This window comes from Nocardiopsis ansamitocini (genome assembly GCF_030268225.1).
Taxonomy (GTDB): domain Bacteria; phylum Actinomycetota; class Actinomycetes; order Streptosporangiales; family Streptosporangiaceae; genus Nocardiopsis_D; species Nocardiopsis_D ansamitocini.
In genome coordinates this window covers 1-438,062 of sequence record NZ_BSQG01000005.1, presented here as the reverse complement: position 1 = coordinate 438,062, position 438,062 = coordinate 1, and the positions used below count along the sequence as shown (strand labels likewise).

General features: G+C 69.9%; 357 protein-coding genes, 3 pseudogenes, 6 CRISPR repeat arrays and 1 riboswitch. Of the genes and pseudogenes, 221 read left to right on the top strand and 139 right to left on the bottom strand.

Features of this window, described 5'->3' with window-relative positions; all coding sequences use genetic code 11:
- Together QSJ59_RS16775 and QSJ59_RS16770 are read right to left on the bottom strand one after the other, a co-directional pair.
- Positions 1-1,110, bottom strand: a pseudogene (locus QSJ59_RS16775) (hypothetical protein); the annotation flags it as partial.
- Positions 1,111-1,448: 338 nt separating this feature from the next.
- A complete protein-coding gene (locus QSJ59_RS16770) occupies positions 1,449-2,033 on the bottom strand; it encodes a YbhB/YbcL family Raf kinase inhibitor-like protein (RefSeq protein ID WP_285760510.1) in 585 nt (194 codons plus the stop codon).
- Between the two features lie 294 nt (positions 2,034-2,327).
- On the opposite strand from QSJ59_RS16770, the gene QSJ59_RS16765 reads away from it, so the two are divergent.
- Positions 2,328-2,624, top strand: coding sequence for an AfsR/SARP family transcriptional regulator (locus QSJ59_RS16765; RefSeq protein WP_285760598.1), 297 nt, complete (start codon positions 2,328-2,330; stop codon positions 2,622-2,624).
- Positions 2,563-3,075: a hypothetical protein gene (locus QSJ59_RS16760; RefSeq protein WP_285760509.1), complete on the top strand. Its 513-nt coding sequence runs from the start codon at positions 2,563-2,565 to the stop codon at positions 3,073-3,075. Before QSJ59_RS16765 ends, QSJ59_RS16760 begins: the two co-directional genes overlap by 62 nt.
- A 24-nt stretch (positions 3,076-3,099) precedes the next feature.
- On the opposite strand, the gene QSJ59_RS16755 is transcribed toward QSJ59_RS16760, so the two are convergent.
- Both QSJ59_RS16755 and QSJ59_RS16750 read right to left on the bottom strand, forming a co-directional pair.
- The gene (locus QSJ59_RS16755) at positions 3,100-3,954 is read right to left on the bottom strand and encodes an ABC transporter permease (protein WP_285760508.1); all 855 of its coding nucleotides are present in this window, start codon (positions 3,952-3,954) and stop codon (positions 3,100-3,102) included.
- On the bottom strand, positions 3,951-4,931 hold the full coding sequence (locus tag QSJ59_RS16750; RefSeq protein ID WP_285760507.1) for an ATP-binding cassette domain-containing protein: 981 nt from the start codon (positions 4,929-4,931) through the stop codon (positions 3,951-3,953). The genes QSJ59_RS16755 and QSJ59_RS16750 overlap by 4 nt, the downstream gene beginning before the upstream one ends.
- 181 nt (positions 4,932-5,112) lie before the next feature.
- Here QSJ59_RS16750 and QSJ59_RS16745 point away from each other — a divergent pair, with 181 nt between their 5' ends.
- Both QSJ59_RS16745 and QSJ59_RS16740 read left to right on the top strand, forming a co-directional pair.
- Positions 5,113-5,670 carry a PH domain-containing protein gene (locus tag QSJ59_RS16745; protein ID WP_432707494.1) on the top strand — a complete coding sequence of 186 codons (558 nt, stop codon included), beginning with the start codon at positions 5,113-5,115 and terminating at the stop codon, positions 5,668-5,670.
- A complete protein-coding gene (locus QSJ59_RS16740; protein ID WP_285760505.1) occupies positions 5,667-7,427 on the top strand; it encodes a PH domain-containing protein in 1,761 nt (586 codons plus the stop codon). The genes QSJ59_RS16745 and QSJ59_RS16740 overlap by 4 nt, the downstream gene beginning before the upstream one ends.
- A 64-nt stretch (positions 7,428-7,491) precedes the next feature.
- Here the strand turns inward: QSJ59_RS16740 and sepH are convergent, their stop codons facing one another.
- The gene (gene sepH / locus QSJ59_RS16735) at positions 7,492-8,601 is read right to left on the bottom strand and encodes a septation protein SepH (RefSeq protein ID WP_285760504.1); all 1,110 of its coding nucleotides are present in this window, start codon (positions 8,599-8,601) and stop codon (positions 7,492-7,494) included.
- 487 nt (positions 8,602-9,088) lie between these two features.
- Here sepH and QSJ59_RS16730 point away from each other — a divergent pair, with 487 nt between their 5' ends.
- Entirely contained in the window at positions 9,089-10,084 is a 996-nt protein-coding gene (locus QSJ59_RS16730; protein WP_285760503.1) for a hypothetical protein, read from the top strand.
- An 18-nt stretch (positions 10,085-10,102) separates the two neighbouring features.
- Here the strand turns inward: QSJ59_RS16730 and QSJ59_RS16725 are convergent, their stop codons facing one another.
- Complete coding sequence (locus QSJ59_RS16725; RefSeq protein ID WP_285760502.1) at positions 10,103-11,404, bottom strand: D-arabinono-1,4-lactone oxidase; 1,302 nt, start codon at positions 11,402-11,404, stop codon at positions 10,103-10,105.
- A gap of 124 nt (positions 11,405-11,528) precedes the next feature.
- Here QSJ59_RS16725 and QSJ59_RS16720 point away from each other — a divergent pair, with 124 nt between their 5' ends.
- The 3 genes from QSJ59_RS16720 (at position 11,529) to QSJ59_RS16710 (ending at position 15,581) form a co-directional block, all read left to right on the top strand.
- On the top strand, positions 11,529-12,560 hold the full coding sequence (locus QSJ59_RS16720; protein ID WP_285760501.1) for a ferrochelatase: 1,032 nt from the start codon (positions 11,529-11,531) through the stop codon (positions 12,558-12,560).
- Between the two features lie 125 nt (positions 12,561-12,685).
- Positions 12,686-14,710, top strand: a complete 2,025-nt coding sequence (locus QSJ59_RS16715) for a S9 family peptidase (protein ID WP_285760500.1) — start codon at positions 12,686-12,688, stop codon at positions 14,708-14,710.
- A 70-nt stretch (positions 14,711-14,780) separates the two neighbouring features.
- Positions 14,781-15,581: an inositol monophosphatase family protein gene (locus QSJ59_RS16710; protein WP_285760499.1), complete on the top strand. Its 801-nt coding sequence runs from the start codon at positions 14,781-14,783 to the stop codon at positions 15,579-15,581.
- Positions 15,582-15,663: 82 nt separating this feature from the next.
- Here QSJ59_RS16710 and QSJ59_RS16705 read toward each other — a convergent pair whose 3' ends face one another.
- The 3 genes from QSJ59_RS16705 to QSJ59_RS16695 form a co-directional block, all read right to left on the bottom strand.
- Entirely contained in the window at positions 15,664-15,831 is a 168-nt protein-coding gene (locus QSJ59_RS16705; RefSeq protein WP_285760498.1) for a hypothetical protein, read from the bottom strand.
- Positions 15,832-16,430: 599 nt separating this feature from the next.
- A CRISPR array of direct repeats spans positions 16,431-16,887; the repeat unit is 29 nt; unit sequence GTGCTCCCCGCGCACGCGGGGATGGTCCC.
- A 173-nt stretch (positions 16,888-17,060) separates the two neighbouring features.
- The gene (locus QSJ59_RS16700; RefSeq protein ID WP_285760497.1) at positions 17,061-17,252 is read right to left on the bottom strand and encodes a DUF397 domain-containing protein; all 192 of its coding nucleotides are present in this window, start codon (positions 17,250-17,252) and stop codon (positions 17,061-17,063) included.
- Positions 17,253-17,262: 10 nt separating this feature from the next.
- The gene (locus tag QSJ59_RS16695) at positions 17,263-18,102 is read right to left on the bottom strand and encodes a helix-turn-helix domain-containing protein (RefSeq protein WP_285760496.1); all 840 of its coding nucleotides are present in this window, start codon (positions 18,100-18,102) and stop codon (positions 17,263-17,265) included.
- 173 nt (positions 18,103-18,275) lie between these two features.
- Between QSJ59_RS16695 and QSJ59_RS16690 the strand changes: the two genes are divergently transcribed.
- The 4 genes from QSJ59_RS16690 (at position 18,276) to QSJ59_RS16675 (ending at position 19,914) form a co-directional block, all read left to right on the top strand.
- Positions 18,276-18,683 (top strand): hypothetical protein, encoded by a 408-nt coding sequence (locus tag QSJ59_RS16690; RefSeq protein ID WP_285760495.1) that lies wholly within the window; start codon positions 18,276-18,278, stop codon positions 18,681-18,683.
- The gene (locus QSJ59_RS16685) at positions 18,668-18,961 is read left to right on the top strand and encodes a hypothetical protein (RefSeq protein WP_285760494.1); all 294 of its coding nucleotides are present in this window, start codon (positions 18,668-18,670) and stop codon (positions 18,959-18,961) included. Before QSJ59_RS16690 ends, QSJ59_RS16685 begins: the two co-directional genes overlap by 16 nt.
- A gap of 133 nt (positions 18,962-19,094) precedes the next feature.
- Entirely contained in the window at positions 19,095-19,397 is a 303-nt protein-coding gene (locus QSJ59_RS16680) for a MerR family DNA-binding transcriptional regulator (RefSeq protein WP_285760493.1), read from the top strand.
- The gene (locus QSJ59_RS16675; RefSeq protein WP_285760492.1) at positions 19,387-19,914 is read left to right on the top strand and encodes a Scr1 family TA system antitoxin-like transcriptional regulator; all 528 of its coding nucleotides are present in this window, start codon (positions 19,387-19,389) and stop codon (positions 19,912-19,914) included. The genes QSJ59_RS16680 and QSJ59_RS16675 overlap by 11 nt, the downstream gene beginning before the upstream one ends.
- Before the next feature lie 304 nt (positions 19,915-20,218).
- A CRISPR array of direct repeats spans positions 20,219-21,592; the repeat unit is 29 nt; unit sequence GTGAGCCCCGCGCACGCGGGGATGGACCG.
- Positions 21,593-21,605: 13 nt separating this feature from the next.
- Here QSJ59_RS16675 and QSJ59_RS16670 read toward each other — a convergent pair.
- Together QSJ59_RS16670 and QSJ59_RS16665 are read right to left on the bottom strand one after the other, a co-directional pair.
- Positions 21,606-22,511, bottom strand: a complete 906-nt coding sequence (locus QSJ59_RS16670) for a tetratricopeptide repeat protein (RefSeq protein ID WP_285760491.1) — start codon at positions 22,509-22,511, stop codon at positions 21,606-21,608.
- Positions 22,512-23,049: 538 nt separating this feature from the next.
- Entirely contained in the window at positions 23,050-23,925 is an 876-nt protein-coding gene (locus QSJ59_RS16665; RefSeq protein ID WP_285760490.1) for an alpha/beta fold hydrolase, read from the bottom strand.
- A 106-nt stretch (positions 23,926-24,031) separates the two neighbouring features.
- On the opposite strand from QSJ59_RS16665, the gene QSJ59_RS16660 reads away from it, so the two are divergent.
- The 5 genes from QSJ59_RS16660 to QSJ59_RS16640 all read left to right on the top strand — a co-directional run bounded on the left by QSJ59_RS16660 (position 24,032) and on the right by QSJ59_RS16640 (position 29,171).
- Positions 24,032-24,538 carry a CGNR zinc finger domain-containing protein gene (locus QSJ59_RS16660; protein WP_285760489.1) on the top strand — a complete coding sequence of 169 codons (507 nt, stop codon included), beginning with the start codon at positions 24,032-24,034 and terminating at the stop codon, positions 24,536-24,538.
- Positions 24,539-25,330: 792 nt separating this feature from the next.
- Positions 25,331-25,984, top strand: a complete 654-nt coding sequence (locus QSJ59_RS16655) for a response regulator transcription factor (protein ID WP_285760488.1) — start codon at positions 25,331-25,333, stop codon at positions 25,982-25,984.
- The gene (locus QSJ59_RS16650) at positions 25,981-27,327 is read left to right on the top strand and encodes a sensor histidine kinase (protein WP_285760487.1); all 1,347 of its coding nucleotides are present in this window, start codon (positions 25,981-25,983) and stop codon (positions 27,325-27,327) included. The genes QSJ59_RS16655 and QSJ59_RS16650 overlap by 4 nt, the downstream gene beginning before the upstream one ends.
- Before the next feature lie 478 nt (positions 27,328-27,805).
- Positions 27,806-28,102: a DUF4193 domain-containing protein gene (locus QSJ59_RS16645; RefSeq protein WP_285760486.1), complete on the top strand. Its 297-nt coding sequence runs from the start codon at positions 27,806-27,808 to the stop codon at positions 28,100-28,102.
- Positions 28,103-28,304: 202 nt separating this feature from the next.
- A complete protein-coding gene (locus tag QSJ59_RS16640; RefSeq protein ID WP_432707493.1) occupies positions 28,305-29,171 on the top strand; it encodes a hypothetical protein in 867 nt (288 codons plus the stop codon).
- Between the two features lie 81 nt (positions 29,172-29,252).
- Here the strand turns inward: QSJ59_RS16640 and QSJ59_RS16635 are convergent, their stop codons facing one another.
- Positions 29,253-29,537, bottom strand: coding sequence for a DUF4235 domain-containing protein (locus QSJ59_RS16635; protein WP_285760485.1), 285 nt, complete (start codon positions 29,535-29,537; stop codon positions 29,253-29,255).
- Between the two features lie 172 nt (positions 29,538-29,709).
- On the opposite strand from QSJ59_RS16635, the gene valS reads away from it, so the two are divergent.
- The 4 genes from valS (at position 29,710) to QSJ59_RS16615 (ending at position 34,170) form a co-directional block, all read left to right on the top strand.
- Positions 29,710-32,283, top strand: coding sequence for a valine--tRNA ligase (valS, locus tag QSJ59_RS16630; protein WP_285760484.1), 2,574 nt, complete (start codon positions 29,710-29,712; stop codon positions 32,281-32,283).
- A gap of 72 nt (positions 32,284-32,355) precedes the next feature.
- Positions 32,356-32,841, top strand: a complete 486-nt coding sequence (gene dut, locus QSJ59_RS16625; protein ID WP_285760483.1) for a dUTP diphosphatase — start codon at positions 32,356-32,358, stop codon at positions 32,839-32,841.
- 44 nt (positions 32,842-32,885) lie between these two features.
- Positions 32,886-33,617: a DUF3710 domain-containing protein gene (locus QSJ59_RS16620; protein WP_285760482.1), complete on the top strand. Its 732-nt coding sequence runs from the start codon at positions 32,886-32,888 to the stop codon at positions 33,615-33,617.
- Between the two features lie 40 nt (positions 33,618-33,657).
- Positions 33,658-34,170 (top strand): GNAT family N-acetyltransferase, encoded by a 513-nt coding sequence (locus QSJ59_RS16615; protein WP_285760481.1) that lies wholly within the window; start codon positions 33,658-33,660, stop codon positions 34,168-34,170.
- A 19-nt stretch (positions 34,171-34,189) separates the two neighbouring features.
- Here the strand turns inward: QSJ59_RS16615 and QSJ59_RS16610 are convergent, their stop codons facing one another.
- Entirely contained in the window at positions 34,190-35,290 is a 1,101-nt protein-coding gene (locus QSJ59_RS16610; protein WP_285760480.1) for a serpin family protein, read from the bottom strand.
- 190 nt (positions 35,291-35,480) lie between these two features.
- On the opposite strand from QSJ59_RS16610, the gene QSJ59_RS16605 reads away from it, so the two are divergent.
- Together QSJ59_RS16605 and QSJ59_RS16600 are read left to right on the top strand one after the other, a co-directional pair.
- Entirely contained in the window at positions 35,481-36,050 is a 570-nt protein-coding gene (locus QSJ59_RS16605) for a methylated-DNA--[protein]-cysteine S-methyltransferase (RefSeq protein WP_285760479.1), read from the top strand.
- A gap of 105 nt (positions 36,051-36,155) precedes the next feature.
- Positions 36,156-36,947 (top strand): DUF3159 domain-containing protein, encoded by a 792-nt coding sequence (locus QSJ59_RS16600; protein ID WP_285760478.1) that lies wholly within the window; start codon positions 36,156-36,158, stop codon positions 36,945-36,947.
- Positions 36,948-36,973: 26 nt separating this feature from the next.
- On the opposite strand, the gene QSJ59_RS16595 is transcribed toward QSJ59_RS16600, so the two are convergent.
- The gene (locus QSJ59_RS16595) at positions 36,974-37,645 is read right to left on the bottom strand and encodes a potassium channel family protein (RefSeq protein WP_285760477.1); all 672 of its coding nucleotides are present in this window, start codon (positions 37,643-37,645) and stop codon (positions 36,974-36,976) included.
- Entirely contained in the window at positions 37,645-38,328 is a 684-nt protein-coding gene (locus QSJ59_RS16590) for a potassium channel family protein (protein ID WP_285760476.1), read from the bottom strand. The genes QSJ59_RS16595 and QSJ59_RS16590 overlap by 1 nt, the downstream gene beginning before the upstream one ends.
- A gap of 286 nt (positions 38,329-38,614) precedes the next feature.
- On the opposite strand from QSJ59_RS16590, the gene QSJ59_RS16585 reads away from it, so the two are divergent.
- Positions 38,615-39,886: a class I SAM-dependent RNA methyltransferase gene (locus tag QSJ59_RS16585; protein ID WP_285760475.1), complete on the top strand. Its 1,272-nt coding sequence runs from the start codon at positions 38,615-38,617 to the stop codon at positions 39,884-39,886.
- A 625-nt stretch (positions 39,887-40,511) separates the two neighbouring features.
- On the opposite strand, the gene QSJ59_RS16580 is transcribed toward QSJ59_RS16585, so the two are convergent.
- The 3 genes from QSJ59_RS16580 to QSJ59_RS16570 all read right to left on the bottom strand — a co-directional run bounded on the left by QSJ59_RS16580 (position 40,512) and on the right by QSJ59_RS16570 (position 43,738).
- Positions 40,512-41,819: a glutaminase gene (locus QSJ59_RS16580; RefSeq protein ID WP_285760474.1), complete on the bottom strand. Its 1,308-nt coding sequence runs from the start codon at positions 41,817-41,819 to the stop codon at positions 40,512-40,514.
- Positions 41,820-41,993: 174 nt separating this feature from the next.
- Positions 41,994-42,662: an NADPH-dependent F420 reductase gene (locus QSJ59_RS16575; RefSeq protein ID WP_285760473.1), complete on the bottom strand. Its 669-nt coding sequence runs from the start codon at positions 42,660-42,662 to the stop codon at positions 41,994-41,996.
- Entirely contained in the window at positions 42,659-43,738 is a 1,080-nt protein-coding gene (locus QSJ59_RS16570; RefSeq protein ID WP_285760472.1) for an LLM class flavin-dependent oxidoreductase, read from the bottom strand. The genes QSJ59_RS16575 and QSJ59_RS16570 overlap by 4 nt, the downstream gene beginning before the upstream one ends.
- Positions 43,739-44,319: 581 nt before the next feature.
- Here QSJ59_RS16570 and QSJ59_RS16565 point away from each other — a divergent pair.
- On the top strand, positions 44,320-45,309 hold the full coding sequence (locus tag QSJ59_RS16565; RefSeq protein ID WP_285760471.1) for a pirin family protein: 990 nt from the start codon (positions 44,320-44,322) through the stop codon (positions 45,307-45,309).
- A 22-nt stretch (positions 45,310-45,331) separates the two neighbouring features.
- Positions 45,332-45,670, top strand: a complete 339-nt coding sequence (locus QSJ59_RS16560; RefSeq protein ID WP_285760470.1) for a GNAT family N-acetyltransferase — start codon at positions 45,332-45,334, stop codon at positions 45,668-45,670.
- Positions 45,671-45,885: 215 nt separating this feature from the next.
- Here QSJ59_RS16560 and QSJ59_RS16555 read toward each other — a convergent pair whose 3' ends face one another.
- The 9 genes from QSJ59_RS16555 to QSJ59_RS16515 form a co-directional block, all read right to left on the bottom strand.
- Positions 45,886-48,033, bottom strand: a complete 2,148-nt coding sequence (locus QSJ59_RS16555; RefSeq protein ID WP_285760469.1) for a DEAD/DEAH box helicase — start codon at positions 48,031-48,033, stop codon at positions 45,886-45,888.
- Positions 48,034-48,085: 52 nt separating this feature from the next.
- The gene (gene brxD / locus QSJ59_RS16550) at positions 48,086-49,435 is read right to left on the bottom strand and encodes a BREX system ATP-binding protein BrxD (RefSeq protein WP_285760468.1); all 1,350 of its coding nucleotides are present in this window, start codon (positions 49,433-49,435) and stop codon (positions 48,086-48,088) included.
- A 118-nt stretch (positions 49,436-49,553) separates the two neighbouring features.
- A complete protein-coding gene (pglZ, locus tag QSJ59_RS16545; RefSeq protein WP_285760466.1) occupies positions 49,554-52,490 on the bottom strand; it encodes a BREX-2 system phosphatase PglZ in 2,937 nt (978 codons plus the stop codon).
- Positions 52,490-56,380 carry a BREX-2 system ATPase PglY gene (pglY, locus tag QSJ59_RS16540; RefSeq protein ID WP_285760465.1) on the bottom strand — a complete coding sequence of 1,297 codons (3,891 nt, stop codon included), beginning with the start codon at positions 56,378-56,380 and terminating at the stop codon, positions 52,490-52,492. The genes pglZ and pglY overlap by 1 nt, the downstream gene beginning before the upstream one ends.
- Before the next feature lie 32 nt (positions 56,381-56,412).
- Complete coding sequence (pglX, locus tag QSJ59_RS16535) at positions 56,413-60,159, bottom strand: BREX-2 system adenine-specific DNA-methyltransferase PglX (RefSeq protein WP_285760464.1); 3,747 nt, start codon at positions 60,157-60,159, stop codon at positions 56,413-56,415.
- 56 nt (positions 60,160-60,215) lie between these two features.
- A complete protein-coding gene (gene pglW / locus QSJ59_RS16530) occupies positions 60,216-64,856 on the bottom strand; it encodes a BREX system serine/threonine kinase PglW (protein WP_285760463.1) in 4,641 nt (1,546 codons plus the stop codon).
- Positions 64,857-65,222: 366 nt separating this feature from the next.
- Positions 65,223-66,437, bottom strand: a complete 1,215-nt coding sequence (locus tag QSJ59_RS16525) for an McrC family protein (RefSeq protein WP_285760462.1) — start codon at positions 66,435-66,437, stop codon at positions 65,223-65,225.
- Positions 66,434-68,287 (bottom strand): DUF4357 domain-containing protein, encoded by a 1,854-nt coding sequence (locus QSJ59_RS16520; RefSeq protein ID WP_285760461.1) that lies wholly within the window; start codon positions 68,285-68,287, stop codon positions 66,434-66,436. The genes QSJ59_RS16525 and QSJ59_RS16520 overlap by 4 nt, the downstream gene beginning before the upstream one ends.
- A gap of 86 nt (positions 68,288-68,373) precedes the next feature.
- Positions 68,374-69,633, bottom strand: a complete 1,260-nt coding sequence (locus tag QSJ59_RS16515; RefSeq protein ID WP_285760460.1) for a hypothetical protein — start codon at positions 69,631-69,633, stop codon at positions 68,374-68,376.
- A 450-nt stretch (positions 69,634-70,083) separates the two neighbouring features.
- Between QSJ59_RS16515 and QSJ59_RS16510 the strand changes: the two genes are divergently transcribed.
- A complete protein-coding gene (locus QSJ59_RS16510) occupies positions 70,084-71,016 on the top strand; it encodes an LLM class F420-dependent oxidoreductase (RefSeq protein ID WP_285760459.1) in 933 nt (310 codons plus the stop codon).
- A gap of 361 nt (positions 71,017-71,377) precedes the next feature.
- Entirely contained in the window at positions 71,378-74,155 is a 2,778-nt protein-coding gene (locus QSJ59_RS16505) for an aconitate hydratase (protein ID WP_285760458.1), read from the top strand.
- 104 nt (positions 74,156-74,259) lie between these two features.
- Here QSJ59_RS16505 and QSJ59_RS16500 read toward each other — a convergent pair whose 3' ends face one another.
- Both QSJ59_RS16500 and QSJ59_RS16495 read right to left on the bottom strand, forming a co-directional pair.
- A complete protein-coding gene (locus tag QSJ59_RS16500) occupies positions 74,260-74,730 on the bottom strand; it encodes an NUDIX hydrolase (protein ID WP_285760457.1) in 471 nt (156 codons plus the stop codon).
- A 352-nt stretch (positions 74,731-75,082) separates the two neighbouring features.
- Complete coding sequence (locus QSJ59_RS16495) at positions 75,083-75,472, bottom strand: hypothetical protein (RefSeq protein WP_285760456.1); 390 nt, start codon at positions 75,470-75,472, stop codon at positions 75,083-75,085.
- 169 nt (positions 75,473-75,641) lie between these two features.
- Between QSJ59_RS16495 and QSJ59_RS16490 the strand changes: the two genes are divergently transcribed.
- Positions 75,642-76,655, top strand: coding sequence for a hypothetical protein (locus QSJ59_RS16490; protein WP_285760455.1), 1,014 nt, complete (start codon positions 75,642-75,644; stop codon positions 76,653-76,655).
- Between the two features lie 201 nt (positions 76,656-76,856).
- On the opposite strand, the gene QSJ59_RS16485 is transcribed toward QSJ59_RS16490, so the two are convergent.
- The gene (locus tag QSJ59_RS16485) at positions 76,857-77,495 is read right to left on the bottom strand and encodes a nucleoside/nucleotide kinase family protein (protein WP_285760454.1); all 639 of its coding nucleotides are present in this window, start codon (positions 77,493-77,495) and stop codon (positions 76,857-76,859) included.
- A 279-nt stretch (positions 77,496-77,774) separates the two neighbouring features.
- Here QSJ59_RS16485 and QSJ59_RS16480 point away from each other — a divergent pair, with 279 nt between their 5' ends.
- The 11 genes from QSJ59_RS16480 (at position 77,775) to QSJ59_RS16430 (ending at position 90,825) form a co-directional block, all read left to right on the top strand.
- On the top strand, positions 77,775-78,050 hold the full coding sequence (locus QSJ59_RS16480) for a DNA primase (RefSeq protein ID WP_285760453.1): 276 nt from the start codon (positions 77,775-77,777) through the stop codon (positions 78,048-78,050).
- 114 nt (positions 78,051-78,164) lie between these two features.
- On the top strand, positions 78,165-79,334 hold the full coding sequence (locus QSJ59_RS16475) for an ROK family transcriptional regulator (protein WP_285760452.1): 1,170 nt from the start codon (positions 78,165-78,167) through the stop codon (positions 79,332-79,334).
- Positions 79,335-79,584: 250 nt separating this feature from the next.
- Positions 79,585-80,730: a sugar ABC transporter substrate-binding protein gene (locus QSJ59_RS16470; RefSeq protein ID WP_285760451.1), complete on the top strand. Its 1,146-nt coding sequence runs from the start codon at positions 79,585-79,587 to the stop codon at positions 80,728-80,730.
- 116 nt (positions 80,731-80,846) lie between these two features.
- The gene (locus QSJ59_RS16465; protein ID WP_285760450.1) at positions 80,847-81,632 is read left to right on the top strand and encodes an ATP-binding cassette domain-containing protein; all 786 of its coding nucleotides are present in this window, start codon (positions 80,847-80,849) and stop codon (positions 81,630-81,632) included.
- Complete coding sequence (locus tag QSJ59_RS16460) at positions 81,632-82,882, top strand: sugar ABC transporter permease (RefSeq protein ID WP_285760449.1); 1,251 nt, start codon at positions 81,632-81,634, stop codon at positions 82,880-82,882. The genes QSJ59_RS16465 and QSJ59_RS16460 overlap by 1 nt, the downstream gene beginning before the upstream one ends.
- Before the next feature lie 203 nt (positions 82,883-83,085).
- Positions 83,086-83,295, top strand: coding sequence for a hypothetical protein (locus QSJ59_RS16455; protein WP_285760448.1), 210 nt, complete (start codon positions 83,086-83,088; stop codon positions 83,293-83,295).
- A 46-nt stretch (positions 83,296-83,341) separates the two neighbouring features.
- Positions 83,342-84,064, top strand: coding sequence for a sulfite exporter TauE/SafE family protein (locus QSJ59_RS16450; protein ID WP_285760447.1), 723 nt, complete (start codon positions 83,342-83,344; stop codon positions 84,062-84,064).
- A gap of 27 nt (positions 84,065-84,091) precedes the next feature.
- On the top strand, positions 84,092-84,670 hold the full coding sequence (gene mug, locus QSJ59_RS16445) for a G/U mismatch-specific DNA glycosylase (RefSeq protein ID WP_285760446.1): 579 nt from the start codon (positions 84,092-84,094) through the stop codon (positions 84,668-84,670).
- A gap of 522 nt (positions 84,671-85,192) precedes the next feature.
- Complete coding sequence (gene dxs / locus QSJ59_RS16440) at positions 85,193-87,106, top strand: 1-deoxy-D-xylulose-5-phosphate synthase (RefSeq protein WP_285760445.1); 1,914 nt, start codon at positions 85,193-85,195, stop codon at positions 87,104-87,106.
- A 100-nt stretch (positions 87,107-87,206) separates the two neighbouring features.
- Complete coding sequence (locus QSJ59_RS16435; protein ID WP_285760444.1) at positions 87,207-88,571, top strand: FAD-dependent oxidoreductase; 1,365 nt, start codon at positions 87,207-87,209, stop codon at positions 88,569-88,571.
- 115 nt (positions 88,572-88,686) lie between these two features.
- Complete coding sequence (locus tag QSJ59_RS16430) at positions 88,687-90,825, top strand: serine/threonine protein kinase (RefSeq protein ID WP_285760443.1); 2,139 nt, start codon at positions 88,687-88,689, stop codon at positions 90,823-90,825.
- A 124-nt stretch (positions 90,826-90,949) separates the two neighbouring features.
- On the opposite strand, the gene QSJ59_RS16425 is transcribed toward QSJ59_RS16430, so the two are convergent.
- Entirely contained in the window at positions 90,950-91,924 is a 975-nt protein-coding gene (locus QSJ59_RS16425) for a neutral zinc metallopeptidase (protein WP_285760442.1), read from the bottom strand.
- Positions 91,925-92,386: 462 nt separating this feature from the next.
- The gene (locus QSJ59_RS16420) at positions 92,387-93,082 is read right to left on the bottom strand and encodes a TetR/AcrR family transcriptional regulator (protein ID WP_285760441.1); all 696 of its coding nucleotides are present in this window, start codon (positions 93,080-93,082) and stop codon (positions 92,387-92,389) included.
- Positions 93,083-93,303: 221 nt separating this feature from the next.
- On the opposite strand from QSJ59_RS16420, the gene QSJ59_RS16415 reads away from it, so the two are divergent.
- Together QSJ59_RS16415 and QSJ59_RS16410 are read left to right on the top strand one after the other, a co-directional pair.
- Positions 93,304-95,574, top strand: coding sequence for an MMPL family transporter (locus QSJ59_RS16415; protein ID WP_285760440.1), 2,271 nt, complete (start codon positions 93,304-93,306; stop codon positions 95,572-95,574).
- A 1,289-nt stretch (positions 95,575-96,863) separates the two neighbouring features.
- Positions 96,864-98,261: a condensation domain-containing protein gene (locus QSJ59_RS16410; RefSeq protein WP_285760439.1), complete on the top strand. Its 1,398-nt coding sequence runs from the start codon at positions 96,864-96,866 to the stop codon at positions 98,259-98,261.
- Here QSJ59_RS16410 and QSJ59_RS16405 read toward each other — a convergent pair.
- The 3 genes from QSJ59_RS16405 to QSJ59_RS16395 all read right to left on the bottom strand — a co-directional run bounded on the left by QSJ59_RS16405 (position 98,239) and on the right by QSJ59_RS16395 (position 102,695).
- Entirely contained in the window at positions 98,239-99,099 is an 861-nt protein-coding gene (locus QSJ59_RS16405; RefSeq protein ID WP_285760438.1) for an MvdC/MvdD family ATP grasp protein, read from the bottom strand. The genes QSJ59_RS16410 and QSJ59_RS16405 overlap by 23 nt on opposite strands.
- A gap of 300 nt (positions 99,100-99,399) precedes the next feature.
- Positions 99,400-101,493 (bottom strand): 3-hydroxyacyl-CoA dehydrogenase NAD-binding domain-containing protein, encoded by a 2,094-nt coding sequence (locus QSJ59_RS16400; RefSeq protein ID WP_285760437.1) that lies wholly within the window; start codon positions 101,491-101,493, stop codon positions 99,400-99,402.
- Entirely contained in the window at positions 101,490-102,695 is a 1,206-nt protein-coding gene (locus tag QSJ59_RS16395) for a thiolase family protein (protein ID WP_285760436.1), read from the bottom strand. The genes QSJ59_RS16400 and QSJ59_RS16395 overlap by 4 nt, the downstream gene beginning before the upstream one ends.
- Positions 102,696-102,948: 253 nt before the next feature.
- Here QSJ59_RS16395 and QSJ59_RS16390 point away from each other — a divergent pair, with 253 nt between their 5' ends.
- Complete coding sequence (locus tag QSJ59_RS16390; RefSeq protein WP_285760435.1) at positions 102,949-104,727, top strand: ABC transporter ATP-binding protein; 1,779 nt, start codon at positions 102,949-102,951, stop codon at positions 104,725-104,727.
- On the opposite strand, the gene QSJ59_RS16385 is transcribed toward QSJ59_RS16390, so the two are convergent.
- From QSJ59_RS16385 to QSJ59_RS16370, 4 genes are all read right to left on the bottom strand, one after another.
- Entirely contained in the window at positions 104,679-105,239 is a 561-nt protein-coding gene (locus QSJ59_RS16385) for a tetratricopeptide repeat protein (RefSeq protein ID WP_285760434.1), read from the bottom strand. The two genes, QSJ59_RS16390 and QSJ59_RS16385, sit on opposite strands and share 49 nt — an antisense overlap.
- A gap of 179 nt (positions 105,240-105,418) precedes the next feature.
- Positions 105,419-106,345: a tetratricopeptide repeat protein gene (locus tag QSJ59_RS16380; RefSeq protein WP_285760433.1), complete on the bottom strand. Its 927-nt coding sequence runs from the start codon at positions 106,343-106,345 to the stop codon at positions 105,419-105,421.
- Positions 106,346-106,593: 248 nt separating this feature from the next.
- Positions 106,594-107,862 carry a ribonuclease D gene (locus QSJ59_RS16375; protein WP_285760432.1) on the bottom strand — a complete coding sequence of 423 codons (1,269 nt, stop codon included), beginning with the start codon at positions 107,860-107,862 and terminating at the stop codon, positions 106,594-106,596.
- A gap of 93 nt (positions 107,863-107,955) precedes the next feature.
- The gene (locus QSJ59_RS16370; RefSeq protein ID WP_285760431.1) at positions 107,956-108,540 is read right to left on the bottom strand and encodes a DUF3000 domain-containing protein; all 585 of its coding nucleotides are present in this window, start codon (positions 108,538-108,540) and stop codon (positions 107,956-107,958) included.
- 321 nt (positions 108,541-108,861) lie between these two features.
- On the opposite strand from QSJ59_RS16370, the gene hemE reads away from it, so the two are divergent.
- Positions 108,862-109,830 carry a uroporphyrinogen decarboxylase gene (hemE, locus tag QSJ59_RS16365; RefSeq protein WP_285760595.1) on the top strand — a complete coding sequence of 323 codons (969 nt, stop codon included), beginning with the start codon at positions 108,862-108,864 and terminating at the stop codon, positions 109,828-109,830.
- Between the two features lie 124 nt (positions 109,831-109,954).
- Here the strand turns inward: hemE and QSJ59_RS16360 are convergent, their stop codons facing one another.
- The gene (locus QSJ59_RS16360; protein ID WP_285760430.1) at positions 109,955-110,986 is read right to left on the bottom strand and encodes a DUF4349 domain-containing protein; all 1,032 of its coding nucleotides are present in this window, start codon (positions 110,984-110,986) and stop codon (positions 109,955-109,957) included.
- Positions 110,987-111,112: 126 nt separating this feature from the next.
- Here QSJ59_RS16360 and hemG point away from each other — a divergent pair, with 126 nt between their 5' ends.
- Together hemG and hemQ are read left to right on the top strand one after the other, a co-directional pair.
- Entirely contained in the window at positions 111,113-112,561 is a 1,449-nt protein-coding gene (gene hemG, locus QSJ59_RS16355; protein ID WP_285760428.1) for a protoporphyrinogen oxidase, read from the top strand.
- A 68-nt stretch (positions 112,562-112,629) separates the two neighbouring features.
- Positions 112,630-113,271, top strand: coding sequence for a hydrogen peroxide-dependent heme synthase (gene hemQ, locus QSJ59_RS16350; protein ID WP_285760594.1), 642 nt, complete (start codon positions 112,630-112,632; stop codon positions 113,269-113,271).
- 24 nt (positions 113,272-113,295) lie between these two features.
- On the opposite strand, the gene QSJ59_RS16345 is transcribed toward hemQ, so the two are convergent.
- Positions 113,296-114,030 (bottom strand): metal-dependent hydrolase, encoded by a 735-nt coding sequence (locus QSJ59_RS16345; RefSeq protein ID WP_285760427.1) that lies wholly within the window; start codon positions 114,028-114,030, stop codon positions 113,296-113,298.
- Between the two features lie 554 nt (positions 114,031-114,584).
- Between QSJ59_RS16345 and QSJ59_RS16340 the strand changes: the two genes are divergently transcribed.
- The gene (locus tag QSJ59_RS16340) at positions 114,585-115,379 is read left to right on the top strand and encodes a DedA family protein (protein ID WP_285760426.1); all 795 of its coding nucleotides are present in this window, start codon (positions 114,585-114,587) and stop codon (positions 115,377-115,379) included.
- An 85-nt stretch (positions 115,380-115,464) separates the two neighbouring features.
- Here QSJ59_RS16340 and QSJ59_RS16335 read toward each other — a convergent pair whose 3' ends face one another.
- The 3 genes from QSJ59_RS16335 to msrB all read right to left on the bottom strand — a co-directional run bounded on the left by QSJ59_RS16335 (position 115,465) and on the right by msrB (position 117,457).
- Positions 115,465-116,295, bottom strand: a complete 831-nt coding sequence (locus QSJ59_RS16335) for a CDP-alcohol phosphatidyltransferase family protein (protein ID WP_432707492.1) — start codon at positions 116,293-116,295, stop codon at positions 115,465-115,467.
- The gene (locus tag QSJ59_RS16330; protein WP_285760425.1) at positions 116,279-116,887 is read right to left on the bottom strand and encodes a phosphatidylserine decarboxylase; all 609 of its coding nucleotides are present in this window, start codon (positions 116,885-116,887) and stop codon (positions 116,279-116,281) included. Before QSJ59_RS16330 ends, QSJ59_RS16335 begins: the two co-directional genes overlap by 17 nt.
- 147 nt (positions 116,888-117,034) lie before the next feature.
- The gene (gene msrB / locus QSJ59_RS16325) at positions 117,035-117,457 is read right to left on the bottom strand and encodes a peptide-methionine (R)-S-oxide reductase MsrB (RefSeq protein ID WP_285760424.1); all 423 of its coding nucleotides are present in this window, start codon (positions 117,455-117,457) and stop codon (positions 117,035-117,037) included.
- 171 nt (positions 117,458-117,628) lie between these two features.
- Here msrB and QSJ59_RS16320 point away from each other — a divergent pair, with 171 nt between their 5' ends.
- Positions 117,629-118,117 (top strand): hypothetical protein, encoded by a 489-nt coding sequence (locus QSJ59_RS16320; RefSeq protein ID WP_285760423.1) that lies wholly within the window; start codon positions 117,629-117,631, stop codon positions 118,115-118,117.
- A gap of 397 nt (positions 118,118-118,514) precedes the next feature.
- Here the strand turns inward: QSJ59_RS16320 and QSJ59_RS16315 are convergent, their stop codons facing one another.
- From QSJ59_RS16315 to QSJ59_RS16280, 8 genes are all read right to left on the bottom strand, one after another.
- Positions 118,515-119,273 carry a GntR family transcriptional regulator gene (locus tag QSJ59_RS16315; protein ID WP_285760422.1) on the bottom strand — a complete coding sequence of 253 codons (759 nt, stop codon included), beginning with the start codon at positions 119,271-119,273 and terminating at the stop codon, positions 118,515-118,517.
- Between the two features lie 229 nt (positions 119,274-119,502).
- Complete coding sequence (locus tag QSJ59_RS16310; protein ID WP_285760421.1) at positions 119,503-120,255, bottom strand: pyrimidine reductase family protein; 753 nt, start codon at positions 120,253-120,255, stop codon at positions 119,503-119,505.
- A gap of 185 nt (positions 120,256-120,440) precedes the next feature.
- Entirely contained in the window at positions 120,441-122,549 is a 2,109-nt protein-coding gene (glgX, locus tag QSJ59_RS16305; RefSeq protein WP_285760420.1) for a glycogen debranching protein GlgX, read from the bottom strand.
- 195 nt (positions 122,550-122,744) lie between these two features.
- Positions 122,745-124,370, bottom strand: a complete 1,626-nt coding sequence (locus tag QSJ59_RS16300) for an acyl-CoA dehydrogenase family protein (protein WP_285760419.1) — start codon at positions 124,368-124,370, stop codon at positions 122,745-122,747.
- 212 nt (positions 124,371-124,582) lie between these two features.
- Entirely contained in the window at positions 124,583-125,380 is a 798-nt protein-coding gene (locus QSJ59_RS16295) for a sirohydrochlorin chelatase (protein ID WP_285760418.1), read from the bottom strand.
- On the bottom strand, positions 125,362-126,054 hold the full coding sequence (locus QSJ59_RS16290; protein WP_285760417.1) for a phosphoadenylyl-sulfate reductase: 693 nt from the start codon (positions 126,052-126,054) through the stop codon (positions 125,362-125,364). Before QSJ59_RS16290 ends, QSJ59_RS16295 begins: the two co-directional genes overlap by 19 nt.
- Positions 126,051-126,257: a hypothetical protein gene (locus QSJ59_RS16285; protein ID WP_285760416.1), complete on the bottom strand. Its 207-nt coding sequence runs from the start codon at positions 126,255-126,257 to the stop codon at positions 126,051-126,053. Before QSJ59_RS16285 ends, QSJ59_RS16290 begins: the two co-directional genes overlap by 4 nt.
- Positions 126,258-126,297: 40 nt before the next feature.
- Positions 126,298-127,974, bottom strand: coding sequence for a nitrite/sulfite reductase (locus tag QSJ59_RS16280; protein ID WP_285760415.1), 1,677 nt, complete (start codon positions 127,972-127,974; stop codon positions 126,298-126,300).
- 534 nt (positions 127,975-128,508) lie between these two features.
- Between QSJ59_RS16280 and QSJ59_RS16275 the strand changes: the two genes are divergently transcribed.
- Together QSJ59_RS16275 and QSJ59_RS16270 are read left to right on the top strand one after the other, a co-directional pair.
- Positions 128,509-129,723 (top strand): YihY/virulence factor BrkB family protein, encoded by a 1,215-nt coding sequence (locus tag QSJ59_RS16275; protein ID WP_285760414.1) that lies wholly within the window; start codon positions 128,509-128,511, stop codon positions 129,721-129,723.
- Positions 129,724-129,792: 69 nt separating this feature from the next.
- Positions 129,793-130,548 carry an HNH endonuclease family protein gene (locus QSJ59_RS16270; RefSeq protein ID WP_285760413.1) on the top strand — a complete coding sequence of 252 codons (756 nt, stop codon included), beginning with the start codon at positions 129,793-129,795 and terminating at the stop codon, positions 130,546-130,548.
- On the opposite strand, the gene QSJ59_RS16265 is transcribed toward QSJ59_RS16270, so the two are convergent.
- On the bottom strand, positions 130,545-131,780 hold the full coding sequence (locus QSJ59_RS16265) for an MFS transporter (RefSeq protein WP_285760412.1): 1,236 nt from the start codon (positions 131,778-131,780) through the stop codon (positions 130,545-130,547). The two genes, QSJ59_RS16270 and QSJ59_RS16265, sit on opposite strands and share 4 nt — an antisense overlap.
- 272 nt (positions 131,781-132,052) lie before the next feature.
- On the opposite strand from QSJ59_RS16265, the gene QSJ59_RS16260 reads away from it, so the two are divergent.
- The gene (locus tag QSJ59_RS16260; protein WP_285760411.1) at positions 132,053-132,643 is read left to right on the top strand and encodes a GNAT family N-acetyltransferase; all 591 of its coding nucleotides are present in this window, start codon (positions 132,053-132,055) and stop codon (positions 132,641-132,643) included.
- Positions 132,644-132,822: 179 nt separating this feature from the next.
- The gene (locus tag QSJ59_RS16255) at positions 132,823-134,124 is read left to right on the top strand and encodes a phosphoribosyltransferase family protein (RefSeq protein ID WP_285760410.1); all 1,302 of its coding nucleotides are present in this window, start codon (positions 132,823-132,825) and stop codon (positions 134,122-134,124) included.
- A gap of 200 nt (positions 134,125-134,324) precedes the next feature.
- On the opposite strand, the gene QSJ59_RS16250 is transcribed toward QSJ59_RS16255, so the two are convergent.
- The 3 genes from QSJ59_RS16250 to QSJ59_RS16240 all read right to left on the bottom strand — a co-directional run bounded on the left by QSJ59_RS16250 (position 134,325) and on the right by QSJ59_RS16240 (position 135,941).
- Positions 134,325-134,624 carry a WhiB family transcriptional regulator gene (locus QSJ59_RS16250; protein ID WP_267887221.1) on the bottom strand — a complete coding sequence of 100 codons (300 nt, stop codon included), beginning with the start codon at positions 134,622-134,624 and terminating at the stop codon, positions 134,325-134,327.
- 451 nt (positions 134,625-135,075) lie between these two features.
- Entirely contained in the window at positions 135,076-135,717 is a 642-nt protein-coding gene (locus tag QSJ59_RS16245; protein WP_285760409.1) for an MBL fold metallo-hydrolase, read from the bottom strand.
- Positions 135,718-135,764: 47 nt separating this feature from the next.
- Complete coding sequence (locus tag QSJ59_RS16240) at positions 135,765-135,941, bottom strand: hypothetical protein (protein WP_285760408.1); 177 nt, start codon at positions 135,939-135,941, stop codon at positions 135,765-135,767.
- A 238-nt stretch (positions 135,942-136,179) separates the two neighbouring features.
- On the opposite strand from QSJ59_RS16240, the gene QSJ59_RS16235 reads away from it, so the two are divergent.
- From QSJ59_RS16235 to QSJ59_RS16210, 6 genes are all read left to right on the top strand, one after another.
- Positions 136,180-136,587, top strand: coding sequence for a YccF domain-containing protein (locus QSJ59_RS16235; RefSeq protein WP_285760591.1), 408 nt, complete (start codon positions 136,180-136,182; stop codon positions 136,585-136,587).
- Positions 136,588-136,695: 108 nt separating this feature from the next.
- Entirely contained in the window at positions 136,696-137,979 is a 1,284-nt protein-coding gene (locus QSJ59_RS16230; protein ID WP_285760407.1) for an AI-2E family transporter, read from the top strand.
- Between the two features lie 223 nt (positions 137,980-138,202).
- The gene (locus QSJ59_RS16225) at positions 138,203-139,801 is read left to right on the top strand and encodes an ABC-F family ATP-binding cassette domain-containing protein (protein WP_285760406.1); all 1,599 of its coding nucleotides are present in this window, start codon (positions 138,203-138,205) and stop codon (positions 139,799-139,801) included.
- Between the two features lie 183 nt (positions 139,802-139,984).
- A complete protein-coding gene (locus QSJ59_RS16220; RefSeq protein ID WP_285760405.1) occupies positions 139,985-140,197 on the top strand; it encodes a helix-turn-helix domain-containing protein in 213 nt (70 codons plus the stop codon).
- Positions 140,198-140,291: 94 nt separating this feature from the next.
- The gene (locus tag QSJ59_RS16215; protein ID WP_285760404.1) at positions 140,292-141,101 is read left to right on the top strand and encodes an enoyl-CoA hydratase/isomerase family protein; all 810 of its coding nucleotides are present in this window, start codon (positions 140,292-140,294) and stop codon (positions 141,099-141,101) included.
- A gap of 397 nt (positions 141,102-141,498) precedes the next feature.
- The gene (locus QSJ59_RS16210; RefSeq protein WP_285760403.1) at positions 141,499-143,130 is read left to right on the top strand and encodes a DEAD/DEAH box helicase; all 1,632 of its coding nucleotides are present in this window, start codon (positions 141,499-141,501) and stop codon (positions 143,128-143,130) included.
- A gap of 82 nt (positions 143,131-143,212) precedes the next feature.
- Here QSJ59_RS16210 and QSJ59_RS16205 read toward each other — a convergent pair whose 3' ends face one another.
- Positions 143,213-143,521 (bottom strand): hypothetical protein, encoded by a 309-nt coding sequence (locus QSJ59_RS16205; RefSeq protein ID WP_285760402.1) that lies wholly within the window; start codon positions 143,519-143,521, stop codon positions 143,213-143,215.
- 148 nt (positions 143,522-143,669) lie between these two features.
- On the opposite strand from QSJ59_RS16205, the gene QSJ59_RS16200 reads away from it, so the two are divergent.
- The 3 genes from QSJ59_RS16200 (at position 143,670) to QSJ59_RS16190 (ending at position 146,602) form a co-directional block, all read left to right on the top strand.
- Positions 143,670-144,683 carry an NADP-dependent oxidoreductase gene (locus QSJ59_RS16200; RefSeq protein WP_285760590.1) on the top strand — a complete coding sequence of 338 codons (1,014 nt, stop codon included), beginning with the start codon at positions 143,670-143,672 and terminating at the stop codon, positions 144,681-144,683.
- A gap of 99 nt (positions 144,684-144,782) precedes the next feature.
- A complete protein-coding gene (locus QSJ59_RS16195; protein WP_285760401.1) occupies positions 144,783-145,850 on the top strand; it encodes a permease in 1,068 nt (355 codons plus the stop codon).
- The gene (locus QSJ59_RS16190) at positions 145,847-146,602 is read left to right on the top strand and encodes a TIGR03943 family putative permease subunit (protein ID WP_285760589.1); all 756 of its coding nucleotides are present in this window, start codon (positions 145,847-145,849) and stop codon (positions 146,600-146,602) included. Before QSJ59_RS16195 ends, QSJ59_RS16190 begins: the two co-directional genes overlap by 4 nt.
- 39 nt (positions 146,603-146,641) lie before the next feature.
- On the opposite strand, the gene QSJ59_RS16185 is transcribed toward QSJ59_RS16190, so the two are convergent.
- The 5 genes from QSJ59_RS16185 to QSJ59_RS16165 all read right to left on the bottom strand — a co-directional run bounded on the left by QSJ59_RS16185 (position 146,642) and on the right by QSJ59_RS16165 (position 151,288).
- The gene (locus QSJ59_RS16185; RefSeq protein ID WP_285760399.1) at positions 146,642-147,442 is read right to left on the bottom strand and encodes an IclR family transcriptional regulator; all 801 of its coding nucleotides are present in this window, start codon (positions 147,440-147,442) and stop codon (positions 146,642-146,644) included.
- On the bottom strand, positions 147,439-148,302 hold the full coding sequence (locus QSJ59_RS16180; protein WP_285760398.1) for a carbohydrate ABC transporter permease: 864 nt from the start codon (positions 148,300-148,302) through the stop codon (positions 147,439-147,441). Before QSJ59_RS16180 ends, QSJ59_RS16185 begins: the two co-directional genes overlap by 4 nt.
- Positions 148,299-149,249, bottom strand: a complete 951-nt coding sequence (locus QSJ59_RS16175; protein ID WP_285760397.1) for a carbohydrate ABC transporter permease — start codon at positions 149,247-149,249, stop codon at positions 148,299-148,301. Before QSJ59_RS16175 ends, QSJ59_RS16180 begins: the two co-directional genes overlap by 4 nt.
- Before the next feature lie 4 nt (positions 149,250-149,253).
- Positions 149,254-150,540: an extracellular solute-binding protein gene (locus QSJ59_RS16170; protein WP_285760396.1), complete on the bottom strand. Its 1,287-nt coding sequence runs from the start codon at positions 150,538-150,540 to the stop codon at positions 149,254-149,256.
- 316 nt (positions 150,541-150,856) lie between these two features.
- Positions 150,857-151,288 carry a subtilase-type protease inhibitor gene (locus QSJ59_RS16165; RefSeq protein ID WP_285760395.1) on the bottom strand — a complete coding sequence of 144 codons (432 nt, stop codon included), beginning with the start codon at positions 151,286-151,288 and terminating at the stop codon, positions 150,857-150,859.
- A gap of 158 nt (positions 151,289-151,446) precedes the next feature.
- Between QSJ59_RS16165 and QSJ59_RS16160 the strand changes: the two genes are divergently transcribed.
- Complete coding sequence (locus QSJ59_RS16160) at positions 151,447-152,628, top strand: CobW family GTP-binding protein (RefSeq protein WP_285760394.1); 1,182 nt, start codon at positions 151,447-151,449, stop codon at positions 152,626-152,628.
- Between the two features lie 56 nt (positions 152,629-152,684).
- Positions 152,685-152,939, top strand: a complete 255-nt coding sequence (gene rpsR / locus QSJ59_RS16155) for a 30S ribosomal protein S18 (protein WP_285760392.1) — start codon at positions 152,685-152,687, stop codon at positions 152,937-152,939.
- A gap of 63 nt (positions 152,940-153,002) precedes the next feature.
- Here the strand turns inward: rpsR and rpsN are convergent, their stop codons facing one another.
- Together rpsN and rpmB are read right to left on the bottom strand one after the other, a co-directional pair.
- Entirely contained in the window at positions 153,003-153,308 is a 306-nt protein-coding gene (rpsN, locus tag QSJ59_RS16150; protein ID WP_285760391.1) for a 30S ribosomal protein S14, read from the bottom strand.
- Between the two features lie 8 nt (positions 153,309-153,316).
- Positions 153,317-153,553 (bottom strand): 50S ribosomal protein L28, encoded by a 237-nt coding sequence (gene rpmB / locus QSJ59_RS16145; protein ID WP_285760390.1) that lies wholly within the window; start codon positions 153,551-153,553, stop codon positions 153,317-153,319.
- A gap of 175 nt (positions 153,554-153,728) precedes the next feature.
- Here rpmB and QSJ59_RS16140 point away from each other — a divergent pair, with 175 nt between their 5' ends.
- The 13 genes from QSJ59_RS16140 (at position 153,729) to QSJ59_RS16080 (ending at position 182,101) form a co-directional block, all read left to right on the top strand.
- Entirely contained in the window at positions 153,729-154,904 is a 1,176-nt protein-coding gene (locus tag QSJ59_RS16140; RefSeq protein WP_285760389.1) for an AI-2E family transporter, read from the top strand.
- A gap of 246 nt (positions 154,905-155,150) precedes the next feature.
- Positions 155,151-155,930 carry a 2,3-dihydro-2,3-dihydroxybenzoate dehydrogenase gene (locus QSJ59_RS16135; RefSeq protein ID WP_285760388.1) on the top strand — a complete coding sequence of 260 codons (780 nt, stop codon included), beginning with the start codon at positions 155,151-155,153 and terminating at the stop codon, positions 155,928-155,930.
- Between the two features lie 115 nt (positions 155,931-156,045).
- The gene (locus tag QSJ59_RS16130; RefSeq protein WP_285760387.1) at positions 156,046-157,227 is read left to right on the top strand and encodes an isochorismate synthase; all 1,182 of its coding nucleotides are present in this window, start codon (positions 156,046-156,048) and stop codon (positions 157,225-157,227) included.
- 39 nt (positions 157,228-157,266) lie between these two features.
- A complete protein-coding gene (locus QSJ59_RS16125; RefSeq protein WP_285760386.1) occupies positions 157,267-158,907 on the top strand; it encodes a (2,3-dihydroxybenzoyl)adenylate synthase in 1,641 nt (546 codons plus the stop codon).
- A 36-nt stretch (positions 158,908-158,943) separates the two neighbouring features.
- Positions 158,944-159,606 (top strand): isochorismatase family protein, encoded by a 663-nt coding sequence (locus QSJ59_RS16120; protein WP_285760385.1) that lies wholly within the window; start codon positions 158,944-158,946, stop codon positions 159,604-159,606.
- A 40-nt stretch (positions 159,607-159,646) separates the two neighbouring features.
- Complete coding sequence (locus QSJ59_RS16115) at positions 159,647-160,951, top strand: lysine N(6)-hydroxylase/L-ornithine N(5)-oxygenase family protein (RefSeq protein WP_285760384.1); 1,305 nt, start codon at positions 159,647-159,649, stop codon at positions 160,949-160,951.
- A gap of 26 nt (positions 160,952-160,977) precedes the next feature.
- The gene (locus QSJ59_RS16110) at positions 160,978-161,226 is read left to right on the top strand and encodes a phosphopantetheine-binding protein (protein WP_285760383.1); all 249 of its coding nucleotides are present in this window, start codon (positions 160,978-160,980) and stop codon (positions 161,224-161,226) included.
- Positions 161,227-161,299: 73 nt separating this feature from the next.
- On the top strand, positions 161,300-172,216 hold the full coding sequence (locus QSJ59_RS16105) for a non-ribosomal peptide synthetase (protein WP_285760382.1): 10,917 nt from the start codon (positions 161,300-161,302) through the stop codon (positions 172,214-172,216).
- 40 nt (positions 172,217-172,256) lie between these two features.
- Complete coding sequence (locus tag QSJ59_RS16100) at positions 172,257-175,475, top strand: amino acid adenylation domain-containing protein (RefSeq protein WP_285760381.1); 3,219 nt, start codon at positions 172,257-172,259, stop codon at positions 175,473-175,475.
- A 46-nt stretch (positions 175,476-175,521) separates the two neighbouring features.
- The gene (locus QSJ59_RS16095; protein WP_285760380.1) at positions 175,522-179,508 is read left to right on the top strand and encodes an amino acid adenylation domain-containing protein; all 3,987 of its coding nucleotides are present in this window, start codon (positions 175,522-175,524) and stop codon (positions 179,506-179,508) included.
- A 42-nt stretch (positions 179,509-179,550) separates the two neighbouring features.
- Positions 179,551-179,763: an MbtH family protein gene (locus tag QSJ59_RS16090; RefSeq protein ID WP_285760379.1), complete on the top strand. Its 213-nt coding sequence runs from the start codon at positions 179,551-179,553 to the stop codon at positions 179,761-179,763.
- Between the two features lie 167 nt (positions 179,764-179,930).
- A complete protein-coding gene (gene entS / locus QSJ59_RS16085) occupies positions 179,931-181,202 on the top strand; it encodes an enterobactin transporter EntS (protein ID WP_285760378.1) in 1,272 nt (423 codons plus the stop codon).
- A 92-nt stretch (positions 181,203-181,294) separates the two neighbouring features.
- On the top strand, positions 181,295-182,101 hold the full coding sequence (locus tag QSJ59_RS16080; protein ID WP_285760377.1) for a siderophore-interacting protein: 807 nt from the start codon (positions 181,295-181,297) through the stop codon (positions 182,099-182,101).
- A gap of 60 nt (positions 182,102-182,161) precedes the next feature.
- Here QSJ59_RS16080 and QSJ59_RS16075 read toward each other — a convergent pair whose 3' ends face one another.
- Together QSJ59_RS16075 and QSJ59_RS16070 are read right to left on the bottom strand one after the other, a co-directional pair.
- A complete protein-coding gene (locus tag QSJ59_RS16075; RefSeq protein ID WP_285760376.1) occupies positions 182,162-183,139 on the bottom strand; it encodes an SRA domain-containing endonuclease in 978 nt (325 codons plus the stop codon).
- Positions 183,140-183,406: 267 nt separating this feature from the next.
- On the bottom strand, positions 183,407-184,414 hold the full coding sequence (locus QSJ59_RS16070) for an ABC transporter substrate-binding protein (protein WP_285760375.1): 1,008 nt from the start codon (positions 184,412-184,414) through the stop codon (positions 183,407-183,409).
- A gap of 248 nt (positions 184,415-184,662) precedes the next feature.
- Here QSJ59_RS16070 and QSJ59_RS16065 point away from each other — a divergent pair, with 248 nt between their 5' ends.
- Entirely contained in the window at positions 184,663-184,971 is a 309-nt protein-coding gene (locus tag QSJ59_RS16065; protein WP_285760374.1) for a hypothetical protein, read from the top strand.
- 220 nt (positions 184,972-185,191) lie between these two features.
- Here the strand turns inward: QSJ59_RS16065 and QSJ59_RS16060 are convergent, their stop codons facing one another.
- Positions 185,192-185,788, bottom strand: a complete 597-nt coding sequence (locus QSJ59_RS16060) for a TetR/AcrR family transcriptional regulator (RefSeq protein WP_285760373.1) — start codon at positions 185,786-185,788, stop codon at positions 185,192-185,194.
- Between the two features lie 92 nt (positions 185,789-185,880).
- On the opposite strand from QSJ59_RS16060, the gene QSJ59_RS24330 reads away from it, so the two are divergent.
- Positions 185,881-187,209: an alpha/beta hydrolase-fold protein gene (locus tag QSJ59_RS24330; RefSeq protein ID WP_349497216.1), complete on the top strand. Its 1,329-nt coding sequence runs from the start codon at positions 185,881-185,883 to the stop codon at positions 187,207-187,209.
- A gap of 126 nt (positions 187,210-187,335) precedes the next feature.
- On the opposite strand, the pseudogene QSJ59_RS16050 reads toward QSJ59_RS24330, so the two are convergent.
- The 5 genes and pseudogenes from QSJ59_RS16050 to QSJ59_RS16030 form a co-directional block, all read right to left on the bottom strand.
- A pseudogene (locus QSJ59_RS16050) lies at positions 187,336-187,452 on the bottom strand (IS5/IS1182 family transposase); the annotation flags it as partial.
- Between the two features lie 58 nt (positions 187,453-187,510).
- A complete protein-coding gene (locus QSJ59_RS16045; RefSeq protein ID WP_285760372.1) occupies positions 187,511-188,377 on the bottom strand; it encodes a (2Fe-2S)-binding protein in 867 nt (288 codons plus the stop codon).
- Positions 188,378-188,655: 278 nt separating this feature from the next.
- Positions 188,656-189,834 (bottom strand): JmjC domain-containing protein, encoded by a 1,179-nt coding sequence (locus tag QSJ59_RS16040; protein WP_285760371.1) that lies wholly within the window; start codon positions 189,832-189,834, stop codon positions 188,656-188,658.
- A 249-nt stretch (positions 189,835-190,083) separates the two neighbouring features.
- Positions 190,084-192,159 (bottom strand): prolyl oligopeptidase family serine peptidase, encoded by a 2,076-nt coding sequence (locus QSJ59_RS16035; protein ID WP_285760370.1) that lies wholly within the window; start codon positions 192,157-192,159, stop codon positions 190,084-190,086.
- A 270-nt stretch (positions 192,160-192,429) separates the two neighbouring features.
- Positions 192,430-192,918: an Lrp/AsnC family transcriptional regulator gene (locus QSJ59_RS16030; protein WP_285760369.1), complete on the bottom strand. Its 489-nt coding sequence runs from the start codon at positions 192,916-192,918 to the stop codon at positions 192,430-192,432.
- 163 nt (positions 192,919-193,081) lie between these two features.
- Between QSJ59_RS16030 and QSJ59_RS16025 the strand changes: the two genes are divergently transcribed.
- Positions 193,082-193,720, top strand: a complete 639-nt coding sequence (locus QSJ59_RS16025; protein WP_285760368.1) for a LysE family translocator — start codon at positions 193,082-193,084, stop codon at positions 193,718-193,720.
- Positions 193,721-193,782: 62 nt separating this feature from the next.
- On the opposite strand, the gene QSJ59_RS16020 is transcribed toward QSJ59_RS16025, so the two are convergent.
- Positions 193,783-194,523, bottom strand: coding sequence for a 4'-phosphopantetheinyl transferase family protein (locus QSJ59_RS16020; protein WP_285760367.1), 741 nt, complete (start codon positions 194,521-194,523; stop codon positions 193,783-193,785).
- Positions 194,524-194,653: 130 nt separating this feature from the next.
- On the opposite strand from QSJ59_RS16020, the gene QSJ59_RS16015 reads away from it, so the two are divergent.
- From QSJ59_RS16015 to QSJ59_RS15995, 5 genes are all read left to right on the top strand, one after another.
- Positions 194,654-195,412: a DeoR/GlpR family DNA-binding transcription regulator gene (locus QSJ59_RS16015; protein ID WP_285760366.1), complete on the top strand. Its 759-nt coding sequence runs from the start codon at positions 194,654-194,656 to the stop codon at positions 195,410-195,412.
- Between the two features lie 211 nt (positions 195,413-195,623).
- Positions 195,624-196,880, top strand: coding sequence for an MFS transporter (locus QSJ59_RS16010; protein ID WP_349497215.1), 1,257 nt, complete (start codon positions 195,624-195,626; stop codon positions 196,878-196,880).
- Positions 196,881-197,096: 216 nt separating this feature from the next.
- Positions 197,097-197,279, top strand: coding sequence for a hypothetical protein (locus tag QSJ59_RS16005; protein WP_285760365.1), 183 nt, complete (start codon positions 197,097-197,099; stop codon positions 197,277-197,279).
- 87 nt (positions 197,280-197,366) lie between these two features.
- A complete protein-coding gene (locus tag QSJ59_RS16000) occupies positions 197,367-198,167 on the top strand; it encodes a DeoR/GlpR family DNA-binding transcription regulator (protein WP_285760364.1) in 801 nt (266 codons plus the stop codon).
- Positions 198,168-198,306: 139 nt separating this feature from the next.
- Positions 198,307-199,080 (top strand): polyprenol monophosphomannose synthase, encoded by a 774-nt coding sequence (locus QSJ59_RS15995; protein WP_285760363.1) that lies wholly within the window; start codon positions 198,307-198,309, stop codon positions 199,078-199,080.
- A 55-nt stretch (positions 199,081-199,135) separates the two neighbouring features.
- Here the strand turns inward: QSJ59_RS15995 and QSJ59_RS15990 are convergent, their stop codons facing one another.
- Both QSJ59_RS15990 and QSJ59_RS15980 read right to left on the bottom strand, forming a co-directional pair.
- Positions 199,136-200,539 carry an FAD/NAD(P)-binding protein gene (locus QSJ59_RS15990; protein ID WP_285760362.1) on the bottom strand — a complete coding sequence of 468 codons (1,404 nt, stop codon included), beginning with the start codon at positions 200,537-200,539 and terminating at the stop codon, positions 199,136-199,138.
- A 494-nt stretch (positions 200,540-201,033) separates the two neighbouring features.
- Positions 201,034-201,625: pseudogene (locus tag QSJ59_RS15980) on the bottom strand (ATP-binding cassette domain-containing protein); the annotation flags it as partial.
- Positions 201,626-201,951: 326 nt separating this feature from the next.
- Here QSJ59_RS15980 and QSJ59_RS15975 point away from each other — a divergent pair.
- The 7 genes from QSJ59_RS15975 to QSJ59_RS15945 all read left to right on the top strand — a co-directional run bounded on the left by QSJ59_RS15975 (position 201,952) and on the right by QSJ59_RS15945 (position 208,217).
- Complete coding sequence (locus QSJ59_RS15975) at positions 201,952-203,217, top strand: sensor histidine kinase (protein WP_285760361.1); 1,266 nt, start codon at positions 201,952-201,954, stop codon at positions 203,215-203,217.
- Between the two features lie 10 nt (positions 203,218-203,227).
- Positions 203,228-203,878: a response regulator gene (locus QSJ59_RS15970; RefSeq protein WP_285760360.1), complete on the top strand. Its 651-nt coding sequence runs from the start codon at positions 203,228-203,230 to the stop codon at positions 203,876-203,878.
- A 105-nt stretch (positions 203,879-203,983) separates the two neighbouring features.
- The gene (locus QSJ59_RS15965; RefSeq protein WP_285760359.1) at positions 203,984-204,409 is read left to right on the top strand and encodes a TetR-type transcription factor C-terminal domain-containing protein; all 426 of its coding nucleotides are present in this window, start codon (positions 203,984-203,986) and stop codon (positions 204,407-204,409) included.
- 106 nt (positions 204,410-204,515) lie between these two features.
- On the top strand, positions 204,516-205,550 hold the full coding sequence (locus QSJ59_RS15960; protein ID WP_432707491.1) for a phosphotransferase family protein: 1,035 nt from the start codon (positions 204,516-204,518) through the stop codon (positions 205,548-205,550).
- A 275-nt stretch (positions 205,551-205,825) separates the two neighbouring features.
- A complete protein-coding gene (fabG, locus tag QSJ59_RS15955; protein ID WP_285760357.1) occupies positions 205,826-206,530 on the top strand; it encodes a 3-oxoacyl-[acyl-carrier-protein] reductase in 705 nt (234 codons plus the stop codon).
- 69 nt (positions 206,531-206,599) lie between these two features.
- Positions 206,600-207,364 (top strand): enoyl-ACP reductase FabI, encoded by a 765-nt coding sequence (gene fabI, locus QSJ59_RS15950; RefSeq protein ID WP_285760356.1) that lies wholly within the window; start codon positions 206,600-206,602, stop codon positions 207,362-207,364.
- A gap of 91 nt (positions 207,365-207,455) precedes the next feature.
- Positions 207,456-208,217: an SDR family NAD(P)-dependent oxidoreductase gene (locus QSJ59_RS15945; RefSeq protein ID WP_285760355.1), complete on the top strand. Its 762-nt coding sequence runs from the start codon at positions 207,456-207,458 to the stop codon at positions 208,215-208,217.
- A gap of 18 nt (positions 208,218-208,235) precedes the next feature.
- Here QSJ59_RS15945 and QSJ59_RS15940 read toward each other — a convergent pair whose 3' ends face one another.
- Both QSJ59_RS15940 and QSJ59_RS15935 read right to left on the bottom strand, forming a co-directional pair.
- On the bottom strand, positions 208,236-209,996 hold the full coding sequence (locus QSJ59_RS15940) for a helix-hairpin-helix domain-containing protein (protein ID WP_285760354.1): 1,761 nt from the start codon (positions 209,994-209,996) through the stop codon (positions 208,236-208,238).
- Between the two features lie 254 nt (positions 209,997-210,250).
- The gene (locus tag QSJ59_RS15935) at positions 210,251-211,210 is read right to left on the bottom strand and encodes an aldo/keto reductase (RefSeq protein WP_285760353.1); all 960 of its coding nucleotides are present in this window, start codon (positions 211,208-211,210) and stop codon (positions 210,251-210,253) included.
- Between the two features lie 243 nt (positions 211,211-211,453).
- On the opposite strand from QSJ59_RS15935, the gene QSJ59_RS15930 reads away from it, so the two are divergent.
- The 5 genes from QSJ59_RS15930 to QSJ59_RS15910 all read left to right on the top strand — a co-directional run bounded on the left by QSJ59_RS15930 (position 211,454) and on the right by QSJ59_RS15910 (position 215,151).
- Positions 211,454-212,350 carry an undecaprenyl-diphosphate phosphatase gene (locus QSJ59_RS15930; protein WP_285760352.1) on the top strand — a complete coding sequence of 299 codons (897 nt, stop codon included), beginning with the start codon at positions 211,454-211,456 and terminating at the stop codon, positions 212,348-212,350.
- A gap of 63 nt (positions 212,351-212,413) precedes the next feature.
- Complete coding sequence (locus QSJ59_RS15925) at positions 212,414-213,010, top strand: hypothetical protein (RefSeq protein WP_285760351.1); 597 nt, start codon at positions 212,414-212,416, stop codon at positions 213,008-213,010.
- Complete coding sequence (locus QSJ59_RS15920) at positions 213,007-213,708, top strand: MSMEG_4193 family putative phosphomutase (protein WP_285760350.1); 702 nt, start codon at positions 213,007-213,009, stop codon at positions 213,706-213,708. The genes QSJ59_RS15925 and QSJ59_RS15920 overlap by 4 nt, the downstream gene beginning before the upstream one ends.
- Positions 213,709-213,797: 89 nt before the next feature.
- Positions 213,798-214,376 (top strand): DUF3090 domain-containing protein, encoded by a 579-nt coding sequence (locus tag QSJ59_RS15915; protein ID WP_285760349.1) that lies wholly within the window; start codon positions 213,798-213,800, stop codon positions 214,374-214,376.
- A 25-nt stretch (positions 214,377-214,401) separates the two neighbouring features.
- A complete protein-coding gene (locus tag QSJ59_RS15910) occupies positions 214,402-215,151 on the top strand; it encodes an SCO1664 family protein (protein WP_285760348.1) in 750 nt (249 codons plus the stop codon).
- A 61-nt stretch (positions 215,152-215,212) separates the two neighbouring features.
- Here QSJ59_RS15910 and QSJ59_RS15905 read toward each other — a convergent pair whose 3' ends face one another.
- Positions 215,213-217,636 (bottom strand): HAD-IC family P-type ATPase, encoded by a 2,424-nt coding sequence (locus QSJ59_RS15905; RefSeq protein WP_285760347.1) that lies wholly within the window; start codon positions 217,634-217,636, stop codon positions 215,213-215,215.
- Positions 217,637-217,873: 237 nt separating this feature from the next.
- On the opposite strand from QSJ59_RS15905, the gene QSJ59_RS15900 reads away from it, so the two are divergent.
- From QSJ59_RS15900 to QSJ59_RS15885, 4 genes are all read left to right on the top strand, one after another.
- Positions 217,874-218,695 carry an NRDE family protein gene (locus tag QSJ59_RS15900; RefSeq protein ID WP_285760346.1) on the top strand — a complete coding sequence of 274 codons (822 nt, stop codon included), beginning with the start codon at positions 217,874-217,876 and terminating at the stop codon, positions 218,693-218,695.
- Positions 218,696-218,804: 109 nt separating this feature from the next.
- Positions 218,805-219,041 (top strand): hypothetical protein, encoded by a 237-nt coding sequence (locus QSJ59_RS15895; protein WP_285760345.1) that lies wholly within the window; start codon positions 218,805-218,807, stop codon positions 219,039-219,041.
- Between the two features lie 116 nt (positions 219,042-219,157).
- Positions 219,158-220,390, top strand: coding sequence for a cysteine--1-D-myo-inosityl 2-amino-2-deoxy-alpha-D-glucopyranoside ligase (gene mshC, locus QSJ59_RS15890; RefSeq protein ID WP_285760344.1), 1,233 nt, complete (start codon positions 219,158-219,160; stop codon positions 220,388-220,390).
- A 135-nt stretch (positions 220,391-220,525) separates the two neighbouring features.
- A complete protein-coding gene (locus QSJ59_RS15885) occupies positions 220,526-220,945 on the top strand; it encodes an ABATE domain-containing protein (RefSeq protein WP_285760343.1) in 420 nt (139 codons plus the stop codon).
- 164 nt (positions 220,946-221,109) lie between these two features.
- Here QSJ59_RS15885 and QSJ59_RS15880 read toward each other — a convergent pair whose 3' ends face one another.
- Positions 221,110-221,955: a PAC2 family protein gene (locus QSJ59_RS15880; RefSeq protein WP_285760342.1), complete on the bottom strand. Its 846-nt coding sequence runs from the start codon at positions 221,953-221,955 to the stop codon at positions 221,110-221,112.
- Between the two features lie 434 nt (positions 221,956-222,389).
- Between QSJ59_RS15880 and metH the strand changes: the two genes are divergently transcribed.
- The 9 genes from metH to QSJ59_RS15835 all read left to right on the top strand — a co-directional run bounded on the left by metH (position 222,390) and on the right by QSJ59_RS15835 (position 236,361).
- On the top strand, positions 222,390-225,860 hold the full coding sequence (metH, locus tag QSJ59_RS15875; RefSeq protein WP_285760341.1) for a methionine synthase: 3,471 nt from the start codon (positions 222,390-222,392) through the stop codon (positions 225,858-225,860).
- A complete protein-coding gene (locus QSJ59_RS15870) occupies positions 225,857-226,516 on the top strand; it encodes an HAD family hydrolase (protein WP_285760340.1) in 660 nt (219 codons plus the stop codon). The genes metH and QSJ59_RS15870 overlap by 4 nt, the downstream gene beginning before the upstream one ends.
- 99 nt (positions 226,517-226,615) lie before the next feature.
- Positions 226,616-227,092, top strand: coding sequence for a cellulose synthase (locus QSJ59_RS15865; RefSeq protein WP_285760339.1), 477 nt, complete (start codon positions 226,616-226,618; stop codon positions 227,090-227,092).
- A gap of 596 nt (positions 227,093-227,688) precedes the next feature.
- The gene (locus QSJ59_RS15860) at positions 227,689-228,714 is read left to right on the top strand and encodes an ABC transporter permease (RefSeq protein WP_285760338.1); all 1,026 of its coding nucleotides are present in this window, start codon (positions 227,689-227,691) and stop codon (positions 228,712-228,714) included.
- Positions 228,715-228,799: 85 nt separating this feature from the next.
- Complete coding sequence (locus QSJ59_RS15855; RefSeq protein WP_285760337.1) at positions 228,800-230,551, top strand: ABC transporter substrate-binding protein; 1,752 nt, start codon at positions 228,800-228,802, stop codon at positions 230,549-230,551.
- A 204-nt stretch (positions 230,552-230,755) separates the two neighbouring features.
- A complete protein-coding gene (locus tag QSJ59_RS15850) occupies positions 230,756-232,513 on the top strand; it encodes an ABC transporter substrate-binding protein (protein ID WP_285760336.1) in 1,758 nt (585 codons plus the stop codon).
- A gap of 102 nt (positions 232,514-232,615) precedes the next feature.
- The gene (locus QSJ59_RS15845; RefSeq protein ID WP_285760335.1) at positions 232,616-233,629 is read left to right on the top strand and encodes an ABC transporter permease; all 1,014 of its coding nucleotides are present in this window, start codon (positions 232,616-232,618) and stop codon (positions 233,627-233,629) included.
- Positions 233,630-233,745: 116 nt separating this feature from the next.
- Positions 233,746-235,542, top strand: coding sequence for an ABC transporter ATP-binding protein (locus QSJ59_RS15840; RefSeq protein WP_285760334.1), 1,797 nt, complete (start codon positions 233,746-233,748; stop codon positions 235,540-235,542).
- Between the two features lie 132 nt (positions 235,543-235,674).
- Positions 235,675-236,361: a hypothetical protein gene (locus tag QSJ59_RS15835; RefSeq protein ID WP_285760333.1), complete on the top strand. Its 687-nt coding sequence runs from the start codon at positions 235,675-235,677 to the stop codon at positions 236,359-236,361.
- A gap of 75 nt (positions 236,362-236,436) precedes the next feature.
- On the opposite strand, the gene QSJ59_RS15830 is transcribed toward QSJ59_RS15835, so the two are convergent.
- The 3 genes from QSJ59_RS15830 to QSJ59_RS15820 all read right to left on the bottom strand — a co-directional run bounded on the left by QSJ59_RS15830 (position 236,437) and on the right by QSJ59_RS15820 (position 239,653).
- On the bottom strand, positions 236,437-237,864 hold the full coding sequence (locus QSJ59_RS15830; protein ID WP_285760332.1) for a threonine/serine exporter family protein: 1,428 nt from the start codon (positions 237,862-237,864) through the stop codon (positions 236,437-236,439).
- A 219-nt stretch (positions 237,865-238,083) separates the two neighbouring features.
- A complete protein-coding gene (locus QSJ59_RS15825) occupies positions 238,084-238,767 on the bottom strand; it encodes a response regulator (protein WP_285760331.1) in 684 nt (227 codons plus the stop codon).
- A 73-nt stretch (positions 238,768-238,840) separates the two neighbouring features.
- Positions 238,841-239,653 carry a RecB family exonuclease gene (locus tag QSJ59_RS15820; RefSeq protein WP_285760330.1) on the bottom strand — a complete coding sequence of 271 codons (813 nt, stop codon included), beginning with the start codon at positions 239,651-239,653 and terminating at the stop codon, positions 238,841-238,843.
- 70 nt (positions 239,654-239,723) lie between these two features.
- Here QSJ59_RS15820 and QSJ59_RS15815 point away from each other — a divergent pair, with 70 nt between their 5' ends.
- On the top strand, positions 239,724-240,884 hold the full coding sequence (locus QSJ59_RS15815; RefSeq protein WP_285760329.1) for a site-2 protease family protein: 1,161 nt from the start codon (positions 239,724-239,726) through the stop codon (positions 240,882-240,884).
- Between the two features lie 30 nt (positions 240,885-240,914).
- Here QSJ59_RS15815 and QSJ59_RS15810 read toward each other — a convergent pair whose 3' ends face one another.
- On the bottom strand, positions 240,915-242,246 hold the full coding sequence (locus QSJ59_RS15810; RefSeq protein ID WP_285760328.1) for a helix-turn-helix domain-containing protein: 1,332 nt from the start codon (positions 242,244-242,246) through the stop codon (positions 240,915-240,917).
- 183 nt (positions 242,247-242,429) lie between these two features.
- Here QSJ59_RS15810 and QSJ59_RS15805 point away from each other — a divergent pair, with 183 nt between their 5' ends.
- On the top strand, positions 242,430-242,789 hold the full coding sequence (locus QSJ59_RS15805; protein ID WP_285760327.1) for a hypothetical protein: 360 nt from the start codon (positions 242,430-242,432) through the stop codon (positions 242,787-242,789).
- A gap of 136 nt (positions 242,790-242,925) precedes the next feature.
- On the opposite strand, the gene ppgK is transcribed toward QSJ59_RS15805, so the two are convergent.
- Positions 242,926-243,699, bottom strand: coding sequence for a polyphosphate--glucose phosphotransferase (gene ppgK, locus QSJ59_RS15800; protein WP_285760586.1), 774 nt, complete (start codon positions 243,697-243,699; stop codon positions 242,926-242,928).
- A 198-nt stretch (positions 243,700-243,897) separates the two neighbouring features.
- On the opposite strand from ppgK, the gene QSJ59_RS15795 reads away from it, so the two are divergent.
- The 5 genes from QSJ59_RS15795 to dop all read left to right on the top strand — a co-directional run bounded on the left by QSJ59_RS15795 (position 243,898) and on the right by dop (position 250,103).
- On the top strand, positions 243,898-244,881 hold the full coding sequence (locus tag QSJ59_RS15795; protein WP_285760326.1) for a tRNA (adenine-N1)-methyltransferase: 984 nt from the start codon (positions 243,898-243,900) through the stop codon (positions 244,879-244,881).
- A gap of 169 nt (positions 244,882-245,050) precedes the next feature.
- The gene (gene arc, locus QSJ59_RS15790) at positions 245,051-246,814 is read left to right on the top strand and encodes a proteasome ATPase (RefSeq protein WP_285760325.1); all 1,764 of its coding nucleotides are present in this window, start codon (positions 245,051-245,053) and stop codon (positions 246,812-246,814) included.
- A 306-nt stretch (positions 246,815-247,120) separates the two neighbouring features.
- A complete protein-coding gene (locus QSJ59_RS15785; protein ID WP_285760324.1) occupies positions 247,121-247,675 on the top strand; it encodes a hypothetical protein in 555 nt (184 codons plus the stop codon).
- Positions 247,676-247,818: 143 nt separating this feature from the next.
- Entirely contained in the window at positions 247,819-248,379 is a 561-nt protein-coding gene (locus QSJ59_RS15780; RefSeq protein WP_285760323.1) for a hypothetical protein, read from the top strand.
- 203 nt (positions 248,380-248,582) lie between these two features.
- Entirely contained in the window at positions 248,583-250,103 is a 1,521-nt protein-coding gene (gene dop / locus QSJ59_RS15775; RefSeq protein WP_349497214.1) for a depupylase/deamidase Dop, read from the top strand.
- Between the two features lie 4 nt (positions 250,104-250,107).
- On the opposite strand, the gene QSJ59_RS15770 is transcribed toward dop, so the two are convergent.
- On the bottom strand, positions 250,108-251,658 hold the full coding sequence (locus QSJ59_RS15770; protein ID WP_285760322.1) for a PucR family transcriptional regulator: 1,551 nt from the start codon (positions 251,656-251,658) through the stop codon (positions 250,108-250,110).
- 205 nt (positions 251,659-251,863) lie between these two features.
- Between QSJ59_RS15770 and QSJ59_RS15765 the strand changes: the two genes are divergently transcribed.
- On the top strand, positions 251,864-253,168 hold the full coding sequence (locus QSJ59_RS15765; RefSeq protein WP_285760321.1) for an MFS transporter: 1,305 nt from the start codon (positions 251,864-251,866) through the stop codon (positions 253,166-253,168).
- An 85-nt stretch (positions 253,169-253,253) separates the two neighbouring features.
- Positions 253,254-254,870, top strand: coding sequence for an amidohydrolase (locus tag QSJ59_RS15760; RefSeq protein WP_285760320.1), 1,617 nt, complete (start codon positions 253,254-253,256; stop codon positions 254,868-254,870).
- Positions 254,871-254,922: 52 nt separating this feature from the next.
- On the opposite strand, the gene QSJ59_RS15755 is transcribed toward QSJ59_RS15760, so the two are convergent.
- A complete protein-coding gene (locus QSJ59_RS15755) occupies positions 254,923-256,548 on the bottom strand; it encodes an AMP-binding protein (RefSeq protein ID WP_285760319.1) in 1,626 nt (541 codons plus the stop codon).
- Between the two features lie 31 nt (positions 256,549-256,579).
- Positions 256,580-258,271 carry an AMP-binding protein gene (locus QSJ59_RS15750; protein WP_285760318.1) on the bottom strand — a complete coding sequence of 564 codons (1,692 nt, stop codon included), beginning with the start codon at positions 258,269-258,271 and terminating at the stop codon, positions 256,580-256,582.
- 135 nt (positions 258,272-258,406) lie between these two features.
- On the opposite strand from QSJ59_RS15750, the gene QSJ59_RS15745 reads away from it, so the two are divergent.
- Positions 258,407-259,249: a LuxR family transcriptional regulator gene (locus tag QSJ59_RS15745; RefSeq protein ID WP_285760317.1), complete on the top strand. Its 843-nt coding sequence runs from the start codon at positions 258,407-258,409 to the stop codon at positions 259,247-259,249.
- A 24-nt stretch (positions 259,250-259,273) separates the two neighbouring features.
- Here the strand turns inward: QSJ59_RS15745 and QSJ59_RS15740 are convergent, their stop codons facing one another.
- The gene (locus QSJ59_RS15740) at positions 259,274-260,248 is read right to left on the bottom strand and encodes an alpha/beta hydrolase (protein ID WP_285760316.1); all 975 of its coding nucleotides are present in this window, start codon (positions 260,246-260,248) and stop codon (positions 259,274-259,276) included.
- Positions 260,249-260,346: 98 nt separating this feature from the next.
- Complete coding sequence (locus QSJ59_RS15735; RefSeq protein WP_285760315.1) at positions 260,347-260,562, bottom strand: EF-hand domain-containing protein; 216 nt, start codon at positions 260,560-260,562, stop codon at positions 260,347-260,349.
- A 271-nt stretch (positions 260,563-260,833) separates the two neighbouring features.
- Here QSJ59_RS15735 and QSJ59_RS15730 point away from each other — a divergent pair, with 271 nt between their 5' ends.
- The 4 genes from QSJ59_RS15730 (at position 260,834) to pafA (ending at position 264,374) form a co-directional block, all read left to right on the top strand.
- Positions 260,834-261,034: a ubiquitin-like protein Pup gene (locus tag QSJ59_RS15730; protein ID WP_285760314.1), complete on the top strand. Its 201-nt coding sequence runs from the start codon at positions 260,834-260,836 to the stop codon at positions 261,032-261,034.
- A 281-nt stretch (positions 261,035-261,315) separates the two neighbouring features.
- The gene (prcB, locus tag QSJ59_RS15725) at positions 261,316-262,164 is read left to right on the top strand and encodes a proteasome subunit beta (RefSeq protein WP_285760313.1); all 849 of its coding nucleotides are present in this window, start codon (positions 261,316-261,318) and stop codon (positions 262,162-262,164) included.
- Between the two features lie 49 nt (positions 262,165-262,213).
- Positions 262,214-262,942 (top strand): proteasome subunit alpha, encoded by a 729-nt coding sequence (prcA, locus tag QSJ59_RS15720; RefSeq protein WP_285760584.1) that lies wholly within the window; start codon positions 262,214-262,216, stop codon positions 262,940-262,942.
- 73 nt (positions 262,943-263,015) lie between these two features.
- Positions 263,016-264,374, top strand: coding sequence for a Pup--protein ligase (gene pafA, locus QSJ59_RS15715; protein WP_285760312.1), 1,359 nt, complete (start codon positions 263,016-263,018; stop codon positions 264,372-264,374).
- On the opposite strand, the gene QSJ59_RS15710 is transcribed toward pafA, so the two are convergent.
- From QSJ59_RS15710 to QSJ59_RS15695, 4 genes are all read right to left on the bottom strand, one after another.
- A complete protein-coding gene (locus QSJ59_RS15710; protein WP_285760311.1) occupies positions 264,328-264,768 on the bottom strand; it encodes a hypothetical protein in 441 nt (146 codons plus the stop codon). The two genes, pafA and QSJ59_RS15710, sit on opposite strands and share 47 nt — an antisense overlap.
- Positions 264,769-264,841: 73 nt before the next feature.
- A complete protein-coding gene (locus QSJ59_RS15705) occupies positions 264,842-265,219 on the bottom strand; it encodes a roadblock/LC7 domain-containing protein (protein WP_285760310.1) in 378 nt (125 codons plus the stop codon).
- 317 nt (positions 265,220-265,536) lie between these two features.
- Positions 265,537-266,466, bottom strand: a complete 930-nt coding sequence (locus QSJ59_RS15700) for a hypothetical protein (RefSeq protein WP_285760309.1) — start codon at positions 266,464-266,466, stop codon at positions 265,537-265,539.
- The gene (locus QSJ59_RS15695; RefSeq protein ID WP_285760308.1) at positions 266,463-266,816 is read right to left on the bottom strand and encodes a hypothetical protein; all 354 of its coding nucleotides are present in this window, start codon (positions 266,814-266,816) and stop codon (positions 266,463-266,465) included. The genes QSJ59_RS15700 and QSJ59_RS15695 overlap by 4 nt, the downstream gene beginning before the upstream one ends.
- Before the next feature lie 194 nt (positions 266,817-267,010).
- Between QSJ59_RS15695 and QSJ59_RS15690 the strand changes: the two genes are divergently transcribed.
- The gene (locus QSJ59_RS15690) at positions 267,011-267,373 is read left to right on the top strand and encodes a hypothetical protein (RefSeq protein ID WP_285760307.1); all 363 of its coding nucleotides are present in this window, start codon (positions 267,011-267,013) and stop codon (positions 267,371-267,373) included.
- A gap of 109 nt (positions 267,374-267,482) precedes the next feature.
- On the opposite strand, the gene QSJ59_RS15685 is transcribed toward QSJ59_RS15690, so the two are convergent.
- A complete protein-coding gene (locus QSJ59_RS15685) occupies positions 267,483-267,674 on the bottom strand; it encodes an IclR family transcriptional regulator (RefSeq protein WP_285760306.1) in 192 nt (63 codons plus the stop codon).
- 78 nt (positions 267,675-267,752) lie between these two features.
- On the opposite strand from QSJ59_RS15685, the gene QSJ59_RS15680 reads away from it, so the two are divergent.
- Entirely contained in the window at positions 267,753-268,370 is a 618-nt protein-coding gene (locus QSJ59_RS15680) for an aromatic amino acid lyase (RefSeq protein WP_285760305.1), read from the top strand.
- A 30-nt stretch (positions 268,371-268,400) separates the two neighbouring features.
- Here the strand turns inward: QSJ59_RS15680 and QSJ59_RS15675 are convergent, their stop codons facing one another.
- A complete protein-coding gene (locus QSJ59_RS15675) occupies positions 268,401-268,745 on the bottom strand; it encodes an ArsR/SmtB family transcription factor (RefSeq protein WP_285760304.1) in 345 nt (114 codons plus the stop codon).
- Between the two features lie 139 nt (positions 268,746-268,884).
- Between QSJ59_RS15675 and QSJ59_RS15670 the strand changes: the two genes are divergently transcribed.
- Both QSJ59_RS15670 and QSJ59_RS15665 read left to right on the top strand, forming a co-directional pair.
- Positions 268,885-269,976 (top strand): NADH:flavin oxidoreductase/NADH oxidase, encoded by a 1,092-nt coding sequence (locus QSJ59_RS15670; protein ID WP_285760303.1) that lies wholly within the window; start codon positions 268,885-268,887, stop codon positions 269,974-269,976.
- 247 nt (positions 269,977-270,223) lie between these two features.
- A complete protein-coding gene (locus QSJ59_RS15665; RefSeq protein ID WP_285760302.1) occupies positions 270,224-271,291 on the top strand; it encodes an FKBP-type peptidyl-prolyl cis-trans isomerase in 1,068 nt (355 codons plus the stop codon).
- 71 nt (positions 271,292-271,362) lie between these two features.
- On the opposite strand, the gene QSJ59_RS15660 is transcribed toward QSJ59_RS15665, so the two are convergent.
- Positions 271,363-272,457 (bottom strand): DUF3866 family protein, encoded by a 1,095-nt coding sequence (locus tag QSJ59_RS15660; protein WP_285760583.1) that lies wholly within the window; start codon positions 272,455-272,457, stop codon positions 271,363-271,365.
- Between the two features lie 84 nt (positions 272,458-272,541).
- Between QSJ59_RS15660 and QSJ59_RS15655 the strand changes: the two genes are divergently transcribed.
- The 6 genes from QSJ59_RS15655 (at position 272,542) to QSJ59_RS15630 (ending at position 279,523) form a co-directional block, all read left to right on the top strand.
- Entirely contained in the window at positions 272,542-274,533 is a 1,992-nt protein-coding gene (locus QSJ59_RS15655) for a helix-turn-helix transcriptional regulator (protein ID WP_285760301.1), read from the top strand.
- Positions 274,534-274,585: 52 nt separating this feature from the next.
- Positions 274,586-274,831 (top strand): hypothetical protein, encoded by a 246-nt coding sequence (locus tag QSJ59_RS15650; protein WP_285760300.1) that lies wholly within the window; start codon positions 274,586-274,588, stop codon positions 274,829-274,831.
- Positions 274,832-274,835: 4 nt separating this feature from the next.
- Positions 274,836-275,195, top strand: coding sequence for a Sec-independent protein translocase subunit TatA (tatA, locus tag QSJ59_RS15645; protein ID WP_285760299.1), 360 nt, complete (start codon positions 274,836-274,838; stop codon positions 275,193-275,195).
- Between the two features lie 136 nt (positions 275,196-275,331).
- Positions 275,332-276,144 carry a twin-arginine translocase subunit TatC gene (tatC, locus tag QSJ59_RS15640; RefSeq protein ID WP_285760582.1) on the top strand — a complete coding sequence of 271 codons (813 nt, stop codon included), beginning with the start codon at positions 275,332-275,334 and terminating at the stop codon, positions 276,142-276,144.
- Between the two features lie 65 nt (positions 276,145-276,209).
- Complete coding sequence (locus QSJ59_RS15635; protein WP_285760298.1) at positions 276,210-276,578, top strand: DUF397 domain-containing protein; 369 nt, start codon at positions 276,210-276,212, stop codon at positions 276,576-276,578.
- A gap of 101 nt (positions 276,579-276,679) precedes the next feature.
- On the top strand, positions 276,680-279,523 hold the full coding sequence (locus tag QSJ59_RS15630) for a DEAD/DEAH box helicase (RefSeq protein WP_285760297.1): 2,844 nt from the start codon (positions 276,680-276,682) through the stop codon (positions 279,521-279,523).
- Here QSJ59_RS15630 and QSJ59_RS15625 read toward each other — a convergent pair.
- From QSJ59_RS15625 to QSJ59_RS15615, 3 genes are all read right to left on the bottom strand, one after another.
- On the bottom strand, positions 279,505-279,783 hold the full coding sequence (locus QSJ59_RS15625) for a hypothetical protein (protein ID WP_285760296.1): 279 nt from the start codon (positions 279,781-279,783) through the stop codon (positions 279,505-279,507). The genes QSJ59_RS15630 and QSJ59_RS15625 overlap by 19 nt on opposite strands.
- A gap of 224 nt (positions 279,784-280,007) precedes the next feature.
- The gene (locus tag QSJ59_RS15620) at positions 280,008-281,648 is read right to left on the bottom strand and encodes a glycoside hydrolase family 13 protein (RefSeq protein ID WP_285760295.1); all 1,641 of its coding nucleotides are present in this window, start codon (positions 281,646-281,648) and stop codon (positions 280,008-280,010) included.
- Positions 281,638-282,675 carry a LacI family DNA-binding transcriptional regulator gene (locus QSJ59_RS15615; RefSeq protein WP_285760294.1) on the bottom strand — a complete coding sequence of 346 codons (1,038 nt, stop codon included), beginning with the start codon at positions 282,673-282,675 and terminating at the stop codon, positions 281,638-281,640. The genes QSJ59_RS15620 and QSJ59_RS15615 overlap by 11 nt, the downstream gene beginning before the upstream one ends.
- Before the next feature lie 183 nt (positions 282,676-282,858).
- Here QSJ59_RS15615 and QSJ59_RS15610 point away from each other — a divergent pair, with 183 nt between their 5' ends.
- Complete coding sequence (locus tag QSJ59_RS15610; protein WP_285760293.1) at positions 282,859-283,989, top strand: glycosyltransferase family 4 protein; 1,131 nt, start codon at positions 282,859-282,861, stop codon at positions 283,987-283,989.
- A 122-nt stretch (positions 283,990-284,111) separates the two neighbouring features.
- Positions 284,112-285,266: an acyl-CoA dehydrogenase family protein gene (locus QSJ59_RS15605; RefSeq protein WP_285760292.1), complete on the top strand. Its 1,155-nt coding sequence runs from the start codon at positions 284,112-284,114 to the stop codon at positions 285,264-285,266.
- Positions 285,267-285,399: 133 nt separating this feature from the next.
- Here QSJ59_RS15605 and QSJ59_RS15600 read toward each other — a convergent pair whose 3' ends face one another.
- The gene (locus QSJ59_RS15600) at positions 285,400-286,644 is read right to left on the bottom strand and encodes an ABC transporter ATP-binding protein (protein WP_285760291.1); all 1,245 of its coding nucleotides are present in this window, start codon (positions 286,642-286,644) and stop codon (positions 285,400-285,402) included.
- A 746-nt stretch (positions 286,645-287,390) separates the two neighbouring features.
- Here QSJ59_RS15600 and lnt point away from each other — a divergent pair.
- Positions 287,391-288,935 carry an apolipoprotein N-acyltransferase gene (lnt, locus tag QSJ59_RS15595; protein ID WP_285760290.1) on the top strand — a complete coding sequence of 515 codons (1,545 nt, stop codon included), beginning with the start codon at positions 287,391-287,393 and terminating at the stop codon, positions 288,933-288,935.
- Between the two features lie 17 nt (positions 288,936-288,952).
- Here lnt and QSJ59_RS15590 read toward each other — a convergent pair whose 3' ends face one another.
- The gene (locus QSJ59_RS15590; RefSeq protein WP_285760289.1) at positions 288,953-289,909 is read right to left on the bottom strand and encodes an aldo/keto reductase; all 957 of its coding nucleotides are present in this window, start codon (positions 289,907-289,909) and stop codon (positions 288,953-288,955) included.
- A gap of 132 nt (positions 289,910-290,041) precedes the next feature.
- Here QSJ59_RS15590 and QSJ59_RS15585 point away from each other — a divergent pair, with 132 nt between their 5' ends.
- Entirely contained in the window at positions 290,042-290,557 is a 516-nt protein-coding gene (locus QSJ59_RS15585; protein ID WP_285760288.1) for an FxsA family protein, read from the top strand.
- Positions 290,558-290,718: 161 nt separating this feature from the next.
- On the opposite strand, the gene QSJ59_RS15580 is transcribed toward QSJ59_RS15585, so the two are convergent.
- From QSJ59_RS15580 to QSJ59_RS15570, 3 genes are all read right to left on the bottom strand, one after another.
- The gene (locus QSJ59_RS15580; protein WP_432707490.1) at positions 290,719-291,120 is read right to left on the bottom strand and encodes a histone-like nucleoid-structuring protein Lsr2; all 402 of its coding nucleotides are present in this window, start codon (positions 291,118-291,120) and stop codon (positions 290,719-290,721) included.
- 1,031 nt (positions 291,121-292,151) lie between these two features.
- Positions 292,152-292,667, bottom strand: coding sequence for a hypothetical protein (locus tag QSJ59_RS15575; RefSeq protein WP_285760287.1), 516 nt, complete (start codon positions 292,665-292,667; stop codon positions 292,152-292,154).
- Between the two features lie 268 nt (positions 292,668-292,935).
- Positions 292,936-293,649: a hypothetical protein gene (locus QSJ59_RS15570; protein ID WP_285760286.1), complete on the bottom strand. Its 714-nt coding sequence runs from the start codon at positions 293,647-293,649 to the stop codon at positions 292,936-292,938.
- A 141-nt stretch (positions 293,650-293,790) separates the two neighbouring features.
- Between QSJ59_RS15570 and QSJ59_RS15565 the strand changes: the two genes are divergently transcribed.
- Together QSJ59_RS15565 and QSJ59_RS15560 are read left to right on the top strand one after the other, a co-directional pair.
- Positions 293,791-294,135: a hypothetical protein gene (locus tag QSJ59_RS15565; protein ID WP_285760285.1), complete on the top strand. Its 345-nt coding sequence runs from the start codon at positions 293,791-293,793 to the stop codon at positions 294,133-294,135.
- 261 nt (positions 294,136-294,396) lie between these two features.
- Positions 294,397-295,176 (top strand): HAD-IIA family hydrolase, encoded by a 780-nt coding sequence (locus QSJ59_RS15560; RefSeq protein ID WP_285760581.1) that lies wholly within the window; start codon positions 294,397-294,399, stop codon positions 295,174-295,176.
- Positions 295,177-295,274: 98 nt separating this feature from the next.
- Here the strand turns inward: QSJ59_RS15560 and QSJ59_RS15555 are convergent, their stop codons facing one another.
- Positions 295,275-295,658: an RNA polymerase-binding protein RbpA gene (locus QSJ59_RS15555; protein WP_285760284.1), complete on the bottom strand. Its 384-nt coding sequence runs from the start codon at positions 295,656-295,658 to the stop codon at positions 295,275-295,277.
- Between the two features lie 333 nt (positions 295,659-295,991).
- Between QSJ59_RS15555 and QSJ59_RS15550 the strand changes: the two genes are divergently transcribed.
- Positions 295,992-297,527: a cytochrome P450 family protein gene (locus tag QSJ59_RS15550; RefSeq protein WP_285760283.1), complete on the top strand. Its 1,536-nt coding sequence runs from the start codon at positions 295,992-295,994 to the stop codon at positions 297,525-297,527.
- Positions 297,528-297,547: 20 nt separating this feature from the next.
- Here QSJ59_RS15550 and QSJ59_RS15545 read toward each other — a convergent pair whose 3' ends face one another.
- Entirely contained in the window at positions 297,548-298,321 is a 774-nt protein-coding gene (locus QSJ59_RS15545; protein ID WP_285760282.1) for an SDR family oxidoreductase, read from the bottom strand.
- A 313-nt stretch (positions 298,322-298,634) separates the two neighbouring features.
- Here QSJ59_RS15545 and QSJ59_RS15540 point away from each other — a divergent pair, with 313 nt between their 5' ends.
- The 4 genes from QSJ59_RS15540 (at position 298,635) to QSJ59_RS15525 (ending at position 305,014) form a co-directional block, all read left to right on the top strand.
- The gene (locus QSJ59_RS15540) at positions 298,635-299,909 is read left to right on the top strand and encodes a L,D-transpeptidase (RefSeq protein ID WP_285760281.1); all 1,275 of its coding nucleotides are present in this window, start codon (positions 298,635-298,637) and stop codon (positions 299,907-299,909) included.
- Between the two features lie 341 nt (positions 299,910-300,250).
- Positions 300,251-301,909, top strand: a complete 1,659-nt coding sequence (locus QSJ59_RS15535; RefSeq protein ID WP_285760280.1) for an ABC-F family ATP-binding cassette domain-containing protein — start codon at positions 300,251-300,253, stop codon at positions 301,907-301,909.
- Between the two features lie 357 nt (positions 301,910-302,266).
- Entirely contained in the window at positions 302,267-303,631 is a 1,365-nt protein-coding gene (locus QSJ59_RS15530; RefSeq protein WP_285760279.1) for an MFS transporter, read from the top strand.
- 132 nt (positions 303,632-303,763) lie between these two features.
- Positions 303,764-305,014, top strand: a complete 1,251-nt coding sequence (locus QSJ59_RS15525) for an MFS transporter (RefSeq protein WP_285760278.1) — start codon at positions 303,764-303,766, stop codon at positions 305,012-305,014.
- A 31-nt stretch (positions 305,015-305,045) separates the two neighbouring features.
- Here QSJ59_RS15525 and QSJ59_RS15520 read toward each other — a convergent pair whose 3' ends face one another.
- Both QSJ59_RS15520 and QSJ59_RS15515 read right to left on the bottom strand, forming a co-directional pair.
- On the bottom strand, positions 305,046-308,021 hold the full coding sequence (locus tag QSJ59_RS15520) for a helix-turn-helix transcriptional regulator (protein ID WP_285760277.1): 2,976 nt from the start codon (positions 308,019-308,021) through the stop codon (positions 305,046-305,048).
- A 151-nt stretch (positions 308,022-308,172) separates the two neighbouring features.
- The gene (locus QSJ59_RS15515) at positions 308,173-308,580 is read right to left on the bottom strand and encodes a nitroreductase family deazaflavin-dependent oxidoreductase (RefSeq protein WP_285760580.1); all 408 of its coding nucleotides are present in this window, start codon (positions 308,578-308,580) and stop codon (positions 308,173-308,175) included.
- A 219-nt stretch (positions 308,581-308,799) separates the two neighbouring features.
- Here QSJ59_RS15515 and QSJ59_RS15510 point away from each other — a divergent pair, with 219 nt between their 5' ends.
- A complete protein-coding gene (locus QSJ59_RS15510) occupies positions 308,800-310,227 on the top strand; it encodes a S28 family serine protease (RefSeq protein ID WP_285760276.1) in 1,428 nt (475 codons plus the stop codon).
- 80 nt (positions 310,228-310,307) lie between these two features.
- On the opposite strand, the gene QSJ59_RS15505 is transcribed toward QSJ59_RS15510, so the two are convergent.
- Together QSJ59_RS15505 and QSJ59_RS15500 are read right to left on the bottom strand one after the other, a co-directional pair.
- Positions 310,308-311,693, bottom strand: coding sequence for an MFS transporter (locus tag QSJ59_RS15505; protein ID WP_285760275.1), 1,386 nt, complete (start codon positions 311,691-311,693; stop codon positions 310,308-310,310).
- A gap of 33 nt (positions 311,694-311,726) precedes the next feature.
- Entirely contained in the window at positions 311,727-312,521 is a 795-nt protein-coding gene (locus QSJ59_RS15500; protein WP_285760274.1) for a glycerophosphodiester phosphodiesterase family protein, read from the bottom strand.
- Positions 312,522-312,694: 173 nt separating this feature from the next.
- On the opposite strand from QSJ59_RS15500, the gene QSJ59_RS15495 reads away from it, so the two are divergent.
- The 3 genes from QSJ59_RS15495 (at position 312,695) to QSJ59_RS15485 (ending at position 316,402) form a co-directional block, all read left to right on the top strand.
- Entirely contained in the window at positions 312,695-313,090 is a 396-nt protein-coding gene (locus tag QSJ59_RS15495) for an Rv3235 family protein (RefSeq protein ID WP_285760273.1), read from the top strand.
- Between the two features lie 466 nt (positions 313,091-313,556).
- Positions 313,557-315,392: a serine/threonine protein kinase gene (locus QSJ59_RS15490; RefSeq protein WP_285760272.1), complete on the top strand. Its 1,836-nt coding sequence runs from the start codon at positions 313,557-313,559 to the stop codon at positions 315,390-315,392.
- Positions 315,393-315,553: 161 nt separating this feature from the next.
- Positions 315,554-316,402 (top strand): DUF817 domain-containing protein, encoded by an 849-nt coding sequence (locus QSJ59_RS15485; RefSeq protein WP_285760271.1) that lies wholly within the window; start codon positions 315,554-315,556, stop codon positions 316,400-316,402.
- Here QSJ59_RS15485 and QSJ59_RS15480 read toward each other — a convergent pair.
- Positions 316,390-317,370, bottom strand: coding sequence for a helix-turn-helix transcriptional regulator (locus QSJ59_RS15480; protein WP_285760270.1), 981 nt, complete (start codon positions 317,368-317,370; stop codon positions 316,390-316,392). The genes QSJ59_RS15485 and QSJ59_RS15480 overlap by 13 nt on opposite strands.
- A 187-nt stretch (positions 317,371-317,557) precedes the next feature.
- Positions 317,558-317,869, bottom strand: a complete 312-nt coding sequence (locus tag QSJ59_RS15475; protein WP_285760269.1) for a YkvA family protein — start codon at positions 317,867-317,869, stop codon at positions 317,558-317,560.
- A 229-nt stretch (positions 317,870-318,098) separates the two neighbouring features.
- Between QSJ59_RS15475 and QSJ59_RS15470 the strand changes: the two genes are divergently transcribed.
- Entirely contained in the window at positions 318,099-318,734 is a 636-nt protein-coding gene (locus tag QSJ59_RS15470) for a class I SAM-dependent methyltransferase (RefSeq protein ID WP_285760268.1), read from the top strand.
- Positions 318,735-318,936: 202 nt separating this feature from the next.
- Positions 318,937-319,692 carry an MBL fold metallo-hydrolase gene (locus QSJ59_RS15465; protein WP_285760267.1) on the top strand — a complete coding sequence of 252 codons (756 nt, stop codon included), beginning with the start codon at positions 318,937-318,939 and terminating at the stop codon, positions 319,690-319,692.
- A gap of 202 nt (positions 319,693-319,894) precedes the next feature.
- A CRISPR array of direct repeats spans positions 319,895-320,168; the repeat unit is 29 nt; unit sequence GTGCTCCCCGCGCACGCGGGGATGGTCCC.
- A gap of 225 nt (positions 320,169-320,393) precedes the next feature.
- On the opposite strand, the gene QSJ59_RS15460 is transcribed toward QSJ59_RS15465, so the two are convergent.
- Positions 320,394-321,206 carry a GntR family transcriptional regulator gene (locus QSJ59_RS15460; protein WP_285760266.1) on the bottom strand — a complete coding sequence of 271 codons (813 nt, stop codon included), beginning with the start codon at positions 321,204-321,206 and terminating at the stop codon, positions 320,394-320,396.
- A gap of 307 nt (positions 321,207-321,513) precedes the next feature.
- Here QSJ59_RS15460 and QSJ59_RS15455 point away from each other — a divergent pair, with 307 nt between their 5' ends.
- The 4 genes from QSJ59_RS15455 to QSJ59_RS15440 all read left to right on the top strand — a co-directional run bounded on the left by QSJ59_RS15455 (position 321,514) and on the right by QSJ59_RS15440 (position 325,914).
- The gene (locus QSJ59_RS15455; protein ID WP_285760265.1) at positions 321,514-321,918 is read left to right on the top strand and encodes a hypothetical protein; all 405 of its coding nucleotides are present in this window, start codon (positions 321,514-321,516) and stop codon (positions 321,916-321,918) included.
- Positions 321,900-322,187, top strand: a complete 288-nt coding sequence (locus tag QSJ59_RS15450; protein WP_285760601.1) for a hypothetical protein — start codon at positions 321,900-321,902, stop codon at positions 322,185-322,187. Before QSJ59_RS15455 ends, QSJ59_RS15450 begins: the two co-directional genes overlap by 19 nt.
- 204 nt (positions 322,188-322,391) lie before the next feature.
- Positions 322,392-322,919: a DUF5753 domain-containing protein gene (locus QSJ59_RS15445; RefSeq protein WP_285760264.1), complete on the top strand. Its 528-nt coding sequence runs from the start codon at positions 322,392-322,394 to the stop codon at positions 322,917-322,919.
- 302 nt (positions 322,920-323,221) lie between these two features.
- A CRISPR array of direct repeats spans positions 323,222-324,472; the repeat unit is 29 nt; unit sequence GTGAGCCCCGCGCACGCGGGGATGGACCG.
- Between the two features lie 227 nt (positions 324,473-324,699).
- Entirely contained in the window at positions 324,700-325,914 is a 1,215-nt protein-coding gene (locus tag QSJ59_RS15440) for a glycosyltransferase (RefSeq protein WP_285760263.1), read from the top strand.
- A gap of 99 nt (positions 325,915-326,013) precedes the next feature.
- Here QSJ59_RS15440 and QSJ59_RS15435 read toward each other — a convergent pair whose 3' ends face one another.
- Positions 326,014-326,625 (bottom strand): flavin reductase family protein, encoded by a 612-nt coding sequence (locus tag QSJ59_RS15435; protein ID WP_285760262.1) that lies wholly within the window; start codon positions 326,623-326,625, stop codon positions 326,014-326,016.
- A gap of 38 nt (positions 326,626-326,663) precedes the next feature.
- On the opposite strand from QSJ59_RS15435, the gene QSJ59_RS15430 reads away from it, so the two are divergent.
- From QSJ59_RS15430 to QSJ59_RS15420, 3 genes are all read left to right on the top strand, one after another.
- On the top strand, positions 326,664-327,599 hold the full coding sequence (locus QSJ59_RS15430) for a threonine ammonia-lyase (protein WP_285760261.1): 936 nt from the start codon (positions 326,664-326,666) through the stop codon (positions 327,597-327,599).
- A 168-nt stretch (positions 327,600-327,767) separates the two neighbouring features.
- The gene (locus QSJ59_RS15425) at positions 327,768-328,208 is read left to right on the top strand and encodes a pyridoxamine 5'-phosphate oxidase family protein (RefSeq protein WP_285760260.1); all 441 of its coding nucleotides are present in this window, start codon (positions 327,768-327,770) and stop codon (positions 328,206-328,208) included.
- A 53-nt stretch (positions 328,209-328,261) separates the two neighbouring features.
- Entirely contained in the window at positions 328,262-329,284 is a 1,023-nt protein-coding gene (locus QSJ59_RS15420; RefSeq protein WP_285760259.1) for a nitronate monooxygenase, read from the top strand.
- Positions 329,285-329,296: 12 nt separating this feature from the next.
- Here QSJ59_RS15420 and ggh read toward each other — a convergent pair whose 3' ends face one another.
- On the bottom strand, positions 329,297-330,676 hold the full coding sequence (ggh, locus tag QSJ59_RS15415; RefSeq protein WP_285760258.1) for a glucosylglycerate hydrolase: 1,380 nt from the start codon (positions 330,674-330,676) through the stop codon (positions 329,297-329,299).
- A gap of 523 nt (positions 330,677-331,199) precedes the next feature.
- On the bottom strand, positions 331,200-332,582 hold the full coding sequence (locus QSJ59_RS15410) for an MFS transporter (RefSeq protein WP_285760257.1): 1,383 nt from the start codon (positions 332,580-332,582) through the stop codon (positions 331,200-331,202).
- A gap of 757 nt (positions 332,583-333,339) precedes the next feature.
- Here QSJ59_RS15410 and QSJ59_RS15405 point away from each other — a divergent pair.
- The 3 genes from QSJ59_RS15405 (at position 333,340) to QSJ59_RS15395 (ending at position 337,059) form a co-directional block, all read left to right on the top strand.
- Positions 333,340-333,558 (top strand): DUF3099 domain-containing protein, encoded by a 219-nt coding sequence (locus QSJ59_RS15405; RefSeq protein WP_285760256.1) that lies wholly within the window; start codon positions 333,340-333,342, stop codon positions 333,556-333,558.
- Between the two features lie 953 nt (positions 333,559-334,511).
- Positions 334,512-334,967: a CRISPR direct-repeat array (repeat unit 29 nt; unit sequence GTGCTCCCCGCGCACGCGGGGATGGTCCC).
- 154 nt (positions 334,968-335,121) lie between these two features.
- A complete protein-coding gene (locus QSJ59_RS15400) occupies positions 335,122-335,886 on the top strand; it encodes a YqjF family protein (RefSeq protein ID WP_285760255.1) in 765 nt (254 codons plus the stop codon).
- Between the two features lie 264 nt (positions 335,887-336,150).
- Positions 336,151-337,059, top strand: coding sequence for a universal stress protein (locus QSJ59_RS15395; RefSeq protein WP_285760254.1), 909 nt, complete (start codon positions 336,151-336,153; stop codon positions 337,057-337,059).
- Positions 337,060-337,479: 420 nt separating this feature from the next.
- Here QSJ59_RS15395 and QSJ59_RS15390 read toward each other — a convergent pair whose 3' ends face one another.
- Positions 337,480-338,577 (bottom strand): pyridoxal-phosphate-dependent aminotransferase family protein, encoded by a 1,098-nt coding sequence (locus QSJ59_RS15390; protein ID WP_285760253.1) that lies wholly within the window; start codon positions 338,575-338,577, stop codon positions 337,480-337,482.
- A gap of 207 nt (positions 338,578-338,784) precedes the next feature.
- Between QSJ59_RS15390 and QSJ59_RS15385 the strand changes: the two genes are divergently transcribed.
- Positions 338,785-339,009, top strand: a complete 225-nt coding sequence (locus QSJ59_RS15385; RefSeq protein WP_285760252.1) for a ferredoxin — start codon at positions 338,785-338,787, stop codon at positions 339,007-339,009.
- A 218-nt stretch (positions 339,010-339,227) separates the two neighbouring features.
- On the top strand, positions 339,228-339,734 hold the full coding sequence (locus QSJ59_RS15380; RefSeq protein WP_285760251.1) for a GNAT family N-acetyltransferase: 507 nt from the start codon (positions 339,228-339,230) through the stop codon (positions 339,732-339,734).
- Between the two features lie 98 nt (positions 339,735-339,832).
- Positions 339,833-339,946, bottom strand: a riboswitch (SAM riboswitch).
- Positions 339,947-340,119: 173 nt separating this feature from the next.
- Here the strand turns inward: QSJ59_RS15380 and QSJ59_RS15375 are convergent.
- Complete coding sequence (locus QSJ59_RS15375; RefSeq protein ID WP_432707489.1) at positions 340,120-341,301, bottom strand: S8 family peptidase; 1,182 nt, start codon at positions 341,299-341,301, stop codon at positions 340,120-340,122.
- Between the two features lie 420 nt (positions 341,302-341,721).
- On the opposite strand from QSJ59_RS15375, the gene QSJ59_RS15370 reads away from it, so the two are divergent.
- Positions 341,722-342,690 (top strand): acetylxylan esterase, encoded by a 969-nt coding sequence (locus QSJ59_RS15370; RefSeq protein ID WP_285760250.1) that lies wholly within the window; start codon positions 341,722-341,724, stop codon positions 342,688-342,690.
- Positions 342,691-342,826: 136 nt separating this feature from the next.
- Positions 342,827-344,302 (top strand): aminopeptidase P family protein, encoded by a 1,476-nt coding sequence (locus QSJ59_RS15365; protein WP_285760249.1) that lies wholly within the window; start codon positions 342,827-342,829, stop codon positions 344,300-344,302.
- 109 nt (positions 344,303-344,411) lie between these two features.
- Here QSJ59_RS15365 and QSJ59_RS15360 read toward each other — a convergent pair whose 3' ends face one another.
- A complete protein-coding gene (locus QSJ59_RS15360; protein WP_432707488.1) occupies positions 344,412-345,077 on the bottom strand; it encodes a lysophospholipid acyltransferase family protein in 666 nt (221 codons plus the stop codon).
- Positions 345,078-345,262: 185 nt separating this feature from the next.
- On the opposite strand from QSJ59_RS15360, the gene QSJ59_RS15355 reads away from it, so the two are divergent.
- Positions 345,263-345,622 carry a DUF952 domain-containing protein gene (locus QSJ59_RS15355; RefSeq protein ID WP_285760248.1) on the top strand — a complete coding sequence of 120 codons (360 nt, stop codon included), beginning with the start codon at positions 345,263-345,265 and terminating at the stop codon, positions 345,620-345,622.
- A 39-nt stretch (positions 345,623-345,661) separates the two neighbouring features.
- On the opposite strand, the gene QSJ59_RS15350 is transcribed toward QSJ59_RS15355, so the two are convergent.
- Positions 345,662-346,594 (bottom strand): serine/threonine dehydratase, encoded by a 933-nt coding sequence (locus QSJ59_RS15350; protein WP_285760247.1) that lies wholly within the window; start codon positions 346,592-346,594, stop codon positions 345,662-345,664.
- 89 nt (positions 346,595-346,683) lie between these two features.
- Between QSJ59_RS15350 and QSJ59_RS15345 the strand changes: the two genes are divergently transcribed.
- Positions 346,684-347,589 carry a LysR family transcriptional regulator gene (locus QSJ59_RS15345; protein ID WP_285760246.1) on the top strand — a complete coding sequence of 302 codons (906 nt, stop codon included), beginning with the start codon at positions 346,684-346,686 and terminating at the stop codon, positions 347,587-347,589.
- 86 nt (positions 347,590-347,675) lie between these two features.
- Here the strand turns inward: QSJ59_RS15345 and QSJ59_RS15340 are convergent, their stop codons facing one another.
- The 3 genes from QSJ59_RS15340 to QSJ59_RS15330 all read right to left on the bottom strand — a co-directional run bounded on the left by QSJ59_RS15340 (position 347,676) and on the right by QSJ59_RS15330 (position 349,645).
- Entirely contained in the window at positions 347,676-348,581 is a 906-nt protein-coding gene (locus QSJ59_RS15340; protein ID WP_285760245.1) for a GlxA family transcriptional regulator, read from the bottom strand.
- 7 nt (positions 348,582-348,588) lie between these two features.
- Positions 348,589-349,200 carry a cysteine hydrolase family protein gene (locus tag QSJ59_RS15335; RefSeq protein ID WP_285760244.1) on the bottom strand — a complete coding sequence of 204 codons (612 nt, stop codon included), beginning with the start codon at positions 349,198-349,200 and terminating at the stop codon, positions 348,589-348,591.
- A 70-nt stretch (positions 349,201-349,270) separates the two neighbouring features.
- The gene (locus QSJ59_RS15330; protein ID WP_285760243.1) at positions 349,271-349,645 is read right to left on the bottom strand and encodes a VOC family protein; all 375 of its coding nucleotides are present in this window, start codon (positions 349,643-349,645) and stop codon (positions 349,271-349,273) included.
- Between the two features lie 542 nt (positions 349,646-350,187).
- Between QSJ59_RS15330 and QSJ59_RS15325 the strand changes: the two genes are divergently transcribed.
- From QSJ59_RS15325 to mmsB, 4 genes are all read left to right on the top strand, one after another.
- The gene (locus tag QSJ59_RS15325; RefSeq protein ID WP_285760242.1) at positions 350,188-351,732 is read left to right on the top strand and encodes a CoA-acylating methylmalonate-semialdehyde dehydrogenase; all 1,545 of its coding nucleotides are present in this window, start codon (positions 350,188-350,190) and stop codon (positions 351,730-351,732) included.
- Between the two features lie 31 nt (positions 351,733-351,763).
- On the top strand, positions 351,764-352,954 hold the full coding sequence (locus QSJ59_RS15320) for an acyl-CoA dehydrogenase family protein (RefSeq protein WP_285760241.1): 1,191 nt from the start codon (positions 351,764-351,766) through the stop codon (positions 352,952-352,954).
- Between the two features lie 6 nt (positions 352,955-352,960).
- Positions 352,961-354,025, top strand: coding sequence for an enoyl-CoA hydratase/isomerase family protein (locus QSJ59_RS15315; protein WP_285760240.1), 1,065 nt, complete (start codon positions 352,961-352,963; stop codon positions 354,023-354,025).
- Between the two features lie 66 nt (positions 354,026-354,091).
- Positions 354,092-355,009 carry a 3-hydroxyisobutyrate dehydrogenase gene (gene mmsB / locus QSJ59_RS15310; RefSeq protein WP_285760239.1) on the top strand — a complete coding sequence of 306 codons (918 nt, stop codon included), beginning with the start codon at positions 354,092-354,094 and terminating at the stop codon, positions 355,007-355,009.
- 66 nt (positions 355,010-355,075) lie between these two features.
- On the opposite strand, the gene QSJ59_RS15305 is transcribed toward mmsB, so the two are convergent.
- Positions 355,076-356,623: a PucR family transcriptional regulator gene (locus tag QSJ59_RS15305; RefSeq protein WP_285760576.1), complete on the bottom strand. Its 1,548-nt coding sequence runs from the start codon at positions 356,621-356,623 to the stop codon at positions 355,076-355,078.
- Between the two features lie 186 nt (positions 356,624-356,809).
- On the opposite strand from QSJ59_RS15305, the gene QSJ59_RS15300 reads away from it, so the two are divergent.
- The 3 genes from QSJ59_RS15300 to QSJ59_RS15290 all read left to right on the top strand — a co-directional run bounded on the left by QSJ59_RS15300 (position 356,810) and on the right by QSJ59_RS15290 (position 359,497).
- A complete protein-coding gene (locus QSJ59_RS15300; RefSeq protein ID WP_285760238.1) occupies positions 356,810-358,072 on the top strand; it encodes an NAD(P)/FAD-dependent oxidoreductase in 1,263 nt (420 codons plus the stop codon).
- A gap of 167 nt (positions 358,073-358,239) precedes the next feature.
- Complete coding sequence (locus tag QSJ59_RS15295; protein ID WP_285760237.1) at positions 358,240-358,707, top strand: GreA/GreB family elongation factor; 468 nt, start codon at positions 358,240-358,242, stop codon at positions 358,705-358,707.
- A 547-nt stretch (positions 358,708-359,254) separates the two neighbouring features.
- A complete protein-coding gene (locus tag QSJ59_RS15290) occupies positions 359,255-359,497 on the top strand; it encodes a hypothetical protein (protein ID WP_285760236.1) in 243 nt (80 codons plus the stop codon).
- Positions 359,498-359,507: 10 nt separating this feature from the next.
- On the opposite strand, the gene QSJ59_RS15285 is transcribed toward QSJ59_RS15290, so the two are convergent.
- The 5 genes from QSJ59_RS15285 to QSJ59_RS15265 all read right to left on the bottom strand — a co-directional run bounded on the left by QSJ59_RS15285 (position 359,508) and on the right by QSJ59_RS15265 (position 364,189).
- Complete coding sequence (locus tag QSJ59_RS15285; protein ID WP_285760235.1) at positions 359,508-359,711, bottom strand: hypothetical protein; 204 nt, start codon at positions 359,709-359,711, stop codon at positions 359,508-359,510.
- A 154-nt stretch (positions 359,712-359,865) separates the two neighbouring features.
- The gene (locus tag QSJ59_RS15280; protein ID WP_285760234.1) at positions 359,866-360,642 is read right to left on the bottom strand and encodes an enoyl-CoA hydratase/isomerase family protein; all 777 of its coding nucleotides are present in this window, start codon (positions 360,640-360,642) and stop codon (positions 359,866-359,868) included.
- On the bottom strand, positions 360,632-361,768 hold the full coding sequence (locus QSJ59_RS15275) for a bifunctional 2-methylcitrate synthase/citrate synthase (RefSeq protein WP_285760233.1): 1,137 nt from the start codon (positions 361,766-361,768) through the stop codon (positions 360,632-360,634). Before QSJ59_RS15275 ends, QSJ59_RS15280 begins: the two co-directional genes overlap by 11 nt.
- A gap of 15 nt (positions 361,769-361,783) precedes the next feature.
- Positions 361,784-362,677, bottom strand: coding sequence for a methylisocitrate lyase (prpB, locus tag QSJ59_RS15270; RefSeq protein ID WP_285760232.1), 894 nt, complete (start codon positions 362,675-362,677; stop codon positions 361,784-361,786).
- A gap of 3 nt (positions 362,678-362,680) precedes the next feature.
- Positions 362,681-364,189, bottom strand: coding sequence for an MmgE/PrpD family protein (locus QSJ59_RS15265; RefSeq protein WP_285760231.1), 1,509 nt, complete (start codon positions 364,187-364,189; stop codon positions 362,681-362,683).
- A 216-nt stretch (positions 364,190-364,405) separates the two neighbouring features.
- On the opposite strand from QSJ59_RS15265, the gene QSJ59_RS15260 reads away from it, so the two are divergent.
- Positions 364,406-365,839 (top strand): short-chain fatty acyl-CoA regulator family protein, encoded by a 1,434-nt coding sequence (locus QSJ59_RS15260; protein WP_285760230.1) that lies wholly within the window; start codon positions 364,406-364,408, stop codon positions 365,837-365,839.
- Between the two features lie 16 nt (positions 365,840-365,855).
- Here the strand turns inward: QSJ59_RS15260 and QSJ59_RS15255 are convergent, their stop codons facing one another.
- Complete coding sequence (locus QSJ59_RS15255) at positions 365,856-367,166, bottom strand: AI-2E family transporter (RefSeq protein WP_285760229.1); 1,311 nt, start codon at positions 367,164-367,166, stop codon at positions 365,856-365,858.
- 437 nt (positions 367,167-367,603) lie between these two features.
- On the opposite strand from QSJ59_RS15255, the gene QSJ59_RS15250 reads away from it, so the two are divergent.
- Positions 367,604-369,346, top strand: coding sequence for a pyruvate dehydrogenase (locus QSJ59_RS15250; RefSeq protein WP_285760228.1), 1,743 nt, complete (start codon positions 367,604-367,606; stop codon positions 369,344-369,346).
- Between the two features lie 90 nt (positions 369,347-369,436).
- Here the strand turns inward: QSJ59_RS15250 and QSJ59_RS15245 are convergent, their stop codons facing one another.
- Complete coding sequence (locus QSJ59_RS15245; RefSeq protein ID WP_285760227.1) at positions 369,437-370,075, bottom strand: trimeric intracellular cation channel family protein; 639 nt, start codon at positions 370,073-370,075, stop codon at positions 369,437-369,439.
- Positions 370,076-370,501: 426 nt separating this feature from the next.
- Here QSJ59_RS15245 and QSJ59_RS15240 point away from each other — a divergent pair, with 426 nt between their 5' ends.
- The 8 genes from QSJ59_RS15240 to QSJ59_RS15205 all read left to right on the top strand — a co-directional run bounded on the left by QSJ59_RS15240 (position 370,502) and on the right by QSJ59_RS15205 (position 378,885).
- Entirely contained in the window at positions 370,502-371,551 is a 1,050-nt protein-coding gene (locus QSJ59_RS15240) for an ABC transporter substrate-binding protein (protein ID WP_285760226.1), read from the top strand.
- Positions 371,551-372,399 carry an ABC transporter ATP-binding protein gene (locus QSJ59_RS15235; protein WP_285760225.1) on the top strand — a complete coding sequence of 283 codons (849 nt, stop codon included), beginning with the start codon at positions 371,551-371,553 and terminating at the stop codon, positions 372,397-372,399. The genes QSJ59_RS15240 and QSJ59_RS15235 overlap by 1 nt, the downstream gene beginning before the upstream one ends.
- Positions 372,396-373,196 (top strand): ABC transporter permease, encoded by an 801-nt coding sequence (locus QSJ59_RS15230; RefSeq protein WP_285760224.1) that lies wholly within the window; start codon positions 372,396-372,398, stop codon positions 373,194-373,196. Before QSJ59_RS15235 ends, QSJ59_RS15230 begins: the two co-directional genes overlap by 4 nt.
- Positions 373,197-373,257: 61 nt before the next feature.
- Positions 373,258-374,775 carry an aldehyde dehydrogenase family protein gene (locus QSJ59_RS15225; RefSeq protein WP_285760223.1) on the top strand — a complete coding sequence of 506 codons (1,518 nt, stop codon included), beginning with the start codon at positions 373,258-373,260 and terminating at the stop codon, positions 374,773-374,775.
- A gap of 17 nt (positions 374,776-374,792) precedes the next feature.
- Positions 374,793-375,836: a membrane dipeptidase gene (locus tag QSJ59_RS15220; protein WP_285760222.1), complete on the top strand. Its 1,044-nt coding sequence runs from the start codon at positions 374,793-374,795 to the stop codon at positions 375,834-375,836.
- A 1-nt stretch (position 375,837) separates the two neighbouring features.
- Complete coding sequence (locus QSJ59_RS15215; RefSeq protein ID WP_285760221.1) at positions 375,838-377,448, top strand: phytoene desaturase family protein; 1,611 nt, start codon at positions 375,838-375,840, stop codon at positions 377,446-377,448.
- 12 nt (positions 377,449-377,460) lie between these two features.
- Positions 377,461-377,787 (top strand): muconolactone Delta-isomerase, encoded by a 327-nt coding sequence (locus QSJ59_RS15210; RefSeq protein ID WP_285760220.1) that lies wholly within the window; start codon positions 377,461-377,463, stop codon positions 377,785-377,787.
- Positions 377,788-378,885, top strand: coding sequence for a LacI family DNA-binding transcriptional regulator (locus QSJ59_RS15205; protein WP_349497213.1), 1,098 nt, complete (start codon positions 377,788-377,790; stop codon positions 378,883-378,885).
- Positions 378,886-378,887: 2 nt separating this feature from the next.
- On the opposite strand, the gene QSJ59_RS15200 is transcribed toward QSJ59_RS15205, so the two are convergent.
- Positions 378,888-379,760: a LysR family transcriptional regulator gene (locus tag QSJ59_RS15200; RefSeq protein ID WP_285760218.1), complete on the bottom strand. Its 873-nt coding sequence runs from the start codon at positions 379,758-379,760 to the stop codon at positions 378,888-378,890.
- 78 nt (positions 379,761-379,838) lie between these two features.
- Here QSJ59_RS15200 and QSJ59_RS15195 point away from each other — a divergent pair, with 78 nt between their 5' ends.
- Together QSJ59_RS15195 and QSJ59_RS15190 are read left to right on the top strand one after the other, a co-directional pair.
- Entirely contained in the window at positions 379,839-380,810 is a 972-nt protein-coding gene (locus tag QSJ59_RS15195) for an aldo/keto reductase (protein ID WP_285760217.1), read from the top strand.
- A gap of 72 nt (positions 380,811-380,882) precedes the next feature.
- Complete coding sequence (locus QSJ59_RS15190; RefSeq protein ID WP_285760216.1) at positions 380,883-381,746, top strand: aldo/keto reductase; 864 nt, start codon at positions 380,883-380,885, stop codon at positions 381,744-381,746.
- Between the two features lie 246 nt (positions 381,747-381,992).
- Here the strand turns inward: QSJ59_RS15190 and QSJ59_RS15185 are convergent, their stop codons facing one another.
- The gene (locus QSJ59_RS15185; RefSeq protein WP_285760215.1) at positions 381,993-382,655 is read right to left on the bottom strand and encodes an alpha/beta hydrolase; all 663 of its coding nucleotides are present in this window, start codon (positions 382,653-382,655) and stop codon (positions 381,993-381,995) included.
- 515 nt (positions 382,656-383,170) lie between these two features.
- Between QSJ59_RS15185 and QSJ59_RS15180 the strand changes: the two genes are divergently transcribed.
- The 5 genes from QSJ59_RS15180 to QSJ59_RS15160 all read left to right on the top strand — a co-directional run bounded on the left by QSJ59_RS15180 (position 383,171) and on the right by QSJ59_RS15160 (position 392,757).
- A complete protein-coding gene (locus QSJ59_RS15180; RefSeq protein ID WP_285760214.1) occupies positions 383,171-388,969 on the top strand; it encodes a type I polyketide synthase in 5,799 nt (1,932 codons plus the stop codon).
- A gap of 3 nt (positions 388,970-388,972) precedes the next feature.
- Positions 388,973-389,461: an acyl-CoA thioesterase gene (locus QSJ59_RS15175; protein WP_285760213.1), complete on the top strand. Its 489-nt coding sequence runs from the start codon at positions 388,973-388,975 to the stop codon at positions 389,459-389,461.
- Positions 389,462-389,464: 3 nt separating this feature from the next.
- Entirely contained in the window at positions 389,465-390,034 is a 570-nt protein-coding gene (locus QSJ59_RS15170) for a flavin reductase family protein (RefSeq protein WP_285760212.1), read from the top strand.
- Between the two features lie 45 nt (positions 390,035-390,079).
- The gene (locus QSJ59_RS15165; protein ID WP_285760211.1) at positions 390,080-391,123 is read left to right on the top strand and encodes an NAD-dependent epimerase/dehydratase family protein; all 1,044 of its coding nucleotides are present in this window, start codon (positions 390,080-390,082) and stop codon (positions 391,121-391,123) included.
- Positions 391,124-391,212: 89 nt separating this feature from the next.
- Entirely contained in the window at positions 391,213-392,757 is a 1,545-nt protein-coding gene (locus tag QSJ59_RS15160; RefSeq protein WP_432707496.1) for an acyl-CoA carboxylase subunit beta, read from the top strand.
- Between the two features lie 27 nt (positions 392,758-392,784).
- Here the strand turns inward: QSJ59_RS15160 and QSJ59_RS15155 are convergent, their stop codons facing one another.
- Positions 392,785-393,441 carry a TetR/AcrR family transcriptional regulator gene (locus tag QSJ59_RS15155; RefSeq protein ID WP_285760209.1) on the bottom strand — a complete coding sequence of 219 codons (657 nt, stop codon included), beginning with the start codon at positions 393,439-393,441 and terminating at the stop codon, positions 392,785-392,787.
- A gap of 788 nt (positions 393,442-394,229) precedes the next feature.
- On the opposite strand from QSJ59_RS15155, the gene QSJ59_RS15150 reads away from it, so the two are divergent.
- From QSJ59_RS15150 to QSJ59_RS15095, 12 genes are all read left to right on the top strand, one after another.
- A complete protein-coding gene (locus QSJ59_RS15150; protein ID WP_285760208.1) occupies positions 394,230-395,045 on the top strand; it encodes a helix-turn-helix transcriptional regulator in 816 nt (271 codons plus the stop codon).
- Positions 395,046-395,123: 78 nt separating this feature from the next.
- A complete protein-coding gene (locus QSJ59_RS15145; RefSeq protein WP_285760207.1) occupies positions 395,124-396,095 on the top strand; it encodes a DUF1702 family protein in 972 nt (323 codons plus the stop codon).
- A 240-nt stretch (positions 396,096-396,335) separates the two neighbouring features.
- The gene (locus QSJ59_RS15140) at positions 396,336-397,268 is read left to right on the top strand and encodes a DUF1702 family protein (protein ID WP_432707487.1); all 933 of its coding nucleotides are present in this window, start codon (positions 396,336-396,338) and stop codon (positions 397,266-397,268) included.
- Position 397,269: 1 nt separating this feature from the next.
- Complete coding sequence (locus tag QSJ59_RS15135; protein ID WP_285760205.1) at positions 397,270-398,616, top strand: cytochrome P450; 1,347 nt, start codon at positions 397,270-397,272, stop codon at positions 398,614-398,616.
- 50 nt (positions 398,617-398,666) lie between these two features.
- Entirely contained in the window at positions 398,667-399,236 is a 570-nt protein-coding gene (locus QSJ59_RS15130) for a DUF5987 family protein (RefSeq protein WP_285760204.1), read from the top strand.
- Positions 399,233-400,888, top strand: coding sequence for an FAD-dependent oxidoreductase (locus QSJ59_RS15125; protein ID WP_285760203.1), 1,656 nt, complete (start codon positions 399,233-399,235; stop codon positions 400,886-400,888). Before QSJ59_RS15130 ends, QSJ59_RS15125 begins: the two co-directional genes overlap by 4 nt.
- A gap of 44 nt (positions 400,889-400,932) precedes the next feature.
- Positions 400,933-401,988, top strand: coding sequence for a carboxymuconolactone decarboxylase family protein (locus QSJ59_RS15120; RefSeq protein WP_285760202.1), 1,056 nt, complete (start codon positions 400,933-400,935; stop codon positions 401,986-401,988).
- Positions 401,989-402,300: 312 nt separating this feature from the next.
- Positions 402,301-403,104, top strand: a complete 804-nt coding sequence (locus QSJ59_RS15115) for a TIGR03084 family metal-binding protein (protein ID WP_285760201.1) — start codon at positions 402,301-402,303, stop codon at positions 403,102-403,104.
- A gap of 82 nt (positions 403,105-403,186) precedes the next feature.
- Positions 403,187-404,509, top strand: a complete 1,323-nt coding sequence (locus QSJ59_RS15110; protein WP_285760200.1) for an RNA polymerase sigma factor — start codon at positions 403,187-403,189, stop codon at positions 404,507-404,509.
- A gap of 130 nt (positions 404,510-404,639) precedes the next feature.
- The gene (locus QSJ59_RS15105; RefSeq protein ID WP_285760199.1) at positions 404,640-405,707 is read left to right on the top strand and encodes a glucose-1-phosphate thymidylyltransferase; all 1,068 of its coding nucleotides are present in this window, start codon (positions 404,640-404,642) and stop codon (positions 405,705-405,707) included.
- Complete coding sequence (rfbB, locus tag QSJ59_RS15100) at positions 405,704-406,699, top strand: dTDP-glucose 4,6-dehydratase (protein ID WP_285760198.1); 996 nt, start codon at positions 405,704-405,706, stop codon at positions 406,697-406,699. The genes QSJ59_RS15105 and rfbB overlap by 4 nt, the downstream gene beginning before the upstream one ends.
- The gene (locus tag QSJ59_RS15095) at positions 406,689-408,086 is read left to right on the top strand and encodes an NDP-hexose 2,3-dehydratase family protein (protein WP_285760197.1); all 1,398 of its coding nucleotides are present in this window, start codon (positions 406,689-406,691) and stop codon (positions 408,084-408,086) included. The genes rfbB and QSJ59_RS15095 overlap by 11 nt, the downstream gene beginning before the upstream one ends.
- A gap of 58 nt (positions 408,087-408,144) precedes the next feature.
- Here QSJ59_RS15095 and QSJ59_RS15090 read toward each other — a convergent pair whose 3' ends face one another.
- Both QSJ59_RS15090 and QSJ59_RS15085 read right to left on the bottom strand, forming a co-directional pair.
- Positions 408,145-408,777, bottom strand: coding sequence for a hypothetical protein (locus QSJ59_RS15090; RefSeq protein WP_285760196.1), 633 nt, complete (start codon positions 408,775-408,777; stop codon positions 408,145-408,147).
- Between the two features lie 69 nt (positions 408,778-408,846).
- Positions 408,847-409,557, bottom strand: coding sequence for a DUF2306 domain-containing protein (locus tag QSJ59_RS15085; protein WP_285760195.1), 711 nt, complete (start codon positions 409,555-409,557; stop codon positions 408,847-408,849).
- Between the two features lie 216 nt (positions 409,558-409,773).
- Between QSJ59_RS15085 and QSJ59_RS15080 the strand changes: the two genes are divergently transcribed.
- The 14 genes from QSJ59_RS15080 to QSJ59_RS15015 all read left to right on the top strand — a co-directional run bounded on the left by QSJ59_RS15080 (position 409,774) and on the right by QSJ59_RS15015 (position 425,621).
- Positions 409,774-411,057 (top strand): activator-dependent family glycosyltransferase, encoded by a 1,284-nt coding sequence (locus QSJ59_RS15080; RefSeq protein ID WP_285760194.1) that lies wholly within the window; start codon positions 409,774-409,776, stop codon positions 411,055-411,057.
- 204 nt (positions 411,058-411,261) lie between these two features.
- Complete coding sequence (locus QSJ59_RS15075) at positions 411,262-411,684, top strand: SgcJ/EcaC family oxidoreductase (protein WP_285760193.1); 423 nt, start codon at positions 411,262-411,264, stop codon at positions 411,682-411,684.
- Between the two features lie 28 nt (positions 411,685-411,712).
- Complete coding sequence (locus tag QSJ59_RS15070) at positions 411,713-413,122, top strand: NAD(P)/FAD-dependent oxidoreductase (protein ID WP_285760192.1); 1,410 nt, start codon at positions 411,713-411,715, stop codon at positions 413,120-413,122.
- Between the two features lie 10 nt (positions 413,123-413,132).
- The gene (locus tag QSJ59_RS15065) at positions 413,133-414,293 is read left to right on the top strand and encodes an epoxide hydrolase family protein (protein ID WP_285760191.1); all 1,161 of its coding nucleotides are present in this window, start codon (positions 413,133-413,135) and stop codon (positions 414,291-414,293) included.
- Positions 414,294-414,374: 81 nt separating this feature from the next.
- Positions 414,375-415,985 carry an FAD-binding oxidoreductase gene (locus QSJ59_RS15060; RefSeq protein ID WP_285760190.1) on the top strand — a complete coding sequence of 537 codons (1,611 nt, stop codon included), beginning with the start codon at positions 414,375-414,377 and terminating at the stop codon, positions 415,983-415,985.
- Positions 415,986-416,116: 131 nt separating this feature from the next.
- The gene (locus tag QSJ59_RS15055) at positions 416,117-416,479 is read left to right on the top strand and encodes a YciI family protein (RefSeq protein ID WP_285760189.1); all 363 of its coding nucleotides are present in this window, start codon (positions 416,117-416,119) and stop codon (positions 416,477-416,479) included.
- A 237-nt stretch (positions 416,480-416,716) separates the two neighbouring features.
- Positions 416,717-418,048, top strand: a complete 1,332-nt coding sequence (locus QSJ59_RS15050; protein WP_285760188.1) for an acyl-CoA dehydrogenase family protein — start codon at positions 416,717-416,719, stop codon at positions 418,046-418,048.
- Positions 418,049-418,126: 78 nt separating this feature from the next.
- Positions 418,127-419,239, top strand: a complete 1,113-nt coding sequence (locus QSJ59_RS15045) for a DegT/DnrJ/EryC1/StrS family aminotransferase (RefSeq protein ID WP_285760187.1) — start codon at positions 418,127-418,129, stop codon at positions 419,237-419,239.
- 49 nt (positions 419,240-419,288) lie between these two features.
- On the top strand, positions 419,289-420,536 hold the full coding sequence (locus QSJ59_RS15040; protein WP_285760186.1) for a class I SAM-dependent methyltransferase: 1,248 nt from the start codon (positions 419,289-419,291) through the stop codon (positions 420,534-420,536).
- A 92-nt stretch (positions 420,537-420,628) separates the two neighbouring features.
- Complete coding sequence (locus QSJ59_RS15035; RefSeq protein WP_285760185.1) at positions 420,629-421,240, top strand: dTDP-4-dehydrorhamnose 3,5-epimerase family protein; 612 nt, start codon at positions 420,629-420,631, stop codon at positions 421,238-421,240.
- 20 nt (positions 421,241-421,260) lie between these two features.
- Positions 421,261-422,178, top strand: coding sequence for a putative sugar O-methyltransferase (locus QSJ59_RS15030; protein ID WP_285760184.1), 918 nt, complete (start codon positions 421,261-421,263; stop codon positions 422,176-422,178).
- Positions 422,175-423,164 (top strand): NAD-dependent epimerase/dehydratase family protein, encoded by a 990-nt coding sequence (locus QSJ59_RS15025; protein WP_285760183.1) that lies wholly within the window; start codon positions 422,175-422,177, stop codon positions 423,162-423,164. The genes QSJ59_RS15030 and QSJ59_RS15025 overlap by 4 nt, the downstream gene beginning before the upstream one ends.
- A 139-nt stretch (positions 423,165-423,303) precedes the next feature.
- Entirely contained in the window at positions 423,304-424,923 is a 1,620-nt protein-coding gene (locus tag QSJ59_RS15020) for an MFS transporter (protein ID WP_285760182.1), read from the top strand.
- 26 nt (positions 424,924-424,949) lie between these two features.
- Positions 424,950-425,621 (top strand): DUF899 domain-containing protein, encoded by a 672-nt coding sequence (locus tag QSJ59_RS15015; RefSeq protein WP_285760181.1) that lies wholly within the window; start codon positions 424,950-424,952, stop codon positions 425,619-425,621.
- 61 nt (positions 425,622-425,682) lie between these two features.
- Here QSJ59_RS15015 and QSJ59_RS15010 read toward each other — a convergent pair whose 3' ends face one another.
- Both QSJ59_RS15010 and QSJ59_RS15005 read right to left on the bottom strand, forming a co-directional pair.
- Positions 425,683-426,699 (bottom strand): alcohol dehydrogenase catalytic domain-containing protein, encoded by a 1,017-nt coding sequence (locus tag QSJ59_RS15010; RefSeq protein WP_285760180.1) that lies wholly within the window; start codon positions 426,697-426,699, stop codon positions 425,683-425,685.
- A gap of 64 nt (positions 426,700-426,763) precedes the next feature.
- Positions 426,764-428,002, bottom strand: coding sequence for a cytochrome P450 family protein (locus QSJ59_RS15005; protein ID WP_285760179.1), 1,239 nt, complete (start codon positions 428,000-428,002; stop codon positions 426,764-426,766).
- A gap of 326 nt (positions 428,003-428,328) precedes the next feature.
- On the opposite strand from QSJ59_RS15005, the gene QSJ59_RS15000 reads away from it, so the two are divergent.
- The 5 genes from QSJ59_RS15000 to QSJ59_RS14980 all read left to right on the top strand — a co-directional run bounded on the left by QSJ59_RS15000 (position 428,329) and on the right by QSJ59_RS14980 (position 433,943).
- The gene (locus QSJ59_RS15000; RefSeq protein WP_285760178.1) at positions 428,329-429,510 is read left to right on the top strand and encodes an acyl-CoA dehydrogenase family protein; all 1,182 of its coding nucleotides are present in this window, start codon (positions 428,329-428,331) and stop codon (positions 429,508-429,510) included.
- A 340-nt stretch (positions 429,511-429,850) separates the two neighbouring features.
- On the top strand, positions 429,851-431,752 hold the full coding sequence (locus tag QSJ59_RS14995) for an FG-GAP repeat domain-containing protein (RefSeq protein ID WP_285760177.1): 1,902 nt from the start codon (positions 429,851-429,853) through the stop codon (positions 431,750-431,752).
- Complete coding sequence (locus tag QSJ59_RS14990; protein WP_285760176.1) at positions 431,749-432,768, top strand: enediyne biosynthesis protein UnbU; 1,020 nt, start codon at positions 431,749-431,751, stop codon at positions 432,766-432,768. The genes QSJ59_RS14995 and QSJ59_RS14990 overlap by 4 nt, the downstream gene beginning before the upstream one ends.
- Positions 432,769-432,825: 57 nt before the next feature.
- Positions 432,826-433,407, top strand: coding sequence for a hypothetical protein (locus QSJ59_RS14985; RefSeq protein WP_285760175.1), 582 nt, complete (start codon positions 432,826-432,828; stop codon positions 433,405-433,407).
- A complete protein-coding gene (locus QSJ59_RS14980) occupies positions 433,404-433,943 on the top strand; it encodes a hypothetical protein (RefSeq protein WP_285760174.1) in 540 nt (179 codons plus the stop codon). The genes QSJ59_RS14985 and QSJ59_RS14980 overlap by 4 nt, the downstream gene beginning before the upstream one ends.
- Positions 433,944-434,181: 238 nt before the next feature.
- Here the strand turns inward: QSJ59_RS14980 and cas3 are convergent, their stop codons facing one another.
- On the bottom strand, positions 434,182-437,088 hold the full coding sequence (gene cas3 / locus QSJ59_RS14975) for a CRISPR-associated helicase Cas3' (protein WP_285760173.1): 2,907 nt from the start codon (positions 437,086-437,088) through the stop codon (positions 434,182-434,184).
- A 176-nt stretch (positions 437,089-437,264) separates the two neighbouring features.
- Positions 437,265-438,025: a CRISPR direct-repeat array (repeat unit 29 nt; unit sequence GTGAGCCCCGCGCACGCGGGGATGGACCG).
- Positions 438,026-438,062: the final 37 nt, after the last annotated feature.

Sequence of the window (438,062 nt, the reverse complement as noted above, 5' to 3'; positions counted from 1 at the left end):
GTCGTAGGACGATCCGGTTGACTGCGGTGCCTCGTAGCCGCCCCGGCTGTGCGAGCCGGTGTCGTAGGACGACGGACCCGAGGAGAAGGATCCGGTGTCGTAGGAGGAGCGGTTGTGCGAACCGGTGTCGTAGGAGGGTCGCGAGTGCGAGCCGGTGTCGTAGGACGATCCGGTTGACTGCGGTGCCTCGTAGCCGCCCCGGCTGTGCGAGCCGGTGTCGTAGGACGACGGACCCGAGGAGAAGGATCCGGTGTCGTAGGAGGAGCGGTTGTGCGAACCGGTGCTTCCCGACGACGACGAGAGTGGCCCGCCCAGCGGGTCGTCGTCACGGGGGCTCCACGCCTGGGTGCGGTCCGAGGGGCCGGTGCCCGATGCCTGCTCCGGCTTGGGGGCAGGAGGCGCGGGAAGCTCGCGTCGGGCCTGCTGGCCCAGCGGGTCGTGCAGTGCCTCGCCGGCCACCGGGGTGGGCGGATCCGAAGCGGCGGGATCGCCGCTCTCAGTGCCCTGGCCGAGACTTGCCAGCATCGCCAGCGGATCCGCACCGACGGCGGGCGCCGGCTCCGCGGCCGCAGCGCGACCCCGCCGAGAGCCGCGGGTGTCCTCCGCCGGGTAGTCCTCGGGGTCGGGTACCACCGTCATGGCCTGGGTGGACTCGTCGCGGGTGTCGCGGCGCGGCCGTGCCGCATCGCGGTCCTCGTCGTCGTCGACCGGCGCATCATCGGCCAGGCTCGACCAGAAATCGTTGTCGGAGAGCCCGTCGTCCCCGTCGCCCCACTCCTCGGCCACGGCGTCACGGCTGCGGCGGGAGCGCTGCTTGCGGGAACTGCGGGGCTCGGCCTCGGCGCGGGAGCGCCGGCCACCGCGCGAGCGCGGTGCGGGCTCCTCGTCCGCCTCGATGTCGTCGTCCTCATCGACATCGTCCGCGGCAGCGGGGCGGCGGGAACGCCGCGGCCGGCGTTCCTCCTCGTCGTCCTCCACGCCCTCGTCTTCGGCGGCGTCGTACTCGTCGTCGTAGTCGTCCTGGTTGTTGCCGGCCCCCAGGGCACGCAGCCCCAAGACGATCAGCAGGAGTACGACGATGACGATGACGATGACAAACGCAGTAATCATGGTGTACGCACCACCCTGGGCCCCGCGGCCTGATAGAGGACAGAGTTGGCACCGGCAATGGTGATGCGACCGGCCGGTGTCGGACCGTTCCCGCCGTGATGGCGTCCGTACACGATTGGCGGTTCGGGCCATCCCGAAAAGGGATGGCCGTCGTCGGCGCGTACGCGGTCGCGCGTACGAACACGCCGGCGCCAGAACGCGCACGGAACGAATTCGGTCATCAAAGAATCAACGGGGGGCACGGCCCCACTTTATGCATAGATGTGCTGTCCGTGCAGAGGGCGACGTCAGCTTCTCCCTGCAACACGGGGGACGGGGTGTCGATGGCGTGGGCCATGTCACGAATCGCTCACGGACATCAGACGCCCCCTGGCCAGCGTATGCGCAGCAATGGCTCCAAGGGCCTCGTCCAACGGAGCCCCGTCGGACAACTCCAGTTTCTTGGACAGCGCATAAACGGTGAAACGGAACTCGTGCTCCCGTCCTTCCTGAGGACACAGCGGCGCGTAGGCCGCCTCTTCGAAACTGTTCTGTCCCTGCTGCGAGGGCAGGGGCAGCCCGCCCTCGGGAATTTGTGTTTCGCTCGGGTCGATCCCGTAGACCACCCAGTGCACGGTCGCCCCGCCGACGGCCTCGGGATCGTCCACGATCAACGCCAGAGACTCGGTGCTGGTGGGCAGACCCGACCAGCTCAACGGCGGCGAGGCCCCGTCGCCCGCACAGGTGTAACGCTCGGGGACGGCTTCGCCTTCCTGGAGCATCGGACTGGTGACGGTGATGTCGTCCGTGGTTTCACCGTTGTTCGTCTCGATCAGCACCCCGCACCCAGTGGTGAGGGCGGCCAGCGTGACCGCGGCACCGCCGGTGGCGGTGAGTCGGCGGACGCGCTCTCCGACCGGGAGATGTCGTGCGAAGGCGAACATGGGACTCCTGCGAGAACGGGATGAACAAGGGCGCTTCGGCCGGGCCGGCGCGCGGCGGTCCCCGGCGGGACCACGGCAGCGGCGCATCCCCGGCGGGCTCCAACGAACCATACTGCCGTCGGCGGGTCGCTCGCCCCAGAGAACGCGTGTGTCCGGCAGGTCACGACGCCTTGATGACGGCAAGGAGCTGGGATCGGCCACCATAGTGGGGTGAAGTTCTCGATCCTGGGTCCTTTGAGTGTTCGCGACGATCGGGGGAGGTCCGTGCGGGGCGGCGGAGCCTGACCGCGCACCCTGCTCGGACTCCTGCTCGCGGAACCCGGCCACACCGTGGGTGCCCAACGACTCATCGACGAGATCTGGGACGGTGTACCCCCGGCCAGGGCCGACAACATGTTGCAGGCCCTGGTGTCCAAGCTGCGCCGGATCCTCGGCGAGGGGGCAGCGTCCAGCGCTGAGCCGGCCGGCTACCGACTGGCCGTCGAACCCGCCGACGTCGATCCGTGGGCGTTCCAGGACCTCGTGGACCGTGGTCGCCGCGCGGTTCCTCGCCGCCTGCCCCAACGCCCGCGCCCTCGCCATCAGCCGTGAGCAGCTGGGCGTGGCGGGGGAGCGTCTACTCCAGGTGGCGTCGTTGGACCTTCCCCCGAGGGGGGCGATGCCGAACGGGCCACGGGACACGCCTCGGTCCGGCTGTTCGTCGAACGGGCGCGAGCCGTCCAACCCGGTTTCGCGATCACCGAGGGCACAGTGGGCCGCGTCGTGCGGGTGGGCCGCGGGCTCGACGGGATGCCGCCGGCTGGCCGCCGACACCGGTGAGCAGGGGCGCGCGGCCGGCCTGCTGGGGGTCACCGACCGGGTCCGCGGCATCACCGACACGGTCACCCCCGACGCGGTGGCCATGCGGGTCCGGCTGCTGTCGGAGCTGGGGGAGGAGAGGTTCACTCGCGACTACGGCGAAGGACACGCGTTTGACACCGCCGCGACGGTGGCCGGGATCGGCACGTGGATCGCGGGGTGGAACGCCGCCCCGGACAGGTGAACCGTCCGGGGCAGCAGGGCGGGGTCAGGAGCGGCGGCGGTAGGCGCGGGTGGCCAGCGGGAAGAACACGGCCGTCAGCAGCACCGTCCACACCCCGCTCCACAGCAGGGACTCGGCCAGCGGCACGGTCACCGAGGGGTCGTCCGGTCCCAGCATCAGCGACCGCATCGCGTTGGTGACGTGGGTGACCGGGTTGGCGTCGGCGAACACCTGCAACCAGCCCGGCATGTTCTCCGTGGGCACGAACGTGGAACTCGCGAAGGTCAGCGGGAACATCCAGATCGAACCGAAGATGTTGACCGCCATCGGGGTGCGCAGCAGCAGCCCCATGAACGCCGACAACCAGCACAGCGAGAACGCGAAGACCATCAGCACCGCGACTGCCCCCAGGACCCCGGCCGCCCCGCCGCTGGGGCGGAACCCGATGACCAAGGCCACCACGAGGACCATCACCACGGTCAGGAGGTAGCGCACGAGGTCGCCGAGGATCGCCCCGATCAACGGGGCCGAGCGGGCCACCGGGAGGGAGCGGAACCGGTCGAAGATGCCCTTCTCGATGTCGGTGTTGAGCGCGACACCGGTGCCGATGGTGGCGAACACCACCGACTGCGCGGTGATACCGGGGATGATGAAGTCCCGGTAGGTCTGCCAGTCGCCCATCATGGCCTGCCCGAACACGAACACGAACAGCGCCACGAACATGATGGGCATGAAGGTCAGGCCCAGGACCTCTTCGGGGTTGCTCTTGATTCGCAGCAGGCTGCGCCAGGTCAGCAGCAGGCCGTGTTGCACCGCGGTGGCGGGGGAGATGCGGGCCGCTGGTTCCGGCGCCGTCGGTGCGGAGCCCCGCACCGAGGGGTTGTCGGTCACGGCGCTCATACGGCGGTCCTCTCGGGGGAATCGATGGGGGCGTCGGCGCGCTCCGGCGCGGCCGTCCGGCCGGTGATGGCCAGGAACACCTCGTCCAGGCTGGGTTTGCGCAGGGAGAGCTCGGCCACCCCGATCTGTGCGGCGTCCAGGCGCCGCACGACCTCGGGCATCGTGCCGGGGTCGGTGACCGAGGCGCCCACGCCGTGTTCGGTGAGGCGGGCCTCGGCCCCGGTCACCTCTGCCACGATGGCCGCCGCCGTCTGTGCCTGTTCCGGGCGCACCGTCTGTAGTTGCAGGACCTGGTGGCCGGCACGGCCCTTGAGCTCCTCGGGGGTGCCCGTGGCGATGACCTTGCCATGGTCGAGCACCATGATGTCGTCGGCCAGTTGGTCGGCCTCCTCCAGGTACTGGGTGGTCAGCAGGACGGTCACGCCTTCGTCCACCAGCCCGCGCACCACGTCCCACAGTTCGTTGCGGCTGTGCGGGTCGAGTCCGGTGGTGGGTTCGTCCAGGTAGAGAACGCTGGGCCGGCCCACCAGGCTCGCCGCGAGGTCGAGGCGCCGGCGCATGCCCCCGGAGTAGGTCTTCGCGGTGCGGTCGCCGGCATCGGTGAGCGCGAAGCGTTCCAGCAGTTCGGCGGTGCGCAGCCGGGCGTCCGGGCGGGAGTAGCCGAGCAGGCGCGCGATCAGCATCAGGTTCTGCACACCGGTCAGCTCCTGGTCCACCGCCGCGTACTGGCCGGTCAGGCCGATCAGGCGGCGCACCTGATGGGGCTGGCGCACCACGTCGAAGCCGCCCACCAGCGCGTGTCCCTCGTCGGGACGCAGCAGAGTGGACAGGATGCGCACCGTGGTGGTCTTGCCCGATCCGTTGGGACCGAGCACGCCGAGTACGGCCCCGGCGCGGGCGACCAGGTCCACTCCGGCCAGGGCGGCCTTGCCCTTGAAGCGCTTGACGAGGCCCTCGGCGCGGATGGCGTTGGTCATCGGTCCTCCGTGTAAGTCGTGTTCACGCCGGTCAGTCTTGTCGATGCCACTGACAAGAAGCTGACAGGTATCCCCCGAGCGGCTGAGGGGCGGCAGGGGCCGCCACTGGTGCAACACCGCGCCCGTCGGGTGAGTTCCCGTCGAATCGGTGCTTTTCCGCTCGCCGGTCGATCCGGACGTCATGGGATCCAAGCCACAAACCCCTAGACTTGGCCGGGTGACCACCGCCGCCAGCCTTCGCCCCCCGCAGAACCGTGTTTCGCGACGAGCCGTCTGGATGTGGACGGTCCGCAGCGCCATCGGTGTCCTTTTCATGCTCGCCCTGATCGGGGGTGCGTCCTGGGCGGTCGGTTTCTTCGCGTGGTCGTGGGTCCCCGCCCCGGTCGTCGACCACGTCTGGGCCCTCCCGGCCCTCTACGCCTGCTACGGCGTGGCCAAGACGATCATCGCGCCCCGCTGGCGCTACCGGGTGCACCGTTGGGAGGTCACCGCCGACGTCGTGTATACCAGGGTCGGCTGGCTCAGCCGCTCCTGGCAGCTGGTCCCCGTGGGCCGCATCCAGACGGTGGATCACACCCAGGGGTGGCTGGAGCGGATGTTCCGGCTGGCCACCCTTGAGGTGCAGACCGCCTCACACGCCGGTTCCTCCACCATCGAAGGGCTGGAGGAGCCCGAGGCGCAGCGGATCTCCGAGGAACTCGCGGCGCGCGCCGGCGACCTGAGAGACGATGCCACGTGAGCGATCCCCACGAGCAGCCCGAACCGGACCGGCAGCCCGAGCGGCCCCCGGGCCCTCCGGCCGAACCGGGGAGGGCGCCCGACACCGCCGATCCCGCTGCCGGGGTTCCGGTCACGGGGCCGGCCCCGGCCCCCGACCCCCTCTCCGAGGCGGTCGGGGGCACCGGTGACGACGGTGCACCCGCCGCGGCCGCGGCCGAACCGGAGGAGGACCGTCGGCTCAGCCCGAAGACGATGGTCACCGCCTCGCTCAACCAACTGCGGTCCTTCATCATCCCCATCGCCGTCGCCCTGTTCGCGGGGCAGTTCAACCCCTGGGTACTGGGCGGTTCGGGCATCGCACTGGTCGGCATCCTCATTTCGGGCGTCTACACCTACAAGACCTTCCGCTACCGCGTGGGAGCCGAGCGTCTGGAGATCCGCAGCGGCCTCATCGCCCGGTCCCGCCGCACCATTCCGCTGGAGCGCATCCGCGGGGTGGACATCACCTCCACCCTTCTGCACCGCGTCTTCGGGCTCGCCGTGGTCAAGATCGAGGCCGCGGCCGGTGGCAGCGGTGCGGAGGAAGGCAAGCTCGACGCGGTCACCCGTGCCGAGGCCGAGCGGCTGCGTACCGAACTCCTGCACCGCCGTGCGCTGCTGACCGGCGCGCCGGAGCCGGACGCCGCTGCCGTTCAGGTCGATTCCCAGGACCCGCAGACCGAGGAAGGCGGGCACGAGCAGCACGCTCCAGGCGCAGCGGCACCGGCGGACGTCGTCTACTTCCAGATGCCCACGCGCTGGTACTTCTACGCGGTACTGAGCCTGGGCTACCTGCTCACCCCATTCGCGGCCCTCGCCGCGCTGTTCGGTTTCGCCTCCCAGGTGTTCGGCGGCGACACCCTCAGCGACTACCTGGCCGACGGTGCGATCGCCGCGGTGGACGCCGCGCGCGACGGACTGCTGGTCCTCGTCCTGTTGGCAGTAGGGCTGGTTCTGTTCCTGGCCGTGGCCATGCCGCTGTTCGCGGTCATCACCTACGCGGTGAACCACTGGAACTTCACGCTGCGCCGCAGCGGTGAGTCGTTGGTGACCGAGCGCGGGCTGTTCACCCGGCGCAGCGTCACCCTGGAGCACCGCCGTATCCGCGGGCACGAGCTCGCCGACACCCCCTTGGAGCGGACGCGTTCCCTGGTCAAGCTGTCGGCGATCGTGACCGGGCTCGCCGACAGCTCCACCCGCGCCACCCTGTTGCCCATCGGCAAGCGCGTCACCGTCGACGCCGTCGTCGCCCGGGCGCTGGCGCCCTTCACCGCGTCGCTCATCGCGCACCCGCCGGCGGCCCGCACCCGCCGCCTGGTGCGGGCGATCGTGCCCTTCGCCCTGCTCGCCGCCGGGGCCGGGGCGCTGGGCTGGTACTGGGTGGCGGGCGGCCTGGCGGTCCTCGCCCTGTTGGGCGTCCCACTGGGGCTGGACCGTTACCGCTCGCTGGGGCACGGCTACGACGGCGGCCGGGTCAGCGTGCGCTCGGGGTCGTTGCAGCGCGGCCAGGCCGTCGTGGAGCAGGGCGCGATCATCGGCTGGTCGTGGTCGCAGACGCTGTTCCAACGACGCTCGGGCCTGGCCACCATGGAGGTCGCGGTTGGGGCCGGCAGCGGCAGCTACGACGCCGTCGACGCCGACTTCCACGAGTCGGTGGCTTTCGCCGCGGACGTCACCCCGGCCATGATCGGACCGTTCCTGGTCGCCGAGCCCGAGCCGGATCAGGGCCGACCGTAGTACCGCAACGACGAAGGGGGCCACCGATCTTCATCGGTGGCCCCCTTCGTCGTTGCGGCGTGCGCTACTCCGACTTCTTGGAGCCGAACATGATCTCGTCCCAGGAGGGGACCGAGGCGCGCCGTCCACGTCCCTTGCGCCGAGGCGGCTGGGCCCCACCGGAGGTGGAGGTGGGCAGTGGCGGTTCGGGGCGGGCGGGTGGTTGGGCCGCGGCGGGACGCTGTGCCGCCGCCGGTTGGGCGGCCGGTGGCCGCTCGGAGACGGGCTGTTGCGCCGCGGGAGCCTCGGGCCGGGGCTCGGGCTGCACGGGCCTGGCGGGTTCCGGGCGGTACCGGGGTTCGGCCGCCGGACGTCCGGGCGAACCGAAACCGGAGTCGGGCTCCATGGCGCGCACCCGATCAGGAGTGATCGGGACCCGGGGTCCCTGCGCGCCGAGCGGGCGTGGCGCGGGCGCCGGGGCCTGCGTCGGCTCGGGCTCTGGTTCGGGGGGCGGCGCCACCTGCTCCATGGCCGGGGCGATGTCACGCACGCTGGGCCGCCGGGGCACGAACGGGGTGACGTTGGCGCTGCCGGGGCCGAGGTCCAGCGGTTCTTCGGGGGGAGCGCCGCTCAGGAAGCGCACGGCCTCCTCGTCGTAGGGCGTGACCGAGCGCCGTCTGGGGTCGAAGACCCAGTGCGCGACGTGTTCCATGCCGGAGAGCGAGAAGGTCAGCTTGACCTGCCAGGTGTTGTCCTCGCGCTTCCAGGAGTCCCACAGTGCGTCGCCGGTTTCGAGCTGGTGCTGGCCGATCCGCTCGGCCACCACCTCTCCCAGGGTCGGCCCCGGTGAGGAGTCGCCCTGGCGGCGTACGCTGACCCGTTGGGCCTGCTGGGCGATGTACTCGCGTTCTTGAAGGACCGGGCCCTCGAACCAGCGCACACGCTCGATGGGGATCCCGGCGGCCTGGGCGATGGACTCCGCGGTCTCGCCCGAGCGGATCCGGGCCTGGATTTCCTTTGGGCGCAACGGATTCTCCACTTCGATCTCGTACTGGCCGAGCCGAGAGAACTGGCCGCGCACAGCGGCGCGCAGACGATCGTCGACGGGCAGCATGAACCGGGTTCCGCGGCCGGCGCTCGCCAGCACCAGGTAGGTTCCGTCCTCGCTGACGGCGACCAGGCGAAGCTCCTGCATCGCCCTCCCTTTCGCGTCCCGTCGAGGGTATGTCGGTATGCCCTACATCCCCCACGTCTTCAGTCTTGTCGGCCTCAGCCCTTTCGGCCAGTACCGCGCCCGGCATGTCCGAACCCGCGAGGCTGGTTCGGATGAAATGGTGCGCCCGAGCCCGGACATGCCGGGAGCTCTCAGGCGTCGCGTTCCTATCGTGCCATCTTGACACGCCGATGGGGCGGCCCCGAGGTCACGGATTCGACTCCGCCGCGATCCGCGCTTGACGCCGTGCCGGTGATGCTATCCGCACAGGTGATGCGGGGAAGGTCAAGCCCCTCCAATCGGCGCGTCTTCCGTGTGAAGCACATAAAACCGACTTTTGGCGAATCGACACGCCGCTCGCTATCCAAGGGTGATCCATCCAATTTCTTCTAGTTATAGGAACATTGTTGGCCTTGGTGAAAGTTGTCCACTTGTGGACGCATGACTAGTGAAGTGTCCGTAGTGAGTCATGAGCGGTGTCCACCGCGCCACCACGGTCCACCACCAGGAGAGGGGGAAGATGAGCGAGGACGCGCAAGAGAAGAAGAAACGGATCGATCTGAGCATGTCCCAGATCGCCGGCGGTGGGCTCGCCACGTTGACTGCGGCAACGGCGGCCTCCTACCTGGGGGTCTACGGCACGATCATCGGTGCCGCGGTCATGAGCGTCATCAGCACGGTTGGAACGGCCGTCGCCCAGCACTACCTCAAGCGCAGCGGGGACCAGGCCCGTGTCCTGGCCGAACGGGCCCACCTGGTGCCCGGGGGGCCCAACGCCCCCATGACCGCCACCGGCGAACTGCGTGTCAGTGGACCGGGGACCGTCACCGACGCCGACACCCTGCTGGCGGCGACCACCGAGACCGGTGCCACCGACCTCGACGACCACACGCGGACCCGGGCGCTTCCCGTTCTGGGCACAGACGTCACTGGTGCCACCGACACCACACGGGCGATCCCCGAGCCCGACGCCGACGACCCCCAGGACGGTCCCGGCCCCCTCCCCGCAGCGAAGTGGAAGAGCCCGCGCTCGATGATCCTGGCCGCCGTCGCGGTTTTCCTCGTGGTCATGGCCGTCATCTTCACGTTCGAGCTGGTCTCGGGGCGCTCACTGGGAGACACCGTGCGCGGCCGGGACGGCGCATCGGCACCCTCGCTGTTGGGCGGCGCGCCGGCGACGGAACCGGCCGACCCCGGTGAGCAGGAGTCCGGCCCCCGGCCCGACGCGGTGGAGTCCTCACCGGAGCCGGTGGCCCCCGAGCCGTCGACCGATCCGCAGGACGGGACCACCGACGACAGCACCACCGGGCCCGTCGACCCGACCGGGCCCGCCCCGGACGAGCCAGGCGAGCCGACCGCACAGCCCGAGCCCGGTTCCGAGGGCGGGCAGGACGGTGGCGACCAGGAGCCCGGCGCCCCCGCACCCGCCCCCGGCGGGCAGGGCGAGCAGGGGACGCCGCCCTGATCCTCGGCCGCCCAGGACTCAGGGGCCCAGGACGGTGTCCAGGTAGGGGTTGGCGAACCGGCGCCGGGGATCGACCCGTTCGCGAACGGCCAGTGCGCTGTCGAGCCGGGGGTACACCGTCTCCAGGTAGGAGCGGTCGCGGGTGTGCATCTTGGCCCAGTGCGGCCGTCCGCCCACACTCGTGAAGATGGCCTCCAGGTCCGCGAAGTACGCCTCGTGCGGCGTTCCCTTGTAGACGTGCGCGGCCACGTAGGCGGTCTCGCGGCCGTAGGCCGTGGACAGCCACACCTCGTCGGCCGGGGCGAAGCGGATCTCCAACGGGAAACTGATCCGGTGCCTGCCCCGGTCCAGGACCTCCTTGACCGCGCGCAGCACGTCGGCGAGGTGCTCGGCGGGGACCGCGTACTCCATCTCCAGGAACTTCACCCGCCGCGGGCTGGCGAAGACCTTGTGGGAGCGGTCGCTATAGGTGCGCGCCGAGAGCGCGCGGGCCGACACCTGGTTGAGGGCCGGAACGACCGACGGCATCCTGCGGGCCGCCCTGTTCGCTGCCTCGAACACTGTGTTGGACAGGAATTCGTCGTCCAGCCACGCCTTGAACGCCGTCAGCGGCCGGGCCGGCCCCCCGACCCGGTTGTTGCGCTTGGTGTTGGTGGACCCGGTGTGGGGGAACCAGTAGAACTCGAAGTGCTCGTTGTCGGCGCGCAGTTCCGGCAACCGTTCCAGCACCTCCGCCAACGGCATGGGTTCTTCCCGCGCGTGCAGCAGGAAGGCCGGTTCGATCGCCATGGTCACCGCGCTCACCACGCCGAATGCGCCCAGTCCCAGGCGCGCCGCCGCGAACAGCTCCGGTTCGACGTCGGCCGAGCAGGTCACCACCGACCCGTCGGCCAGCACGATCTCCAGGCCGCGGACCTGCGCGGCGAGACCGGCCGAGGAACGTCCGGTGCCGTGCGTCCCGGTCTGGGTGGCCCCGGCCACGGTCTGCACCGCGATGTCGCCCATGTTGGTCAGGGCGACCCCGTGCTCGGCCAGGGCGGTGTTGAAGTCGCACAGCTGGGCGCCCGCCTCCACCGTCGCGGTGCCCGCCGCGGGGTCGATCGAGCGGACGCGCGACAGCGCGGTGGGGGAGAGCATCAGGCCGTCGGTCACGGCGACGGCGGTGAAGGAATGGCCCGAGCCGACCATCCGTACCCGCAGGCCGTCGTCGCCGGCTGAGCGCACCGCCGCGACGATCTCGGCGGTGCTGTTGGGGGTTGCCATCCGGCGCGGACGCGCTCGGTGTGTATCGGCCCACGTGAGCCAAGTCACATTGCTCATGGGGGGAGGCTACCCAGCCGAACGGGAGAGGGTAACCGCTCGGTAACTTTTGTTCCGGGACGGTTACCCGCGCTTGCCCGGGGGTCGGGCGGGACACGCCCGAACAGCTGGTTTCATGGGACCTATGAGCTCCTACGACGCGTTTTTGCTCCTCTCCTTCGGCGGCCCGGAGAAGACCGACGATGTCATCCCGTTCCTCGAAAACGTCACCCGAGGCCGCAACATCCCGCGCGAGCGGCTGGCCCAGGTGGGCGAGCACTATTTCCTCTTCGGCGGGGTCAGCCCCATCAACCAGCAGTGCCGCGACCTGATCGAGGCGATCCGTGCCGACTTCGACGCCAACGGCGTCGAACTCCCCGTCTACTGGGGCAACCGCAACTGGGACCCCTACCTGGAGGAAACCGTCGCGCAGATGGCCCGCGACGGCGTCCGCCGCGTCGTCGCACTGGCCACGTCGGCCCACAGCTGCTACTCCAGCCACCGCCAGTACATCGAGGACATCGACCGGGCCCGGGCCGCCGTCGAGGACGCCCCGCACATCGACCTCATCCGCCCCTACTACGACCACCCCGGCTTCATCGAGTCCTTCGCGGACAACACCGTCAAGGCACTGGAGCGGCTGCCCGCCGAGCTGCGCCCCGGCGCCCGGCTGCTGTACTCCGCGCACTCGATCCCCGAGACCATGGCCCAGGCGTCGGGCGACCCGCGCCAGGACTACGGGCCCACCGGCGCCTACGAGGCCCAGCTGGCCGAGGCCGCCCGCCTGATCACCGAACGCGTGGGCGGCGGGCACCGGTACGAGCTCGTCTACCAGAGCCGCAGCGGTCCGCCCAGCCAGCCGTGGCTGGAGCCCGACATCAACGACCGCCTCGCCGAACTCAAGGACGAAGGGGTGGAAGCGGTCGTCGTCGTGCCGCACGGCTTCGTCTCCGACCACATGGAGGTCAAGTACGACCTCGACGTCGAGGCGCTGGAGACCGCCGGCAAGCTCGGAATGCGCCTGGAGCGCGCACTGTGCCCGGGCACCCACCCGGCCTTCGTGGCGATGGTGCGCGACCTGGTCGCCGAGCGCTCCGAGGAACGCCCGCCCGCCGGTCTGAGCAGGATCGTGCGCAAGTGCCACGAATGCCCGCCCGACTGCTGCAAGATCCGCTGACCCCGCGCGCCCGCCGTCCGCGTCGCGGCGGGCGCCGTCCAAGGCGGCCCCTCCCCTCCTCACGCCGGGTATCCCCCCGTGGATAGGGTCCGAGGAGATCCGATGTCGACGATGCGGAGGGTTCTGTGAGTCACCCGTGGTGTGAGCTAGACGGATACATGGCGTTGCGCCGAGTCAACGGACTGTGCCTGTCCCCGGACGGCCGACGGCTGGTCGCCCCGGTCGGCGAACTCGCCCCGGACGGCACATCGTTTGGCACCTCGCTCTGGGAGATCGACCCCGAGGGCCGCACCGCGCCCCGCAGGATCACCCGCTCCGCCGCGGGCGAGAGCGCGCCCGCCTTCCTGCCGGACGGCTCGCTGCTGTTCTCGACCAGGCGCCCCGACCCCGACGCCGCACCCGGCACCGACCCCACCGCAGCCCTGTGGCTGCTGCCCGCGGGCGGGGGAGAGGCCATGCCCGTGGCCGCCCGGCCGGGAGGAATCGGCGCGGTCACGGTCGCGCGCGACGCCGGGACGGTCCTCTACACCGCCCAGACCCTGCCCGGGGCCACCGACGCGGACGAGGACACGGCGGCGCGCAAGGCCCGTAAGGACGCCGGCGTGACCGCGATCCTGCACGAGGCCCACCCGGTCCGCTCCTGGGACCACGACCTCGGCCCCGCCCAGCCCCGGTTGTTCGCGGCGGCGCCCCCCGAAGGCCCCGACTCCGGCCTGGGGGCCACGCGCGACCTCACCCCCGCTCCCGGGGGAGCACTGCACAATGCCGACCCGGCGATCTCCCCGGACGGCCGCACCGCGGTGGTCGTCTGGCTGACCTCCACCGAGACCGCCGAACCGTATGAGGAACTGGTCGCGATCGACATCGCCACCGGCGACCGCAGAACCCTCGCCGACGACCCCCGGCACGACTCCTACGGGTCCCCGCGGATCTCCCCGGACGGGCGCTGGGTCCTGACCGTGGCCTCCCACGAGGGCACCTACGACGGCGAACCCCGCAACAGCACCCTCTGGCTGATCGACCTCGCAACCGGCCGGGGCCGCGACCTGCTGCCCGAACACGAACTGTGGCCGCGCGAGACCGCCTGGGCACCCGACTCCTCGGCCGTCTACTTCGTCGCCGACGACCACGGCCGCCGCCCCGCCTGGCGGGTCGGCCTCGACGACGCGGCACCGGTCCGCCTCACCGCGGAGGGCGCCTACAGCGCGCTCAACCCCGCCCCCGACGGCGCGTCCCTCTACGCCCTGCGCGACTCCTGGGACGAGCCGCCCACCCCCGTGCGCCTCGACACCCGCGCCACCGGCCAGGACCCCGCACGCCTCCCCTCGCCCACCCCCGCACTGGACCCGCCGGGCACCCTCACCGAGGTCGAGGCCACCGCCGACGACGGCACCGTCATCAGGTCCTGGCTGGTACTGCCCGACGGAGCCTCCGACTCCGCACCGGCCCCGCTGCTGCTGTGGGTGCACGGCGGCCCCTACATGAGCTTCAACGGCTGGTCCTGGCGCTGGAACCCCTGGCTGATGGCGGCCCGGGGCTACGCGGTGCTGCTGCCCGACCCGGCACTGTCCACGGGGTACGGCCAGCAGATGCTGCGCCGCGGCTGGGGCGACTGGGGGCCGCGTACCTTCGCCGACGTCATGGCCGTCACCGACGCCGCCGTGGCCCGCCCCGACATCGACGCCGAGCGCACCGCGATGATGGGCGGCTCCTTCGGCGGCTTCATGGCGAACTGGATCGCCGGACACACCGACCGTTTCAAGGCGATCGTCTCCCACGCCTCCCTGTGGTCGCTGGACGGCTTCCACGCCACCACCGACTCCCCGGCGGTGTGGATGCGCGAGTTCGGCGAGCCCCGCACCCAGCCGGAGCGCTACCTGCGCAACTCACCCCATCTGCACGTCGCGGACATCCGCACGCCGATGCTGGTCATCCACGGCGACAAGGACTACCGGGTGCCCATCGGCGAAGGGCTGCGGCTGTGGTGGGACCTGCTCAGCCACCGGGTCGACGCCAAATTCCTCTACTACCCAAACGAGAACCACTGGATCCTCGGCCCGGGCAACGCCAAGGTCTGGTACGAGACCGTCTTCGCCTTCCTCGACCACCACGTGCACGGCAACGAATGGCGCCGCCCCGACCTGCTGTGAACCCGGCGAACATCGGCACCACCGATCGGGCTCGGGCCCACAACCGGCAACAACCAAGGAGAGACAACTGATGGCCGACCACGACCCGCACGACCTCCTGGCACTGGCGCTGCGCGCCGCCGAGGACGCCGGTGCGCTGGCCGCGCGCGGCCAGGCCGGAATCGCGGTCCTGGACACGAAGTCCTCGCCCACCGACGTCGTGACCGAGATGGACCGGGCCGCCGAGGAGCTGATCCGGGAGGTGCTGCTCGGCGCGCGCCCGGGCGACGCGATCCTGGGGGAGGAGGGCGGCGCCGCCGAGGGCCGATCCGGCGTGCGCTGGCTGGTCGACCCGATCGACGGCACCGTCAACTACCTCTACGGGCGCCCCGACTGGGCGGTGTCCATCGCAGCGGAGGCCGACGGCGTCGTGGTGGCCGGGGTGGTCTTCGCGCCGGCGCGCGGCACCGTCTACACGGCGGTGCTGGGGGAGGGCGCCACCCGGGACGGGAGCCCCATCACGGCGGCCCCTCGGGTGGGGCTGGGACTCGCGCTGGTGGGCACCGGTTTCGGCTACGCGGCCCAGCGCCGCGTCCACCAGGCCGCGGTGTTGAGCGAGGTGGTTCCGCGCGTCCGCGACATCCGCAGGGCGGGCGCGGCGGCCCTGGACTTGTGCGCGGTGGCCGACGGCCAGCTCAACGCCTACTACGAGCGCGGGCTGCACCCCTGGGACTGGGGCGCGGGCGCGCTCGTCGCGCAGGAGGCGGGCGCCCGGGTGGGCGGCCTCCGCGGGCTCGGCCCCAACGGGGACCTGACCCTGGCGGCGGCGCCGGGACTGTTCGAGGAACTGCACAACCTGCTGGAGCCCTTGGGGGCCGACCGGGACGCCTAAAGGCGGCGGGAAGCGACGAGGCCGGGCCGTGTCCCCTCACGGGGACGCGGCCCGGCCTCGGTGGATCCGTGGGCTCGGCGCTCTAGGCGAAGCGCGGGTCGATGCCGTTTCTGGCGGCGATGCGGCGCAGGTCCTCAAGTTCCGACGCGTGCGTGTCGGCAAGGAAGTCGTCTTCGGCGGCCTGGGCCGCTTGCAGCGACGTGTAGGTCTCGTTGATGCGGACCCGAATCTCAGACAGGAACTCGCCCATCGTCACTCCCCTCTCACCCACATGGTCAGCGGTCGCGGAACATACCCACGACGGCGCTGGTGCCGAACCCCGCAGAGGCAAAGTTCACCAACCGGTAACACGACGTTGTGCCAGATCCGGGCGGTTCCCCCGCGAGGTCCCAACATGATGCCAACCCCTCCGGAAATCCCGCAAGCGGGGGTGCCTTAGGCGTTTTCGGTCGGGACGAGCGGTCCGCGCGCCACGGGGGTGTGAGTGCGGAGGGGAGTTCGAGGGAAAGGCCCCCGACTGCCGGAGGTCGCGCCTGCCGTGCCGGCCCCACGCTGGCGGGCCGTGGTGTTCGCGCGGCTGACGGTGGCGGTTAGGGGCGTTGCCGGTCAGGGATGGGTGCGGGCCGGAACGGCTGCCCGGTGAGCGGGGGAGGCACAGGCCAGGGGAGTGCGGTGCTGTCCGCTGAGCCCGTCCTGCCGGCCAGCGATCACTCCCGGGCGTTCGGCCCCGGCGGATCTGCGTGCTTACGGCCCCTGGGTGAAGAAGGGGGGCTTGTGTGCGGAATGTTCTTTTCTCGACAAGTGAATGAAATCAGGGTTACTCGCTGGTAGAGTCCCAGGTCAACAAGAGTGCTCCCCGCGCACGCGGGGATGGTCCCGCCATTACGCACGCATCCTGGTACGTCGATACGTGCTCCCCGCGCACGCGGGGATGGTCCCGATCCCACCACCGTGTCTCAGTCTCGATCTTTGGTGCTCCCCGCGCACGCGGGGATGGTCCCTCTCGGACGAGACGCATCCAGTGGGGGGCAGTGTGCTCCCCGCGCACGCGGGGATGGTCCCTCGGCAATGGCGTCGATGAGGACGGCCTCCACGTGCTCCCCGCGCACGCGGGGATGGTCCCACCGACTGCTCGGCATCGATGTCGTGGGGCGGGTGCTCCCCGCGCACGCGGGGATGGACCCGACGAAGACGAGAACTGGGAGCTCATCCAGAAGTGCTCCCCGCGCACGCGGGGATGGACCCGACGAAGACGAGAACTGGGAGCTCATCCAGAAGTGCTCCCCGCGCACGCGGGGGTGGTTCCCGCGAGGGGATGCCGGTCCAGTGCTACCCGTGAGCGCGGGGATGTGGCGGGTTGAGGGTGGTTCTGTTTCGGGGGTTCTCGCTTGGTTCTGTCCGAACAGGTATGCTCAGCCCTGGATGAATGCCTCGAAGGGCCCCGGATTTTTCCGGGGCCCTTCGTGTGTCTAGCGGCTGTTAGAGCTGGCTGTTGCGGATCGCGCCCAGCAGGCCGGCCATTTCTCGTGCCGGAAGTTCGATATGGCCCAGCTCGCGGTTCTGGGTGTCGCGGATGGCGGCACCATTGGGCAGGTCGGCGAGCTCCACGCAGTTGTCGCCGGAGCCGCTGTAAGAGGACTTGCGGAAGCGCATGGGGGTGGATGAATGCAAGGTGTCCTCGCTAAATGAGTGATTCCAGGAACGCGACCGAAGCTTCGGGGGACTCGGCCGCGCTGCATATGTGGCCGAAGACGCTGACGTAGTGCTGGATGACCTGGGGTTTCTCCAGGTACAGGTCTTCGGTTGCCGTCTCCATGTACACCAGTGGCAGGTCGGCTGGGTCGGGGAAGTCCAGGATCATGAACGATCCGTCCATCGCGGCGTGGGAACCAGCGCTGTCGCGCAGTACCTGGATGTCGACGTTCGGGCGTTCGGCCATCCCGATGAGGTGTCTGATCTGTGCAGTCATGACGTCATCGCCGCCGACTCGCTTGCGCAGTGCGGCTTCGTCGATGACCGCCCAGAGTCGGGGCGGGTCGTCGGAGGCGAGCACTTCTTGGCGGCGCATTCGTCCGGCGACCTTGCGGTCGATGTCGGTGCTGGACAGGACTCTTCCGCCGCGCAATACCGCTGCTGCGTAGTCCGGGGTCTGGAGCAGCCCAGGGGTGAGGAGCCCTTCGAAGGTCCGGATGAGGGACGCGCCGGTCTCGAAATCGGCCAACCCGCCTCTGAGGACGTCGCGGAATTCGACCCACCAGCCGCGAAGTCTCGCCTCCCGGGCAAGGGAGACGACGGCTTCCCGCATCTCCTCGGAGAGGTCGTACACCTCTGCGAGGTCCTTCATGTCGCGCGGTGAAGGCAGCTTCCATTCGTTGCGTTCCATGCGGCTGAGCTTTCCCGAGGCCCATCCGAGGTTTTTGTTGACGTCGTCGATCTTGAGCTTGCGCTCCTCGCGCATGCGCTTCAGCAGGGCGGAGAGTCGCCGCCGTCGCGCACTTGGGCTGTACCTGCTGTCGGCCACCCTCTGTCACCTCCTGGCCCGCCTGATCATAGGACAGCTAGTCAGACACAGACATATCGCCCAAGTGTTAATCGCATCTTGATAATTACATAGTGACTATTGCATGATGGTCTCGCATTCATTCGGTAGGTCGCCCTCATCCAGCGGCCGTACGCCCCCGGGAGGGGACCCTCATGCGTTTCTTTTCTCTGCTCGCGTTGGCGAGTGTGTTGTTGATGGCGGCGGTGATGCCCGCTCGGCGGGCGGGCCGTCACTGCGCCGGTGCCTCCGGAGCCGTGTCGGGTGTGCCTGGGCCGCAGCCTGTGCCTGCGCGTCAGGCGCGGGTGGTGCCGCGTATTCCGGACTATCCGCGTTTCGCTGAGGTGGCGGAGTCGCATTCGGCGCTGTGGGAGGTGACCTACCGCTACGGCGAGGCCGCGCCTTATTCCGCGCGCAACCGCGTCACCGCCCATGTGCTCGCGGTCTCGGACGTGGAGTTGTTGGACCACTGCCTGCACGTCTACGAGCCGCCCTCGCCGCTGCGGGCCTACACCGCACCGCGCGTACGCGCCTACGCCCCCACGCAGTGCCAGAGCCGGTGAGTGCGGTGTGCACCCCCGACAGTGTCGACGGTGTTGCGGCTGCTTTGGCGCGGGTGCGGTGGGATTTCCCGGCCTGGGCCATCACCCACACCCCTGACACCGACCCCCAGCGGGCGTGGAGCGCGCACCGTCGAGCGCCGTTGACCCGGGCCGAACACAGCAGCGGCCGCAGGCGTCACCTGCACGCGTCCACCCTGGACGCCCTCCTTGCCCAGCTGGGTGCCGAGCAGCGGGCCCTGGACGACCACCCCGACTCCCCGGACCGCCCCGGCCGGTGACCGACCGGACGTCAAGCGGGGGCCGCGTGTTCGCTCACCCCGCACGCGCGGCCCCTCCCACCCCTCGACCACCCGGTGTACGCCCGCCCTCTCGCGGCGGGTGCCGGTACTGCCCGAACGGACCCTTGACCTCATGTCTTGCACCGACCCCACCCCCACCGGCCCCGACCCGGATACGCCCCTGGAAAGCGTCCAGGGGGCCCTGTTGATGAACCACCAGGTGGCCACCCTGTTCGGGGTGGACGCCTCCACCGTGGCCCGGTGGGGAAGCCACGGCCTCATCACCTACGTGACCACCCCCGGGGGTGCGCGCCGCTACCCCGCAGCCCAGTTCCACGACCTGCTGCGCGAAACCCCGCACACTAGCTCTGTCAACCACACCGGTCCGCTGGGCCACGCGGACTCTCCCGGCCGGAATGCTCCTGATGGGTGTTGACGTCTCCGGCGCGCTGGTCGTCCAGCAACGCAACCTCGCGTTGGATGAACCCCACGGCCAGATCCGCGCCTTCGCACCCTCGGTCGTGCCCGCACCCCTGCAAACCGCGACCTACGCCCGCACGGTCCTGACCGCTTCAGGACTGCTGCGCCCTGAGCATGTGGAAGAGGTCGTAGCGATCCGTACCCGCCGTCAGCGCTTGCTGATCGACGCCGAACACCCCCGCACCTACGTGGTGACCGAGACGGCGCTGCGCCGCCCTATCGGTGGGGTGGAGACCATGACCGAACAACACCTGCTGCTCCTGGCGTTGGCCGAGCTGCCACATGTCACCCTGCGTGTCCTGCCCGAGAAGCAGGACCCCCCGGTGATCTGGTCGTGTGGGTTCACCATCACCGACAACGCCACCACCGTGGAGACGATCCCTTTCCCCCTGGCGTTGCCGATCACCGACACCCGCCACTACCTCGCCCACTTCCAGGACCTCTTCCACACAGCCCACCCCTACCGGCTCTGAGCGGAGGAGCGAGTGGGGTGTTGGTGCCTGTTCAATCCAAGTGATCGACAAGTCGCGAGGGGCAACGCGGACGGTTTCCTTCCGCAATCGCTTCCGCCTTTCCCGCGCGGTGGGATGTGGCCTGCTGGCCCAGGATGTTGTCGCAGGGCCCTGCTTGGCCGCGTGTCGTGGGCGTAGTGCCTGGTCGGGGGTGGGGGAGTGGTTGGTCGGACAGGGGGCGGGAGCCAGTGGATAATGGGGGTGTTGGATGCCTCACCGAAGATCTCATAATGGTAACGGCTCGCAAAGTGCCAGGTCATTAACTGTGAGCCCCGCGCACGCGGGGATGGACCGGCGCTTGAACCCGGGGGTCTGGTCGGGGGTCCGTGAGCCCCGCGCACGCGGGGATGGACCGCGACAGCAGCGAGGGCATCCGACGGACGCTGACGTGAGCCCCGCGCACGCGGGGATGGACCGAGCATCACCGGCCATCCTTCGTTGTTGCCGCCGTGAGCCCCGCGCACGCGGGGATGGACCGGCCCGCGCCACGGGGAGCGCGGGCCTTGTCTGGTGAGCCCCGCGCACGCGGGGATGGACCGGCCCTGCACTGTGTCGCCAGTAGCCCGATCCGGTGAGCCCCGCGCACGCGGGGATGGACCGTCATGGCGCACGTCGGGAAGTTCCAGATAGCTGTGAGCCCCGCGCACGCGGGGATGGACCGCCCGCATGACGCGCCTCGACTGTGACGCCCTCGTGAGCCCCGCGCACGCGGGGATGGACCGGACTCGAAAGCGTGGCTAACCGGAATAAGGCCGTGAGCCCCGCGCACGCGGGGATGGACCGGCGCGGTCGATCGCTTCAGCTTGGTCTCGTTGGTGAGCCCCGCGCACGCGGGGATGGACCGTACCGTTGCCCCTCCTCAAACAGCTCCGGGTCGTGAGCCCCGCGCACGCGGGGATGGACCGCGCTGTGGTCTGCGCTGGTGTATGCGCCGTGGGGTGAGCCCCGCGCACGCGGGGATGGACCGGTCGGCCAGCTGCTGGCCGCCGTCGGGTGCGTGTGAGCCCCGCGCACGCGGGGATGGACCGCCGCTGCACCATCCGTTGGCGTGACGCCTACTGTGAGCCCCGCGCACGCGGGGATGGACTTCGGCCCGTCCGGTTCGACCCGGTAGACCGTTCCGTGAGCCCCGCGCACGCGGGGATGGACCGACTGAACCACCCCGAACGCGAACCCGTCGGTGGTGAGCCCCGCGCACGCGGGGATGGACCCTCTGCGAGCTGTGGGCGGCCGACCACCTCGACGTGAGCCCCGCGCACGCGGGGATGGACCGGCGTGCCCCGTGGTGAGTCCGGGGCCGATGTGGTGAGCCCCGCGCACGCGGGGATGGACCGATGGACCGGCTCACCGAGCGGTTCCTCGACGAGTGAGCCCCGCGCACGCGGGGATGGACCTGCTGGGTCCGCTGAAATTGCCGACGTTGCCGAGTGAGCCCCGCGCACGCGGGGATGGACCGCGGATGTTGGCGCCGGTGGCTTTGGCCATGGTGTGAGCCCCGCGCACGCGGGGATGGACCTTCCCGTCGGATTGGCGACCGGGGTGCTCGTCTGTGAGCCCCGCGCACGCGGGGATGGACCGGGTCTCTCACCCCGGCGAGGGTCGGGCTCTACGTGAGCCCCGCGCACGCGGGGATCGACCCCGAGAACAACGGCTCACCCCTCGTCGCGAAGCGCGGCGCGCAGGTCCTCCGCTCCCGGCTGCCCGTGCAGATCGGTGGCCAGCTGTCGCAACCGCCCTCGGGTGGTTGCCCGCAACGCCCCCGACGGGACCGACTCCAGCACGCCCACGCCCAAAACGGTCGCGCTCCGAGAGTCCCGGGCAGCGGCGTGGGCGCGCGCGAGGACCGCCGTTGCCGCGGCCCATCCCGGAGACCCGGCGCGCTTGAGCCCGGCCGAGGTCTCGGCGTGGCGGCCGGCCGCTGCGGGGTCGCGGCCGAGCAGCGCTTCGCCGAGGTGCAGGTGGAACTCGGCGCGGTCGAACCCGAAACGACCCCCCTCCTCCCGGTCGGCGGCGTCCATGTGCAGCTGCGACGCGGCGACGGATTCGTCCAGTCGTCCCCAGTCGCCCAGTGCCGCGAGCGGACGCAGCCGGCACCAGGCGGTCGTCTGGGCGCGGCGCAACGGGGTGTCGGCGTATTCGGCCGCCTGCTCCGCGAGCTCCAGGGCTTCAGCGGGCCGGTCCTGCGCCATGGCCGCCATCGACTGCGCGCCCAACGCCCACCCCGTCAGACGCGGCTCACCCACCCGCACTCCGGCCCGGGAGGCGGCACCGAGGTGCACGAAAGCGCCGGGTGCGTCGCCGGTGTGGTGGGCGAGGTTGCCCAGGAGGGCGGAGAGCCATCCCACGACGCGCCGCATGTCCGTGGAGACGGTGCTGTGGTCGATGAGCAGGGAGCGGCAGCGGGCCACCTCCGAGGCGAGCACCCGGGGAGGGTAGTCGCTGTAGCGGATGGTGTAGAAGTCGAGGGCGTGCTGGGCCAGATCGAGCACCCCGACTCCCGGACCGTTCAGGGCGATGCTGTCGGCAACGGCTGTGAGTTCGGGGTGATGGCCGGGCATTGGATGCTCCTGTCGCGGATGCGGTACCCGGCGACCGTACCAACCGGGTAACCGCAAGGGGGGCGGTATGCCCAGGCCGGTCCGAGCAACCCCGTCCCCGCACGCCTTGGCGTGCGTGTGGCCCATGGTCGGGTGCCGGAGCGTGGTGCCCGCTGCCCCTGCCCCGTGCGGACGCGCCCCGCCGAAGCAAGGTGCCACTTCCGCGAAGAGGGGACGGGCGTACCGGTGGGGCTGCGGGCCGACCGGGCGCGGTTCGCCCGGTCCACGCTCCGCGCCACACGAGAGCCGCGAGGCTCCCCGTCCCGATCCGTTCACGTTCCGCCGAGGACCGTCCGGATTCTCTGAATCTACGCCGTAAAGGCAGGGATTCGTGTCGCTGGGAGACCGCTGTCGAGGAGCCTCTTCTTGCGAACCTCGGCATGCCGGTGGAGCCCGCACGGCCGTGGAGGCCACCGGGGCCGCCCGCTTCGGTCGGCGCAGTCGACTGCGCCTTGCCTCGAAGGGCCCGTTCACCCGCCCCGGGAACCCCTCGCGGGCCTCACGCCGGTGATCCGGCGGTGGTCAGGAATCCGCGGATGTACCCGGCCACGGTGTCCAGGTGGCTTTCGAGCAGGAAGTGCCCACCCCCGGGGACCAGGTGGATCTCCGCGTCCGGCAGGTCCCTCGCGAAGGCGCGCGCCCCGTCCGGGCCGAAGATCTCGTCGCCCGCGCCCCAGACCGCCAGGAGCGGGACCCGGTGTTCCCGGAAGTAGGCGTGCACCCGGGGGTAGAGGGGCCGATTGCTCGCGTAGTCGCGAAACAGGGCCAGTTGCGCCAGGTCGTTGCCCGGCCGGTTGACCTCGCGGTGGTCGGCGGCCCAGGTGTCGGGGTCGACCAGCTCGGGCCGGTCCACTCCGTGCAGGTACTGCCAGCGGATGGCGTCGAGTGAGAGTGCGGCCCGGACGGCGGGTTCGGTCCGGGGGCCCGGGTTCTCGGCGTACGCCCATACGGGCTCCCAGAAGTCCGGTACGAAGCCGTCCTCGTAGGCGTTGCCGTTCTGCGTGATCACCGCGGTGATCGCCTCGGGGGAGCGCAGGGCCAGCCGCCAGCCGATGGGCGCGCCGTAGTCCTGGACGTATACGGCGTAGCGGGTGACGTCGAGCTGGGCCAGCAGGGCTTCGGTGACATCGGTCAGGGAGTCGAAGGTGTAGGCGAACGTGTCCGCGGGCGGGGTGTCGGAGTTGCCGAAGCCGAGGTGGTCGGGGGCGATGACGTGGAATCGATCGGCCAGTGCCGGGATGAGGTGGCGGAACATGCGCGAACCGGAGGGAAAGCCGTGCAGGAGTACGAGCGTGGGTGCCTCGCGGGGCCCTGCCTCGCGGTAGAAGACACGGTGTCCCCGCACCGTCGCGTACTGGTGGCGAACCTCGGCCATTTCTAACCCCTTCAATCAATTTTGCTGGTTATCCCGGATGCCCAGTAGACCGCCCGTCGAGTAACCTGTCAAGTGGCTTGATAGAGTTAGGTGGAGAGGTGGGGCAGTGCTGGACGACCAAGCTTTGATGCAGGCGCTGAACAGCACCCCTGTCGTGGACGGCCGACGCCGGGACCTCTGGCGCGACGACCACGCGGTGGACGGCTGGGCGCGGGAGCACGGGGGCCTCGGCGGCGGCGAGGAACGCCGGTGGCTGCGCACCGCGCGGGATGCGCTCCAGGCGGTGGAGTCGGGCGCCCCGGCGGAACCCCGCCTGCGCCGGATCCTCGCCGGTGTTCGCAAGGTTCCGCGGCCCGGCACGTCGGGCGTCGAGTGGCGCCTGGAGGTGCCGTCGGAGCGACGGCTCGCGGTGGAGCTCGTGCTCGCGTGGGCGGACGTCAAGGAGCGCATGCCCGGCCGCCTGCGGCCGTGCGGGAACCCCGAATGCCGCCTCTTCCTCCTGGATCGCAGTCGTGCCAACGCCGCGCGGTGGTGCTCGATGAAGACCTGTGGGAACCGGCTCAAGGCCCGTCGGCACCAGGCGCGGGTGCGGGAGGCGCCGCGGTCCGAGTAGGGCGCCGTCGGCAGGGGCGCTTTTTCGGTAGCGGACGTGTGGGGACGTGGCGGCCGGTAGGGGGTGGGCTTCCCGCCGGCCCGGGGGCGCAGGCCGGGCGGACGCTCGCGGGGCCGGGGGCGCGCCTCGACTGGTTCGCTGGGCCGTCGATGTCGAACTCGCGCGGTTGTACGGGGTCGAGCCCCGAGGTGCCGCACGTGACGGTCTTCCGTCCTGTGGCCTGTGTGCCGCCCATGCACACGGCGGGCGGGGGAAAAATCTGCGGGCGGACCCGAACCATCGGGGCCGGGCGGGCATCTCCCATAAGGAAACCCGGAAGCATTGGGCGGGATGTGTCTTACCCCACAAGTGTCAAGATTGTCCCCCTTCTTACTTACTTCTTATCCATCTTGTGTCAGATTTGAGATGTGCGGGGTGAGCGTTGCCGCCGGCGGTTGGGGGATGCGCCGGCGGCAACGCTCCTTCTTTGGGGCTCCCCTCGGCTTCCTCGGGGGCTTGAGGAGTACCCCGGACGCCGTATTATCGGGATGCTTGCCGGTGCGGCCCTGGAGTGCCCTGGAGTTTGCCCTCTCCGCCCAATGGCCATAGCGTTGAGTTGCGCAGGTCAGGCCCGACCGAGCAAGACCAAAGTCTTCCTGGTTGCGAAGCGTCGAAAACGGTTTACCCGCCCCTTATCCGGGGTGTGGAATAACGGTTGACGCAGCCGGGATTGAACGCCGCTGCCGGTGTGTTGGGGGATGCGCCGGCAGCGGCCTTTTTTCTGCACCGACGCTCCGGGAAGCGAAGGAAACAGTGCGCGTACTCGTGGTCGAAGACGAACAGGTCCTCGCCGACGCGGTTGCCGTGGGCCTACGGCGCGAGTCGATGGCCGTGGACGTCGTCTACGACGGGGACAGCGCCCTGGAGCGCACCAGCGTCAACGAGTACGACGTGGTCATCCTCGACCGCGACCTCCCGGGAACGCACGGCGACGACGTCTGCCGGATCCTTTCCTCGCAGAGCTACACCGGCCGGATCCTGATGCTCACCGCCGCCGGCGAACTCGACGACAAGGTCGCCGGACTCACGATCGGCGCCGACGACTACATGGCCAAGCCCTTCGCCTTCGCCGAGCTCATCGCCCGGGTCCGTGCCCTCGGCCGGCGCGCCACCCCCCCGCTTCCCCCCGTCCTCCAGCGCGGCGGCATCGTCTTGGACCCCGCCAACCACACCGTGGAGCGCGACGGCCGTCCCGTCGTGCTCACCCCCAAGGAGTTTGCCGTCCTCGAAGTCCTGATGCGCGCCGGGGGCACCGTGGTCAGCGCCGAAGGGCTCCTGGAGAAAGCCTGGGACGAGAACGCCGACCCCTTCACCAACGTCGTACGGGTGACCGTCATGACCCTGCGCAAGAAACTCGGCGAACCCCCGGTGATCCGGACCGTGCAAGGCGCGGGGTACCGGATTTGAGTTCCACCGAGCCGACCGGCGCGGGACGGACGGCCCCGAACAAGGGGGAACGGGAACCGGCCTTCGCCCCCGCTCCGGTCCCGCTCGGCGAGGTCGCGCCCACGCCTCCCGGTGAGACCGGGACCTGGCGGCGCCTCACCCAGCCGGCCAAGGCGCAGGACCCGCGCATCGACGCCGACGGTGCGGTGCGCAGGGGCAGCCACTTCGCCGACAACATCAGCCTGCGGATGCGCCTCACCCTCATCTACGGGATGCTCTTCTTCGCGGCCGGCTCGCTGTTGGTCCTGCTCAACTACGTGGTCCTGGTCAGCGTCCTGGACAACCCCAACTTCAGCGTCAAGGTCGGCGACTACAACCTCGACCCGATGATCGCCCAGGGGATCAAGGACGACCTGATCGACGGCATCGCCAACCAGGTCACCCGGTTCTCGGTCATCGCCCTGGTCCTCGTGGGCATCCTCGCCGTGGCCCTGGGATACGCCGTGGCGGGCCGGGCGCTGTCGCCGCTTCACAAGATCACCCGGACCGCGCGCCGTCTCTCTGAGCGCTCTCTGCACGAACGCATCGCCATGAGCGGCCCCGACGACGAGATCCGCGAACTCTCCGACACCTTCGACGCGATGCTGGAGCGCCTGGACCGGGCCTTCGACGGTCAGCGCCGGTTCGTCGCCAACGCCTCCCACGAGTTGCGCACGCCCCTGGCGATCAACCGGACCCTCCTGGAGGTCGCCCTCGCCGACCCTGAGGCGTCCGCGGACCTGCGGACCATCGCCCGCACGCTGCTGGAGACCAATTCCCGCCACGAACGCCTCATCGACGGCCTGCTGTTCCTGGCGAAGAGCGACCGCGAACTCAACGTCCGTGCCGTCGTGGACCTCGGCGAGGTCTCGGCCACCGTGCTCAGCCAGCTCAGCCACGACATCGAGTCCTCTGGGCTGAAGGTCCGCACCGACCTGCGCGACGCCCCCGTGACCGGCGACCCGGTCCTGCTCGAACGCCTGGTGGGCAACCTCGTGGAGAACGCGCTGCGCTACAACGTCGAGGGCGGGGAGATCACGGTCCGCTCGGGCATCAACGAGGGCGCACCGGCGATGCAGGTGGAGAACTCCGGGCCCGTCATCCCCGTCTACGAGATCGAGGGGCTGTTCGAGCCCTTCCGGCGGGGTTCCGGCGACCGGGTGCGCTCCAAGAAGAGCGCGGGGCTGGGACTGTCCATCGTGCGCTCGGTCGTGCGGGCCCACGGCGGCGCGGTGAGTGCTTGGCCGCGCGTCGGAGGTGGCCTTGTGGTGACTGTTCGCTTCCCCGTTTTCCGCCGCCGCCTCGACGCCGAGAGCGGCGGCTGAGGTCTTGCTGAAACGGCCGACCGGGGAGCTCGCAGGACCGGCTGCGGTTGTTCCCGACTCCGTGATATTCATACGTGGCCGATGACACGGTCCTCCGCGGTACGGAGTGGTCCCACGGGTAGGTATGCTCACCCGGGCATCGGTACGGCGGGAAGACGTCCTGTCGTGACATGTCCGCTCTGACCTCGTGACTTGGTGTGAGTAACCGCGCTCCAGCCGGTTAGGGGAAAGACGGAAAAACAGGTCAGAATCCCTTGGGCGTTGGGTAGCACATGAGAGCGGGCCGGATGGCGAAGCACCAGGTGCTCCGCCTGTTCGGCCACTCAACGCTGCCATTTCAGGTGCGACCGCACCCGGGAGGGGTCACAGTCCACTTACGCCCGAGGGACTTTCTGGCCGGATCGGGCACAAGAAACGTCTCTCAAGCGTTACAACCGCGCGACGAGGCACATAGATCGAGGGGGATGGAGTAAGAAAGATGGCCACCGACTACGACAGCCCGCGCAAGACCGACGAGGACCTCAACGAGGACAGCCTTCAAGAGCTGCAGGCGCGTCGGGTGGACAAGGGAACCAGCACCATCGACGTCGATCCTGACGACGTCGCCGAGGGCCTGGAACTGCCGGGCGCGGACCTGTCCGGCGAGGAACTCGCCGTCCGGGTACTGCCGCGCCAGGCCGACGAGTTCACCTGCGGCCGCTGCTTCCTGGTTCACCACCGAAGCCAGCTCGCCGAGGAGCGAAAGGGACAGCTCGTCTGCAGGGAGTGCGCTTAAGCCTTACGGCAGGGCACCCCTACCTCCCTCCGCACCGCCTCACCGGTCGAAACGCGCTATGTGATGCGTCCCCGGGACCCTGTGTCTTCCGGGGCGCATCCGTTTTTCGTCCGGTTGTTCATCCCCCTTATGGAACGACCGCGACCTGCCGCTCGTCTACGTTGTGTGCACTGGACGCCTTCACCTCAAGGGGGATGAGACCGTGTCCGACAAGACTGAGCACGATCGTGACGACCCGGACGCCCCGGACCCGGGCGAGAACCAGAACCTGCCCGAGCGTTCCCATGACGCCGAGGTGGGCGAGCTGGTCACCCTCCTGGCCGCCGACGACGGCACCGACAAGCAGGGACGCGCCAAGCTGCTGCGGCGTCTCACGGGGGCCGTCGCCCGCAGCGCCCGTACGGCGGGGGTCAGGAGCATGGCCGGCGGGCGTTGGCTGACCGACCTCTTCAGCGAGGAGATCGCCCCGCGCATCGCGGTGCGCGACCGCGAGACGCTGATCCGCCACCACAAGGGCCTCCAGGGCGAGGACCTCGCCGACGCGCTGGAACGCAACGCCGTCAACGGAACCACCGCCGTTGGGGCGGCCGGTGGCGCGCTGGCCGCCGTTCAGTTCACCGCACCACCCCTGCTGCTGACCGCCCCCGCCCAGATCGTGGCCGAGACCATCGTCGTCGCCGCCATCGAGATCAAGCTGATCGGCGAACTGCACGAGGTGTACGGCACGCCGGCCCAGGGCAGTGCGCTGCAACGCAACTCCGGCTACCTGGTGGCCTGGACCAAGCGCCGCGGCGTCGACCCCACGCAGGCCGCGGAGTCGGTCACCGTCGCGCTGGGCGCCGCGGCCAAGACCGCGCTGCGCAACCGCCTCATGAAGTTGATGGGCCGGCACCTGAGCACGCTGGGCCCCTACCTGACCGGAGCCGTCGCGGGGGGAAGCCTGAACCGGGCCGGTACCCGCGCCATGGCCGGCGCGGTCCGCTCCGACCTGCGCTCCCTCACCCTGCCCACCATGGACAAGAGCGCCGTGGTCCCGCTCGATTCGCGCCGGGCCGTGGAGCGCGACTAGCGACGCAGCCGCAGACGACATGGGCGAGGGGGCGGCGCTTCCCGCGCCGCCCCCTGCCCTGTGTCCGCACGGACCGTCGGATCAGACGCCGAGGTCCTCGATCTCGCGGTGGCGCCGGGGTGCGAACCGCTTGTGGGCGGTGCGCGTCGCCAGCACGCGGGCGACCTCCATGCCCACACCCGTCACGACCGCCCAGCCCAGTGCCTCGCCCAGACTGATGTCGGGCGACTCCGGGTCGATGGGGGGTTCCTTGCCCATCGTCTTGGTCCAGGCGTAGGTCAGGGCCTTGCGCGTGACGTAGGCGGCGGCCAGTGCGGCCACACCGCCGACGATGCGAGCGGTGAGCTCGCCATCCTTGTCAGCCATCTGAAATAGGTCACTTCCGTTGTCGTCATCGGACGCCCAGCCGGGGAATGCTGTCCGAAATACTGTCATGGCGGTGCCGCCCCCGCAGGGACGACGCCCGCCGCGCCTCGCGTGCGCAGCGGCCTGGCGAACCAGGAGCGATCAGGGGCTCCGGAGCAATACCATTACCCCCATGACCAACCGCTCTCATTCCTTCAACGTGCCCGACAAGCCTTCGCTCGACGGTATCGAGGCGAAATGGGTGGACGTCTGGAATGAGTCCGGCGTCTACCACTTCGACCGCACCAAGAGCCGCGAAGAGATCTTCTCGATCGACACCCCGCCGCCCACGGTCTCCGGTTCGCTGCACATCGGCCACGTCTTCTCCTACACCCACACCGACACCGTCGCCCGCTTCCAGCGGATGAACGGCAAGTCCGTCTTCTACCCGATGGGGTGGGACGATAACGGACTGCCCACCGAGCGCCGGGTGCAGAACTACTACGGCGTGCGGTGCGACCCCTCGATCCCCTACGTCGAGGACTACGTCCCCCCGGCCAAGCCCGACCCCAAGCGCCAGGTCCCCATCTCGCGGCGCAACTTCATCGAGCTGTGCGACAAGCTCACCACCGAGGACGAGAAGGTCTTCGAGCGCATCTGGCGCACCCTGGGCCTCAGCGTCGACTGGCGCCACACCTACGCCACCATCGACGACAACTCCCGCGCCACCGCCCAGCGCGCGTTCCTGCGCAACCTGGCGCGCGGCGAGGCCTACATGGCCGAGGCGCCCACCCTGTGGGACGTCACGTTCCGCACCGCTGTGGCCCAGGCCGAGCTGGAGGACCGCGACCGTCCCAGCGCCTACCACACGCTGTCCTTCCACCGCGAGGGCGGTGAGCCGGTCCTCATCGAGACCACCCGGCCCGAGCTGCTGGCCGCCTGTGTCGCGCTCGTGGCCAACCCCGACGACGAGCGCTACCAGCCGCTGTTCGGTTCGACCGTGCGCACGCCCGTCTTCGGCGTCGAGGTGCCCGTCGTGGCGCACCGCCTCGCCGACCCCGAGAAGGGGTCCGGCATCGCCATGATCTGCACCTTCGGCGACCTCACCGACGTCACCTGGTGGCGGGAGCTACAGCTGCCCACCCGCCCCATCATCGGCTGGGACGGCCGGATCGTGGCCGACCCGCCCGCGGGCCTTGACTCCGAGGCCGGTCGCGTCGCCTACGCCACCCTGGCCGGGGCCACCGTGCACACCGCGCGCGAGCGCATGATCGGGCTGCTGCGCGAGTCCGGCGACCTGCTCGGCGAGCCCAAGCAGATCACCCACCCGGTGAAGTTCTACGAGAAGGGCGACAAGCCCCTCGAAATCGTCACGACCCGGCAGTGGTACATCCGCAACGGCGGGCGCGACGAGCAGATCCGTGAGGACCTGCTGGCTCGCGGACGCGAACTCACCTGGCACCCCGGCCACATGAGCAGCCGCTACGAGCACTGGGTCGGCGGGCTCAACGGCGACTGGCTGATCAGCCGACAGCGCTTCTTCGGCGTGCCGTTCCCGGTCTGGTATCCGCTGGACGACGAGGGCAACCCCCGCTACGACGCCCCCATCACCCCTGCGGAGTCCGCACTGCCGGTGGACCCCAGTTCCGAGGCGCCCGAGGGCTACACCGCCGACCAGCGCGGCGTGCCCGGCGGATTCACCGGCGATCCCGACGTCATGGACACCTGGGCCACCTCCTCGCTGTCGCCCCAGGTGGCCGGTGGCTGGGAGCGCGACAACGACCTCTTCCAGCGGGTCTTTCCCATGGACCTGCGCCCCCAGGGCCAGGACATCATCCGCACCTGGCTGTTCGCCACCGTGGTCCGCTCGCACTTCGAGCACGGCTCGCTGCCCTGGAGCACCGCAGGGATCTCCGGGTGGATCCTGGACCCCGACCGCAAGAAGATGTCCAAGTCCAAGGGCAACGTCGTCACCCCCATCGACCTGCTCGAAAAATACAGCTCCGACGCGGTGCGCTACTGGGCTGCCAGCGGACGGCTGGGCACCGACACAGCGCTGGACGAGGGCCAGATGAAGGTCGGGCGCCGCCTGGCCATCAAGATCCTCAACGCCAGCAAGTTCGCGCTCTCGGTCGCCGGACAGGACACCGCGGTCGACGCCTCCGCCGTCACCGAGCCGCTGGACCGGTCCATGCTGGCGGCCCTCGCCGAGGTCGTGGCCGAGGCCACCGCCGCGTTCGAGAACTACGACCACACCCGGGCCCTGGAACGCACCGAACGGTTCTTCTGGGACCTGTGCGACGACTACCTGGAGCTGGTCAAGGCCCGCGCCTACGACACCGAGTCGCCCGCGGGCGCGTCGGCGCGCGCCTCGCTGCTCATCGCGCTCTCCACCCTGCACCGGCTGTTCGCCCCGTTCGTGCCGTTCGTCGCCGACGAGGTGTGGTCGTGGTGGCAGGAGGGCTCCGTGCACGGCGCCGCCTGGCCGGCCGCCGCGGAGCTGCGCACCGCGGCGGGCGACGGCGACCCCCAGGTCCTGGCGGCCACCGCCGAGGTCCTGCGGGCCATCCGCAAGTCCAAGTCCGCTGCGAAGCTGTCCATGCGCGCCGAGGTCTCCAACGTCGTCGTGCGCGGCAAGCAGGCCGACCACGCCCGACTCGCCGGAGCCGACATCGCCTCCGCGGGCCGGGCCGAGGCCCTGGACTTCGTTCCCAGCGACGACACCGACCTGCACGTCGAGGTCACCCTGCCCGAAACCGTCGAGTAGCCCCGCACGCCCGTGCGGGCGCCCCGCCACATGGCGGGGCGCCCGCCGCCGTTAGCGGTAGGCTCGGCCAGTGTGAGCAACGTTTCCCTGGACACTGACCCGGTGGAGATCCCGATCGTGCGGATCGACCCCGACCTCCCCCTGCCCGGCTACGCCCACCCGGGTGACGCCGGCGCCGACCTGGTGACCGCCGAGGACGTGGTCCTGGACCCCGGCCAGCGGGAAACCGTGCGGACCGGGGTCGCCATCGCGCTGCCCGAGGGCTACGCGGCCTTCGTGCACCCGCGTTCGGGCCTGGCCGCCAGGTGCGGACTGACCGTGGTCAACGCTCCCGGCACCGTGGACTCCGGGTACCGGGGGGAGATCAGGGTGACCCTGCTCAACACCGACACCACCACTCCGGTGAAACTGACCCGCGGCGACCGTGTCGCCCAGCTCGTCGTCCAACGGGTCGAACGTGCGGCCTTCCGCGAGGTCCGCGAACTCGACGATTCCGAGCGCGGCGCAGCCGGGTTCGGTTCCACTGGCGGGCACGCCGCGCGGCCCGACCACAGATGAACGGTTCCCGGGGACCCCGGGACGCAAGGAAGAGGTGTTGAGGCGTGTTCGGACGCCGAGGCAAGAAGAACGTCAAGAGCGGCGCTAACGACATCGCCCCGCCCGTCCCGTCCGGCCACAGCGCTGTTGTGGAACCGACCAAGGACGACGACCGGCACCGTCTTCAGGGGCCGTGGGACACCTCTGAGGACAGTCCCGAGCTGCCGCGCGTCGACCTGGGAAGCCTGCGCATCCCCATCGGGTCCGACATCGAGGTCCAGGTCAACGTCGCCAAGCAGAACAACAAGGTCATCGGGGTGACGGTCCTCAACGGCCAGACCGCGCTACAGGTGCAGCCCTTCGCCGCGCCCAAGACCACCGGGCTGTGGGAGGAGATCCGCGCCGAGATCAGCGCGGAGATCGCCCAGTCGGGCGGCAAGAGCGAAGACTTCCAGGGAACCTTCGGACCCGAGCTGCGCGCGATCGTGCCCATGCCGGGAAAGACCACCGACGAGGGGCGCCAGCTCGGCCAGCCCGCCCGCTTCATCGGGGTGGACGGTCCGCGCTGGTTCCTGCGCGGTGTGATCCGCGGGGAAGGGGCGGTCAAACCCGACGTCGCGGCGCGCATCGAGGAGATCTTCGCCGGCATCGTGGTGGTCCGCGGCGACAACCCGGTCCCGCCCCGGGAACTGCTCGAACTCAAGCTCCCGCAGCAGACCCAGGCGGCGATGGCGGCCCAGCAGGCCCAAGCCGCCAAACCGGCCGCGAACCCCGCCACACCGGACGCGACCTCGTAAAATGGTTGCCCGCGGGGGTCTTACCGCCGATCATGGCTTCATGCTGATCCGACGCGAGACCCCCGCGGACATCGACGCCATCCGCTCCGTGACCACCAAGGCGTTCTCCGCGCCGGGACAGGAACCTCCGCGCGAGGCCCCGCTCGTGGACGAACTGCGCGTCCATGCGTCATGGCTGCCACTGCTCTCCCACGTCGCGATCCACGACGACCAGGTCGTGGGTCACGTGGTGTGTACCCGAGGCAAGATCGGCGGCGCACCCGTGCTCGGCCTCGGCCCGATCAGCGTGCTGCCGGAGCACCAGCGCTCGGGCGTCGGCTCGGCCCTGATGCACTCGGTGATCGGTGCGGCCGACGCACTCGGCGAAACCCTCGTGGGGCTGCTGGGCGATCCCGCCTACTACGCCCGGTTCGGCTTCGTCCCCGCTGAGAAGCACGGGGTCGTCGCGCCGGTGCCCGAATGGAGCCCCTACTTCCAGGTGCGCCCGCTCGCCGCCCACTTCCCCGGACTGCACGGCACCTTCGCCTTCCCCGAACCCTTCGACCGGGTCTGAGCGGCCACACCGGTCCGGGTCACTCGGCGGGCCCGGGGTCCTCCGGCTCGGTGACCTCGCCCAGGAACAGGATCGCGCCGCGGCGTCGCAGGATGATGCGGAAGGGGCGGTCCACGACGAAGGGCACCGGTGGAGGCGGCGGGGTGATGCTCGCGCGCATCATCACCACCGCGGTGGCGGCCGCGCCCTCCGCGCCCTTCTCGTCCACTCGCAGTTTGGCCTGGTGGATCACCTGATCGACCTTGAGGGGGACGGGGGAGAGCCCGCTGAGGTCGGCCCCGTCGCCGAAGACGGTGTGCACCCCGGCCGCGACCAGGGGTTCGGTGAGTTCCTGGTGGTGGGTGATGTCGAAACGCGGCAGCATCAGCCGGACGTCGACGACGTCGGTCCCCTGGTACAGCGCGCCCAGCGTCTTCTCGTCGAGGACGGCCCCGGGGTCGTCCTCGGGCGGCAGGAGGACATCCATGAACAGCTCGTCGTGGCCGGCCAGGGTCACCATCCGCCAGCCACCGGACACGGCGTAGGGGAGCTGGCCCGTGCGGCTCATGGTGGCGGTCTCGCGGGTCCCCGACGGCGCGCGGAAGGGATGGTCCACGGTGGAGTCGGTCGTGAACGGCGTCAGCCAGCGCATCTTCACCCACAGTGCGTTGACCAGAACCGAAATCGTGCCCGGGTTGATGCTCCCGGAGGTGAGCAGGTCGGTGATCATGCCCCGGGTGGTCGTGGCGACGTCGTCGTTGATGCGGGCGCGTACCCCTTCGGGGTCGCCGCGGAAGTCGGCGACGCGCACGTCGGAGTCGGGCCGTGCGCGCACCCTGGCCTCGAAGTCCTCGTGCACGGGAATGTCGCCGCGCAGCCACAGCGCGGTCCGCGACGCCAGTTCGGGCCCGCCCTCCACCGCTTCGTCCAGGCCGGCCAGCACGGCGTCGATGTCGGGGCCCAGCAGCCCGGTCAGCTCCTCGCGGGTCGCCCCGGCCGCCCCCGAGGCCACCAGTCCCAGCGCGCACGCCACCGAATAGGGCGACCACATCGCTCCGGTGTCGGTCGTGTCGTCGCTGAGCACCGCGTTCAGTCCGAGCGCGAACGCGACGTGGTCGGGACGCAGCGGGGTGGTGGGCATCAGGCACACTCCTCGTAGTCCTGCGGGTACTCCTCGCCCACCGAGCCTAGGCGACACGCCGTTCGTATTCCATCGGCGGCGACCGTCGGAGTCCGAGGGCCGTGTCGCAAAACCGCCAGCCGGGCGGGTGTCCAGCAGCGATGATGGAATGCGTAGGCCATCACATCGATCGACGACGAAAAGGGGCGCCATGACCGCCGCGCAGGAGATGCTCGGCCTGGAGCTGCCCGAGGACGGCGACTGGCTCGACCCGGTGGACTTCTCCGCCCCCGGTGATGGGCCGGTCCGCTACACCACGACGCCCACACCCATCGGTGAGCTGCTGCTCACCGGTGACGGCCATGCACTCACCGGCCTCTACATGCTGCCCGAGCACCGGTGGGGGCCCGAGGTGGGGTCCGACTGGGTGCGCGAGGACACCGCCTTCACCGAGGCGTGTACGCAGTTGGCCGCGTATTTCGCGGGGGAACTCGACGTCTTCGCCCTGCCGATGGCCCCGCGCGGCACTCCGTGGCAGCTCCAGGTGTGGCAGGCGCTGTCGACCATCCCCCACGGGCGGACCCGATCGTACGGGCAACTGGCCGCCCGGCTGGGACGCCCTACGGCCTCCCGGGCGGTGGGGATGGCCAACGGGCGCAACCCCATCTCGATCATCGTGCCCTGTCACCGGGTGATCGGCGCGAACGGTTCGCTCGTCGGATACGGCGGCGGTCTGGAACGCAAACAACAGCTGCTCGGGCTGGAGCGCGGGGGCCGATAGAGCGGCGGATACCTTCCGTTGGGGAACGTCGCACTACTCTGGTGTGATGCCACGGTGATGGTGTTGCCCCATGTTCGTTCGCGAGTCCCGTCCGGTAGGAGCAGCATGACCGATCAACAGCAGGGTGTGGAGGCCACGGGCGGCCAGGGCGCCCCTCCCGACAAGGAGGGGCCCGGGCCCAACGGATCCACCTCTGATGGGACCGGTGCGCGCGAGAAGGTCTCCGAGCAGACCGTCGAGGAAGTCGTACGCGGCCAGCTGGGCAAGGCCCTGGGCGGCAAGCGCGGCATGCTCGAAGCCGCGGTGCCCACGGTCGCCTTCACCCTCACCTACATCATCGGCTCCCGCTACGGCCTGGGCGATGCCGTGGGCTTCAGCGACGTCCAGGTCGCCCTGGGCCTCGGTGTGGGCGCCGCGCTGGTGCTGGGCGCGATCCGGCTGGTGCAGCGCTCCTCCGTCCAGTTCGTGGCCAACAGCCTGTTCGGTATCGGGATCGCCGCGGTCTTCGCGCTGCGCAGCGGACAGGCCGAGGACGCGTTCCTGCCCGGCATCATCTACAACGCCGTCTACGCGGTCGTGCTGATCTTCAGCATCCTGGTCCGCTGGCCGGTGATGGGCCTGCTCATCGGCGCGGTGACCGGAGACCCCACGGGTTGGCGCTCCAACCCCGCCGTCGTCCGGCTCAGTTCTCAGCTGACCTGGCTGTTCGTCCTTCCCTGCGTGATCCGCGTCCTCGTCCAGTACCCGCTGTGGGCCTCGGGCATGGTGGGGTGGTTGGGCGCCTCCAAGATCCTGATGGGCTGGCCCCTCCAGGTGGCGGCCCTGGCTGCCATGGTCTGGCTCCTGGCGCGAGGCCGCACCCCCATCGAGCCGGTGCCCGAGGAGCGCACGGCCTGACCGTCCGCGTTGTGCTCCGGCGTGGTTCAGCCCGCGCCGGACAGCAGCGCGTCGAGACCGTCGTCGGTGGTCCCGTCGCTCAGCAGGATCAGGTCGTCGCCCGGCGACAGGATCGTGCCGGGCAGGGGCGCCGTCACCCGGCCCGAGCTGACCACCGCCACCAGCACGACCCCTTCGGGCAGCAGCGCGGCCAACTCACCGGCACCGCGCCCGGCGTGCGGGGAGTCCGCGGGCAGGGTGATCTCCAGCAGGTCGGCGCTGTCCAGCCCGGCCGCCGCCACCGTGTCGCCCGCGGACGCAGCGGCGCCCTCGTCCTCCACCAGCGCCGCCATCAGCCGCGGCGGGGACACCGCCACGTCCACGCCCCAGGAGTCGGTGAACAGCCACTCGTTGCGGGGGTCGTTGATGCGGGCCACCACCCGGGCGGTGCCGAACTGGGTCTTGGCCAGCAGCGCCACCACCAGGTTGACCTTGTCGTCGCCGGTGGCGGCCACGACCACGTCGAACGCGTCGAGCCGGGCGTGTTCCAGGGAACTGAGCTCGCAGGCGTCGGCCAGCATCCACTCCGCGCGCTCCAGCGCGTGCACGTCGATCGCACGCGAGTCGCGGTCGACGAGCAGCACCTCGTGCCCGTTGTCCAACAGTTCGGCGGCGATGGAGCGTCCGACCCCACCCGCTCCGGCGATGGCGATGCGCATCACGCCCGACCTTCCTCGTCCTCGTCCGCACCCAGGCGGGCCAGCAGTTCCCGGGCCGCTTCCGTCTTCGTCAGCACGTGCACCACGTCGCCGTCCACCACCCGGGTGTCCCCGCGCGGCAACAGGGCCGCTCCGGCCCGCTCCAGGTAGGCCACGCGCAGGCCGAGCGCCGTCTCGATCTCGTCGACCGTGCGATCCGACCACTGTGGCCCGGGCGTGCCCGCGGCCATCACGAGGGCGCCCGACGGGTCGTGCCACGGCGTCCCACCGGTCGGGGAGGCATCGGAGGGCAGCAGACGGCGCAGGATGGTGTCGGCGGTCCAGTGCACGGTGCCCACCGTGGGGATCCCCAGCCGCTGGTAGACCTCCGCGCGCCGCGGGTCGTAGATCCGCGCCACCACGTTGCGCACCCCGAACGTCTCCCGGGCCACGCGCGCGGCGATGATGTTGGAGTTGTCGCCGCTGCTGACCGCGGCGAACGCGTCGGCGCGCTCGATCCCGGCCCTGACAAGCGCGTCCCGGTCGTGGCCCAGGCCGGTGACCGCGGTCTTCGCGGTGGCCGAGCGCAACCGCCGAAACGCCTCGGGCGACCGGTCGACCACCGCGACGGTGTGACCGGAGTCCTCCAGGGTGTGCGCGAGGGTGGAACCCACCCGCCCGCAACCCAATATGACGATATGCACGTGCTGTCCGCTCCGCTCGACCCGAATCCTCTGTGGAATCCCCGCTCGGGCGCGCGGCCCGGGTGACAATGGTCTACCCAACGGGCCAGCCCGCCCAACGGGTCAGCTTAGGGGGATCATGCGTGCGGCGCGGGACCCCGCGACTCCCGGGCCCGATACGGCCCCGATCGTGGAGCACGGATTCTGCGCCCCCGTGCTCGACTACAGTTGTCGCAGATGGGCGGTGGCTAGCAGGGGTCACCCGTGCGATGCCCAGAATGTCCCGTCTGTGTGGAGGTCGTTTTTCATGAGCCGTGTCGGAACCCACCTCGAACTGAGCGTCGACGGCGTCGCCCACGGGGGATGGTGTGTGGGCCGCCACGACGAGCAGGTCGTCTTCGTGCGCCACGCCCTGCCCGGCGAGCGCGTCCGTGTACTGGTGACCGAGCAGACCAAGCGTTTCCTGCGCGGCGACGCCGTCGAGGTGCTGGAGGCGTCCGCGGACCGCGTCGAGCCGCCCTGCCCCTCGGCGGGACCGGGCAAGTGCGGCGGCTGCGACTGGCAGCACGCCTCGCTGGAGGCCCAGCGCGCGATCAAGGCGCGCGTGGTCACCGAGCAGCTGCGCCGCATCGCCGGCATCGAGCGCGACGTAGTGGTCGAGGAGCTGCCGGGCACCCCCGACGGCCTGGGCTGGCGCACCCGCGTGCGCTTCGCCATGGACGCCCAGGGCTCGCCCGGGCTGCGCAAGCACCGCTCCCACGAACTCCAGCTCATCGACGACTGCCCCATCGCCCACCCCGAGGTCAACCGGCTGGGCGTGACCCACCTGGAGTGGCCGGGCATCGCCGAGGTCGAGGCCGTCACCTCGGCCGTCACCGCCGACACCGCGCTCATCGTGACCCCCAGCGCCGCGAAGATGCCGTTGCTGCCCACGCCGGAGGCGTCCACCGCCGTGCTGCGCCGCTTCAAGGGCGGCCGCACCCAGCCCGTCAAAGGCAAGCGCGGCATCCGCGAGCGCGTCGCGGGTCGCGAATGGCGGGTCAGCGCGGGCGCCTTCTGGCAGGTGCACCCGGCCGCCGCCGAGACGCTGACCGCCGCCGTCCTGGACGCCCTGGAGCCCAAGCCGGGCGAGACCGCCCTGGACCTCTACTGCGGCGCGGGGCTGTTCGCCGGCGCCCTGGCCGAGGTCGTCGGCCCCGAGGGCCGGGTCATGGGTGTCGAGGGCCAGGCCGACGCGGTGCGCGACGCCCAGCACAACCTGCGCGACCTTCCCCAGGCCAAGATCGAGCGCGGCGACGTCGCCGGACGCCTGCGCGAGTGGGCCGACCTGCGCGCCGACATCGCGGTCCTGGACCCGCCCCGCGCGGGCGTGGGCCCCGAGGTCGTGCAGTCCCTGGCGAACCTGCGGCTGCGCCGGGTCGCCTACGTCTCCTGCGACCCCGCCACGCTGTCGCGCGACATCGCCTCCTTCCTGGAGCTGGGGTACCGCCTCGTCGACCTCCGCGCGTTCGACGCCTTCCCGATGACCCACCACGTGGAGTGCGTCGCGGTGCTCGAACGGGCCACGAAGCGCTCCTGAACTGTGGTTCTTCCCGTGCAGATCGTGCACGGTGTGGGCGTTGCGGGCGGTACCCCGACGCCGGTGACGCCCACTTGACGCTCGTCCTGACGGAGCGCCAGGTGGGCGGAGGGCTGGTCAGGCAGCCTGCCCATCCCTCCGGTGAGCCGAGGGCGGCAGGAGCCACAGCGGCGCAAGGGGCACGGTGCGCTTGCGGGAATCCTCCCGGCAGTGGGGTCCCCGCGTCCACCGTGCACCTGTGCGGGCGGTGAACGCGGGGACGTAGCGGACAGGCCCGAAGCAGGACCGCTCGTCCACGGATGGCCGACAGGATTCCGCGGAGCCTTTCGACCAGAGGTTTCCGCGTTTCTCCGTCCGTGTCCGCCTCTGTCACCTGTTGGACGTCCGCCAGCGCGTTCTGGTCGCGGGGCCGTCCGTGGACGTGAAGCATCGAACGGTCGGCCTCGGACGCCCGGCTGCTTTGAACCCCGGTCCTCACCAGGGTTCGGCCGGCCTGCGGTTCTCCGTGCCGGCGGCGGTGCACCCCATGACTTCTCTTTTCCGGCCGACGGGACGAACGCCGACGCAGACCTGCGCGTGAGGACGTCGTGCTCCCGGCGTCGGGCAGGGCAATCGCCGCTGCGCGTCAGGCCGGCCCCTGCGCCGAGCCGTCCCGCGTCGCGGCCACGGCTTGGTCCACGTTGTCCACGACCGTGACCCGGCCGCCGTCGCCGGGGTCGGGATCGGGCATGACCGATTCCGGGTCGACGAGGTAGATCTCGTGACCGCCCAGCGTCAGCCGGCGTGCGACCTCCAACAGCACGCGCCGTGCCACGTCGTCGATCGAATTGACCCGTGTCAGGTCGAAAGCGACCCTGCCGTCCGAAGCGGAGATGTCCATGGCTTCCTGGACGACTCTCTCGGCTCCGGCGAAGCCGACGCCGCCTTGCAGTTGCAGCACCCGCAGCGCGTTCGATCCGCTGCCGGCGACATGGTTGGACCGCACGACGGCACGCGCGGCGGCGGGGACCTCCATCACGTGCAGACCCATGTCCGAGGAGAATCGTTCGAACAGCGACACCCCGCGAACGCTGTTCCCGTGAACGTCCAGCCGTGGCGAGAACGTGGCGATGCCGATCTGTCCGGGGAGCGCGCCGATCAGGCCCCCGGCCACCCCGCTCTTCGCCGGAATACCGACCTGGGTCGCCCAGTCGCCGGCGGCGTCGTACATTCCACAGCTGAACATGACGCTCAGTACCTGACGCACCACCGGTTCGGGCACCACCTGCTTGCCCGAGAGGGGGTTCGTCCCGCGGTTGGCCAGTGTCGCGGCCATCATGGCCAGATCCCGCGTGGTGACGAGCACGGAACACTGGCGGGTGTAGCCGTCCACGACGGCCCTCGGGTCCTGGGTGAGGACATCGTGGCTGCGGAGCATGTGGGCAATGGCGAGGTTGCGATGCGCGTGTTCCATCTCCGACGCGCACACCGCCTCGTCCATCCTCAGCCGACGACCGGCGAACGCCGACAGACCGTGGAGCACGTGCTCCACACGCTCTGTCGGATTCAGGTCCTTTGCGCCGGCCAGTGAGTGCACGGTGATCGCGCCCGCGTTGATCATGGGGTTGAGAGGGCGCCCCGTATCGCTTTCGAGAGAGATCTCGTTGAACGCCTCTCCGGACGGCTCGACACCCACTTTGGCGAGCACGGGGCCGAATCCGCGATCGGACAGGGCCAGCGCATAGACGAACGGCTTGGAGATCGACTGGATCGTGAACTCCATATCGATGTCACCGGCGCCGTAGACCTCCCCGTCGGTCATGGCGAAGGCCACGCCGAGGCGCTCGGGGTCCGCTGCCGCGAGCTCGGGGATGTATCCCGCCGGCTCTCCGGACCTGTCCGACTCCACGTCTCCCAGCGCCTCGGCCAGGTAGTCGGGAATGATCGGCCGCATTCGTCCTCCATGTGTGGTTGCGATCTTCGCGCCGTGAGAACCGCGTTGCGTCCGCCCTGGTATCAGGAGGAACCCGGAGGCGCTGCACGGCGCCGCATCGTGTGATGCGCCCCAGGGAGATGTCATCACGCTTCGCCGAACGCGGGGTTCGGCCGAAGCGCTCCTGTTCTTTTGTTACGAGTGCTCAAGAAGTCGTGTCGGAGCGGGGGCGGCGGTAAGCACGCGGAGCTGGTCGGCGTCGACATTGGCTCCGAATGCGGGGGTTCCGGGTTCGAGCCGGACGCCCGCTGCGAGGTCGCCGATGGTGAGGGGGTCGAATCCGAGAGCGTCGATCAGCGCGGACACGACGGCGAGATCCTCGGGCGAGTCGCCGGCGATCGCGATGGCCTTGCGTCCGGGCTCGCCGGCCGGACGGGCCCCGTCCTCCAGGTCGTGGTAGCCCATGTGGTTGAGGGCTTTCACGACACGTGCGCCCGTCAGGAACCGCTGGACGACTTCGCTCGACGAGGTGTTGGGCGGGAGGACCGTGTCGCGCGGACCATCGACCTCCCACCAGTGGTTCATCGCGTCGACGACCAGTCTTCCCTCCAGCTCCGGGACGGGGAGGCCGCGGTGTTTGCCGAGCGGGAGAGCCAGGACCACCACGTCGGCGGCATCCGCTGCCCGGGCCGGCCATACGGCGGTCGCTCCGGGGGTGAGGATCGTGGCGGTCAGCGCGATCTCGGCGGGGTCACCGGACCCGGAGACCAGGACGCGATAGCCGGCGGCGACCGCCAGACGCGCCAGGACGGTGCCGACTTTCCCGGCTCCCAGGATCCCGATAGTGGTGACAGGGTCGGTCATCGCGTCGCTCCCGCCGGGTCCGCGGGCTGCTCGGCCAGAAGTTCGCGGACCCGAGGGATGACCTGGGTGCCGTACAGCTCGACCGAACGCAGCCGTGCGGAGGCCGAAACGGTGCCGGCGGTGGAGTAGATCATGTCGAACCGGCCCGCGTTCAGTACCCGGACGGCATGGGCGATCTTGGCCGCGACGGTCTCGACCGAGCCGACGTACAGCGATCCGCGGTCCACCTCGGAGTCGAATTCCTCCCGGCGCAGCGGCGGCCAGCCGCGCTGCGCCCCGATCCGGTCGCGGATCTCCTTATACCCGGGGTAGAAGAGCTGTTTGGCCTCTTCGTCGGTGGACGCGACGAAGCCGGGCGAATGCATCCCGACCGGCTGTGCGGTCGTACCGAACTCCTGGGCGGCACGCTGGTACAGATCCACGTAGGGAGCGAACCGGTCGGGGGAGCCGCCGATGATCGCGAGCATGAGCCGGAAGCCGTATTTGGCGGTGCGGATCACGGACTGCGGTGTCCCGCCGACCCCTACCCAAGTGGCGAGACGTCCCGAATCCGTCTTCGGGTACACGTCCGCGTCGTGCAGGGCGGCACGAGTGGTGCCTTCCCAGGTGACCGGCTTCTCGTCCAGGAGCCGGTGGAAGAGGTCGATCTTCTCCTCGAACAGCACCTCGTAGTCCTTGAGGTCGTATCCGAACAGGGGGAACGACTCGGTGAAGGAACCGCGTCCGAGGATCACCTCGGCGCGGCCGTTGGAGAGCGCGTCGACCGTGGCGAACCGCTGGAACACCCGCACCGGGTCGTCCGAGGACAGCACCGTCACGCCCGAGGCGAGCCGGATGCGCTTCGTGGCCGTCGCGATGCCCGCCAGCACCGTCTCAGGGCTGGAGAGCGCGTACTCGGGCCGGTGGTGCTCGCCCAACGCGACGACGTCGATACCGACCTGGTCGGCGAGGACCGCTTCGGCCACCGTGGCGCGGATCGCCTGCGCGTGCGAGACGATCACGCCCCGGTCGTTTCGGGGCAGGTCTCCGAAGCTGTCGATACCGAACTCGATTTGCGCGACATCCGTCGTGTTCACTTCGCTCAACGCTTTCGTTGTGTCGGGGTGTGGCGGTGCGTACTCCGTGACGACCGGGCAGTGCGCACCCCGGGGCGACCCGCGCGTTCCCCGTCGGCGGGGAACGCGCCCACACCACCTCCGCCAATTTAGTTGACGCGTAAACAATTGCATCTTTATGGTTTACATGTCAACTAGATTGTGGTGCGGCGGTAGGGGGTGCTTGCTCATGATCGACACGCGATTGAACGCGTCGATGGTGACCGCCGTCCAGATCACGGCCGGGATCCGGTCTTCGGAGAGGGCCTGTCGGGCGGCCTCGTAGGCGGATGCCTGGGTCGCGGCGTCCGCCGGATCGGTTTCGGCCTCGGAGGCCGTTGCTCGGACCGCCTCCGAGACCTGCGCCAGGGTAGGGGGTCTTGGGGCTCTACTTGTCGATGAAGATCCTGCGGAGTGGGGGCTTTGGGGCTGGTCGCTTGCGTCGGGGTCTCCTTCGGGCCATGCCCGGAGCGGCCCGCGTTCGTGCGGGGGGCGTGGTCATCGCCCTGCCTCCGTGCCACTATGGTTGACGAGACAACTAGATTTCTGAGGAGGCGCTCTCGGTGAGCAACCCGGAAGCCGATGCCGAGGCCCTGCGCTGCGGTGCGCTCGTCGAAGACGACCGGCCGACCGGAGTCCCGCGGGTCGATGTCCTGTCGGCGCGTGAGGTCCCTCTCGGCGGTCCACGTGCGATGCGCGTGCGGCGGACGCTGCCCCAACGGGAGCGCACGCTCATCGGCGCCTGGTGCTTCGCCGACCACTACGGCCCGCACCAGGTCGCCGCGTCGGGCGGCATGGACCTGCCCCCGCATCCACACACCGGACTGCAGACGGTGACCTGGCTGTTCAGCGGAGAGGTCGAGCATCGCGACACCCTCGGCACCCATTCCCTGGTCAGGCCCGGCGAGGTGAACCTCATGACCGGGGGATACGGCATCGCCCACTCGGAGATCTCCACGCCGAACACCAGGGTCATCCACGGTGTCCAGTTGTGGGTCGCGCTGCCCGAGGAACACCGCAACGCCGCCCGCGACTTCCAGCATCACGTGCCCGAACCCGCGCAGGTCGACGGAGCCCGGATCAGGGTCTTCCTGGGCTCGCTCGCCGGCCGGACCTCCCCGGTCCGGACCTTCACGCCGCTGCTCGGCGCCGAGATCGTCATCGAACCCCGTGCGGCGCTCTCCCTCGCCGTCGACGCGGCTTTCGAACACGGCCTCCTCGTGGACAGCGGGGACATCCGCCTGATCGACACGGTGCTGCGGTCTGCCGAACTCGGCTATGTCCCTCGCGGCGCGGACACCCTGACGATGGTGAACGAGACCGACGCCCCGGCGCGGGCCATCCTCCTGGGCGGGCCTCCCTTCGGGGAGGAGATCGTCATGTGGTGGAACTTCGTCGGCCGCAGCCACGAGGACATCGTGAAGGCCCGCGAGGACTGGGAAGCCTCCTCCGACCGCTTCGGCGTCATCGAGGACTCTCCCGGCGGACGCCTTCCCGCACCGGCCCTGCCCAACGCCGTCATCACACCGCGCCGGAACCCGCCGACCCGCTGACCTCCCTTGCGAAAGGCACACCATGAGCGAGTCCTCCACCACCACGATCGTCGAGCGTGCGGACGCCGACAGCCGGTACGACATCCTGGTCGACGGCCGGCGCGCCGGTCTGGCCGCCTACCGCGACCTGGGCGTGCAGCGTGTCTTCTTCCACACGGAGATCGACGAGGACTTCGCCGGCCAGGGGCTGGCCCCGCAGCTGGTCCGGCAGGCACTCGTCGACGTGCGCGCATCCGGAATGCGGATCGTCCCGGTCTGCCCCTACGTCGCCAAGTTCCTCAAGCGGCACGACGAGTTCGCGGACATCACCGACCCGGTCACACCTGACGTCCTGCGGTGGTTGGAGACGCAGCTCGGCTGAACAGCCGATTCGACTCCTCCCTCTCCTGGCGGAGGCGGTTCCCGGCCCCTTCGCCCGGTTTCCGGCAGCCCCGCGTGCACCTCGGGCCGGTGCGGCCGTTTCGCGACGACGGAGACGGGTTGGTCCGGCTTATGTCCGACCAGGACCGCGCAACACTTTTCGAAACGTCAGGACCGCTGCCGCAGAGCGGCGGCAACGCGCCGGTGTTCGGTCGTTCAGGTGCTCCATTCCATCCGCACGGGTTCGCTGGCTGTGGCAAGGGCCCCATCGAGGTCGGCAAGGCGTTCAGCGAGCGTGGCGGTGGCGATGCGGGGAGGTAGGGCCGCCGAGAATTTCAGACCCCGAACGGCGCGAGGATCGACGGTGGGCAGGGTGAGGGAATCGGGGAGTTCGGCGCGAGCGGCTTTCCAATCGATGGGGGAAAGGTCCTGGCGCAGCCGGACGTGGGTGTCGGTTGGACGCTGCACAGGGTCGGCGAGATGGCCCAGGGAAGCGGCGAGGGTGGCGTTGGCGCGGTACCCGGCCCAGGTCCACCAACGGGCGGCGTCCGCGTCGCGGACCAGCAGGGTGCCCGCCGGGTGCACTTCGTGAGGCGCACGATCCGTACGGAGTCCGGCGAGTGTCACTGTGGCGCGGCGCGTGAGCCGGACATCGGGGTCGGTGCCGAGCAAAACGTCGCGCATGGCGCGGGTCAGTGTGTACGACAGACCACGGGCCTCGCTTCCCTGCCACTTGGCGACGCCTCCGTCCTCGACAGGTTCGACGAAGGCGCGGCGTCGCGCCCAGTCGATGAAGGTGACCTGCCAGCTGCGACCGGCCAGGAGCAGCCGGCGCGGGCCCTGACGTTCTTCGGTGAGAACGGAAGGGTCGGTTGTGCCGATCTCGGCGCGTCCGGCGAGCACCGTGAACTCCGGAGGCGCGGTGAAGGAGGCGGTCAGCTCCATGAAGTGCCGCCGGCCGAAGTGTTTCTCGGCTTGGGGGCCGATGAACAGCATGCCGTCGTCGTTGTCGAGAAAGCCCTCGGCGACCAGATGTGCCAGAAGAGGAGCGGCCGAGCGGTCGAAGGGAGCGAGGCCGTTCCAATGCTCTGGCCATGTCCGGTCGCCGATGCGGTGTTCCTGCAGCGTGACGGCGAGGAGCTGCTGCGCGACGAGGTGGCGTGGTGAGGGAGGAGGGGTGACGGGTTCGACCCAGCTGCGCGACCACAGGGTGAGCAGGCCTGCTGCTTGGAGCAAGAAGTCGGGGCGGGTGGTGAGGAACAGACAGTTGCGGGAGGTTTGCGCACGGCGTCCGGTTCGGCCGATCCGCTGAAGGAAGGAAGCCACACTGCCGGGAGAGTCGATCTGGACGACGCGGTCGAGGTCGCCGACGTCGATGCCGAGTTCCAGTGTGGATGTGGAGACGATGACACAGTCGCGGGCTTCCGCGAACGCCTGCTCGGACCGTGCGCGTTCATCCGTGGAGAGCGAGGCGTGGGAGAGGAAGACGGTGACGTCTCGGGCGCGTAGTGCCGCGCCGAGTTCTTCCACCTGTTTGCGGGAGTCGCAGAAAACGAGTCGTTTTTCGCCCCGGTGCAGCGTGGAGATCACCTTGGCGGCGTTGGCGAGGGAACCGACGTAGTCGAGCTCCACTTCCCCTGCGGGGCGGGGGAGGGCACCGGTGCCGGGCGTGGCGGGCAGGGTGACGTCGGGGGCGATGACCCGACCCGGCCGATCGGTGGGGTACGCACCCTGGAGCCAGGTGAGGAGACGGTCGGGGTTTCCGACGGTGGCGGAGAGGCCGATGCGCTGGATGCGCCGGCCGGTCAATCGCTCCAGGCGTTCCAGCACGGCGAGCAGGTGCCAGCCGCGGTCGTCTCCGGCGAAGGCGTGTACCTCGTCGACGACGACAGCACGTACCCGGCCCAACAGGTGTGCATGGTCGGTCTTGACGCTGATCAGCATTGCTTCGAGGGATTCGGGGGTGGTGAGCAGAAAATCGGGGGACTCGGTGCGGATGCGTCTGCGTGCGGACTCGGTGGTGTCGCCGTGCCAGAGAGCGGCTCGACGTCCCAGCCACTGGGCGTAGCCGTCGACCCGATGCACCAGGTTGTTCAGAAGCGCCTTGAGCGGGGCGAGGTAGAGGACGGAAGTACCGGTCCAGTGCTTCTCCCGCATCGCGGACAACATCGGGAAGGTGGCGGCCTCCGTCTTTCCGCCCGCGGTCGGCGCGAGAAGGACCGCGTCTTCCCCGTCCATCAGCGGGTGCACGGCGGCTTTCTGCAAGGGCCGCAGATCGGACCATTCGAGCGTGTTGACGATGTGGTGCAGGACCACCGGGTCGAGACGCCCTACCGGGTCGGTGCCACGCGGCTGCTCCTGCACGTCTGTGACTCCTGTGCTGGTCGTCAGAGTTGTGGGCTCCGGCAACAGATGGTCAAAGGTCGAGGTCGAGGTCGTCAGCCGAAGCCGGTGCGGGGGCGGCGAAGTTCCGTTCGGTGGCGGTGAGATCGCCGCTGCCCACCGTCAGTTTGTAGTGGGTGCGCGGGTCGAAGTCGGGAAACTGGTCGATCCGGTCGAGTACGTCGCCGACCAGCTTTTTGAGGTACAGCCGGGGTGCCACCCCGACCTTTCCGCCGAGCGCACCGCCAACGGCCAGGGCCAGGTCGGTGAGGTAGGCGTCGTCGGCGAGTTGGTTGATCCGGTCGAAGGACGGTGAGCCTTCGGCGTACAGGTCACGGATGGTGGCGCCCAGGACGGTGAGAGATTCCTCGGTGAAGCCGGGCAGGCGGATCTGTACGGCACGCGGGTTGTCGAAGCGCGGATCGGTGGTGAAGTCGGTGGCGAGGCGCTGGGCGAGCGGCGCGAGACGCTGGACGCCCTGCTGCCCGTCGTAGAAGGCGGGGGTGCCGGTGATGACGAGGTACAGGCCGGGAAACCGGCCGGAGTGGACCTCGTCGATGAGCTGTCGAAGCGCGTTGAGTGCCTTGTCCCGGGCATCGGAGCGCACCCGCTGCAAGGTTTCCACCTCGTCCAGGACGAGGACCAGTCCTGCGTGCCCGGCGTCTCGGAGCATGGTGAGCAGGCCCTGAAGGAATCCGAACGCACCGAAATGATCGAGGTCGCCGCGAACGCCCGCGCTGCGCCGAGCGGCTGCGGCGACGTGTGGCTGGCCGCCGAGCCAGGACATCACCGCGGCCGCGGTGGCCTCGTCGCCTGCGTCCAGGGACTGCTTGTATCCGCGCAGTGCGGTGGCGAAGGCCGGTGCGTGCCGGGACACCTCGGCCAGGCGGGCGGTGAGCAGCCGGTCCACGGCCGGCGACAGCTCATCCTCACCGGCGCCGTCGGAGAGGGCGTCCTCCTCCAGGGCGTAGAACCAGGCGTCGGCGATCGGGCGCAGGGCGCTGGGCGGGAAGCTCGCGGTTGTCAGGCGTTCGGTGAGTCGCCGGTAGACGGTCTCCAACTTGTGCAGTGGCGTCTCGGTCTCCGACACCTGCACTTCGGCCACGGCGAAGGTGCGTCGTTTGGCGCGTTCTCCGAGCCAGCGGGTGAAGAAGGTCTTGCCGGAGCCGTACTCGCCGCGCACGGCCTTGAACACGGAGCCGCCGGCGGCCACGGTGTCGAGGTCCTCGTCGACTGCCCGCTCGAACCGGCCGAGTCCGGTGGCGAGCAGGTCGAGGCCGCTCTCGGGGACGGCGCCACGCCGCAGCGCGTCCACCACGGCGCGCCGTCGCACTGCGCCGACGGGGGCGGCTGCCCCGGAGACCGAAGATCCGAATACGTTCACCAGGGCAGTCTCCCATCTGGTCGCCTACGTGGCCGGATACGCGGGTGGACACCGGGCCGGTACACGGTCCGGTGGTGGTTCGCGACAGTTCGACTCGTCGCAGCCGCAGCGTGCCGGTTCACAGGCCGAACTGTTCGATGAGCCTGGCCCGGTGCAGGCGCAGGGTGCGGTTGTCGGGGAGGATCTCCAGGATCTGGGCGCCGTCGTAGTTGAGGAGCTGGACCAGGGTCGCGGCGAAGCCGGGGGCGCGGGTCGCGGGCTGGCCGGCTCGTTCGGCGAGGGCGGTCATCGACAGGGTGCCCGCGTCGACGAGCGCGGCCAATGCCTTCGGGACGGCATTGCCCTGTGGCCTACGGGCGAGCAGTTCCAGCTGTGCCCGGTACAGCTCGGTGGCCAAGAGACGTTCCACCAGTGCGGGGGCGAACGCTTCGGTCGGCTTGGCGGCGGGTACGTCCCCGGGCCCCGCCGAAGAGGCGGCGTGCTGCTTCGGTGCGTGTGCCACCTCGTCCTGGTCGAAGAGACTGATCGCTCCCTCGGACACGGGAGAGGCGGTCTTCCTGGGGTGTCTGCGGCGTGGGCGCACTGCGGCATCGGGTGCGGGACCGGCGTCGGTGGCCGCCCCGGTCTCCGCTCCGACAGCGACCTCGGCCTCTTCCCACCACACAGGGGCGGGGTCGCCCAACTCCCGCCATCCCGTGGGCGGCTGGGCGCCGAACGGCAGCAGGGCGAGCAGGGGGATGGTGAACTCCGCGAGGGTCGCTCCGCCGTGGTAGCCCGCCTTCAGCGCGGTGTACCGGGTGTCGTGGTCCCGCAGCGCGACGATCCGCGAGCCGGGTTCGGGCCAGACCACCCGGGGCCCGGACAACTCGACCTCGGCCGGTGCGACGGGGCCGCCGGGGGTGCGGTGACGGGCCGAACCGACGGTGCCGCCGGGGGTGCGGTGACGGGCCGAACCGACGGTGCCGCCGGTCACATCGAGCTTGCTGCCGCGCCGTTCGACCACATGGCCGTGGTCGGAGGTGAGGAGCACGGTCATGTCGTTCGCGCGGGCGGCCCGCAGCAGTGGCTCCAGGGCACCGATCTCCTTGGCCTCCCATGTTCCGTCGCCGAGTTTCTGCTCCTTGGCGAGCCGGTCGTCCACGGTGTTGAGGACGACCGCGACGTGGGTGCGCCCGTCGATGAGCGCCTCGCCCAGAGCGGTGGAGAAGGGCGAGCCGGTGTCGGGGCCACGCAGGTCGTCCTTGTGGAACACGGCTGCGGGGGCACCCTTCCAGCAGGAGTGGCGGGGGAAGAGCCGCTTCTCGTCGCTCTGGTCGCCCTTCAGCAGTGCCCCCGCGAACAGTGAGGTGCGCGATACGGTGGTCAGGGTGGGCAGCGCCGCGGCCACGGCACGCCGGACGGGTGTACCGGTGGCGTCGGTAACCGGGTCGAATTCCGACCATTGTCCACGCAGTTCCTCGCCGAGCTCGGCGGCGATCGCCGCGCTCATTCCGTCGACGAGGAGGAGCAGTACCCGTCGACCGGGGTCGGCCACGACAGGTGCGACGACCCGGTCCAGGAAGCTTTCCACCGTGAGCATGGCGCCCGGTGCGGTGCCGTCCGCCGTCCACACCGCGAGCCGCTCGGAGAACGCGCGGTCCAGTTCGCGGCGTTCGGCTCGCACCTGTGCGCCGATCCGGCTGTACGCGTCGGCGAGTACGTCGTCCGCGTCGCCTCCCGCCTCAAGATGTTCCAGGGCCCGGTCCACCCAACCGAGTTCGCGGATCTGGCGGGCGACGCCATCGGCCACCGAGGCGATGTCGCCCACGGGACGGTCGGTGAGCCACCGCCGCAGCCGGGCGGCCATCCGCACCCGCTCGATACGGGCCCGGGTGGCGCCGTCCGAGGCCAGGGCGTGCCCGGCCAGTGCGGTCACGGCGGCCGTGGCGGCCGCGGTGTCGTCATCGGCCAGAGCGTGGCCCGCAACGGTGAAGCGGGCGTCGAGTCCGGCCGGGAGGAGCGGGCTGGCGCCGGCGGCGGCCTGTGCCCCGAACTGGGCGACGAGCTGTGCGGCCCGGGCCAGGATCGGGTCGGCGAGCCGGTGCTCCTTCCGGTCGACGAGGCCCAGGACGTACGCTTCGCCGCTGCGTCCGAAGGAGGCCAGGAGGCGGTCGAGTTCGTCGCCCTGTGCGGGCGGCTGTTCGCCGAGCCATCGCTCCGCACGCCCGCGTGCCCGGTACAGGTCGTGGTCGGCCTTCGCGTGACCCCACAGCGTGGCGCAGACGACCGCGTACGCCGCTGCGTCCCCCCCGTGCCCGGCGTTCACCAGTGCGGTGACGATCGTGCCGGTGGATCCGCCCTGGTCGGGTTCGGCGAGGAAGCGGGCCAGGCCGGTCCGTTCCGGTCCCCGCAGGGCGCGCAGGAGGTCGGGGCCGCCGAGAGTGAGGGTCCACCGAAACAGTGCGACGGCGTCGAGGCGGTCCCCGTCGTCATGGCCGGCGCGCTCGTCCAGCGCGTCCGTGTCGTGGCGACCGATCCTGAGCCGGCGTCGTGCCAACCGGGTGAGGGCCTCGTCGCGGGAGAGCAGCCCCTTCCCGAGAGAGGGCCAGCCACGGGTGGCCGCCGCGTCGAGCAGCGCTTCGGCTGCCCAGCTCTCGTTGCGCAGCCGACTGTCGAGGCCGGTTGCGCCGAATGCCTCCTGGACGACCTCCCAGTTGTCGACGGACCGGATTCTCGCGCCATAGACGCGGGCGAGCAGTCCGGGGTCGAGGTCGGTGTCCTCGCGATCGGTGAGGACGACCAGAACCTTTGGATCGGCGGGGGGCGTCGCGTCGAGGTGGTCCAGGATCTGTTCGTGTACGGCGAGCACCGAGGGCGCGACGGCCACCCGTGCCCGCAGCCCGTCCGCCGTTCGCTGCACGGTGGGCCCGTCCCAGACGGGAGCGGCCCGCAGCAGCAGGACCCGGACCGTGCCGTCACCGAGCCGACTCCGAGCGGCGAGGTACTGGCGGACGGTTCCCGCCGACAGTCGGGCGGGGCCGACGGCCCCGGGACCGGTGGTGACCGTGTCGGACATCAGTCGACGACCTTCCAGACGATCTCGACGGTGGCGTTCGGGTGCTCGGCCGCGAGCGCCGCCATCTCCGCCTGTAGTTCGGCGACGGCCCGTGCGGCGGTGGTCCGCCCGCCACCGGAGCGGACGATGGATCGCTGCGGTGTGCGCTGCCACGACTGTTCCACCGGCTCGGGCAGTACCTGCGGGTGGGCGGAGCCGCCGTCCAGGTCCACGCTGTCGGAGCTTTGCGGCGGTGCGACGGGCTGTGGAGGGCGCTCGTTCGCGGTCGGTCGGGCCTTCAGGAGGGACAGCACCTCGATGCCGCCGGTTCTCAGGACCCCGGGCAGGTCGGGGTAGGCACCCGGGTCGCCGGTGGCGGCATCGCGCACCCGCTCCAGGACGGCCGCGCCGTCCACACCAAGGGTGTCGGCCAGGCTCAGCTGGTCCCAGCTGGTGTTCTGGAGCGCGGCAGCGACCTTCCCCGCGCTCTTCAACGACATACCGTACCGGTGTGCGCTGAAGTCGCCGAGGTCGAAGCGGGCGAGCCGGTCCACGACGGCCTTGGCCTCGATGCCCCTTTCCGTCACCTCCCTGACCAGTTCTTGTGCACGCCGGGCGAGGACGAGGCGCGGCGAGTCGTCGGTCAACCGGAGGAAGTCGCGGTGCTTCTCCAGTTCCCCGACCAGCCGTCCGGCGTCCTGGGAGAGCGCGGCGGCGGCCTGCCTGATATCCCCGGCGAACTGGTTGACGATCCGCCCGCGTCGTAGTTGCGGCGCCCGGTCCCCGAACACGGTCTCGAACCGCGTGCGCGCCTCGGCCCAGTCGCTCTCCCCGGGCAGCTGCTGCTCGCGCAGGGCATGGTCGCGTTTCAGCTCGTGCGGAGCGGGTGAGGGTTCGACGGCGACGCCGCCGCGCACCCACACCCGGTCGGTCGTCTCCGCGTAAGCGGCGGCGAGCAGCCGGCGCAGCGGCTCGGGCAGTCCGCGCGGTTCGGGAAGGTCGCTCCAGTCGGAGAGCTTGACCAGTGTCGGCTCGGCGGTGCCGCTCCGGCGGGCCTGGTGGGTGAAGTGGTCGGGCCACGCGGTGGACTGGCGGTAGTACGCCTCCCGCATGGTGCCGAGCCCGAGGCCGCCCGCGATCCGTGCCATGGTCCTGCGGTCCTTGGCATCGACCTCGACCTGTCCGTCACGGTCCTCGGCGGCCTTGCGGACGTATTCGAAGACGGTCTTGACCTCGGCGGGCCTGATGGGTTTGCCGGTATTGTCGGGGTCCAGCTCGGGGTGGGCGGGATATTGGTGGGCGAGCAGTTTTCCGGCCAGGTCGCGGGCGGCGACGTCCAGGGGCGCGCCGATCGGAAGCCGCAGATCGGAGACGTTCTGCTGGGCGAACAGGTGGTCCTCGAAGCTGAGGTCGACGATGCCTTCCTGCTTTTGCGCCAGACCGTAGGCCTGCCGCAGCGCCAGGCCGATCCGCTCGGTGAGAAGGGCGCGCTGTGACTGGAGCATGCCCTTGGCCCGCGCCTTGTCGTCGGCGTTGAGGCTGCGCGCGAAGTCGGAGTCGAAGCGGGCCTCGTCGGCGAGGGCCTTGTCGATGACGACGAGGCGCTCGAAGTCGCCGCGTGAGGCATCGGTCAGGTGGGTGGGCAGCCAGGCCAGGGTGCGCGAGTCACCGCCCGGCTTCTCCCGCAGGGCGCGCAGCCGCTGCAGGTCGTCCATCGGCCCGAACTCGCCCTCGTCGTAGGGGAGGTCGACGACGAGCCGCCAGGCGTCTTCGTGGCTGGGGCGCAGGGTCGTCTCGGGCAGCGAGTCGATCTCGGCGACGTTGCCGAAGACCACCTCGACCTGCCGTTCGGTGCCCTTCCACACCAGGTTGAGCACGTCGTAGGCGTCGAAGCCGCCGGGTCCGTCGCCGACGCCCAGCGCGTCCTTGAGCAGGCCGCGCATCTTGGCGCGCCGGTTGCCCTGGTTGTTGTGGACCTGGGCGTTGGCGAGGACGGCGTCCAGGTCGACGCCGGTGAGTTCCAGGCGGATCACCGCGCCCGGTCCGGTGCCGGTGATCTTGATCTCGGGGAAGGTCGCCGCCCACTCCTTGGCTTTCTGTTCGAGGCGGCCCACCTCGGTGCCCGCGATGCGGGTGGTGATGGAGCCGTGGTTGAGGGCGTGCAACCGGGCCAGGGTGAGGTCGGCGAGTGCGGGCACGCTGGGTGCCAGAGCACAGAGCAGCAGCGTCTGCAGCAGGCGGCTGTCGCCGGTGAAGTCGCGGCAGCGGGCGGTGAGCCGCGGGTCGCCGAGGGTGTCGGGGCGACGCCGGTACGCCTCGACCTGGTCCTCGGTGACCTGGTTGGTCTTCAACAGGTAGGGGCGGAGCTTGTCCCGGTAGAGCTTGTCGGCGGCCTCGAAGTGGACGTTGGTCTCCCCGCTGAACGCCTTGTCGCCGCCGCCCGCGATCGCCGGGTACAGATCGCCGAGCGGCACGAGCTGCCCGAGCCGCCAGTCGTCGCGGTGGTCGACGAGCAGCTGGCTCATCAACTTCAGGCCGGTGCGGGAGCGCTGGAGCGCGGCGGAGATGTGCACCAGGGTGTCCATGAACGCAGGGGGGAACGGGTACGTCCGCCGGAAGGCGTCCTCGTCCGCGCCGGTGGTGGACTTGTCGTGGCCGAGCAGGGTGTCCCACACGTCCGGGCCGAGCTTCTTGGCCTCGGTGAACGCCGCGTCCACCTTCGCCTCTGCCTCGGGGGTGGCGGGCCGGAGCAGGCGGGCCTGCGCGATCTGCGGGAGGTTGCGGTCCTCCAGGACGACCTTGTCGAAGCGGCCGCCGCTGAGCTTCAGGCTGTCCTGCACGGCGGCCTCGGCGGCCCCCGACATCTCCTCGCCGACGAGTTCGCGCAGGTCGCGTTGGCGGGCGATGAACGACACCACCGGGATGGCGCGCCGCTCGTCGCCGCCTTCCACGAAGTTCGTGATCTTGTCGGCTTCGCGTGAGACGAACCGCTGGTCGTGGATGCGGGAGGCCAGCCACAGGATCAGCTCGTCCATGAAGAGGACGAGCCCGTCGTAGCCGAGCGACTTGGCGTGCGCGGCGATGACGCCGAGCCCCCTGTCCAGGGAGACGAACCCGTCGGCGTCCTCGGAGGCGGTGCGCGAGAACGACGGGAACAGGGTCTGGGTGAGGTCCTGTACGAGGCGGGCCCGCAGCTCTCTCGGGGTGGAGGGGGACTCCAGGTCGAGGTTCTTGGTGTTCTCGTGCTCCTCGGGCGCGTTCACCGCCTGGTCCAACAGTTCGGTGGTCCAGGCGAAGGAGTCGCCCCACTCGTCGGCCTGGCCGTCACCGGCGTCGGCGAGCTGCTCGATCACCCGGTCGTCGCCGTTGCGGCGGCGCTGTTCGGCGAAGTCCTCCAGGAGCCCGTCGGTCCGGTAGACCTGCGGCAGCGGGCAGTCGGGGTGCAGTTTGCGTACGTGCTCCACGTACTTGCCGAGCACGCGCTGCTCCAGGGACTTGGAGCCCAGCATGTGGTACGGCACGAGCAGGAACGTGCGGTCGTCGGTGTCCAGCCACGAGTGCCGGGCCCGCACCGGGTCGAGGTCGCCGCGTGCCCGCGCGGCCTTGTGCCGTGACAGCAGTGCGTACAGCACCGCCATGAAGTGCGACTTACCGGAACCGAACGAGCCGTGCAGATAGGCCGCCTTCGACGAGTGGCTGTCGAGCGCCGATTTGATCAGGTCGAGCGCCTCGTCGAAGTTGCCGAGCAGCCGGTCGGTGACGACGTAGTCCTTCAGTGCCGCCTCGGCCCCCTCAAGGGTGACCGCCTCGTTCAGTTTCAGCACGAAGTCGGAGGTGGACACCGACTCCGGGATGTCGATCAACTCCCGCAGCAACGGCCGGTCCTCGGGGCGGGGGGTGTTCCTGCTCATGAACGCCATGGTGTCTTTGCTCCTCGCCCTGCTCAGCGGGTCTCTGCGCCGGTTGCGGCGTCGGTGACGGTGTCCGGGGCGGACGTCGGGGCGACGGTCTTCGTGCCGGCGCGCTTGTTCGGTGCGGCGGTCTTCTTCGCGCCGCGCCCACCGGAGGCGGCCGGGCGCCAGGCCCGCAGCGCGTCGTCGGTCAGCCCGAGCTCGCCCTGTTTCTGCTGTCTGAACGCCAGGATCTCGGCGGCCGGCGACGCCGAGAAATCCGGGTCGTACTCGCCGTACCACTGCTCCAACCACGGCTGTAGTTCGAGCAGACCGGCCAGGTACGGCACGAGGTCGTCGTCGCCGAGCCCGGCCTGCTGGATGTAGGAGGCGAGGGCGAGGGCCTGCTCCAGATGGTCCCAGCCGGCCCACCCGTACAGTTCCGGTGTCTGTGCGTTGACCGTGCCGTACGACACGAACCGCTCCTTGGGCACGTCGAGCTTGCCGCGCGCCCGCCAGTAGCTGGGTTTCAGGAAGTCTGCGGAGGTGTACTTCGGCGGCACGGGCGTCCGCTCGCGGACCTTGCGTTTGGCGGGTTCGTCGGACGCGGCGTCCTCGTCGCGCTGGAGGTCCCAGACGTGTTCCCAGTCGGCGCGCTTCTTCAGCCCGGCCGGTTTGTACCGCAGCGCGGACACGAACGGGACGTGCTCCTCGGACAGCAGCTCCCGTACGGTTTTCGCGAGGTCCTGCCGGGGCGCGTACAGCTCGGCGACGGCCGCGAAGTCCTCGTCACCGGACAGGCGGTCGGCGAGCCGGGCGAGCGTGGTGACCGTGGGGCCGCCGTCGGCGTCGAACCAGTGCGCGCGGTCCTCGACCCGGTCGAGCAGCCAGGACTTCAGCGCCTTCTGTCGCATGGCGTCCCAGCCCTCGGTTGCCCAGCGCCGCTTGTACTCGGGGCGCTCCACCATGCCGATGGCGCGGTTCGACTCGATGACGTCGATGCGTTTTTGGACGAGGTCGCGGTAGGCGTCGGGCCAGTGCGCGGGGATCTCCGTGATCGGCGTGGAGCCGTGCCGGGTGAACCACTCGCCGCTGGCCTCTCCGGCGGCGACCCGCCGGGCGAGCACGATCTCGAAGGCCCGCTCGCCCAGAGCGAGTTCGGGCACGGTCGAGACGTCGGGCAGGCGAAGGTCCTCGGAGTGCAGGTCGTAGAGGGAATAGACCTGCCAGTCCAGTTCCTCCTGGAGGGCGATCATCCGGGCGCGGACGGAGGTGTAGCGGGTGTGGGCGTCGCGGAGAGCCGGAGAGGTGGGGACGGCCTCGGCGGCGAGGGCGGCCGGGGTCGTCGCGGAGAGCTGCTGGGCGAGGGAATCGAGCTCGGTGGCGAGGGCGGTCGGGTATTCGGCAGGGAAAGGGAACCTTTGGAGCTTAGTTCCTGTGAATTCGTAGAAACGTTCCCAAGCCTGCGACTTGTAGCCTTCATTAACGCCCTGGCTCCCCTTGTCGTGACTGACCATCTTGAGCCAGAATCCGGCCGTCGAGCTATTGAGTAGCCCAAGAAGCCGAATATGATCCTCTTCTGTTGCCGTCTCGTTAAGCTTGACAATTGGAGCGCTGCGGGTAAAGGAATTTTTGTTCCGGTCAAGAACAAAGTGATTATGAGTCGCTATGAAAGCGAAAGTGATCGACCATGGATGAGAACCTGTGTCTTTCGGGAGTTGATGCCAGCTCCACCACTCCCGACCTTCGGTGAAATAAGTTTTTCCGCTGGGTGTGGATCGGCTTCCAAGTTCGCTGCGATTGGGCCATAAAATTTTTTTAATCTTTGGAATCGAGTCAAGCGAGACAATTTTACGATTTTCATCGTAAGGATGGATGGCGTGGTTGCCGGGTGAAAGTGTGTAATCACGCACTTCATCTCCAACGCCAATTCGCTTGACAAATTTAGATTCTGCGTTTCGCGTCTTCAGTGCCCGGCCTGGTAGCGTTAAAGCATCATCAGCGTGCGTATCGCCGTAGAATCCGATACGCATGACCTTAGACTTGAGATTTTTCGTGCTTGAGTTTGACAAATTCTGTACAAGTTCAAGGCCGCCGGTCGTAAGAATCCAAGGTTTCTTACTAAAATACCGGTGCCGATCGAGATCGTCTACAGAAACCCAGCGGCTGGAGGTAGTCGCTTCATCGATCTGTTGAACGATTGCTCGCCATACCAATCCCTCCTCTGCTTTCTCCGGTGCTGACGGCTCTCCCTGCACGCTTCGTACGGTCCGGATCGTCGCCTGCCGCTCCGCTCCCGCTCTCGGCCGTCCTACGAGGATCACTGTCGGCGTCCCGTGTCCCGGGATGTACGCGCCCGACGTGTCGATCACCTCGGTGAGTTCGACCTTGTGCGCGAAGTACTCCTCGATGAGCTTCGTGCCGAACTCGCGCTTCATGAAGGAGTTCGCCGTGATCTGACCGACCATGCCGTAACCCTCGCTATCGGTTTCGGCTCGCTTCGCAAGCTCGAAGAACCGTTCGGCGAAGGGGACGGACAGCGCGTACGTTCCCGCGCATGCCTTGTACAGCCCCCGGTACAGCTCGTTGAGCTTCCTGTCCTTGACCGTGATGTACGGCGGATTCCCCACCACCACGTGGTAGCGCCCCTGCGCCAAAATCTGCGGGTACTCGTGCACGTCCTCCGTCGCGTACGAGAACTTGGCGAGCGGATCACCGGCTGCACGGCCCCCTTCCCTCTCCTCGTCCCCGATCCTCAACTGCAACTCCAGCTGCCGGTCCTGGATGAGGGAGTCGCCGACCGCCAGTTGGATGGGCCACGCGTACTGCCGCGCCTCCTCGAAGGTCCGCATGCCGCTCGTGGCCATCGCCGCGACCAGGAGCCGGAAGCGGGCCACCGCGACCGCGAACGGGTTGAGGTCCACCCCGTGTACCGACAGGAGGGCAGCCCGCACCCGCTCGTACGCGCCCACCTCGGGCCGTTGCTCGGCCCACATCCGCACCAGCCGCCCGAACGCGCCGAGCACGAAGTGCCCGGACCCGCAGGTCGGGTCGATCATCTTCAGCTCTTCGAAGCCGAACTCCCGCACCGCAGGGGTCATCGTCCGGTCGAGGATGAACTCCTCCACGAACTCCGGGGTCTGCAACAGCGCGTACGTCTTACGGGCCGTCTCGCTCAGGTCCTGGTACAGGTCGCCCAGGAAACGGGTGTCCCAGCCCTCGGTACCGTCCTCGCTCAGCGGATCGCTGAAGTCGTGCACGAGAACGGGGCCGCCGCCCCCACCGTCTCCCTCGTCCCCGCCGGAGCGCTGCTCCCGCCAGAACGTGAGCAGCGCGCCCGCCCCGTCGTGCGACAACGGGATCTGATACAGCGGGTTGTGGGCGCGGTCGAAGAGCAGCCGCCCGGCCTGCCCCGCGCCCAGCTCGGCGAACGCCGTCTCCAGCCATCCCCGGTACGTCGGGTCGGCGTCCTTCTCCAGGTACTCCTCGTACCGCGCCTGGGCGATCTCCCGTCCCGCCACGTCCGGGGCGGTGATGTAGGGCTCGGCGATCAGCCGGTTGTCCTCGCTGAAGCGGACGAAGACCGTGCCGAGCACCCAGGCCACCGCGACCTGGGTGACCCGATCGTCGAGCCAGGCGTTCCACGTCGCTGCCGTACGGCCCAGCTTCCGGGCCTCGTCGTACTCGCCGCGCAGCCGCGATCCGACCTCGGGGACGGCTCCGACCTGCTGCGCAAGGTCGGTCTCTGCCGTCTTGACCTGCTTCTGCAAGTCGGCGAGGAGGCTCTTGCGGTCGATCACGAACAGCTCCTGGGGGGAAGTGGGAGAAAACAAAAGAAGAATCGAAACAGATGAGGTCAGGCGTCCGGCGCGAGGTGTCTGCGTACGACCCAGGCGTCGGGAACGACGATCCACTCGTCGAACCCCGCCTGGTACGGCACGCTCTGCCCGGCCAGCCGCGGGGCCCGTGCCGGATCGGACTGGGCCACGAGCAGCCACAGCGGGCTGCCGCCCTGCCGTGCCTCCTCCGCGAGCCGCCCGAGCAGGTCGAGCGCGTCGTACCGGGCCAGGACCGAGGTGTCGGTCAACAGCAGCGGACCGTGCCCCTGTGCCAGCCGTTCCCGCAGCTGCGGTTCGATGCGTCCCCACGCCTTGTCGGTGCGGACGCGCAGCTGCTGGTGGGCCCGGCTGCCCGGCTCGGCGGCGTCCGCCTTGAGAACGGTCTCCCAGGTCGGGCGGGCCGCCTCGCCGACTACGCCGCGCAGTTCGGCCACGAAGAGCGCGGTCAGCGACACCGCCCGAGCCCCGTACGGTTCACCGGACAGCCGCCGCACCGCGTCCTCGGTGCGTCGCTGGGGAACGGTCAGAACCCGGAAGCCGTCCTGTCGAGCCGAGTGCGCGAGACGCTGCTCGGCCTTGACAGCGGCGGCCACGGCCGCGTCCGCGTCGTACTGGGAGGGGGCGGAACGGCGCGCGGCCGAGGAACCCCAGCTCGCGGAGGTCAGCCCTGCGGTGGCGTCCCCGGCCGGGCGGTCCGCGACGAGCCGGAGCACTTTGTCATAACGGGTGGCCAACTTCAGTTCGAAGCCGGCCTGTCTCAGATCGCGGACCAGGGCACTGCCCGTTGGCAGCTCGCGCGGCGCCAGCGGATCGGTGCCCAGGTCCGGGAAGCGGGTGGCGACCCGCTTGTGCAGGGCGTCCACTGTCAGACCCGGTTGCCGCTCCTCCTCAATGCCCGGCTGGACAGCGACCACACCGGCCTGGGTGATCCTCAGGGCACGCACCAGGTCCAGGTCGCGCGGGTAGATCTCCAGACGCGGGGTGAGCGCGGCTCGGGTGGAGGCGGCCACCGCGATCTCGGCGGTGCGCCGCTCGTCCCAGCCCAGGTTGCCCGGCGGACGTCGCACCGCGCCCAGCTCGGTGAGGACCGTGCTCGCCGTCGGCAGGGATTCGAGCCCCGCGAGCCGGTCGGCCCGCACACCCAGGGACAGCGCGTAGTCCTGTAGGGCGGGCAGCGTCGGGGTGTCCGGGCCGTCCACGTCCTCCCGGACGTCCAGGGCGATCAATCCGAGTACCGGATCAGTCCCCTTGGGCAGTCGAGCGTGGAAGTAGCGGAAGAGCTGCGGGGACTCGTTGTCGTAACTCTCCCGCTCCACCACCGCGCGCAGCAGCGAAAGGGCGAGTGCGCGGCGGTCGCGCCGCTCCACCTGCTGGGTGCCGCGCCGGGCGATCAGCGCGTCGGCGAGCTCGACCACCGACGCCACCCGGCCGCGCTCGGCGAGGAGCTCCACCACCTGTTCCCGCAGCAACTCCAGGGCGGGGGCCTTGTACCAGCGCTCGCGCGCCTTCTTCACGATCTGCGGGATACGGCCGGCGGTCAGCCCCACCGCATCGGCGACGTCGCGCTGGCGGACCCACGCCAGATCCCCGGGCAACTTGCCTGCGTCGTCGGGCAGGCGCAGCAGCAGCCGGATCGTTTCCCGTTCCTTGGAGTTGGGACGGGCACTGCCACCGGAGGGCTTGGGCACCAGGCGGGCGGCCAGCGCGTCCAGACTCAGACCGCGCAGCACCTGCGGGTCGGTGACGTCCCCGTCGGCTTCGGCGACCGAGTCGGCGACCGCCCGCTCCAGGTCGGTGAACTCCTGCTCGGCCGCTTTGCGGGCCTCCGCGCTGAGCGGAGCCGGTGCCGCCTTGCCCAGGCGTGCGTTCCACTCCTTCTGCCGGCGCTGGATCTCCTCCCGGGTGCGCGAACCCATCCCCGGTGCGGTGAGAAACTTCTTCGTCGAGTACTCCAGGACGTCCCCGACTGTGTTCAGCCCCATCGCGAACAGCTGGGACTGCGCCGAGACCGTCAGACCGGCCACCGACAGCGGTGTTGTGCGATCGGCGCGCCCGGCCTGCTGGTCGAGGACCTCCTCGGCGGAGAGGTCGTCGTCCTGGCGCCCGATCGGTGGCTCCGGCATCGCACCGGCGACCGCTCCGCCCTTCGCACCGTGCCCGGTGCTCGGTGCCGTCGTCTGCTGCGCGTCCAGGAAGATGCGCTGCCACGCGCGCTCCATCGGCTTCAGGTCCGGGAAACGGTCCTTCACATTCCGGGCCAGCGCCCTGCGGAAGAACGCCATCAGGCCGTCCCGGACGGCCGGTTCGAAGGCGTCGGCCGCGAGTTGTGGGAACGGCCATTCCTTCGCGTCCGTCTGCCGGGCCGTGACCGAGCCGTCGCCCCAGCGGGGCAGCTCGTTGGACGCCATCTCGTGCAGCGTCACGGCCAGCGCGTAGCGCTCGGCATGCCCGTCGTACGAGCCGCGCGTGATGACCCCCACGAACGGGTCGAGGTAGCCCTCGGTGCCCGCCTCGATCTCCTTCGCCGGATACCCGGCGAGGGAGAAGTCGATCAACACCAGTTGTCGGGTGCCGTTGGGGCGGATCCGGATCGCGATGTTGTCCGGTTTCAGGTCCCGGTGCCAGATCCCCTCGGCCTCCAGGTGTTCCACCGCGCCGATCAGGTACTTTCCGTACGCCTCCAACTGGTCCATGCCCAAGCGGCCGTTGTCCCGCAGCTGGCGGGCCACGGTGTCCTCACGACGACGCGGTCCCTTCGCCGCGTCCCCGTCCTTGGGCTCCCGGCTGTCGCCCACGTATTCCAGGACCAGGACCCGACGACCGGCCAGTGTGAGCGGCTCCCGCTCGTACAGCGAGATGATGCTGGAGTCCCGGTGGATACGGCTCAGCACCTCTGCCTCCCGATCCAGGACCGTGTGCTTGGCCTCGCTCAGCGCGACCTTCAGCACCGCCACCGGCAGGGAGCCGCTCCGCCGCGGCTCGCCCTCCAGGTCCCGCGCGAGGAAGGCCCGTGAGGTCGAGCCCGTACCGAGTCGGCGTACGACCTCCCAGCGCCTGGCCAGCACGTCCCCGGCAACTGCCTCCAGCGGGTCCTTCTCCGGCTCGGACTGTTCCCCGCCCGTTCCGGTTCCCGAACCGCCCTCCCCACCCTCGCCTGCGCCCCCGCCGCCCGGGGCTTCCTCGGCGAACGTCTGCTCGACGTAGTCCAACATCTCCAGGAAGTCGTCGACCGTCGATAGGCGCCGGTCCGGTTCGTACGCGGTGGACGCCTCCACCAGATCGTCGATGTCGGGGTTGAGGCCGTCGACCAGGGCGCTCGGACGCAGACTCTCGCCGGCCTCCAGACGCGCCATGACCTCGCTCTGGTTCGCCCCCGGCGCCTGCCCGGTCACCAGAAGATACGTGAGCACGCCGAGTCCATAAACATCGAGGCGCACCGGATCGGCTCTCGGAATCCTCAACTCCGGAGCCAAGTACGAATCGGCCTGTCCCGAGATGTGGGCCCCCGACACCCTGGTCGGAGCCAGGGTCAGCGGGCGACCGCGACTCACGCTCTCCCCGGTGGCGATCTGCCAGTCCGCGATCTGCAGCCACGGACGTAGCCAGCGCTGCTCTTCCCCCGACTCCCGCATGCGTGGAAGCACATGCACCGCGTGCGCCGACAACGTGCGGTGGTGGACCCGCCGGGAGTGAGCGGAACGCACCGTCTCGGCGAGCTGTCGCACCAGCGCGAGGCGCGCACTCAGGTCCAGACGGTCCCCGTGCCGGACCAGGTAGTCGTCCAGACGCAGTGTCTCCGGGTGGTGCTCGAAGAGGATCGCCGGCCCGGCCGGATGCCCCGACGGCAAGTAGCTCTTCAGCTGCACCGCGCCGGGATGGCGAAACCGGCTGAGTATCGAAGCCTCGCGGGCGGCGGCCTGCTCCACCGAGCGCCGCTCGTCGTCGGAGGCGCCGCGTTCGCTGAGAAAGACCCGCACCCGCGCCAGATCGGACAGCTGGGAGTGGCGGCCCAGATAGTCGGCCCAGGTGGGACCGGAGTCGAACGCTTTGGCGTCCAGGGAGTAGGAGCCCACCTCGTACTGGCGGCGGATCGGCGCGATACGGAGCTTCTTCAGCGCCGTATCGACATAGCGGGACGTCTGGGCGGTGATCCGGTGCCGGGCGTCTCCCGGGGGCTCGGCCAGCATCTCCACCAGTCGCTTGACCGTGAACACGCCGTTCATGTCGGCGGTCGAAAGGTTCACCCGGAGCGTGTCGTCGGTGAAACAGACCGCCTCGCCCACCCAGACCTTGGGGTGGTCTCCCGGTCGACCGGAGACACCTTTGATCAGGCCCGACAGTTCCTTGGCCTTGCGGTTCGACAGGTGCAGCGGATTGCCGTGCCGACGATTGAACCCACCGGGCGTGGTCTGCACCCAGTCGCTACCGCCGCCGTGTACCGATCCGTGCCAGTCCTTCAGCTCGATCAGGAACACCCCGGCCGGCGCTACCACCAGCAGGTCGACCTCACGGACGTGGCCACTGTTCGCGGTGAACGTGAAGTTCGACCAGGCGCGCCACGGCTCCTTGTCCGGCAGGCGCTCGCGGATGGCTTCGAGTCCGCGACGCTCGTGCTCGTGTTCGGACTCGGTGACCGTCGTCCACCGGCCTTCCAGCATGCGGCTCCCTGTTTTGTTGCTGCTTGTGCGCGTGTGTACCTGCCGCTACCTGCCACATTCCTGTTGGCGCGTTCAGGAAGCCCGGCTGGAACCCTCGGACCGAATCCTAAAGGGTGGGACCGACAACACGAGAGGGTCGAATCCGCCACGGCAGTGGACCTGTGGGCCGGAGCTGAGGGAGGTGGACCGGGGCAAGGGCACCGTGAACAGATTCGGCCAGGCCGGCAAGGACGAGTTTAGCCGTGGTGGTAGCGAATCTGCGAGTGCGTGGGTGGATCGTTCTTGTCCTGCTCACGCCCGAACACCTCGGCCGTTGATACTGCTTCGGTGCGAGGCGGACTCCTCCGGCGAACGATTCGCCGCCGATCATGCGGTCGGGCCGGTTCCCATACGATCGGCCAGGGCGGCGATATCGGTCAGGAGGCCGGTCGGCGCCTGGTCGAGTTCCAGGGCGTGCTGATGCAGGACGACGCCGGTGTGTCGCACCTGGTGGGCCGTATGGGGGCCATTGCCCTTGGCATAGACGAGGTGCCCCTCGGACAGGCCGAGGGCGGTGCAGTAGGCGAGCATCTGGTAGAGGTCGGAGTCGGGGTAGCCGGCCCGTTTCTCTGCCTTGTACTTGGCGTCGGCGACTGCCACCGGCACGCCTGCGGGACCGTAGAGGACGAAGTCCGGCTTCATGCGGATCAGGCCGGCCTCGTCGAGGTGCTGGGAGTCCTGGAGCACGCCGGTGAGGCCTGTTCCGCGCAGCGACTCGCGCAGCGAGACGGTCACGAAGTCCTCGAACAGCCGGTTCATGTCGAACAGGAACCCGTTGATGCGCAGCTCGCCGGTCGTGTGCTCCGGTGACATGCCCTCCAGTACGGCACGGGCGAGGTGGAGCGCCGGCTGGTAACGGATGTTGAGCCTGGACGGCTGCCAGGCGGGGATCGGCTGCCCCGGGACCGGCGGGGTGACTTTCGCGAGCCGGGCACGGTGATGCAGTAGCCGCCGCCGGACATCGCTGGGCACCTCGGTGAGCCGGAGCAGCCGCTCCACGGCCCCCCGCAGAATCCGGTTCTCGGCGACGTCGGTCGTGAACTCGTCGTGTGTGATCTCCACGGGCAGAACCGCCCCGAACCGCTTCCGGATCTGGTCGGCCTCTCGGATGCGTCCGCGCACCAGCATCGCGCTCTCCGCAACCGGCCGATAGCCCTGGAGCAGCCCCGGGCGCAGCGCCAGGCCGATCTGTCGCTCGACGGCGTACGCGAGCGCGGGGAGGACCCCGTCCTGCTCACCGACCTCGACGTGCTCTTCCCTCCAGCTGCCTCCCGGGTTGATGCTGTAGCCGAGCAGGAAGAACAGCCGGGCGATGGGAACCTTGGGCATGATCCGGACGGTCACCGGCTCTCCCGCGCCGTCTGATGTGCTTATGGAGAACGCGCCGACTTTGCTGCCGGCCCGCAGCAGCCAGCGCCCCGGTGTGTAGGGGTCGGGGGAGGCGGTCACGATACTGGTGGCGGCCAGGGCCTGCCCGATCGCTGCCGGAAGAGGATGTCCTGTGGCCGGAGCGTGTTCGACCAGCTCGATCCGCTGTGTCACGCGGTTTGCTCCGGAGCGGACGGCTCGGGGGGTCGTTGCGGCAATGAGTCGCGCAATGAGGCGAGCCCGTACCGCTTCTCGATGTCGAGGCCCTCACCGTAGTGGTGTTCCTCCAGCAGCGGGAGGATCTTCGTCCGCCAGGTACGTTCCAGTCCGCCCTCCCGGTACACGCCCGCCTTCATCAGGTAGGACGGCCCGATCCGGAAGTCCGGGTCGTGGATTCGAGAGTTCAGCGCGTCCAGGAGGTCCGCCGGTTCAGAACCGCGTTCCTGGACAGTGAGCCAGCGCCGAAGCAGTCCGCTGGTGGGTTCCGTGCGAGGGGACAGTTCCACGAATGCGAAGCGGCGCCGCATTGCCGTGTCCACGAGGGCGATGGAACGATCTGCGGTGTTCATCGTTGCGATAACGAACAGGTTCGAGGGCAGGGAGAAGTCGTCGTTCGAATAGGTCAGCCGGACGGATTTGTTCCGGTATTCCAGGAGGAAGTACAGCTCACCGAAGACCTTGGCCAGGTTGGCCCGGTTGATCTCGTCGATGATCAGGAAATGCGGGATGTGTCGGTTGCCTTCCCGCGAGGCGAGGTCGGCCAACTCGCGCAGCGGGCCGGCGGTCAGCCGGAAAGCCACCTCGTGGGTTTCGGGGTCTTCCTGGGGTCGGAACCCTTCGAAGAAGTCCTCGTATGCGTAGGACGGGTGAAATTGCACCGTTTTCACTTTTTCGGTGCCTTTGCCAAAGAATTCGGCCAGTTGTAGAGCGAGGTGGGTTTTGCCGGTTCCGGGGGGACCATAGAGGATGAGCTGCCGGTCGTCCCACAGCAGATTCCGTATCTCGCGCAGCCAGTCCGTGTCGTGGACCAGCAGTTCGGCAGCCAGCTCGTCGGTCGGTTCCGGCAGTTCCAGCTCGCGCCGTGCGGCGAGTGCCGGGAGCTCGACAGCCGGGTCGTGTTCGATGGCCTCGGCCTCGTCGGCCAACTCCTCATCCGTCATGCCGAGACCGTCGATCACGGGCTGAACGGAGGTCAGCTCCACCACGTTGTGCTGCGCGGAGAGCTTCTGTTGGAGTTCCTCCGGAAGCTCGTCGTACGCATACCCCTGGTCCTCCCAGGTCACGGGACGGCGCAGATTGGACCGGCGGTCCTCCGACTCGACCTGCTCCACCTCGCCGGTGATCTCCCCGACGTAGAGCGTGCCGTCGGAAGTCGTGCACACGGTATCGCCCGGCTTCATCCGGGAGAGGAATACGTGGAACTCCGCCACCAGGTCCTGTTTCTGACTGTAGGTCGCCGGGGATTCGTAGTCCTCATTCACCAGCACACGGACCTGGTCCTTGCTGATGTTCGGCTCCACACCTTGCCGGAGCAGGGACGCCGGCAGGCTGATCCATCCCTCGGGCAGCCAGGCGTGCCGCACGAGGTCCAGACCGGTGACGTTGGAGCCGCGAACCAGCCAGGCCCGGTTGGGACCCCAGGAGGAGTCCGGCATGAAGTCGGCCAGCGGACGACCGTCCTCCGTCTTCCAATCGGCCCAGCCGTTGGAGTTCCTGCCGGTGAGGACGCCTGCGGCTTCGGAGGGAGAGTTGAAAGTGATGGTGTCGGTGGTCTCCAGGAAGTCGGGCCACGTCTGCGAGGGCGTGATCCGCCCCTCGGCCGTGAGTTGCTCCCGGAGCCGGTTCGCGGAGGAAGCCCGTACAACGAAGGAGGGGACGACGTTCGCCCGGACGGGTTGGCCCTCGCCGACGACGAAACGGCGGCTGCCGTTCGTCCCCATCTCGTTGGTCTGCCGCCCGCGCGCTGTCGGCCCGCCGTTGGGCAGCCGTAGATAAAACTCCGGATACGGGTCTGTTGCCGTCAAAGCCCTTCCTCCGCATACTTCCGCCGGTGGGCGGATATTTCACGAGCAGGCTGCTCGGCTCCACCGATAGTTGGCCGGGCCGCGTGTCACCAGGGATCGAGGTCGTGGTCGGGGGGTGCGGTGTCGGGCAGCATGACCTGACGTGTGCGGCCGGTCAGCGGGGTCAGGCGCGCTGTTGAACGGTCGATGCGGAAAACGAATGCCTTGGCCCTGTCCGCGAAAACCGCGGCCTGCCGGCTGATCCCGGTGTCTGTCACCAGGATCAGCCGTTTGGGGACCTCTTCTCCGGAGGCGGCGGCCAGGCCGTTGAGCCGCTCCAACTCGGCGAGCGAGACGTCCTTTCGCACGCCGTCCCGGAGCTGGACGTCGTAGCCGTGGGACCGGACCGGGGCCACGGAGTCGCCCAGATGGACGTTGCCGAAGCCGAGCACGGTGAGTTGATCGACGACGGTCCGCGCGATATCTCTGCTTGCCGTCGTCGACACCCCGGTATCGGGTGGAGGAGCGTCCTCGAAGAGCGTTCGATGGATGGGTTCGGGCGCCTCGACAGGAAAGAGTGCGTGCTGCTGGTTGGATGGGATGCTTCCGGGGTTGGTGGAGCGAATGGTGAGCTTCCAGGGGAAGCTGTCGTTCCAGCGGTCCAGCCCCTTCCCGATCAAATCGGCCATTTCCTCGACCGTCACCTCTGTGGTGGGCACCCCGGGAACTGCTGCTTGGCGGCCCCACAGAGCGTGTGCGAGATCGAGACGGCCCCAAGCACCCAGGTCGCGGATGTAGGCGTCGACAAGCCAGCCCGTAGCGGGTTTGACCGAGATCCGGACGAATGAATCGGCGAGCTCGGCGTCTACGTACACCCCTGCGGACTCACCCACCAGTTCGAGCTCTGGTGCTCCACGTGATCCTTTGGCGAACCACCTGTTCCCTGCGACCACCCGCCGCACGCGGACGCCCGCCGCGTCGAGAAGATCGGCCAATCTGGTCATGTCCGAGGTCTCACCCTCGTCCCAACGCAGGGGCGAGGGCACCGGCGTCCCCAGGATGTGGGCCGCCGCATGGGCGTGCAGGGCATCGGCGAGCACGTCGACGGACGTGTCGAGGGCCCAGACCGACGGCTCGCTGTGCGGCGTCGGACCGACGATGGTCCAGGCGGTCCGACGCTCGAAGTTCACCCGGGCCAGCACGACCGAGCGTTCGCCCGACAGCGTGACCTTCAGGAGAAGGGGATCAAAATCGTTGAACTCGACTCGGCCCGTCAGGTCCGGATGACGTTCGAGGAGCGTGTTCTCAAGGGTGCGGAAACGCAGAAAGTCACCGGAGGCGGTGGTGTCGCCGGTGGGAAAGCTCACGTGAGTACGCTCCTGGAACGCTTGTACCGCCGGAGGGGCGGGATCGGTCGTCAAAGAAAGCGTAGAGCGCGCGAATTCTTTGATCAAAGGCGTTCTTCGTCCGGTTGGCCGGAAAATTCCGTGTCCGCTGGGAGAAACTTCTGCCCCGGTCCGTTCTTTCGAACAGGATTGAGGTCACGGCGCCCGCCGGGGCATCTGGTCGGGTCACCGCGACTGCCACGAGAAACCTTGGACCGCGTGCCCCTGCGCTCCGTCACCCTGTCGGGAGTCCGCTCTGCTCGGGCCGGGGGTGTTTCCGGTGAGAGATGTCCGGGCCCGGAAAGCGGCACAGCCCGATCCGGGTCCCACGAGGATCCCCGGCGGTTGCGCGCACACGGCAGTGAGCAGTCCCATCGCCGGTTCGGGGCGCGCCGGGCGGGGTCCGGGGCCCCGGTGCAGGAGAATCGGCACATGCGTTTGAGGATTTTCACCGAACCACAGCAGGGCGCCGACTACGACACGCTCCTCACCGTGGCCAAGGCCGCCGAGGACCTCGGATTCGACGCCTTTTTCCGTTCAGACCACTATTTGAAAATGGGCGACGTCAGCGGTCTTCCCGGCCCCACCGACGCCTGGATCACGCTGGCGGGTCTGGCCCGCGACACCTCCAGCATCCGGCTGGGCACGCTGATGACCGCCGCGACGTTTCGCCACCCGGGGCCGCTGGCCATCAGCGTGGCCCAGGTGGACGCCATGAGCGGGGGACGGGTGGAGTTCGGGCTGGGGGCCGGTTGGTACGAGGCCGAGCACACCGCCTACGGACTGCCCTACCCCACGGCCGCTCGGGAGCGCTTCGAGCGCTACGAGGAGCAGTTGGAGATCATCACCGGGCTGTGGTCCACCCCGGTGGGGGAGACCTTCGACTTCACCGGGCGCCACTACCGCCTCGCCGACAGTCCCGCGCTGCCCAAGCCGGTGCAGTCGCCGCGCCCGCCGGTGCTCATCGGCGGCACCGGGCCCAAGCGCACCCCGCGGCTGGCGGCGACCTACGCCGACGAGTACAACGTCCCGTTCGCCTCGGTGGACGACACCTCGGCGGCCTTCGAGCGCACCCGGGCCGCTGTCCGGGCCGCCGGACGCACGGCCCCGATGGTCTACTCGGCCGCGCAGGTGGTCTGCGCCGGTCGTGACGACGCCGAGGTCGCCCGCCGCGCCGCGGCGATCGGCCGCGACGTCGACGAGCTCAGGACCAACGGTCTGACCGGTAGCGCCGCCGAGATCGTGGACCGGATCGGGAGCTTCGCCGAGATCGGCGCGGAGCGGGTCTACCTCCAGATCCTCGACCTGTCCGACCTCGACCACCTGGAGTTCATCGCCTCCGAGGTCGCCCCGCAGTTGGGGTAGTGGACGCGGCGTCCGTTGGGGTGCTCCGTACCGCGGCGCACCCCACCGCGCCTACCCGAAAGTAACTTGATATCGAGATACATGTTGGATAACTTGATGTCGAGATAAAATCAAACCACTGAGCACGCTTCACCGTTGTCCGGGGACCGGCCTGCCATGATGGGACCGAGGCGGTCCGTGCGGCCCACGGCGAGGCCAAGGCCGTCGGCGCCGATGGAATCCGCCCTCCGGCGGATGGCATGTCGCGGGTGCCTCGGGTCTTAGGGGGAGCGATCTCGTAAGGGCAGCCTCAGTGGTTTCCCGGCATCGCGGCTACGGCAGGATGCTGGGAAAAAGTGGCGAGATCAGGAGGCGAACAACCGTGTCCGCGAACAGCTTCGGCAGCCGTGACACGCTCCGCGTTGGCGACGAGTCGTACGAGATTTTCCGTCTGGACGCCGTTGACGGCGCCCAGCGGCTTCCCTACAGCCTGAAGGTGCTGCTGGAGAACCTCCTGCGCACCGAGGACGGGGCGAACGTCACCGCCGAGCACATCCGTGCCCTTGGCAACTGGGACGCCACCGCGCAGCCCAGCCAGGAGATCCAGTTCACCCCCGCGCGGGTGATCATGCAGGACTTCACCGGTGTCCCCTGCGTGGTGGACCTCGCCACGATGCGCGAGGCCGTCAACGACCTGGGCGGCGACCCGGCCAAGATCAACCCGCTGGCCCCCGCCGAACTCGTCATCGACCACTCCGTGATCGTCGACGTCTTCGGCCGTGCCGACGCCTTCGAGCGCAACGTCGAGATCGAGTACGAGCGCAACCGCGAGCGCTACCAGTTCCTGCGCTGGGGCCAGACCGCCTTCGACGAGTTCAAGGTCGTCCCGCCCGGCACCGGCATCGTGCACCAGGCCAACATCGAGCACCTCGCGCGCGTCACCATGACCCGCAACGGCCAGGCCTACCCCGACACCTGTGTGGGCACCGACTCCCACACCACCATGCAGAACGGCCTGGGCATCCTGGGCTGGGGCGTGGGCGGTATCGAGGCCGAGGCCGCGATGCTGGGGCAGCCGATCTCCATGCTGATCCCGCGCGTCGTCGGCTTCAAGCTCACCGGTGAGCTGCCCGCGGGCACCACCGCCACTGACCTCGTGCTCACCATCACCGAGATGCTGCGCAAGCACGGCGTCGTGGGCAAGTTCGTGGAGTTCTACGGCGACGGCGTCGCGGCCGTGCCGCTGGCCAACCGCGCGACCATCGGCAACATGAGCCCGGAGTTCGGCTCCACCGCCGCCATGTTCCCGATCGACGCCGAGACCATCCGCTACATGCGCCTGACCGGCCGCAGCGAGGCCCAGACCGCTCTGGTCGAGTCCTACGCCAAGGAGCAGGGCCTGTGGCACGACCCCTCGGTCGAGCCCGTCTTCTCCGAGTACCTTGAACTGGACCTGGCCGAGGTGGTCCCTTCCATCGCCGGCCCCAAGCGTCCCCAGGACCGCATCATCCTGGCCGACGCCAAGCCGACCTGGCGCAAGAACGTGCGCGACTACGTGCACGACGACGGTCTCGACGGCAAGGTCGACGAGGCCAACGCCGAGTCCTTCCCCGCCTCGGACTCTCCCGCGGTCTCGGGCAACGGCAACGGCCAGCCCGCCGACCAGGGAACCGAGGTGCCGGGTGCACGCCCGCGCAACCCCGCCAAGGTCACGATGGCCGACGGCACCCAGACCGAGATCGACCACGGCGCCGTCGTCATCGCCGCGATCACCTCGTGCACCAACACCTCCAACCCCTCGGTCATGCTGGGCGCCGCCCTGCTGGCCAAGAAGGCGGTGGAGAAGGGCCTGTCCCGCAAGCCCTGGGTCAAGACCTCCATGGCACCGGGCTCCAAGGTCGTCACCGACTACTACGAGCGCTCCGGTCTGACGCCCTACCTGGACAAGCTGGGCTTCAACCTGGTCGGCTACGGCTGCACCACCTGCATCGGCAACTCCGGTCCGCTGCCGGAGGAAGTCTCCAAGGCCGTCAACGACAACGACCTCGCCGTGACCGCGGTGCTCTCGGGCAACCGCAACTTCGAGGGCCGGATCAACCCGGACGTGAAGATGAACTACCTGGCCTCGCCGCCGCTGGTGGTCGCCTACGCGCTGGCCGGGTCGATGGACATCGACATCACCACCGAGCCGCTGGGCACGGACACCGACGGCGAGCCGGTCTACCTGGCCGACATCTGGCCCTCCGCCGAGGAGATCCAGGAGGTCATGGACTCCGCGATCGCCTCGGACATGTACGAGCAGGCGTACTCCGACGTGTTCGCCGGCGACGAGCGCTGGAAGTCGCTGCCCACGCCCACCGGCAACACCTTCGAGTGGTCCGACGACTCCACCTACGTGCGCAAGCCTCCGTACTTCGACGGCCTGCAGCCCACCCCGGCCCCGGTCACCGACATCGAGGGCGCACGGGTGCTGGCCAAGCTCGGCGACTCCGTCACCACCGACCACATCTCCCCGGCCGGTGCCATCAAGCCCGGCACCCCGGCCGCGGAGTACCTCAAGGGGCACGGCGTCGAGCGCCGCGACTTCAACTCCTACGGTTCGCGTCGCGGCAACCACGAGGTGATGATCCGGGGCACCTTCGCCAACATCCGGCTGCGCAACCAGATCGCACCGGGCACCGAGGGCGGCTACACCCGCGACTTCACCCAGGCCGACGGCCCGGTGTCGTTCATCTACGACGCCGCGCAGAACTACGCCGAGCAGGGCACCCCGCTGGTCGTCCTGGGCGGCAAGGAGTACGGTTCGGGCTCCTCCCGCGACTGGGCGGCCAAGGGCACCAGCCTGCTGGGCGTGCGCGCGGTCATCACCGAGTCCTACGAGCGGATCCACCGTTCCAACCTCATCGGGATGGGCGTCATCCCCCTCCAGTTCCCCGAGGGCCAGTCGGCGGACTCGCTCGGCCTGACCGGTGAGGAGACCTTCTCCATCAGCGGCATCACCGAGCTCAACGAGGGCCGCACCCCCGCCACGGTCAAGGTCAGCACCGACACCGGCGTCGAGTTCGACGCCGTGGTGCGCATCGACACCCCGGGCGAGGCCGACTACTACCGCAACGGCGGCATCCTGCAGTACGTGCTGCGCCAGCTCATCGCGAAGTAGCGGTTCACCGCGCCACCCCGTGACCGGGCCCACCAGGCCCGGTCACGGACGCCAAAGGGTCCGCCCCCGTCGAGAAGAGGGGGCGGACCCTTTGGCGTCCGGGCTCAGCCGAGGTGGGGAAGCCTCTCGGGGAGAAGGGCGTGCCGGACGCGGAGGCGCTGGGTCCGGTGCAGGAGGAGCGCGTCGATCTCGTCGCGCGGGATCCAGCGCACCACGACGGACTCGTCGCTGACGGCCAGGAGGCCGCCCACCGGGCGGCCGCGGAAGCAGATGTTGAACTGGCGGCGGACCTCGCCGTCGGTATAGGCGATGATGTGCCGGGGATCGGTGTAGGTACCGACCAGGCCGGTGATCTCGATGTCGATCCCGGTCTCTTCCCTGGTCTTGCGCACGGCCGCCTCGGGCAGGCTCTCGGTGGGCTCCAGTACCCCACCGGGCAGGGCCCACAGCCCGTTGTCGACGCGTCGCTGCATCAGCAACCGCCCCTTGGAGTCGAACACGGCCGCGCTGGCGGCGACCACCGTGCTGTTGGGCGCCGGTGCGGTGGGATCGTCGTAGTACTCGGTGCGGGCCATGGCGGGGTCACTCCCGAATCGGATTCGACGTAGTCCGCACCGTGCCGCCGATCGCCGTGTGAGACGACGGAGAGACCCCGGGAACGGCCACGTCGGAGGTGGAAGACGAAATCGGCACGGGCGCCCGCTCCGCAGACACGGACCTTGCTCCGATGGGGGAGCCGGCCGGTGCTGACCCAGCGTTCAATGGTCTTCGGGTCGGTCGACAATGCCGTGGCGAGGGAACGCACCGTGTGTCCCGTGGTGATCATCGCGGAACGCAAACGTTCATTGGGCATGGGGACCTTCTACCGCACCGGTCCGTGTCGGCGCGGGAGAGAACGAAAGAAGCCGACCCTCCCCGCCCACACGGTCAGAGCAGGGTGAGCAGTTCGGCCGGTCCGAAGAGGACGAGCAGTGCACCCACGGCGCTGGACGCGGAGACGACCAGCGCCAGCGCGCCCCACAGCCACTCGCCGCGCCGTCGCCGCCACGACACCACCAGCATCACCAGACCGCCCACGACCCCCGCCAACCAGCCGGCCCAGGGCAGGAGCAGCGCCACGACCAGCAGGATCGGGTTGCACGCGGGGGCGTCGGCCACGGAAGTGCAGGAGGCGGGCTGCATCACCGTGGCGATGGACATGAAGGGAAGCACGGCCCCGCCGGCGAAGGCCGCCAACAGCAGGACCGTGCCCAGAGTGCGCGACACCACCCGTTGGGGCGTCAGGGGCTGCGGGGGAGAGAAAGGCTGCTGGATCATACGACCCCTTTTCGTCAAGGAGCCGGGCGGGGCGGCTCGGATGCGTTCGCCTGGTTCGACGCCGCAACTGCCCGGGTGGTTCACCGCGGCCCGATTGCTCGTGTGGCGTAGGAATAATCACGGTTGTCGGGGTATCTGGTGGACTGACGACGCTACGGAAGGCGATCCCATGACACAGGGTGACACTCCGAGACAGCCGCGCCCGAGGCCGTGGGCCGCCCTGCTGCTCCTGGTGCTTCCGGCACTGCTTCTCGGGTGGGCAGGTGCGGAAGCCGCCGGCGGCCTGCCGTCGCGGCCCGATGCGGCGGTCGCCCAGGTCCTGGCGGTCGCGATGCCGGTCTGGCTGGTTCTCGCCGCTGCGCTGTCCGGCGTGCGTCGATGGCGGCGCAGGTCCTCCGAAGCGTCCCCGATGTCCACACGACCGGGCGAGCCGCGCTCCCTGGAGCGCCGCCTCGCCCGTGCGCTGGCCAGGCACGGCGAGTACCATCCCCGCGCCATGCGCCTGCGCCGTAGGCTCGGCGCCCACTACGCCCACCACCAGCGCCGCGACTGGGAGAAGGCGCTGGAGCACTACGGGCCGCTGATGGCGGCGCTGGAGCACTGGCAGGACGCGCGCTCGGCACGACTGCGCCGTCTGGAGACCGGGGCGGAACTGCTTCGGCTCTACGACGCCACCGGTCGTGCCGAGCTGCGTGACGCGCTGTGGGAGCGGTTGGTCTATCCGGGGCCGCGCGAACGCGGTGACCGGTCCGTGCTGACCCTGCGGCGCGATCTCGTCGTCCAGATGGGCTACCTCGACCTGGCCCGGACAACCGCGGCGTGGGCGGCCCTGGTCCCCGAACTCACCCGCGCTTTCGGCGACGACGCCCAGATCACGATGGAAGCCCGTGAGCAGCACGCCAACGCACTGCTCGCCGCGGGAGACGTCCGCCGCGCCCATAGCGTCCTCAACGCCCTCCTGGACCGCCAGATCCGGCTCTACGGGGCAGGGGACGGCAGGGTCGCGCGTACCAGAAGGCGTATCGAGGGTGCCCGGGACCGCGAGCGCGAGGACGGCGCGGGACGAGGACTCGGCCGGCTGAGAGAGGCCCTGTCCTGGCTGCCCCGTCCCCGTTCGCACGCGTCCGCCGAGACCGGCGAACCACCGGTCAGCGAGGACCCCGACGCGCGTCCGGTGGGGTAGGGCCGGCGCAGCGGGCCGACTCCCGTCGCCTTCGGCTCCGCCCCGGTCACCACCCCTTTGCCGGCCCCCGTCGCGCGACTCGTCCGGACGCGCCGGCAGGCCGCGGATGCCGGTTGCGCGTTGCCGGGCGCGGTCGCCGGCGAACCCGTCCGATGCCGGTCCGCAAGGACACCCCAGCGTGGGGGCGGGCAACCGGCCGCTTCACCGCTGAAACGTATGTCTGCTGTTGGCTCCCCTCGGTGGGCCGGATGGATTGTCCACGATCGTGTCGGCGTGGTCGTTGCACCGGTGCTCGGCGTAGAAGAGGTCCTCCTGGGCGGCCCACATCGAGCGGTGGGGAGCGTAGTCGGCCGCGTCCGACCTGGCGTCCAGCCGCCTGGTCCGCAGCGAGGCGGGCGCCTCGACCCAGATCAGCGCGGCCAGGAACGGGCGCAGCCCTTGTGCCCCGCTGCCGCACCCCTCGACGACCAGACCGTCGGAGACGGGGGTGCGCACCCATTCGGTGTGCTCCCCCCGTTCCCAGTCGTAGCGACGCCAGTACGGGTCCGCACCTCCTACCAGTGGATCGACGACCCACCGGCGCACCAGTGCCTCCGTGGCCGCCAGGCCCGTCCACCCGGGGTAGAGATCGTCCAGGTGCAGGACCGGCCATCCCAGGTGGGAGCCGAGCAGAGCGGCGACGAAGCTCTTTCCCGCTCCCGATCTGCCCTCGATCGCAACCACCCGTGCCGCCCCGGCCCGGGCAGGGGCGCGCTGTGCACGCATTGCCAGCGCTGCCGCGAAGCCGGCATCGGCGGTCGACAACCGCACGGCCCGGCCCTCGTCACCGGTCCGTTCCATGGCTCAACCACCCGCCCGAACCGGAGTAGGCCAGGGCAGGGTGCGGGCCGCCACTCGCCGTGGCCCGTTCCTTGATGCAGCCGCTTCCACTCGACCCCCACTGCCCGCGCCGTCGTTTGCCGAGGTTCCACTTTCGCACCCGATTCCCCCGGTGGTGCGTTCCGGCTTCCGTGCCTGGAGATCGCCGCGGTCCCGTTCGTCGCCGCCCGCACGGGGTAGAGACGCCATCGCGCAACCGATCCCGTCCGGTCGGGGTCACCGGCGAAGAGGAGAACCACCATGGCAGCTCGCACCCTTGGGACGCTCACCGCGTTGCGCCGCCTAGCCGTGGCGGGAGCGATCGTGCTGTTCGCGGTGACCTCGCTCTCCGCCTGCGACGACACCCCCGGTGTGGGCGAAACGGAGGCTCCGGCCCAAGAGGAGCGCGACGAGGCCCCGGATGGTTCCGAGGACACCGACGAAGAGCGGGACGAGGACACCCGGGACGACGTTCGGGACGGCGGCGACGGGGACGGTGACAGGGACGGTGACAGAGAGGACGGCGACGACAACTGATCCGCGTTTCCCGGCGCGCCGGCATTCGAGGTGCCATCTCACCGGGTGTTTTCAAGCCTTGTAAGCTCGACTGCACCGGCCTTGGGCCACCGATGGTCGAGCGAAGGAGCATCCGTGACGACGGACGCGCAGGTTACGCCCGGGTCGCAGGCTGCTTTGCGCCAGGCCAACCGCGAGCGGGTCGTGGCCGCACTGCGTGAAGGCGGCACCCTGACCCAGGCCGAGATCGCGCGCTCCACCGGCCTCTCGGCGGCCAGCGTCTCCAACATCGTGCGCGACCTGCGCTCCACCGGTGCGGTATCGGTGCGAGAGACTTCCTCCAACGGTCGCCGGGCGCGTGCGGTCACCCTGCTGCGTCCGCCCGGTGTGGTGGTGGCGATCGACTTCGCCAACACCCGTCTCGGCGTCGCCCTGGGCGACAGCCAGGGGCGGTTGCTGTTGGAGGAGTCGATCGCCTACGACGTGGCCGACGACCCCGTGCGCGGCGTCCGGCGTGCCGTCTGGCTGACCGAGACACTGCTCACCCAGGCCCGAGTGGACCACTCGATGGTCATCGGGGTGGCCGCAGCCGTTCCCGGCCCCATCGACCCGGTCAGCGGAGCGGTCGGGGGGATCACCTGCATGCCGCGTTGGGCGGGGTTCGCTCCGGGCAGCGAGCTCGCCGAACGGCTGGGGCTCCCCGTCACCGTCGACAACGACGCCAACCTGTGCGCCCTGGCGGAGTCCTTCGAGGGCGTGGCCCGCGGAGTGGAGCACGTGGTCTACGTCAACGTCGCCCAGGGGGTGGGGGCGGGCGTGATGATCTCGGGACAGCTCTTCCGCGGTGCGGGGGGAACCGCCGGGGAGATCGGGCATATCGGTCTCGACGAGCGCGGACAGGTGTGCCGTTGCGGCAACCGCGGCTGCCTGGAGACGCTGGTGGGGGCCCCGCACCTGTTGGACATGCTGCCCCAGTACAGCAGTGTCGAACACGGGGCCACGCTTGAGGGGCTGATCGCGGCTGCTGTCGCGGGCGATCCCGGATGCCGGCGGATCGTCTCCGAGGCGGGCTCGGCCCTGGGGCGCGGTGTGGCGATCATGGTCAACATGTTCAACCCGCAGATGGTCATCGTGGGCGGTGCCATCGCCGAGTCGGGAGAGCTGCTGCTCGAACCCATGCGCCGGGCCATGGAACTGGGAGCACTGGGCAGCGCACTCGCCGACCTACAGCTCGTTCAAGGCGAACTCGGCCGCCGTGCGGCCCTGCGCGGTGCCCTGCGAACCGCTCTTGTCTCCACTGTCTGAAGCTACTAGGTAAAAGACTTCCGGCGGCACAGATTTTCACAAATCGGGCGATAAGCCCATTGACCTGGGTGAACGCTGCCTTCAAGGCGTGAAGTCGATGTCCGTAACGTTTCAGTTATGTGTTCAAGGCTTGACGCCAAGGTTTCCAAGAGTTTGACTTCACGGCATCGGTTCACCGAGTGATCCAGCGCACGTTGCGGTGGGCGCGTCCGCATCCCCCGGGTCGGTGGACCCACAAGGAGGCCAAGTAATGAGCAAGCGAAACAGGTTCGTCCACCGCGTGATGGTCGGCACCGCGGTCGGTGCCGCGACCGTGCTGACACTGGCGGGCTGCGGGGCCACCACCACGGGTGGAGCCGCAGGCGAAGGCGGCGATGCCTCGGTCGAGGAGGGCTTCACCATCGGGCTGCTCCTCCCCGAGTCAAAGACCGCGCGCTACGAGAAGTTCGACAAGCCCTACTTCGAAGAGGCCGTCGCCGAGCTCTGTCCCAACTGCGACGTCGCCTACCAGAACGCCGATCAGGACACCGCCAAGCAGCAGTCGCAGGCCGAGGCCATGCTGACCGAGGGCGTCAACGTCCTGGTCCTGGACGCCGTCGACGCCGAAGCAGCCGGAGGTATCGTCCAGCAGGCCAAGGGGCAGAACGTTCCGGTCGTCGCCTACGACCGTCTGGCCCAGGGCGGCGTGGACTACTACGTCTCCTTCGACAACAAGACCGTCGGCACCGTTCAGGGCGAGTCGCTCCTCGAAGGCATCGAGGAGGCCGGCGCGACCGGCGAGGGCGAGATTGTCATGATCAACGGTTCGCCCACCGACCCCAACGCCGCCGACTTCAAGGCCGGCGCGCACGAGGCCCTGGACGGCCAGGTCGAGATCGGTGCCGAGTACGACACCCCCGACTGGTCCAACGACAAGGCCCAGCAGCAGATGGAACAGGCGATCACCTCCATCGGCGTCGAGAACATCTCCGGCGTCTACAGCGCCAACGACGGCATGGCCGGCGGCATCATCGCCGCGCTCAAGAGCGCCGGCGTGGACGAGATGCCCCCCATCACCGGTCAGGACGCCGAGCTCGCGGGCATCCAGCGCATCATCTCCGGTGACCAGTACATGACCGTCTACAAGGCCATCCGCCCCGAGGCCCAGGTGGCCGCGGAGATGGCGATCGCCGCAGCCACCGGCGGCGAGTACGACGGCGGTGGCGAGTACACCGTCACCGAGGCCACCGACGGCGGCGGCGAGACCGTCCCCGCCGTGCTGCTCCCAGCGGTCGCGGTCACCGTCGACAACATCGAGGACACCATCATCGCCGACGGCCTCTACACCGTCGAAGAGATCTGCACCTCGGCCTACGCCGACACCGACCTGTGCAAGTCGGCAGGGTCGGGGCAGTAGCGAAACCGGAAGCAGGGGCACCGGGCCCGTCCATTCGCCCGGTGCCCCCTCCACGGCGACAACAGGCGGCCGAGGGATCCACAGACCCCGTCGGGGCGCGGCTTGAGGAAGCGACAATGACACAACCAGTCCTGGAACTCTCCGGGATCTCCAAGCGGTTCGGCGCGGTACAGGCGCTCAGCGAGGTCGATCTTCGGGTCGACCCGGGCGAGGTCGTCGCCCTGCTGGGTGACAACGGCGCCGGAAAGTCCACCCTCGTCAAGGTGATCGCGGGCGTTCACCCCGCTGACACCGGCACCATCTTCTGGGACGGCCGGGCAGTCCCGGTCGCCAAGCCCGGGGACGCCCAGCAACTGGGCATCGCCACCATCTACCAGGACCTCGCGCTCTGCGACAACCTGGACATCGTCGCCAATCTGTTCCTCGGAAACGAGCGCACCACCGGCGGAGTCCTGGACGAGGTGGAGATGGAGCGCCGTGCCAGCGAACTGCTGGACTCGCTCTCCGTCAGCATCCCCAGCCTGCGCATCCCGGTGGCCTCCCTCTCGGGAGGCCAGCGCCAGATCATCGCCATCGCCCGCTCCCTGCTGGGCGACCCCAAGGTCGTCATGCTGGACGAGCCCACCGCGGCGCTGGGCGTCGCCCAGACCGCCCAGGTCCTCGACCTCATCGAACGCCTCCGTGACAAGGGGCTCGGAGTGATCCTGATCAGCCACAACATGGCAGACGTCCGCGCGGTCGCCGACCGGGCAGCGGTCCTGCGCCTGGGCCGCAACGCCGGAGACTTCCGGGTCGAGGACACCAGCTACGAGGAGATCGTGGCAGCCATCACCGGAGCCTCGGACAACGCCGTGTCCCGGCGGGCCGGTCGTGTCTCGGTGCCGGGAACGGAGGAAGCGTGATGGCCCAGCAGACCCCAGTCGCGGACAGCGCCGTCGGCGTGCGCGACCCCCGCCTCATCGTGACCGCCAAGTCGCCCAGCGGCCTGGCCTCGGCCGTGGTACGCCGCCTGCGCGGCGGTGAACTCGGCCCGGCCCCGGTCCTCATCGGCCTCGTTCTCATCTGCGTGGTCTTCCAGTCCCTGAACGCCAACTTCCTGTCCCCGCAGAACCTCTCCAACCTGGCGTTGCAGATCGTCGCGCCCGGCCTGATGTCCTGCGGCGTCATCATGGTCCTGCTGCTGGGGGAAATCGACCTGTCGGTCGGTTCGGTCTCCGGCGTCTCCGGTGCGGTCCTGGCCGTCCTGGCCGTCAACCAGGGGCTGCCCGAGATCGCGGCGATCGCCCTCGCGGTGGTGTCGGGTGTCGTGATCGGCGTGCTGCAGGGCACGGTCTTCGCCAAGATCGGCGTTCCCGCGTTCGTGGTCACCCTGGCCGGCCTGATCGGCTGGCAGGGCATGCAGCTCTACCTGCTGGGCTCCGACGGCACCGTCAACGTGCCCTACACCGGCGCCATCGCCTACCTCACCCAGACCTTCTTCGTCCCGGTCATCGGGTGGACGATCGCCGGGATCGCGGTCGCGCTCTACCTCGTGCTCAACATCCTCGGGGAACGCCGACGCGCGGCGGCGGGCCTGCCCGCCAAGTCGCTCATCGAGATCGCCGTGCGTACCGTGTTCCTGGCCGTCCCGGTCTTCGGGTCGGTGGCCGTGCTCAACCTGTGGAAGGGCGTCCCCCTCTCCTTCCTGATCTTCGTCGGCTTCGTCGTGGCCTTCGACCTGATGCTGCGCAAGACCCGATACGGCCGGATGGTCTTCGCCGTCGGCGGCAGCGCAGAGGCCGCACGGCGTGCGGGCATCAACGTCGACTTCGTGCGCATCTCGGTGTTCGCGCTGGCCTCGACGCTGGCAGCGGTGGGCGGCATCATGGCCGTCTCCCGGGCCTTCGCCATCAGCCAGTCCACCGGCTCCGGTGACGTGCTCATGCTCGCCATCGCCGCGGCCGTCATCGGCGGCACGAGCCTGTTCGGTGGACGCGGCAGCGCCTACTCCGCGCTGCTGGGCGGTCTGGTCCTGGGAGCCATCACCTCCGGGCTGTACCTCCTCCAGATGGACTCCTCGGTCCGGTTCATGATCACCGCCGCGGTCCTGCTGATCGCCGTCATCCTCGACGCCGTGTCGCGCCGGAGCAGAAAGACCCACGCCCGAGGCTGACCCCCGGGCTCTCCCAGCCGGCCGCGCCGCCGACCCACCACTCCATCGGCGCGCACGACCGGTACCGCGGCCCCCGGAGCTCCCTCCCCTCCGGGGGCCGCCTCTCACCTTTTTCCAACACTGGGCGCACCTTCCTCTAGTCCGTCGCGCACATGATTGGCCGTGCAGAACCGATCAGGGCAGACGAAGGGGAGTGGTTCCCGATGCCGCTGCTACAGCAGAACGCGGAGTCGACCGCGCGGGGAGTGCTGGTCCATCAGCGCCCCCGCGAACGCCCCGGCGACCCGTCTTTGGAGCCGTCCGGCCCGGCCTCGGCCGACGTCCCCGTGACCATCGTCGAGACCCAGGCCGCCCGGCCCTGGTGGACCTGGCCGATCCCGGGGCTGCGCAACCCGCCCACGAGCGTGCTCTAGCACCCACCGGCCCCGCACGGCCGGCCGGGGAGTAGTCTCGCCTTCCGTGTCCGATCTGGTCTTTGTGCTCATCGCCGGTACGGCCGTGCTCCTCGGCGCCCTGGTACAGAGCGGGGCCGGTCTCGGGCTCGGCCTCATCGCCGCCCCGGTCGTATCGATGCTGGACCCTTCACTGATGCCGGGGTCCATGCTCGTGGCCACCGCGGTGCTGCCGATGCTCACGATCGGTTCGGAGTGGCGCCACGTCGACTTCCGGGGTGTCTCCTGGGCACTGGCCGGACGGATGGTGGGCACGGTGGCCGGGGTGTGGGTGGTGGCGGTGCTGTCGCCCCGCACGCTCGGGATCGCGGTCGGGATCCTGGTCCTGGTGGCCGTGGCCCTCACCGTCTCCACCGTGCGACTGCGCCCCACCCCCCGCACGCTGAGCGTGGCCGGGACGATCTCCGGGGTGACCGGGACGGCCACCTCCATCGGAGGACCGCCCATCGCCCTGGTCTACCAACACGAGACCGGTCCTCGCGTGCGCGCGACACTCGGCGGTTATTTCATCGTCGGGGCGCTCGTCTCCTTGGTCGCGCTGGCCGTCGGTGGCCAACTACAGCTGCGCGAACTCCTGGTCGGCTGTGTCTTCGTGCCGTTCACCATCGCCGGTTTCCTGCTCGCCCGCCCGCTGCGCCGCTTCCTCGACGGGCCGTGCCTGCGGTGGACACTGTTGGTACTCATCACTGCTTCGGGAACGGTGCTCCTGGTCCGCTCGCTTCTGGCCTGAGCAGTACCCGCCCCGGAAAGGACCCCTATGCCCGCCCGTCCCACCAGGGCCGACCTCGTCGCGGCTGCCGACCGGACCGTGCCCGACGTCCTCGGCCCGGACCTGGACATCCTGTTGTGCGGAATCAACCCCGGTCTCTACTCCGCCTGGACGGGATTTCACTTCGCCCGTCCCGGAAACCGGTTCTGGCCCGCACTACACGCCGCCGGCCTCACCCCTCGGCTGCTGCGGCCCGACGAGCAGGACCAACTGCCCGCACTGGGGGTGGGGATCACCAACCTGGCAGCCAGGGCCAGCGCCCGTGCCGACGAGCTGGCCCCCGCCGAGCTGCGCGAGGGCGGTGCGGTGCTCGCCGCACTGTTGGAGCGCCATCGCCCCAGGACACTGGGGGTGCTGGGCGTCACCGCCTACCGTCGCGCCTTCGGTCGGCCCAAGGCCCGGATCGGCCGCCAGGACACGGAAGAGGCCATCAGCGGGGTGCCGGTCTGGGTCCTGCCCAACCCCAGCGGCCTCAACGCCCATTGGACCACCACCGACATCGGTGACGAGCTGCGGCGTTTGCACGTGTGGGCCCGAGGCGCCCGAGCAGGGCGAGAAGCTGGGTGACTTCGGTAGGTTCGGGGCGAGAACGGCGTTCGGGGCTCGTAGACTCGGGATGAGCGCGCCCGCATGCGCGGCGCGTCCGATTCGCAGACGAGGGGCATCCGCTCCCCGCCCGCGGCGCCCGGGTCCCGCTTCGCCGAGGGGCCCGCGGGTCGACCCGGACCGAGTCATCGGTACCAGAGGGAGGTGCACTCGTGATGGCTGAGTTTCACGCTGATGAGCGGTTGCGCTCGGGTGGGCCATCCGGTGACGGGCGTTGCGCTCGGTACCCGGAACGTACCCCGCGTGGAACACGGTTGTGGGGAGCCCCGCAGGGCCGACACCCGGCCCCGCAAAGACCCCGCCCCGCCGCCCCCGCCGGGGACGAGCGGGACGATCCGGGCCGTGCGGCCCGCATCGTGTCTGACACGGGCAACGGGAGGCCCCGACGCCGCCCGTGTCCGACCAACACCCTCAGGAAGGAGCGAGGCGCGTTCTTCCCGGCGTGACCGCCGGACCATCCGCGCCAGAATCCAGATGACGAGAGTGACGTTGCTCGAGTCGGTGCACAATCCGGACGACCTGAAAAAGCTCTCCGCGGAGCAGGTCCCCCAGCTCGCGGCCGAGATCCGTGAGTCCCTGATCTCACAGGTCGCCAGAACGGGCGGACATCTCGGCCCCAACCTGGGTGTCGTTGAGCTCACCGTTGCGCTGCACCGGGTCTTTGACTCCCCGCGCGACCCCATCCTGTTCGACACCGGGCACCAGGCATACGTGCACAAGATGCTCACCGGTCGCCAGGACCTCTCCGACCTGCGCAGCGAGGGCGGCCTTTCGGGCTACCCGTCGCGCGCGGAGTCCGAGCACGACTTCATCGAGAACTCGCACGCCTCCACCGCACTGTCCTACGCCGACGGCCTGGCCAAGGCCAACGAGGTGCAGGGCCGTACCGACCGCACCGTGGTCGCCCTCATCGGCGACGGCGCGCTCACCGGTGGCATGGCCTGGGAGGCGCTCAACAACATCGCGGAGGGCAAGAACCGGCGCGTGGTCATCGTCGTCAACGACAACGGCCGCTCCTACTCGCCGACCATCGGCGGGCTCGCCGACCACTTCGCGTCCTTGCGTATGACACAGGGCTACGAGCAGGTCCTCGACATCGCCAAAACCGCCCTGAACCGGGCCCCGGTCGTCGGACCGCCGCTGTACGAGGCGCTGCACGGCTTCAAGAAGGGCCTCAAGGACGCGATCCAACCGCAGATCATGTTCGAGGACCTGGGACTGAAGTACCTCGGCCCCATCGACGGCCACGACACGGCCGCGGTCGAGAAGGCGCTGCGGCGCGCCCGCGACTTCGGCGGCCCCGTCATCGTGCACGTGCTCACCCACAAGGGCAAGGGCTACGCCCCGGCCGAGAACCACGAGGAGGACCAGTTCCACTCCCTCGGCGCGTTCGACGTCGAGACGGGGCTGCAGTCGGCCAAGCCCGGGCTGAAGTGGACCTCGGTGTTCAGCGAGGAAATGGTCAGCCTCGGTTCCGAGCGCTCCGACCTCGTCGCCATCACCGCGGCCATGCTGCATCCCACCGGCCTCGCCGCGTTCGCCGAGGCACACCCCGATCGCATCTACGACGTGGGTATCGCCGAGCAGCACGCCGCGACCTCGGCAGCCGGCCTGGCCATGGGCGGCCTGCACCCGGTCGTGGCCGTCTACGCCACCTTCCTCAACCGCTGTTTCGACCAGGTCCTGATGGACGTGGCCCTGCACCGTCAGGGCGTCACCTTCGTCCTCGACCGTGCTGGGGTCACCGGGGACGACGGGGCCAGCCACAACGGGATGTGGGACATGTCGATCCTGCAGGTCGTGCCCAACCTCGGCCTGGCCGTGCCGCGCGATGCAACCCGGCTGCGCGAACTCCTGCGCGAGGCCGTCGCCGTGGACGACGGCCCCACCGTCGTGCGCTACCCCAAGGGAGTCGTGGGAGCGGACATCCCGGCCGTCGGTCACATCGGCGGTATGGACCTGCTGCGGCGCGCGGAGAAGGACGGCCGGACCCCCGATCTGCTGCTGGTCGCCGTCGGTGCGATGGCCGAGACCTGCTGTGAGGTCGCTGATCGGATGGCCGCCCAGGGCATCGGGGTCACCGTCGTCGACCCGCGATGGGTCAAACCCCTGGACCCGGCCCTCGTGCCCGAGGCCGCTCGGCACAGCGTCGTGGCCGTCGTCGAGGACAACGGCCGCGTCGGCGCGGTGGGTGACGCGGTCGCCCGTGCGATGCGCGATGCCGAGATCGACGTTCCGGTACGTACCTTCGGTGTGCAGCAGCGTTTCCTCGACCACGCGAAGCGCGAGAAGATCCTCGGCGAGATGGGTCTGGCCCCCCAGGACCTGGCCCGCAAGCTCATCGAGACGGTCGCCAAGCAGACCGAGAAGGCGCTGGCCGACGAGCCTGCCGGCTGAGCCCGCTGGCCCCGCGTTCCGCCCCCGCCGGGCGGAACGCGGGACGCGCATCGCCCCCGTTCTACCGCTGCGACCTGCGGTTGTGAGGCACAATGGTGGGGTGGAGCCATCCGACGCGCTACGCGTCGCCGTCATCGGATCCGGACCTGCGGGCATCTACACGGCCCAAGCGCTGATCGGCCAGACCCGCGAACCCGTGGCCGTGGACGTCATCGACAGGCTGCCCACCCCCTACGGCCTCGTCCGCTACGGTGTCGCTCCCGACCACCCCACCATCAAGACGATTGCCGCCGTACTGGCCCGGGTCCTGGAGGACCCCCGCGTGCAATTCGTGGGCGGGGTGGAATTCGGTCGCGATGTCACCCGCACCGACCTGGCCCACGCCTACCACGCCGTGGTCTACGCCACCGGTGCCTCCACCGACCGCCTCATGGGGATTCCCGGCGAGGAGCTGCCGGGAAGCATCGCCGCCGTCGACATCGTCAACTGGTACTCCGGCCACCCCGACACCGGCCTCGGGTGTTTCGCGCTCGACTCCGAAGAGGTCGCGGTCGTGGGGGCGGGCAATGTCGCGCTGGATGTGGTCCGCGTCCTCAGCCGCACCGTCGACGACCTGCGCCGCACCGATGTCCCCGCACCCGTCCTGGACGCGCTGGCCGCCAGCCGGATCCACAGGGTGCACCTGGTCGCGCGGCGCGGACCGGACCGGACCAGATTCTCCCCCAAGGAACTGCGCGAGCTGGGGCGCCTGCCCGGTGTCGGTATCGGGGTGCACCCCACCGATCCGCCCCTGTCCCCGTCCCTCGCCCCGGAGGAGATGTCGCGCACGGCACGCACCAATGTGCGAACCCTGGCCGAATGGGCCCGGCATCCGAAAGAAGGCGTGCGCCGTGTCGAACTGAGGTTCTGGCGAAGGCCCACCGCGGTCCTCGGCACCCGGCGGGTCGAGGGCCTGGAGCTCGAGCACACGCGACTCGACGACGAGGGGCGGCTGCAGGGGACCGGTGAACGCGAGGTATTGCCGGTGGGAATGGTCGTCCGCTCGGTCGGCTCGGTCGGTCGGCCGCTTCCCGGTGTTCCCTTCGACCCCGTGACCGCGACGGTCCCTCACGACCGGGGCCGGGCCCTCGACTCCCACGGGCATCCGATGCACGGAGAGTACGTCGCCGGATGGCTCAAACGAGGCGCTTACGGGGTGATCGGCACGAACAAGTCCGACGCCGCCGAGACCGCCCGGGCGCTCCTGGAGGACGCGCCCATGCTGCGCAGGACCCCACCCGACGTCTGCGCCGACCGGATGCTGGCCGATTGCGGTGCGGCGACCAGCTCCTATACTGACTGGCTGGACATCGATGCCGCGGAGGCCGCGCTGGCCCGGCGGTTGTCGCGCGGTGAACGCGTCAAGCTCTGCGGATGGCCGGAGTTGCTCAGGGCAATCGGAGACCGGCGACATCCCGGTCGCTGACCGTGCCGACACGGCCGCATTCGGCACCGGCCCGCTTCGGTGTCCGTCAAACATCCCGGTGCCGGCAGACTGCGCGGGCGGGAAAAGGTGCCGATGCTGCGAGGGGAACGCGACGGTGACGCAAGAAGCGGCTAACGGTGAGAACCTGAAGGTCGGCGGTTACCGGTTGCAGCGCCTGCTCGGCGAAGGCGGCTTCGGCGCCGTCTACCTGGGGGAGGACGACCAAGGCCGGCTCGCCGCCGTCAAACTCCTGCACCGCGGCCAGGCGACCGAGGGCGTGCGCGAAAGTCTTTCCCGAGAGATCGAGGCCGCCCGCAAGGTCAGTCCCTTCTGCATCGCCCAGGTCTTCGACGCCGATCTTTTTGCCCCCCAGCCCTGGATCGCCACCGAGTACCTCGAAGGCCCCACGCTGGCCGAACGCGTGCATGATCGAGGGCCGCTCTCCGGGGCCGGACTACAACGACTGGCGATCTCCACCGCCACGGCGTTGACCGCCATCCACCGGGCCGGCATCCTGCACCGCGACTTCAAACCCGACAACATCATCCTCGCCCCGGACGGCCCCCGCGTCATCGACTTCGGGATCGCCAAGGCCACAGAGCAGACCAAGGTCCTGGCCAGCGCGGTTATCGGGACCCCCGCCTACATGGCCCCCGAACAGATCGAGGGCGTCGCACTCACCCCGCACGTGGACGTCTTCTCCTGGGGGGCGGTCATGGCCTACGCGGCGACGGGGCGCAACGCCTTCGACGGGCCCAACGTACCGGCGGTCATCAAACGGGTGATCATGGACGAGCCCGACCTTGCCGGCCTGGACCCGGCGCTGCTGCCGGTGGTGCGTCGTTGTCTGGAGAAGGAACCCGGGCGGCGCTACCGCGCCCACGAACTCCTCAACACCCTCCTCGGAGCAGGGGAGCGGGGAATGGACACCGAGTCGGCGTTGAGCGAGGGCAGCACAGCGGTGGAGAAGCTGGAGCCCACCGGGCCCCGCCGATCCTCCGCGGCCTCGTCCTTCGCCTACCGCTCGCAGCCCCCGCCCGTTGCCAGTGGGGTCGTCACCGGCCCGGGCCACCAGTTGTCCCGTTCCGCCAGGTCCGTTCCGCCATTCGAGTTCGCCGGCCGGCGTTTCTACGAACCCGGGGCACTGGCCGAGGCGATGCAGGGAGACTGGCCGGCGGCCGTGCTGATGTTCGGGGATTCGCTCAGCCGCGGTGATCTGCGCGACTGGATCATCGACGACCTGGGCGACACCCTGGTCAACCGGGCCGTGCTGCGTCGCGAACCCGAGGCCCCCGACCTCGCGGTGGCACGCTTCGTCGCCGACCTGCGCCCCGACCTCGCCCCTCGTTACCGGGGCTTCGACATGCGGATGGGGCTGCTCAAGCAGAACCTGGTCCGTGGCGACGGGGTGAACCCCGCGGCCGTGGACACCCTGGTCCGCGCCTTCTTCGTGCCCGGGATGCGGCGCAGCCCGATCGGCTGGTTGGAGGAGGTGCTGTCGGTCATGGCCACCCACCACTGCGCCGACCCCCGGCACTCCTGCCCGTCCGAGGCCCCCTGCCAGGGCTATCAGATGCTGGTCCGCGACTATCAGGAGGCGGCCCGCGCAGTATTTCGGACCGCGCAGCACATCAACCGGATTCTGGCGCAGGGCCACGACAGCGCGGTCCTGTTCGAGCCCGACCGGCCGGACACCGCGGTCCTGGTCCTTGCCCGGCTGCTCGCGGGGGAACGCCGGTCCGAGAAGGAGGACCAGCTCGTCTCCACGACGACTGAGGCGTGGACGGCCGCCTTCCAGGCCGCTGCCGGACCGGTCACGGGTCCGGCCCGCGCCGGTGCGGACGCGCTGCTGGGGCAGGCCGGTGACGTCGCCCATCATTTGGGGAGTCTGGAGCACACCTGCCGCAGGGAACAGGACAACTACGTCGCGGCGATCGACAAGGCCGTGCGGGTGCACCGCTGGTACGAGATCGGTTCGGTCGCCCACCCGATCGTCTGTGCACTCCTGTTGCTGGGCCTGGTTACCGGCTGTGTCGCCGATCTCTCCTCGGGCGGTGGGGGAGCAGGCGGTTACTTCACGTGGATCCTGGTGGTGGGAGTGCTGTCCCTCGTGCTGCGCAAAGTCGTGCGCAACAGTGCGGACTTCCCTGGTCGTCAGGCCCATATCAATTATCTGAAGCAGACCCTGTACTCCATCCGCGACCGGATCGCCCAGGCCGAGGGCAAGCGCCACCAGCTGGAGAGAACCCGCTAGCAGGCCCGCCCGGTCCTGCCACCGCGACGTTGGGCATCGGAGGGCGCACCGGAACGGGCCGTGCTCGCGATGGTGGCCGCGAGCACGGCCCGTTCCGGTGATGCGGGGGAGCGCGCTTCCCCGGCTACTTGGTCAGCGCCTTGCTCGCGCCGAAGGTGTTGCACGCCTCAAGGGTCTCCATCTCGGCCCCGGAGTCGAACCAGTGCACGCGGTTGGTCGCGCTCCCGTGGCTGGTGCTGTCGGCACTGTCGGCGTTGAAGTTGCGGTTGGTGAACTCCGCATCGTCGGCTCCGTACCCGTTGACCGCTGTGAAGGCCGCTCCTGCGAAGCACTCGGCCTGGAGTTCCACCCGGCGGCTCGAGTCCAGGAACTCGTTGTCGGACGTGGAGCTGTTGCCGACGGAGTCGCTCTCCGCCAGGATCTCGGTCTGTCCCTGGATGTGGTGGCCGTACTCGTGGGCCAGGAGCGCGAACCAAATGCGCTCGTCGCCCATGTTGGGGTACGGCAGCAGGTTGCGGACGCTGGGTACGAGCACGGTGATGGTGAGGTCGTAGTCCATGTAGTACGCCAGGACCCACCCCTCCTCGTCGTCGCCCTCCATCTCCGGCGGCACCTTGTCCAGCACGACGTAGGAGGGAGTCTCCGGGTGCAGTCCCAGTTCCGCCATGGTCGGGTTCCACATGGCGTCCAGGCAGGGGCCCACCGTCTCGGTGAAGGACTCCCACTCCGCCGCAGAGGAGGCGTCGAAGGCGGGGACGTCGCAGTCCACCGGTGCCGGCGGCGACAGGTCGTACAGCGGGTGGTCCTGGATGTCCACGGCGATCGGGTCGGCGGAGGAGTACCAGCTGGAGTCGTAGGGCCGTTCGGGTTTTCCGGGGGAGGTCGAACCGTCCTGGATGGAGACGACCATGAGCCCCACGCACAGCACCAGTGAGACCACCGCGGCGAACGCCGAGCCTCCCGCGGTCAGCCAGAGGCCGAGTCCGCGGCGGAGGGGCCGGGGTTGTGAGGGCTGAGGCGCCCACGGGCCGTACCCCGAGGCAGGGTGCGCCGCGTACGGCCACGGCCCCTGGCCGTGCCCCGGGGGAGACGGTTGCACACCGTAGCCCCATCCGGGCGGCTGCTGGTAGCCGGGACCGGACGTTCCCTGCTGCCAGGCGGGCGGGCCGTGGGGACGAGCCGGTGCGGCGGGGAAGGGCCCGCCCGGTGCTGCCCAGGGAGGGGGACCGACGGGGGACCGCCGGCCGTTCTCGGCTGTTGGCTGCGAAGGCGGCCGGCCGTCGGTGTGCGCTGGGGAAGGGGGCGGCTGTGCGGGCGAGGGACCCTGCTGGGGGCGGGGCTCATCCACGGTCGGCTCACGCGGTGCGGCCTGGGGAACCGGGGGCGGCTCCTGGCCGGGCTCAGGCTCACCGTCGCGGGGAACGTCCAAAACGGGGTCCTTCGGTGTGAGGGGTTGCCAATGGGGTTGATCAACTCTATTCGGACATGGGGTGGGCGTGGGTGGCTCGGGGCGCCGTGCGGATTGCGCATGGGGCGCGGTCGCAGACGAGTGCGTTCCCGTTTACCGGGGCGACCGGTACTCCACCCCTGCTGAGCTCAGGATGTCGCTCAACTCAGCCTCGAACAGGGCTTCCATGGTGTCCATGGCGAATTCCATGTGCTGGAACACCTCCATGCACACCAGCCCGTAAAGCCGGACCCAGCAGCCGACGAGCACGCGTAGCGCACCGTCGCTGGCGTTTTCCGTGGTGAAGCCGGCGTGTTCGGCAAAAGCCCGCAGCTGCCGGCTCAGTTCCGGGGAGATGTCGTCCTCGGGAGGAAGGCTGACCCGGTGCTGTTGGAGCAACTCGTCGAACAGGGTCAGGAAGGTCGCCGCGAAGTGCCGGCCCGCTTCGATCGCCACGCTCTCGTGCTGGCAGGAGCGGTGCGGGTGGGACGGGCCGAACAACAGGGTGAACTCGGCACGGTTGGCCAGCGCCCAGGTACGAAAGGCGCGCAGCGAGCTCAGGAGACGGCCGTCCACGTCCCTTTCCGGGAGGGCGTCGTTGGCGGTGCGTACGGCCATCGAAAGTTCGGTGAAGAAGTCCGCGCTCAGCGACAGCAACAGGTCGTCCAGGCTGGAGAAATAGCGGTAGAGGCCGGGGGCGGTCATGCCCATGTCGCGCGCGATCGCGCGCAGCGAGACTCCGCCCGGACCGTGTTCCACCAGGTGGCGCCGCGCGATGTCCTTGATCTCCACGAGTGTGGCTTCGCGCACACGTTCACGCCTGGACAGCGGCTGGATTGCCGGTTCCGTCCCGCTGACCTGTGTTGATACCGCCTCGTTTGGCACAGTTGTTCCTTACCGGAGGGTTGGGCCCGCCTTGCCCACCTTGACATCGGTTAACGCGGTCCGCTTCAGTAAACGGCGTAAGCTTACGCCGTTTACTGAAATTAGGCGTATTTACCTTAAATTAACACCCATCGGAGGGTCGCTTCATGTTCACTGCGCTCGGCAGGCTCGCCTACCGTGGCCGGGTCTGGGTGCTTCTGCTGACCGGGGCGTTCGTCGTGTTCGCCGGGGTCTGGGGCACGGGCCTGTTCAGCGCCGTCACCGACGGTGGTTTCGAGGATCCCGGTGCGGAGTCGGCCAGAGCCGCCGAAGTCCTCCAGGAGGAACTGGGGCGCGACGACGTGGATGTCGTCGCGGTCTACCGCGACGACGACGTCGAAGTCGACGACCCGACCTTCGCACGTGCCATCGGCGACGTCGTCGACCGGCTGCCCGACGAGCACGTGAAATCGGCCACGACCTATCTCGACGAGGGGCTCACCGACATGCAGCGCGGTGCCCTCGTCTCCGAGGACCGCCACGCCACGTACATCCCGCTCACCCTCAACGGTGCGGACAAGGCCGAGCGGATGGAGTCCTACCACGCCATCGTCGACGACATCGACTCCGATGTACTGGACGCCCGGTTCGGCGGCCCGCTGCCCATCGAGGCCGAGATCTCCGAGCAGGCCGAGAGCGACATCATTCGCGCCGAACTGTTCTCGCTCCCGGTTCTGCTCCTGCTGCTGGTGGTCATCTTCGGTGGCCTGGTGGCAGCGCTCATGCCGCTCGCGGTGGGCGGTCTGGCCATCCTCGGGTCCCTCACGCTGCTGCGCGCGCTCACCTATGTCACCGACATCTCCGTCTTCGCCGTCAACGTCGCCACCATCCTGGGACTGGGGTTGGCCATCGACTACGGGCTGTTCATGGTCAGCCGCTTCCGCGAGGAGATGAAACGTTCCGGCAATACCGCCGCTGCCATCCCCACAACCCTGGCAACCGCGGGGCGTACCGTCGCCTTCTCAGGCGTCACCGTCATGATCGCCTTCGCCGGGCTGCTGTTCTTCCCCCAGCCCATCATGCGCTCCATCGGGATCGGCGGTATTGCCGTGGTCCTGTTCGACCTGGTTGCCGCCCTCATCGTCCTTCCCGCGCTGCTCGCCGTCATCGGCCGCAGGGTCGACGCCCTGCGCCTTCCCTCCTTCGGCGGACAGGGATCGCTGCTGGGCTCCCTCACGGCCCGGTGGCGCAGCCGCTCCGAACGTGACGCCTCTGCACGCCCCGGCGAGGGCGACAGCCGCCCGGGCGCCACGGGAGCCTGGTCGCGCCTGGCCTACAGCGTGATGCGCCGCCCCACCCTCTACCTGCTCGTCGTCGGCGCGGTACTCGTCGCCTTCGCGTCATCCCTGATGTCCCTGCACATCGGCTCCACCGACCAGCGCTACCTCCCCGACACCTCCGACAGCCGAATCGCCACCGAGATGCTGAGCGACGACTTCCCCGGCGGAGGCTTCGGCTCGCTGGACGTCGCCGTTGTGGGGGACGTGGCCGCTGACGACCTCGATGCCTTCGCCGCCGAACTCGGTGACCTCGACGGGGCCGAGGGCGCCGCACTCGTGCGCGCCGGCGACGACGTCGCGCACCTGACCGTCAGCTACGAGGGCGAGACCGACGACCCCGGTACCGCTGACCTGGTGCGTGACGTCCGCGCGGCAGAGATCCCCCAAGGCGCCGACGAGGTACTGGTGGGCGGGGCCGCGCCGATGCAGATCGACAACGTCGACGCCATCGTCGACGCCGTGCCCTACACGCTGCTGTTCGTCTCGCTGTCGACCCTGGTGCTGCTGTTCATGGCCTTCGGCTCGGTGGTTCTGCCCATCAAGGCCGTCCTGATGGGCTTCTTGTCGCTGGGCGCGTCGCTGGGCGTGGTCATCTGGGGTTTCCAGGAAGGTCACCTCGCCGGTCTGCTGGGTTTCGAGGCCGTGGGCACCATCGACCCGACCTATCTCGTGCTGATCATCATCATCGCCTTCGGTCTCGCCATGGACTACGAGCTGTTCCTGCTCAGCCGTGTGCGGGAGGAGTACCTGCTCACCGGGGACAACTCCCATTCCGTGGCCGTCGGACTCCAGCGCACCGGCCAGATCATCACGAGTGCCGCGCTGCTGCTGGTGGTCGTGTTGGCGGGTATGGGGGTCTCCGGGCTGCTGTCCCTGAAGATCATGGGCATCGGCCTGGTCGTCGCGGTCGTCATCGACGCCACCCTGGTGCGCGCCCTGCTGGTTCCGGCCACCATGCGGTTGCTGGGCAGCGCCAACTGGTGGCTGCCGCGTCCGCTGCGCTGGCTGCACGACCGCATCGGCATCAGCGAGTCCGAGGAGGTTCCCGAGGCGGAGTCCGAGGGCGCACGCGAACGCGCGACCGCGCCCGTGGGCTGACCCTGTCTCGGTCGTCCCCCTATCCCGGCCGAAACGGGGGCGGGCGGGGGGACGCAAGTGGGCAATTGGCCGAAGATCACCCTTGGTGATCGGTTGGTTGTGTAGCGTCGTGGGGATCGGGTCGGGGGTCGGCCCGGTCCCCGCTGCCGCGGCGGCTACCGCATGCCCACAATGGAGGACTTCTCCGTGCTGCACATTCCATGGGCCGATTCGAACGCGCTGATCACACGACTGGTCCAATGGCACCCCGAACCGGCCCACGGGTCCCGGGCCACCGACGGCCGCGTCCGGGCCACCGCCTCGTTCAACCAGTACAGGCACTTCAGTGCCGCCCGCGAGGCGCGCGAGCAGAAGCGCCCGGAACACACGTGGGTCGCGGTCTCCTCCAAGGTGGCCGGCCCATGCGCCCCGGCAGCGGGTCCGGGCCGTGCCCGCCTCCCCCGGGGGGCGAGGAGCGACGGAATCCGGCCGGTCGGCCGCGGACGAGCGCTGAGAGACGATCCGCGTCGGGGCCGGCGCCGGCGCTTCGCCGCGGTTTCGGGGGCAGCCGGTCGACAAGGGGGCAGCGCCTCCTTTGTCCGCCCCCCGACGCCGCAGCAGCTGTTCCGGTCCCCCGCCCGCGTTCCCGTGCCCGGAGCGTGCGCGAACGACCGCTCCCTGTTCGGCGGGTACGCGTGCGCCCGGACGACACCCGACTGCCTCCACGCTCTCCACGACCGCCTCCGAAACGGTGGTCCGACGTGCTCGGTGGTGACGCGCACGGCCAGGGTGGGCGAAGGCGTGACAGGACATCTGCCGGTGTCCGCAACGCAGAGGTCGGCACGGCCCTTCCGATCGCGGGCGTCCCGGCTATCGGATGCCCGGAGCTCCCCGATGCCGGGGTAAGTGGCGTTCAGTTGCCCGATCGACGTCATCTGCCCGGGCGCTTCCCTGGGATGCGCGGCGAGCCGATGGCGTTGCAGGACGAACACGTGTCCGGCGGGGGCCGCCCCGCCGTCGACGACCACTACCGGCGCTGGTCGTTTTCTCGGACGACAGCCGCTATCGGACAAGTAATTCCTTTGAGTCGTTTCGGGAATTGGTTGTCCTGAGCCCGACGGTGCCTGTCTCGTTCAAATTCTGATCCGCCGGTGCCGTCCCGGTCGCCTTCGATGCGATCGAGCGGATTTGGTCGTGCGCCGGGTCGCAGCCGGATAGTTGCGTTGAATGCCAGCGTCTGTCCGTTTCCCGCCCGATGATGAATCCCGAATGTGCCGGCGATACGGCAATTGACAACAGGAAAGGCAATCATGCGTCAGATTCCCATCGAAGAGCTGGATATTGCACCGGGGTACGCCGTGGAATGGAGCGTGGTATCCCCGACCAGGGGTGGAGCCGCCGAACCCACGCAAACGCCTCCGGTCGCCTCCTACATCCAGGAGCAGCATTTCGCCCTCGCGCAGTACCTGGAGGGAGAAGAGATCTCCTGCCCGTCGTACATCGGCGGATCATTCGAGATCCGGGGGCGACTCGACCGTGACGCGCTCGGAGCCGCCCTCCTCCACTTCGTGCGCCGTCACGAGGTGCTGCGCTGCGTGTTCCGGACAACCGACGACGGGCCGGCCATCGAGCTCCTGGCACCCGAGGAGATCAAGGTCGACCTCGTCGAGGTGGGGCAGCTCGCGTCGACCGCAGACGTCCGTTCGTACGTCCACCGGTTCCTCCAGGGCACCCACACGCTCCGCGGCCCTTGGTTCGTCATGGGGGCGATGATCAGGGACGAATCCACGACGGTGTACTTCGCCTGCGACCACCTCGTGACGGACGGGGTGTCGACCCCGGTCGTCGTGGAGGACATCAGCACCGCCTATGAGGCCTTCTCCCGCGGTGAGGAGGTCGTCCTCCCCGAGGTGGGCAGCTACCTCGACTTCGCCGTCCAGGAGCGCGACCGCGGCCGGTCGCTCACCCCCGACGACAGCCGACTGGACTACTGGAAGGGGTTCACGGCGCGCAACGGTGGGATGTTCCCGCGGTTTCCCCTCGACCTCGGGGTCGAGCCGGGCGTGATGTACCCCGTGATCAACGAGACGTACCCCCTGCTGGGAGGCCATGACGCCGACGCGATGGAGCTCCGCTGCCGAGAAGCGGGCAGCGAGCTGGCCGCGGGGGTCCTGGCCGCTGTCGCGGTCACCCTAAGGAAAGAAGGGGGACCGGAGGTCTACCGAGGTCTCATGCCGGTCAGCCGGCGCGGGCGGGGCAAATACGCCAACAGCATGGGCTGGTTCGTCAACACCCTTCCGGTCGAGTTCTCCGTTGCAGGGGAAAAGGACTTCGCGGAAACTATTGGTGCGGTGCGGACCGCGCTCGTCGCGATGCTGAAGAGTGCCAATGTGCCGTTCCCCAAAGTTTTCGACCTGATGCCGTCGCAACATGCAGGCCCTCAAGGGTGGCCCTTCCCCATCAATTTCTTCTCCTACCTTGATTTCGGCAAGACTCCGGGGGCGGGTAGTCAGGTCGCGCGAAAAGCCTGCGGACATATCTGGGGGTCGCACAGCAACGGCATCTTCTTCTGGTTCTATCGGAACGACACGGGGCTGTACCTGAACGCGGCCTTTCCAGACACGCCGCAGGCCCGCAGGACCGCGAAAGAATTCCTGGGGACGCTCGGCACGACGATGGACAACATCATCGGGAACGGAACCTTCTGACCGGTTCCGTGCTCCGTGCCCATCTGCCGGCGACCACGCGCCCCGCAGCCTGCCACAGGCCGACGGCCTCCTCGATGCGGTCCCACAACCGCACCGGGCCGTGCTGACGCACGACCCACCCTCCGTCCCCGTCGTCGTCGGCGAGCGCCCACGACCCTGACGCGATGTCACGCACCCCACGCCCAGCACCCAACACGAGCGGGGTCGCGCCCGGCGCCGCGAGCTGGACGACGAAACGCCCCGCCCAATCATCGGACACCCCCGGTCCCACCTCGGTGGGCCGCTCGGACGCATCGGAGGAGAACACCATCGGCGGCGCGGGCGGGGCCTGCATCGAGCGGGCCGTCATGAACGACCATCCGTCCGACGCCCGATAGTCACTGTTCCAAAGGGTTTTGTATACCGCCGGGGCGTTTGCACGTATGAAGGCACGTGCCCGGTCCGAAACATTGGTGATCAGCGTGCGTGGAATCGTGAGCCCGCACCGGGTCGCGGCTTCGAGCTGAGCGGGTTTGGCCTCAGTGTCCCGGTTGCGCCACGGGTGGTTGACGTAGAACGCTCCCGGTATCGACGCCAAGATCTCGCCCAGCCCCCACCGGATCTGGTCGACGGTCCACGCGGCATCCTGCTCTTCCACGCAGGCAGGAGCGGTGTAGGCGGACGCACGCCGCCAATACACAGCCCGGACTCTCTCCAGCGAAAGCTCGCGCGTGAGGGTGCTGAGGTAGCCGCCCATACCCCTTACAGAGAATTCGGCGCTCGTCTCCACCTGGTGGGGAAAGGTGCCGGGATCCAACCGGACCAGCGGTACGTGCCGCTCGTTGAGTCGGGAGATCACCAGGTCGGCGGTAGGGTCATGCGCGCGTGCGCGGGGAGCAGAACACAGGTGCCTGTGTAGAGGTTGCCCCGAGACTGCGGATGCGGTGTTCGTGCGTGACACGCAGAACCGGGGCCTTGGGCATGTGGGGGTTTCGGTTGAGGCGTGGGGTGTGTTTCCCGCCGAAGTAAAGGCGGGGCGCGTGTAGCCGCATGGCAGGTGACGATAGCCCTCGGGGTTTTGAACCGCTCCCCGGAAGGTGGACTGAGAAATCAGTTCTGACTCCTGGGGAGCGGCTCGTTGCCGAGCAGCGTGCGGCTCCTAGACCGCCTTCAGGCCGTCGGGGTGGAACAGGCGCCCGTTGACCTTCTCCGAGATTCCGGAGCGGTCCAGGTAGGGCGTGATCCCACCCAGGTGGAAGGGCCAGCCCCCACCCGTGATCAGGCACAGGTCGATGTCGGCGGGCTCGGCCACCACGCCTTCGTCCAGCATCAGCCTGATCTCCCGGGTCAGCGCCACCAGGACGCGTTCGAGGATCTCGGCCTCGCCGGAGGGGCGGTCACCACCGGTGAGCAGCGCACGCACCTCCGGGTCGATGGTGAAGTCCGGGGCGAAGATGTTCTTCTTGCCCGTGGCCACCAGTTCCTCGAACTGGGCCGAGACCGCGAACCGGTCAGGGAAGGCGGCCTGCAGGGTCTGGGCCACGTGCAGGCCCACCGCCGGCCCGACCAGCTGGAGCAGCAGCAGCGGCGACATCGGCAGTCCGAGCGGTGCCACCGCGCGGTCGGCGACCTCGGGCTCGGTGCCCTCCTCGATCGCCGCCATGACCTCGCCCATGAAGACCGTCAGCAGTCGGTTGACCACGAACGCGGGAGCGTCCTTGACCAGCACCGCCGACTTCTTCAGGCCCTTTGCGGTCACGAACGCCGTGGCCAGTGTGGCCTCGTCGGTGGCGTCGCCGCGGATGACCTCCAGCAGCGGCATCACCGCCACGGGATTGAAGAAGTGGAAGCCGACCAGGCGCTCGGGGTGCTTGAGGTCTGCGCCCATTTCCGACAGCGACAGCGAGGAGGTGTTGGTCGCCAGAACGGCCTCGGCCGACACGTGCTCCTCGACCTTGGCGAAGACGGTCTTCTTGACCGCCATCTCCTCGAAGACCGCCTCGATCACGAAGTCGGCGTCGGAGAACGCCTCGTAGGACAGCGAACCGGTGACCAGGCTCTTGAGCCGGTTGGCCTTGTCCGTGGAGACCCGGCCCTTGGCCAGGAGCGTGTCGACCTCGCCGTGCACGTAGCCCACGCCCCGGTCCAGACGTTCCTGGTCCAGGTCGGTCATGACCACGGGCACCCCGAGTCGGCGCGCGAACAGCAGCGCGAACTGACCGGCCATCAGACCGGCGCCCACCACGCCGACCTTGGTGACCTTGCGTGCCAGCGACTTGTCCGGCGCACCGGCGGGGCGGCGGGCCCTCTTCTGGACGAGGTCGAAGGCGTACAGGCCGGCCGTGAGCTCGTCACTCATGATCAGGTCGGCCAGGGCCTCGTCCTCGGCGGCGAAGCCCTCGTCACGGGTGCGGTCCTTGGCCTTGGCCACCAGGTCCAGCGCGCGCACCGGAGCGGGGGCCGCACCGTGCAGCTTGCCCTCCACGACCCAGCCGGTGTTGGCCACCGCCTGGTCCCAGGCCTCGCCCTTGTCCACGCCGGCGCGCTCGACGGTGACGTCGCCGTTGACCACGCGTGCCGCCCAGCGCAGAGATTCCTCGACGAAGTCGGCGGGCTCGAACATCGCGTCGGCGATGCCCATGTCGAACGCCTTCGGGCCCTTGATCGTCCGGTTCTGGGCGAGCGGGTTGTCGATGATCAGTTTGAGGGCCTGCTCGGCGCCGATCAGGTTGGGAAGCAGGTAGGTGCCGCCCCAGCCGGGAACCAAGCCGAGGAAGGTCTCGGGCAGCGCGATCGCCGGTACGCCCGAGGAGACGGTGCGGTAGCGGCAGTGCAGTGCGACCTCCAGGCCGCCGCCCATGGCCGCGCCGTTGACGAACGCGAAGGTCGGCACCGAGATCTCGCCGAGTTTGCGGAAGACGTCGTGGCCGAGCCTGCCGATGGCGTGGGCCTGTTCGCGGGTCCGGATCCTGGGCACGCCGTTGAGGTCGGCGCCCACCGCGAAGATGAACGGCTTTCCGGTCAGGGCCACCGCGACGACGTCGGTGCGCGCCGCGGCGGCGTCGATCGCCGCACCCAGGCTCAGGAGACCGCCGGGGCCGAACGTGTTGGGCTTGGTGTGGTCGTGCCCGTTGTCCAGGGTGATCAGTACGGCAGTGCCGGCACCGTAGGGGAGTTCGACGTCGCGGGAGAGCGCGCGTGTGACGACCTCGTCGCCGAACAGGTCCTGTGCTTCCTCGAGGGGACCGCTCACTTGGTGTCCTTCCCGTCCCAGTTGGTGTTCTCCCACAGCACGGTGCCGCCCATACCCAGCCCCACGCACATCGTGGTCAGGCCGTAGCGGACGTCGGTACGCTCGCCGAAGAGGCGCGAGAGCTGCGTCATCAGCCGTACGCCGGAGGAGGCCAGCGGGTGGCCCAGGGCGATCGCGCCCCCCCACGGGTTGACGCGGGAGTCGTCGTCGGCGATACCGAAGTGCTCCAGGAACGCCAGCACCTGGACCGCGAACGCCTCGTTGATCTCGATCAGGCCGATGTCGTCGATGCCCAGGCCGTTGCGTTCCAGCAGCCGCTCGGTCGCCGGGACGGGGCCGACCCCCATGACCTCGGGCTCGACGCCGGCGAAGGAGAAGTCCACCAGGCGCATGCGTCCGCTCAGGCCCAGTTCCGCGGCGACGTCCTCGGCGGCCAGGATCGCCCCGGTCGCGCCGTCGTTGAGCCCCGCGGCGTTGCCCGGTGTCACGTTGCCGTGTGAGCGGAACGGGGTCTTGAGCGAGGCCAGACCCTCCATGGTCGTCCCCGGGCGCGGCGGCTCGTCCGCGGTGGCCAGGCCGTACCCCTGTTCGGCCGAACGGACCAGCATCTCCACCAGGTCGCGCTGGATCTTGCCGTCGGCGTAAGCCTTGGCGACCTTCTCCTGGCTGCGCACCGCGTAAGCGTCGGCGCGCTCCTTGGTGATGCCGGGGAAGCGGTCGTGGAGGTTTTCGGCGGTGTTGCCCATGACCAGGGCGGATACGTCCACCAGTTTCTCGGAGAGGAACCGGGGGTTGGGGTCGACGCCTTCGCCCATGGGGTGGCGGCCCATGTGCTCGACGCCGCCGGCGATGACGACGTCATAGGCACCGAAGGAGATCCCGGCGCCGCTGGTGGTCACCGCGGTCATCGCGCCGGCGCACATCCGGTCGATGGCGTAGCCGGGGACGCTGCGCGGCAATCCGGCCAGGAGGGCGGCACTGCGGCCGATGGTGAGGCCCTGGTCGCCGATCTGGGTGGTGGCGGCAATGGCGACCTCGTCGACGCGCTCCGGGGGCAGCCCCGGATTACGGCGCAGCAGTTCCCGGATGACCCGGACGATCAGGTCGTCGGCACGGGTCTCGGCGTAGAGGCCCTTGCCGGCCTTGCCGAACGGAGTGCGCACCCCGTCGACAAAAACGACATCGCGGGCAGTTCGCGGCACGATTGCCCCTCTCTTCTCAAGCGGGTGGGTGGACGTGATGTCCATATGCTACTCGCCGGTAACTAGTGGCGCGAGCATTGGGGGTGGGGGTTTTGAAGCCGTCGCTGGAATGTCAGGCGAGATGGTGAAGATGGGGGGAATGGTTCGCTTCTGTCGAGCATCCGTCAATCAAAATTGACGATCCATGATTGCCTGTGTCAACTTTTGTTGACCGCTTTTCCGGGTCGGACATCCCCATCGAGACGAGGAGCCCATGCCACCCACGGACCACGAGAGACCCGGCCCCGACCTCCAAGAGGCCCCGAAAGCCTCGATGCGCCGGTTGTGGGACTATGCCCGACCGCACTGGCGGATCCTCGTCGTCGGCGCAACACTGACCTTTCTCGGCGGACTCACCGAGCTCGCCCAGCCGCTGGTGGCCAAGACGGTCATCGACGCTCTGGGTGCAGGGACCTCGCTCACCCGCCCCTTGCTCGTCCTCGGCGGGCTCATCCTGGTCGGCGCCGCCCTCGGGGCCATCGGGGCGTTCGTCCTCGAACGCGTCGCCCAGAGCGTCGTCCTGGACGCGCGCCGCGGACTGGCCGTGCGGCTTCTGCGGCTGCGGGTCGCCGAAGTGGACCGCCTCAAACCCGGTGACCTGATCTCGCGTGTCACCAGTGACAGCACCCTGCTGCGCTCGGTCGCCACCGGAAGCGTCGTCGACGCCTTCACCAGTGGGCTCCTCCTGCTCGGCGGCGTCGGGCTCATGGCCGTCATGGACCTCACCCTCTTCGGCGTCACCTTCGGGGTACTCGTCCTGGTCGGCCTCGTCATGGCGTTCGTGCTGCCCAGGATCAACAAGGCCACCATCGCCGGCCAGGTCGCGGTGGGAGAGATGGGAGCACTGCTCGAACGGCTCTTCGGTGCCTTCCGCACCGTCAAGGCCAGCGGCGCCGAACACGCCGAAGGGGCAAAGGTCGAAGCCGCTGCCCAGCGCGCCTGGGAGAAAGGGGTGACGGTCGCCGGCTGGACCGCCTTCTCCGGAACGCTGTCCATGCTCTCCGTCAACATCGCCTTTCTGACCGTCCTGGGGATCGGCGGCGCGCGGGTAGCGGCCGGGGACCTGGAGATCTCCGCGCTGATCGCCTTCCTGCTGCTGCTGTTCTACCTGATGGGCCCGATCACGTCGCTGATCAGCGCCGCCACGCAGATCCAGAGCGGCCTTGCCGCCATCCACCGCATCGACGAGGTCGGTCGTCTCGACATGGAGCCGGAGAGCACCGGTGTCCCCGCGCCGACCGCCGGGGCCCGGCCCGCCACCGTCTCCTTCGTCGACGTCGCCTTCCGGTACGCCCCCGACCTGCCGATGATCCACCACGGCGTCACCTTCGACAGCGCCGCCGGGTTGACCGCCCTGGTCGGTCCCTCCGGGGCGGGCAAGACCACGGTCTTCTCCCTGCTGGAGCGCTTCTACGATCCGGTGGCCGGAACCGTGCTCCTGGACGGCAAGGACGTCGGGGAGTGGCCGCTGGCCGACCTGCGTGCCGCGATCGGCTACGTCGAACAGGACGCCCCGGTCCTAAACGGAACCCTGCGCGAGAACCTGGTGCTGGCCGCCCCCGCTGCGGACGATGCCGAGGTGGAGCGGGTGGTGCGCCTGGCCCGCCTCTCCGAGCTGGTCCAGCGCCTCCCGGAAGGGCTCGACAGCAGGATCGGGCACCGCGGGACAACGCTGTCGGGGGGAGAACGCCAGCGCGTTGCCATCGCACGGGCGCTGCTGCGCCGCCCGCGCCTGCTGCTGATGGACGAGGCCACCTCGCAGTTGGACGCGGGCAACGAGGAGGCGCTGCGCCAGGTGATGCTGGAGGCGGCGCGCGAGACCAGTGTCATGGTGGTGGCCCACCGACTGTCGACGGTGACCCGCGCCGACCGGATCGTCGTACTGGAAGCCGGAGCGGTGCGGGCCACCGGCACGCACGAGGAGCTGATCGCCGCTGACGCCCTCTACCGCGACCTCGCGACCTCGCAGCTCCTGGCCACGTCGGACTCCTGAGGAGGCCCCTCCCTTTCCGGGCCCCCGCGCAGGTCGGTGCGGGGGCCCGTATCCAGGCAGGCCGCCGCCAGGGGACGATCCGCCCGCCGGTAGGCGTCGGCGAGGTTGCGCCGTACGGTCAGGGTCTCGGGATGGTGCGGGCCCTGGACGTGGATGGCGAAGGTCAGCGCGACCTCGTAGTGCCTGATCGCTTCGGAGAGCCGCCCGGCCAGGACGTAGTCGAAAGCCAGGTTGTTACGGCTGGTCAGTGTCTCGGGGTGGGCCTGCCCCAGAAGTTCCTCGTGATGCCCCAGGAGCAGTTCGTCCCGGGAGATCTCCTTGGCCAGGGCTGCTCCGCTGGGGGGCGGGGGCCGTCGTTCGAACAGCCACCAGGTCACCCCGGGGATGATCACGGCCACCGCCAGGGCCAGTGCGACCCCCAGGAACGGACGCCCCGATTCCCAGAGGACCCACCCCAGGGCCAGCCCGATGGCGATCTGTCCACTTCTCGTCAACAACAGTGCGAGTTTCACGGCACTCCGTTCCGCGTCACCTGTCCGACTGACGCGTAACGTTCCACAAAACTCGAAGAAATAACGTGATCGCCGTTTTCCGGGGGTTCCGGACCGCTTTGTCGACGACCGTGCTGCTCGATCCGCGGTGGACGCGGCGAAACCGTCGGGGGGAGCAGGGGCGGCTCCCCCCGACGTCGCTAGAACAGTGCGGCGGCCTCGCGGTGCAGGCCCGCCGTGCGGTAGACCCCTGCGAGGTCGCGGCGTACCCGCATGGTGAGCAGCCGGACCTCGTGGTCGCCGGCCGCAGCGAGGCAGTCGCGGTAGGTCTGGCGCAAGGTGCGCAGCGCCTCCGGCTCGCGGCCCGCCGCCACGTAGGCCCGCCCCAGTTGGTGGTGCACGCTCAGCGTCAAGTGGTGCCGGGCACCCAGGCGTCGGCGGCGCTGGGCCAACACCATCCGGAACTGTCCACAGGTCTCTTCCAGCCGCCCGATCGCCTTCAGCGCCAACGCCAAACCGATCCGCATACCCTCCAGTTCGTCGGAGGCCACCCCGCGGGAATCGCCGATGGCGAGCTCGAAGTGGGCGATGGCCGCGTCGTAGAGACCGCTCTTGCGGTAGGCCGAAGCCAGACTCGCCCGGGCCGACACCGTCTCGGCGGCGTGCGACCCCATGCGCTCGTTGCGCTGTTGGACCAGGCTCTCCCACTGTCCTGCCGCCTCGCTCGGACGTGCGGCGTCCTCATAGCACAGGGCCAGGTTCTCCCGGATGACCTCTGTTTCGGGGTGCTCCTCGCCCAGCGTTGCCAGAGCGTCCTCCACCGCCTGCTCGAACTGGGCGATGGCGGCCGTACGGCGACCGATCTCGGCGTACTTGCTGGCCAGGTTGTTGCGGGCGGCGATGGTACGTGGATGGTGCGTGCCCAGGGTCTGCACAGCCGAATCCAGGGCCAGCTCCAGGCGAGCTGCTCGTTCCGCAGGGGTCACCCCGGTGCTGTCGCCGAAGGTCGTCGGCTCCGGCGCGGAGAAACCGATCGTTCGAAGCACGGATTGCCAGGCGGCCGTCAGAGCATCCACCGTGCGCCGGCTCAGCGCCAGGCGGACGTCGCCGTTTCGCGTCAAGGTCAACACGATTCCATAACATAAACGACCCAAAGCGGCATGAGGTACCGAGTGGGTGGGAGTGGCCAGAGTGAGACGCATCACCTTCTCTGAAGAAAAGGTTTAGCCGCGCTCGCGTCAAGTGTCGGTTTTTTGCGGCGGCTATGCAAGAGGGAAAAGACCGCTTCGCGAAGTGATCTACGGTACGCGCAGCCCAGCGCGCCGGTCGAACCCCCATGCCGTTTCAGCTGGGGGTTCGACCGTTACCACGGAGTCTAGGAGGCGGCCTCGCGCAGTGCTGACGCCAGCCCCTCGCTGGTCAGCTCGATCTGCCATTCCCGGGCGTTGTGCTCGCGCAGACGCGTTTTGACGGTCTCGGCGTTCACCGGGCGCGGAGGGGCCCAGGCCAGGCGTCGGACCGCGTCCGGCTGAAGCAGGTTCTCCGTCGGCATCCGCACCCGTTCGGCGATACCGCTTACCGCCGAGCGCGCTGCCTCCAGCCGGCGGGCAGCCGCGGGATCGCGATCGGCCCACCGGTTTGTGGGCGGCGGGCCGTCCCCGGGGGCGCTGGGCTGCGGAAGCTCCACGGTGCGCATGTCGCGGGCCCGGTTGATCGCCTTCACCCACACCGGCACATAGCGCCGGGCGAGCCGGATACTGAACGCCTTGATCTCCACCAGCTCCGCCGAGGTCCGTGGCATCGCCAGCGCGGCCTCCACCATGGCCGCATCCTGGAGGACCCGGCCGGGGGAGATGTCGCGTTCCTGGGCGATTCGGTCGCGCTCCAGCCACAGCTCCCGGACGATTCCCAGAGCCCGCTGGTTGCGTACCTTGTGGATGCCCGACGTGCGCCGCCATGGATCGGGACGGGGTTCCTTGGGCGGTGCCGCCAGTGACGCCGCGAACTCCTCGCGCGCCCATTCGAGCTTGCCGGCCTCGGCGAGCTCGGCCTCCATCGCGTTGCGCAACTCGACCAGGATCTCCACGTCCAGTGCCGCGTATCGCAGCCAGTCCTCGGGAAGCGGCCGGATCGACCAGTCCACGGCGGAGTGCTCCTTGGCCAGCCGCAGTCCCAGGACGCGCTCCACCATCGCTCCCAGACCGACCCGCTGGTAGCCCAGCAGCCGACCGGCGAGCTCGGTGTCGAACAGGACGTCCGGGCGCAGGTTCACCTCGGTCAGGCACGGCAGGTCCTGGTGCGCGGCGTGCAGGACCATCTCCGCACCGGAGAGAGCCTCGCTCAGCGGTGCGAGGTCGGGGCAGGCGATGGGGTCGATCAGTGCGGACCCCGACCCCATACGGCGCAGCTGGACCAGGTAGGCGCGCTGGCCGTAGCGGTAACCCGAGGCGCGTTCGGCGTCCACCGCGACCGGCCCGGTCCCTTTGGCGAATGCCGCGACCACGCCGGCCAGACCTTCGGCGTCGGAGACGACAGGCGGCAGCCCCTCGCTGGGTTCGCTCAGCAAGGGAGCCTCTTCGGCCTCCTGCCCGTTCGAGGCACTGGGGTCAGGGTCGCCTGTCTTTGAGTTCAGCACGTTCGCCACATAACTAAGGTATGTGGTTTCGCTCCCACCCTGGTGCCCGGCACCGGGGCTAAAGACGGCAAAGAACGCCTCGATCTACTGGTGGGCGGTATTTCAGGACTCCTGGCGGCTTCGTCGAGAGATGTCGGCGACATCCACCGGCGGCAGGCCGGCAGCCGTGGACAGCAGATCCAGCCACGCGGCCATGTGCCCGGAGAGGTCGTCCTCCTCGGTGGGCGTCCACGAGGCGCGCATCTCCAGTTCGGTCGTCGTCGGCTGGTCGGCCTTGCGGCCGAACCCCTCGGTGGTCGCCCGGGTCACGGTGCCGCTCAGCGTGTGGTGCCCGGCGGACTTCGTGCGCAGGGCATCGGTCAACCAGGTCCACGCGACCTGCCCCAGCAAGGGATCGGCCGACATGTCCGGCTCCAGCTCCGCGCTCACATAGGCCACGACCCTGAACGGGCCGGGCCAGTCGCGCACACCCTCGGGGTCGTACAGGACGATCAGCCGCCCAAAGGCCGCGTCCTCCTCACCACCGGCGTGCACGCTCGCCGACATCGCCACCGAGTGCGCTGCCAGTCGTTGCGGTGCGGGAATGTTCTCCAGCGCGATTTCGTGCCGCACCACCTGTGCGCGCAGGCTCGCGACCGCCCGCTTGAAGACAGGTGGAGCGTCATCGGCCCTACTGCGAGGGGGCATGGTGGAAGCGTCAGCCTTAATCTTGTGAAAGTCAGCCACGTGGTGCCGCTGGACGCCGATTCTCCGCGAATGCGTTTTTCACCGGGTCCCGGAAGGGCACGCTTAAGACGGTGGCACGAGTCACGCCCTTGCCAGTGGAGCTTTTCCGGCGTGTCGGCGTTTTGTGATGATCTTGGGATGTGCGGCGCCCCACCGCCGGGTACCCGCCGAAGCCCCGACCGCGCCCCAACGGTCCCGCGCACATGGCACGATCGAGGGGTGACGCTCCAAGACTCTCCTTTCCTCCGCGCCTGCAAGCGGCTGCCCGTCTCCCACACCCCGGTGTGGTTCATGCGCCAGGCCGGGCGTTCGCTGCCCGAGTACCGCAAGCTCCGCGAAGGCGTGGCGATGCTCGACGCGTGCGCTCGACCCGACATGATCGTCGAGATCACCATGCAGCCCGTCCGCCGCTACGGCGTGGACGCAGCCATCTTCTTCAGCGACATCGTCGTTCCGCTCAAGGCCATCGGTATCGACCTCGACATCAAGCCGGGCGTCGGGCCGGTCGTCGCCGAGCCCATCCGCGACCTCGCCGCGGTCAACCGCCTCCGCGCACTCGAACCCGACGACGTCCCTTACGTGACCGCCGCGGTCGGCGCGCTCACCGGCGAGCTGGGCGACCGTCCCCTGATCGGCTTCGCCGGAGGCCCCTTCACCCTGGCCTCCTACCTGATCGAGGGTGGCCCCTCCAAGAACCACGAGCACACCAAGGCCCTCATGTACGGGGAGCCCGACGTGTGGGCCGAGCTGATGCAGCGCCTGTCGGCCATCGCGCTGGACTTCCTGCGGGTCCAGATCGCTGCGGGCGCCAGCGCCGTCCAGTTGTTCGACTCCTGGGTGGGTGCGCTCAGCGCCGAGGACTACCGCGCCAGTGTGCTGCCCTACACCTCCTGGATCTTCGAGCAGCTGGGCGAGCTGGACGTACCCCGGATCCACTTCGGTGTGGGAACGGGGGAACTGCTCAGCCTGCTCAGCGAGGCCGGCCCCGACGTGGTGGGCGTGGACTGGCGGGTTCCCCTGGACAAGGCCGTGCAGCGGGTCCAGCCGGGCACCGCTCTTCAGGGCAACCTCGACCCCGCCACTCTCTTCGCGCCCTGGAGCGTCGTCGCAGAGCGCACCGACGCCGTCCTGTCCAGCGCGAAGGCAGCCGACGGCCACGTCTTCAATCTGGGCCACGGTGTCCTCCCGACCACCGACCCGGCAGTTCTGGAGCGGCTCGTGGACTACGTGCACGAGAAGACCGCGCGCTGACCCGGGACGCCAGCCCGCCGCGCCCGAACCCGTCGAAGGGCCTGCCGCGCAGGGCAGGCCGCCCCGTGGCGCCGATGGCCGCTGCGAGCCCCCGTCACGACGCGCGGGGCTCGCAGCGGACCGGCTAGGACTTCTCCGTGTCCGTGCCGTCGGGGCTTTCGGCGGACGCATGGCCCTGCGACGATCCGGGCTCCGCGGCCGGCTGCGGAGCCGCACCGCTCGGCGGCGCGTTTCCGGGGGCCGGGCGAGTTCGGCGAAGGCCACCGCGGGTGCGACGGAGCACCCACAGGGCCGGAACCGCGAACAGCGCGATCACGACGAGGAACGGGAGCAGCAGGCCCACTGTCACCGACAGGAAGTCCACCGTGGACAGCAGCCCCCGCCACCCGACGGACAGCCCGCCCACGAAACCGGGCGAGTCGCGGTCGGCCTCGGGGGCAGCCGAGGACGGCAGGCTGAGATTCAGCTGCACGGTGCTGAAGGACGTGAGATCGGCCAGCGACTCCTGACGTGCCAGCAGCGACTCGAGATCGGCCTGGCGTGTGCTGACCTGCGCCTCGATCTTCAGAACCTCCTCGACGGTCTCCGCGTCGTCCAGGAGTGCCAGCAGTCGCTCCAGGGACGCTTCGGCAGAGGCGACCCGGCTGTCGACATCGGCGACCTCCTCGGTGACGTCCTGGGCCTGGCGGTCCAGGTCGAGTTGGCGGCCCAGGCCGGCCAGCTCCTCCAGTCCTTCCTCGTAGCGGTCCACCGGCACCTTGAAGGTGAACTCCGCGGTGGGCGCGGCCGCATCGGGGCTGCTCGCGTACTCGGCGGCGATATAGCCCCCGGTCGAGCGCACCCACTTCTTGGCCTCGGCCCCCGCCGCGTCGAGATCGTCCACCCGCACACTCAGCGATGCGGAATGGATCACAGCGCGTTCGGAGACGTTCACGTCGGCTCCGGCGGCCGTACCCGCCCCGGAGCCGTCCGCGTCGGTGCGGGCGGCCTCGGGCGCCGCCTCGTGGGGGGCGGCCGCGCCGCCCATGTCAGCAGCCCCCGAGCTGCTCTGCTCGCCGGCGCCGCCGCACCCGGCCAGGAGAAGGGCGAACACAATGGGGACGAAGGGGAGGACCAGCCGGCGTCGCTGCGCACGCCTGCGCACAATGGCGTTCATACCGGTTTCGACTCCACCCGCACCAGAGGCGTTTCTCCCGAGGCGTAACGTATCGGTCACGTTGTCCGCCCCAGAACCGGCGGGGGCGAACGCGGACCGGCGCCGATATCTGCAAAGCTGGGCTGCATGGAGACGAAACCGCACGTTGTTGTGGTCGGCGGCGGGGTGTCCGGGCTGGCTGCGGCGCATCGGCTCAGCGTGGACGGCCACGCGGTCACGGTGTTGGAGGGCTCTCCCCGGTTGGGCGGCAAGATCGACGTCTCGCCCGTTGCCGGGGTGCCGGTGGACGCGGGGGCTGAGTCGGTCCTGGCCCGTCGCCCGGAGGGGATCGCCCTCATCGGCACCCTCGGCCTCGACGGCCGCCTCGCCTACCCGGGGACCCTGACGGCCGGTCTGTACAGCCGGGGCGCGCTGCGCGATTTCCCCGCCAACCACATGATGGGAGTGCCCGGCGACCTGTTGTCCCTGGTCCGCAGCGGCGTGCTTTCACCGGCGGGCGCCCTGCGCGCCGCCCGGGACCTGGTGTGGCCGGCCACGCTGGTCCGCGACGACGTCCCGGTGGCCGCCTACATCGGTATCCGCATGGGCCACGAGGTCGTGGAGCGGTTGGTCGAGCCGCTCTTGGGCGGCGTCTACGCGGGACGCGCCGACCGGCTGTCGCTTGATTCCACCCTGCCCCAGATCGCCCCTTTGGCCCGCAAAGAGCGTTCGCTGATGACCGCGGTCCGCACCGCCAAGCAACGCGCGGCCGACGCCGCGCCCGAGGGGAAGCCCACGCCGGTCTTCGCCACGCTGCGCGGCGGCCTGGGCACCCTGATCGATGCCCTGGCCGCGCGCCCCGGTGTGCGGGTGGAGACCTCGGCGACGGTGCGCGAGCTCAAGCGCACCGAGCAGGGCTGGCGACTCACCGTGGGGTGCGCGACCCAGCCCCGCACCCTCGACGCCGACGCAGTGGTGCTGGCCTGCCCCGCACCGGCCGCCGCGCGGCTGCTGAGCGCAGAGGTCCCCCTCGCCGCCACCGAGCTCGCAGCCATCGACTACGCCAGCATGGCCGTGATCACACTGGCCTACCGGGCCTCGGCGTTCCCCTCCGGTCCGGTCGGAAGCGGATTCCTGGTCCCTGCCGTGGAAGGGCGTGCCGTCAAGGCCGCAACCTTCAGCAGCCTCAAATGGCCGTGGCTGGCCGACGCACTCGATGCCGCCCATCCCGACACCCCGATGGTGATGCTGCGCTGCTCCATCGGCAGGGTGGGGGAGGAGGCGCTGCTCCAGCGCTCGGACGAGGAACTGGCCGCGCTCGCCATGGCCGACCTCGCCGATATCTGCGGCATCCGCGAGCTTCCCGTTGACCGCAGGGTCACCCGCTGGGGCGGCGGACTCCCGCAATACGCTGTCGGGCACGCCGATCGGATCGCGCGGGTCCGCTCGGCGCTGGCCGAACACGAGGGCCTTGCCGTCTGCGGAGCGGCCTACGACGGAGTGGGCGTCCCCGCCTGTATCGGCAGCGCCGATGACGCGGCGACCTTGATCAGCCGATCGACACAACAGATCATCCGACGAAGGAGTCACACGTGAGCACCGGGCAGCACAACCACACCGTCACCCCCGAGGCGGAGGAGCTCAACCGTCTCATCCGCTACACCATGTGGTCGGTGTTCAAGGTCGACAGCCTCGGCGACCTCGACCGCGCCGCCGTCGGCGACGAACTGGCCCATTTCCTCAAGGACGCCGAGGAGCAGGGCGTGACCACCCGGGGCGGTTACGACGTCCAGGGGTTCCGCGCCGACGCCGACATCATGTTCTGGTGGATCGCGGACACCCCCGACCAGCTCCAGGACGTCTACTCGGCCTTTCGTCGTACCGCGGTCGGCCGCAACTCCGAGCCGGTGTGGTCGGTTATGGCACTGCACCGCCCCGCCGAGTTCAACCGCGGTCACGTCCCGGCGTTCCTGGCGGGGGAGGACCCGCACGACTACATCTGCGTCTACCCTTTCGTGCGTTCCTACGAGTGGTACCTGCTGCCCGACGACGAGCGCCGCGCCATGCTCGCCGAGCACGGACGCATGGCCGCGCCCTACCCCGACGTGCGCGCCAACACGGTCTCGACCTTCGCGCTCAGCGACTACGAGTGGATGCTGGCCTTCGAGGCCGCTGAACTGCACCGCATCGTGGACCTGATGCGCACCCTGCGTGCGGCCGAGGCCCGTCGCCACACCCGTATCGAGGTCCCCTTCTACACGGGCAAGCGAAAGACCCCGGCGGAACTGGTCGCGGCCCTGCCCTAACCGGAGCCCGCGCGAAGCGGAGCCTCAAGCGGCCAGCACGACCAACAGCGGCGCGGCGACCAGGCTTCCCCATCGGATGGCCGCCTCGGGAGCGCCTCCCACGGTGATCCTGTGAGCCGGGCCGAGCATCCGCCACCGCTGGCCGCGCATCCGCACGGGCCACAGCAGGGGTGCGCCCGCCTTGGTGAGGGCGTCGCCCAGGGAGTGCGTGATCATCCCGACGGCGACCGTGAGCCCCATCAGGGAAGGGGACACCCCTGCATCGATGAGCAGCCATGTCGCTGCTCCGGCCAGCAGGCTCACCGCCCCCCAGTTCGCCCGACGCGCCCTGACGCACCCCCACAGACCGCGCACGGCCAGGCTGAGCAGGAACCACAACAGCACGGTCAGCAGCGGCAGCCACTGGCCCGCACCGGCCACGAGAAGGCCCGCCACCACCGCCGCGAGCACGGTGTGGGTGAGGTGCCGGTGTGCGCCGTCACGGTCGTGTCCGCCGCGATCGTAGTGCGTACGGGTGGCCCGCCACACGGCCGTGCTCGCGGCCCGGGCAACCGCCGAAGCCGCTTCGGACACCGGGCCCTGGGAGCGGGTCGCGGTGGCGTCGGGGTGGTCCAGGTCGGGCAGGAGCGCGGCTCCGGCGCAGACCAGGATTGCGGCGATGATGTCGGGCAGCGACAAGGACACACCGGCAGCGGCCATCGTCATGGTGACCGCTGTGCCGGCCGCCAGCCCGGTCGCGGCATGGGAAGGACCCATCATGGGGGGCTCCGCTCACTTGGGGGTCGGTGAGGTCCGCCCCCGACCGACCGGGTGTGCGGTAGAGGTCGGCGAGCACACGAAATCCCGCCGGAGCCGGCCTCGGAGTGGATTTTCCCGGGACGGGTTCCACTCGTGCAACCCTGCTGTGTCGCAGCAGCGGCGCCTTGCCGCGCGGTGATCGTGCAACAGGACCGTGGCCAGCGGCGACGACAACGGCGCTGCCGTCACGGCCTGATCCGGCCAGTACACGTCGGGGTCCGGGAAGCCCGTGGCGCATCGGCCTGCCCACGCCTCGCCCCGCCCGAACGGTCCGGTTGTCCTTACCCGGAGTTCACAGCGATCGCAGTACCATTCGCGCAGTCGCTTGAGACCGCTGCCGGGCGTCGTGACACGACGCCTTCCGGTAAATCCCGTCGTGCTGCGGCCAAGACGAGCCGCTGCGTTCCCGGGTTGTTACGAGCCAGGGACACGCCGGCTCCGTATTCCCGCACTCTTTGCCAGAGGTTCGGTCTCGCGATCTTCCTTTTTCCGGCCGCACAGAGACAATGAGGAACATGGCACCGCTGGAATGGTCCCTCTCCCTTGCCGCAGGCACCGTCGATCCGGCGATCGACCCCTCCCACCAATACGAGGGGTTCATCGGCTGGGTCCTCAGCCTGATGACCACCCTGGGCGAACCCGGGGTGGGCCTCGCCCTGGTGATCGAGACCTTCTTCCCCCCGATGCCCAGTGAAGCGGTGCTCCCCGGAGCGGGTTTCCTGGCCTACGCCGGTCACATGAACGTCTGGCTGGCCATCCTGTGGGCCACCATCGGCTGTCTCGTCGGCTCCTGGGCCTTCTACGGCATCGGTGCGCTCCTGGGCCGTGAGCGCACCATGTGGCTGGTTCAGAAGACCCCTTTGCTGGAGATCGAGGACTTCTACAAGGCCGAGCGTTTCTTCGCCCGATTCGGTGGCCTGGCGGTGCTGTTGGGACGCTGCGTGCCCCTCGTACGCAGCTTCATCTCCGTTCCTGCCGGTATCGAGCGCATGCCACTGGTGAAGTTCTCCGCCTACACCGTTATCGGCAGCGCAGTGTGGAACAGCCTCTGGATCGGCCTGGGCTACGTGTTCGGACCGGCCATCGAGCCGATCCTGGTGCAGTGGAGCGGCGTGATCAGCAACGTCGTACTCGCCATCATCGCGGTGCTCATGCTGTGGTTCGTCGTCGTGCGTCTGCGCAAGATCCTCAAGGCCCGCAAGGCCGGTTCGAGTGCTGCCGCCGTCGCGCCCACGGCGGAGACCGCCCCGACCGCTCCGTTTCCGCAGGAGCCCCCGATGAACCAGCCCCACCCGCCGCGGCGCGACTAGGGCACGCACGACGCGTCCGCGACCCGATGACGAAGGGCCGCTCCCCGACGGGGGAGCGGCCCTTGCGCACGCACAGCCAGAACGTCTACACCTCGACGCGACGGGCGTCCTCGTCCCGGCGGCGGGCATTGCGACGAACCGTCACCAGGTAGACCGGGGCGAGAAGCGTCAGCGTCAGCATCAGCCCGGAGCCCGAGTAGAGCAACAGTTCGCCGCCGGGGGCGTTCATGGCCCAGGCGGCGAGGCAGGCCACCCCCGCCATGATCGCGCCGAGAACGGCGTAGGCGACCCGTCCGCGCGGCTTGGGGTAGCGCACCTGGCTGATCATCAGCCAGGCCACGAGCAGGATTGCCGCAACCCCCAGGTACAGCGGTGGGTGCAGCACCACGATCACGATGACCGCCATCGCGCCGAAGGGACTGGGCAGGCCGGTGAAGTAGCGCTCACCCGGAGCCTGGCACGAGAAACGGGCCAGCCGGACCACAACCGCCAGCAGTACGGCCGCGGCAGCGACAATCGGCAGCACCGAGGCGGCGGCGTCGGTCCGGTCGCTGAGCGCCCCCCACGTGACCACGAAGAACGCAGGGGCGAACCCGAAGCTGATCACATCGGCCAGGTTGTCCAGTTCCGCGCCCATCGCACTGCCGCCCAGCTTGCGGGCGACCCGACCGTCGAAAAGGTCGCAGGCAGCAGCGATGAGGAGCAGGATGACCGAGACGGCCACGGCGTTGCGCTGAAGCGGACCTTCCGCGCCGGCCGAGATGTGTGCCATCTGCGCCGCCGCCAGTTGCCACACCGCCATGAAGCCGCACAGGGCGTTGCCGAGGGTGAAGTAGTCGGCCACCGCCAAGCGCATCCTGGGCGTCGCCTCGACCGCCACGGAGGCGGGGAGGATCTGCTCAGGAGTCGCGGTCAAGACGGGTTTCTCCGGCGCGGACCTTTTGCCCGATTTCCACGGCAGGAGCAATACCCGCGGGGAGGTAGACGTCGACGCGCGACCCGAACCGGATGAGCCCGATCCTTTCGCCCTGTTCGACCTTCTGCCCGACCGCGTGATACGGGACGATGCGGCGGACCATCGCCCCCGCGATCTGAATGACCGTGACTTCGCCCATTTCGGTGTCGAAGGTCCAGATGACGCGTTCATTACGTTCGCTGTCCTTGTCAAAAGCCGGTCGGAAGCCCCCGGGGCGGTGTTCGATACTGGTCACCACGCCGGCGAGGGGAGCCCGGTTCACGTGGACGTTCAGTGGATTCATGAACACCGCGACCCTGGTCCTGCCGTCGGGCTGGGGGTCGATGCTCTGCACGACGCCGTCGGCGGCGGAGATGAACCGTCCGCTTGCGGGGCCGCGATCGGGGTCGCGGAAGAACCACGCCATCCCGGCGGCCAGCCCAACCACGGGGACGGCCACGGCCGTTCGAACGGCCGAGCCGCGGCTTGCGAGTACGGCGACACCGGCTGCTGCGACAGCCGGCACGAGCCAGGGCGCTGAGCCCCGGGCCATTCTCACAAGTGGTCGGGAGGAGGGGGCTGCGTGATGGTCGTGGGTCATTGCGAGCTTTCGTTGAGGATGCCGGGAAGAGGCGTCAAGGACCTTCGGGAAGAAGAAGAGGTCGCGGGCGCGCCCGCACACCCGATGCAGAAGAGGATGCTATTGCACTGCGTCGTCCGGCTCCAGGGTCAAGGATACGGAGTTGATGCAGTAGCGGTCGTCGGTCGGGGTCGGGTAGCCCTCTCCGTGGAAGACGTGCCCCAGGTGGGAATCGCATCGGGAGCAGCGGACCTCGGTACGTATCATGCCAAGGGTTTGGTCCTGATGCAGAGTTACCGCTGAGCTCTCCGCGGGATCATAGAAGCTCGGCCACCCACAGTGCGACTCGAACTTTTCGCTTGAGCGGAACAATTCCGCGCCGCACGCCCGGCAGCGGTAGACGCCGGTGGTCGCGGTCGACACGTATTCCCCGCTCCACGGCCGTTCGGTGGCACCCTGGCGCAGCACCGCGAAGGCCTGTGGATCGAGTCGTTCGCGCCACTCCTCCTCGGTCCGTTCTACCTGTGCTTGTGATTCGTCCATGTCATTGACGCTACCTGGTTTCCGTTTCCCTGCGCAGGAACACCCTCTGCGATATATCGGGCACTCGGGGTAAAGCAGTCATGGGAGTTTCCTGTCTCTTTCTTCGCTCTTGGGGAGTTCGTCCCCGAAACCATGGGGTAGGGCCTCAGGGGCAGAGCTAGAGCGGGAGTGATGACCATGGTCACGTACCAGCAGTCAATGGGTTGTCGTCGACCGCTTCGCGTGGGGTGGATGCGCTACGGCCGCATGTGGATGGAACACCAGACCGATCGTGCGGTGGTGCGGGTGCGCACCGCGGGGATCGCGGCACGGTCGGTTTCGGTTCCGGGCGCCACCGCCGTGGCCTCCGGTGCCGCCTTGGCGGCTTCGTTGGCCGCGGGAGCCAGGACGGTCGTCGCCCAGCGGGTGCCGGCGCGTCCTCGGCCGATGGATGACGGTGCGCTTCTGGCCACCGCCGTCCTGACCGGGTTGGGGGCGCTGGTCGTCGCCGTGCTGCTGGGGTTCTCCCTGGCGGGGTGGATGGCGACCACGCCTCACGACGCGCCGGCCGTGGTCGGCGGGGTCGCGGTGGGTGCCGCGTTCCTCGGTCTGGGGTACCTGGTGTTCGCGTCGCACCGTCGGCGCGGCGAAACACGACACGCGAAGAATCGGTCGGCCTGACGGGGACGGCGTCCCGGCTCGTGGCGGCGGGCCGGGGCCGTCCTCCCCGGCCCGCCGCGCACGGCTCCTCCCTCGTGGCACGAGAAAAGCGGCACACGAGGTGGTTCTCTAGAGAGCCGATTGCTCCATATCGACACACAAGCGCCGGCTAGTCAACCTTTATGTGGCTCTGTGTCCGTTTGCTGGGGTGTGTCACGGTTGCCTGGATGACATGTTCCGAATTTCCACCGACGCGTGAACACACTGACCAGCGAAGGGCCAACGGTTAATCCAGCTTCACCGTAACGCCCGTGTGTCACAGAACGGTAGCGTTCGGCGAACCCGTGACGTCCGACGACGGAATGCGGCCATGCCCGTATGTCGAGTCCGGTGTCCGTGCGGCGACCACGGGGTCGGCTCACGCGTCGAAGTCGTATTGGAGGACGTACGCCGAACCGTCCAATGTCATCTCGTTGAGTTCCACCGCGCGGTGTTCCTTCGTCAACGCAACCCGCATGACGTGCATGACCGGGGTCCCCGGGGAGAGGGAGAGCTTCGTGCGCTCGTCGGGGGAGGGCATGCGAACCCGGATCTCCTCGGTGAAGTGAGCCGGAGCCTGCCCCAATTCGGCCAGGCGGGCGTAGATTCCGCCGGGGCCGGTGTCTGGACGGGTCACCGAAGTTCCCGCTACGAGCTCGGCCGGCAGGTAAGAGGTCGCCAGCTGCATCGGCCGGTCGTCCAAGCGGTAACGGCGCCGCCGCCGCAGGACCCTGTCGCCTTCGTCCAGGTCGAGGGCGCGTGCCACGTGGGCGGGCGCGCGCATCTCGCTCACGGTGACACTGTCGGTGGCAAAAGGCCGTTCGGCGGTATCGGCTCCCCAGATGGCGCGGCCCGTGCTCCACAGCTCTTTCGACAGGCGTCGTCGACCGTGTCGCACCAGCGGACTGAAGCCGCGCACATATACGCCCGAACCGCGCACGGCTACCGCGATTCCCTCGTTGATGAGGACCGAAAGCGCCTGACGTGCTGTCGCGCGAGCGACTCCGTGCCGTTTCATCAGCTCGTTCTCGCCTGGGATGCGGTCTCCGTCGGAAAGCTCCCCTGAGGCGATCGCGATACGCAGTGTGTCAGCTATTTCTCGGTAGACCGGCGGGGAGTCGTTTTCGGGCGTCAGCACTCAGTTCATCCTCTCGACAAGCGCGAGACTCATACATCCGGTATGTCCGATCAATAGCCGCTTCATGCCTAAATTGCGGTTATCCGAATTTGAGTGATCTCGGAGATAATTTGGCTTTGTGTCGGCAGCCAAGTTATCGGGACGGTTCGCCGACTGGGCGGACGGGGCGTGCCCGGCCGCGTACGGCGTGTCCACACGTGCGACTGTGCGTCCTGCCCGTCGTGAGCGGTCAGGGTCTGGTGTAGCGCAGGAACAGCGACCCTTCGGCCTCTGCGAGCGCGGCCAGACACATCCGCTGCACCTCCGGCCGGGGGCCACCGGTGACGATCCGATCTGCTCCGGGGCCTGCCAGCGTGGGACTCATGGTCAGGCACAACTCGTCCAGAAGATTCGCCCCCGTCAACTCGCCCAGGAGCCGGGGGCCGCCCTCGGTCAGTACCCGGTGCAGGCCACGATCGCCCAGAGCGGCCAATACGGCCGCAGGCTCGACCGACTCCTCCCCGGCGACGACGACGTCCGCGTGCTCGGCCGCGGCGATCCTGCGCTCCCGCGGGGAGTTCTCGGTGGTGAAGACGATGGTCCGCGCGTCGTCGGGAGCATCGCGCAACAGTTCCGGCTCCAGGTCGAGGCCGCGCGTCACGACCGCGATGCGCGGGGTGGCGGGTCGGCCGGTGCGCAACCGGTCCCATACCTCGCGGGGGCGCACCGGACGGTAGCGTTCTGCCCGTGCGGTACCCGCACCGGTCAGCACCACGTCGGCGAGTCCGCGCAGGACTCCCATGAGCGCGCGGTCGGCGGGGCCGGAGAGGTCCCGGCTGCGCTGGGAGGGCCCCCAGGCGGCCCCGTCGGTGCTGGTAACCATGTTGGCCCGCAACCAGGGGGCGGAGAGCCCGTCCGGATAGGCGTAGCCCGCCACGAGGTCGAAGTCGTCGCACGCGTCGGGGAGGAGCCGCCGAAAGCGCGGCGGAGTTGGGGAACTCATGGTCCCTGAGATTAGAGCCTCGACCATCGCCACCTGCGATTGGGACGCCCTACCCGCCCGGCGTGGCGCGTTTTCGGGCCGTTCTCCTTCACCCGTCCCTGTCTCCCGCGGGCCGGGCGCCGGTACGGAACCGGTGCCCCTTCCCCGCCGCAGACACTCTGCCCCGGTGTTCCCAGGGGCGCCCACTAGCCCTCGGACACGCGTTTGAGCATCAGGAAGGCGCGGTCGATCACTGTCACGGTGCCGTCCGGCAGAGCGAACGGCCGGTCGCTGATATCGGGATCGGCGGTGTCGAGCACCGTCTCCCACGCGGTGCCGTAGCTCTTGTCCGGCACGGTGAACGCCACGTCAGTGGCCCCGGCGTTGAGCAGCAGCAGGAAGGAGCCGTCGTGCACCCTGCGCCCGGTGGGGTCCGGCTCGGTGATGGCGTCGCCGTTGAGGAAGATCCCCAGCGCCTGTTGCCCGTTGCCCCAGTCGTCGTCGCTCATGATCGCGCCGTCGGGCCGCAGCCACGCGATGTCGCGGAGTTCGTCGCCGTTGGGCGACACGCCCTGGAAGAATCGTCGGCGCCGGAAGACCGGATGGGCACGGCGCAGGTGGGACAGCGTACGCACGAACTCCAGCAGGTCCTCCTGCTTCTCCGCGTGCTTCCAGTCCATCCAGGCGATCTCGTTGTCCTGGCAGTAGGCGTTGTTGTTGCCGCCCTGCGTGCGGGCGATTTCGTCGCCGTGGGACAGCATGACCACGCCCTGCGAACAGAACAGTGTGGCCAGGAGGTTGCGCACCTGACGGCGGCGCAACGACAGGATCCCGGGGTCGTCGGTGGGGCCCTCGACCCCGCAGTTCCAGGACCGGTTGTCGTCGGTGCCGTCGCGGTTGTCCTCGCCGTTGGCCTCGTTGTGCTTGTCGTTGTAGGACACCAGGTCCGCCAGCGGGAAACCGTCGTGGCAGGTCACGAAGTTGATCGAGGCGACCGGGCGCCGACCGTCCGCCTGGTAGAGGTCGGAGGAGCCCGATATGCGGGAGGCGAGTTCGGGCAGTACCGGATGACCGCGCCAGAAGTCGCGCACGGTGTCGCGGTACTTGCCGTTCCACTCGGTCCACAGCGGCGGGAAGTTGCCGACCTGGTAGCCGCCGGGCCCGACGTCCCACGGTTCGGCGATCAGCTTGACCTGCGAGATCACCGGGTCCTGCTGCACGATGTCGAAGAACGTGCTGAGTCGGTCGACGTCGTGGAACTCCCGGGCCAGCGCCGAGGCGAGGTCGAAGCGGAACCCGTCCACGTGCATGTCCAGCACCCAGTAGCGCAGCGAGTCCATGATCAGCTGCAACGAGTGCGGGTGCCGGGCGTTCAGCGAATTGCCGCAACCCGTGTAGTCCAGGTAGTAGCGCTGGTCGTCATCGCGTACCCGGTAGTAGCTGAGGTTGTCGATACCGCGCAGCGACAGGGTCGGTCCCATGTGGTCGCCCTCGGCGGTGTGGTTGTAGACCACGTCGAGGATCACCTCGATGTCGGCCTCGTGCAGGGCCTTGACCATGGCCTTGAACTCCTGCACCTGCTCGCCGCGCGTTCCCGTGGCCGCGTACCCGCTGTCGGGGGACAGGAAGGCCAGGGTGTTGTAGCCCCAGTAGTTGGTGAGGCCGCGTGCCACCAGGGCGTGTTCGGGCAGGGAGTGGTGCACGGGCATCAGCTCGACCGCGGTCACCCCCAGCGACTTCAGGTACTCGATCATGACCGGGTGGGCCAGGCCGGCATAGGTCCCGCGCAGGGACTCGGGCACGCCGGGGTGGCGCATGGTCAGCCCCCGCACGTGCGCCTCGTAGATCACCGTCTCGTGGTAGGGCGCGTTGGGGCGGTGTTCGTTGCCCCAGTCGAAGAACGGGCTGATGACCACGCACTTGGGCAGATACGGTGCGCTGTCGCGCGTGTTGACCTTGGCGGGGTCGTCGAAGTGGTAGTCGAAGAGCGAGTCGTGCCAGTCGATTCGGCCGTCGATCGCCTTGGCGTAGGGGTCCACCAGCAGTTTGGCCGGGTTGCAGCGCAGGCCGCGGGAGGGGTCGTGCGGCCCGTGCACCCGGTAGCCGTAGCGCTGCCCCGAGCCCACGCCCGGCAGGTAGCCGTGCCAGACGTGGCCGTCCTTCTCGGTCAGCACGATCCGTGTCTCGGTGTCGTCCTCGTCGAACAGGCACAGCTCGACACCGGTGGCTATCTCCGAGAACAAGGAGAAATTGGTTCCGGAGCCGTCATAGGTTGCACCGAGCGGATAAGAGGTACCGGGCCAGACTTCCACCATGGACACGTTTCTCTCTGCAATGCGCGGGTGCGGACGGACCTGGTTGTTCCGCTATAGCGTGCGGTCTATGCCTGCGTTGGGTTATCGACACCCGATTGTGCTGAGAAGGCGCGGATGAATGCTCGCAAAAACCCGATGCCGGCTAATTCGGGCTGCTGTGAATCCGCGAATGATGGCGAAGGTTTCCCGGTGCGGTCATGGCCGGTTCCGGTCGATGATCGCTCCGACGTCGGCTGCCCGGTCCAGCGTCCCGAAAACGTGGCCGCGCCCGTCACCGAGGCGGGATGCGACGAAGGCATCGGCGACTGCCGGGGGTGCATGGCGTACCAGAAGGGCTCCCTGCAGGCACAGCGCCATCAGTTCCACCACCGAGCGCGCGCGGTACTTGATGCCGTCCGTATCGGCGAGCTCCGCGCGCAGGCGGGTGACCGCTGCGTCCAGGCGGATGTCGCCTCCGGCTGCCAGGTCGAGTTCGGCCAGCAACGCCGCGATGCTGTCGGGTTCGCGCTCTATCGCACGCAGCACGTCCAGTGCCGCCACGTTGCCCGCCCCTTCCCAGATCGAGTTGAGTGGCGACTCGCGAAACAGTCGCGGCATCCCCGACTCCTCCACGTAGCCGTTGCCACCCAGGCATTCCAGTGCCTCGGCGACGTGCGGTGCCTGGCGCTTGGTCACCCAGAACTTGCCCACCGCCACGGCAAGGCGCCGAAAGGCGATCTCCTCGGCGTCGCCGCCGATGGCGCGATCGGTCGAGCCGGCCAGGCGCAGCATCAGGGTGGTGGCGGCCTCCGACTCCAGCGCGAGGTCGGCCAGTACGTTGCGCATCAGTGGCTGTTCCAGCAGTGCCCGGCCGAAAACGTACCGCTGGCTCGTGTGGTGCACGGCCTGGCCCAGCGCCGCGCGCATTCCGGCCGCGGAACCGATCACGCAGTCCAGCCTTGTGCTGTTGACCATTTCGATGATCGTGCGCACCCCGTGCTCCGGGTCGCCGACCGGCCAGGCCAGCGCCCCGTCGTACTCCAGTTCGGCGGATGCGTTGGAACGGTTGCCGAGTTTGTCCTTGAGACGCTGGATGACGAGGGCGTTGCGGGAACCGTCCTCCAGTACTCGCGGTACCAGGAAGCACCCCAGCCCCTCGGGGGACTGGGCCAACGTCAGGAAGAGGTCGCCCATCGGAGCGGAGGTGAACCACTTGTGGCCGCGCAACCGGTAGGTGCCGTCAGGAGCGGGCACTGCCTGGGTGGTGCCCGCCCGGACGTCGGAACCGCCCTGTTTCTCGGTCATCGACATGCCTGCCAGTAGCCCCTGCTTGGTGTGGGGAGGCCGCAGCCCGAAGTCGTAGGAGCGTGCGGTCAGCAGCGGCTCGAACTGCTTGGCGAGTCCGGGGGAGTGGCGCAGAGCCGGGATCGCGGCGTAGGTCATGGACATCGGACATCCGTGGCCGGCCTCGTTCTGGCTCCACACGAAGAACTTGGCGGCCCGAGCCACGTGCGCCCCGGGCCGGTCCTCGGCCCACGGGGCGGCGTGCAGGCCGTGCGCCACTGCCGTGTCGGTGAGGACGTGCCACGCGGGGTGGAAGTCGACCTCGTCGATGCGGTTGCCGTAGCGGTCATGGGTGCGCAGCACCGGTTCGTTGACGTTGGCCTGCTCGGCCCATCCGTGCGCCGCAGCACTCCCGGCCAGCTTTCCGAGCTCGGAGAGTTCACCGGCCGCCCACCCCGCGCCCTCGCGTTCGATCCCCTCGGTCAGCGCGGCGTCGTCGGCGACGTCGTAGTCCTCCAGGGGGGAGGGCTGATTGAACACCTCGTGCGTGGGGGGCATGGCTGCTGGCTTCCCTTCCGGCCGGTCCTGGCGTGCTTTCCACCCTAGTCGGAGGGGGCGGCGATGAAAATGAATCGAATTCATTTTCTGTCCCTGTCCCTGCTCCTGCGCCGACGCCGGTCCGCCGTGCACTGCCCTCCCGGTCGGTGCGGTGGGGCGGAAACAGCCGTGCGCCCGGCCCCATGAGGGAACCGGGCGCACGCGGGACCGGATCAGCGCGTCACGCCGCCCGAGGCCGGTACCGGACGCAGCGCCGCGTCGTAACGCGCAACGACGATCTCGGCCAGTTCCGGGCAGTCGCCCAACGCGTCCGACACCACCACCGCGCCGGCCGCCTCCGCCTGCTGTGCCACCCGATCGGCGAAGAAACCCGGTGCCAACAGGTAGGTGGCCACCGCGACCCGACCCGCACCCTGTGTGCGCAGCAGCTCCACCGCTTCACCGGGAGTGGGAGCGGACGCGGAGGCGAAGGCCGGGCGCACCGCACCCCAGTCCCCCCGCTCGGCCAGCCGGCGCGCCATCTCGGTGACCACCGCGTTGGCGCCCGCATCGCTGGAACCGGCTGATGCCAGCACCAGCGCGGTGTCGGGCCCCGCCGTCGCACCCGCCTCGGCGAGCCGCCGCTCCACCGCCGCCAGCAGCAGTGGATCAGGCCCCAGGGTGTCGGCGTAGCGGACCTTGAGCCACGGGTAGGCCGTACGGACCCGGGTCAGGACCCGGGGCAGGTCCACCTTGCTGTGGTAGGCCGCCGTCAGCAGGGCCGGCAGCACCACGACCTCTCCCGCACCCTGGGCGGCCAGCGTCGCCACCGCGGTCCCGGGATCGGGGGAGACGTGGTCCAGGTAGGCCACCCGCACGTCCAGTCCCGGCCGCAGTCGGCGCACCCGGGCGAAGAGCGCCTCCACGGCGGCGGCCGAACGCGGGTCCCGGCTGCCATGTGCCACCGCGATCAGTGGTGCCCGCTCCGGGACCGGACGGGTGTTGCCGCCGGTCACAGGTGAATACCGCATTCCGTCTTGCCCGTCCCCGCCCAGCGCCCGCTGCGGGGATCGGCCCCCTCCTCGACACGCCGGGTGCACGGTGCGCACCCGATCGAGGGGTATCCGTCGTACTGCAGCGGGTTGACCAGCACACCGTGCTCGGTCATGTAGGAGTCCACGTCCTCCTTGCTCCACCGCGCGATCGGGTTGACCTTCACCATCTTCTTGCGCTTGTCCCACTGCACGACGCCCACGTCGCGCCGGGTCGTGGAGTCCGCGCGGCGCAACCCGCTCAGCCACGCGTCGTACGGTTCCAGCGCGCGCTTGAGCGGTTCGACCTTGCGCAGGTGACAACAGATGTTGGGGTCGCGTCCGTGCAGGCGCGGACCCAGGTCGCGGTCCTGCTCCGCCACGGTGCGCAGCGGCTCCACGTTGACCAGGTTGATCGGGTAGATCGCTTTGACCGCGTCCCGGGTGCCGAGGGTCTCGGCGAAGTGGTAGCCGGTGTCCAGGAAGATGACGTCGATCCCGGGCACCACCTTGGAGACCAGGTCCACCATGAGGGCGTCAGCCATCGAGGAGGTCATGCACAGCCGGTCGCCGAAGGTCTCCGACGCCCACCGGATGATCTCCTGGGCGCTGGCCTCCTCTAGCTCGGCCGCGGCCCCGGCTGCCAGCGCGGCGCCGTCCAGTGTGACGTTCATGCGTTCTCCTCCAGCGTCGGTGTAGCGCGTCCCGCCTCGGCGATGGCAGCGGCACGAAGGCCCACGAACTTGACCCGGAACACGCGGGCGCACGAGGCGCAGGCCCAGGCATAGCCTGATCCCTTCTCCCCGTCCCCCTCGTGCGGTTCCAGGTCTTCGTCACCGCAGTAAGGGCAGTAGTAGGGTGCGGCTCGCTCGCTCATCGGCGGGCCACCTCCGCGCGGTCCGTTCGGTGTCCGGTACTCACTTGAGGTCCGCCTCCTCGGCTCGGGTCACCCAGGTCGCGAACGCCTCGCCCTCCTGCTTCTGCGCCAGGAAACGGCGCAACACCCGCTCGACGTAGTCGGGCAGTTCCTCGGCGGTGGCCTTGAGCCCGCGTACCTTGCGGCCGAACCCGGCCGTCTCCAGGCCCAGGCTGCCGCCCAAGTGGATCTGGTAGCCCTCGACCTGGTTGCCCGCGGAGTCGGTGACCAGTTGGCCCTTCAGCCCGATGTCGGCCACCTGGATGCGCGCGCAGGAGTTCGGGCAGCCGTTGACGTTGATGGTCAGCTGCTCGGAGAACTCCGGGAGCCGTCGCTCCAGCTCCTCGATCAAGGTCATCGCCCGCCCCTTGGTCTCGACGATGGCGAGCTTGCAGAACTCGATGCCCGTGCAGGCCATCGTCTGACGGCGGAAGGTACTGGGCCGGACCTGGAGGTCCTCGGCTTCCAGCGCCGCCACGATCGACTCGACCCGGTCCTCGTCGATGTCGAGGACGACCAGTTTCTGGTCGGTGGTCGTACGGATGCGGTCCGACCCGTGTGCCTCGGCGATATCGGCGACCCGGTCCAGGAGGGTTCCCGAGACCCGCCCCACCCGCGGGGCGAATCCGACGTAGAACCGGCCGTCCTGCTGGCGGTGCACGCCCACGTGGTCGCGCAGCGAACCTTCGGCGATACCGGAGTCGGGGCCGTCCGCCAGCGCGTAGCCGAGGTACTCCTTCTCCAGTACCTCGCGGAACTTCTCGGCCCCCCAGTCCTTGATCAGGAACTTGATGCGGGCGCGGTGGCGCAGCCTGCGGTAGCCGTAGTCGCGGAAGATGCCGCAGACTCCGGCCCAGACCTCGGGCACCTGCTCGGGGCGTACGAAGGTCCCCAGCCGCTTGGCCAGCATCGGGTTCGTGGACAGGCCCCCGCCCACGTACAGGTCGAACCCCGGGGCGCCGTCGGGGCCGATGACGCCGATGAAGGAGATGTCGTTGATCAGTCGGGTGTCGGCGGTCAACGGGTTGCCGCTGATGAGGGTCTTGAACTTGCGCGGAAGGTTGGAGAACTCGGGGGAGCCGATGTAGTCGTCGTAGATCTTCTGGATCTGCGGCGTACCGTCGATGATCTCGTCCTCGGCGATTCCGGCCAGTGGACAGCCCAGGATCACCCGGGGGGTGTCGCCGCACGCCTCCATCGTGGACAGTCCCACCGACTCCAGCCGGTCCCAGATGGCAGGCACGTCCTCGACCCGCACCCAGTGCAACTGCACGTTCTGGCGGTCGGTGATGTCGGCCGTGTCGCGCCCGTAGGCGGTGGAGACCTCGGCCACGGCCCGCAGCTGGGCGACGCTGAGCTGACCGCCGTCGATGCGCACGCGCAGCATGAAGTAGCGGGCGTCGAGCTCCTCGGGTTCCAGGACCGCGGTCTTGCCGCCGTCGATGCCCGGTGCGCGCTGGGTGTAGAGACCGAACCAGCGGAACCGGCCGCGCAGATCGGCCGGGTCGATGGAGTCGAAGCCCCGCTTGGAGTAGACGTTGATGATCCGATCGCGGACGTTGAGTCCGTCGTCGTTCTTCTTGTTCTCCTCGTTCTTGTTCAGCGGTTCACGGTAGCCGAGGGCCCATTGGCCCTCGCCGCGGCGGGGACGGGCGGTCGCTGCTGATGCGGGAGGCATCGCGGGGTCCTCCGAAGTCTCTGGGTGTCGACCGAGCCGCGGGTCGAGGGCTGGTACCCGGGAGCGCGGCCGGCGGTGCGGGTTGTGGACCGGCCCAGAAGACGTGCATCCCGCAGGGCTCCCGTACCGTGGACGTCATTGTGCGCGTGGCAGGGAGGAAGCGAGAGAGCGAGAGCAACGTCGGCGCTGAGCTGGCCCCGTATAGGGCGGAAATAGCTACAAAGCTGGCGTGGAATCAACCGACGTTGCGACAGATGGCGCTGCGGACCCGAAGGAAGTCCACGTGCCGGCGCACGCAGAGCATCGGGTCGATAGCAGCAGTCATAGGAACGACAATGACATGCCGGAGAAACCTTTGTCCAGGCATGGGCGTCCCGGCTCGACAGTGAGCCGCGTCACGTTAACTACCTTTAACTGACTGATTGAGTGGGATATGTGGCGCAGTGGTCACGGTTCGCCATCGAAACGGTGTGAATCCATAGCCTGTGCCGTGTAGGGCCCGCCCTGTGCCGGTTCGAACAGTAGCTTTGACCTGTGCGACGCATCTCGGACCGGATCCGCCAGGCCGCGGAGGACGCGCGTGACCGCCATCCGCGTACTGGCGCGGCCGGCACACTCGTCGTGCGTACCGTCAAGTCGGTCATTCGGGTGCGTGTCCTGGGGCTCGCCGCCGAATCGGCATTCTTCACCCTGTTGTCGCTGCCGGCCCTCCTGCTTGGACTGCTGGGCACCCTCGGCTACTACAGCTCGGTGCTCGGCGCCGACACCGTTCTGGAGATCCGGGTCTGGATCCTCGACCTGGCCGCCCGGGTCCTGACCAGCGAAACCGTGGACTCCCTGGTGGCACCCCTGGTCGACGACTTCCTCGGCGGTGTCCAGGGCGGGATCATCTCGCTGACCTTCCTGGTGTCGCTGTGGTCGGGGTCGCGGGCCATGAGCGTCTTCATCGAGTCGATCACCATCGCCTACGGACTGGCCGATGTGCGCGGCTATATCCATCATCGCGGGCTCGCCTTCCTGGCCTACCTGGGCGGACTGTTGTTCGCGCTGCTCGTGTTGCCGGTCCTGGTCGCCGGTCCCGACCTCATCCGCCGCCTGCTGCCCTTCCTCGACGAGCCCTTGCGCCTGGCCTACTGGCCGGCCGTCGGCATCCTCCTGCTGGTCTGCATCGTCACTCTCTACACGGTCAGCGTCCCGGTGCGCACCCCGCTATGGCGCCACCTGCCCGGCGGCATCCTCGCGATGCTGATCCTGCTGCTGGGCTCGGTCGGCCTGCGGGTCTACCTGGACGTCTCGTTCGGCCAGGTGAGCATCTACGGTTCCTTGGCCGCCCCCATCGCGATCATGGCCTGGCTGTACGTCATGGCGCTGGCGATCCTGATCGGCTCCTCCCTCAACGCCGAGATCGACGCGATGTGGCCCACCCCCACAACCGCTGAGGCCCGCGCCGAGATCGCTGCCCGCCGGCATGCCTGGGCCGTGCGCAACGTGCGCTACCGGGAGGAGGCGCTACAGAGCCTTGCCGAGAGCACGGAAGCCAAGAAAGGCAACAACGGCAACGATGACACCCCCGGCGAGACGGTGACCGACGGAGCGCCCCCCGTGGACACCGGTGCTGTTGGCCGAGAGGACGCCCCCGACCGCCCCGTCCCCGATGACGTCGCTGCCTGTCCCGCGCCCGCCGTCCCTGTTGCCCGGCCTGCCGGTGAGAGTGCGACCATCGCATCGCGCACCACCGAGGACCACTGATCCCCGACCCCGACCCGACGAGTATCCCCCCACGACCCCGCCCCGACCCGGGCGGGCGAAGAGAGCAAAATGGCGCGATCGACCAAGAAGCCCCCCAAGTCCCCGAAGTCCACCATCACCGGCCTGGTCGCCTCCATCGCTGCGCTGGCGGTGGCCGCACTCCTGGTTGCCTTCCTCACCGGCAACAACGTCATCGATGTCTTCCGCGACCTCAGCGGCCAGGAGGGCCAGGGCGGTTCCGGTGGCAGCACCGAGCAGCAGGGACCGGCCACCGAGGCCGATGCGGAGCAGGCCCGCGAGCAGTTGGCCGCCCTCCAGATCACCGAGCCCGCACCCCGCGGCGACTACGAACGCAGCGAGTTCGGCAGCGGCTGGATCGACACCGACAAGAACGGCTGCTCCACCCGCAACGACGTGCTCGCCCGCGACCTCACCGACACCGATATCGCCCCCGACTGCAAGGTGCACAGCGGCACACTGGACGACCCCTACACCGGCCAGAGCATCGAGTTCAGCAGCCAGGACCCCCAGGCGGTGCAGATCGATCACGTGGTGCCGCTCTCACTGGCCTGGCGTATGGGAGCCGACCAGTGGGATCGCGACCGGCGTGTGGAGTTCGCCAACGACTTCGGCAACCTGTTGGCCTCCGACGGTCCCGCCAACCGGCAGAAGAGCGACTCCGGTCCCGGGGAATGGCAGCCCTACGAGGGGTACCGCTGCTCCTATGCCGTGGCATACGTGGACGTGAGCCATCGCTACGAACTCCCTGTCTCCACAGCCGACCACGACGGACTGACCGAAATGCTCGACACCTGCGCCTCCTAGCCGGAGCCGTCACCCGGGAGCCGGCCCGGAACCGCTGTGCGTGGACGCAGACTCCAGGCCAGGCACGCAGCGACCAGGCCGGCCACCGGAACCGCCAGCAGGCCCACGCGTAGCGACGACAGGTCACCGATGGCGCCGATCAGGGGCGGGAAGGCCAGGAATCCCAGCCTGGCCAACCACGCCACCACGGTCACGCCGTCACCGCTGCGCACGCCCGGGATCTCACCGGCCGCGGCCAACGCGAGCGGAAAGAGGGGAGCCACCCCCAGTCCGCACAGACCGAACCCGACGATCGTCAGCATCTGGCCGCCACCGGCCAGTGCGATGCCGAGCCCGACCGCAGACAGCAGAAGGCCGCTCCGGGCCACCGTCACCGCTCCGAACGCGTCGGTGAGCCGGTCGCCCACCAGGCGGCCCAGCGTCATCATCGCCTGGCAGGCGACGAAGGGCAGTCCGGCCAGGAAAGCGGTCGCGGAGAGTTCGTCACGCATGTAGACCGCGCCCCAGGAAGCCGCCGCATCCTCGATCGCGCCCGAGAGCATCAGCAGGACGCTCAGCGCCATCAGCAGGCCCAGAGCCCCTGAAGGCAGTCGCCATCGTCGGCCCCGCACCGTGGTGGCCCCGTCGGCCCGTTCGCTGTGCTCGGCGCCGCCCAGCAGGAACTGCGCCGCCACCAACGACGCCAGGGTCAGCGTCACGGCGACGCCCGTCAAGTGTCCGACGATGGGTATTCCCAGCCCGGCCATGAGGACGCCCAGGAGTCCGCCCGCAACCGCCGCGATGCTCCAGACCGCGTGGAAGGTGTTGATGATGGTGCGCGCATAGCGCCTCTGCACCCGCAACCCGTGGGCGTTCATCGCGGAGTCGCCCCAGGTGTCGCCGCACCCCAGTACGAAGAGCGCCGTGGCCAGTACCCACCAGGACGGAGCGAGCGCCACGACCGGCAGCGTCCACGCGGCCAGGATTCCGGAGGCGACCGCGACCCGGCCGCTGCCAAACCGTGCGATGAGCGGTCCCGCCACCATTCCGGTCAACGCCGCGCCCAACGGCATCGCCGCGATCGCGGTCCCCAGTGCGGCGTTGGACAGGTCCAACCGGTCCTTGATGATCGGCAGCCAGGGCACCACGTTGGTGTAGGTGAAACCGTTGATCGCGAACAGTGCGAGCACGGAGGTCCTGGCCCGCTGCGCCTGGGCATCGGGTGGCGCCGTTGTGCGCTGAACGCCGGTCACCGTTCTCCCTCGGCGGATCCTGCGGGGGCCTGGATTGCACCATCGGCGGACTGTGCGGGCACTCGCTCATCCCCTCGGGTCGATGACCGGGGCAGCTTCGGTACAAACGCTTAGGCTGTGAGCGCTCCCCTGCCGATGGGATACGGACCGCCCGGAGCTGCTGACGACCTTCCGACCCTAATCCTTCACATGAAGTTGCGGAATCGGTTTCACCCCCTCTAAATATGAACTCCCGGACCTGCTTCCCCCCGGACGACCGGAGCCTCGTACCGATGATCGACATGACCGCACTGCGCGAGAAGCCGGTACTGGCCGGCGAGCACGTTCGACTGGTACCGCTGACCGAGGAGCACGCTGAGGTCTTTCACGCCTCGACGTTGGACCCCGAGGTTCGGAGGTTGACCGGCACCCATCGGTTCCTCGACCGGAAGGAGGCCGAGGACTGGTGCGCCACCCGCGACGCGCAGGCCGACCGGCTGGACCTGGCGATCATCGAGCAGCACAGCGGCAGGTTCTTCGGCGAACTGTCCCTTATGAGCGTTGATGTCGACAACGAGAGCGCGGCCTACCGCATCGCGCTCTCGGCGATCGAGTTCACCGGTCGTGGTCTCGGCAAGGAGGCGACCCGCCTGTTGCTCGACTACGCCTTCGACCGGATCGGACTCCACCGGGTCTGGCTTCGTGTCTATGCGTTCAACATGCGCGCCATCGCCGCCTATCTCTCCTGTGGTTTCACCGTCGAAGGGCGGATGCGCGACGCGCTGCTGTGGGAAGGCCGTCGCCACGACGCACTGCTGATGTCGGTCCTGCGTGACGACCCGCGAAAAGACGGCGGACGAGCGGTCGCCGGTCAGGGCCTCTGATTCGACGGCCGGCCGGTAGCGCTTCGGAAAACGCGCGTCGCGGGCCGGGGCAAGGGCCGACAACCGTACTGATGGTTCCCCGGGCGGATCGGCCGCTCCGTCGTGGTTGGTCCGGCGACTTCAACGGGTATGCCGGTAGGCACGTTTTCCGTGCAGAGCCGAGTTGTGCGGTGGTTGCCGTGAGTCCACTACCCGTATCACTGCCGTTCGCCGACCGGGCAGAGGCCGGACGACTGCTCGCCGAACGGGTGGGCGCCCTTGCCGAAACCGACCCGGTCGTGATCGCGCTGCCGCGCGGTGGGGTGCCGGTGGGTGCGGAACTGGCCAGGCGATTATCCGTTCCATTGGACGTCCTGGTAGTGCGCAAGATCGGTCTGCCGGGCCGCCCTGAGGCCGGAGTCGGAGCCCTCGCCGAAGACGGGCACGTCTGCTACGACGACGGCACGTTGTCGAGGCTGCGCCTGTCCCGTGGGCAGTTGGCCGATGTGGTCGGTGCCGAGCGCGTCGAACTCGGACGCCGCCTGGAGGTCTATCGGGGAGACAGACAGGCGCCCAGACTCACCGGCCGCGACGTCATCGTCGTCGACGACGGTGCGGCCACCGGTGGCACCGCCCGAACCGCACTGCGCATGGTGCGTCGTCAGTGCCCGGCCCGGCTCTTCCTCGCGGTCCCGGTCATCGCGCCCCGGGCGCTCACCCTGTTGCAACCGGAGGCCGACCAGGTTGTCGCGCTGGCCGTTCCGGAGAACTTTCGGGCGGTGGGGGAGTGGTACCGCGATTTCACCCAGGTGGGCGACGGCCACGTCACTGCCGTGCTGACCGAGTTGCGCGACGCCGACTCCACGGGGCAGACCGAGCGTGCTGTTCGTGTCCAGGTGCACGACCGGCACCTGGACGGCGACCTCACCCTGCCGGCAGCCATCCGCGGGGCGGTCGTGTGCGGGGTCGGGCACGGCAGGGGCAGTCCCTACAACCGTGCCATCGGCACGGTCCTGCGCCAAAGCGGGTACGCCACCCTGCTGCTCGACCTTCTCACCCCCGCAGAGCGCAACGAGGCGGCCAACGGCGGAAGCGGGGCAGGCCCCCTTGTGCTGGGGGACCGATTGGCGGCCGCGGTGAGCTGGTTGCGTCGGGCCACCACCGTGGCCGGCGGCCCGGTCGGTCTGCTGGGCATCGGCACCGCGGCGCCGGCGGCTCTGGTGGCCGCGGCCCGGCTGCCGCACGACGTGGGAGCGCTGGTGCTCAGAGGTGGCCGGATCGACCTGGCCGGTGACGCGCTTTCGCAGGTCCGCTCCCCGGCGCTGATCATGGTGCAGGGGGCGGACCCGTTCGTCCGGGAACTCGCCGAGTGGGCGTTGGGCCGGTTGGGGGCGCCCTACGAGCTGGTCGTACTTCCGGGCGCCGAACAGCTGCTCGACCACTCGGAGGAATGGCGCCCGGTGGGAGAGCGGGCCGCGGAGTGGTTCCGGCGCACTCTCTGACGGGGGTACCGGTGGCTGGACGACACCGCGGCGCCCTCGACGAGGAAACGTCGGGGCGCCGCGGGGAACGGCCGATCGGGCCGGATACTGAGTTGTTGCCGGGGGAGGTCCGTTAGGGAACGTGCCTTGCCGGTCCTTGCCGAGCCACCCAAAGGGGGCGGGTGCTCAGCGCCGCGATTCTCGCCGGGGGCGAGGCGGGATCAGGCTGCGTTGGCGCGGCGCATACGACGCCGGCGCTCGGACGCGCGCTCGTCTTCGTTGAGCCCGCCCCACGTTCCGTACTTCTCGGGACGCGAGATCGCGTAGTCGAGACATTCGGTGCGGACGGGGCAGTGAGCGCAGATCTCCTTGGCCTTGCGCTCGCGAATCTCCCGCTCCGGCTGGCGTTCGCCATCCGGGCCGAAGAAGAGCACAAGGTCCTCGCCCCGGCACGCGGCGGCATCCTGCCACCCCCAGCTCGGGCGGGGGCGCAGCGCGGCCTGCCGACGTACCTGAGACATGGTTGAACCACCTCTACTGAAATCGCTAGTAAGCTATGTGCAAGCTGATGATCAAACTGGGCAAAGCTACGTGAGTCGCCCAGCACGGTGTTAACGCCGTGCTGTGCTTCGGTGTTCCCCGTGTGGTTGAGACCACGCTGGCGCAGATCCGCCGAATCGGCGGGCGCTCACGCGACGGGCCGAGGAGGCGGAAGACGCTCTCCCTGCGGGCCGGTACGTAATCATGCCATCCCCGCTCCCGATCGCGCACGGGGGGTAGGGAAATTCCTCGCTGAACCGTTACCGAAAACTAGATTAGGGCACTGGACGAACCGGGTACCTGTCATGGTTTACGGCAGAAATACGTGATCCACCCCTGACGGGACGGATAAGGAACATCCTAGGGGGGTTTTCGGTCTCTGGCCAGAGGTCTGTGTTGATACGCCGGTCACATCCTTGTCGCCGATGGCGCTCACACCTCACTGCTCTCTCCGGGCGACAGTCGTTCGTATCCCGCGTCGCTGCCGGTCATGGCCAGATTGCGTCCGTAGACGGCTATCCCGTTCTCGTTGAGCAGCCCGTCGTGGATGGCGACACTCCGTCTGGCCCCGACCGCGCGGACGTAGTCGATGAGTTCCGCGGACTTCATCCAGGGGGCGTGCAGCGGGACCAGGAGCGTGCCGACCGGATCGTCGGGAACGGTGTAGGCGTCGCCGGGATGGAACACCCCGCCGGTAGGGGTATCAATCCGAAACCCGATGTTGGGTACGACCGGAATATCGGGGTGGATGACAGCGTGCCGCTCCCCGTGCACCTGGACGTCGAACCCCTCGACCTCGAAGCGGTCGCCCGACTCCACGCCCAGGTGGGTCACCCCGAGAGGGAGCAGGTGCGGGGCGAGCGAAGGGTGCGCGTACACCCGCAGCCCCGGGTTGGCGGCCGCAGCCGCACGCAACCGGTCGGTGTCGAGGTGGTCGGGATGCTCGTGCGTGATGGCGACGACGTCGGCACCCACCGCGGCCTCCTCCTCGCTGAAGGAGCCGGGGTCGATCACCAGCGTCGCTCCGTCTTTCTCCAGACGCACGCACGAGTGGCCGAGTTTGGTCAATCGCATGACCGCCTCCTTGACTGTCGGCGTTCTGCCGCGTTGGTCCGGGTGGCCTACCCGCCGACTCCGACGCTATTCACCCGGCGCTGGGACAACTGCCGTCCGGTCCGCTTCACCCGGCGCAGCAACTCATCCATCACGGAGGCGTCAACGGAGTCGCGTGCAGTCGAGATCCTCGGCGGATCGGCCGGCAGGGGCAGCAGGACCTCGGCTTCTCGTGTCTTCTCCACGACGCATGGCCTCCCCATGGCGAACAGACGCCACACCGGAGGCAAATAGATTTTTGGCCCGGCGTTTCCCGGGAAGGGGAACGAAGCGGGACAACAGGGCTTCCCCTAGGGGGGAAGTACGGGATGGGCGCCGGAACTGGTGGCGCCGCGTCCCCGTCAGACGTAGTAGACCTTGAGCGGTCGCCGCCGTTGTCGGCCGACCGTGCAAAGACCAAAGAAGAATGAGGTGTCGGGCAACGTGGGCCTGCTGCGGTTAATCCTTAACATCATCTGGCTGTTCGTGGCGGGGCTCTGGCTTGCGATTGGTTACGCCATCGCCGGGATCATCTGCTGCATCCTCATCATCACCATCCCCTTCGGTGTCGCGTCCTTCCGGATGGCCGCTTACGCGCTCTGGCCTTTCGGCCGCGACCTGGTGCGCCGTCATGATGCCGGCACCGCCAGCACCGTCGGCAACGTCATCTGGATCATCGTGGCCGGCTGGTGGCTGACCATCGGTCACATCACGACCGCGGCGGCGCTTGCGATCACCATCATCGGTATCCCCATGGCCTGGGCGTCGATCAAGATGATTCCGATGGCCCTCGCGCCGTTCGGCAACGAGGTCGTTCCCTCCGGTTCCCACCGATCCACATGGGGCATCTGATTCGAATAGGTCCTTGAGCGACCGCGGTCAGGGGTACGGGTCCGAGTGCTTCGGACCCGTACCCAGTCGGTGGGAAACGGGGCCGAGTGGGACTTAAGGGGTAAAAAGGTGGAATTCAAGCGATCGAAATGGTGGTCCGCGGCGCGCAAGCGTCGTGCGGCGCGGACCAGGGCTGTGCCCGCGCCCGAGTCGGTGCCGGCTCCCACACCGGAACCGGTGCACCAGGACGACCTCTTGAAGACGGTCAGCAATGCCGCCTGGCGCCTCTTGGTCATCGGGGTGGTGGTCGCCCTGCTGTTGTGGGGGGCGATCTACATCCGGGTCGTGGTCCTGCCGATCATCCTCGCCATTTTCGCCACGGCGCTGCTCATGCCGGTCGCCAACTGGCTGCGGTCAAAGGGGATGGGGCGCGGGACCGCCACCGCCATCACCGTGTTGGGGGCGCTGATCGCTTTCGGCGGCGTCGTCACCATCGTCGTGATGCCGGCGGTCTCGGGTTTCAACAGCATCGCCACCAGCGTCAACCAGGCCGTGGTCACGCTGCAGGACTTCGCCGCCTCGCTGGGATTAAACGACCGCCTGGTCAGTGACTGGGTGGCCAGCGCCCAGGCCGAGATCCAGCGCAACAGCAGCCAGTTGGTCAGCGGGACCTGGGCGGTGGCCGTCGGGGTCGGCGAGGTCCTGATCGGCGTGATCCTGGTCCTGGTCCTCACCGTCTACTTCGTGCACTCGGGCGACGAGCTGATGAAGTGGGTGCGCGAACTGTTCCCCCAACCGAGCCGTCGCGCGATCCAGATCGCCGGCGAGGTCAGTTACGACGTCATGGGCCGCTACGTGCGCGGGGTCGCGCTGGTGGGTCTGTTCGACGCCATCGGCATCGGCATCGTCCTGCTGTTCTGCCTCGACCCCACCCTGGCCTGGCCGCTCATCGTGTTGACCTTCATCGGTGCCTTCCTGCCGGTCATCGGTGCCTTCCTGACCGGGCTGATCTCGGTCCTGGTGGGCCTCGTCGCGGAAGGCTGGATCGTGGCGCTGATCATTCTGGCCGGCACTGTTGCCGTACAGCAGTTGGAGAGTCACGTCTTCGCCCCCCGTGTCTACGGAAAGGCCCTGGAGCTTCCTTCCGCGGTGGTGCTCCTGGCGATCGCCATCGGTTCGATCATCGGTGGCATCACCGGTGCGTTCCTGGCGACCCCGGTGGCAGCGGTCCTGGCCGCGCTGCTGCGCAACCGGCCCTTCGCGATCGCCGAGGCGCAGGTGCTCGGCGCCTCCGCTCCTTCCGTCCCGTCGCCCCAGGGCACAGCGGCCCCGGCAGCCCCGGCAGCCCCGGCGGCGTCGCCGGCCCCGACGACGCGTCCGGCCACCAGCCCACCCCCCGCGGCGGACGGGTAGCAGTCCTCTCCCGCCGGTTGCGTCCGGTCGGGCCACCGAATCCTGTGGACGGATCGGTGGCCCGGCCGCTTTACCGGACCGGTTAGGGTAGTGGGGTGCGTCTTGCGGACTGACGAGCCTTACGTCCCCAAACAGCGGTCCCCGCTCCATGAGCGGCTGAGCCGCCGAACCGTCGTCCCCTCCACGCACCCCGCGCGCCGTAGCGAGAAAGTCGTCATCACCCATGCTCATTGCTTCTGACCTCGAACTCCGTGTAGGCGCCCGCCTGCTGCTGGAGCCCACGTCCTTCCGGGTGGGCCCTGGCGACCGGATCGGCCTGGTCGGCCGCAACGGAGCCGGGAAAACGACGATGACCAAGGTCCTCGCCGGAGAGGGCATGCCGGTCGGTGGTGGGGTCACGTCCTCGGGGAGTATCGGTTACCTGCCCCAGGACCCGCGCACCGGCGACCTCGAAGTCCTGGCGCGCGACCGTATCCTCTCCGCCCGTGGCATCGACGACGTCCTCCGCACGATGCGTGCGGCCGAGCAGAAGATGACCAGCGACGTTCCCAAGACCCGCGACCAAGGGGTGCGCGCCTACGCGCGGGCCGAGGAGCGGTTGCACGTGCTGGGCGGTTACGCGGTCGAGTCCGAAGCGGCCTCGATCGCCACCAGCCTGGGGTTGCCCCAGCGCATCCTGGAGCAGCCGTTGCACACCCTCTCCGGCGGCCAGCGCCGCCGGGTCGAGCTGGCGCGCATCCTCTTCAGCGGTGCCGACACCCTGCTGTTGGACGAGCCCACCAACCACCTCGACGGTGACTCCATCGTCTGGCTGCGCGACTTCCTCAAGTCCCACCAGGGCGGGCTCATCGTGATCAGTCACGACGTGGAACTCGTCGAACACGTGGTCAACAAGGTCTTCTACCTCGACGCCAACCGCTGCGTCATCGACATCTACAACATGGGTTGGAAGGCCTACCAGACCCAGCGCGAGGCCGACGAGCGCCGGCGTCGACGCGAGCAGGCCAACGCCGAGAAGCAGGCGTCGGCCCTACAGAAGCAGGCCGACAAGTTCCGGGCCAAGGCCAGCAAGGCCAAAGCGGCCCAGCAGATGCTCAACCGTGCGGACCGCCTGCTCAACTCGGTCGCCGGCCAGCGGGTCGCCGACCGGGTCGCCAAACTGCGGTTCCCCGACCCCGCCCCCAGCGGTCGCACCCCGCTCGCCGCTGAAGGGCTCTCCAAGTCCTACGGGTCGTTGGAGATCTTCACGGGAGTCGACCTCGCCATCGACCGCGGCAGTCGGGTGGTCATCCTCGGTCTTAACGGTGCGGGCAAGACAACGCTGCTCCGGATCCTTGCCGGGGTGGAAAAGCCCGACACCGGAGGCGTGGTCCCGGGGCACGGGCTGCGGCTGGGCTACTACGCCCAGGAGCACGAGACCCTGGACACCGAGCGCTCGGTGCTGGCCAACATGATGAGCGCAGCCCCCGACCTGCCCGAGGTCGAGGCCCGTCGCACGCTGGGATCGTTCCTGTTCACCGGCGACGACGTCGACAAGCCGGCCAGCGTCCTCTCCGGTGGAGAGAAGACCCGGCTGGCGCTGGCCGCCCTGGTCGTCTCCAGTGCCAATGTGCTCCTCCTGGACGAGCCGACGAACAACCTCGACCCGGCCAGCCGCGAGGAGATCCTCAGCGCGCTGCGCAACTACAAGGGCGCGATCGTTCTGGTCACGCACGACGAGGGCGCGGTCGAGGCACTTCAGCCCGAAAGAGTCATCCTGTTGCCCGACGGCGTCGAGGACGTCTGGAACACCGAGTTCGCCGACCTCATCGCGCTGGCCTGACCTCCTGCGCAGCGCCGGACGGGTCCCGCCGGTGGTTCCCCGGCACGGTTTTTCGTACCCGGGAACCACCGCTATCACAACGACATCCTTTCTTTCCCCTCCGGTGGGTAGCCAGTTGGCGGTCCATGGCTGATCATGGGCAGCAATGTGTCGCCCATCTCGCTGACCCACCAGGAGGCATCCGTGGCAGAGACTCTGAGAAAGGGCACCCGCGTGACGGGAAGCGATCGGTCGGATCTTGCCTCTGACCTGAAGGAACGCTACGAGCAGGGGGAAAGTATCCGCTCGCTCGCCGCTGCCACCGGGCGCTCCTACGGTTTTGTGCACCGGTTGCTCACCGAGGCGGGCGTGGTGTTGCGTGGCCGCGGCGGGGCCACGCGCAGAAACCAGGGGTGAGTCCCGCGCGCCGGGGGCGTGCGGGCTACGGTCTCTTCCAACAACGGTAAACCGAACCGGATTCTGGGTGCGGTCCGAGTGCGCGGAGGCATGTATGGGGCAGGCGACGATCCCCTCGACCGAGGAATTGGCCGCGGCGGGGCTGGGTATGGCGGTCGACGGTGCCGTCGTGCGGATCACCATCGCACGCCCCGAACGCCGCAACGCCATGACCGGCCGAACCTGGACCACTCTGGCCCGGATCGGGCAGTCCCTTTCCGAGTCGGTGCGTGTCGTCGTGATCACGGGGGAGGGGGCCACCTTCTCCTCCGGTATCGACCTGGCGATGTTCGAGCCCGGCGGGGTCCCCGGTGAGGAGTCGCTGTTCGCCCGGGCCGTCAGCGACCCCGACGACACCGCCGCCCTGGACGCGGGAATCGCCGCCTACCAAGACGGCTACCTATGGTTGCGGCGGCCCGGCATCGTCTCCATCGCCGCTGTGCGGGGCCATGCCATCGGTGCCGGTTTTCAGCTTGCTCTGGCCTGCGACATCAGGGTTCTGGCCGACGACGCCCAGTTGTGCATGAAGGAGCCCGCGCTCGGTCTCGTCCCCGACCTCACCGGTACCAAGCCCCTTGTGGACCTGGTCGGCGTCAACCGCGCCATCGAGTTGTGCCTGACCGCTCGGACGGTCTCGGCACAGGAGGCCCACGAACTACGCCTGGCCGAACGCGTGGTGCCCGAGCCGCAGCTCGACGCCGCCGTAGCCGATTTGGTGGAAGCGCTACTGGCCACGCCGGCCGAGGCCGCGGCGGCCACCAAAGCACTGCTGCTTCAGGCCCGGAACAACGACCTCCCCACTCAGGCACGGGCAGAGCGCACCGCGCAGATCGCCCGCCTGCGCGCGCTGGTTGCTGGCGCCTAGCGGGTGCCGCGCGTGGTGCGCCCGCCCCGGGCGCAAGACGGTCCTGCCCGATCGCCCCGGGGCGTCTTCCCTTCAGTATTGATCGCGCCGGCCGTCGACCGGGGAGCGCGCAATCCCACCGCTGTTCGTGCGGCTTTTGGTCCCAGGCGGCTTTGTGCCGCAACGAGAACGTCCAGACCCGCTTACCGGTTCGTAAGAGTTGTCTAGTATGTTGTTCGAGGCGGTCAATTAGTGCTGCGCGCATCCGGCGCGCCGGGCCGCCTGGCGCCGGGGGAAGTCCATACCCCCCGTGTCGCGTTTACCCGGCGCGTTTGTGTGATTTCTTCGCGGTTCCATGTTGACCAACCTCGGAGCCTTCCTCGAAACGCAGCCCAACGATGAGGAAGGTTTACGTCACTTGACGGACAATGCCGCATGCCCGCAATTCGGTGATCTCGGTCTCCCCGAGGCGATCGTCGAAAAGCTGGCGCAGAACGGTGTGACCACCCCGTTCCCGATTCAGGCAGCGACCATTCCGGACGCCATCGCCGGTCGCGACGTGCTCGGCTGCGGGCGCACCGGATCCGGCAAGACCCTGGCCTTCGGCCTGCCGATGCTGGTTCGCGCGGCCCAGGCACGTGCGGAGTCCCGCCGCCCCCGCGGCCTCGTGCTGGTGCCCACCCGCGAACTCGCCCACCAGGTCCGCGACGCCCTGCTTCCCTACGCCCACGTGCTCGGCGTCCGCGTCGGCGACGTCGTCGGGGGCAGCTCCTACACCCGCCAGATCAGCGAACTGCGTCGCGGTATCGAGATCCTGGTCGCCACGCCCGGCCGCCTCAGCGACCTGATCGACCAGGGCGCCTGCGACCTGCGCGACGTCGAGCTGTCCGTGCTGGACGAGGCCGACCAGATGTGCGACATGGGTTTCATGCCCCAGGTCAGCGAGCTGCTCGACCAGGTGCGCCCCAAGGGGCAGACGCTGCTGTTCTCCGCGACCCTGGACGGCGACGTCGACAAACTGGTCCGCCGCTACATGAACGACCCGCAGACCCACTCGGTCGACCCGCCGGTCTCCCAGGTCAGCACGATGGAGCACCACCTGCTCAAGGTGCTTCCGCGCGACAAGAGCCGCATCATCACCGAGATTGCCGCCCGCGACGGTCGCACCATCCTGTTCGTGCGCAGCAAGCACCGCGCTGACAGCATCAGCGAGCAACTGGTCAACGCCGGCGTTCCGGCCGCCTCGCTGCACGGCGGCAAGACCCAGAGCGTACGCACCAAGACGCTGGCCAAGTTCCGCGAGGGCAAGATCCAGACCCTGGTCGCCACCGACGTCGCGGCCCGCGGTATCCACGTCGACGGCATCGACCTCGTGCTCAACGTCGACCTGCCCACCGGGCACAAGGACTACCTGCACCGCGGCGGCCGTACCGCCCGTGCGGGCGAGTCCGGTCGGGTCGTCTCCATCGTGGCACCCAACCAGCGCCGTCAGGCCCGCCGTCTGCTCATCGACGCCGGGGTGGACGCCAAGCAGCACCTGGTCAACCCCGGTGACGAGCTGCTGACCGAGGTCACCGGCGCCCGCGAGCCCTCGTGGGAGCCCTGGATCGAGCCGCCCGAGCCCGAGCGTCGCGGCCGTGGCCGCGGCGGTCCCCGCCGCGGTGGGTACGGAGGTGGGGGCGGCCGTCCGCGTCGCGACTTCGGTGACCGCGACAGCCGTCCGCGTCGCGACTTCGGTGAGCGTTCCCAGGGCGGCGAGCGCCGTTCGTTCGGTGACCGCGACGACCGTCCGCGCCGCGACTCCGCGGACCGCCCACAGGGCGAGCGCCGTTCGTTCGGTGACCGCGACGACCGTCCGCGCCGCGACTTCGGCGACCGCGAGGGCCGTCCGCGCCGCGACTTCGGCGACCGCGAGGGCCGTCCGCGTCGCGACTTCGGCGACCGCGAGGGCCGTCCCGCCTTCCGCAGTGACGACCGCCGGGGCGGCGGAGCACGCACGCCTGCCTTCCGTGGTGGTGACGACCGCCGTCAGGGCGCTCCGCGCGCCTGACCCCGCCTGAAACGCCGGTGGCCGCGCTCCCCTCGGGAGCGCGGCCACCGGCGTTTCACGGGCTGTTCGGGCGGCGCTCGTTCTACGGAGGGTTCCCCTCGCTCCCACCGCGCTTTCGCGCCGAGCGTGGCGGCCGCTTCTCCTGCACCACCCCGGTGTCCTTGAAAATGCCGATCGCCAAAGCGACCAGGCCGCCGAACGCGAACACCACGACGCCGATCCCGACCACGAGCCAGGACGGCCCCTGCGTCAGGCCGACCCCTGCCGTGATGAAGCCGACGACCATGACCAGAACCATCGCCCATGACGAGGCCCGCCCCTTGTGCGAGCGGTGCAGACCGGCCCCGTCGATGTCCGGTGCGTCGCCGAAGTGCCCCTGCCGGTCGTTCATGTCAATCCCCCTGACCAGGACAACTGCCCGTGGCCGCTCGACGCCAAACACCACGGAGGCGGACGGCATACTGCCGGTGTGAGACGGCGCGTTGTGGGAAGCCAATGGGGTGACCAGTCCCGCAGATCCAGGAAAGCCGAGTGCCGTCATGTCGGTCACCGCCCGTGAGATCCACCTCGCCGCCTACCCCAAGGGTGAGCCCACGCCCACCAACTTCACCCTGGCCGAGCGCGTGCTACCCGATCCCGGGCAGGGCGAGTTGCTGGTGCGCAACCTCGCGCTCTCGGTGGATCCCTACATGCGGGGCAAGATGACCGGTGTCCGCAGCTACACCGACCCCTACGAGATCGGCGAACCCATGGACGGCGCCGCCGTCGGTGTCGTCGAGGCGAGCGGGGACCCCTCCTATCCCGTCGGCACCACCGTCCTGCACGGCCAGGGCTGGCGTTCCCACGCCCTGCTGCCCGTCTCCTCGGTGCGTCCGGTCAACGTGACAGGGGACCTGCCCGCCAGCGCTTACCTCGGGGTCCTCGGGATGCCCGGCCAGACCGCCTACATCGGCCTCTTCCACAAGGCGGAGATGCGTGAGGGCGACACCGTGTTCGTCTCGGGCGCGGCCGGCGCGGTGGGCAGCGTCGTGGGACAACTGGCCAAACGCAACGGTGCCAAGCGGGTCATCGGCAGTGCGGGATCGTCGGAGAAGGTGCGCCACCTCGTCGAGGACCTCGGGTTCGACGCCGCCTTCAACTACAAGGACGGGCCGGTGCGCGACCAACTCGTCGAGGCGGCCCCCGACGGAATCGACGTCTACTTCGACAACGTCGGTGGCGAGCACCTGGAGGCAGCCATAGCGGTGGCCAACGATTTCGCCCGTTTCGCGCTGTGCGGAGCGATCTCCGGCTACAACGCCACCGAGCCGCCCCAGGCTCCGCGCAACCTCTTCCAGATCGTCGCCAAGCGGCTCACCCTGCGTGGTTTCATCGTCGGTGACAACCCCGAACTCGTGGGATCGTTCTACCGCGATGTGGCCCCTGCCGTGGCCGAGGGCGCCATCACCTTCCGAGAGACCATCGTGGACGGACTGGAGAATGCCCCCCGGGCGTTCATCGACATGCTGCGTGGCGCCAACACCGGGAAGATGATCGTGCGCCTCGGACAGTAACCGCCCCGGGAGGGCACAGCACGGCGGCGCACAGTGAAAACGGTTATCGGCTACCATGCGACGGAATCCCTGACTTCGACCGACGAGTGAGGATCCGGCGTGCCGGAACGACCATCCCCTGGGGCTCCTCCTGCCCTGGGCGACTCCCTGGCCCACGGGTGGGACGACCCCGACGGCCAGAACCTGCCGCCCGCGGACTGGGGGCGCCCCACTGGGCCGCGGCGTACCGCAACCATCTGGCTCTTCGCGCTGTTCATCATCGCACTGGCCGTTGGAAACGCGTGGCTGTCCGACACACTGACCAGTGAGGCGTTCCTCGCCTGGGCGACGATCTTCACCGCCATCAGCCTCCAGGCGCTGCCGTTCCTGGTGTTCGGCGTCGCATTGTCGGCGGCGCTGAGCGCGTTCGTCCCGGCGTCGTTCTGGCAGCGCGTCATCCCGCGCAGACCTGCCCTGGCGGTACCGGTGGCGGGCCTCTCCGGTGCCGTCCTGCCCGGCTGCGAGTGCGCCTCGGTGCCCGTGGCCAGCGGACTGATGCGCCAGGGGGTCGCCCCGGCTGCCGCGCTGACCTTCCTGCTGGCCGCCCCGGCCATCAACCCCATCGTCTTGGTGGCCACCGCGGTGGCCTTCCCGAACCAGCCCGAGATGGTGGCCGCGCGGTTCCTGGCGTCGCTCGGCGCGGCCGTGGTGGTCGGCTGGGTGTGGGCACGGTTCGGTCGCACCGACTGGCTGCGGCCGCCGCGCCGCCACCACGATCCCGACGCCTCCAAGTGGCTGGTCTTCCGGGAGTCCATGCAGCACGACCTCATGCACGCGGGAGGCTTCCTGGTCGTGGGCGGCCTGGCCGCAGCCACGCTCAACGTGCTCGTCCCCCGGGACTGGATCACGGCCGTCGCCGACCGGCCGGTGCTGTCGGTCCTGGTTCTTGCGCTGCTGGCCATCCTGCTGTCGATCTGCTCGGAGGCCGACGCGTTCGTCGCGGCGAGCCTGACCGCGTTCTCGCCCACCGCCAAGCTCGCCTTCCTGGTGGTCGGTCCCATGGTCGACCTCAAGCTCATCGCGTTGCAGGCCGGTACCTTCGGTTGGTCCTTCGTCTACCGGTTCGTGCCGCTCACGCTGGCAATGACCCTGATCTTCACCTTCGGAATCGGCTGGTGGCTGCTGTGAACCGGATCGCCCAAGGAATGGTCCTCGTCCTGCTGGGGGCCTCCGCGCTGAGTGTCACGCTCGCTTCAGGCCTCTACCTGAACTATGTGCAGGCGGCCTTCAAACCGTTCCTGGTCGCCGCCGGCGTCGTATTGGTCGTCCTCGGCGTTGTCGCCGTGGCCAGTGACCTGCTGGCCGCGGCGCGCGGCGCGGACGAGAACCCGGAGTCCGGGGGCGGCGATGACGACCACCACGGACACTCCCATGCGCGGGGTCCCGGAGTGGCCTGGCTGCTGCTCATGCCGGTCATCGCGGTGTTCGTGGTCGCGCCGCCGGCACTGGGCGCTTATACGGCCTCGGCGGCCAACCCGCCGGCGCCCTCCGACGTCGAGGCCGGTTCCCTGGACGAGTTCGGCGCCGATGTCCCGGCCGGTGAGCCCGTGCCCATGGAGCTCCAGGCGTTCGTCATGCGTGCCTGGACCGACGCGGACCGGCAAATGGCCGGGCGCGAGATCGAGCTCACCGGGTTCGCGGTACCCAACCCCGAGGGGGAGGGCTGGTATCTGGCGCGGTTGCAGATGGCCTGTTGCGCGGCGGACGCCATCGTCAACCGTGTCCTGGTCGAGAACGAGCCGGAGCCACCCAAGGACTCGTGGTGGACGGTCACCGGGACCTGGGCGGAGCCCGAGGGCGACCTTCAGGAGATCCGGGACCACCGGTTCACCGTCGGCGAGATGACCGCGGTGGACAACCCCCCGGATCCCTACGAGTAGTCGGAGCCCCACGTCGAGGGGCGAGTACGCGAGGGCGGGTCAGATCCGGCGGGCGCCCAGCTCACCGGATATGCGTGCGGCCGTGCCGACCACATCGGGCCCCAGCTCGCGGACCTGGGCGGCGGTGAGCCGGCTGGCCAGGGAGGAGACGCTGATCGCGGCGGTGGCCTCGTCGTTGTGGTCGAACACCGCGGCGGCCACGCACCGGACCTCCGGCTCGTTCTCCCGGTCGTCGATGGCGTAACCGCGTTCGCGCACGCGCACCAGTTCGCGCCGGAAGGCATCGGGATCGGTGATGGTCTTCCCCGTCACCGGGGGCAGCCCTGCGGCGACCACGTCGTCGACCAGGTCGGGCGGACCGTGGGACAGGATGGCCTTGCCCACCGCGGTGCGGTAGGCGGGCATGCGCGCCCCGATCCGTGAGGCCATGCGCACCGTGGCGGTGTCCTCGACCTTGTCCGCGTAGACGACGTCCAGTCCCTCCAGCACCACCAGGTGGCAGGTGTGCCCGGTGCGCCGCATCAGCTCCCGCAGGTGCTTGGACGCCACCGAGCGCAGGTCCAGCTGGTCGAGGTAGGCCTGTCCGAGTGAGAGCGCGGCGGCGCCCAGGCGGAACCGGCCGGTCTCGCGGTCCCGGGTCAGCAGCCGGGCCTCCAGGAGCGGGGTGGCCAGCCGCAGGACGGTGCTTTTGTTCAGTTCCAGGGCCTCGGCCAGGTGGGTGAGGCTCACCCCTCGACTGCCTGCCGGCTGGAAACGCACCTGTTCCAGGATGGCCAGTGCGCGGCGCAGCGACGCCGAGGAGTTGCGTGCGGGCCGCGTCCCCGGGGTGTCGGCCGTCATCCCTTCACCGCCCCTCCCAGCCCGGAGACGAGGTGGCGCTGGACCAGGATGAAGAACACCAGGACGGGGATGGTCATCAGCACCGATCCCGCCATGATGCCACCCCAGTCGTTCTCGTCGGGTTTGAAGAAGGTCAGGAGCGCGATGGGCAGCGTCTGGTTCTCCTGCGCCGAGATGATGAAAGTCCTGGCGAAGAGGAAGTCGTTCCAAGTGGCGATGAAGGAGAAGATGCTGCACGCGACCACCCCCGGCGCCACGAGCGGGAACAGGATGCGTCGCACGAAGGTGAAGCTGCCGGCCCCGTCCAGCCGGGCGGCCTCTTCCACTTCGCGCGGGACCGCCGCGACGAACCCTCGCAGCATCCAGATCGCGAAGGGGATCGAGAAGGCGAGGTGCACCAGGACGAGGGAACCGAGATGGTTGAGGCCGAGCGCCGGAACGGTTCCGCCGATGTTGCGCATGAGGAAGAACAGCGGGATGGTCAGTGCCTCCACCGGAACCATCTGGGCGACCAGCACCATGACCAGCAGGGTCGTGCGGCTGCGGAACCGGTAGCGGGTCAGGGCGACAGCGGCGAGGAACGCGCACACCGTGGACAGCACCACCACCGCGGCGGCGATCAACAGGCTGTTGAACAGGTACTGGCCGAATCCGTCCACCAGGATCACCCGGCGAAACGACTCCAGGGTGGGGGCGAGGGTGAACGGGGTGGCGTCTCCGGCCTCCAGTTCGGTGCGTGGTCGCAGCGCCGACAGCAGCATCCAGTACAGCGGGAACGCAACGACCGCTGCCACCGCCAGTGCTGCCAGGTCGGCCAGCGGGAACCGCCGTCGGGTGCGACCGGTGGTCGAAGTACTCACAAGACCTCCCCGTTGCGGCGCAGGACGCGCAGGTAGACCAGTGTGATGGCCAGGAGCAGCAGGGTGGTGACCACGCCGATGGCCGAGCCGAGCCCGTACTCGCTGGCGGCGAACGCCTGCTGGTAGCCGTAGACGTTGAGGACCAGGTTCTGGCCCGAGACACCACCGCCGTTGGTCATGATGTAGATCTGCGTGAAGATCTTGAAGTCCCAGATGATCGACTGGATCGTCACGATCATCATCACCGGGCGCAGCATCGGCAGCATGATGCTCCAGGCGATGCGGGGGGTTGTGGCGCCGTCCAGCCTGGCTGCCTCCACGATCTCCTCGGGAATCGACTGGATCCCCGCGTACAGCGTCACCATGACGAAGGGGAACGAGCACCACACCACCTGCGCGCCGACCAGGCCGAAGGCCGACCACTTGTCGTAGGTCCAGGAATGTCCGGCGAACCCGTCGAACCCGATCCCCGCCAAGGTCTGGTTGACCAGCCCCAGGGTGGGATCGAAGAGGAACAGCCACACCGCACTCCCGGTCACCGCGGGGGTCGCCCAGGCAGCCAGCGCTGTCAGGAACAGTGCGGTGCGCACCCAGGGACGCAGCCGCGTGGCCAGCACCGCCAGGGAACCGCCGACCAGCAGCGTGCCCAGGACACAGGCCCCGGCGAAGACCGTCGTGTTGGCGAGAACCGTCCAGAACCGCTCGCTGCCCAGTAGGGCCGTGTAGTTGTCCAGCCCGATGAAACGCAGCGGCTCGGTTCCGCTGACCTGTGCCTGGCGGTAGTCGAACAGCGAGACGAGGCCGAGCTGGTACAGGGGGTAGACCAGCATGACGGCGAGGATCACCAGCGCGGGCGCGAGATAGACCCATGGTTCGTGGCCGCCGCGTCGGCGGCCGGGGGCTTTGCGGCCCCCGGCCTGCCGCACGGGCAGAACGGGTGTTGTCATCGGTTCACTGACCGAACGCGTCGTTCATCTGGCCGGCCGCATCGTCGGTGGCCTCGTCGACCGACGCGCGGTCGCCGGCGATCTGCTGCATCATCGAGGGCAGCACGGTCTGGGCGTCGATCGTGGCCCAGGCGCCGGTGGCCGGTACGAACCGGGTGCCCGCATCCAGGGTGGTGACGAACGGGTCCATCTCGGGGTGTTCCGCGGTGATGTCGGCTTGGACGTCGGTGAACGCCGGCAGGTTGCCCATGGCGTCGAACATCTTGCGCTGGTACTCCTTGCCGCCCAGCAACTGGGTGAATTCCAGGGCGAGGGTGCGGCGTTCGGTCCCTGCCAGGATCCCCAGGTTGTTGCCGCCGGCGAACGCGGGGGCCACCGAGCCCTCCTCCACCCCGGGCAGCGGGACGACGGCGAAGTCCTCACCGATCGCGCTCTCCTGGACGGCGTTGAGGCTGAAGTTGCCGCCGATGGTCATTCCGGCTTTGCCCGCGACGAAGTTCTGGACGCTGTCGTTGCCGCCCATCTCCGAACAGGTCTGGGGCGGGCAGATGTCGTCGGAGAGCAGCTCGGCGTACTGTTCGACACCGGCGCGGGACTCGGCCGAGTCGATGGCGGAGGTGAAGGAACCGCCGGAGGGGATGGCGATGTCACCGCCGTGCGCCCAGATGAAGGGCATGAAACCGTAGGTGTAGGCGCCGCCGGTGGAGATGCCGAGCAGGTCGGGCTCCTTCGCACGGATCGTGCGCGCGGTCGTGGCGAGCTCGCCCAGCGTCGCGGGCACGTCCAGGTCGTGGTCGGCGAAGACGTCGGTCCGGTAGAAGAGGGCGCGGATGCCCACGTACCAAGGGACACCGTAGGTGCTGCCGTCGACCTGGGTCGTCCGGGCGAGTTCGGCATCGATGTCGGCGGCCTCGTCCCAGGCGTCGATGTCGGCGCTGATGTCGGCGAAGCCGCCTGCCTCCACGTACCCCGCGAGGTCGGTGTTGCCGAACTCCGCGACATCGGGGGCACTGGCGGGATCGTTGAAGGCCGCGCGGAACCGCTCGGCGCGGGTGTCCACCGGGATGTACTGCACGTCTACGGTGACGTCGTCGTGGGCTGCCTCGAAGGCCGCGATCGCCTCGTCCACGACTTCCTCTTTGGGGCCTTGGTTGACTTCGGAGAACAACCAGACGCGCAGGGTACCGGTGTCGAGGTCGGCGTCGGAGGCGGAGTTGGTCGACTGTGCGGGGGCGCACGAAGCCAGTAGTGCGGCCGTGCAGGCCACTCCCAGGGTGCGGATCAGTCGCATCGAAGCTCCTTGGCGCGGGGATCGTTCGTGACGGTGGCGAGAACGGGCCGTGGCCGGGATGGGGCCCGGAGGCGGCCTGTCTTTCTCTAGCTCGGCAAGCTATAGATCCGTCGACGAGTCTTTGAAGAGCCCGCGCGCAAAGTTGTGCATTGCACAATCGCTGAGTACCTATGCAGTGCTCAGATGGATTTCGATTCCTGGAGCTGGGGTTACGCAAGGTGTCGTGGCCGTCTTGCGACCAGATCCGGGCCTGGGCGTGACATGACGCGGGGCGCGAGAACGTTCTCGCGCCCCGCGTCCGCGCCCGGGTGTGGTTTTAGAAGGCGAAGACCCCGGCGGCCGCCTGGGCGGCCATGCAGGGGTTGCCGAACTCCCTGCCGTAGTTCACTTCTTGACCCAGCCAGTAACCGCGGGCGGTGACGGTCACCGGCTCGTACTGCATGGTGCAGAAGCCCCCACGATGCGGCAGCGACTCGAAGTCACCGTTGGTCGCCTTGAGCGCCGCACACGCCCCCCGGGAATTGGGGTGGCTGCCGACTGCGGCGGGGTGGCAGGCCAGAGTCACCCGGCGGTGGTCGGTCAAGGGGCCGTCGGCGGCCTGGGAGCCCTTTGCCGTGGTCAGCACCAGTGCCGATCGCAGAGCTGGCTCGGCGGCTGCCGCGGGGGATGCCGTCACCAGGGCTGCTGCGGTGGCGGTCAGGGCGGTCGCGATGGTCAAAAACGTGCGCACGAGCTCTCCCGGAGTCATGATGGGTCGCCCTACCGGCAAGGACAACTAAGTGTTATTTAACAGTCACTTAAAGTAGCGCGCACGCTTTTTTGGAAATCCGCCCCATTGCGCGGAGGGGGTAGATGTCCAGTAAGATAATGATAATCGTTTTCAATCGAAGGGGAGTGAAGGTCCTGATGCCACAGGCCACGGCCGCCCGAGTGGTTGTCGTCGCGGGGTTGCACCGCGCGGCGCGCTCGTACGCGGTGGACGAGTTCCTGTACGGGATGCCCGACGCAGTTGCGGTGCACCACGATCTCACCGGTATCACGGAGGGGGTCGTCCACCGGGTGGTGCGCGACCGTTGGGGCGAGCGCGACCGTCAGCGCGTCGACCTGGTGCACGCCTGCGTCTCCTGCACTCTGCGCGAGGACCTCGTCCCCCTCCTCCTGAAGCTCGCGGCGCAGGGGGAGGCCGCTCTCTATGTCGTGGAGGCGTGGGACGGTGTCGAGCCCCGCGCCATCGTCGAGGCGTTGACGATGGCCGAGGTCAACCGGAGCCCCATCGCCGACTGGTTGACGGTGGAAGCCGCGGTCACCGTCGTGGACGCCGAACTGTTGGTCGCCGATCTGACCTCCGGCGACGACATGTGCGATCGCGGTCTGGACATCGCTCTCCAGGACGACCGTACGGTCGCCGAGGTGCTCAGCCGGCAGGTGGAATACCCCACCGCGTTGGTACTGCACGGAGGCGAGCGCGCTCCGGAACTGACCGAGCAGTGCACGGCAGTGCTCAGCCAGCTCAACCCCGCCGCAGCGATCATCGCCCCCGACCGGGGCCGGCTCGCCGCGCTCGCGGGCGGTCGCTTCGACGCCGTCGCCGCTGCTGCACGGTTGGACCCGGCATGCGTCCAGCCCCTGGACTTCTGCGAGACGGGTCAGGTGCGTACCGTCACCTGGCGGCGTTCGCGTCCTTTGCACCCCGGCAGGCTGCACGCCGCGCTCGACGACGTGGTGGGTGCGGGGTTGCGCAGTCGGGGGCGGTTCTGGCTGGCCAGTCGTCCCGACACGCTGCTGGTCTGGGATGCGAGCGGGACCTCGCTGGCCATGGAGACCGCCGGCCCGTGGTTGGCGGCGCTGCCCGACGCCGCCTGGGACCTGGTACCCGAGCAGCGTCGTATCGCCGCGCGGCTGGACTGGCATCCCACCGCCGGGGACCGCTGCCAGTGCCTGTCCTTCACCGGGATCGGTCTGGATGCCGGGCGGCTGGTCGAGCTGTTGGACTCCTGCTTGCTCACCGAGGCCGAGCTGGAGGAGGCGGCGCGCGAGTGGCCCGCTGCCGAGGACCCCTTCGCCGAAGTACTCGACGCGGTCTCCTGAGAACCGTGCTCCGGACCGATTCTCCCGTGACCTGCAAAGAGGAAAGAGAAGGCCGTATGACTCCCCGTCCACGTCCCCAGCGCGCACCGCACCGTTTCGCCAATCCGCTGCACGGTGTGACCTCCATCGACTACAAGGACGTCGCCCTGCTGCGTACGTTCATCTCCGACCGCGGCAAGATCCGCAGTCGCAGGGTCACCCGGCTGACCGCCTGCCAGCAGCGGCTGCTAGCGGCAGCGGTCAAGAACGCCCGTGAGATGGCCCTGCTGCCCTATCCCAATACCGACGGTACGTCTGCTGCCCGTCGCTGAGAAGCCGGATGGCCCGCCGCGATCGTGGTGGGTCATCCGGAGATCCGGCGCTGTCAAAGGGCACTACCAGCTGGACTTGGTGACTCCGGGCAGCTCGCCGCGATGGGCCATCTCGCGGAAGCGGATGCGCGACAGCCCGAATCTGCGCAGGTGCCCGCGCGGGCGGCCGTCTACGGAGTCGCGGTTGCGCAGTCGGGTCGTGCTGGCGTCGCGCGGTTGGCGGCCCAGTGCCAGAACGGCTTCGGCCCGTGTCCGCGGATCGGTGTCGGGGGCCTTGATGATCCGCTTCAGTTCGGCGCGACGCCCGGCATGGCGCGCCACGACGAGGGAGCGCCGGTCGTTGCGGGCGATCGTGCTTTTCTTCGCCACGGTGGCTCCTAGATCTTTGTGCCACGGGCGCGCATGCCCGCCACCACGCGTTCGATGCCTTGTGCGTCGATGACACGAATGCCCTTGGTGCTCAGGCGCAGCCGGATGTAGCGCTGTTCGCTGGGTAGCCAGTACCGCTTGACCTGGATGTTCGGGTCGAAACGGCGCTTGGTGCGCCGGTTCGAGTGGGAGACGTTGTTGCCGAACGCGGGCGCTTTGCCCGTCACCTGGCAGACCTGGGACATCGGATTGCTCCTCTCGGGGGAACGGGGGTGGGAAGCCCCAGCTTACTAAAATGAAAACCATTTTCATAATTGGAAGAGGGGCGACTCCGAGAAGAATCGCCGCTCGGCCTTCCGGCGGGTCGGGGGCCGGCTCGGTTAGGTTGTGAGTCGATCCCGGTGCTGGAGAGGGCGGCTCATGGCGGCGGACAGCGGACAAGAGACCGTGGGAGCCACGCCTTCCGTGCCCCCGGCCGCCGTCGGTGGAAGTACTGCGGGGCGCCCGGCCGCCCCCGGTGGTCCGGTCGCACCCGTCGGGCCGCCCGGCCCCGCCGACCGTCCCGAACCCCGGCGCCGCAACAATTACTTCGCCATCGGCTTCACCGGTGCGCTGGGCGTGCTGACGGCGTGGCTGCTCGCTCAAGCGCTGGTCCAGGCGCGCGCCATCCTCATCTACATTCTGGTCGCGCTCTTCCTGGCGGTCGGCCTCAATCCGATGATCGAATTTTTGAGGCGTCGTCTGCTCCCGCGCTGGGCGGCGATCGTGGCTGTGTGCGTGGGTCTGGTGGTCCTGGCCGGCGGATTCGTCTGGGCGATCGTCCCGCCGCTCACCCAGCAGGTCGCCGGTATCGCTGCGGACGCGCCCCGCTACATCCAGGAGCTACAGGACAACAAGTTCGTCGCCGACCTCGACGAGCGATTCAAGATCCTCAGTCATCTCCAGAAGGCGGTCGTCAGTCCCGACTTCGGGCAGCAGCTCTTCGGCGGGCTCGTCGGGGTCGGCCAGGTAGTGGTCAACTCGCTGGTGGCCACCTTCACCGTGCTCATCCTGACGCTGTTCTTCATGTCCTCGCTCCCCGGCATCACCGAGGTCGCCTACCGGTTGGTGCCGCGGTCGCGCCGCGAAAGGGTGCGCGAACTGGGGGACGAGATCCTGGAGCGCATCGGCAGCTACATCGGCGGACAGCTGCTGATCGCGCTGATCAGTGGGCTGGTCGCCTTCGTCTTCTTGATGCTCATCGGCTCCGACTACGCACTCACCCTGGCCCTCGTCGTCGGAGTCACCGCGCTCATCCCGCTGATCGGCACCACCCTCGGCGCGCTGGCGGCCTCGCTCGTGGTGGGGATCGGCGACCTGCGGCTCGGGTTGCTCACCCTGGCCTTTTTCCTGGTGTACCAACAGATCGAGAGTTATGTGATCGCGCCCCGGGTGATGCAGCGCTCGGTGGACGTCGCGCCCACCGTGACCATCACCGCCGCGTTGCTGGGCGGTGCGCTGCTCGGTCTGGTGGGCGCACTGATCGCGATCCCCACCGCCGCCGCGGTCACCCTGTTGCTCAAGAAAGTGGTTTTTCCCCGCCTGGAAGAGCGCTGAACAGGGTTTTCCCGGCCCGCTGTCGACGACCGCCCGTGTGACGAGCATGTTGCACGGTGGTTTCAAACGTGATTTCTCAGACACTGTCCTGTGCACTTTTTATGGCTGATCGTCACTTTTGCGAACCTTTCTCGTCTTGACACCGCGCGCTCCGTCAATCGACACTTGCACACAGTTGCTTAGGTAAGCATTGCCTTAGTAAGGCAAGGCTGTGCAAAATGCTGCGCAAAAACCATAGGGGGAGATGTGGGCCGGAACGGGATCGATGGGTCGATCGCCCTGGTCACCGGTGCGGGGCAGGGGATCGGCAGAGCGGTCGCCGCAGCACTCGCCGACGAGGGTGCCACCGTTGCCGCGGTCGACATCGATCCCCACCGGATCGAGGCGTCCGGTGCCGACCGGACCGGCGCCGAGGCCACCATCTGCGCCTACCCCGCCGACGTCACCGATCCTCGGCAGGTCGACTCCCTCCTGGAGCGCATCGAACGCGACCTCGGCGCCGTCGACCTGGCCGTCAACGTCGCCGGGATCCTGCGCACCGGTCCGGTCACCGAGTGCACCGACGCCGACTGGGCCGCGATGCTCGCCGTCAACGCGACCGGCGTCTTCACCGTTTCCAGGGCAGCGGCCCGGTTGATGCGGCCGCGCCGCAGGGGACAGATCATCACCGTCGCCTCCAACGCCGCGGGCGTGCCCCGCGCGAACATGGCCGCCTACGCCGCGTCCAAAGCCGCAGCGGTCGCCTTCACCAAATCGCTGGGCCTGGAGCTGGCCCCACACGGGATCCGCTGCAACGTGGTCTCCCCCGGATCGACCGACACCCCGATGCTGCACGGCATGAACGGCGCCACGGGCACCCCCGACGTCGTCGCCGGCGACCCCGCCTCCTACAAGGTCGGCATCCCGTTGGGCAGGATCGCCGACCCGGGCGACATCGCCGCGGCCGTCTGCTTCCTGGCCTCCGACGCAGCCCGACACATCACCATGCACGACCTCTACGTCGACGGCGGAGCCGCCCTGCGCTGACCCCGCGCACCACGCGACCCTCCAGCACCCCGCTGCACAGCGGGGACCAGGCTGCCCGGCCCACCACCACCCTTACGGCGGTGCCCGGCATGTCCCGACACAGAAAGGCCAATCGGTGCCCCAACAGCGTGTCGTCACCAGCGCCTCTACGGCCGGCGACCTTCTCGACCACTACCGGCCCGGCGATTCCTTCTTCTCCTCGGCCGCGCGTGCGGTCCGCGGGGAGGGAGTCCTCGCCACCGCGACCAGGATCGACGACCTCCCCACCGTTCTCAGCGGCATCGACACCGACGACTCCCAACCGCCGATCGCCATGGGTGCGCTGCCTTTCGACCCGGCCGAACCCGCCCACCTCGTTGTCCCGAGCACCGTGTGCTGGGCGCCTCCGTTGGCCGCCCACGCCGCCGCACCCGTTGCGCGCCGCCCGCTCGCGGGGACCTGGAGCATCACCCCCGTGCCCCCGCCCGCCGAACACGTGGCCGCAGTGGAGCAGGCCCTCAAACTGCTGGCCGGCGCCTCCGGCGAGGGCCTGCGCAAGGTCGTCCTTGCCCGCTGCCTGAGGGTGAGAGGCAGCGAGCCCGTGGACGTCGCCCAGGTCCTCGCCAACCTGGCCCGGCGCGACCGCTCCGGTTTCACCTTCGCCATGAACCTGCCCGAACGGGCAGCCGGGACCCGCACCCTGATCGGGGCCAGTCCCGAACTGCTCGTGGCCAAACGCGGCCGTTCGGTGACCTCCAACCCCTTGGCCGGATCGGCGCCGCGCAGTGCCGATCCCACCCTCGACCAGCAGCGGGCAGTCGCCCTGCTCACCTCGGCCAAGGACCGCTACGAGCACGCCGTGGTGGTCGATGCGGTCGTCGAGGCGCTGCGTCCCCACTGTCGAGGACTGGACGTCCCAGCCGAGCCCGAACTCATCGGGACCGCCACGATGTGGCACCTGTCCACGCGGGTCTCCGGGGAACTGCGCGACCCGACCACGCCCTCCCACACCCTGGTCAAGGCACTGCACCCGACACCCGCCGTGTGCGGCACCCCGACGGCCGCGGCGCATCGCGCCATCACCGGCATCGAACCCTTCGACCGCGGCTTCTACACCGGAGCGGTGGGTTACACCGATGCCGCCGGAGACGGCGAGTGGGTCGTCACCATCCGCTGCGCCGACACCGAGGGCCGCGACCTCGAACTCTTCGCCGGCGGCGGCATCGTGCCCGAATCCGACCCCGAGGCCGAGCTCGCGGAAACCTCCGCCAAGCTGCGCACCCTGCTGCTCGCCCTCGGTATCAACCAGTCCCTCTGACCCTCTCGCCCGACGCCCCTACGAAAGGCCGGTTCGACCATGCTCGCCGGATGCACCCCCTGGCCCGAGGCGGACGCCGCCCGGTACCGCGCCGCCGGGTACTGGACGGGCGAGACCCTCGGCGCGTTCCTACGCGAACGCGCCGAACGTTTCGCCGACCGCCCCGCAGTCGTCGGAGACGGCCGCCGCTGGACCTACGCCGATCTCGACGCCCGCGTCGACCGGCTGGCCACCGGCCTCTCCCGGCTCGGACTGGACCGCGGCGACCGGGTCGTCGTGCAACTCCCCAACATCCCCGAACTCATCGAACTGGTCTTCGCGCTGTTTCGGCTGGGCGCACTGCCGGTGTACGCGCTGCCCGCGCACCGCCGCAGCGAGATCGAGCACCTGTGCACGGCCACCGGAGCCGTCGCGCTCGCGGTGCCCGGACGCCACGGGGGATTCGACTACGCGGCCATGGCGGCCGGCATCGCCGACACCAGTCCCGCGCTGCGCCACGTCCTCGTCGCCGGTGACACCGACGCGTTCACCGCGCTGGACGACGTGCGCGCAGCAGAGCCCGACGCAGTCGCGTTCATCGACGCGGACCCCGGTGACGTCGCGTTCTTCCAGCTTTCGGGTGGCACCACCGGGCTTCCCAAGCTCATTCCGCGCACCCACGACGACTACCTGTATTCGGTGCGCGCCAGCGCCGACATCTGCGGCCTGGGCCCCGAAACCGTCTACCTGGGGGCTCTGCCCCTCACCCACAACTTCCCCATGAGTTCGCCCGGTTTTCTGGGCGTCCTGCACACCGGGGGCACCATCGTCCTGGCGCCCGATCCCAGCCCCGCCACGGCGCTGGCGCTCATCGAGGCCGAACGCGTCACCATCACCGCCGTCGTTCCGCCGGTCGCGCTGCTGTGGCTGGACGCCGTCCAGAGCGGAGCCCAGTCCGACCGCGACCTTTCCTCGTTGCAGGTACTCCAGGTCGGCGGGGCCAAATTCAGCCGGGAAGCCGCCCGGCGGGTGCGTCCGCTTCTGGGCTGCACGCTCCAACAGGTCTTCGGCATGGCGGAGGGCCTGGTCAACTACACCCGACTCGACGACGCGGAGGACGTGGTGACGGGGACGCAGGGCCGACCGATCAGCGTCGACGACGAGATCCTGGTCGTCGACGACCAGGACCGCCCGGTGCCCGACGGCACCCCCGGCCACCTGCTCACCCGAGGGCCCTACACCATCCGCGGCTACTACCGGGCCGACGCGCACAACGCCACTGCCTTCACCGCCGACGGCTTCTACCGCACCGGCGATATCGTGCGCCGCGACCCCGCCGGCTCCCTCGTCGTCGAGGGCCGGGCCAAGGACCAGATCAACCGCGGGGGAGAGAAGGTCGCGGCCGAGGAGATCGAGAACCACATCCTGGCCCACCCCGACGTGCACGACGCGGCCGTCGTCGCGATGCCCGACCCCTTCCTGGGCGAACGAGTGTGCGCCTACGTCATTCCCCGCGCCCAGGCCCCTGCGAAGAGCGTCCTGCTGCGCTTCCTGCGCGGACGCGGGCTGGCCGCCTACAAGATCCCCGACCGCGTCGAGTTCGTGGAGCGCTTCCCCGCCACGGGCGTCGGAAAGATCTCCAAGCGCGAACTCCGCCGGGCGATCACGGCCGGTCTACGCGCCGCCCAGGCCCAGTCCTGAGACCGCTTCGTTTCCACCCAGCGATTGGACCACCTGATGGCACTGCCCACGATCGAGCCCTACCCGCTCCCCGGCGCGGGGGACCTGCCCGAAAACCGGGCCGGATGGACCCTCGACCCGCGGCGCGCACTGCTCGTCGTGCACGACATGCAGCGTTACTTCCTGCGCCCCTACCCCGAGGCCCAGCCGCTCCACGGCGCCCTGGCCAACATCCGTGCGCTGAGCGCGGACTGCCGCGCCGCCGGGGTCCCGGTCGTCTACACCGCAAAACCCGGCGGCATGAGTGCGGGCGAGCGCGGGCTGGAGCAGCACTTCTGGGGGGCCGGGATGAGGGCGGTCGCCGAGCACACCGACATCGACGAGCGTCTTGCCCGCGAGCCGCAGGACGTACTGCTCACCAAATGGCGCTACAGCGCGTTCGTGCAGACCGACCTTGCCCAGCGCATGGAACAGGCCGGACGCGACCAGATCATCCTGACCGGCGTCTACGCCCACATCGGCTGCCTGTTGACGGCTGCCGACGCGTTCATGCGCGACATCCAGGTGTTCTTCGTCGCCGATGCGATGGCGGACTTCACCGCAGAGGACCACCGATTCGCGGTCGGCTACGCGGCCCGCCGTTGCGCCGTCGCGGTGCTCGCCGACCAGGCACGCACCGCACTGGGCGCCGACCTGGCCAGCACCCCGGCCAGAGCCTGACCGGCCCACTCGCGCCACACCACTAGTGAAGGGCAACGACATGTCAACGCTTGAGCAGGAGACCGTGGTCCACGACCTGGTCGGGGTCGGGTTCGGCCCCTCCAACCTCGGCCTGGCCATCGCACTGGACGAGCGCGCCACGCAGGAACGATCGCTCAGCGGAGTATTCCTGGAGCGTCAGGCCGCCTTCGGATGGCATCGGGGAATGCTGCTGGACGACGCCACCATGCAGGTCTCCTTCCTCAAGGACCTGGTCACCACCCGCAACCCCGCCAGCGACTTCAGTTTCCTGGCGTTTTTGCACCAGGCCGACCGCCTGCACGACTTCATCAACCACAAGACCCTGTTCCCGCTGCGCGCCGAGTTCCACGACTACCTCGCCTGGGCAGCTGCCAGGGTCGCCGGCCAGGTCCGTTACGGCCACGAGGTGACCGGCCTGCGGCCGGTGCGCTCCGAGGGCAGGGTCACCTGCCTCGACGTCATCGCCCGGGACCAGGCGGGCCGGGAGAGCACGCTGCGGACCCGAAACGTCGTCTTCGGCCCCGGCCTGACCCCCCGCCTGCCCACGGGCGTCACCCCGTCCACGCGGGTATGGCACAACGAGTACCTGCTGCACGAACTCGCCGCGCTGCCCGAGGACGCCGCCCCTCGGTCGTTCGCGGTCGTGGGTGCAGGCCAGAGCGCCGCCGAGGTCGTGGACCACCTGCACCAGCGTTTCCCCGCGGCCGAGGTCAACGCGGTGTTCTCCCGCTACGGCTACAGCCCCTCCGACGACAGCCCCTTTGCCAACCGGATCTTCGACCCCGAGGCCGTGGACGCCTTCTTCGAGGCCCCCACCGAGGTCAAGGCCGAACTGATGGGCTACCACCGCAACACCAACTACTCGGTGGTCGACCCCGACCTCATCGACACGCTCTACCGCCGGGTCTACGCCGAAAAGGTCCACGGCGTCCAACGCCTGCGGATGCACAACACCTCGCGGGTCGCGGGCCTCGTCGAAGGGCCCGACAACGTCACCCTGACCGTCGAGCACCTGCCCACCGGCAAGCAGACGCCTCTGATCGCGGACTACGTCGTCTACGCCACCGGCTACCACCCCGCCGACCCCCGCCCCCTCCTGGGCGACCTGGCCGCGCACTGCGCCACCACACCCGAGGGGCGACCGGCCGTCCAACGGGACTACCGGCTGGTCACCAGCGACGACATCACCTGCGGTATCTACCTCCAGGGCGGTACCGAGCACACCCACGGGGTCTCCTCCTCCCTGTTGTCCAACGTGGCCACCAGAGTTGCCGAGATCCTCGACTCCATCCAGACCAGAAGCGGCGCTTCCGCGCGCGGCTGACCACCCCCTCCAGGAGAGCGAGCACCATGTCCGAACCGACCGGCACCACCCCCGGACTCACCGCCCGACAGGTCCGCGCCGACGTCGAACGGGTCCTCGGACCCGACAGCGCCGGCCTCGCCGGCGACGAGGACCTCCTCGACCACGGCATGGATTCCATCCGGCTGATGAGCCTGGTCGAGACCTGGCGTGCGGCAGGGGTGGAGACCGACTTCATCACCCTGGCCGAGGAGCCGACCCTGGACGCCTGGTCGGCGCTGTTGTCCCGCAGCTGAGCAACGGCCGCCACCCACCGCGGCGGCCCCGCCAGCCGTTCGTCCCACCCCGCAACCGAGGAGCCCCCTGCCGATGGCCGACCACTCCGCATCCCGCCTCCCGCTCACCGCGGCCCAGGCCGGCGTCTGGTACGCCCAGCAGGTCGACGTCACCAACCCCGTCTACAACGTCGGGCAGTACGTCGACATCCCGGCGGCCCTCGATCCCCGGCTGCTGGCGGCCGCCCTGCGTAAGGCGGTCGCCGAGGCCGAGGCGCTGAGAACCCGCTTCGCCGACGCGGACGGCCATCCCCTGCAAGAGGTCCTCGACGACTGGGACCCCCTGTTGGACGTGCGCGACCTGCGGACGCAGGCCGACCCCGAGGCCACGGCACTGGAATGGATGCGCCAGGACATGGCGGTGCCCGCCGATCTCGCGGCGGGGCCGCCGCACGCCCACGCCCTGCTCCTCCTAAGCGAGCACCGCTGCCTGTGGTACCAGCGCTACCACCACGTCGTCGCCGACGCCTTCACCGTCACGCAGGTCGCCCGCCGGGTCGCGGAGGTCTACACCGCCCTGGCCGAGGGAAGCGAGCCCCGGGCAGCGCGCACCGGAGCACTGGCCGACGTCATCGCCGCCGAGCACGCGTACACCGGTTCCGCCGCTGCCGCCGCGGACCGTACCTACTGGGGGGAGCTGCTGTCCGGTCGGGCCGAACCCGCCCTGCTCAGCGATGCCCCGCCCGCGCCGCCCCGCACCACCGTCCGCGCCGACGGCGGGCTCGGCCCCGATGCCCTCGCCGGGATCGACCGACTCGCCGCCGAGACCGGAGGGACGTGGGCCGAGACGGTCATCGCGGCCTTCGGTCTCTACACCCATCGTCGTACGGGGCGTCGTGACGTGGTGGTGGGGGTGCCGGTGATGGGGCGTCTGGGGTCGGTGGCGCTGCGCACCCCCGCCATGGTCGTCAACGTGTTGCCACTGTGCCTGGACCTCGCCCCCGCCACCGCTATCGGCGAGGCCCTGGCCCACACCCTCGACCGGCTGCGGGGGGTGCGTGGGCATCAGCGGTACCGGGCGGAGGAGGTGCGGCGTGATCTGGGGCTGGTGGGTCGTGCGACGGGTCTGTACGGTCCGATGGTCAATATCAAGGCGTTCGACTATGCGTTGTCCTTTGCCGGGGCGGGGGCACTCACGCACACGCTTTCGGAGGGCCCGGTCGACGACCTCTCGCTGTCGGTCTACCGCGGCACCGACGGTGCCCTGCGCTTCGAACTCAACGCCAACGCCGCACGCTACTGTGCGGCCGACGCCGCACAGCGCCTGGCCGAATTCGTCCGACTGCTCACCGACCTGTCCCGGGCACGCACCACCGATCCCGTGGCCCGCCTGGGCCTCCTCACCGACGGCGAGCGCCACCGGCTCCTGACCGGCCTCAACGCCACCGACCGTGCCGTGCCCGACCGGCCACTGCCCGATCTGTTGGCGGAGGCCGCCGCACGTACTCCCGACGCCCCCGCTCTGATCACCGCAGACGCCGTTGTCACCCACAGGCGACTCGACGCCCGCGCCGACCGGCTGGCCCACGTCCTCCACCAGCACGGTGCGGCTCCCGGCCGGGTCGTGGCAGTGGCGCTGGAGCGCACCGCCGACCTCGTCGCCACCCTCCTTGCCGTGCTCAAGACCGGGGCCGCCTACCTGCCCCTCGACCCCGGTTTCCCCGCGGACCGGCTCGCCCACATGCTCGCCGACTCCGGCGCGGTCCTCCTGGTGACCACCACCGACCTCGCCCCCGCCCTCCCCGACACGGCCGAACGGGTGGTCCTGGACGCGCCCGACACCCTGACCGCGGTGGCCGCGGCCCCGGGGCGCCCCTTCGACCGAGCCGGGGCCGGCTCGGGCACGTCGGCCATCGACAGCGCCGCCTACGTCCTCTACACCTCCGGTTCCACCGGCCGCCCCAAGGGGGTGGTCGTCTCCCACCGCGGCCTCGTCAACTTCCTCGTCGACATGGCCGCCCGGTTCCCGCTCGCACCCGAGGACCGGATGCTGGCGGTCACCACGGTGGGCTTCGACATCTTCGCCCTGGAGCTATACCTGCCGCTGTTGCACGGCGCGGCCGTGGTCCTGGCCACCCGTGACACGGTGCGCGACCCCGCGGCGTTGGCGGCCCTGTGCGCCTCCAGCGGGGCCACCGTCATGCAGGCCACCCCCACCCTGTGGCAGGCCCTGGCCGACGAGAACGCCGATGTCCTGAGAGGGCTGCGCATCCTGGTGGGCGGCGAAGCACTGCCCCCCGCCCTGGCCCGCCGACTGGCCGCCCACGGTCCCACCACCAACCTCTACGGTCCGACCGAGACCACGGTGTGGTCCACGGCAGCAGCCGTGGAGAGCGGGGAGGTGAGCATCGGGCGGCCCATCGCCAACACCCGGGTCTACGTGCTCGACGGTGCCCTGCACCCGGTGGGGGAGGGCACCCCCGGCGACCTCTACATCGCCGGAGCCGGTCTCGCCCACGGCTACCTGGGCCGGTTCTCCCTCACCGCCGAGCGGTTCGTCGCCGATCCGTACGGGGGGCCGGGGGAGCGGATGTATCGCACCGGTGACCTGGCGAGCTGGCGGGCCGACGGGTCACTGGACTTTCTGGGGCGCAGCGATCACCAGGTCAAGATCCGCGGTTTCCGGATCGAGTTGGGCGAGATCGAGGCGGCCCTCACCGAACATCCCGACGTCGCCCAGGCCGTCGTCGTGGCCCGGGAGGACACCCCGGGGCGTACCGTCCTCGTCGGGTACCTGGTCCCTGTCGGACGGGAGCCCGACCCGGCGGAACTGCGCACCCACCTGGCCGGTCGGCTGCCCGACTCCATGCTTCCCGCAGCGCTGGTGACGTTGGACGCCCTGCCACTGACCGCCAACCGCAAGATCGACCGTGCCGCACTGCCCGAACCCGGGCCCGTCGCCGGTCCCAGCGGACGTGCACCGCGCGGCGCGGGGGAGCGGACGCTGCTCGCTGTCTTCGGTGACCTTCTCGGCGGCGACGCCGTAGGTGTCGACGACGACTTCTTCGCGCTGGGCGGCGACAGCATCCTGGCCATCCAGGCCGTGAACCGGGCGCGCACCGCCGGAATCGCCCTGACCATGGCGCAGGTCTTCGAGCACCGGACCGTTGCGGCCCTCGCGCGCGTCGCCACGGCCGCCCCGGCCCCCGTATCGGCGGTGTCCCTCCGACCCGACGCCGACATCGAGCGTCTGATCCGGGCGGACCGGGCCGGGCTCGACCCCGATGGCCCGACCGGCATCGACCACGTCCTGCCCCTCACCCCCCTCCAGGAGGGGTTGTTCTTCCAGAGCCGCTACTTTGCCGGACACGATCCCTACGTCGTACGCACCCAAGTGGACCTGGACGGTGAACTGGATACCGCGCGGTTGCGCGCTGCGCTGGCCGCACTGGCCAACCGCCACCCCGCCCTGCGCACGGGCTTCTGGCAGGACGGTGACGCCTCGCCCGTTCAGTTCGCGGCCGTCGGCATCCACGCGCCGCTCACCGAGGTCGACCTGGGTGAGCTGTCCGACGACGAGCGCGCACGTGCCCTCACCGATCTCGCCGAGCACGATCTCGCCGAGCCCTTCGACCTGACCAGGCCCCCGTTGTGGCGCGTCACGCTGATCCGGCTGGGACCGGGACACCAGCGCATCGCCGTCACCCACCACCACATCCTGCTCGACGGCTGGTCCATCCCTCTCTACCTGCGCGATCTCCTCCACCTCTACGCCACCGGCGCGTCGGGAACCGCGCCGGCCGGGCCTGGCCCGATACGTGCCCACCTGGAGTGGCTCGCCGGGCGCGACAACCGGTCGGCCGATGAGGCATGGGCCGCGGAACTGCGCGGACTGTCCGCCCCGACCCTCGTGGCGCCCGAAGCACCGACCGCAGTCCCGGGGCCGACCGCAACCGCCCTACTGGAACTGCCGGGCGCGACCACCGACGCCCTCGACGCCACCGCCCGACGCCTCGGCACCACCCCCAACACGCTCGTCCAGGCAGGGTGGGGGCTGCTGCTCGGCGCCCTCACCGACAGTCCCGACGTCGTGTTCGGTGCCACCGTCGCCGGACGATCCGCCGACGTCGCCGACGCCGAGACCGCGATCGGGATGTTCATCAACACCATCGCCGTCCGCGTGCAGGCCCGCCCGGGCGACCGCGTGAGCGACGTGCTCGGCGACCTGCGCGCCCGCCAGACCGCGCTGTTGGAGCACCAGCACCGCGGCCTGGCCGACATTCAACGCGCCGCAGGTCTGGGCCCCCTCTTCGACACCCTCCTGGTCTTCGAGAACTTCCCCTTGCGTGCACGCGTGGCGGACGGGGAGCACGGCGGGCTGACCGTCACCGACACCACCGTCACCGACGCCACCCACTACCCGTTGGCGCTGAGCGTGTTCCCCGGCGCACGCCTCGGGCTGCGGCTGGTTCACCGCACCGACGCCTTCGACGCGCGGGAGGCCGCCCTGATCCTCGACCGCCTCGCGGCGGTCCTCACCCAAGTCGCGACCGATCCCGGGGTCCGGGTCCGCGACATCGACCCGCGCTCCCCCCACGAGCGCGCGCACCCGCCCGCGGCCCCCGCCCCCGAAACCGTCGACCTCACCGACCGCGTCGCCGAGTACGCCCGGCTCGACCCGGGCGCTCCCGCCGTCGTCGCCGCCGACGCCGTCCTGGACTACGCCGAACTCGACGCCGCCGCCAACCGGACCGCGCGCCTGCTCGCCGCCCGGGGTGCGGGGCCCGAATCGGTCACGGGCGTGGCCCTGCCCCGTTCCTCGGTGCTGGTGCCGACCCTGCTGGGGATACTGCGTGCCGGAGGCGCCTACCTGCCGCTCGACCCCGCACAACCCGCCGGGCGCATCACCGGGATGCTGTCCGACGCCCGGGCGCGCCTACTCGTCACCACCACCGAGCTCGCTGCCGCCTTGCCCGACGACGTCGCGACGATCATCCTGGACGCCCCCGAAACCGCCGCTGAACTGCGCTCGCTCTCCCCGAAGCCGCTGACTGGCGGCGAACAGGCCCTGCGCGACCCGGCCGCGACCGCCTACGCCATCTTCACCTCGGGCTCAACCGGTCGGCCCAAGGGCGTGGTGGTGTCCCGCGGCGCGATGGACGCCTTCCTGGCCTCCGTCGGGGAAGCGGTGCCATTGGGGCGGGGCGAGCGGATGCTGGCCGTGACCACGCTCGTCTTCGACATCTCCGTCCTGGAACTGTTCCTGCCCCTGCTGCACGGCGCGACCGTGGTTCTCGCCGACCGCGACACGGTGCTGGACCCCGCGGCGTTGGCGGCCCTGCGCGCCTTTAGCGGCGCCGACGTCATGCAGGGCACCCCCACGCTGTGGCGAGCGCTGTTGAGCGAGGCACCACAGATCCTCCCCGGGCTGAGGCTGCTCACCGGCGGCGAGAGCCTGCCCGCCGATCTGGCCACCGGCCTCGCCGCGGCGGGTGCCCGGGTGACCAACCTCTACGGCCCCACCGAAGCCACCGTCTGGGCATCGGCCGAGCAGGTCACCGACCCCGCCGATCCCACCATCGGCCGTCCCCTTCCCGGCTACCGGTTCCACGTACTCGACCACGCACTGCGCCCCGTGCCGCCGGGAACGGTGGGCGACCTCTTCATCGGCGGCCCGTTCACCGCCCGCGGTTACGCCGGGCGCCCCGACCTCACCAGCGCGGCCTTCGTCGCCGACCCCTTCGGTCCGCCCGGCACCCGGCTCTACCGGACCGGGGACCGTGCCCGGGTGCGCGCCGACGGCCGCACCGACTTCCTGGGCCGCACCGACCACCAGGTCAAGATTCGCGGGCACCGCATCGAACTCGGCGAGATCGAGTCGGTCCTGGCCCGCCAGCCGGGGGTGACCGCTGCGGCAGCCGCCGCGCACGCCAGCGCGGCCGGCGTCACCCAGTTGACCGGTTATGCCGTGGTGGGCACCGGTGAACGCCCCGATCCCGCCGTACTGCTGGGGGCACTGGCCCGGCTGCTTCCCGACTACATGGTCCCCTCAGCGTTGGTGTTCCTCGACGCGCTACCGCTGACCTCGAGCAACAAGGTCGACCGCGCGGCGCTTCCCGCGCCCGACGCCGCCGCCCCCGTCCAGCGCACGGCCCCCCGCAACCGGGCCGAGCAGGTCCTCGCAACCGCCGTCGGGCGACTGCTGGCCGGTACCGAACCCGGGACGGACGACGACTTCTTCGCCTTGGGCGGCGACAGCATCACCGCCATGAAACTGGTGGGCCGGGCCCGGTCGGCAGGGCTGGAACTCACCGTGCGCGAGGTGTTCGAGCTGCGCACGGTCGCCGCACTGGCCCGCGCGGCCCGCACGGCCGCAACCGCCCCTTCGGCCACCGTCCTCGACGTGCCCCTCACCGACGCCCAGCGGCGCGCCGTGACGACCGCGGCCGGCCCGGCCGGCGTCGACCAGATCTGGCCCACCACCCCACTACAGGCGGGTTTCGTCTTCCACGCCCTGCACGGCGGAGCCGACGACACCTACGTCTACCAGGCCGTTCTTGAACTGGCCGGTGACATCGACCCCGAGCGGCTGCACCGGGCCGCCGACGCTCTGCTACAGCGCTACCCCAACCTGCGCGCCGGGTTCGCCCACGAGGGCCTTGACGAACCGGTGCAGTTCGTCGTCGAGGGCGCGCGGCTGCCCTGGCGGTCCGACACCGCGGACCCGGCCGGTGACCCCGAGGCGTTGGTGGCCGGCGTCGCCCGCGCCGAACGCGCGGCCGGCTTCGACCTGGCGCGACCGCCGCTGCTGCGCATGGCTCTGGTGCGGATGTCCGCGCACGCCTCCCGGTTGGTCCTGACCCACCACCACGCCGTCCTGGACGGATGGTCGATGCCCCTGCTCCTGCGCGACCTGCTCGCCCAGTACGCCGGGTACCCCCTCGACCCGGCACCGGCCTACCGCGACCACCTCGCCTGGCTGGCCGACCAGGACCCCTCCGTCGCGGAGGACGCCTGGCGCAGCGCCCTGAGCGGGCTCGACGGCCCCACCCTGGTCGCCCCCAACGGTGACGCCGACACCGGGCCGGCCGTGCGCGCCCGCCTGGAGCTCTCCCCGGAACTCACCGGGCGCCTCGCCGACCTGGTGCGCCGACTGGAGATCACCACGGGCACGCTGCTGCGCGCCGTGTGGGCCCTGGTGCTGGGCACGCTCGCCGACCGCACCGACGTGGTCTTCGGCGAGACCGTGTCGGGGCGCCCGGCCGCGCTGCCCGGTGTCGAGGAGATGGTCGGACTGTTCGTCAACACCGTGCCGGCACGGGTCCGACTGAACCCGGGGGAGAGCGCAGCCGCACTGCTGCGTCGGGTCCACGCCGAGCACGCCGCGCTGCTGGACCACCAGCACGCCGGGCTCCCACAGGTGCAGCGCGCTGCGGGCCTGGGCACCCTCTTCGACACGCTCCTGGTCGTGGAGAACCACCCCGACGACCAGGAGCTGCGCGGTCGGGACTTCGCCGGTGCGGTGCTGAGCGCGGTGTCCTTCGACGACGCCACCCACTACCCCCTCACCCTTACCGCCTACCCTCGCCGGCGCCTGCTGCTGCACCTGGACCACCGCATCGGCGTGCTCCCCGAGGCGACGGCCCGCGAACTGGTCGACCGGATCGCCGGCCTGCTGGAACAGATCGCGGCCGACCCCGACCAGCCGGTGAACCGCCTCGCCCTGGTCACCGGCGCCGAAAGAACGACGCTTGCGCCCGCCCCGCTCGCCACCGCCCCCCGGGACGCGGCCGACGTCTTCGCGGACACCGTCGCCCGGTGGCCGGACCGTCGCGCACTGGTCCACCCCGCCGGCGTGCTCACCTTCGCCGAGCTCGACGCGGCCGCCGAGCGCCTGGCCCGCCTGCTGCGCACCCGTGGAGTGGCGCCGGGCGACCGGATCGCGCTGGCGGTGCCCCGCTCGGTCCGCCTGCCCGTGGCGATCCTGGCCGCCCTCAAGGTCGGCGCCGCCTACCTGGTCCTCGACGCCGACCACCCGCCCGCGCGACTGGCGACGCTCCTCGCCGACCTCGCACCCGTCGCCGTCCTGCGCGCCGCCGGCTTCGACACCGAGTTGCCGGAGAAGAGCCCGGTCATCGACCTCGACGCCTCCGACCGCGTCGATGCTCCCGGCCCACCCCCGGCCGATCCTCCCCGGACGCCCGACGCCCCCGCCTACCTCGTCTCCACCTCGGGCTCCACCGGAACCCCCAAGGGCGTGGTCGTGCCGCGCCGGGCCCTGGCCAACCTGCTCGACCACCACCGCACCGGTTTGTTCGGCTCCGCGCGGGAGCCGCTGCGCGTCGCCCACACCGTGTCCTTCACCTTCGACGCCTCCTGGGACGCCTTCCTGGCGCTGTTCCTGGGACACGAACTCCACCTGCTGGACCAGGACCACTACCTTGACCCGCCGCGCCTGGCCCGCTACGTCACCGAACACGCCATCGACTACCTGGACTTCACCCCGACGTTCTGGCAGCGGCTCCTGGACGCGGGCCACGACTTCACCATGCCGCGGATCGCGGTGGTGGGGGGTGAGGCGTTCCCCGCATCGCTGTGGACGCGGATGCGGGCCCTGCCCGACACCCGGGTGCTCAATCTCTACGGCCCCACCGAGAGCACCGTGGACGCCCTCGTCGGGGACGTCGCCGACACTCCCGCGCCCACTGCGGGGCATCCACTGCCCGGCACCGCCCGCTACGTGCTCGACGCCTGGCTGCGACCGGTACCGCCAGGTGTGGCCGGCGAGCTCTACCTCTCCGGAGCCCACCTGGCACTGGGGTACCTCAACCGCCCCGGCGGAACCGCCGAGCGATTCGTCGCCGACCCCTTCGCCGCACCGGGAGCACGCATGTACCGCACCGGCGACCGCGCCCGGCTGCGCGCCGACGGCCGGGTCGAGATCCTGGGCCGCGCCGACGGCCAGGTCAAGATCCGCGGCCTGCGCGTGGAACCCGGAGAGGTCGAGGCCGCACTGGCGGAACTGCGGGGGGTCGCACGGTGCGCGGTCGTGGCACGTTCGGACGGTCCCGCGGGGCCGCGCCTGGTCGGCTACGCCGTCCCCGGCCCCGACACCGCCCTCGACCCCGATGCGCTCGGCGCCGAACTCGCCCGGGTCCTGCCAACGCACCTCGTCCCCTCGGCCCTGGTCGTCATGGACGACCTGCCGCTGATGGTCAGCGGCAAGCTCGACGTGTCCGCGCTGCCCGCGCCCCAGACCCCGGGCAGGGGGACGGGGCGGGGGGCAGCCGACACCGTCGAAGCAGCGTTGGCCGCCGCGTTCGCCGAGGTGCTCGGCCTCCCCGAGGTGACCGTCGACGACGACTTCTTCGCCCTCGGCGGTGACAGCATCGTCTCCATCCAATTGGTGGGTCGTGTGCGCGGATTGGGACTGGCCCTCTCCACCCGCGACGTCTTCGAGCATCCGACGGTCGCCGGACTCGCCGGCGTCGCGGTCCCCCTCGACGACACCGAATCCCCCCGGGCGGCAGATCCCGAGGCCGGCCTGGGCCGCCTGCCGTGGACCCCGATCATGCGCGACCTGTTCGAGCGCGGCGGTCCGGTGCGCCGGTACAACCAGACCCAGTTGGTGCGCCTGCCGGCCCCCACCGACCACAGGGCGCTCTCCACGGCCCTCCAGGCGTTGTTGGACCACCACGACGCGCTTCGCCTGATCGTCGACCCGGCCGACCCCGACGTCGGCGCACTGGTCCCGCCCCCCGGCACGGTACGCGCGGAGGAGGTCCTGCGCGAGGCGGACCTGTCCGGTCTGGACGGCGACGCCCTCCGGCACCGAACCGCCCACGAGGCCCACGCCGCGGCCGACCGCCTCGACCCCGCCGCGGGTCGGGTCGTGGCCGCCGTACGCTTGGACGCGGGCCCCGACCGACCCGGCCGGCTCCTGCTGGTCGTGCACCACCTCGCCGTTGACGGCGTCTCCTGGCGCATCCTGCTGCCCGACCTGGGCCGGGCCTATACGGCGGCGCTGGCCGGGCGGGACCCCGCCCCCCAACCCACGGGGACCCCCCTGCGCCGTTGGGCCGAAGACCTCGTCGAGCACGCCCGCGGCGCCCACCGCGCCGGTGAACTCGACCTGTGGCGTGCGACCCTGGCCGCGCCCGCACCGTTCACCGCACGCCTGGACCCCGCCGGCGATACGGTCGCCACCGCGGCCACCCGCACCTACACCCTGTCCGCCGACCTCACCGACACCGTTCTGAGCGTCGTCGCACCCGCCTTCGGAGCGGGCGCCGACGACGTGCTCCTGAGCGCCCTCGCGCTGGCACTCGCCCGATGGCGCGCCCCGGGCGTCCCCGCAGGGGCCTGGCGGGTAGACATCGAGGGCCACGGTCGCGAGGACGTCATCGGCGGTGCCGAGCTGTCGCGCACGGTCGGCTGGTTCACCACCGTCTACCCCGTGGCACTGGACCTGGGCGGTCTGGACGCCGAGGACGCCGTCGCGGGCGGCCCGGCCGCGGGCGTCGCCGTCAAACGCGTCAAAGAGGCACTGCGCCGCGTCCCCGACCACGGAATCGGGTTCGGCCTGCTGCGCCACCTCGCCCCCGACACCGCGGCCGAGCTCGCCCGCCTGGACACCCCCGGTCTGCTGTTCAACTACCTGGGCCGCTTCCCGGTGGGCACGGACGCTCCATGGCAGCGCGTCCCCGAAGCGGCCGAACTGCCCGACACCGCCGACCCGGACCAGCCGCTCAGCCACCCCGTCGAGGTCAACGCGGTCGTCCACGAGGAGGACGGCGCCGTGCGCCTGGTGGCATCCTGGCGGTGGGCGCCCCGGCTGGTCAGTGAACAGCAGGTCGACGACCTGGCCGAAGGATGGTTCGCGGCATTGCGCGGTATCGCCGCCCACGCGGCCGGCACCGGTGCGGGCGGGGCCACCCCCTCGGACCTGTCACTGGTCTCCCTGGACCAGGACGAGATCGACGACATCGAAGCCCTGTTGCGTGACCTGTGATCCCCTTCGTCAGCGCCCCACCCACCGAGAGCAGGAGACCATGAACTCCCCCGACAGTGTCCGCCTGGCACTGACCGGCGCCCAACTGGGCGTGTGGTACGCGCTGCGCGTCGATCCGGGGACGGCCGCCTACAACGTCGGCCAGTACGCCCGGATCACCGGCCCCCTGGATCTCGCCGTCTTCGAAGAGGCCGTGCGTGCGGTCATCGACGAGACCGATGCGCTGCGCACCGGTCTGGGCGTCGAGGGCGACGTCCCCCACCAGATCATCCGGCCCCGACTGGACTGGTCGCTGCCGGTGGTGGACCTGCGCGGCCACACCGACCCCCGCACCGTCGCATACGGGCTCATGCATCGCGACATGGCCACCGCCGTCGACCCGCTGAGCGGACCGCTGTTCGACTACACCGTCTACCGCCTCGCCGACGACCAGCACCTGTGGTACCAGCGGGCCCACCACATCATTCTCGACGCCTACGGGATCACCACCCTGGCCCGCCGCGTCGCCGAGGTGCACACCGCACTGGCGGCCGGACGTGTGCCGCCCCGCCGCTTCGGGACCCTGGCCGACGTCGTCGGGGCCGAGACCGCCTACCGCGCCGGCCCCCAGTACCTCGCCGACCGTGCGTTCTGGACGAAGACCCTGGCCGACCGGCCCGAACCCGCACTGCTCAGCACCGCCCCTCCCGCACCCGCACGGGGCTGCCGAAGACACGTCCTCGACCTGCCGGAGGGCATGGCCGGCGCACTCGACGCGCTGGGCGGGCGCAGCGGGGCGACCTGGGCCGAGGCCGTGGTCGCCGGTGTCGCCGCCTACACCCATCGTCGTACGGGGCGTCGTGACGTGGTGGTGGGGGTGCCGGTGATGGGGCGTCTGGGGTCGGTGGCGCTGCGCACCCCCGCCATGGTCGTCAACATCCTGCCCCTGCGATTGGACATCGGTCCGGCCACCGGCGTTCACGCCCTGGTCGCCGCGACCCGGGACGGCCTGCGGGGGGTGCGTGGGCATCAGCGGTACCGGGCGGAGGAGGTGCGGCGTGATCTGGGGCTGGTGGGTCGTGCGACGGGTCTGTACGGTCCGATGGTCAATATCAAGGCGTTCGACTATGCGTTGTCCTTTGCCGGGGCGGGGGCACTCACGCACACGCTTTCGGAGGGGCCGGTCGACGACCTCTCGCTGTCAGTGCGCCGAACCGGCGACACCCTCCAGGTCCACGCCAACGCCAACGCCGCACGCTACCCCGAAGCCGACCTCGCCGAGCGCGCCGCAGAGCTCACCGAGTTCCTCACCGGATTCACCGCGCCCACCCCTCCCTCGGCCGACCGGCCGGTGGGCCGGCCGTACCTGCTGCCCCCAACACGCCGTGCGACCGTGCAATCCTTCGGTGCGCCCGCGGTCAGCGGTCCGGTCGGACCCTCCTCGTTTCACCGCATGGAGGTCGCCGCACGCAATGCTCCCGACCACGTCGCCGTTGTCAGCGACAAGGGGAAATGTTCCTACCGCGACCTCGACGCGCGCGCCGACCGCTTGGCGCGGCTTCTCCTGCGGCGCGGTGCGGCCCCCGAACGCGTCGTGGCAGTGGCGCTGGAGCGCAGCGTCGACCTCGTCGCCGCCCTCCTGGCGGTGCGCAAGACCGGGGCCGCCTACCTGCCCCTCGACCCCGGTTTCCCCGCGGACCGGCTCGCCCACATGCTCGCCGACTCCGGCGCGGTCCTCCTGGTGACCACCACCGACCTCGCCCCCGCCCTCCCCGACACGGCCGAACGGGTGGTCCTGGACGCGCCCGACACCCTGACCGCCCTCGCCGCACTCCCCGACACCCCCCTCGCTTCCGAGGAGCGTGTCGGTCCCCGCCGCGCCGACGAACTGGCCTACCTGCTCTACACCTCCGGTTCCACCGGACGCCCCAAGGGGGTGGCGGTGCCCGACGACGCCCTGGCCAACTTCCTCGCCGACATGGCCGCCCGGTTCCCGCTCACGCCCGAGGACCGGATGCTGGCGGTCACCACGGTGGGCTTCGACATCTTCGCCCTGGAGCTCTACCTGCCGCTCATGGCCGGAGCAACCCTGGTGCTGGCCGGCAAGGAGACGGTGCGCGACCCCGCGGCGTTGGCGGCCCTGTGCGCCTCCAGCGGGGCCACCGTCATGCAGGCCACCCCCACCCTGTGGCGGGCGCTGCTGGCCCACGCCCCGACGGCGGCGAGCGGGCTGCGCGCCCTCGTGGGGGGCGAGGCGCTTCCCCCCGACCTGGCCGAGGACCTCGCGCATGGAACACGCGGCGCGGTGAACCTCTACGGTCCGACCGAGACCACGGTGTGGTCCACCGCCGACCGTGTGACGGGACGCCGGGTGGGTATCGGGCGGCCCATCGCCAACACCCGGGTCTACGTGCTCGACGGTGCCCTGCACCCGGTGGGGGAGGGCACCCCCGGCGACCTCTACATCGCGGGGATCGGACTGGCCAGGGGATATGTCGGTCGTCCCGATCTGTCGGCCGAGCGGTTCGTCGCCGATCCGTACGGGGGGCCGGGGGAGCGGATGTATCGCACCGGTGACCTGGCGAGCTGGCGGGCCGACGGGTCACTGGACTTTCTGGGGCGCAGCGATCACCAGGTCAAGATCCGCGGTTTCCGGATCGAGTTGGGCGAGATCGAGGCGGCCCTCACCGAACATCCCGACGTCGCCCAGGCCGTCGTCGTGGCCCGGGAGGACGCGACCGGACGCCCCCGGCTGCTGGGCTACGCAGTAGCGCACACCGGCACAGCCCCCGACCCGGTCCGACTGCGCCAGGACCTGGCACGGACACTGCCGGAATACATGGTGCCCGCAGCGATCACGCTCCTCGACCGGTTCCCGCTCACGGCCAACCGCAAGGTCGACCGCGCGGCACTGCCCGAACCCGACCTGGCCGTGTTCAGCGGACGGCACCGCCCCCGCACCGCCGTGGAGACGACGCTGTGTGCCGCCTTCGCCGACGTCCTGGGACTGCCCGACGCCGGCGTCGACACCGACTTCTTCGCCCTGGGCGGCGACAGCATCCTGGCCATCCAGCTCGGCAACCGGCTGCGCGCCCGCGGTCTGGCCATCACCGTCCAGGACGTGTTCGCCCACAAGACCCCGGACGCGCTGGCCCGCGCCGCACGTCCGCTCGCAGAGGAACCGGCGGATACCCCGGCCGGGCCCGCCGCCATGTCCCTGGTGTCGCTGGAGGACGACGACCTCGGCGCGTTGGAGGCACTACTGCGCGATGAGCAGTGACGCCCGGGCAGTCCACCGACAACGAACCAAGTATGAGGAGGCAGCGGTGCCCAAGCCCGCACTCGAAGACGTGCTCCCGCTCACCCCGCTCCAGGAGGGGCTGCTCTACCACGCCGTCTACACCGCCGATGACATCGACGTCTACACCGTGCAGACGCTGTTCCGCTTCACCGGGCCGGTGGACACCACCGCGTTGCGCACCGCCGCCTGCGAGACCGTGTTCGAGCGTCATCCCAATCTTCGCGCCGGGTTCCTGCACGAGGGCGTCAAACAACCGGTCCAGTTCATTGTGCGCACGGCCGTCGCCCCTTGGCGCGAGGTCGACCTCGGCGCCACCGCGCCCGCCGAACGCGAGGCCGCGCTGGAACGGGTCTGGCAGGACGAGCGCCACCGCCGGTTCAACCTCGCCAAACCACCCCTGTTCCGTTACGTGTTCGTGCGCCTGGACGACGAGCACTCCGCGTTGTTGTCCACCAGCCACCACATCCTCGCCGACGGCTGGTCGCTCGGTCTGTTCAAACGCGAGCTGCTGGAGCTCTACCGCGGCACCGAACCCGCAGCCCTGCCCGAGGTCCGTCCCTTCCGCGATTACCTCGCCTGGCTGCGCGACCGTGATCAGGCCGCCGACTTGGCCGCCTGGCAGGAGGCGCTGTCGGGGTTCACCGAACCCACGCTCGTGGCCCGCCCCGATCCCGACGGCCGCAACGTGGTCTCGGTCCCGCTCACCGAGCACCTGTCCGGTGCCGAAGCCGATGCCGTCACCGCGCTCACCCGCACGGCGCGGGTCACCGCCAACACCGTCTTCAGCACGGCGTGGGCAATGGCGCTCGGTGCACTGGTGGGCCGGGACGACGTGGTTTTCGGCAGCACGGTCTCGGGACGTCCGCCCGAGTTGGCCGGGGTGGAATCGATGATCGGGCTGTTCCTCAACACCCTGCCGGTGCGGGTCGTGCTGCGTCCCGGCGAGCGCGTCCTGGACCTGCTCCGCAGAGTGCAGGCCGAGCAGACCGCGCTGCTGCCCCACCACTACACGGGCTTGGCCCAGATCCAGCACGCCACCGGCGCCGGGCAGCTCTTCGACACCCTCTACGTGTTGCAGAACATGCCCCGCCGTGACGCCGCCTTCGAAGAACTGGTGCGCGAGACCGGCCTCAGCGAGATCAGCGACTCCGACCAGACGCACTACCCGTTGACCTTCGTCATCCGCCCCGATGAGAACGGTTACGAGATCCAGTTGGCCTATCGGCCCGACAAGGTGGACGACGCGCTGGCCCGCCGCACCCTCGACTCCGCACTTCGGGCGGTGCGCCTGATGGCGGCCCGTCCCGAACAACAAGTGGGCCGCCTGCGGCTCTTCGCCGACACCGACCTGGCCCCGATCGAGGCGTTCAACGACACGGCCCTGGACCTGCCCGCGACCTCCATCGCCACGCTTTTCGAGGAGGGCGCCCAGCGCTGGCCCGAACGCACCGCGTTGGTCTTCGGCGACATCGAACTCTCCTTCGCCGAACTCAACGCGAGGATCAACCGCCTGGCCCGCGTGCTCATCGACCGCGGGGTCGGCCCGGAGACGCTGGTGGCCATCGGGGTGCCGCGCTCGGTGGACTCCGTGGTGGCCCTGTTCGCGGTCCTCAAGGCGGGGGCGGGTTACGTCCCCCTCGAACTCGACCATCCGGCCGAACGCCTGGCGGGTATGCTCGTCCGCTCTGCCCCGGCCATGGTCCTCGTCAGCCGTTCCTCCCACGACCGGGTTCCCGGGGTGCCCGGCCTGGAGCGCCTGGTCCTGGACGCCCCGGAGACGCTCGACCTGCTGGACGTGACCGGCGCCGCCGATATCACCGACGCCGAACGCACCGCTCCCGCCTCGCCCGACGCCATCGCCTACACCATCTACACCTCCGGCTCCACCGGCGAACCCAAAGGCGTGGCGGTGCCCTACCGCGGCCTGACCAACATGCTGCTCAACCACCGCGCCGCCATCTTCGACCCGGTCGTGGCCGATGCCGGCAACCGGGTGCTGCGCATCGCCCACACGGTTTCGTTCTCCTTCGACATGTCGTGGGAGGAACTGCTGTGGCTCGTCCAAGGGCACGAAGTCCACCTCATGGACGAGGAGATGCGCCGCGACTCCCTGACCCTCACTTCCTACTGTGCGAAGCACGCCATCGACGTCATCAACGTCACGCCCTCCTACTGCGCCCAACTCGTCGACGACGGTCTGCTCGACGCCTCGCGGCATCGGCCGTGCCTGGTGCTGCTCGGGGGAGAGGCGGTCTCGGAAGCGGTCTGGGAGCGCCTTGCCGAGGCCGAGGGCGTACTGGGCTACAACCTCTACGGCCCCACCGAGTACACCATCAACGCGCTGGGCGGTGGCACCCACGAGAGCGCCACCCCCACCGTCGGCGGCCCCATCGCCAACACCAGGGCCCTGGTGCTGGACACCGCCCTGCGCCCCGTTGCGGTGGGGGTCCCCGGAGAGCTCTACCTGGACGGTGTGGGGCTTGCACGCGGATACGCCGGCCGCCCCGACCTCACCGCGGAACGGTTCGTGGCCAACCCCGCCGGTGCGGCGGGCAGCCTCGTCTACCGCACCGGCGACCTCGTGCGCTGGCGCGCCGACGGACGGCTGGACTTCCTGGGCCGCACCGACGACCAGGTCAAGATCCGGGGCTTTCGTATCGAGCCCGGGGAGGTGGAGTCGGAGCTGGCCGCGTGTGCGGGTGTGGCCCAGGCCGCCATCGCGGTGCGTGAGGACGTCCCCGGGGCGAAACGGTTGATCGGTTACGTCGTCCCCGCCAGGGGCGGTGCCGATCTGGAGGAGGTGCGTGCGGATCTGGCGCGGCGGCTGCCCGCAGCCATGGTCCCCGCAGCTCTCGTCGAGCTCGACGCGCTTCCGCTGACGGTCAACGGCAAGCTCGACCAGCGCGCGCTGCCGGCCCCCGAACCGCGCCCGAGCGTCGGGCGGCCCCCGCGCGACGAGCGCGAAACGGCGCTGTGCGCGATCTTCGCGGAGGTGCTGGGTCTGCCCGAGGTCACCGTGGACGACGATTTCTTCGTCCTGGGCGGCCACTCACTGCTGGCGATGCGTGCGGTGGGCCGCATCCGCAAGGCCATGGGGGTCCGGCTCACCGCCAGCACCCTGGTTCTCGCCCCCACGGTCGCCCGGCTGGCCGCGCACGTGGCCGACACCGGTGCGGCCTCCGAACATGCCCGGTCCTCCCTGCTGCCTCTGCGCGAGGGACGCCGCAAGAAGGCCGTCTTCTGCTTCAGCCCCGGGCATGGCGTCTCCTGGGGATTCGCCGGACTGGCCCCCTACATCGAGGAGGGGCGGGCCGTCTACGGACTCCAACCGCCCTCCTCGGGCGACGTCTCCCGGATGCCGGCCAGTACCGAGGAGATGGCGCACTACTACCTGGAGCGCATCCGCGCGGTCCAGCCCGAAGGGCCCTACCACCTGGTGGGCTGGTCCTACGGCGGGCAGGTCGCCTACACGGCGGCCACCCTGCTGCGCGAAGCCGGGGAGCGGGTCGGACTACTGGCCCTGCTGGACACCTTCCCGGTTCCCCCGCTGGAGGAGATGTCGACGGTGACCGACCCGGTCGAACTGGAGCAGACGGCACTGTCGGACATGCTCGCCTACGCCCGCGCCACCGTCCAGGACGCGGGAGGGCCGCCCTTGGTGCGCGAACAGGTGTTCCCGGTTCTGCGCGCCAGTGACCACCCGCTCCTGGCCGCCCAGGACGACGCCACCCTGACCTGGATCCTGGAGTCCTGGATCCACATCGGGCGCCTGATGCCCTTCACCGAGTACCGCCCCTACGACGGTGATCTCGTGGTCTTCACCGCCAAGGCCAACGTCAGCCCCGGTGCCCAGTATCGCGACCACCGGCACTGGGGCCCCAAGGTCGCCGGAACGGTCGTCAACCACGACGTCAACTGCGACCACGACGATTTCGCCACCCCCGCGGTGATGGCCGTGATCGGCCCGGTTGTCGCCGAGGGCGTCGAGAACGCCGAACCCCAGGGCCGCTAGGCCCCTGTTTTCCCGTCCCCGAGCATTGATGGAGGAATACCGATGAGCAACCCGTTCGACGACACCGAAGGCGTGTTCCTGGTCCTGGTCAACGACGAGGACCAGCACTCCCTGTGGCCCGAGTTCGCCGAAGTCCCTGCGGGCTGGCGGATCGTGCACGGCCCGGGCAGCCGGGAGGAGGCGCTGGACTACGTCAACGCCAATTGGGGGGACCTGCGCCCGCGCAGTCTGCGCGTGGCCATGGGGGAGTCCTAGGCCGGGCCTCCGGGTCGGTACGCGGGCGTAAAGCGCCGCCCGCCGACCCGGAGGGCGTGTCACCGTCGTCCCGAGGACAGCCGAACCGGTCGACCCACCCTGATAAGGTGAGCCTTGCCTAATATTATGTTGTGGGGCGGGTGCCGAGCCGCGCAAACTGGAGTCCCGTGAAACTCGCCGATTTCGTCATCGACCTCAGCCCGCTGCGTTCCAGTCCCGCCTTTCGGGCAGTGTTCACCGCCCGGGTCGTCTCCTTGTTCGGGATCGGCTTCACCATGGTGGCGCTGCCGCTCCAGGTCTATGACGCGACCCGGTCGTCCCTCCTGGTGGCCACCGTCTCCGCCACGGCCGGGGCCTCGGTTCTGGCGGGCACGCTCATCGGGGGGTTGCTGGCCGATCGGGTGGACCGTCGCCGGTTGATCATCACCGGCAGGGCCGCGGCGACCCTGGCGTTCGCCGGCCTCGCCCTCAACTCCGCCCTGCCCGACCAGCCCGCCCTCGCGGCGATCTACGCCTGTGCGGTCCTCAACGGTGTGGTCGGGACGTTCAGCGCAGTGGGCCTACAGGCATCGGCTCCCGCGCTGGTGGGCAGGGACAAACTCCCCGCGGCCGGTGCCCTGATCGCGCTCAGCAGCGAAGTGGGAATGGTGGCTGCCCCGGCGCTGGGCGGGATCATCATCGCGGCCTGGGGTTTCACCGCGAACTACACGGTGACGGCCGTCGCGTCCGCACTGACCACTCTGCTCGTACTGCGGTTGCCGGCACTGCACCCGCAGGGCGCGGTCGCGCGGCAGTCGGTGGTCGCGGCGATCGGCGAAGGGCTGGGCTTCGCCGTTCGCCACCGTGTCGTGGGCCCGTTGCTGCTCCTGGGGTTCGTCCAACTGCTGTTCGCCGCTCCGCAGGTCCTCATCCCGGAGTTCACCGACAAGGTCCTCGACGGTGACGCCACGACCGCGGCACTGCTCTACACGGCACCCGCTGTGGGCGCGCTGCTCGGCTCGCTGACCAGTGGCTGGACCGGAAGAGTGGACCGTGCGGGGGCTGTGGTGGGCGGTGCCGTCCTGATGTGCGGTGGCGCCGTCCTGTGCCTGGGGGCCAGCCCCACCCTGCTGCCGGCGTGCGGGGCCCTCGTCCTTCTCGGTCTGGCCGAGGTCGTCGAGGAGATCCTGCGGTATTCGCTCCTCCAGTCCCAGACCCCGGACGCGCTGCGCGGCCGGGTCAACAGCGTCTGGACCGCCCAATCCACTCTCGGGGCCTCCGCCGGAGCGTTGACCCTGGGGGCGATAGCGCCTTTTGTCGGCCCTGCTGCGGCCGTCATGGCGGGGGGCGTGCTGACCATCGCGTTGGGGGGCGCCGTCCTGGCGGCCTTCCCGTCGCTGCGCGCCGCCCGTATGGCGGACCCGGCCGACGAGGCCGACAGCGCCCCACAACCGACCTGAGACGGTGGGGCCGTGCGGTCCCGCCCCGACCCCGACCCCGACGACGACCGGCTCCGGACCGGGTTCGTCGCACGAGTGTAGAGGTGCCGCCCATGACCGCGACCCGATCCGCCGGCCGCGTCGAGTTCTATCCGCTCAAACCCCGGGCCCTTGAGGTGGCCGCGGTACGCCGCATCACCCCGCGGATGATCCAGGTGGTTCTGGTCGGCGACGACCTGGCGGGTTTTCGCACCGACAACCACGCCGACCACGTCAAGCTGTTCTTTCCCGAAGAGGGCACCGGCCGCCACGTCATGCCGGTGATGGTCGAGGACGAGCGCTGGAACATCCGCGCAGAGGGGATCGTCTTTCGCGACTACACCGTCCGGCGCTACGACGCGCGGGCCGGTGAGCTCGTCGTGGACTTCGTCGCCCACGAGCACGGGCCGGCCGGCCGCTGGGCGGCGCAGGCCCGGCCCGGCCAGGTCCTTGGCGTACTGGGGCCGCGCGGAACCCGGTTCCCGCCCACCGGATTCGACTACCACTTGGTCGCCGCGGACGAGACCGCGCTGCCGGCGGCACTGCGCCTGATCGAAGGGCTGGCGCCCGACGCGGTCGTACACGCCTTCCTCGAAGTCGTCGATGCCGCTGAGGAGCAGGAGGTCGCCGCACCCCGGGGCGCGCGCATCACCTGGGTGCACCGAGGGGACGCGGAGCCGGGCACGACCGACGTGCTGGAGCGCGCACTGCGCGCGTGGCGGCCCCCGGAGGGGAGCGGATTCGCCTGGGCCGCCGGTGAGGCCGACAGCCTCAAACCGATCCGCGGGTTGCTCAAGGAGTACGGCTTCGTCCGCGGGGAGTCGGCCGAGACCGACGGCTACTGGCGCCGAGGAGCCGTCAACCTCGACCACCACGCCTGACCCGTCGGGCGGGGTGGCCGCCGTATTCTGGTGCCGTCCCGCCCGATCATCGTGGTGCTGCTAGGGGACAATCTCGCCGATAAAACTGACGTCGTCCTGGTAGACCAGGGCAATGTTTTCCGCAATGAGAAGCTTTTGGAGATCCTGATCCGGCTCGCTCGGCACCAGGACGGCAAGCCTCGGATTTGGGGGAGTGACGTGGCGTCGGTAGTCAAGAAGCTGGCCGATGGCCATGCGTATGTCCTTGCGGGTGCTCGTCCCCTTGGCTTCGTACAACACATGGTCGGTCACATCGTAAAGATCAGTCATCAGCGTTGAGGTGAGTCCCTCTGGTCTGATCTGGACCCGCTTGACCTCATGGCCGTTAGTTGCGAGGTGCTTCTGATAGGCATTGGATAATGCTGCTTCGCGGCGCTCGGTCGGGGTGCTGGGCTGAGCAGAGCGTATGCCCTTGATCTTCTTGTTGTTTTCTGGTTCCACCATGGAACTGGTGGTGACCTCGGCGGGAACCAAGTTCACCTGTGTGGCTGGAGCCGGCGGGATAGCGTCTTTTTCGTTGCGTTTGACGTCACTAGTCGGGCGCAACCGAAAAACGATGACGGTTCTCAAGGTATCGGTGTCATCGGGAGCCTGCCGGAGGACGTACGGTTGTTGCAGATCTAATGCGAACTGGCCGACGTAGCGCTGAAATTTTGTTCCCGACCCCGGAACTTTGCCGGCCGCAATGAAAACGCGGAGAACACGATCGTCAGCATCATGATGCAGAATCGCTTTGTTGCCGCTTCCCTTTTGTCCTTGAAAGGTTTGATCGCCAACGGTGCCGGCCCCGGTGTATTCGAAGATTGGTCCGTGCTCGTCTTCTTCGGCCAGCCAGCCGTCGTAGTACCCGTAGCGGTGTCCGGTGGAATGGTCGGAGTAGATGAGGATGGTGTCCGTCGTGGTGGAGGGAACGATTCCCCCCTGTGGGCCGCCCCCGAAGAGGTCCTTCATTTCGGCGCGGGTTGTAATCTGTCCCGGTTCGATGCCTGCTTCAGCCATCTCATGAGAGTAATTGGTCGTACGGACAGCGGCGTATGGGTGTGACTTCCGGGCACCCATTGCGACGGTCGGTCGCTGGCGACCTTGGGGAGCCAGCAGTCATCAATCGAGCAGTCTTTGTGCGGTGCAAAAATCCGGTTGCACCGCGCAGGCCCCTGGCAGTTGCCCACGGGCCTGCGCGGTGACCCGAAGCGCCCACATCGTTGGGGGCGCTTCAGCGCAGCGGGGGAAGAAGGCGGTTGCCCGCGCGGCTCTTCCCCCTGGTGGCTACAGCTTGCTGAGTAGATCCTTCTCCAGCGCGTCCAGGCGCAGCATGGCGGTCGTGTAGGTCAGTGCCTCGGGCCAGGCCACGGTGTAGACCCGGCCCGCCTCGACCGGCTCCAGTTCCTGCCAGACCGACTGCTCCAGCACAGGCCGGATGAGTTCGGTGGGTTCCCCCGTCCCGTCGCCGGGAATGACGACCAGGTCGTAGTCGTCGAGCCGGTCCAACTCCTCGAAGGACAGCGTCTCGAAGAAACCGCCGTCCTCGGCCGCCTGGTCGAAACGCAGCCCCGCGTCCTGGATGACACTGGTCGACCAGGAGTCCTGGTAGTCGAACTGCCACTGGTTCTTCTCGAACCCGGCGGCGATCGAGGCTGCGGAGACGCCCTCCAGCTTCTCGCCGTAGGTTTCGTTCAGCTCCGCCGTACGGGCATCGTAGTCCTGCGCCATCCGCGCGACCGTGTCCTGTACGCCGGCGGCGTCGGCGATGGTCTCGTTGGTGGTGCGCCACTCGCCGGGGTTGCCCGGTTCGGCCACGACGACCGGGGCGATCTCGGTCAGGGCGGTGTAGTCGAACTCCATCTTCGATGGGATGCCGGAGATGATCAGGTCCGGTGCGAGGGTGGCGATCTCCTCGATGTTGATCTCGGTGCGCTGCCCGACCTTGGGCAGTTCCTCGTAGCTCGTCAGCGCGTCGGGGGCGATCAACGTGGTGTCGGCCTCGCTCACCCCCACCAGCGGGATGCCCAGCTCCAGTGCGGAGGGGGTGGCCTGACCCAGGGTGATTACGCGTTGGGGCGCAACGGGGATCTGCACCGTCGTGCCGTCGGGGTTGGTGTAGTCCCGGATCTCCGCGGCGTCGGGAGCCGCCGGCTCCTGGGCGCCTGAGCCGCCGCAAGCACTGGCGCCCAGCAGGGTCAACGCCCCGACACCGGCGACCAGCACCCGCCACGCCGCGGGTGTGCGGTCCCGGGCGCGCTCGACCGCGGAGCCGCGGTTCGACAGACGGTTCATTCGTCCTCCAACACTTGGGGCAGAGGGGACGTCCCCTCCATAGCCATGCCTAACTTAGGTAAGGCTAGCCTGTGAGACTAGTGGTTGGGGAGGGGGGTTCCTGGTCGATCCGTAGAGGCCGGCTCCGGCCGTGGGTGACCGGATCCGGCCCGATCCGTAACGGTATTGCTCTTCCCCGGAAAGCGGCCCGCATGTGAGCCTTGGGGGACACCGGGACACGCTCGGGCGGGTGAAGAGGAGAGCCGCGGGTGCGTAAGGGGGCGGGGACGGGGCGCGCTGAGGGAGAACGCTACGACCCCGACCGGGACCGGATCGCCACCTACATCGAGTGGCAGAAACAGGGGGCCTGGGTCGTGCTCTGGGGCCCCTATACCCGCAGGTTCTGGGCCTTCGCCTGCTGGCCGCTGCCCGAAGGCGGCGAGGCGGTCTCCGCGCTCGATCCCACCGAGCTCTACTCGGAGATGCGCCGGGTGGAGCGCGAGCGCGGTTTTCTCCAGTGGCGCTACGGGCGCCGGCGCTCGGTCCAGGTCGAGCCGGCCTCGGTCGAACCCGCGTAGGGGCCGCCCCGTCGGTGTGCCCCTGCCCCGCGCGCGTCTCACGGGTCCTCGTCGCACATACTGCCCCCGCAGCCAGGACGAGCAGCCCTCCCTTCGTGCAGACCGAACACTCGGTTGGCCGTGGAAAGGCGGAGCAACCAATGGTCGAGGCTGCTTGTCGGCGCGTCCGCAGGCAGGGGTCGAGGGACCGGGTGAGGCGGCGCTAAAGGCCGGGAGCCTGTTAACGCTCCGGACGTGATCGTGGAACGGATCGGTCCTTTCGTATGCGCAGGATCAAGGCGACCGCGTCCTCCGGGCGGGTTCCGGGAGTCAGGACTTCCTGCAGGAGGAGGCCGCGAATCGCGGCAACGGTGACGGTGGCCGCATCCCGCGCTTCCTTCGTGCCGAGCCCTTCGCGTTCCGCGAGCGAGGACAGCATCACGGTCAGGTCGTCGATCGACTCTATGAACTCACGGAAGCCCTCGGAGTCGTACGTGGCCAGTCCGACGACGTAGAAGAAGCCACGGACTCGCGACAGCTGTTCCGGCCGGGTGTAGGTACGCCAGATCGCCACGACGAAATCGTCGAAGGTGCTCTGCCGGGCGGCTTCCAGAAGTGCCTTGTTGTCACGGGATCGCTGCGCCTTGAGCATGGCGGCCAAGACACCCGAGAGCGAACCGAAGTGGTATCGCAACAGGGCGTGGCTGGTCCCGATCCGGGCGGCGACCTCACGGAGCGACATCTCCGGCGGGGGAAGGGCCGCGCCGAAGGCGTCGAGAAGCCGTGCCAGGAGTCGCTCGCGCGCGCTGCCCGCGCGTTCCGAAATTGACAGGATCACTCCCATAGTTTATCCATTGGAAAAGAAAAATCGGCGGTTCCGTGTCGCTTCGCACATGATCGCAGTCAGCTCGCAACGGCGGAGGACCGACTATGGGGCCCGAACATGTGGTCGGCGCGGCGGGCATCGACGGATCGCGGCGCGATCCCGGCAATCTCGGCATCCCTGTCGGGAACGGCCGCACCGCCGGAGCCGGTCCCGCCGAGTCGACCCGCGACCGGGCCAGGGGCACGTGCGAGCAGACGGCGAAAGCGCTCGCCGTCGCCGAGCACGCAGGAGTACGGATCGGGCCGGGTGTTGACCTCGTCGGTCCGGCCCAGGGCCGTCGCGGCAAGGAACTCGGCCTGCGCGCGGCCCGCGAGACGCCGATGGAAGCGCTCGGGGCGACGACCCGGACCGACGCCGAGGTCCTCGACCTGTCCGGCCGGGTGGGTGTCGTCGCTCCCCGAGCCCGGGCAGACCCCGTTCTTCGGAACGGCAACCCGCTCGACGGCCCAGAACCGTTCCCCGATCCCACCGACGCCGTCCTCGTCATCCAAGGCCGGCCAAATCGTGAAGGACCTCAGATGAGCACCATGTGGCAGGGCTGCCTCCCCCATACCGACTACTTCGAGATGCGCTCCAGCGGTGGGCACGACTACGGGGTCTGGGTCACCACGCCACCGCGCTACGACCCTGCCGCGGCGCAAGCGCCTGTCGTGTACGTCCTCGACGGCAACTGGGCCGTGGGCTTGACCGCCCCACTCATCGTCACGCAACTGGACCCCATGCAGTCGATTCAGCCCTACGTCCAAGTCAGCGTGGGGTACGCGGGCAAGGAAGCAGAGCAGTGGGAGCGGTTGCGCAACCGCGACCTCGTGCCCCCCGGCGAACCCATCGCGAAGGAGTACATCGATGCGGTGGAGATGGGGATCGAAACGGGCACGATGACTCGCGAACAAGCCGACGCCTACCTCGCTGAACTGAGCGACAGCCGCGGAGATGTGTTCCTGAACTTCCTTACCGACGAGCTGCACCCGCGGATCGAACGCGACTACGGCACGGCCCCGGGCGGTCACGGCCTCTTCGGCTATTCCTACGGCGGACTCTTCAGTCTCTACGCCTGGCTCACCAACAGCACCTTCTTCGAGAGCATCGGCGCGGGCAGCCCCGGCATCGTCAACGCGGAGAGCCAGGTGTTCGCTCGTCTTCAAGCAATGGACGACACCCTGCCCGCCACGAAGCTTCACGTGACCTTCAACGACCGCGAGCTCCTCGGAGACCTGGCGGTCTACCAGAACCTCGCGAAGAACGCGGCCACGTTCCTTCACCACCTCACCCCGCGCAGCGGATCCGTCACCAGCGCACTCATGCACGAAACGCACGTGACCGGGCTACAGGCATCGTTCCTCAGCTACCTCAGAACCTGCCGTGCCCAGTAGACCGGGACGTCGAGGCCCTGCCGAACCGCAGCGCTGAGCGGTGGTGCTCCCGGCCGGTGCCGCCGCCCCGGATTCCCGGCATCGCTCGTGGTACCCGACCGGAACGCGTTTCGAGCCGGTCGGGCAGGGAAGCCGCTGCCACGTGCATCCGGAAGTCGCTGTGCACACGATCGCGGCCGGAACCTCCCGACCGCCATGCCGACGCCGACCGCCGCCCTGTGGTCGCGAAGGTGCCTCGGGCATCACCCGCCGCACGATCGAAACCACGACCGACAGGCCGGCGATCCGAACGAGATGACGTCTAAGGGGCAAGTGCGGGGTTGCGGATCCACTCCTGCAACTCGTCGCGCCGCTGGGTGTCGTTCTTGAGTGGACACGTGGTGCAGTATCCGTGCGCGGGATCGCCCTTGTAGTCGAAGCAGCAGGTACCGCGTACGGCCCACGTGCCCCGCGGGTCCTCCTCGCAGAAGGGAAAGAGCCGGGGGCGGGCCCGGGTGACGGCCCCGGCCTCGACCAGGGCGTCGGCCAGTCGGTCGGCACGACTCCATGCCGCCCCCGCGTCACGGCCCAGGAACCTGGCCGGGTTGAGCATGTAGAAGTGCATGGTGTCCATGATCCAGCCCCACAGAGTGCGCAGCCCTACCCGGGTATGGGCCTGCACGGCGGTGACCAGCGGGGAGAAGGCGTCGAACATCCCCTGGGCAGCCAGGCGGTCCAGTTCGTCGGCGTCGGCGGCCACCACCGCGTCGGGGTGGTCGGCGAATGCGTCGCCGCGCAGGACCGCAACACGCGAGCCGGTCAGCATCGGGGTACCGAAATCGGCGTTGTAACCGGTGGGGAACCACAGGTGATGGGCCCGCAGCAGCGGTGCCCGCCCGGTGAGATAGATCCCCGCTGCCACCATGAAGATGGGCTCGCGCAAGAGCCGGCGCAACAGGTGTGTCGCCGACGGAAGAGGGTGTCCGGGGCCGTGCGCGGCCATGAAGCGGTCGTAGACGGGGCCCAGCGCACCCTTGGCCGAGAGGAGGTCGGCCCGGTACCAGTGCTCGGTCTCCGGTTCTTCCGTCGCAGTCAGGACCTCGGCGGTCCGGATCTGCGGCAGCGGCGAGAACTTCAACGGCGCACAGGCGTCTACCACCGTGGAGAGCGGGTGGCGCGAGTGAGCCATGGCGAAAAGCCTTCCTGCGGACGCGAGTGCGCCCGACGCGATCAATGCCCCGGTGGCCTGCGCGGCAGCGTCGGTCTTCCCGACGGCGCGGCAGTCACCTCCTGTATACAAGTGAGGGTAGCCTCACCTATTGACTTTGGCAATTAACGCGGATCGGTTTGGTGTGTCCTGCCCTTCCGCGGCAAAGCCGCAGAAGGGGAAGGTTATACGCAACGATGGCGCACCGGGGGTCCGGAACGCCATCGTCACCTGCGTGTCATCTGCGGCTTTCGCCGGTTCTACCGCAACAGCACCAGCTGGTGGCGAACCAGGACCCGGGCCAGTTCCGCGGCCGTCGCCACGTCGGTTCCGGTGCTCGTGGCCAGTTCGCCCAGTGTCAGGGTCCGCGCGCGGGCCAGTTCGGCCAGCATCGGCTCGGCCGCCACCGGGAACCGGTAGCGCCGCCCCGACACCGCCAGGGCAACCCGGTCGTCTTCCCGCTCCAGGGCGGGGGGCAGGATCGGGGTGAACTCCACGACGGTGTCGGCATCCGGCACCGTAGCGTCCACCGCCCAGGGAAGGGCGAAGGACTGCCGGCGCGGGAATCGGGCGTCGCGTTCGGCAAAGAATCCGTCCAGGTCGTGTTCTTCCGCCAGATCGGTCAGCCGCCGGACCAGCTCGTGCTGGTGCTTGCGGCGTTCCTCGGCAGAGGCGAACCGGGGAAGGTCGGTGCGCAGGAACTCCGCCTCGTGCAGCCGCTTCAGCAGCGACTGTGCCCAATCGATCCCGGTGGCGCGAGTGAACCCGAACGTCAGGTGCATACTGACGTCCCCGTTGCCCTTGACGGTGTGCCACCAGCCGCGCGGAACGTGCAGTACCTGGCCGGGGCGCAGGATCCCTTCCCACACGGTCGTCCCGGGTGGGGTGTGCGCGTGGTCGGCATCCACCTTCATCGGGTGCGGGCGGCTGCCCTGGCCGTGCACCTGCCAGGACTTGCTCCCCGCCAGTTGCACGATGAAGGTGTCGTGGTCGTCCCAGTGGGTGTCGAAACCGTGGGAGTCGCCCCAGATCAGATACAGGTTCACTTGGGCGCGTTCACGGACGAGCCGCATCAGGTCGTCGGTGGCCGCACGGACCGGCGGATGCAGCCGGTCCACGCCGTCCAGGACCAGGCTCGCCCCCTCGCGCAACCGCTGGTACAGCGCCTCGGGGCGCACCACGCGCCGTTCGCCCCCGGAGGAGTCACCCAGCTCGGTGTAGTCGCTGAGGGGAACCGGCTTTCCCAACCGGTGCAGCCGAAGCCGGGGCGGCTCCAACTGGTGGGAGCCGAGGATGTCGCTGAGGGCATCGAAGGTCAGTAGTTCGCGCACGGTCTCCTCACCCAGGTCGGCGAACACGAACTCGTTCGACAACCGGGACTGGAGCAGGTCCTCGCCGACGGCGGTGCGCAGCGTCTCGGTGAACAGGCGATCGGTCACGAGCGGTGGTCCTCCACAATCACAGGGGGGCTGGGCGTGCGCGGACACCGCCCGGAAAACGCGGGGGAGCGGAAAAAGAGGGGGCGGCCGCCGAAAAGGCCCCTTCGGCGACCGCCCGAGCGTGCTAGATGAAGTCGGAACTGCTGTCAGTGCCGTCGCTGTCGCCGCCTGCGGTGATGTCCCGCGAGGTGACCTCGGTCAGCTCTTCGACCTCTGCCTCGAACTGGTTGGGGTCCATCTGCGTTCACCTCATCTTTCGTTATGGGGCCGGGCCCGCCGTCGGCGGGCCGGTGACAGCCCCGTCTCCGCAGCCGCGAACGCGTGTGCGTCGGCCGCGAGTTCGATTGCGCGGGTCACGGATCGCGGGCCGTGGCCCACGCCGTGCTCGTAGCGCAGCAGGATCGGGCGCGGTCCGGTGGCCGCCGCCAGCAGAGCCGCGCACATTTTGCGGGGATGGGCGGCACCGGTGCGGGTGTCACCGCCGAACCCGGTCAGCAGTACCGCCGGGTAGCGGGTCGGCCCGCCGCGCAGCACGCGGTGGTACGGGGAGTAGTCCAGGAGGGCGGCGAAGTCCTCGGGATCGGCGGCCGTGCCGAACTCCCGGATCCACATCGCGCCCAACCCCAGCCGTTCGAAGCGGACCATGTCGGCCAGTGGCGCCGAGGCGATCACCGCCGCGCACAGGTCGGGCCGCCGTGCAGTCGCGGCCAGCACCAGCAGTCCACCCGCCGATCCGCCGGACAGGCACAGTTGGTCGCGGTCGCACATCCCCCGCGCCACAAGGGTGTCGGCCGCGGCGACGAGATCCATGACCGCGCGCGCCTTGTTCCGTCCGGCGCCTGCCAGATGCCAGGCACGCCCGCGGTCGCCACCGCCGCGTACGTGTGCGACCGCGTAGCGTCCGCCTGCCCGCAGCCAGGCCAGCACCGTCGCGGAGAAGCCGAACTGGCGCGGACGGCCGAACCCGCCGTAGCCGTGCAGGATGGTCGGTCCGGCGGACGCGCCGTCCAGGGAGAAGACGCTCACCGGAACCCGGGTGCCGTCGGCGGAGGAGCACCACAGGACACTCCTGCGAACCGGCGTGCGGTCCGGGGCCGATGCGAGGTCGGCCGGCCAGCGGATCGGCGGCTCGCCGCTGCGGTACACCCATACCGACAATTGCGAGGAGACGTCGGCATAACAGAAATGGGCGCCTCCCCGGGAGTCCGCGGCCAGTTCGGCGACCATTCCCTCACCGGGCAGTTCGACCGCCCGTTCCGTGCCCCTTTCAGGATCGTGTGAGGCCAACTCGCTGATGCCCAGTCGGGTCCGGGTCACCAGCACCTCGACCGATCCGGGGCGTCCCGTGACCGCGAAACCGTCCAGGGTAGCCTCGGGGTCCTCGGGGACCACTTCGCGCCAGTTGCCTGTGTCGGGGCGTTCGGGCGTGGTGACGCACACCCGGCGCAGCGGTGCGCCGTGCGTGGTGCGCAGGTACAACAGCCCGTCCGGCCCGACGTCGGCCTCGGACTCCGCCTCCAGCCCCACGTGGACCGGGCGCAGCGCAGGAGCACCGGGATCCTCACCGGACAGGTCGGCGATCCACAGGTCGCTGCGGTGCCCGGTGCCGTGGCTCTCGCTGATCAGTAGCCAGCGCCCGCGGCGCAACCGGACGCCCGGTACGGTCCGCGGACCGGTGCACGCGTGCACCAACGTGTCGGTTCCCCTGGCAGCGCCGATCCGGTGCAGCCACACCCCGCGGCGGCCGTCGCCGTCGTCGCGCCGGGCGAAATAGAAGGCGGGGCCGTGCTCGGCGGGCAACCAGGCCACGTGGGAGTACCGCACCCCGGGCACGGGGCGTTCGACGGGGTTTCCGTCCGTGGCCGAGAGCACTTCGAGTGCGCCGCGTTCGGTGCCGCCGCTGGAGGTCTGCACCGCCACCAGTGCGCCGTCGGGGCTGGGCTCCCAGGCATCCAGCGTGGTCGCCCCGGACGGGTCCACGGCCAATGGGTCGAACAGCACCCGCTCGTGGTCGCCCTCCACCACGACCAGCCGCGGATGCTCGTCCCCGGCGTCGCGCCGGGTGGCGAACACGGCCGTGCCGCGCGTTTGCGGTACCGACCAGAGCACACCGGAGACGAGGCCGCGGATGTCGTCGGCCAGGTCGGCGCGCAGCGGCCACTGTGTCGCGGCTGCGCGCAGTTCTGCGTCGCGGTCGGCCAGCCAGCGCTTCGTCTCCGGCGATTCGTCTTGTTCGAGTCCCTGGTAGGGATCGACGACCCGGTGCCCGTGCAGGGTCTGGGTGAACGACTCGCTGTCGAGCCGCGCTTCCTGGTCCGCGCGCACCTAGCGGGCCTCCGAGGTCGCACCTGTGGGGCGGTGGGGAGGCAAGGGGCGGGAGGCACTGAGCAGGCTGGGCACGTCTGCAATACATCAATGCCGGTCGCCCACGGTCAAGGCAGGAACGGCTTGCCTGACCACGACAGGAGTGTGGCGTCAGGTATACGTTTACCCGCGCGATTTTTGTGTCGGTCCAGGTCGAGACGGTGTGGCCGGAAATGCCGGAAAGGTTCTGTCGTCGGCTGCTGTGATCTTTCCCGGTCCGGCTCGCCACCCTCAATCGGCTTCGCGGTGCTCCTGCGGGGGGAGAAGGGGACCGCCCTCCCACTCCTCGAAGACCAGCATCGTCTGCACCTGGGTGACCTCCGGGCGGGTGGTGAATTCGTCCACGACCAGCCGTTGCAGGTCGGCCACATCGGCGGCGGCGACCAGCACCAGGAAGTCGTCGACCCCGGCCAGGTGGTAGAGGGCCCGGGTCTCGGGCAGCGCGCGGATGTGCTCGGCGGTGGAGCGCAGCATTGTGTGGCTGTGGTGGACCCGCAGCGACAGGAACGCCTGGATGGGGCGGCCCAGTGCGCTGGGGTTCACCCGGAGCCGGTTGCCGGTGATCACGCCCGATTCGCGCAGTCGTGCCACGCGATCGAGGCAGGTCGAGGGGGCAAGGCCCACGGAGGCCGCGAGATCGCGGTTGGTGATCCGTGCGTCGTTCTGCAAGATCCGCAGAATCTCCAGGTCGGCCGAATCCAAGCGAACATTCTCAGTCATTTGCCGAACTTAGCACGGCAGTTTGCGATTCTTGCGGAAGTATCTTCATAATTGAAGCATTGTGGCCGTGAACTGGGCGGATTTTCGCCGCCCCGACCGTGTGTCGTTCGCAGCCCTCGGAGTCCCGTCTCCGCACCCCGATCATCACCTGAGGAGTACCGCTATGCCCATGCCCGAACACCTTCTCGTGTTCGTGCTCGCCTCGGCCGTCATCGTCGTCCTGCCCGGGCCGGACTTCGTGCTGGTCACGCGGAACACGTTGGCGCATGGGCACGGCTCCGGAATGGCGACCGGGCTGGGGTCCACGACGGGGATCGCCGCCTACACGTTGCTTGCCGCCGCAGGGCTCACCGTGATGATCGCGGCCAGTCCGGTCGCCCTGGTCGTGCTGCGTTTCGCCGGTGCGGCCTACCTCGTCTACCTCGGCGCGGCCGTCCTCCTGCGACTGTGGCGCGGCTGGCGGCGCGGGGACCTCGCGGAGCTGGCGCCGGGGGCCGAGTCCGGCCGAGGAGGTTCGCCCTTTACGCAGGGGCTGCTCAACAACCTGCTCAACCCAAAGCCGCTGGCGTTCTTCCTGACCTTCCTTCCCCAGTTCGTTGCTCCTGACGCGGCCGCCGCACCGCAGATCATGCTCCTGGGGGCGATCGTCATCGCCATCGCGTTGATGTGGTGGGCGGTCTACGTGTTCGCCATCTCCCACCTCTCCGAGCTGCTGCGCCGGCGAAGGGTTCGCCAGGGCATCGAGCTGACCAGTGGAATGGCGCTGACCGCCTTCGGGGTGGCGCTGGCCGTGGCCGCCTAGCGTCCCCGCGCGCCCCTGCTGCCCGTCCGGTTGTCCGTCCTCGGGCAGGTCGGGGCGGGGGATCAGTGGGAGGCGAGCAGGGCGGCACCGTCGTGAACGGTGAGGGCCAGGGGGCCCGGGGCCAGGGCGGCCAAGGCCGCCCGGTAGCCGGCTCCGGCGTCCAGATCGGTGAGGCACACGGCTGCGGGAGCATTGGGCGGATCCCAGTGCAGCACGGCCGCGTCCTCGTGCGGACCGTTGACCGCAACCGAGGTCAACCCGCCCGAGAGTCCCGCCCCGGTCGCTTTGAGCAGTGCCTCCTTGCGCGACCAGTAGGAGAAGAAGCCCGCGGCCCGCTCGGCCTCGGGCCGGGCGTCCAGGGTTGCCCGCTCGGCGGCGGTCAGTGCGTAGTCGGCCAGGCCGTCGAGGTCGCGCGTGGGCTTGATCGCTTCCACGTCCAGTCCCACGGGCACTCCCCGGGACAACGCCACCCCCACGCGTTCCCCCGAGTGCGTGATCGAGATTTCCAGCCCCTCGGACGGACCCGTGGGGCGGGGTTTGCCGTGGGGGTCGGTGCGCGTGCAGTACCCGCAGTGCAGGGCGAACGTCACCTCTCGCGGGTCGCACCCGCTCTCCTGCGCGCACAGCAACCGGGCGAGGGCGTGTGCCACGGCGTAACGGTCGCGGTCGCTCGATTGGCGCAGGCGGCCGTGCCGGGCCCGTTCGTCGGTGTCGAGAATGTCGAGAAGGGCCGGCGTGGCAAGGGCCGGGGCGGCCCACCAGACGGCGCAGGGGACGGGGCTGCTGGCTGATGAGGAGAGCACCCCACCATTGTGACCGGTTCGGGATGTCGCGCGGCAATGTGCTTCGGTTCACTCGACAATGCTGATAGTTCACACATATTTAAGGTCCGTAACTCGATCTAATGAACATCTTCTGTGTTTGAATTGCGACATGGACAGCGTCGAACGGATGGATCTCATCGTCGCCCGGCTCCGTGAGGAGGGCGAGGTCACCGTTGTGGAACTCGCCGAGACCACCGGACACTCGGAGATGACCGTCCGACGCGACCTCGACCACCTCGCAGGGCAGGGCGTTTTGCGTCGGGTGCGCGGCGGTGCGGTCAGCCTGTTGCCCCGTGGACAGGAGCCGCCCTATGCGATCCGGGAGCGCCAAGCCCCCGATGCCAAACGGCGGATCGCCGAGGCGGTCGGTGAGCTGATCGGTGACGGCCAGGCGGTGCTGCTCGACAGCGGGACGACCACCCTCCAGGTGGCTCGGGAACTCGCCGAGCGACACATCACCGTGATGCCCTTGTCGTTGCAGGTGGCTCAGGTTCTCAGTGATGGTCGAACTGCCCGCCTCCTCATGGCGGGGGGAGAAGTGCGCGTCGGCGAGCTCTCCCTGATCGGCCCTCTCGCAGAGGCGTCGCTGAACGCGGTGCGCTTCGACACCGCCGTCCTTGGATGCTGCGGCCTGTCGGTCGCGGAAGGGGTCACTGCCTACGACCTCGGCGATGTCGCCATCAAACGGGCAGCCATGCGGTCGGCGCGGCGCGTCGTCCTGGCGGCCGACTCCACCAAACTCGCCCAGGTGGCCATGGGATACGTCTGCCCGGTGGGCGACATCGACGTCCTGGTCACCGATACCGATGCCCCCGACGAGGCCGTGGCCGCGATCAGCGCCGCCGGTGTCGTCGTCCAGTGCGTCTAGCGCACCTTCCTCCCATCCGTCAACCGTGTGCCCCCGGGCGGTCCGTGCGCCCGGTTCCAGGCGCCGGTGCGCTCCTGTCCGGAGCTCCCGGTCCGCTCGGGCGACGGGGCCGACCCGGCCGCGCCGCCCCTCGCCCCGTCGCCGCCGGCCGATCCCGGCGACGTCGGGCCCGCCCAGTACGCCCCCAGCACGACCCGAGTGAGGGTGAACCGTGACCGAGAACCAGCGCATTCCCCGTCCTGTGCCACCGAAGGCCGCTCCGGCTGTTTCCCCTGTTCTGCGTCGAGCACGCCGTACCGTCTGGGCCTACTTCTTCGTTGCGGGAATGATCATCGCGACCTGGGCTGCCCGCATCCCCGCTGTCAAGGAGCAGGCAGGACTCAACGACGGGCAGTTGAGCCTCGCCCTGCTGGGGCTGGCCGTCGGTGCGCTGGCCGCGATGCAGGTCGCCGGACGCCTGGTGGACCGGCACGGCAGCACCGCCACCATCCTGCCCGCAGCCGTCATCGGCAGTCTCGCGCTGGTCGCGCCGGGCTACGCCAACTCCCTGCCCTTCCTCTTCGTGGCACTGTTCGCGATCGGGGCCGGCCACGGCATGATCGACGTCCCCATCAACGTGCACGCCGCCCGGGTCGAACGCCTCTACGGTCGTCCGATCATGGCCTCTTTTCATGCGGCCTTCTCCATCGGCGGTTTCACCGGCGCGGCCCTCGGCGGACTGGCCGCCTACGCCCGGATGAGCGCCGCTCTCACCTTCTGGATCGTCGCCCTGGTCCTGGTCGTGCTCTCGGTGGCCGTGCGTCGTGGGCTGCTGGGCGGACTGGACTCCACCGCCCCGGCCCCGGTCCGTGGTGACCAGGACCCGACCAGCCCGAAACCAGGGGGTCGCGCCCGGATCTCGCCCAAGGTCGTGTTCTTCGGTCTGGTCGCCCTGTGCTGCATGCTCGCCGAGGGATCGGCCACGGACTGGGCCACGGTATTCCTCCACGACCAGCGGGGCGCGTCCGGTGCGCTGGCCGCGGCAGGCTTCGCCGCGTTCTCCGCCCTCATGGCCGCCGGCCGTCTCGTGGGAGACCGCCTGACCGCCCGCTTCGGCCCGGTCGCCATCGTGCGCGCGGGCGGGCTCCTGGGGGCCTGCGGGCTCACCCTGAGCCTGGTGGCGCCCTGGACCTTCGCCTCCATCGTGGGCTTCGCGATCATGGGGGCGGGTCTCTCCTGCATCATTCCCCAGGTCTTCACCGCCGCCGTCGACTACGACCCCGCCCGCGCCGGCCGGAATCTCGGATTCGTCGCCGCGATCGGCTATGTGGGACTGCTCAGCGGCCCCGTGGCCATCGGTGCCCTTGCCCACGTCACCAACCTGACCGTGGCCATGGCGGTGCCGGCCGTGCTCTCGGTGTTCATCGCACTGGCTGCTGTCGCGCTCCGCCCCGACCGCGAGGGTTCGGTCCACCCCGTCGACGCATGAGTCCTCTCCGACCGCCCGGCACCGGAGCCGGTGCCGGGCGGCAGTGCGTCCGTCCACCATCCGATATCGGGTGACAGCACTATCACCAAGGCGAGCCCCTGGGCGCGTGTAACGAGTGCGTGGGCAGGGAATCCCCACAGGGACGTACTCGGTGAGCTGGGTCATATCCCGGATGCCGTGCATGGTGGTTCACCCCCGGCCCGAGGGAGCCAAGGCATGTCCGTGCTGCTGATGTTCGGCATCGCCACACTGGTCGCGTTCGCCGTTGTGGTGACGCTCTTCATCCTGGCCCTGGTCCTCGGCAACGGAACCGAGGACGGCGACGATTCCTCCGACGACCATGGTGACGACGAGGCGATCGACAAGGCGTTCTCCGCACACGGCGTTCGCTTCGACTGACCGCCTGCTCCCTTATGATCTGATCGCGGCATCAGCGGTCGGACCACCCGGTCCGACCGTCGCCGCGGCAGATCGAGATGGGGTCAAATGGCTCGGGAGGGCAAACCGGTGTTCGCCGCCGAGCGCCGGGAGCGGATCCTGGAGCTGGTGCGGGCCAACGGCACGATGGCGCTGCGCGACCTCGCCGATCGGGTGTGCGCCTCGGAGGTGACGGTCCGCCGCGACGTGCGCACGCTCGAGGCGCAAGGGCTCATCGACCGCAGGCGGGGCGGGGCTGCCCTTCCAGGGCGAATACGTGCCGGCGATACCCGCTCCGCCGACCACGCCCGGTCCGAATGGCCGGCGATCGCCCGATCCGCGGCGCGGCTGGTCGTCGACGACGACGCGATCGTGCTCGGCCCCGGCGATGCCACCGAGGCGCTGGCCCGCGAGCTCACCGGCCGCGCGGGCCTCACCGTCGTCACCAACTCGCTGCGCGTCGCCCAGGTCCTGGCCGAAGCCACCGGTGTGGAGGTCGTGATGACCGGGGGGACGCTGCGCGGCTCGCTCATGGCGCTCGTCGGCAGCGCGGCCGAACACTCCCTGGGCGGCCTGCGGGTGCACCGCGCATTCGTCTCGGGCAACGGGGTGACCGCGGAACGGGGCCTGAGCACGTCCAACGCCGCAGTGGCGAGTGTGGACCGCGCGCTGGTCGCCTGCGCCGAGGAGGTCATCGTGCTCGCCGACCACACCACCGTCGGAGCCGACACGATGGTGCAGACGGTTGCTCCCGAAGCCATCGCGCACCTGGTCACCGACAACCACGCCGACCCCGAGATCCTGATGACCCTGGAGGACACGGGGACCACGGTGCACGTCGCCGTCCCGGAGAGCGACCGCGGGGAGTAACGGCCCGATGCCGTCGCCGTGACGGTCGGCGTCGGAGGGCGGCGGTTCCGGCCACAATGGTTGGAGTGAGACGCAGCCAGCGACCACGACCCGCCACCGGTTACGCTCCCGGATTCCGATGATGGAGGCCTTCTCCCCCATGCCCACCCCGGTCACCCTGCCCGAGCCGTGGTCCCGATCCCGGCTAAGCGTCGTCGTCCCCACCTACAACGAGGCGGACAACCTGCCCGTGCTGGTCGCCCAGCTGATGGCACTCGAACTGCCCGGCCTGGGCCTGGTGATCGTGGACGACAACTCACCCGATGGCACCGGCGAGGTCGCCGACAAGCTTGCCGCCGAGCACGCGGGCCGGATCACGGTGGTGCATCGCACCGCAAAGGACGGCTTGGGGCGCGCCTACATCGCCGGGATGACCCGAGCCCTCGACGACGGGGCCGACTTCGTCGCCCAGATGGACGCCGACCTCTCCCACCCCCCGGCCTATGTGCCCCAGTTGCTGGGTACCCTGCTCTCCACCGGTGCCGGTGTGGTCATCGGCAGCCGTTACGTACCCGGTGGCAGTCTGTCGGGGGAGTGGGGAGTGCGCCGCCGCCTGCTCAGCGGCTGGGCCAACACCTACGTCAAGGCGATCCTGGCGATGCCCATCCGCGACGTCACCGCGGGCTTCAAACTCTGGCGCCGTGAGGCCCTGGAAGCCCTCGACCTGGGCAGCATCCACAGCAGCGGGTACAGCTTCCAGGTGGAGATGCACTTTCGTGCCTACCGTCGAGGCCAGAAGATGCTGGAGATCCCCATTCACTTCGAGGACCGCGCCGAAGGCATCAGCAAGATGGACCTCGCGGTGCAGGTCGAATCCGCGCTGCGCCCCTTCCGGTTGCGCAAGTACGAGCGCGAGGCGCATCGCCCCGGTTGATCCACCCCTGCGCCGGCTCCCACGGTCCGGTGCCGGCGCAGGGCCAGGGCCTGTTTCAGGGCACCACGGTCGGTTCCACCGCGCGATTGCGGAGCACGGTGTCGGCGATTCGCTGGGCCAACTGCTCGGCCTGGGCACGGATCTCGGGAATCGCCGTGGTCTCGTAGAGCTGGCCGCGGCGTACCGGCCCCAAAGCGAACAGGCGTCGGCTGACCCGCCCGGACGGGGTCACCAGGGCGCCGCGCGGGCAGGTGTCCACCCCTAGGCCCAGGTGGTTGGGGCGCGCCAGGCCGTCACCGAGGATGCGGGTGATGAAAGGCGCGCTTCCGGGGTTGGCACCGGTGCAGTTCAGCACCGCGTCCACGTCCAGGGCCGTTCCATCGCCCAGTCGGGCGCGCAACGCGCCGTCTGCCCGGCCGACCTCGCGGAGCCCACCGCTGTGGATCCGGAGCCGGCCCTGTGCGCGCAGCGCCGAAAGCCGGGCGGCGACCTCGGGTGCCATCCGGTGGCGTGCGGCCTCCCAGTGCCGGGCCAGGCGGTCCAGGAAGCGGCGCTGTTCGCTCGCGGACAGCCCTTGCCACACCATCTGCACGTGCGGCCGCAGCGAGTCCACGACGTGGCGCCAGTCCCCCGGATAGTCCCGTACCGCCGCGCGGACCCGCCGGGTCAGGTCGCGCAACGACGGAGGGTTGCCCGCCATGCCGTGCAGGTCGACCAGTCCCGGCGGGGTGACCAGGGGAAGCCGGTGCTCCTGCGGCAGCAGTCCGTGCCGCGAGACCGCGTGCACCACCGTGTCCGGGCGGCTGCGGGTCAGGCTCAGGGCGACATCGACCATGGTGAGGCCGGTTCCCACCGCCAGAACCCGGTCGGCGCGCTCAAGGGCTGTGATCCCGGAGTCCGGGTGCCACGGGTCGGAGACGACTCCCGGCAATTCCGGGCAGCCGGGGGTGTGCATCCCGGCGGCGTTGCCGGTGGCAACCACGACGCCGGAGGCGCGCAGCTCCTCGCCGCTGCCCAGACGCAGGGTGACACCGTCGTCGCCCGGACGGGCCGACTCCACCCGGGCGGTGCGCAACTCCAGGGAGGCGTGCGGTTGCGCCCAGGCCGCCGTCCGGGCCAGCGTCTGGGCCAGGTAGTCGCCGTAGACGCGACGGGGGAGAAAGGAGTCCGGTCCGTGTCCGAGAGCGTGCTCGTGCGACCATTCGGCGAGATGGCCGGGTTGGTCGGGGAGCGCGGACATGGATTTCAGCGGCGAGTTGAGCAGGTGGCCGTCGTCGTGGGTGGAGTAGGCGACCCCGCGCGCGTGCCGGCCGTGCTCGTCGAACAGCACGAGCCGGTAGCGCAGTCGCAGCCACGTGGTGGCGCGCAGCAGCGCGATCGCGGTGAGGGCGGAACTTGCCCCGCCACCCACGCAGGCGATGACCGGCCGCGGATCGGGCTCCATCAGATCGCGGACCATAAACCTACTCTATCGATCGGAATTAGCGATTGGAATGGTCCGGCGCAGCGGGCCTTCCGGCGGCGATACCCAGGAATGTAACCCGGAAGCAGCTCCGGAGGGAAATAGGAAACGCAAAGCGGGCGCTCGACGAGAAACTCCTGGAAAACGCCCGTTTCGCGCAATCGGCCGATGCTGGTCGCTCGTCAGCGCCCCCGTGATCGAGGTCCGCACGGCCCGGCGCGATCGAGGCGATCAGTCCTGTCGGCACCGCGATCGCGATGAAGGCGCAGATCTGCCCCACCGGCAGGGCCCGGTCCATGAACATGTTTCCCGCAGCTCAGCCGAACAGGATGCCCAGCACGGCGCCCACCAGCGACACCAGTACCGCCTCGATGCTCAAGCATCGCGCCCACCTGTCCTTTGGACAGCCCCAGGGCGCGCACCAGAGCCGATTCCCGGCGACGTTCGATCACCGGCAGCGCCATGGTGGTGGCGACGCCGAACACCGCGATCAGGATCTCTGCTCCCGAGCGCGCGTCCAGGTTGCCGGTGGGCGTCGGAATAGACCGCCTCGGGCGCGTCCAGCAGGGCGCGGGCCACGGGCCACGCGCTGTGGCCGACCCCCGGAAAGTTCGGAGGTCGGGTGGTCCAGGCGGTCGGCCACCCCCACCGCCCCGATCACGTGGGCCAGGCATCGGGCGTCCACGGTGCGTTTGGCGATCCGGGCGGGCAGCACGATGGTGTGGTGCGCGGTCGGCATGGGGAGCAGGTTGAAGGACTGGAAGATGAATCCGATGCGCTCGCGGCGCGGCCGGGTGAGCCGTCTGTCGTCGAGGGTGGTGATGCCGGTGCGGCCCAGGCGCATGCTTTTGGACGTGGCGGTGTCGGCCCGCCAAGCACTGCATCAGGGGGGACCGCCCGACTCCGAGGGCCCACGACGGCCGTGAACGCGCCCCGGGCGAACTCCACGTCCACCCCGCCCGATCCCCGCACCGCAGGGGTTCTCGCCCCGTACACCTTGGTCGGCCCGCGCGCCGCCACCGCGGGCGCGGCGGATGGGACGGGGGACGCCGCCGTCCGGCTCACGGTGGTTCTCCTGGGCATGGGTGGAGGCATCAGCCGGTCGGGCGCAGACGTGACTGTGCAGGCCGCCCGGCCGACGAATTCCACGCTGGGCCGGCCCGCCCCTTCGACCTCGCCCGAACTGCTGATCGCGGCCACGGTCGAAGGGGGAGGGAAGGCCCAGGGTCGTCCTTTCGCCCGAAACCGTTCCCGACTTTCGTCGGTGCCCTGCAACACCATCGGGAAGCAGAGCGTCGGCCGATTGCGCCGCTACCTGCCCGGATACGGGCCATCGACTTTCGTCACCCGCGCGCCACGCCTTTGAACAGGGATTCTTTGGCTGCTCATCCGCTCGTAGAATCCCGCTCATGGTGTGGCGATGGATGCAACGGACGGCCGCGCCCTGGAAGTGGGGCCGGACGCACCGCTACAGGGTGGCCGACGTCTGCTGGGCGATCGGCTTCTTCCCCTTCGTGATGCTGGGGATGGCCGGCGGATTCGGTTCCACCCTCGGCAACGGCATACTGACCTTCAGCCTTTTCGCCGGCGATTCGGGCAGTGTCCTGCCCCGTCTGCTGGTCGTCACGTATGCGCTGATCCTCCTGCTGGTCCTGCCGACCGCGGTCGCCGTCACGATCATGCTGCGCCGCTCGCGGCCCATCTGGCTGCTGGCACTGAGCCTGGCGCTGCTGCTGCTCTTCGGCAATTTCGTCCCGCTGTCCATCGCTATCTACAGCTACGCGGTCTGGTCCGCTGACCGGTTCCGGCTGGTGTCCTGGGCAATCGCCTACTTCCTGGCGCTGGTCGTCGTCTACTGGGAGCAGCCTTTCGGGACCACCCTCTTCACCGTCAGCTTCTCCCTTGTCCTCCCGCTGGTCCTGGGGCTGTGGGTGGGGACCCGGCGTCAACTCGTGGACAACCTCCGCGACCGTGCCGCGCGGCTGGAGCGCGAGCAGAACCTCAAGGCCGAGACCGCGATCGCAGCCGAGCGGACCCGAATCGCCCGGGAGATGCACGATGTGGTGGCCCACCGGGTCAGCCTGATGGTCCTGCACGCCGGCGGACTGGAGGTGTCGGCCGGGGACGACGCGACCGTGCGGACGGCCGGACTGATCCGCACCACCGGACGGGAGGCGCTGGCCGAACTGCGGGAGATCCTTGGGGTGTTGCGGGACGACCAGACGGCAGGCGCCCCCACTGCTCCCCAGCCGATGCTCAGCGACCTCGCCAAACTGATCAACGATTCGCGTGCTGCCGGTGTGGAGGTGCGGTGGCGGACCACCGGAACCCCGCGCCCTTTGGCGGCCCAGCTGGAGCGCACCGCTTACCGGGTGGTCCAGGAAGCGTTGACCAACGTTGCCAAGCATGCCCCCAACAGCCCGGCGAGCCTGCGGCTGGACTACGGTTCCTGCGACCTGGAGGTGGTGGTGGTCAACGACCCGCCGTCGACGGGCGCAAAGGAGAGCCCGCCCAGCAGTGGGTACGGCCTGGCGGGGTTGCGCGAGCGCGTCACCCTGGCCGGCGGTACGCTCGCCGCGGGGCCCCACCCCGACGGTGCGTGGCAGGTGCGCGCCGTCCTGCCGTTGGTGGAGGCAGCGCGGGCCGAGGGCCCGTCGACCGGAGAGCAACCATGACGGGGGCCGCGTGATTTCGATCGTTTTGGTCGATGACGAACAGTTGGTGCGTTCAGGACTGCGGATGATCCTGGACTCCGCCCCCGATCTCGAAGTCGTCGGCGAGGGGGCGGACGGAGCCGAAGCGCTGGAACTGGCGGCCCGGCTCGCCCCCGACGTCATTCTGCTGGACATCCGGATGCCGGGGATGGACGGGCTGACCGCTGCGGCCCGACTCGCCGAGTTGCCCGGATCGCCCAAAGTCATCCTGTTGACCACTTTCGACCTGGACGAGTACGTGCACGCGGCGCTGCGCGCCGGGGCGATGGGTTTCCTCCTCAAGGACACTCCGCCCCGGGACCTGATCACAGCGGTGCGCACCATCGACGAGGGCAATGCGATGCTGGCCCCCAGTGTCACCAAGCGGATGCTGGAGCGTTTCGCGGCCCAGGCTCCTGCGGCAGGTGCGGACCAGGCTGCTCGGCGGCTGGACGTGCTGAGCGAACGCGAGCGCGCCGTCCTGGTGGCTGTCGCCCGGGGCATGTCCAATGCCGAGGCGGGGCGGGAACTCGGTATGCGCGAGGCGACGGTGAAGGCCCATGTGAGCCGAATCCTGGCCAAACTGGACATGAGCAACCGGGTGCAGGCCGCGATCTCGGCCCACGATGCCGGCTGGGTGTGAGTCGGATCGGAACCGGTGTCTTCGTAACAGTGGCGACACATGAAGGTCACGTATAAATAACGCCTGGAGTGGGTGGTGGTGACCGGCGCGTCCTAAGGTGGTTCCGTGTGCACCGCGGTGGCCGTGTCCGGCCGTCTCGGGCCGAGGTTGTTCGAGCCGCAGAAGGGCAGTGCCGTGGCCGTTGTGGTCAGCCGCTTTGACTCCATTGTCGCAGGGACGGGAGTCGAGGGGCGCCTGCGCGCCGCCGCCGTCGAGGTCGTGGTCGCGGCGGTCGCCGGACCGGTGGCCGTTTTTCCCGGTCGGAGCGAGCGCGAACTCTTCCACGGGTTGATCGAGCAGGGCCAGCGCAGCGGTGTCTTCGCCGATCAGGTTGCCGGGGACGTGGTGGCCGACTTCTTCTTCGGTTCGGTGCGTTCGCTGCGCACCTGGTTCCAGCCGCGGGGGGAATGGACGCCCGCGGCGGCGGGAGAATACTACGCGCGGTTGCTCCTCGACGGCCTGCGTCCGGCCGCCTCCTCGATCGCTCGATAATTGTGGCCCGCGACGCTTTTCTCTTCTCCTCGCGGTCCTCCCGGTCGTGACCCTCTGGGGTATATTGCGCTACGCCCGGTAGTAGATACCGGTCGGTCGGTATGTGATGGGGGGAACTGTGAGCGGAGCCAACCCACCCGGGCTCGACCTCGAACGGCTGAGAAGGTACCTGGACAAGGCACGCCCCGGCCTGGTGGGCGAAACGTTGACCGGGCGACTCATCGAGGGAGGCCGCTCCAACCTGACGTATGCCATCACCGACGGCGTGCACCACTGGGTGGTGCGCCGGCCACCGTTGGGCCACGTCCTGCCCACCGCACACGACATGGCCCGCGAGTACCGCGTCATCACCGCCCTGGCCGCCACCCCCGTTCCGGTCCCCGCCACCCGGCTGCTGTGCACGGACGAATCGGTCATCGGTGCGCGTTTCTACGTGATGGACCTCGTCCCCGGCACTCCCTACCGCGACGGCGCCCAACTGGCGGCCATCGGCCCCCGGCGCACTCACGCTGTTCTGCTGCGGCTCGTGGACACCCTCGCCGAACTGCATGCGGTCGACCCGGTTTCCGTGGGGCTCGCCGACTTCGGGCGTCCCGACGGCTTCCTGGAGCGGCAACTGCGTCGCTGGAGCAGACAACTGGCCGCCTCGCACAGTCGCGACCTCGCCGGTGCCGAGGAGCTTCGCGCCCGGCTCGCCGCGGGTCTTCCGCGGGAACGCGCCGCGGCGATCGTCCATGGGGACTACCGCCTGGACAACGTCCTGGTGGATGACGCCGACCGCATTACGGCCGTTCTGGACTGGGAGATGTCCACTCTTGGCGACCCGCTCACCGATCTCGCCCTCGTCCTGGCCTACAGCAGCGCGGAACTCCCCGAGGACATCGGGGTGAGCAGTGTGCGTCGGGCCCCGGGATTCCCGGGGAGTCGGGAGATCGTCGCCCGTTACGTCGAGCGCTCCGGGTGCGATGTCGACGACCTCGCCTGGTATGTGAGCTTCGCCTACTTCAAGATCGCGGTGATCCTGGAAGGCATCCACTACCGGTTCATCCACGGCCAGACCGTAGGAGCCGACTTCGAGCGGGTCGGCACCGCCGTGCCCGCCCTGATCGCCGCGGGCATCGACCGTCTCGACGCGCACTGACGGGCGGGCTGGTCGTGCCGGACGTCCGGCGAGGGGCGTGATCGCCCGGTCCACACGCTTGTCCCAGCGGTGATCTGAGTCTCCGTACCGGGTTCCCCGACGGTGCTCAGCGGCCGTGTCGCGGGGCAAATGCCGTGTCGGTGCAACCGAATCCGCCGATGTTCCCGGGGCCTCGGTTGGGACTACCCATCGGTAGCTGGATAGCCTGCTGTCCGTTCTTCACACGATACGCAATGTCTGCGCTGCTCTGCAGCGACTTCGGAGGTGCCGTTCATATGTCTCGCTCGGTTCTGGTCACCGGCGGCAGCCGGGGGATCGGCCTGGCCATCGCCCGGGAGCTCAAAGAGGCCGGCGACGACGTCGCGGTGACCTACCGCTCGGGCGAGCCTCCCGAGGGTCTCCTGGGTGTCCAGTGCGACATCACCGACACCGCCCAGGTCGACGCCGCCTTCAAGCAGGTGGAGGAGGAGCAAGGCCAAGTGCAGGTCCTGGTCGCCAACGCCGGCATCACCAAGGACCAGCTCCTCGCCCTGATGAGCGAGGAGGATTTCTCCTCGGTGGTCGACACCAACCTCACCGGTTCCTTCCGCGTCGCCAAGCGTGCCGTGCGCGGCATGATGCGCAAGCGCACCGGCCGCATCATCTTGATCTCTTCCGTGGTGGGACTGCTCGGCTCGGGCGGCCAGGCCAACTACTCCGCCTCCAAGGCCGGCCTCGTCGGTTTCGCGCGTTCCCTCGCCCGCGAGCTCGGCTCGCGCAACATCACCGTGAACGTCGTGGCGCCCGGTTTCATCGAGACCGACATGACCGCCGCGCTTCCCGAAGACCGCCAGGTCGGCATCAAGAAGAACGTGCCCCTGGGCCGCTTCGGCTCCGCCGACGAGATCGCCAAGGCCGTGCGCTTCCTCGCCAGTGACGACGCCGCCTACATCACCGGCGCGGTCATCCCCGTCGACGGCGGCCTCGGCATGGGCCACTAGGCGCCCCCCGTCGGCTTCGGCCGCCCCTGATTCCGCACGGCAACTATCGAACAAGGACAAAAACCGCCAATGGGAATTCTTGAAGGAAAGCGCATCCTGGTCACCGGGGTGCTCACCGACTCCTCGATCGCCTTCCACGTGGCCAAGCTCTGCCAGGAGCAGGGCGCCACGGTCGTGCTCACCGGATACGGTCGGCTCAGCCTGGTCAACCGCATCGCCCAACGGCTGCCCGACACGCCCCCCGTGCTGGAACTCGACGTGACCGACGAGGGCCACCTGGAAAGCCTCGCCGGACGTATCGCCGAGCACGTGGACGGCCTCGACGGCGTCGTGCACTCCATCGGCTTCACCCCCCAGGACGCGTTGGGCGGCAACTTCCTCAACACCAAGTGGGAGGACGTCGCCACGGCCATCCACACCTCGACCTTCTCGCTGAAGTCCCTCACCACCGCGGTGCTGCCGCTGATGAAGGACGGTGGCTCGGTGGTGGCGCTGGACTTCGACAACAGCGTCTCCTACCCGATCTACGACTGGATGGGCGTGGCCAAGTCCGGCCTCACCTCCACCGCGCGCTACCTGGCCCGCTACCTCGGCGAGCAGAACATCCGGGTCAACCTGGTCTCCGCGGGCCCGCTGAGCACCATGGCCGCCCGCAGCATCCCCGGCTTCGACCAGCTGGCCTCGGCGTGGCCCGAGCGCGCCCCGCTGGGCTGGGACACCACCGACCCCGAGCCCGCCGCCCGCGCCGTCGTCGCGCTGCTCTCGGACTGGTTCCCGGCCACCACCGGCGAGATCGTGCACGTCGACGGAGGGTTCCACTCCACCGGCGCGTAGTGTCCAGCACCACCCGGCCGCGGGTACCCGCCACCACTCGGGTACCCGCGGCCTTTGCCTGACCCACGGTCACCGACAGAGGGAGACGACAATGGACTTGGGACTCGACGGAGCAAGGGTCGTGGTCACCGGCGCCAGTCGCGGCATCGGCCGTGCCATCGCCCAGACCTTCGCCGACGAAGGCGCCGACCTCGCGATCTGTGCGCGCTCCCCGGAGCCGCTCACCGAGGCGGCCGGGCAACTGCGCGGCACGGGTGCCACGGTCGTGGATCAGGCGCTGGACGTCACCGACGAGGCGGCCCTGCGCGCCTTCGTCGCCCGCGCGGCCCATGAACTGGGTGGAATCGACATCGTGGTATCCAACGTCTCCGCCGGCAGCAGTGCGTCTCCCGACCAGTGGCAACGGAATTTCAGTACCGACCTCATGCCCTTCGTCCACCTCGTGGACGAGGCCGAGGAGCACCTGGCGGCCTCCGCCCGGGGCGGCTCGGTGGTACTGATCTCCAGCACCTCGGCGCTGCACACCTCCGCTCCGTCCGGACCGAAGGCGTACGGCCCGCTCAAGGCAGCACTCAACCACTACGCGGCCGGTCTGGCCCGCACGCTCCCTGCCCGAGGGGTGCGCGTCAACACCGTCTCCCCGGGGCCCACCGAGTTCGAGGGAGGCGGCTGGGCCCGGCGTCGGGAGACCGACCCCGACTTCTATGCCGGCATCCGCTCCCGTATCCCCAGCGGTCGCCTCGGCACGGCCGAGGACGTCGCCCGTGCCGTGGTGTTCCTGGGCTCGCCGGCGGCCGAGTACATCACCGGGACCAACCTGGTCGTGGACGGCGGTTTCCTGGACCGTGTGTGACGCACGTTTCCCGGAGGCTCAGCTCTCGCGCAGGATCTGCACCAGCCGGGTGTGTCGTTCGGGGGCGGTCGCGTCGCGCACCGCCCCCGACAGCGCGGGAGCGTTGGCGGTCACCACACAGACGTGGCTCTCCCCCCTGGTGAGCGCGGTGTAGAACTGCGCACGCGACACAGGGGCGTCGGGACCGTAGACCAGGATCGCTGCGGGCCAGGTCCCGCCCTGCGCGGCGGGGACGGTGATCGCCCAGCCCGGCCGCAAGTGGGCCGGCACCGAGACGGTGACGGTACGTCCGTCGACCAGTTCCACCGCGGCGCCTTTCTCGCCCACCGCACCCAGCACGCCTGCGTCACCGGGGAGGTACCCGGGCCCGCTTCCGGCGAGCAGGACCCGGTCGCCGGGGTCCAGACCGGCCACCGCGCCGGGGCCGGGATTGAAGTGCGCCTTGCACGCGGCGTTGACGGCGTCCGAGCCGGCCTCCCCGGTGCGCTCGGCCGTGATGATCTGGACGTGCTCGGCGGCGATCCCGAACGCACGCGGAACGGCATCGGTGATCAGCTGGACCGCGCGGTGCGCGGCCTCACCCGCGGAGGCCGCCGGGACGACCACGACCTCGCGATCGGGAGCGTGGACGTCAGTGGGGTCGAACCGGCCGTCGGCGACCTCCGCGGCCAGGAGCACCTGCGGGCCCGGAGCCGGGTCGCCCGGCAGCACGGCCACGGCCGCCACCCGTGAGGTGATCAGGTCGTCGACCAACTGTCCGGGCCCCACCGAGGGGAGCAGCCCGGGGTCGGCCACCAGCACCAAGTGGGTATCGTCGCCGCAGGCCGCCACCAGCGCCGCGGCCGTCTCGGTGTCCAGGGCGGTGGCGTCGGTGAGGACCACGAGCCCCGCTTCTCCGGGACCACCCGCGTCCAGGAGTCCGGCCACCGTGCCCGCCCGTACCGCGGAGTCCGCCAGCCTGAGGTTCAACGCGGCGGCACCGGATGCGGTCGGCGCTGCCACCACCAGGCCGACCTGGCTCTCCTCCGCGATCGCCGAGGCGTAGCGCACGGCGTCGGCGATGGTCGCGTGCGAGCCCGCCCCGTGCACGAGCACGCTCACGCCCCGCAACGCGACGGTGACCATTGCCGCGGCCGTCTCGGGCAGCAGCTCCCGGTCGAGCGAGGCAGCCGCGGCCTGCACGGTCTCCACGGCCGTTGCCGAGTCCATGATCGGTTCTGCACTGATGAGCCGCAGCAGGCCCTCGCCCAGCTGCTGTTCGGCCAGGCCCAGTCCGTCCAACGCCAGAAAGCGTTCGGCATCGGGCATCTCGGGGGAATCCTCGCCGAACTCGTCGTCGTCGGCGGAGTCGGGGAACACTTCGACGAGCTGCACGTGCGGCCCGTCGGTCGCTGCGCTCATGGCCGCGTCGACCGAGCGCACCTGCTGGTCGCGCAGGGCGCCGGCCACCCGGGCCTCGGCCAGGGCGGTGTGCCCGCTGCGCGCTGCGCGACGCAGCAGATGGGCCACCAGTGCGCGGCCGCGCCGGGGGTCGTCGGGGTGTGCGGCGTCACCCAGCAGCGTCCGCGCGCAGAAGTCCGCCTGCTGCACGGTGACCGCGGGCAGCTCCAGCAGGCGCCAGGGGTCGGCGGTGAGCTCGTGGGCCGCAGTGGGTCCGAACACGGCCACCAGGCGCGGCGCCAGTTCCGCGGGGGCGCCCATCCGTGCCAGCACCTGCCGGGTGCCTTCGGCGGCGTCGTCCGCTGCGGCGGGCGGGGGCGGCGATGACGGGTCGACCACGGGAACAGACCTCACTGGTGTGCTGGCGTCGGACATGGGCTGCGGGGCGAACCCCGATGGGCGAGCCTATCGAGAACCGCCCACCGGACCGCGCGAAACGTCTCCGGGGGCGCGTTCGCGGGTCACGAGCATGCGTCGAACCTGGTGGGTGCCGTTGCCCCGCCGATGCCGCGGTGTACGTCCAAGGGTGCCACTGTTCGCGCGCTTGCGCCGGACCACCGCGTGAACTGTGGACGATCGGGTCCGGTCGCGGGTCAGTGGGCGGTCGCGGCCGATGCGTCGGTCAGGGCCTCACGAATCTCTCGGGGCAGTGTCACCGTCTCGGCCGCCAAGATCTCGCCCAGTTGGGTCGCGGTGCGCGGGCCCACGGTCGCGGTGGCCACGTGCGGCTGGTCGCGGACCCAACTGAGCGCGACCGCCAGCGGAGAGACACCCAGGCCGTCGGCAGCGGTGCACACCGACTCCACGACGCGTCTGCTGTGCTCGTCCAGGTAAGGCTCGACGTAGGGCGCCATGTGCGGCAACGCTCCGCGGGAGTCGCTGGGCACCCCGTTGCGGTATTTGGCGGTCAGCACACCGCGCCCCAGCGGGCCCCAGGCGATCATCCCGACCCTGGAGTCGGTGGCCGCGTCCAACAGCCGGCTCTCGCAGCGGCGGTTGAGCAGCGAGTACTCCGTGCCGACCGAGATGATGGGGGAACGCCCCTGGTCGCGGCCGGCCGCCTGCCACGTGGCGTACTTGGCCAGCTGCCATGCGGCCACGTCGCCCACCCCGACGTAGCGGACCTTGCCCGAGGCGACGGCCGCGTCCACCGCCGACAACGTCTCCTCGACCGGGGTGTCTGGGTCGTGCACGTGCAACTGCCACAGGTCCACGTGCTCGACCTGCATCCGGCGCAGTGAAGCCTCCAAGGAGGCCATGAGGTGGCGCCGGGAGGTATCACACGGGCGTTGGCGGTCCGGAGTGTGCCCCACCTTAGTGGCGATTATCACATCGTCGCGACGCACTACCGTGCGGAGCAGGCGGCCCACAATGCGTTCGCTGTGGCCGCCGGTGTAGATGTCGGCCGTGTCGATCAACGTGCCGCCCGCGTCCACGAACGCGGCGAGCTGATCGCCCGCCTCTTCCTCCTCGGTGTCTTTGCCCCAGGTCATCGTCCCCAGGGCGACCCGGGAGACCCACAGGCCAGACCCGCCCACCTGTCGCTGTTCCATGGCGCGGAGAGTACCGCTTCGCGTGCGTCGGCACAGCTCGACGTGCGGTACGACCCCCATGCGGCCCCCGCGCCGCCGTTCGGGCGACCGGCGCGCTTCACCACTCGTTCACCGTCCGTCCGCGCCCGAATTCGCGGGTCGGGGCGCCGAGGGGCGGACGGAGTAAGCTGCCGGGGTCTTCCCACCCACTCCTCCCGCGGCACCCGCGTGGCAGTGTCCATATCTCCAGGAGCCGAACCAGCCGTGTCCATCATCGAGGCCATCGTCCTTGGGCTTGTCCAGGGACTGACCGAGTTCCTGCCGATCTCCTCCAGCGGCCACCTGCGCATCGTCGCGGCCTTCTCCGGATGGCCCGACCCGGGTGCGGCGTTCACCGCGGTCAGCCAGATCGGTACCGAACTCGCGGTGCTGATCTATTTCCGCAAAGACGTCTGGAACATCATCAGCACCTGGTGCCGTTCTCTGGTCGTCAAGGAACTCCGGCGCGACATCAATGCCCGTATGGGCTGGTACGTCATCCTGGGCAGCCTGCCCATCGCCATCGCCGGGCTGCTGTTCGAGGAGCAGATCGCCGAACCCTTCCGCGACCTGCGCCTCATCGCCCTGACCCTCATCGTCTTCGGCGTGCTGCTGGGCATCGTGGACCGTTACTCCCGCAAGCACCGCGAGCTCACCGACCTCACCGCCCAGCGCGGCGTCGTCTTCGGCCTCTTCCAGATGCTCGCCCTGGTCCCGGGCGTCTCCCGTTCCGGAGCCACCGTCACCGGCGGGATGCTGCTGGGCTTCAAGCGCGAGGCCGCGGCCCGGTACGCCTTCCTGCTCGCGATGCCCGCGGTCTTCGCCTCGGGGGTCTACAAGCTCAAGGACATCGGCGGTGACGAATACGCCGGAGTCGGTGCCACCATCGTGGGCACCGTGGTCGCCTTCGTGGTGGGCTACGCGGTCATCGCCTGGTTCATGCGGTTCATCTCCACCAACAGCTTCATGCCCTTCGTCTACTACCGCATCGTGCTCGGCGTGCTCATCCTGACCCTCGTCAGCTTCGGGGTGCTCACCCCGGAGTCGGGAGCGGATGCCTCGTCGGGAGAGGTCACCGTCCAGGAGCAGGGCACCGAGACCGCCGTCCCCGCGGATTCCTGACCGGGGCGGGGACGTCCCGGGACAGGGGTGTTTCCCCGGCCCGCCTGCTTATATGGTCTGGTGATGAGCACCCCACACGATCGCGCCTCCCGGCGATGGGCCTCCCCCTTGGGGAGCGAGGCGGACCCCGGTTTCCTCGCCTCGTTGGGCGGCAGTGCCACGCCGTTGTCGGTCCTTCGCCTGCTCTCCGTGGCCATGGCGGGTGTGATCCCGCTGATCACCGGGGTCATGGTCGTCGTCATCGGGGTGGAGTTCGCCTTCACCCCGATCGCCATCGCGCTTCCGGCCGTCGGGCTGGGCGCGGTGGCCGCGGCGTTCCTGCTCCGGCCGGCGCCCCTGGACACGGACCTCACCCCGGGGGCCGCTGGGCATCAGGCGGTCCTCAGGGCCAACTCCACGACCCTGGTCCGCCTCGCGTTGTGCGAGGCCGCTGTGATGCTCGGTCTGGTCGGGGCGTTCCTGGGCGAGATGAGCCTCACCCCGCTCCTGGCCGGGGCGGTCATCTCCCTGCTGGGTATGGCCATGGTCGCGCTGCCCACCAGGTCCACCATCGAGGAGTACCGCGAGCGCCTCGAATCCCGAGGGGCCACCTCCTACCTCTGGAACGGTCTCACCGATCCCGACCGTCCGCGAGCCGGCGACGAGGTCCCGGGCCAGTGAGCGGCACGCGAACCGCGACCCTGGTGCTGGTCCGGCACGGACTGACCCCCCTCACCGGTTCCGCCCTCGCCGGATGGACCCCGGGCGTGCACCTGGACGAACGCGGGCGCGCCCAGGCCGCCCGGGTCGGTGCGCGACTGGCCCCGATCCGCTTCGACGCGATCGTGTCCAGCCCGCTGGAGCGCTGCCGCGAGACCGCCCAGGCGATCGCGGACGCGGCCGAGGCCGCCCCCGCGATCACCGTCGACGAGCGCTTCGGGGAGTGCCACTACGGCGAGTGGACCGGACGTCCGCTGGCGGAGCTGGCCCATGAGCCGCTGTGGCAGGTCGTGCAGTCCCATCCCAGCGGTGCGCGCTTCCCCGGCGGGGAGAGCCTGGCCGAGACGGCCCACCGTGCGGTCGCGGCGGTACGCGACCACAACACGCGTCTCACCGAGCACACGGAGCATCCGGTCTACCTGGTGTGCAGTCACGGTGACGTGATCAAGGCGATCCTCGCCGACGCACTCGGCCTGCACCTGGACCAGTTTCAGCGCCTCAACGCCGACCCGTGCTCGCTCAGCGCGGTGCGTTACACCGCGTTCCGCCCGTTCCTGCTGCGCCTCAACGACCTCGGGGAGTCCCTGTCGGGACTCCAGGTCGGTGGGGCGGCCGGCTCTACCGACGCAGTGGTCGGCGGAGGCGCAGGCGAAGGCTGATAGAACAGTTCCCAGCCGGTTTCCCGTCCCCGCACGCGCGGGGCCGTCACCATGCCCAGCCAGCGCAGACCATTCCCGGAGCCTCAGCGATGCCCGTGTTCCAGTACGACCCGCCCGAACGATTCGTGGCCGGCACCGTCGGCCAGCCAGGGGAGCGCACCTTCTTCCTCCAGGCCGTCGGCGATGGCCGTGTCACCAGTGTTGCCCTGGAGAAAGCGCAGGTCACTGCACTTGCGGAACGGGTCGGGGAACTCTTGGACGAGGTCCGGCGCCGCTTCGGCGACGACACCGACCTCGACGCCACGGCGGGAAGCGACGATGCTCCGCTGGAGCAGCCGATCGAGGAGGACTTCCGGGTCGGCACGATGGCTCTGGCCTGGGACTCCGACACCAGGCGCGTGGTGATCGAGGCCCAGCAGATCCGCGAGGTCGAATCGGGCGGGGAACCCACCACGGAAGAAGAGGTGGAGGCATTCGCCGACACCGAGACCGCCCACGACGTCCTCCGCGTCTACCTCACGCCGGCCTTTGCGCGGGCTTTTGCCGGACGGGCGCTGCGCGTCGTGGCAGCCGGGCGTCCCAACTGCCCCCTGTGCGGTGGACCGTTGGACCCCGAGGGGCACATCTGTCCGCGCCAGAATGGGTACAAGCCTGTCGGGCTGAACTAGGGCACGAAGAAAAACGGGGGGCCGCATGACAGCGTCGTCGCCGTCCGATCGCCGCACCGCAGCCGACTTTCTGGAGCTTCTCCGAGCCGGCCACATCCAGGTGCTCGGGCGGTTGACCGGCGCTTCCAACACCACCCTCTACTGCGAGGTCTCCTCGGGCCTCGACAGTGCCGCCTGCGTGTACAAACCGGTCGCGGGGGAGCGGCCGCTGTGGGACTTCCCCGACGGCACGCTTGCCGGCCGGGAGGTCGCGGCGCACGCGGTGTCGGAGGCGCTGGGCTGGGCGGTGGTCCCGCCGACGGTGTACCGCGACGGCCCGCACGGGCCGGGGATGGTGCAGTTGTGGACCGAACCCGACCCGGCGGTCGACCTCATCGCGCTTGCCCGCGACCTCGACCATCCGGGGCTGCGCCGGATGGCCGTTTTCGACGCCGTCATCAACAATTCCGACCGCAAGATCGGACATCTGCTGCCGGTCCCGGACGGCCATCTCTACGGCTGCGACCACGGGGTCGCGTTCGCCGAGGACTACAAACTGCGCACCGTGCTGTGGCAGTGGGCCGGGGAATCCCTGCCCGAGGGAGCGCTGGAGCGGCTGAATTCCCTGCTCACCCTGCTCACCACCCCCCACAGCGACCTCGCGCGGACCCTGGAGCAACACCTGACGGGGCCCGAACGCTACGCCACCCGCCGGCGGGTCGAGGTCTTGTGCGAGCACGATCTGCACCCCTACCCCTCCCCGGACTGGCCGGCCGTCCCCTGGCCGCCGATCTGACCGCTGCCGGCGCGGGACGTGCCCGCGCCGGCCGGCCGCACCACGCGACCGCCGCCGAAGGTCAGGAAGCGGTGTCGCGCGCGAAGAACCAGTCGTCCACAATCCGCACGACGGTGATCAGCGTTGCCGCGACCCCCGCCACCACCAGGGCGGTGGTGAGCTTCGCGGGGTCGCTGACGTCCAGGGCGAAGAAGGTCCGGCCCGCCGGGGTGAGCAGCGCGGTCAGCAACAGCCCGGCCATCGCCCCCACCAGCACCACCTTCCACCACACGTAGGGTTTGGCCACCAGCAGCAGCACCCACAGCGTCGTCGCGCACAGCGTCACCACGACCGCTGTCCGGTCGGTGAGGTCGGGTGTCCTCGCGCCTTCGAGCACCATCAGATAGGTGGTGATCGCTGCGAATCCGCTGATCAGGCCGGCTGGTACCGCCAAGCGCAGGGTGCGCTTGACGAACCCCGGCCGGGCACGTTCGTTGTTGGGGGCCAGCGCCAGGAAGAACGAGGGGATGCCGAACGTGACCGCGTTGATCAACGTGGCGTGCCGGGGCAGGAACGGGTAGGCCACAGCGAGCACCCCGACGACACTGGCCATCGTCATGGAGTACACGGTCTTGGTGAGGAAGAGGTTGGCGACGCGCTCGATGTTGCCGATGACGCGGCGCCCCTCGGCCACCACGTACGGCAGGGTGGCGAACCGGTTGTCCAGCAGGACCAGTTGGGCGACCGATCGGGCCGCCTGGCTTCCCGACCCCATGGCGACGCCGATATCGGAGTCCTTCAGCGCCAGGACGTCGTTGACGCCGTCGCCGGTCATGGCGACGGTGTGTCCCCGCTCGCGCAGCCCGCGCACCATGGAGCGTTTCTGCTCAGGCGAGACGCGGCCGAAGACCGTGCCCTCCTCGACCCGGTCGGCGAACGCCGCGGCCTCGGTGGGCAGCTTCCGCGCGTCCACCGGATCGTGGGCGCCGGGGAGTTCCAACTCGGCGGCCACCGCTCCCACCGACACGGCGTTGTCGCCGGAGACCACCTTGACCTCGACGTCCTGGTCGGCGAAATAACGCAGTGTCGCCGCCGCGTCGTCCCGGATGCGCTGCTCCAGCACCACCAACGCCACCGGGGTGATCACGGTGGGGGCGGCGTCGGCACTGACCCGTTCGGGGGCGGCTGCCAACAGCAGCACCCGAAGACCCGTCGCACCGATCTCCTCGGCCTGGTCGGCCACCGCACTACCCGGTGCGGCCAGGACGTCGGCCGCCCCCAGGACCCAGTTGCGCCCGCCCTCGGGAGTGGCGAAACTGGCGCCGCTCCACCTGCGCCCCGAGGAGAACGCGGCGATGGACGTGGGCTCCCAATCCGGGGCCTGCGGGTACGCCTCGGCGATGGCCAGCATGCTCAGGTTGGGGCGCGGGTCCACCGCGGCCAGGGCGGCGAGCACTTCGCCGACCGGGAAATCGTGGGTGTCGCCGAGCTGATGGATCCGCGACAGCCGCATACCGTTCTCGGTGAGGGTGCCCGTCTTGTCGGTGCAGACCACGTCCACCCGGGCCAGGCCCTCGATCGCGGGAAGCTCCTGGACCAGGCACTGGCGTCGTCCCAACCGGACCACGCCAACGGCGAACGCGATGCTGATCAGCAGCACGAGTCCTTCGGGCACCATCGAGACCAGCGCGGCCACCATGCCGCGCAGGGCGTCGGGTACGGGGCCGTTGATGAATCCGTCGGTGACGGCGGCGTCACTGGTGACCTGGCTGCCCAGGTACAGCTGACTGTAGATCAGCAGAGCCCCCACGGGCAGGAGCAGCCAGGTGATGAAGGTCAGGATCCGGTTGACGCCCGCGCGCAGCTCGGAGTTGACCAGTCCGAACCTGCCCGCCTCCTCGGCCAGGCGCGCGGCGTAGGCGTCCCGGCCGACCTTCGTCGCCCGAAACCGCCCACTGCCGGCGACCACGAAACTGCCCGACAGGATCGGGTCACCCGGCTGCTTCACCACGGGGTCGGCTTCTCCGGTCAGCAGCGATTCGTCCACCTCCAGGCCCGCGGAGGAAAGCACGACCCCGTCCACGACGGCCTGCTCGCCCTGACCGAACTCCAGGACGTCGTCCAGGACGACGCCCTGGGTCGACACCTCCGTCACCTCGTTGTCGCGCACCACACGGGGGTGGGCGGCGTTGACGATGGCCAGCGCGTCCAGGGTGCGTTTGGCGCGCAGTTCCTGGATCACGCCGATCAGTGTGTTGAAGACGATGACCAGAGCGAACAAGCCGTCCTGGAGCGGGCCGATCACCGCGATGACGGCGAACAGCACCGCGACCATCGCGTTGATCCGGGTGAACACGTTGGCTCGGACGATCTGCCCGAGACTCCGGCTCGCCCGGATCGGAACGTCGTTGCCCAGCCCTGACGCCAGCCGGCGCGCTGCCTCCGCGGAGCTGAGTCCCCGCACGTCCTGTGCTGCGACCGCCGCTGCTCCACCCTGCTGGACCATCCGGTCTCCATCCGTGAATTGCCTTCTGGGGCCAGCGGCGGCGTCTAGAGGACGCGGCCGGGCCGGGGTGCTCACGCACCGGAGGTCTGAGCTTATGAGACCGGTGGCTTTCGCGTGTTCGCGCGAGCATTGTTTTCCACCCTGGCCAGAGCCGGGGCCGGCCCTGGCTCTTTCATTCGGTCGGCCCGTTATCCGGCGCTTATGGTGGGTGTGTCTCTTGCGTTAAGGAGTGCTCGGATGTGCACCGTCATCATCGGCTTCGACCCGGCGTCGCCCGTCCCGCTGGTCGTCGCAGCGCTGCGCGACGAGATGACCGACCGTCCCTTCGAGTCGCCGGGCGCGCACTGGCCCAGTAGCCCAGGACTGCTCGGCGGACGCGACCTGCTGGCCGGTGGGACATGGCTGGCGGTCTCGACGCAGGGTTCCCCCCGCGTCGCCGCCGTCCTCAACGGACGGCTCGACACCGCGCACACCGCTGGTCGGCGCCCCGTACTGGACCGCACCGTCGCCCCTGACATCCCGCGCCGCAGCAGGGGCGAGCTCCCCCTCCTGGCAGCACGCACGGGTGAACTCGGGCTCTCCCCCGACCAGTTGCGCGCATTCGACCCGTTTCACCTGATCATCGCGGACAGCGAAGCTGCGGCCCTGCTCAGCTGGGACGGGACCGGGCTCGCGCGCCAGGCGCTCGCCCCGGGGGTCACCATCGTCGTCAACAACGGTGTTGACCCGGCCGAGCCGCGCGCCGCCCGCAACACCCCGCTGTTCGAGCGCACCCGTCCGGTGCCGGGCGCCACCGTCCTGGCGTCGGCCGGCTCGGTCGGAGCCGTCTGGGGGGCCTGGCCCGGCCTGCTCGACGGTTCCGTACGCGACGGGGCGCGCACCGCCGGCACCGGTTCGGGGACCGACGACCCCGCAGCCCTGATCACCCGGGTCGAACTCATGGACGGCAGGGTGTGGGCCACCGGGTCGATCACCCTGTTGGCCTGCGCGCCCACGGCGCTGCGCTACGCCTTCAGCGACCGGCCGGGCGACCCGACCGCCTGGCGGATGATCCGCTGATCCGTCGAACGCTGCCCCGGTAAACCACTGTCGCCAGGCAGACGTCTGTTAGTCGAGCCAGTTGAGGCAGGACCGAAAAAGCCCCAGTCGGAAGGGTTGCGTACTCGAAGTGACCAATCGCGGAGCGCACGCGCGCCCGGGCGGCCCCAACGGCGGTGCGGGCCGGGCCAAAGCCGCGCTGGCCTGGGAGCGCGCGGCCTACTGGCTGCTCTACGTGGTCGCGCTGGCGGCCACCCTGTGGCACTGGAGTCACGACAACCTGGGACTGTCGGTGCTGTGCCTGGGGGCGGTCGTGGCGAGCATGGCGATGGTCGCCCTCTCCTCGCGGCCGCCCGACACGCCCTGAGTGCCTCCCACGAACACATCCGCCGCCCGATCCGATTCCCACGACGACTGGGGCGTTCGTCTCCCTAGGTCAGATGCCATGCTGGGCCGATTCCGCCCAGACGGGCAGATAGTCTCTTGCTCATGCGTTCTTGGTCTGCGCCCGAAACCGTCGCCCTCCCCGGAAACGGCGGGCCGCTCAGCGTCCACGACACCGTCACCGGCACCCTGCGCACGACAACCCCCGACCGTACAGCGCGACTCTACGTCTGCGGGATCACCCCCTACGATGCCGCACACCTGGGGCACGCCTTCACCTACCTCGTCTTCGACCTGCTCAACCGGGTGTGGCGCGATGCCGGCCATGACGTGGACTACGTCCAGAACACGACCGACATCGACGACCCCCTCCTGGAACGGGCCGCGGCCACCGGCGAGGACTGGCGGGCCCTGGCCGAACGCGAGATCCAGGTGTTTCGTGAGGACATGACGGCCCTGCGGATCCTGCCGCCGCGCGCCTACGTCGGAGTCGTCGAGTCCATCGACCTCATCGCCGATTTCGTCGCCCGCCTGCGGGAACGGGGCGCGGCCTACGAACTCGACGGTGACATCTACTTCTCCGCCGCCTCCTCCGAGGGCTTCGGCTCGGTCAGCGGCCTGGACCGCGACCAGATGCTGCACCTGTTCGCCGAGCGTGGCGGCGACCCCCAGCGCCCCGGCAAGAAGGATCCCCTGGACTGGCTGTTGTGGCGTGCCCAGCGTCCCGGAGAGCCTGCCTGGGATACCCCGCTCGGCCGTGGCCGTCCCGGCTGGCACGTCGAGTGCAGCGCCATCTCCCTGCACGAGCTCGGCATGTCCTTCGACCTCAACGGCGGCGGCGACGACCTCGTGTTCCCCCATCACGAGATGGGCGCGGCCGAGGCGCGTTGTGCGACCGGTACCGCCCCGCACGCGCAGAACTACGTGCACGTGGCGATGGTCGGCCTGGACGGCGAGAAGATGTCCAAGTCGTTGGGCAACCTGGTCTTCGTCTCGCGGCTGCGCGCCGACGGGGTGGACCCGATGGCGGTACGCCTGGCCCTGCTCGAACACCATTACCGCACCGCCTGGGAGTGGGGCGACACCTCCCTGGACGAAGCCCGTGCCCGCCTGGAGCTCTGGCGTTCCGCCGCCGCCCTGCCCGCTGCACCCGACGCCGCTCCACTGCTGGCCGAGGTGCGTGCGGCGCTTGCCGCCGACCTCGATTCGCCCGCGGCGCTGCTGGCCGTCGACACCTGGGCGAGGAGAGCACTGGCCGAGCCGCACGGCGACCCCGCAGCCCCGGCCCTGCTGCGCGACATCGTCGACACCCTCCTGGGTGTAGCGCTCTGACCCGTGCGGTCTCTCCAGGCCGCTGCGATCGCCCGCCCCCCGGGGAGACCGACCGTGCGCCGCGCAGTCGCGGGCACGGTCGGGGGAGCCGCCGAACCGTCATCACGCGATGGCGTTCCGTGATGTCATATCCCTATGACAACCCCCACCAAGAAGAGCGGCGCCGCCGCTCTCATCCACACCTTCATCAGTACCGGGGACTCGCTCTCCGACCGGGCCGATCTCGCCCGCTTCCTCCGGGAGCAGCGGCTGGCCACCGAGGGGGCCATCCCCATCACCCTCGCCGACCTCGACGAGGCGATCGCCCTGCGCGACGGACTGCGCGCCCAGTTGAGCCACGCGGCAGGGGGCCCCGGCGATCCCGAGGCCGTGGCCCGTGCCCAGCGGGTGCTCGACGGATTGCGTGTGACCGTGCGCCTGGTGCCGGGTGAGGCGGCGTTGTCGCCACTGGCCCCGGCCGTGGTCGACGAGGTGCGGCGCGGCCTGGCCCGGATCGCCGGCGCCTGGGCCGCGGTACTGGCCACGGGGGAGTGGCGCCAGATCACCCCGGGCTGACGGCAGGGAGGATCCGGCCCCGTGGGGGCCGGATCGTGCCGTCTGGCGGGCGGGCGCGGAGCCGGCCAGTCGGTTCCCGGTCGAATCGGGCGCGGCCGCAGGGAAAACGGGGCCGGGCCCGGTGGAGAAACCCCACCGGGCCCGGCCCCTGGACCCAAGAACCGCTAGGATCCCTGGCCGCGTCGCTTCAAATAGCGTTCGAACTCCCGCGCGATCGCCTCGCCCGTCGCCTCGGGCAGCTCCGAGGCGTCCTTGGCCTCTTCAAGGCTGCGCACGTACCCGGCGACGTCCGAGTCCTCGGCCGCCAACTCGTCCACCCCGCGCTCCCAGGCCCTGGCGTCCTCGGGCAGCTCGCCCAGGCGCACGGTGAGGTCGAGGGTGTCCTCGACCCGACGCAGCAACGCCAGGGTTGCCTTGGGGCTGGGCGGCTGCGCCACGTAGTGCGGTACAGCGGCCCACAACGAGAACGTCTCCACACCCGCTCGGCTGAACACGTCGTGCAGCACGCCGATGATCCCCGTGGGGCCGTCGTAGGTCGTCGGCTCCAGGTTCATCGTCTTGGCCAGTTCGGGATGGGAGAACACGCTCGTCACCGGCACCGGCCGGGTATGCGGCACGTCCGCGAGCAACGCGCCGAGCAGGACGACCCGGCGCACTCCCAACTCCTGCGCCACCGACAACAGGTCGCTGGCGAACCCTCGCCAGCGCATGCTCGGCTCCGACCCCCGGACCAGCAGCACATCCCGCCCGCCGGGCGGACGCGACACCGACACCTTCACCCCCGGCCATCGGATGGACTGGCTGTTGCCGTCGACCGACTTCACCCGCGGCCGCGCGACCTGGAAGTCGTAGTAGTCCTCCGAATCCAGAGAAAGAAGTTCTTCGGAACCCCACGTGGTGGCCAGGTGCTCGACGACGGCGCTGGCCGCGTCACCGGCGTCGTTCCACCCCTCGAACGCGGCCACCATCACGGGCTCGACGAGCTTTCCGACGCTGTCGAGCTCAGGCACAGGCCGTCTCCTCACATTCCGGGCGCCACTGGTGGGTCACCCGGTCGACACCACCGACTGCCATCCGGCCGTTCCGCGAACCCAAGTCGCGTCGGCGGCGAACTCATCCGACGACGAAGTCGAACGCGGCTCGGCCGGTCCCGACCACCCTATGTCCAACGCCCCAGTGGGCGCAGTGGGCGAGCACCAAGTGTGTGCCCCTCCCGTACAACGACACGGTGTCGGGTCGACGAGGGCATAACAACGGCGGCACCGGTGTTCTTCCGACGCGTCCGAGCCCTTGTTGAACCCGTGCGATATCGTCGGGAGGTCGGCCGCGCCGCCAGCCGTAGGACACCGTCGTCCGACCCCGAGGGCTGAGCCGGTCACGGCTACGACCCCCTGGACAACGGGCACGGCCCGCGGAACCCCAGTCCAACACCGAAGCCAGGTATATGAGTTCTCGACCCTCCTTTCGCGATGTCCTCACTTCCCGCGTCATCGTCGCCGACGGTGCGATGGGCACCATGCTCCAGGCGCACGACCTCGGTCTGGACGACTTTCAGGGACACGAGGGCTGCAACGAGATCCTCAACGTCACCCGGCCCGAGGTCGTGCGCGCCACCCATGCCGCCTTCTTCGACGTCGGTGTCGACTGCGTCGAGACCAACACCTTCGGCGCCAATTTCGGCAACCTCGGCGAGTACGACATCGTCGAACGCACCTACGAACTGGCCGAGTCCGGTGCCCGCCTCGCTCGTGAGGTCGCCGACGAGTACACCACGCGCGACCAGCCCCGTTACGTCCTCGGTTCGGTTGGTCCCGGGACCAAGCTGCCCACCCTCGGCCACGCGCCCTACGCCCTCCTGCGCGACTACTACGAGCAGTGCGGCCAGGGCCTCATCGACGGCGGCGCCGACGCCATTTTGATCGAGACCTGCCAGGACCTCCTCCAGGTCAAGGCGGCCGTCGTGGGTTCGCTGCGCGCGGTGCGCGCCGCGGGCCGCGATGTCCCCGTCATCGCCCAGGTGACCATCGAGACCACCGGCACCATGCTGATGGGCTCCGAGATCGGTGCGGCGCTCACCTCGCTGGAGCCGCTGGGCATCGACATGATCGGGTTGAACTGCGCCACCGGACCGGCCGAGATGAGCGAGCACCTGCGCTACCTCGCCCAGCACGCCCGTGTCCCGATCTCCTGCATGCCCAACGCCGGCCTGCCGGAGCTGGGCTCCACCGGTGCCGTCTACCCGCTCAGCCCCACCGAGCTCGCGGACGCCCACGACTCCTTCACCTCGGAGTTCGGTCTGGCCCTGGCCGGTGGCTGCTGCGGTACCACTCCCGAACACCTGCGCCAGGTGGTGGAACGGGTCCAGGGCCGCGGTATCAGGGAGCGCAAGCCGCTGAGCGAGCCCAGCGCCGCCTCGCTCTACCAGAGCGTTCCGCTCCGTCAGGACAGCAGCTACCTCGCAGTGGGCGAGCGCACCAACGCCAACGGCTCCAAGGTCTTTCGCACCGCGATGATCGAGGAGCGCTACGACGACTGTGTGGAGATCGCCCGCGACCAGATCCGTGACGGTGCTCACCTGCTCGACCTCAACATCGACTACGTGGGCCGTGACGGCGCCGGTGACATGCGCGAGCTCGCCTCCCGCCTGGCGACCGCCTCCACGCTGCCACTGATGCTGGACTCCACCGAGCCCGCTGTTCTGGAGGCCGGACTGGAGATGGTGGGCGGACGCGCCGTCGTCAACTCCGTCAACTACGAGGACGGCGACGGACCCGAGTCCCGGTTCACCACAATCATGGCCCTGGTCAAAGAGCACGGCGCGGCCGTGGTGGCGCTGACCATCGACGAGGAGGGCCAGGCGCGCACCGCCGAATGGAAGGTGCGCGTCGCGGTCCGGCTCATCGAGGAACTGACCGGTACCTGGGGGATGCGGGTCGAGGACATCATCGTCGACACCCTGACGTTCCCCATCGCCACCGGGCAGGAGGAGACCCGGCGCGACGGTATCGAGACGATCGAGGCCATCCGCGAGGTCTGCCGCCGCTACCCCGGGGTGCAGACGACGCTGGGGCTGTCCAACGTCTCCTTCGGCCTCAACCCGGCCGCGCGGATCGTGCTCAACTCGGTGTTCCTCAACGAGTGCGTCGAGGCCGGGCTGACCTCGGCGATCGTGCACGCCGCGAAGATCCTGCCGATGAACCGCATCCCCGAGGACCAGCGCCAGGTCGCCCTGGACATGGTCTACGACCGGCGCACCGCCGACTACGACCCGCTCGAGCGGTTCCTGGAGATGTTCGACGGGGTCGACGCCCAGCAGCTCAAAGCTTCGCGTGCTCAGGAACTGGCCGCGCTCCCGCTGTGGGAACGCCTCGAACGCCGCATCATCGACGGCGAACTGGTGGGGATCGAGAAGGACCTCGACGCCGGTCTCGCCGAGCGCCCGGCGCTGGCCATCGTCAACGACACCCTGCTCGCCGGGATGAAGGTCGTGGGCGAGCTGTTCGGCTCGGGGCAGATGCAACTCCCCTTCGTCCTCAAGTCCGCCGAGGTCATGAAGAAGGCCGTGGCCTACCTCGAACCGCACATGGAGAAGAGCGACGACGACGGCAAGGGCCGTATCGTGCTGGCCACGGTCAAGGGCGACGTCCACGACATCGGCAAGAACCTCGTGGACATCATCTTGAGCAACAACGGCTACGACGTCGTCAACATCGGTATCAAGCAGCCGGTCGCGGCGATCCTGGACGCCGCGGAGGAGCACCGGGCCGACGTCATCGGAATGTCGGGTCTCCTGGTCAAGTCCACGGTCATCATGCGCGAGAACCTGGAGGAGATGAACTCCCGAGGTATCTCCGAGCGCTACCCGGTGCTGCTCGGTGGCGCCGCACTGACCCGCTCCTACGTCGAGCAGGACCTCGCCGGGATATTCGACGGCCACGTCCGCTACGCGCGCGACGCCTTCGACGGACTGCGGCTGATGGACGCCTTCATGGCGGTGAAGCGCGGGGTCGCGGGAGCCGAGCTGCCTCCCCTGCGCCAGCGCCGGGTCAAGACCGGCGCCAAGCTCACCGTCACCGAGCCCGAGGCGATGCCGGAGCGCAGCGACGTCTCGGTGGTCAACCCCGTACCGGCCCCGCCGTTCTGGGGGGACCGGATCAGCAAGGGCGTACCGCTCGCCGACTACACCGCCTTCCTGGACGAGCGCGCCACCTTCATGGGGCAGTGGGGACTGAAGGGATCGCGTGGCGACGGCCCCGGCTACGAGGAGCTGGTGGAGACCGAAGGCCGACCGCGCATGCGCATGTGGCTGGACCGTATCCAGACCGAGGGGTGGTTGGAGGCCGCGGTCGTCTACGGCTACTACCCCTGCTACAGCGAGGGCGACGACCTCGTCGTGCTGGACGAGGACGGCGCGACCGAGCGGACCCGGTTCACCTTCCCCCGCCAGCGCCGCGACCGCCACCTGTGCCTGGCCGACTACTTCCGCCCCAAATCCTCGGGGGAACTGGACGTGGTGGCCTTTCAGGTGGTCACCGTGGGCTCGGCGATCAGCCGGGCCACCGCGGAGCTGTTCGAACGCAACGCCTACCGCGACTACCTCGAACTCCACGGTCTTTCGGTACAGCTCACCGAGGCGCTGGCGGAGTACTGGCACACCCGCGTGCGTGCCGAGCTCGGGTACGCCGGTGAAGATCCAGCCGAGCTCGACGCCTTCTTCAAGCTCGGCTACCGCGGCGCACGGTTCTCCTTGGGCTACGGCGCATGCCCCAACCTGGAGGACCGCGCCAAGATCGTGGGGCTTCTCCAGCCCGAGCGTGTCGGAGTCACCCTGTCGGAGGAGTTCCAACTCGTTCCCGAGCAGGCAACCGACGCCATCGTCATCCACCACCCGGAAGCGAAATATTTCAACGTATGACAGCTGAGACGATCCACGCCGTGCTGTTCGACATGGACGGCACTTTGATCGACACCGAGCACCTGTGGGGGGAATGCGAGCGCGAGGTTGTGAGCGAGCTCGGCGCGGTCTGGACCGACCAGGACCAGCGCAACACGGTCGGCGCCTCGGCGACCATGGTCACCCGGTACATGATCGACAAGACGGGCACCGACCGTTCCGCGGAGCAGATCCACACCATGCTCGCGGAGGCCATGGAGACCCGGCTCAAGGGCGGGGCGGACCTGCGCCCCGGAGCCAAGGAGCTCCTCGCCCAGATCGCCGATGCCGGTATCCCGATGGCACTGGTCACCTCCACCCATCGGCCGCTGATCGGCTACTCCCTGGACCTCATCGGCGCCGACTACTTCCAGGTCACCGTCGCCGGTGACGAGGTGTCGCACAACAAGCCGCACCCCGAGCCCTACCTCAAGGCCGCACGGATGCTGGGCGTCGACCCCCGGCGGTGTGTGGCGTTCGAGGACTCGCCCACCGGTGTCGCCTCGGCCCAGGCCGCCGGTTGCGTCACCGTGGCCGTGCCGCACCTGATGGCCATCGAAGAGGCCGACCGGCGCCACGTCGTGCAATCACTGGAGGGCATCGACGCCCAGTGGGTCCGTTCGGTGGCGCGTCCCTGACGACAATCCGAGCGTGAACCGTGGCCACCCGTCGCGACCTGCCCTCCCTAGGGGACACGCCTGATGCTCTCGGGCAGCAGGTGATGTCAGACTGGAACCATGCCGACACAGATCCCTTTTGAAGGTCCGGTGCTGGGAGCCGCTCTCACTGTGGTGGGGCTGATCGTCTCGTGGCTGGTGTGGCGCCGCAAGGGCGCCGCGCCCGGGCTGCGTGCGGTGGCCTGGTCACTGCTCCCCCTGGCCGTTGGCCTCATGGGGCTGATGACGATCCTGTGGCGCCTGGTCGCCGATGTCATCGGTTTTTTCGCGAGCCTGGTGTTCAATCCGATCGTCTGGGCCGGTGTCGCCCTGACCGGCCTGGCCGTGGTGCTGTGGGTGGCCGGCGGCTTCATGGCGGCACGCGGGATCGGTGTCCGGGCGGGGGCCAAGCGCCCGACCGCGGCAGCCGGGGGTGCTGCTGAGGGTGCGCCCCAGGTCGCGGCGCCCAAGGCCAAGCCCGCCGCAGCACCGACGTCCGGGGCGGACGACGATTTCGACGACATCGAGGCGTTGCTGCGCAAGCGCGGAATCGACTGAGCCGGCGGTGACCGCGTCGCGCCAACGCTCGAAGGGCCGTCGTGTCCGATTCGGTCGTGCGTTTTCGACGGCGGTTCCGCCCGGTTTCCTTCATGGGAAGCTGGTGGCGGGGCCGCCGTTGCTCGTGTCGGGAAAGTTCCTTTTCGGATCACATATGCTCACTCTGCGCGAGACATTGCAGGCCGCCGTCCTGGCACGGAAAGCCTCCGTTCGTGCACAATGAGTAACCAGTGCATGGTCCCGAGGGTCGGTGTGCGTCCTGCGCACAGATGACGGATTTAGCTTTGTCTCGTCACGATTCAGCTACAAGGTGCCTGGCTGGACGTTTTGCTACCTACTCGGGCGTAAATTGTCCGTCGTGCGCTGTAGGGCGCACAATGAGGGTTAGTTCTGTTTGCGTCATCCGTTAAGCGGGGCTTAGTTTGACGCCACTGGTGTGAGAGACCCACTCACAGCCAGTGACGGCCGGATCAGTCGAAGCGTGATCATCGGGCTCCTCTTCACCCCCGAATCACGTCGGTCCCGCCGAGTTATCCGGAAGATCCACCGGAGTCGAATCCGCAGCCACAAGCAGGTAGTGGGGGAGTAGTGGTGTCATGACCGCGCCTTTGGACGCACCAGAATCGGCGCAGCAGGCCGATCCAGAGGCGATTGCCCGAGGGGCCCGCAACGTTGCGAGTCGTTCGCTCACCCAGATCGCCTGGCAGCGCCTTCGTCGCGACAAGATCGCGATGATCGCCGGCCTCATCGTGCTGCTGCTCATCCTCGCCGCGGTGTTCGCGCCGCTGCTGGTCAAGTGGTTCGGCTACCCGCCCACCGAGTTCAACCAGGCTCCCATCGACCCGGCCACCGGTGGCGTCTACAAGGACCCCGACAACCCGTTCGCGGGGATCGACAAGACCGGCGGCATCAGCTGGGACCACCTGCTGGGTCTGGAGCCCAAGACCGGGCGAGACCTCTTCAGCCGCATCCTCTACGGTGCGCAGATCTCGCTGCTGGTCGCCTTCCTGTCCACGATCCTGTGCGTGTTCATCGGCACCGTCTTGGGGATCATCGCCGGATACGTGGGCGGCTGGGTCGACACCGTGATCAGCCGGGCCATGGACATCTTCCTGGCCTTCCCGCTGCTGCTGTTCGCAATCGCGCTGGTCGGTGTCATCCCCGACTCCGCGTTCGGGCTCACCGGAAACGGGCTGCGGGTCGGACTGATCGTCTTCATCATCGGCTTCTTCAACTGGCCCTACGTCGGCCGCATCGTCCGGGGCCAGACCCTGACGCTGAAGGAGCGAGAGTTCGTCGAGGCCGCCCGGAGCCTGGGCGCGAGCAACCGGCACATCCTCTTCCGAGAGCTGCTGCCCAATCTGCTCACGCCGATCCTGGTGTACGCGACGCTGCTCATCCCCACCAACATCCTCTTCGAGGCGGCGCTGTCCTTCCTCGGTGTGGGAATCAGCCCCCCCACCCCGACCTGGGGACGCATGCTCTCCGAGGCGCTGCCCTATTACACGACGTCACCCCACTTCGTGATCATCCCCGGTGTGGCGATCTTCATCACCGTGCTTGCCTTCAACCTCTTCGGCGACGGCCTGCGCGATGCCTTCGACCCTCGCTCCTCCGACTAAGCGGTGACCGGTCGCAACCGGACCGGGCACCTGCCGGAGGACATCCCCACCGTATTTCCCTAGCCCGTAAGAAAGGCTGACTACATTGAAGAAACGAGCACTGGGGTTTATCGCGCTCGGCGCGGCCTCTGCTCTGTTGCTCTCCGCCTGTGGCGGAAGTGACGGCGGCGGTACCGGAAGCGGTGACGCACCGGGTGAGTTCAACCAGGGCGCGACCGAGGTCGTCAACCCCTCCGACGCCACCGGTGGCACCCTGCGTTACGCCATCAACGACGACTTCGACTCCACGGACCCCGGTAACACCTACTACGGGTTCTCCTGGAACTTCTCGCGTTACTACGCGCGCACCCTGGTCACCTACAAGACCGAGCCGGGCGCCGCCTCCTCCGAGATCGTCCCCGACCTCGCCGAGGAGATGCCCGAGCCCAGCGACGAGGCCAAGACCTGGACCGTCAAGCTCAAGCAGGGTCTGAAGTACGAGGACGGCACGGACATCGTCGCCGAGGACATCAAGTACGCCATCGCGCGCAGCAACTACGGCGGCCAGCTGAGCAAGGGCCCCGAGTTCTTCGCGCAGCTCCTCGACGAGGACGACTACAAGGGTCCCTACGAGGACGACGACCTCGACAACTTCACCGCGATCGAGACCCCTGACGACCACACCCTGGTCTTCAAGCTCAAGGAGTCGTTCTCGGAGTTCCCCTACGTCCTGCTCCAGCCGCAGACCGCTCCGGTCCCGGCCGAGGCCGACAATGGCGAGCAGTACCAGACCAGCGTCCTCTCGTCCGGCCCGTACAAGTTCGACGGCGACTACGAGCCCGGCGTGAAGCTGAACCTGACCCGTAACGAGGAGTGGGACGCCGAGTCCGACCCCATCCGCACGGCGCTTCCCGACAACATCACCGTCGAGCTCGGTGTCGACCAGGACGAGATCGACCAGCGTCTGGTCAACGGCCAGCTCGACGTCGACCTCGCCGGTGTCGGCGTGGGCCCGGCCATGAAGGGCCAGCTCGTCGGTGACGAGTCCAAGCAGGCCTTCCTGGACAACCCGCCCAGCGGCGCCCTGCGCTACGTCAACATCAACAACACCGTCATCCCCGACGTGGCCTGCCGCCAGGCGATCATGTACGCCGCCAACCGCGACAGCCTCCAGCGCGCCTGGGGCGGCGCCATCGGTGGCGACATCGCCACCCAGCTCATGCCGCCGCAGCTGCCGGGTGCCGACAACGACTACGACCCCTACCCCTCCGAGGACAACACCGGCGACCTCGACGCCGCCAAGGAGAAGCTGAAGGAGTGCGGCGAGGAGGACGGTTTCAGCGTCAACATCGCCGCGCGCGAGGGCCGCGACAACGACATCGCGACCGCCGAGGCCCTGCAGGAGTCGCTGTCCCGCGTCGGGATCGAGACCAGCATCAAGTCCTACCCGGCCTCGGACTTCGCCACCCAGTACGCGGGTTCGCCCGACTACGTCAAGGACAACGACCTCGGTCTGATCGTCCTCGGCTGGATCCCCGACTGGCCCACCGGCTACGGCTTCATGAAGAGCATCATCGACGGTCGCTCCATCAAGGACTCCGGCAACTACAACATGGCCGAGTTCGACAACAAGGAGGTCAACGACCTCTTCGACGAGTCTGTCGAGACCGTTGACGACGACGAGCGCGCCGCGATCTACACCGAGATCGACAAGATCGTCATGGAGGAGGCCGCGGTCCTGCCGGTCGTCTTCGACAAGGGCCTGCTCTACCGCCCGGAGAACCTGACCAACGTCCACTTCTCCAACGGCTTCGCGATGTACGACTACATGACCCTCGGCACCACCAACACCGAGTAATCGAGTAGTAGTCGGCAGTACGGTTCGCCGCTACCGCGAAGCGGCACCACACCTGCGGGTGACGGGGCCCGGATCCCGAACGGATCCGGGCCCCGGTCCCGCTCGTATCTGGACCGACCGCCCCCTCTGGTCGGCCCGGGACTTCGGAACCTTGACGGGCGCGCCGCCAATCGCCCCTGGCTCGCCCCGCACGAAAGGCACCCCATGAACAAGCGCGGACTCGGTTCCGTCGCGGTCGCGACCGCTACGGTGCTCCTCCTCGGCGCCTGCGGTTCAGTCGAAGAAGGGAGCGACGTCGAGGACACGTACAACTTTGCCACCGAGCAGGTTGTCAACCCTTCTGACGCCACCGGTGGAACGCTCCGCTTCGGATACAGCGACCAGATCGAAAGCACCGACCCGGGAAACACCTATTACGGGTACAACTGGAACTTCACGCGCTTCTACGCGCGGGCGCTGATGACCTATGCCCCCGACGTCGGCACCGCCGGAACCGCTGCGGTCCCCGACCTCGCCGTCGATCTGCCCGTCCCCAGCGACGACGGTCTGAGCTGGACGGTCAAGATCCACCCCGGCCTCAAGTACGAGGACGGCACGGAGATCGTCGCCGAGGACATCAAGTACGCCGTCGCGCGCAGCAACTACGGCGAAGAACTGCTCAACGGTCCCAAGTACTTCCAGGAGCTGCTGGCCGACAGCGACTCCTACGCAGGCCCCTATGCCGGCGGCGACCCGCTGGCCGGCTTCGGCGGCATCGAGACCCCTGACGACCACACCCTGGTCTTCAAGCTCAAGCGGCCCTTCGCCGACTTCCCCTACATCCTCACCGAGCCCCAGAGCGCGCCGGTCCCCGTCGACACCGAAGAAGGCAAGGGCGAGCTCTACCAGACCCGCGTCCTCTCCTCCGGCCCCTACAAGTTCGCCGAGGACTACCAGCCCGGAAGCGGACTCCACCTGGTCCGCAACGACCAATGGGACCCTGCCACCGACCCGATCCGCAAGGCCCTGCCCGACGAGATCACCGTCGAGGAAGAGCTCGACCCCAACGAGATCGACCAGCGCCTCATGACGGGGGCGCTCGACGTCGACCTCGGCGGAAACGGCCTCTCCCCGGCAGCCAAGGGCGCCGCGATCAGCGACGGGCAGATCAAGCCCCGGCTGGACAACCCCTCGACCGGCGCCGTACGCTATGCGGCGATCAACACCCAGGTCGAGCCGCTGGACGATGTGGCCTGCCGCCAGGCCATCATGTTCGCCGCCGACCACGATTCGCTGCGCCGCGCCTGGGGTGGTGAGATCGGTGGTGAGATCCCCACCCAGTTCCTGCCGCCCACCCTGGCCGGCCACGACGCCACCATCGACTTCTACCCCTCGGAAGACGACAAGGGCGACGCCGACCTGGCGCTGGAGAAGCTCCAGGAGTGCGGTGAACCCGACGGGTTCAGCACCAACATCGCCGTGCGCAGCGACCGCCCGGCCGAGGTCGAGGCCGCGCAGGCACTCCAGCAAAGCCTTGAACGGGTCGGGATCTCCACCGAGATCAAGGAGTACCCGAGCAGCCCGTTCACCAAGAGCTACGCCGGCTCGCCGGAGTACGCCAACAGCAACGACATCGGGCTCACCTTCTACGGCTGGATCCCCGACTGGCCGACCGGCTACGGCGTGCTGTACCCGCTGCTCTACGGCGGGGACAACATCCGCGCCCAGTCCAACAGCAACCTGTCGCAGCTCGACGACCCCGACATCAACCGGTTGCTCGAACGCTCCACCGAGACCACCGACCCCGATGAGCAGGCGGCGATCTACGCTAACGTCGACAGGCTGGTCATGGAGAACGCGGCGATCGTGCCCGCGGTCTTCGAGAAATCAGTGCTCTACCGGCCCGAGAACCTGACGAACGTCTACTTCCACTCGGGTTACGCCATGTACGACTTCATGGCACTGGGCACCACGAACAAGTAACACCCAAGCACCGTCCACGAGTTTGAGATAGGCAGGTGAAGGCCGCGGGGGCGGCCGGGACCTCCACAAGGGGTCCCGGCCGACCGTCGCTGCCGGCGTACGTTGCTCACATACATCCTTCGTCGCCTCGGCGCCGGCGCACTACTGCTGGGTATCGTCACCATGGTGACGTTCGTCATCTTCTACGGAGTGCCCCGCATGGCCGGGCAGACCGTGGAGCAGCTCGCTGCCATGTACGTCGGTAGGGCGCCCACCCCGGCGGCCATCGAGGCCACCATCGAGCGCCTCAACCTCGACCAGCCCATCGCGGTCCAGTTCTGGGAATTCCTCAAGGGCATCTTCATCGGCGCCGACTACCAGTACGGCCGCGACATCGTGCACTGCTCCGCGCCGTGCTTCGGCTACTCCTTCCAGAACAACACCGAGGTCTTCGGCGAGATCGTCAAGCGCCTCCCGGTGACCTTCTCCCTCGCCATCGGCGCGGGCGTGCTCTGGCTCATCGGCGGCGTGGCCGTCGGTGTGGTCTCCGCGATCAAGAAGGGCAGCATCTTCGACCGCGTCGCCATGGGCGTCGCCCTGGCCGGCGTGTCCATGCCGATCTTCTTCACCGGTCTGCTGGCGCTCGCCTTCCTGGTCCACAGCTGGAAGATCCTGCCCAACGCCAGCTACACGCCGTTCACCGAGAACCCCGTGGCCTGGGCGTCGGGCTTGTTCCTGCCCTGGGTCGTCCTGGCCTTCCTGCACGCGGCCCAGTACGCGCGCCAGACCCGCGCCGGAATGCTGGAGACCATGGGCGAGGACTACATCCGCACCGCTCGGGCCAAGGGCCTCAAGGAGCGTACGGTCGTCCTCAAGCACGGCCTGCGTCCGACCCTCACCCCGATCCTGACCATCTTCGGTCTGGACATCGGTCTGGTCCTGGGTGGTGCGGTGCTCACCGAGCAGGTGTTCTCGCTCAACGGCATCGGCCGCTACGCGGTCAACGCCATCGCTTACAAGGACCTCCCCGTCGTGCTGGGTGTCACCCTGTTCGGCGCAATCTTCATCGTCGTCTGCAACCTGCTCGTCGACCTGCTCTACCCGCTGGTCGACCCCCGGGTGCGGGCCGCGCACTAGCCGGCCTGGCGGTACCGCGATCCGGTACCGCCTCGCCGGACCCAGTACCACGATGACGATCCTCTCCCGCCCCGGGACAACCCTCCCGCGGCGCCCGAGCCGAAGGAAGACCGGCAATGACCAACCCGGGAACCCGCACCGCGGGCAGCGGTGACCCCGTCGTCTCCGTGCGAGACCTCTCCATCACGTTCGCGTCCATGGACGGCGACGTCCACGCGGTGAAGAACCTCTCCTTCGAGGTTCCCGCCGGCGGCGCGCTGGGCATCGTGGGCGAGTCGGGCTCGGGCAAGAGCGTCACCTCGCTCGCGCTCATGGGCCTGCACCGCGGTTCCAAGGCCCGTATGAGCGGCGGTCTCACCGTTGCCGGGGTCGACGTGGTGAGCGCGCCCGACTCCAGGATCCGCGCCATGCGCGGAAACGACATCGCGATGGTCTTCCAGGACCCGATGTCGTCGCTGCACCCGCAGTACACGATCGGCAACCAGCTGATCGAGGCCTACCGCACGCACCGGCCCAAGGCCAGTGCCGCGGAGGCCAAGGCGCGTTCGATCGACGCCCTTGAGCGGGTCGGCATCCCCGAGCCCGCCAAACGGATCAACTCCTACCCGCACGAGTTCTCCGGCGGTATGCGCCAGCGCGTGCTGATCGCCATGGGGCTGGTGTGCGAGCCCAAGGTGCTGCTCGCCGACGAGCCCACCACGGCCCTGGACGTCACCGTGCAGGCGCAGATCCTCGACCTCCTCGACGACCTGCGCCAGGACCTGGGCATGTCGCTGATCCTGGTCAGCCACGACCTCGCGGTCGTCGCCGGATCGGTGGACGAGGTCCTGGTCATGAAGAAGGGCGAGGCCGTCGAGCGGGGCGACGTGCGCTCGGTGCTCTCCTCGCCCGAGCACCCCTACACCCGCTCGCTGCTGGCCGCGGTGCCCCGGGTCGAGGTCTCCCGGGCCCAGCGCCGTGCAGAGGTGCGCGCCGACCGTGCTGCCGCGCAGCAGGCCGCCCCCCAGGCCGAGGCCACCCCGAAGGGCAGCGTCAAGGACTCCGGATCCGGCGTCGCAAAGGGCGAGCTGCTGCTGAGCGTGACCGACGTCCGGCAGAAGTTCAAGGTCCGCGGCGGCATGTTCGGCCGCACCACCGACTTCTACGCCGTGGACGGCGTCTCCTTCGACCTCTACCAGGGGGAGACCCTGGGCATCGTGGGCGAGTCGGGCTCGGGCAAGAGCACCCTGTCGCGGATGGTCATGCGACTGCTCCAGCCGACCGAGGGCTCGATCGTCTTCGAGGGCAACGACATCACCCGGCTGCCCGAGCGCAAGCTGCGCCCGCTGCGCCGCGACATCCAGATGATCTTCCAGAACCCCTACTCCTCGCTCAACCCGCGTCTCACCGTGGGCGACAGCATCGGCACCGCGCTCCGGGTGCAGGGAGAGGGCGACGGCAAGCTCATCAAGCGCAAGGTTCAGGAGCTGCTGGAGCGCGTCGGCCTGGAGGCCAACCACTACAACCGCTTCCCGCACGCCTTCTCGGGCGGCCAGCGCCAGCGCATCGCCATCGCCCGCGCGCTGATCCTCAATCCCAAGCTGGTCATCTGCGACGAGCCGGTCTCGGCGCTGGACGTCTCCACCCAGGACCAGGTGTTGCGCCTGCTCTCGGAACTGCAGGACGACTTCGACCTGACGCTCATTTTCGTGGCCCACGACCTCGCGGTGGTCCGCCAGGTCAGCGACCGGGTCGCGGTCATGCGCAAGGGCAAGGTCGTGGAGATGGGGGACGGCGACGCCGTGTACGAGAACCCCCAGCACGATTACACCAAGCAGTTGCTGGCAGCCGCCCCGATCCTGGACCCCGACGAGGCCAAGCGGCAGCGCTCCGCGCGTCAACAACTGCGCAAGCAGGTCAGCGCGGTCGTCTAGGATCCACCGCCGGCCCCGGCCGTCGTCAGCGCCCGTTCGCCGGGTCTCCCGTCAAGGGGGGACCGGCGGGCGGGCGTTCTTGCTGTCCGGGTCACGGTTCGGGAGAACCCGTCGGTAACAGGCGGGGGAGCGGTGAGAGTTGTCGCCAGTAGATCCGAACGCTGGGAGCGGGAACGGGGCACTGTGGTGTGGTCGGCACGGGGATCGGGTCCTTCGTACAGCCGTGCTCTCGACGCGCGGCACCTGAGCGTGCTCGCGGCCGTGGCGGCGCCATTGCTCGTCGCAGCGGTGCTGCTCGGTTTTCTGATGCTCAGTGCGTACGGACCAGGCGGGCGCTGGTGGGCGACGATCGGATACGTGACCGCTTTTTGCATCCTCGCTGTCAGTCTCCTGCGCGGAACCCCCGCTTTCCTGCCCGGAGCCCTCGTCTTCCTGGCGATCGGGACCACGGCGACCGCCTTCGAGAACTGGGTACTGGCTGACCGGGGACGGGTGGCCGACTGCACCGTGCTGGACGTGGACACGCGGGTCGTGACGCTCACCCGTACTGACGTCGATGATTACGGCTTTACCACCGACACGGTCCACTACGACTACCGTCTCGACTGTCTGGGCGGTGCTCCCGCCACCCTGACCACGGGCAGTCCGGCCCACCGCGCGGACCGACCCCTGGCGGTGGCCTACGACCCCGGCGGCAGGGTCGATCCCAAACCGCAGGCCCACGTGGACATCGACTCGGCATGGTGGGCCGCGGGCCTGATCGCGGCCTCGATCATCGTGGGCGTGGGGTGGACGCTGTGCGAAAAGGAACCCTGGTAGGCATGGGGTGCTCCGGCAGCGGACCGTCGAACGGGGCGGGCCCGTGTCCGTACCGCTATGGACACGGGCCGTCGGTCAGTAGCCGCCGCGGGTGCGCCGTGCGGCCTGGCGCCCACGGCGTCCGGCGCCGGCCAGTCCGCCCCGTTGGAAGGCGCGTACGAGTTCGCCACCGAAGTTGACTCCGGCGCCCAGGGCCATGCCCACGGCCACGGCCTCGCAGATACTCACCATGCCCGACACCGGGTCCCCCATGCTGATCTGCAGCAGCCCCCGGTACAGGATGCTGCCCGGCAGCAGCGGTGCGATCGCCGGGACGATGTAGGTCAGCGCCGGGCGCTGGGTACGTCGTGCCAGCCAGTGCCCGAGGACGCCGATCACGATCGCGCCCACCGCGGTTCCCACGATCGGCGGTACATCCAGGACCTCGCGCAGTCCTGCGTAGCAGACCCAGATCAACACGCCCAACGCGCCGATGGGGGCGAGGGTCGGCAGCGGTACTGCCATGGACACCGCGAACGCCACGGCGATCCCGGCCGCTCCCAGCAGTACGGGGGGAGCCATCGAGGTCCCGGCCGAGGGCAGATTGTCCAGGTCCATGTTCACGCCCAGCTGCACGGCCGTGTAGGCCACCATGCCGACGCCCGCGATGATCGCGCCCAGGGTGAAGAACACCTCCAGCAGCCGTGCCGCCGACGAGACGTAGGCCCCGCTGATGCCGTCCTGCAGACTGGAGACGAGGGGCCGCCCGGGCAGCAGCGCCATGATGTTTCCGGTGATGATCGCCGCAGCCTGCAACCGCAGATCCAGCTCGGAGCTGATCCACAGCAGGCCCACGCCCATGCTCGCGGCGATGGTCGCGGCCGCGATCATCTGGTAGAACTCCGCCACGCCGCGCTCGGCCAGTCCGACCGAGACCCGGTCGCCCAGCACCGTCGCCAGGAACGCGGCGGTGGCCACGATGAGGCCGCCGCCCATCATCACGCTGGCGCTGGAGGCGATCAGCCCGAACCCAGCGACCATCAGCCAGCGCGGGTAGGGCGGTTGGGCCCGTTTGACCGCGCGCAGCCGTGCGATCGCCCCTTCCAGTTCCACCTGGCCCAGTGCCGCATCCTGGACCAGGGTGTGCAGTTCGCTGACCCGGAAGTAGTCGAGGGTGCGCCGCCGTACGACACGCTCCCCGGTGACCGGGGGCTGGTCGCCGCCGGGGTGGCAGGACAGGGTGATCGCGGTGAAGGTCACCGACACCTCGCTGCGCGGCAGTCCGAAGGCCACCGACAGGCTCAGCATCGCCTCGCTGACGGCTTCGGTGGACTCCCCACTGGCGAGCAGGAGCTCTCCCACTCGAAGGACCAGATCGATCGCCCGCGGGTCGGGAAGCTGCACCGCGTCGTCGTCGAACTCCTCCGCCCCCGATTCGGGATCGCGCGAGGCGCGCCAGTCGCGCAGGCGGCTCAGCAGGGTGTCGTCGTTCAGCGGGCTGTGCCGCTGGGCTCGCTCGGTCATCGCCGGGGTTGGATACCTCCTCCAAGACGGTCCCGTCTCGATCCGGTCATCGGATGAGTTCGGGGGATCGAGGCATGTGCCCCGCCCCGTGGGACGCGGGGCTGGGGCGTGGGGTTGGCGGCGCACGACCGACTCCGAAGAGTGACCTCCGTCACGTGGAATCTCCCCTGTTGCCCCGCCGATACGGTGGGCCCGCTCCAAACCGTGGCAGCCCTCGGGTCAGTCGTCCGCCTTACCCGGAGTGATTACCCCGTTCTCGTACGCGTAGACCACCGCCTGCACCCGGTCGCGCAGCCCCAGCTTCGTCAGTACGTTGCCGACGTGGGTCTTCACCGTCGTCTCACTGACCACCAACCGGTGCGCGATCTCGGCGTTGGACAGTCCGCGTGCCAACAGCCGAAGCACCTCGCGCTCGCGTTCGGTCAGATAGTGCATCCGTGGTGGGACGGAGACACGCGTCGAGGGCAGCCGGTCGGCGAACCGGTCGAGGAGACGGCGGGTCATCGAGGGGGCCACGGTCGCGGCGCCCGCGGCCACCACGTGGATCGCCGACAGCAGCTCGGTGGGAGGGACGTCCTTGAGGAGGAAGCCACTGGCACCGGCGCGCAGCGCCTCCACCACGTATTCGTCGAGGTCGAAGGTGGTCAGGACCAGTACCCGCACGGCCTGTCCGGCATGTGTCGCCCACGTGGTGATCTCCCGGGTGGCGTCGATACCGTCCTTCCCGGGCATCCTGATGTCCATGAGCACCACGTCGGGCAGCAACCGCCTGGTGGCGGACACCGCGGCGTGACCGTCACCGGCCTCGCCCACCACACTGACCCCGGACTGGGACTCCAGGATCATCCGGAAGCCCTGGCGTAGGAGGGGTTGGTCGTCGACGAGCAGCACACGGATGGACATGGTCCCGATTCTTCCCGATCAGCGGACCACAATCACGGTTGGCGCTTCCCGGAGACCGGATCGGCACCGCCGGTCAGGAGGAGGCCGGCAGCGGAGGGGGAGTCCCACCGAACTCCGGGCAGTGCGCCTGGTAGTCACACCATCCGCACAGCTTGGACTTGCGCGGTTGCCATTCCCCGGCCCGCGCGGCCGCGGTGATCTCGTCCCACACCGACCGGATGTGCGCCTCGGCGTCGCGTAGCTCGGCCTCGGTGGGGTCGTACCATCGTGCGCCGCCGTCGCCGCCCAGGTACAGCAGCTGCAGGCGATCGGGGACCCGGCCGGTCTCGCGCCAGATCATGACAGCGTAGAAGAAGATCTGGAATCGGGCCTTCTCCTCGAACCGGGCCGATGGTTTCTTGCCGGTCTTGTAGTCGACGATGCGCACCTGGCCGTTGGGCGCGACGTCCAGCCGGTCGATGTAGCCGCGCAGCCGTGGTCCGTCCGCGAGCTCGACCTCCAGCCGCATCTCGCGCTCCCGTGGTTCGAGCCGTTCGGGGCGTTCCATCTCGAAATAGCGTTCCACCAGCGCCCGTGCGGCGCTCAGCCATTCCTGGAGCGCCGTGTCGTCGGCGAACATCTCCATGATCTCGGGTTCGCGTTCGCGCAGCTCCTTCCACTGCGGCTCCAGCAGCGCCAGTGCCGAGCGCGGGGTGCGGCTCTCGGCGGGCAGTTCGAACAGGCGCTCCAGCACCGCGTGGACCAAAGTCCCGCGCTTGGCCGCCGGGCTGGGCTTCTCCGGCAACCGGTCGATCACCCGGAACCTGAACATCAGAGGGCACTGCATGAAGTCCCCGGCACGCGATGGCGACAGTGCCCGGAGCACGGGAGAAGGAGTGGAGCTCATGACTCCTCACCCTAGACGCGCACGACGACATCCGCAGGCCCGGCGTTCGGGGACCGCGTAGCCTGAAGGAGTGACCGAACAAGGCAGGACCCCCCGGCAGACACGGACCACGAGCAGTTCGAGAGGGCGCGGTGGGATCCGGATCGTCACCCTGCTGGGCGTACCCGTCTACGTCACGCCCTCGTGGCTGCTCATCGCGGTGATCATCACGGTCCTCTACCAGCCGATGGTGGAGCGTGCGCTGCACCTGGGGCCGGCCTCCTATCTGGTCGCCCTGGCCTTCGCCGTGTTGCTGTACGTCTCGGTGCTTATCCACGAACTCGCCCACTGCGTGGCCGCGCGTTCCTTCGGCCTCCCGGTGCGCCGTATCACCCTCTACATGCTGGGCGGGGTCTCCGAGATCGAACGGGAGGCGCAGACCCCGGGACGCGAGTTCTGGGTCGCGTTCTCCGGGCCGCTGCTCTCGGCGGTACTGGCCGGTGGCGGTTTCGTCGTCTATCTTCTCGTCGATCCGGCCACCGTCGTCGGGGTTCTGGTCTGGCAGCTCTGGGTGGCCAACCTCCTGGTGACGGTCTTCAACCTGCTGCCCGGCCTCCCCTTGGACGGGGGGAGAATCCTGCGCGCCGGGGTGTGGGCCGTCACCCGCCGGCCGCACAGCGGAACGGTCGCGGCAGCCTGGGTCGGCAGGGGGCTGGGTGCCCTCATCATCGCGCTGCCGTTCGTGTACGCGGTCTGGTTGGGCGTCGCACCCAGCCTGTTCGGGATGCTCTGGTCGGTGCTGCTGGGCGCCTTCATCTGGATGGGGGCCAGCTCGTCGTTGCGCAACGCACAACTGCGTCAGCGCATCCCCGCGATCCGCGCTCGGCTCCTCGCCCGTCGGGCCGTCCTGGTGATCGGGGACACCCCGTTGGCCGAGGCGCTGCGGCAACGAGCAGTGGCCGATGCCGGGGCCATCATCGTCACCGACTCGCTGGGCACCCCGACCTCGTTGGTCAGCGACACCGCTGTGTCGGCGGTCCCCGAGCCCCGGCGTCCGTGGCTGCCGGTCGCCAACACCGCGCGCGCCATCGTTCCGGAGATCGTGCTCTCGGCAGACTCCAGCGGAGAGGAACTGCTGCGGGCGATGCACGACTACCCGTCCGCCGAGTACCTCCTGGTCGAGGCGGACGGGAGCCCCTACGGCGTGCTGATCGCAGCCGACGTGAACCGGGCCTTCGCCGCGGCGGGGTGAGTCCGCGGAAAGGACCCGGGGCGCCTCCTCTCAGGCCGGCAACCGACCGGTGATCATCGCGGTGAGTTGTTCGTCCAGCAGGCTGACACAGCGGGCACGCGGGCCGTGGTAGTCGCGGCGAAACCGCCTGACCCGCCCGATCACCCGTTCGGAGCGGAAGTTCACTCCGGTGCGCAGCGCTTCGGAGGCCAGTCGGAACGCCTCGTCGACGTCTCCGGCATCGGCGTGCGCCGAGGCGAGCTCCACCATCAGGATCGCCCCTTGCTTGGCCCCGGGGGGCCGGGAGTTGCCGAACGCCTCGTAGAACGCCGAGCGGGCTTCGTGCGGGCGCCGCAGGCGGACCGCGGCCAGTGCCCGGTACCCCGCCACCTTCGCGTCGTCGAACGCGAACACCCACGGCCATGGTGGTTCGGCGTTGTCGGGGCGGGCCACCTCGGCTCCGGCCGTCCTCAGCTCGCGGTGCGTGGAGGAGGAGTCGCCCAGACCGGCGTACCCCATCGCGCGTACGCACGCCAGCCAGGCGCGCGCCGTGGGGTGGGAGTCGTTGCCGAGGCGGCGGGTCGCCTCGGCGGCCAGGCCCAGCCCGAGCTCGGCATCGTCGGAGTCGATTTCGAACGCGGCCAGGCTGCCCAGCATGTACACGTCGAGCAGGCCGTGGCCGGCCTGACGGGCATGCTCGACCGCCACCCGGTAATAGGACCGTGCCGACCCGGCGTCACCCATGTCGGCATGCAGCCACGCGGCGAAGCCCGCTGCTTCGCTGGCTGCGGCGGCCACGTCCACCAGGTGCGGTGTACGTCGTGCCCTCCCCAGGGTCCGCCCCGACAACTCCAGGTGGGCCAGTGCGGCCTTGGCCAGGTCGCGGGAGGGGGAGGATGCGTCCAGACGCCGCTGCCCACCGGTGATGGAGCGCAGGGTCGGCGCCGTGGTCTCATTGATGTTGCCCGCTGCGCTCGCCAACGGCAGTGGGGTGGCCGTCATGGCGACGACCTTTGCGAACTCTCGGCGCCTCGTTGGATCCGCCCCCTTCACGATGCCCACCGCGCTCACGGTGGGACGGCGTGACGATGCGAAGGACGTAGGCATGGCGCCCACGGTCGCGAACCTGAGAAGATGGACCGGGATATCGAGCCGTCCCGCGATCTCCCTCACCTGGTCGATGGTGAGGGACTGTTGGCCGTTGACGACTCGTGACACCCAGCTCTGGCTGTAGCCCACGGTTCGGGCCAACTCAGCCTGAGACCATCCGCGGGTCAACCGGATGGCTTCCACGATCGCCGCCATGTCGCAGGTGGCCAGTGCGGTGGCCATTGCGGGGCGGGACCAGAACTCCGGAGGTAAGGCACCATCACGCTGGGGCATGAGCCTAGATTAGGGACCCGACCTGGGCTTCGTGGCTATCCGTAAAAGAAATACCTCTATGCGTGATTTGCATAGGGTTATCTTTCGAGGTGAAAGGGGGTGCAGAGTCAAGGGACTAAAGTCCCGTTTTCGTGGGAAATCACCAGTGGATAGGACCTGTGAATGACCATCGAGACACCCCCAATGGGCATGCCTTCGCTGGCCGGATCCGGACAGCACATTGATTACGGCCGCAACGACGTGCTGTGGCTCTCCGCTCTGCGCTCGCTCGACGCGCGGCTGCAGGAGTGTGGGCTGGAGACGTCCCTGGACGGCCAAATAGGCGCAATTGACGCAACTCTACGCGACCCGTCCTCTATCTGGGGTGTGCCCCTGAGGACTCAGCGCACAGTGCTGCGTCCGCACCGCGGCCGGCTGTGGTGGTGGCTGCGTGCCTCGCACGAAGAGCCGGCCGTGCCGTTCATGAGCCCGCTCACCCCGGCAGTCAACTCCTCGGCTGCGGCGCGCCGCATCCTCGGAGTGCTCACCCCCCGCGCCAACTAGCAGGCGCACCGAGCACGTATGACCGGTCCGGTCCCGCCTCTGGTGGCGGAGGACGGGCTGTTGCACCGCACACCCTGGGAGGGGAAACGCCCGGCCGTCGGGAGAGGCACGGCCGGGCAGTGGTCTTTTCGGTGCGTCAGCCCAGTTGCTCCGCGGCCAGGACGGCGGCACCGACGATCCCGGCGGTGTTGCGCAGCTGAGCCGCGACGATCGGCGCCCGCAGGTGCAGGTGCGGCAGGAACTTGTCGGCCTTGCGGCTCACCCCGCCGCCGACCACGATCAGGTCCGGCCAGAGCAGGTCCTCCACCACCGAGTAGTAACGCTGCAGGCGTTCCTCGGCCCACTGCTGGTAGGACAGGTCCTCGCGCTCCTTGGCACTGGAGGCAGCCCGGGTCTCGGCGTCGTGCCCGTCGATCTCCAGGTGACCGAACTCGGTGTTGGGCACCAGGCGGCCGTCCAGCAGCAACGCGGTCCCGATTCCGGTTCCCAGCGTGGTCAGCAGTACGACTCCTTCGGTTCCCGCAGCCGCCCCGTAGCGGTGCTCGGCCACCGCTGCCGCGTCGGCGTCGTTGACGACGTAGACCCGGCGCCCGGTGGCCTTGGCCAGCAGGTGCTCCACATTGGTGCCCACCCAGGACGGGTCGACGTTGGCCGCGCTGCGCGCGACCCCGTGCTGGATCACCGCGGGGAACGTGACGCCCAGAGGGCAGTCGGCATCCACGTGATGGGGGAAGTGCGCGGCGATCTCGGCCACCACCTCGGCCACCGCCTCGGGGGTCGCGGGCTGCGGGGTGGCGATCTTGACCCGCTCCACCAGGAACTCCCCGGTGTCCAGGTTCACCGGGGCCCCCTTGATCCCGCTCCCGCCGATGTCGATTCCCAGTCCGGTCCGCACCGCGTGCTGCACCATCGAGTTCATGCCCTTCTGCTGTCGGCCACACCCGCCACTTGGCCACCGGTACTCCGAGGCCGTCCGACCAGTATCCAACCCCCGCCGGGCGAAGTGTGTGGCGCGTCACCCCTGCGCGTTTCGGGGGGTGCGCGAAGGCCGATACGCTGGGCGACCGGCCCAGAAGCACACGATCTACACCGCAGAGACGAGAAATCAGTGACCGGCATCCACGGCCGCCGCGGACCCTTCGGGGACGGCGACATCGTGCAGCTGACCGACCCCAAGGGGCGGATGCACACCATCACCCTGCGCGCCGGGACGGCGTTCCACACGCACCGTGGCCGCCTGGACCACGACGATCTGATCGGCGCCCCCGAGGGCAGCGTGGTCACCGCCAGTTCGGGGACCGCCTACGTGGCGCTGCGCCCCCTGTTGGCCGACTTCACCCTGTCGATGAAGCGCGGCGCGACCATCGTCTACCCCAAGGACGCCGCACAGATCGTCGCGCAGGCCGACATCTTTCCCGGCGCCCGCGTGCTGGAGGCCGGTGTCGGATCGGGCGGGCTGTCGTGCTGGATGCTGCGCGCTGTGGGGGATGACGGCCTGCTCTCCTCCTACGAGCGTCGCGCCGATTTCGCCGACATCGCGCGTACCAACGTCCAGCGTTTCTTCGGGGCCGAGCACCCCGCCTGGAAACTGACGGTCGGCGACCTGGTGGAGAGCCTGGACGAAGGCGACTTCGACCGGGTGGTCCTGGACATGCTGGCCCCCTGGGAGTGCCTGGACGCCGTTGCCAAGGCGATGGTCCCCGGCGGTCTCATCTGCGTCTACGTCGCAACCACCACCCAGCTTTCCAGGGTCGTCGAAGGGCTGCGCGAGCACGGCTCCTTCTACGAGCCCTACTCCTTCGAGACCATGCTGCGCACCTGGCACGTCGAGGGCCTGGCCGTGCGCCCCGACCACCGGATGATCGGCCACACCGGTTTCCTGGTCACCGCCCGTCGTCTGGCCGACGACACCACCGCGCCGGACCGCCGCCGTCGTCCCGCCAAGGGCTCCTACGGCGAGGAGTACGCCAAGAACCGCGCACAGTCCGCTCCTGAAGCCGCCGCTGCCGGTTCGGTGGAGCCCGCCGCGACGCCGGACGCCGCGGCCACGGACGCTGCGACTCCTCCTGTCAACTCCGAAAACGGACAGTAAGGCCGGGACCGGACGTTACGTTCTCATTACGAGAACACCCTGATCGGCAGGGTGAGCTCGTCTTATCCGCGATTAAAAACCGAGTGGTTCGACACTGGCCGCCGAGGACAGGTTAGGAATGGGCCCCGGGTAGGTAGGCTCCCGATTAGGTTTTTCCTCTTAACGGGAGGTGGCGGACGTGGCCGATCGCGACGACGAGCGTCAGGCAGAGCGCGACCGTGAGGAGCTCGTGGCCCAGGTCTCCTACTTGGAGCAGGAACTGGGCGTCCTGCGGCGCAAACTCGCCGATTCCCCTCGGCACGTACGGTTGCTCGAGGACCGACTCCGGGAGGCCCAGGCCAGCCTGGCTGCGACCAACGGTCAGAACGAGCGCCTGGTGGCGACGCTGAAGGAGGCGCGCGACCAGATCGTGGCGCTCAAGGAGGAGGTCGACCGGCTGGCGCAGCCGCCGTCAGGCTTCGGGGTCTTCCTTGAGGCCCGTGACGACGAGACTGTCGAGATCTTCACCAACGGCCGCAAGATGCGGGTCAACGTGAGTCCCTCGGTCGATCTCGACACCCTGCGGCCGGGGCAGGAGGTCATGCTCAACGAGGCGTTCAACATCGTCGAGGCGGCCTCCTACGAGACGATCGGTGAGGTCGTCATGCTCAAGGAGCTCCTTGAGGACGGCGAGCGTGCCCTGGTCATCTCCAACCACGACGAAGAGAAGATCGTTCGACTGGCCGAGCCGCTGCGCGACCAGCCGGTGCGCGTGGGCGACTCGCTGCTGTTGGAGTCGCGTTCGGGCTACGTCTACGAGCGCATCCCCAAGTCCGAGGTGGAGGAGCTGGTCCTCGAAGAGGTCCCCGACATCGCCTACAGCGACATCGGTGGCCTCGGTGGTCAGATCGAACTGATCCGCGACGCGGTCGAGCTTCCCTACCTGCACAAAGACCTGTTCTACGAACACAAACTGCGTCCGCCCAAGGGCGTCCTGCTCTACGGTCCGCCCGGCTGCGGCAAGACGCTCATCGCCAAGGCGGTGGCCAACTCCCTGGCGAAGCAGGTGGCGGAGCGCACCGGCCAGGACGCGGGCAAGAGCTTCTTCCTCAACATCAAGGGTCCGGAGCTGCTCAACAAGTACGTCGGCGAGACCGAGCGGCACATCCGCTTGGTCTTCCAGCGTGCGCGGGAGAAGGCCAGCGAAGGCACCCCGGTCATCGTGTTCTTCGACGAGATGGACTCGATCTTCCGCACGCGCGGCTCGGGTGTTTCCAGCGATGTCGAGAACACGATCGTGCCCCAGCTGCTCAGTGAGATCGACGGTGTCGAGGGCCTGGAGAACGTCATCGTCATCGGCGCCTCCAACCGCGAGGACATGATCGACCCGGCGATCCTGCGTCCGGGGCGACTCGACGTCAAGATCAAGATCGAGCGTCCCGACGCCGAAGCGGCCCGCGACATCTTCGCCAAGTACATCGTCGACGACCTTCCGCTGCACCCCGACGACCTCGCCGAACACAGCGGTTCTGCGGCCGAGACCGTCAACGCCATGATCCAGCGCGTCGTGGAGCGGATGTACGGCGAGACCGAGGAGAACCGCTTCCTGGAGGTCACCTACGCCAACGGCGACAAGGAGGTCCTGTACTTCAAGGACTTCAACTCCGGCGCGATGATCCAGAACATCGTGGACCGCGGCAAGAAGATGGCGATCAAGGACTTCCTGGAAGTCGGCGCGCGCGGGCTGCGGGTCGCCCACCTGCTCCAGGCGTGCGTGGACGAGTTCGCCGAGAACGAGGACCTGCCCAACACCACCAACCCCGACGACTGGGCGCGCATCTCCGGCAAGAAGGGCGAGCGCATCGTCTACATCCGGACGCTGGTCTCGGGTAAGAAGGGCGCCGACTCCGGCCGGTCCATCGACACCGTGGCCAACACCGGCCAGTACCTGTAGGAACGCGCTTCACCGAAAGAACGACGGGGACCTGCCGGCCACCGGTGGCTCCCCGTCGTCCTCGTTCTTCCCGTTCGTCACGGTTGCGCGATCGTCCCGGGGCGAGAGGAGCGGACAAGCAAGCCCCCGGTTCCCCTCGGGCCTGCCGTCCCGAGGGGAACCCCGGAACGACCAGGGGCGTTGGTGTAGGGTCGGCCATCTCGCACGGCCCGGGGCCGCAGCCGGGCGCGGGCCTGCGGGCACGTGGCCCCGGAGGGGCGCCTCCGGAGCGTTCCGAGCCTCCCCCACCTTCAGGAGTTCTCCCACATGCACCGCGCAGTACTCTTTGCCGCCACCGCCTTCTGCCTCGCCCTGCTCGCCGGCTGCTCCGCCGGCGACGGCTCGCAGGAGACGGATCAGGACGCCGCCCGCGGGTGGACGCTGCCCGAGGACTGCGCGGGTCTCGCGCAGCAGGCTCCGGCGCTGGGCGACGCGGTGGCCGGGCTGGACCCGCTCATCGACCAGTTCAACGATCCCGCCGAGTTCTCGCTGCCCGCCGACGAGCAGGAGCTGATCGGACAGGACATGGAGTCCCTGCCGGGCCTGGTCTGCTCCTGGCAGGGCGGAGAGGTCGCCTCCCTCGTCGTGGAGGTGTTCCCTGACGAGCCGTTCTGGTCGGAGCACCGTTTCGACCCCGAGGGCGCCGGAGACGGTACCGAGGTGACCGGTCTGGGCGAGGAGGCCCTGCACCGCGAACGCAACGGCATGCATTCCATGGTCAGCCGTTCGGGTCGGACCCTCGTCTTCGCCACCACCTACGAACTCGGCCTGGGGCGTGCGGAGCTGACGGCCCTGCACACCGACATCCTGGCAGCCGAATAGGCCACCCCTGCGGTACGCGCCAAGTCGATGAGCAGCAGGGGTGGCGCAGGGCAGCCGAACCGGTACTATCCGGTGGCTCAGGGAGCGCATGCCCCGGGTCGCCCCGAGCGGTGCTCCCCGCCCCGCTATCACCTGGAGTACCCATGCGCGTCATCCCCCCATCCCTGACCCTGTGCGCTCTCGTCCTGCTCGTGGGCTGTGCCGCAGCAGACGAACCGGATACCTCCTCCGCCGCCCCCGACGCTGCCGGACAGAGTCCTGAGGCCAGCACGTGGCCGCTGCCCGAGACGTGCGCCGGCCTTGTCGAGGCCGCGCCCGCCCTCGACGGTGCCGTCACGGACATGGAACTGTCGGAGGAGTGGTTCAACGACCCCGCCGAGTTCGAGATGCCCGCTGACGCCGAGGCCGCCGCAGGTCAGGCACACGATCGTTTCCCGGGCCTGCACTGCGGCTGGATGGGTGCCACCGGCGGCTACATGCTCGACGTCTATCCCCACGACCCCGTCTTCTCCGAGCTGCGCCTGGCCGGCTCGGCCCAGACGGAGGTTGCCGGACTGGGCGAGGAAGCCGTGTACCGGGCCGACGCGGGCTCGCTGACCAGCCGCACCGAGGAGATCCTCGTCTTCAGCACCGCGCTTGGGGAACAGGCGACCCAGGAGGACCAGGTCGCCGTCCACGAAGAGGTCATCGCCCAGGCAGACTGAGCAGCCCGGGCCCTGTCGCCGCCCCGTCGTGCCACCACGCTCCGGGGCGGCGGCAGCCGTGCAGGTCACGGTGCTGTGGCGGAGTGGTCCCGGCTCTTTTCGGGCCCTGGGCGCCGCACCCGACCCGCGGACGCAGCGCGGCTGTTAGAGCACAATCGGCGACACGACGTTCCAAAACGGTGTCCGCTGGATAACCTCAACCTATGACTGTGCGGCGGATTATGGGCATCGAGACCGAGTACGGCATCTCCGTGCCCGGCAACCCCGGTGCCAATGCGATGGTGACCTCCACTCAGGTGGTCAACGCCTACCTGGCGGCTTCGGCGGCCCGGGCCCGCAAGGCCCGATGGGATTTCGAGGAGGAGAACCCGCTCCGCGACGCCCGCGGCTTCGATCTCGCCCGAGAAGTCGCCGACCCCACCCAGCTCACCGATGAGGACCTGGGGTTGGCCAACGTCATCCTCACCAACGGCGCGCGGCTCTACGTCGACCACGCCCACCCCGAGTACTCCGCGCCCGAGGTCACCGGTCCGCGTGACGCGGTGCTGTGGGACAAGGCGGGGGAGCGCGTCATGGCCGACGCGGCCCGGCGCGCCTCGGCCATTCCCACTGTCGAGCCCATCCAGCTGTACAAGAACAACACCGACAACAAGGGCGCCTCGTACGGCACCCACGAGAACTACCTGATGCAGCGGGCCACGCCCTTCGCCGAGATCGTGCGCAACCTCATCCCGTTCTTCGTCTCCCGTCAGGTCGTGTGCGGCGCGGGACGGGTCGGCATCGGCGCGGACGGGCGCGACGCGGGGTTCCAGATCAGCCAGCGCGCCGACTTCTTCGAGGTCGAGGTCGGTCTGGAGACCACGCTCAAGCGGCCCATCATCAATACCCGCGACGAGCCGCACTCCGACCCCGACAAGTACCGTCGTCTGCACGTCATCATCGGCGACGCCAACATGAGCGAGATCTCGACCTATCTCAAGGCCGGTACCACCGCGATCGTGCTCGCCATGATCGAGGACCGCTTCCTCAGCGGTGACCTGTCGCTGGAGACCCCCGTGGCCGATCTCCGCGCGATCTCCCACGACCCCACGCTCACCCACGCGGCCAGGCTGCGCGACGGTCGCAAGATGACCGCGCTGCAGTTGCAGGGCGAGTACCTGGAACAGGCCCGCAAGTACGTCGAGGATCGTTTCGGCTCCGACGTCGACCCCGACACCGCCGACGTCCTCGACCGCTGGGAGGCCGTCCTCGCAACCCTGGCCGAGGACCCCATGCGCCTGGCCGACCAGCTCGACTGGGTCGCCAAACTCAAGATCTTGGAGGGATACCGCTCCCGCGACGGCATCGACTGGGACCATCACCGCCTCCAACTCGTGGACCTGCAGTACTCCGACGTCCGCGAGGACAAGGGGCTCTACAACCGCCTCGTGGCCCGGGGACGGATGCAGCGACTGCTCGACGAGGCCGAGGTCGAACTCGCCATCACCGAACCGCCCACCGACACCCGCGCCTACTTCCGGGGCCGCTGCCTGGCCAAGTACGCCGATTCCGTCGCCGCGGCCTCCTGGGACTCCGTCATCTTCGACATCCCCGGCACCGACTCGCTGCAACGCGTGCCGACCCTCGAGCCGCTGCGCGGCACCAAGGAGCACGTCGGGGCGTTGCTGGACCGGTCGGCCACCGCGGCGGACCTGCTGGCGGCCCTCGGCGGAGAGCGACGGTAGCGGGTTACTCCAGATCCTCACCGGTGTGGTCGGGATCGGGGGACAGCTCCATGGCCAGGGCGAGCTCCAGGCGGTGCCTGGGCGAGTCCAGCGAGCGGCCCATGACCCGCTCGGCGGTGCGCAACCGGGTCCGAAGCGTGTTGCGGTGCACGCCGAGGTCCCGCGCTGTCGCCTCGATCCCTGCCCCGTTGTCGAGGTAGTGCCGCAGGGTGTGCACCAGGTCGGCGCCATTGCGCGTGTCGTGTTCCTGAAGGGCGCCCAGGACCGAGCGGGTGAACTCCCGCTCGGCGGCAGGGTCGATGGCTCCCCGCAGTACGGACCAGGAGTCGGCGTCGTCGGTGTTGCGGTACCCGCGTCCCGTCGTTGCGGCGTGTCGGGCACGCGCAACCGCCTCGCGTATCCCGGACGGCCCCCGTGCCCCGCACGCCCCGGCCGACCGTTCCGCTCCCGCGGCTGCCGACAGCACTCCGAGGAGCCGTTCGCCGACCCGGGGGCCCGTCCCACTGGTGTCGGGCAGGACCACCACCAGGCCCGCGCCCAGGGCGCACATGGCTACGCGTTCGGTGCCGGTGGTGTCGCCGAGGACGTCGGGCAGCGCGTCCGCGGCCGCGTCCAGCAACCGGGCGGGGTCGTCACCGGGATAGTAGGCCACTTCGAGCGGTCCCACCGGCAGCGGCAGAAGCCGGGTGGTCAGTTCCTCCGTCGCCGTGGAGCCTTCGATCAGCGCACGGAGCAGCGGCGCCCGCTGGTGGTGCAGCGCGCGCCGCGCGTCACGCGAATGCAGCAGGTCCACCGCCAGCAGGGACGCCGCGTGGTTGGCCAGCATCCGGGTGTGGGTGGAGACGGGCGACGCGCAGCGCAGCCCCAGCCAGCCCAGCGTGGTACCGCTCGCCCCGAGGCTCTGCAACAGCACACTGGCCGCGCCGTCCGCGAGCACGGTCATCCCGCGCGGTCGTGAGCCGTCCAGTACCAGCGCTGAGCGAGCCGCCGCGTGCCATGCGGGTTCGCCCGCGGGCGCGGTCGAGGCGGTCATGCCGTTGCGGTCCAAGAGCAGCGCCTGTCCGCCGGTGGCCGTGGCCAGCTCGCCCAGCACCCCGGCGGGCCCCGAGCGCAGCGCGGCGCGCGCCATCGCGTCCTGGGCCGCCAGGACCTGGCGCTGAGCCTCCACCCGTTCGGCGGCGTAGTGGTCGGCAACCGCTTCCACGATCGCGATGAAGGGCGTGCTGCCCTCCACCACCAACAGTGGAAGTTCGCACGCGCCGGCCGCCTCGGGAACGGCCGGGGGCAGCTCGCTCAACCAGGTGTCCACTGCGACCCCCAGACCGGCGCAGCCCGCAGCGGACAGCCGGGCCACGTAGGCGCGTTGCTCGGCAGGAGTGGCGCCAAGGCCCAGGCCCACGGTCAGCACCAATTCGCCGCCACGCAGCCACCGCACCGGATCGGCGAGTTCGGTCACGTGCGCCCAGCGGATCGGGTTGTCCAGGCCCGACGTCCCGGCCACCGCTCGCACTTCCAGGTCATCGTGAGCCACGAGTCCGCGGACCGTCAGCGTCATCCCTTCCCCCTTGTCTTCCGGTCGGCGCCGCTGACTGTGCGGACTGCACATTAGTCACGGGCCCGACTGTGGAGATCGTCCTGCGCGTTGCGTTGTGCGGGTGTCTACCGTCACATCATCGCCCGTTCGTCCCACGCCGAACCGCTCGCGAGCAGGGACGACTCCCCGCTCGCCCGGTCCGGACCGATTCCCGCACGGAGTTGCCATGTCTGAGCGCATTCCCCCCACGTCCGATCACCCGGCACGTGCGGCCATCGCGGCCTTCGTCGGAACGACCATCGAGTGGTTCGACTTCTACATCTACGCCACCGCCGCCAGCCTGGTCTTCGCCACCCTCTTCTTCCCCGCGGGCATCGACCCGATGACCGGTCTGATGGCCTCGTTCGCCACCTTCGCCGTCGGGTTCTTCGCCCGCCCGCTGGGCGGCATCCTCTTCGGCCACTACGGTGACCGCATCGGCCGCAAGTCCGCTCTGGTCACCACCCTGTTGATGATGGGCGTGGCCACCTTCGCCGTGGGGCTGCTGCCCACCTACGAGCAGATCGGCGTCCTGGCTCCCGTGCTCCTGGTCGTGCTGCGCTTCGTCCAGGGCATCGCCGTCGGTGGTGAGTGGGGCGGTGCGGTGCTCATGGCCGTGGAACACGCCCCCGAGGACAAGAAGACCTTCTACGGTTCCTTCGCGCAGTTGGGCAATCCCGCCGGCGCGCTGCTGGCAACAGGAGCCTTCAGCCTCATCGCCACCTTCGGCGGAGACGCCCTCTACACGTGGGCCTGGCGCCTGCCGTTCCTCGCCTCGGCGCTGCTGGTGGCGGTGGGTCTGCTGATCCGGCTCAAGGTGGAGGAGTCGCCGGTCTTCACCGCGGCCCAGCAGGCCGACGACCGGCCCACCGAACTGCCGCTGCTGGAGGCCGTGCGCGGCTCGTGGCGCCCGCTGCTGTTGGGCATCGGCGTACTGCCGGTCGCCGTCGGCGGATACTACATCGTCACCACGTTCCTCCAGGCGTACGGTACGACCGAGGCGGGCATCAGCGAACAGGTCATCCTCACGGGCCTGTCGGTGGCGGCCTTCGTCGAACTCGTGGCCACGCTCGGCGTGTCCTGGCTGGGCGACCGCTTCGGCACCGTGCGGGTCGTCACCATCGGCCTGCTGGCCGTCGCAGTGCTGGCGGTCCCGCAGTTCCTCGTCCTGGAGACCGGGAGCACCGCCCTGATCTTCCTCGTCCTGTGCGTCATGCGCCTCGCCATGGCCACCGTCTACGGGCCCATCGCCCGGGTGCTGTCCCAGATGTTCCCGCCCAAGGCGCGCTACACCAGCGTCTCGCTGGCCTACCAGATCGCCGGTGCGATCTTCGGCGGCCTGTCCCCACTGGCGTGCACCGCCCTCTTCGCGCTCACCGGCAGCATCTACCCGGTCGCCGGCCTGCTCGTCGCGATGGCACTGCTGAGCATCGCCTGCCTGGTCAAGGCGCCCCGCTACCGCGACGAAGACGTTCTCGTGCCCGCCTCCTAGGCAGGCCCGAACGCCCCATCCGCCCGTGCCGCCGCGCCCGATCCACGCGGTGGCACGCCCCACCCGCCCAAGGAGAACGCTGCCCGTGTCCGCACTGCTCATCCACAACGCCACCGTCCTGACCATGGACGACGCCAACCCTCGCGCCTCCGCGCTGGCCGTGCGCGACGGCCGGGTGCTGATCGCCGCCGACGACGCGACCGCACGCGCCGCCGCCGGTCCGGGCGCGGTCGAGGTGGATGCGGGCGGACGCACCGTCCTTCCCGGGTTCATCGACCCGCACAACCACCTGCTGTCCACGGCAGAGTCGCTCGCCGCGGTGGACGCCGGCTACCCGGCGGTCACCAGTGCCGAGGAGCTCGCCGCGGCGATCGCCGCGGAGGCCGTGCGCACCCCCGCCGGCCAGTGGGTCCGCGCCTTCGGCATGGACGACGCCAAGTACCCCGGGGGCCGCCCCGACCGGCGCACCCTGGACGCGGCCACCACCGAGCACCCGGTGATCGTCTACCACGTCTCCGGCCACCAGGCCGTGGTCAACTCCGCCGCACTCGCCTGGAGCGGTATCTCCGAGGACGTCGCCGACCCCGCGGGCGGAACGTTCCTGCGCGACGAGGGCGGCCGGCTCACCGGGATGGTCCTGGACGCCGCGATGGAACTGCTGCTGCCCCTGGCGGTCGACATCGGCTGCCACGGTCCCAACTTTCACACCGCACTGCCCACCGACCAGCTCCTGGGCTGGTTGGCCGCCGCGGCCGACCCCTACCTGTCCGCGGGTGTCACCACCGTGTGCGACCCGCAGGTCTCGGCACGCGAACTGCGTGTCTACCGTGCGGCCCGCGCAGCCGGGACCCTGCCGCTGCGGACCTTCGGAATGCCGCTCTCGCACCAGCTCGACGCACTCACCTCGATCGGTCTGGCCGGCCCCTTCGGCGACGACTGGCTGCGCCTCACCGGAATGAAGTTCTACTCCGACGGCACCCTGCTCGGCGGCACCGCGAAGTTCAGCACGCCCTACGGCGAGCGGGGGCAGTTCGCCGGAAGCATGTACCACGACCCCGACCAGTTGGTGCACCTGGTGACCAAAGCCGCCGAACAGGGCTGGCAGGTCGCGATCCACACCCAGGGCGACTGGGCCATGGAGCAGACCCTGGCCGCCATCGCCTCCGCAGCGAAGGTCTCGGGTCCCGACCCGCGTCCCCGGGTCGAGCACTGCGGCTACCCCACGCCCGAGCAGGTCAAGCGGTTCACCGACTACGGCGTCATCCCGGTCAACCAGCCCAATTTCCTGCACGACAGCGGCGGCGACTTCCTGCGTCGCCTGGGCGACCGGGCCCACCGGTTGCAGCCGATGCGGGAGGAACTCGACCTCGGCCTGCGCCCCGTGCTGTCCAGCGACTCCTTCGTCTCCAGCCTGCGCCCCCTGGACACCATCGCCAATGCGGTGCGCCGCACCACCCGTGAGGGCGCGGCCATCGGTACCGACCAGGCCGTCACCCTGCACGAGGCGCTGCGCGCCCACACCCTGGACGCCGCGCACGCGGTGGGGGTGGAGGACCGACTCGGCTCGTTGCGCCCGGGAATGCTCGCCGATGTGGTCGTCCTGGACCGTGACATCGAGGCCGCCCCCGTGGACCACATCAGCGAGGGGGCGGCCTGGCTCACCGTCCTGGACGGCGAAATCGCCTACCGGGCGCGGGGCTGACCCGAGCGCCCCGGTGCACCGTGGCCCGTCCGTGCAGCGGGTGGGCCACGGGTCAGGACGGTGGCCCGGACAGCTCCGCGACGGCCTGTTCGCGCATCGCCACCTTGCGGACCTTGCCGCTGACCGTCAGCGGGAAGGACTCCACCACCCGCACGTGCCGGGGGATCTTGTAGTGGGCCAGGCGGTCCCGGCAGAACGCGGCCAGTTCGGCCGCGCTCAGCCCGGTTTCCGGTTCGTGCAGGATCACGCAGGCCATGACCTCCTCGCCGTATTTGGCGTCGGGAACCCCGATCACCTGTACGTCGGAGATGGCCGGGTGGGTGTGCAGGAACTCCTCGATCTCACGCGGGTAGACGTTCTCGCCGCCGCGGATGATCATGTCCTTGATGCGTCCGACGATGTCGAGGTAGCCGTCGGTCCGCATCACCGCCAGGTCCCCGGTCCGCATCCACCCCTCGGCGTCGATCGCCGCGGCAGTGGCTTCGGGGTCGTTCCAGTAGCCCAGCATCACCGAGTACCCGCGGGTGCGCAGTTCGCCCGACACCCCGCGGGGCACCGTCGCCCCCGTGGCCGGGTCCACCACCGCGACCTCCAGATGCGGCAGGACCCGTCCCACGGTGGCGGTGCGCCGCTCCAGGTCGTCGTCGCGCCGCGTCTGCGCGGACACCGGCGACGTCTCCGTCATCCCGTAGCAGATCGCCACCTCCGCCATGTGCATCTCCCCGATGACCCGACGCATGACCTCCACCGGGCAGGTCGAACCCGCCATGATCCCGGTGCGCAGCGAGGAGAGGTCGTAGGAGGCGAAGTCCGGCAGGTCCAGTTCGGCGATGAACATGGTCGGCACCCCGTACAGCGATGTGGCGCGCTCGGCCGCCACCGCACGCAGTGCGGCCGCAGGGTCGAAGGACGGAGCGGCGATGATCATGCAGGCACCGTGGCTGGTGGCCGCCAGATTGCCCATCACCATCCCGAAGCAGTGGTAGAAGGGCGGGACCACGACGATCCGGTCGTTCTCGGTGTACCCCAGCAGTTCGCCGACGAAGTACCCGTTGTTGAGGATGTTGCGGTGCGACAGCGTCGCACCCTTCGGGAAACCGGTCGTCCCCGACGTGTACTGGATGTTGATGGGATCGTCGGGACGCAGCGCGGCCTCTCGCTCGGCCAGCAGCGCAGGGGACAGGCGCGCTCCGCGCTCGATCAGCCGCTGCCATGTCGGGTCCGCCACGTAGACCACGTCGCGCAGTTCCGGGCAGGCCGGACGCACCTGATCGACCAGCGCCCTGTAGTCGCTGGTCTTGTGGCGCCGGTAGGAGACCAGCAGTCGCACACCCGCCTGGTTGAGCACGTACTCCAGTTCGTGTGCCCGGTAGGCGGGGTTGACGGTCACCATGACCGCGCCGATCCGCGCGGTCGCGTACTGCACCAGCACCCATTCGGGGCAGTTGGGGGCCCAGATGCCGACCCGGTCGCCGGCGGCCACGCCGGCTGCCAGCAGCCCCAGCGCCACCTCCTCCACGGCCCCGTCGAACCGGGCGTAGGTCCAGTGCCGGCCGCTGGCCGCGTCCACCAGTGCGTCCCGGTCGGGGTGGGCGGCCACCGCCCGGCCCAGGTTGTGGCCGATGGTCTGGTCGAGCAATGGGGGCTCGCAATCCCCGCGGGAGTAGGACGGTTCCACTGCGCCTCCTCAACAGGTTCGGATGTCGCGGTCACGGGCCGGGGAAGTCCCCTTCGCGGAACTCCGCTCCCGGTCCGGACTCGGCCTCCCGGGTCCGCAACTCGGTCCGGCGGATCTTGCCCGAGATGGTCTTGGGCAGTGCGGCGAACTCAAGACGCCGCACCCGCTTGTAGGGCGCCAGCACCGCGCGCGAGTGGGCGAAGATCGCCTCGGCGGTGGCGGCGTCCCCCGACCACCCTTCGGCCAGTGCCACGAACGCCTTGGGAACGGCCAGACGCACCGGGTCGGGGGCGGGGACCACGGCGGCCTCGGCCACTGCCGGGTGCTCCAGGAGCGCGCTCTCCAGCTCGAAAGGGGAGATCCGGTAATCCGATGCCTTGAACACGTCGTCGGTGCGCCCCACATAGGTGATGTAGCCGTCGGCGTCACAGACCCCGATATCACCGGTGTGGTAGTAACCGCCGCGCATGGCCTCGGCGGTACGTTCCTCGTCACCCGCATACCCCACCATCAGCCCCAACGGGCGTTCGGCGAGGTCCAGACAGATCTCCCCGGTGGTTCCGGTCGCCGCGGGTCCGCCGGTGGCCGGATCGACCACCACCACGGAGTAGCCGGGCACCGGCCGGCCCATCGATCCGGGACGCACTTCCTGGCCGGGGGAGTTGGCCACCTGCACGGTCGTCTCGGTCTGTCCGAATCCGTCGCGAATCCGCACACCCCATGCCGCGCGAACGTGCTCGATCACCTCGGGGTTAAGGGGCTCGCCGGCCCCCACCACCTTGGCGGGGGGAGTGCGCAGCCGGGTCAGATCGGCCTGGATCAGCATCCGCCATACGGTGGGCGGTGCACAGAAACTGGTCACCGAGCAGCGTTCCAACTGCGTCAACAACGCAGCAGGGTCAAAGCGCGTGTAGTTGTAGACCAGGATCGTCGCCTCGGCGTTCCACGGCGCGAACACGTTGCTCCAGGCGTGCTTGGCCCAGCCGGGCGAGGAGATGTTCAGGTGCACGTCGCCCGGTTCGATGCCGATCCAGTACATCGTGGACAGGTGTCCGACCGGGTAGGACACGTGCGTGTGTTCGACCAGCTTGGGCTGCGCGGTCGTGCCCGAGGTGAAGTACAACAACAGGGTCTCGTCGCCCCTGGTCGGGGCGTCTGCCGTGAAAGTGGGGCCGGCGGTGGCAGAGTCCGCGTAGTCCAGCCATCCCGGCCGCTTCGGGCCCACCCCGATCCTGGTGTAGTCGCCGTCCAGGGCGGTGAACTTCCCCGCCTGCGCGGTCGCTGCCACCACGTGCTCGGCCTCGCCCCGCACCAGTCGGTCCCGCAGCTCCTCCGTCCCCAGCAGCGTCGTCGCCGGGATGACCACCGCCCCCAACTTCGTGGCCGCCAGCAGTGTTTCCCACAGTTCCACCTGGTTTCCCACCATCAGGACCAGCCGGTCCCCCCGACGTACCCCCTGGTCCCGTAGCCAGTTGGCGACCCGGGCCGACCGCCGGGACAACTCGGCGAAGGAGAACTTCGCCTCCGAGCCGTCCTCCTCCACGATCCACAGTGCTGTGCGGTCGTTGCCCGCGGCTATCACGTCGAACCAGTCCAGCGCCCAGTTGAACTCCGCCAGTTGCGGCCAGGAGAATCCCGCGCGAGCCGTCGTGTAGTCCTCGCGGTGCTCCAACAAGAAGTCCCGTGCTCGCCTGAAGATCGCCGTCCCCGGCTTTTGTGCCACGTCTCCTCCTGAGTGAGCATCCCGGTCCTGCGCTGCGTACTATCGTGAGCAAAGTGAGCCAGGTCTCACCACCCCCGAACGGGGGGACTCCGCGCGTCAGAGTGCGTGCCGAATCCGGTGACTCAAGGGGCAGCCATGACAGTCAGCGCGACCCATGCCCAGGAAGGGGCGGCCATTCGGGGTGCCGTGCTGGCACTGCGCCGACACACGGGTGTGCACATGGCCTTCGGCGGTCCCATGACCGGCCGCGGGCAGCTCCGCCTCACCGAGCTTTCCGGTGAACGCGGCGACGCACTGCGCGGCCTCGCCATCACGGTGGGCGCGGGCCTGGGCGGCAAGAGCATCGCCCTGGCGCGGCCCTTCGCCGTCAACGACTATTCCAGCGCACGCTCCATCAGCCACGAGTACGACCGGCCGGTGGGCGCGGAGCGCCTGCGCTCCATCATCGCCGTCCCCGTTGTCGTACGCGGCCGGGTACGCGCCGTTCTCTACGGGGCGCTGCGCCACAGTGTGCCCCTGGGCGACCGCACCATCGCCTCCGCACTGCGTGTCGCCCGAGGACTGGAGCAGGACCTCGTCGTGCGCGACGAGGCCGGCCGCCTGACCCGCGAGGCTGGAACACCCGCGCATCAGGGCAGCACGGGGTGGGAGCAGGTGCGCTGTGCCCACGCCGAACTGCGCGCACTCGTCCAGCGTGCCGATGATCCCCAGCTCCGCCAGAGCTTGCGCGACGTCTGCGACCGCCTGGCCGGTGCCGCCGACCCGCGCGCCCCCGAATCCGCCCCCAGGCTGGCCCCCCGCGAGCTCGACGTCCTCGCCTGCGTGGCGATGGGCGCCAGCAACGCCGAGGCGGCCCGCAGACTCGGGATCGGGGCCGAGACGGTCAAGGGCTACCTGCGCACCGCCATGCGCAAGCTCGACAGCAGCACGCGCCTGGAGGCGGTCGTCGCGGCACGCAGGGCGGGGCTGCTGCCCTGAGATCCCGTTCCCCACGACCAGCGGTCACCGTCGGGGCGCAGCAGCACCGTCCTCCCGGACACCGTGCAGTGCGCGCCGCAGCACCGACAAACGCTCGGTCGCCTCACGCCTGGACACCTCTGCCTGCTTCACCATCACCGAGCCGTGGAAGGTTCCAGGGAACACGTGCAACTCGACCGTGACCCCTGCGGCCAGTAACGCCATGGCGTAGGCGATGCCCTCGTCGCGCAGTGGGTCGAATTGCATCGCCGAGATGTAGGCGGGTGGTAGTCCGGCCAGGTCGGTGGCTCTGGCCGGGGCCGCGTAAGGGGAGACGTCCTCCGATCCGGCAACGCCTTCGCCCAGGTAGCAGTTCCAGCTGACATCCGCGTTGGGCCGGTTCCACATCGGGGTGTCGGTGAACGCCCGCATACTCGGTGTGGCCAACCGGTCGTCCAACTCGGGGACGCCCAGGTACTGGAAGGCGATCGACGGTCCGCCCCGGTCACGGGCCAGCAGGGTCAGCGCGGCAGCCAGGCCGCCGCCCGCACTGATGCCGTGCAATGCCACCCGATCGGGATCCACCTCCAGTTCGGTGGCGTTGTCCGCCAGCCACACCAGGCCCGCGTAACAGTCCTCCAGCGGGGCGGGAAAGGGCGCTTCGGGGGCCAGCCGGTACTCGACGCTCGCCACGACCGCCCCCAGGTCCCGTGCGAGTTCCACGTTGCCGGGGTGTGCGGCGTCGATGCCGCCCATGATGAACCCGCCACCGTGGATGTCGTAGACGGCCGGAAGAGGGCCGGACTCCTCCTGGGGCCGGTAGACCCGGACGGCGACGTCGGGCGCTCCCACCGGTCCGGGGACGAGCAGGTCTTGTACGTCGATCCCCCCGGTGTCGGGTTCGGGTGCCGTCGCGCTCAGCTCGGCCGTCTGCGTCCGGGCCTCCTGGGGGTCCAGCGCCACCGGTGGTGGCAGCAGTGCCGCGGACGGTGCCAGTTCGGGGTCGAATGCGTAGGACACGGGACTCCTTGTCACCAGGGCGCGAACGCACCGATTCTCTCCGGCGGCCGTCCGGCGCGCGTCGGAAGCCGCGACCGGCGGCTCCGACGCGCACACGATCAGGCCGTGCGGTTCATGTACTGGGCGAACTCCTCCAGCGAGATCAGCCCGTCACCGTCACCGTCGATCTCTGCGACGGCCGCCGCCGCCTTCTCCTCGGAGAGCGGACTGCCCAGCACCTCCATCAGCCGTCCCAGCTCCGCTGCGGAGATCCGCTGGTCGTCGTCACTGTCCACGAGATCGAATGTCGCGGCGTACTCGCTTGTGTCGGCCACTGTGCGCCCTTTCCTGGGTGGGGGTAATCGCGATGCCCGGTACCTTACTCGCCGCCGGGGGCGCGGCTTTTCGCGTGTCCCCAAGGCCGGGGTCGGCTGTGACATCGATCGGTCCCGTGCGGAAGAACCGGCGCGCCGAAGCTGTTCAGACGTGTGTACGCACTGTGGCGCGGGTACCGTCCGCAAAACAGACGTGGTGATCAAGGTTGAGTCGCTCGCCGAATGGCCAAGATATGTGGCGAGAGCCCAACCGACAGGGAGGAACCCCCACATGGCGAACGACACTGGTGGCCAGAAGCACGCCACGCGCCAGAACGAGGAGGTCGAAGAGGTCGAGGCGGGCACGGACGTCGCCGAGCGCAACGAAAAGCTCTCCGAAGACGTCGACGACATCCTCGACGAGATCGACGAGGTCCTGGAGTCCAACTCCGAGGACTTCGTGCGTCAGTTCGTGCAGAAGGGCGGTCAGTGACCCCGGTCACCGGCCTTCCTCCGTCCCATCGCCTCCCGTACCGGTAGTGGCGCTGCACCAAGCGTCACCGGCTCTTGTGATAGGGGAGCAGTCTCGTGGCCGTGACCAAAACACGTGTCGGCTCTGTCACGGGAGATCGGTCCCGGTCGGTCATCTCACCGAAAAGTCCCACTCGCCGACTGTTTTCTCGGCGCTTGAGTAGGGTCCAGACAAACTGAAGAAGTCCTCGTGCCCCGCTCGCCCCTGCGTATCGGGTGGGGGCGCAAATCGAAGGGAGTCGCGTGTCTGAAGCGTTCAAGGGCGGCGGACGTCTGCCCGCAGCCTTCATGAATCCGGGAACCTCGTCGTTCGTCGAATTCCTCGCTGAGGTGAACCCCGAGCGGTTGCCGGGCCGTGCCGACCTTCCGACCGGGCGCCCCACCGAGCACCTCACGCCCGAGGCCACCACCATCGTGGCCCTGACCTTTCCCGGCGGGGTCGTCCTCGCCGGGGACCGCAGGGCGACCTCCGGCAACGTCATCGCCAACCGCGACATGGACAAGCTGTTCCGCACCGACGAGTTCTCCGCGATGGCCATCGCGGGAGCCGCGGGGATCGGTATCGAGCTCGCCAAACTGTTCCAGGTCGAGTTGGAGCACTACGAGAAGAAGGAGGGCCGCCCGCTCTCCCTGGAGGGCAAGGCCAACCGCCTCGCTGCCATGATCCGCTCCAACCTCGGTATGGCCATGCAGGGTTTCGTCGTCGTTCCGCTCCTGGTGGGCTACGACGAAGGCCGTGAACAGGGCCGGATCTTCAGTTACGACCCGGTCGGCGGACGCTACGAGGAGCACCGCTACCACTCCATCGGCTCGGGATCGGTCTATGCCAAGAGTGCGCTGAAGAAGCTCTACCGCGACGACCTCGGCGAGTCCGACGCCGCGCTCGCCGCGCTGCAGTCGCTCTACGACGCCGCCGACGACGACTCCGCCACCGGCGGCCCCGACGTGTACCGCAAGATCTTCCCGCTGGTCGACGTCATCACCGATGAGGGACACCGCAGGCTTCCCGCCGACGAGGTGGCCGAACTGGCCGCCACTGTGGTCGAGGGGCGCACCCAGCACCCCGACGGCCCCACCGCCCCGGTGAGCTGACGCCCCTCCCAGGCCCCTTCGACCAGTAAAGGAAACCACGCCGGTGTCGATGCCGTTCTACGTCTCGCCAGAACAGATCATGAAGGACAAGGCGGACTACGCGCGCAAGGGAATCGCGCGCGGCCGCAGCGCCGTCGTCCTGCAGTACGACGGCGGAATCCTCTTCGTGGCGGACAACATGTCCCGGACCCTGCACAAGATCAGCGAACTCTACGACCGGGTCGCCTTCGCCGCGGTCGGGCGCTACAACGAGTTCGAGAACCTGCGTCTGGCGGGAGTGCGTTACGCCGACAGCCACGGCTACACCTACGACCGCAGCGACGTCACCGGCCAGATGCTGGCCAACGCCTATGCGCAGACCCTGGGCAGCATCTTCACCGAGAGCAACAAGCCCTGGGAGGTCGAGATCGTCGTCGGCGAGGTCGGTGAGACCGCCGACTCCGACCAGATCTACCGGATCACCTTCGACGGGTCGGTCGTGGACGAGCGCGACTTCCTGGCGATGGGCGGTTCGGCCGAGCACGTCACGACGGTGCTGCGGGAACGCTACGTCAAGGACGCGTCGCTGGCCGCCGCGCTGAGTGCGGCCGTGCACGCGCTGGCCCACGAGAACGGCGAGCAGCGCGAGTTGGAGGCGACCAGCCTGGAAGTCGCGGTCCTGGAGCGTGCACGGCCGCACCGCAAGTTCCGGCGGGTTCAGGGTGACCGCTTGACCGCACTGCTCGCTCAGGGGCACGCGGCCGACACCAAAGACACCGACACCGATTCCGACACCTGAGCCGGTCATGGACAGTGGAGCGCCGCGGGCACGCCGCCCGCGGCGCAGTGGGACAAGAGATGGGTGAGACCGCGTGGATCGTCGCATCTTCGGTTTGGAGAACGAGTACGGGGTCACCTGCACGTTCCGGGGACAGCGTCGGCTGTCGCCGGACGAGGTGGCGCGCTACCTGTTCCGCCGTGTCGTGTCGTGGGGACGCAGCAGCAACGTCTTCCTGCGCAACGGCGCGCGGCTCTACCTGGACGTGGGTTCCCACCCGGAGTACGCAACTCCGGAGTGCGACAGCCTGCTGGACCTGGTCGCGCACGACAAGGCGGGCGAGCGGATACTGGAAGGGCTGCAGGTCGACGCCGAGCAGCGCCTGCACGAAGAGGGCATCGCCGGTGAGATCTACCTCTTCAAGAACAACACCGATTCGGCCGGGAACTCCTACGGCTGCCACGAGAACTACCTGGTGGGCCGGCACGGTGAATTCGGCCGTCTCGCCGACATCCTGATCCCGTTCCTGGTCACCCGACAGATCATCTGCGGCGCGGGCAAGGTGTTGCAGACCCCGCGCGGCGCCCTGTACTGCGTCAGCCAGCGGGCCGAGCACATCTGGGAGGGCGTCTCCTCGGCGACCACCCGGTCCCGGCCGATCATCAACACCCGTGACGAGCCGCACGCCGACGCCGAGCGGTTCCGCCGGCTGCACGTGATCGTGGGCGACTCCAACATGAGCGAGACGACCACCCTGCTCAAGCTCGCCTCCACCGACATGGTCCTGCGCATGATCGAGGCCAACGTGGTCATGCGCGACTTCACCCTGGAAAATCCCATCCGTGCCATCCGCGAGGTCAGCCATGACATGACCGGGCGGCGCAAGGTCCGCCTGGCCAACGGGCGCGAGGCCAGCGCGTTGGAGATCCAGCGCGAATACCTGGAGAAGGTACAGACCTACGTGGACCGCCACGGCACCGACGCCACCGGCAAGCGGGTGCTCGAGCTGTGGCAGCGCACCCTGGAGGCGGTGGAGACCGGCAATCTCGACCTCGTCGCCAGGGAGATCGACTGGGTCGCCAAGTACAAGCTCATCGAGCGCTACCGGGCCAAGCACAACCTGGGCCTGTCCTCCCCGCGGGTGGCCCAGTTGGATCTGACCTACCACGACATCCACCGCGACCGCGGGCTGTTCTATCTGCTGCAGCGGCGCGGTCAGATGGAGCGGGTGGTCGGCGACCTCAAGATCTTCGAGTCCAAGTCCGTGCCGCCCCAGACCACTCGGGCACGGCTGCGCGGGGAGTTCATCAAGAAGGCGCAGGAGAAGCGGCGCGACTTCACGGTGGACTGGGTGCACCTCAAGCTCAACGACCAGGCTCAGCGCACCGTCCTGTGCAAGGACCCCTTCAAATCGGTGGACGAGCGGGTGGAGAAGCTGATCGCCGGAATGTAGCTGCGGGCACCTGGCCGGCCCACTCCATCCCGCCCGGTCTGGGCGGTCGGTGCCCGTGGTGGACCAAGAGTACGGTCAACGCTGCGAGTTCGAGGCTGAACCAGGAGAACGGCTCCGCCGCCTTGGGCAGGACGGCACCGGGAGCCGTGATGCGGTCCACGAGACGGTCGATCAGGTCGACGACGGCCGCACGGAAGCGTCGGGAGCGCGGGCGGACACCACGCCTGCACAGGTCGGCGTTCACCACGGAGGCGCGTTCGACGACGGCCGCCCGCAGCCGTGGATCGACGTGTGTCGCGGCCATGAGCGGCGCGCCGTGTTCGTGGTACAGCTCGTGCAGGCGCCGGTGCACGTTGCCGGGGAGAAAACTGAGCACGCGCTCCCAAGTCCCCATGCGACCGCCGTCCAAACACCGAACGGTGTCGGTTCTTTGCGGTGAGGGCAGGTGACGGTGCTGCCCGTCGTCCTCAAACGGCAGGGGTCACCTCAAGGATCTCGCCGATGCGTTCGACGGTGCGCCGCGATTCACGTCGCAGGGTGGCGGTGTCCATCCCCTCGTCGCCCATCACCACCAGCAGGGCCTCCACGCCCACCGCGTAGATGACCACGTAACCTCCCTGGCAGCGGGTGACCACCTCGCGGAGCGTGCCCATACCCACTTCGCTGGAGGTGCGTTTGCCCAGGCCCAGGGCTGCCGCGGCGAGGGCCGCCAGCGACTGGGGCTGCACCCCGTCGGTGTCCGATGCCACCAGCAGTCCGTCCGCGGCGGACACGACGCTGTCGGTGACCCCCATGACGCGGCCCCGAAGGCCCGCCAGCTCCAAGACGATCGCTTCCTGACTCACCTGTCGCTTGCTCCTTGATCGTGCGGCGCGGGCGGGGTCAGGGCACGCGGGGGTCTTAGTCCATGTCGTGTAGTGCCTGGCGAACGCGTTCCAGCGAGATCTCGGCCTGCGCGCGCCGCAGAGCCGCGATCGGCCCGGGTTCGGGTGCGGGCGGTTCCAGCAGACCGGGGCCGGGGCGGGGACCCCGGGGCGTCAACGGTGGAGTGCGTTTGGGCAGTACGGGAGTCGTCCCGGACGGTCCGGCGGTCGGCGCCGGTGGGGCACCGTGTTCGGGCCCTGCCCCCGGCCCCATGGGGGCGCAACCGCGGGCAGGCACGTCAGTTGGTCTCTGGTTCGGCGGCCGTGCTCTGGCCGGCGAGGGGGTGGCGGCCGTAGCCCGACGCGCGCAGCTTCGCCAGTACCTCGGACGACACCGACGTGCGTTCGGCGTCTGGAGGGCGGCGTACCGCGGTGGAGCCGGGCGCGCGTTGGGGCAGCGATCCCACCGGTTCGGTCGCTGTCTGGGGTTCGGGAAGCCTGCGGGAGACGCTGACCTCGGTCGGACCGGGGCGGGTGGCGTCGTCGAGGAGGCCGCGGTCGATCATCCGCACGGTGTCGGCCATGACCGCGCAGACTCCGCGTCCCAGGACGAAGGCGATGTCACGCGGGGTTCGGCGGCCGTTGGCCTGCATGAGCAGGTCACGGTAGGCGGGGGGGAGCGCCGAACTGCCCGGCCCCAGCTGGATGGTCGGGGCGGGGCGGATGCGGGCGAGCTCGCCGGGAGAGCCCCAACTCCGCGACAGCAGGGCGAAGCGGCGCCTGCTCTCGGCGACCATGATCTCGGGGTCGATCCCGACGCGCAGTCCGAGTGTCGGTCCGGAACCGGCGGGCTCGGTGGTCCACCGCGGCGACGTGCTCAACGCGAGGGCGAAGGCGCCGTCGAACAGTGCGGCGGTGCACACCAGTTCCAGTGCGCCGGCCGAGACCACGCCGCGCGAGACGAGCTCCTCGGCGAGGTCGCCGCTCGCTGGTACGGCCTCGTAAGCCGCCGTCCACGCCTGGTCCGACACGCGTCCGGCTTTGACCAGGAGCGTCTCGGCCCCCGGGGCCGCGGGGGTCTCCACTGCGGTGACGAGCCCCTTGGAGAAGTGGATCGCCGCGTCGGGCGGCCCGGTGACACGCAGGACACCGGTGAAGGCGTCGTCCCGTAGTTGTCGCAGGTCCTCGGAGAGGCTGTGCGGCACCTGCTCGGAGCCGACGGTGCTCACGCCGACAACGCCTTGGCGTGGTCGCCGATCTGGTACCCGGCCAGGGCGATGTTGGTGCGGGCACGGTCGAGCACGACCACAAGCAGCAGGTCGTCCCCGTTTCCGCCGGGTACGGCCTGTGTGACGTAGTGGCGTTCTGCTGTGGTCACCACGACACTCTCCAACTCTGTCTCGGTCCGGGTACTGGCGAGGATGTCGTACGCCAGGTGGAAGTCTTCCGCCGCTTCTGCGGAATCGGGAAGAACCGACTCGTCTCCGGAGCTGGTGTGGGCGAATCCGGTGGCGCGTTCGACCAGCATCGCGGCGAGCGATCCTTGGCAGTCCAGGACACGCTCGATGGACGCGGCCATGATGGACACGATGCCCCCTGAAATCTTGCCGCCTCTTGCTTGAGGTACTGTAACGGGCATTTGGGGCGAAACAAATACTCCAAGATGACGATTTGCTGGTAGGAGCCATCGGGTACCTTTCGGCTGACCGAACAATCAGGTACTTTGCCGCACCAAGTTCGCCCATCGGTACATCAGCACTAAGGAAGACCCCCATGAACATCGAAACCACCCTCAAAGAAGCCATGAGCATCGAAGGCGCCATCGGCGTCGCCCTCGTGGACTACGAGAGCGGGATGTCCATGGGCAGCCTCGGTGGCGGCCAGTTCGACCTGGAAGTCGCCGCCGCGGCCAACACCGAGGTTGTTCGGGCCAAGACCCGTGCCCTGAAGGCGATCAACCTCGACGACCACATCGAGGACATCCTCATCACGCTCAGCGGCCAATACCACCTGATCCGCCTGATGGACAGGGCGGGCGGTTCGCTCTTCCTCTACCTGGCCCTGGACCGCCAGCGCGCCAACCTGGCGCTGGCACGGCACACCCTTCGCCGCATCGAAGGCGACCTGGAGCTCTAAGCTCCCACCGTGCAGGCGGGCGGGGCGGGCGTACGCGAAGCATCCCGAGCCCCGCCGCTTCGCCGGGCACGCCATCGGTGGCGCCTCCCCGGGCCGCGGCCGAGGTGGATCAGGCCGTGCCCAGGCGCTTGGAGATCATGTCGGCCTCGGCGCTCACCAGCAGTCCGAGGCCCTGGATACGCTCGTCGTCCAGGCGGTAGGCCGGTCCGATGACGCTGATCGCAGCGCTGTCCCTCAGCGGAGAGCGGACCGGTGCGGCCACGGCGATGACGTCGGGGGCGGCGATCGATCCCGCGCACACGTATCCCGCTTCGGGGACTTCGCCGCGCAGCGCCTGACCAGAGCGGCCGTCGTCGTCGCGGCGCTGTCCTTCGTCGCGGTGCGCGGCAATCCGGAGTCGTTCACCCGGGTCGCGGCCCGCGCCATCCCCTTCCCCGGTGTCGGGGCGGTCGCCTCGTGGCTGCGCCTGCTCATCGGCGACGCCGCGCCGCCCGCCAGGATCCAGGACCCTTTCGGCTACCGGGCCCTGCCCCAGGTCCACGGCGCGCTCGTTGATGCTGCCGGTGGTCTCGCGGAAGCCGTCGCCGCGTTGTCGGGCGTTGCGCAGGGGAACCCGGTTCTGGTCGAGGTGGCCAGGCAGGAACCCGCCGGGGTGGTTCATCGCGGCGGGTTTCACCAGGCGACGCTCGGGCTGCACCTGGACGTGGTGCGCCTGGCCCTCGCCCAGACCGCCCCGCTGCTCCTCGGGCGCATGCGCACCCCGATGCTGTCCTCGCCGCTGTTGGCCGACGTCTGGGAGCACGGTCTCTCCCGCGGTCCGGTGGCCGGGCGTATGGGCGACTTCGTCGACCGTGGCCTGCAAGAGGATCTGGACGCTGTGAAGCTGCTGCTCTCGGGTAGGGCCGACCTCCGGCCCGCAGCATTCGCGGTCGTGCCGGACCAAGGGCTGCCGTACCCGCTCCTGCCCCTGCGTTCGGCGGTGCCCCGTAGCGCCTGATCGCCGCGTTCCCCGTCCGACCCAGGCGCCTCAGGCGTGGTCGACCTCGGTCCCCGCAGCGAGCAGAAGGGCGGCCAGTAGGCCGGGAAACAGGGCGTCGAGGTCGTCGCGGCGCAGATCGTTCATCCGGGCGGTGCCCCGGTAGGACTGGCGGATCACCCCTGCCTCCCGCAGTACCCGGAAGTGGTGGGTGCAGGTGGATTTGCTCACCGGAAGTTCGAACGCCACGCAGGACTTCGTGGTGCCCGCGGCCGCAAGTTCGCGGACCACCCGCATGCGGATCGGGTCGGCCAGGGCGGCCAGGACGCCGGCAAGCCTGATGTCCTCGCGCGGCGGATGGTCCACGTCCCGCTGTGCATCGGCCACGGTCGCCATGTCGTCCGCCCTTCCAGGTCCGGGTTTGCAAGAGCCATAATACGGATCACCTCATAGTTTTATCAATCTCGTAGTATGGTTTTTGTCGTACAAGATGGGACGCCGCCGCCCCGCCGCTGTCTATTCCCAGGAGAAGCTTGTGAGCACGCTGTTCCAGCCCATGACCCTGCGATCGTTGACCGTCCCCAACCGCGTGTGGCTGTCCCCGATGTGCATGTACTCCGCGGCCGCCACCGGACCCGATGCCGCCTCTCCCACCGATTGGCACCTCGCCCACCTGGTCAGCCGCGCGGTCGGCGGTGCGGGCCTGGTCATGACCGAGGCCACCGCCGTCACCGCGGAAGGACGGATCAGCCCCTTCGACCTCGGCATCTACAACGACCGCCAGCAGCAGGCGTTCACCCGCGTGGCCGCGGCGATCACGGCCGCGGGAGCCGTCCCCGCCATCCAGCTCGCCCACGCCGGTCCCAAGGCGTCCACCGACCGGCCCTGGCGCGGCGGCGGTACAGTCGCCGTCGCCGACGACGGCTGGACCCCGGTGGGACCGGTGGCCGTCCCCTTCGGCGACCATGTCACGCCGCGGGCTCTCGACCGGGACGAGATCGCCGGCCTGGTCGGTGCCTTCGCCCGGGCGGCCGAGCGTGCCCGCGACGCCGGATTCCAGGTGGCCGAGGTGCACGGTGCCCACGGTTACCTGATCCACTCCTTCCTCTCCCCGTACACCAACCAGCGCACGGACGACTACGGCGGCTCGTTCGCCAACCGTGCCCGGTTCGCCCTGGAAGTCGTGGAGGCCGTGCGCGCGGTGTGGCCCGAAGAACTACCGGTCCTGTTCCGGGTCTCGGCCACCGACTGGCTCAGCGAGAACCCCGCCGACCCCCGAGAGGGGTGGACGGGGGACGACACCGTCCTCCTGGCCAAGGAGTTGCAGGCCCGCGGGGTCGACCTCCTCGACGTCTCCAGTGGTGGCGCGGCCCCGGACGCCCGCATCGAGGCGGCTCCCGGCTTCCAGGTCCCCTTCGCCACCCGGGTCCGGCAGGAAGCGGGCCTGCCGGTCGCGGCCGTCGGGCTGATCACCGAGCCCGCGCAGGCGGAACGCATCGTTGCCGAAGGGGACGCCGATGCGGTGCTCCTCGCTCGCGCGATGCTGCGCGACCCCTACTGGCCCCAGCGGGCCGCGCGCGAGCTGGGCGCGGCAGTGCCGGCTCCCGTGCAGTACGGCCGTGCGTAGCGGATCGGCAGAAGGGCCCGCCCAGGGGCCGTGCGGCCCGGGGCGGGCGGCGATCGCCCCCGCGATGACGCAGGACCGTGCGGATCGGACCCGTGCACCGTGCGCGCAGCTCGCGGCGGCACCGCGTTCACGAGCCCCACCGGTGCGGGGATTAACCCTTCTTAACCCCTCTCTTACCGGGCTGGTGCATTCTTGCTTCTTCGATAGTGTGTCGGGGATTTCTGGCCAACTCTTGAGGTAGTGACATATGCGCCGACGTGCAGCCGCGGCCCTAGCGGTGCCGTTCTCCGCCCTGCTGCTGGCTGTGTCCAGCTGCGGGTACGTTCCAGATGACTGGAAGACGCCCGTCTTCATGCGGTCCGACGACGGCTACGACAGTCGTCTTCCGACCGTGACCGGCAACGTCGGCGAAGAGCCCGAGATCGCCTTTCCCGACAGTGCTCCCCCCGAGGAACAACTGACGGGCGTGGCCCGCAAGGGCAAAAGCGAGGGCGCTCTGGTCCGCGCCGACGATCTGGTCCTGGTGCACATCACCGACTACCAATGGACCGGTCCCGGTGAGGGCGAGCTCACCCAGTCCAGTTACGAGGCAGGGGCCCCCATGCTCCTCAACCTCACCGAGATGACCCCCGAGCTCGCCAACGCCATGGTCGACCAGCCCATGGACACCCGCGTCGTCTTCGCCTTCCCGCCCGTGGACGAGGCCCAGGCCGAACAGGCCGCGGCAGCCGGCCAGGAGGTGCCCGAGGGCGGCGCCGTGGCGGTCGTGGACATCACCGCCCGCTACGGCAAGGGCGACGTCGTTCCCGGCGAGCAGACCACCGACGGCGGCGGCGACCTTCCCACCGCACCCGACCCCGGCCGGGCGATCCCCGAGATCACCATTCCCGAGGACACCGATCCGCCCGGGGACCTGGAGATCGTCCCCCTCATCGAGGGCGACGGCCCCGAGGTCACCGCAGAGCAGCAGGTCGTCACGCAGTACACCGGTGTGCGCTGGGATGACGGCGCGGTGTTCGACTCCACGTGGAACCCCGGCAAGGACGGAACGCCCTTCACCTTCCAGGTCGGTACGGGCGGCGTCATCAAGGGCTGGGACGAGGGACTCGTCGGCCAGAAGGTCGGCAGCAGGCTGATGCTGGTCATCCCCGAGGACCTCGCCTACGGCGAGGACGCCGAGGCATCCGGTGCGCCCGCGGGCACCCTGGTGTTCGTCATCGACATCCTGGGTGCCGTCGACCCCCAGCCCCAGCCCGAGGCCGAGCCCGAAGCGTCCCCCGAGCCCTCTGCCGAGCCCTCGGCCGACGCCGAGTAGGTCGCACCACCACCGGCCGCTTCATCGGCGGGCCCGCTCCTTCCCGGTAGGCAGGAGCGGGCCCGCCGCTGTCAGGGGGCGCCCCGACGCGGTCGGCCGACCAGACCGGCCGCGTGCCGCCCCGCCGCCGCTGCCGCCAGGAATGCCGCGGCATCCGCGTCCAGCCCGCGCCCCATCGTGGAGAGCCGGACCGGAAGCGCCCGCAGCGCCTCCATGAGGCCCTCGACGCCCACCTCCAGCACCGTGTGGCGTTGGGTGAGCGGCGCGGCCTGGGCGCGTACCCGGGCTCCGAAGTCACCGGGCAGCAGCGGCACCACCACATCGGCCCGGGCCAACGCGATCCGCCCGTAGGCGGTGAGGCTGTGGTGCGAGACACCGAGGTGGCGCTCCCTCGCGTCGCCCTCGCTGACGCGCAACGACGCCACCGGACGTCCGTTCAGCACCGCAGCCGCGTTCACCGCCTCGCCCGTGGCCACCCCGGAGAAGCCCCACGGTGTTCCGGTGCCGAGATTGCCCGGCCCCTGTGCCACGATCGCGAGGTCCGCTCCCAGCACGTGTCGCGCGGCCAACAGCCCGGTGTGCACCGTGACCGTCTCCAGATCGCCGCCGAAGGACTGGCCGACGGTGACCACCCCGCTCAGCAGCCCAGCCGACCGCAGTTCCGCTGTGCTGCGGGAGAACCAGGCCGGCAGCGCTCCGCCGTCCAACATCACGTAGGCCACCCGAAGCCCCGGGACGCGTTGCGTCGCCCCCGCCAGGATCGCGGGGACCGCCGAGTGCAGGTCGGCGGTCACCACCGGCATCCCGTCCACCCCGTCGGCGTCACGCAGTACCGCGTGATGCGGAGAATCCTGCTCGTCGGCACCCAGCACGGTGGCCTGCATCGGGGTGTAGCGGGCCTTCACCAGGTGCCCCGGGCCGGTCGGGTCCGGTGGCAGCCGGTCGGGCAGCGCCACGACCATCGCGTACCCGCCGGTTCCCAGGCCCATCGCCAGCGCCGTCGTATTGAGCAGCACACGGTCGCCGACCCTTGGTTCGCCCACCAGCGCGGTGTAGGCCAGTGCCCGGCACCCGGCCTCGTCACCGGCCAGTGCCACGTCGATTTCCAGTACGCCGGACCAGGAGCGCCCGACTTCGGTCACCTCACCATTACGCCATCTGATCACCCGGGTCACGGTAGCGTCTTGTTCCATCCCGCAGGCGAGAATGTCGCGCGGATGAGCACGGGCCCGGCGAAAAGAGGTGCGGCGATGTCGCAGGAGAAGACCGAACGGCAGCTCAATCTGGTGATCTGCCTGCTTTCCACGCGGCGGTACCTCAGCGCCCAGGAGATCCGGGCGACCGTCCACGGCTACGGCAAGGCCGACAGCGACGCCGCCTTCAAGCGGATGTTCGAGCGTGACAAGAAGGAGTTGCGCGCCGCCGGTATCCCCATCGACATGGGCGGACACGACGCCTTCAGCGAGGAGGACGGCTACCGCATCTCCCGCGCCGACTACGGGCTGGAGCCCATCGAACTGCTTCCCGACGAGGCCGCGGTCCTCGGGCTCGCCGCCCGGGCCTGGCGCCATGCCGCCCTGGGCGGTGCCGCCGCCGACGCGCTGCTGAAGCTGCGTGCGGCCGGGGTCCCGGTCGACTCCGATGCATTGCCCGCGATCACCCCGGTCCTGGGCACCGACGAGCCGGCGTTCCTCGCCGTCTGGCAGGCCGTACGCGACCGCCGTCCGGTCGGCTTCGACTACCGCAAGCCCGGAGCCCCGGAGCCGGAGCCCCGCGAACTGGAGCCCTGGGGGGTGGTCAACCTGCGCGGCCGTTGGTACGTCGCCGGCTACGACCGCGACCGCGGCGAGCGTCGGGTCTTTCGACTGGGCCGGATCGTCGGGGAGGTCCGCGTGCACACCAGCGGTCCGCCCGTGCAGGTCCCCGCTGACGCCTCTGTCCGCTCCGTCGTGCGAGGGCGCCCGGCCGAGCCCGAGCGTCCCGCCCTGCTGCGGGTGCGCGCCGACACCGCGCACGGCCTGCGGCGCGGGGCCCGTCGTATCGTGCCCGGCGTGGACCCCGGGTGGGACCTGCTGGAGTACCCCTTCACCGACGAGGCGGTCCTCGCCGAGGAGCTCGCCTCCTACGGCGAGCACGTCCTGGTGCAGTCGCCCGAGGAGGTCCGCTCCGCGGTCGTGGCGCACCTGCGAGGTGCCGCCCGCAATGCCTCGGCCCCCTCCGACGCCGATGCCGGGGCGTCCGGTGAGGCGCCGGCCGAGCCCGCTCGCCGCGGTGCTGCCTCCTCCGAACAGTTGCGCCGTCTGCTCATGCTCGTGCCCTACGCCCTCAGCCACGACGTACGCGTGGCCGACGTCGCCGAGCACTTCGCGCTCCCCGAGAAACAGGTACTCAAGGACCTGAGCCTGCTGTGGATGTGTGGTCTGCCCGGCTATACCCCCGGAGACCTCATCGAGGTGGACGTGGAGGCCGCCGCGGAGACCGGCGAGATCATCATCGGCAACGCCGACACCCTCGCCGCGCCGCTGCGCCTCACCGCGGACGAGGCCGCCACCCTCGTGGTCGGGATGGAGGTGCTGCGCGACCTGCCGGGGGTCGACTCCGCTGCGCTCGAACGGGTGGGGGAGAAGCTGCGGAAGGCGGCGGGCACCGCGGTGGCGCTGGCCGATTCAGTGGACGTCCGGGTCGAACTCGACGAGCAGGTGCGAGACATCCAGCGCCGGGCCGCCTCGGCGCTGGACTCCGGGCAGCGGCTGCACCTGCGCTACCTGTCGGGTTATGAGGACCGGGTCAGCGAGCGCGAGGTCGACCCGATGCGCCTGGTCCTTCAGGACGGACACGCGTTCCTCGAGGGGTGGTGCCGCCTGCGGGAGGACGTGCGACTGTTTCGCCTGGACCGGGTCCTGGACCTGACGGTTCTTCCGGTGGCCGCTCGGGTGCCGGAGGGGGCGCGCGGGCGTGACCTCGGTGGCGGTGTCCTCCAGCTCTCCGGAGACGACACCTATGTCGTCCTGGATCTGGAGCCGGCGGCGCGCTGGGTCACCGAGGACTACCTGTGCACGCGGGTGGCGGAGCGTCCGGGCGGCGGGTTGCGCGTCACCCTGCGCACCCCCGCGCCGGCCTGGGTCAGCCGTCTGGCGCTGCGCCTGGGGCCCGGAGCCCGGGTGGTCGCCCCGGCCGAACTGGCGCAACGGGTCCACGACGAGGCGGAACGGGCCCTCGCTGCGTATGCCGCGGACCGGTAGTTTTCTGGGCCGTGATCTAGAGATTTGCCGAGGATTGAGTACTCTCGGGAGAGTGTTGTTGACCGTTGCCCTCCTGTTCGCGGCCATCGGCCTGATCATCGTGGGTGTGCTCACGGTGCGCATGCTGGTGGGCTTGCGCGCCCTCGGCGCGCAGCTCGCCCTGACCCGAGCCGAGCTCGATCCACGCCACGCGGCACTGAGCGCCGCGGTCGACGCAGCCAGCAGCGGCCCCGAAACGGCCCCTGCCCGGGCAGGGCATACCATCGGTGGCGCATCCGGCGCCGCACAGAAAGGCTGAAGACATGGGCATCGGCCCCCGCGAGATCCTTATCCTGCTGGTGATCGCGCTACTGCTGTTCGGCGCTAAGAAGCTGCCCGAACTCGCCCGCGCCATCGGCCGCAGCGGGCGTATCCTCAAGGCCGAGGCCAAGGGCCTGTCCGACGAGGAGAACGAGGCCGGTCAGGCGCAGCAGCCGCAGCAGGCCCAGGCGCCCGAGCAGCCCCAGCCGCAGCCCGCGACGCCGCAGGCCTACGACGCACAGCACAACCAGAGCTACCAGCAGCCGCAGCAGACTCCTCAGGGATACCCGCAGCTGCCCCCCGGCCAGCGCATCGTCGACGGTTCCACCGAGACCTCGCAGCAGCGCCAGTACGGTTCCTAACCTGACGTCGATCGCGGTGCTGTCGGTTCCCCCGGCCTTGGGACGGGTGCACGGACAGCGCCGCGGTTCCCCTTGAGTCGGAGAGTAAGCGGTAATGGCGAGGCGAGAGCGGCGGCAGGGCAACCCCGAGGGGCGAATGCCGTTGATGGATCATCTGCGCGAGCTGCGCAACCGCGTCGTCAAGGCGCTCATCTTCGTCACGGCCGGCGTCGTCGTCGGCTTCGTCCTCTTCGACCCGGTCTGGAACTTTCTCCAGAAGCCCTACTGCGACCTGCCCGCCGAGGTGCGCGGAGCCGACGCCGACACCTGCAGCCTCATCTTCACCGGGATCTTCGACGCGTTCTTCCTGCGGTTCAAGGTCGCCATCATCGTCGGGATCCTGGTGGCGTGCCCGTTCTGGCTCTACCAGCTCTGGGCCTTCGTGGCACCGGCGCTGCGCGGCAAGGAGAAGCGCTACACCTACCTCTTCGTCCTGTTCGCGGTGCCGTTGTTCCTGTCCGGTGCGGCCCTGGCCTACTACGTCACCGAGAAGGCGATGCAGATCCTGTTCGGGTTCTCCCCCGAAGGATCGGTCCCCCTGATCACCATCGACAACTACCTCGGCTACATCATCATGATGCTGCTGGTGTTCGGCACCGCCTTCGTGCTGCCGTTGGTCGTGGTGTTGCTCAATTTCCTGGGCGTGCTGCCGCATCGGGCGATCGCCAAGTGGCGACGCATGATCATCTTCCTGGCGTTCGTGTTCGCGGCGATCGTCACCCCCGGCGGCGACCCCTTCACCATGATGGTCCTGGGCGTGCCCGTGGTGCTCCTCTTCGAGGTCGCCGAACTGGTGTGCTTCCTCAACGACCGCCGCAAGGGAGTCGGGGACTCCACCGCCGACCTGGACGACGACGAGATCTCCCCGCTCGACGACGAATCCGGCGCCGAGACGGCACCCAACCGCTAGGGTCCTGATCTGAGTCCGGTGCACACCAGTTCGCCGGCGTCGAGCACTTCCGACGGAGAGGACCCATGAGCGAGTCGAACCCCACCCCCGCCCGCGCGCTTCCCCCCGAGGCCCAGGGGAACGAGAAGTGGCACGACACCACCGATGCCGTATGGATGCGCTCGTCCCTGTCCAGTGAAGAGTCCGAGGCCATCGTCGAGGTCGCCAAGTTCGACGACGGATTCCGCGCCGTGCGCGATGGCAAGGCCCCCGAAAAAGGCATCCTCTTCTTCACCCCCGCCGAATGGGAGGCGTTCGTGCTCGGAGCCAAGGACGGCGAGTTCGACATCCCCGAGGAATACCTGACCCCCGAGGAGATCGCCATCCAGCGCGGCGAGGTCCCCGTGCGCGCGGTGCCCTCCCCGCTCAACCGGAAGCGGCCCGACGCCGGGTAGCCGTAGCCCCACTCGTCGCAGTCGGCGCGGCACGTCCCGCGCCGACGGGCAAGCCCGCCGAGGCGTGCCGAAAGTTTGCCGGGCTATTAGGCTTGATCAACATGAGTACCCACGCCGCCCGCTACGCCGAGTTCCGCCGGCGCCAGCAGGAGTCCAGCGCCGCTATCGAGGACTTCCAGGCCCTGTACGGATTCGAGTTCGACGACTTCCAGGTCAAAGCGTGCAAGGCCCTGGAATCGGGCAATGGTGTGCTGGTCGCCGCGCCCACTGGTTCCGGGAAGACCGTCGTCGGCGAATTCGCCGTCCATCTCGCGCTGCGCGACGGCGCCAAGTGCTTCTACACCACCCCCATCAAGGCACTGTCCAACCAGAAGTACACCGACCTGGTCCGCCGGTACGGTGCGGAGAACGTCGGTCTGCTGACCGGCGACAACAGCGTCAACGGCGACGCACCGGTGGTCGTGATGACCACCGAGGTCCTGCGCAACATGCTCTACGCCAACTCGACCACGCTGACCGGCTTGGCGTACGTCGTCATGGACGAGGTGCACTACCTCGCCGACCGTTTCCGCGGCGCGGTGTGGGAGGAGGTCATCATCCACCTCCCCGAGTCGGTGCGCATGGTGGCGCTCAGTGCCACGGTGAGCAACGCCGAGGAGTTCGGCCAGTGGCTGCACCAGGTGCGCGGGGACACCTCGGTCATCGTGGACGAGACCCGGCCAGTGCCGCTGTGGCAGCACGTGATGGTCGGCAACCGCATCCACGACCTGTTCGTCGACGAAGCGCCCGCGGAGGCCGCCGAGTCCGAACCCGGTACCTCCAAACGCGAGAAGCGCCGACGCGAACGCTCCGGGCGACGCGACCGCCCCGCGGAGATCCAGGTCAACGGTGAGCGTCTGCTGGTCAACCCGCGCCTGGTCCGGATGGCCCAGGACGATGCGCGCGTCACCCAGATGGCGCACAAGCGCCGCCACCCGCAGAGCAGGGCGCGCAGTGGTACGCCCCGCCCCCGGTCCAAGTTCGCCCCGCCCAACCGGGTGCAGATCGTCGAGGAGCTCGACGACGCGGGGCTGCTGCCCGCGATCTCCTTCATCTTCAGTCGTGCGGGGTGCGATGACGCGGTGCGCCAGTGCGTCCAGTCCGGACTCTCCCTGACCACACCGGAGGAAGCCGAGCAGATCCGGGAGTACGCCGAGCGCCAGTGCGCCGACATCCCGCAGGCCGATCTGGCCGTGTTGGGGTTCTCCGAATGGATCCGCGCATTGGAGCGCGGGGTGGCCGCCCACCACGCGGGGCTGCTGCCCACGTTCAAAGAGGTCGTGGAGACACTGTTCTCGCGCGGCCTGATCCGCGCGGTGTTCGCGACCGAGACCCTGGCGCTGGGCATCAACATGCCGGCCCGCACGGTGGTCATCGAGAAACTCGACAAGTGGAACGGTGAGACCCACGCGGCCCTCACCCCTGGGGAGTACACGCAGCTCACCGGCCGTGCCGGTCGCCGCGGGATCGACGTGGAGGGCCACGCCGTCGTGGTGTGGCAGGCCGGAACCGACCCCGAGGCGGTCGCCGGGCTCGCGGGGACGCGCACCTATCCGCTCAACTCCAGCTTCCAGCCGTCCTACAACATGGCCGTCAACCTGGTGGCGCAGGTCGGCCGGGACCGGGGCCGGGCCATGCTGGAGTCCTCCTTCGCGCAGTTCCAGGCCGACCGCGCCGTGGTGGGCCTGGTGCGCCAGCTGCGCAAGCACGAGGAAGCGCTCGAAGGGTACGCCCGGGCCGCCCACGACCCTCGGGGCGACTTCATGGAGTACGCGGCGATGCGGCGCCGCCTCAGCGACCTGGAGACCTTCGCCCAGCGCAACCGGGGAGCCCAGCGTCGCAAAGATGCCGTGCGCAGCCTGCACTCCCTCAAACCGGGCGACATCATCCGCATCCCCGCCGGCCGGCACTCGGGCTACGCCCTGGTCCTCGACCCGGGGCTGGACAAGGGCCCCGAGCCGGTGCCGCTGGTGCTCACCGTCAGCCGTCAGGCCAAGCGGCTGAACGCCGCGGACTTCCCCGTTCCGGTGGAGCCCGCCGGTCGGATGCGGGTGCCCAAGTCCTTCTCCGCGCGTTCGGCGCAGTCGCGGCGCGAACTCGCCTCGGCGCTGCGCACCAAACTCGACGGATTGGAGCCTGCGCCCGTGCGCCACCGGGGCGGCGGGGGAGTGGGCGAGGACCCCGAGATCGCCACGCTCCGGGCCCGGATGCGCGAGCACCCCTGCCACAACAGCGAGGGCAGGGAAGACCGCGCACGCTGGGCGGAACGCTATTTCCGGTTGAAGAAGGAGACGGACGAGCTGGAGCGGCGCGTCGCGGGCCGCTCCCATGTCATCTCCCGCACCTTCGACCAGGTGTGTCGGGTGCTGGAGGAACTGGGCTACCTGCACGAGGACACCGTCACCGACGAGGGGCGGCTGCTGGCCAAGATCTACTCCGAGCTCGACCTGCTGGCGGCGGAGTCCCTGCGCCGGGGGTTGTGGGAGCAGCTCAGCCCGATCGAGCTCGCCGCTTGCGTGTCCACCCTGGTCTATGAGGCGCGGCGCTCCGACGACGCCTCCCCCCGGGTGCCCAACGGTGCGGTGCGCGAGACGCTGACCGAGATGACGCGTCTGTGGGGTGAGCTGCACGAGACCGAGTACCACCACCGGGTGTCGTTCCTGCGCGAGCCCGACTTCGGGTTCGTGTGGATGACGCATCGCTGGGCCCGTGGGGATCGCCTCGACCACATCCTGCACGAGGCCGGGATGCCCGCCGGCGACTTCGTGCGCACCACCAAGCAACTCATCGACATGCTCGGTCAGGTGGCCCAGGCGGCCCCCGAGGGCAGCGGGGTGCGTTCCACCGCCCGCGCCGCCATCGACGCGGTACGCCGGGGTGTGGTGGCCTACTCCTCGGTGACCTGATTTTCGCCGGCTCCCCGAAACGTGGCCGTTCGGTTCAGGGAGCCGGTGTCCGGGGGCTGCGGTGTCAGGCGTCCCTGCGGGCCGTGGCCGGTCCGGCAGCCCCCAGCAGCAGCGCCGTCCATGCGGTGAGGACCGCTGCCGCCGCTGCGGGCGGCAGATGGGGCGCCCCGGCCGGGCAGCGCCTCCCCGAGGAGCAGGGACGGCAGCATTCCCGGGGTCATCGAGAAGGCGACGGAGTTGCTTCGCGCGAAAGCGGACATGCGGCTCCTGGCCGATCGTGCGGAGCGGAACCGGGGGCAAGGGGAGAACCGCGCCGAAGCAATGTTGGCGCAGCGCAGTCGACTGCACTCGCCGGGTGACCGCCAGGGGGCTATGCGGCTTTCTTTCTGCCTTTTTGTTTTTTGGGACTTCGTAATGCTTTTGCGTTGTACTGGCTGTTCAAAGGGTGTGCCGGCCCCCTGTTGCGGGGGCCGGCACACCGTGCCTACCCTTCTGCGGCCACCCGCAGCCACACCGCCGCGTCACCAGGAAGCGAATCGCCGGTCAGCCCCACACTGGACAGGATCACCTGCCCTTGCGGCAACGGAATCGGTTCGGTTCCGGTGTTCACCAGCACCAACACGTCGGTGCCGCGCCGGTAGGCCAGAACGTCGCCATCGTTGAGGGTGTCCTCCCAGGCGAAGGACTCGTCGCCTGCGAACGCCTTGCGCTCGCGCAGCGCCGAGCGGTACAGCTCCAGGGTGGATGCCGGGTCGCCGGTCTGCGCGGCGACCGACAGCGCCGCCCAGTCGAGAGGCTGGGGCAGCCAGCCCTCCGTCTCGCCGAATCCCAGAGAGGGACCTTCGCGCTCCCAGGGGATCGGCACCCGACACCCGTCGCGGCCCTTGACGGTATTGCCCGTGCGCTCCCAGGTCGGGTCCTGGAGCACCCCCGCCGGCAGCGCCGCAACCTCGGGCAGCCCCAATTCCTCGCCCTGGTAGACATAGGTCGCACCGGGCAGGGCCAGTTCCAGCAGTGCCGCGGCACGGGCGCGGCGAAGGCCCAGGCCGCGGTCGCACTCGGGTTCTTTCCCGCCGCTCATCAGCCACTCGTTGAGGTCGGTTCCCTCGGGCAGGCCCAGCACCGAGGCCGGGCGCACCACGTCGTGGTTGGACAGCACCCACGTGGCGACCGTGCCCACGGAGCCGGCGTCGTCCAGGCTGGTACCGATCACCTTGCGGTAGGAGTCGGCGTGCCAGGGGCAGCGCAAGAACTCGAAGTTGAACGCCTGGTGCAGTTCGTCGGGCCGCACGTAGCGGGCCAACCGCTCGCTGGGCAGCCACGCCTCGGCCACGGCCACCCGGGGCGGGTCGAACTCGTCCAGCACGCGCCGCCACTCGCGGTAGATCTCGTGTACCTCGGGACGGTCCCAGTGGGGGTGGTCGGGATTGGTGGAGACGCTGTCCAGGCTGTTGGAGTCCGATGCCTCCTCCACCTCGCGCAGCGGTTCTTTCAAGTCCTTGACCAGCGCGTTGGCCACATCGATGCGGAACCCGTCCACGCCGCGCCGGCTCCAGAACCGCAGGATGTCGGTGAACTCGGCCCGGACCTCGGGTTCGTCCCAGTTGAGGTCGGGCTGCTCGCGTGCGAACAGGTGCAGGTACCACTGCCCGTCGGGAACCCGGGTCCAGGCCGGGCCGCCGAACATCGACTGCCAGCCGCTGGGCGGCAGCGAACCGTCGGGGCCTCGGCCCTCGCGGAAGACGTAGCGCTGCCGTTCGGGCGAGCCCGGAGCGGCGGCCAGCGCCTGCTGGAACCATGCGTGCTGGTCGGAGGTGTGGTTGGGGACGATGTCCACGATGATCTTGATATCGCGCTCGTGTGCGGCGGCGACGAGCACGTCGAAGTCCTCCAACGTGCCCAGCCGCGGGTCGACGTCCCGGAAGTCGGCGACATCGTAACCGCCGTCGGCCAGCGGTGAGGGGTAGAAGGGCGACAGCCAGATGGCGTCCACGCCGAGCGCGGACAGGTAGCCGATACGGCTCGTCACACCGGGGATGTCGCCGAGACCGTCGCCGTCGGCGTCGGTGAAGCTGCGCGGATAGACCTGGTAGATGACGGCGTCGCGCCACCAGTTACGGCTCATGGGGCTCCTTCGCGATCGGTTGGTGCGTGCGGGTCGGTCGGTGAGTCGTGTCGAGCGGTGCGGCGGCCGAGTGGCGCACGACCAGCCGGGTGGCCAGTCGTACCTGGCGACCGGCCTCCTCCCCGGCGAGCAGGGCCGCGACCATGCGCCCCGCCTCTTCGCCCAGTTCGGTGACGGGTTGGGCGACGGTGGTGAGGTCCATGACCTCGGCCATGTCCTGGTTGTCGAAACCGATGACCGACATCGCCCCGGGGACCGGGACACGGCAGCGGCGCAGGACCCCGAGGGCCCCCATCGCCACGTCGTCGGATTCGGCGAACAGCGCCGTGGGCACGGGGTCCGACGCGAGCAGTTCGGCGGTGGCCCGCCAGCCGCCACCGGAACCGGGACCGGTCGTGACCACCTGCGGGTGTGTGCCGGCGCGTTCCATGGCGTCCAGGTAGCCCGAGACACGATCCTGGGAGCTCCAGGAGAATCCGGTGTCGTCGCGCGACTGGAGATAGGCGATGCGGACATGACCCAGGTTGAGCAGGTACCGGGTGGCGTCGGCGGCTGCCCCCCGGTCGTCCACGCACACGCTGGAACGTCCGGGGACGGTCCTGCTGCAGAACACCACCGGTAGCCCCAGCGACTCCAGGCGCCGTACCGACTCTGGGTCGGGTGACAGTGCAAGCGCCACCACCGCGTCCACGTTGCGGCGCAGGGGCAGTTCGCCGATGAACCCGGCGAGCTCACCGGTGGTTCCGGCCTCGTAGACGAGCGTGTCGAGTCCGACTGTGCGCAGCCGCCGGACAAGCCCCGACAGTGCGACTCCGAAGAACCACGGGTGGAGAAACGGCACGATCGCTGCGACCCGGCCGGTCGCACCGGTGACCAGTGACGAGGCGTCACGGGCCACGGCATAGGACAGTTCGGCGGCGGCCCGCTCCACCCGGGCGCGCACCGCGGGGGCCACCCCGGGGGCCCCGCGCAGGACGCGTGAGACGGTCGAGGCCGACACGCCGGCGCGTCGAGCCACGTCGCTCATCCGGGAATGCTTGGGGACAGGCATGATGGTTTCCGATGCAATCACGCCCGGTGCGCGCCTGGCAACGCTTTCACCGTGGCCGGTGCAGCGGGAGCCGTTCGGGTTCGTTCTGCTCTCCGGCCGCTGTTGATGCGACTGGGGCGTGTGTGGCAACGCTTTCAGACGGGGGAGGACATTTCAGCCATGGCAGGGCGAACTCTGCTGGTGACCAATGACTTCCCGCCCCGACAGGGCGGGATCGAGACGTTCGGCTACGAACTGGCCGTGCGACTGGCAGCCGAAGGCGGAGTGGTCGTCTACACGTCGTCCTCCACCGGCGATCACGACTTCGACGCGGGACTGGACTTTCCGGTGCGGCGCGATACGGCCAGTACGCTGCTTCCCACCCGCAGGGTCGGTGAGCGCGCCGTCGAGTTGATGACCGAGTATGGCTGCGACCGGGTGGTCTTCGGAGCGGCTGCCCCCCTGGGGCTGCTGGCCCGACGACTGCGCGCGGCCGGGGCGCGGCGCATCGTGGCCATTACGCACGGACACGAGGTGTGGTGGGCGCGGCTGCCCGGGCCGAGCTGGTTGCTGGCGCGCATCGCAGCCGATGTGGACGCGCTCACCTACCTGGGGGCCTTCACCCGCTCGGCCCTCGTGCGCGCCGTGCGTCCCGACGACCACGCCAAGCTCTCCCGGCTCGCTCCCGGTGTGGACCCCGAGCGTTTTCGCCCCGGGCTGGACGGCGCCCCGATGCGCCGGCGCTACGGCCTGGGGGACGCTCCGGTGATCCTGTGCGTGGCACGGTTGGTGCCGCGCAAGGGAGTGGACACCCTGATCCGCGCGATGACCTGGGTGCGTCTGCGTGTGCCCCGGGCGCGGCTGCTCGTGGTGGGGCAGGGGCCCGATGCCGATCGCCTGCGCGCGTTGGCGCGGTGGGCGGGGGTGGGGGAAGAGGTGGTCTTCGCCGGCGGTCATCCGCACACCGAGCTGCCCGCGTTCTTCGCCGCGGCCGACGTCTTCGCAATGCCGTCCCGGACGCGCAGGGCGGGGTTGGAGGCCGAAGGACTCGGCATCGTCTATCTGGAGGCCGCTGCCAGCGGCCTGCCGGTGCTGGTCGGCAATTCCGGTGGGGCACCCGACACGGTGCGCCACGGCGAGACCGGCTTCGTGGTGGACGGAGAGGACCCCAGGGCGGTCGCCGACCGCCTTGACATGCTGCTCGGTCACCCGCAGCTCGCGAGCAAGATGGGAGAGCGGGGGCGGGAACGGATCCTCGCCGAATGGACGTGGGACGCCAGTGCGCGGCGGTTGGTGGAACTCCTGGAGTGAGGTCGCGGAAGGCATCGGGCGAATCCATCGTCAGACGGAGCGGTGGTGTGCCACCATATATTTGGACGACCGAATATTGGACGTCCGAATATATTCTCTCCATCGAGACGTTGAGGATCACCGTGGCCGTCGACCGCGTCCTTCCCAGCCCCGAAGCCGCCGAACTGCTCGCACTCGCCCGCGACCTCGTCGACAAAGAGCTCACCGGCCGGGCCGCCGGTGACGAGGAGGAGGCGCGTTTCCCACGTGACGCGTTCACCCTGCTCGGACGTTCCGGGCTGCTCGGACTGCCCTACTCCGGCGAGTACGGCGGAGGAGACCAGCCCTACGAGGTCTACCTCCAGGTCGTCGAGGAGCTCAGCCGGGGATGGCTGGCCGTCGGGTTGGGGGTCAGCGTGCACACGCTGTCCTGTTTCCCGGTGGCCGAATTCGGCACCGCCGCCCAGCGCGCGCGATTGCTCCCCGACATGGTGGGCGGCGAACTGTTGGGCGCCTACTGCCTGTCCGAAGCCCACTCGGGGTCCGACGCCGCCGCACTGGCCACCCGAGCCCAACCACGGGACGGCGGTTATCGGGTGGAGGGAGTGAAGTCCTGGATCACCCACGGAGGGGTTGCCGACTACTACACGCTGTTCGCCCGGACCGGGAGCCCCGGTTCCCGGTCACGCGGTATCAGCTGTCTGCACGTCCCGGCCGAGACGGCCGGGGTCACCGCCGCACCCCCCGAACGCAAGATGGGAATGGCATCCTCGCCCACCGCCCAGGTGCGCTTCGACGGAGCCCGCGTCCCCGAGGCCCAGCGGATCGGCGATCAGGACGAGGGGTTCGCCATCGCGCTTGCCGCACTGGACACGGGGCGGCTGGGGATCGCGGCCTGCGCGGTCGGTCTGGCCCAGGCCGCGCTGGACCTCGCCGTCGACTACTCGCGTCGGCGCGAACAGTTCGGCCGTCCGATCGGTGACTTCCAGGGGGTGTCCTTCATGCTCGCCGACATGGCCGTCGCAGTGGAGGCGGCACGTGAGCTTTACCTCGCGGCGGCACGCCGCCGCGACGCCCACCGTGATTTCACCAAGCAGGCCGCGATGGCCAAGCTTTTTGCCACCGACGCCGCGATGCGGGTCGCCACCGATGCCGTGCAGGTCCTCGGCGGTGCCGGCTACACGCGCGATTTCGCCGCCGAGCGGCTGATGCGCGAGGCGAAGGTCCTGCAGATCGTCGAAGGAACCAACCAGATCCAGCGCATGGTCATCGGCCGCCACCTGTCCCGCGCCCACTGATCCGCCTCCCGCGCGCACCGAACCCGGTGGTTCGAGGCGAGGAGCCGACCATTCACACGGGCACGGGGCGCCCGGATCTCTTCCGGAACGCCCCGTGCCTCGGTTCGATTGCCGCCTATGGCGGGCCCGTCGACTACGCGGGGGCCGTGACCGGTGCCTTGACGTTTGCCGGGTGGCCGATGGCCAGGCCGCTGACCTTGTCGAAGTAGTGCAGGTGCCGGGTGTCCACCGTCAGTGCGAGGCTCTGGCCGGGACGCACGGCGCTGCGCGGGTTGACGCGCGCGGTGAAGACCGACTTGTTCTTCCCGGTCAGCGGGATGCCCACGCCGTCCTCGTCGTCCTCGCCCGCGGCGTCGGCCGCCAGAGCCGCGGCGTCCTCGTGCTCGACCGGGGGAGCGTCCACCGTGAAGATCACGTTGATCTCGGTGCCCAGCTCCTCGGTGATGTCGGCGGTGACGGTCATCGTGCTGCCCTCGTGCGAGGCATACTCGGCGTCGTCGAAGTCCGAGGGGCGGATACCCAGGATGATCTCCTGGCCGATGTAGTCGCGCAGTTCGGGGTTGCCGGCGAGCGCCTCGCCGGTCACCGTCAGGGCCTGGTCGGCGAAGCGCAGGACGGCACCGGTGGCGTCGCTCTCCAGGCGGGCGGTCACGAAGTTCATCGCGGGAGAGCCGATGAAGCCCGCCACGAACAGGTTGACCGGGTTGTCGAAGAGGTTCTTGGGCGTGTCCACCTGCTGGAGGCGGCCGTCGCGCAGCACCGCGACGCGGTCGCCCAGGGTCATCGCCTCGATCTGGTCGTGCGTGACGTAGACGGTCGTGACGCCCAGGCGGTCGTGCAGCTGGTTGAGGGAGGCGCGCATCTGCACACGCAGCTTGGCGTCCAGGTTGGACAGCGGCTCGTCCATCAGGAAGGCCTGCGGCTCGCGGACGATCGCGCGGCCCATCGCCACTCGCTGGCGCTGGCCGCCGGAAAGAGCGGCGGGCTTGCGGCTGAGGTAGGGCTCCAGTCCGAGCATGGCGGCGGCCTCGGCGACCCGGCGCGCGATCTCGGGCTTGGGCGTCTTGCGCAGCTTGAGGCCGAAGGCGAGGTTCTGCTCCACCGTCATGTGCGGGTAGAGCGCGTAGTTCTGGAACACCATGGCGATGTCGCGGCTCTTGGGCGGAAGGTCGTTGACCACCCGGTCGCCGATGGTGAGGGTTCCGCCGCTGATCTCCTCCAGGCCGGCGATCATCCGCAGTGCCGTGGACTTGCCGCAGCCGGACGGCCCGACCAGCACCATGAACTCGCCGTCCACGATCTCCAGGTTGAGGCTGTCCACGGCCTTCACGCCGCCGGCGTAGATCTTGTCGACACCTTCAAGAACGATCTTGGCCATGGAACTCTCGACTCCTACTCTGGCGCGCGGCCGGGGGAGGCGCGGACGCAAACGCGATCGGTTGACCGATTCGTATCGATCTGTTGCCTGTATCGAACACTACTGTTGACCGTTCTGTCGACACCTCGGCGTGAATTGGTCAAAATCGGCCGAGATTTGACGATCCGGTGGATCTTTGACCCTGGATTCCCCATTCCTTGACCGACTTGTTGATCGATTTGATCAAAAATCTCTTCGAGGCAGGTCATGGGGGTAACAGGAGTCGCGCCGCCCTCTCCCGGGCTGACTGGCGTCACGGGCGGGTGTGCGTTAGCCTGGCAGGCGCCTGCCCGGGGACGGCCGTGCTCCCTGTGCGCTCCGCGCCGCCACACCGGCGTCGAGGAGACGACACGGGACCGTGAGAGCGGCGGCCGAACACGAGTCTGGGTAGGCTAACGACCAGTCCAGCACTGGACGGACCGGTTGAGCGGTCTGGTTCTTGTCATGTCGGACGCCGGGCCACGCACCAGGTGCGGCGCAAGGCGCGAGAAGAGCCGGGGCTCCGCGACCGGGCGGGGGGTTGGACCCGGAAAAGGCCCGAACATCCAGTAGACAACGGTCTCCGCGCTCGCCGCCTACGAGACGGATCCGGTCCGAAGGGTGCTTGGGCCTTTTTCCGTGTCCCCCCATACCGCCCCCTCATCGGGCACCCGCCGCTTGCGGTGCCCCAGGCCGCCGACCGGTGCGGCGTCGCCTAAGCTCACTGCGTGATCCTGCTAGCGCGCGCCCTCCTCGCCCTCGCCGCCGGGCTCGCCCAGCTCGCGGCCCTCCCGCCCTACGGACTGTGGGCCCTGGCACCGGTGAGCGCCGCGTTGCTCCTGTCCGCCGTGTACGGCACCCGGCCCCGCCGTGCGGCGTGGCTGGGCCTGCTGGCCGGCGCGGCGCTCATGGTGCCGCTGCTGAAGTGGCAGGAGGTCATCGGCACCGACGTGTGGCTGTTGATCGCCGCGGCCGAGACGATCTATTTCGCCCCCATGGCGATGGGAATCGCCCTGGTGTCCAGACTGCCCGGATGGCCCGTGTGGACCGCCGCGCTGTGGGTCGCGCAAGAACTCGTGCGCTCCCGTTTCCCACTGGGCGGTTTCCCCTGGGGCAAACTCGCCTTCAGTCAGCCGGAGACCCCCTTCACCGGTTATGCGGCCCTTGGGTCCTCGGCCCTGGTCACCTTCATGGTGGCACTGACCGGTGCCCTCCTGTTCACGGCCGTGCGCGCTGGGACCACCGCGGTGCGTGCCAAGCGTCTCCCCGGGCAGATCCGCCCGATCGCCGCGTCCCTGGCCGGCATCGCACTCATCGTGCTGGGCGGCGTCTACGCCCCGGTGATCGGCGCCCCGCGCGCGGACCACACCGCAACGGTCGCGATCGTGCAGGGCAACGTACCCGGAGTGGGGGAGCTCGACATCCTCGGCGAACGCATGCAGGTCCTCACCAACCACGTCGACGGGGTCCATGAACTCGCCCGGCAGGTGCGCGCCGGCGAGGCGGAGCAGCCCGATCTCGTCGTCCTTCCGGAGAACGCCAGCGACATCGACGCCTACGCCGACCCGGTGGCCGCCGACCTCATCTCCGCGGCCGCCGCCGACATCGACGCGCCGCTGATGTTCGGTATCACCCGCTACAGCGAGGACGGCTCCCAGCGCGAGATCCGCAGTGTCGTATGGGATCCCCGGACCGGGCCCGGGGACTACTACGTCAAGCGTTACCTGGTGCCTTTCGGCGAGTACGTGCCCTTCCGCGACGCCCTGTCCTCGCTCATCAGCCGCCTGGACCAGGTGGGCAGCGACGCCGTGCCCGGCACCGAGCCCGGTGCGCTTGAGGTGGCCGGAACCACCGTTGCCACCGTCATCTGCTTCGACGTCGCCTTCGACCGGCCCGTACGCGAATCGGTGGCCGCCGGTGGTCAGATCATCGCCGTCCCGACCAACAACGCCAACTACAACTTCACCGGCCAGTCCGAGCAGCAGCTGGCCATCACCCGGCTGCGCGCCGTCGAGCACGGACGCCCGGCACTTGTCGCCTCCACCAGTGGAATCAGCGCCGTGGTCACCCCCCAAGGCCACGTCCAGTACCGCTCCCCGGAGGCCCGGCCCGATGTGCACACCACCCGGGTCGAGGCGATGACGGGCCTGACGCCGGCCACCCGGCTGGGGGCGTTTCCCGAGTGGCTGCTGACGGTGGCCGGCCTGGTCGCGGTGGGTGCGGCATGTAATGCCGCCCGTCGCACCCGTGCATCCGGGCCACCCGCCCAGTGACCCCGGAAGGTCCGAGGTCAGAGGACGCGGGCGCCCGGGACGACGATCGCGTCGAGGGCCGCCAGGTCCTCGGACGTCGGCTCCCAGAGTCCGGCCCGGGCGTTGGCCCGGATCTGCTCGGCGCTGGTGGCCCCCGCGATCACCGATGCCACGGCGGGTTGCGCAGCCAGTCCGGAGATCGCGACGTCCAGCAGGCTCACCCCCCGTTCCTCGGCGAACGCGGTCAGGGCCTCCACCACGTCGAAACGGGAGTCGGTCAACCGGTCCCCGATTCCCATCGCCCGGTAGCGGCTGTTCTCGGGAAGGTCCGCCCCGCGCCGGTACTTTCCGGTGAGCAGACCGCTGGCCAGCGGAAAATAGGGGAGTACGCCGACACCGAAGTGGTCGGCGGCCGGCAGCAGTTCGGCATCGGCACGGCGGTCCAGCAGGCTGTACTCGTTCTGGGCGCTGATGAACCGGGCCAGTCCCCGCGACGTCGCGGTCCAGTCCGCGTCGGCGAGCTGCCAGCCGGAGAGGTTGGAGGAGCCGATGTAGCGGACCTTTCCTTCGCGAACAAGCTCGGTCAGTGCCTCCAAGGTTTCGGCTATAGGAGTGTCCGGGTCGGGGCGGTGGAGTTGGTAGAGGTCGATGTGGTCGGTGCGCAGCCGACGCAGTGAACGCTCCACCGCGCGGCGGATGTAGCGCCGGGATCCTCGTGCGCCCCAGTCCGGCCCGTTGGCCCCCTGAAGGTCGCTGCCGAACTTCGTGGCGAGCACGAACTCGTCGCGACGTCCGGTCAGGGCGTCGCCCAACAGCTCCTCGGAGTCGCCGTAGACGTCGGCGGTGTCGATCAGGGTGACACCGGCCTCTTGGGCGGCGTCGAGTACGATACGGGTGCCTTTGGCGTCGACTCGATCGTGCCAGCCGAAGTTGTTGGCCCCGAGGCCGACGACGGACACGACGAGACCGGAGTCGCCGAGACGGCGATATCTCATGTCTGACATGGTGCGCCCCTGCCCCATAAGGGGAGAGGTTATTCTTCCCCGCCAGTCGGGAACGGTAGGGGTGGTATCCGCGTTATTACTTGACGGGAGCCCCCGATAACGCCTCGCCCTTGGATGGTGCCCATGCCGCTGCTCTTCGTCATCGCACTGATGGCTCTGCCGTTCCTGGAGATCTGGGTGATGATCCTGGTCGGCCAGCAGATCGGTGTGTCCTGGACCATCGCTTTGCTGTGCGCGCTGACCGTCTCCGGTGTCCTGGTGGTCCGCCGCGCCGGACGCAGCGCCTACCGCGACGTGGAGAAGGCCATGCGCACCGGTGTCCAGCCCAAGGACACCCCGCTGGACATGCTGATGCTGTTGGTGGGGGGAATCCTCCTGGTCACGCCGGGCTTCATCACCGCTGTTCTCGGGGCGCTGCTGGTGCTGCCGGTGACCCGTCCGGTGCTGAGGTGGGCTTTCACCGGCTGGGCGGCCCGCCGGTTGGAGCGTATGCGCGTGCGCATGGAAGCCGATCTTGCCACCCTCGGCGACGCCGCCCCCGGCAATGCGCCCGGCTCCGGCGGCCCCAAACGGACCCCGGGCGGCGGCCAGGTCATCCAGGGCCACATCGTCACCGACGACGAGCAGGGCCGCTCCTGATCTTCGGAGGGTGCGCCGTCGTCAGTCGGCCAGATGTCGCGCCGGCGTACGACCGCCGGCGCGGGGGCGCCGGCCGTCGCTGACGCGACCGGTCCGCACCCCCGCTGCCTTGTCCCGCGCGGTGGCCACCGCACGGGGGCGGGCCTGAAGGGCCCGCTGACCTACTCGTCCCGCACACTGAAAGGGTTGGCGACACCGGAGTCCTTCTTGTCCGACTGGTCGGCCTTGGGAGCGGTGTTGCGGTTGCGGTAGGCGTTGGCGATCTCCAGGGCGATACGGCCGCGGTCGTTGACCTTGAGGCCCTGGGCTTTGGCCCACTCGCGAATGGCCGCGGTGTCTTCGCGCGAGGCCGCCGAGCGGGTCGTGGTGTTCTTGGCGGCTTTTGCGGTTCCTTGTTTGCGCCCTGCCTTCACGAACGCCTCCAGAGCACTTCTCAAGTCCTCGGCGTGGTCGGCCGAAAGATCGATCTCGTAGTATCGACCGTCCAATCCGAAGGAGATGGTTTCATCTGCCTTTCCTCCGTCGAGGTCGTCGATCAGTTTCGTGATAACTCGTTGTGCCATGAAGTCCTCCTAATTGGTGGCGTGTGGCTCGGTTATATCATTTAGCGGCGTTGTATGCGCCCTTGATCGTGTTTGCTGGCCCCCGGGCGTCGCGCGGAGTTGCGGTATTGGCTGTTGGCGTTGCGCTAATTCCCTGCTCCTGGTGCCGGTTCGGTGCGGTGTGTGCAGTGTGTGCGGTATGTGGTCCCTCGTGGCCGCCGCGTCAAATCGATGAAATCGGCGGATCCTCATTTCGTCCTACGGGTACCGGTACCCCCTCTGGTCGGTGAAAAGCCTTCTCCCGGTCAAGAAGAGGGCTGGACGCGGCCGCCGGGATGTTCGACGGATCTGCACGAACTGCCGGCGTGGTCGCGAAATTCCCATTAACCAAAAGTGGGGTCAACTGCCTGGTCAGTGGTGCTCTGTCCTTGCTCTCGGTCATTCATGCCGAGAAAAGAAGGTACTGGTCGGACAGTTGGCCCGTGGCTTCCGGTCCCGCCCGGTGAATTGGACGGACCAGGCCCATGCCGGTGCAGATCAGGGAGTCGGCTTTTGGTAATCCTGTGCCTGTCAAGGGGAGGGGGCTGTGTTTCGATTCTTCTCTGCGCGCCTAACGGTCGGGGGCGTTGCAGAACGGATTGTCCGGACCGTCATTGGTCGGTCACGATGGCGATATTTCTGGGAAGATCCTGTGTGTCGCCGGGGTGGTGGGCCGTGAGTCGGGCGGTTGTCTCCGTCGTCGCTGAAATCGCACCGGTTTTTGTCTGCCCCACGGAGAGATGCCGCGCTCCTTCCGTCGTATCGTTTGCCAATCGGGGCGCGACCGTGAGGCGAAGCGCTCGGTTTACCCGGGTACGGCAAAGTCCGCCCGTGCAGCCTTCGCGGCGGGAGCGACGCCGTGGAAGCGAGAAGTGATTCTTCGCACGGCGCGACGGCCGTCGCCCCCGGGCCCGAAGCGGTTCATGGTGGACCACCACGTGCATCGGTCGGCCATCGAGCCCACCGGTCGACGGTGGCCACCACGGTGCAGACCGGTTGGTGCGCCGCGCGGCTCAGCGCACGGAATACGTGGTGAAGCGTCGCTCGGCCCGGTTGACGATTCCGGTGACCGAGGTGATCACCGCCCACAGGTAGTCCTCGTCGGGCCCCCAGTCCGGCACCGGCTGCCCGACCTCGACATCCAACGGCCGGCCCAGATCTTTGATCGGAGCCCCGTCCTGAAACATCGTGTGGCGCACGGCCTCGGCGTCGTCGTAGAGCCAGAAGCCGTAGATGCCGGAAACGCTGGAGAAGACGGCGGCCAGAACCGAGGTGCCGGGCACCGCGCATGCCGGCGGGATGCCCGGGGACGCCTGTCCCACCGCTTCCAGCACGTGGATCTGGTTCGGGTCCCACAACACGGTCCAGCGGCCGTCGCGTCCCAGGTACACCTCGTCGAAGGAGGAACCCGAGATCGCCTCGTCCTCCCCCACCTGCGCCCCTGCGACCGCAGTCGCTGCGTCGACGATGGTCAGCACGTCCTCGAACGAACGGTCGCGCACGAACAGCACCGCGGTATTCCATCCCATACGGGGCAGTTTCCTGGTGGGCGACCACTGGCGTCAACGGTTCGCCGTCGCAGGGGAGGGCGACCGGTCGCTCGTCGTCCGGCCGGTCGTGCGATCGTCGCCCCGACGCGCACACGTGGCCCGAGGGCGCACGTGGACCCGCGCTTCGGCGGGGATCCATCGGGACGATGCACGGTGCCGTGCCGGCGGTAGGCGGTGGCAGGCGGTCGCCGTGGGGAAAAGGGGGCTCTCCGGTGTCCGACGATCGGGGCGCAGAAAGCAGCCGTGCCTACGGCTTGACGGGTCGTCCGCGTTCCCACAGTTCCTCGCAGTGCTCCGCGAAGCGGTCGAACATGCCGTCCTTGCGGAGGCGGCGCAGGTGCATCATCGGGGAGTCGTGGCCGACGGTACTGGCAAGGTGCGGGGTGACCAGTGCTTCGTCGTCGAAACGGAACACGCTCAAGCCGATGTGGTTCGGTCCGTCCTCCGGCGCGGAGAACCGGGATTCCAGCCCGGGGACGTCCGCCAGCTTCGCCAGTTCGTCGAGGGTGATCCTGATGCGGGTGGCGACCGACAACGGCACCTTCTCGACCGACTCACGGTTGCCCACGATGGGGGTGCCGGGATCGCCCACCAGGAACCGTACCCGGCATCCCGCCTCGGTCTTGCGGCGCAGCGTCTGCGGAAACGCCGGCTGCTGCGACCACACGAAGTAGTTCGTGAACCCGCCGAGGAAGATGTCGGCACGTGCCCCGTCGACCAGTTCCGCCCACGTCGACGTGGGGCATGCGGACCGGTACGGGAACGTCTCCACCACCTCACGATCGCTACGGGACTTCACCAGCGTTTTCACACGCGGCCACACCACTTCCTCAGCCACCCCCAACGCATCGCACACCGCCCAGCGGTGCTGCGGATGCGGCAAACGCGACGAGTCCGCCAGCCACCGCTGAACGGTCTTGTGACTCACGCCGACCAACCGGGCCAAATCTCGCTCACTCATCCTTGCAGCCCGTAACCGACCCCGTAGGTCTTTGTGGGACATGACCGCCCCCCTTTCTCCCACCTCGGACGATACGAGAAAACGTCCTGAACGTCCCGGAGTTGGGTCACCAGCGTCCCGAGTGCGGGGAAGGGACACCGCATGATGACAACGGAGGTACCCCCAATAGCCGGACCGCCGACCCCCGACCCCGTCGAAACCGCTTTCGCCAACCTCTTCAGGGCCCTGCGTGCCAAGGGTGTAACCGTCAGGGCCGACACCGGCCGATCACGACTCAGCTGTACGGCGGGAACGTCCGTGCTCACCGTGGTACTGCGCGGACGCTGGTGGTTGATCGTCTGGCCTGACGGGGAGCCCGACCCGATCCTGCCCGTCGGGCAGGAATGGCGGATGGCCGAACGGGTGCGTGCCGTCCTGAGGATCGGATGGGTGCGACGCGGACCCGGCCTGCCCCGTCTCGACGTCGGCAACGAGGACGGTTACTGACGTCAGGGCGGGTCGGCGCCGAGACGGGGCCGCGCCCTTTTTCCACTGGAACGGGACCCCGTTCGGGGCACCGGGAGAGCGCCACCGGGCACAGGCCGCTCTCCCGGTGCCCCGGACACACCCCCGGTTGAGCGGATCCGCCGTGCGGTTCCTCCCGCCGGATGCCGTCCCACCGCAGTTCGCCCACGTCCATTGGTTGGTTCCACGCAACGAACACGCGACAATTGAGCCGTGATCAACGAATCCGGCTGGAACTTCCTGATGGACATGGATGGCGTGCTCGTGCGGGAGGAGCACCTCATTCCCGGGGCCGACACCCTGATCGGCGAACTGCGCGACAACCAGATCCCGTTCATGGTGTTGACCAACAACTCCATCTACACGCCGCGCGACCTGCGTGCCCGACTGCTGCGCACCGGCCTGGACATCCCCGAGGAGTCCATCTGGACCTCGGCGCTGGCCACGGCCGGCTTCCTGGAGCAGCAGCGGCCCGGAGGGTCGGCTTACGTCGTGGGCGAGTCGGGGTTGACCACGGCCCTGCACGACATCGGCTACGTCCTGACCGACCGCGATCCCGACTATGTGGTGCTGGGGGAGACCCGCACCTACAGCTTCGAGGCGATCACCAGGGCCATCAGGCTCGTGGAGAACGGCGCCCGGTTCATCGCCACCAATCCCGACGAGAAGGGGCCCAGCCGCGAGGGCTCTCTCCCGGCAACCGGCGCGGTCGCCGCCCTCATCGAGAGGGCCACCGGGCACGCCCCCTACTACGTGGGCAAACCCAACCCGCTGATGATGCGCTCCGCGCTGCGCGTGCTGGGGGCCCACTCCGAGCAGACGCTGATGATCGGGGACCGCATGGACACCGACGTGCGCGCCGGACTGGAGTCGGGTCTGCGCACGATCCTGGTCCTCAGCGGGATCTCCGACGAGGCCACGGCCGACCGGTTCCCCTACCGGCCCACCACCATCGTCGACTCGATCGCCGACCTGGTCGGGCACACCACCGACCCGTTCGACGGGAAGTCGTCGTCCCACTGACCGCTCTTCTCGGTGCAGCGGGGACGAGGAAGGGCCGGGTGGTGCACCCCAGGTCATCTGGGACGCACCACCCGGCCCTTTGAAAGACTGCCGGCAGGTCAGGCGCTTTGGCGCTGCCTGGCCAGGGCGTGCAGGTGCTCCTGCTCCTCCTTGCGTCGGTTGCGAAGCAGTTCCAGCCGCTCGGCAAGGACCTCCTCCAGGTCCTCCATGCTCCTGCGCTCCAGCAGCATGTCCCAGTGGGTGCGGGTCGGCTTGGTCTTCTTCGCCTGCGGCTGCTCGCCGTCGACCATGAGTGCGTTATCGCCGCAGAAACGGCATTCCCAGTTCGCGGGGATCTCGGCCTCGGTCGCGAAAGTGACGGAGAAGCGATGGCCCCGGGGGCAGTCGTAGGTGACCTCCTGGCGTGGGGCCAGGTCGGTATTGCGGTCGTTCTCGTAGCTCGTTGCCCCGAGTCGGGTTCCGCGAAGTGCTCGCTCGGCCATCGTGTACATGCCTCCAGGCGCTCTTGCGGTCTCGTGGGTGTAACGCGTCGATCCGTGTGAGGATTCCCCACACGACTGCGCCCCAACCGTGCGACAATGCGCGACCGCTTGCGGGGAGGGCTCCGCCGGGGGTCGCGATCCTCGAATTGTGGCCCATCCCACCCTGTTTTCGGTGGATCGTATCGTCGCAGCTCATCCCCTTTCTTTGTGCAGACTTTGCCGGGATCGCCGCAGCTCGCCCGACAGCGCCGAAAACACGACTCTCGGCGACCGAATCATGACGGAAACAAACGGGGCCTAAGCTTCGCCGCACCCCCGCCATAGGAGCCCGTCGTGAACAACGGTCAGTCCCGTCCCACGCCCGGTAGCCCTTCCCCGCGCTGCCCGGTGCACGACCAGGCAGTGCCCCTCTACAAAGACCTCCAGCACTCCGACCATGCCTCCCTCTGGGAGGAACTGCGGACCCGGTTCGGCGCGGTCGCCCCGGTCGAGATCACTCCGGGAGTCCCCGGCTGGCTGCTGCTGGGTTACCACGAGAACCTCAACGTGCTGCGCGATCCCGCGCGCTTTTCCACCGACCCCCGTCACTGGCGTCAGGCCCGGGAGGGCGGCCTGGGAAACGTCCCCGGCCCGCGCACCGGATCGCTGGCCGGTGACGGAGCCGGCCACCGACGCCTGCGCGCCCCCATCGTCGAGGGGCTGGCCGCGGTCACGGGCCCCGCGCTGGGCGCCGCCATCGAACGCCTGGCCCACGCACTCATCGACGGGTTCGCGGGCGAAGGGAACGCCGATCTGATCGCCGACTACGCGGCCCCGCTGCCCGTACTCGTCCTCAACCGCCTTTTCGGCCTCTCCGACGAGCACGGCCGCCTGCTCGCCGACCTGACCGCCAACCGCCGGGACGGCGACGCGGCCGTCGCAGAACGGGCGGCCGACGACATCCGCGACTACTTCACCGCGCTGGTGCGCCGGCGCCGGGACAAACCGGGTGGAGACTTCGTCTCCACGCTCCTTGCCCATCCCGCCGCGCTCAGCGACACCGAAGCGGTGGACGAGTTGCTGCTGATGGTCGGAGCCGGTCACGAACCCACCACCCACCTCATCGGCAACGCCCTGCACCGCCTCCTGGGCGACTCCGAGATCGCGGTCGCCTACCGCGGGGCGGCATTGCCGGCGGCCGACTTCATCGACTACGTCATGTGGGTCGATCCGCCGCTCCAGACCCTCGCGGGCCGTTACCCCACCCTCGACGTGCGCATCGGCGACGCCGAGATCAAGGAGGGGGACGCACTGCTGTTGGGGTTCGCACCCGCGCACGCCGACCCCGCGACCCGTCCGCCCGGACGCGAGGACGGTATCGACGCCCTCGCCGGCAACCGCGCCCACCTGATGTGGGGGGCGGGCCCGCACGGCTGTCCCGCCCAGAGCCTGGCCCGCGAGATCACCATCACCGCCATCGACGTGCTCATCTCCCGACTCGGCGACCTGACGCTCACCGGCGCACCGGAGACGCTGCGCCGGCGCGGATCGCTGTCGGTACACGGACTCGTCGAGCTGCCGGTGGCCTTCGCCCCGGAACGCAGGCCCGCGGCCACCCGACCGGCCCCGGTTCCTGCGCGCAAGGGAATCCGTCGAATGTTTCCCCCGGCGCGGACCCCTCGCGCCCAGGGCGCTCGTTACGGGGCCCCCGACCGGGATAGGGCACAGCCCCAGCAGGCAGGCCCCGCCGCTTCCCCCCGCGCGCCCGCCCCGGTGCGGGTGCGGGCCACGGGGGCCCGTTACCAGGCTCCGGCAGCCCGCCCCCCGGAGCCGGAGGCCGATCCGCTGGAGCTCCTGCTCGCCCGCTGGCGTCGCGACCACGCCGACTGAGCCGCCCGTACGGGCAGCCGCTACTTTGTCTCGCGGTACACCTTGTGGTTGGAGGCCTGGGCCCGGGGCCGTACCACCAGCAGGTCGATGTTGACGTGCGGTGGGCGGGTCACGGTCCAGGCCACGGTGTCGGCCACGTCCTCGGCGGTCAGTGGTTGGGGCACGCCCGCGTAGACCGAGGCGGCCCGGTCGGCGTCACCGTGGAAGCGGTTCAACGCGAACTCCTCGGTGCGGACCATGCCCGGCGCGATCTCGATCACCCGGATCGGTTCGCCGCACAGCTCCAGACGCAGCGTCTCGGCGATCACGTGCGCCCCGTGCTTGGCCGCCACGTAACCGCCGCCGTTCTCGTAGGGCGTCAGCGCGGCGGTCGACGACATCACCAGCACCGTTCCGTCGCCGCTCGCGCGCAGCTTCGGCAGCAGCGCCTGGGTCACACGCAGGACCCCCACGACGTTCACGTCGTACATCGCCTGCCATTCGGCGGGGTCGCCGTTTTCCACGGTGTCCGTGCCGATTGCCCCGCCGGCGTTGTTGATCAGGACGTCCACCCGCTCCAGGCCGGCGGCGAAGTCGCGCACCGAGGCGGCATCGGTCACGTCCAGGGAGTGTGCCCGTGCGGCAAGACCGGCCCCCCGCAGCTCTTCGGCCAGGGCACCGATACGCTCGACACGTCGGGCAGCCAGGATCACCAGGTAACCGGCCTCGGCCAAGCGGCGGGCACTGGCTGCGCCGATCCCGCTGCTGGCTCCGGTGATCACGGCGATCCTCTGCTCGGTTGCGGCCTCAGACATGGTTTGCAGCCTCCGTCAGGGGCGAGTGGGCCCCTCGTCGATCGAGGTGGCCCGGATCCGGGCCCACTACGGTTTACCACTCCGGCCAACCGGCTCGATCGTCGGACCTCACGCCACTTTGTCCATTTCAAGCGGCATTGGATATATTTCTTGGTGTGCGGGGCAGGCAGGGGCGCGCCCGGGAACGGGCGACCGCGTCCCGCGCACGGCGGTGGAGGCCGCCGACGCCCGCTGAGACCCACCCCGCCCCTGACCAGCCTCCGGCCGTCCCCTTTTCGCGCACACTCTTCCCGACCCCTGGGAGACCGCACACATGCCCACGACCCACCGCGCGTCCCGCGCCCTGCTGCCCGGGGCGCTCGCCCTCCTCATGCTGGGTGTGGCAGCCTGTAGCTCCGATCCTCAACCGGCCGATCCCACAGCCGGGGAACAGGCCCCCGAGCCGGGACCCACCGCGGAAATCCTGATCACCCCCGTCGACGGCACCGACGAGGTCCGCCCGGACCTTCCCGTAACCGTCGAGGCCGACGGCGGTACGCTCACCGACGTGCAGGTGCGCACCGAGGGGGTGGAAAACACCGGCGCCGACGAGATGACCGGCACTTTCAACGAGGACGAGACCGGGTGGACCAGCGACTGGACGCTGACCCCGGGCGCGAAGGTCACGGTCACCGCGACGGCAGAGACCCCCGACGGCGAGACCGTCGAGGCCACCAGCGACTTCGAGACCCTCCCCGCCACCGACGGCAGACGCCTGGAGCTGCAGTCCAACTTCCCCACGAGTGGTGACACCGTCGGGGTGGGGATGCCGGTGGTGGTCAACTTCGACCTGCCGGTGAGCAACAAGGCCCAGGTCGAGGCGGCCATGGAGGTCGTCTCCGACGAGCCGACCGAGGGCGCCTGGAACTGGTTCGGCGACCAGATGGTGGTGTTCCGTACCAAGGAGTACTGGACCCCCGGCCAAGAGGTCACCGTCAACATGCACCTGGCCGGCGTCAACGCCGCAGAGGGCGTGTACGGCGTGAAGAACCACCAGCTCAACTTCGAGGTCGGCCGCTCCCAGATCACCACCGTCGACGACTCCTCCCACCGCATGGTGATCGAGCGCGACGGCGAGCAGATCAAGGACTTCCCGATCAGCAACGGCGAGGCGACGACCCGGGCCTACACCACCACCTCCGGCACCCACCTGACGATGGAGAAGTACCAGCACCTCGTCATGGACTCCGCCACCGTGGGCATCCCCGAGGGCCACCCCGACTACTACAAGCTCGACGTGAACTACGCGGTGCGGTTCTCCAACAGCGGCGAGTTCACCCATGCCGCCCCGTGGAACTCCTCGCTGGGCCAGGCCAACCTGAGCCACGGCTGCACCAACATGAGCACCGGGGACGCCAAGTGGTTCTACGAGAACTCGCTCATGGGCGACCCCTACATCGTCGAGGGCACCGACCGCGAACTTGAGGTCGACAACGGTTGGGGCTACTGGCAGCGCTCCTGGGAGGAGTGGCTGGACAACAGCGAGACCGGCGAGGCCGACAAGACCGATGAGGCCGGCTCCCCCGGAAGCCCGCACAGCGAGTCGTAACCCCCGCTTCCGGCAACGGCCCGGCCCCGCTCCTGGCGCGGGCCGGGCCGTTGGTGTTTCCCGCCCCGGTTGCGGTCTCAGCCGATCGTCTCGGTGGATGCTCCCAGGTGCAGACCTATTTCGTTTCGGGCGCACAATGGGCGAGGAAGGCCGGCCAGACCGGTCCGGTGCGGGCACGGACCCACCCCAGGAGGAGGCCGGCCGCGGCGCCCGGGAAACCGTGCGCATGATCGGGAAGCGAGCATCGGGTGCCCGCGCACCGGCCGACGATCCGGCCGCTTCCGGCCCACCGCACCGCCACGTGCGGTACCGCTGCCGGTGGCGCTATCGTCGGTGACCTGATGAGTGCCTCCATCGTTGTCAAAGACCTCGCCGCCGCCCACGCCGACCGCACCCTGTTCTCCGGACTCGACCTGGTGGTCGCGCCCGGCGACGTGATCGGCCTGGTCGGTGTGAACGGCGCCGGCAAGTCCACCCTGCTGCGCCTGCTCGCCGGTCTGGCCACCCCCGCGGAGGGGACGGTGCGCACCAGCCCCGCCTCGGCGGTGGTGGGCCACCTGCCGCAGGAACCCGAGCGCCGCCCCGACGAGACGGTCGCGGACTTCCTGGCCCGGCGTACCGGGGTCACCGCCGCGCAGCGCGAACTCGACGCCGCGACAGAAGCCCTGGTCGAGGCGGCGCCGGGCAGTGACGACCGTTACTCCCTGGCGCTGGAGCGCTGGCTCGCACTGGGCGGAGCAGACCTGGAGGAACGCGCCGACGAGGTGGCGGCCGACCTCGGTCTGACCGTCGGGCTCACCCGGCCCATGACCGCGCTGTCGGGCGGCCAGGCGGCCCGCGCAGGGCTCGCCTCGCTTCTCCTGAGCCGCTACGACGTCTTCCTCCTGGACGAACCCACCAACGACCTCGATCTGGACGGCCTGGACCGTTTGGAGCGCTTCGTCACCGGATTGCGCGCGGCCACCGTCGTGGTCAGCCATGATCGCGAGTTCTTGGCCCGGACGGTCAATCGTGTCGTCGAACTCGACCTTCCCCAGCAGCAGGTGCGTGCCTACGGTGGCGGGTACACCGCCTACCTCGCCGAGCGCGAGACCGCCCGCCGCCATGCGCGCGCCGAGTACGAGGAGTACGCCGACACCCGCGCCGGCCTCCAGGCCCGCGCCCGCACCCAGCAGTCCTGGATGGACAAGGGCGTCAAGAACGCCCGCCGCAAGGCCACCGACAACGACAAGATCGGCCGCAAGTTCCGATCCGAGGCCAGTGAGAAGCAGGCCGCCAAGGTGCGTCAGACCGAGCGGATGATCGAGCGCCTCGACGTGGTGGAGGAGCCCCGCAAGGAGTGGGAGCTGCGCATGGAGATCGCCCCCGCGCCCCGCTCGGGTGCCGTGGTGGCCACGCTCAACGCCGCGGTGGTGCGGCGCGGCGGCTTCACCCTCGGACCGGTCGACCTGCACGTCGGGTGGGCCGAACGCGTGGTCGTCACCGGCGCCAACGGGGAGGGGAAATCCACCCTGCTGGCCGCGTTGCTGGGTCGGGTCGAACTCGAATCCGGACTCGCCTCCCTGGGGCCGGGAGTCGTAGTCGGTGAGATCGACCAGGCCAGAGGGCTCTTCTTCGGCGACGAGCCGCTGCTGGACGCCTTCGGTGCGGCCGTGCCCGACCTCTCCCCGGCCGACGTGCGCACCCTGCTCTCCAAGTTCGCTCTCAAGGCCGCGCACGTGTTGCGCCCTGCCGCCACCCTCTCGCCGGGGGAGCGCACCCGTGCGGCGCTGGCCCTGCTCCAGGGGCGCGGAGTGAACCTCCTGGTGCTGGACGAACCCACCAACCACCTCGACCTGGAGGCCATCGAGCAGTTGGAGTCCGCACTGGATTCCTACCCCGGCACCCTGCTGCTGGTCACGCACGACCGCCGGATGCTGGGCACCGTGCACACCACCCGCCGCCTGCACGTCCACGCCGGGCAGGTCGAGGAGCTGGCCCCCACCTCGGTGGACCGTTAGCGCCGTGGCCGGATGCCTGCGCCGGGACGTGTCCGCCGGCGCCGGCGGACACGCGCCCGCGAGGGACCGCCACCCCTGTCGGCCGCGTCCGCCCGTGGTGGAGTAGGTTGGTTGACGTGCCAGAGTCGAACAGAGTGTGCCGCCCGTAGCGGCGGCGTGCTCCCAGTACCACGCTTCGCCGCATCAGCGCCCATCGGCCGGTGCGCCCACCAGTGCTGCCCGGCTCCACGCTTGATCCACGGAGCTCTCTGTGCACCCCTTTCCCGCCCGTGGCCGGCCCCTGTCCGGCCACGGTTCTCCCGCGTCTGCCCGAAACCGGTCTGACGTCCGCCTCTCCGGTCCGGCGAGGTGCGCGCCGTGACCAGGAACGTGCTCGTCCTCACCGCCGTCCTGCTGTCCTCGCTGACGGTCCCGCTCACGATCACCGGCGCCGCGGTGGCCCTTCCCGGCGTGCAGAGCGACCTGGCGGCGGACCTGGCAGCGGCCCAGTGGGTCGTCAACGGCTACAACGCCTGCTTCGCCGGGTTCCTCGCCTTCGGCGGTTCGCTCGCCGACCTCGTGGGGCGGCGGCGCATGTTCGCCGGCGGGGTCGCCCTGTTCTGCGCCGGCAGCCTCATGTGCGTGCTGGCCGGTGACATCGTGCTCGTGAACCTCGCGCGGGCGTGCGCCGGGGTCGGCGCAGCCGCGGCCACGGCCACCGGAGCGTCGATCCTGGCCGCCACCTTCGACGGGCCTGCGCGGACCCGTGCCTTCGGGGCCCTGGGCATCGTGCTCGGCGTCGGACTGGCGTTCGGGCCCGCGCTCTCGGGCCTGCTGGTGGGCGTCCTGGACTGGCGGGCCGTCTTCGCGGTGCCCGCGGTCCTGTCCGGGGCGGTCCTGCTGCTCTGCCCCTTCTTGCCCCGCCTGCCCGGAACCGGGGAGAAACGCGTCGACTGGGCGGGAGGCGCCCTGTTCACCGCGGCGCTCGTCCTGGTGATCGTCGTCCTCGTCGAGGCACCCGTGCTCGGGTTCACCAGCCCCGTGGTCGCCGGCGGGCTGCTGACGGCGGTGGGCCTGGGAGCCGGATTCGTTGCCGTGCAGCGGCGCGCCGCCGATCCCATGGTCGACCTCGCGCTGCTGGCCAACCGGACGTTCCTGGCGTTCTCCCTGGCGGCGGGAGCCCTGATGGCCCTGCTCGTTCCCCTGCTCGTCTACCTGCCCTCCTATCTCATCGCCGTCGTCGGCCTGAGCCCTGGTCGGGCCGGTGCCTGGCTGCTGATGCTCACCGTTCCCTCGATCGTCCTGCCCGTGGCCGGCGCCGCGGTCGCCAGGCGTTCCCCCGCCCTGCTGGTCTGCGGGTCGGTCGCGCTCAGCGGTGCGGGCGCTGTCCTGCTGGTCACGGTCGGTCCGGACAGCACTCCCTGGGGCCTGGCCGCTCCGCTCCTGCTCATCGGGGCCGGAGCGGGACTGACCACCGGGGTCGTCGACGGTCTGGCGGTCTCCAGTGTCCGCGCGGAGCAGGCGGGGACCGCGGCCGGACTGTTCAACACCGCCCGCCTCACCATGGAGACCGTCGTCCTGGCGGTGGTCGGCACGGTGCTGGCCGTCATCAGCGGCGGCCGACTGGCGGGGCCGGGCTTCACCACGGCACTGCACACCGTCGGTGTCGCCCTCGGCCTCCTCGCCGTCGCGGCATTCGTCGGTTCCGCGCTGCTCCTGCGCGAACACCGCCGGGGCGGCTGAGTTCCCGGCATCGTGTCGCCCGGGGACGCCCGGCCGCACCTCTGCTCCGCAACGGTGGCGGATCAGGGATGATCATCGGATGACCATGTCCGCAGCGGTACCGCGGCGCCCCACCTCCGACGGGGCGCCGCGGTGACCGACACCGGGCGGCGTGGGCCGGCCTCCTTCGCGTTGGACCTGCGGCCCCTTCGCCACCGACCGTTTCGCCGCCTCTGGGGCTCCACCGTGGTCACGGCCGTGGGGGGCCAGGTGTCGGCCGTCGCCGTCCCCGTTCAGGTCTATGCCATGACCGGCTCCTCCACGATGGTCGGTTTGGCCTCGCTGGCCGGGCTCGTGCCCATGGCGGTCGCCGCCCTGTGGGGCGGCAGCATCGCCGACGTCGTGGACCGCCGCACCATGATGCTGGTCACCAACACCGGTCTGGCCCTGACCGTCCTGGCCCTGTGGGTCCACGCGGCCACCGGGAACGGGTCCGTGGCGCTGCTGATGTTCCTGGTGGCGGTCCAGCAGGCCTGTTACGGCGCCAACGGTCCGGCGCGGGGGGCGGCGGTGGCCCGGCTGGTCCCCGACGACCTGCTGGCCCCCGCGGTCGCGTTGAACACGACCGTCATGCAGGTGGGGATGGTCGCCGGACCGTTGGCCGCAGGGGCGCTCATCCCCCTGGTGGGGATTCCCGCCCTCTACCTGGTCGACTTCGTTGCACTGGCCTTGGCGGTGCTGGCGGTGGCCGGCCTTCCCCGGCTGCGGCCCCTGGTCCGGCCGACGATGCGGCCCGGGGCGGCCAGCATCGGCGCCGGCCTCAAATACATCGTGGCCAACACGGTGCTCGTCGCGTCGTTCCTGCTGGACATCGTCGCCATGACGTTCGGGATGCCGCGCGCGATCTTCCCGGAACTGGCCACGGGGTTCGAGGGGGTCGGCTCAGGTATGGCATTGGGCCTGCTCTTCGCGGCGATCCCGGCCGGCGCGGTCCTCGGTGGCCTGCTGTCCGGGCGGCTCGTGCTCGTGCGCCGGCACGGCCGCATGCTGATCGGGGCGGTTGTGGCGTGGGGCGTCCTCATCGCGCTCGCCGGAGCGTCCCACGTCCTGTGGATCACCCTGCTGTGCCTGGCCCTGGCCGGGGTGGCGGACCTGGTCAGCGCGGTCTTTCGCGGGACCATCCTCCAGGAGGCCGCCACCGACGAGATGCGTGGACGCATCCAGGGCGTGAAACTGGTCGTGGTCGCCGGCGGGCCGCGGGTGGCCGACGCCCTGCACGGCTTCGCCGCCGACCTGATCGGCCCCCGTGCGGCCATGGCCCTGGGCGGGGTCCTGGCCGTGGCGGTCCTGGCAGTGCTGCCCCGGTTCCTGCGGGCGTTGTGGTCCTACACGCCCGCCCGGTGAGTGGGGCGCGCGCCCGGCCACCACCGCCTGCTCAGGACCGGTCGAGCAGCGGGGTGAGGCCGAGTGCCCGGCCGCGGGCCGCCGCGGCACCGCGGTTGGCGACCCCCAGCTTGGCCAGGATGTTGGAGACGTGCACGCTCGCGGTCTTCGCCGAGATGAACAGCTCCGCGGCGATCTCGGCGTTGGTGGCTCCCCGGGTCAGCAGGCGCAGCACCTCCAGTTCCCGGGGGGTGAGCCCCGAAGGCGGCGCGGGAGCGCGGCCCGGTTCCGCGTCCAGGGAGGCGTTCAGCCTGCGGGCGAGGTCGGTGACCTGTCCGGCCAGCGGGACGGCGCCACAGCGTTCGGCAACCGCGGCGGCACCGCGCAATCGCCGCACCGCAGCCACGCGCTCACCGTGCGCTGCCTCCCACTCGGCCAGGCGCAGCACCGCCCAGGCGTGCTGGAGCGCGGCGTCGGTGGACTCCCAGAGCTCCACGGCCCTGCGCCAGGCCAGGGCCGACTCCGCGGACGTCGCCCCGGCCTCGCCGAGCAGGGCCGCCACAGTCGCCCGGTGCCCCTGCTGAACCGGTCCGTGCGCGGCGATCCGCTCCAGCATCGGGCGCAGCACCGCACGCAGCCGTGCAGCCGCGGGATCGTCGGGGCCGCCCGCACGCACCGCGCGGGCCACCGACGCCAGCAGCGGCCAGGCGTACCCCGTCCACAGGGCGAAGTCGGTGCCGGCGCAGACCCGTTCGGACGCGGCAAGGGCCGCACCGGTCTCCCCGCGCGCCAACGCGACCTCGATGGTCAGGGTCGTCGCGATCAGGGCCAGCTGCAACCGGGGGCTCTCGGTCACTCCGGCGGCCACCACCTCGGCCGTGACCTCCTCGGCCGCAGCGAGGTCGCCTCGGGCAAGGGCCGTCCGGCCGGCCAAGCACATCAGGAAGAAACGGATCAGCGGGGGTGGTGCCCACTCCATCCCCTGATCGGCCATGGCACCGGCGGCGGCGAGGTCGCCGGTCTCGTAGTGGATCTCGGCGAGGTTCAGGGCGAGGAACGATCCTTGGGGACGCAACAGGCCGCTGGTTCGGGCCTGTTCCAGGCCGCGCTGCGCGGCTTCGGCGGCTTCGGCGTAGCGCCCGTGCTCGCGCAGCATCGAGGCGAGGCCGCCCAGGGCCCGCGACGCCAGCTCGGGGTCCAGGGCCGCGTCGACGGCCTCCTCGAACGTCGCCATTGCCGCCGTGGTGTCACCCGCCTGGCTTTGGAGGGAGGCCAGGGTGACCAGGGCGTCGGAGCGCGCACAGGGGTCGTGGTAGACCTCGGCGTGGGCCAGCGCCTTGCGGGTGAGCTCGGTGGCGTCCAGCAACCGCTCGCCGCCGGTGTCCCCGCCCCGATCGGAATCGTGCAGCCGGTGGGCCGGCAGCAGCCCTCCGCGCATCAACAGCTCCCTGGCCAGGACCGCCAGCAGGAACCCGTAACCGGGGTCGGCCGGGGGATGCACGTCCAGCGCGGCGATCAGGTCGTCGATGCCGTCGTGGTCGCCCAACTGCATCCGGGCGCGCCCCAGCCGGCGCAGCAGCACCGCCTGTGCGATCCGTTCGTCGGGCCCGTGCGCCTCGCCCAGTTCGGCGAGCCCTTCCTCGGCCAGCCGCTTGGCCTTGGACATCCGGCCGCTGTCGTAGGCCGATTCCGCGGCCCGCTCCAGTACCTTGACCAGGGTGGCCCCGGTCTGTTCCGCGGCGTCGGGGACCCGTTCCCACAGTTCCAGCACGCGCTGGAGCATGTGCAGCTCCTCGGAGAAGGCCAGCGCCTCGTGCGCGCGCCGGGCGGCCCGCCACGCCGCGCCCAACGCCCGGGGCAGCTCGTGCGCGGCGTGGAAGTGGTGGGCCAGCTCCACGGCGAGCCGGTCGGAGGGGGCGAGGTCGGGGCGCTCCTGGAGGACCTCGGCGAACTGCAGGTGCAGCCGGGCGTGCCGGCCCGGCAGCAGCTCCTCGTGCACGGCCTCGCGCAACAGTGCGTGCCGGAACACGTAGCCCTCCTCGTCGGCGCGCAGCACATTGGCGTCCACGAGCTCCGACAGCGCCGTGTCCAGGACGTCCTCGTCCAGTTCCGCCACCCGGGCCAGCAAGGCGTGTCCGATGCGGTCGCCGCCCACGGCGCCCACCGACGCGGTCTTGGCCAGGGTGCGCGCGTTCTCGCCCAGCCGCTCCAGCGGCCCCAGCAGCAGTTCGAGCGATCGGGCCGGGACCTGGCCGTCGGTGCGCCCGGTCTCCAGCAGCGACTCCACGAACAGGGGGTAGCCGGAAGTGCGCTCGTACAGGGCGGTGACTTCCGAGGGCGTCAGCTCGTGCCCGCGCAGCGCGGCGGCCTGGCGCGCCACCTCCGAGCGCGACAAAGGGCCCAGCTCCAGATGGGTGACGGTGGGCAGACGCAACAACTCGGGCAGCAGCCGGCGCAGCGGATGCTCGCGGTGCAGGTCGTCGGAGCGGTAGCTGACCACGATCTGCACCGGGGCGGTGTCGAGCGTGCGGATGAGGTAGACCAGCAGGTCGCGGGTAGCGGAGTCGGCCCAGTGCAGGTCCTCGACGACCATGGTCAGACCGCCGGTCCCGGCGGCGGCGGTCAGCAGCCGCAGCACCTGGCCGAACAGCCGCCCGCGTGCCTCGCGGCGGTCGGGGGGCGGGGACCCCAGTTCGGGCAGGAGCCGGGCCAGCTCCTGTCCGGTCCCCTCCGCCACGGCTGCGAAGGGCGCTGGCCCCCGCGCACGCAGCAGTCCGCGCAGGACCGTCACGAACGGTGCGAAGGGCAGCCCCTCCACCCCCAGCTCCAGGCACCCTCCCGACAGCAGCAGCGCGTCTCCGTGGCGGCCCCCGAACTCCTGGAGCAGCCGCGACTTGCCCACTCCGGCTTCTCCGCTCACGAGCACCGTGGCCGAGCCCGCCGTACGGGTGCGTGCCGCGTGCTCGACGAGTGTCCGCAGCTGCGCGGAGCGCCCGACGAACACGGGGCCGGGGGTCGAGAAGGTCATAACACCCAGTATGCCCAGCACGGGGGACGAAACGGATCCCCCCGGGAGCCCGGTTGCGATCCGGTGCCCGCGCCGCCGCGCCGCGCGCCGCGTGGCGCCCGACCGGACCCTCCCCGAGCGCGGCCGTGCGGTCGCGCGGTGCCGGGGCCGATCAGGAGGCGCGCTCCAGGACCACGATGGGGATCACCCGGTCGGTTTTGGACTGGTAGTTGTCGTAGTCGGGCCAGACGAGTGCCAGCTGCGGCCACAGTCGGGCCCGCTCCTCCTCGGAGGCCGTGTGCGCGACGGCGTCGAACTTGTCGGCGGCCACCTGCACCCGCACCGAGGGGTCGGCGGTGAGGTTGAGGTACCAGAGGGGGTGGTTCTCCGCGCCGCCCTTGGACGCCACCACGGCGTAGGCGTCGCCGTCCTCGATGTAGATGAGCGGGGTGGACCGCTGCTCGCCGGACTTGCGTCCGGTTGTGGTCAGGATCAGGGTGGGAACGCCCTCCTGCCAGATGTGTCCTTCGCGTCCGTCGGTCTCGACGTAGCGCTTGACGTGTTCGGCGCCGTAAAGCATGGCGCTCCTTCCCTCGAAGCTCTCTGCGGGCATCGTGTCAACGGTGGAACCCGACCTATCAAACCCCCAATTCCCACTTCGCCCCGCGTCAACGCGCCCGACCCTTCCTCACCCTTGGTGACCACCCCCGCGCGGGGGGTTCTTTTGTCGTGGTTGGGCCGATAATGTCAGGCGGGTTCTCACCCATGAGTACTCCCGCGACTACTGGAGGTCACGCGCGTGGTCGACCATCACCGCCCCTCACTCGTCCGGTTCTCGGTGGCGCTGCTGACCGCGGCCGCACTCGTGTTCACCGGGCTGCCGGCCGCTGCCCAGCCGGTCCCCGAAGGCGACATCGCCGATCGACTCGCCGAGGTCCCCGGCCTCACGGTCGTCGAGGAGAAGCCCACCGCCCAGGGCTTCCGCTACTTCGTCCTCGGCTACACCCAGTACGCCGACCACGACCGGCCCGGCGACGGCACCTTCGAGCAGCGCCTCACCCTGTTGCACCGCGGCTTCGACCGCCCCACCGTGCTCCAGACCAGCGGCTACCAGGTCGGTACGGTGCCCTCCCGCTCGGAGCCGACCCGCCTGGTCGACGGCAACCAGATCTCCACCGAGCAGCGGTTCTTCACTCCCTCGCGCCCCGACGACCCGGACTGGAAGCGGATGCTCACCATCCGCCAGGCCGCCGCCGACCACCACCGCATCATCCAGGCCATCGACGACATCTACACCGGTGCCTGGATCTCCACCGGCGCCTCCAAGGGCGGCATGACCTCGGTCTACCACCGTCGTTTCTACCCCGACGACCTCGACGGCACCGTCGCCTACGTCGCACCCAACGACGTGATCGACCGGGAGGACCGCGCCTACCTGGAGTTCTTCGAGACCGTGGGCGGCGACTCCCCCTGCCAGACCTCGCTGGAGGAGGTCCAGCGCACCGCACTGGAGCGGCGCGTGGAGATCGTCGACGGCTACGAGAAGCAGGCCGCCGAGAACGGGTGGACCTTCGACAACATCGGCGGGGCCGACGCCACCTTCGAGGTGCTCGTCCTGGACACGGCCTGGGCCTTCTGGCAGTACTACGGGATCGACCAGTGCGCCATGGTCCCCCCAGCGGACGCCCCCACCGAGGAGATCGTCGCCTTCCTCGACACCGTGGCCGGTTTCGAGTTCTACACCGACCAGGGAATCGAGCCCTACACCCCCTACTACTTCCAGGCCGCCACCCAGTTGGGTACGCCGAGCGTCCCCACCGGCCACGTCGACGACCTGCTGGACCACCCCGGCCTCTTCGCCGCGGCCACCTACCTGCCCGACGATCTGCCGGTTCCCCGTTACGACCACCGCGCGATGATCGACATCGACTCCTGGGTGCGCACCCGCGGCACCGAGCTGCTCTTCGTCAACGGCGAGTACGACCCGTGGGCGGCCGAACCGTTCCGGGTGGGGCGCACCGGCCAGAGTCGCGACGCCCACGTCTTCACCGCGCCCGCCGCCACCCACGGGGCCAACATCTCCCTGCTGGCCGAGGAGGACCGCGCCGCGGCCACCGCGTCCCTGCTGAAGTGGGCCGGCGTCGCCGACCAGGCCGGCGCGCTGCGCGCCCCCGCCCTCATCCCGGGCCTGGACGACGTCGAGGACACCGAGCGCCGGCCGCTGTAGGGGCCGACGCCTGCGACGGTGCCGGGGACCGCGCGGTCCCCGGCACCGTCCGCTTTGCGCGGCTCCCAGGGGCCTTGCCCCTAGACCTTGGCCGGGACCTCGTTGCCGGCGGCGCGGATGGCGGCGGGGATGTTGGTCAGGAGCAGCAGGACGAACCCGGCCACGAAGAACACCGAGAGCGACAGGATCGCCAGCCGGTACTCGCCGCCCGTGGCGTCCAGGACCACGCCCACCGTCAAAGCGCCAAGGAACGCGGACCCCTTGTCGCTGATCTCGTACAGGCCGAAGTACTCGGCCTCCTTGCCCTTGGGGATGAGCAGCGAGAACATCGACCGGGACAGCGCCTGGGTGCCGCCCAGCACGATGGCGATGAAGAACCCCAGGACGAAGAACTGCACCGCCGAACCGGTCTGCAGCAACGGCGCGACCCCCACGACGACCAGCCACACCACGAGGCTGCCCAGGATGGTCGTCTTGGTGCCGAGCCGTCGCGCGATCGCCCCCAGCGCCAGCGCGCCGCCGAACGCCACGAACTGCACCATCAGGATGGTGCCGATCTGGACCGTCTGGTCGAGTTCCAGGGCCGCGTCGGCGAACGTCGCCGAAAAGGCGATGACCGTCTGGATGCCGTCGTTGAACATCAGATACGCCACGAGGAACATCAACGTCTTGGGGTAGGCCCGCAGCCCCTTCACGGTGTGCCACAGCTGCGTGAAGCTGCGCCCCACGCTGATGCGGCGCATCGGCGCCTCCACCGAGCCCTCGCGCCGGTTGCGCAGCCGCGCCAGGGGGATCAGGGAGAACAGCGCCCACCACAGCCCCGCCGACACCAGGCAGATGCGGACCGCGTGCCCCTGCTCCATGCCCAGGCTCTCGTGTCCCAGGAACAGGCCCAGGTTGAGGGTGAGCAGGAGCGCGCCGCCCAGGTAGCCCATGGCCCAGCCGCGCGAGGACACCGCGTCGCGTTCGTCGGGGGTGGCGATGTCGGGCAGGAAGGAGTTGTAGACCACGATCGAGGCGCCGAAGCACAGGTTGGCCAGGACGAACAGTCCGGCGCCCAGCAGGTAGGCGTCGCCCTGCACGAAGTACAGCCCCATCGTGGCGAAGGCGCCCAGGTAGGCGAGGACGCCCATCAGTTCGCGCTTGCGTCCGCTCTGGTCGGCGATCGCACCCACCGCGGGCAGCAGCACCAGTTGCAGCAGGACCGACAGGGACGTGGCGTAGGGGTAGAGCGCGGTGGGTTCGATCATCCACCCCAGCACGCTGATCCGCCCGCCGGGGCCCGCACTGTCCTGGGCCAGCGTGGTCAGGTACGGGCCGAGGAAGACGGTGATGACGCTGGTGGTGAAGACCGAGTTGGCCCAGTCGTACATGTACCAGGCCCGCTGCTCGGACCTGCGCGACCGGACCGGGGCGACGGGCGGGGGCTGTTCGGGGGAGGGCGGGGGGTTCGGCGGTTGCGACAAGGGAGTGCCTTCGTGGGGTCGGGGGCGGTGGGGTCAGGCGGGGGAGGGCCAGGCTCCGCGGGCGAGGAGGATCCGGCGCAGTTCGACGGTGTTGTCGGTGATGATGCCGTCCACTCCCGCGTCGAGCAGGCGTTCCATCGCAGCGGGGTCGTTGATGGTCCAGACGTGCACCTGTACGCCGATCCGGTGGGCGGTGGCGATGAGGTCCCTGCTGAGCACCGGAAAGCCGCGGTGGGTCGGCGGTATCTGCACGCAGGAGACCCCGCGCCTGGCCAGGCGCCCCAGCAGCGGCACGAGTGAGGCCGCCCGGAGCCGGGCCACGTCCACGGGGCCGCTGGACACCGCGACCGGGCGGTCGAAGGTGCGCCGGACCCGTTCCAGGCGGGCCTGGGAGAAGGAGCCGACGCACACCCGGTCCCACGCGCCGGTGCGGCGCAGCACCGCCGCCAGGGGGGCGACCGCGCTGTCGGCCTTGACGTCGATGGTGAAGCGGGCCTCGGGCAGCGAGCCGATCAGCTCCTCCAGCACGGGGATGGCCTCGCTGCCGCCCACCTTGGCGCGTGCCACCTCGGAGTAGGGCAGCCCGGCGATGGCGCCGGATCGGTCGGTGACCCGGTCCAGGGTCGGGTCGTGGAAGGCCAGCAGGACGCCGTCGGCGGTGGCGTGCACATCGGTCTCCAGGTGGCGGTAGCCCAACCCGGCCGCGTGCTGGAAGGCGACCGCGGTGTTCTCCAGTTCGGGGCGGCTGCGTCCCGCGTCGTCGACCGGCCACCCGCCTCGGTGGGCCAGGCCGATCGGCGCCGGCGAGCCCAGATACGCGTCGTTCACCCCAGCAGTATGCCGAGGCATCGGTAACGAACAGGGATACGGAACCGGAACGGCCGGCGGGCGGCCCCGCGGAAAGCTGGTGTACCAGGTTGCCCTGTCCGGTCTTTTCGGCATCTGGTCACATCGGCGGCGATTTTCCCCGATTGCCGCGGGCGTCCACCGAGAGGAGACCGATGTCAGTCGAGGCGCAGTACGGCCGGTGCGACCGAGCCGGTGCCGGGGGCGTGCACCGGGGGCGGGTCCGCACCGGGGTCGACCTGTCGCTGTTCGCCCAGTGCGTGGTGGAGGTCCTGGGCGGGCACCGCAGCGCCGGCCAGTTGCGGTCCATGCTCTCCGAACAGGCGTACCGCAGTCTGCGGCTGCGTACCGGCGGCTACGCGGGTGCGGTCCGCCCCCGGCTGCGCGCCGCCCGCCTGCGCTGCCCGGTGCCGGGAGTGGCCGAGGTCAGCGGGATCGTCGCCTGCGGGGCCCGGCACCGGGCACTGGCCATGCGCATCGCCTTCACCGAGAGCGGCTGGCTGTGCACCCACATCGAGACCGACCTCGGTGCCCGGCAGAGGCGGGTATGATCTACGCCGTAAAGGCAGCGGTTCCATCGCGTACCTTTCCCGGCAGTCCATCGCCGGACGATCACGGGCCGCAATTCCGGTATCGTGCACCAACACCCCCGATCCGGTCGCCGACCGGACGGGGCCGTCAGCGCTGCTGCTCGTCGAGCGCGGGCCGTACTCGCACCGCGCCGGCCATCGACGAAGAGTCGGGCCCGCAACCGGTCGCGGTCGCTCCGATGCCTTTCCTGGATCGCCTCCGCGATCACAGCCGTAGCCACGCGTCACCCGTGCCCCGGCCGTGCCCAGCGGAGTAGATCGGCGGGTTCGGCCGCCACCTGGGAGAAGGCGTGGACCCGCGGCCGTTCGCACCGCGGGATCGGCGTCACCGCGGCCCGGCCCGACCCGAGGAAGCCATCGCCTTCGTTACGATCGCAAGGGTTTCGACGGCACAGCGGATACACAGCGGATCAAGCGGAGGTCAAGCGTGGGCCCACTGGAAAACGGCGACCCGGAACGGATCGGCCGGTACCGGCTGATCGGACGGCTGGGCGCCGGGGGGATGGGCCAGGTGTTCTTCGGCCGTTCCGCCGGTGGGCGGGCGGTCGCGATCAAGCGCATCCATCCGCACCTCGCCACCGACGAGTCCTTCCGGCAGCGCTTCGGACGCGAGGTCACGGCCGCGCGGCAGGTCAGCGGTGCTTTCACCGCGCCGGTGATCGACGCCGACCCCGAGGGTGAGGTGCCCTGGCTGGTCACCTCCTACGTCCCCTCGCTCCCCTTGGACGAGGCGGTCCAGGCCCACGGCCCACTGCCCGAGGCCAGTCTGCGGGTCCTGGCCGCGAGCCTGGCCGAGGCCCTCAACGAGATCCACCGCGTCGGGCTGATCCACCGCGACCTCAAGCCGGCCAACGTCCTGCTGGCCGAGGACGGCCCCCGGGTCATCGATTTCGGTATCGCCCGCGCCACCGAGGGCACCGCGGCCACCCAGTCCATCATCGGCACGCCCGGGTTCATGTCGCCCGAGCAGATCCAGGGCGCGCACCTCACCCCCAAGAGCGACGTCTTCGCCTACGGTGCGGTGCTGGCCTACGCGGCCGGCGGGATCGGCCCCTTCGGCGAGGGCGCCATGCCGACCATGGTCATGCGCATCCTGCAGAACGAGCCCGACCTGTCCAAGGTGCCCCCGGCGCTCCAGCGCCTGGTGGCGGCCTGCCTGTCCAAGGACGAGCGCTACCGCCCCGGCCCCGGTGACGTGCTGGACGCCCTCGGCGACGTTCCCGCCGGCACCTCCTGGCTGCCGCCGCAGTTCATGCACGGTGTGCAGGAGCAGGTGGCCAAGGTCAACGCGGCCCTCAGCGGCGCGCCCCTGACACCGGGCGCCGACGGTGCCACCGTCGCACTGGGCTCCGGACCCCAGGCCGCCACCGAGATGCTGGGCAACCACCAGGCCACCCGGGTCGCCGGCCAGCCGGGTACCTACGGCGGCGACCAGGGCGCCACCTCGGTGATGGGGATGGGGGCCGGCCCCACCGGTGCCCCCGCGGCCCCCACCGCCGCCTACGGTCAACAGACCGGCTACGGCCCCACCGGCGGCCAGGTCCCGCCGACCGCCGCCTACGGCCAGCAGACCGGCGGTCAGACGCCTCCCACCGCCGCACTGCCCGCCACCGGGCGCGGCGCGGACACGGGGTACGGCACGCGCGGTGCGCAGGAGTCGCCCTCCGACGACGAGGCGTTCTCCGACCTCTACCGGGGGTCGCGCCGTGCGGGGCAGGGACGCGGCTACGAGGAGCAGGACCGCGCCGAACAGCGCCGCCAGCAGGAGCAGCGCCGCCGCCAGGACGAGGAGCGGATGCGCTACGAGCAACAGCAGCAACAGGAGGAGCAGGAGCGGCGCCGTCGTGACCGGGAACGCCGTCAGGAGCAGCGCCGCGAGCAGGAGGCCGAGCGCGCGCACCGGGAGCGGATGCGGTCGGAGCGGCGCAGCGCCGACCAGCCCGACCTCTGGGGCTTCGTCAAGCTCATCCCGCTGCTGATCATCCCCCTCATCCAGATCCCGTTGGGCTGGGCCGGATCGCTGGCCTGGGAATGGTTCGCCACCACCGACGTCTACACCGGCTCCGGTTGGTGGTACGCGGGGATCATGACCTGGGACGGCTTCTTCCAGGCCCTGTGCCTCGGCTACTTCCTGCTCAACAACGTCATCGGGCTGGAGTACCTGGTGCGCTCGCTGCGCACCTCCTTCGTCACCGGCATCATGCTGGCGCTCGCGGTGATCGTGGGCACCAACTGCGGTCTCTGGTACTTCGGCTGGTTCTAGCGCAGCCCCCGCGGCCCGCGCCCGATGCCGCGGCGTCCCGTTCGGTTCGCAGATGGCCGCTTGCGGCCCGACCGTGCGGCGGGAGGGGCAGCCCCCTCCCGCCGCACGGTCGCCGAGGACTAACGTGCTCCCCGGTGACCGAGCGAGGGGGAGGGGCGCGGATGCCGGGACCGCGTGGGACGGTGCTGGAGCGGATCGGGCGTCGCGGGCCGGCGGGGCTTCTCGCGGCCCAGCTGGTGCGTTTCGGCGTGCTCCAGGCCAGGGCGTGCGCGTTCGCGGTGTGCGTCTTCGTCGGCCTGGGGCTCTCCACGGTCCTGCCGTTGCCGGTGGCCCGCTACGACGCGCTGCTGGTCTACCTCGTCGGGGTCACGGCGGTGTTCTGGCTGCTGAAGCTGGAGACCGGACGCGAGATCCTGGCCATTCTCGGCTTCCACGTCGTGGGCCTGGTGTTCGAGCTGTTCAAGGTGCACATGGGGTCGTGGTCCTACCCCGAACAGGCCCTCACCATGGTCGGCGGCGTCCCGCTTTACAGCGGATTCATGTACGCGGCCGTGGGCAGTTACGTGGTCCGCGCCTGGCGGCTGCTGGACCTGGCCCTGACGGACTACCGTTCGCGCGCCATGGCGGTCGTCGCGGCGGCCGTCTACGCCAATTTCCTCACCCACCACTGGCTGCCCGACGCCCGGATGCTCCTGGCGGTCGTGATGGTCGCGGTGACCTGGGGCTCATGGGTGCACTTCACCGTTGGGCGGGTGCGCTACCGGATGCCGCTGGCGCTGTCGTTCGTCCTCATCGGCTTCTTCCTCTGGCTGGCCGAGAACGTCTCGACCTTCCTGGGCGCCTGGCGCTACCCCGACCAGGTGGACGCCTGGGCCATGGTCCACCCGGACAAGTTCGGTGCCTGGGCGCTGCTGGTGACGGTGTCCTTCGTGCTGGTGGCCTCCCTGCGCAGCTCCGAGCCCGCCCCTCTTGTGGACCGTTCCGCGCACGCGGGCGGTCAGTTCTCGTAGAGCCGCGCGGTCGCGCGGGCGGACTCTGCCATCCGGGTCCGCAGTTCCGCCGGTTCCAGGACCTCCAGGAGCGGCCCCCACTGGGCGAACTCCACACTCGCGTGGTGGACCGACTCGATCGGCAGCACGGCCTCCAGCCGTCCGTCCGCGCACTCGTGTGCGGCGTCCAGGGCCGGCCGCAGCGCGGGCGGCCCGACCTCGCGGACCAGATCGCGCCCCTCGGGGGTGATGCGCACCCGCGCGGTCGCGGTGTAGACGGTCTTCTCGAACGCGCGCGACCAGTCCGTCCAGTAGTCGATGAGGTCGAAGTCCCCCGGTCGTTCGAACCGCGTCCCGGTCGCCTCGACGCTGTCGACTCGCGACGCCCGGTAGGTGCGCGGGCCGCCGCCGTCCGGAGCGGGGAAGGGAAGCGCGACGAGGTACCACAGCCCGCTCTTGAGGACCAGGCCCAGCGGGGCGATGGTGCGCTCGGCGGCCTCCTTGCCCCACCGCCGGTAGCGCACCCGCAGGACCTGCTCCTCCCAGACGGCCGTGGCGATCGAGGCGAGGTGCGGTGCGTGGTCGGCCTCGCGGAACCACGCGGGGGAGTCCAGGTGGAACCGGCCGCGCACCCGTTCGGCGCGTCCGCGCAGGCTCTCGGGCATCGCCGCCAGCACCTTCAGGTTCGCCGCGGCCATCTCCGCGCCCAGGCCCAGTTCGGCGGCCGCGTGCGGGACGGCCGAGAGGAACAGCGATTCGGCTTCCCCACTGGTCAGCCCGGTCAGCCGGGTCCGGTAGCCGTCCAGCAGTCGATAGCCGCCCCCCGCGCCGCGTTCGGCGTAGACGGGGATGCCCGACGCGCTGAGGGATTCCACGTCGCGGTAGATGGTCCGCTCCGAGACCTCCAGTTCCGCCGCGAGTTGCCCGGCGGTGAGGCGCCCGCGGTTTTGCAGCAGCAGGAGCAGGGAGAGCAGTCGGCTTGCGCGCATACGGCAAGTCTGCCCGGTGAACCTGACAGAACCTGTCAGGTTCACGGGCGCGGTGGACGGCGGTGACGGGGCCGGATCACGGCCTGTCGGGGGAGGGGAGCGGGCCCCTGAGAAGGGCCGGGGCGGGCACGGCCGGCCGCCCGGCCGCGCGGGTGCGCCGACGCGGAGACCGCCCCGGTGCCCTCGGCTAGTGCTCTACCGACGGGGTGGGCTGCCGTTTCGCGGAGGCGTTCTTGCCGACGAGACCGCCGACGTAGGTGATGGCCCCCAACAGGACGCCGATGTCGTCGATCAGGATGGGGTCGGGGAGCAGGTCGACGGGGGAGACGAGGTAGATCAGCGCTCCGTAGAAGGCGACTTTCCCGCTGACCGGGACGGGACCCGACGACAGCATGCGCCAGGTGCGGAAGAGGCGGAAGCCCAGCATGACGGCGATCACGAGGGTGACCGCGAAGATGATCACGGCGCCCACGACGAGAGCCGTTGTGGTCCGATCCATGACGGGGGCCTTTCTCGGGGCGGGGGCGGGGAGTGGTGGGGCGGGTGCTGTCGCGCCCGTGATGCCGCCCCTTCAGATTGTCGCACTGCCCGCTGACGGTCGCTCGAACCCCGTTCGGGCAGGGCCGGTCCGGCCGGGCGCGACCGCCTGTCGGGCCGCGAAGGGCGATCCGTTACCGTGGCACCCCGAACAGCTGGCCGGTGGGAACCCGGCACCAGGGAGGGGACGCGTGCGCAAGATCACCGACTGGGAGGTTCGGACGCAGGCCGACCCCGACGGGTCGCGCTGGTACGTGGAGCGGTTTCGCGCCATGGCCGCGCAAGGAAAGGACTTGGCGGGCGAGGCGCGCATGATCGACGCCATGCTCGCCCGCTCCGCCCGGGTGCTGGACGCCGGCTGCGGTTCGGGGCGCGTCGGCGGCGAGCTGGCCGCCCGCGGCCACACGGTCGTGGGCGTCGACGTCGACCCGGCGCTGATCGAGGCGGCGCGCACCGACCGTCCCGGCCTCGACTGGCGGGTCGGTGACCTGACCGAGCTCGACCTCCCCGCCGAGGGGGTGCCGCAGCCCTTCGACGTCGTCGTGTGCGCGGGGAACGTGCTGCCCTACGCGGCTCCGGGGACCCAGTCCGCGATCCTGGGCCGGCTGCGCGCGCACCTGGCGCACCGCGGCCGGGTGGTGGTGGGTTTCGGCCGCGGCGTGGGCCGGGGCTACTCCTTCGACCAGTTCTTCGTCGACGCGGCCGACGCGGGACTGCAACCGGATCTGGTGCTGTCCACCTGGGACCTGCTGCCCCTCGCCCCCGACTCCGATTTCCTGGTGGCGGTGTTGAGCGCGGTCGCGGGGGCGGACGACGCCTCCGGGTGACCGGGCGGGGCACCTATTGGCCTGCGTCCGTGGGAACACCGGCGCGCAGGCGGCCCGGCGCGGTGTGCTGACGGACCCGTGGCCCGGTGGCCGCCGCGCACCGCCCCACCCGTCTGATCGGTGGGAGAATCGCACCCGTCCTGCGGCGGGGGCCGGACGTCGCCGCCCCGCCGGACCTTCCTCAGACGAATCCGGGTGGCCAGTGCACGCCGATGACATCACCGAGGCCGGTGCGGGGGTCTTCCTCGTCCGCGGCAGCGACACCAACTGGGTGCTGGTGACGGAGGGCGAGGCGGTGACCCTGGTGGACACCGGGTATCCCGGCGACCGGGACCGGCTGCTGGCGTCGCTCGCCGCCATCGGCCGCCGGCCCGGCGACGTGGCAGCGATCCTCGTCACGCACGCCCACACCGACCACATCGGCTCGGCCCAGGAGTTCGGCTCGGTGCACGGAACCCCGGTCCTGATGCACGAAGCGGAGGTGCCCCATGCCCGCCGCGACTTCCTGCACCAGGTCACCCCGCGCCAGATCCTGGCCAACGCGTGGCGGCCCCGTGTGCTTCCCTGGGCGCTCAAGGCCGTCGGGTCGGGCGGCACCAAGGACGTGCGGATCGCGGCGCCGGAGGCGTTCCCCGCGCCCGGTGCGCTCGACCTGCCCGGACGTCCGGTCCCCGTCGCCACGCCCGGTCACACCCTCGGGCACAGCGCCTACCACCTGCCCGACGCGGGCATCGTGATCAGCGGGGACGCGCTCGTCAGCGGCCATCCGACCTCCGGGGTCAGCGGCCCGCAGCTGTTGCCGGGGATGTTCCACCACGATCGCGACGCGGCGCGCGCCTCCCTGACGGTCCTGGCGGGCCTGGAGGCCGACGTGGTCCTGCCCGGGCACGGGCCGCTCCACGACGGAGCGGTCCGCGCTGCGGCGGAACTCGCCGGCGAGCGCGCGCGGCTGGGCTGACCACGGAGGGCGCTGATGCGCCCCACCCGCGCAGGAACGGTTCGCCCCGTCCGCGTCCCCGTGTGCTGCTGTCCGGTTCCTCTGCTGGGATGGATGCTTGATGGTCTTTGGTGAAGAAAGCGGTTTTTCGTGTCGGGTGTTCTTTTCTCGACAAGTGAATGAAACAGCGGTTACCCGCTGGTAGAGTCCCAGGTCAACAAGAGTGCTCCCCGCGCACGCGGGGATGGTCCTTGGATGCAGTTATCGAAATCCTGATAGAAAAAGTGCTCCCCGCGCACGCGGGGATGGTCCGGCAAGACAGACGCCACCACCACCGCGGTCACAGTGCTCCCCGCGCACGCGGGGATGGTCCCAGGCGCCGCGATCGGGGGAGGTCCGGCGATTTGTGCTCCCCGCGCACGCGGGGATGGTCCCGTGAGGACGCGGCCGCCGAGGTGCAGCTCGACCGTGCTCCCCGCGCACGCGGGGATGGTCCCCGAAAGGCGCCCTCAACCTCGACGACGTGACTGTGCTCCCCGCTTATGCGGCAGACGTGGTTTTAGGCCACTGTCTCTAGCTTTCCCGTTACTGAGGGGACTTTCGTCCAATCGTCTCGCTGCTCTAGGCTCGCGACGGGAACATTCCACCAGGGATGTGCACGACGGCCCTCCGAGTCTTCGGAGGGCCGTCGTGTTTCCCGGGGATGTTTTTCTGGCCTGGGGCTAGAACTGGTCGGAGCCCGCGACCTGGCCGATGGGGAAGACGTGGCGACTCGCGGCGCAGATGGTTTCCAGTGCGTGGATGGGAACGTCGTCGGTGGAGACGCTGACGCGTAACACCTGCACCACCCATTCCCCTGGCACGTCCAATAGGTCCGCTTCATAGGGTGTGGGCGGTCGGGCGGTCAGTGTCTCCGTGGCGTGGCTGAACCGGTGCCCCAGGTCTTCGATCGCGGCCTGGAGGGTGGGCAGTACGAACCCCTCACCGTCCAGGCGGGTGCCTTTTGCCACGTCGGTGCGAAAATAGCTGGTGGAGATGCGTACGGGTACCTCGTTGGCCCAGAACATCTTGCGGCGTGCGATCACCGCGTCACCGGTGTGGACGTCAAGGCCGGCGGCCACGTGTTCGCTGGCCGGCTCTTGTCCGACGTAGAGCATTTCGCGTTTGGGTTCCAAGCCCTGCTGTTGTGCCTCGGTGAGGTACAGCGATTTGGATCCGCGTGTGGCGGGCGGTGTGGGCAGCGCACGTTGTACGAGGATTCGAGGCCGTGGGCCCAGCGGTCCGGCGGGGGCCTGGTGTTCCGGCCCGGCTCCGGCCTTCTTCATCTGGCTGACGCGCCCGGGAGTCACGCCCAGGTGCCGGGCGATGTCGTCCTGGCGTTGTCCGGCCTGCTGGGCGTCCACGATCGCGCCCCGACGGATTCGGGACAGCTCCACGCTTTGGCCCTGAAGGGTGCCCATTGCCGCTGAAGCCGCGCGGGCTCTTTCGAGCGGGTCGGTGATGGCTGCAATCTCGTGCAGCGTCCTCGCATCCACGCTGGTCGTCCTCTGCTGGTAGAAATCCGCTCGACTTTAGCCCCTCTATTGCGCGCGCTGTGGCGAGTGGACTACGGTCATAGTACGCGCAGAGTTTAGCCCCTATAAACAGGCTCTGGTGAGGGCCTATGTGGGGCGAAGGGAAGCGAGCGGATGATTGGCGGTCACTCCGTCAGTCTGCCTTAAGCCTCCCCGTCCATGCGCCCCGGATACCGCACGTCTGGCCCGACCGGCGGTCACTGGCCGTGCGGCCCGCACTTCCCTGGTGGATCAGCGGTCTTCCCGGCCGCGTTACGTGAGGTGTCCCATGCGTTTCTTTTCTCTGCTCGCGTTGGCGAGTGTCCTGTTGGTGGCGGCGGTGATGCCCGCCCGGCGTACGGGTGGGTTGTGTGCCCACCTTCTCCGTCATGTCGCGTCGTCTCTGGTTCCGGTGCGTCAGGCGCGGGTGGTGCCGCGTATCCCGGACTATCCGCGTTTCGCTGAGGTCGCGGAGTCGCATTCGGCTCTGTGGGAGGTGACCTACCGTTACGGCGAGGCCGCGCCTTATGCCGCGCGCAACCGCGTCACCGCCCACGTCGTGGCGGTCTCGGACGTGGAGTTGCTGGATCACTGCCTGCACGTCTATGAGCCGCCCTCACCGCTGCGCGCCTACACCGCACCGCGCGTGCGCGCCTATGCCCACGCCCCGGCGCAGTGCCCACCGGGCCGGTGAGCGCGGTGGCCACCCCCGACAGTGTTGCTGCGGCCCTGGCCCGGGTGCGGTGGGACTTCCCGGCCTGGACCATCACCCACACCCCTGACACCGACTCCCAACGGGCGTGGAACGCACACCGGCGCGCACCCCTGACCCGGGCCGAACACGCACACGGGCGCAGGCGTGACCTGCACGCCCCCACCCTCGACGCCCTCCTCACCGAGCTGGGCGCCGAGCAGCGGGCCCTGGACGACCACCCCGACTCCTCGGACCGCCCTGGCCGGTGAGTGACCGGCCCTCAAGCGAGGGGCCGCGCGTCTGTTCACCCCGGCGCGCGGCCCCTCCTACCCCTCGACCACCAGGTGTGCCCCCGCCCTCTCGCGGCGGGTGCCGGTTCCACCCGAACGAACCCCTCACCCTCATGACTTCCACCGACCCCACCCCCACCGGCCGCCGGGCCACGCGGACGCTCCAGGTCAGGACGCTCCCTGATGGGTGGTGACGTCTCCACCGCACTCGTCAAACACCAACGCAACCTGGCATTGGACGAACCCCACGGCCAGATCCGCGCTTTCGCACCCTCGGTCGTGCCCGCACCCCTGCAAACCCCCGCCTACACCCGCACCGTCCTCACCGCCTCAGGGCTACTGCGCCCCGAGCACGTCGAAGAGATCATCCAGATCCGCACCCACCGCCAACGCCTGCTCATCGACGCCGAACACCCCCGCACCTACGTGCTCACCGAGACGGCACTGCGCCGCCCCGTCGGCGGTGTGGAGACCATGACCGAACAACACCTGCTGCTCCTGGCCCTGGCCGAGCTGCCCCACGTCACCCTGCGCGTCCTGCCCGAGAGACACGACCCCCCGGTGATCTGGTCGTGCGCCTTCACCATCACTGACAACGCCACCACCGTGGAGACGATCCCCTTCCCCTTGGCGTTGCCGATCACCGACACCCGGCACTACCTCACCCACTCCCACGACCTCTTCCACGCCGCCCACCCCTACCGGCTCTGAGCGGGGGATTGGAAGGAGTGTCGTACCGGTTCAACGCAGGTGATCGACGAGTCGCGAGGGGTAATGCGGACGGTTTCCTTCCGCAATCGCTTCCGCCTTTCCCGCGTAGTGGGGGTGTCGTATTTGTTGGAGGTCCCTGCCGCGAAGCCCTGCTTGGCCGCATGTCGTGGGCGTAGTGCCTGGTGGGGGTGGGGGAGTGGTTGGTCTGACAGGGTGCGGGAGCTAGTGGATAATGGGGGTGGTGGACGCCTCACCGAAAATCTCATAATGGTAACGGCTCGCAAAGTGCCAGGTCATTAACTGTGAGCCCCGCGTACGCGGGGATGGTCCGGGTCTCCTCAGGGTAACGCGCGGACGCCCGGAGTGAGCCCCGCGTACGCGGGGATGGTCCGCCCTTCGCGGTCTACACCTGCGACATGACCGGGTGAGCCCCGCGTACGCGGGGATGGTCCGGTGGTCCCGTCGCCGGTGAACCGCTCGACGTCGTGAGCCCCGCGTACGCGGGGATGGTCCTCCTGGGGCTGAGCCTGCGCCGCGGTGAGGCGCGTGAGCCCCGCGTACGCGGGGATGGTCCTCCTGGGGCTGAGCCTGCGCCGCGGTGAGGCGCGTGAGCCCCGCGTACGCGGGGATGGTCCTGGACGACTGTGCCGCGCGCGGCGGAGCCCACGGTGAGCCCCGCGTACGCGGGGATGGTCCGCGCTACCGAAAAACTGAATGAGATGGGGGTGAGTGAGCCCCGCGTACGCGGGGATGGACCGGGCTTCGTGCACGAGCTCCATGAACTCCCGGTGTGAGCCCCGCGCACGCGGGGATGGACCGACGAGTGATCACGCCACGTCCTGGCGACCCAGGTGAGCCCCGCGCACGCGGGGATGGACCGACGAGTGATCACGCCACGTCCTGGCGACCCAGGTGAGCCCCGCGCACGCGGGGATGGACCGGACAACGACTCCGTGAACGATGTCTTCGCGCAGTGAGCCCCGCGCACGCGGGGATGGACCCAGCAGTGTCTCCGGGGGCACTCTCACCGTCCGGTGAGCCCCGCGCACGCGGGGATGGACCGTCGGGGATGGTCGAGACGCTCATGCGATCGTGGTGAGCCCCGCGCACGCGGGGATGGACCGCACTGGTCTCAGCCGACCTAGTCCCCGACGAGTGAGCCCCGCGCACGCGGGGATGGACCGACGCCACGGATCACGCGTTCACCCAACCCGGCGTGAGCCCCGCGCACGCGGGGATGGACCGGAACAGGGCTGGTGGTGGGGCTACCGCGATATCGTGAGCCCCGCGCACGCGGGGATGGACCGGCACGACCACACATAGAGAGGAGGGCCGGTGTGTGAGCCCCGCGCACGCGGGGATGGACCGCCCTGAACCTTCCGCGACTTCTCAGCGTTGAGGTGAGCCCCGCGCACGCGGGGATGGATCAGAGCGGGACGTGCACCAGGCGCACCCGGAGCGTGTGAGCCCCGCGCACGCGGGGATGGATCAGAGCGGGACGTGCACCAGACGCACCCGGAGCGTGTGAGCCCCGCGCACGCGGGGATGGACCGACTCCCTTGGCGATGGCGCGGTTTTCCCTGTCGTGAGCCGTGCGCGGTGTGCCGTCGTTTCGTGTGGGGGCTGCCCTCGACGTAGTGGTCGATGAGATCGGGGAAAAGGCGAGCCCCCTCCGCCTCCGGCGTATAGCCTGGTGGGTGACCTGCGCAAAGCCGCAGGTCGCGTCGCAGAACCACCGGCCGGGGGCCAGGACAGGACCCACGGAAACGGGAGTCGCGGGATGCGGGTGTTGCTGTCGACGATGGGGTCGCGCGGGGACGTCGAACCGATGGCGGCACTCGCGGTGCGGTTGCGGGAATTCGGTGCGGAAGTGCGGATGTGCGCGCCACCGGATTGCGCGGAGCGGATGGCCGAGATCGGCGTGCCGCTGGTTCCCGTCGGTCGGCCGGTGCGTCCGCTGATGCACGAGTCGGCGCCGTCGGCGGCGGAGCTGCCCCGCCGCGCGGCCGAGTTGATCACCGCGCAGTTCGACGCGGTCGCCGTGGCGGCACGGGGATGTGACGTGCTGGTGGCGACGGGCATGATGCCGGTCGCCGCGCGGTCGGTCGCCGAGAAACTGGGCATCCGTTACGTGTACGCGAGCTACTGTCCGATCACCCTGCCGTCGCCGCACCACCCGCCCGCGCCGTTCCCCGGTCGGCCGTTCCCACCGGGGGTCACCGACAACCGGGCACTGTGGGACCTGGACACCCAGAGCATGAACGCGCTGTTCGGCCTGGCGCCCCACCGGGCGTCGATCGGCCTGCCGCCGGTGGACAACGCCCGCGACCACGTCTTCACCGACCGGCCGTGGCTGGCGGCGGACGCGGTCCTGGGCCCGTGGCAGGAGCCGGCGGACCTCGACGTCGTACAGACCGGAGCGTGGACCCTGCCGGACGAACGCCCGCTCCCGGCCGGGGTGGAGGCGTTCCTGGCCGCCGGCACCCCGCCGGTGTACGTGGGTTTCGGCAGCGTGCGCGCACCCGAGGGCGTCGCCCGGGTCGCCATCGAGGCGATCCGCGCGCTGGGCCGTCGCGTGCTCGTCGCCCACGGCTGGGCCGAACTGGCCCTCATCGACGACCGGGACGACTGTTTCACGGTTGGCGAGGTCAACCAGCAGGCACTGTTCGGCCGGGTGGCCGCCGTCGTGCACCACGGAGGCGCGGGCACCACGACGACGGCCGCCAGGGCCGGTGCGCCCCAGGTGGTGGTTCCCCAGGCGGTGGACCAGCCGTACTGGGCCGGCCGCGTCGCCGCCCTGGGCATCGGTGCGGCACACGACGGCCCGACCCCCACCGTCGAGTCCCTGTCGGCCGCGCTCGCGACCACTCTGACCCCGGCGACCCGCGCACGGGCGACCGCCGTGGCAGGCACGATCCGCACCGACGGTGCGGCGGTGGCCGCGACCCTGCTGTTCGACGCGGCCGGTCGGGAAAGGCCGCCCGTGTCCGCGTAAGCGGCGTGGGGCCGCCGGGTCGGGGACGGCGCCCGGGGGTGGACCGCACCGCCGGCGCGGCAGTGCGAAGACGCCGAACCCCCGTTGGGCCGTCCGTGGTCAGCGGGCGCCGTCGGGCCAGTCGGTGTAGCTGATGCGGTCGACCCGGCTGACCTCGCCGACGGTCGCCCACTCGTTCCTGCCCAACCGGGACAGGGGGTGCAGCAGGGCGACGTCGGGGTGGCCGTCCACCATCGCGGAGTCGGCGACGGCCGCGTGCACGACCTCGCCGAAGACCACCGTCGTCCCGCCCAGCGCCACGGTGGAGTGCAGGCGGCACTCCAGTGCGACGGGTGAGGCGGCCACGCGCGGCGGCCGCACGGCCCGGCTCGCCTCGCGCTTGATCCCCACGGCGTCGAACTCGCTGATGTCGGGGGGAAAGTCGACGGCACTCTCGTTGACCTGGCGCTGGAGTTCCTGCGGGGCGAGGTTGACAACGAACTCCCCGGTCTCCTCCACGTTGCGCAGGGTGTCCTTGTGCCCGGAGGAGGAGAACTGCACGATCGCGGGCGCGGTGCTGGCGATGGTGAAGAACGAGTGGGGGGCGAGGTTGTCGACGCCGCTCGCCGATGTCGTGGAGATCCAGGCGATCGGCCGGGGCACGACCACCGACGTCAGCAGCCGGTAGAAGGCTCGGCCGGGTAGGTCGTCCGGAGTCAGTTCGGTGCGCATCGATGTTCAATCTACGCTGCCGGGGGCAACCTGGGTGCATGGAGCTCATCACCATCGACCAGGTGCGCGCTGCGGCGCGGCGTGTCGCCCCCCTCGCCGTGCGCACGCCGCTGCTGCCCTGCCCCTGGTACGAGGGCGATCTGTGGCTGAAACCGGAGAGCCTCCAACCGGTGGGCGCCTTCAAGATCCGCGGCGCCGCCAACGCGCTGGCGCTGCTGGACGACGCCGCCCGCGCGGGCGGCGTCGTCACCCACTCCTCCGGCAACCACGGCCAGGCGCTGGCCTACGCCGCGCGGGCGGAAGGCGTCGCCTGCACGGTGGTCGTCCCCGAGGGCGCACCGGAGGTGAAGGTGGCGGCGATGCGCGGGTTCGGCGCGCGGATCGTGTCGGCCGCTCCCGAGGACCGCCAGTCCGTTGCCGAGGCGCTGGCCGCCGAGCACGGAGCGCACCTGATCCCGCCCTTCGACCACCCCGACGTGCTCGCCGGCCAGGGAACGGTGGGGCTGGAGATCGTCGCGGACCTCCCCGAGCCCGACGTCGTCCTGGTGCCGGTGGGCGGTGGGGGGCTGGCCTCCGGGGTGGCCACCGCGGTGCGCTCGTTGAGCCCCTTCACCAAGGTCGTCGGGGTGCAGCCGGAGCTGGCGGCCGACGCCGCCGAGAGCCTGGGGGCGGGGCGGCTCATCACCTGGGAGCCCGAGCGCACCCGGCGCACCATCGCCGACGGTGTACGGGTGGGCCTGTCGGAGCTCACCTTCGCGCATCTGCACAAGCGCCTCGACGGGATGCTGACGGTCACCGAGGAGGAGATCCGCGCGGCGATGGGGACGTTGCTGCGGCGGGCCCGCCTCGTGGCCGAACCCAGCGGGGCCCTGGCAGTCGCGGCCGTACTGTCGGGCCGCGCACCCCAGGGCCGTACGGTCGCGGTCGTCTCGGGCGGCAACGTCGACCCCGAACTGCTGAGGGCGGTGCTCTGACCCGCTTCCCCGCCGGCGCGTTCGGGGCGGTGGCACCCGCCCGACGTGGGCGAAGGTGAACGGGATCATAGCCCCGACGGGCGTCGACCGGGCCGCTCGGGGTAGCCTGGCGCCTTTGGCGGGCAGGCAACGGCACGCGCTGCGCGCGGGCCCGGCGAGGAGGCGGAAATGGCGAATCTCGACGACGTGCGTGCGCTCATCGAGCAGGGCGGCAACCGCGGCGTGGTGTCCACGACCAGGGCCGACGGTTCCATCCAGTCCAGCCTGGTCGTGGCCGGCATCGTGCGCCACCCGGTCACCGCCGAGGAGGCCGTCGCCTTCACCACGCCGGCTTCCAGCGTCAAGCTGAGGTTCCTGCGTCAGCGCCCCCGGGCCACCATGGTCTTCCAGTCCGGGTACCACTGGGCGTCGGTGGAGGGCACCGCCGACCTCATCGGCTACGACGACGCCTATGACGGTGTCGACGCCGAGATGCTGGGGCTGCTGCTGCGCGCCGTCTTCGTCGCGGCCGGCGGCACCCACGACGACTGGGACTCCTACGACCACGCGATGATCGAGGAACGCCGCAGTGCCGTGCTGATCAGCCCGGCCCGCGTCTTCGCGATGTGAGTCGTCGCCCCCCCGGCCGCCGTGCCGGGAGGGGAGAGGGGGAGGAGCCCACTGTGCAGGAGTTGAGCGGGTTGGCGGCCCCCGTTGTCGTGGCGCCCATGGCCGGAGGGGCCAGTACCCCCGAACTGGTGGCCGCGGCGGCCTCCGCCGGAGGGCTGGGTTTCCTGGCCGCTGGGTACGCCACGCCCGCGGACATGGTGCAGAGGGTGCGGCGGACCCGTGAGCTGGGCGCGGAGTTCTTCGGGGTCAACCTCTTCGTCCCCGGCCCCGACACCGCCGATCCCGTCGCGCTCGCCGCCTACCGGTACCGCATCGCCGCCGATGCCGCGCGCCTGGGCGTGCGGCCGGGCGAACCGCGCTGGGACGACGACGCCTTCGCGGCCAAACTCGATCTGCTGCTCGCCGAACCGGTCCCCGTGGTGTCCTGCACCTTCGGTCCGCCGCCCCCCGGGGTCGCGGACCGGTTGCGCCGGGCGGGGACGCTCGTCGTCGGGACCGTCACCGACGCGGCCGAGGCGCGGCTGGCCGTCGACGCCGGGGCCCACGCCCTGTGCGTCCAGGGGGCGGAGGCCGGCGGCCACCAGGGCTCCTTCGACGACGCCCGCGAGCGGACAGCGCCCTTGGCCGAGGTCCTGGCAGCGGTGCGCGCCGCTGTCGATGTCCCGCTGATCGCCGCGGGCGGTCTCACCCGCGCCGCCGATGTGCGTGCCGTCCTCGCCGCGGGGGCGACCGCGGCCCAGCTGGGGACCCTGTTCCTGCGGACCCCCGAAAGCGGGGCGAACCCGGTGCACCGGGCGGCGTTGGCCGATCCGCGGTTCACGGCCACGGCGGTGACCCGCGCCTTCACCGGCCGCCGCGCCCGGGGCCTGGTCAACGGTTTCCTCACCGTCCACGACCCACTGGCTCCCGCGGGGTACCCCCAGGTGCACCATTTGACGGCTCCGCTGCGGGCGGCCGCGGTGCGCGCCGGCGATGCCGAGACCGCGCACCTGTGGGCGGGGACCGGCTATCGGGCGGCCCCCGTGGAGCCGGCCGCCCGGGTGATCGCGTCCCTGACCGCTTCCCGACAGTCCTGACGGCGGGCCCGGTCAGCCCTCGTTGAGCCAGTCCAGTACCACCGCGGCCGTCCACGACTGGCTGAGGCTCCCCAGCGGTGCGCCGGTCAGGGGATGGTAGTACTCGGCGAAGGTGCCGTCGGAGACCAGCCGCAGGCACTCCGCGCGGATTCCGGCGGCGCTGTCGTGCAGGCCCTGGCGCCGCATGGCCCAGGTGAACAGCCAGCTGATCACCGGCCACTGGGGCCCGCGCCAGTACTGCTTGGGCAGGAAGCCCGCGGCCGAGGGCGACACGGTGGGCAGCGCCCCCGTCGCCAGGTGCGGGTGCCCCGCCCAGTCGGGGCCTTCGAGGGCTGCCACCAGGGAGGCGCGCTCCTCGGGGGTGACACCCCCGCACAGCAGCGAGGAGAACCCGGCGATCGTGGGGGTGGCGATCCAGCGGTCGGCGCGCACGTCGAAGTCGCGGGCCAGGCCGGTGGCGGGGTCGCGGGTGGCGGCCACCGCCGCGCCGGAGCGCGCCGCCCAGGAGCGCAGCGTCGCCACCTGTTCGGGGGACCGGTCCGATTCCTCGCCGAGGTCGGCGAGTACGTCGCAGGCCAGGGCGAACGCCGCCGTCATGAACACGTCGCCCACCAGGAAACTGCCGTTGCGCGCGACCTCGTCAGGGCGGTAGCCCGCGCGGCGCATCTCCTCGATGAGCCACATGTAGCGGTCGTACTCCGCGTCGGTGGGGCGCTCGCCCTCGTCGCCGACCTTGTCGAGGTCCTTGCGGGTGTAGGGGGTGAGGTCGGTTCCCGGGCGCACCCCGGAGTAGGCGGAGTCCCAGCGGGGGGAGTTGTCCATGCCGGACTCCCACCCGTGGGTGATCGCGACCAGGCCGGTGCCCAGCGGGTCGCGGTGGGTGGCCAACCACCGGTGCCAGGCGAACAGTCGAGGCCAGGCGGTCGCGAGCAGCTCCTCGGCGCGGCGGTTGTCGGCGGCCGACCCCCGGCGCCCCGCGTCCACGATCGTGCGCAGCGCGATGGCGTGCACGGGCGGCTGGCAGATACCGGAGGTGGCGGGGGTGCCGGGAGCGGCGGTGCTCAGGCGACCGGTCTCCCAGCGTTCGGGGCCGGGGAAGTAGCCGGTCCCGTCGCTGAACACGATGTGCGGGATCATCCCGTCCGACCACTGGCCGCCCAGGAGCGTCTCCATCTCGCGGGCCGCGCGGTCCACGCTGATCCGGGCCAGGCCGACCATGATGAAGGCCGCGTCCCAGCTCCACATGTGCGGGTACAGCCGGGGGGAGGCCGTGACCATGCGCCCGGTGTCGTTGCCGGCGAGCACCCACGCCGCTCCGGAGGCGAGCTCGGCCGTCCCCAGGTGGGGCCGGTGGACGTGGGGGGCCGGCCGGCCGACTGCGCCTATGGTCATGGAGACTCCCAAGAAGTGGGGATGGCTGGGCCGGCGGTCCGCACGCCGGTCGGGAGCGGACGTCATGTGTTAAGAGAATGTTACAACCGCTGTCCTCGGTTGCCACCCGTCCGTCGGCACCGCACCCCCACAGAGGGGTAATCGCCGTCGGGCGGTGGGCCTGTCGAGAATTATGTCGCGGGCGCGATCGCCGTGGCCAGTCCGTCGGGCGGCGCAGTGGTGCGACCGGAAAAGACCGGCCCCGCTTGCCTTCCGCGCCGATCCGCTCGGGGGCGCGCTGCTGTCGAGGGGGTCGGCGGACGGTAACCGTCGACCCGTTGCGCGCGGAGTACGCTCCTTCGCCGGCCGCCCGCACAGGTTGTTGCGATCAGGTTTCCGGCGCAGGGCAATTCCGGGGTAACCGGCGCGTGCGCGGCGATCGGGCCGCGGCCGGGGTGCGCCCCGCGCACACGACACGGCCGGGCGCGTGGGTGCGCCCGGCCGCGGTCACGGGGGAGTCAGCGCCTCGGTCGGCGCTCCCCGGTCAGGAGATGATCGTGTTGGACGAGTGGACCTCCTCCCGGGGGCGGGGAGCGCCGCGGTCCTTGGCGGCGCCGGCGGCGGAGACCTCCGGTTCCAGGACTGCGATGTCCATCGGGGAAGGCTCGCCCGAGGCCACCGACACCGAGCGTTCGGGAGCGGTCTGCGCGCCCGTCGCCGGACGCAGTGCCCCCGCGCCGACCGCGATCAGCAGCAGCAGTGCCGCCGGCAGGGTCAGTGCGGCGGTCAGCCCGACGTACTCGGCGAGCAGGCCGATCGACACGGGACCGACCAGCGGCCCGCAGTAACCGATCAGCGAGACCGTGCACAGGTTGCGTCCGGACTTCGCGGGATCGTAGGCGGAGGCCGCCGTGAACACCTGGGGCATCACGCAGGACAGGCCGGCTCCCAGCAGGCCGAACCCCAGCATCACCACGCCTTGGACGGGCGAGACCAGCGCCAGGAACAGTCCGGCCGAGGCGAGCAGACCGCAGCAGCGGGTCACGGCCACCGGCCCGATGGCCAGGGTGAGACGGTCGCCCACCAGCCGACCCACTGTCATCAACCCGGTGTAGACGGCGAAGGTCGCCGAGGCCATGGCCTCGGTGCCGCCGACGACCTCCCGGGTGTAGAGCGCGCTCCAGTCGGTGGCGGCGCCTTCGGCGAGCATGCAGCACAGGGCGATACCGCCGAGCAGGGCGATCCGCGACGGCGGGGCGGAGATCCGCCAGGTCCGCCGACCGGTCGGCGCGGCCCGCTGGAGCGGCGGGGGCACCGGTGCGTTGTCGCTGAGTTCCTTGCGCAGGGTGATGGCGATGGCGGCCAGGGCGATCGACACCACGTGGAAGGTCGTTGTCGCGTCCATCCCGGCACGGGCGAAGATCGTCCCGGCGATGGCTCCGAAGCAGCCGCCGAACGAGCAGGCCGCATGGAAAGAGGCGATGATCGGACGTCCGTATGCGCGTTGCAGTTGGGTGGCCTGGACGTTGACGGACACGTTGAGCAGCGCGTGGGTCGAGCCGAGCAGGAACAGGGCCGCGGTCAGCTGAAGCATGCCGCTGACATGGGCGGGAACCGAAAGCGCGAGGCTCGCGGCCAGGGCGGCCGGTGGCACCACGACCCTGCCGCCGAACCTGTCCAGCAGTCCGCCGCTCAGTCGCATCGCCATCAGCGCCCCGGACGCCAGGGCGAGCAGCGCGATGCTCAGTTCCCCGGCGCTCACACCGGCCTGGTCCTTCACCGCCGGGACCCGGGTCGCCCACACCGCGATGACTGTTCCGGTCACGAAGAAGTAGGCGTAGAGCACCCTTCTTGCGCGCCGCAGCCGCTCTGTGGCGGCCTTCTCGTCGTGAGTACGTGCGTAATCGATGTATTGGTTCTCAGACACGTTCTACCATTTTTTCGGAAAGAGTATGTATGACATTGCGCGACTGAAGGTGGGGCGTTGGCCTCGATAGCCCCTGGTTTGGGTTTCGTGGCGGTGGATGTCGGGCCCACTGGAGCCGGAATCTGTTTCCAGAGGGGATCGGGCAGCGGCGGCTATGGCCGTAAACGTGAACGCCGACTGTCATAGAGGCTACATAAAACACGACGTCAATGCTGCGACTCGACGCGCGAATTTTCGCTTCGGCACTCTAGGGACCAGCGAAAACGCTCAAAGCCCCTTGCTGCTCTGGGTTTTGTTGAAGGTAAAGTAATTCTTGCTTAGATCTAAATCACAACAACTTCAAAGGGGCCATATCGTTTGTCCGTCTTAAGAATGCATTGTGGCCTGCATTTCAAATTTGGCGCGTATTGGTCCCTTTTGCTCGCTTGGTGGGAAGTTCTCCGGCAATGAGATCGGCCAGTGATGGGCGTCACGGGATCAATTGGCCGCTGGGGTGTTTTGTTCCGCTCGTTCGCACGGGTGTTCGTGGTTCGCTGGCGTTGGCCCGGGCCCGTCGGTCGACCGTTTGGAAGGCTGACCGGGCAGGGAAACGCGGCGCCGGTATGGGGAGGAGCGAGGCGTGCGATCGACAGCGGCCCAGCCGGGGAGCCCCCGGGCCGGTGATGCGGTGGACCGGTCGCCGTGCCGGTTGCGGTGTCGGGGCGGGGATGGGCACGTCCCCCCTGGTCAGCGGGCGAATAGCGCGTAGTCTGAAAGGGTGAGACGGCGCGTTCGCAACTACGTGTTGCTAATGGGGGGCAGCCTCGTCCTGTTCGCCGCTTCCGCTCCGGTGGCGGCGCTGACGGGCACGGGTGTCGGCGTTGCCATGTGTGCGGTTGCCGCGGTCCTGCTGCTCGTCGCGGTGTTCGTCGGAAACTCCGCCGATCCGGACGATCCCGCCGATCACGACTCCCGTTACGGCCCCAACGCCGACTGATCCCGTTCAGGCCGGCCCGGCGGCCCGGTGTGCCGGTCGGTCCCGCCCCGAGGCATTTTTCTTTTCGCGCAGGAAACGGCCCGATGGCGTAGTCCTGCGCCTGCTCCCACTGTGCGGAGGCCGGGACGTTTCCCCGCCGGGTGGGCGAGGCGACTCCGGGCGACTTCGCGCCCCTGATTTCGCTCCCCGGAGGAAGTCGGGCCCCGGGGCACTTGTCGTTCGGGCGGGCGCGGGGTGCGGCACCGGACTTCCGCGGGCGGGAGAAGACCGGGTGAACAGGATCGCCAAAAGTTCACCTCGGCGGCTGCGGCAGCGATGCCTGTCGCGCATTTTTTCGCCCTGAGCGAAAGTCCGCGGCGGAAAAATCCGTCCCCGAGCTCGACCGCCCCTTCAGCGAGCGGTATCGAACGCGCTGTCACCAACCGGTCGGTTTCGCAGGGAGGGATAGCGGCGAAGGCGGCGCCGGTTAATTCACTGTCTATTAACTTCTGGTGCCGCCTCCGGTGCATGGTGATGGATTGTGCCCGTGATACGCGTTGCCCGGCGGCGTTTGATGTTTTTTTGTGCCCTCCGGGGAGAAGGTCACGGAAATTTCCACCGCCGATGTGTGGGAAAGGGCGTCGTTATCTCCCCGGCTGCGGGACGGCGGGGTATTCGCCTTGGAGGAGACGGTTCGCGTTGCGTGCTGCCCGCGTGCGGACTCGTGTCGATCTGTACCGCTATCGGTGGCCCGAATGGGAAATGGGCACCCCGGAATTCACGCGTCCGGGGAGGGAGGTGGGCGAACGCTTCCATCGTCATTCGAGGGCTCCGCGACGCGAAACGGCCGAATGCCATCGGTGCGGTATTGCCGACCCGATCAGGGGTTTTGGTGCCGCCTGGGGTGAATGTTCTTTTCTCGACAAGTGAATGAAACAGTGGTTACCCGCTGGTAGAGTCCCAGGTCAACAAGAGTGCTCCCCGCGCACGCGGGGATGGTCCCGCGGCAGCCAACAACGACATCGGCCGGTTTCTGTGCTCCCCGCGCACGCGGGGATGGTCCCATCGCCCCCGTCGAACTGAAGGACTTCAATGTGTGCTCCCCGCGCACGCGGGGATGGTCCCAATGTTGTCGGTGACGACCAGCAGCCAATGGTGTGCTCCCCGCGCACGCGGGGATGGTCCAGTTGTGTTCAAGGAACCGCCCGCACGAAGGAGGTGCTCCCCGCGCACGCGGGGATGGTCCCTCCTCGGTGAGCGTCACGCCGACCCCAGACGGGTGCTCCCCGCGCACGCGGGGATGGTCCCCTGATCACCAGCGTGGGCGACGCCGCCACCCAGTGCTCCCCGCGCACGCGGGGATGATCCCACCTACGGGATCCAGCAGTCGGTGTCGCTCGTGTGCTCCCCGCGCACGCGGGGATGGACCGCTATGGGCGGTCATCGATGAGGCCGCGCTCCTAGTGGGCCCCGCGCACACCGAGGACGGCCCCCGCGCCGCGCCGATTCGGTGTCCGGAAGGGGCTATACGCGGGGACCCGCGCCGGTGGTTCCCGGGCGCCGGGCTTCTGCGATCCTGGTCCTGTGCCGTCCACACCCGCTGGTCCCGAGCCGGTCACGCCCGATGCGCCGGGGGCCGTCGCCCACCCGCTCCTCACCCAGTCCTGGCTCGACACCACCTTCCTGCACTGGGAAGTGGACCCCGGCCTGGTCGCGCCGCTCCTGCCGCCGGGCACCGCCCCCGACACCCGCAACGGGGTGACCTACGTGGGCCTGATCGCCTTCCGGATGCACCGCCTCGGCTGGTTCCGACTGCCCGGCATCCCCTATCTCGGCACCTTCCCCGAGACCAACGTCCGTCTCTACTCGGTGGACGCGCACGGGCGCCGCGGCGTTGTCTTCCGCTCGCTGGACGCCGCCCGCCTGGCGTCGGTGCTCATGGCGCGGATCGGCTTCGGCCTGCCCTACCTGTGGTCGCGCATGTCGATCCGCCGCGACGGCAGCACCATCGCCTACGCCAGCTCCCGGCGCTGGCCCGGTCCGCGCGGCGCGCACAGCCGCATCGCCGTCCGGGTGGGCGGCCCCGTCGACGAGCCCACCGAACTCGACCACTTCCTGACCGCGCGCTGGGGACTGCACAGCACCCTGTTCGGCCGTTCGCTGTACCTGCCCAACGCCCATCCGCGTTGGCCGCTGTACCGTGCCGAACTCCTGGAGTGCACGGAGGACCTCGTCGCGGCGGCCGGTCTGCCCGCACCGGCCGCCGAGCCGGTGAGCGTCCTGTACTCCCCGGGCGTGACCGTGCGTTTCGCAGGACCCTTGCGCGGGCCGCGTCCGGCCGTGGGGTAGCGGTCCGTGGCCGGGACCTTCGCTCCGCCGAGTCGGGGCCTGCGGGCACGCCGTCGCGGCGCCAGGCGACCCTTAGCCGCTCCCGTTCGGGGCAGTCCTTGAAACAGTAGGACGAAAAAGCCCTGATCAGTGCGGGGATCTTGCGACCCGGGTACCCGCGCCTTCCGCGAGGAAGCGGCGCCGGCCATCGACGGGGACGCCGGCCCCGAGGGCATCCGGGGCCGGCGGGGGCACAGCGGTTCGGTCGTGGGGGAGGGGACACGGATGGACGCGGGGGACGGTGCCGGGCGGGGCGGCGATGCGCGGGCCTACGGGGGCGTCGCCGGGGTGGACGGCTCCGAGGGGGCGGCGATCGCCCTGGACTGGGCGGCCGGCGCCGCGCAGGCGCGGGGGATCGGGCTGCGCATCGTGCACGTTCTCACCGGCCCTTCCGGTTCGGTGCCCGGCGATCGCGGGCGCAGCGGGGCGGTGCTCGTGGCGAGGGAACGGGATCGGGTCCGCCGCGTCCGCCCCGGCCTGGCGGTGGACACCCGGGTCGTCAGGGGCGAACCGGTCGAGGCGCTCGTGGCCGAAGCGGCACGGGCCGACCTGCTCGTGGTGGGCTCGCGCGGCAACGGGAGCCTCGCCACGGTCCTGCTGGGCTCGACGAGCGTGGGGGTGAGCGCCAGGGCGGCGTGCCCCGTCGTGGTGGTTCCCGCGGTGGCCCCGCGTGCTCCGCAACCCGGGGGGCGCGTTGTGGTCGGGGTCGACGGGTCCCCGGCCTCGTGCAAGGCGTTGGAGTTCGCGTTGGCGGAGGCGGTCCGCGGCGGAAGGGGACTCGCCGTCGTGCACGCCTGGCAGGTGCCGGCGCAGGTCGACCCGATGGCGTTCGCGGCGGTCTCCACGATGGGCCGCGAGACCGTGCGGACCCGCAACGAGAGGTACCTCAGCGGTCTCGTCGCCGAGGCCCGGACCCGGGAGACCGAGTCGGTGCGGGTCCGGGTGCGCATGGCGGAGAAACCGCCCGCCGAGGCCCTGCTCGCCGCCGCAGAGCGCGCCGACCTCCTGGTGGTCGGGTCGCGCGGGAGGGGCGGGATGGCCGGACTGCTCCTGGGGTCGGTGAGCCAGTCGGTGCTGCACGGCGCCGTCCTGCCGGTGGCGGTGGTCCGAAACCCGCACGACCGTGCCCGGTGAGCGGGGCCGTCCACATCAGGGCGGCGGAGGGCGCCGGCCGCCGCCGACGTTTCGCAAGGCGACGACCGTCGAGCGGATCTGGCGGATGACGTCGACTCCGTCCCCCTGCCCCTCGACGAGGGGAGGGGAGGGGAGAGGGGCGCCCGCGCGAGGCCGGGAACGCCCGAGGGCAGGCAGAACGGGCGGAAGCGCTGCGCCGGCGTCCCGGCGCGGGTGCGCGCAAACCCGGCGGGGATTGTTTCCGCGCGGCGGCGTGCACCGAGGTGGTCCGGGTGAGCGCCCCGGTGCACCTCGAACAGCACGGCCGCGATCGTCTCGCGCGGCCACGCCATCCGTCCCGCGCGCATTGCGGGCCGCTTTTCCCTGCCGGACCGGGTGGCCCACCACGGGTCGTCCCCCGGCCGGGGGACGCGCCGTCGATCAGCGCCCCAGCACCCGGGCCAGGGCCGCGAGTACCAGTTCGGCGCGGTCCAGGCGGGCGTTGTCCCCCATGAGCCCGATCCGCCAGACCGTCGAGGCGTACTCCCCGGCACCCGCGCCGATCTCGATCCCGTACTCGGCGAGCAGGCGCTCGCGGACCTTGGCGGAATCGGCGTCGGCGGGCACGCGCACGGTGGTCAACTGGGGCAGGCGGTGGCCTTCGGCGGCGAACAACTCCAGGCCGAGATCGGTCAGGCCCTCCTGGAGCCGCAGCCCGGCGGCGCGGTGGCGCTCGGCGACCAAGGGCAGCCCCTCGGACGTGATCCGGGTCAGAGCCGCGTCCAGGGAGGCGACCATCGCCACCGGCGCCGTGTGGTGGTAGGCCCGTCCGCCGGGGCCGCCGCGCACGTAGGCCCCCAGCAGTCCCAGGTCGAGATACCACACCGGCGGCACCTCCACCCTGCGCTGCCAGGCGCGCTCGGAGAAGGAGAACGGGGCCAGGCCCGGTGCGACCCCCAAGCACTTCTGGGTGCCCGCGTAGGCGATGTCCACGCCCCAGGCGTCCAGCGCCATCTCCGAGCCGCCCAGCGAGGTGACGCAGTCGGCCAGCAGCAGGGTGTCCGAGGAGCGGGCCCGCAGCGCCGCGCCCAGGGCGGCGATGTCACTGCGCACCCCGGTCGAGGTCTCGGCGTGCACCGCCGCCACGATCGCCGGGGCGGGGTGCGCGGCGAGCACCCGTTCGACGTCCACCGGTTCGCCCCACGGGTGGTCCACCCTGACCACCTGGGCGCCGTAGCGCGCGGCGACCTCGCACATGCGCGCACCGAACAGTCCGTTGACCGCGACCACCACGGTGTCGCCGGCGCGCACCGTGTTGGCGAACGCGGCCTCCATGCCGATGGAGCCGGTCCCCGACAGCGGCAGGGTCAGCGCGTTGTCGGTCCCCCACACCTCGCGCAGGCCCGCGCAGGTGCGGTCCAGGATGCGGATGAACGCGGGGTCGAGGTGTCCCAGCAGGGGCGCGGCCAGCCCCGCGGTCGCCTCGGGATAGGGGTTGCTCGGGCCCGGGCCCAGCAGGGCGCGTTGGATGAGTGTCATGCACCGCACTCTAGGACCGGCCGGCAAGGGGCTCCTGCCCCCGGGTGGGCCGTTTCGTGTCCGTTGGCGTCCCGCCCGAAGGGGCGGCGGCGGCCGGTTTCGCGGTGGCCGTGTCCCGGTTCCTCGCCGGAGAGGGCATGCTGGTGCCCAAGCGTCGGCGAGCGCTGCCCGCACCGCGGGCTGTCGAGTATTTTCGAGGAGATCGCGATGAGCTGGAACGTGTCGTTGGACCGGGGCGTGTGCATCGGTTCGGGGATGTGCACGGGGGCCGCCCCCGACCACTTCGAGTTCGACTTCGACGACGGCATGGCCCGGGCCGTCGCCGCCGAGGTCGCCCCCGACGACTCCGTCGTCGAGGCCGCCGACGCCTGCCCCGTCGAGGCGATCCTCGTGCGCTCGGCCGACGGGACCGTGGTCGCCCCCACTGCCTGAGTGCCGCCTGAGCGCTCCGCCCCAGGGCACGTCCGCCGTGTCCGGGCGGGCGGCGCTCCCGCGGCCCTCGGCGCGGCCCGTGCGGTGGCCTCCCCGATGCCCTCGTCCCCTGCCCGCCCGGGGCGAGGGCACCGGAAATAGCCGGGCGACCGCGCGGGTTGTGCACTGGCGCCGGTGCGTCGCGACGGGCGGCGCGCCACGAACACGGAAAGCCGGACATGGTGCTGCAACCCCCCGCGCGAACGGACCGTTCCGTTCGGGCCGCGACACTGACCGACCCTGGCGCCGCCCTTCTCGTCGAGGCACTGCTGGAGGAGTACACCCGCCGCTACAGTGCCGAGGGGGCCGCGCACGAGTTGGCGTCCTACCCCTTGACCGACTTCGCGCCCCCGCGCGGCGCGCTCCTGCTGGTCGAGGAGGGCGCCTCCGTGATCGCGGGCGGGGCCCTGCGCCGCTACGACGAGGGCACCGCAGAGGTCAAGCGGGTGTGGACCCATCCCGCCCACCGTCGCCGCGGCCTGGCCCGCCAGGTCATGGGTGCCCTGGAGACCGAGGCGGTCCGCCTGGGCTACACCCGTGTCTTCTTGAGCACGGGGCCGGCCCAGCCCGAGGCGATGGCCCTCTACCGGGTGCTCGGTTACCGTGCCCGTGACGGCGAGGGGTTCGACGAGTCGGGGCGGCGCCGCTACTTCGCCTTCGACAAGCCGCTGTCCGGCGCCCCCTGACCCGACTCCGCCCGCTCGGCCCCCGCGCGCCGCCGCGGCGTCGGCCCCGGCCAACAGCGGTGAGGGCACCCCGGGGGGCATCGGCGGCGTCCAACCGGGTGGAACCCTTCGGCGCTCACGCCCAGGCTCGCCCCGGTCGTCGCTCCGGGGCACCCCGCTGTGCAGGAGGGTGCCGGCCGGCACGCCGGATCTTTGCGCCGGCACTCGTGACCTGATGCGAAGCCAGGCGATTGCGCGTCACGTTTTCAAGGTGTGCCGGAGTGGCAGAAGCTGCACAGCCGGTCGCAATTGTTTTTGAGGAACCCGGGTCGGTCGACCCACGACGCGGGGCCCCGGCTTGTGGCCGGGGCCCCGCTGGGTCGATCGGTTCGCTACCGGATCGGGGTCAGAGGCCCGAGACGTTGAGCAGCAGGTTGGGCGTGCCCGCCGGCACGCCGCTGAGGACGCCGGCCGACGCGTTGCCCACGAGCCAGTTCTGGACCGTGCTCTGGCCGGCCTCGCCGTTGGCCTCCTTGTACAGCGCAGCCGCTCCGGCGACGTGCGGGCTGGCGAACGAGGTGCCGTTGCCCGTGTAGGTGCTGTTGCCGGTCCAGGTGGAGGTGATGGCCGACCCGGGTGCGTACAGCTGCACGGACGGGCCGTAGTTGGTGTAGGAGGCGGAGGTGTCGGTGCGCGTGGAGGCGGCGACCGTGGTCACTCCCGCGGCCCGGGCGGGCGAGGAGCCACTGGCCGGTGCGGCGGAGTTGCCCGCTGCCACGGCCACGAACACGTCGCTCGCGGCCAGTCGGTTGACCGCCTGGTCCAGGGCGAGGGAGGCACCGCCGCCTAGGGACAGGTTGGCCACCGAGGGGCCGTCGGCGTTGGCGCCCACCCAGTCCACGCCGGCGATGACGCCGGCGGTGGTGCCCGAGCCGCTGTTGGAGAGGACCTTCACGCCGTAGAGGTCGACCTCCTTGGCGACACCGTAGGTGGCGCTGCCCACGGTGCCGGCCACGTGCGTGCCGTGTCCGTTGCCGTCCACGCCGTTGCCCCCGTAGGCATCGAAGGCGATCGAGGCCCGGCCGCCGAAGTCGGGGTGGTTGGGGGCGATCCCGGTGTCGATGACGTACACCGAGACGCCGTCGCCGGTGTAGTCGTAGGAGTAGCTGTTGCTCAACGGCAGGTTGGTCTGGTCGATGCGGTCCAGGCCCCAGGTGGGGTTGTTCTGCACCGCGGAGAGGTTGACCTCGCCGACCTCTTCGACGTAGGCCACGCCCGGCTCGGCGCGCAGGCGGTGTAGTTCCGCGTCGTCGAGTTCGGCGGAGAAGCCGTTGAGAACGGTGTCGTAGACGTGCTCGATGTCGCTTGCCGCGACGCCGACGCCGTCACCACCGGTGACCTCGGCGACCGTCACGTCGTCCTCCAGGACGACGATGTACTCGCCGTTCACCGCCGTGGCTCCGGCCGACTTCAGGGGGGCCAGGTCGTCGGCGGCGGCCGGGCTCGCGCCGAGTGCGGCCAGGGGCAGGGCCAGCAGTCCGGTCGCCGCGAGACCGGCGAGCGCGCGCATGTGGGTGGATCGTTGCACCAGTGTCCTCCTGGTAGGAGAGGGGTGGCGTGGCTCCGGGGGTGAGGAGTCGCGCCCCGCGGCGGCGGGGTCCGTCGCGGTTGACAGGACTGTAGGCGGATCGTCACTTAAAAAGAAAGATTGGTTACTTTGGGTAGTTTTTCGCCATGTAACACCAATGAAAAGCAATTACCTACAACTGCGGTAGGAAAAGTTGTCAATGGGGCAGAGTGGCCATGCCCGGCCAGTCATGGTCACGCTCCGCTTCTGCCTCCTCGCAGCCGGCTGTGCCTCGCGGGGCCGCGTCGCGATCCCCGTCGCGCACCGTCGAACCGGGGTGAGTAGGGTCGGTGCCCAAGCGTCGGAGCGTCCCCGACGCGGCGCCCCGGCCACCGTCCCTGCCGCCCCCTCCCGGCGGACCGCACCCATGCGAGGAAGCCCGTGCCCCACTTCGACCTTCCGCTGGACGAACTGCGCCGCTACCGCTCGACGGTCACCGAGCCGGCCGGGTTCGACGCGTTCTGGTCGGCCACGCTGGCCCAGGCCCGCGCGACCTCGCTCGATGCCCGCTTCACGCCCGTTGACACCGGCCTGCGCACGGTCGACACCTTCGACGTCGTTTTCCACGGCTTCGCGGGCAACCAGGTCCGTGCCTGGCTCCACCTGCCCGCGCACCGGGACACGTCCCTGCCGGGCGTGGTCGAGTACGCCGGCTACGGAGGCGGCCGCGGGCTGGCGCACGAGAACACTCTTTGGGCCGTTGCGGGCTACGCCCACCTGGTCATGGACACTCGCGGGCAGGGCTCGGGCTGGAGGGTGGGCGACACCCCCGACGAGGTGGCCGCAGCGGGGATGCCCGCCTCCCCGGGGGTCATGACCAGGGGGATCACCGACCCGGCCGACTACTACTACCGCCGGTTGTTCACCGACGGGGTGCGCGCGGTCGAGGCACTGCGCGCGTTCGAGGAGGTCGACCCGGCCCGGGTGGCGGTCGCGGGCGCAAGCCAGGGAGGGGGCGTCGCGCTTGCCGTCGGCGGCCTCGTCCCGGACCTCGCCGGTGTCCTGGTGGACGTGCCCTTCCTGTGCGACTTCCCGCGCGCCACCTCCCTCGCGGACTCCGAGCCCTACCTGGAGATCGTGCGCTACCTCAAGGCCCACCGCGGCGCCGTCGGGCAGGTCTTCCACACGCTCTCGCACTTCGACGGCACGGTGCTGGCGGCCAGGGCGAACGCTCCCGCGCTGTTCTCCGCCGCCCTCATGGACGGGGTGTGTCCGCCCTCCACGGTGTTCGGCGCCTACAACGCCTACACCGGGGACAAGGACATCCGCGTCTACCCCTACAACGGCCACGAGGGCGGCGCCGGGTTCCAGCAAGCAGAGCAGCTGCGCTGGCTCGCCGCGACTCTGTGAGCCCGTGCGGGCCCGACGAACCGGGTGCGGTGCCCCGCGACCTCGGGCGAGCGGTGGCGGCCTCCTACGATGGGGGGAGGAGGCAGCCACAAGCAGCCCGCCGGCCAGACCGGCACTCGACGAGGAGAGCACAGCCGTGACCCAGCAGCAGCCGTCCCAGGACGACGCACCGACCTTCACCCCGCGCAAGAACGGCCCCTACCGGCAGGTCTCCGAAGAACTGGCCGCGTGGATGCGCACCGGCTGGGCCGACACCGAGCGCCGTGACCTGGAGCCGCTGGAACAGTCGCCCTACGCCGCCAAGCGCCGCGCCGTGCTCAGCGCCCGCTTCCCGGGGGAGCGCCTGGTCATCCCGGCCGGCGTCCTCAAGGTCCGCTCCAACGACACCGAGTACCCCTTCCGGGCGGCCAGCGACTACGTCCACCTCACCGGCGACCAGTCCGAGGGCGGTTGCCTGGTGCTGGAGCCCCGCACCGACGGCGGCCACGACTCCGTCGTCTACCTGCTGCCGCGCTCCGACCGCGACAACGGCGAGTTCTGGTTGGACGGCCACGGCGAGCTGTGGACCGGCCGCCGCCACAGTCTCACCGAGGCATCGGCCCTGCTCGGCCTGCCCGCCCATGACGTGCGCGCCCTCCCCGACCTGCTGCGCGACGCCCCTGAGGCGCCCAGTCGGATCGTGCGCGGTCACGACGCCGCGCTGGAAGCAGTGCTCGCCTCGTCCGGTGCCGACCCCCAGGAGGCGACCCGGCGCGACGCGGAGCTCGCCGAGTTCCTGCACGACACCCGCCTGGTCAAGGACGACTGGGAGATCGGTCAGTTGCAGCGGGCCGTCGACTCCACCGTGCGCGGCTTCGAGGACGTCGTGCGGGTGCTCCCCGAGGCCGAGGCCACCTCCGAGCGTCACATCGAAGGCACGTTCTTCCTGCGCGCCCGGGTCGAGGGCAACGACGTCGGCTACGGCACCATCGCCGCGGCCGGCCCCAACGCCACCACCCTGCACTGGGTGCGCAACGACGGGCGGGTGCGCTCCGGCGAGCTGCTTCTGCTGGACGCGGGAGTGGAGACCACCACCCTCTACACCGCCGACGTCACCCGCACCCTGCCGATCAACGGGCGTTTCACCGACGTCCAGCGCCGCGTCTACGACCTGGTGTACGCGGCCCAGGAGGCGGGTATCGCCGCAGTCCGCCCGGGCACCCCCTTCCGGGCCTTCCACGACGCCGCCCAGCGGGTACTGGCGGAAGGGCTCGTGCAATGGGGCCTGCTGGAGGGACCGGTGGAGCGGGTTCTCGAACTGGGGCTCCAGCGCCGCTACAGCCTGCACGGAACCGGCCACATGCTGGGCCTGGACGTCCACGACTGCGCCACCGCGCGCTCCGAAGGGTACGTCGACGGCCTCCTGGAGCCCGGCATGGTCCTCACCGTCGAACCGGGCCTGTACTTCCAGCCCGACGACACGACCGTCCCCGACGAACTGCGCGGAATCGGCGTGCGCATCGAGGACGACATCCTGGTCACGGCCGATGGCCACCGCAACCTCTCCGCGGGGCTGCCGCGTGCCTCCGCCGAGGTCGAGGAGTGGCTGTCGGGCCTCCTGCCCGACGCCTGACGCCACCCGCCGCACCGTACGGGGCGTACTTCCACCGCGCAGGCCCCGCCCGTGTTCTTGGGCGCGCACCGGCACGTGCCGGTGCGCGCGGCCGTTCGGGGCGGGGCCCTCAGCCGGTGGCGGGCTCGTTGTAGGTGTCGGCGCGCTCCTGGCCCGACAGCGCGTGGATGGCGTCCATGATCGTGTCGGTGACCTCGCGGCGGGCCTTGCCGGGCTTGAGGTGGTCGTAGCCCGTGGAGAAGTCCATGGGGGCGCCGAAGCGGATCCGGATCGGGCTGATGCGAGGCATCCGGGTGCCCACGGGCTGGATCCGCTCGGTACCGAACAGGGCCACCGGCACCACCGGGGCGCCGGAGGCCAACGCGAGGTGGCCGATCCCGGTGCGCCCCCGGTACAGCCGTCCGTCGCGCGAGCGGGTCCCCTCGGGGTAGACGCCGTAGGCGTCGCCGTCCTTCAGCACGCCGAGGCCGGCCTCCAGCGCGGCGATCGCGTCCCGCCCCGTGCCCCGTCGGACCGGGAGCGCGCCCAGCGAGGTGAAGACCTGTCTGGAGATGCGTCCCTTGACGCCCGGACCCTCGAAGTACTCCGCTTTGGCCATGAACCGCACCCGGCGCGGTACCGCGAGCGGGATCACGACGCTGTCCACGAAGGACAGGTGGTTGCTGGCGATCAACAGGGGGCCGCTCGCCGGAAGGAGCTCCAGTCCCTCGATGCGGGGCCGGTACACCGCCCGCGCCATGGCCGAGGCCACCACCCGGGTTGTTCTGTAGAGCACGCGCATCTCCCGTCGATTCTGCCGGCGTCGTGGTGTTCGTGCACGTAGAACCTATCGGCCGGCCCGGCCTGCCGGGCCGGCCGCCCCACGCGTGGCTACTCGGGGCCGGCGGAAGTGACCACAACCCTTTGCCACAAGGGGTTGGGAGTTGTTGGGGCCCCCGATTTTCACGGTAGAAATGTCCGGTGATCTATCACCTGGTACCCATTGACAAGTGGAAGTCCGATCCCGACCGCCCCTACACCCCGGCCTCTCTCGACCGTGACGGTTTCGTGCACGGCGTGGGCGACGAGAAGGTGACCCTGGAGGTGGCCAACGCCTTCTTCAGGGACACCCCGAGCCCCGTCATCGCCCTGATGATCGACGAAGCCGGGCTGAGCTCGGAGGTCCGCGACGAGGAGGCGGTCCCGACGCCGCCCGGTTTCGCGGACGGAATCCGGTTCCGGCACGTGTACGGGCCCATCGAGCGTTCCGCGGTCGTCGCGCTGCTCGATCTCGAACGCGACGAGCAAGGGCACTTCACCGCCCTCGTGCCGCGGCCATGAACAATCCCGCGGGCCCGTCGCAACGGGCCCGCGGGAGGGTCAGTCGACCGGCCGCCAGTCGGCGTTGGCGCCGCACACCACCAGGCACGGCAGCTCCCCGGGCACTCGGCCGGCCAGCCAGGCGGCGAACGGCGCGGCTGCGGCGGGCTCCGCGGCGATCCGCAACTCCGACCACAGCCGGTCGCGCGCATCGAGGATCTCGGCGTCGGAGACCAGCACCGATGCCGCCCCCCGGTCGCGCAGTACCGCGAAAGGCACCGCCCCGACCCGGGTCGCCCCCAACGAGGAGGAGGCCACCGAGTCCACGGGGGAGTCGACCGGCTCCCCGGCGGCCAGCGCGTCGTGCATGCCCCGGCACCCCTGCGGTTCCACCCCCACCGGGCGGCACCCCGCACCCGCGGCCAGGCTCACCCCGGCCAGGAGGCCGCCTCCGCCCACCGCCACCGCGATCGCGTCGCAGTCGGGGGCGTCGGCCATGATCTCGGCTCCCAGCGTTCCCTGGCCGGCGATCACGTCGGGGTCGTCGAAGGCGTGCAGGTAGCGCAGCCCGCCGGCTTCGGCGTGCCGGTGTGCCGCGGCTGACGCTGCCGCGTAGTCCACGCCCCCGCGCACGACCTGCGCACCGGTCGCCTCCAGCGCAGCGGCCTTGACCGCGGGAACCGACGCGGGAACGTAGACGGTGGCGTGCACCCCCAGCAGGCCCGCGGCGGTGGCGACCCCCACCCCGTGGTTGCCGCCCGAGGCGGTGACGACAGCTGCGGGCAGGTCGCCCGCCAACAGCGCGTTCAGCGCCCCGCGCAGTTTGAACGAGCCGGTGAGCTGGAGGTGCTCCAACTTCAGCAGGAGCGGGCGGCCCTCGATCCGCGCGCGCAGCAGCGGTGTGCGGCGGGCGTAGGGCGCGATCCGCTCCGCCGCCGCACGCACGTCGGCCGCGCCAAGGGGGGAGGTCGCAAAGGTGGTGCTCGATGTCATGGCTCCCACTGTGCCGGTAAAGATCGTTAAGGTGAAGTTAACATTGCTAACGATGGTTAAGCAGAACTAGGGAAAGGTCGGGGAGTCCGGTGCTCGACGCCAATCGGTTGCGGGTCTTGGTGGAGGTGGCGCGCGCGGGTTCCATCTCCCTGGCGGCCGAACGCATGTCCTTCACCCCGCCGGCACTGTCCCAGCAGCTCACCAAGCTGGAGGGGGAGGTGGGCTGTGTGCTCCTGGAGCGCGGACGCGGCGGTGTCGCACTGACCGAGGCCGGCCGGGTGCTGCTGGCCCACGGCGAGCGTGTCCTCGGCGAACTGCGCGCCGCCGAGGACGCGGTACGCGCCACACTCGCCGCCGCCCCGCCGACCCTGGCACTGGGCGCGTTCGCCAGCGCGGGCAAGGCCCTGGTCCCCGGCGCGCTCGCCGCCTTCCGCCGCGCCCACCCGCACGCGCGGCTGGCGCTCAGCGACGTCGAGCCTCCGCACGGCTACGGCCTGGTCACCTCCGGCGACCTCGACCTGCTCATCACGCATCGCTACCCGGGCACCTCCCTGCCCTCCGCCGGCGGTCTGCACCGCGAGGCGCTGTTGCGCGACCCCCTCCTGCTGGTTTTGCCCGAACAGCACCCCGCCGCGCACACCCGGCCGGGGCTGGCCGACCTCGCAGGGGAGGAGTGGATCAGCGGCGCGCCCGGTGTCTACAACCGCGTGGCCCTGGAGAACGCCGCTGCCGCGGTGGGAGTCGTGCTCGACGTCGCCTACGAGACCCGCGACTACGAGGTCGCGCTCGCCCTGATCCGTGCCGGGGTCGGCGTGGGGCTGGTACCGCTGACGATTCTGCACGCCGACTCCGGAGCGGGCTGGAGCGCGCACCGTCCGCACGACCTCGACCTGGCCCGGGAGATCCACATCGTGCACCGTCGCCGACCGCGTGACGCGGTGTCGGCAATGGTCGCCACCCTCCGCGCATCGGCGGGAGCGGCACTGCCGCCCTGAGCAGAAGCGCTGCGGGGGAGCCCGGCACGCGTCACGGAGCCGTCTTCCGACCTGCTCCGGGCCTCCGACCGTCCTGCGCCGGCCCTTCACGGCCGCGCGCGCAGGCGGCGCAACATGCGGGCGTCGGCGAAACCCACCGCGCGGGCGGCCGCCTCCGTGGTGACGCCCTGGCCGATGAGGTGCTCCGCCCGCTCCAGGCGCAGCTCCTGCTGGTAGCGCAGCGGGGTCACCCCGGTGGCCGCGGCGAAGCGGCGGGTCAGGGTGCGCACGCCGATCCCGGCAGCCGCCGCCAGCCCCGCGAGTCGCAAGGGCTCGGCGAACCGGGCGTCGATCAGGTCCTGTACGCGGTGCACCGCGTCGCTGACGTGGGCACGATGCCGCACCATCGCGCCGGCCTGGTCCTCCTCACCGTTGCGTCGGGCGTAGACCACCATCGAACGCGCGACCCGTGCCGCCGTTCCAGGGCCGTGGCGCACCGCCACCAGGTGCAGGGCCAGATCGATGCCGCTGGCGATGCCCGCCGACGTCACCACGCGGCCGTCCTGGACGTACAACACGTCGCGCACCACCGCGGCGTCGGGGTAGCGCAGCGCCAGCACGTCCTGGAGTTCGTGGTGGGTGGTGCAGCGCCGCCCGTCCAGCAATCCGGCCCGTCCCAGGACGTCGGCTCCCGAGCACACACTGGCCACCGTGCCCCCCGCGCCGTGGTGGTCGCGCAGCCGGGCCAGCGAGGCCGCGTCCACGCGCCCCGTCCCCGGTCGGACGGGGGAACGCCATCCGGGCACGATCAGCAGGTCGCGGGGCATCAGCGGCGGCCAGGTCGTCTCGGCCCGCAGCGTCAGCCCCTGGGCCGTCGGGACGTCGGGCCGTTCGCAGACGTAGTGCAGCCGGTAGTCGTGCCCCATGTCGGCCGCTGTGGAGAACACCTGTGCCGGACCGGCTACGTCCAGCAGGTGCAGGTCGGGGACCAGCAGAAAGACGACGCGGGGCACGATCTGCTCAGCCTTTCGCCGTTGCGTCCGCGGTCAGTTCCGCCACGGTGCGAATGGTGGCGAATCGTCCGGAGAGGGCGTACTCGGTTCTGGTGATGATGGCGTCGGTGCCCAGGGTGCGCGGGTCGGCCATGATCGCGGCGACCGACCGCCCGGGAGGGGCGTCGCGGTGCTCCACCGGGGTGCACGCGGTCGCCTCGGTCACGAACGCCACGTCGAAACCGAGGTCGAAGGCCAGGCGGGCGGTCGTCTCGCAGCACTGCTCGGTCCGGACCCCGCAGACGCTCAGCCTGCCGATCCCACGGGTGGTGAGCAGCTGCTGGAGGCCGGTGGTCGTGAAGGCGTTGTGCGCGGTCTTGGTGAGCACCGGCTCCCCCTGCTGCGGCTCCAGGCCCTCCATCAGGCGCACGTGGCCCACGGCGGGGTCGAAGAGGGAACCGCTCCCGGGTTCGCTGTGCAGGACCCACACCACGAGTTCGCCTCGTGCGCGGGCCGCGTCCACCAACAGGCCCACCTTCTCCACGATGCGGGGCTCGGAGGCTTCCGGCCACAGGGGGTGGTGCAGGAACGAGTCCTGGACGTCGATGACGAGGAGGGCGCTGCGCGTGTCGTCGCTCATGGTGTTCATCCTGGTTCCCGCGGTTCCCCGGTGAAAAGGCACCATCGCGTCCGGTTCCGGGCCGATCCGGTCAGCCGGCCGCGGTCTCCTGCTCCCCCCACTCCAGGCAGAACGGGTGTCCGGCGGGGTCGGCGTAGACCCGGAACCGTTCCCCCGAGCAGGGGAGACGGGTCGCGCCCAGGGCCAGGACCTTGGGCTCGGCCGCGTCGATGTCGTCCACCAGGACGTCCAGGTGGGCCTGCTGGGGAAACGCGGGATCGGGCCAGCGCGGAGGCTCGTGGTCGGGGGCCTCCTGGAAACTGATCCGCACGCCCTGGCGGTCGCCGATGTCCACCCAGACGCCCTCGTCGCCGATGATCGGCAGCCCCAGCAGCTTTGAGTAGAAACGGGCCAGGGCGCGGGGATCGGGGCAGTCGAGGACGACCGTGGACAGACGACCGATCATCGGGGTCTCATCTTCCTGTCGTGGAGTACCGCTGACCCCATGGTGCCCCGCCGGGGCCCGCCGCACACCGGCGGTGCCGGGTCCTGCGCCGATCGCCCGGCAACGGTCGGGCGCGCGGCGGTCAGGGAACGCCGAGAAGGCCGTCGGTGCGGATGCGTACCGCCCGGTCAATTGCGCACCGATGTCGAGGGGGCTCATTAAAGCCGCGTCGGCGAAACGGTGAAAAATCTGCCAGAGAATCGGATCTGCACTAGATTAGTTTGTCTTCCTACTATATCGTCGGCTTCAGTCGCGACGTCGAGGTCGCCGGGGTTCCGCTGATGCGGGCCTGTGGGCCGCGGGGATGCGATGCTTGACAAAAACCTTCTTTGAGCTGCAAAAACATACTTTTTGACGCGTTTGCCCGCTCGGTGTGGCCACGGCGTGGATGGTTCGTGGGAGCAGAGCGGGCACCACGGGACACTGCCGGTAGGCGCGTGGCCACCCGGACAGGGTCGACCGGAAAACGGGTTCGGCAATAGGGCCGGAGTCGTCGCCCGATCGTGCCGGAGTTCGATTCTTTTGTTATCCAGGGGCGGGTGTATTTAACGGTGCGCGAACTCGACCATTTCATCGGTGGAAAACACGTCGCGGGGAAGTCCGGTGCCTTCGCCGACGTCTACCGCCCCGACACCGGCGCGGTTCAGGCCAGGGTGGCCCTCGCCGACGCGGCCGACACCGAGGCGGCCATCGGCGACGCGGCCGCTGCCCAGGTCGAGTGGGCCCGCTGGAACCCCCAGCGCCGGGCCCGGGTGCTCAGCCGGTTCGTCGACCTCGTCAACGCCGAGATGGACGACCTCGCCCTCCTCCTGGCCGGGGAGCACGGAAAAACGGTCTCCGACGCGCGCGGTGACATCCAGCGCGGCCTGGAGGTCGTGGAGTTCGCCACCGGGGTCCCGCACCTGCTCAAGGGCGACTACACCGACAGCGCCGGCACCGGCATCGACGTCTACTCGATGCGCCAGCCGCTGGGCGTGGTCGCCGGGATCACCCCGTTCAACTTCCCCGCCATGATCCCGCTGTGGAAGGCAGCTCCCGCCATCGCCTGCGGAAACGCCTTCGTCCTCAAGCCCTCCGAGCGCGACCCCTCCGTTCCGCTGCGCCTGGCCGAGCTGTTCATCGAGGCGGGGCTGCCCCCCGGGGTGTTCAACGTCGTCAACGGCGGAAAGGAAGCCGTGGACGCATTGCTCACCGACCCCCGGGTCGCGGCCCTGGGCTTCGTCGGCTCCTCCGCGATCGCCGAGTACATCTACGCCACCGCCGCCGCGCACGGCAAACGCGCCCAATGCTTCGGTGGCGCCAAGAACCACATGGTGATCATGCCCGACGCCGACCTCGACCAGGTCGCCGACGCCCTCATCGGCGCAGGCTACGGTTCGGCGGGGGAGCGTTGCATGGCCATCTCCGTGGCCGTCCCGGTGGGCGAAGCCACCGCCGACGCACTCCTGGAGCGCCTCGTGCCCCGGGTGCGCGCACTGTCCATCGGGGCCTCCGACGACCCCGCCGCCGACTTCGGTCCCCTGGTCAGCGCCGAAGCCGTCACCCGGGTGGAGGACTACATCGCCTCCGGAGTGGCCGAAGGCGCCGACCTCGTCGTGGACGGACGCGGCTTCACCCTGGCCGGCCACGAGAACGGTTTCTACACGGGAGCCTCCCTGTTCGACCGGGTGACCCCCGACATGCGGATCTACCGCGAGGAGATCTTCGGCCCGGTCCTGTGCATGGCCCGCGCCGCCGACTACGACGAGGCCCTGCGCCTGCCCAGCGAGCACGAGTACGGCAACGGCGTGGCCATCTTCACCCGCGACGGCGACACCGCCCGCGACTTCACCAGCCGGGTCAACACCGGCATGGTCGGCGTCAACGTCCCCATCCCGGTCCCCATCGCCTACCACACGTTCGGCGGATGGAAACGGTCGGGCTTCGGTGACCTCAACCAGCACGGCCCCGACTCGATCCGCTTCTACACCAAGACCAAGACGGTCACCTCCCGCTGGCCCTCCGGCATCAAGGAAGGCGCCAGTTTCGTCATCCCGACCATGCACTGACCCGTTCGCATCGTTGAAGAAGGGCAGGTCGATGACCGTGACCGACCCGGCGCCCGGCGCCGTCTCCGATCCAGTGGTCCAGCGCCCGTTCGCGCTCACCGCCGACCAGCACGTCCTCGCAGAGGCGGTGGCCGCGTTCACCGAAACCGAGATCGCGCCCTACGCCCTGGACTGGGACCGCGACAAGCACTTCCCCGTGGACGTCATCCGCTCGGCCGCCCAACTGGGCATCGGCGGGGTCTACGTGCGCGAGGACGTCGGGGGGAGCGGCCTGAGCCGCTTGGACGCCACCGTCGTCTTCGAGGCGCTGGCCCGGGGCTGTCCGGCGATCGCCGCCTACATCTCCATCCACAACATGGTCGCCGCCATGGTGGACCGGTTCGGCGACGACGAACAGCGCCGCACCTGGCTGCCGCGGATCTGCTCGATGGAACTGCTGGCCAGTTACTGCCTCACCGAGCCCGAGGCAGGGTCCGACGCCGCGGCCCTGCGCACCCGAGCCGTACGCGAGGGTGACGGCTACGTCCTCACCGGGGTCAAACAGTTCATCTCCGGAGCCGGTGCCACCGACCTCTACCTGGTCATGGCGCGCACCGGCGAACCCGGGGCCAAGGGCATTTCCGCCTTCCTCGTCCCCGGTGACGCGCCCGGGCTGTCGTTCGGCGCCAACGAGCGCAAGATGGGCTGGAACGCCCAGCCCACCCGCCAGGTCGTCCTCGACGGGGTTCGGGTCCCCGCCGAACAGCGGCTGGGCCCGGAAGGCAAGGGCTTCGCCATCGCCATGGCCGGCCTCGACGGCGGACGCCTCAACATCGGGGCCTGCTCCCTGGGCGGGGCCCAGGCCGCCGCGGACCTGTGCCTGCCGCACCTGCGCTCACGCGTGGCCTTCGGACGCCCGCTCGCCGACCTCCAGACCATGCGTTTCGGCCTGGCCGACATGGACATTCGCCTGGAGTCGGCGCGCACCCTGCTCTGGCGTGCCGCGGCCGCCCTGGACTCCGGCGACCCCGACGCCCGGAGGCTGTGCGCCATGGCCAAGTGCGTGGCCACCGACGCCGGGTTCGACGTGGCCAACGCCGCTCTCCAGATGCACGGCGGCTACGGTTACCTCGCCGAGTACGGACTGGAGAAGATCGTGCGCGACCTGCGCGTGCACCAGATCCTCGAAGGAACCAACGAGATCATGCGGGTCGTGGTGTCCCGCGCACTGATGGGAGCCTGACCGACGATGACCACCGCCACCGCCCCCGAGGTCGTCTGCGTGATCGAGGGGGCGCTCGGGCACGTCACCCTCAACCGCCCGCGCGCGATCAACGCCCTCACCGCCGACATGGTCGCCGACATCGCCACAGCCCTGGACGCCTGGGAGCGCGACGACACGGTGCGCTGCGTTCTCGTCGACGGCGCGGGAGAACGCGGCCTGTGCGCGGGCGGCGACATCCGCACCCTCTACGCGTCGGCCCGTGCCCGAAACGGCGCGGCCGAGGCGTTCTGGCGGGCGGAGTACACGCTCAACGCCCGCATCAAGCGCTACCCCAAACCGATCGTCGCGTTCATGGACGGCATCGTCATGGGCGGTGGGGTGGGCGTCTCGGCGCACGCCGCGGTCCGGGTGGTCACCGAGCGTTCCCAGGTCGGGATGCCCGAGACCGGCATCGGTTTCCTGCCCGACGTCGGTGGCACCTACCTGCTGTCGCGTGCCCCCGGCCTGCTCGGGACGCACGCCGCCCTCACCTCCCACCGTCTGGGTGCGGCCGACGCACTGCTGTGCGGACTGGCCGACCACCACGTGCCGGCCGACGACCTGCCCGCCCTGGCCGAGAAACTGCGCGCCGGTGCCGATCCGGGTGAGGCCGCGGCTTCCCTGGCCACCCCGCCCACGGAGGGCACCCTCGACCGGGACCGGCTCTGGATCGACGCCGCCTACGCCCAGGCCACGGTCGTCGAGGTCCTCGCCGCGCTCCAGGCGCGCCCCGAACCCGCCGCCCGCGCCGCCGCCGACGCCATCCGCACCAAATCCCCCACCTCACTGGCGGTCACGCTGCGCGCCCTGGAGCAGGCCCGCACGCTGCCCGACCTGGAGACCTGCCTGGACCACGAATACCGCGCCGCCTGTGCGCTCCTGGCCGGCCACGACTTCACCGAAGGGGTACGGGCCGCCGTCATCGACAAGGACCGCAATCCCCAATGGCTCCCGCCCACTCCGGAGGAGGTCGCCCCGGAGACGGTCGCGGCCTGCTTCGCCCCGCGCCCGGGCGACGAACTCGGCCTGGGGCGCTCCACCACCGCCTGACCCTGGGCCGTTCGCCCCGCACGTCAGCGCCGTGGCCAACCGCAGATCGCTAACGAGGAGGATGCCGTGACCGTCATCGGTTTCATCGGGCTGGGGAACATGGGTGGGCCCATGTCGGCGAACTTGGCCCAGGCCGGACACCGGGTCAGGGGTTTCGACCTGTCGGCCGAGGCGGTGGCAACGGCCGCCGAGGCCGGCGTCGAAGCGGTCGCCTCCGGTGCGGAAGCGGCCACCGGCGCCGACATCGTGGTCACCATGCTGCCCAGCGGCAGTCACGTCCTGGACTGCTACGGGACCAACGGCGGACTGCTGGCCGCGGCCTCCCCCGACACGCTGTTCGTCGACTGCTCCACCATCGACGTCGCCCACGCCCGGGAGGCCGCGCAGATGGCGCGCGCAGCCGGGCACCGTGCCCTGGACGCCCCGGTCTCCGGCGGGGTCGTGGGGGCCACCGCGGGCACCCTCGCGTTCATGGTGGGCGGCCCCGAGGGCGACTTCGCCGCGGCGGGACCGCTGCTGGAGGCCATGGGACGGCGCGTCGTGCACTGCGGCGAGTCGGGTGCGGGGCAGGTCGCCAAGATGTGCAACAACATGATCCTCGCGGCCTCCACCATCGCCGTCAGCGAGGCGTTCGTACTGGGGGAGAAGCTGGGCCTGTCCCACCAGGCGCTCTACGACGTGGCGGCCAACGCCTCGGGCCAGTGCTGGTCGCTGTCGGTCAACTGTCCCGTCCCCGGGCCGGTGCCCACCAGCCCCGCCAACAACGACTACCGCCCCGGTTTCGCCACCCAGCTCATGATCAAGGACCTCGGGCTGGCCCGCGCCGCAGCCGAGGCCGCGGGGGTGGACGCCGCGATCGGCCTGCACGCCGCCCGGATGTACGAGGAGTTCGGTGCCGCGGGCGGGATCGGCCGCGACTTCTCCGCCATCATCACCGCCATCCGCGACCGTTCCGAGAGCGACGGGGCCGAGCCGGGGGAGTGAGCGCGCTCCGCCCGGGACGCTTCGCCGGTGGCCGGCGCCGCGAACGGTTCCCGGGCCCCGGCCCGCTCACGCCGACCCCGGCTCCGGATAGGCGGCGAGCAGGACGGACGCCGTCAGCCGCGCGGCCGGATCGTCCAGCCGGAGATCGGTCACCTCCGCCATCTTGCGCATGCGGTAGCGAACGGTGTTGGGGTGGACGCCCAGCGACTCCGCTGCTTCGGACAGGTCCCCCTGGGCGTCCAGCCAGGCGCGCAACGTGGCGAGGTAGCCGGTCGCGTGGGCCGCGTCGTGGGCGGCGAGCACCGACACCGGGGTCTGCTCCGGGGTCCGCCCGGCCTCCACGGCCGCGCGCAGCCGGTGGAGCACGATCGCCGACCACGACTCGTCATAGACCACCGGCTCCGAAGCGTCGGGCCGTGAAGCGTGCAGGGCCAGGCTCTCGTCGGCCTCGCGCCTGCTCGCCGGCAGTTGCGCCGCCGCAGCCGGGCCACCGACCCCGACCGTCACGATGATGTCGCGTCCCAGCCCGCGCAGCGTGTCCCGGAGCCAGGCGTGCACCGGCGTGCAGTCCGTCTCGCACGGCAACACGGTGTATACCGTGTTGCCGAACAGGGTGCTGCGTCCCGGTCGGGACCAGCCAAAACCGGTCGTGGCGTATTCGAACACCCGCAAGATCGCCGCGTGTCGCTCATGAGGCGTATGGGCCTGGACGGCGATCACCCGGAACCGGTTCGGCGGGAGCCCCAGCCGGCCGATGACCGCTGCCGGGTCGCCGTGGCCCTCAATCGACTGGATGACCAGCTCGGACTCCACCTGGCGCTCCAGGTCGGCACTGACCCGTGCCCGGAGCAGGTGGGTGGCCACCGTGCGCGCGCCGTTTGCCAGGACCGCGGCGCGCTGGTCCGACAGCGGTCGATCACAGGTGACCCAGAGCGACCCCAGCAGCTCGCGTCCCACGCGCACCGCCGCCACCATGCGTCCCTCCAAGCCGTGTTCGGCCGAGGGGGCCACGAACAGCGGCTCGTCCGAGGTGCTCAGGTGGGTGAACACCCCAATGCGCTCGAACAGCTCGCGCACCTCCTCGGGGGCGCGCCTGCCCAGGATCGTGGCGAGCCGGGCCGGGTCCGGGGTGTATCCCTCACCCGAGTACGCGGCGACCCTCGACATCTGGTCCTCGATGGTCACCGGCCCGCCCACCGCTGCGGCGATGGTGTCCGCCAGCGCGAAGAGGTCGCTGGGCCCGCGTCCGGCCTCGGTCTCCCGCGCCTCCTGCACGACCCCGTAGACGATTCCGGCGAGTTGGCTCCACGAGAGCGACGTGTCGACGAGCACCACCGCCACACCGGCCCGCTCCGCCCGGGCCCGGGCGGCCGCGTCCGGTTCGGTGTCGCCCCGGAGAACCACGACCGCGGACCGTGCCCGCGCCGCCAGGCGGACGGCCCGGGCGACCGAGGCGACCCCGACCGCCAGGAACAGGTCGCCGAACACCGTTTCGCCGCCGGCCGGGTCGTTCATGGCGACACTGCGCAGCGGAGTGCCGCGCACCGAATCCGGGCCGAACAACTGCACCCCGTAGCCGCCGAGGATGTTCACCAGCCGGTCGATGTTGGTCACCCGTCCCGCTCCCGTTCCATCCGCCCGCGTGTCCTGCCCGGTGCGCAGGCACCCTCGTTTGTTGTCGTCGATCGACAAAACACTACTCATCGATTGTCCGGAGCGGACAATCCGTGATTCGCGGGGAGAGGGCATGGTCGGGAGGAAGGAAAAGACTGCGGGAAAGATCAACGGGAAAGACGGGTCATGGGGAAATCGGGGTCCAGCCGTGGTGAGGTGCGCACGGCTGTCGTCGTCGGTGCGGGTGTCGTTGGGCTCTCCACGGCGTGGTTCCTCCAGGAGCGCGGAGTCGGCGTCACCGTGCTCGACCGTGCCGACGTCGCGGCGGGCGCCTCGTGGGGCAACGCCGGATGGCTCTCCCCGGGACTGGCCATCCCGCTGAACGAGCCCGGCATCCTCCGGTACGGCCTGCGTACCCTCGTGGACCCGCGGGCGCCCCTGTACGTGCCCCCGACCCCGGACCCCGAACTGTGGCGATTCCTCACCGTGTTCGCGGCCCAGTGCCGCTGGGGCCCGTGGTACCGCGCCGTCCGCGCCAATCTGCCGCTGAACCGCAGGTGCCTGGACGCGTTCGACGCACTGACGGCCGGAGGGGTCGAGGAGCCGACGACCGCCGCCCCCGTCACAGCGGGTTTTCGCTCGCGGCGTGCGGCGATCGGCCTGATCAGGGAACTGCGCCGGATCTCCGACTCCGGCCTGGACATCGACTACGCCGTGCTGTCCGGGGACGAGCTGCGCGACCGCCTGCCCCACGCCTCCTCCCTGGTGCGTGCGGGGGTGCGCATCGAGGGACAGAGGTTCGTCGATCCGGGGGCCTTCACCCGCGCACTGGCCGCCTCGGTCCGCAGCCGCGGCGGCACGATCCGCACGGGCGTGGACGTCGTCGGGCTCGACCGCGACGGCGGGGGAACGGTCGCCCATTCCCGTGACGGGGAGCGGATCACCGCCGACGTGGCGGTCGCCGCCACCGGGGCCTGGCTGAGCCGGCTCGCCGCGCCCCGTGGTGTCCGCACCCGGGTCAGGGCCGGACGGGGGTACTCCTTCACCGTGCCGACGGACGAGCCGGTGCGCTGTCCCGTCTACCTGCCTGAGGCCAGAGTGGCGTGCACGCCCTACCGCGGCGGACTCCGGATCGCGGGGACCATGGAGTTCCGCGGTCCCGACGCCCCGCTCGACGGCAGGCGCATCGAGGCGATCGTCGCTTCCGCGCGTCCCTTCCTCACCGGCGTCCGCTGGGCCGAGCGGACCGACGAATGGGTCGGTTCCCGACCCGTCACCCCGGACGGGCGGCCGCTCATCGGGGCCTCCGCCACACCAGGGGTCTATGTCGCGGGAGGGCACGGCATGTGGGGGCTCACCCATGGTCCGACCTCCGGGATGCTCCTCGCCGAAGAGATCACCACCGGAAAACGGCCCGAAGCGCTGCGCGGGTGTGACCCGCGACGCTGAACACGGGTCGTACGACCAGGGGCGGGGCCGGCACCAACGACGTTGTCGGCCCCGCTCCTTTTTCCACTTTTCCACGCGGTCCGCCGGGTCGGGCCCGGTGCGCCAGGGGGCGTCTCCCGCGCCGGGCCCGCCGCCACCGCCCAACCACAGCGACAAGGACGTACACGATGACCGACACCCACTGGATGACCCAGGACACCCACAACCGGCTCACCGAGGAGCTGGCCGTCCTCACGAGGCCCCTCAACGACGTGCGGCAACCGGACGGAGGCCCCGGGGCCGAAGCCGTCCAACGATGGGACATCCCCGACCCCGAGGCGCGAACCACCCGTATCCGGCGGATCCGCGGCCTGCTCCACGACGCGGTCGTGGGGCGGACCCCACCCGACGACGGGGTCGCCGAGCCCGGGATGGTGCTCACCGTGCGCTACGCCGGCGAGGAGGGGACCGACACCTTCCTGCTCGGGGTACGCGACGGCGCCGACCCGGTGGACCTCACGGTGTACTCGGCCGACTCGCCCATCGGCAAGGCAATCACGGGCGCGGTTCCGGGGGAGACGCGGACCTACCGGGCCCCCAGCGGCGCCGTCATCCGGCTCACCCTGGTCGAGGCCGCCCCGTTCGGAAAGCACTGAACCGTTCTCGTCCTGCTGCGCGGGGCGGAGGTGCGCGGACGGGGCCGGCCGAGGAGGCGCCGACACCCCCTCCAGGGCACCGAACCGCACCATGAAGGACGAAAGGGGCCGTTCTCGAATTTTCTCCGGTTTATTCGGAAACCGAGAAAACGGGATCGGCCCTATGGAGAAGAAAATCCCCGGTCGTGGATTCGGTGCGGTTCGGGTCGTCTCGGGGCATGGCTGGGGATTGTCGGTTGATCCCATCCATTTCCGTGTTCCGTTCTTCGATGTCCCGTCGAAGCGGTGGGCGGACGAATCCGTGCGATGACGTGCTCGGACGGGAATCGCGACGTTTTCCGTGCGTCGTATCGGTAACGGACGGGAATCGGATGGCCGCCGTTTGCCGATTGTTCGCCGGTTTCCTGTCGACGACGGATTAGAGTGGAAGTCGCGCGATGGAACCGCGGTGCGTACGCCCGCCTTCCCCGCCTCAATCGACGCCCGGGCGCGACCCAGGGCGCCTTCTCGATATCCGCTCCCGATTGTCCGCGAAGAAGGGGACATCATGGCGCTTTACCGAATTCGCATGAACGACGGCTCGCTGGCCACGCACGGGGCGGTGCGCGTGCGCACCGACGCGGCCAACCTCTACCTGGAGGACCAGACGGCCGGAGCGTGGCGTCCGGTCCTGGACGTGCGCATCGACCGGGTCGCCGGCGTGCAGCGACGGTTCACCGAGAACGACGGCAGCTGGAGTTGGCTCGACGAGACGCTGCCCGCCCCCGGCGGGATCCGCGCCTGGAACTGAGCCGTCCCGGTCACTCCAGGCGCAGGCGCCGGCGGGCCTTCAGCACGATCCACCCGGTCAGCATCGCGATCCCCAGGGTCAGGGCCACGGCAACGGATATTCCCTGGTCGAACACCATCGACAGCGCGCCGACGGCCACGCCGAGAACGGCGCCGATGATGAGCGGAACCACGATATCGGGCCAATTGGTCCGTGAGGACTGTGAAGTCGACATGGTTTTGTCCTTACCCGACACACAAAGGGTAAACGCCGAGCACGCCGAGTGATACCCGTGGGTTTTCCGAGTGATTTGTGGCGGTTGGGTGTTCCGGTGGAAAATGCGCGGCAAGGGAAGGCGCGGAAAAACCGGCCGGCCGCACCCTTGTGGCTCAGCGCCAGGCGAAACGGGGCTCGCGCCGTTCGGTGAAAGCCCGTTTTCCCTCGGCCAGTTCCGCGCCGGCCGCGGCCGAGCGCCATTCCGGCGAGGGGTCCGCCTCGCCGATGATGGCTTTGGCCGCCCGCACACTCAGCTGCGAGCGCGCGGCCAGCGTGTCGGTGAACTCCGCGACGGCCGCCTCCAGCGCGTCGTCCTCGACGACCACGTCCACCAGCCCGATCCGGTGGGCGTGGTCGGCACCGATCGGCAGCGAGGAGTACAGCAGGTAACGCGCCGGTGCGGCCCCCACCAGCGACACCAGGCGCCGGGTGGGTCCCGGCGGGTAGACCAGGCCCAGCCGGCTCGCGGTGATGGCGAAGCGGGCCGAGGAAGCGGCGAACCGGAGGTCGCAGGCCACCGCGAGTTCGCATCCGCCCCCCACGCACGCCCCGCGCACCATCGCCACGGTCGGTTTGGCGAAGTCCGCCAGCGCGGCCTCGGCGGTCGAGTTGACCCGCTCGAACAGCGCGGTGTCCTCGGGCAGGCCGGGGATGTCGGCGCCGGCGCAGAAGTGTGCGCCGGCCCCGGTCAGCACCAGCACCGAAACACCGGGATCGGCGTCCAGGCCGGCGAGGACCTCGGGAAGGGCCTCCCACATGGCCATCGTCAGGGCATTGCGCTTGGCGGGCCGGTCGATGACCAGCGTTGCCACCGGTCCGCGCCGCGCCACCGAGAACCCCGCAGCGTCCCCGGCGGCGCTGCCGGCCGCAGCGGGCCCCTCAGCCGGCACGGCGCTGCGCCTGGACGGGAACCGGGCGCTGGGCCAGGCCGGTGTAGCTGCTCAACGGTCGGATGAGGGAGTTGGCGGCCTGCTGCTCCAGGATGTGGGCGGTCCAGCCGGTGATTCGCGCCATCACGAAGATGGGCGTGAACGTCGGAACGTCGAAGCCCATCAGGTGGTAGGCGGGCCCGGCCGGGTAGTCGAGGTTGGGGTGGATGCCCTTGCGCTCGTCCATCGCCGTCTCCAGCGCCGCGTAAAGCTCCATCAGCGCTCCGGCGTCCTTGATCCGCGCCATGCGCTCCAGCGCGGCGTGCATCGTGGGGACCCGGGAGTCGCCGTGCTTGTAGACACGGTGGCCGAAGCCCATGATCTTGCGTTTCTCGGCCAGTGCCCGGTCCAGCCATTCCGCGGCCCGGTCGGCGCTGCCGATCTCGGTGAGCATGTGCATGACCGCCTCGTTGGCACCGCCGTGCAGCGGTCCCTTCAACGCCCCGATTGCCGCGGTCACCGCGCTGTAGATGTCCGACATCGTCGAGGTCACCACGCGCGCGGTGAACGTTGAGGCGTTGAAACTGTGCTCGGCGTAGAGGATCAGCGACACCTCGAAGCAGCGCACCACCTCCGGCTCCGGCACCGCTCCGAAGCACATGTGGAAGAAGTTCTCCGCGAACCCCAGTTCCGGGTCGGGGCGGATCGGGTCCAACCCCTGGCGGCGCCGGTGGTCGGCGGCGATGACGGTGGGCAGCCGCGCCATCATCACCTCCGCCTTGGCCTGGTTGGCGGCCACCGAACCGTCGTCCTCCGCCGGGTCGTCGGCGCCCAGGTAGCTGATGGCGGTACGCAGCACATCCATGGGATGCGTTGTCTCGGGGATTCGTCGCAGCAGCTCAAGGGTGCTGCGGTTCAGGACCCGGTTCGCCTGCTCGCGTGCACAAAACGCCCCCAGCTGTTCGGCGGTGGGCAGGTCGCCGTGCCAGATCAGGTAGGCGACCTCCTCGAACGTGCAGGAGGCGGCCAGTTCCTGCACCGCGTACCCCCGGTAGGTCAGGGAGTTGGTGTCCTGGTCCACCATCGAGATCGCGGTGGTGTCCACCACCACCCCGGCCAGCCCCTTGTGGATCGCCGAATCCGCCATCATCACACCGTCCGATCAGATCGTGAAGTTGTAGACGTCGCCGTCGAAGGCGTTGTAAGCGGGGTAGTCCAGCAGCTCGTAGAGCCGGGCCCGGGTCTGCATGCGCTCCACCACGCTCTCCTGGCTACCGGTGTCGCGGATGGTGCGCAGGCCGTCCTCGACCGCGCCCATCGCCAGCCGCAGCGTCGTGACCGGGTAGATCACGATGTTCATCCCCAAGGACTCCAGCTGTCCGGCGCTGAGCAGCTCGCTCTTGCCGAACTCGGTCATGTTGGCCAGGAGAGGGACGTCCACGGCCTTGCGGAATGCCGCGAACTCGCCCGCGTCGCGCATCGCCTCGGGGAAGACCAGGTCGGCGCCGGCGTCCACGTACGCCTTGGCGCGCTCGATCGCCGCGTCCAGGCCCTCCACCGCACGGGCGTCGGTACGCGCACAGATCAGGAAGTTCGGATCGCGGCGGGCCCGGACCGCGGCGCGGATGCGCCGGGTCATGTCCGCGGTCCCCACCACGGCCTTGCCGTCCAGGTGCCCGCAGCGTTTGGGATTGACCTGGTCCTCCAGGTGGCAGCCGGCCAGCCCGGCGTCCTCCATCGACTGCACGGTGCGCGCCACGTTCATCGGCTCGCCGAATCCGGTGTCGGCGTCGATGAGCGTGGGCAGGTCGCTGACCCGCGCGATCTGCGCGCCGCGCCCGGCCACCTCGGTCAGCGTGGTCAGCCCGATGTCGGGGAGCGCGAGGTCGGCCGAGAGCGCCGCACCGGAGATGTAGACGCCGTCGAAGCCCAGTTCCTGGATCAGCACCGCGGTCAACGGGTTGAACGCGCCGGGGAAGCGCAGGAGCCGCCCCGAGGCCAGGGCCGCGCGCAGGGCGTGGCGGCGTTCGTGGGGAGCGGTGGTGGCGTGCAGCATGGGTTAGAACAGTCCCTTCGAGACGGGCAGGTCCCGCGGCGCGGTGTCGGGGTCCTCGCTGAAGGAGAGCTGGGCCACCTCGGTGGCGGTCAGCTCAGGAAGCCGTTCCACCAGATCCAGGAAACGGTCCTGCTCGGCGAGGGACACCACCCCGTCGGCCAACGCGCGGAACTTGGCGATGTAGTCGGGCCGGGCGAAGGGACGGGCACCCAGTGGATGGGCGTCGGCCACCGCGATCTCGTCCTCGATCACCGAGCCGTCGTCGAGCTCAACCACCACGCGCCCGCCGAACGCCTTCTCGGCCGGGTCGGTGGCATGGTAGCGCTTGGTCCAGGCCGGGTCCTCGACGGTGGACACCTTGTGCCACAGCTCCACGGTGTCGGGGCGGGCCGCGCGTCGGGGCGTGTAGGAGCGCTCGTGGTGCCACTCGCCGTCCTGGAGTGCCACGGCGAAGATATACATGATCGAGTGGTCCAGCGTCTCGCGGCTGGCCGAGGGGTCCATCTTCTGCGGGTCGCCCGACCCGGTGCCGATCACGTAGTGGGTGTGGTGGCTGGTGTGGATGGTGATCGTGCGCACGCGGGCGGTGTCGCCGATGCGGGGACCCATGCGCCGGGCCAGGTCGATGAGCGCCTGGCTCTGGTACTCCGCGGAGTGCTCCTTCGTGTAGGTCTCCAAAATGGCGCGCTTGGCGTGGCCGCGGGCGGGCAGGTCCACGGTGTACTCCGCGTCGGGGCCGTCCAGTAGCCAGGCGATGAACCCGTCCTCGCCCTCGTAGGCCGGGGAGGGCGCACCCTCCCCGCGCATCGCCCGGTCCACCGCCTCCACCGCCATTTTGCCGGCGAACGCCGGGGCGTAGGCCTTCCAACTGGAGATCGCGCCCTTGCGCGACTGCCGGGTGGTCGTGGTGACGTGCAATGCCTGCTGGACGGCCTGGTAGACGGTTTCGACGGGCAGCTTCAGCAGGGTGCCGATCCCGGCGGCCGCGGAAGGGCCCAGGTGTGCGATGTGGTCGATCTTGTGCGCGTGCAGGCAGATGCCCCGTACCAGCGACACCTGGATTTCGTAGCCGGTGGCGATTCCGCGCGCCAGGTCACGCCCGGTGCAGCCCACGTGCTGGGCGACCGCGAGGACCGGGGGGATGTTGTCGCCGGGGTGGGAGTAGTCGGCGGCGAGAAAGGTGTCGTGGTAGTCGAGTTCGCGCACCGCCACCCCGTTGGCCCACGCCGCCCACTCGGGGGAGACCCGGGTGGACAGCGGGGTGCCCATGACGGTCGCCCCAGGTGCGAAGGGGTGGCGGGTGGCCTGGGCGCGCGCGGCCCGCACCGGTCGGCGGTGCAGCGACGCCGCAGCCACGGACGCGTTGTCGATGATGCGGTTGCGGACCATTTCCATGACGTCGGCGTCGAGTTCGACCGGGTCGGCTGCCACCTCTGCGATGCGGTGGGCGAGCTGCTCGGCCTTGGCCGGACCGTCGGCACTGCGGTGGACCCGGACGATGTGGTGGACCATGGTTCGCGCTACCCCATCAGTTCGCTAAGGTGCGGCTCGCCTGCTCAAGCCGCTGACACTCCGAGCTTGTCAAAGGAGTCAACGCAGGTCGAGGGAGCCAACGAGCTGATTCCTGCAAACTTTGCCCCTGTGTTTTGCGAAGATTGCGAAGACGAATTCGGACATCGGCGGGGTACGCTTGCCCGGTCCGTTACGGCCGATCGGAAGGGACACCGGATGCGCAAGGTCTTCGCCGGGGCACGGCTGCGCAGACTGCGCCAGGACCGGTCGCTGACCCAGGCCGACCTCGCTCGCGACCTCGGGATATCGGCCAGCTACCTCAACCAGATCGAACACAATCAACGGCCCTTGAGCGTTCCGGTCCTGTTGCGCATCACCGAGGTCTTCGGGGTGGAACCCGGCTTCTTCGCAGAGGCCGACACCACCCGGCTCATCGCCGAACTCCGCGAGGTAATGGCCGAGGAACCCGCAGGGGAGCAGGTCACGCCGGACGAGCTCGACGAACTGGCCAGCGCACTGCCCTCGGTGGCGCGCACTCTCGTCGCGCTGCACCGCCGCTACCGCGATGCCGCCGGCCAGGCGGCGGCACTGGCGGAAGGGCGCGACGCGGTCGCCGTTCCCGGTACCCCCATGGCCTACGAGCAGGTGCGCGACTTCTTCTACGAACGCCAGAACTACGTCGGCGAACTCGACGAGCGCGCAGAAGACGCCGCGATCCACGAGGACGCGCCACCGGGCCAGGCCAGGGACGTCCTCGTCCGCCGTCTGGACCGCCTGCACGGGGTGCGCACCGTGATCGGGGCCCCGGGGGGCTCCGGGGCAGCGGCTCCCCGCCACCGGGCCTACGATCCCGCCACCCGGGTGATCACCCTCGCCGCGCACCTGCGCCCCGGGCAACAGGCGTTCCAACTCGCCACGCAGTTGGCGTTCCTGGAGCACGGACCGTTGCTCAGCGAACTCGCGCGCGGTGAGCAACTGCGCACCGAGCAGGCGGTGCGCCTGGCCAGGATCGGGTTGGCCAACTACTTCGCCGGCGCGTTCATCCTGCCCTACCGCGCCTTCCGCTCAGCGGCCGAGGCCGAGCGCTACGACATCGAACTGCTGGCCGACGCGTTCGACGTGGGCTTCGAGACGGTATGCCACCGGCTGTCCACGTTGCAGCGGCCCCGACTGCGCGGGGTGCCCTTCTCCTTCGTGCGGGTGGACCGCGCCGGGAACATGTCCAAACGGCAGTCGGCCACCGGTTTCCACTTCTCCCGGTCGGGCGGCACCTGTCCGTTGTGGAACGTCTATGCCGCCTTCGCCGCGCCCGGCGTCGTCCAGACCCAGATCGCGCAGATGCCCGACGGACGTTCCTACTTCTGGGTGGCCCGGACCGTGGGGCGCAACCACGGCGGGTACGGAGCGGCGGGCAAGACGTTCGCGGTGGGGTTGGGGTGCGAACTGCGCCACGCCCACCGCCTCGTCTACTCCACCGGACTGGACCTGGCCGATCCGCGGGCGGCCACCCCGATCGGCATGGGGTGCAAGGTCTGCGAGCGCCCCGCCTGCCCGCAGCGCGCGTTCCCTCCTGCGGGACGCGCGCTGCTGGTCAACGAGAACACCAGTACGGTGTCCCCCTACCCCGTTGCCGGCGGGCCCGAGCGGTGAGCGGGGAGCCGCGCCGTCACTCCCGCGCGTTGTTCGTGGCCTCGTCGATCGGGGCGACGATCACGGACTCGGGCCGCTCGGTACCGGTCTCCTCCCCGGGGCGCCTCGCGGTGCTCCCCGCGGATTCCACCTCCGCCTCCACCTTGTTGACCCCCTGCTCGCGGGCGTAGCGCAAGGCGGTGATCACCGTGCCGACCACCGGGACCGCCAGGAAGGCGCCCACGATGCCGAAGATGGTGCCGCCCACGGTGACCGCACCCAGGACCACTGCCGGGTGCAGCGACAGCGTCCGTCCCACCAGGAACGGCTGGAGCACGTTGCCCTCGACCTGCTGCACGACCAGCACGATCGCCAGCACGGCCAGGGCGATCCAGAAGCCCTGGTCGATGAGCGCGACGATGGTGGCCAGGAAGCCGGTGGCGATGGCGCCGACGATCGGGATGAACGACGCGAAGAAGATCGCCACCGAGATCGGCAGGGCGAAGGGGATGTCCAGGAGCACCAGGCCGATGCCGATGAGCAGGGCATCCACGAAGGCAACCGCGGCCTGGGACCAGATGAAGCCCGTCAGCGTCTTCCAGATCCTGGTGGCCAGGGTGTCGATGTGCCTCTGGGTGCGAGCGGGCAGCCAGCGGTGCGTCCAGGGCAGGAAGCGCGGGCCGTCCTTGAGGATGAAGAAGGTCAGAAACAGCACCAGGACGAAGTTCAACAGGAAGGAGCCCAGCGAGCTGACCCCGGTGAGCACGCCCGTCGCGATGGCCTGCTGGTGCTCCTGGAGCTGGCCCAGGGCCTGGTTGAGCAGTGAGGTCACCTGGTCGCTGTCCACGTTGAACGGCGGACCGCTGAGGAACCCGCGCAGTTGGTCGATGGAGGCGTAGAGCTGGTCGATCAGCTCGCCCCCTTCGGCTGCGACCCGGGGGATGACCAGCCCCACGATCCCGCTCAGCAGGGCCAGGAAGCCGACCATGGAGACAAGCGCCGCCAACGCCGAGGGCAGGACCTGGCGCATCCACTGCACCAGTGGCCACAGGATCGTGGACAGCAGCAGCGCCAGGACGAGCGGCAGCAGCAGCACCCACGTCTGCTGGATCAGCCAGCCGGCGATGTAGAGCGCCGCGGCGATCGCGATCGCGCGGAAGGACCAGCGGGCGATGAAGCCCGCAGCCTGGTCGATGCGCATCGACGAGCTGGCCGGGGCCTCGGGGGAGTCCGGCACGTCGGCCAGTGCCGGCTCGGGCGACTCGCCCGACGGGGGTTGGGGGGCCGTCTTGGCCCCGCGGCCGAAGACGGTGGTGCGGCCGAGGGCGGTCCGCAGATTGTCGAACACGGCGTGTCCTTATCCGGGCGAATGGGGTTGTTGGGTACGTCGAACAGCACGGACGCTACCCTTCCTGCGGGTCGGAGAACATCATGGACCGCCCGAGCGCCCCGTGTCGTCCGCGTCCCTGTGGATCAGAACCCGCTGCCCGGAGCCGGTCGCGGTCGCAAAACGGCCGCAGAGTCCCGATTTTGCACCGGAGACGGGAGCGGAGCGTCTGATCGTCGCCCGTGCGGGGGCTGCTGTGATCCGGGGCACCCGTGGCCGAAAAGACCCGCGTCGTCGGTCGGCGCCGCCCCCGAAGCACCCAACCGATCACCCGCGGTGAACGATCCCCGTGCCGCCAACGTGTGCGATCGGTGCGACCTGGGCAGCAGGTGCTCCCCGAAGCGAGCTTCCCGCCACGCGGTCGGGACGGCACCGTTGCAGACGAGCCGGGGGGACACATGGCCAAGGAGAGTGTCGCGGAGCAGTTCGTTCGCATCCTGGTCGACGCGGGGGTCGAGCGGATCTACGGGGTGGTCGGGGACAGCCTCAATCCGGTGGTCGACGCCGTGCGCCGCACGAAGGGCATCGAGTGGGTCCATGTGCGCAACGAGGAGGCCGGTGCGTTCGCGGCCGCGGCCGAAGCCCAGGTGTCGGGAAAGCTGACCGCGTGCGCGGGAAGTTGCGGACCGGGAAACCTGCACCTCATCAACGGCCTCTACGACGCCCACCGGAGCATGGCGCCGGTGCTGGCCATCGCCTCCCACATTCCCGGTGCCAAGATCGGCACCGATTTCTTCCAGGAGACCCACCCCGAACGGCTGTTCACCGAGTGCTCGCACTACTGCGAGATGATCGGCGATCCCGCCCAGATGCCGCGGGTCCTGCAGATCGCCCTCCAGAACGCGGTGGGCCTCCAGGGCGTCTCCGTGGTGGTGCTGCCCGGTGACGTCGCCGACAAGACCGTGGACGCGGCCGTCCTGAACCACTCGATGGTCGCCGAGCGGCCCACGGTATGCCCAGGTGAGGGCGACATCGAGCGGTTGACCGACCTCGTCGCCGGCTCCGCCAAGGTCACCCTGCTGTGCGGGGCCGGGTGCGCCGGCGCACACGACGAGGTCGTGGCGCTCGCCGAACGGTTGTGCGCTCCTGTCGCCCACGCGCTGCGCGGCAAGGAGTACATCCAATGGGGCAACCCCTACGACGTCGGGATGAGCGGCCTTCTGGGCTATGGCGCGGCTTACGAGGCCATGCACGGATGCGATCTGCTGCTCATGCTCGGCACGGACTTCCCCTACGAGGAGTTCCTTCCCACGCGCGCCCGCGTCGCCCAGGTGGACATCCGCCCCGAGCGGTTGGGGCGCCGCTCCCGACTGGACCTCGCGGTGTGGGGAGACGTGGGTGCCACCGCGCGGGCGGTGACCCCCCGGATCGAGCAGCGCACCGACCGCCGCTTCCTGGACCGGATGCTGCGCGCGCACGCCGAAGCCCTGGAAGGGGTGGTGGACGCCTACACCCGTGACGTCGAGCGGCACGTCCCCGTCCACCCCGAGTTCGTCGCCGACCAGTTGGACGCGGTGGCCGCCGACGACACGGTGTTCACCGTGGACACGGGCATGTGCAACGTGTGGGCGGCACGCTACATCACCCCCAACGGCCGGCGCCGCGTCATCGGTTCGTTCAAGCACGGCTCCATGGCCAATGCCCTGCCGCACGCGATCGGCGCCCAACTCGTCGACCGGGAGCGCCAGGTCGTGGCGATGTCGGGCGACGGCGGGTTCGCGATGCTGATGGGCGACTTCCTCACCCTGGTCCAGCACCGCCTCCCGGTGAAGGTGGTGCTCTTCAACAACTCCTCCCTGAGCATGGTGGAGCTGGAGATGATGGTGGCGGGGCTGCCGCCCTACGGTACCGACAACGTCTCCACGGACTTCGCCGCGATCGCCCGCGCCTGCGGGGCCGGCGCCGTCCGGGTCACCGAACCCGCAAAGGTGCGCGGGGCACTGGAAGAAGCGTTCGCGACACCGGGGCCGTTCCTGGTGGACGTGGTCACCGACCCCAACGCGCTGTCGGTGCCCCCCAAGATCACCGGTGCGCAGGTCGGAGGGTTCGCGCTGTCGATGTCCAAGACGGTCCTCACCGGCGGGGTGGGCCGCGCCCTGGACATGGCCCGGTCCAACCTGCGCAACATTCCCCGTCCCTGAGCGGTCGCGCGGCACGGACGGCGCCCGACCGTTCGGGGAACCGCTCGGCGGTCGTCGGACGGGCCGCGGACGATGCTCCGATCCAGAAGGTCATCCCCCGTTGTCGGTGCCGCGCGGTGCGGGCGCGCGCCAGCGGTAGCGCAGCCCCACGGTGCGCAGGGTGAAGCACACCAGGGCGCCGGCGACCGCTCCCACGGGGCCGTACCCGCCCAGTGTCGTGACGGTTCCCACCAGGATGCAAGCCCCGGTCAGGGCCGGGATCGCGTACAGGGTGCTGTCCCGCGACATCACCGCCGGCACCCGGTTGATCAGCACGTCGCGCAGCGTCCCCCCGCCGACCCCCGTGATCGCGCCCAGCAGCGCGGCCTGGAGCGGGCCGAATCCGAACTCCAGTGCCTTGGCCGCACCCGTCACGCAGAACAGGCTCAGCCCGGCGGCGTCCAGGAAGGTGATCGCTCCGCTGAGGCGTTCCAGGTGGCGGCTCAGGAAGAAGGCCAGCAGCGCGCCGACCAGTGCCGTCATGACGTAGCGCCAGTCCTGGAAGGTGGCGGGGGTGGCGCCCAGGAGCAGGTCGCGGATGATGCCGCCGCCCAGTGCGGTGATCACCCCCAGCGTGATCACTCCGACGATGTCGATGCGCGAGGACCGTATACCGACCAGCGCCCCGTCCACGGCGAACGCGAGCACCCCGGCGAGGTCCAGGACGAGCAGGATCGTGGTGGTGGACACCCAGGTACGGTAGACGATTCCCGCTGCCGGGCGACCACCGCCACGGCGGTTGCGGCAGGCCCGCGCCTTCGCTTCCGCGTTCGTCCCCACAGCGCGCAGTACGGCGGGACCGCTGTGGGGGCCGCGCGATCCACGCTGCGCCGTCGGTCGCGTTCGCTCGGTGCGGGGCTGGCGCGCTCCGCCCCTCGTTAATCGATTCTTCACAAAGCCGTCCGATGCCGCTGAAGCCCGCCGGAGAGCCCGGTGCCGTCTCCAACTGGGGTTATAGGTGAGTGCCCAGGCGGCGCGACGGCGGTAGATGAACTCTTGACGTCTGTCGAGAGGCGCCCCTACTCTTCGATGAAGACGTTTTCATAGATCTCTCGCAGCACCGCGCTGAACGATCGCCAAGGCGTCAAGCACCTCCACACACTCTGCGAGGAAGCCATGTCCACACCCAACGCACGCCACATCCCCTGTCGCCGTTCACTGCCGCGCGCACTGGCCGCAGCGGCGCTCGCCACGGGACTGGCCGCCTGCGGCACCGCGGGCGGCGCCGCAGGGACCACCGACGCCGACGGGAACCGGGAAGTGCGCGTCGCGCTCGACTGGAACAGCTACGTGGCCTACCACGCGCCGCTGGTGATCGCACAAGAGAAGGGCTTCTTCGACGAAGAGGGGATCACCACGACACTGCAGCTCACCGCGGGCTCCAAGGACGGTGTGCTGGCAGTTGGCACCGGAAAGGCCGACATCGGCTGGGTCGACCTTTCCACCGCGGCGGCCTCCATGATGTCGGGCCTGCCCGTGGTGTCGGTGGCCACCGTTCAGCACAAGAACGCCACCGGCCTGACCGTCCTGGAGGACTCCGCCATCCAGGAACCCGACGACGTGCGGGGCCTGCGCATCGGCAGCACCCCCGGCGGGTCGGACTCCACCCTCGTCCCGGCCTTCCTCAGCGCCAACGACATCCCCGAGGACGACGTCACCATCGTCAACCTCCCCGCGAACGGAAAGATCGCAGCCCTGCTCGCCGGCAAGGTCGATGCCATCAGCGGCCAGGGATACTACGCCCAGAGCGCCATCGCTGACGCAGGCGAGGAGGCACGCACCCTCCTCTATTCCGACGCCGGGGCCGACGTCCTCGACCACGGATTCGTCGCCGGGAACGCCCTCACCGACGGCGACGGAGAGACGATCACCGCGTTCCTGCGCGCCTATCGCAAGGGCCTGGACTACACAGAGGAGAACCAGGAAGAGGCGTGCGAGGTCCTCGCGGCGGAGTCCGACGGAACCCTGACCGAGTCCTTCTGCACCAGCCAGCTCTCCGGTTGGCTCGAACTGGTCCCCGCCGCCGACACCGACGCCCCCTGGGGCAGCAACAGCGAGTCGGCCTGGGCTGACACCATCGACATCCTGCAGACCTACGGTGGGGTCGAGGGCGACACGGCCGTCGCCGACATGTACACCAACGACTTCCTGCCGGACGGCCAGTGATGGCGGCCCCGGGCCAGGCCGCCGCTCCCGCGTCGGGGCGGGCAGCCCGGATCGGCATCAGCGGTGTCGAGCGGGTGTACGCCTCCACGCGCTCCTCGGTCACCGCGCTGCACGACCTCACCACCGAGGTCCCCGGCGGACAGTTCCTCTCCCTGCTGGGCCCCAGCGGCTGCGGAAAGAGCACCCTGCTGCGCCTCATCGCAGGGCTGGAACACCCCACTTCCGGAACGATCGAGGTCGGCGGCACCACCGTCACCGCCCCGCACCCCGACCTGGGCATGGTCTTCCAGGAAGACCTGCTCATGCCATGGCGCACCGTCATCGACAACATCCTTCTCCAGGCCGATGTCCGGCGCGCCGACCGCAAAGCCATGCGGGACCGCGCCCGCGAGCTGCTGGCGCAGGTGGGACTGGAGGCTTGCGAGAACAAGTACCCGCGGGAACTGTCGGGAGGAATGCGCCAGCGCGTCGGCATCTGCCGGGCGATCCTGCACGACCCCCGGCTGCTGCTGATGGACGAGCCCTTCGCGGCACTGGACGCCATGACCCGCGACCAGATGGCCGTCGACCTGGCTGACATGGCCGCCCAGCGCGACACCACCGTCGTCTTCGTGACCCACTCCATCAGCGAGGCGGTGTTCCTCTCCGACCGGATCCTGGTCATGTCGCCCCGCCCCGGCCGGGTCGTCGCCGACATCACCGTCGACCTGCCCCGGCCCCGGGGACTGCACGTCCGGGAGACCCCCCGGTTCGCCGACTACGTCGGCCAGGTGACCGAGGTCTTCGAGGACCTCGGCATCCTCCGCGACCGCCGCCCCGCCGGCCACCACGAGGGGACGCAGCGATGAGCCACAGCACCGCGCCGACCGGTCGGGCCACCGCGCCCCGCACCGGACTGCGCCGCCTCGCCGGAGCACCGGGGTTCGCACCCCTGGTCATGCTCGTGGGCCTGGTCGCCGTCTGGCAGGTGTGCGTCCGCGTCCTGGACGTGCCCTTCTACCTGCTGCCCGCACCCAGCGACATCTGGACGGCAGGCGTCGACAACTGGGGACTCCTCTGGAGCAATGCCCTGGTCACCCTCGCCGAGACCCTCGTCGGGTTCGCGCTCAGCGCGGTCGTGGGCGTCCTGCTGGCTGTGGTCATGGTCGCCTGGCCGCTTGCCGGGCGCGCGCTCTACCCGGTACTGGTTGCCTCCCAGGTCATCCCCAAGGTCGCCATCGCCCCACTGTTCGTGGTGTGGATCGGCACCGGCGTCACCACGTCGTCGCTCATCGCCTTCGTCATGGCGTTCTTCCCGGTGGTCGTCAACGCCACCCAGGGGCTCAACTCGGTCAGCGAGGGTTCCCTGCACCTCATGCGCTCCATGGGCGCCTCGCAATGGCAGGTTTTTCGCTACCTGCGCCTGCCCAGTGCCCTGCCTTTCATCATCACCGGCCTTCAGCTCGCGATCGCGTTCGCGATCGTGGGCGCCATCGTCGGGGAGTTCGTCGGCAGCGACTCCGGCCTGGGCTATCTCCTGATCGTCACCCAGGGCAACCTCATGACCGACACCCTCTTCGCTGCCCTGGTCGTTCTGACCGCCATGGGCCTGCTCCTCTACTACGGCGTCGAGCTGCTGGGCCGGCTCGTCATCCGCTGGAAGTGACATCCACCCGACCCGTTCCGGCCCGTCAGGGCCGGAACGGGTCGCCGAAACGGGGTTTCTCATGAACACACCGACCACAGCACCGCGTCGCTCGCCGCAACAGCGCGTCTCCTCGACCACGGTGCGCTCCCACATCGCGGGCGAACCCGACCACGAGGACGGCACCGCGGTCCCCCTCGTCGACCCGGCCACCGGCGCCGTATGGGGCGAGGCGGTGGTGAGCCCTGCGGCCGTCCACCGCGCGGTCGCGGCGGCCGAGCAGGCGCGCGCCACCTCTGGCTGGGCCCAGCTCCAGGGCTGGCAGCGAGCCGAGGTCCTGCGCCGCCTCGGTGCGCTGATCGCCCGAGACGCAGCGGACCTCGCCGAGTACGAGACGCTGGCCAACGGCAAGCCGCTGCGTTCCACCACCGCGGAGATGACCGTCCTCCAGCGCTGGTACGACTTCTTCGCCGCGGCGGCCGAGACCCACACCGGGTCCTACCGGTCGCTGTCGCCCACCCGCGACGGCGTCGTCGTCGAGGAGCCCGTCGGTGTCGTCGCGGCGATCACCCCGTTCAACGGTGCGCTGTCGCTGGGCTCGTGGAAGATCGCCCCCGCCCTGGCCGTCGGCAACAGCGTCGTGGTCAAGCCTCCGGTGCACGCGGCAGCCTCCACCGCCCGCCTGGCCGAACTGGCCCTGGAAGCCGGCCTGCCACCGGGCGTGCTCAACGTCGTCGTGGGCGGTGCGGAGGAGGGGGCCGCACTGGCCGCCGATGAACGGGTGGACCTGGTGTCCTTCACCGGCAGCACCGCGGTCGCCCGGCGCCTGGGCGCGGTCGTGGCCGGGCGGCTGGGGCGCTTCGTGTGCGAGGCGGGCGGGAAGTCCGCCCACATCGTCATGGACGACGCCGACCTCGGCTCCGCCGTCATCGCCGTGGCCCAGGGACTGTTCAGCGCTACCGGCCAGACCTGTGTGGCGGGCTCGCGCATCCTCGTCCACGAGGCGATCGCAGCCGAGTTCACCGCTCGGCTGAAGGCGCACGCGGCCCACATCGTGGTGGGCGACCCCTACGAGGGTGGCACCCACTTGGGGCCGGTGGCCTCCTCCGCCCAACTGGAGCGCATCGAAGGCTTCGTCGACGACGCGCTGGCCCGGGGCGCGCAGCCCCTGTTCGGCGGCACGCGCGTCGAACCCGGTGCGGAACTGGCCGGCGGCAACTGGTTCCCGCCCACGGTGCTGGAAGCCACCACCGAGGACATGGCCGTGTGCAGCGAAGAGGTCTTCGGGCCGGTGGGCGTCCTGCACGTCTTCGGCTCCGCCGAGGAGGCACTGGAGATCGCCAACAGCGTGGAGTACGGCCTGGCCGCAGGGGTGTGGTCGGCATCGGCCGACACCGCCCACCGCATGAGCAGGGGACTGGCAGCAGGGACGGTGTGGGTGAACACCTACCGCGCCATCGACTGGCGCATGCCCTTCGGCGGCTACAAGCAGTCGGGCTTGGGCCGAGAGAACGGCCTCGAAGCAATGCGCGAGTTCACCCAGGTCAAATCGGTTGTGCAGGACTACGGGCCGCACCCCGACCCGTTCGCCATCGCCTGACCGACCGCACTGTCCCCATGAAGAGAAACGGAGCCACCATCGTGTCCAGCCCGGTCGCCGACCCGCTGCCCTTCACCGTCGACTGCCTTGAGTACAGCAAACCCGACCGCGCCCGCTTCGAGGAGTGGCGGCGCGGCAGCGTCGGATGCGTGCACGTCACCATCGCGGTGTGGGAGACCGCCCGAGAGACCCTCTCGGTCATCGGCGAGTGGAACGACCTCTTCGCCGCCAACTCCGACCTCATCGAGCAGGCCCACGGCGTCGCGGATATCACCCGCATCAACGCCGCGGGCAAGACCGCCGTCCTCTTCGGGTTCCAGAACACCACCCCGTTGGAGGACGACATCCGGCTGGTCCGGGTCTTCGCCGACCTAGGGGTGCGCATCATGCAGCTCACCTACAACACGCAGAACAGCATCGCCGCCGGTTGCTGGGAGGACGACGACAACGGTGTCTCCAAGCACGTGGGTGCCAACTTCATCAAGGAGATGAACGACGTCGGTGTCCTCATCGACCTCTCACACTGCTCCGAGCGCACCTGCCTGGACACCATCGACATGAGCGCGGCGCCCGTCGCCGTGACGCACGCCAACCCCATCGAGTTCGTCGGCGACGGCGTGGAGCTGAGCCGCCGGCCCAAGTCCACCGAAGTCCTGCGCAAGCTCGCCGGGCGCGGCGGAGTGGTGGGCCTGAGCCCCTATGTGCGGATGCTACGCGACGGTGCCGCCACCACACTCGACAGCTTCGTGGACATGACGCTGTGGACCATCGACCAGTTGGGGGTGGAACACGTCGCCTTCGGCACCGACTTCTACACCGGCTACGACGCCAGCATGGTCAAGTGGTGGCGGGCCGGCCGGTGGGGCCGTGAGAGCCCCATCCCCATCGGCGACGGCCCCGTGGTCGAGTGGCCGTCGTGGTTCAGCTCGCCCGAGGCGTTCCCGGGCGTGCTGGAGGCGCTGGTCGACCGCGGACTGAGCCGCGACGAACTGGCGCTGGTCGCCGGTGGCAACTGGATGCGGCTGTTCGAGCAGGGCTTCCAACCCGCGGTGCGGGCCTGACATGGCCGTTCAGGCAGCGCCGGACCCGCGCGACGTGGTCGTGGTGGGCGGGGGCCACAACGGCCTGGTCTGCGCGGCCTACCTGGCGCGCGCGGGCCTGTCCGTCACGGTGGTGGAGTCCAGGACGGTCCTGGGCGGGCCGGTCGGCACCTACGAGTTCATGCCCGGCTACCGGACCGCTTTCACCAACTCCCCGGGTTCCTTCGAACCCACTGTTCTGCGCGAGCTCGACCTGACCGCCTTCGGGCTGCGTTTCGTTCGTCCCGACCCCACGCTGTTCCACCCTTTCGACGACGGCGCCTTCGTCGGCTGGCGCGATCCAGCGGCGGTGGACCGCCAACTGGAGGGGTACGCGCGGGGCGAGGCGCGGCGCTACCGCGCCCTGGTCGCACGCCTGGACGACTTCGGCCGTGCCCTGGGCGCCTCGGTCTTCGAACCGCCGCCGGACCTGTCCGCGCTGGTGGCCGGGCTCGGAGCGGAGCCGGACCAGGAGATGTTCGCCCGGCTCTTCCTTGGCGGTGTCAAGGAGCTGCTCGACGAGCACCTGCGCTCCGATCAGGCCAAGGCGATCCTGACGATGCTGGCGGTCAACGGCAACCTGTTGGCCCCGGCAGCGGCGGGGTCTGGAATCGGGCTGCTCCTGCGTCCGCTGTCCAAGGCATCGACTGCGACCGAAGACCCGAACGACCCCAACCGGTCCCCGATCCGCGGATCGGTGGGGCTGCCCGTCGGTTCCATGGGCGCGATCATCGACGCGTTGGAGCGCTGCTGCCGCAGCGCCGGGGTCGAGTTCGTGACCGGTGACCCGGTCGCACAGGTTCTGACCGACGGGGACCGCGTGACCGGGGCGGTCACGGAGTCGGGGCGCGCGATCGCCGCGCGCACGGTCGTCTCCGCGGTCAGCCCCGACACCCTGGTCCGCCGGCTGCTGGACGAGCCCGGTCGCGTCGCGCTGTTGGACGGACGGCCTCCTGCGGCCAAGCCCACCGGCTCGGCGTTCAAGATCGTTCTGGGGCTCGACGGGCTTCCGGGCGTGCGCGCCCTCCCGGAAGGGGCAACCGCCGAGCAGATCCTGGGCGTGCAGTTTCGCGTGGGCCCCTCGCCTGAGTACATCGAGCGCTCGATCCTCGACGGGCTGGCCGGCGTCCCTTCGCAGGAACCCATCATGTGGGGTCTGGTGCCGTCACTGACCTCTCCCGGCCTGGCCCCGCCCGGGCGCCACCTGATGAGCATCAACGTCTGGCACGCGCCCTACACGCTGCGCGAAGGCGACTGGGAGACCGAACGCGACGTGTTCGGCCGTCGGTGCCTGGCGGTACTGGACCGCCACTTCCCCGGCCTTTCCGAGCGGGTGGTGGACCACCGGTTCATGGATCCGGTGCAGTTGGAGACGGAGTTGGGTTTGCCCGGCAGCAACATCACCCACGAGGACATGACCCCCGGAAAGCTGTTCGGCTTCCGTGCGCCGACCCCCGGCGGGGGATATCGCAGCCGGATCCCCGGACTTTTCCTCACGGGAGCCGGAACCTGGCCGGGAGGTTATGTCACCGGGGTCCCCGGTCGGAATTCCGCCCGCGCGGTCCTGGCCGAATTCACCGATTCAACGAAGTAGGAAGCAGGGCATATGGAGTTCCTGATCAATATCACGATCAATTGGGGACCGGATATGGACGAGGAGAAGAAGTCGGAGCTGTCGGTCCTGGAACGGCGTATCGCCGCCCAGCACGCCGAGGATGGCCACCTCGTACGAATGTGGCGGGTACCCGGGCGACAGGAGAACTGGGGGTTGTGGCGCGCCTCCGATCCCACGGAGATGCACCGGATCATTTCGTCGTTGCCGGTATGGCCGTGGATGGACGTACGGGTACACTGTCTCGCGGATCATCCGGTCGACCCTGCGGGGGGCACCGGGGGCGGGGCGGTCGCCGCACGAAGAAACGCCGACCAATAAGTGATTGAAAGAGGTCCGGGCGTGCCGAAGCGGGATTTGGGAAAAGACCCCGAAACGCCGCGGTCGAAGTCCACTTCGCCACGCCCGGGGGCGGCCAATATCGTCGACGTCGCCCATAGGGCCGGTGTCTCGGTTGCCACCGTCTCGCGGGTCATGAACCGTCCGGAACTCGTTTCCCCGGCCACCCGCGAGCGCGTCGAGAAGGCCATGGCCGAACTCGACTATCACGTGAACCGTGCCGCCTCCGGGTTGCGCGGCGGTTATTTCCGTACGGTGTCGATCGTGGTGGCCAGCCTGTCCCAGCCCTGGTACGTCATGCTGGTGCGGGCCCTGCGCGTCGAACTGGAGCGGCACGGCTACGCCACGCTCCTCTACGACCTCGACCACGACACCTCCAGCCTGGTGCGCACCCTGGAAAGTCTTGCCAGGCAGGGGTCGGAGGGCGTCATCCTGTCCACCGGCGACCGCCTGGACGATCCCGTCACCGTCGACGCCCTGAGTCGGGCCCGAACCCGTTTTCCCCTGGTGGTGGCCGGCCAACGCGTCGAGAACGCCACCTGGCCGACCGTGCAGTACGACGACCGCACCGGTGCCAGGGAGGCCACCGAGCACCTGTTGGAGGTCGGCGCGGAACCGGTCGCGTTCCTGGGCGGGCTCAGCTGCTCCTACCTGGGAGCCGAACGCTTCGCCGGCTACGCGGACGCTCTCCTGGCCAAGGGGCGCGACCCACAGGAATGGCTCTGGCCCCTCGACGGACTGGGGTTCGCGGCCGGCTACGCCGCGGTCCAGGAACAGGTAGCGGCCGCACGGATTCCCGGGGGGATCCTGGCCGTCAACGACGAGGTCGCGCTGGGGGCGAGCCGCGCGCTCGCCGACCACGAGCTGCGCGTCCCCGACGACGTGTCCATCGTGGGCTTCGGCGACACCGACTTCCTGCCCTACGTCTCTCCGTCGTTGTCCTCGGTACACGGGTCCGTCGAGAGGATCGCGGAGAGCGCCTGCGGCGCCATCTGGGACATGTTCGCCGGACGCGAGCCCGCCGAGATCGAGATCGTCCGGCGCCACCTGGTACGCCGCGAGTCCTCCCGCAAGGGCTGAGGCTACGCGGGAAGCATCTCCAGGAGCGCCTTGGCGGCCACGCTCGGCCCGGTCGCGGGGGTCGCCACCGATACCTGCCACGGGCCCGCCGCCGCCCCGTGCACCGCCACCCGGGCCACGCGCGCCACGGGCTTGGCCGCGATCGGCGCCGGGACCAGTGCCACCCCCAAGCCGTGCCCCACGAGTTCGAGCAGGGTGTGCACGTCGTTGACCTCCAATTCCACCCGATGGCGCACTCCCGCCGCGGCCAGCGCCGCGTCCACGATCGTGCGCGCGCCCCACGAGGGGTCGAACCCCACGAAGGTCTCGCAGTCCAGATCCTCGGGGGTGACATGTGAGCGCTCGGCCAAAGGGTGCTCGGGATGGCACACCAGCAGGATCGGCTCGGTGCGCAGCGCCGTCAGGGTCACCCCCACGACCGGCTCCCCGGCGGAGGAGACCAGCGCCAGGTCCAGGTGGCCGGCGTGCACGTCCTGGAGGAGCCCCACCGACCCCGCCTGCCGCAGCGCCACCTCCACGCCCGGGTGCGCGGTCCGAAACGCGGCCAGCAGGTCGGGGACGTCCACCACCCCGATGCACTGCTCCACCCCCACGGAGAGCCTGCCCCGCAGCAGCCCCTGGACCGCTGCCACCGCGTCGCGCGCGGCCGCGGCACTGGTCAGGGTGCGGCGACATTCGGCCAGCAGGGCGCGACCGGCCTCGGTGAGCTCCACGCTGCGCGTGTGGCGCACGAACAGTTGCGCGCGCAGCTCACGCTCCAGGGCGCGGATGGAGGCGGACAGTCCCGACTGCGAGATCGACAGGTCCTCGGCGGCCCGGGTGAAGTGGCGGCGGTCGGCCACGGCGACGAAATGTTCCAAATGGCGCAGTTCCACGATTGAGAATCCTAGTTGCTGGAATCGATCTAATTCTCCTGTTGGACGGATGGGCGATGCGGGGACAGGCTGGGAGGCATGGACTACACGCATCTGGGGCGCAGCGGCCTCGAAGTCAGTCGGTTGTGCCTGGGCACGATGAACTTCGGCCCTGAGACCGAGGCGCCGTTGGCGCACTCCATCATGGACGCGGCGCACGACTACGGCATCAACTTCCTGGACACCGCCAATGTGTACGGCTGGTCCGCGGGCAAGGGCCGCACCGAGGAGATCATCGGTGAGTGGTTCGCCCAGGGAGGCGGGCGCCGCGAGCGCACCGTCCTGTCCACCAAGGTCTACGGTGCGATGGGGGAGTGGCCCAACGAGGGGCGTCTCTCCGCCCTCAACATCCGGCGTGCGCTGGACGCCAGTCTTGCCCGACTGGGGACCGACCACATCGACCTCTACCAGTTCCACCACGTCGACCGCGACACTCCGTGGGACGAGATCTGGCAGGCCATGGAGGTCGCGGTCGCCCAGGGCAAGGTGCTCTACGTCGGCAGCAGCAACTTCGCCGGGTGGCACATCGCCCAGGCCCAGGAGGCCGCGAACCGGCGCCACTTCACCGGCCTGGTCAGTGAGCAGTCCATCTACAACCTGTTCACCCGTCAGATCGAACTGGAGGTCCTGCCCGCGGCCCAAAACTACGGTCTCGGCGTCCTCCCCTGGTCCCCGCTGCACGGCGGCCTTCTCGGCGGGGTGGTGCGCAAGGAGCGCGAGGGGCGCAGGCGCACCGACGGGCGCGCCGCCCAGGCCCTTGCCGCCCACCGCGAGCAGGTCGAGGCATACGAGGACTTCGCCGCCGAGTTGGGCCACGAGCCCGGTGACATCGCACTGGCATGGCTGCTCACCAGGCCGGGGGTCACCGCACCCATCATCGGCCCCCGTACGACCGAACAGCTCGACGCGGCCGTGCGTGCTCTCCAGGTCCGGCTGGACAGCAGTGCACTGGACCGTCTTGACGAGATCTTTCCCGGCCACCGGACGGCGCCGGAGGACTACGCGTGGTGAGCGGCGGGTAGGTGGCTCCGCGTGTTCCCCGGCCGGACAAGGCCGGCACCCATCGCACACAAAGGACAAGAAATGCACTCTCGCCGTATCGGTTCCGTCGAGGTCGCAGAGATCGGTCTGGGCGCAATGCCCCTGTCGATCGCCGGCCGCCCCGACGAGCAGCGATCCATCGCCACCGTGCACGCTGCCCTGGACGCAGGCGTCACCCTCATCGACACGGCTGACGCCTATTCGCTCAACGGCAGCGACACCGGCCACAACGAGGCGCTGATCGCCCGGGCGCTCGGCACCTACGGCGGCGACACATCAGGCGTGCTGGTGGCCACCAAGGGCGGACACGTGCGCACCGCCGACGGCGGGTGGGAGACCGACGGGCGCCCCGAGCACCTCAAGCGCGCCGCGGAGGAATCGCTCAAGCGCCTGGGGGTCGAGGCGATCGGCCTCTACCAGTTCCACCGTCCCGACCCCGATGTGCCCTACGCCGAATCGGTCGGGGCGATCGCGGAACTGCTGGACGAGGGCAAGATCCGGATGGCCGGGATCTCCAACGCCGACCCCGGCCAGATCCGCCAGGCCGTCGACATCCTGGGCAAACGCCTGGCGTCGGTGCAGAACCAGTTCTCCCCGGCCTTCCGCTCCAGCGAGCCCGAGCTGGCGCTGTGCGACGAGCTGGACATCGCGTTCCTGCCCTGGAGCCCGCTGGGCGGGATCACCTCCGCCGCGCAACTGGGCACCAGGTTCGCGGCCTTCCAGCGCGTGGCCGAGGACCGGGGGGTGAGCCCCCAGGTGGTCTGCCTGGCCTGGGAGCTGGCCAAGTCGCCCCGGGTCATCCCCATTCCGGGTTCCTCGCGGCCCGAGACCATCCGCGATTCGGTGCGTGCCGCCGACCTGCGCCTGAGCGCCGACGAGCTCGCCGTACTGGACGCCGCGGGCTGATCGACCACCGCCCGTCCGTTCGGGGCGGGCGGCCGGTCCGCACGCCCCGCTCGTTCCACCATTCGAGGAGCAATCGTCCATGACCGGCTTCCCAGCCCTGTTCATCGGCGGTACCGGCGTCATCGGTTCCGCCTGGGTACGAAGCGCACCGGTCGACCGGTTGGTTGCGGCCCTGCCCCCCGCCACTGAGCCCCGGTCCCACGGCACCGGGGCCAGGAGTCCGTGCCCGCCGGAAGCGGGAACGGCTCAGTCCAGCCCCAGGGCGGCCCCGGTGAAGTCGGTGACGATGCGGTTCCACGCCCTGAAGCGCAGCATCGGGTGGATGTCCAGCGGGACGTGGGTGAACACCGCGGTCTCGGCAACGCCGCGCACCGACTCGGTGTAGAAGCGCGACGCCCCGGGGCTGGTGGTCATGTCGTGCACCCCATGGGCGACGAGCACGCGCCGTCCGGCGAGCTGCTCGGTCGGTTCGCCCGGCGGCAGCCATGGCGCCAGGGCCGCCACCCCGCGCACGGCGGGGTCGCCGGCCGAGCGCAGCGCCGCTCGCCCGCCCAGGGAGTGGCCCACCAGCACGGTCGGTACCGGAGTCGGGCGGTCCTGGACCTCCACCAGGGCCCGGGCGACATCGTCGAGGGCCGAGGCCCCGTTGCCGTTCCAGCCGCGCACCCGGTAGCGCAGACGCCACACCGCCAGCCCCTGTTCGGCGTATCGCCTGCTCAGCGCCGTCGCGAACGGGTTCATCCGGCGCACCGCCAACCGGTTCGGTGCGGTGGGTTCGGTGCTGGTGACCTGGCCGCCGTGCAGCAGCAGGACCACCGCCGTGACCGGTCCCGGTGGTGGCGTCACCACCGCCCAGGGCCCCTGGGGGCCGAGGGCGTACTCGACGTGTGCCGATGGAAAAGTACGCATGGTCTCCGCTTTCTGCCGGCCGGTGTCCCGTATCAGGGGGTGAGGTGTCGCCGCGACGCCCCCGACGAATATTCGGAGCGGATCGGATTGCGGATCGGTTCGGTTTCCTGCCGGGTGACCATCCGTTTTCCCGCCTCCCGGCGGCACGGTCACCCATAACCGGTCCCGATATTCGACGGGCCGGCAGAGCCGCCCTGCGGCGCAGGGGGCGCGAGGTGGAAACTCCTACCCCTATCTGTTTCACGTATGCCTCGGATCAGCTGTTCTGCGGCGCAGTGGGGCGCGATTCCCCTGGCTGGGATCGCCTATTAGCATAAAATCACACTGTTATGAAATGGTTCGCGGGCCGGAACGCACAATAGAAGAAGACAACCGAACTCCGTTTTCGCATGCTTGTCCTGAGTGGGTCGGCAACTGGTTGCGGTGATGGTTCACCATCTTTTATGTCCGATGGAGAACCCTGGAATTGCTGATTCTTGTAATGCGAAATGATTTCTCTGGAGTTTGGTGAGAATATGAGCAGCGAGCGGATCGCGATCGTCGGTATCGGTCTTCGCTACCCCGACGCCGGCTCCCCCGGTGAGCTGTGGGACAACGTCCTGGCCGGCCGTCGGGCCTTCCGGCGGCTGCCCGACGGGCGAATGAACCGCGCGGACTACTGGTCGCCCGACCCGAAAGACCCCGACCGGTTCTATTCCGACCGGGCGGCCGTGCTGCGTGACTACGCGTTCGACCGGTTGAAGTACCGGGTGGCCGGCAGCACGTACCGCTCGACCGACATGACGCACTGGCTCGCCCTCGACGTCGCCGCGCACGCGTTGGCGGACGCCGGGTTCCCCGACGCCGAGGGGCTCCCGCGGACCTCCACCGGAGTGGTCGTCGGCAACAGCCTCACGGGCGAGTTCTCCAGGGCCAACACCATGAGGCTGCGCTGGCCCTACGTGCGCCGCACCCTCGCCGCCGCCTTCGCTGAGAAAGGCTGGGACGAGGAGGAGACCGCGGCTTTCCTCGGCGAGTTCGAGGCGCGGTACAAGGCCCCGTTCCCAACGATCAACGAGGACACACTGGCCGGCGGGCTCTCCAACACCATCGCCGGTCGCATCTGCAACCACTTCGACTTCGGCGGGGGCGGGTACACGGTGGACGGCGCCTGTTCGTCCTCGCTGCTGTCGGTGGTCACCGCGGCCACGGCCCTGAGCAACGGCGACCTCGACGTCGTCCTCGCGGGGGGAGTGGACCTGTCCATCGACCCGTTCGAGGTCATCGGCTTCGCCAAGACCGGTGCGCTGGCCACGGGGGAGATGAAGGTCTACGACCGCGACTCCAACGGATTCTGGCCCGGTGAGGGCGCCGGACTGCTGGTGCTGATGCGCGAGGCCGACGCCCGGGAGCGCGGGGCACGCGTCTACGCCACGCTCGCCGGGTGGGCGGTCTCCTCGGACGGCAAGGGCGGGATGACCCGCCCAGAGGAGAGCGGGCACCGTCTCGCACTCAGCCGCGCCTACGACCGGGCCGGCTACGGGGTGGAGACCGTCTCCTACTTCGAGGGGCACGGCACCGGCACCGCGCTCGGCGACGCCACCGAGATCGCCGCGCTGTCCGGGGCCCGCCGCGACGCGGCCCCCGACGCGCCCCCGGCCGCGCTCAGCACGGTCAAGGGAAACTTCGGCCACACCAAGGCGGCCGCGGGGGTCGCCGGACTGATCAAAGCCACCCTCGCCGTGCACCACCAGGTGATCCCGCCGGCCACCGGGCACCGCACCCCCCACCCGCTGCTCGCCGAGGACCGGCCGGCCATGTACGTCCCTGACTCCGCGCGGCTGTGGCCCGAGGACCAGCCCGTGCGGGCCGGGGTGTCGGCCATGGGCTTCGGCGGGATCAACACCCACATCGCAGTCGAACAGGCCCGAGGAACCGACCGCCGCACCGACCTCGACGCGCGCACCGCCGCGCTGGTCACGGGCCGTCAGGACGCCGAACTCCTGTTGTTCGACGCCGCCGATCCGGCAGAACTCCGGGAGAAGGCCGCTCGTACCGAAGGGTTCGTGTCCACACTCGCCCTGGCCGAGCTCGCCGACCTCGCAGGCACCCTCGCGGCCGAACTGTCGGATGCGCCGCTGCGCGCCGCCGTCGTGGCCACCTCCCCCGACGACGCGGAGCGAGCACTGACCAGGCTGCTCGAACTCCTCGACGACGGACGGACCAGCGCGGTCCTCGCCCAGGAGGGGGTGTTCCTGGGCGACCGCGCCACCGCGCCCCGCATCACCTTCCTCTTTCCCGGCCAGGGCTCGGGCAGCGGTGCGGTCGGTGCGCTCCAGCGGCGATTCCCCGTCGCCCAGGAGACCTTCCGCGCGGCCGGCCTGCCCACCGGCGGCGACCAGGTCGCCACCCAGGTGGCCCAGCCCCGCATCGCCGCGGGCTCGCTGGCCGCGCTGCGTGTGCTCCAGGCCCTGGGAATCGACGCCGACACCGCGGTCGGCCACAGCCTCGGCGAACTGACCGCGCTGCACTGGGGCGGGGCCATGGACGCCGGGCAACTGCTCGAACTCGCCGCCGACCGCGGCCGGGCCATGGCCGGGGCGAGCCGCGGCGGAGGGGCGATGGCGGGTCTCGGCGCGGGCCCCGAGCGCGTGGCACGACTCGTCGAGGATTCCGAAGCCGTCATCGCCGGCTACAACGGGCCCGAGCAGACCGTGGTCTCCGGGCCGGCCGGTGCCGTGGACCGCGTCTGCGCCCTGGCCGCCGAGAACGCCATCCACGCGACCCGCGTCAACGTCTCCCACGCCTTCCACTCGCCCCTGGTGGAGCCCGCCGCCACCGCGCTGGCCGAACCCCTGGCCAGGCTGAGGACCGCTCCACTGCACCGCCCCGTCGTCTCCACCGTCACCGGCGGGCTCCTCACCCCCGACACCGACCTCCGAGCGCTGCTGCGCGACCAGGTGGTGCTCCCGGTCCGCTTCCACGAGGCCGCCGCCGCGGCCACCGAACAGGCCGACCTGGCCCTCGAAGTCGGACCGGGCCGGGTGCTCAGCGGGCTGCTCACCGCCATCGCCCCGAACACACCGACCCTGCCCCTGGACACCGACCACGCTTCATTGGCGCCGTTCCTGCGCGCCGTGGGCGCTGCCTACGCCCTGGGCGCCGCAGTGGACACCACCGCGCTGTTCACCGGTCGCGCGCTGCGGCCGATCCCCCTCGACGGGCAGATGGCGTTCCTGGAGAGCCCCTGCGAGGCGGCTCCCGCCATCGACGCCGCGCTGGCGGCGCCGTCACCGGTCGACGCCGGAGAAACAGCGGACACCACCCCAACGGGGGAGCAGGACACCCTCGAACTGCTGCGCCGCTTGGCGGCCGATCGCGTCGAGCTGCCCCTGGAGGTGGTCGGCGCCCGGACCCATCCCATGGACGACCTCCATCTGAGCTCCATCACGGTCGGCCAGATCGTCAACCAGGCCACACGCGAACTGGGGCGACCCACCCTGGAGACCACGTCGAGTTTCGCCACCCTCAACCTCGGCGACCTGGCGCACATGATCGACGACCTCGCCGAGACCGCGGCCGACGGCTCACCGGCCGAGGCCGAGGCGGCGGGCATCGGAAGCTGGGTGCGCGCCTTCGGCATCGACCACGTGGAGACGGCCCCCGTCACAGCGGTCGAGACCGGGCAACAACCCTCCGGGCAATGGGAGGTGCACGCCCCGCCCGGCCATCCGCTGGCCGAACCACTGCGCACGGCGCTGTCCACCGCCGGGGTCGGCGACGGCGTGCTGTTGTGCCTGCCGGCCGACGGCCGCGAGCACGTCGGCCTGCTCCTGGCAGCGGGGCGCGCGGCGGCCACGGCCCCGGCCGGTACCCGGTTCGTGGCGGTCCACCACCGCTTCGGCGCGGCCGGTCTGGCCAAGACCCTGCACCTGGAAGCCCCCGCGGTGACCACGACCCTGGTCGGCCTCGCCGACACCGAACCGGCCACCGACGACGGCGTCACGGCTGCGGTGCGCCGGGTCGTGGCGGAGACGGCGGCCACCACCGGCTTCACCGAAGCCGCCTACGACGCGTCGGGCACCCGTACCGTCCCGGTGCTGCGCCCGGCGGCGTCCGGCACCCGGTCCGACGCCGAACCGGCCCTCGGTCCGGGCGACGTGCTGCTGGTGACCGGAGGCGGAAAGGGCATCACCGCCGAGTGCGCCATGGCGATGGCCCAGGACTCCCGGGCCCGGCTGGCGCTCGTGGGCCGCGCCGACCCGGAGCAGGACACCGAACTCGCCGACAACCTCGCACGCATGAGCGCAGCGGGGATCGAGCACCGTTACGAGCGCGCCGACGTCGCCTCGCCGGAGCAGGTGCGGGCGGCCGTCGGGCGGCTGGAACACGCACTCGGTCGCGTCACGGCCGTACTGCACGGCGCGGGCCGAAACGAGCCGGCGGCGTTGACGGCGCTGGCGGAGGAGACGTTCCACCAGACCCTGGCCCCCAAGACCGACGGCCTGGCCAACGTCCTCGCGGCCGTCGATCCCGACCGGGTCGGACTGCTGATCACCTTCGGCAGCATCATCGGCCGGGCGGGCCTGCGCGGAGAGGCCCACTACGCCACCGCCAACGCATGGCTCACCGAGATGACCCTGGACTTCCAGCGGGCCCACCCGCACGCACGCGTACTGGCCATGGAGTGGTCGGTGTGGTCCGGAGCCGGGATGGGGGAGCGGCTCGGCGTCGTCGAGGCGCTGTCGCGCGAGGGAATCACCCCCATCTCCGCCGAGGACGGGATCGCGACACTGCGCCGGCTCCTGGCCGACCCCTCGACCCCACCCGCCCTCGTGGTCAGCGGCCGGGCGGCCGGGCTGCCCACGCTGGCCATGGCCGAGCGCGAACTGCCGCTGCTGCGCTTCGTGGACCGCGTCCTGGTCCACTACCCCGAAATCGAACTGGTCACCGAGGTCGACCTCGCCCCGGGCAGCGACCCCTACCTCGACGACCACCGCCTCGAAGGGGACCTGCTGTTTCCCGCGGTGATCGGAATGGAGGCGATGACCCAGGTCGCCGCCGCGCTGACCGGGAACGAGGGGCCACCGCTGCTGGAGGACGCCGAGTTCCTGCGCCCCGTGGTGGTGCGGCCCGGAGGGTCCACGACCATCAGGCTGGCCGCGCTGGCCGAGGACGCGTCGACCGTCCGCATCGCCCTGCGCAGCGAGGAGACCGGGTTCGACGCCGACCACTTCCGGGCCGTACTGCGCTGGCCCCGGCCCCTTCCCCGCGAGGACGTCCTCCCGGAGGGGGTCGCGCTACCCCCGGTGCCGGTCGACCCGGTCGCCGAGCTCTACGGCGGCGTACTGTTCCAGGGCAAGCGGTTCCAGCGGCTGCTGGCCTACCGGCGTACCGCCGCCCGGCACGCCGTCGCCGAGATCGCCACGGCCTCGCCCGGCCCCTGGTTCGCCCCCTACCTGCCCCAGGACCGCCTGCTGGCTGACCCCGGCACCCGCGACGCCATGATGCACGCCCTCCAGTGCTGCGTCCCCGACGCCACCCTGCTGCCCGAGAGCATCGAACGGCTCCACCTCGCCGATCCCGCCGGGCCGGACACCGACTACGTTCTGCTCGACGCCCGCGAACGCTCCCAGGAAGGCGACAGCCACACCTACGACATCCAGGTGCGCACCCCTTCCGGTCGAGTCGTGGAGCACTGGGAAGGGCTTCGGCTGCGTGCGGTGCGCCGCCGTGACGGATCGGGGCCCTGGGTGCCGTCCCTGCTCGGCCCCTACCTCGAACGCGCACTGGAGCGCGTGGTCGGCGGCAGCCGCGCCGTCGTCGTGGAACCCGACCCGGCCGCCGAGCAGGCCGGCGTCACCCCCAGAGGACAGACCGAACTGGCCCTGGGCCGCGCCCTGGGCCGCCCGGCCCAACTGCGCCACCGTCCCGACGGCAAACCCGAGACCGACGGCGCACGGCTCTCGGCGTCGCACGGCGCGGGACTGACTCTGGTGGTGGCCGGCGACGGGCGCCTGGCCTGCGACGTCGAGACCGTCGCGGAGCGTACCGATGCCGACTGGGCCGGGCTGCTGGGCTCCGCGCAGTCCCTGTCCGCACGCATCACGGCGGAGGCCGGCTGTGCGGAGCCGGTGGCCGCCACCCGGGTCTGGGGCGCGCTCGAATGCCTGCGCAAGTCCGGCGACACCGGACGCGCGCTCACCCTCGACACGGTCCACCCCGGAGGCTGGGTGGTCCTCAGGGCGGGGGACGCCGTGATCGCGACCTGGGCGACGACCGTCGAAGGCCGCCCCGAACCGGTGGTCTTCGCCGTACTCCAAGGAAAGGACTGACCCGTGCCCGGCTACTACGAGATCCGCCACACCGTGGGCTTCGAGGAGACCAACCTCGTCGGCAACGTCTATTACGTCAACTACCTGCGCTGGCAGGGCCGTTGTAGGGAGATGTTCCTCAAGGAGAAGGCGCCGGCGGTGCTCGCCGATCTCCGCCGGGACCTGAAGCTGTTCACCCTCAAGGTCGAGTGCGACTTCTTCGCCGAGATCACCGCCTTCGACGAACTGTCGGTGCGGATGCGCCTGGAGGAGCTGACCCAGACCCAGGTCCAGTTCAGCTTCGACTACGTGCACCTCGCGGACGGAGCCCAGAACCTCGTCGCCCGCGGACGCCAGCGCATCGCCTGTATGCGGGGGCCCAACACCGCCACCGCCCCCACCCGGGTCCCCGACGAGCTGCGCCTGGCCCTGGAGCCCTACGCCGAGTCTCCCGTCCGTCCGGGCGCAAACCCTGCGGCGCCACCACTCGCGACCCGTACGGCAAGGGGGTAGGACATGGTCAGCAACGGCCGGGCCGTCCGTACGACGGCCCCCCACCCCCAGGCGCACTCGCCCAAAAGCACTCCGGACGCCGCAGACCACGCGTCGCTGCGCGAGGTCATGGGCCGGTTCGCTACCGGGATCACCGTCCTCACGGTCGGCGGCGAACGCTGCCACGGCATGACCGCCAACGCCTTCACGTCGGTGTCGCTGGACCCGCCACTGGTGCTGTGCTGCATCGCCCACACCGCCCGTATGCACGAGGCGATCACCGTTGAACGGTCGTTCGCGGTGTCGGTGCTCGGCGTGGGCCAGGAGGACACCGCCGGCTATTTCGCGGACAAGCGGCGTCCGGCCGGCCCGGCCCAGTTCGACGCGGTCGACTGGGTCCCGGGCCCCCGCACCGGGGCCCCGCTGCTGCCGGGGTCGTTGGCCTGGTTGGAGTGCGAGGTCGTCGACGTCCACCAGGGAGGCGACCACTCCATGTTCCTGGGTGCCGTCCTGAGTTCGACGCGCGCCGCCGAAGGCCAGCCCCTGCTGTTCTTCGGCGGCGCGTTCCATCGCTGCGCTCCGCATACACACTGACCGCCCGGCCCTGTGACGGCCTTCGCGAAGGGACGTGTTTGCTCCATGTTGGTGAGCGTGACCGGCGGTACCGGTTTCGTGGGCGCCCATTCGGTCGCGGCGGTCGTGGCCGCCGGCCACCGGGTCCGCCTGCTGGTCCGGGACCCCTCGGCGGTCGACCGCGCCCTTGCGCCACTGGGGGTGGGCCGGTCCGCTGTGGAAGTGGTGGTGGGCGACGTCACCGACGTGGCCGACGTGTCCCGGACGGTGCGCGGAGCCGACGCCGTGCTGCACGCGGCCTCGGTCTACTCCTTCGACAGCCGGAACCGTCCGGCACTGCGACGCACCAACGAACGGGGGACCCGACTCGTCCTCGCCGCGGCGCTGCGTGCCGGTGCCGACCGGGTGGTGCACGTGTCCAGTTTCGGGGCGATGGCCCCGACCCCGGGCCGGGTGGTCCGAGCCGGCACCCCCGTGGGCCGCCCCCGCGAGTCCTACATGGCGAGCAAGGCCGCCGCCGAGACGGTTGCGCGCCGCTACCAGGACCAGGGAGCCCCCGTCGTCATCACCTACCCGCCGGCTCTGCTCGGCCCGCACGATCCCCGTATGGGGGACCAGACCGCCCGGCTGCGCGACACCCTGCGCGGGCTGATGCCGATGTGGCCCTCGGGCGGTTTCCCGGTCGGTGACGTCCGCGACACCGCGGCCCTGCACGCGGCGCTGCTCGACGACCACCGCGGCGGCCCCGGGCGCCACTTCGGTCCGGGACGCTACCTCTCCACCCGTGACTACGTGCAGATCCTGCGGGAGGTCACCGGGCGCGCGCTTCCCGCGGTCTTTCTGCCGGCCCCTCTCATGCTGCCGGTGGGCCGCCTCGCCGACGTCCTGCAACGGGTGTGGCCCTGGCACATCCCGGCCGAGTACGGCGCGGTCTACGCCTGTGCGTGCGCCACCCGCGTGGGTGACGGGGAGTCGACCCTGGGCCTCGAACCACGCCCCCTCACCCGGACCTTCGGTGACACGGTCCACTGGCTGCGCCACGCCGGCCACCTGTCCGCGCGTCAGGCAGGGGCAGCAGGGACAGCCCTCTCCCGTCTGGAGGACCGATGAGTATTTTCGAGATCGACCTCGCCCCCGTGGCCCAGCCGCGCGCTGCCCGGCGTGGCGAACCCGAGCCGGTTTCCGGCGCGGTCGATGCCATGTCCCCATTGCGCGCGGAGCGCGCGGCCCTGCGCGAGCGCATCGTCGCCGGAGCGTCGGAGGCGGTCCGGCGCCAGCACGCGCAGGGCAAGCGCACCGCCCGCGAACGCCTGGAGCTCCTCCTGGACCCGGGCTCCTTCACCGAGATCGACATGTACCGCCGCCAGGCCGCCGGGGCCCGGTCCGGTGCGTCCCGCCCGCACACCGACGGTGTCGTCGCGGGCTCGGGGACCGTTCACGGGCGCCGCGTCTTCGTCTACGCCCAGGACTTCACCATCCTCGGCGGGTCCCTCGGCGCCGCGCACGCGGCCAAGATCCACAAGGTGATGGATCTGGCGATCGCCACCGGAGCCCCTCTCATCGGCCTCAACGACAGCGGGGGAGCACGCATCCAGGAGGGGGTGACGGCCCTGCACGGATACGGCGGGATCTTTCGCCGCAACGTCCAGGCATCGGGCGTCGTCCCCCAGATCAGCGTCGTGATGGGGCCGTGCGCGGGGGGAGCCGCCTACTCGCCGGCCCTCACCGACTTCACCTTCATGGTGCGTGACACCGCCAAGATGTATCTGACCGGCCCCGACGTGGTCGAGGCGGTCAGCGGTGAGCGTGTCAGCCACGCCGACCTGGGCGGTGCGCAGGTGCACGCCGAACGCTCGGGGGTGGCCACCGGCGTCTACGACGACGAGGAGAGCTGCCTGGAGGACGTGCGCTACCTGGTGTCGCTGTTGCCGGCCAACAACCTCGACCCGGCGCCGAGGGCGGCCTGCCCTGCTCCCGACCCCGATGCCGATGTACGGCCCGCGTTGGCCGAGATCGTCCCGGTGGCACCCAACAAGCCCTATGACATGCGCGCGGTCATCGCCGAACTGGTCGACGACGCCGACTTCTTCGAACTGCACGAGGACTGGGCGTCCAACGTGGTCTGCGCACTCGCGCGCATCGGCGGTGAGACGGTCGGTGTGGTCGGCAACCAGCCGATGGTGCTGGCCGGGGTGCTCGACCGACAGGCGTCGCAGAAGGCGGCCCGGTTCGTGCGGTTCTGCGACGCCTTCAACATCTCGCTGGTGACGCTGGTGGACGTTCCGGGTTTCCTGCCCGGCGCCGCCCAGGAGCACGCCGGCATCATCCGTCACGGCGCCCAACTGCTCTACGCCTACTGCGAGGCCACCGTTCCGCGTATCCAGGTCATCGTGCGCAAGGCGTACGGCGGCGCCTACATCGTCATGGACTCGCGCTCGATCGGCGCCGACCTCTCCCTGGCCTGGCCCACCAACGAGATCGCGGTCATGGGAGCCGAGGGCGCGGTCAACGTCATCCATCGCAGGGAGCTGGCGGCGGCGCGCGACCCCGAGCGTCTGCGGGCGGAGCTGGCGGCCGAGTACACCGCGGACCTGATGCATCCCTACTACGCCGCTGAGCGCGGTCTGGTCGACGACGTGATCGATCCGGTCGACACCCGCTCGGCCGTCGCCGCCGGGCTGGCGATGCTCAGGGACAAGCGCACGCCACCGCCCCAGCGCAAGCACGGCAACGTTCCCCTGTAGGTGCCCTGCGCAGGACGCGTATGTCGGTCAGGACGCCAGCTCGTCGGGCAGGCGGTCGCGTGACAGCGCCACCGATTGTGCTGCGCTTTGGGGGTTGTCGCCCGCCCCCACCACCAGCCCGACGAGCTGGTCCTCGAAGCAACGATCGGCGGGATAGGGCTCGACCAGGTATCCGCCGAGCTCCAGGGTGACCAGCCCGTGCAGCGTTCCCCACATCCGGTGGGCGACCAGCTCCGCGTCGGCGGGGCGAAAGCGTCCCATGCCCATGCAGCGCGTCGTGCACTCCACGACGTTGTGCAGGGTGTAGCGCCCGTGCTGGCGGTCGTCGTCGGTCAGGGAGAACCCCGCGATCGAGCAGCCGCCGAACATGACGGCGTAGAGGTGGGGATTGGCCAGCGCGTTGCGGCGGTAGGCGCGGCCCAGCATGGCGATGTCGGCCACGGGGTCGTCGGTCGGCTTCACGCAGGTCAGGTGTTCCTGCAGGCGGACGAATCCCTCGCGCACCATCGCGCGGACCAATCCGCTCATGCCGTCGAAATGGGTGTAAACCGCCATTGTCGAGCTTCCCGCCCGGCCGGCGATCCGCCGGGTCGAAAGGGCCTGCGGGCCCTCTTCGGCGAGTAGTCGCGCGGCAATGTCGATGAGGGAGGAGCGGGTGGCGCTGTTCGACGGGCGAGGGCTCATTGCGGAAGTTTCGCACGGGCTGCGCCGTTGTCTTCTTTTGGCCGGGTGATTTTTCGACTCCTGGTCCGCCCTTGCTGTGATCGGCTGTCGAAGCTGGCAGGGAGGAGTCTTTCCGGTTCGCCACACTTTCGTATAGCATTCGGCGCCGTCTCGTGGTTTGAGGTCGACTTTGTTTGGTTCTTTGTTATGTTTTGTTTCTTTCTTGTTGCCGGAGAGGGTCAATTCTCTTTCCGGCAGATTTCTTCTCCGGAAGAAGTTGAAGTCAGTTCATCTGTGAACTGCGAGCATGATGTTCCTTCTGATGCCTGGTTCATGAGCAGCGGGTGGCTGTCCGACTCGCTTGGGTGCATCTTCGGGTAACTTTTTGCGCTCCCCCTGATCGGGGCATGTGTTCGTTGCTTGCGTCGCGGTTGGCGGGCATGGTCGGCTGCGCTCCCGGCGCTCTTCTTTGTGGTGGGGATTTTGCCCACCTGACCCGGTGGTATTACAAGCAGTTAGTAATTTCCCGAGATAATTGCGAGTAGTTACGTCTTCTCGATTTTTGCTCCCCGGTGTGGCGTGCTGTTTACTCGCGAGCGGGGTGTGCGCTATCGTTCTTCTGGTATTCGAGTGGATTGCCCGTTCATGGGTTTCTAATTAATCTGCTCTTTGGAATTCGAGTGGCGGGGTTCGATTTTTAGCATCTTTTCTGGGAGTGGTGATTGTGTCTTTACATTCTTCCTGGAGCAGTTGAAAGCCCCCTTGGTTAGATGCTTTCGTTTGCATTCTGATTTATTTGGGGGGTTCTTGTGCGAGAGGCCGTTCGGCAAGCCGTCTCATCCATCCATGCCAGATACTATGATCCAATTACGCTCAATGGTTTGGCATCCGAGGTTTTTGTCAGCCCCTACCATTTCTCGCGTATCTTTTCGAGGGCCACCGGAGTCACGCCCGGACAGTACCTCGCCTCGGTGCGACTGTTCGAGGCCAAACGCCTGCTGCTGACCACCTCCCTGACGGTCTCCGACATCGTCTGCAGCGTCGGGTACAACAGCGTCGGAACGTTCACCAGTCGTTTCACCAAGGCGGTCGGGATGTCACCCACCCAGTACCGCCATCCCGAGGTCAGCAAGCTGCTCATCGCGGCGGCTCCCGGTTTTCAGCACCTCCCCTCGTTCGATCTCGTGTGCGAGATGAAAAAACAGCGAGGGACCGCGCAGCCCGCCGGCGGCTCGATCGTCGGACGGCTGGATCTTCCCGCGGGGGCGGCCGACGCAAACGCACTCGTCGGCGTCTTCGCCGATCCCATCCCCCAATGCGCCCCTGTCGCCTGTCAGGCCCTGACGGTTCCCGGGACGGCCGAACTCGACCTCGACGGTGTTCCCGCCGGCAGGTGGACGGCGATAGCGGTCGCGGAGTACACGAGCACCGAATCCTCCAAACGCAAGATCCTGGTCGGTGCGTCCCGCCTCCCCATCACGATCACTCCCGGACGTGCGGCCTTCGTCAATCTCCGAATGCGCGAACCACTTCCGACCGACCCGCCGATCGCTATCACCCTGGCCTCGCGCGTCTCGTTGCAGAGCCAGAACGCGCGGTCCTTCCACACCGGGTTCGCCGCCTGAGCAAACGTGGCCCGGTTCCGTGCGCGGCACCTCTTGCGCCCCGACGGGCAGTCCAACCGACCTGTAGGAGGAAAGGCCATGCCGACCGCTCTCGGATCGCTGCGCCGACTGCTGCTGACGCCGCGGCTCACCGACGTCACCTTCGCCAAGCGCGGTTTCCCGGCCGGCGCCCCCGACGTCGTCCGAAGACTTGAGGCGATCCCCCAGTCCGTTGTCTGTGGTTTCGAATGGGGGATCGACGCCCGAGGACTGTGGGAAGTCGAACGCAGGCTCGACCTGGTGGAACCCGAGTTGCGCGGATTCGCCTATGAGGGCGCCACGATGGCCCTCACCGTTCGCGACGCCATGGCCGGAGGCCGCGGAACGCTGACCCGGGAACTGCTCCGCGGCCCGGGGCGCCCGCATATCTTCCTCGCCTACATCGGCATCGGATTCGCGATGGCCCGGTTGCCCCGCCCACTGTGGCGTACCGTCATCCCGGCACTCGACGACGTCCAGTACCACCCGACGATGAGTTGGTTGGCCGTCGACGGCTACGGTTTCGACCGCGCCTATTTCGACACCCCGCGTTGGGTCGACGAGCAACGGATACCCGCCGCCTACCCCTGGGAGGGTAATCCGGCCTACTTCCTGCGTGCCGTGGACCAGGGGATCGGTCGAGCCCTGTGGTTCATCCACGCGGCGGACGCCGACAACGTCGCGACCGCGGTCGAACGCTTCGCGCCCAGTCGGCACCCGGACCTGTGGAGCGGGGTGGGGCTCGCGGCCACGTTCGCGGGCGGCTGCGACGACGCCGATCTGACCAGCTTGCGCGGTCGATCCGGCGAGCACCGTGCCCACCTTGCCCAAGGGGCGGTGTTCGCGACCAAGGCCCGGCACTTCTCCGGGTTCGTCGCCCCGCACACCCACGGCGCGATCGGTGCACTCGCCGACCTGGACGTCACCGGGGCCGTGGCACTCGCGGACGGCACCGCCGTGGAACCGGGAACGGTCGACGGGGTGCCTGCCTACGAGCTGTGGCGCGAGAAAATCCGCGCCCACTTCGCCTGACCACCCGCCCTCTCAGCGTCCCCCGGCTGCCCGGGGCATGGACGGGAAATGGGGGTCAATTTCGAGCGGGATCATTCTTCGGCCATTCGGCGGGAAACGCAGGTTTGAAGTAGACGGCCGCCGGTGTGCGCTGTGAGAATCGAAAAAGTAATGGTCAGATCACTGTTGAACCCGATGAGGGTAGTTGCGTTGACCAATTTATTCAGAGCGATAAGACGTCAGATCATCACGCCGAACGTCGTGGAGACCAGCCTGGAAAAACGCGGGTTCCAGGAAAAGAACGCCGAATCCAGAGAAGTGCTCGAAACGGTCGGCAGGACGTTTCTGGCGGGGTACGCCTACGCCGCCGAGGCACGCCGCCCCGATGACGCGAAGGACCGGCTGGAGCGCATCCCCACGCGGTTCCGCGGATTCGCCTACGAGGGGGCGGCCATGGGGTTCACCATGGTCGACGGGCTCGCCCCATTGCGCCGCGACCGCGTCGACACCTTCCTCACGGGCATCGGAGCCCCCCACGTCTACATGGCCTACGTCGGTATCGGCTGGGGAATGGCGAGGCTCCCGGTGTTTCGCTGGCCCGACCCCTCGGGCTACGATCCGCTGCTGCGCTGGCTCATCCTCGACGGCTACGGCTTCCACCAGGCGTACTTCCACACCGATCGCTACGTTCACGGGCAGGCCGACGACCACCGTTTCCCCTGGCCCGAGCAGCGTCACCAGTGGTACGTCGGCAACAGTGCCGACCAGGGGATCGGCCGCGCGCTGTGGTTCGTCTGCGGCACCGACGTGGAGCGGGTGGCCACCACCATCGACAAGTTCCCCCAGTCGCGCCACGCCGACCTCTACGCCGGCGCGGGCCTGGCCGCCGCCTACGCGGGCGGCGCCGAGGAGCGCGAACTGCGCGCCTTCTGGGACCGCGCCGGACAGTACCGGCCCCAGGTGGCCCAAGGGGCCGCGTTCGCCGCCCAGGCCAGGGTCCGGGCCGGGCTGGTCGTGCCCCACAACGAACTCGCCCTTCAGGTGCTGTGCGACAGCACCCCCGAAGCGGCCGCGCTGGTCACCGAGCGGCTCCGCCCGCCCGAACCGGTCCGTGAGGAAGCGGGCGACACCCCCGCCTACGAACTCTGGCGCAGGCGGGTGGCCGAGGACTTCGCCGCGAGAGGTCGGTGCTGACATGGCGCTCAACCAGGCCCGTCGCCGGGTGCCGCCCGGCCCCTCCCAAGCGGCAGCCCCGGGACTGTTCCGCAAGCTCATCACCGACCGGTTGGGCCTGATGACGACCGCGACCCGCTACGGCGACGCCGCCCGGCTGGCCATCGGCCCCAAGGCGCTGTACTTCTTCAACCACCCCGACCACGCCAAGCACGTGCTGGCCGACAACAGCGGCAATTACCACAAGGGAGTCGGCCAGGTCCAAGCCCGTCGGGCCCTGGGCAACGGGCTGCTCACCAGCGAGGGCGAGCTGTGGCGCGAACAGCGCAGGCTCATCCAGCCCACGTTCCAGCACAAACGGATCGTCGGCCAGGCCGACGCCGTGGCCGAGGAGGCCGCCGCCCTGGTCGCGCGGCTGCGCTCGCACAGCGGCGGCGGACCGGTGGACGTGGTGGGGGAGATGACCGGGCTCACCCTGGGGGTGCTGGGCCGGACCCTGCTCGACGCCGACCTCGGCGCCTTCGACTCCATCGGCCACTCCTTCGAGGCCGTGCAGGACCAGGCGATGTTCGAGATGGTCACCATGGGCGTGGTGCCCATGTGGGTCCCCCTCGCCCATCAACGGCGCTTCCGCCGGGCCCGCCACGACCTCCAGCGCATCGTGGACAAGCTCCTGGCCGACCGTCTGGCGCGCGGCGGCGACGGCGACGACGCGCTCTCACGCCTCGTCGGACTGGCCGACAGCGGCCCCCAGGGCCGCCAGCGCGTGCGCGACGAACTGGTCACCCTGCTGTTGGCCGGACACGAGACCACGGCCAGCACCCTGAGCTGGACCTTCCACCTTCTCGACCGCAACCCCGAGGTGTGGGAGCGGCTGCGCGCCGAAGCCCGGACGGTTCTGGGCGAGCGGACTCCCGTGCACGAGGACCTGCGCAGTCTCACCTACACCACGATGGTGATCCAGGAGGCCATGCGCCTCTACCCGCCGGTGTGGATCCTGCCCAGGGAGGCCCAGGACGACGACGAGGTCGGCGGCTACCACGTCCCGGCCGGCGCCGACGTGCTGATCTGCCCCTACACCCTGCACCGCCACCCCGACTACTGGGACGACCCCGAACGGTTCGACCCCGAGCGCTTCGATCCCGGTCGTCCCGCCGAGCGTCCCCGTTACGCCTACATCCCCTTCGGCGCCGGCCCCCGCTTCTGCATCGGGAGCAATCTCGGAATGATGGAAGCCGCCTTCGTGGTCGCCATGGTCGCCAGGGAGATGCGCCTGGCGACCGTGCCCGGCCACGAGGTCGTGCCCGAGCCGATGCTCTCCCTGCGCGTGCGCGGCGGTCTGCCCATGACCGTGCACCCCGCGCGCTGACGGGGCCACCCGAGGCAACCGTCCCTCCCGAGCCGACCAGAAGGAGCCCCGTGGCAGCCGGTACCCCAGAGGCCGAAGACGACCGGACGATCACCCTGGAGGCGTTCGCCGACACCATCATCCCCGGTGAGAAGCGCTCGCCCGGCGACCGTTCGGTCGCCGGGGCGGCACCGGACGGCGGCGCGGTCGCCGCCGGCGCCATCGAACTGCTGGAGACGTCCGCGACCGGCCTCACCGACGGACTGGACAACTTCGCCGGCGACCTGGACGCGCACGCGCGCGCCTATGCCGACCAGCACGCCCTCGTCCTGGACGATTCGCTTCCGCCCTTCGCGGCGCTGCCCTTCACCGACCGGACCGCGCTGGTGCGCGCCCTCACCGCACCGGGCCACCCCGAGAAGGTCTTCTGGGTGATGCTCTCGCTGTTCTGCAACATGGCCTACGACAGCGCCGCCCACCTGCACACCGCCGACGCCATCGCCGCGGGGCACCCGGGCCTGACCGCGATGGGCTTCGCCGTCCCCGACGCCGACGGGCTCTGGCGCTTCACCGAGCACTCCTACGGCCGCAAACTGGCCGACCTGCACCCCGACACCACGCCTTCAGGGAGCCCGGCATGACCACACCCGAAAGCACCGACGTCCTCGTCGTCGGCAGTGGCTTCGGCGGCGCGATCACCGCCTATCACCTCGCGGCGGGCGGCGCCAAGGTCACCATCCTCGAACGCGGTCCGTGGCTGTCGGGCACCGACTTCGACCACGACTTCCTGCTCGGGTCGTCCTACACCCGCGCCTTCGACTTCGTCGTCGGCGACGGCATGAGCGTCCTGGGCGGCAACTGCGTGGGCGGCGGCAGCGTGGTCTACTTCGCGGCCCTGCCCCGCGCCCCGGGCTTCGTCTTCGAGCGCCGGGGCAGCATCGGCCGGCGCATGTGGCCCGCCGCCATCAGCCGTGACACGCTCGACCCCTGGTACGACCGCATTGCCGAGGCCATGCCGGTGCGCACCCAGGACTGGGACGATGTCACCTACGCGGGCGGACTGTGGGCCGCGGCCTGCAACCACTCCGGGCGTACCGCCAACCCGGTGCCCAACGGCGTCGACAACGACAAGTGCGTCAACTGCAACTGGATGATGTCGGGGTGCCGGTTCGACGCCAAACGCTCCCTGCTGTTCAACTACCTGCCCGCGGCCCTCGCGCACGGGGCCCGGATCCGCCCCCTGCACGAGGTGCAGCGTCTGGAACGCACCGACGACGGCGGCTACCGGGTCCACTACAACGTGGTGCACGACGAGGACTACCGGCTCCAGTCGGGCAGCGGGGCCATCGACGCCAAGATCGTCGTCCTGGCAGCCGGCGCCGGTGCCACCCCGGTCATCCTGCAGCGCTCCGAACCGACCCTGGGGGCAATGCCGCACGCCGTCGGCCGCTACTTCTCCGGCAACGGGGAACGCCTCAACACCGCGGTCCTCGACGAGGAGCGGGTCCGCGACGTGCTCGGCCTCAGCCGCGGTGCCGACCTGGCCTACGAGGCCAACCAGATCGGCAAGGGCCCGTGCGTGGCCAACTGGGACCGGTTGGACGGTTCGCTGCCCGAGTACTCCCGCTACTCCCTCGAACAGCTCTACTTCCCGCCCGGTCTGGGCACGATCCTCGCGCAGGTCCCCGGGGCCACCACCCCCAGCTGGTTCGGTGTGGACAAGAAGGAGATGCTGCGTCGCTGGCGCTCCTGGCTGATCATCTTCACCATGATCGAGGACGACAACGAGGGCGTCTTCGGCCCGCCGCCGCCCACCGGCAACGCCAACCGCATCTCCCAGCAGATGCTGGGCCACGGCCCACTGAGCTACCACCCCACCGCCAACACCCAGCGGGCCTGGGCCGAGTCCGACGCCGACGTCAAGGACATCCTCGAACGCGACGGCCTGGCGAAGGTCGCGCCCTGGACCAACGACCTGGTCGGCGCCTACACCGTGCACCCGCTCGCCTCCTGCCGGATCGGCGACGACCCGTCGACCTCGGCCCTGGACGACCGGCACGAACTGCGCGGGCACCCGGGGGTGTTCGTCACCGACGGCTCGGCCGTTCCCGGCGCGCTCACGGTGAACCCCGCGATGACCATTGCCGCCCTGGCCGAGCGCGCGGTGCCCGGCATCGTGCGCGCAGCCCGGGAACGCGGGGTGGACGTCGTCTACGGCGCGCCCTCGCCCGACGGCCAGACCAGCGGGCGCCGCGCCACCCTGCCGCTGGCGTCCGACCTCCTCCGACGCTAGCGGGCCCTCCCACCCCCTCGGCAACCCCACGACGGAGGTCCCTGATGTCCGCCCCCCTGATGCGTCTCGCCCTGCACCGGACCCTGGACCAGATCCGCCACGTCGAGGCGGTGCGGCCCGGTGCCGCGCCGGCCCCGGTTGCCCGGGTCTACGACCAGGTCGAACGCGACTTCGGGATGCTCGCCCCGCCGGTGGCCCTGCACGCGCCGGCCCCGGACCTGCTGGCCGCCACCTGGGTGATGCTGCGCGAGACCCTGGTCGTGCAGCATCACGTCGACCGTGCGGCCAAGGAGGTCCTGGCCACCGCGGTCTCGCTGGGCAACACCTGTCCGTACTGCGTGGACGTCCACGGTGCGGCGTCGGGGAGCCTGGGCGTGCGCCAGGCGAACGCATCCGGTGCCCGCTGGGCGGAGTCGGTGGCCGACCCCCGCCTGCGCGCCGTCGCCGAATGGGGGCTGGCCATCGCCACCAGCAGCGGGGCCGCCGGGTACCGGCGCCCGTTCCCCGAGGGGCAACTGCCCGAGTACGGGGGAGTGGCCGTCGCCTTCCACTACCTCAACCGCATGGTCAACGTGTTCCTGGGGGAGTCGCCCCTCCCGCAGGCGATGCCCTCCGCCGCGCGACCGGGCGCGCTCCGGGTCCTGGGCCGTTTCCTGCGGCCCGGCGCCCAGCAGGCCCACCGGCCGGGGGATTCCCTCGGCCTGCTGCCCGCCGCCCCACTGCCGGACGAGTTGTCCTGGGCGAAGGGGACGCACGCCGTCGCCGAGGCGCTGGGCCGGACCTGTGCCGCCGTGGACGCGTCGGGGGCGCGTCGGGTTCCTGAGCGGGTGCGCTCCCTCGTCCTCGACCGCGTGGCGGACTGGGACGGCGCACCGGTGGGGCCGAGCCGGGCATGGGTCGAGGAGGCGATCGCGGCGCTGCCCGAGGCCGACCGCGCCCACGCCAGGCTCGCGCTGCTCACGGCGTTGGCCGCCTACCAGGTCGACGACGAGGTCGTTGCCGGGGTGTACGCCGCCGGTGCCGACGACGCCGTTCTGGTGGCGACCGCGTCGTGGGCGGCCATGGCGGCGGCACGCCGGTCAGGCGCGTGGCTCGCCTGACCCGACCGGCGCCCTGTTCGTTCCGGCGGTGGACCGGTCCTCTTCCCAAGCACGAACGGAGAAGACAGCACAGCGGTGTTCCGGCATTCTGAAAACAGCTCGGATCAATTTTTCCGGTTCTGTTCGATTGTGATGCGGCCGTGGCCTCCGGCGCCTTTCCCCGCTCGTGGCGAGTGATTTCCTGGCCGGGGGTCGATGCGTATCTCCTCCCGCCCGGTCGTTTTCGGTGCGTCGAAGAACCGACTCCTCGGAAGAATTTCCCGGCGTGAGGAATTTCGTGAAGAATTTCCACCGTGTGAGAGGACAGAAAACGTGAAAGACCTCCAAGGCGTCGTCTCCGACCTCATCGCGGAAGGCGACCGCCTCGACGGGCTGCTCGCCGGCCTCGACGCCGAACAGTGGTCGCTGCCCACTCCCGCCCCCGGGTGGACGATCGCGCACCAGGTCGCGCACCTGTCGTTCATCTTCCACCTGGCGGGCAAGGCGGCCTCCGACGCCGAGGCGTTCGCGGCGATCACCGCCGGAGCGGCGAACGACTTCGACGGCGCGATCAACGCGGCACTCGGCCTCTTCCTCAACGACTCCCCGGACAAGATGCTCGCCCAATGGCGGGCCGAGCGGGACACCACCGTCGCCGCGCTGGCCGCGGCCCCGCCCGACCAACTGCTTCCCTGGCTGGTCCGGCCGATCCCCCCGGCGGTCCTGGCCTGTGCAGGCATCATGGAGCTGTTCGCGCACGGCCAGGACATCGCCGACGCGCTCGGCATCGAACCCACGCACACCGACCGTCTGCGGCACCTGGTGGGCTTCGCGGTGCTGACCAAGGACTTCGGGTACCAGTCGCGCGGTTTGCCGACGCCGCCCGACGAGTTCCGCTTCGAGATCACCACGCCCTCCGGCGAACTGTGGGGATTTGGACCCGAGGACGCCGAGCAGCGCGTGAGCGGTCCGGCCGTTGACTTCTGCCTCCTGGTCACCCGGCGCCGCCACCGCGACGACCTCGCCATCACCGCGTCCGGTGCGGTGGCCGAGCAGTGGCTGGACATCGCCCAGGCATATCGGGGCCCGGCCGGTCCGGGCCGCTCGCCCGGCCAGTTCTCCGCACCGGCCGGCTGATCGGGCCGGGCGGACGCCATCGGGACCCGGGGCCGGGAGAGTCGTTGTCCGCCCGCCCCGCGCTGCTCTAGCCTCATCCGTGATGAGTGCATCCGCGCAGGGCCCCGAGAGCCACCGCGAACCGGCCGTCGCGAGGGAGGACGCCGTCTCCGAGGACCTGTTGCGCCGCCTGGCCCCCCAGGTCCTCGGAGCGCTCATCCGCCGGTACGGCGTCTTCGACGCCGCAGAGGACGCCGTCCAGGAAGCGTTGATCGCGGCGTCGGTCCAATGGCCCCGGCAGGGGCGCCCCGACGACCCCCGCGGCTGGCTCATCACCGTCGCCTCGCGCAGGCTGACCGACCAGTTCCGCGGAGAGACCGCCAGACAACGGCGCGAGGCCACCGCCGCGGCCCTCGCCCAGGACCAGCAGATTTCTCCCGGTCCCGACGCCGATCGTTGTGCGGACCAGGACGACACCCTCGTCCTGCTCGTCCTGTGCTGCCACCCGGTGCTGTCGCCGTCCTCGCAGGTGGCGTTGACCTTGCGGGCCGTCGGCGGCTTGAGCACGGCCCAGATCGCCCGCGCGTTCCTCGTCCCCGAAGCGACCATGGCCCAGCGCATCAGCCGCGCCAAACAGCGCATCAGGGAAGCCGGGGCCGGGTTCCACCTGTCGTCGGGGAGCGAGCGGCAACGCCAGTTGAACGCCGCCCTGCACGTTTTGTACCTCATCTTCAACGAGGGGTACACCGCGACTTCGGGCCCGGCCCTACAGCGCAGCGAACTCACGGGTGAAGCCATCAGGCTCGCCAGGATGGTCCGTCGGCTCCTTCCCGAGGACGGGGAGGTCGCGGGTCTGTTGGCGCTCATGCTGCTCACCGACGCCCGGCGTCCCGCCCGCACGGGTGCCGACGGGGCACTGGTGCCGCTCGCCGAACAGGACCGCGGCAAATGGGATCCCGACGCCATCGGTGAGGGAATCCGTCTGATCACCGACTCGTTGGCCCGTTCCCCCATCGGCCCGTACCAGTTGCAGGCGGCCATCGCCGCGGTCCACGCGGAGGCCACCAGCGCCGAGGACACCGACTGGCCGCAGATCCTCGCCCTCTACCAGCTGCTCGAAAACCGGTCCTCCGGCCCCGTGGTCACCCTCAACCACGCGGTGGCCGTCGCCATGGTCCACGGCCCCGGTCCCGGACTGGCGATGGTCGACGCCCTGGCGGCCGACCCCAGGATGTCCGACCACCATCGGCTGCACGCGGTCCGCGCCCACCTCCTGGAGATGGCCGGGGACGCCGCCGGGGCCCGTTCCAGCTACCAGACCGCCGCACGCCGGACCACCAGCCTCCCCGAACAGCAGTACCTGGAGGCCAGAGCGGCGCGGCTCCTTCCCGCAGAGAAAAGCGCGAGGGGTTCCTCAGCAATCTGAGAGAAGAGAATAAAGCGGCAATTGCGTTACGTTGAAAATAGCAATCTCTTTCGAGTTGGGTCGCGATTTTATTGTGAAAATCAACGGCCGACTTCTTCTGAGGCAACGCCCCAGACGCAAGGGGAAACCTATGAAAGCGCTGGTCGCATCGGGCGGATGGGGAACTCGTCTCCGCCCTTTTAGTTTTTCCACCCCCAAACAACTCGTACCGGTTGCGAACCGGCCGATTCTTGAGCATGTGCTCGGCAACATCCGCGACCTCGGCGTAGAAGACGTGGGAATCGTCGTCGGAGAAAGAGAAGACGAGATCGCGTCGGCGATCGGCACCGGCTCCCGTTTCGGATTGAAAATCACCTATATCGGCCAGGAGCAGCCGCTGGGCCTCGCCCACTGTGTCACCGTCGCCCGGCCTTTTCTCGGCGATGACGACTTCGTCATGTACCTGGGCGACAACGTGCTTCCGGAAGGGGTGGCCGGTATCGCCGACGACTTCCGGGCGCTGCGCCCCGACGCGCAGGTCGCGGTGTGCGAGGTCGCCGACCCGAGGGCGTTCGGAGTGGCCGAGGTCAACGCCGACGGCACCGTCCGGCGGTTGGCGGAAAAACCTGCCGAGCCTCTCAGCAGGCTCGCCCTCATGGGCGTCTATTTCTTCACGCCCGCCGTATACGAGGCGATCGCCGCCATCGCGCCCAGCGCACGCGGAGAACTGGAGATCACCGATGCCCTCCAATGGCTGGTGACCCACGGTGCCAAGGTCAGGGCGAGCGAGTACCGGGGCTACTGGAGGGACGCGGGCGCGCCCGAGACGGTCCTCGACTGCAACCACCGGTTGCTGGCCGGCCTGCGCTCCACGACGGCCGGCGAGGTGGACGCGGCCAGCGTGATCTCCGGGACCGTTGTCGTCGAAACCGGAGCCCGGGTGAGACGGTCGACGATCCACGGTCCGGTGATCATCGGAGCCGGTTCCCTCGTGCAGGACAGCCTGGTCGGCCCCGGAACCTCCATCGGCCGGGACTGCGTTCTCCACGCCACTGAGCTGCGTAATTCCATACTGTTCGACGAGGTCCGCCTCTCCGGCGCGTCCGGGGTGGAGGACTCCATCATCGGGCGCGGATCGGTGGTCGCCCTGGGCACGGACAGCGGACACCGGCGCCGGCTGCTCGTCGGCGACCAGACACGAATCGAGTTGGCCTCATGAGACTCCTGGTGACCGGAGGAGCCGGTTTCATCGGTTCGCACTACGTCCGGACCATGTTGGCCGGACGCTACCCGGGCTACGCTGACGCCCGGATCACGGTCGTCGACAACCTCACCTACGCGGGGGACCGCGACAACCTCCCCGTCGACCCCCGTTTGGACTTCGTCGAAGGCGACGTGTGCGACCGCCCGCTGATGCTGGACCTGCTCCCCGGACACGACGCCGTCGTGCACTTCGCCGCTGAGTCGCACGTCGACCGCTCCCTCCGGTCGGCCGACGCCTTCATCCGGACCAACGTCGAGGGAACCCAGCGCCTGTTGAGCGCCTGCGTACAGGTGGGCGTCGAGAGGATCGTGCACGTCTCCACCGACGAGGTCTATGGCGCAGTGGACAGGGGGACGTGGACGGAGGACCACCCGCTGCTGCCCAATTCCCCCTATGCGGCCTCGAAAGCCGCCTCGGACCTGATCGCCCGCTCCTACTGGCACACCCACGGCCTCGACCTGTCGGTCACCCGGTGTAGCAACAACTACGGTCCGCACCAGTACCCGGAGAAACTCATGCCGCTGTTCATCACCAACCTCCTGGAGGGAGAACCGGTTCCGCTCTACGGTGACGGCAGGCAGGTCAGGGAGTGGTTGCACGTGGACGATCACTGCCAGGCGGTGCACCTGGTCCTCACCGGCGGGGGAGCCGGAGAGGTATACAACATCGGCGGTGGAACGGAGCTGACGAACCTGGCCGTCACCGAGCGGCTGCTCGAACTGTGCGGCGCGGACTGGTCCAGGGTCCACCACGTCGCCGACCGGAAAGGCCACGATCGGCGTTACGCCTTGGACACCACCAAGATCCGCGAGCAGTTGGGGTACGCGCCACGGGTGTCCTTCGACCACGGTATCGCCGAGACCGTCGAGTGGTACCGCGCCAATCCGCACTGGTGGAAAGCGGCGAAGGCCCGCTCCTCGGCCCCCGGGGAAGACGATGGGCGCTAGCCCCCGGCCCCCGGCCCCGTCGTTGCGGCAGAGGGACGAGCCGGCAACGGCGCGACGGTTCGCCCGATCGGCGGCCACGCTCTCGGGAACCCGGGTCGAAACAGCCGACTGCCTGGCGTGGCTGGAGCAGCGTCGCCGGGCCCACCCGTTCCTGATCCGGCAGATCCCTTTCTCCGAGCTCGACGGTTGGTCGTTCGCGCCGGACACCGGAAACCTGGTCCACCGCAGCGGCGGATTCTTCAGCGTCGAGGGGCTGAGCGTCAGCATCGACGGAGAAACCCCCCGCGCCTGGCAACAGCCCGTCATCGTGCAACCGGAGATCGGGGTCCTGGGTTTCCTGGCCAAGGAGTTCGACGGAGTGCTGCACCTACTGGTGCAGGCCAAGATGGAGCCGGGCAACCCCGGAACCGTTCAGCTCTCGCCGACGGTCCAAGCCACGCGCAGCAACTACAGCGGTGCCCACTCCGGAAAGGGCGTCCGCTACATCGACTATTTCCTCTCGCCCGACCGCGGACGGGTCCTCGCCGACGTACTGCAGTCCGAGCACGGGTCGTGGTTCTTTCGGAAGATGAACCGCAACATGGTCGTCGAGGTCCACGACGACGTTCCCCCGCACGAGGACTTCCGCTGGCTGACATTGGGACAGTTGGGGGAACTGCTGAGGATGGACAACGTCGTCAACATGGACGCGCGCACCGTACTGGCCTGTGTCCCCACCGCGTCCACCGATACGCGCGCCCTGCTCTCCGACACCGCGCTGCGGTCCTGGTTCGTCGCCGAACGAAGCCGCTACACCATGCGGGCCGCGCTCGTCCCGCTCGCCCGCACGGCGGGCTGGAGCCGTGACGGCCTCGCGATCAGCCGGCCGGACGGCAGGTACTTCACGGTGACGGCGGTGGCCGTCGAAGCACCGAACCGTGAGGTGACCGGCTGGAGCCAACCCCTCCTGGCGCCGACCGGCACCGGAGTGACGGCCTTCGTGGTCCGCCGCTTCGGCGGGGTCCCCCACCTGCTCGCACATGCCCGAGCCGAGGGCGGACTGCACGACGTCATCGAACTCGGCCCGACGGTTCAGCGCACCCCCCGCAACTACCCGTCGGGACGAGGCGCTGTCCGGCCGCCCTTTCTCGACCTCGTCCTCGGCGCCGGTCCCGACAGCATCCGCTACGATGCCGTCCACTCCGAGGAAGGAGGACGGTTCCGCGATGCCCGGAGCCGTTGCCTCTTCGTGGAGGCGACCGAGGGCGAGGCTCCCACCGCAGCGCCCCCCGGCTACGTGTGGGTCACACCGGACCAGATGAACTCCCTGGTCCGACACAGCCGTTACGTCAACGTCCAGGCGCGCACGCTCCTGGCCGCCGTCACCACCGGTGCCGTCGTGCTCTGAGGGGGACCACCCGATACGACCGCCGGCCGGGGCACCCCCGGCCGGCGTGTTCGTGCCGCTAGAACACGTCGAAGTAGTCGCCGATCCACAGTCCGCGCTTCGCGTCGACCGTCGACAGCTCCGAGGGCCGGTAGTCCGTCAGCCGGATGCAGCGGAAGTCGAAGCTCACCCGGGTGCTCTCCGTTTCGTTGACCTTGTTGCCATGGCTCCAGTTCACCGCGTCGAAGACGAGTACCTGCCCGGGGTCCAGCGACACCGGCCGGTAGTCCTTGGAACCGAGTTCCTCTTCGATCCAGACGGCATTGGACCCCCAAGTCGGGGTGAACGGAACCCAGAAGTTCACCTCGCCCTGACCATGGTTGTAGTCGCCGTCGGTGTGGAAGTTGCCCACGGCGACGTTTCCGGGGAAGTGCACGCGGAAGGTCGGTACCCGCTGGAAGCAGAACTCCGTCGTGCCGAGCACCCCCGGTACGAACGAGGCGAGGAAACCGCGGTACAGGTCCTGGACCTTCGCCTCGAAGGCGTCGTAGAACTTCGCGTGGAACCGGGTGGCCTGGTCGGTCTTCCAGGTGAGCCGCTCCATGGGGGTACCGGGGACCAGCCGGGACAGCTCGTCGACTCCGTAGATGTCGCTCATGACACTCACGAAGTCGAACTCGGTCGTGTCGTAGTCGTGGATCGTCGGACGCATTCTCGCTCTCCTCTGCGGATTGGGCACTGCACTTGGTATCGGGAAGCGGGTGCCCGGTGGCCCCTGCGCTCAGGCCGCCTGCCGCGGACGGGACGGCGACGTCCGGTCCAGCCACCACTGCACGATGATGAGGTTGAGCACCCAGCCGCCCCAGCGGGCGACCTCGAAGATGTAGTTCACGTCGATGGCCGGCCAGATGATCGGCAGTACGATGCGTCCGCTCAACCCCCACAGGATGCCCATGGTCAGGGCGAAGCTGTAGAGCATCCAGCGGCGGTGTTCGGCGTAGCGGCGCTGCCGCGCCATACGCAGTCCCACCACGGTCGTGGTCATCCACAGCAGCGCGTGCATCGTGATGCCCACCTGGCCGCCCCACCCGGGCATCAGCAGCATGATCGCCAGGCTCAGCAGCGCGGAGGGCAGCACGCCGGCGAAGACGTAGAGCCTGCCGCTTATCCGGTGGATCCGGGGACGGCGCTGTCTCAGCCACGGCCATACCTGTAGACAGGCGGTGACCATGGCCACCGTGCCGGTCGCGATGTGCACTATGAGCAGCGGATAGTGCAGCGGGAAGCCCTCGTTCAGCACGATCACCGCCCGGCTGGGGTCCAGGGCCAGATACGGGGGCAGTTCGTAGGCCAGGAAAGCGGTGACCGCGACCACCAGCAGGGTCATCCAGACGCGGCGCTGCCATCGGGTGCGCCGTTTCTTCAGGGGGCGCGCCGAGCGTGGTGGGCCGGTGGAAACGGGAGAGCCGGCTCTCTCTGCGTTCTGCGTCACGGTTCTCTTCCATCCTCGACGAGGGGCGGGCGTGCGGCCGCCGCGGCGGCCCCACGCGTGGCGTTGCTGCGCCCGGAATCCGGCGCCATCAGCGTCACAGTGCCTTCCGGCGTCGCGCGTCTCCTGGATTGCGCTATCAAGAGCACAATCCAGGAGACGCGCGACGCCGCCCTCAGGACGCACCATCGCAGGTGACCCTCGACCGTAAGGACACCGATGCGAATCCTGTTCACCCCGGCCCCGTTCAAGGCGCACCTCTATGTCCAGGTCCCGTTGGCCTGGGCCTTGCGCACGGCCGGGCACGATGTGCGTGTCGCCGCCTCCCCGGACCTCGCAGAGGACATCGCCCGCACCGGCCTGGTCGGTGTGTCGGTAGGGCAGCCGGTCCACCTGGACCGGCAGATGGCCGGCGCCGAACCGCCCAGGCCCCTGGTCGACCCGACGGCGCGTCCCGAGCCGAAGTCGGTGCAGACCGACTTCGGCCGCGACGATCCCCACGGGGAACTGGAGTCCAACGTCATGGGCTGGAAGACCCTGTTCAACCCGCCTTCCGCGTTCGACGACCTCGTCGACTTCGCCCAGGACTGGCGCCCCGACCTGGTGGTGTCGGACACGTTCGTCTTCACCGGCGCGGTCGCGGCACGGGTCAGCGGCGCCGCGCACGCCCGAATGCTCTTCGGGGCGGATGGCCTCGCCCAACTGCGTTCCGCCTGTCGGGCGCACGGAGGCCCCACAGCAGAACGGCAAGACCCCATTCGCGACTGGCTGCACCCGATCCTGGACCGGTTCGGGCACGGCTTCGACGAGGAGGTCGTGATCGGGCAATGGACCGTCTTCCCCATGCCGTCGTGGATCTGGCGGCCCGCGGGGGTCAACTACCTCCCGATGAGGCACCTTCCCTTCAACGGCCCCGCCCGCACGCCGGAATGGCTGCGCGAGAAACCCCGACGCCCGCGGGTCTGCATGACCTTCGGGCTGTCACACCGTGACGGCGGATTCGGGGTGACGGCTTCGGCGCAGGAACTCTTCGCCGCGGTGGCCGACCTCGACGTCGAGGTCGTCGCCACGTTCAACAACAAGCAGTTGGAGACCGTCACGGAGGTGCCCGACAACGTCCGCCTCGTCGACTTCGTGCCGTTGAACCTGCTGTTGCCCAGCTGCTCCGCCGTCGTGCACAGCGGCGGCGCGGGCACCTTCGCCGCAGCGCTGGAGAACGGCGTCCCCCAGCTCATCATCCCCAACGTCTACTGGAGCGAGAAGTGGTGGGGCCCCGTCGTCATGGCCAACGGCGTCGAGAGCCGAGGTGCCGGGGTCTACGTGTCCGACGCCGACCAGCTCACCGCTGACGGACTGCGCAAACACCTCGTCCGGGTAATGGAAGACCCCTCCTACGCCGACAACGCCGCCCAGTTGCGCAGGGAGGTCACGGGGATGCCCACGCCCAATGACGTCGTCCCCCTCCTGGAGCGGATGACCGTGGCCCACCGGCCCGCCCGGTGATCGCTCCTCCACCGGCGCGGACGGCGGCAGCGCAATCCAGGAGACGCCGAACCGGTGCGGCGGGGACGACGATGCAAGAAGTGCCGGGGGATTCGCATCGCGAAGGGTCAGCCCCGTAACCGGAAACGGCCCGGGGGCCGTGCGGCCGTCGTCGAGGTCCGGTCCCCACCGCCCGCCCGTCCGGAAGACGAAGAGAGGAAACCGATGACCACCGAAAGCACGAAGACCACGTCGCCCGAGGAGATGGCCGCCCTGAAGAGCGTGCCGGCCCGGATCGTCGAGGCATGGGAGAAGAACGACGCGGACTTGTTCGCCGCCGTTTTCACCGAGGACGCCAGCCTGATCCTGCCCGGAGACGTCTACCTGGTCGGTCGGGAGCAGATCCGCTCCTTCATGGCCAACGCCTATGCCGGCCCCTTCAAGGGAACGCGGGTCGTGGGGGACCCCCTCCTGGTCAAGCGGTTGGACGACAACGCCGCGCTGTTGGTCACCCAGGGCGGAATACTCGCGCCGGGCGATGAGCAGGTGACACCCGAACGCGCCATCAGAGCCAGCTGGGTGCTGGTCAAGAGCGGTGCGGGATGGCTCATCACCGGATACCAGAACACGCCGATCGGTGCCGTCTGACCCACCCGGGACTGAGGAGAGGTCTGCGATGGCGAACCGAATCGGAAATCGCGCCGTGGTACTCGGCGGCAGTATGGCGGGCCTGCTCGCGGCCCGGGCGCTCGCCGACGTGTTCGACGAAGTGGTGGTCGTGGACCGCGACGAATTGACCGGTGTCCGCGGTCCCCGCCGGGGGGTCCCGCATGGCCGCCACGCCCATGGCCTGGTGGCCCGCGGACACCAGATCCTGGAAGCGCAGTTCCCGGGCCTGACCGACGAACTGGTCGCCGGGGGCGTCCGACCGGGGGACTTCAGCGGCGACATCCGCTGGTATTTCAACGGACGGCGTCTTTCCTCGGTCCGATCGGGGCTGCTGTCCGTGCCGGCCACCAGGCCGGTCCTGGAGCACCACGTGCGATCGCGGGTGCGGGAACTGTCCCGGGTGCGTTTCCTGGAGCTCCACGACATCCTCGGGCTGAGGAGCACGAACGACAACAGCGCGATCACCGGCGTACGCGTCCGGCCGAGCACCGACGGCGGGGCCTCGGAGGTCGTGGCCGCCGATCTCGTGGTCGACACCACCGGCCGCGGGTCGAGGACCCCACTGTGGCTGGAGGAACTCGGCTACCAGCGCCCCGAGGCGCAGCGCGTCAAGATTGGGCTCGCCTACACCACCCGCCACTACCGCCTGGACACCGATCCTTTCGGGGACGAGTTGGCGATCATCCCGGCAGCCACACCGGGGCATCCCAGAGGCGCCTTTTTCTACCGGCTCCCCGGAGACGGCGGCGCAGTGGAGCTGTCGCTCACCGGAATGCTCGGCGACCATCCGCCGACCGATCCGGAGGGGTTCGCGGAATTCGCCCGCTCGGTTCCGGTGCCCGACGTCTACGCCGCCATCCGCGACGCCGAACCCCTCGACGACCCGGTGACCTTCCGGTTTCCCGCGAGCGTGTGGCACCACTACGAACGACTGTCCCGTTTTCCACGCAACCTGCTGGTCATGGGCGACGCCGTGTGCAGTTTCAACCCGATCTACGCCCAGGGCATGACGGTCGCCGCGATGGGGTCGCTCACGTTGGGCCGGCACGTCGGCCGCGACCCCCAACCGGACCCGCTCGCCTTCTTCCGGGACCTCGCCCAGGACATCGAATCCCCTTGGGAGTTCTCGGCGGGCGCGGACCTGGGCTACCCCGGAGTCGAAGGGCGCCGCACGGTCAAGACCCGCCTGGCCAACGCCTACGTCTCCCGGCTCCAACGCGCCGCTGTGCACGATCCCGCGCTGACCAACGCCTTCATCCGGGCCGCGGGCCTTATCGACCCTCCGCAGGCGCTGATGCGCCCGGGCAACCTCGTGCGCGTGCTCCGACATTCCGGGCGCCGCGCGCCGGCCCCGAACGTCCCCGGTGAGGGCAGGGACCCGGTTCCGGGAACCGGCCGCGTCCGCCGAGACCCCTGAAAGGCACCCGATGCGTCCCTTCCGTATCGACATCCCCCAGGCCGAACTCGACGATCTTCACCGCAGGCTCGCCACCGCCCGCTGGCCCGACGGGTCACTGGGAGCCGGTTGGGAACGCGGAACCCCGCTGGAGTATGCCAAGGAGCTGGCCGAATACTGGCGCAGCGGTTTCGACTGGCGGGCGGCCGAGCGCAGACTCAACGCGTTTCCCCAGTTCACCACCGAGATCGACGGGGAGAACGTGCACCTGCTGCACGTCCGTTCCCCCGAACCCGACGCCATGCCGGTGATCCTCACCCACGGTTGGCCCGGCTCGGTCGCGGAGTTCCTCTCGGTGATCGGTCCACTGGTCGACCCGAGGGCCCACGGCGGGGATCCCGCCGACGCCTTCCACGTGGTCGTCCCCGCCATCCCCGGTTACGGTTTCTCCGGCCCCACCGTCCAAGCCGGCTGGGACGTGCGGCGGGTCGCCCGCGCGTGGGCCGCGCTCATGAGCCGTCTGGGCTATGAACGCTACGTCGCCCAGGGCGGCGACTGGGGCTCGGTGATCTCCCTGGAACTCGGACTGGCCGACCCCGAGCACGTCGCCGGAGTGCACGTCAACATGCTGGCGGCGTTTCCGCCCGACGACTCCGCGGCCCTGGCCGGCCTCAGCGGCGCCGACCAGGAACGGCTCGGCTTCACGGCCCGGTTCGTCCAGGACGGCATGGGGTGGCAGAAGATCCAGTCCACCCGGCCGCAGACCCTCGCCTACGGCCTCACCGACTCCCCGATCGGCCAGCTCGCCTGGATCGTCGAGAAGTTCTGGGAGTGGACCGACTCCGCCAAGTCCCCCGAGGACGCGGTGGACCGCGACCACCTGCTGACCAACGTCGCGATCTACTGGTTCACCAAGACGGCCGGCCCCAGCGCGCAGCTGTACTACGAGTCCGCCCGCGGGGACGCCGCTTTCGCGCGAACGTGGGGAGGGCCCTGGCCGCTGGCCATGCCGGTCGGGGTCGCGTCCTACCCCTTCGACGCGGTGCGCCCGGTCCGCAGGTTCGCCGAGCAGATCCTCCCCTCGCTGACCCGCTGGACCGAGTTCGACCGGGGCGGGCACTTCGCCGCGATGGAGCGCCCCGAGTCCCTGGTCGACGACCTTCGCGCGTTCACCCGCTCCCTGCGTGGCTAGCCCGGCCGTTTACCGCCCCGACACCGTGCTCTCTCCCGTGCCGTTCGGCACCGATCCCCCCACAGCCCAGGAGGCAGGCAAGTGACCGATGTGCAACGCCGAGGGTTTCTCACCGGAGCGCTCGTGGGAGGGGCGGCGCTGGGAGCGACCGCGTTCGCTCCGGCCGTCGCCGCCCAGCCCGTCCGCTCGGGCGCGGCCTGCGGCCCGGTGTTCGGCCCGGTCGCGATCACCCCCGACGACCCCCGTTACGAGAGCCTGCTGGGCGGCCACAACTACCGTTTCGCGGGCCGTCCCGAATCCGTCCACATGGTCGGCACGACCCAGCAGGTGGTGGACGCGGTCACCACCGCGGTGGCGGGCGGGAAGCGGATCGTCGTGCGCAGCGGGGGGCACTGCTTCGAGGACTTCACCACCTCGTCCGATGTCCAGGTCGTCGTGGACGTCTCCCCGATGGCCGATGTCTTCTACGACAAGAAGGTCGGGGCCTTCGCCGTGGGCGCGGGCGCGACCCTGGGGCACGTGTACCGGACGCTGTTCACGGGATGGGGGGTCACCGTTCCGGGAGGGGCGTGCTTCGAGGTCGGCGCGGGCGGGCACGTGCTGGGCGGGGGATACGGGCACCTGTCGCGACGCTACGGCCTGGTCGCCGACCATCTGTACGCGGTCGAGGTCGTGGTCGTCGACGAGACGGGCCGTGCCGGCGCCGTCATCGCGACCCGGGAGGAGAACGACCCGCACAGGGATCTGTGGTGGGCGCACGTCGGCGGAGGCGGCGGCAACTTCGGTGTGGTGACGCGGTTCTGGCTGCGCACGCCGGGAGTGAACTCCTCGGCCCCCGCCCGGCTGCTGCCGAAAGCCCCCGCGCGTATGCGCAGGCACACGATCATGTGGCCGTGGGACGACATGGACGAGACGTCCTTCACCGCCCTGTTCCGCGACTTCTGCACCTGGGCCGAGGACAACAGCGCCCCTGACTCGCCCTTCACCCCGCTGTGGAGCATCCTGCTCGCCAGCCACCGCTCCGCCGGCACCATGGGAATGATCGCGGTCATCGACGACGCCCTCCCCGACGCCGAGGCGCTGCTCGCCGAGCACGTCGAGGCGGTCACCGCCAGGGTCGGCGTCACCCCCGTTGTGGACAGCCGCCAGGTCATCGCCTGGTTGAGTCCGCAGAACTGGCCGGAGGAGCCGGGGGGACGCTACAAGCACAAGGCCGCCGAGCTGCGCAAGGGCTACACCTCCGCGCAGATCGCCGCGATCTGGCGGCACCTCAGCGACGGGGACTACACCAATCCGGCCGCCCACCTCAGTCTTGCGGGATACGGCGGGCAGGTGAACGCCGTATCCGCCACGGCCAGCGCGGTGGCCCAGCGCGATTCGATCCTCAAGGCCGTTTACAGCACGGGGAACTGGCAGGACGCCGACGAGGACGACACCCACATCGCCTGGCTCCGCGACTTCTATCGCGACGTCTACGCGGAGACGGGCGGGGTCCCTGTTCCCGGCGAGGTCAACGCCGGCTGCTACATCAACTACCCCGACATCGATGTCGCCGACCCCGACTGGAACACCTCGGGGGTCTCCTGGCCGCAGATCTACTACAACGACAACTATCCCCGGTTGCAGAAGATCAAGAAGCGCTACGATCCCGGGAACGTCTTCCGGCACGCCATGTCCATCCGGCTTCCGTAGCCGTCCCTGCGGCGATCGCGGTCCACCGCCTCGCCCGGTGGACCGGGACCGGGCACGTCGAACGCGTGGCGTCCGGTTCGACTCCTGACATGGGGCTTCGCCCGGAGGCCCCACGACCGCTAGGGGACGCCATGAAGTACATGTTGCTCATCTACAGCAACCCCGCGACCTGGGAGGCGCTGTCACCGGAGGAGCGGGACCGCCTCGGTCCCGAGCACGCCGAACTGATCAGAGAACTCACCGAGTCCGGTGAATGGCTGGGGGGATCGGTCCTCGCGGACCCCTCGAACACCAAGACGGTCCAGGTCCGAGACGGTGCCCCCATCACCACCGACGGTCCGTTCGGTGAGTCCAAGGAGCACCTGGCCGGCTACGACCTCGTCGCCTGCGACAGCCTGGAGCGCGCCGTCGAAGTGGCCGCCCGCATCCCCGACGCCCGGCTCGCCAGAGTGGAGGTCCGTCCGCTCATGGACGGTTCCGGCCTGGAGATGTGACGCGCCTCCCCACTGCTCGGCCCGACCGCCGTTGCTCCTGTGTCCGCCCGCCACCTGCTGCGATGGCCGTGAGCCCTCCGCTTTCCACGGCATCGCAATCGGGGAGACGCGGCCGCCGGGACGGCCGTGCGACTCTCGGTGATGAGCCGACGAAGCGCGGTCGCCGAGGGGGTCGGCCTTTTGGCCCGGCCCCCTCGTAAGGCGCGGGATTGCCGCGAGAGGAAGGCGGAGTACACGATGCCGACACCCACCGCACGGCCGACGGCCCCCGCAGGGACGGGCGCACCGGTCACGCCGGAAGGCAAAGCACTGCTCGCCCTGATCGACGGCGTCCTCCCGCAGATCCGGGACAGCGCACAGCACAACGACCACCACGGTTCTTTTCCCTTCGACACCTTCGACACGTTCAGGCGCAACGGAGTGATGGGCGCGACCGTGCCCGCGCAACTCGGAGGTCTGGGGGTCGGCCTGCTCGGCGACGTCGCCCTCGCGCTCCTGGCGGTCGCGCACGCCGACGCCTCGACCGCACTCGCCCTCCACGTCCAGTTCAGCCGCGGCCTCACCCTGGCCTACGAATGGCGGCACGGGACGGCTCCCGCGCGAATGGCCGCCGAACGCCTCCTGCGTTCGATGGCCACCGGAGAGGCGGTCGTGTGCGGAGCGGTCAAGGACCATCCGTCCGCCGTCACCAGGCTGGTTCCCGACGGATCAGGCGGATGGCTGCTGTCCGGCCGCAAGACGCTGGTGACCCTCGCCCCGATCGGCACCCACTTCGTCATCCACGCCCAGCGGCAGGTGGAGGGTGAGCCGACGGCACTCGCCGCCCCCGTCCTCACCCGCGACACCCCCGGGTTCTCCGTCATCGACACCTGGGACGGACTGGGGATGCGGGCCTCCGGCACGGTGGACGTCGCCTTCGACCGCTGTCCGGTGCCAGACGAGCGGGTCGTGGTCCGTACCGCGGTCGGCGCACGCGACGACGCGGTCCTGGCCGGGCAGACCGTCAGTTCCATCACGATGCTGGGGATCTACGTCGGAGTCGCCCAGGCCGCGCGCGACATCGCGGTGGCCGAGTGCCGCGGCAGGAGAGCACATCCGCCGGCGGCCGTGCGCACCCTCGTCGCGGAGATCGAAGCCCGCCTGTACGCACTGCGCGTCACCGCCGCCTCCGCCCTCGCCGAGGCCGACGCGGTCGCAGAGGGGATCGTCGACGACCCCGCCGAACGCGGCAGGCGCATGATGACCCCGTTCCAGTGCGCCAAGATGACGGTCAACCACATGGCGCTGGCCATCGTCAACGACTGCCTCACCGTGGTCGGCGGGGCCGCCTATTCGGGGGGCCACCCCCTCGCGCGGCTCTACCGCGACGTACGCGCCGGCTGGTTCATGCAGCCCTACACCTATGTCGACGGCGTCGACTACCTCAGCGGCCAGGCCCTGGGGCTGGACCACGACAACGACTACGTCAGCGCACGGGCCTCCCGTCCGGTGGGTGAGCGGTCCGTGCCCGCAACGGCGCGACGCAGCAATCCACGAGACGCGGCCCCGTCGGGCCGGCTGCAACCCTGAAAGAAGCAGGCAGCGGAGCAGCGCGAAGAGCCTCCCGGTGCCGTTTCGCCCCGTCATTCATGCGGTGGGAAGGTGAACATGGTTATACGTGTGTGGGACTACCTGGCCGAGTACAAGCGGGAACGCGCGGACCTGCTCGACGCGGTCGAAACGGTCTTCGAGTCCGGGCAACTGGTGCTCGGCAAGAGTGTGCGCTCCTTCGAGGAGGACTTCGCGGCCTACCACGGAGCCACTCACTGCGTAGGCGTCGACAACGGGACCAACGCCATCAAACTCGGCCTGCAGGCGTTGGGGGTCGGCGAGGGGGACGAGGTCGTCACGGTCTCCAACACGGCAGCGCCCACCGTCGTCGCGATCGACGCCACCGGGGCCACCCCCGTGTTCGTCGATGTGCGCGAAGACGACTACCTCATGGACACCGCCCAGGTCGCCGACGCGATCACGCCGCGCACGAAGGCCCTCGTACCGGTGCACCTGTACGGGCAGTGCGTCGAGATGCAGCCGTTGCGCTCCCTCGCGGCCGAGCACGGCCTCGCGATCCTGGAGGACTGCGCCCAGGCCCATGGCGCCCGCCATCACGGCCGTATGGCCGGAAGCATGGGGGACGCGGCCGCTTTCTCCTTCTACCCCACCAAGGTGCTGGGCGCCTACGGCGACGGCGGGGCAGTCGTCACCGACGACGACGCCACCGACGCCGCGCTGCGCCGGCTCCGCTACTACGGCATGGAGGACCAGTACTACGTGGTCCGCACCCCCGGGCACAACAGCAGGCTGGACGAACTACAGGCGGAGATCCTGCGCCGCAAGCTCGGCAGGTTGGACGACTACATCGCGGGGCGCCGCGCGGTCGCCCGCCGCTACGCCGAGGGCCTCGGCGACCAGGAGGGCCTGGTGCTGCCCGCCACGGCCGACGGCAACGACCACGTCCACTACGTCTACGTGGTGCGCCACCCCCAGCGGGACACCGTCATCGAACGGCTCAGAGAGCACGACATCGCGCTCAATATCAGCTACCCCTGGCCGGTCCACACCATGAGCGGTTTCGACCACCTCGGTTACGCGAAGGGATCGCTTCCGGTGACGGAGCGCCTCGCCGGTGAGATCTTCTCGCTCCCCATGTACCCCGGGCTGTCGCGGGACCGGCAGGACGCGGTGATCAGCGCCCTGAGAGAGGTGCTCGCCGGCCTGTGACCCACAGGCCGCCTTTTTCGATCCAACCCGAGAGCAAGGGGAAACGAGCATGGCTGAACAGTCCGGTCCCGGAGTCGAGCACGTCCTCTGCCACGTGTGTGGCGGGCAGGTCACCAGCTTCCTCGACCTGGGGCGTCAGCCTCTCTCCGACTGTTTTTTGGCCCCCGGGGCAACCGAGGACGAGTACTTCTACCGGTTGGCGGTCGGGGTGTGCGGATCGTGCACCATGGTGCAGCTGATCGAGCCGGTCGACCGGGAGAAGATGTTCCACGAGGACTACCCGTACTACTCGTCCGGCTCCTCGGTGATGCGCTCCCACTTCGAGGACACGGCACGGCGTCTTCTCGAACACACGGCCACCCGGACCGACCCCTTCGTCGTCGAGATCGGCTGCAACGACGGCGTCATGCTGCGGACGATCCACGACGCGGGTGTCCGCCACCTGGGATTCGAACCGTCGGGCAAGGTCGCCCAGGCCGCCCGGGACAAGGGGCTCCGGGTGAGCACCGAGTTCTTCGAGGAGCGCACAGCGGTGCAGGTCCGTTCCACGGAGGGGCCGGCCGACGTCGTCTACGCCGCCAACACCATCTGCCACATCCCCTACATCGAATCGATCTTCAGGGGAATCGACGCCCTGCTCGGCGAGCACGGGGTGTTCGTCTTCGAAGACCCCTACCTGGGCGACATCGTCGAGAAGACCTCCTTCGACCAGATCTACGACGAGCATTTCTTCTTCTTCACGGCCCGCTCCGTCCAGGCCATGGCCGCGGCCTTCGGATTCGAGCTGGTCGACGTCGAACGCCTCCCCGTCCACGGAGGGGAACTCCGCTACACCATCGCCCGGGCGGGAAAGCGGGAGCCCGACGCGGCCGTCGCCAGACTGATCGACGAGGAGCGCGTACGCGGCCTCGCCGACCCGATCGTCCTGCGGGACTTCGCCGACCGGGTCGAGCGGGTGCGCGCCGACCTCCGCACCGTGCTCCACGATCTGCGCGACCAGGGGCGTTCGGTGGTCGCCTACGGTGCCACGGCCAAGAGCGCCACCGTCGCCAACTTCTGCGGCATCGGCCCCGAACTGGTCTCCTACGTCTGCGACACGACTCCGGCCAAACAGGGCCGGGTGACGCCGGGGACCCACATCCCGGTACGGCCGGTCGAGGCGTTTCGCGACTCCTACCCCGACTACGCGCTGTTGTTCGCGTGGAACCACGCGGAGGAGATCATGCGCAAGGAGCAGGGTTTCCGCGGTGCGGGGGGCCGCTGGATCCTCTACGTCCCGCACGTGCACGTGGTGTGAGCAGCAACCCCACGGCACCGCACCCCGTCTCCGGCACCGGTGCGGCGTCGTCCACGGCCGAAGAGAGCATGGAGTGAGGACGGGGAAAGAGTATGCGCGTACGAGAACTGCGGGTCGAGGGCGCTTTCGAGTTCACCCCCGATGAGTTTCCCGACGACCGCGGCCTTTTCGTCTCACCGTTCCAGGAATCGGTCTTCGCCTCCGCACTGGGACACCCCCTGTTTCCCGTCGCCCAGACGAGTTACAGCGTCTCCCGGCGGGGGGTCGTACGCGGAGTGCACTACACCGCGACCCCGCCGGGATCGGCGAAGTACGTGCACTGCCCCCAGGGCAGGGCACTCGACATGGTGGTGGATCTGCGGGTCGGGTCCCCCACGTTCGGCCTCTGGGATTCGGTGGTCCTCGACCGGCGCGACCACCGTGCGGTCTTCCTGCCGGTGGGGGTCGGGCACGCCTTCGCCGCGCTGGAGGACGACACCCTGATGGCCTACATCCTTTCCGGCGAGTACCGGCCGCAGCACGAACTGGCGCTTGCGCCCGTGGACCCCGGTCTCGGACTTCCGATCCCCGACGGCATCGACCCGGTTCTGTCCCAACGGGACTCGGTCGCGCCCACCCTCGCCGAGGCCCTGTCGGCCGGGTTGCTTCCGCAGTACGCGAAATGCCGTACAGAACAGCAGCGGCTCTCCCCACGGGCGGGCTGACGGTGCAAGGACGGGACACAGTGAACGACAAGTACGGACGCAGCCTCCTCTGGGAGTTCAACAACGAGACCCGCGTGACCGACAGCGCCGTGACCGACCTCGCGCGGTTCAAGTCCAGCGCCGTCAACTTCAAGCTGGCGCTGTGGGACCCGAGCGTCAACGGGGTCCGCTACCTCAAGAGCCTGATCTACGACCTGGCCATGCGGTTGAGCCCGGAGAACCGGGAACGCCTGGACAGGGTCCGCAACCGCGAAGTCGGCGACCCCATCACGGTGAGGTGCAACGGCCAGACGGTCTGCATGGACTACCTCCAGGCGGTCCTCGAACTCGACTTCATCGCCGGCCGCGTGCGGATGGACGGGCTGCGCGTCCTCGAAATCGGGGCCGGCTACGGCCGGACCTGCCACACCATCATGTCCAACCACGACATAGCCGACTACACCATCGTCGACCTGGACAATTCCTTGGCGCTGGCCAGAGCGTACCTGCGCAGCGTGCTCGACGACGGGCAGTACGAGAAGATCGTCTTCGTGCCGGTGGACACCGTTGAGGAGGCCCTGAGCCATACCCGGTTCGACCTGTGCCTCAACATCGACTCGTTCGCCGAGATGGACGCCTCCACGGTGCGCAACTACCTCGCGCTCGTCGACGCCCACTGCGACCACCTCTACGTCAACAACCCCGTCGGCAAATACCTGGACAAGAGCCTGGACGGGCATGCCCAGGGTGAGGACGTGGTCAAGCTCGCCCTGAGCACGGGACTGCTCCGCGACGTGATCGACATCTACGACAGCCAGGCCGTGGCGGCGCGGTCGGTCGCGTTCACCGCCGCCTACCGGCCGGGTACGGGGTGGCGCTGCCTCGCCGACGACCGTGCCGTTCCATGGAGCTACTACTGGCAGGCGCTCTACCGCAACGAGACCCTTCCCGGCCGATGAGCGCCCCCGGGGACACCCTGCCGCTGATCACCGTGCTCGGTGCCTCAGGCATGGTCGGCTCCGCGATCACCGCGGTACTGGCCCGACGCCGCGTCCGGTTGCGGGTCGTCGCGCGTCGGCCCGTCGCACCGGTCCCCACCGGACCGGCCGAGATCGAGACACGCACCGCGGACCTTTCCGCACCCGGTGCCCTCGCCGACGTCCTCCACGGGTCGGACGTGGTGATCCACCTCGTCGCCCACGACGGCGGCTGGCGTGCCCTCGACACCGACGCCGAGAGCGAGCGGATCAACGTCGGCGTCCTGCGGGAGACCCTCGACTTCTGGCGCGGTGCCGACGGTGCGCGACCGGTCGTGGTCTTCGCCGGCTCCACCTCCCAGGTCGGCCCGGTGGCCAAGGAGCGCATCGACGGAACCGAGCCGGACCACCCGGAGACCAGGTACGACCGTCAGAAACAGCAGGCGGAACGCCTCCTCAAAGCGGCTACGGCAGACGGTCGCGTCCGGGGCGTCTCCCTGCGCCTGCCCACCGTCTTCGGGCCGGCCCCGATCCCTCCGGGGGACAAGGGCGTGCTGGCCACCATGGCCCGACGCGCACTGACGGGAGAGCCGCTCACCCTGTGGCACGGCAGCGAGGTGCGGCGCGACTTCCTTTTCGTGGACGACGTCGCGGACGCCTTCGCCGCAGCCGTCGAGCACGCGGACGCGCTGGCCGGCGGGCACTGGCTGCTCGGTACGGGGCGCGGGGTCCCGCTTCGCGGCGCCTTCGAGACCGTTGCAAAGATCGTGGGGGAGTGCACGGGGTCGCCACCGGTGCCCGTGACCGACGTCCCCCCGCCGGCCCACGTCGTCCCTGGGGACAACCGCAGCGCGGCAGCGGACCCTTCGCGGTTTCGTTCCCTGACGGGGTGGTCCCCCCGTGTCTCCCTGCGCGACGGTCTTGAACGCACCGTCGCCTCCCTCGTGAGGACCGCCCCCCGGGTGTGACCCCTCGGGACGTGCCCCGACACCCGGCGCGAAGAAAACGCCGGCGGTGTTCGCCGGGATGTAGAGACCCCCGTTCCGGTTCCGACGTATCTGTAGGGGGCCCGTTACGGGGCCGCCATACGACGAGACAAGGAACCGCATGGACAAGCACGCCGCGACCGAACCGCCCCCCAGGGCCGGCCGCAAAGAGTGGATCGGGTTGGCGGTGCTGGCCCTGCCCACGCTGCTGCTCGCCCTGGACCTCAGCGTGATCTACCTGGCGTTGCCGCACTTGAGCGCGGACATCGGTGCCAGCAGCCTCCAACAGTTGTGGATCAGCGATATCTACGGCTTCATGATGGCCGGCTTCCTGGTCACGATGGGCACCCTGGGAGACCGGATCGGACGGCGCAGGCTGGTGCTGATCGGCGGGGCCGCGTTCGGCGCGGTCTCGGTCCTGGCCGCCTATTCGGTCAACGCCGAGATGCTGATCGTGTCCAGGGCGCTGATGGGGGTGGCCGGAGCCACCCTGATGCCCTCGACGCTCGCCCTGATCAGCAACATGTTCCGCGACTCCAAGCAGCGGACCGTGGCCATCTCCGTGTGGATGAGCTGTTTCATGGGGGGCGCCGCGATCGGCCCGGTCATCGGAGGGGCACTCCTCGAAGCCTTCTGGTGGGGATCGGTCTTCCTGCTCGGTGTGCCCGTCATGGCGCTGCTCCTGGTGGCCGCCCCGATCCTGCTGCCCGAGTACCGCGACAAGGACGCCGGGTCCCTGGACCTGATCAGTGTCGTGCTCTCACTGGGCACCGTCCTGCTGTTGATCTATGCGATGAAGGAGACCGCTCAGAGCGGACCGTCACCGGTGTCCCTTGCCGCGGCCCTCGTGGGTCTGCTCGTCGGTGTGCTGTTCGTGCGGCGGCAGCGCAGGCTGACCAGTCCGCTGATCGACCTGCGCCTTTTCGCCAGCCTCGCGTTCAGCGCCGCCCTCGTGATCCTGATGATCAGCGTGGCGACGCAGGGCGGCAACATGCTCCTGGTGACGCAGTACCTGCAGATGGTGGAGGGACTGTCCCCGTTGTGGGCGGGGATGTGGCTGGTCCCGTCGTCCCTCGCCATGGTCGCCGGCTCGCTGCTGGCACCGGCGTTCGCGCAGCGGATCCCCAGGGCTTTCGTCATCGCGGGCGGAATGGCGTTGGCCACGGTCGGCTACGTGCTGCTCGCCCTGGTGCCCAGCACCGGCGGCCTCCCCCTGCTGATCACCGGCGCCTCCCTCGTCTTCTTCGGCATCGGGCTGGTCGGTGCGCTGATCACCGACCTGGTCGTCGGTGCGGCTCCGCCCGCGAAGGCGGGAGCGGCGGCGTCCCTGTCCCAGACCAGCGGGGACTTCGGGATCGCCCTGGGGGTGGCGGTGTTCGGCAGCGTCGGCGCGGCCGTCTACCGGAGCCAAATGGTGGAGGGGGTGCCGGCGGGGGTCTCCGCCGGTGACGCCGACGCCGCACGCGAGAGCATCGCCGGTGCCGTGGCCACGGCCGGCGAGCTGTCCGGGCCGCTCGGCGGCCAGTTGTCCGACGCCGCGCGGGAAGCCTTCACGAGCGGCCTCAACACCTCCGCTGCCGTGAGCGGGGTCCTGGCCGTCGTGCTCGCCGTTCTCGCACTCGTGGCGCTGCGCAAGGTCACCCCGCCGGGCGCCCCCGCGCCGCAGCCGGCCGGGGAGGACCGCCATGACGACACGCACCGGCTCGAACAGGACGTCGACTCCACGACGCCGCAGCCGTGACCAACCAAGGGAGAGGGGACAGCACGATGACCGCACGTCCGAAGGTCGTTTCGCGGGAGGAGTGGCTCAGCAGCCGAAAGGAGCTGCTCGCAGCCGAGAAGGAACTCACCGAGGCCAGGGACGCCCTGAGCGCCCGCCGCCGAGAACTGCCGATGGTCAGGATCGACAAGGACTACGTCTTCGAGGGGCCGAACGGGGCGGCGGGACTCCTCGACCTCTTCGAGGGGCGGCGACAGTTGATCGTCCACCACCTGATGTGGATCCCGGACCGGGACGGTGCCTGCCCCAGCTGCACCTTCCACGTCAACGACCTGGGTGATGCCTCCCACCTGTGGGAGCGCGACACCACCCTGGCCCTGGTCTCCCGGGGCCCCTACGACCGCGTCGACTCCTACCGGCGCCGCATGGGGTGGGAGCTGCCGTACTACTCCTCCCTCGGAAGCGATTTCAACTACGACTTCCACGTGACGCTCGACGAATCCGTCGCGCCCCTGCTCATCAACTTCCGGACCAGGGCCGAGCACGAGAAGGCGGTCGGCGCGTGGGACGTCTGGGGCGACGAACTCCCGGGCGTCAGCGTCTTCCTCCGGGAGGACGACACCGTCTTCCACACCTATTCGACGTATTCACGGGGACTGGACAACCTGTTGTTCACCCTCAACTACCTCGACCTCACTCCGCTGGGCCGACAGACCTGATAAAGCGTCGCGCCCACCGCTACCCGGTAGCGGTGGGCGCGACGGTTCGCGGGGGCCGGTTTCAGTAGGTGACCACGGCGCGAAAACGCACCTCGCCCTTTGCGACCCTCTCCACGGCGTCGGCCACCTGGTCCATGGCGAAGACCTCCACCACGGGGGTGACCTTGCCGGACTCCACGAAGTCGAGGGCTTCGACGAGATGGTCGAGGCCCTCGTGCGTGGCACCGAGCACGCGTTGCCCCTGGGCGAAGAACGGCACATCCGGGGGGATGGTGAACGCCTCCGAAGGGTCGAGACCGGCGAGCACCATGCGGCCGTTCACCCGCAACCCCCGCATGGCGTCGGCCGCGGCCCGGTGCGACTTGCCGGTCGCGAGGATGACGTCCGCGCCACCGGCCGCACGGAGCTCCTCGCCGTTGCCCACCACCATGGAGGCGCCGAGCTGGCGCGCCAGGTCGTGCTTGTCCGGTGAGCCGGTGACGGCGATGGTCTCGAAGCCGCACGCGTCGGAGAACTGCACGGCCAGGTGTCCGAGGCCACCGATCCCCAGGACGGCGACCCGGTCGCTCGGCGTGGGCGCCCCCACCCGAAGCGCACTCCACGCGGTGTACCCCGCGCACATCATGGGGGCCGCGAGTTCGTAGGGGACCCCGTCGGGGATGCGGACGGTCGCCTCGGCCGGGACCGTCATGTATTCGGCGTGTCCGCCGGGGACGGTGATCCCGGTCAGCACCGGTGCGGCGCAGTTCATCGCGGCCTGCCCGCCAACCGGAAGACGACGCAGACAGTAGTCGCACCGTTCGCAGGTGCCCTGCACCCACGTCGTGCCGACGCGGTCACCGATCGAACGGGAGTCGACCCCCGCGCCCAGTGCGACGACCTCCCCCACCGGTTCGTGCCCGGTGATCGACGGTGTGGCACTGGGAAAGTCGAAGACACCGCGGGTCAACCAGACGTCGTTGGCGCACACCCCGCAGGCGCGCACCCTGATCAGCACCTCCCCAGGGCCCGGGGAGGGGGTGGGCACCTCGCTGATGCCCCAGGGGGCGTTGACACCGGGGACGACTGCTGCCTTCATGACTGTCCACCTTTCGCGCGTTGGGTGAGGTGCGGGGCCGTGTCCCGCACGGGGCGGCGGCGCCTCAGGACCCGACCGCGCCCGCCGGGGTGAGCCGCACCGGCAGGGAGTCGACCCCGTTCATGATGAACGTTCCCTGCGGTTCGATCTCTTCGGCGGGGACGGCCAGCGTTATCTCGGGGAAGCGTTCGAACAGGGCCGAGAGCGCGGTCTCGGCCTCCAACCAGGCCAAAGACATACCGATGCAGTGATGGGGCCCGTGCCCGAAGGAGAGGTGTCGCTTGTCGGTGCGGGTCGCGTCGAAACTGTCGGCGGTGTCGCCGTGCAGTTCGGGGTCGCGGCCCGCGGCGGCGAAGCCGATGAGGACGGGTTCGCCCTTGGGGATCGTCACCCCCTCGATCTCGACGTCCTCCACGGCGAAGCGGAACGGCAGGTGGGCCACCGGTGCCTCGACGCGCAGCGTCTCCTCGATCACCTCGCGCCAGGTGAGGCGTCCGTCCTTGACCATTGCGCGCTGGTCGGGGCGGGTCAGCAGGGCGAGGACGGCGTTGGCCACCAGGTTCATGACCGGTTCGGTGCCCGTCGCCAGCAACAGGTGCAGCGTTCCGACCATCTCGGAGTCGTTCAGGCGGGAACCGCCCTCCTGGGCCTCGATGAGGTCGCTGGTCAGGTCGTCACCGGGGGACAGTCGCTTGGCCTCGACGAACTCGTGCATCTCCTGATGCCACTGCTCGACGTTGGCGGCGGCCTCCTCCGGGGTGAGGGTGGTGTCGATGTTCGCCTCGCCACCGCGCAGCACGGTGGCCCGCGACTCGGCCGGCACCCCGAACAGGTCGCAGATGACCTGGGCGGGAAGGGGACGGGCGAACGCCGATTTGATGTCCACGACCTGGCCCGGCGCGATCTCCGCCAACCCGTCCAGCAGTTCGGCCGTCGCCTTCTCCACATCGGACCTGATGGTCTCGACGCGGCGCGGGGTGAAGGCCTTGGAGGTCAGTCCGCGCAACCGCGTGTGGTCCTCCCCGTAGGCGGTCGTCAGATTGTCCATCAGGACCCAGCCGATCAGCGGGAACTCCTCGCCGATCTCGCCGTTGGTGAAAGCCGTCCAGTGCTTGCGCGGGTCTTTGGACAACCGTCTGTCGCCCAGAGCCTGGCGGACGGCCCGGTGGCCGGTCACCGACCAGGCCCGTACCCCGCCGGGAAGTTCCACGGCGGCCACCGGCCCCTGGGCGCGGATTCGCGCCCCCTCGGCGTGGATGTCCCTTCCGGTGCGATCGATGGCGATCGGGCAGCGCGTCGTCAAAACAACCTCCGAATGGTGGCGGCCGGTACCGGCCTCCGGTTTGCTCCTGCGAAACACCCGGATTTCCCCGGAGGGTCGAAAAGTCCTCGAAGAACGGATTCGACAGGAGGGACGTGGAAAGAAGGCGCTGTTTTCGCCGATCGTACCCCCCGAACGACGGGGTTCCCTTCTTCGCGATTGCCTCATTCTTTTCTTCCGTCAGCGCCCCGTTTAAGTCCGCCGGATGCGATTTCGCAATTAGGAAGATGAGTTGCCTCGGGAAGCCGTGTCAGGGTCATGTGATGGGGCCGGGGAGCTTCCCGAGGCTCGTTTCCCAGGAGGATTACATGGAGAGCACCGAAGCGCCGTCGCGGGGCGAACTCCTCCGCCGCGCCACAGAACTGGTGCCGTTGCTGAGCAAGCACGCGAATTGGTCGGAGGACAACAGGCGCCTTTCCGAGGAGGTCATCAACGCGCTCACCGAGCAGGGACTGCTGAAGATGCGCGTGCCCAAGCGTTACGGGGGGTACGAGTCCGATGCCGGCACGGTCGTCGAAGTCCTCGCGGAACTCGCGAGAGGAGACGGCTCGACCTCGTGGACAGCCGGGGTCTGGGCAATCAGTACCTGGGCGATCGCCATGTTCCCCGACGAGGTGCAGGACGAGGTCTTCTCGACCCCGGACGTGCGCATCTGCGGGATCCTCAGTCCCAGCGCCGTCGCGGTCCCCACCGACGGGGGCGTCGTACTCAACGGCAAGTGGTCCTTCAACACCGGCGCCCAACAGAGCCACTGGAACACCAACGCCGCCGTCCGTGCCACCCCCGACGGCGGATACGAACCCGTCATGGTCGCGCTTCCCGTCAGCGACCTGGAGATCGTCGACGACTGGTACACCTCCGGTCTGCGGGGTTCGGGAAGCGTGACCACGATCGCCAAGGACGTCTTCGTCCCCGAACAGCGCGTCCTGTCGATGGGACCGGTGCTCCAGGGGCAGAGCCTCTCCCCGGCCAACGCCGAATCCCAGGTCTTCTCCTCGCCGTTCCTGCCGATCGCGTGCACGACGGTCGGCGCCACCGTGCTGGGGCTGGCCAAAGCGGCGAAGGACGCCTTCTTCGAACGGCTCCCGGAGCGCAAGATCACCTACACCTCCTACGAGAAGCAGAGCGAGGCGCCCATCACGCACCTGCAGGTCGCCGAAGCCACCGTCAAGATCGACGAGGCGGAGTTCCACGCGCGCCGGGCGGCGTCGCTCGTGGACGCCAAAACCGGGGCGGGGGAGGAGTGGACGATCGAGGAGCGGGCCCGGATCCGGCTCGACCTGGGCGCGGCCTGCCAGCGCGCGAAGGAGGCCGTCGACATCCTCAACACCGCCAGCGGGGGCTCCTCGATCTACAGCTCGGTTCCCATCCAGCGCATCGAGCGTGACGTGCAGACCCTGAACCTGCACGCCATCATGCACCCCAACACCAACATGGAGCTCTACGGCCGTGTGCTCTGCGGCCTGGAGCCCAACACCCTCTACATCTGAGGCAGGGACCGGCCGCCCGCTGACCGGGAGAAGCCATCGGGCGGCCGGACACCCTTTCAGCGGGTTTGTCGGACCTGTTCGTCCTGCAATTTTTATCGCGGTGCAATTGTGCGGCTCCCTGCCATTGGTGTCGTTCTTCCTTCATCGGCCTCCTGGCTGATCCAGTCGATCGATCGAGATCAGGCCGGGGTCATCGCCGACGCAAGCCGAAAAGATTCCCCCTCTTCGTCAAGAGTGCCTCCCGTGGGCTGCCCAAAAAGCGATCCTCGCCATTTTCGGGGAGACGGGTTCTGCGGGGCGATCGTCGACCACTACACGCGACTACGTTCTAGGAATAATGATGCGGCTATTGTTCCGAGGTGCCACGGTCATCGTGGCGCTCGCCGTCATAACCACGATGGGGCTGATGACCATCCGGCCGTCACTCAGTGAGGCCGAGCAGACGACGCGCGCCGCCCCTTACGGTTTCGACGTCCTCGACCTCAACTCCGAGCCGCCCGGGGCTCGCTCGGAGCGCGAGGTCGCCCCGGCCCTGGAGCACTTCCGCGGCTGGATCTCGGCAGTGGGCGCCGGAGTCGCCCTGACCGACCTGCGCGACATGGGCCGCCCCACCGACGCTTGCCTCATCGACCCGCGCGACGACAGTGTCACCCTGCGCTCGGTCCCCGGCAGCGGCGCCCCCGACTACCCGGTGGTCGAACTCCTGCCCGAAGGGCTGCCCTACGACCACACCATGGCGCCCATGGGGTGTGTGCCCGCCGACTACGACGAGGACGGCGACACCGACCTCCTCGTCTACTACTGGGGCCGCTCACCGGTGCTGTTCATGAACACCGAGGGTCCCGGCGCGACCCCCGACGCCGCGAACTTCACCCCCCACGAGCTGGTCGAGCCCGTGCAGGTGTGGAACTCCACGGCCGCCAACGTCGGCGACCTCGACGGAGACGGCCACCTCGACATCCTGATCGGCAACTACTTCCCCGACGGCGCCCGCGTCCTCGACCCCGAGGCCGACGACGACACCCGCATGGAGATGCAGCAGAGCATGGGCCTGGCCCGCAACGCCGGCACCAACAAGGTCTATCTGACCGAGCCCACCGGCGAGGCCGACGAAGTCCCGGTACTGGTGGACGCCAGCGACGCACTGCCGGAGAAGGCGTCCACCGCCTGGACGCTGGCCATCGGGTTCCAGGACCTCACCGACGACGCGCTGCCCGAGATCTACCTCGGCAACGACTTCGGCAACGACAGCTTCCTGGTCAACCATTCGAGCCCCGGCCAGCTGCGCCTGAAGCTCCTCAAGGGCGAACGCGACATCACCGTGCCCAAGTCCAAGGTGGTGGGCAACGGGTCGTTCAAGGGGATGGGGGTGGCCTTCACCTACACCGACGGCGCCGAACTGCCCACCATCGTGGTCAGCAACATCACCTCCCCCTACGCCCTGCACGAAAGCAACTTCGCGTTCGTGCCCACCGGGGACGGCTCCGAGCTCCTCGACGACACCATCCCCTACCACGACGAGAGCGAGTCGTTGGGGCTGTCCCGCAGCGGCTGGTCCTGGGACGTCAAGGCCGGGGACTTCAACAACGACGGCGTCGACGAGCTCTTCCAGGCCACCGGCTTTTTGTCGGGGGACACCGACCGCTGGCCAGAGCTTCAGGAGATCGCCATGGGCAACGACGAGCTCCTGAAGTACCCGTGGGCCTGGACCAACTTCCAGACCGGCGACGACGTCTCCGGCAGCGAGACCAACCCCTTCTGGGTGCGCGGTCCCGAGGGACGCTACGCCGACCTCGCCGCCCCTCTGGGACTGGCCGAGCCCGACGTCAGCCGCGCCTACGCCTTCGGCGACGTCAACGGCGACGGACTGCTCGACGCGGTCCTGGCCAACCAGTGGCAGGACTCCCGGGTTCTCATCAACGAGGCCCCCGACGCGGCCCCCGGCATCTGTCTGCGCCTGCTGCGCCCGGCCGCGGTCGGCGACGCCCACCGTCCCGCCCTCGGGGCGCGGGTCGTCTCCGCCGGGGACGACGTACCCGTCCAGACCCGCCAGCTCTACCCCGCCAACGGCCACGTGGGGGTCTCCGACGACATCCTCTACCTAGCCGCACCCGCCACGGGCGACCTCCCGGTCACCGTCGAGTGGCTGACCGAGGGCGGTATCCGCTCGGCCGAACTCGAACTGAGCCCCGGTCCGAGCACGGTCGAACTCAACGATGACGGAACGGCGGTCCTGCGATGACGACGACTCAACCAGGCGGGATCCAGCACGCCACCGAACGTCCGGATGATCCTGCCGCCCGGCCCGCCCCTCCCGGCCAGGAGCCGCCCGCGGCCGCCGCGCCGCCCAAGGACAAGCGCATCATGGCGCTGCGCATGTTCGCGACCTCCATCACCGTCTTCACGGTGATCGGCCACCTCTTCCTCGGCTTCGAGCAGTCCCCGATCACTCCCATCGTGGCCGTGCTCGTGGGCTACGCCCTCGACCTGATCCTGGAGACCCTGGACGCCAAGGCCGCCGGCCGCACCCCCGGTTACGCGGGCGGCCGACAGCGCCTCATCGACCACCTGCTGCCCACGCACATCGCGGGCCTGGCCTGCGCGCTGCTGCTGTGGGGCAACGAGTCGCTGTGGCCCTACCTGTTCGCGGTCACCATCGCGGTCAGCAGCAAGTACCTCTTCCGGCTCACGGTGCGCGGCAAGAAACGGCACTTCCTCAACCCCTCCAACCTCGGCATCGCCGTCACGCTGGCGATGTTCCCGTGGGTGGGCATCTCCCCGCCCTACCACTTCACCAACAACTCCACCGGCACCATCGACTGGCTCATCCCGCTGGGCATCCTCATGGCCGGCACCATGCTCAACGCCCGGCTCACCGGCCGCTGGCCGCTCATCATGGCCTGGGTCACCGGGTTCGCCGCCCAGGCCGTCCTGCGCTGGCTGATCCTGGACCACGCCCTCGTCGCCGCGCTGCTGCCGATGAGCGGGGTGGCCTTCATCCTGTTCACCAACTACATGATCACCGACCCCGGCACGACCCCCTCCAAGCACCGCAACCAAATGGTCTTCGGCTTCACCACAGCCGCCGTCTACGGACTGCTCGTGTCGTTCCACGTGGTGTTCGGCCTGTTCTTCGCGCTGGTCATCACCTGCATGCTGCGCGGCCTGGTCCTGCTGGTCACCCCGTGGTTCGCCTCCCGAGGCGGGGGAGCGGACGCCCCGGCGGCACCCGCGGCGCCCGCGCCCTCCACCTCATAACCCGCCCGGCCCCCACCTCCGCAACCGACGGACCGACGAACCGAGGAGTCCAGCCCCATGGCGACACGTACTCCCTCCTCCACCCCGGGCCGCTACCGCCGCGGCCTGAACCGGATCAACTCCAGCGGCCACCGCGTTGCCCTGCAACTGTTCATGGTGATCGTGGTGGCCCACTGGGCCGAACACATCGTCCAGGCGATCCAGGTCTACGTCCTCGACTGGCCGATCCCCGAGGCCCGCGGTGTCCTCGGCATCCCCTTCCCGTGGCTGGTCACCTCCGAGTGGATGCACTACGGCTACGCGCTCATCATGCTCATCGGGTTGTTCATGCTGCTTCCCGGGTTCACCGGCCGTTCGCGGACCTGGTGGAAGATCTCCACCGGAATCCAGGTGTGGCACCACTTCGAGCACCTGCTCCTGCTTTTGCAGGCGCTGGTCGGCCGCAACCTCGGCGGCGGCGACGCCCCCATGAGCATCCTCCAGATGGTCATCCCGCGGGTGGAACTCCACCTCTTCTACAACGCGATCGTGTTCGCCCCGATGGTCGTGGCCATGTACTTGCACACCCGTCCCAACAAGGCCGAACGGGAGTCGGCCACCTGCGGGTGCGGCGACCGCTCCGAGGCGCTGACACGATGACCGGGCAGCGCGCGGGCGCCGGCAGCCGACGGAGAGGCCCTTCCCCGGCCTTCAACCTCGCCCTGTTGACGCTCGCGCTGCTCCTGGTGTACCTGGCCGTCTCCAACCTCGACCGCGGAATCCGTGCCGCCACCGCCGACGGGGCGCCCGGCACCTTCACCGCCGCCAGCCTCGCCTGCATCCAGCACCCCGGACACGAGTCCTGCACCTGCTACGGCACCTACACCGCGGACGACGGCGCCGCCCCGCGCGACGACGTCTACCTCTACGGCGCCGACCGCGCCACCTGCGTGATCGACCAGGACACCCGGGCCGTGGACATCGGCGCACCCAACCGCGTCTACGGCCCGGAGGGCTCCCGCGAGTGGATGTTCACCGCCGGGCTGCTCCTCGCGGGGCTCGCCCTGGCGACCGCGTCCACGACCAACCTGGTGCGGGCCCGGCTGCTCCGGGGTGGCGGCCGACCCCCCGAGAACGACACCGTCCACCACTACGGCCCCGGGAAGGAGGGACCCACAGCCGAGGAAGGACGGTGATCCTCGTGCCCGGAGCACTCCACGTCGCCCCCCACGACCGCGACGCCTGACCCGCGGGCAGCCGTGGTGCGGATCGAGCAGACACGATCCGCACCACGGCTGCCCGGAGTGCGCACTGCCGCCCGACCTTCTCGGACCGTTCCGATTCCGTGCAAGGCGCCCGGGGCATCGCCAGGAGAGCAGCCGGGGACCGACTCTCCGGCGTCGAGACTCCTCGCCCCGGCCGGGCCGGAGCCGTTCACTTCTCGACGACCAGACCCTTGAGCGGGTCCAGCAGCCACGACCGGCCGCCCAACTCGGCGGGCTCGACGCTGCCGTCGGGGTTCACCCGGTGTGGCAACAGCACCAGGTCGCGCAGGTGGAAGGACTCCGCCCACGCGTCCGGGGGACGGTTGCCCTCGGGCAGGGCCTGCCCGTACCAGGAGTCCGCGCGCACCGGAATGGTCTGCGCCATCACCGCGCGCAGTTGCTTCCTGGAGAACGAGCCGTCCTTCTCCTCCCCGACCTCCGGCAGCGGCTGCGCGCCGCACCCGCGATCGAGCCAGCGTCCGCCCCGCGTGTCCACGTAACAGCACAGCACCCGGACCGAACCCGCGCCGAAGCGCGTGGCCAGCAGGTGCTCGCTGAGGTCGATCTCGAACTTCGTCATACCGATGAGGTCGCGGCCCATGTCCCTCGGCTCGGGCACCACGACGTTCTTGGCCAGGGTGCGCAGCGCCATCTCCGCGCCCAGCCGCGCGACGTCGTCGGCCGCCACGTCGGCCTCCACGTCCGCGGCCAGCGTCTCGTCGTCGTAGACGTCGTCCACCAGCGCCTGCACGTCCTCGGGGATGCGCACGGGATCGGTGCCGCGGCGCCGCAGCATCGCGCGGGTGCGTTTCAGCAGCGACACCGGGTAGACCGCGCGCCACCCCATGGGGAAGGCGCCGTCTTCGGCGTCCTCCCGCCCGGCGGCCGAGGCTTTCTCGGGCACCAGCACCACCATCCGCGGCCGGTCCGCCCACGCAGGGCGGGTGACGGTCCCCAGGTGCTGGTGGCGCCAGCACCGCCCGGCCCGCTGCAACAGCAGGGAGATCGGGGCGATGTCGGTGATGAGCAGGTCCAGATCGAGGTCCAGTGACTGCTCGACGACCTGGGTGGCGACCAGGACGTAGCCGCGCGGCTGGCCGGGCAGCCCCGGACGCAGGCCCTTGGCCGGACCGTTCTTGCCGAACCGGCCGGTGATCTCCTCGGTGATGGCGGTGCGCTGCTGGTTGGGGAAGCGCGCGTGCAGCAGCCGCAGCTCGGGTGCCCGCGCGCCCAGTCCGGCGAACCATTCGGCGAGCGCGTCGACGGTGGCCTGGGAGTCGGCCACCGTCGTGCACACGACGGCAGCACAGCCGCCCTGCTCCACCAGACCCGCCAACCGCGCCTTCAGGACGCCGATGCGGTCCGCGCGCCCGTTGCGCACGGGGACGCCCGCGAGCTCCACGGTCAGCGGTTCGCGTTCGGTGGCGGGAATGGGCCCCGGCTCCAGTTCCCCGCTGGTGGTGACCACGCGCGACGGTGCGGCGTGCAGCCACCCGGGATAGGACAGCGCCGTCACCGGCGCAGGGTCGCTCCTGCGCCACTTCTTGCCGGGGCACCCCGACAGGTACGCCTTGACCAGGGAGTTGGCCGTGCGGTGGTGCAGCGTCGCCGACAGCAGCACCACGGGGACCCCCAACCGGCCCAGCCAGTGCAGCAACCGCTCCAGCAGCACCTGCATGTAGGGGTCGACGGCGTGCGCCTCGTCGACGATCACCACCTTCTGCGCCAGGCCGAACAGGCGCAGCATGGTGTGTTTGGCGCGCAGGGCCGCCATCAGGGCCTGGTCGACGGTGCCCACCGACCACGACGCGAGGAGGCCGCGTTTGGGGCCCAACAGCCAGTCGGTGGCCGCGAACCGGTCGGCGCTTCCCGGCCCGGACGAGGAGAGGACCGTGGACACCTGGAGTTCGTGGTCGGGAACGTATTCGGGGTTCAGCCAGGCCATGGCGTGCAGCAGCGCGAGGGTGGAGGGTCGACCCGGTGGTGCCGGTTCGGCCCGCGCGTTCGCGTACTCCTTCAACCGGCCGTACATCTGGTCGGCGGTGGCCATCGTGGGCAGCGCGAGGTAGCGGCCCGGGCGGCCGGTGGCCGCGCCCAGCAGGTCGGCCGCGTGCAGGGCCGCCTCGGTCTTGCCCTCGCCCATGGGGGCGGTCACCAGCACCAGGCCGCCCTGCCCGCACAGGGCGGGCAGGTGCTCGGCGAGTGACCGTTGGAGGCCGTTGGGGGTGGTGATGAACGGGAAGGATTCCGCGAACGTCGCGGGCGCGACGGTGATGGGACGCAGCCCCGCCTCGTCCAGGAGCCGCGGCACCCGCTGTAGCGACGCCGCGAAGTGCGCGGCCGGCGAGGGCGGGCCGTCGGCACCGGCCGTGTCGGCGAGGCGCGCCAGGACGAAACCGCGCTGGCTCACCAGCCAGTCGGCGAGGATCACCAGGCCGCAGATGACGGTGGCTTCCGGGGCGGGCAGCGCGTCGGGCTGTCCGGGGCGGTCGAGTGCCGCGAAGACGGTCTCCAGCAGGGCCTGTCGCTGTTCCTCCCACGGGCCGGGGGCGAACCCGAGAGAGGCGAGCGGGTCGGTGGCGTGGATCGTGGGGTGTTCGGCGAACCGGCCGTGGTGGCCGCTCAACAGTTGGGCCACGAGCGGGGCGGGATCGCGGTGCCCCGTGCCGTAGCCGAGGGTTTTTAGAGCCACCGCCAGCCAGTGCCCGCTCACGGTGGCGTGGGGACGGGCCTCGCCGCCGTCCGGCTCGGGAGGGTACCCCGACAGGTCGACGCCCTTGGCCTGGCTCTGGAAGGAATGGGTCAGTTTGCCGAGGTCGTGCAGCCCGGCCCAGAAGGCGATGGTCCGTCCCGCGCGGTCCTTGTCGGGGGCCGCCGGGTCGGTCAGCGCTGCGGCGAGGTTCGCGCGCATGCCGGGGGAGAGGTACTCCCGCCACAGCACCAGGGCGGCAGCGGCGGTGTCCAGGCAGTGGTGCAGCAGCGGATAACGGGCGCCGTCGAGGCCGCGTTCCTTGCCCCAGAGAGCCAGGTCCACTGCCTGCCCGGGTTCCCCGCCGAAACAGTCGTCCGCCGCCATCCGATGGCCCCCGAATCCCCCGTACACCGACCGTGCGTCGACGCTAGGCTTTCCGGGGACAGGCCGTAGGCACTTTCCCTACGGTGGCCCGATCCGGTCATCTGCCGCGACCGGCCGGGTTCCGAAACCACAGATCTCATTACGATAACGCGCCGCAAAGTGCCAGGTCATTAACTGTGAGCCCCGCGCACGCGGGGATGGACCGGCCACGATCAGGGTGCGGCGGGTGGCCGCCGGGTGAGCCCCGCGCACGCGGGGATGGACCGGAGGCTGGCCGCCTTCTCGTGGCCTTCGACGAGTGAGCCCCGCGCACGCGGGGATGGACCGGTTTGGGCTGCGTGCCGGGTGGTGGGGTTGGTGTGAGCCCCGCGCACGCGGGGATGGACCGGAGATGACCGGGTGGGCCTATGCCCAGCTCATGTGAGCCCCGCGCACGCGGGGATGGACCGGCGTCCTCGTAGGCGGGCGACCCGGTCAGGAGGTGAGCCCCGCGCACGCGGGGATGGACCGTCGCCGGCCGTGGGCGCGACAGGACCGTCGGGGTGAGCCCCGCGCACGCGGGGATGGACCGGCGGGGGAGATGGTGCGCGACGGTGCCATCACGTGAGCCCCGCGCACGCGGGGATGGACCCGACGCCTACCTGTGGGCCAAGATGACCGGCGCGTGAGCCCCGCGCACGCGGGGATGGACCGTATTGGGCGGTCGCGGGTGTCGGGTTGACCTTGTGAGCCCCGCGCACGCGGGGATGGACCGGAACAACCGAGCCAGCACACCGACCGGTCGACGTGAGCCCCGCGCACGCGGGGATGGACCGCCGCCGCTCAGCCCCGTGTGGGTGGCGATGGCGTGAGCCCCGCGCACGCGGGGATGGACCGGAACAACCGAGCCAGCACACCGACCGGTCGACGTGAGCCCCGCGCACGCGGGGATGGACCGCCGCCGCTCAGCCCCGTGTGGGTGGCGATGGCGTGAG

Excerpts from the sequence above, each read along its gene's own strand:
- QSJ59_RS15385 (WP_285760252.1), top strand. The coding sequence starts at position 338,785 with ATGAGCTGGAACGTGTCGTTGGACCGGGGCGTGTGCATCGGTTCGGGG.
- QSJ59_RS15870 (WP_285760340.1), top strand. The coding sequence starts at position 225,857 with ATGACAGCTGAGACGATCCACGCCGTGCTGTTCGACATGGACGGCACT.
- QSJ59_RS16670 (WP_285760491.1), bottom strand. The coding sequence starts at position 22,511 with ATGCCCGGCCATCACCCCGAACTCACAGCCGTTGCCGACAGCATCGCC.
- QSJ59_RS15040 (WP_285760186.1), top strand. The coding sequence starts at position 419,289 with ATGGCTGAACAGTCCGGTCCCGGAGTCGAGCACGTCCTCTGCCACGTG.
- QSJ59_RS16245 (WP_285760409.1), bottom strand. The coding sequence starts at position 135,717 with ATGCGATTGACCAAACTCGGCCACTCGTGCGTGCGTCTGGAGAAAGAC.
- QSJ59_RS15050 (WP_285760188.1), top strand. The coding sequence starts at position 416,717 with ATGCCGACACCCACCGCACGGCCGACGGCCCCCGCAGGGACGGGCGCA.
- QSJ59_RS16075 (WP_285760376.1), bottom strand. The coding sequence starts at position 183,139 with ATGGCTGAAGCAGGCATCGAACCGGGACAGATTACAACCCGCGCCGAA.
- QSJ59_RS24330 (WP_349497216.1), top strand. The coding sequence starts at position 185,881 with ATGGGGCCCGAACATGTGGTCGGCGCGGCGGGCATCGACGGATCGCGG.
- QSJ59_RS15260 (WP_285760230.1), top strand. The coding sequence starts at position 364,406 with ATGCGCAAGGTCTTCGCCGGGGCACGGCTGCGCAGACTGCGCCAGGAC.
- QSJ59_RS15730 (WP_285760314.1), top strand. The coding sequence starts at position 260,834 with ATGGCGAACGACACTGGTGGCCAGAAGCACGCCACGCGCCAGAACGAG.
- tatA (WP_285760299.1), top strand. The coding sequence starts at position 274,836 with ATGGGCATCGGCCCCCGCGAGATCCTTATCCTGCTGGTGATCGCGCTA.
- QSJ59_RS15395 (WP_285760254.1), top strand. The coding sequence starts at position 336,151 with ATGGACGCGGGGGACGGTGCCGGGCGGGGCGGCGATGCGCGGGCCTAC.
- QSJ59_RS16310 (WP_285760421.1), bottom strand. The coding sequence starts at position 120,255 with ATGAGTTCCCCAACTCCGCCGCGCTTTCGGCGGCTCCTCCCCGACGCG.
- QSJ59_RS15610 (WP_285760293.1), top strand. The coding sequence starts at position 282,859 with ATGGCAGGGCGAACTCTGCTGGTGACCAATGACTTCCCGCCCCGACAG.
- QSJ59_RS16170 (WP_285760396.1), bottom strand. The coding sequence starts at position 150,540 with ATGCGACTGATCCGCACCCTGGGAGTGGCCTGCACGGCCGCACTACTG.
- QSJ59_RS15825 (WP_285760331.1), bottom strand. The coding sequence starts at position 238,767 with ATGTCCATCCGTGTGCTGCTCGTCGACGACCAACCCCTCCTACGCCAG.
- QSJ59_RS15625 (WP_285760296.1), bottom strand. The coding sequence starts at position 279,783 with ATGTCCGCTTTCGCGCGAAGCAACTCCGTCGCCTTCTCGATGACCCCG.
- QSJ59_RS15620 (WP_285760295.1), bottom strand. The coding sequence starts at position 281,648 with ATGAGCCGTAACTGGTGGCGCGACGCCGTCATCTACCAGGTCTATCCG.
- QSJ59_RS15320 (WP_285760241.1), top strand. The coding sequence starts at position 351,764 with ATGACCGTGACCGACCCGGCGCCCGGCGCCGTCTCCGATCCAGTGGTC.
- QSJ59_RS15105 (WP_285760199.1), top strand. The coding sequence starts at position 404,640 with ATGAAAGCGCTGGTCGCATCGGGCGGATGGGGAACTCGTCTCCGCCCT.
- QSJ59_RS15925 (WP_285760351.1), top strand. The coding sequence starts at position 212,414 with ATGAGCACCCCACACGATCGCGCCTCCCGGCGATGGGCCTCCCCCTTG.
- QSJ59_RS16600 (WP_285760478.1), top strand. The coding sequence starts at position 36,156 with ATGACCGATCAACAGCAGGGTGTGGAGGCCACGGGCGGCCAGGGCGCC.
- QSJ59_RS16575 (WP_285760473.1), bottom strand. The coding sequence starts at position 42,662 with ATGACCGACCCTGTCACCACTATCGGGATCCTGGGAGCCGGGAAAGTC.
- fabI (WP_285760356.1), top strand. The coding sequence starts at position 206,600 with ATGGGAATTCTTGAAGGAAAGCGCATCCTGGTCACCGGGGTGCTCACC.
- QSJ59_RS16215 (WP_285760404.1), top strand. The coding sequence starts at position 140,292 with ATGGGGCAGGCGACGATCCCCTCGACCGAGGAATTGGCCGCGGCGGGG.
- QSJ59_RS16465 (WP_285760450.1), top strand. The coding sequence starts at position 80,847 with ATGACACAACCAGTCCTGGAACTCTCCGGGATCTCCAAGCGGTTCGGC.
- QSJ59_RS16500 (WP_285760457.1), bottom strand. The coding sequence starts at position 74,730 with ATGGCCCGCACCGAGTACTACGACGATCCCACCGCACCGGCGCCCAAC.
- QSJ59_RS15810 (WP_285760328.1), bottom strand. The coding sequence starts at position 242,246 with ATGCCCCAGCGTGATGGTGCCTTACCTCCGGAGTTCTGGTCCCGCCCC.
- pglZ (WP_285760466.1), bottom strand. The coding sequence starts at position 52,490 with ATGTCCGACACGGTCACCACCGGTCCCGGGGCCGTCGGCCCCGCCCGA.
- QSJ59_RS16675 (WP_285760492.1), top strand. The coding sequence starts at position 19,387 with ATGGGTGTTGACGTCTCCGGCGCGCTGGTCGTCCAGCAACGCAACCTC.
- QSJ59_RS16460 (WP_285760449.1), top strand. The coding sequence starts at position 81,632 with ATGGCCCAGCAGACCCCAGTCGCGGACAGCGCCGTCGGCGTGCGCGAC.
- QSJ59_RS15455 (WP_285760265.1), top strand. The coding sequence starts at position 321,514 with ATGCGTTTCTTTTCTCTGCTCGCGTTGGCGAGTGTCCTGTTGGTGGCG.
- QSJ59_RS16200 (WP_285760590.1), top strand. The coding sequence starts at position 143,670 with ATGTCGGTCACCGCCCGTGAGATCCACCTCGCCGCCTACCCCAAGGGT.
- QSJ59_RS16370 (WP_285760431.1), bottom strand. The coding sequence starts at position 108,540 with ATGCCCCCTCGCAGTAGGGCCGATGACGCTCCACCTGTCTTCAAGCGG.
- QSJ59_RS16090 (WP_285760379.1), top strand. The coding sequence starts at position 179,551 with ATGAGCAACCCGTTCGACGACACCGAAGGCGTGTTCCTGGTCCTGGTC.
- QSJ59_RS15290 (WP_285760236.1), top strand. The coding sequence starts at position 359,255 with ATGGCGCTTTACCGAATTCGCATGAACGACGGCTCGCTGGCCACGCAC.
- QSJ59_RS16045 (WP_285760372.1), bottom strand. The coding sequence starts at position 188,377 with ATGGCTCACTCGCGCCACCCGCTCTCCACGGTGGTAGACGCCTGTGCG.
- QSJ59_RS15885 (WP_285760343.1), top strand. The coding sequence starts at position 220,526 with ATGACAACCCCCACCAAGAAGAGCGGCGCCGCCGCTCTCATCCACACC.
- QSJ59_RS16345 (WP_285760427.1), bottom strand. The coding sequence starts at position 114,030 with ATGATGGGTCCTTCCCATGCCGCGACCGGGCTGGCGGCCGGCACAGCG.
- QSJ59_RS16615 (WP_285760481.1), top strand. The coding sequence starts at position 33,658 with ATGCTGATCCGACGCGAGACCCCCGCGGACATCGACGCCATCCGCTCC.
- QSJ59_RS16250 (WP_267887221.1), bottom strand. The coding sequence starts at position 134,624 with ATGTCTCAGGTACGTCGGCAGGCCGCGCTGCGCCCCCGCCCGAGCTGG.
- QSJ59_RS15695 (WP_285760308.1), bottom strand. The coding sequence starts at position 266,816 with ATGGCCGCGTCCATCGAGCGTGTCCTGGACTGCCAAGGATCGCTCGCC.
- QSJ59_RS16120 (WP_285760385.1), top strand. The coding sequence starts at position 158,944 with ATGGCACTGCCCACGATCGAGCCCTACCCGCTCCCCGGCGCGGGGGAC.
- QSJ59_RS15480 (WP_285760270.1), bottom strand. The coding sequence starts at position 317,370 with ATGCGCGCAAGCCGACTGCTCTCCCTGCTCCTGCTGCTGCAAAACCGC.
- QSJ59_RS15295 (WP_285760237.1), top strand. The coding sequence starts at position 358,240 with ATGACCGACACCCACTGGATGACCCAGGACACCCACAACCGGCTCACC.
- QSJ59_RS14980 (WP_285760174.1), top strand. The coding sequence starts at position 433,404 with ATGACCGGGCAGCGCGCGGGCGCCGGCAGCCGACGGAGAGGCCCTTCC.
- QSJ59_RS15910 (WP_285760348.1), top strand. The coding sequence starts at position 214,402 with ATGACAGCGTCGTCGCCGTCCGATCGCCGCACCGCAGCCGACTTTCTG.
- QSJ59_RS16160 (WP_285760394.1), top strand. The coding sequence starts at position 151,447 with ATGCCACAGGCCACGGCCGCCCGAGTGGTTGTCGTCGCGGGGTTGCAC.
- QSJ59_RS16720 (WP_285760501.1), top strand. The coding sequence starts at position 11,529 with ATGAGCTCCTACGACGCGTTTTTGCTCCTCTCCTTCGGCGGCCCGGAG.
- QSJ59_RS15155 (WP_285760209.1), bottom strand. The coding sequence starts at position 393,441 with ATGAGCCCTCGCCCGTCGAACAGCGCCACCCGCTCCTCCCTCATCGAC.
- QSJ59_RS15900 (WP_285760346.1), top strand. The coding sequence starts at position 217,874 with ATGTGCACCGTCATCATCGGCTTCGACCCGGCGTCGCCCGTCCCGCTG.
- QSJ59_RS16605 (WP_285760479.1), top strand. The coding sequence starts at position 35,481 with ATGACCGCCGCGCAGGAGATGCTCGGCCTGGAGCTGCCCGAGGACGGC.
- QSJ59_RS15210 (WP_285760220.1), top strand. The coding sequence starts at position 377,461 with ATGGAGTTCCTGATCAATATCACGATCAATTGGGGACCGGATATGGAC.
- QSJ59_RS16580 (WP_285760474.1), bottom strand. The coding sequence starts at position 41,819 with ATGCGGCCGATCATTCCCGACTACCTGGCCGAGGCGCTGGGAGACGTG.
- QSJ59_RS16015 (WP_285760366.1), top strand. The coding sequence starts at position 194,654 with ATGGACAGCGTCGAACGGATGGATCTCATCGTCGCCCGGCTCCGTGAG.
- QSJ59_RS16410 (WP_285760439.1), top strand. The coding sequence starts at position 96,864 with ATGCGTCAGATTCCCATCGAAGAGCTGGATATTGCACCGGGGTACGCC.
- QSJ59_RS16105 (WP_285760382.1), top strand. The coding sequence starts at position 161,300 with ATGGCCGACCACTCCGCATCCCGCCTCCCGCTCACCGCGGCCCAGGCC.
- rpsR (WP_285760392.1), top strand. The coding sequence starts at position 152,685 with ATGACTCCCCGTCCACGTCCCCAGCGCGCACCGCACCGTTTCGCCAAT.
- QSJ59_RS15230 (WP_285760224.1), top strand. The coding sequence starts at position 372,396 with ATGAGCCACAGCACCGCGCCGACCGGTCGGGCCACCGCGCCCCGCACC.
- QSJ59_RS15350 (WP_285760247.1), bottom strand. The coding sequence starts at position 346,594 with ATGACATCGAGCACCACCTTTGCGACCTCCCCCCTTGGCGCGGCCGAC.
- QSJ59_RS15665 (WP_285760302.1), top strand. The coding sequence starts at position 270,224 with ATGCGCCGACGTGCAGCCGCGGCCCTAGCGGTGCCGTTCTCCGCCCTG.
- QSJ59_RS15390 (WP_285760253.1), bottom strand. The coding sequence starts at position 338,577 with ATGACACTCATCCAACGCGCCCTGCTGGGCCCGGGCCCGAGCAACCCC.
- QSJ59_RS15600 (WP_285760291.1), bottom strand. The coding sequence starts at position 286,644 with ATGGCCAAGATCGTTCTTGAAGGTGTCGACAAGATCTACGCCGGCGGC.
- QSJ59_RS15635 (WP_285760298.1), top strand. The coding sequence starts at position 276,210 with ATGAGCGAGTCGAACCCCACCCCCGCCCGCGCGCTTCCCCCCGAGGCC.
- QSJ59_RS15125 (WP_285760203.1), top strand. The coding sequence starts at position 399,233 with ATGACCACACCCGAAAGCACCGACGTCCTCGTCGTCGGCAGTGGCTTC.
- QSJ59_RS15960 (WP_432707491.1), top strand. The coding sequence starts at position 204,516 with ATGGGGGGAACTGTGAGCGGAGCCAACCCACCCGGGCTCGACCTCGAA.
- QSJ59_RS15565 (WP_285760285.1), top strand. The coding sequence starts at position 293,791 with ATGATGACAACGGAGGTACCCCCAATAGCCGGACCGCCGACCCCCGAC.
- QSJ59_RS16030 (WP_285760369.1), bottom strand. The coding sequence starts at position 192,918 with ATGACTGAGAATGTTCGCTTGGATTCGGCCGACCTGGAGATTCTGCGG.
- QSJ59_RS16495 (WP_285760456.1), bottom strand. The coding sequence starts at position 75,472 with ATGATCCAGCAGCCTTTCTCTCCCCCGCAGCCCCTGACGCCCCAACGG.
- QSJ59_RS15015 (WP_285760181.1), top strand. The coding sequence starts at position 424,950 with ATGACCGCACGTCCGAAGGTCGTTTCGCGGGAGGAGTGGCTCAGCAGC.
- ppgK (WP_285760586.1), bottom strand. The coding sequence starts at position 243,699 with ATGGTGCAGCACGCGGTGCGGACCGGACTGGGAATCGACATCGGCGGG.
- QSJ59_RS16070 (WP_285760375.1), bottom strand. The coding sequence starts at position 184,414 with ATGAACCGTCTGTCGAACCGCGGCTCCGCGGTCGAGCGCGCCCGGGAC.
- rfbB (WP_285760198.1), top strand. The coding sequence starts at position 405,704 with ATGAGACTCCTGGTGACCGGAGGAGCCGGTTTCATCGGTTCGCACTAC.
- QSJ59_RS16320 (WP_285760423.1), top strand. The coding sequence starts at position 117,629 with ATGACCATGGTCACGTACCAGCAGTCAATGGGTTGTCGTCGACCGCTT.
- QSJ59_RS15070 (WP_285760192.1), top strand. The coding sequence starts at position 411,713 with ATGGCGAACCGAATCGGAAATCGCGCCGTGGTACTCGGCGGCAGTATG.
- QSJ59_RS15560 (WP_285760581.1), top strand. The coding sequence starts at position 294,397 with ATGGACATGGATGGCGTGCTCGTGCGGGAGGAGCACCTCATTCCCGGG.
- QSJ59_RS15675 (WP_285760304.1), bottom strand. The coding sequence starts at position 268,745 with ATGGCGACCGTGGCCGATGCACAGCGGGACGTGGACCATCCGCCGCGC.
- QSJ59_RS16360 (WP_285760430.1), bottom strand. The coding sequence starts at position 110,986 with ATGAACGCCATTGTGCGCAGGCGTGCGCAGCGACGCCGGCTGGTCCTC.
- QSJ59_RS16280 (WP_285760415.1), bottom strand. The coding sequence starts at position 127,974 with ATGCCTCCCGCATCAGCAGCGACCGCCCGTCCCCGCCGCGGCGAGGGC.
- pglW (WP_285760463.1), bottom strand. The coding sequence starts at position 64,856 with ATGCTGGAAGGCCGGTGGACGACGGTCACCGAGTCCGAACACGAGCAC.
- QSJ59_RS15915 (WP_285760349.1), top strand. The coding sequence starts at position 213,798 with ATGCCCGTGTTCCAGTACGACCCGCCCGAACGATTCGTGGCCGGCACC.
- pglY (WP_285760465.1), bottom strand. The coding sequence starts at position 56,380 with ATGAGCAGGAACACCCCCCGCCCCGAGGACCGGCCGTTGCTGCGGGAG.
- QSJ59_RS15185 (WP_285760215.1), bottom strand. The coding sequence starts at position 382,655 with ATGCGTACTTTTCCATCGGCACACGTCGAGTACGCCCTCGGCCCCCAG.
- QSJ59_RS15850 (WP_285760336.1), top strand. The coding sequence starts at position 230,756 with ATGAACAAGCGCGGACTCGGTTCCGTCGCGGTCGCGACCGCTACGGTG.
- QSJ59_RS15935 (WP_285760353.1), bottom strand. The coding sequence starts at position 211,210 with ATGGAACAGCGACAGGTGGGCGGGTCTGGCCTGTGGGTCTCCCGGGTC.
- QSJ59_RS15785 (WP_285760324.1), top strand. The coding sequence starts at position 247,121 with ATGCACCGCGCAGTACTCTTTGCCGCCACCGCCTTCTGCCTCGCCCTG.
- QSJ59_RS15975 (WP_285760361.1), top strand. The coding sequence starts at position 201,952 with ATGGTGTGGCGATGGATGCAACGGACGGCCGCGCCCTGGAAGTGGGGC.
- QSJ59_RS16300 (WP_285760419.1), bottom strand. The coding sequence starts at position 124,370 with ATGCCCCCCACGCACGAGGTGTTCAATCAGCCCTCCCCCCTGGAGGAC.
- QSJ59_RS15575 (WP_285760287.1), bottom strand. The coding sequence starts at position 292,667 with ATGGGATGGAATACCGCGGTGCTGTTCGTGCGCGACCGTTCGTTCGAG.
- QSJ59_RS15765 (WP_285760321.1), top strand. The coding sequence starts at position 251,864 with ATGTCTGAGCGCATTCCCCCCACGTCCGATCACCCGGCACGTGCGGCC.
- QSJ59_RS15995 (WP_285760363.1), top strand. The coding sequence starts at position 198,307 with ATGCCCACCCCGGTCACCCTGCCCGAGCCGTGGTCCCGATCCCGGCTA.
- QSJ59_RS15745 (WP_285760317.1), top strand. The coding sequence starts at position 258,407 with ATGACAGTCAGCGCGACCCATGCCCAGGAAGGGGCGGCCATTCGGGGT.
- QSJ59_RS16595 (WP_285760477.1), bottom strand. The coding sequence starts at position 37,645 with ATGCGCATCGCCATCGCCGGAGCGGGTGGGGTCGGACGCTCCATCGCC.
- fabG (WP_285760357.1), top strand. The coding sequence starts at position 205,826 with ATGTCTCGCTCGGTTCTGGTCACCGGCGGCAGCCGGGGGATCGGCCTG.
- QSJ59_RS16290 (WP_285760417.1), bottom strand. The coding sequence starts at position 126,054 with ATGAACGTCACACTGGACGGCGCCGCGCTGGCAGCCGGGGCCGCGGCC.
- QSJ59_RS16025 (WP_285760368.1), top strand. The coding sequence starts at position 193,082 with ATGCCCATGCCCGAACACCTTCTCGTGTTCGTGCTCGCCTCGGCCGTC.
- QSJ59_RS15535 (WP_285760280.1), top strand. The coding sequence starts at position 300,251 with ATGAGTGCCTCCATCGTTGTCAAAGACCTCGCCGCCGCCCACGCCGAC.
- QSJ59_RS15945 (WP_285760355.1), top strand. The coding sequence starts at position 207,456 with ATGGACTTGGGACTCGACGGAGCAAGGGTCGTGGTCACCGGCGCCAGT.
- QSJ59_RS15380 (WP_285760251.1), top strand. The coding sequence starts at position 339,228 with ATGGTGCTGCAACCCCCCGCGCGAACGGACCGTTCCGTTCGGGCCGCG.
- QSJ59_RS15235 (WP_285760225.1), top strand. The coding sequence starts at position 371,551 with ATGGCGGCCCCGGGCCAGGCCGCCGCTCCCGCGTCGGGGCGGGCAGCC.
- QSJ59_RS15335 (WP_285760244.1), bottom strand. The coding sequence starts at position 349,200 with ATGAGCGACGACACGCGCAGCGCCCTCCTCGTCATCGACGTCCAGGAC.
- QSJ59_RS16270 (WP_285760413.1), top strand. The coding sequence starts at position 129,793 with ATGGCGCGATCGACCAAGAAGCCCCCCAAGTCCCCGAAGTCCACCATC.
- QSJ59_RS15120 (WP_285760202.1), top strand. The coding sequence starts at position 400,933 with ATGTCCGCCCCCCTGATGCGTCTCGCCCTGCACCGGACCCTGGACCAG.
- QSJ59_RS15180 (WP_285760214.1), top strand. The coding sequence starts at position 383,171 with ATGAGCAGCGAGCGGATCGCGATCGTCGGTATCGGTCTTCGCTACCCC.
- QSJ59_RS16725 (WP_285760502.1), bottom strand. The coding sequence starts at position 11,404 with ATGAGCAATGTGACTTGGCTCACGTGGGCCGATACACACCGAGCGCGT.
- QSJ59_RS15905 (WP_285760347.1), bottom strand. The coding sequence starts at position 217,636 with ATGGTCCAGCAGGGTGGAGCAGCGGCGGTCGCAGCACAGGACGTGCGG.
- QSJ59_RS15285 (WP_285760235.1), bottom strand. The coding sequence starts at position 359,711 with ATGTCGACTTCACAGTCCTCACGGACCAATTGGCCCGATATCGTGGTT.
- QSJ59_RS16665 (WP_285760490.1), bottom strand. The coding sequence starts at position 23,925 with ATGGCCGAGGTTCGCCACCAGTACGCGACGGTGCGGGGACACCGTGTC.
- QSJ59_RS16390 (WP_285760435.1), top strand. The coding sequence starts at position 102,949 with ATGCCACCCACGGACCACGAGAGACCCGGCCCCGACCTCCAAGAGGCC.
- QSJ59_RS16100 (WP_285760381.1), top strand. The coding sequence starts at position 172,257 with ATGAACTCCCCCGACAGTGTCCGCCTGGCACTGACCGGCGCCCAACTG.
- QSJ59_RS15055 (WP_285760189.1), top strand. The coding sequence starts at position 416,117 with ATGAAGTACATGTTGCTCATCTACAGCAACCCCGCGACCTGGGAGGCG.
- QSJ59_RS16490 (WP_285760455.1), top strand. The coding sequence starts at position 75,642 with ATGACACAGGGTGACACTCCGAGACAGCCGCGCCCGAGGCCGTGGGCC.
- QSJ59_RS15330 (WP_285760243.1), bottom strand. The coding sequence starts at position 349,645 with ATGATCGGTCGTCTGTCCACGGTCGTCCTCGACTGCCCCGATCCCCGC.
- QSJ59_RS16635 (WP_285760485.1), bottom strand. The coding sequence starts at position 29,537 with ATGGCTGACAAGGATGGCGAGCTCACCGCTCGCATCGTCGGCGGTGTG.
- QSJ59_RS15860 (WP_285760338.1), top strand. The coding sequence starts at position 227,689 with ATGACCGCGCCTTTGGACGCACCAGAATCGGCGCAGCAGGCCGATCCA.
- QSJ59_RS16415 (WP_285760440.1), top strand. The coding sequence starts at position 93,304 with ATGTTCACTGCGCTCGGCAGGCTCGCCTACCGTGGCCGGGTCTGGGTG.
- QSJ59_RS15630 (WP_285760297.1), top strand. The coding sequence starts at position 276,680 with ATGAGTACCCACGCCGCCCGCTACGCCGAGTTCCGCCGGCGCCAGCAG.
- QSJ59_RS15275 (WP_285760233.1), bottom strand. The coding sequence starts at position 361,768 with ATGGCGGATTCGGCGATCCACAAGGGGCTGGCCGGGGTGGTGGTGGAC.
- QSJ59_RS15515 (WP_285760580.1), bottom strand. The coding sequence starts at position 308,580 with ATGCTTTACGGCGCCGAACACGTCAAGCGCTACGTCGAGACCGACGGA.
- hemG (WP_285760428.1), top strand. The coding sequence starts at position 111,113 with ATGGAGACGAAACCGCACGTTGTTGTGGTCGGCGGCGGGGTGTCCGGG.
- QSJ59_RS15090 (WP_285760196.1), bottom strand. The coding sequence starts at position 408,777 with ATGCGTCCGACGATCCACGACTACGACACGACCGAGTTCGACTTCGTG.
- QSJ59_RS15065 (WP_285760191.1), top strand. The coding sequence starts at position 413,133 with ATGCGTCCCTTCCGTATCGACATCCCCCAGGCCGAACTCGACGATCTT.
- QSJ59_RS15690 (WP_285760307.1), top strand. The coding sequence starts at position 267,011 with ATGAACATCGAAACCACCCTCAAAGAAGCCATGAGCATCGAAGGCGCC.
- QSJ59_RS15000 (WP_285760178.1), top strand. The coding sequence starts at position 428,329 with ATGGAGAGCACCGAAGCGCCGTCGCGGGGCGAACTCCTCCGCCGCGCC.
- QSJ59_RS16690 (WP_285760495.1), top strand. The coding sequence starts at position 18,276 with ATGCGTTTCTTTTCTCTGCTCGCGTTGGCGAGTGTGTTGTTGATGGCG.
- QSJ59_RS15590 (WP_285760289.1), bottom strand. The coding sequence starts at position 289,909 with ATGAGATATCGCCGTCTCGGCGACTCCGGTCTCGTCGTGTCCGTCGTC.
- QSJ59_RS16480 (WP_285760453.1), top strand. The coding sequence starts at position 77,775 with ATGGCAGCTCGCACCCTTGGGACGCTCACCGCGTTGCGCCGCCTAGCC.
- QSJ59_RS15145 (WP_285760207.1), top strand. The coding sequence starts at position 395,124 with ATGCCGACCGCTCTCGGATCGCTGCGCCGACTGCTGCTGACGCCGCGG.
- QSJ59_RS15655 (WP_285760301.1), top strand. The coding sequence starts at position 272,542 with ATGTCGCAGGAGAAGACCGAACGGCAGCTCAATCTGGTGATCTGCCTG.
- QSJ59_RS16080 (WP_285760377.1), top strand. The coding sequence starts at position 181,295 with ATGACCGCGACCCGATCCGCCGGCCGCGTCGAGTTCTATCCGCTCAAA.
- QSJ59_RS15045 (WP_285760187.1), top strand. The coding sequence starts at position 418,127 with ATGGTTATACGTGTGTGGGACTACCTGGCCGAGTACAAGCGGGAACGC.
- hemQ (WP_285760594.1), top strand. The coding sequence starts at position 112,630 with ATGTGGTCGGTGTTCAAGGTCGACAGCCTCGGCGACCTCGACCGCGCC.
- QSJ59_RS16005 (WP_285760365.1), top strand. The coding sequence starts at position 197,097 with ATGTCCGTGCTGCTGATGTTCGGCATCGCCACACTGGTCGCGTTCGCC.
- QSJ59_RS15425 (WP_285760260.1), top strand. The coding sequence starts at position 327,768 with ATGGCGAATCTCGACGACGTGCGTGCGCTCATCGAGCAGGGCGGCAAC.
- QSJ59_RS15020 (WP_285760182.1), top strand. The coding sequence starts at position 423,304 with ATGGACAAGCACGCCGCGACCGAACCGCCCCCCAGGGCCGGCCGCAAA.
- QSJ59_RS16750 (WP_285760507.1), bottom strand. The coding sequence starts at position 4,931 with ATGACCAACGCCATCCGCGCCGAGGGCCTCGTCAAGCGCTTCAAGGGC.
- QSJ59_RS14985 (WP_285760175.1), top strand. The coding sequence starts at position 432,826 with ATGGCGACACGTACTCCCTCCTCCACCCCGGGCCGCTACCGCCGCGGC.
- QSJ59_RS15435 (WP_285760262.1), bottom strand. The coding sequence starts at position 326,625 with ATGCGCACCGAACTGACTCCGGACGACCTACCCGGCCGAGCCTTCTAC.
- QSJ59_RS15250 (WP_285760228.1), top strand. The coding sequence starts at position 367,604 with ATGGCCAAGGAGAGTGTCGCGGAGCAGTTCGTTCGCATCCTGGTCGAC.
- QSJ59_RS16000 (WP_285760364.1), top strand. The coding sequence starts at position 197,367 with ATGGCTCGGGAGGGCAAACCGGTGTTCGCCGCCGAGCGCCGGGAGCGG.
- QSJ59_RS15615 (WP_285760294.1), bottom strand. The coding sequence starts at position 282,675 with ATGAGCGACGTGGCTCGACGCGCCGGCGTGTCGGCCTCGACCGTCTCA.
- QSJ59_RS15195 (WP_285760217.1), top strand. The coding sequence starts at position 379,839 with ATGGACTACACGCATCTGGGGCGCAGCGGCCTCGAAGTCAGTCGGTTG.
- QSJ59_RS16330 (WP_285760425.1), bottom strand. The coding sequence starts at position 116,887 with ATGGCCCGGGGCTCAGCGCCCTGGCTCGTGCCGGCTGTCGCAGCAGCC.
- QSJ59_RS15840 (WP_285760334.1), top strand. The coding sequence starts at position 233,746 with ATGACCAACCCGGGAACCCGCACCGCGGGCAGCGGTGACCCCGTCGTC.
- QSJ59_RS15540 (WP_285760281.1), top strand. The coding sequence starts at position 298,635 with ATGCCCACGACCCACCGCGCGTCCCGCGCCCTGCTGCCCGGGGCGCTC.
- QSJ59_RS16645 (WP_285760486.1), top strand. The coding sequence starts at position 27,806 with ATGGCCACCGACTACGACAGCCCGCGCAAGACCGACGAGGACCTCAAC.
- QSJ59_RS16705 (WP_285760498.1), bottom strand. The coding sequence starts at position 15,831 with ATGGGCGAGTTCCTGTCTGAGATTCGGGTCCGCATCAACGAGACCTAC.
- rpmB (WP_285760390.1), bottom strand. The coding sequence starts at position 153,553 with ATGTCCCAGGTCTGCCAGGTGACGGGCAAAGCGCCCGCGTTCGGCAAC.
- QSJ59_RS15545 (WP_285760282.1), bottom strand. The coding sequence starts at position 298,321 with ATGTCTGAGGCCGCAACCGAGCAGAGGATCGCCGTGATCACCGGAGCC.
- QSJ59_RS16710 (WP_285760499.1), top strand. The coding sequence starts at position 14,781 with ATGGCCGACCACGACCCGCACGACCTCCTGGCACTGGCGCTGCGCGCC.
- prpB (WP_285760232.1), bottom strand. The coding sequence starts at position 362,677 with ATGCTGCACGCCACCACCGCTCCCCACGAACGCCGCCACGCCCTGCGC.
- msrB (WP_285760424.1), bottom strand. The coding sequence starts at position 117,457 with ATGGACGAATCACAAGCACAGGTAGAACGGACCGAGGAGGAGTGGCGC.
- QSJ59_RS16510 (WP_285760459.1), top strand. The coding sequence starts at position 70,084 with ATGCGTTTGAGGATTTTCACCGAACCACAGCAGGGCGCCGACTACGAC.
- metH (WP_285760341.1), top strand. The coding sequence starts at position 222,390 with ATGAGTTCTCGACCCTCCTTTCGCGATGTCCTCACTTCCCGCGTCATC.
- QSJ59_RS14995 (WP_285760177.1), top strand. The coding sequence starts at position 429,851 with ATGCGGCTATTGTTCCGAGGTGCCACGGTCATCGTGGCGCTCGCCGTC.
- QSJ59_RS15430 (WP_285760261.1), top strand. The coding sequence starts at position 326,664 with ATGGAGCTCATCACCATCGACCAGGTGCGCGCTGCGGCGCGGCGTGTC.
- QSJ59_RS15830 (WP_285760332.1), bottom strand. The coding sequence starts at position 237,864 with ATGACCGAGCGAGCCCAGCGGCACAGCCCGCTGAACGACGACACCCTG.
- QSJ59_RS16165 (WP_285760395.1), bottom strand. The coding sequence starts at position 151,288 with ATGACTCCGGGAGAGCTCGTGCGCACGTTTTTGACCATCGCGACCGCC.
- QSJ59_RS15770 (WP_285760322.1), bottom strand. The coding sequence starts at position 251,658 with ATGACGCTGACGGTCCGCGGACTCGTGGCTCACGATGACCTGGAAGTG.
- QSJ59_RS16115 (WP_285760384.1), top strand. The coding sequence starts at position 159,647 with ATGTCAACGCTTGAGCAGGAGACCGTGGTCCACGACCTGGTCGGGGTC.
- QSJ59_RS16185 (WP_285760399.1), bottom strand. The coding sequence starts at position 147,442 with ATGACGGCCGACACCCCGGGGACGCGGCCCGCACGCAACTCCTCGGCG.
- QSJ59_RS16125 (WP_285760386.1), top strand. The coding sequence starts at position 157,267 with ATGCTCGCCGGATGCACCCCCTGGCCCGAGGCGGACGCCGCCCGGTAC.
- QSJ59_RS15585 (WP_285760288.1), top strand. The coding sequence starts at position 290,042 with ATGCCGCTGCTCTTCGTCATCGCACTGATGGCTCTGCCGTTCCTGGAG.
- QSJ59_RS15220 (WP_285760222.1), top strand. The coding sequence starts at position 374,793 with ATGAAGAGAAACGGAGCCACCATCGTGTCCAGCCCGGTCGCCGACCCG.
- QSJ59_RS15265 (WP_285760231.1), bottom strand. The coding sequence starts at position 364,189 with ATGGTCCACCACATCGTCCGGGTCCACCGCAGTGCCGACGGTCCGGCC.
- QSJ59_RS15445 (WP_285760264.1), top strand. The coding sequence starts at position 322,392 with ATGGGTGGTGACGTCTCCACCGCACTCGTCAAACACCAACGCAACCTG.
- QSJ59_RS15215 (WP_285760221.1), top strand. The coding sequence starts at position 375,838 with ATGGCCGTTCAGGCAGCGCCGGACCCGCGCGACGTGGTCGTGGTGGGC.
- QSJ59_RS15240 (WP_285760226.1), top strand. The coding sequence starts at position 370,502 with ATGTCCACACCCAACGCACGCCACATCCCCTGTCGCCGTTCACTGCCG.
- QSJ59_RS16455 (WP_285760448.1), top strand. The coding sequence starts at position 83,086 with ATGCCGCTGCTACAGCAGAACGCGGAGTCGACCGCGCGGGGAGTGCTG.
- valS (WP_285760484.1), top strand. The coding sequence starts at position 29,710 with ATGACCAACCGCTCTCATTCCTTCAACGTGCCCGACAAGCCTTCGCTC.
- QSJ59_RS15010 (WP_285760180.1), bottom strand. The coding sequence starts at position 426,699 with ATGAAGGCAGCAGTCGTCCCCGGTGTCAACGCCCCCTGGGGCATCAGC.
- QSJ59_RS16610 (WP_285760480.1), bottom strand. The coding sequence starts at position 35,290 with ATGCCCACCACCCCGCTGCGTCCCGACCACGTCGCGTTCGCGCTCGGA.
- QSJ59_RS16295 (WP_285760418.1), bottom strand. The coding sequence starts at position 125,380 with ATGCGGTATTCACCTGTGACCGGCGGCAACACCCGTCCGGTCCCGGAG.
- QSJ59_RS15035 (WP_285760185.1), top strand. The coding sequence starts at position 420,629 with ATGCGCGTACGAGAACTGCGGGTCGAGGGCGCTTTCGAGTTCACCCCC.
- QSJ59_RS16260 (WP_285760411.1), top strand. The coding sequence starts at position 132,053 with ATGATCGACATGACCGCACTGCGCGAGAAGCCGGTACTGGCCGGCGAG.
- QSJ59_RS15485 (WP_285760271.1), top strand. The coding sequence starts at position 315,554 with ATGCCGGGACCGCGTGGGACGGTGCTGGAGCGGATCGGGCGTCGCGGG.
- QSJ59_RS15710 (WP_285760311.1), bottom strand. The coding sequence starts at position 264,768 with ATGGGGACTTGGGAGCGCGTGCTCAGTTTTCTCCCCGGCAACGTGCAC.
- QSJ59_RS15495 (WP_285760273.1), top strand. The coding sequence starts at position 312,695 with ATGTCAGTCGAGGCGCAGTACGGCCGGTGCGACCGAGCCGGTGCCGGG.
- QSJ59_RS16485 (WP_285760454.1), bottom strand. The coding sequence starts at position 77,495 with ATGGAACGGACCGGTGACGAGGGCCGGGCCGTGCGGTTGTCGACCGCC.
- QSJ59_RS16285 (WP_285760416.1), bottom strand. The coding sequence starts at position 126,257 with ATGAGCGAGCGAGCCGCACCCTACTACTGCCCTTACTGCGGTGACGAA.
- QSJ59_RS16225 (WP_285760406.1), top strand. The coding sequence starts at position 138,203 with ATGCTCATTGCTTCTGACCTCGAACTCCGTGTAGGCGCCCGCCTGCTG.
- QSJ59_RS14990 (WP_285760176.1), top strand. The coding sequence starts at position 431,749 with ATGACGACGACTCAACCAGGCGGGATCCAGCACGCCACCGAACGTCCG.
- prcA (WP_285760584.1), top strand. The coding sequence starts at position 262,214 with ATGCCGTTCTACGTCTCGCCAGAACAGATCATGAAGGACAAGGCGGAC.
- QSJ59_RS15315 (WP_285760240.1), top strand. The coding sequence starts at position 352,961 with ATGACCACCGCCACCGCCCCCGAGGTCGTCTGCGTGATCGAGGGGGCG.
- QSJ59_RS15520 (WP_285760277.1), bottom strand. The coding sequence starts at position 308,021 with ATGACCTTCTCGACCCCCGGCCCCGTGTTCGTCGGGCGCTCCGCGCAG.
- QSJ59_RS15165 (WP_285760211.1), top strand. The coding sequence starts at position 390,080 with ATGTTGGTGAGCGTGACCGGCGGTACCGGTTTCGTGGGCGCCCATTCG.
- QSJ59_RS15080 (WP_285760194.1), top strand. The coding sequence starts at position 409,774 with ATGCGAATCCTGTTCACCCCGGCCCCGTTCAAGGCGCACCTCTATGTC.
- QSJ59_RS16745 (WP_432707494.1), top strand. The coding sequence starts at position 5,113 with ATGGGATCCAAGCCACAAACCCCTAGACTTGGCCGGGTGACCACCGCC.
- QSJ59_RS15025 (WP_285760183.1), top strand. The coding sequence starts at position 422,175 with ATGAGCGCCCCCGGGGACACCCTGCCGCTGATCACCGTGCTCGGTGCC.
- QSJ59_RS16585 (WP_285760475.1), top strand. The coding sequence starts at position 38,615 with ATGAGCCGTGTCGGAACCCACCTCGAACTGAGCGTCGACGGCGTCGCC.
- QSJ59_RS15225 (WP_285760223.1), top strand. The coding sequence starts at position 373,258 with ATGAACACACCGACCACAGCACCGCGTCGCTCGCCGCAACAGCGCGTC.
- QSJ59_RS15820 (WP_285760330.1), bottom strand. The coding sequence starts at position 239,653 with ATGAGCTCCACTCCTTCTCCCGTGCTCCGGGCACTGTCGCCATCGCGT.
- cas3 (WP_285760173.1), bottom strand. The coding sequence starts at position 437,088 with ATGGCGGCGGACGACTGTTTCGGCGGGGAACCCGGGCAGGCAGTGGAC.
- QSJ59_RS15160 (WP_432707496.1), top strand. The coding sequence starts at position 391,213 with ATGTCCCCATTGCGCGCGGAGCGCGCGGCCCTGCGCGAGCGCATCGTC.
- ggh (WP_285760258.1), bottom strand. The coding sequence starts at position 330,676 with ATGACCATAGGCGCAGTCGGCCGGCCGGCCCCCCACGTCCACCGGCCC.
- QSJ59_RS16770 (WP_285760510.1), bottom strand. The coding sequence starts at position 2,033 with ATGTTCGCCTTCGCACGACATCTCCCGGTCGGAGAGCGCGTCCGCCGA.
- QSJ59_RS16140 (WP_285760389.1), top strand. The coding sequence starts at position 153,729 with ATGGCGGCGGACAGCGGACAAGAGACCGTGGGAGCCACGCCTTCCGTG.
- QSJ59_RS15780 (WP_285760323.1), top strand. The coding sequence starts at position 247,819 with ATGCGCGTCATCCCCCCATCCCTGACCCTGTGCGCTCTCGTCCTGCTC.
- QSJ59_RS15075 (WP_285760193.1), top strand. The coding sequence starts at position 411,262 with ATGACCACCGAAAGCACGAAGACCACGTCGCCCGAGGAGATGGCCGCC.
- glgX (WP_285760420.1), bottom strand. The coding sequence starts at position 122,549 with ATGGTGGAAGTCTGGCCCGGTACCTCTTATCCGCTCGGTGCAACCTAT.
- QSJ59_RS16680 (WP_285760493.1), top strand. The coding sequence starts at position 19,095 with ATGTCTTGCACCGACCCCACCCCCACCGGCCCCGACCCGGATACGCCC.
- QSJ59_RS15805 (WP_285760327.1), top strand. The coding sequence starts at position 242,430 with ATGGGCATGCCTTCGCTGGCCGGATCCGGACAGCACATTGATTACGGC.
- QSJ59_RS15475 (WP_285760269.1), bottom strand. The coding sequence starts at position 317,869 with ATGGATCGGACCACAACGGCTCTCGTCGTGGGCGCCGTGATCATCTTC.
- QSJ59_RS15190 (WP_285760216.1), top strand. The coding sequence starts at position 380,883 with ATGCACTCTCGCCGTATCGGTTCCGTCGAGGTCGCAGAGATCGGTCTG.
- tatC (WP_285760582.1), top strand. The coding sequence starts at position 275,332 with ATGCCGTTGATGGATCATCTGCGCGAGCTGCGCAACCGCGTCGTCAAG.
- QSJ59_RS15110 (WP_285760200.1), top strand. The coding sequence starts at position 403,187 with ATGAGTGCATCCGCGCAGGGCCCCGAGAGCCACCGCGAACCGGCCGTC.
- QSJ59_RS15865 (WP_285760339.1), top strand. The coding sequence starts at position 226,616 with ATGCCGACACAGATCCCTTTTGAAGGTCCGGTGCTGGGAGCCGCTCTC.
- QSJ59_RS16110 (WP_285760383.1), top strand. The coding sequence starts at position 160,978 with ATGTCCGAACCGACCGGCACCACCCCCGGACTCACCGCCCGACAGGTC.
- dop (WP_349497214.1), top strand. The coding sequence starts at position 248,583 with ATGACTGTGCGGCGGATTATGGGCATCGAGACCGAGTACGGCATCTCC.
- QSJ59_RS15570 (WP_285760286.1), bottom strand. The coding sequence starts at position 293,649 with ATGAGTGAGCGAGATTTGGCCCGGTTGGTCGGCGTGAGTCACAAGACC.
- QSJ59_RS15440 (WP_285760263.1), top strand. The coding sequence starts at position 324,700 with ATGCGGGTGTTGCTGTCGACGATGGGGTCGCGCGGGGACGTCGAACCG.
- QSJ59_RS15580 (WP_432707490.1), bottom strand. The coding sequence starts at position 291,120 with ATGGCACAACGAGTTATCACGAAACTGATCGACGACCTCGACGGAGGA.
- QSJ59_RS16470 (WP_285760451.1), top strand. The coding sequence starts at position 79,585 with ATGAGCAAGCGAAACAGGTTCGTCCACCGCGTGATGGTCGGCACCGCG.
- QSJ59_RS16755 (WP_285760508.1), bottom strand. The coding sequence starts at position 3,954 with ATGAGCGCCGTGACCGACAACCCCTCGGTGCGGGGCTCCGCACCGACG.
- QSJ59_RS16560 (WP_285760470.1), top strand. The coding sequence starts at position 45,332 with ATGAGCGAGTCCTCCACCACCACGATCGTCGAGCGTGCGGACGCCGAC.
- QSJ59_RS15170 (WP_285760212.1), top strand. The coding sequence starts at position 389,465 with ATGGTCAGCAACGGCCGGGCCGTCCGTACGACGGCCCCCCACCCCCAG.
- QSJ59_RS15555 (WP_285760284.1), bottom strand. The coding sequence starts at position 295,658 with ATGGCCGAGCGAGCACTTCGCGGAACCCGACTCGGGGCAACGAGCTAC.
- QSJ59_RS15990 (WP_285760362.1), bottom strand. The coding sequence starts at position 200,539 with ATGGTCCGCGATCTGATGGAGCCCGATCCGCGGCCGGTCATCGCCTGC.
- sepH (WP_285760504.1), bottom strand. The coding sequence starts at position 8,601 with ATGCAGGAGCTTCGCCTGGTCGCCGTCAGCGAGGACGGAACCTACCTG.
- QSJ59_RS15300 (WP_285760238.1), top strand. The coding sequence starts at position 356,810 with ATGGGGAAATCGGGGTCCAGCCGTGGTGAGGTGCGCACGGCTGTCGTC.
- QSJ59_RS16730 (WP_285760503.1), top strand. The coding sequence starts at position 9,089 with ATGAGCGGTGTCCACCGCGCCACCACGGTCCACCACCAGGAGAGGGGG.
- QSJ59_RS16340 (WP_285760426.1), top strand. The coding sequence starts at position 114,585 with ATGGCACCGCTGGAATGGTCCCTCTCCCTTGCCGCAGGCACCGTCGAT.
- QSJ59_RS16205 (WP_285760402.1), bottom strand. The coding sequence starts at position 143,521 with ATGAACGACCGGCAGGGGCACTTCGGCGACGCACCGGACATCGACGGG.
- QSJ59_RS15135 (WP_285760205.1), top strand. The coding sequence starts at position 397,270 with ATGGCGCTCAACCAGGCCCGTCGCCGGGTGCCGCCCGGCCCCTCCCAA.
- mug (WP_285760446.1), top strand. The coding sequence starts at position 84,092 with ATGCCCGCCCGTCCCACCAGGGCCGACCTCGTCGCGGCTGCCGACCGG.
- QSJ59_RS16175 (WP_285760397.1), bottom strand. The coding sequence starts at position 149,249 with ATGACAACACCCGTTCTGCCCGTGCGGCAGGCCGGGGGCCGCAAAGCC.
- QSJ59_RS15095 (WP_285760197.1), top strand. The coding sequence starts at position 406,689 with ATGGGCGCTAGCCCCCGGCCCCCGGCCCCGTCGTTGCGGCAGAGGGAC.